Origin of the sequence: Robiginitalea sp. SC105 (genome assembly GCF_014243345.1) — a bacterium.
Taxonomy (GTDB): domain Bacteria; phylum Bacteroidota; class Bacteroidia; order Flavobacteriales; family Flavobacteriaceae; genus Robiginitalea.
Genome location: NZ_JACLZF010000001.1, coordinates 1,089,101 through 1,550,169 on the forward strand (window position 1 = coordinate 1,089,101; position 461,069 = coordinate 1,550,169).

At 55.8% G+C, this 461,069-nt stretch carries 409 protein-coding genes, 6 tRNA genes, 1 pseudogene and 2 riboswitches (1 of these 418 cut by a window edge); of the genes and pseudogenes, 246 read left to right on the top strand and 170 right to left on the bottom strand.

Going from position 1 to position 461,069, the window contains the following annotated elements; genetic code table 11:
* On the top strand, positions 1 to 556 hold the 3' portion of the coding sequence (locus H7F20_RS04820) for a universal stress protein (protein WP_185784980.1). 266 nt of this gene lie to the left of the window's left edge; only the last 556 of its 822 coding nucleotides appear in the window; the start codon falls outside the window, past its left edge; its stop codon occupies positions 554 to 556.
* 117 nt (positions 557 to 673) lie between these two features.
* On the opposite strand, the gene H7F20_RS04825 is transcribed toward H7F20_RS04820, so the two are convergent.
* From H7F20_RS04825 to H7F20_RS04865, 9 genes are all read right to left on the bottom strand, one after another.
* A complete protein-coding gene (locus H7F20_RS04825; protein WP_185784981.1) occupies positions 674 to 2,062 on the bottom strand; it encodes a Gfo/Idh/MocA family protein in 1,389 nt (462 codons plus the stop codon).
* A gap of 117 nt (positions 2,063 to 2,179) precedes the next feature.
* Positions 2,180 to 2,884 carry a sulfite exporter TauE/SafE family protein gene (locus H7F20_RS04830; protein WP_185784982.1) on the bottom strand — a complete coding sequence of 235 codons (705 nt, stop codon included), beginning with the start codon at positions 2,882 to 2,884 and terminating at the stop codon, positions 2,180 to 2,182.
* Positions 2,885 to 2,926: 42 nt separating this feature from the next.
* Positions 2,927 to 3,373, bottom strand: coding sequence for a FixH family protein (locus H7F20_RS04835; protein WP_185784983.1), 447 nt, complete (start codon positions 3,371 to 3,373; stop codon positions 2,927 to 2,929).
* Between the two features lie 11 nt (positions 3,374 to 3,384).
* A complete protein-coding gene (ccoG, locus tag H7F20_RS04840; RefSeq protein WP_185784984.1) occupies positions 3,385 to 4,800 on the bottom strand; it encodes a cytochrome c oxidase accessory protein CcoG in 1,416 nt (471 codons plus the stop codon).
* 41 nt (positions 4,801 to 4,841) lie between these two features.
* Positions 4,842 to 5,822, bottom strand: coding sequence for a cbb3-type cytochrome c oxidase N-terminal domain-containing protein (locus H7F20_RS04845; RefSeq protein ID WP_185784985.1), 981 nt, complete (start codon positions 5,820 to 5,822; stop codon positions 4,842 to 4,844).
* Positions 5,819 to 6,010, bottom strand: a complete 192-nt coding sequence (locus H7F20_RS04850; RefSeq protein ID WP_185784986.1) for a CcoQ/FixQ family Cbb3-type cytochrome c oxidase assembly chaperone — start codon at positions 6,008 to 6,010, stop codon at positions 5,819 to 5,821. Before H7F20_RS04850 ends, H7F20_RS04845 begins: the two co-directional genes overlap by 4 nt.
* A 3-nt stretch (positions 6,011 to 6,013) precedes the next feature.
* A complete protein-coding gene (gene ccoN / locus H7F20_RS04855) occupies positions 6,014 to 8,215 on the bottom strand; it encodes a cytochrome-c oxidase, cbb3-type subunit I (RefSeq protein ID WP_185784987.1) in 2,202 nt (733 codons plus the stop codon).
* A gap of 10 nt (positions 8,216 to 8,225) precedes the next feature.
* The gene (gene ccoS, locus H7F20_RS04860; RefSeq protein ID WP_185784988.1) at positions 8,226 to 8,432 is read right to left on the bottom strand and encodes a cbb3-type cytochrome oxidase assembly protein CcoS; all 207 of its coding nucleotides are present in this window, start codon (positions 8,430 to 8,432) and stop codon (positions 8,226 to 8,228) included.
* 75 nt (positions 8,433 to 8,507) lie between these two features.
* Positions 8,508 to 10,913 (bottom strand): heavy metal translocating P-type ATPase metal-binding domain-containing protein, encoded by a 2,406-nt coding sequence (locus tag H7F20_RS04865; protein ID WP_185784989.1) that lies wholly within the window; start codon positions 10,911 to 10,913, stop codon positions 8,508 to 8,510.
* Between the two features lie 161 nt (positions 10,914 to 11,074).
* On the opposite strand from H7F20_RS04865, the gene H7F20_RS04870 reads away from it, so the two are divergent.
* Positions 11,075 to 11,779: a Crp/Fnr family transcriptional regulator gene (locus H7F20_RS04870; protein ID WP_185784990.1), complete on the top strand. Its 705-nt coding sequence runs from the start codon at positions 11,075 to 11,077 to the stop codon at positions 11,777 to 11,779.
* 13 nt (positions 11,780 to 11,792) lie between these two features.
* Here the strand turns inward: H7F20_RS04870 and H7F20_RS04875 are convergent, their stop codons facing one another.
* On the bottom strand, positions 11,793 to 12,014 hold the full coding sequence (locus H7F20_RS04875; protein ID WP_185784991.1) for a hypothetical protein: 222 nt from the start codon (positions 12,012 to 12,014) through the stop codon (positions 11,793 to 11,795).
* Between the two features lie 244 nt (positions 12,015 to 12,258).
* On the opposite strand from H7F20_RS04875, the gene H7F20_RS04880 reads away from it, so the two are divergent.
* Positions 12,259 to 13,563 carry an NAD(P)/FAD-dependent oxidoreductase gene (locus H7F20_RS04880; protein WP_185784992.1) on the top strand — a complete coding sequence of 435 codons (1,305 nt, stop codon included), beginning with the start codon at positions 12,259 to 12,261 and terminating at the stop codon, positions 13,561 to 13,563.
* A gap of 430 nt (positions 13,564 to 13,993) precedes the next feature.
* Positions 13,994 to 15,151, top strand: coding sequence for a homogentisate 1,2-dioxygenase (locus H7F20_RS04885; RefSeq protein ID WP_185784993.1), 1,158 nt, complete (start codon positions 13,994 to 13,996; stop codon positions 15,149 to 15,151).
* A 10-nt stretch (positions 15,152 to 15,161) separates the two neighbouring features.
* On the opposite strand, the gene hutG is transcribed toward H7F20_RS04885, so the two are convergent.
* The 4 genes from hutG to hutH all read right to left on the bottom strand — a co-directional run bounded on the left by hutG (position 15,162) and on the right by hutH (position 21,111).
* A complete protein-coding gene (gene hutG, locus H7F20_RS04890; RefSeq protein ID WP_185784994.1) occupies positions 15,162 to 16,130 on the bottom strand; it encodes a formimidoylglutamase in 969 nt (322 codons plus the stop codon).
* Between the two features lie 35 nt (positions 16,131 to 16,165).
* Positions 16,166 to 18,187 carry a urocanate hydratase gene (locus H7F20_RS04895; RefSeq protein WP_185784995.1) on the bottom strand — a complete coding sequence of 674 codons (2,022 nt, stop codon included), beginning with the start codon at positions 18,185 to 18,187 and terminating at the stop codon, positions 16,166 to 16,168.
* A complete protein-coding gene (gene hutI, locus H7F20_RS04900; protein ID WP_185784996.1) occupies positions 18,184 to 19,464 on the bottom strand; it encodes an imidazolonepropionase in 1,281 nt (426 codons plus the stop codon). The genes H7F20_RS04895 and hutI overlap by 4 nt, the downstream gene beginning before the upstream one ends.
* Positions 19,465 to 19,530: 66 nt before the next feature.
* Positions 19,531 to 21,111 carry a histidine ammonia-lyase gene (gene hutH / locus H7F20_RS04905; RefSeq protein WP_185784997.1) on the bottom strand — a complete coding sequence of 527 codons (1,581 nt, stop codon included), beginning with the start codon at positions 21,109 to 21,111 and terminating at the stop codon, positions 19,531 to 19,533.
* A gap of 82 nt (positions 21,112 to 21,193) precedes the next feature.
* Between hutH and H7F20_RS04910 the strand changes: the two genes are divergently transcribed.
* Both H7F20_RS04910 and H7F20_RS04915 read left to right on the top strand, forming a co-directional pair.
* Positions 21,194 to 22,093 (top strand): LysR family transcriptional regulator, encoded by a 900-nt coding sequence (locus H7F20_RS04910; protein WP_185784998.1) that lies wholly within the window; start codon positions 21,194 to 21,196, stop codon positions 22,091 to 22,093.
* 27 nt (positions 22,094 to 22,120) lie between these two features.
* Entirely contained in the window at positions 22,121 to 22,678 is a 558-nt protein-coding gene (locus H7F20_RS04915; protein WP_185784999.1) for a nitroreductase, read from the top strand.
* Between the two features lie 130 nt (positions 22,679 to 22,808).
* Here H7F20_RS04915 and H7F20_RS04920 read toward each other — a convergent pair whose 3' ends face one another.
* Positions 22,809 to 23,324: a DUF456 domain-containing protein gene (locus tag H7F20_RS04920; RefSeq protein ID WP_185785000.1), complete on the bottom strand. Its 516-nt coding sequence runs from the start codon at positions 23,322 to 23,324 to the stop codon at positions 22,809 to 22,811.
* Between the two features lie 178 nt (positions 23,325 to 23,502).
* Between H7F20_RS04920 and H7F20_RS04925 the strand changes: the two genes are divergently transcribed.
* Genes H7F20_RS04925 through H7F20_RS04960 form a run of 8 tightly spaced genes read left to right on the top strand, consistent with a single transcriptional unit; the run spans position 23,503 to position 29,709 of the window.
* On the top strand, positions 23,503 to 23,988 hold the full coding sequence (locus H7F20_RS04925) for a hypothetical protein (RefSeq protein WP_185785001.1): 486 nt from the start codon (positions 23,503 to 23,505) through the stop codon (positions 23,986 to 23,988).
* The gene (gene ruvC / locus H7F20_RS04930) at positions 23,981 to 24,547 is read left to right on the top strand and encodes a crossover junction endodeoxyribonuclease RuvC (RefSeq protein WP_185785002.1); all 567 of its coding nucleotides are present in this window, start codon (positions 23,981 to 23,983) and stop codon (positions 24,545 to 24,547) included. Before H7F20_RS04925 ends, ruvC begins: the two co-directional genes overlap by 8 nt.
* A gap of 22 nt (positions 24,548 to 24,569) precedes the next feature.
* Positions 24,570 to 25,703, top strand: coding sequence for a radical SAM family heme chaperone HemW (hemW, locus tag H7F20_RS04935; RefSeq protein ID WP_185785003.1), 1,134 nt, complete (start codon positions 24,570 to 24,572; stop codon positions 25,701 to 25,703).
* A 12-nt stretch (positions 25,704 to 25,715) separates the two neighbouring features.
* Positions 25,716 to 26,462, top strand: coding sequence for a cyclase family protein (locus H7F20_RS04940; RefSeq protein WP_185785004.1), 747 nt, complete (start codon positions 25,716 to 25,718; stop codon positions 26,460 to 26,462).
* A gap of 15 nt (positions 26,463 to 26,477) precedes the next feature.
* On the top strand, positions 26,478 to 27,119 hold the full coding sequence (locus H7F20_RS04945) for a DUF4230 domain-containing protein (protein WP_185785836.1): 642 nt from the start codon (positions 26,478 to 26,480) through the stop codon (positions 27,117 to 27,119).
* A 28-nt stretch (positions 27,120 to 27,147) separates the two neighbouring features.
* Entirely contained in the window at positions 27,148 to 27,564 is a 417-nt protein-coding gene (locus H7F20_RS04950; RefSeq protein ID WP_185785005.1) for a Dabb family protein, read from the top strand.
* A gap of 13 nt (positions 27,565 to 27,577) precedes the next feature.
* Positions 27,578 to 27,937: an MmcQ/YjbR family DNA-binding protein gene (locus H7F20_RS04955; RefSeq protein WP_185785006.1), complete on the top strand. Its 360-nt coding sequence runs from the start codon at positions 27,578 to 27,580 to the stop codon at positions 27,935 to 27,937.
* Positions 27,919 to 29,709, top strand: a complete 1,791-nt coding sequence (locus tag H7F20_RS04960; protein ID WP_185785007.1) for a DNA mismatch repair protein MutS — start codon at positions 27,919 to 27,921, stop codon at positions 29,707 to 29,709. The genes H7F20_RS04955 and H7F20_RS04960 overlap by 19 nt, the downstream gene beginning before the upstream one ends.
* A 15-nt stretch (positions 29,710 to 29,724) precedes the next feature.
* Here H7F20_RS04960 and H7F20_RS04965 read toward each other — a convergent pair whose 3' ends face one another.
* From H7F20_RS04965 to H7F20_RS04980, 4 genes are all read right to left on the bottom strand, one after another.
* The gene (locus H7F20_RS04965) at positions 29,725 to 30,825 is read right to left on the bottom strand and encodes a DUF4407 domain-containing protein (RefSeq protein ID WP_185785008.1); all 1,101 of its coding nucleotides are present in this window, start codon (positions 30,823 to 30,825) and stop codon (positions 29,725 to 29,727) included.
* Between the two features lie 235 nt (positions 30,826 to 31,060).
* Positions 31,061 to 32,563, bottom strand: coding sequence for a M56 family metallopeptidase (locus tag H7F20_RS04970; RefSeq protein ID WP_185785009.1), 1,503 nt, complete (start codon positions 32,561 to 32,563; stop codon positions 31,061 to 31,063).
* Between the two features lie 2 nt (positions 32,564 to 32,565).
* Complete coding sequence (locus H7F20_RS04975; RefSeq protein ID WP_185785010.1) at positions 32,566 to 32,931, bottom strand: BlaI/MecI/CopY family transcriptional regulator; 366 nt, start codon at positions 32,929 to 32,931, stop codon at positions 32,566 to 32,568.
* A 135-nt stretch (positions 32,932 to 33,066) separates the two neighbouring features.
* Complete coding sequence (locus H7F20_RS04980) at positions 33,067 to 34,461, bottom strand: dipeptidase (RefSeq protein ID WP_185785011.1); 1,395 nt, start codon at positions 34,459 to 34,461, stop codon at positions 33,067 to 33,069.
* Positions 34,462 to 34,599: 138 nt separating this feature from the next.
* Here H7F20_RS04980 and H7F20_RS04985 point away from each other — a divergent pair, with 138 nt between their 5' ends.
* From H7F20_RS04985 to H7F20_RS05000, 4 genes are all read left to right on the top strand, one after another.
* Positions 34,600 to 38,967 (top strand): ATP-binding protein, encoded by a 4,368-nt coding sequence (locus tag H7F20_RS04985; RefSeq protein WP_185785012.1) that lies wholly within the window; start codon positions 34,600 to 34,602, stop codon positions 38,965 to 38,967.
* A 36-nt stretch (positions 38,968 to 39,003) separates the two neighbouring features.
* Positions 39,004 to 39,381: a response regulator transcription factor gene (locus H7F20_RS04990; protein ID WP_185785013.1), complete on the top strand. Its 378-nt coding sequence runs from the start codon at positions 39,004 to 39,006 to the stop codon at positions 39,379 to 39,381.
* 10 nt (positions 39,382 to 39,391) lie between these two features.
* A complete protein-coding gene (locus H7F20_RS04995) occupies positions 39,392 to 41,077 on the top strand; it encodes an adenylate/guanylate cyclase domain-containing protein (RefSeq protein ID WP_185785014.1) in 1,686 nt (561 codons plus the stop codon).
* Between the two features lie 106 nt (positions 41,078 to 41,183).
* Positions 41,184 to 41,265, top strand: a tRNA-Leu gene (locus H7F20_RS05000).
* A gap of 98 nt (positions 41,266 to 41,363) precedes the next feature.
* Here the strand turns inward: H7F20_RS05000 and H7F20_RS05005 are convergent.
* Both H7F20_RS05005 and H7F20_RS05010 read right to left on the bottom strand, forming a co-directional pair.
* Positions 41,364 to 42,767: an FAD-binding oxidoreductase gene (locus tag H7F20_RS05005; protein WP_255443988.1), complete on the bottom strand. Its 1,404-nt coding sequence runs from the start codon at positions 42,765 to 42,767 to the stop codon at positions 41,364 to 41,366.
* A gap of 33 nt (positions 42,768 to 42,800) precedes the next feature.
* Positions 42,801 to 44,153 carry an adenylate/guanylate cyclase domain-containing protein gene (locus H7F20_RS05010; RefSeq protein ID WP_185785016.1) on the bottom strand — a complete coding sequence of 451 codons (1,353 nt, stop codon included), beginning with the start codon at positions 44,151 to 44,153 and terminating at the stop codon, positions 42,801 to 42,803.
* A gap of 352 nt (positions 44,154 to 44,505) precedes the next feature.
* Between H7F20_RS05010 and H7F20_RS05015 the strand changes: the two genes are divergently transcribed.
* Both H7F20_RS05015 and H7F20_RS05020 read left to right on the top strand, forming a co-directional pair.
* On the top strand, positions 44,506 to 46,305 hold the full coding sequence (locus tag H7F20_RS05015) for a sensor histidine kinase (RefSeq protein WP_185785017.1): 1,800 nt from the start codon (positions 44,506 to 44,508) through the stop codon (positions 46,303 to 46,305).
* A gap of 20 nt (positions 46,306 to 46,325) precedes the next feature.
* Positions 46,326 to 46,970 (top strand): response regulator transcription factor, encoded by a 645-nt coding sequence (locus H7F20_RS05020; protein WP_185785018.1) that lies wholly within the window; start codon positions 46,326 to 46,328, stop codon positions 46,968 to 46,970.
* 95 nt (positions 46,971 to 47,065) lie between these two features.
* On the opposite strand, the gene H7F20_RS05025 is transcribed toward H7F20_RS05020, so the two are convergent.
* From H7F20_RS05025 to H7F20_RS05055, 7 genes are all read right to left on the bottom strand, one after another.
* A complete protein-coding gene (locus H7F20_RS05025; protein ID WP_185785019.1) occupies positions 47,066 to 47,887 on the bottom strand; it encodes an alpha/beta fold hydrolase in 822 nt (273 codons plus the stop codon).
* 52 nt (positions 47,888 to 47,939) lie between these two features.
* Positions 47,940 to 48,281: a hypothetical protein gene (locus tag H7F20_RS05030; RefSeq protein WP_185785020.1), complete on the bottom strand. Its 342-nt coding sequence runs from the start codon at positions 48,279 to 48,281 to the stop codon at positions 47,940 to 47,942.
* Entirely contained in the window at positions 48,265 to 49,089 is an 825-nt protein-coding gene (locus H7F20_RS05035) for a type II CAAX endopeptidase family protein (RefSeq protein WP_185785021.1), read from the bottom strand. The genes H7F20_RS05030 and H7F20_RS05035 overlap by 17 nt, the downstream gene beginning before the upstream one ends.
* Before the next feature lie 171 nt (positions 49,090 to 49,260).
* A complete protein-coding gene (locus H7F20_RS05040; RefSeq protein WP_185785022.1) occupies positions 49,261 to 50,874 on the bottom strand; it encodes a nitrilase-related carbon-nitrogen hydrolase in 1,614 nt (537 codons plus the stop codon).
* A gap of 119 nt (positions 50,875 to 50,993) precedes the next feature.
* Positions 50,994 to 52,103, bottom strand: a complete 1,110-nt coding sequence (locus H7F20_RS05045) for an AraC family transcriptional regulator (RefSeq protein WP_185785023.1) — start codon at positions 52,101 to 52,103, stop codon at positions 50,994 to 50,996.
* A gap of 1 nt (position 52,104) precedes the next feature.
* Positions 52,105 to 53,184 (bottom strand): bestrophin family protein, encoded by a 1,080-nt coding sequence (locus H7F20_RS05050; RefSeq protein ID WP_185785024.1) that lies wholly within the window; start codon positions 53,182 to 53,184, stop codon positions 52,105 to 52,107.
* 55 nt (positions 53,185 to 53,239) lie between these two features.
* Positions 53,240 to 54,421: a Gfo/Idh/MocA family protein gene (locus H7F20_RS05055; protein WP_370588476.1), complete on the bottom strand. Its 1,182-nt coding sequence runs from the start codon at positions 54,419 to 54,421 to the stop codon at positions 53,240 to 53,242.
* Positions 54,422 to 54,597: 176 nt separating this feature from the next.
* Between H7F20_RS05055 and uxaC the strand changes: the two genes are divergently transcribed.
* From uxaC to H7F20_RS05095, 8 genes are all read left to right on the top strand, one after another.
* Entirely contained in the window at positions 54,598 to 55,995 is a 1,398-nt protein-coding gene (gene uxaC / locus H7F20_RS05060) for a glucuronate isomerase (RefSeq protein WP_185785025.1), read from the top strand.
* 19 nt (positions 55,996 to 56,014) lie between these two features.
* Positions 56,015 to 57,055, top strand: a complete 1,041-nt coding sequence (locus H7F20_RS05065; protein ID WP_185785026.1) for a sugar kinase — start codon at positions 56,015 to 56,017, stop codon at positions 57,053 to 57,055.
* A gap of 107 nt (positions 57,056 to 57,162) precedes the next feature.
* Complete coding sequence (locus H7F20_RS05070; protein WP_185785027.1) at positions 57,163 to 57,840, top strand: bifunctional 4-hydroxy-2-oxoglutarate aldolase/2-dehydro-3-deoxy-phosphogluconate aldolase; 678 nt, start codon at positions 57,163 to 57,165, stop codon at positions 57,838 to 57,840.
* Positions 57,841 to 57,845: 5 nt separating this feature from the next.
* Positions 57,846 to 58,814 (top strand): TRAP transporter substrate-binding protein, encoded by a 969-nt coding sequence (locus H7F20_RS05075; protein ID WP_185785838.1) that lies wholly within the window; start codon positions 57,846 to 57,848, stop codon positions 58,812 to 58,814.
* Positions 58,811 to 59,272 carry a TRAP transporter small permease gene (locus H7F20_RS05080; RefSeq protein WP_185785028.1) on the top strand — a complete coding sequence of 154 codons (462 nt, stop codon included), beginning with the start codon at positions 58,811 to 58,813 and terminating at the stop codon, positions 59,270 to 59,272. The genes H7F20_RS05075 and H7F20_RS05080 overlap by 4 nt, the downstream gene beginning before the upstream one ends.
* Positions 59,273 to 59,275: 3 nt before the next feature.
* A complete protein-coding gene (locus H7F20_RS05085) occupies positions 59,276 to 60,571 on the top strand; it encodes a TRAP transporter large permease (RefSeq protein ID WP_185785029.1) in 1,296 nt (431 codons plus the stop codon).
* 24 nt (positions 60,572 to 60,595) lie between these two features.
* Positions 60,596 to 61,987 (top strand): DUF1080 domain-containing protein, encoded by a 1,392-nt coding sequence (locus H7F20_RS05090; protein WP_185785030.1) that lies wholly within the window; start codon positions 60,596 to 60,598, stop codon positions 61,985 to 61,987.
* A 3-nt stretch (positions 61,988 to 61,990) separates the two neighbouring features.
* Positions 61,991 to 63,319 (top strand): Gfo/Idh/MocA family protein, encoded by a 1,329-nt coding sequence (locus H7F20_RS05095; protein WP_185785031.1) that lies wholly within the window; start codon positions 61,991 to 61,993, stop codon positions 63,317 to 63,319.
* A gap of 66 nt (positions 63,320 to 63,385) precedes the next feature.
* On the opposite strand, the gene H7F20_RS05100 is transcribed toward H7F20_RS05095, so the two are convergent.
* The 3 genes from H7F20_RS05100 to H7F20_RS05110 are packed head-to-tail and all read right to left on the bottom strand — an operon-like array spanning position 63,386 to position 67,316.
* A complete protein-coding gene (locus tag H7F20_RS05100) occupies positions 63,386 to 64,222 on the bottom strand; it encodes a fumarylacetoacetate hydrolase family protein (RefSeq protein WP_185785032.1) in 837 nt (278 codons plus the stop codon).
* Between the two features lie 30 nt (positions 64,223 to 64,252).
* Positions 64,253 to 65,587 carry a GntP family permease gene (locus H7F20_RS05105; RefSeq protein WP_185785033.1) on the bottom strand — a complete coding sequence of 445 codons (1,335 nt, stop codon included), beginning with the start codon at positions 65,585 to 65,587 and terminating at the stop codon, positions 64,253 to 64,255.
* Between the two features lie 10 nt (positions 65,588 to 65,597).
* Positions 65,598 to 67,316, bottom strand: a complete 1,719-nt coding sequence (locus H7F20_RS05110; protein WP_185785034.1) for an IlvD/Edd family dehydratase — start codon at positions 67,314 to 67,316, stop codon at positions 65,598 to 65,600.
* 228 nt (positions 67,317 to 67,544) lie between these two features.
* Between H7F20_RS05110 and H7F20_RS05115 the strand changes: the two genes are divergently transcribed.
* Positions 67,545 to 67,626: transfer RNA gene (locus H7F20_RS05115), tRNA-Leu, on the top strand.
* Between the two features lie 54 nt (positions 67,627 to 67,680).
* Here the strand turns inward: H7F20_RS05115 and H7F20_RS05120 are convergent.
* From H7F20_RS05120 to H7F20_RS05135, 5 genes are all read right to left on the bottom strand, one after another.
* The gene (locus H7F20_RS05120; RefSeq protein ID WP_185785035.1) at positions 67,681 to 67,848 is read right to left on the bottom strand and encodes a lmo0937 family membrane protein; all 168 of its coding nucleotides are present in this window, start codon (positions 67,846 to 67,848) and stop codon (positions 67,681 to 67,683) included.
* A 202-nt stretch (positions 67,849 to 68,050) separates the two neighbouring features.
* Positions 68,051 to 68,179, bottom strand: coding sequence for a hypothetical protein (locus H7F20_RS15930; protein ID WP_255443989.1), 129 nt, complete (start codon positions 68,177 to 68,179; stop codon positions 68,051 to 68,053).
* A gap of 199 nt (positions 68,180 to 68,378) precedes the next feature.
* Positions 68,379 to 69,692: a sugar porter family MFS transporter gene (locus H7F20_RS05125; RefSeq protein ID WP_185785036.1), complete on the bottom strand. Its 1,314-nt coding sequence runs from the start codon at positions 69,690 to 69,692 to the stop codon at positions 68,379 to 68,381.
* A 66-nt stretch (positions 69,693 to 69,758) separates the two neighbouring features.
* Positions 69,759 to 69,986 (bottom strand): hypothetical protein, encoded by a 228-nt coding sequence (locus H7F20_RS05130; RefSeq protein WP_185785037.1) that lies wholly within the window; start codon positions 69,984 to 69,986, stop codon positions 69,759 to 69,761.
* A 13-nt stretch (positions 69,987 to 69,999) separates the two neighbouring features.
* The gene (locus H7F20_RS05135; RefSeq protein WP_185785038.1) at positions 70,000 to 71,241 is read right to left on the bottom strand and encodes a 3-deoxy-D-manno-octulosonic acid transferase; all 1,242 of its coding nucleotides are present in this window, start codon (positions 71,239 to 71,241) and stop codon (positions 70,000 to 70,002) included.
* Positions 71,242 to 71,334: 93 nt separating this feature from the next.
* Between H7F20_RS05135 and H7F20_RS05140 the strand changes: the two genes are divergently transcribed.
* Genes H7F20_RS05140 through H7F20_RS05150 form a run of 3 tightly spaced genes read left to right on the top strand, consistent with a single transcriptional unit; the run spans position 71,335 to position 73,963 of the window.
* Positions 71,335 to 72,513, top strand: a complete 1,179-nt coding sequence (locus tag H7F20_RS05140) for a DegT/DnrJ/EryC1/StrS aminotransferase family protein (protein ID WP_185785039.1) — start codon at positions 71,335 to 71,337, stop codon at positions 72,511 to 72,513.
* Positions 72,514 to 72,545: 32 nt separating this feature from the next.
* Entirely contained in the window at positions 72,546 to 73,565 is a 1,020-nt protein-coding gene (gene galE / locus H7F20_RS05145; protein WP_185785040.1) for a UDP-glucose 4-epimerase GalE, read from the top strand.
* A 2-nt stretch (positions 73,566 to 73,567) separates the two neighbouring features.
* Entirely contained in the window at positions 73,568 to 73,963 is a 396-nt protein-coding gene (locus H7F20_RS05150; RefSeq protein ID WP_185785041.1) for a hypothetical protein, read from the top strand.
* 29 nt (positions 73,964 to 73,992) lie between these two features.
* Here H7F20_RS05150 and H7F20_RS05155 read toward each other — a convergent pair whose 3' ends face one another.
* Positions 73,993 to 74,526, bottom strand: a complete 534-nt coding sequence (locus H7F20_RS05155) for an alpha-ketoglutarate decarboxylase (RefSeq protein WP_185785042.1) — start codon at positions 74,524 to 74,526, stop codon at positions 73,993 to 73,995.
* Positions 74,527 to 74,629: 103 nt separating this feature from the next.
* On the opposite strand from H7F20_RS05155, the gene H7F20_RS05160 reads away from it, so the two are divergent.
* Together H7F20_RS05160 and odhB are read left to right on the top strand one after the other, a co-directional pair.
* Positions 74,630 to 77,452, top strand: coding sequence for a 2-oxoglutarate dehydrogenase E1 component (locus H7F20_RS05160; protein ID WP_185785043.1), 2,823 nt, complete (start codon positions 74,630 to 74,632; stop codon positions 77,450 to 77,452).
* A gap of 57 nt (positions 77,453 to 77,509) precedes the next feature.
* Complete coding sequence (gene odhB / locus H7F20_RS05165) at positions 77,510 to 78,778, top strand: 2-oxoglutarate dehydrogenase complex dihydrolipoyllysine-residue succinyltransferase (RefSeq protein WP_185785044.1); 1,269 nt, start codon at positions 77,510 to 77,512, stop codon at positions 78,776 to 78,778.
* A 98-nt stretch (positions 78,779 to 78,876) separates the two neighbouring features.
* Here odhB and H7F20_RS05170 read toward each other — a convergent pair whose 3' ends face one another.
* Positions 78,877 to 79,314, bottom strand: a complete 438-nt coding sequence (locus tag H7F20_RS05170; protein WP_185785045.1) for a retropepsin-like aspartic protease — start codon at positions 79,312 to 79,314, stop codon at positions 78,877 to 78,879.
* Positions 79,315 to 79,350: 36 nt separating this feature from the next.
* Between H7F20_RS05170 and H7F20_RS05175 the strand changes: the two genes are divergently transcribed.
* The 8 genes from H7F20_RS05175 to H7F20_RS05210 all read left to right on the top strand — a co-directional run bounded on the left by H7F20_RS05175 (position 79,351) and on the right by H7F20_RS05210 (position 84,747).
* Entirely contained in the window at positions 79,351 to 80,118 is a 768-nt protein-coding gene (locus H7F20_RS05175) for a TatD family hydrolase (RefSeq protein WP_185785046.1), read from the top strand.
* Positions 80,119 to 80,140: 22 nt separating this feature from the next.
* The gene (locus H7F20_RS05180; protein WP_185785047.1) at positions 80,141 to 81,178 is read left to right on the top strand and encodes an asparaginase; all 1,038 of its coding nucleotides are present in this window, start codon (positions 80,141 to 80,143) and stop codon (positions 81,176 to 81,178) included.
* Positions 81,179 to 81,242: 64 nt separating this feature from the next.
* Positions 81,243 to 81,330: transfer RNA gene (locus tag H7F20_RS05185), tRNA-Ser, on the top strand.
* A gap of 269 nt (positions 81,331 to 81,599) precedes the next feature.
* On the top strand, positions 81,600 to 82,388 hold the full coding sequence (locus H7F20_RS05190; RefSeq protein WP_185785048.1) for a MotA/TolQ/ExbB proton channel family protein: 789 nt from the start codon (positions 81,600 to 81,602) through the stop codon (positions 82,386 to 82,388).
* An 87-nt stretch (positions 82,389 to 82,475) separates the two neighbouring features.
* Entirely contained in the window at positions 82,476 to 82,856 is a 381-nt protein-coding gene (locus tag H7F20_RS05195; RefSeq protein ID WP_255443990.1) for a hypothetical protein, read from the top strand.
* 11 nt (positions 82,857 to 82,867) lie between these two features.
* Entirely contained in the window at positions 82,868 to 83,473 is a 606-nt protein-coding gene (locus H7F20_RS05200; protein ID WP_185785050.1) for a biopolymer transporter ExbD, read from the top strand.
* A gap of 12 nt (positions 83,474 to 83,485) precedes the next feature.
* Positions 83,486 to 83,968, top strand: a complete 483-nt coding sequence (locus H7F20_RS05205) for a biopolymer transporter ExbD (RefSeq protein ID WP_185785051.1) — start codon at positions 83,486 to 83,488, stop codon at positions 83,966 to 83,968.
* 74 nt (positions 83,969 to 84,042) lie between these two features.
* On the top strand, positions 84,043 to 84,747 hold the full coding sequence (locus tag H7F20_RS05210) for a porin family protein (protein WP_255443991.1): 705 nt from the start codon (positions 84,043 to 84,045) through the stop codon (positions 84,745 to 84,747).
* An 18-nt stretch (positions 84,748 to 84,765) separates the two neighbouring features.
* Here the strand turns inward: H7F20_RS05210 and H7F20_RS05215 are convergent, their stop codons facing one another.
* The 4 genes from H7F20_RS05215 to H7F20_RS05230 form a co-directional block, all read right to left on the bottom strand.
* Entirely contained in the window at positions 84,766 to 85,371 is a 606-nt protein-coding gene (locus H7F20_RS05215) for a hypothetical protein (RefSeq protein ID WP_185785053.1), read from the bottom strand.
* Positions 85,371 to 86,828, bottom strand: coding sequence for an RNA polymerase factor sigma-54 (rpoN, locus tag H7F20_RS05220; protein ID WP_185785054.1), 1,458 nt, complete (start codon positions 86,826 to 86,828; stop codon positions 85,371 to 85,373). Before rpoN ends, H7F20_RS05215 begins: the two co-directional genes overlap by 1 nt.
* Positions 86,829 to 86,884: 56 nt before the next feature.
* Positions 86,885 to 88,312 carry an asparagine--tRNA ligase gene (asnS, locus tag H7F20_RS05225; protein ID WP_185785055.1) on the bottom strand — a complete coding sequence of 476 codons (1,428 nt, stop codon included), beginning with the start codon at positions 88,310 to 88,312 and terminating at the stop codon, positions 86,885 to 86,887.
* A gap of 85 nt (positions 88,313 to 88,397) precedes the next feature.
* Entirely contained in the window at positions 88,398 to 90,797 is a 2,400-nt protein-coding gene (locus tag H7F20_RS05230) for an RND family transporter (RefSeq protein WP_185785056.1), read from the bottom strand.
* 101 nt (positions 90,798 to 90,898) lie between these two features.
* Between H7F20_RS05230 and H7F20_RS15935 the strand changes: the two genes are divergently transcribed.
* The gene (locus tag H7F20_RS15935) at positions 90,899 to 91,021 is read left to right on the top strand and encodes a hypothetical protein (protein WP_255443992.1); all 123 of its coding nucleotides are present in this window, start codon (positions 90,899 to 90,901) and stop codon (positions 91,019 to 91,021) included.
* A gap of 66 nt (positions 91,022 to 91,087) precedes the next feature.
* Here H7F20_RS15935 and frr read toward each other — a convergent pair whose 3' ends face one another.
* Positions 91,088 to 91,642, bottom strand: coding sequence for a ribosome recycling factor (frr, locus tag H7F20_RS05235; RefSeq protein ID WP_185785057.1), 555 nt, complete (start codon positions 91,640 to 91,642; stop codon positions 91,088 to 91,090).
* Positions 91,643 to 91,668: 26 nt separating this feature from the next.
* The gene (gene pyrH / locus H7F20_RS05240; protein WP_185785058.1) at positions 91,669 to 92,376 is read right to left on the bottom strand and encodes a UMP kinase; all 708 of its coding nucleotides are present in this window, start codon (positions 92,374 to 92,376) and stop codon (positions 91,669 to 91,671) included.
* 145 nt (positions 92,377 to 92,521) lie between these two features.
* On the opposite strand from pyrH, the gene H7F20_RS05245 reads away from it, so the two are divergent.
* Entirely contained in the window at positions 92,522 to 94,390 is a 1,869-nt protein-coding gene (locus H7F20_RS05245) for a peptidase M61 (RefSeq protein ID WP_185785059.1), read from the top strand.
* 72 nt (positions 94,391 to 94,462) lie between these two features.
* On the opposite strand, the gene tsf is transcribed toward H7F20_RS05245, so the two are convergent.
* The 4 genes from tsf to rplM form a co-directional block, all read right to left on the bottom strand.
* Positions 94,463 to 95,287 (bottom strand): translation elongation factor Ts, encoded by an 825-nt coding sequence (gene tsf, locus H7F20_RS05250; protein WP_185785060.1) that lies wholly within the window; start codon positions 95,285 to 95,287, stop codon positions 94,463 to 94,465.
* A gap of 76 nt (positions 95,288 to 95,363) precedes the next feature.
* Entirely contained in the window at positions 95,364 to 96,626 is a 1,263-nt protein-coding gene (rpsB, locus tag H7F20_RS05255) for a 30S ribosomal protein S2 (RefSeq protein ID WP_185785061.1), read from the bottom strand.
* 225 nt (positions 96,627 to 96,851) lie between these two features.
* Positions 96,852 to 97,238 (bottom strand): 30S ribosomal protein S9, encoded by a 387-nt coding sequence (gene rpsI, locus H7F20_RS05260; protein WP_185785062.1) that lies wholly within the window; start codon positions 97,236 to 97,238, stop codon positions 96,852 to 96,854.
* Positions 97,238 to 97,693 (bottom strand): 50S ribosomal protein L13, encoded by a 456-nt coding sequence (gene rplM, locus H7F20_RS05265; RefSeq protein WP_185785063.1) that lies wholly within the window; start codon positions 97,691 to 97,693, stop codon positions 97,238 to 97,240. The genes rpsI and rplM overlap by 1 nt, the downstream gene beginning before the upstream one ends.
* Positions 97,694 to 97,922: 229 nt before the next feature.
* Between rplM and H7F20_RS05270 the strand changes: the two genes are divergently transcribed.
* The 4 genes from H7F20_RS05270 (at position 97,923) to H7F20_RS05285 (ending at position 104,874) form a co-directional block, all read left to right on the top strand.
* Positions 97,923 to 100,619 (top strand): DUF5916 domain-containing protein, encoded by a 2,697-nt coding sequence (locus H7F20_RS05270; RefSeq protein WP_185785064.1) that lies wholly within the window; start codon positions 97,923 to 97,925, stop codon positions 100,617 to 100,619.
* Positions 100,620 to 100,672: 53 nt separating this feature from the next.
* Positions 100,673 to 101,164 (top strand): hypothetical protein, encoded by a 492-nt coding sequence (locus H7F20_RS05275; protein WP_185785065.1) that lies wholly within the window; start codon positions 100,673 to 100,675, stop codon positions 101,162 to 101,164.
* A 117-nt stretch (positions 101,165 to 101,281) separates the two neighbouring features.
* The gene (locus H7F20_RS05280; protein WP_185785066.1) at positions 101,282 to 102,433 is read left to right on the top strand and encodes a DUF4249 domain-containing protein; all 1,152 of its coding nucleotides are present in this window, start codon (positions 101,282 to 101,284) and stop codon (positions 102,431 to 102,433) included.
* Between the two features lie 41 nt (positions 102,434 to 102,474).
* The gene (locus H7F20_RS05285) at positions 102,475 to 104,874 is read left to right on the top strand and encodes a TonB-dependent receptor domain-containing protein (protein ID WP_255443993.1); all 2,400 of its coding nucleotides are present in this window, start codon (positions 102,475 to 102,477) and stop codon (positions 104,872 to 104,874) included.
* Between the two features lie 134 nt (positions 104,875 to 105,008).
* Here H7F20_RS05285 and polA read toward each other — a convergent pair whose 3' ends face one another.
* Together polA and H7F20_RS05295 are read right to left on the bottom strand one after the other, a co-directional pair.
* Entirely contained in the window at positions 105,009 to 107,837 is a 2,829-nt protein-coding gene (polA, locus tag H7F20_RS05290) for a DNA polymerase I (protein WP_185785068.1), read from the bottom strand.
* Positions 107,838 to 107,876: 39 nt separating this feature from the next.
* On the bottom strand, positions 107,877 to 108,875 hold the full coding sequence (locus H7F20_RS05295; RefSeq protein ID WP_185785069.1) for an isoaspartyl peptidase/L-asparaginase family protein: 999 nt from the start codon (positions 108,873 to 108,875) through the stop codon (positions 107,877 to 107,879).
* A 40-nt stretch (positions 108,876 to 108,915) separates the two neighbouring features.
* On the opposite strand from H7F20_RS05295, the gene H7F20_RS05300 reads away from it, so the two are divergent.
* The 3 genes from H7F20_RS05300 (at position 108,916) to H7F20_RS05310 (ending at position 111,311) form a co-directional block, all read left to right on the top strand.
* Positions 108,916 to 109,656 carry a copper homeostasis protein CutC gene (locus H7F20_RS05300; protein WP_185785070.1) on the top strand — a complete coding sequence of 247 codons (741 nt, stop codon included), beginning with the start codon at positions 108,916 to 108,918 and terminating at the stop codon, positions 109,654 to 109,656.
* Between the two features lie 37 nt (positions 109,657 to 109,693).
* Positions 109,694 to 110,923 carry a metallophosphoesterase gene (locus H7F20_RS05305; RefSeq protein WP_185785071.1) on the top strand — a complete coding sequence of 410 codons (1,230 nt, stop codon included), beginning with the start codon at positions 109,694 to 109,696 and terminating at the stop codon, positions 110,921 to 110,923.
* 91 nt (positions 110,924 to 111,014) lie between these two features.
* Positions 111,015 to 111,311, top strand: coding sequence for a co-chaperone YbbN (locus tag H7F20_RS05310; protein WP_012813676.1), 297 nt, complete (start codon positions 111,015 to 111,017; stop codon positions 111,309 to 111,311).
* A gap of 120 nt (positions 111,312 to 111,431) precedes the next feature.
* On the opposite strand, the gene H7F20_RS05315 is transcribed toward H7F20_RS05310, so the two are convergent.
* The gene (locus H7F20_RS05315) at positions 111,432 to 114,794 is read right to left on the bottom strand and encodes a DUF2723 domain-containing protein (protein ID WP_185785072.1); all 3,363 of its coding nucleotides are present in this window, start codon (positions 114,792 to 114,794) and stop codon (positions 111,432 to 111,434) included.
* Between the two features lie 172 nt (positions 114,795 to 114,966).
* Between H7F20_RS05315 and H7F20_RS05320 the strand changes: the two genes are divergently transcribed.
* A tRNA-Gln gene (locus H7F20_RS05320) sits at positions 114,967 to 115,038 on the top strand.
* 87 nt (positions 115,039 to 115,125) lie between these two features.
* Here H7F20_RS05320 and H7F20_RS05325 read toward each other — a convergent pair.
* From H7F20_RS05325 to H7F20_RS05350, 6 genes are all read right to left on the bottom strand, one after another.
* Entirely contained in the window at positions 115,126 to 115,470 is a 345-nt protein-coding gene (locus tag H7F20_RS05325; RefSeq protein ID WP_185785073.1) for a putative quinol monooxygenase, read from the bottom strand.
* A 47-nt stretch (positions 115,471 to 115,517) separates the two neighbouring features.
* Complete coding sequence (locus H7F20_RS05330; RefSeq protein WP_185785074.1) at positions 115,518 to 116,138, bottom strand: VIT1/CCC1 transporter family protein; 621 nt, start codon at positions 116,136 to 116,138, stop codon at positions 115,518 to 115,520.
* Positions 116,139 to 116,187: 49 nt separating this feature from the next.
* A complete protein-coding gene (locus H7F20_RS05335) occupies positions 116,188 to 117,324 on the bottom strand; it encodes a glycoside hydrolase family 43 protein (protein ID WP_185785075.1) in 1,137 nt (378 codons plus the stop codon).
* Positions 117,325 to 117,506: 182 nt separating this feature from the next.
* Positions 117,507 to 118,043: a hypothetical protein gene (locus H7F20_RS05340; protein WP_185785076.1), complete on the bottom strand. Its 537-nt coding sequence runs from the start codon at positions 118,041 to 118,043 to the stop codon at positions 117,507 to 117,509.
* A gap of 86 nt (positions 118,044 to 118,129) precedes the next feature.
* A complete protein-coding gene (locus H7F20_RS05345; RefSeq protein ID WP_185785077.1) occupies positions 118,130 to 118,945 on the bottom strand; it encodes a DUF6090 family protein in 816 nt (271 codons plus the stop codon).
* Between the two features lie 59 nt (positions 118,946 to 119,004).
* Positions 119,005 to 120,390: a cation:proton antiporter gene (locus tag H7F20_RS05350; protein WP_185785078.1), complete on the bottom strand. Its 1,386-nt coding sequence runs from the start codon at positions 120,388 to 120,390 to the stop codon at positions 119,005 to 119,007.
* A 192-nt stretch (positions 120,391 to 120,582) separates the two neighbouring features.
* On the opposite strand from H7F20_RS05350, the gene rimP reads away from it, so the two are divergent.
* Genes rimP through infB form a run of 3 tightly spaced genes read left to right on the top strand, consistent with a single transcriptional unit; the run spans position 120,583 to position 124,994 of the window.
* Positions 120,583 to 121,056 (top strand): ribosome assembly cofactor RimP, encoded by a 474-nt coding sequence (gene rimP / locus H7F20_RS05355; protein WP_185785839.1) that lies wholly within the window; start codon positions 120,583 to 120,585, stop codon positions 121,054 to 121,056.
* A 15-nt stretch (positions 121,057 to 121,071) separates the two neighbouring features.
* Entirely contained in the window at positions 121,072 to 122,304 is a 1,233-nt protein-coding gene (gene nusA, locus H7F20_RS05360; protein ID WP_185785079.1) for a transcription termination factor NusA, read from the top strand.
* A 41-nt stretch (positions 122,305 to 122,345) separates the two neighbouring features.
* Positions 122,346 to 124,994, top strand: coding sequence for a translation initiation factor IF-2 (infB, locus tag H7F20_RS05365; RefSeq protein ID WP_185785080.1), 2,649 nt, complete (start codon positions 122,346 to 122,348; stop codon positions 124,992 to 124,994).
* Between the two features lie 144 nt (positions 124,995 to 125,138).
* Here the strand turns inward: infB and H7F20_RS05370 are convergent, their stop codons facing one another.
* Positions 125,139 to 125,513, bottom strand: a complete 375-nt coding sequence (locus H7F20_RS05370) for an SPOR domain-containing protein (protein ID WP_185785081.1) — start codon at positions 125,511 to 125,513, stop codon at positions 125,139 to 125,141.
* 322 nt (positions 125,514 to 125,835) lie between these two features.
* Here H7F20_RS05370 and H7F20_RS05375 point away from each other — a divergent pair, with 322 nt between their 5' ends.
* The 9 genes from H7F20_RS05375 to H7F20_RS05415 all read left to right on the top strand — a co-directional run bounded on the left by H7F20_RS05375 (position 125,836) and on the right by H7F20_RS05415 (position 138,549).
* Entirely contained in the window at positions 125,836 to 127,233 is a 1,398-nt protein-coding gene (locus H7F20_RS05375) for a cytochrome c3 family protein (RefSeq protein ID WP_185785082.1), read from the top strand.
* 34 nt (positions 127,234 to 127,267) lie between these two features.
* Positions 127,268 to 130,399 carry a TAT-variant-translocated molybdopterin oxidoreductase gene (locus H7F20_RS05380; protein WP_185785083.1) on the top strand — a complete coding sequence of 1,044 codons (3,132 nt, stop codon included), beginning with the start codon at positions 127,268 to 127,270 and terminating at the stop codon, positions 130,397 to 130,399.
* 26 nt (positions 130,400 to 130,425) lie between these two features.
* A complete protein-coding gene (gene nrfD, locus H7F20_RS05385) occupies positions 130,426 to 132,153 on the top strand; it encodes an NrfD/PsrC family molybdoenzyme membrane anchor subunit (protein WP_185785084.1) in 1,728 nt (575 codons plus the stop codon).
* A 5-nt stretch (positions 132,154 to 132,158) separates the two neighbouring features.
* A complete protein-coding gene (locus H7F20_RS05390; RefSeq protein ID WP_185785085.1) occupies positions 132,159 to 132,680 on the top strand; it encodes a DUF3341 domain-containing protein in 522 nt (173 codons plus the stop codon).
* A gap of 9 nt (positions 132,681 to 132,689) precedes the next feature.
* Complete coding sequence (locus tag H7F20_RS05395) at positions 132,690 to 133,250, top strand: cytochrome c (protein ID WP_185785086.1); 561 nt, start codon at positions 132,690 to 132,692, stop codon at positions 133,248 to 133,250.
* A gap of 13 nt (positions 133,251 to 133,263) precedes the next feature.
* Positions 133,264 to 134,634 (top strand): quinol:cytochrome C oxidoreductase, encoded by a 1,371-nt coding sequence (locus H7F20_RS05400; protein ID WP_185785087.1) that lies wholly within the window; start codon positions 133,264 to 133,266, stop codon positions 134,632 to 134,634.
* A gap of 33 nt (positions 134,635 to 134,667) precedes the next feature.
* Entirely contained in the window at positions 134,668 to 135,732 is a 1,065-nt protein-coding gene (locus H7F20_RS05405) for a cytochrome c oxidase subunit II (RefSeq protein ID WP_185785088.1), read from the top strand.
* A 36-nt stretch (positions 135,733 to 135,768) separates the two neighbouring features.
* Positions 135,769 to 137,595, top strand: coding sequence for a cbb3-type cytochrome c oxidase subunit I (locus H7F20_RS05410; protein WP_185785089.1), 1,827 nt, complete (start codon positions 135,769 to 135,771; stop codon positions 137,593 to 137,595).
* A 111-nt stretch (positions 137,596 to 137,706) separates the two neighbouring features.
* Positions 137,707 to 138,549: a GIN domain-containing protein gene (locus H7F20_RS05415; RefSeq protein ID WP_185785090.1), complete on the top strand. Its 843-nt coding sequence runs from the start codon at positions 137,707 to 137,709 to the stop codon at positions 138,547 to 138,549.
* On the opposite strand, the gene H7F20_RS05420 is transcribed toward H7F20_RS05415, so the two are convergent.
* Both H7F20_RS05420 and pckA read right to left on the bottom strand, forming a co-directional pair.
* Positions 138,546 to 140,816: an acyl-CoA dehydrogenase gene (locus H7F20_RS05420; RefSeq protein ID WP_185785091.1), complete on the bottom strand. Its 2,271-nt coding sequence runs from the start codon at positions 140,814 to 140,816 to the stop codon at positions 138,546 to 138,548. The genes H7F20_RS05415 and H7F20_RS05420 overlap by 4 nt on opposite strands.
* Positions 140,817 to 140,881: 65 nt before the next feature.
* Positions 140,882 to 142,462 carry a phosphoenolpyruvate carboxykinase (ATP) gene (gene pckA, locus H7F20_RS05425; RefSeq protein WP_185785092.1) on the bottom strand — a complete coding sequence of 527 codons (1,581 nt, stop codon included), beginning with the start codon at positions 142,460 to 142,462 and terminating at the stop codon, positions 140,882 to 140,884.
* 181 nt (positions 142,463 to 142,643) lie between these two features.
* Here pckA and ruvB point away from each other — a divergent pair, with 181 nt between their 5' ends.
* The 34 genes from ruvB (at position 142,644) to tsaB (ending at position 182,105) form a co-directional block, all read left to right on the top strand.
* Complete coding sequence (gene ruvB, locus H7F20_RS05430; RefSeq protein WP_185785093.1) at positions 142,644 to 143,666, top strand: Holliday junction branch migration DNA helicase RuvB; 1,023 nt, start codon at positions 142,644 to 142,646, stop codon at positions 143,664 to 143,666.
* A 3-nt stretch (positions 143,667 to 143,669) separates the two neighbouring features.
* The gene (locus H7F20_RS05435) at positions 143,670 to 144,992 is read left to right on the top strand and encodes a cytochrome P450 (protein ID WP_185785094.1); all 1,323 of its coding nucleotides are present in this window, start codon (positions 143,670 to 143,672) and stop codon (positions 144,990 to 144,992) included.
* Positions 144,993 to 145,181: 189 nt separating this feature from the next.
* Complete coding sequence (locus tag H7F20_RS05440; RefSeq protein ID WP_185785095.1) at positions 145,182 to 146,564, top strand: FAD-binding oxidoreductase; 1,383 nt, start codon at positions 145,182 to 145,184, stop codon at positions 146,562 to 146,564.
* Between the two features lie 119 nt (positions 146,565 to 146,683).
* The gene (locus H7F20_RS05445) at positions 146,684 to 147,781 is read left to right on the top strand and encodes a nickel-binding protein (protein ID WP_185785096.1); all 1,098 of its coding nucleotides are present in this window, start codon (positions 146,684 to 146,686) and stop codon (positions 147,779 to 147,781) included.
* A gap of 213 nt (positions 147,782 to 147,994) precedes the next feature.
* Positions 147,995 to 148,486 (top strand): nuclear transport factor 2 family protein, encoded by a 492-nt coding sequence (locus H7F20_RS05450; protein WP_185785097.1) that lies wholly within the window; start codon positions 147,995 to 147,997, stop codon positions 148,484 to 148,486.
* Between the two features lie 196 nt (positions 148,487 to 148,682).
* Complete coding sequence (locus tag H7F20_RS05455) at positions 148,683 to 149,726, top strand: c-type cytochrome (protein ID WP_255443994.1); 1,044 nt, start codon at positions 148,683 to 148,685, stop codon at positions 149,724 to 149,726.
* Positions 149,727 to 149,733: 7 nt separating this feature from the next.
* Positions 149,734 to 150,411 carry a Tat (twin-arginine translocation) pathway signal sequence containing protein gene (locus H7F20_RS05460; protein WP_185785098.1) on the top strand — a complete coding sequence of 226 codons (678 nt, stop codon included), beginning with the start codon at positions 149,734 to 149,736 and terminating at the stop codon, positions 150,409 to 150,411.
* Between the two features lie 35 nt (positions 150,412 to 150,446).
* Positions 150,447 to 150,860: a DsrE family protein gene (locus tag H7F20_RS05465; RefSeq protein WP_185785099.1), complete on the top strand. Its 414-nt coding sequence runs from the start codon at positions 150,447 to 150,449 to the stop codon at positions 150,858 to 150,860.
* Between the two features lie 63 nt (positions 150,861 to 150,923).
* The gene (gene queG / locus H7F20_RS05470) at positions 150,924 to 151,868 is read left to right on the top strand and encodes a tRNA epoxyqueuosine(34) reductase QueG (RefSeq protein ID WP_370588477.1); all 945 of its coding nucleotides are present in this window, start codon (positions 150,924 to 150,926) and stop codon (positions 151,866 to 151,868) included.
* 128 nt (positions 151,869 to 151,996) lie between these two features.
* Positions 151,997 to 153,325: an MFS transporter gene (locus H7F20_RS05475; RefSeq protein WP_185785101.1), complete on the top strand. Its 1,329-nt coding sequence runs from the start codon at positions 151,997 to 151,999 to the stop codon at positions 153,323 to 153,325.
* An 89-nt stretch (positions 153,326 to 153,414) separates the two neighbouring features.
* Positions 153,415 to 154,095 carry an aspartate/glutamate racemase family protein gene (locus H7F20_RS05480; RefSeq protein ID WP_185785102.1) on the top strand — a complete coding sequence of 227 codons (681 nt, stop codon included), beginning with the start codon at positions 153,415 to 153,417 and terminating at the stop codon, positions 154,093 to 154,095.
* A gap of 158 nt (positions 154,096 to 154,253) precedes the next feature.
* Positions 154,254 to 156,548: an NADP-dependent malic enzyme gene (locus H7F20_RS05485; RefSeq protein ID WP_185785103.1), complete on the top strand. Its 2,295-nt coding sequence runs from the start codon at positions 154,254 to 154,256 to the stop codon at positions 156,546 to 156,548.
* A gap of 48 nt (positions 156,549 to 156,596) precedes the next feature.
* On the top strand, positions 156,597 to 157,178 hold the full coding sequence (gene ruvA, locus H7F20_RS05490; protein ID WP_185785104.1) for a Holliday junction branch migration protein RuvA: 582 nt from the start codon (positions 156,597 to 156,599) through the stop codon (positions 157,176 to 157,178).
* Between the two features lie 5 nt (positions 157,179 to 157,183).
* Positions 157,184 to 164,371, top strand: a complete 7,188-nt coding sequence (sprA, locus tag H7F20_RS05495; protein ID WP_185785105.1) for a cell surface protein SprA — start codon at positions 157,184 to 157,186, stop codon at positions 164,369 to 164,371.
* Between the two features lie 225 nt (positions 164,372 to 164,596).
* Positions 164,597 to 164,977, top strand: a complete 381-nt coding sequence (gcvH, locus tag H7F20_RS05500) for a glycine cleavage system protein GcvH (protein WP_185785106.1) — start codon at positions 164,597 to 164,599, stop codon at positions 164,975 to 164,977.
* Complete coding sequence (locus H7F20_RS05505; protein ID WP_221898689.1) at positions 164,970 to 165,371, top strand: VanZ family protein; 402 nt, start codon at positions 164,970 to 164,972, stop codon at positions 165,369 to 165,371. Before gcvH ends, H7F20_RS05505 begins: the two co-directional genes overlap by 8 nt.
* Positions 165,372 to 165,424: 53 nt before the next feature.
* Complete coding sequence (locus H7F20_RS05510; protein ID WP_185785107.1) at positions 165,425 to 166,129, top strand: energy transducer TonB; 705 nt, start codon at positions 165,425 to 165,427, stop codon at positions 166,127 to 166,129.
* Between the two features lie 229 nt (positions 166,130 to 166,358).
* Positions 166,359 to 167,261, top strand: a complete 903-nt coding sequence (gene cyoE / locus H7F20_RS05515; RefSeq protein WP_185785108.1) for a heme o synthase — start codon at positions 166,359 to 166,361, stop codon at positions 167,259 to 167,261.
* Positions 167,258 to 167,845 (top strand): cytochrome c oxidase subunit 3, encoded by a 588-nt coding sequence (locus H7F20_RS05520; RefSeq protein ID WP_185785109.1) that lies wholly within the window; start codon positions 167,258 to 167,260, stop codon positions 167,843 to 167,845. The genes cyoE and H7F20_RS05520 overlap by 4 nt, the downstream gene beginning before the upstream one ends.
* 210 nt (positions 167,846 to 168,055) lie before the next feature.
* Entirely contained in the window at positions 168,056 to 169,030 is a 975-nt protein-coding gene (locus H7F20_RS05525) for a cytochrome c oxidase subunit 3 (RefSeq protein WP_185785110.1), read from the top strand.
* Positions 169,031 to 169,051: 21 nt separating this feature from the next.
* The gene (locus H7F20_RS05530) at positions 169,052 to 169,435 is read left to right on the top strand and encodes a cytochrome C oxidase subunit IV family protein (RefSeq protein ID WP_185785111.1); all 384 of its coding nucleotides are present in this window, start codon (positions 169,052 to 169,054) and stop codon (positions 169,433 to 169,435) included.
* 64 nt (positions 169,436 to 169,499) lie between these two features.
* Positions 169,500 to 170,135, top strand: a complete 636-nt coding sequence (locus H7F20_RS05535; RefSeq protein WP_185785112.1) for a hypothetical protein — start codon at positions 169,500 to 169,502, stop codon at positions 170,133 to 170,135.
* 15 nt (positions 170,136 to 170,150) lie between these two features.
* Positions 170,151 to 170,894 (top strand): SCO family protein, encoded by a 744-nt coding sequence (locus H7F20_RS05540; protein WP_185785113.1) that lies wholly within the window; start codon positions 170,151 to 170,153, stop codon positions 170,892 to 170,894.
* The gene (locus tag H7F20_RS05545) at positions 170,884 to 171,420 is read left to right on the top strand and encodes a DUF420 domain-containing protein (protein ID WP_185785114.1); all 537 of its coding nucleotides are present in this window, start codon (positions 170,884 to 170,886) and stop codon (positions 171,418 to 171,420) included. The genes H7F20_RS05540 and H7F20_RS05545 overlap by 11 nt, the downstream gene beginning before the upstream one ends.
* 3 nt (positions 171,421 to 171,423) lie before the next feature.
* Positions 171,424 to 171,642 (top strand): hypothetical protein, encoded by a 219-nt coding sequence (locus tag H7F20_RS05550; protein WP_185785115.1) that lies wholly within the window; start codon positions 171,424 to 171,426, stop codon positions 171,640 to 171,642.
* A gap of 103 nt (positions 171,643 to 171,745) precedes the next feature.
* Entirely contained in the window at positions 171,746 to 172,990 is a 1,245-nt protein-coding gene (locus H7F20_RS05555; RefSeq protein ID WP_185785116.1) for an ABC transporter permease, read from the top strand.
* A gap of 29 nt (positions 172,991 to 173,019) precedes the next feature.
* On the top strand, positions 173,020 to 174,279 hold the full coding sequence (locus tag H7F20_RS05560) for an ABC transporter permease (RefSeq protein ID WP_185785117.1): 1,260 nt from the start codon (positions 173,020 to 173,022) through the stop codon (positions 174,277 to 174,279).
* 54 nt (positions 174,280 to 174,333) lie between these two features.
* Complete coding sequence (locus tag H7F20_RS05565; protein WP_185785118.1) at positions 174,334 to 175,446, top strand: efflux RND transporter periplasmic adaptor subunit; 1,113 nt, start codon at positions 174,334 to 174,336, stop codon at positions 175,444 to 175,446.
* 92 nt (positions 175,447 to 175,538) lie between these two features.
* On the top strand, positions 175,539 to 176,243 hold the full coding sequence (locus H7F20_RS05570) for an ABC transporter ATP-binding protein (protein WP_185785119.1): 705 nt from the start codon (positions 175,539 to 175,541) through the stop codon (positions 176,241 to 176,243).
* Entirely contained in the window at positions 176,233 to 177,462 is a 1,230-nt protein-coding gene (locus tag H7F20_RS05575; protein WP_185785120.1) for an ABC transporter permease, read from the top strand. Before H7F20_RS05570 ends, H7F20_RS05575 begins: the two co-directional genes overlap by 11 nt.
* Position 177,463: 1 nt before the next feature.
* Positions 177,464 to 178,720, top strand: coding sequence for an ABC transporter permease (locus H7F20_RS05580; protein WP_185785121.1), 1,257 nt, complete (start codon positions 177,464 to 177,466; stop codon positions 178,718 to 178,720).
* A 56-nt stretch (positions 178,721 to 178,776) separates the two neighbouring features.
* The gene (locus tag H7F20_RS05585) at positions 178,777 to 179,889 is read left to right on the top strand and encodes an efflux RND transporter periplasmic adaptor subunit (protein ID WP_185785122.1); all 1,113 of its coding nucleotides are present in this window, start codon (positions 178,777 to 178,779) and stop codon (positions 179,887 to 179,889) included.
* A gap of 27 nt (positions 179,890 to 179,916) precedes the next feature.
* Positions 179,917 to 181,302, top strand: a complete 1,386-nt coding sequence (locus H7F20_RS05590; RefSeq protein WP_185785123.1) for a TolC family protein — start codon at positions 179,917 to 179,919, stop codon at positions 181,300 to 181,302.
* A 131-nt stretch (positions 181,303 to 181,433) separates the two neighbouring features.
* Entirely contained in the window at positions 181,434 to 182,105 is a 672-nt protein-coding gene (gene tsaB / locus H7F20_RS05595) for a tRNA (adenosine(37)-N6)-threonylcarbamoyltransferase complex dimerization subunit type 1 TsaB (protein WP_185785124.1), read from the top strand.
* Here tsaB and H7F20_RS05600 read toward each other — a convergent pair.
* The 5 genes from H7F20_RS05600 to H7F20_RS05620 all read right to left on the bottom strand — a co-directional run bounded on the left by H7F20_RS05600 (position 182,102) and on the right by H7F20_RS05620 (position 187,094).
* Entirely contained in the window at positions 182,102 to 182,791 is a 690-nt protein-coding gene (locus H7F20_RS05600; protein WP_185785125.1) for a hypothetical protein, read from the bottom strand. The two genes, tsaB and H7F20_RS05600, sit on opposite strands and share 4 nt — an antisense overlap.
* Before the next feature lie 57 nt (positions 182,792 to 182,848).
* The gene (locus H7F20_RS05605) at positions 182,849 to 183,673 is read right to left on the bottom strand and encodes a mechanosensitive ion channel family protein (protein ID WP_185785126.1); all 825 of its coding nucleotides are present in this window, start codon (positions 183,671 to 183,673) and stop codon (positions 182,849 to 182,851) included.
* Between the two features lie 86 nt (positions 183,674 to 183,759).
* A complete protein-coding gene (locus H7F20_RS05610; protein WP_185785127.1) occupies positions 183,760 to 185,805 on the bottom strand; it encodes a thioredoxin domain-containing protein in 2,046 nt (681 codons plus the stop codon).
* Positions 185,806 to 185,922: 117 nt separating this feature from the next.
* Entirely contained in the window at positions 185,923 to 186,123 is a 201-nt protein-coding gene (locus H7F20_RS05615; RefSeq protein WP_185785128.1) for a dodecin family protein, read from the bottom strand.
* A gap of 68 nt (positions 186,124 to 186,191) precedes the next feature.
* Positions 186,192 to 187,094, bottom strand: coding sequence for a NifU family protein (locus H7F20_RS05620; RefSeq protein ID WP_185785129.1), 903 nt, complete (start codon positions 187,092 to 187,094; stop codon positions 186,192 to 186,194).
* A 121-nt stretch (positions 187,095 to 187,215) separates the two neighbouring features.
* Between H7F20_RS05620 and H7F20_RS05625 the strand changes: the two genes are divergently transcribed.
* Positions 187,216 to 188,241, top strand: coding sequence for a type IX secretion system membrane protein PorP/SprF (locus H7F20_RS05625; RefSeq protein ID WP_185785130.1), 1,026 nt, complete (start codon positions 187,216 to 187,218; stop codon positions 188,239 to 188,241).
* 109 nt (positions 188,242 to 188,350) lie between these two features.
* Here the strand turns inward: H7F20_RS05625 and H7F20_RS05630 are convergent, their stop codons facing one another.
* Positions 188,351 to 189,508, bottom strand: a complete 1,158-nt coding sequence (locus H7F20_RS05630) for a VWA domain-containing protein (RefSeq protein WP_185785131.1) — start codon at positions 189,506 to 189,508, stop codon at positions 188,351 to 188,353.
* Positions 189,509 to 189,710: 202 nt separating this feature from the next.
* Here H7F20_RS05630 and H7F20_RS05635 point away from each other — a divergent pair, with 202 nt between their 5' ends.
* The 7 genes from H7F20_RS05635 (at position 189,711) to H7F20_RS05665 (ending at position 201,820) form a co-directional block, all read left to right on the top strand.
* Entirely contained in the window at positions 189,711 to 191,669 is a 1,959-nt protein-coding gene (locus H7F20_RS05635; RefSeq protein WP_185785132.1) for a histidine kinase, read from the top strand.
* A gap of 1 nt (position 191,670) precedes the next feature.
* Positions 191,671 to 192,399, top strand: a complete 729-nt coding sequence (locus H7F20_RS05640) for a LytTR family DNA-binding domain-containing protein (RefSeq protein ID WP_185785133.1) — start codon at positions 191,671 to 191,673, stop codon at positions 192,397 to 192,399.
* A 78-nt stretch (positions 192,400 to 192,477) separates the two neighbouring features.
* The gene (locus H7F20_RS05645; RefSeq protein WP_185785134.1) at positions 192,478 to 193,005 is read left to right on the top strand and encodes a gamma carbonic anhydrase family protein; all 528 of its coding nucleotides are present in this window, start codon (positions 192,478 to 192,480) and stop codon (positions 193,003 to 193,005) included.
* A gap of 80 nt (positions 193,006 to 193,085) precedes the next feature.
* The gene (gene fabD / locus H7F20_RS05650) at positions 193,086 to 193,973 is read left to right on the top strand and encodes an ACP S-malonyltransferase (RefSeq protein WP_185785135.1); all 888 of its coding nucleotides are present in this window, start codon (positions 193,086 to 193,088) and stop codon (positions 193,971 to 193,973) included.
* A 145-nt stretch (positions 193,974 to 194,118) separates the two neighbouring features.
* Positions 194,119 to 198,888: a Calx-beta domain-containing protein gene (locus H7F20_RS05655; protein WP_185785136.1), complete on the top strand. Its 4,770-nt coding sequence runs from the start codon at positions 194,119 to 194,121 to the stop codon at positions 198,886 to 198,888.
* 1 nt (position 198,889) lies between these two features.
* Entirely contained in the window at positions 198,890 to 199,885 is a 996-nt protein-coding gene (locus tag H7F20_RS05660) for a type IX secretion system membrane protein PorP/SprF (RefSeq protein WP_185785137.1), read from the top strand.
* A gap of 9 nt (positions 199,886 to 199,894) precedes the next feature.
* Entirely contained in the window at positions 199,895 to 201,820 is a 1,926-nt protein-coding gene (locus tag H7F20_RS05665; RefSeq protein WP_185785138.1) for an OmpA family protein, read from the top strand.
* A gap of 1 nt (position 201,821) precedes the next feature.
* Here the strand turns inward: H7F20_RS05665 and H7F20_RS05670 are convergent, their stop codons facing one another.
* The 4 genes from H7F20_RS05670 to H7F20_RS05685 form a co-directional block, all read right to left on the bottom strand.
* Positions 201,822 to 202,013, bottom strand: coding sequence for a hypothetical protein (locus H7F20_RS05670; protein ID WP_185785139.1), 192 nt, complete (start codon positions 202,011 to 202,013; stop codon positions 201,822 to 201,824).
* Positions 202,014 to 202,158: 145 nt separating this feature from the next.
* Positions 202,159 to 203,409: an NRAMP family divalent metal transporter gene (locus tag H7F20_RS05675; protein ID WP_185785140.1), complete on the bottom strand. Its 1,251-nt coding sequence runs from the start codon at positions 203,407 to 203,409 to the stop codon at positions 202,159 to 202,161.
* 44 nt (positions 203,410 to 203,453) lie between these two features.
* Positions 203,454 to 204,089 carry a vancomycin high temperature exclusion protein gene (locus tag H7F20_RS05680; RefSeq protein ID WP_185785141.1) on the bottom strand — a complete coding sequence of 212 codons (636 nt, stop codon included), beginning with the start codon at positions 204,087 to 204,089 and terminating at the stop codon, positions 203,454 to 203,456.
* Between the two features lie 171 nt (positions 204,090 to 204,260).
* Positions 204,261 to 205,565 carry an OmpP1/FadL family transporter gene (locus H7F20_RS05685; RefSeq protein ID WP_185785142.1) on the bottom strand — a complete coding sequence of 435 codons (1,305 nt, stop codon included), beginning with the start codon at positions 205,563 to 205,565 and terminating at the stop codon, positions 204,261 to 204,263.
* A gap of 263 nt (positions 205,566 to 205,828) precedes the next feature.
* Here H7F20_RS05685 and H7F20_RS05690 point away from each other — a divergent pair, with 263 nt between their 5' ends.
* The 7 genes from H7F20_RS05690 to H7F20_RS05720 all read left to right on the top strand — a co-directional run bounded on the left by H7F20_RS05690 (position 205,829) and on the right by H7F20_RS05720 (position 216,255).
* Positions 205,829 to 206,680 (top strand): DUF6503 family protein, encoded by an 852-nt coding sequence (locus H7F20_RS05690; protein WP_185785143.1) that lies wholly within the window; start codon positions 205,829 to 205,831, stop codon positions 206,678 to 206,680.
* Between the two features lie 210 nt (positions 206,681 to 206,890).
* Positions 206,891 to 207,337, top strand: coding sequence for a hypothetical protein (locus tag H7F20_RS05695; RefSeq protein WP_185785144.1), 447 nt, complete (start codon positions 206,891 to 206,893; stop codon positions 207,335 to 207,337).
* Positions 207,338 to 207,487: 150 nt separating this feature from the next.
* On the top strand, positions 207,488 to 208,570 hold the full coding sequence (locus tag H7F20_RS05700) for an efflux RND transporter periplasmic adaptor subunit (RefSeq protein ID WP_185785145.1): 1,083 nt from the start codon (positions 207,488 to 207,490) through the stop codon (positions 208,568 to 208,570).
* A 23-nt stretch (positions 208,571 to 208,593) separates the two neighbouring features.
* Positions 208,594 to 211,836, top strand: a complete 3,243-nt coding sequence (locus H7F20_RS05705; RefSeq protein ID WP_185785146.1) for an efflux RND transporter permease subunit — start codon at positions 208,594 to 208,596, stop codon at positions 211,834 to 211,836.
* Entirely contained in the window at positions 211,823 to 213,271 is a 1,449-nt protein-coding gene (locus H7F20_RS05710) for a TolC family protein (RefSeq protein ID WP_185785147.1), read from the top strand. Before H7F20_RS05705 ends, H7F20_RS05710 begins: the two co-directional genes overlap by 14 nt.
* Positions 213,272 to 213,639: 368 nt before the next feature.
* Positions 213,640 to 215,499, top strand: coding sequence for a DUF885 family protein (locus tag H7F20_RS05715; protein WP_255443995.1), 1,860 nt, complete (start codon positions 213,640 to 213,642; stop codon positions 215,497 to 215,499).
* Positions 215,500 to 215,514: 15 nt separating this feature from the next.
* Entirely contained in the window at positions 215,515 to 216,255 is a 741-nt protein-coding gene (locus H7F20_RS05720) for a hypothetical protein (protein WP_185785148.1), read from the top strand.
* Between the two features lie 15 nt (positions 216,256 to 216,270).
* Here H7F20_RS05720 and H7F20_RS05725 read toward each other — a convergent pair whose 3' ends face one another.
* The 5 genes from H7F20_RS05725 to H7F20_RS05745 all read right to left on the bottom strand — a co-directional run bounded on the left by H7F20_RS05725 (position 216,271) and on the right by H7F20_RS05745 (position 221,343).
* Positions 216,271 to 217,359, bottom strand: a complete 1,089-nt coding sequence (locus H7F20_RS05725) for a hypothetical protein (protein WP_185785149.1) — start codon at positions 217,357 to 217,359, stop codon at positions 216,271 to 216,273.
* A 136-nt stretch (positions 217,360 to 217,495) separates the two neighbouring features.
* Entirely contained in the window at positions 217,496 to 218,584 is a 1,089-nt protein-coding gene (locus H7F20_RS05730; protein ID WP_185785150.1) for a hypothetical protein, read from the bottom strand.
* Between the two features lie 109 nt (positions 218,585 to 218,693).
* Positions 218,694 to 219,485 (bottom strand): transporter, encoded by a 792-nt coding sequence (locus tag H7F20_RS05735; RefSeq protein ID WP_185785151.1) that lies wholly within the window; start codon positions 219,483 to 219,485, stop codon positions 218,694 to 218,696.
* 52 nt (positions 219,486 to 219,537) lie between these two features.
* On the bottom strand, positions 219,538 to 220,218 hold the full coding sequence (locus H7F20_RS05740) for a hypothetical protein (RefSeq protein ID WP_185785152.1): 681 nt from the start codon (positions 220,216 to 220,218) through the stop codon (positions 219,538 to 219,540).
* 123 nt (positions 220,219 to 220,341) lie between these two features.
* The gene (locus H7F20_RS05745) at positions 220,342 to 221,343 is read right to left on the bottom strand and encodes a DUF481 domain-containing protein (RefSeq protein WP_185785153.1); all 1,002 of its coding nucleotides are present in this window, start codon (positions 221,341 to 221,343) and stop codon (positions 220,342 to 220,344) included.
* A 250-nt stretch (positions 221,344 to 221,593) separates the two neighbouring features.
* Here H7F20_RS05745 and H7F20_RS05750 point away from each other — a divergent pair, with 250 nt between their 5' ends.
* Together H7F20_RS05750 and H7F20_RS05755 are read left to right on the top strand one after the other, a co-directional pair.
* Complete coding sequence (locus H7F20_RS05750) at positions 221,594 to 222,598, top strand: DUF6588 family protein (RefSeq protein ID WP_221898690.1); 1,005 nt, start codon at positions 221,594 to 221,596, stop codon at positions 222,596 to 222,598.
* Positions 222,599 to 222,633: 35 nt separating this feature from the next.
* Positions 222,634 to 223,263, top strand: a complete 630-nt coding sequence (locus tag H7F20_RS05755; protein WP_185785155.1) for a membrane lipoprotein lipid attachment site-containing protein — start codon at positions 222,634 to 222,636, stop codon at positions 223,261 to 223,263.
* A 62-nt stretch (positions 223,264 to 223,325) separates the two neighbouring features.
* Here the strand turns inward: H7F20_RS05755 and H7F20_RS05760 are convergent, their stop codons facing one another.
* From H7F20_RS05760 to H7F20_RS05770, 3 genes are all read right to left on the bottom strand, one after another.
* Positions 223,326 to 224,408: a formylglycine-generating enzyme family protein gene (locus tag H7F20_RS05760; RefSeq protein ID WP_185785156.1), complete on the bottom strand. Its 1,083-nt coding sequence runs from the start codon at positions 224,406 to 224,408 to the stop codon at positions 223,326 to 223,328.
* Positions 224,409 to 224,523: 115 nt separating this feature from the next.
* Positions 224,524 to 226,080, bottom strand: a complete 1,557-nt coding sequence (locus H7F20_RS05765; protein ID WP_185785157.1) for an arylsulfatase — start codon at positions 226,078 to 226,080, stop codon at positions 224,524 to 224,526.
* 71 nt (positions 226,081 to 226,151) lie between these two features.
* A complete protein-coding gene (locus H7F20_RS05770) occupies positions 226,152 to 227,687 on the bottom strand; it encodes an arylsulfatase (protein WP_185785158.1) in 1,536 nt (511 codons plus the stop codon).
* 316 nt (positions 227,688 to 228,003) lie between these two features.
* On the opposite strand from H7F20_RS05770, the gene H7F20_RS05775 reads away from it, so the two are divergent.
* A complete protein-coding gene (locus H7F20_RS05775) occupies positions 228,004 to 228,186 on the top strand; it encodes a hypothetical protein (RefSeq protein WP_185785159.1) in 183 nt (60 codons plus the stop codon).
* 5 nt (positions 228,187 to 228,191) lie between these two features.
* Here H7F20_RS05775 and H7F20_RS05780 read toward each other — a convergent pair whose 3' ends face one another.
* Positions 228,192 to 228,581: a DUF302 domain-containing protein gene (locus tag H7F20_RS05780; RefSeq protein WP_185785160.1), complete on the bottom strand. Its 390-nt coding sequence runs from the start codon at positions 228,579 to 228,581 to the stop codon at positions 228,192 to 228,194.
* A gap of 289 nt (positions 228,582 to 228,870) precedes the next feature.
* On the opposite strand from H7F20_RS05780, the pseudogene upp reads away from it, so the two are divergent.
* The 4 genes and pseudogenes from upp (at position 228,871) to H7F20_RS05800 (ending at position 231,198) form a co-directional block, all read left to right on the top strand.
* Positions 228,871 to 229,531: pseudogene (gene upp, locus H7F20_RS05785) on the top strand (uracil phosphoribosyltransferase).
* Between the two features lie 126 nt (positions 229,532 to 229,657).
* The gene (locus H7F20_RS05790) at positions 229,658 to 230,185 is read left to right on the top strand and encodes a hypothetical protein (protein ID WP_185785161.1); all 528 of its coding nucleotides are present in this window, start codon (positions 229,658 to 229,660) and stop codon (positions 230,183 to 230,185) included.
* A gap of 108 nt (positions 230,186 to 230,293) precedes the next feature.
* Positions 230,294 to 230,788, top strand: a complete 495-nt coding sequence (locus tag H7F20_RS05795) for a hypothetical protein (protein ID WP_185785162.1) — start codon at positions 230,294 to 230,296, stop codon at positions 230,786 to 230,788.
* Positions 230,785 to 231,198 carry a hypothetical protein gene (locus tag H7F20_RS05800; protein ID WP_185785163.1) on the top strand — a complete coding sequence of 138 codons (414 nt, stop codon included), beginning with the start codon at positions 230,785 to 230,787 and terminating at the stop codon, positions 231,196 to 231,198. Before H7F20_RS05795 ends, H7F20_RS05800 begins: the two co-directional genes overlap by 4 nt.
* On the opposite strand, the gene H7F20_RS05805 is transcribed toward H7F20_RS05800, so the two are convergent.
* Positions 231,195 to 232,091, bottom strand: coding sequence for a helix-turn-helix domain-containing protein (locus H7F20_RS05805; RefSeq protein ID WP_370588478.1), 897 nt, complete (start codon positions 232,089 to 232,091; stop codon positions 231,195 to 231,197). The two genes, H7F20_RS05800 and H7F20_RS05805, sit on opposite strands and share 4 nt — an antisense overlap.
* A gap of 228 nt (positions 232,092 to 232,319) precedes the next feature.
* Here H7F20_RS05805 and H7F20_RS05810 point away from each other — a divergent pair, with 228 nt between their 5' ends.
* From H7F20_RS05810 to H7F20_RS05830, 5 genes are all read left to right on the top strand, one after another.
* Complete coding sequence (locus H7F20_RS05810; protein WP_370588495.1) at positions 232,320 to 232,754, top strand: nuclear transport factor 2 family protein; 435 nt, start codon at positions 232,320 to 232,322, stop codon at positions 232,752 to 232,754.
* A gap of 28 nt (positions 232,755 to 232,782) precedes the next feature.
* A complete protein-coding gene (locus H7F20_RS05815; protein ID WP_185785166.1) occupies positions 232,783 to 233,220 on the top strand; it encodes a nuclear transport factor 2 family protein in 438 nt (145 codons plus the stop codon).
* 11 nt (positions 233,221 to 233,231) lie between these two features.
* Positions 233,232 to 233,855, top strand: coding sequence for a flavodoxin (locus H7F20_RS05820; protein WP_185785167.1), 624 nt, complete (start codon positions 233,232 to 233,234; stop codon positions 233,853 to 233,855).
* Positions 233,856 to 233,962: 107 nt separating this feature from the next.
* A complete protein-coding gene (locus H7F20_RS05825; protein WP_185785168.1) occupies positions 233,963 to 234,424 on the top strand; it encodes a (2Fe-2S)-binding protein in 462 nt (153 codons plus the stop codon).
* A 21-nt stretch (positions 234,425 to 234,445) separates the two neighbouring features.
* Positions 234,446 to 236,707 carry a xanthine dehydrogenase family protein molybdopterin-binding subunit gene (locus H7F20_RS05830; RefSeq protein ID WP_185785169.1) on the top strand — a complete coding sequence of 754 codons (2,262 nt, stop codon included), beginning with the start codon at positions 234,446 to 234,448 and terminating at the stop codon, positions 236,705 to 236,707.
* Here H7F20_RS05830 and H7F20_RS05835 read toward each other — a convergent pair.
* Positions 236,704 to 237,147: a hypothetical protein gene (locus tag H7F20_RS05835; RefSeq protein ID WP_185785170.1), complete on the bottom strand. Its 444-nt coding sequence runs from the start codon at positions 237,145 to 237,147 to the stop codon at positions 236,704 to 236,706. The genes H7F20_RS05830 and H7F20_RS05835 overlap by 4 nt on opposite strands.
* 75 nt (positions 237,148 to 237,222) lie before the next feature.
* Positions 237,223 to 237,606 carry a hypothetical protein gene (locus H7F20_RS05840; protein WP_185785171.1) on the bottom strand — a complete coding sequence of 128 codons (384 nt, stop codon included), beginning with the start codon at positions 237,604 to 237,606 and terminating at the stop codon, positions 237,223 to 237,225.
* A gap of 363 nt (positions 237,607 to 237,969) precedes the next feature.
* Between H7F20_RS05840 and H7F20_RS05845 the strand changes: the two genes are divergently transcribed.
* Positions 237,970 to 238,428 carry a hypothetical protein gene (locus H7F20_RS05845; protein ID WP_185785172.1) on the top strand — a complete coding sequence of 153 codons (459 nt, stop codon included), beginning with the start codon at positions 237,970 to 237,972 and terminating at the stop codon, positions 238,426 to 238,428.
* An 83-nt stretch (positions 238,429 to 238,511) separates the two neighbouring features.
* Here H7F20_RS05845 and H7F20_RS05850 read toward each other — a convergent pair whose 3' ends face one another.
* Positions 238,512 to 238,928, bottom strand: coding sequence for a hypothetical protein (locus H7F20_RS05850; RefSeq protein ID WP_185785173.1), 417 nt, complete (start codon positions 238,926 to 238,928; stop codon positions 238,512 to 238,514).
* Positions 238,929 to 239,134: 206 nt separating this feature from the next.
* Here H7F20_RS05850 and H7F20_RS05855 point away from each other — a divergent pair, with 206 nt between their 5' ends.
* The 4 genes from H7F20_RS05855 (at position 239,135) to H7F20_RS05870 (ending at position 242,345) form a co-directional block, all read left to right on the top strand.
* The gene (locus H7F20_RS05855; protein WP_185785174.1) at positions 239,135 to 239,692 is read left to right on the top strand and encodes a hypothetical protein; all 558 of its coding nucleotides are present in this window, start codon (positions 239,135 to 239,137) and stop codon (positions 239,690 to 239,692) included.
* 136 nt (positions 239,693 to 239,828) lie between these two features.
* Positions 239,829 to 240,617: a DUF6090 family protein gene (locus tag H7F20_RS05860; RefSeq protein WP_185785175.1), complete on the top strand. Its 789-nt coding sequence runs from the start codon at positions 239,829 to 239,831 to the stop codon at positions 240,615 to 240,617.
* 157 nt (positions 240,618 to 240,774) lie between these two features.
* Positions 240,775 to 241,536, top strand: a complete 762-nt coding sequence (locus tag H7F20_RS05865; RefSeq protein ID WP_185785176.1) for a DUF6090 family protein — start codon at positions 240,775 to 240,777, stop codon at positions 241,534 to 241,536.
* Between the two features lie 77 nt (positions 241,537 to 241,613).
* Positions 241,614 to 242,345 carry a DUF6090 family protein gene (locus tag H7F20_RS05870; RefSeq protein ID WP_185785177.1) on the top strand — a complete coding sequence of 244 codons (732 nt, stop codon included), beginning with the start codon at positions 241,614 to 241,616 and terminating at the stop codon, positions 242,343 to 242,345.
* A gap of 389 nt (positions 242,346 to 242,734) precedes the next feature.
* Here H7F20_RS05870 and H7F20_RS05875 read toward each other — a convergent pair whose 3' ends face one another.
* Positions 242,735 to 244,138 (bottom strand): hypothetical protein, encoded by a 1,404-nt coding sequence (locus H7F20_RS05875; RefSeq protein WP_185785178.1) that lies wholly within the window; start codon positions 244,136 to 244,138, stop codon positions 242,735 to 242,737.
* A 1,107-nt stretch (positions 244,139 to 245,245) separates the two neighbouring features.
* Between H7F20_RS05875 and H7F20_RS05880 the strand changes: the two genes are divergently transcribed.
* The 11 genes from H7F20_RS05880 (at position 245,246) to H7F20_RS05930 (ending at position 256,553) form a co-directional block, all read left to right on the top strand.
* On the top strand, positions 245,246 to 247,144 hold the full coding sequence (locus H7F20_RS05880; RefSeq protein WP_185785179.1) for a DUF3604 domain-containing protein: 1,899 nt from the start codon (positions 245,246 to 245,248) through the stop codon (positions 247,142 to 247,144).
* Between the two features lie 422 nt (positions 247,145 to 247,566).
* A complete protein-coding gene (locus H7F20_RS05885) occupies positions 247,567 to 249,447 on the top strand; it encodes a DUF3604 domain-containing protein (protein ID WP_185785180.1) in 1,881 nt (626 codons plus the stop codon).
* A 4-nt stretch (positions 249,448 to 249,451) separates the two neighbouring features.
* Positions 249,452 to 250,321 (top strand): peptidyl-prolyl cis-trans isomerase, encoded by an 870-nt coding sequence (locus tag H7F20_RS05890; RefSeq protein WP_185785181.1) that lies wholly within the window; start codon positions 249,452 to 249,454, stop codon positions 250,319 to 250,321.
* The gene (locus H7F20_RS05895; protein WP_185785182.1) at positions 250,314 to 251,315 is read left to right on the top strand and encodes a HupE/UreJ family protein; all 1,002 of its coding nucleotides are present in this window, start codon (positions 250,314 to 250,316) and stop codon (positions 251,313 to 251,315) included. Before H7F20_RS05890 ends, H7F20_RS05895 begins: the two co-directional genes overlap by 8 nt.
* Before the next feature lie 581 nt (positions 251,316 to 251,896).
* Positions 251,897 to 252,949 carry a site-specific integrase gene (locus H7F20_RS05900; RefSeq protein WP_185785183.1) on the top strand — a complete coding sequence of 351 codons (1,053 nt, stop codon included), beginning with the start codon at positions 251,897 to 251,899 and terminating at the stop codon, positions 252,947 to 252,949.
* 16 nt (positions 252,950 to 252,965) lie between these two features.
* Entirely contained in the window at positions 252,966 to 253,640 is a 675-nt protein-coding gene (locus H7F20_RS05905) for a hypothetical protein (RefSeq protein WP_185785184.1), read from the top strand.
* Positions 253,641 to 253,756: 116 nt separating this feature from the next.
* Entirely contained in the window at positions 253,757 to 253,996 is a 240-nt protein-coding gene (locus H7F20_RS05910; RefSeq protein ID WP_185785185.1) for an AlpA family transcriptional regulator, read from the top strand.
* Positions 253,996 to 254,619, top strand: coding sequence for a DUF6291 domain-containing protein (locus H7F20_RS05915; protein WP_185785186.1), 624 nt, complete (start codon positions 253,996 to 253,998; stop codon positions 254,617 to 254,619). The genes H7F20_RS05910 and H7F20_RS05915 overlap by 1 nt, the downstream gene beginning before the upstream one ends.
* The gene (locus tag H7F20_RS05920) at positions 254,616 to 255,053 is read left to right on the top strand and encodes a hypothetical protein (RefSeq protein ID WP_185785187.1); all 438 of its coding nucleotides are present in this window, start codon (positions 254,616 to 254,618) and stop codon (positions 255,051 to 255,053) included. Before H7F20_RS05915 ends, H7F20_RS05920 begins: the two co-directional genes overlap by 4 nt.
* Positions 255,046 to 255,855, top strand: a complete 810-nt coding sequence (locus tag H7F20_RS05925) for a hypothetical protein (RefSeq protein ID WP_185785188.1) — start codon at positions 255,046 to 255,048, stop codon at positions 255,853 to 255,855. The genes H7F20_RS05920 and H7F20_RS05925 overlap by 8 nt, the downstream gene beginning before the upstream one ends.
* Entirely contained in the window at positions 255,855 to 256,553 is a 699-nt protein-coding gene (locus H7F20_RS05930; RefSeq protein WP_185785189.1) for a hypothetical protein, read from the top strand. Before H7F20_RS05925 ends, H7F20_RS05930 begins: the two co-directional genes overlap by 1 nt.
* Here the strand turns inward: H7F20_RS05930 and H7F20_RS05935 are convergent.
* The 3 genes from H7F20_RS05935 to H7F20_RS05945 all read right to left on the bottom strand — a co-directional run bounded on the left by H7F20_RS05935 (position 256,546) and on the right by H7F20_RS05945 (position 261,110).
* Entirely contained in the window at positions 256,546 to 256,848 is a 303-nt protein-coding gene (locus tag H7F20_RS05935) for a hypothetical protein (protein WP_185785190.1), read from the bottom strand. The genes H7F20_RS05930 and H7F20_RS05935 overlap by 8 nt on opposite strands.
* Positions 256,849 to 257,017: 169 nt before the next feature.
* Positions 257,018 to 259,690 carry a thrombospondin type 3 repeat-containing protein gene (locus tag H7F20_RS16000; RefSeq protein ID WP_185785191.1) on the bottom strand — a complete coding sequence of 891 codons (2,673 nt, stop codon included), beginning with the start codon at positions 259,688 to 259,690 and terminating at the stop codon, positions 257,018 to 257,020.
* Positions 259,691 to 260,081: 391 nt separating this feature from the next.
* A complete protein-coding gene (locus H7F20_RS05945) occupies positions 260,082 to 261,110 on the bottom strand; it encodes a kelch repeat-containing protein (protein WP_185785192.1) in 1,029 nt (342 codons plus the stop codon).
* A gap of 365 nt (positions 261,111 to 261,475) precedes the next feature.
* Between H7F20_RS05945 and H7F20_RS05950 the strand changes: the two genes are divergently transcribed.
* The 3 genes from H7F20_RS05950 to H7F20_RS05960 all read left to right on the top strand — a co-directional run bounded on the left by H7F20_RS05950 (position 261,476) and on the right by H7F20_RS05960 (position 265,104).
* Positions 261,476 to 262,198 carry a DUF6090 family protein gene (locus H7F20_RS05950; RefSeq protein WP_185785193.1) on the top strand — a complete coding sequence of 241 codons (723 nt, stop codon included), beginning with the start codon at positions 261,476 to 261,478 and terminating at the stop codon, positions 262,196 to 262,198.
* Between the two features lie 208 nt (positions 262,199 to 262,406).
* Positions 262,407 to 262,859: a hypothetical protein gene (locus H7F20_RS05955; protein ID WP_185785194.1), complete on the top strand. Its 453-nt coding sequence runs from the start codon at positions 262,407 to 262,409 to the stop codon at positions 262,857 to 262,859.
* Positions 262,860 to 263,148: 289 nt separating this feature from the next.
* Entirely contained in the window at positions 263,149 to 265,104 is a 1,956-nt protein-coding gene (locus H7F20_RS05960) for an adenylate/guanylate cyclase domain-containing protein (protein ID WP_185785195.1), read from the top strand.
* 98 nt (positions 265,105 to 265,202) lie between these two features.
* Here H7F20_RS05960 and H7F20_RS05965 read toward each other — a convergent pair whose 3' ends face one another.
* Both H7F20_RS05965 and H7F20_RS05970 read right to left on the bottom strand, forming a co-directional pair.
* Positions 265,203 to 265,493 carry a hypothetical protein gene (locus H7F20_RS05965; protein WP_185785196.1) on the bottom strand — a complete coding sequence of 97 codons (291 nt, stop codon included), beginning with the start codon at positions 265,491 to 265,493 and terminating at the stop codon, positions 265,203 to 265,205.
* 364 nt (positions 265,494 to 265,857) lie between these two features.
* Entirely contained in the window at positions 265,858 to 266,262 is a 405-nt protein-coding gene (locus tag H7F20_RS05970; RefSeq protein ID WP_185785197.1) for a hypothetical protein, read from the bottom strand.
* Between the two features lie 207 nt (positions 266,263 to 266,469).
* On the opposite strand from H7F20_RS05970, the gene H7F20_RS05975 reads away from it, so the two are divergent.
* On the top strand, positions 266,470 to 266,967 hold the full coding sequence (locus H7F20_RS05975; protein WP_185785198.1) for a hypothetical protein: 498 nt from the start codon (positions 266,470 to 266,472) through the stop codon (positions 266,965 to 266,967).
* Positions 266,968 to 267,203: 236 nt separating this feature from the next.
* On the opposite strand, the gene H7F20_RS05980 is transcribed toward H7F20_RS05975, so the two are convergent.
* Positions 267,204 to 267,893: a DUF559 domain-containing protein gene (locus tag H7F20_RS05980; protein WP_185785199.1), complete on the bottom strand. Its 690-nt coding sequence runs from the start codon at positions 267,891 to 267,893 to the stop codon at positions 267,204 to 267,206.
* Between the two features lie 25 nt (positions 267,894 to 267,918).
* Here H7F20_RS05980 and H7F20_RS05985 point away from each other — a divergent pair, with 25 nt between their 5' ends.
* Positions 267,919 to 268,161: a hypothetical protein gene (locus H7F20_RS05985; RefSeq protein ID WP_185785200.1), complete on the top strand. Its 243-nt coding sequence runs from the start codon at positions 267,919 to 267,921 to the stop codon at positions 268,159 to 268,161.
* Between the two features lie 155 nt (positions 268,162 to 268,316).
* Here the strand turns inward: H7F20_RS05985 and H7F20_RS05990 are convergent, their stop codons facing one another.
* Positions 268,317 to 268,970 (bottom strand): hypothetical protein, encoded by a 654-nt coding sequence (locus H7F20_RS05990; RefSeq protein ID WP_185785201.1) that lies wholly within the window; start codon positions 268,968 to 268,970, stop codon positions 268,317 to 268,319.
* 679 nt (positions 268,971 to 269,649) lie between these two features.
* Here H7F20_RS05990 and H7F20_RS05995 point away from each other — a divergent pair.
* From H7F20_RS05995 to H7F20_RS06005, 3 genes are all read left to right on the top strand, one after another.
* Complete coding sequence (locus H7F20_RS05995) at positions 269,650 to 269,829, top strand: type II toxin-antitoxin system HicA family toxin (protein ID WP_185785202.1); 180 nt, start codon at positions 269,650 to 269,652, stop codon at positions 269,827 to 269,829.
* Positions 269,830 to 269,853: 24 nt separating this feature from the next.
* Complete coding sequence (locus H7F20_RS06000) at positions 269,854 to 270,246, top strand: type II toxin-antitoxin system HicB family antitoxin (protein ID WP_185785203.1); 393 nt, start codon at positions 269,854 to 269,856, stop codon at positions 270,244 to 270,246.
* A 125-nt stretch (positions 270,247 to 270,371) separates the two neighbouring features.
* On the top strand, positions 270,372 to 271,670 hold the full coding sequence (locus tag H7F20_RS06005) for a DUF4041 domain-containing protein (RefSeq protein WP_185785204.1): 1,299 nt from the start codon (positions 270,372 to 270,374) through the stop codon (positions 271,668 to 271,670).
* A 75-nt stretch (positions 271,671 to 271,745) separates the two neighbouring features.
* On the opposite strand, the gene H7F20_RS06010 is transcribed toward H7F20_RS06005, so the two are convergent.
* From H7F20_RS06010 to mutS, 4 genes are all read right to left on the bottom strand, one after another.
* Positions 271,746 to 271,830: transfer RNA gene (locus tag H7F20_RS06010), tRNA-Leu, on the bottom strand.
* 44 nt (positions 271,831 to 271,874) lie between these two features.
* A tRNA-Gly gene (locus tag H7F20_RS06015) sits at positions 271,875 to 271,950 on the bottom strand.
* A 193-nt stretch (positions 271,951 to 272,143) separates the two neighbouring features.
* A complete protein-coding gene (gene ggt, locus H7F20_RS06020) occupies positions 272,144 to 273,841 on the bottom strand; it encodes a gamma-glutamyltransferase (RefSeq protein ID WP_185785205.1) in 1,698 nt (565 codons plus the stop codon).
* Between the two features lie 84 nt (positions 273,842 to 273,925).
* Positions 273,926 to 276,541 carry a DNA mismatch repair protein MutS gene (gene mutS, locus H7F20_RS06025; RefSeq protein WP_221898741.1) on the bottom strand — a complete coding sequence of 872 codons (2,616 nt, stop codon included), beginning with the start codon at positions 276,539 to 276,541 and terminating at the stop codon, positions 273,926 to 273,928.
* A gap of 145 nt (positions 276,542 to 276,686) precedes the next feature.
* Between mutS and H7F20_RS06030 the strand changes: the two genes are divergently transcribed.
* A complete protein-coding gene (locus H7F20_RS06030) occupies positions 276,687 to 277,238 on the top strand; it encodes an RNA methyltransferase (protein ID WP_185785207.1) in 552 nt (183 codons plus the stop codon).
* A 139-nt stretch (positions 277,239 to 277,377) separates the two neighbouring features.
* Here the strand turns inward: H7F20_RS06030 and folK are convergent, their stop codons facing one another.
* A complete protein-coding gene (gene folK / locus H7F20_RS06035) occupies positions 277,378 to 278,535 on the bottom strand; it encodes a 2-amino-4-hydroxy-6-hydroxymethyldihydropteridine diphosphokinase (RefSeq protein WP_185785208.1) in 1,158 nt (385 codons plus the stop codon).
* A 143-nt stretch (positions 278,536 to 278,678) separates the two neighbouring features.
* Here folK and sppA point away from each other — a divergent pair, with 143 nt between their 5' ends.
* The 3 genes from sppA to H7F20_RS06050 all read left to right on the top strand — a co-directional run bounded on the left by sppA (position 278,679) and on the right by H7F20_RS06050 (position 283,973).
* The gene (gene sppA / locus H7F20_RS06040) at positions 278,679 to 280,433 is read left to right on the top strand and encodes a signal peptide peptidase SppA (protein WP_185785209.1); all 1,755 of its coding nucleotides are present in this window, start codon (positions 278,679 to 278,681) and stop codon (positions 280,431 to 280,433) included.
* A gap of 2 nt (positions 280,434 to 280,435) precedes the next feature.
* Positions 280,436 to 281,146, top strand: coding sequence for a queuosine precursor transporter (locus tag H7F20_RS06045; RefSeq protein WP_185785210.1), 711 nt, complete (start codon positions 280,436 to 280,438; stop codon positions 281,144 to 281,146).
* Positions 281,147 to 281,255: 109 nt separating this feature from the next.
* The gene (locus H7F20_RS06050; RefSeq protein ID WP_185785211.1) at positions 281,256 to 283,973 is read left to right on the top strand and encodes an AsmA-like C-terminal region-containing protein; all 2,718 of its coding nucleotides are present in this window, start codon (positions 281,256 to 281,258) and stop codon (positions 283,971 to 283,973) included.
* A 68-nt stretch (positions 283,974 to 284,041) separates the two neighbouring features.
* Here H7F20_RS06050 and H7F20_RS06055 read toward each other — a convergent pair whose 3' ends face one another.
* Entirely contained in the window at positions 284,042 to 284,836 is a 795-nt protein-coding gene (locus tag H7F20_RS06055) for a DUF2797 domain-containing protein (RefSeq protein WP_185785212.1), read from the bottom strand.
* Between the two features lie 60 nt (positions 284,837 to 284,896).
* On the opposite strand from H7F20_RS06055, the gene H7F20_RS06060 reads away from it, so the two are divergent.
* The 4 genes from H7F20_RS06060 to H7F20_RS06075 all read left to right on the top strand — a co-directional run bounded on the left by H7F20_RS06060 (position 284,897) and on the right by H7F20_RS06075 (position 289,017).
* On the top strand, positions 284,897 to 286,426 hold the full coding sequence (locus H7F20_RS06060; protein WP_185785213.1) for a GH3 auxin-responsive promoter family protein: 1,530 nt from the start codon (positions 284,897 to 284,899) through the stop codon (positions 286,424 to 286,426).
* Positions 286,427 to 286,441: 15 nt separating this feature from the next.
* On the top strand, positions 286,442 to 287,569 hold the full coding sequence (locus H7F20_RS06065; protein WP_185785214.1) for an AraC family transcriptional regulator: 1,128 nt from the start codon (positions 286,442 to 286,444) through the stop codon (positions 287,567 to 287,569).
* Positions 287,570 to 287,672: 103 nt separating this feature from the next.
* Positions 287,673 to 288,212 (top strand): hypothetical protein, encoded by a 540-nt coding sequence (locus H7F20_RS06070; protein WP_185785215.1) that lies wholly within the window; start codon positions 287,673 to 287,675, stop codon positions 288,210 to 288,212.
* A 229-nt stretch (positions 288,213 to 288,441) separates the two neighbouring features.
* Complete coding sequence (locus H7F20_RS06075) at positions 288,442 to 289,017, top strand: hypothetical protein (RefSeq protein ID WP_185785216.1); 576 nt, start codon at positions 288,442 to 288,444, stop codon at positions 289,015 to 289,017.
* Here H7F20_RS06075 and clpX read toward each other — a convergent pair.
* The 7 genes from clpX to H7F20_RS06110 form a co-directional block, all read right to left on the bottom strand.
* The gene (gene clpX / locus H7F20_RS06080; RefSeq protein WP_185785217.1) at positions 288,992 to 290,227 is read right to left on the bottom strand and encodes an ATP-dependent Clp protease ATP-binding subunit ClpX; all 1,236 of its coding nucleotides are present in this window, start codon (positions 290,225 to 290,227) and stop codon (positions 288,992 to 288,994) included. The genes H7F20_RS06075 and clpX overlap by 26 nt on opposite strands.
* Before the next feature lie 81 nt (positions 290,228 to 290,308).
* Positions 290,309 to 290,989 (bottom strand): ATP-dependent Clp endopeptidase proteolytic subunit ClpP, encoded by a 681-nt coding sequence (clpP, locus tag H7F20_RS06085; protein ID WP_185785218.1) that lies wholly within the window; start codon positions 290,987 to 290,989, stop codon positions 290,309 to 290,311.
* A gap of 170 nt (positions 290,990 to 291,159) precedes the next feature.
* Positions 291,160 to 292,482, bottom strand: coding sequence for a trigger factor (gene tig, locus H7F20_RS06090; protein WP_185785219.1), 1,323 nt, complete (start codon positions 292,480 to 292,482; stop codon positions 291,160 to 291,162).
* 94 nt (positions 292,483 to 292,576) lie between these two features.
* Positions 292,577 to 292,924 (bottom strand): phage holin family protein, encoded by a 348-nt coding sequence (locus H7F20_RS06095; protein ID WP_185785220.1) that lies wholly within the window; start codon positions 292,922 to 292,924, stop codon positions 292,577 to 292,579.
* 66 nt (positions 292,925 to 292,990) lie between these two features.
* The gene (locus tag H7F20_RS06100; RefSeq protein WP_185785221.1) at positions 292,991 to 294,574 is read right to left on the bottom strand and encodes an SGNH/GDSL hydrolase family protein; all 1,584 of its coding nucleotides are present in this window, start codon (positions 294,572 to 294,574) and stop codon (positions 292,991 to 292,993) included.
* A 130-nt stretch (positions 294,575 to 294,704) separates the two neighbouring features.
* Positions 294,705 to 295,475 (bottom strand): alpha/beta fold hydrolase, encoded by a 771-nt coding sequence (locus H7F20_RS06105; protein ID WP_185785222.1) that lies wholly within the window; start codon positions 295,473 to 295,475, stop codon positions 294,705 to 294,707.
* On the bottom strand, positions 295,475 to 296,188 hold the full coding sequence (locus H7F20_RS06110; RefSeq protein WP_185785223.1) for a pyridoxine 5'-phosphate synthase: 714 nt from the start codon (positions 296,186 to 296,188) through the stop codon (positions 295,475 to 295,477). Before H7F20_RS06110 ends, H7F20_RS06105 begins: the two co-directional genes overlap by 1 nt.
* An 85-nt stretch (positions 296,189 to 296,273) precedes the next feature.
* On the opposite strand from H7F20_RS06110, the gene H7F20_RS06115 reads away from it, so the two are divergent.
* From H7F20_RS06115 to murI, 8 genes are all read left to right on the top strand, one after another.
* Positions 296,274 to 296,930 carry an acetoin utilization protein acuB gene (locus tag H7F20_RS06115; protein WP_185785224.1) on the top strand — a complete coding sequence of 219 codons (657 nt, stop codon included), beginning with the start codon at positions 296,274 to 296,276 and terminating at the stop codon, positions 296,928 to 296,930.
* A 5-nt stretch (positions 296,931 to 296,935) separates the two neighbouring features.
* Positions 296,936 to 297,811 carry an NAD kinase gene (locus tag H7F20_RS06120; protein ID WP_185785225.1) on the top strand — a complete coding sequence of 292 codons (876 nt, stop codon included), beginning with the start codon at positions 296,936 to 296,938 and terminating at the stop codon, positions 297,809 to 297,811.
* 117 nt (positions 297,812 to 297,928) lie between these two features.
* Positions 297,929 to 298,624 carry a DUF6089 family protein gene (locus H7F20_RS06125; protein WP_185785226.1) on the top strand — a complete coding sequence of 232 codons (696 nt, stop codon included), beginning with the start codon at positions 297,929 to 297,931 and terminating at the stop codon, positions 298,622 to 298,624.
* Between the two features lie 11 nt (positions 298,625 to 298,635).
* The gene (locus H7F20_RS06130) at positions 298,636 to 299,376 is read left to right on the top strand and encodes an isoprenyl transferase (protein WP_185785227.1); all 741 of its coding nucleotides are present in this window, start codon (positions 298,636 to 298,638) and stop codon (positions 299,374 to 299,376) included.
* 4 nt (positions 299,377 to 299,380) lie between these two features.
* Complete coding sequence (gene bamA / locus H7F20_RS06135) at positions 299,381 to 301,999, top strand: outer membrane protein assembly factor BamA (protein ID WP_185785228.1); 2,619 nt, start codon at positions 299,381 to 299,383, stop codon at positions 301,997 to 301,999.
* A 95-nt stretch (positions 302,000 to 302,094) separates the two neighbouring features.
* Positions 302,095 to 302,922: an OmpH family outer membrane protein gene (locus H7F20_RS06140; RefSeq protein ID WP_185785229.1), complete on the top strand. Its 828-nt coding sequence runs from the start codon at positions 302,095 to 302,097 to the stop codon at positions 302,920 to 302,922.
* Positions 302,923 to 302,984: 62 nt separating this feature from the next.
* Positions 302,985 to 303,494: an OmpH family outer membrane protein gene (locus tag H7F20_RS06145; protein WP_185785230.1), complete on the top strand. Its 510-nt coding sequence runs from the start codon at positions 302,985 to 302,987 to the stop codon at positions 303,492 to 303,494.
* 76 nt (positions 303,495 to 303,570) lie between these two features.
* Entirely contained in the window at positions 303,571 to 304,371 is an 801-nt protein-coding gene (gene murI / locus H7F20_RS06150; protein WP_185785231.1) for a glutamate racemase, read from the top strand.
* Here murI and H7F20_RS06155 read toward each other — a convergent pair.
* Both H7F20_RS06155 and H7F20_RS06160 read right to left on the bottom strand, forming a co-directional pair.
* Positions 304,368 to 304,865: a dihydrofolate reductase gene (locus tag H7F20_RS06155; protein WP_185785232.1), complete on the bottom strand. Its 498-nt coding sequence runs from the start codon at positions 304,863 to 304,865 to the stop codon at positions 304,368 to 304,370. The genes murI and H7F20_RS06155 overlap by 4 nt on opposite strands.
* Complete coding sequence (locus H7F20_RS06160; protein WP_370588479.1) at positions 304,862 to 305,239, bottom strand: 2TM domain-containing protein; 378 nt, start codon at positions 305,237 to 305,239, stop codon at positions 304,862 to 304,864. The genes H7F20_RS06155 and H7F20_RS06160 overlap by 4 nt, the downstream gene beginning before the upstream one ends.
* Positions 305,240 to 305,317: 78 nt before the next feature.
* Here H7F20_RS06160 and H7F20_RS06165 point away from each other — a divergent pair, with 78 nt between their 5' ends.
* Both H7F20_RS06165 and H7F20_RS06170 read left to right on the top strand, forming a co-directional pair.
* Positions 305,318 to 306,403: an aminotransferase class V-fold PLP-dependent enzyme gene (locus H7F20_RS06165; RefSeq protein WP_185785234.1), complete on the top strand. Its 1,086-nt coding sequence runs from the start codon at positions 305,318 to 305,320 to the stop codon at positions 306,401 to 306,403.
* A 177-nt stretch (positions 306,404 to 306,580) separates the two neighbouring features.
* Positions 306,581 to 306,877, top strand: a complete 297-nt coding sequence (locus H7F20_RS06170; protein ID WP_185785235.1) for an isoamylase early set domain-containing protein — start codon at positions 306,581 to 306,583, stop codon at positions 306,875 to 306,877.
* Positions 306,878 to 307,058: 181 nt separating this feature from the next.
* On the opposite strand, the gene egtD is transcribed toward H7F20_RS06170, so the two are convergent.
* From egtD to H7F20_RS06205, 7 genes are all read right to left on the bottom strand, one after another.
* On the bottom strand, positions 307,059 to 308,042 hold the full coding sequence (gene egtD, locus H7F20_RS06175) for an L-histidine N(alpha)-methyltransferase (RefSeq protein ID WP_185785236.1): 984 nt from the start codon (positions 308,040 to 308,042) through the stop codon (positions 307,059 to 307,061).
* A gap of 16 nt (positions 308,043 to 308,058) precedes the next feature.
* The gene (gene egtB, locus H7F20_RS06180) at positions 308,059 to 309,219 is read right to left on the bottom strand and encodes an ergothioneine biosynthesis protein EgtB (protein ID WP_185785237.1); all 1,161 of its coding nucleotides are present in this window, start codon (positions 309,217 to 309,219) and stop codon (positions 308,059 to 308,061) included.
* Positions 309,220 to 309,309: 90 nt separating this feature from the next.
* Positions 309,310 to 310,134: a thymidylate synthase gene (locus tag H7F20_RS06185; RefSeq protein ID WP_185785238.1), complete on the bottom strand. Its 825-nt coding sequence runs from the start codon at positions 310,132 to 310,134 to the stop codon at positions 309,310 to 309,312.
* 138 nt (positions 310,135 to 310,272) lie between these two features.
* Positions 310,273 to 311,739: a NupC/NupG family nucleoside CNT transporter gene (locus H7F20_RS06190; protein WP_370588480.1), complete on the bottom strand. Its 1,467-nt coding sequence runs from the start codon at positions 311,737 to 311,739 to the stop codon at positions 310,273 to 310,275.
* Between the two features lie 4 nt (positions 311,740 to 311,743).
* Positions 311,744 to 312,373 carry a bifunctional nuclease family protein gene (locus H7F20_RS06195; protein ID WP_185785239.1) on the bottom strand — a complete coding sequence of 210 codons (630 nt, stop codon included), beginning with the start codon at positions 312,371 to 312,373 and terminating at the stop codon, positions 311,744 to 311,746.
* 85 nt (positions 312,374 to 312,458) lie between these two features.
* On the bottom strand, positions 312,459 to 313,427 hold the full coding sequence (locus H7F20_RS06200; RefSeq protein WP_185785240.1) for an electron transfer flavoprotein subunit alpha/FixB family protein: 969 nt from the start codon (positions 313,425 to 313,427) through the stop codon (positions 312,459 to 312,461).
* A 46-nt stretch (positions 313,428 to 313,473) separates the two neighbouring features.
* Positions 313,474 to 314,220 carry an electron transfer flavoprotein subunit beta/FixA family protein gene (locus H7F20_RS06205; RefSeq protein WP_185785241.1) on the bottom strand — a complete coding sequence of 249 codons (747 nt, stop codon included), beginning with the start codon at positions 314,218 to 314,220 and terminating at the stop codon, positions 313,474 to 313,476.
* 183 nt (positions 314,221 to 314,403) lie between these two features.
* On the opposite strand from H7F20_RS06205, the gene H7F20_RS06210 reads away from it, so the two are divergent.
* The 5 genes from H7F20_RS06210 (at position 314,404) to H7F20_RS06230 (ending at position 322,912) form a co-directional block, all read left to right on the top strand.
* Complete coding sequence (locus H7F20_RS06210; RefSeq protein WP_185785242.1) at positions 314,404 to 315,381, top strand: pyruvate dehydrogenase complex E1 component subunit beta; 978 nt, start codon at positions 314,404 to 314,406, stop codon at positions 315,379 to 315,381.
* A gap of 141 nt (positions 315,382 to 315,522) precedes the next feature.
* Positions 315,523 to 318,027 carry a DUF5686 family protein gene (locus tag H7F20_RS06215; RefSeq protein WP_370588481.1) on the top strand — a complete coding sequence of 835 codons (2,505 nt, stop codon included), beginning with the start codon at positions 315,523 to 315,525 and terminating at the stop codon, positions 318,025 to 318,027.
* A gap of 107 nt (positions 318,028 to 318,134) precedes the next feature.
* Positions 318,135 to 320,525 (top strand): sodium-translocating pyrophosphatase, encoded by a 2,391-nt coding sequence (locus tag H7F20_RS06220; RefSeq protein ID WP_185785244.1) that lies wholly within the window; start codon positions 318,135 to 318,137, stop codon positions 320,523 to 320,525.
* 118 nt (positions 320,526 to 320,643) lie between these two features.
* On the top strand, positions 320,644 to 321,909 hold the full coding sequence (locus H7F20_RS06225) for an MgtC/SapB family protein (protein ID WP_185785245.1): 1,266 nt from the start codon (positions 320,644 to 320,646) through the stop codon (positions 321,907 to 321,909).
* Position 321,910: 1 nt separating this feature from the next.
* Positions 321,911 to 322,912, top strand: coding sequence for an App1 family protein (locus H7F20_RS06230; RefSeq protein ID WP_185785246.1), 1,002 nt, complete (start codon positions 321,911 to 321,913; stop codon positions 322,910 to 322,912).
* Positions 322,913 to 322,954: 42 nt separating this feature from the next.
* Here H7F20_RS06230 and H7F20_RS06235 read toward each other — a convergent pair whose 3' ends face one another.
* On the bottom strand, positions 322,955 to 323,569 hold the full coding sequence (locus H7F20_RS06235; protein ID WP_185785247.1) for a deoxynucleoside kinase: 615 nt from the start codon (positions 323,567 to 323,569) through the stop codon (positions 322,955 to 322,957).
* A 315-nt stretch (positions 323,570 to 323,884) separates the two neighbouring features.
* Here H7F20_RS06235 and metK point away from each other — a divergent pair, with 315 nt between their 5' ends.
* From metK to H7F20_RS06310, 15 genes are all read left to right on the top strand, one after another.
* A complete protein-coding gene (gene metK / locus H7F20_RS06240; RefSeq protein WP_185785248.1) occupies positions 323,885 to 325,141 on the top strand; it encodes a methionine adenosyltransferase in 1,257 nt (418 codons plus the stop codon).
* A 74-nt stretch (positions 325,142 to 325,215) separates the two neighbouring features.
* Positions 325,216 to 325,349, top strand: a riboswitch (SAM riboswitch).
* A 108-nt stretch (positions 325,350 to 325,457) separates the two neighbouring features.
* On the top strand, positions 325,458 to 328,862 hold the full coding sequence (gene thrA, locus H7F20_RS06245; protein WP_185785249.1) for a bifunctional aspartate kinase/homoserine dehydrogenase I: 3,405 nt from the start codon (positions 325,458 to 325,460) through the stop codon (positions 328,860 to 328,862).
* Positions 328,863 to 328,880: 18 nt separating this feature from the next.
* Positions 328,881 to 330,056, top strand: coding sequence for a PLP-dependent aspartate aminotransferase family protein (locus tag H7F20_RS06250; RefSeq protein ID WP_185785250.1), 1,176 nt, complete (start codon positions 328,881 to 328,883; stop codon positions 330,054 to 330,056).
* Between the two features lie 35 nt (positions 330,057 to 330,091).
* A complete protein-coding gene (locus tag H7F20_RS06255; RefSeq protein WP_185785251.1) occupies positions 330,092 to 330,499 on the top strand; it encodes an Rrf2 family transcriptional regulator in 408 nt (135 codons plus the stop codon).
* 206 nt (positions 330,500 to 330,705) lie between these two features.
* Positions 330,706 to 331,329, top strand: a complete 624-nt coding sequence (locus tag H7F20_RS06260) for a phosphoadenosine phosphosulfate reductase family protein (protein ID WP_185785252.1) — start codon at positions 330,706 to 330,708, stop codon at positions 331,327 to 331,329.
* A 132-nt stretch (positions 331,330 to 331,461) separates the two neighbouring features.
* On the top strand, positions 331,462 to 333,555 hold the full coding sequence (locus H7F20_RS06265) for a HEPN domain-containing protein (protein ID WP_185785253.1): 2,094 nt from the start codon (positions 331,462 to 331,464) through the stop codon (positions 333,553 to 333,555).
* Positions 333,545 to 334,360, top strand: coding sequence for a uroporphyrinogen-III C-methyltransferase (gene cobA / locus H7F20_RS06270; RefSeq protein WP_185785254.1), 816 nt, complete (start codon positions 333,545 to 333,547; stop codon positions 334,358 to 334,360). Before H7F20_RS06265 ends, cobA begins: the two co-directional genes overlap by 11 nt.
* Before the next feature lie 2 nt (positions 334,361 to 334,362).
* Positions 334,363 to 334,950, top strand: a complete 588-nt coding sequence (locus H7F20_RS06275) for a bifunctional precorrin-2 dehydrogenase/sirohydrochlorin ferrochelatase (RefSeq protein ID WP_185785255.1) — start codon at positions 334,363 to 334,365, stop codon at positions 334,948 to 334,950.
* Between the two features lies 1 nt (position 334,951).
* Positions 334,952 to 336,013 (top strand): NAD(P)/FAD-dependent oxidoreductase, encoded by a 1,062-nt coding sequence (locus tag H7F20_RS06280; protein ID WP_185785256.1) that lies wholly within the window; start codon positions 334,952 to 334,954, stop codon positions 336,011 to 336,013.
* Positions 336,014 to 336,178: 165 nt separating this feature from the next.
* Positions 336,179 to 336,318: riboswitch (SAM riboswitch) on the top strand.
* A gap of 123 nt (positions 336,319 to 336,441) precedes the next feature.
* Positions 336,442 to 337,470: a homocysteine S-methyltransferase family protein gene (locus tag H7F20_RS06285; protein ID WP_185785257.1), complete on the top strand. Its 1,029-nt coding sequence runs from the start codon at positions 336,442 to 336,444 to the stop codon at positions 337,468 to 337,470.
* Positions 337,470 to 340,169 (top strand): methionine synthase, encoded by a 2,700-nt coding sequence (metH, locus tag H7F20_RS06290; protein WP_185785258.1) that lies wholly within the window; start codon positions 337,470 to 337,472, stop codon positions 340,167 to 340,169. Before H7F20_RS06285 ends, metH begins: the two co-directional genes overlap by 1 nt.
* Positions 340,170 to 340,191: 22 nt before the next feature.
* Positions 340,192 to 341,142, top strand: a complete 951-nt coding sequence (gene metF / locus H7F20_RS06295; RefSeq protein ID WP_185785259.1) for a methylenetetrahydrofolate reductase [NAD(P)H] — start codon at positions 340,192 to 340,194, stop codon at positions 341,140 to 341,142.
* A gap of 48 nt (positions 341,143 to 341,190) precedes the next feature.
* Entirely contained in the window at positions 341,191 to 342,285 is a 1,095-nt protein-coding gene (locus H7F20_RS06300; protein WP_185785260.1) for an acyloxyacyl hydrolase, read from the top strand.
* Between the two features lie 2 nt (positions 342,286 to 342,287).
* The gene (locus H7F20_RS06305) at positions 342,288 to 343,055 is read left to right on the top strand and encodes a head GIN domain-containing protein (protein WP_185785261.1); all 768 of its coding nucleotides are present in this window, start codon (positions 342,288 to 342,290) and stop codon (positions 343,053 to 343,055) included.
* A 98-nt stretch (positions 343,056 to 343,153) separates the two neighbouring features.
* Positions 343,154 to 344,152, top strand: coding sequence for a serine hydrolase domain-containing protein (locus tag H7F20_RS06310; RefSeq protein WP_370588482.1), 999 nt, complete (start codon positions 343,154 to 343,156; stop codon positions 344,150 to 344,152).
* A gap of 84 nt (positions 344,153 to 344,236) precedes the next feature.
* Here the strand turns inward: H7F20_RS06310 and H7F20_RS06315 are convergent, their stop codons facing one another.
* On the bottom strand, positions 344,237 to 344,731 hold the full coding sequence (locus H7F20_RS06315; RefSeq protein WP_185785262.1) for a hypothetical protein: 495 nt from the start codon (positions 344,729 to 344,731) through the stop codon (positions 344,237 to 344,239).
* 276 nt (positions 344,732 to 345,007) lie between these two features.
* On the opposite strand from H7F20_RS06315, the gene H7F20_RS06320 reads away from it, so the two are divergent.
* The 4 genes from H7F20_RS06320 to H7F20_RS06335 all read left to right on the top strand — a co-directional run bounded on the left by H7F20_RS06320 (position 345,008) and on the right by H7F20_RS06335 (position 348,012).
* Positions 345,008 to 345,706, top strand: a complete 699-nt coding sequence (locus H7F20_RS06320; RefSeq protein ID WP_185785263.1) for an SIMPL domain-containing protein — start codon at positions 345,008 to 345,010, stop codon at positions 345,704 to 345,706.
* A gap of 197 nt (positions 345,707 to 345,903) precedes the next feature.
* The gene (locus H7F20_RS06325; protein ID WP_185785264.1) at positions 345,904 to 346,359 is read left to right on the top strand and encodes a DUF4174 domain-containing protein; all 456 of its coding nucleotides are present in this window, start codon (positions 345,904 to 345,906) and stop codon (positions 346,357 to 346,359) included.
* A 63-nt stretch (positions 346,360 to 346,422) separates the two neighbouring features.
* Complete coding sequence (locus tag H7F20_RS06330) at positions 346,423 to 347,187, top strand: SOS response-associated peptidase (RefSeq protein WP_185785265.1); 765 nt, start codon at positions 346,423 to 346,425, stop codon at positions 347,185 to 347,187.
* Between the two features lie 114 nt (positions 347,188 to 347,301).
* Positions 347,302 to 348,012 carry an SIMPL domain-containing protein gene (locus H7F20_RS06335; protein ID WP_185785266.1) on the top strand — a complete coding sequence of 237 codons (711 nt, stop codon included), beginning with the start codon at positions 347,302 to 347,304 and terminating at the stop codon, positions 348,010 to 348,012.
* 55 nt (positions 348,013 to 348,067) lie between these two features.
* On the opposite strand, the gene gldA is transcribed toward H7F20_RS06335, so the two are convergent.
* Positions 348,068 to 348,985, bottom strand: coding sequence for a gliding motility-associated ABC transporter ATP-binding subunit GldA (gene gldA / locus H7F20_RS06340; protein ID WP_185785267.1), 918 nt, complete (start codon positions 348,983 to 348,985; stop codon positions 348,068 to 348,070).
* Between the two features lie 399 nt (positions 348,986 to 349,384).
* Here gldA and H7F20_RS06345 point away from each other — a divergent pair, with 399 nt between their 5' ends.
* The 5 genes from H7F20_RS06345 to H7F20_RS06365 all read left to right on the top strand — a co-directional run bounded on the left by H7F20_RS06345 (position 349,385) and on the right by H7F20_RS06365 (position 354,114).
* Positions 349,385 to 350,215, top strand: a complete 831-nt coding sequence (locus tag H7F20_RS06345) for a prephenate dehydratase (RefSeq protein ID WP_185785268.1) — start codon at positions 349,385 to 349,387, stop codon at positions 350,213 to 350,215.
* The gene (locus H7F20_RS06350) at positions 350,212 to 351,384 is read left to right on the top strand and encodes a pyridoxal phosphate-dependent aminotransferase (RefSeq protein ID WP_185785269.1); all 1,173 of its coding nucleotides are present in this window, start codon (positions 350,212 to 350,214) and stop codon (positions 351,382 to 351,384) included. The genes H7F20_RS06345 and H7F20_RS06350 overlap by 4 nt, the downstream gene beginning before the upstream one ends.
* The gene (locus tag H7F20_RS06355) at positions 351,385 to 352,245 is read left to right on the top strand and encodes a prephenate dehydrogenase (protein ID WP_185785270.1); all 861 of its coding nucleotides are present in this window, start codon (positions 351,385 to 351,387) and stop codon (positions 352,243 to 352,245) included.
* Positions 352,246 to 352,254: 9 nt separating this feature from the next.
* Positions 352,255 to 353,337: a bifunctional 3-deoxy-7-phosphoheptulonate synthase/chorismate mutase type II gene (locus H7F20_RS06360; protein WP_185785271.1), complete on the top strand. Its 1,083-nt coding sequence runs from the start codon at positions 352,255 to 352,257 to the stop codon at positions 353,335 to 353,337.
* A gap of 102 nt (positions 353,338 to 353,439) precedes the next feature.
* Positions 353,440 to 354,114 (top strand): head GIN domain-containing protein, encoded by a 675-nt coding sequence (locus tag H7F20_RS06365; RefSeq protein ID WP_185785272.1) that lies wholly within the window; start codon positions 353,440 to 353,442, stop codon positions 354,112 to 354,114.
* 74 nt (positions 354,115 to 354,188) lie between these two features.
* Here H7F20_RS06365 and H7F20_RS06370 read toward each other — a convergent pair whose 3' ends face one another.
* A complete protein-coding gene (locus H7F20_RS06370) occupies positions 354,189 to 354,629 on the bottom strand; it encodes a hypothetical protein (protein WP_185785273.1) in 441 nt (146 codons plus the stop codon).
* 91 nt (positions 354,630 to 354,720) lie between these two features.
* On the opposite strand from H7F20_RS06370, the gene rsgA reads away from it, so the two are divergent.
* The 6 genes from rsgA (at position 354,721) to rlmN (ending at position 360,076) form a co-directional block, all read left to right on the top strand.
* On the top strand, positions 354,721 to 355,671 hold the full coding sequence (gene rsgA / locus H7F20_RS06375) for a ribosome small subunit-dependent GTPase A (RefSeq protein ID WP_185785845.1): 951 nt from the start codon (positions 354,721 to 354,723) through the stop codon (positions 355,669 to 355,671).
* Positions 355,668 to 356,120: a D-aminoacyl-tRNA deacylase gene (gene dtd, locus H7F20_RS06380; RefSeq protein WP_185785274.1), complete on the top strand. Its 453-nt coding sequence runs from the start codon at positions 355,668 to 355,670 to the stop codon at positions 356,118 to 356,120. Before rsgA ends, dtd begins: the two co-directional genes overlap by 4 nt.
* A gap of 123 nt (positions 356,121 to 356,243) precedes the next feature.
* Entirely contained in the window at positions 356,244 to 356,570 is a 327-nt protein-coding gene (locus H7F20_RS06385) for a nucleotide pyrophosphohydrolase (protein ID WP_185785275.1), read from the top strand.
* Between the two features lie 32 nt (positions 356,571 to 356,602).
* Positions 356,603 to 357,832 (top strand): 3-phosphoshikimate 1-carboxyvinyltransferase, encoded by a 1,230-nt coding sequence (locus H7F20_RS06390; protein WP_185785276.1) that lies wholly within the window; start codon positions 356,603 to 356,605, stop codon positions 357,830 to 357,832.
* Between the two features lie 110 nt (positions 357,833 to 357,942).
* Positions 357,943 to 358,992, top strand: a complete 1,050-nt coding sequence (gene queA, locus H7F20_RS06395; RefSeq protein WP_185785277.1) for a tRNA preQ1(34) S-adenosylmethionine ribosyltransferase-isomerase QueA — start codon at positions 357,943 to 357,945, stop codon at positions 358,990 to 358,992.
* 40 nt (positions 358,993 to 359,032) lie between these two features.
* Complete coding sequence (rlmN, locus tag H7F20_RS06400) at positions 359,033 to 360,076, top strand: 23S rRNA (adenine(2503)-C(2))-methyltransferase RlmN (protein WP_185785278.1); 1,044 nt, start codon at positions 359,033 to 359,035, stop codon at positions 360,074 to 360,076.
* A gap of 18 nt (positions 360,077 to 360,094) precedes the next feature.
* Here the strand turns inward: rlmN and H7F20_RS06405 are convergent, their stop codons facing one another.
* Entirely contained in the window at positions 360,095 to 360,853 is a 759-nt protein-coding gene (locus H7F20_RS06405) for a DUF6090 family protein (protein WP_185785279.1), read from the bottom strand.
* A 184-nt stretch (positions 360,854 to 361,037) separates the two neighbouring features.
* Between H7F20_RS06405 and H7F20_RS06410 the strand changes: the two genes are divergently transcribed.
* The 6 genes from H7F20_RS06410 to dnaG all read left to right on the top strand — a co-directional run bounded on the left by H7F20_RS06410 (position 361,038) and on the right by dnaG (position 367,620).
* Positions 361,038 to 362,015, top strand: a complete 978-nt coding sequence (locus H7F20_RS06410; protein ID WP_185785280.1) for a polyprenyl synthetase family protein — start codon at positions 361,038 to 361,040, stop codon at positions 362,013 to 362,015.
* A 37-nt stretch (positions 362,016 to 362,052) separates the two neighbouring features.
* Positions 362,053 to 362,499, top strand: coding sequence for a DsrE family protein (locus tag H7F20_RS06415; protein ID WP_185785281.1), 447 nt, complete (start codon positions 362,053 to 362,055; stop codon positions 362,497 to 362,499).
* 205 nt (positions 362,500 to 362,704) lie between these two features.
* Positions 362,705 to 363,265 carry an RNA polymerase sigma factor gene (locus H7F20_RS06420; protein ID WP_185785282.1) on the top strand — a complete coding sequence of 187 codons (561 nt, stop codon included), beginning with the start codon at positions 362,705 to 362,707 and terminating at the stop codon, positions 363,263 to 363,265.
* Positions 363,252 to 364,070 carry a hypothetical protein gene (locus H7F20_RS06425; protein ID WP_185785283.1) on the top strand — a complete coding sequence of 273 codons (819 nt, stop codon included), beginning with the start codon at positions 363,252 to 363,254 and terminating at the stop codon, positions 364,068 to 364,070. The genes H7F20_RS06420 and H7F20_RS06425 overlap by 14 nt, the downstream gene beginning before the upstream one ends.
* Positions 364,071 to 364,151: 81 nt before the next feature.
* A complete protein-coding gene (locus H7F20_RS06430) occupies positions 364,152 to 365,216 on the top strand; it encodes a hypothetical protein (protein ID WP_185785284.1) in 1,065 nt (354 codons plus the stop codon).
* 427 nt (positions 365,217 to 365,643) lie between these two features.
* Positions 365,644 to 367,620 (top strand): DNA primase, encoded by a 1,977-nt coding sequence (dnaG, locus tag H7F20_RS06435; RefSeq protein WP_185785285.1) that lies wholly within the window; start codon positions 365,644 to 365,646, stop codon positions 367,618 to 367,620.
* Positions 367,621 to 367,717: 97 nt separating this feature from the next.
* On the opposite strand, the gene H7F20_RS06440 is transcribed toward dnaG, so the two are convergent.
* Together H7F20_RS06440 and nadE are read right to left on the bottom strand one after the other, a co-directional pair.
* A complete protein-coding gene (locus tag H7F20_RS06440) occupies positions 367,718 to 368,347 on the bottom strand; it encodes a response regulator transcription factor (protein ID WP_185785286.1) in 630 nt (209 codons plus the stop codon).
* A gap of 165 nt (positions 368,348 to 368,512) precedes the next feature.
* Positions 368,513 to 369,301 carry an NAD(+) synthase gene (gene nadE, locus H7F20_RS06445; RefSeq protein ID WP_185785287.1) on the bottom strand — a complete coding sequence of 263 codons (789 nt, stop codon included), beginning with the start codon at positions 369,299 to 369,301 and terminating at the stop codon, positions 368,513 to 368,515.
* Between the two features lie 77 nt (positions 369,302 to 369,378).
* Here nadE and gldB point away from each other — a divergent pair, with 77 nt between their 5' ends.
* Positions 369,379 to 370,350 carry a gliding motility lipoprotein GldB gene (gldB, locus tag H7F20_RS06450; RefSeq protein ID WP_255443997.1) on the top strand — a complete coding sequence of 324 codons (972 nt, stop codon included), beginning with the start codon at positions 369,379 to 369,381 and terminating at the stop codon, positions 370,348 to 370,350.
* 2 nt (positions 370,351 to 370,352) lie between these two features.
* Entirely contained in the window at positions 370,353 to 370,700 is a 348-nt protein-coding gene (gene gldC, locus H7F20_RS06455) for a gliding motility protein GldC (RefSeq protein WP_185785288.1), read from the top strand.
* On the opposite strand, the gene glgP is transcribed toward gldC, so the two are convergent.
* From glgP to H7F20_RS06470, 3 genes are all read right to left on the bottom strand, one after another.
* A complete protein-coding gene (gene glgP, locus H7F20_RS06460) occupies positions 370,688 to 372,340 on the bottom strand; it encodes an alpha-glucan family phosphorylase (protein ID WP_185785289.1) in 1,653 nt (550 codons plus the stop codon). The genes gldC and glgP overlap by 13 nt on opposite strands.
* Positions 372,341 to 372,449: 109 nt before the next feature.
* Entirely contained in the window at positions 372,450 to 373,235 is a 786-nt protein-coding gene (locus tag H7F20_RS06465) for a universal stress protein (protein ID WP_185785290.1), read from the bottom strand.
* A gap of 93 nt (positions 373,236 to 373,328) precedes the next feature.
* Complete coding sequence (locus tag H7F20_RS06470) at positions 373,329 to 374,045, bottom strand: pirin family protein (protein ID WP_185785291.1); 717 nt, start codon at positions 374,043 to 374,045, stop codon at positions 373,329 to 373,331.
* Positions 374,046 to 374,176: 131 nt separating this feature from the next.
* Between H7F20_RS06470 and H7F20_RS06475 the strand changes: the two genes are divergently transcribed.
* Complete coding sequence (locus tag H7F20_RS06475; RefSeq protein WP_185785292.1) at positions 374,177 to 374,575, top strand: GTPase; 399 nt, start codon at positions 374,177 to 374,179, stop codon at positions 374,573 to 374,575.
* 27 nt (positions 374,576 to 374,602) lie between these two features.
* Here the strand turns inward: H7F20_RS06475 and yihA are convergent, their stop codons facing one another.
* Both yihA and H7F20_RS06485 read right to left on the bottom strand, forming a co-directional pair.
* Positions 374,603 to 375,229 carry a ribosome biogenesis GTP-binding protein YihA/YsxC gene (gene yihA / locus H7F20_RS06480; RefSeq protein WP_185785293.1) on the bottom strand — a complete coding sequence of 209 codons (627 nt, stop codon included), beginning with the start codon at positions 375,227 to 375,229 and terminating at the stop codon, positions 374,603 to 374,605.
* Between the two features lie 47 nt (positions 375,230 to 375,276).
* A complete protein-coding gene (locus H7F20_RS06485) occupies positions 375,277 to 376,041 on the bottom strand; it encodes an alpha/beta fold hydrolase (protein WP_185785294.1) in 765 nt (254 codons plus the stop codon).
* Positions 376,042 to 376,318: 277 nt separating this feature from the next.
* Between H7F20_RS06485 and mraZ the strand changes: the two genes are divergently transcribed.
* The 19 genes from mraZ (at position 376,319) to H7F20_RS06580 (ending at position 397,109) form a co-directional block, all read left to right on the top strand.
* Complete coding sequence (gene mraZ / locus H7F20_RS06490) at positions 376,319 to 376,783, top strand: division/cell wall cluster transcriptional repressor MraZ (RefSeq protein WP_185785295.1); 465 nt, start codon at positions 376,319 to 376,321, stop codon at positions 376,781 to 376,783.
* Complete coding sequence (gene rsmH / locus H7F20_RS06495) at positions 376,770 to 377,681, top strand: 16S rRNA (cytosine(1402)-N(4))-methyltransferase RsmH (protein WP_185785296.1); 912 nt, start codon at positions 376,770 to 376,772, stop codon at positions 377,679 to 377,681. Before mraZ ends, rsmH begins: the two co-directional genes overlap by 14 nt.
* A gap of 5 nt (positions 377,682 to 377,686) precedes the next feature.
* Positions 377,687 to 378,007, top strand: coding sequence for an FtsL-like putative cell division protein (locus H7F20_RS06500; protein WP_185785297.1), 321 nt, complete (start codon positions 377,687 to 377,689; stop codon positions 378,005 to 378,007).
* 1 nt (position 378,008) lies between these two features.
* Entirely contained in the window at positions 378,009 to 380,015 is a 2,007-nt protein-coding gene (locus tag H7F20_RS06505; RefSeq protein WP_185785298.1) for a penicillin-binding protein, read from the top strand.
* Positions 380,012 to 381,481 carry a UDP-N-acetylmuramoyl-L-alanyl-D-glutamate--2,6-diaminopimelate ligase gene (locus H7F20_RS06510; RefSeq protein WP_185785299.1) on the top strand — a complete coding sequence of 490 codons (1,470 nt, stop codon included), beginning with the start codon at positions 380,012 to 380,014 and terminating at the stop codon, positions 381,479 to 381,481. Before H7F20_RS06505 ends, H7F20_RS06510 begins: the two co-directional genes overlap by 4 nt.
* Positions 381,482 to 381,541: 60 nt before the next feature.
* Positions 381,542 to 382,762, top strand: coding sequence for a phospho-N-acetylmuramoyl-pentapeptide-transferase (gene mraY / locus H7F20_RS06515; RefSeq protein ID WP_185785300.1), 1,221 nt, complete (start codon positions 381,542 to 381,544; stop codon positions 382,760 to 382,762).
* Between the two features lie 2 nt (positions 382,763 to 382,764).
* Entirely contained in the window at positions 382,765 to 384,159 is a 1,395-nt protein-coding gene (murD, locus tag H7F20_RS06520) for a UDP-N-acetylmuramoyl-L-alanine--D-glutamate ligase (RefSeq protein ID WP_185785301.1), read from the top strand.
* Complete coding sequence (locus tag H7F20_RS06525; RefSeq protein ID WP_185785302.1) at positions 384,160 to 385,359, top strand: FtsW/RodA/SpoVE family cell cycle protein; 1,200 nt, start codon at positions 384,160 to 384,162, stop codon at positions 385,357 to 385,359.
* Positions 385,346 to 386,437, top strand: a complete 1,092-nt coding sequence (gene murG / locus H7F20_RS06530) for an undecaprenyldiphospho-muramoylpentapeptide beta-N-acetylglucosaminyltransferase (RefSeq protein ID WP_185785303.1) — start codon at positions 385,346 to 385,348, stop codon at positions 386,435 to 386,437. Before H7F20_RS06525 ends, murG begins: the two co-directional genes overlap by 14 nt.
* A gap of 1 nt (position 386,438) precedes the next feature.
* Positions 386,439 to 387,791, top strand: coding sequence for a UDP-N-acetylmuramate--L-alanine ligase (gene murC, locus H7F20_RS06535; RefSeq protein ID WP_185785304.1), 1,353 nt, complete (start codon positions 386,439 to 386,441; stop codon positions 387,789 to 387,791).
* A 16-nt stretch (positions 387,792 to 387,807) separates the two neighbouring features.
* The gene (locus H7F20_RS06540; RefSeq protein WP_370588484.1) at positions 387,808 to 388,500 is read left to right on the top strand and encodes a cell division protein FtsQ/DivIB; all 693 of its coding nucleotides are present in this window, start codon (positions 387,808 to 387,810) and stop codon (positions 388,498 to 388,500) included.
* Between the two features lie 6 nt (positions 388,501 to 388,506).
* Positions 388,507 to 389,838, top strand: coding sequence for a cell division protein FtsA (gene ftsA / locus H7F20_RS06545; protein ID WP_185785306.1), 1,332 nt, complete (start codon positions 388,507 to 388,509; stop codon positions 389,836 to 389,838).
* A gap of 45 nt (positions 389,839 to 389,883) precedes the next feature.
* Positions 389,884 to 391,851 (top strand): cell division protein FtsZ, encoded by a 1,968-nt coding sequence (ftsZ, locus tag H7F20_RS06550; RefSeq protein ID WP_185785307.1) that lies wholly within the window; start codon positions 389,884 to 389,886, stop codon positions 391,849 to 391,851.
* 81 nt (positions 391,852 to 391,932) lie between these two features.
* A complete protein-coding gene (locus H7F20_RS06555; RefSeq protein ID WP_185785308.1) occupies positions 391,933 to 392,385 on the top strand; it encodes a GatB/YqeY domain-containing protein in 453 nt (150 codons plus the stop codon).
* Between the two features lie 244 nt (positions 392,386 to 392,629).
* Positions 392,630 to 393,007 (top strand): hypothetical protein, encoded by a 378-nt coding sequence (locus H7F20_RS06560; RefSeq protein WP_185785309.1) that lies wholly within the window; start codon positions 392,630 to 392,632, stop codon positions 393,005 to 393,007.
* A gap of 119 nt (positions 393,008 to 393,126) precedes the next feature.
* The gene (locus tag H7F20_RS06565) at positions 393,127 to 394,176 is read left to right on the top strand and encodes a GNAT family N-acetyltransferase (RefSeq protein ID WP_185785310.1); all 1,050 of its coding nucleotides are present in this window, start codon (positions 393,127 to 393,129) and stop codon (positions 394,174 to 394,176) included.
* Between the two features lie 24 nt (positions 394,177 to 394,200).
* On the top strand, positions 394,201 to 394,938 hold the full coding sequence (locus H7F20_RS06570; RefSeq protein WP_185785311.1) for a long-chain fatty aldehyde decarbonylase: 738 nt from the start codon (positions 394,201 to 394,203) through the stop codon (positions 394,936 to 394,938).
* Positions 394,914 to 395,987, top strand: a complete 1,074-nt coding sequence (locus H7F20_RS06575) for a hypothetical protein (RefSeq protein WP_185785312.1) — start codon at positions 394,914 to 394,916, stop codon at positions 395,985 to 395,987. The genes H7F20_RS06570 and H7F20_RS06575 overlap by 25 nt, the downstream gene beginning before the upstream one ends.
* A gap of 12 nt (positions 395,988 to 395,999) precedes the next feature.
* On the top strand, positions 396,000 to 397,109 hold the full coding sequence (locus H7F20_RS06580; protein WP_185785313.1) for a DUF3419 family protein: 1,110 nt from the start codon (positions 396,000 to 396,002) through the stop codon (positions 397,107 to 397,109).
* Between the two features lie 19 nt (positions 397,110 to 397,128).
* Here the strand turns inward: H7F20_RS06580 and H7F20_RS06585 are convergent, their stop codons facing one another.
* Positions 397,129 to 398,961 carry an RND family transporter gene (locus H7F20_RS06585; RefSeq protein ID WP_185785314.1) on the bottom strand — a complete coding sequence of 611 codons (1,833 nt, stop codon included), beginning with the start codon at positions 398,959 to 398,961 and terminating at the stop codon, positions 397,129 to 397,131.
* A gap of 311 nt (positions 398,962 to 399,272) precedes the next feature.
* On the opposite strand from H7F20_RS06585, the gene H7F20_RS06590 reads away from it, so the two are divergent.
* Positions 399,273 to 400,163 carry an MBL fold metallo-hydrolase gene (locus H7F20_RS06590; RefSeq protein WP_185785315.1) on the top strand — a complete coding sequence of 297 codons (891 nt, stop codon included), beginning with the start codon at positions 399,273 to 399,275 and terminating at the stop codon, positions 400,161 to 400,163.
* A 77-nt stretch (positions 400,164 to 400,240) separates the two neighbouring features.
* Here the strand turns inward: H7F20_RS06590 and H7F20_RS06595 are convergent, their stop codons facing one another.
* Complete coding sequence (locus H7F20_RS06595) at positions 400,241 to 401,539, bottom strand: prolyl oligopeptidase family serine peptidase (RefSeq protein WP_185785316.1); 1,299 nt, start codon at positions 401,537 to 401,539, stop codon at positions 400,241 to 400,243.
* Between the two features lie 167 nt (positions 401,540 to 401,706).
* A complete protein-coding gene (locus H7F20_RS06600; protein ID WP_185785317.1) occupies positions 401,707 to 402,972 on the bottom strand; it encodes an NAD(P)/FAD-dependent oxidoreductase in 1,266 nt (421 codons plus the stop codon).
* Between the two features lie 204 nt (positions 402,973 to 403,176).
* On the opposite strand from H7F20_RS06600, the gene H7F20_RS06605 reads away from it, so the two are divergent.
* Both H7F20_RS06605 and H7F20_RS06610 read left to right on the top strand, forming a co-directional pair.
* Positions 403,177 to 403,641 carry a (2Fe-2S)-binding protein gene (locus H7F20_RS06605; RefSeq protein WP_185785318.1) on the top strand — a complete coding sequence of 155 codons (465 nt, stop codon included), beginning with the start codon at positions 403,177 to 403,179 and terminating at the stop codon, positions 403,639 to 403,641.
* Positions 403,642 to 403,727: 86 nt separating this feature from the next.
* The gene (locus tag H7F20_RS06610; RefSeq protein WP_185785319.1) at positions 403,728 to 405,938 is read left to right on the top strand and encodes a molybdopterin cofactor-binding domain-containing protein; all 2,211 of its coding nucleotides are present in this window, start codon (positions 403,728 to 403,730) and stop codon (positions 405,936 to 405,938) included.
* Between the two features lie 39 nt (positions 405,939 to 405,977).
* On the opposite strand, the gene H7F20_RS06615 is transcribed toward H7F20_RS06610, so the two are convergent.
* The 17 genes from H7F20_RS06615 to H7F20_RS06695 all read right to left on the bottom strand — a co-directional run bounded on the left by H7F20_RS06615 (position 405,978) and on the right by H7F20_RS06695 (position 426,625).
* The gene (locus tag H7F20_RS06615; RefSeq protein WP_185785320.1) at positions 405,978 to 406,571 is read right to left on the bottom strand and encodes a gluconate 2-dehydrogenase subunit 3 family protein; all 594 of its coding nucleotides are present in this window, start codon (positions 406,569 to 406,571) and stop codon (positions 405,978 to 405,980) included.
* Positions 406,572 to 406,573: 2 nt separating this feature from the next.
* Positions 406,574 to 408,274: a GMC oxidoreductase gene (locus tag H7F20_RS06620; protein WP_185785321.1), complete on the bottom strand. Its 1,701-nt coding sequence runs from the start codon at positions 408,272 to 408,274 to the stop codon at positions 406,574 to 406,576.
* Positions 408,275 to 408,429: 155 nt separating this feature from the next.
* Complete coding sequence (locus H7F20_RS06625) at positions 408,430 to 408,942, bottom strand: hypothetical protein (RefSeq protein ID WP_185785322.1); 513 nt, start codon at positions 408,940 to 408,942, stop codon at positions 408,430 to 408,432.
* A gap of 167 nt (positions 408,943 to 409,109) precedes the next feature.
* Positions 409,110 to 410,195: an alkene reductase gene (locus H7F20_RS06630; RefSeq protein WP_185785323.1), complete on the bottom strand. Its 1,086-nt coding sequence runs from the start codon at positions 410,193 to 410,195 to the stop codon at positions 409,110 to 409,112.
* Positions 410,196 to 410,372: 177 nt separating this feature from the next.
* Entirely contained in the window at positions 410,373 to 411,080 is a 708-nt protein-coding gene (gene folE, locus H7F20_RS06635) for a GTP cyclohydrolase I FolE (protein ID WP_185785324.1), read from the bottom strand.
* Positions 411,081 to 411,101: 21 nt separating this feature from the next.
* Positions 411,102 to 411,275: a Lacal_2735 family protein gene (locus H7F20_RS06640; RefSeq protein ID WP_185785325.1), complete on the bottom strand. Its 174-nt coding sequence runs from the start codon at positions 411,273 to 411,275 to the stop codon at positions 411,102 to 411,104.
* A gap of 163 nt (positions 411,276 to 411,438) precedes the next feature.
* Positions 411,439 to 412,416 (bottom strand): ThuA domain-containing protein, encoded by a 978-nt coding sequence (locus tag H7F20_RS06645; protein WP_185785326.1) that lies wholly within the window; start codon positions 412,414 to 412,416, stop codon positions 411,439 to 411,441.
* A 5-nt stretch (positions 412,417 to 412,421) separates the two neighbouring features.
* Complete coding sequence (locus tag H7F20_RS06650; protein ID WP_221898691.1) at positions 412,422 to 415,565, bottom strand: PVC-type heme-binding CxxCH protein; 3,144 nt, start codon at positions 415,563 to 415,565, stop codon at positions 412,422 to 412,424.
* Positions 415,566 to 415,605: 40 nt separating this feature from the next.
* Complete coding sequence (locus tag H7F20_RS06655) at positions 415,606 to 416,595, bottom strand: YpdA family putative bacillithiol disulfide reductase (RefSeq protein ID WP_185785327.1); 990 nt, start codon at positions 416,593 to 416,595, stop codon at positions 415,606 to 415,608.
* An 81-nt stretch (positions 416,596 to 416,676) separates the two neighbouring features.
* Positions 416,677 to 417,339 (bottom strand): ribulose-phosphate 3-epimerase, encoded by a 663-nt coding sequence (gene rpe, locus H7F20_RS06660; protein WP_185785328.1) that lies wholly within the window; start codon positions 417,337 to 417,339, stop codon positions 416,677 to 416,679.
* Positions 417,340 to 417,403: 64 nt separating this feature from the next.
* Positions 417,404 to 417,919 carry a VOC family protein gene (locus H7F20_RS06665; RefSeq protein ID WP_185785329.1) on the bottom strand — a complete coding sequence of 172 codons (516 nt, stop codon included), beginning with the start codon at positions 417,917 to 417,919 and terminating at the stop codon, positions 417,404 to 417,406.
* A gap of 264 nt (positions 417,920 to 418,183) precedes the next feature.
* Positions 418,184 to 419,047 (bottom strand): RNA polymerase sigma factor RpoD/SigA, encoded by an 864-nt coding sequence (locus H7F20_RS06670; RefSeq protein ID WP_015755741.1) that lies wholly within the window; start codon positions 419,045 to 419,047, stop codon positions 418,184 to 418,186.
* A 158-nt stretch (positions 419,048 to 419,205) separates the two neighbouring features.
* A complete protein-coding gene (locus H7F20_RS06675; protein ID WP_185785330.1) occupies positions 419,206 to 421,452 on the bottom strand; it encodes a polyribonucleotide nucleotidyltransferase in 2,247 nt (748 codons plus the stop codon).
* Between the two features lie 192 nt (positions 421,453 to 421,644).
* Complete coding sequence (gene rpsO / locus H7F20_RS06680) at positions 421,645 to 421,914, bottom strand: 30S ribosomal protein S15 (RefSeq protein WP_185785331.1); 270 nt, start codon at positions 421,912 to 421,914, stop codon at positions 421,645 to 421,647.
* Between the two features lie 147 nt (positions 421,915 to 422,061).
* A complete protein-coding gene (gene accD, locus H7F20_RS06685) occupies positions 422,062 to 422,937 on the bottom strand; it encodes an acetyl-CoA carboxylase, carboxyltransferase subunit beta (protein WP_185785332.1) in 876 nt (291 codons plus the stop codon).
* Between the two features lie 36 nt (positions 422,938 to 422,973).
* Positions 422,974 to 424,041, bottom strand: coding sequence for a class II fructose-bisphosphate aldolase (gene fbaA / locus H7F20_RS06690; RefSeq protein WP_185785333.1), 1,068 nt, complete (start codon positions 424,039 to 424,041; stop codon positions 422,974 to 422,976).
* Positions 424,042 to 424,096: 55 nt separating this feature from the next.
* Positions 424,097 to 426,625, bottom strand: coding sequence for a BamA/TamA family outer membrane protein (locus tag H7F20_RS06695; RefSeq protein WP_370588485.1), 2,529 nt, complete (start codon positions 426,623 to 426,625; stop codon positions 424,097 to 424,099).
* A 77-nt stretch (positions 426,626 to 426,702) separates the two neighbouring features.
* Between H7F20_RS06695 and H7F20_RS06700 the strand changes: the two genes are divergently transcribed.
* Positions 426,703 to 427,428, top strand: coding sequence for an RNA methyltransferase (locus tag H7F20_RS06700; protein ID WP_185785335.1), 726 nt, complete (start codon positions 426,703 to 426,705; stop codon positions 427,426 to 427,428).
* On the opposite strand, the gene H7F20_RS06705 is transcribed toward H7F20_RS06700, so the two are convergent.
* Entirely contained in the window at positions 427,415 to 428,107 is a 693-nt protein-coding gene (locus tag H7F20_RS06705) for a porin family protein (RefSeq protein WP_185785336.1), read from the bottom strand. The two genes, H7F20_RS06700 and H7F20_RS06705, sit on opposite strands and share 14 nt — an antisense overlap.
* A gap of 4 nt (positions 428,108 to 428,111) precedes the next feature.
* Positions 428,112 to 428,840 (bottom strand): bifunctional demethylmenaquinone methyltransferase/2-methoxy-6-polyprenyl-1,4-benzoquinol methylase UbiE, encoded by a 729-nt coding sequence (gene ubiE, locus H7F20_RS06710; protein ID WP_185785337.1) that lies wholly within the window; start codon positions 428,838 to 428,840, stop codon positions 428,112 to 428,114.
* Between the two features lie 193 nt (positions 428,841 to 429,033).
* On the opposite strand from ubiE, the gene trkA reads away from it, so the two are divergent.
* Positions 429,034 to 430,383, top strand: coding sequence for a Trk system potassium transporter TrkA (trkA, locus tag H7F20_RS06715; RefSeq protein ID WP_185785338.1), 1,350 nt, complete (start codon positions 429,034 to 429,036; stop codon positions 430,381 to 430,383).
* Between the two features lies 1 nt (position 430,384).
* Positions 430,385 to 431,875 carry a TrkH family potassium uptake protein gene (locus H7F20_RS06720; RefSeq protein WP_185785339.1) on the top strand — a complete coding sequence of 497 codons (1,491 nt, stop codon included), beginning with the start codon at positions 430,385 to 430,387 and terminating at the stop codon, positions 431,873 to 431,875.
* 7 nt (positions 431,876 to 431,882) lie between these two features.
* Here H7F20_RS06720 and H7F20_RS06725 read toward each other — a convergent pair whose 3' ends face one another.
* Positions 431,883 to 433,070, bottom strand: a complete 1,188-nt coding sequence (locus H7F20_RS06725; RefSeq protein ID WP_185785340.1) for a pyridoxal phosphate-dependent aminotransferase — start codon at positions 433,068 to 433,070, stop codon at positions 431,883 to 431,885.
* Between the two features lie 15 nt (positions 433,071 to 433,085).
* Positions 433,086 to 434,189, bottom strand: coding sequence for an acyl-CoA desaturase (locus tag H7F20_RS06730; protein ID WP_185785341.1), 1,104 nt, complete (start codon positions 434,187 to 434,189; stop codon positions 433,086 to 433,088).
* 101 nt (positions 434,190 to 434,290) lie between these two features.
* On the opposite strand from H7F20_RS06730, the gene rsmG reads away from it, so the two are divergent.
* Positions 434,291 to 434,947, top strand: coding sequence for a 16S rRNA (guanine(527)-N(7))-methyltransferase RsmG (gene rsmG / locus H7F20_RS06735; protein WP_185785342.1), 657 nt, complete (start codon positions 434,291 to 434,293; stop codon positions 434,945 to 434,947).
* Positions 434,948 to 435,381: 434 nt separating this feature from the next.
* Here the strand turns inward: rsmG and pruA are convergent, their stop codons facing one another.
* The 4 genes from pruA to H7F20_RS06755 all read right to left on the bottom strand — a co-directional run bounded on the left by pruA (position 435,382) and on the right by H7F20_RS06755 (position 439,926).
* A complete protein-coding gene (gene pruA / locus H7F20_RS06740) occupies positions 435,382 to 437,010 on the bottom strand; it encodes an L-glutamate gamma-semialdehyde dehydrogenase (protein ID WP_185785343.1) in 1,629 nt (542 codons plus the stop codon).
* A gap of 120 nt (positions 437,011 to 437,130) precedes the next feature.
* Complete coding sequence (gene apaG, locus H7F20_RS06745) at positions 437,131 to 437,517, bottom strand: Co2+/Mg2+ efflux protein ApaG (protein WP_185785344.1); 387 nt, start codon at positions 437,515 to 437,517, stop codon at positions 437,131 to 437,133.
* 5 nt (positions 437,518 to 437,522) lie between these two features.
* The gene (locus H7F20_RS06750) at positions 437,523 to 438,668 is read right to left on the bottom strand and encodes a DUF3667 domain-containing protein (protein WP_185785345.1); all 1,146 of its coding nucleotides are present in this window, start codon (positions 438,666 to 438,668) and stop codon (positions 437,523 to 437,525) included.
* 13 nt (positions 438,669 to 438,681) lie between these two features.
* Positions 438,682 to 439,926, bottom strand: coding sequence for a DUF5103 domain-containing protein (locus H7F20_RS06755; RefSeq protein ID WP_185785346.1), 1,245 nt, complete (start codon positions 439,924 to 439,926; stop codon positions 438,682 to 438,684).
* 153 nt (positions 439,927 to 440,079) lie between these two features.
* On the opposite strand from H7F20_RS06755, the gene H7F20_RS06760 reads away from it, so the two are divergent.
* The 8 genes from H7F20_RS06760 (at position 440,080) to H7F20_RS06795 (ending at position 447,721) form a co-directional block, all read left to right on the top strand.
* Positions 440,080 to 441,432 (top strand): Na(+)-translocating NADH-quinone reductase subunit A, encoded by a 1,353-nt coding sequence (locus H7F20_RS06760; protein ID WP_185785347.1) that lies wholly within the window; start codon positions 440,080 to 440,082, stop codon positions 441,430 to 441,432.
* A gap of 4 nt (positions 441,433 to 441,436) precedes the next feature.
* A complete protein-coding gene (locus H7F20_RS06765; protein WP_185785348.1) occupies positions 441,437 to 442,714 on the top strand; it encodes an NADH:ubiquinone reductase (Na(+)-transporting) subunit B in 1,278 nt (425 codons plus the stop codon).
* Between the two features lie 3 nt (positions 442,715 to 442,717).
* Entirely contained in the window at positions 442,718 to 443,467 is a 750-nt protein-coding gene (locus H7F20_RS06770; RefSeq protein ID WP_185785349.1) for a Na(+)-translocating NADH-quinone reductase subunit C, read from the top strand.
* 1 nt (position 443,468) lies between these two features.
* Positions 443,469 to 444,116 (top strand): NADH:ubiquinone reductase (Na(+)-transporting) subunit D, encoded by a 648-nt coding sequence (locus tag H7F20_RS06775; RefSeq protein ID WP_185785350.1) that lies wholly within the window; start codon positions 443,469 to 443,471, stop codon positions 444,114 to 444,116.
* Positions 444,117 to 444,142: 26 nt separating this feature from the next.
* Positions 444,143 to 444,925: an NADH:ubiquinone reductase (Na(+)-transporting) subunit E gene (gene nqrE / locus H7F20_RS06780; RefSeq protein ID WP_185785351.1), complete on the top strand. Its 783-nt coding sequence runs from the start codon at positions 444,143 to 444,145 to the stop codon at positions 444,923 to 444,925.
* Entirely contained in the window at positions 444,926 to 446,233 is a 1,308-nt protein-coding gene (gene nqrF, locus H7F20_RS06785) for an NADH:ubiquinone reductase (Na(+)-transporting) subunit F (protein WP_185785352.1), read from the top strand.
* Between the two features lie 62 nt (positions 446,234 to 446,295).
* Entirely contained in the window at positions 446,296 to 446,652 is a 357-nt protein-coding gene (locus H7F20_RS06790; RefSeq protein ID WP_185785353.1) for a Na(+)-translocating NADH-quinone reductase subunit F, read from the top strand.
* Positions 446,630 to 447,721, top strand: coding sequence for an FAD:protein FMN transferase (locus H7F20_RS06795; RefSeq protein WP_185785354.1), 1,092 nt, complete (start codon positions 446,630 to 446,632; stop codon positions 447,719 to 447,721). The genes H7F20_RS06790 and H7F20_RS06795 overlap by 23 nt, the downstream gene beginning before the upstream one ends.
* Here the strand turns inward: H7F20_RS06795 and H7F20_RS06800 are convergent, their stop codons facing one another.
* The 4 genes from H7F20_RS06800 to gpmI are packed head-to-tail and all read right to left on the bottom strand — an operon-like array spanning position 447,722 to position 451,422.
* Complete coding sequence (locus H7F20_RS06800; RefSeq protein ID WP_185785355.1) at positions 447,722 to 448,489, bottom strand: class I SAM-dependent methyltransferase; 768 nt, start codon at positions 448,487 to 448,489, stop codon at positions 447,722 to 447,724. It abuts the gene before it with no gap.
* A gap of 5 nt (positions 448,490 to 448,494) precedes the next feature.
* A complete protein-coding gene (map, locus tag H7F20_RS06805) occupies positions 448,495 to 449,319 on the bottom strand; it encodes a type I methionyl aminopeptidase (protein ID WP_185785356.1) in 825 nt (274 codons plus the stop codon).
* A 28-nt stretch (positions 449,320 to 449,347) separates the two neighbouring features.
* On the bottom strand, positions 449,348 to 449,902 hold the full coding sequence (locus H7F20_RS06810) for a thioredoxin family protein (protein ID WP_185785357.1): 555 nt from the start codon (positions 449,900 to 449,902) through the stop codon (positions 449,348 to 449,350).
* A 2-nt stretch (positions 449,903 to 449,904) separates the two neighbouring features.
* On the bottom strand, positions 449,905 to 451,422 hold the full coding sequence (gene gpmI, locus H7F20_RS06815) for a 2,3-bisphosphoglycerate-independent phosphoglycerate mutase (RefSeq protein WP_185785358.1): 1,518 nt from the start codon (positions 451,420 to 451,422) through the stop codon (positions 449,905 to 449,907).
* 228 nt (positions 451,423 to 451,650) lie between these two features.
* Here gpmI and H7F20_RS06820 point away from each other — a divergent pair, with 228 nt between their 5' ends.
* Complete coding sequence (locus tag H7F20_RS06820; protein WP_185785359.1) at positions 451,651 to 452,079, top strand: ankyrin repeat domain-containing protein; 429 nt, start codon at positions 451,651 to 451,653, stop codon at positions 452,077 to 452,079.
* Between the two features lie 114 nt (positions 452,080 to 452,193).
* On the opposite strand, the gene H7F20_RS06825 is transcribed toward H7F20_RS06820, so the two are convergent.
* The 13 genes from H7F20_RS06825 to H7F20_RS06855 form a co-directional block, all read right to left on the bottom strand.
* A complete protein-coding gene (locus H7F20_RS06825; RefSeq protein WP_185785360.1) occupies positions 452,194 to 452,361 on the bottom strand; it encodes a DUF6747 family protein in 168 nt (55 codons plus the stop codon).
* A gap of 179 nt (positions 452,362 to 452,540) precedes the next feature.
* On the bottom strand, positions 452,541 to 453,302 hold the full coding sequence (locus H7F20_RS06830) for a M48 family metalloprotease (protein ID WP_185785361.1): 762 nt from the start codon (positions 453,300 to 453,302) through the stop codon (positions 452,541 to 452,543).
* Between the two features lie 40 nt (positions 453,303 to 453,342).
* Positions 453,343 to 454,074, bottom strand: a complete 732-nt coding sequence (locus tag H7F20_RS06835) for a M15 family metallopeptidase (RefSeq protein WP_185785362.1) — start codon at positions 454,072 to 454,074, stop codon at positions 453,343 to 453,345.
* A 123-nt stretch (positions 454,075 to 454,197) separates the two neighbouring features.
* On the bottom strand, positions 454,198 to 455,271 hold the full coding sequence (locus H7F20_RS06840; protein ID WP_255443998.1) for a gliding motility-associated C-terminal domain-containing protein: 1,074 nt from the start codon (positions 455,269 to 455,271) through the stop codon (positions 454,198 to 454,200).
* Positions 455,272 to 455,388: 117 nt separating this feature from the next.
* Positions 455,389 to 455,784: a hypothetical protein gene (locus H7F20_RS15840; protein ID WP_221898693.1), complete on the bottom strand. Its 396-nt coding sequence runs from the start codon at positions 455,782 to 455,784 to the stop codon at positions 455,389 to 455,391.
* 80 nt (positions 455,785 to 455,864) lie between these two features.
* A complete protein-coding gene (locus H7F20_RS15845) occupies positions 455,865 to 456,248 on the bottom strand; it encodes a hypothetical protein (RefSeq protein WP_221898694.1) in 384 nt (127 codons plus the stop codon).
* 45 nt (positions 456,249 to 456,293) lie between these two features.
* The gene (locus H7F20_RS15850) at positions 456,294 to 456,566 is read right to left on the bottom strand and encodes a hypothetical protein (RefSeq protein WP_221898695.1); all 273 of its coding nucleotides are present in this window, start codon (positions 456,564 to 456,566) and stop codon (positions 456,294 to 456,296) included.
* Positions 456,567 to 456,905: 339 nt separating this feature from the next.
* The gene (locus H7F20_RS15855; protein WP_221898696.1) at positions 456,906 to 457,049 is read right to left on the bottom strand and encodes a hypothetical protein; all 144 of its coding nucleotides are present in this window, start codon (positions 457,047 to 457,049) and stop codon (positions 456,906 to 456,908) included.
* A 72-nt stretch (positions 457,050 to 457,121) separates the two neighbouring features.
* The gene (locus H7F20_RS15860) at positions 457,122 to 457,259 is read right to left on the bottom strand and encodes a hypothetical protein (protein WP_221898697.1); all 138 of its coding nucleotides are present in this window, start codon (positions 457,257 to 457,259) and stop codon (positions 457,122 to 457,124) included.
* Between the two features lie 195 nt (positions 457,260 to 457,454).
* Positions 457,455 to 457,733, bottom strand: coding sequence for a hypothetical protein (locus tag H7F20_RS16005; protein ID WP_221898698.1), 279 nt, complete (start codon positions 457,731 to 457,733; stop codon positions 457,455 to 457,457).
* 36 nt (positions 457,734 to 457,769) lie between these two features.
* Entirely contained in the window at positions 457,770 to 457,994 is a 225-nt protein-coding gene (locus H7F20_RS16010; RefSeq protein WP_221898699.1) for a hypothetical protein, read from the bottom strand.
* A 577-nt stretch (positions 457,995 to 458,571) separates the two neighbouring features.
* The gene (locus tag H7F20_RS06850; protein WP_185785364.1) at positions 458,572 to 459,717 is read right to left on the bottom strand and encodes a gliding motility-associated C-terminal domain-containing protein; all 1,146 of its coding nucleotides are present in this window, start codon (positions 459,715 to 459,717) and stop codon (positions 458,572 to 458,574) included.
* A 1-nt stretch (position 459,718) separates the two neighbouring features.
* The coding region (locus tag H7F20_RS06855; RefSeq protein ID WP_185785365.1) for a hypothetical protein at positions 459,719 to 461,069 on the bottom strand (1,351 nt) is incomplete at its 5' end.

Sequence of the window (461,069 nt, forward strand, 5' to 3'; positions counted from 1 at the left end):
GGTATTTTCCGAAGTGAATGAGGTGGTCAAACAACACAATGCGGATTTGATCGTCATGGGATCCCACGGCTCCGACGGCCTCAAGGAACTGTTTTTCGGGTCCAATGCGGAAAAGGTGGTACGGAATGCCGAAGTCCCGGTACTGGTCGTAAAAAAGGACCGCCCCGATTTCCAGGTGGATACCTTCGTATTTGCCTGTGACTTCCGGGAAGAAAGCCTGGAGGTTTTTCAGAAAGCCCAGGAAATCGCCGGCATGTTCGGTGCCTCCTTCCGCCCGGTATACATCAATATCCCCGGGGATTCCTTTATGAGTACGGGGGAAATCAACCGGCAGATTGCCAAGTTCCTGGACAAGGCAAATGCCGGCCTGGAGGTGGATATTTACAACGATTACAGCGTGGAGCGGGGAGTGCTGGCCTATTGCGAGGCCCTCGGGGCAGACCTGATCGGGGTGCCCACCCATGGGCGCAGGGGCCTGTCCCATTTCTTCATGGGGAGTATCGGCGAGGACATCGCCAACCACTCCAGCATCCCGGTACTGACCTTCCGGATGTAGGGGGCAAGTACGGGCTGGTGCCGGCCTGTTTCCGGCCAAAAGGCTGTTGACTATATAAAACCGGCCCCGGGGATAACGAATATCCCCGGGGCCGGTTGCTTTGCATGGAACATTGCATCAACTCAACAGCTTCATGTTGTCGGGATCCCATTTAACCGGCTGGGAACGGTAATAGCTCTCGTTGGCCAGGACCGCAGCCCCGGCTGCCCGCAGCCCGAAACGGGGGTCCTGCACCACGGTGCGGTTGCCCCGGATGGCGTCGAAGAAATTAAAGAAGTGGTCGTAGTGGCCTCCCTTATAGTCCCTCGGGGCTTCAAACACGGTTTCCCCCAGGTCGAGGTAATCGCTCCGCCGGTTGCCCAGTTCCGCCTCATACGCCTCCCTTAGTTTTTCCTGGTTTGCCTCCGTTTGGGCGATCATGGAATAGCCACCGGGGATCATGTCCAGCTTGGTCCGGAAGAGCTTGACCGAATTCTGGCCCACTTCCATGGACCCCTCGGTGCCCACCAGGCGGAAACCGCCCCCGCCACCGCCCCCGGCGATGAAATTTACGCGGAAGGACGCGTTGAATGCCGCATGGGTATCGGTTTTCGGGTAATCGTAGAAGGTGAGGGTGACATCCGGCACGTCCCGGCCATCCTTCCAGTACCTAAGGCCTCCTGTGGATTGCGCCCTTACCGGGCCGTTGGAGCTCAGGATGTAGTTCAGGGTCGAAAAGGCGTGGACAAAAAGGTCCCCGGCAACCCCGGTGCCGTAATCCCGGTAGTTGCGCCAGCGGAAGAACCGGGTATTGTCATAGGGCACCTTCGGGGCCCGGCCCAGGAAGGTATCGAAGTCCACGGTCTCCGGGTTGGCGTCGGGCGGGATCGGGTATTGCCAGGCCCCTTCGGAGCTGTAGCGGTCGTTGTACATATCCAGCATGACAATGTCCCCGATGGCCCCGGCTTCGTAAAGTTGTTTGGCCTTTTCGTTCCCCAGGGAAGACATCCCCTGGCTGCCCACCTGGCAAACCTTGCCTGTTTTTTGCTGGGCCGCAATGATCTCGTGCCCTTCCTCGGCGCGTTGCACCATGGGCTTCTCGCAGTAGACGGCCTTACCCGCCTGGAGCGCATCGATGGTGATCTGCTTGTGCCAGTGGTCCGGGGTGGCCACGATCACGGCATCCACGTCCTCCCGTGCCAGCAATTCCCGGTAGTCCCTGGTTTTGAAGAGGCCTTCGCCCCAGAGTTCTTCGGCCCGGGTCAGGCGGCCCTGGTACAGGTCGCATACGGCCGTCAGCTTTACCCCGGCAACCTTCAGGGCCGACCGGGTATCGTATATGCCCTGTATCCCGCAACCGATTAGGCCCAGTTGGATCTGGTCATTCGGGCTGAATGCGGGGTAGCTCCTTTCCAGCAGGGAATCACGTCGCTGGGCAGACAATAAATAGGGGCCGGCGGTGAGCCCGGCAGTGGCCAGGGTGGTTTTTTTCAGGAAGGACCTCCTGGAGGAATCTGGATGTTTCATGCGTTGGATTTGTTAGAATGGTTTGTCCGAAGGAGGAAGATACTGCATTCTCCAATTTGGTACAAACCGTCGGGGCCGGGAATAGGAATTGGGGCCGGGATTGGGAAGTGCGGCTGCTCAGGGATGGCATTCAATCCCGGAGGCAACCGGGTTTGCGGGGACCAGGGGGGAGATATAGGGGATCCCCAGGCCCATCCCCCTGAGTATAAACAGCACACCTATCAGCACCACCAGCACCGGGATGGCCCGCCTCAGCCTGCGGGCCCATTGGCTTTTCAGATACTTGCCGAAAAGGGCGGCCACGCTCATAAGCGGGACGGTGCCCAGGCCGAACAACATCATAAAGGTGGCACCCCCCAGGGCCGTGCCGGGGGCCATGGAGCCGATAACAGCCATGTACACCAGGCCGCAGGGCAGGAAGCCGTTGAGGAACCCAATGGTCAGGAAGGTATCCGCTGTCCGTTTTTGCAGTTGGGCGCCCAGGGCGCTTTTCAACTTCCCAATCAACCGGTAAAGCGGACCTGCCAACCCACGGCCCCCGAATCGGGACCAGGGTACCAGGACAGCCAGGATCATCAGGGCGCCGATGAAGATGGAGAGCTTTTGTTGAAAGCCAAAGAGGTACAGGCCACGGCCGACCAGGCCAAAGAGGCCGCCGATCATCGCATAGGCCAGCAGGCGGCCCATGTGGTAGAGGGATAGTTGCCCGTATTTTTTGATCCCGGATTGCCGGTCCAGGGGCAGCATAAAGGCGATCGGGCCGCACATGCCGATGCAGTGCAGGCTTCCCATCAAACCCAGTAAGAATGCGGTGGCTAGCATGAGCGCTCGCTTTTTGCCCCGGATTGGCCCGGGGTTTTTGGGTTAATAGGTCAGGCGGGTCCGGTACAAATATTCCCGGCCCCGGAAGGTCCAGGCGATTCGGATATCCCAGCGACCATCCAACAAGCGGTCAGCGGGTATGAGCTGAAGTGAGTCGGATATTTGAATGGGCAATTCAAAATCCAGTTGCTCGTTGGACGGTCTGTACAGGGACACGGCGCCCCGGATCTCACCGGGGTCCATATTTTCGGGATATCGGATTTGCAGCCCCGCGGATGTCCTTTCGATCTGCAGGGTGCCCCCGGAACCGGCCAGGTTCGAAGAGGCATCCATTTCCTGTTGGTACGCCAGTTCCTCCTGGTAGTACGATTCGGTGACCATGTCGTGTTCGGCCCGCGGGTTCGAACTGGCCTGTACCACAAAGTACAGGATGAAGGCGATAAAGCCCGCAAAGGCGAGTACGATTCCTGTTCCCCAATTGATTTTCATAATTTCAGGTTTTACTTATACGTCCGCGGCGCCAGAAAGCGGGTAGCCGTGGTTTCTATTAATTCGTCCCCGCTGTAGACGCCGATTTTGAGCTTGTCCTGGTCGCCGTTGAGTTCGGACTCCGGGATGTCGATAAAAAGGGTGCCTTCGAACAATTCCTGGGCGGGTACCGCAAAGCCGTCCCCCTTTACGAAGGTGATGGTCCCCTGATGGGACATCAGCCGGAAGTGCACATCGTCGATGTCGTGGGTGGTCTTGTTGACCAGTTTGTAGGTGTATACGTTACTGATGACCTGGTTTTCCTTCCGTTGGTACAGCTGGCCGGGTAGCCGGAGTACGGAGGCTTCCAGGTCGTTCCTCAGGAAGAGCATGCCCACGAGGACCCCGGTAAGGATCAGCAGCACGGCCGAATACCCTTTCAGCCGGGGGGTGAACCGGAATTTGGAATTGCGGGCTATCTCGTCTTCGCTGGCATAGCGGATGAGCCCTTTTGGCAGGTCCACCTTCTCCATGATGGCGTCGCACGCATCGATGCAGGCCGTGCAGTTGACGCATTCCAGCTGGGTGCCGTTTCGGATGTCGATCCCGGTCGGGCACACGTGCACGCATTGCAGGCAATCGATACAGTCCCCATACCCGTGGGCCTCCCGGTCTTCCCCCTTCCGGAATTTTTTCCGTCCCTTTTCTGCTTCCCCACGTTTGTAATCGTAGGCGACCACGATGGACTTGTTGTCCAGCAGGACCCCCTGCATCCTGCCGTACGGACAGGCAATGATGCAGACCTGTTCCCGGAACCAGGCAAAGACAAAATAGAAAACCCCCGTGAAGATGAGCAGGGCCACCAGGGTTCCCGAGTGCTCGGCAGGGCCTTCATAGATATATCGCATGAGGGCGTCACTGCCGATCAGGTAGGCCAGGAACACATTGGCAATACCAAAGGATATCAGGAAGAATACGGCCCATTTGGTCAGGCGTTTGCGGATTTTATCCGCATTCCAGGGCTGGCGTGCGAGGCGTATCTGGGCACCCCGGTCCCCGTCGATCCAGTATTCGATCCGGCGGAATACCATCTCCATGAAAATGGTCTGCGGGCAGATCCAGCCACAGAATATCCGCCCGAAAGCCGTGGTGAACAAGGCGACAAAGATCACGCCGATGATCATGCAGATCACCACCAGGTGGAAATCCTGGGGCCAGAAGGGCAGGCCGAAAATATTGAACCGCCTTTCCAGGACGTTGAACAGCAGGAACTGGTTTCCGTTGACCCGTACAAACGGGGCTGCGATCAGGAACAGCAACAGGGCATAACTCACCCATTTGCGGTAGGTATAGAACCTGCCGCTGGGTTTTTTCGGGTAGACCCAGGCGCGTTTGCCCGTCTCATCAATGGTGCCGATCGAATCCCGGAACCGCTCTTCATTTGTCATGGCCTGTTCTTTTCAATTGCTGCCTGCCGCAGATGCAAGGGCTACTGGCCGGAATCCTCCCCTTCCAGGGGGTCCGGGGTCTCCGTTTCGATAATGACTTCCACGCCTGTGGAGTCTGTAGCCACCTCCACGGCATCCACCGGGGCGTCAGGATCCACGTACAGTTCGCCTTCCGGGGCTTTTGCGTCCGGGGGGTTGGTACCGTGCATGCTGATTACGTAGCTTGCCACCTGTGCAATCTCGCTGGGCTTCAGGTTGGTTTTCCAGGCCACCATGCCCTTGCCATCCCGCCCCCCTTCGGAGATGGTATTGAAGACGTTCCGGATGCCGCCCCCGAGGATCCAGTAATCATCGGTGAGGTTCGGGCCAATGGACCCACCCCCGTCAATTTTATGGCAAACTGCGCAATTTCCTGAAAATATGGCCTCCCCGGCGGCCATGTCGGAGGCCTCCGTCAGCAGTTCCACCGTGCTGGCATCAATCAGGTCCTTGGCCGTCCGCTTGTACTCCGCCACGGCCTCCCGTGCCTCCTCCATTTGCAGGGCGTATTCGGTCTCCTGGTCATTGCCGTTGAAGACGTGGAAGCGCACCAGGTAAATGGCCGCGAAAAGGATTGTGGCATAAAACAGGTAGATCCACCAGGGCGGGAGTTTGTTGTCGAGTTCCCGGATGCCGTCGTAATTGTGGTCCAGGATGATTTCACCCTCTTCCGCAATGGGCCGGGACCCCAGCAATTTCTTGTAGACCCGCATACCCCATTCCCAGCGCCAGGGCTGGTTGCGCTTCTGGAGGTACCGCTCCTGGGCCTCAGGGTCCAGGGTGTGGAACATGACGCGCTCGATGCCGCGCACCATGAGTTCCACCCCGATGAGCACCAACAGGACCAGCAACAGGAACAACAGGGTTATCGGGTAGGCCATGAAAGCCGGTTGGTCGCCCGAATCGATAACGTATTCCATCAGGCCGAAGATCGCGAAAAACAGCAGGGGGATCCGGATCCACCAGGGGATTGATTGTCTCATTTCTGTAAGGTATTTGTCGGTTCGTCTTCCAGGGGTAATTCGCTCATTTCCCGTATGTGTTGCCGGGACGCGGTCAGCACCCACCAGAACAACACCACGAAGAACACAAAGAATATCAGGAGGGATATCATGGGGTAGCTGGCCACCCCGTCGATCGTCTCCATGTAGTTTTTAACAAATTTCATCATGGCTTAAGGCTTTTCGGAGGCAACTTTGCTGCCCTGTTCAATTTTTATATCGGTTCCCAGGCGCTGGAGGTAGGCAATCATGGCCACGATTTCCCGGTCCCGCATTTCGATGAATGTTTCGCCGTTTTCTGCCGCACTGCGCTTCTGATCCTCGTAGCTCCTGGCAAATTCGGGATCCTGGTAGAGGTTCTCCTCGATCTGCCGGGCCTGCTCGGCCATGGCCTGCTGGGCGCCGGTAATGTCGTCATCAGAATAGGGGACCCCAAGCTTGGCCATGGCGCGCATCTTATCTTCGGTAGCGCTGCGGTCGTGGCGGTTCCGGACCAGCCACTGGTAGGCGGGCATGATGGAGCCGGAGGAGGTACTCTGCGGGTCGTACATGTGGTTCAGGTGCCAGCTGTCCGAGTATTTGCCCCCGATGCGCAGCAGGTCCGGCCCGGTGCGCTTGCTTCCCCAGAGGAAGGGGTGGTCGTAGACGAATTCCCCGGCTTTGGCGTATTCCCCATAGCGCTCCACCTCACTCCGGAAGGGTCGGACCATCTGGGAATGGCAGCTGACGCAGCCCTCCCGGATATACAGGTCCCTGCCCTCGAGTTCCAGGGGGGTATAGGGGGTCACGCTGGTGATGGTCGGGATATTCGATTTCACCAGCAGGGTGGGGATGATCTGCACTGCGCCCCCGATAAGGATGGCGATGGTGGCCAGGATGGTCAGTTGAACCGGCTTGCGTTCCAGCCAGGTATGGAAGGTCTCCCCCGCCAGGCGGCGGCGGTTCAGTCGTTTCAGGGGGGCGGCTTCGGCCAGCTCGTCCTCCACGGCCTGCCCGCTGCGGATGGTGGCGACCATGTTGTAGAGCATCACCAGTACCCCGGCCAGGTAGAGCGTACCGCCAATGGCACGCATCCAGTACATCGGGATGATTTCCTGTACGGTTTCCAGGAAGTTGCCGTACACCAGGGTGCCGTCCGGGTTGAAATCCTTCCACATGAGGGCCTGTGTAAACCCTGCCACATACATCGGGAGGGCATAGAGGACGATCCCCAGGGTGCCGATCCAGAAATGGAAATTGGCCAGTGGCACGGAAAACAGGGGTGTTTTATAAAGCCTCGGAACCAGCCAGTAGACCATCCCGAAAATCAAAAATCCGTTCCAGGACAGGGCGCCCACATGCACGTGTGCGATGATCCAGTCGCTGAAGTGGGCAATGGCGTTGATGTTTTTAAGGGAGAGCATGGGCCCCTCGAAGGTGGCCATTCCGTAGCCGGTAATGGCAACTACCATGAATTTGAGTACCGGGCTGGTGCGCACCTTGTCCCATGCCCCCCTCAGGGTCAGCAGGCCGTTGATCATCCCGCCCCAGGAAGGCGCGATGAGCATGATCGAAAAGGTGACGCCCAGGTTCTGGGCCCAGTCGGGCAGGGAGGTATATAACAGGTGGTGCGGGCCTGCCCAGATGTATATAAATATCAGCGACCAGAAGTGCACGATGGACAACCGGTACGAATAGATGGGGCGGTTGGCCGCCTTGGGCACGAAATAGTACATCAGCCCCAGGAAGGGGGTGGTGAGGAAAAAGGCCACGGCATTATGCCCATACCACCATTGCACCAGGGCATCCTGCACGCCGGCATAAACCGAATAACTCTTGAGGGCGCTCACCGGCAATTCGAGGCTGTTGAAGATATGCAGCACGGCCACGGTGATGATGGTGGCCAAATAGAACCAGATGGCCACATACAAATGCCGCTGCCGACGTTTGAGTACCGTGCCAATGAAGTTCCAGGCAAAGACCACCCAGACGAGGGTAATGGCGATGTCGATGGGCCATTCCAGCTCCGCGTATTCCTTGGATGTGGTGTATCCGAGGGGGAGGGTCAGGGCGGCTGATACGATGATCAGCTGCCAGCCCCAGAAATTGATTTTGCTGAGCGCGTCATTGAACATCCTGGCTTTCAGCAGCCGCTGGGTGGAGTAATAGACCCCGGCAAACATGGCATTGCCCACAAAGGCAAAGATCACTGCGTTGGTGTGCAGCGGCCTCAGCCGTCCGAAGCTCAGCCAGGAAATCCCGTCGGTGAGGTTCGGGAACAGAAACATAAAGGCCAGCAAAAGCCCTACCAGCATCCCCACCACGCCCCAGAGCATGGTGGCGTAAAGGAATTTCTGGACGATTTTGTTGTCGTATTTGAATTGTTCGACTTCCATGGTCTTCTGATTAGGTTTCGCGTGTGTTTTTGGTTGATTTTTCGGGTTTTGAAGCGGGATCCCCGGTTTTGCCCACCAGCTCGTCATCAAAGAGCATCCGCACCGAAGGCGTGTACGGGTCGTCGTACTGCCCCCTGCGGACCGAGTAGATGAAAACGGCAAAGAAAAACAGCGCCACGGCCACACTGATGGCCAGCAGCAGATAGATTACGCTCATACCCACGTAAAAATTTGAGTGTAAAACTACCCAGGGGTGTTTCCGGAAAAAATGATAAATGTCAGGGTTCGGAAATTATTCGGCCTTCCTGCCGATCCAGGTAGTCGCCAGGTAGGTAAAAATGACGATGGTAATGGAACTCAGTGGCATCAGGATAGCTGCGATGACCGGCTGGAGTTGCCCGGTGACGGCAAAATAAAGTCCCACCAGGTTGTAGAGGAGGGAGAGAGCAAAACTGATCCGGATGACTCCGAGGCCCTTCCTGCTGATCCGCAGGAACCAGTCCAGGCTTGCAAAACGGCGGCCGTCGAGGATCGCATCGCAGGCGGGGGTAAACAGATGGGAGTCTTCCGAGATGGCAATGCCCGCATCTGCCTGGGCCAGGGCCCCCGCATCGTTGAGCCCGTCGCCAACCATGATGACCCTGCGGCCCGCCTGTTGCATTTCCCGTACGAAATGCAGTTTTTCCCGGGGTTGCCGGTCAAAATAAAGTGGGGTCAGGGGCGGCAACAGATCTTCCAGCGCTTCTTTTTCGGAGGGGTTGTCCCCGGACAGCACGGCGATATCGTACTGGTTGCCCAGGCGCTCAAAAAGTCCCCGGGAGCCTTCCCGATAGGCATTCCTGATGGTGAAGTACCCCCGGTACCCCTTGCCGGAACGCACGTGCACTTCGGTACCCGACCCGGCAGGTGCCTCCTGGCTACCCGCAAAACTGCGGGAACCTGCGCGTATATATTCCCCGTTGGCCCTCCCCTCGATACCGCTTCCGAGGTGTTCTTCGTAATGGTCCAGGGGGACGATATCGTACGGGGCCAGGTTCTGGTAGAGGGCCTGGCTCAGGGGGTGTCCCGAAGCGCGGAGGATATTTTTCAGGGCTGCCGCCTCCTCCGTTTCCAGGGGGATCCCCGTGTAGGCAATCTGGTTTTTCCGGGCTGTGCTGATGGTACCGGTCTTGTCGAAGACCAGCGTGTCTGCCCGGGCCATGCGCTCGAGGGTGTTGGTATCTTTTACATAGAAACCGTTGCGCCCGAAGATCCGCAACAGGTTCCCGAGGGTAAAGGGGGCCGCCAGGGCTATCGCACAGGGGCAGGCGATGATCAGCACGGCGGTGAGCACATCCAGGGAGCGGGAGGGGTCGATAAATAGCCAGGCCCCTGCGGCGGTGGCCGCGATGGTCAGTACGGCGAGGGTAAACCGCTTCCCGATGCGGTCCGTCAGGTTGCGGAAGCTGCTTTTGGCCGATTTGGAAAAGGCGGAATCGCTCCACAGTTCCGTCAGGTAACTCTGGGAGACCACCTTGAGCACCCGGACTTCGATAGGCCCCTGCAACTGCCGGCCCCCGGCATAGATGGTTTCCCCTTCGGCCTTGCGCACCGGGCGTGCCTCCCCGGTGACAAAACTGTAATCGATTTCCCCTTTTCCCCTGATCAGCATGGCATCGGCGGGGATCAGGGCGTTATTGCGGATCAGCAACCGGTCGCCGGGTACCACTTCGTGGACCGGCACGTTTGCCTCTTCCCCATCCTCCCCGAGGCGGGTGACCGCTATGGGAAAATAGGATTTGTAGTCGCGCTCAAAAGAGAGATAAGAATAGGTCCGTTGCTGGAAAAAGCGGCCCAGCAACAGGAAGAAGACCAGTCCCGAAAGGCTGTCGAAAAAGCCGCTTCCCAGGTCCAGGGCCACCTCCACGGTGCTCCGGACAAATAGCACGGCAATCCCCAGGGCAATGGGCAGGTCGATATTCAGCACGCCGGAGCGGAGACCCCGGTACCCCGTGCGGATATAATCCCACCCGGAATAAAATACCACGGGTACGGAAAAGGCGAACATCAGCCAGCGGAACAACCCCTTGTTGGCAGAAAGCCAGGATTCCCCGCTGTCAAAATATTCGGGGAAGGACAGGAACATGATATTCCCAAATGCAAACCCGGCAATCCCAAGCTGGTAAATGAGCTTCCGGCTGGTTGCAGGCGATTCGCGATTGTACTGCTCCAGGGTTATGGAAGGTTCATAGCCGATGGATACCAGTAGTTCCACGAGTTCCCGCAGCCGGATTTTTTCGGGGTTGAAATGGATGTGTGCTCGTTTGCGGGGAAAATTTACCTGGCTGCTGATCACCCCGGGGTTCAGCCGGTTGAGGTTTTCCAGGATCCAGATACACGAGCTGCAATGGATTTGGGGAATCTGCAGGGTGACCACCTGGTGGGAGGCTTCCTGGAAATCCAGAAGGCGGGAGGCAATCTCCGGCTCGTCGAGGAAATCGTAGGCGTGGTCTGTATCGCGGGGGGAACGGCCCGGGTTCTCCCCGAGGTCGTAATAGGCGTCCAGCTGGTGGTCCCGGAAGATCTCGTAGACGGTTTGGCAGCCGCGGCAACAGAAATCCCGGCCATCAAAGTGAACCCTGTCGGCTTCGCAGGGTTCCCCGCAATGGTAGCAGCCCGGGGGCTGGATGTCCGGGGATGTGGTTTTCCGGGTAGTCATAATTCCAGTCAAATGCAAAGATGCATCAAACCCTGCCACTGCAAAGATGATATATGTCACCTTTCAGGGATGTCGTTTTTTCCCTACATTTATATATAATTAGTGATGGGATTTCAGAAGTGCCTGGGCACTTAAAGTCGTGATCCCTTAAAATCCGGAACATGGAGGAAGAATTCAGTAAATCCCGATGTGAAAACTGCATCGTCCGCAAGTTCAACGCCCTCCGGGCGATGAGCAAGGAGGAATTGAAGGCGGTTGCAGATTCCAAGGTGTCCCGGAAAGTCAAAAAAGGCGAGATCATCTTTGACGAGGGGGAACGGCTGGCAGGCGTTTACTGCGTGCGGGACGGGGTTTCCAAACTCTCCAAGCTCAGCGAAAACGGGAAGGACCAGATCGTGAAACTCGCCAGCAAGGGCGAAGTGCTCGGACAGCGTTCGGTGGTTGCGGAAGAATCTGCCAACCTGAGCGCTACCGCCATCAGCGATATGGAGATCTGCTTTATCCCTAGGGAGGCCATCAGCGATTCCCTGCATAAGAACCCGGACTTCACCTACGAGGTGCTCCGCCATATGGCACAAGACCTCCGCGAGGCCGATGAGGTCATCGTAAACATGTCCCAGAAGACCGTCAAACAAAGGATTGCCCAGGCCCTGCTCTACCTGAAGGAAAATTTCGGGGAAGATTCGGACGGGTACCTGCTGCTGGTACTTTCACGGGAAGATATTGCCAGTGTGGTCGGGACGGCAACGGAATCCTGTATCCGCATGCTGTCCGAACTCAAAAAGGAGGGGTTGATCAAAACCTCCGGCAAGCGGCTTGCGATCACCGAGGCCCGCAAACTGAAGGAACTCGCGGACGGATTCTGATAGCCGGTAGTGGTTACTCCCGCGAAATCGGGAAATCTTCATAGAAGTCGTCAAACGTCTTGTCGGACGTATACGGATCCCTGAGGACCCGGTATACCATCACCCCTACGAGCAATTGCCCGAGGACCGTGATATAAAACACCCAGTTAAAGGCGAGGTCCATCAGGACCGTAAGGGTCAGTATCAACAGGAGGAATGTAGTCAGGGCTACCCAGCCCATGGCAGTCATTTTCATAGCAAACGTTTCTCCCTTATCGGGTTTTGAACGTAACCGTAAATTAACCAATCCTAGGGGGAAATCCTGTTAAAGGCTTGCCAAACAAGTCGCACCAACCGGCTATACCGGCAGGCGCTTTGCATCATCGGAAAGAGCGTTTTGTCCGATTGAAGAATCCGCTTCGTGCAATCGGTGAAGAAAGGCCATCGGCAGCACGCCCAGCCGCGATCCGGAATCCGTACCTTTAAAAAAAAGCATTTCCATGAATATCCCAGAAAGTGATCTTCCGCGAATCGCAGTGGTCGGAGGCGGTTTTGCCGGGATTTCCCTGGCTAAGCGGCTGCGGGGGCTGCCCGTGCAGCTGGTGCTGGTAGACCGGCAAAACTACCACAATTTCCAGCCCCTCCTTTACCAGGTCTCGACCGGTGGCCTGGAGCCTGACAGCATCGCCTATCCCATCCGTAAAATACTCAAGCGCCTGGACAATTTTTATTTCAGGTGGGCCGAGGTGGAATCCGTGGACCCGGACCGGCGCATTTTGCATACGGATAAAGGGGATTTGGGGTACGATTACCTGGTGCTGGCCACGGGGACGCGGACCAATTATTTCGGGAACAAGCAGATGGAGAAATTTGCCCGCCCGATGAAAACCATCCCGCAGGCACTCGACATCCGCAGCCTGGCACTGCAAAACCTGGAACAGGCAGACTATACAGAGAGCGATTCTCAGCGACGGGCCCTCATGAATTTCTGCATCATCGGGGCAGGGCCCACCGGGGTGGAACTGGCGGGTGCCTTTGCCGAACTCAAACGGCATGTGTTCCCCCGGGATTACAAGCACCTGGACGTGGCGGAGATGGAAATCCACCTATTTGAAGGGGCAGGGCAGGTATTGCCGCCCATGAGCGATACCGCCTCCCGGAAAGGCAGGGAATTCCTGGAGGGACTCGGGGTACAGATCCACCTGGATACCCTGGTGGATTCCTATGACGGGGAACTGCTGACCACCAAAGACGGGAAGGAGTTCCGGACGGCCAACTGCATCTGGACCGCCGGGGTCACCGGTGCCCTGGTCCCCGGTTTTCCCGAAGGATCCGTCGATGGGCGCACAGGCCGCCTGAAGGTCGATAACCTGAACCGGGTCAGGGGTTATGAAACCGTATTTGCCGTTGGAGATATCGCCCTCATGCAGACCGCCAATTATCCGGGGGGGCATCCGCAAATGGCGCAGCCGGCCATGCAGCAGGGCGCCCACCTGGCAAAAAACCTCAAATTCCTACTGGAGGGCAAGCCGATGCGGCCCTTCACCTACAAGGACAAGGGGAGCATGGCAACCATCGGGAGGAACAAGGCGGTGGTGGACCTTCCCAAATTCCAGTTCGGCGGTTTTGCCGCCTGGTTTATCTGGATGTTCATCCACCTGATGTCCCTGGTGGGGTTCCGGAACAAAGTCGTTGTCTTCTTTAACTGGGTGTACAACTATATCAATTACGACAAGGCGGCCCGCCTGATTGTCCGTCCTTTCAGGAGGAAGGCCGAAAAGGATGCGGCCATGGCGGATAAATAAAAAAGCTTTGCTATCTTTGCAGGGTTGTGTTGTATTCCCGGAAGGGAATGCAGGTCGGCGGCAGTAACTGCCGCGTCCAAATGAAAGGCTTTCCGATGAGGGAGGCTTTTTTTTTTGGAATCTAAAGAGTTCCGACACCGACACCGCCACTGGATCTGGGAGTATTACGAATCCCTTTATCTCATCACTTTGTATCCCGGATACCGCGTTTCAGGACTCCCGCGTTTCAGGAATCCTTGCGTTCCTCCGGGTTGTACGTTGATTTGTTATCGGTTGATTTCTCGCTCATGTTACGTTTTCCCAACAAGATACCAGGCTGTCCGGATTGCCCGTGTCCCAGTGCCATCGATCCGTGCTGCATTCCGCTTATGCCATTTCAGTTTGGTCTTGAATTGTCGTATTTTTAGGGAAGAATAAAAGCGCGCAAATCATGCCACTATACCACAAACTGGGTAAAATCCCGCACAAGCGGCATACCACCTTCCGCAAAGCAGACGGCAGCCTGCATTACGAGCAGCTGTTCGGCACCATCGGTTTTGACGGGATGTCTTCCCTGCTCTACCACCTGCACAGGCCCACCCAGGTAAAAAAAATAGACAAGACACTGGACGTCGCCCCCCGGGCTGCGGTTTCCCACCACATCCAGTCGCGCCTGCTCAAGGGGCTGGAACTGCCCCCCCAGGACGATTGGCTGGACAGCCGGAGGGTGGTGTTGTTCAACCAGGATGTGCACATCGGGCTGGCAGCCCCCCGCAAATCCCAGACCGGCTACTTCTACAAGAATGCCGATGCGGATGAACTGTTGTTTGTCCACGAGGGTTCCGGGGTACTCAAAACCTTCCTGGGAGAGATCCCCTTTGAATATGGGGACTACCTGCTGATCCCCCGCGGGATGATCTACCAGATCCATTTTGACGGGGCCGACAACCGGCTGCTGACCGTGGAATCCTACCACCCGATCTACACGCCCAAGCGCTACCGGAACTGGTTTGGCCAGCACCTGGAGCATTCGCCCTTCTGCGAACGGGACTTTAAGCTGCCCCGGAACCTGCAGACGTATGATGAGAAAGGGGAATTCCTGATCAAGATCAAAAAACAGGGGCAATTGCACCACCTGGTCTATGCCACCCACCCCTTTGACGTGGTTGGCTGGGACGGGTACAATTTCCCGTATGGCTTCTCCATCCACGACTTTGAGCCCATCACCGGCCGGGTGCACCAACCGCCGCCCGTCCACCAGACGTTTGAGACAGGGGCCTTTGTGGTGTGCTCTTTTGTACCCCGCCTCTACGACTACCACCCGGAGTCCATCCCGGCCCCCTACAACCATTCCAACATCGATTCGGATGAGGTGCTCTACTACGTGGACGGCGACTTTATGAGCCGGAAGGGGATTGACAGGGGCTACATATCCCTGCACCCTGCAGGCATCCCCCACGGTCCGCACCCGGGCACCTACGAGGCGAGCATCGGCAAGGAAAAAACAGAGGAACTGGCCGTGATGGTGGATACCTTCAAGCCGCTGCAACTTACCCAGGCCGCGCTGGACCTGGATAACGGGACCTACTACCGCTCCTGGCTGGAATAGGCCGGAAGGCCTAAAACAAACCGGGGTAGTGCAGGACCCTGTGGACAAGGCTACCCGCCAGGGCCGCCGTTTGACCGTCCGTGTCAAAGGCCGGGTTCAGCTCCGCAAGATCCATGCTTACCAGTTTCCCGCATCCCAGGACTGCGTCCAGCAGCGGCATCATTTCCCAGGGGCTGTAACCCATGGGGGAGGCAGCGCTGACCCCCGGGGCATAGGCTGAGGAAAACCCGTCCAGGTCAATGGTCAGGTAAACCGCATCCACGCGTTTGAGAAACGTTTTCAGCTTTTTCAGAGAGGCCTGCAAGGCGCTGCCAAGCAATTCTTCCCGGGCTACGGTAAGGACGGAAAGTTCTTTTGCACGGTCCCAGAGTACCTGGGGGTTGGCGTCCCGACGCACCCCGATGCAGGCGTAGTGGAAGCCGAACCCTTCCTGTTCACAGGTACGGGCAATCTGGAAAAACGGGCTGCCTGAATGGGGCGCATCGCCGGGGGAGCGCAGGTCAAAGTGGGCATCGAAGTTGACAATCCCCAATTTCCTGCCCGTCGGCAGGTAGGTGCGCACCCCCTTGTAGTGGGCAAAGGCGATATCGTGACCGCCCCCGATGCCAATCGGGAAATAGCCCGATCGCAGCAATTGCGCAATGCCTTCCGAGAAAGCCTGCTGGGCAGATTCCAGCCGGTCCGTATCCAGCCGGATATCGCCTGCATCGGCCAGGCCGTCCGGAGCCTCCTGCAACCAGGGCAATTTGCCCAGTCCCCTGCGAAACGCCCGGGGGCCTTCTGCAGCCCCCGGCCTGCCGAGGTTGCGCCTTACCCCTTCATCACAGGCATACCCGAAGAGTGCCGGGACCTTCCCGGTTGGCGGGGTAGACTCCGAACGCAGGTCGACGGTGCGGATATTTTCATGCAGGTAGGCCCGGTTTGCGGATTCACGGCCTGTAAAAAGGGACGGTTCCGCCGGGTGATATAAGTCTTTCATGACATAGTTTCTTCGTCCATACGGTAATTCGTTCTTCAGAAAAGGTCGTCTAAAATTGCGTCATCCACAAGCCCCGGCAGGCGGACGGAGAAGTCCGGCCTGCGGTCCAGTTCCCGCTGCAGGGCCTCCATGGCCTCCGGGTTCCGGGCCCAGCTGCGGCGGGCGATGCCATTGTTGACGTCGAAGAACAACATGCTTTCCAGGCGCCGTTGCGCCCGGGGTGTCCCGTCCAGTACCATCCCGAAACCGCCATTGATTACCTCGCCCCAACCGACGCCCCCACCATTGTGGATGGAAACCCAGCTTGCCCCCCGGAAGGAATCCCCGATCACATTGTGGATGGCCATATCTGCCGTAAAGCGGCTGCCGTCGTAGATGTTGCTGGTTTCCCGGAACGGGCTGTCCGTGCCACTGACATCGTGGTGGTCGCGCCCCAGCACAACAGGCCCTTTCAGGCTTCCGTCCCGGATGGCCCGGTTGAATGCCGAGGCAATGGCAATCCGGCCTGCGGCATCCGCATAGAGGATGCGCGCCTGGGAGCCGACCACCAGTCCATTGGCCTCCGCCTGGGAGATCCAGCGGATATTGTCCCGCAACTGCCCCCGGATGGACTCCGGGGCGTTTTGCAATTGTTCCTGCATTACCTCCCCGGCAATGCGGTCGGTTCGCCGCAGGTCTTCCGGGTCCCCGGAGGCGCATACCCACCGGAAGGGGCCGAAACCGTAATCGAAACAAAGGGGCCCGAGGATATCCTGCACGTAGGAGGGATACCGGAATTCCGCCCCATCCTCCCCGAGGATGTCCGCCCCGGCCCGGGAGGCCTCCAGCAGGAACGCATTTCCGTAATCGAAGAAATAGGTGCCGCGCTCCGTATGCCGGTTGATGGCTGCCACATGCCGCCGCAGGGATTCCTGAACGGCTTGCCGGAAGCGATCCGGTTCCGCAGACATCATTTGGTTTGCGTCCTCAAAGGACAGCCCGGCCGGGTAGTACCCACCCGCCCATGGGTTGTGCAGGGACGTCTGGTCACTGCCCAGGGTTACCGGTACACTTTCGTCCGCAAACCGTTCCCATACCTCCACCACATTGCCCAGGTAGGCCAGGGACACTACTTCCCGTGCGGCTATGGCGGCCCGGGTCCGGACTACGAGCCCATCCAGGTCCTCGTGCAGTTCATCCACCCAGCCCTGCTCGTACCGCTTCCGGGCGGCTGCGGGGTTGACTTCCGCGCAGACGGTGATGCAGCCCGCAATGTTCCCCGCCTTGGGCTGGGCGCCGCTCATGCCACCGAGGCCGGCGGTTAGGAAGACCTTCCCCCCGAACTCGGAGGCCCCGGGAAGGACACGTCGGAAGGCATTGAGGACCGTAATGGTAGTGCCGTGGACAATGCCCTGCGGCCCGATATACATGTAGGAGCCCGCCGTCATCTGCCCGTACTGGGTCACCCCCAGGGCATTGAACCGCTCCCAGTCGTCCGGCCCGGAATAATTCGGGATCATCATCCCGTTGGTAACCACCACCCGCGGGGCTTCCGGGGACGACGGGAAAAGCCCCATCGGGTGGCCCGAGTACATGTGCAGGGTCTGGTTTTCGGTCATTTCCGAGAGGTACTGCATGGTGAGCAGGTACTGCGCCCAGTTCTGGAAAACGGCCCCGTTCCCCCCATAGGTAATGAGCTCTTCCGGGTGCTGGGCCACCTCCGGGTCCAGGTTGTTCTGGATCATCAGCATGATGGCTGCCCCTTCCGTCGTTTTTGCCGGGTATGCGTCGATGGGCCGCGCATGCATAGGGTAGTCCGGGCGGAACCGGTACATATAGATCCGGCCATAGTCTTTCAGTTCCCTGGCAAATTCCGGGGCCAGAGTTGCATGCCAGTCCCGGGGGAAATACCGGAGCGCATTGCGCACGGCAAGTTTTTTTTCTTCTACAGACAGGATGTCTTTTCGGACCGGGGCATGGGAGCTTTGCGGCCCGCGTTCGCGTGGGGGAGGCAATTTCCCCGGAATCCCCCTAAGGAGCGTCTGCTGGAATTCGGAAAGGGTCCTGGTGGTATTCATTGGGTTGCGGTGTTATCCGGGAGGCGCCGGCCTTTTTTCCATACGGAGGAGGGCCGGAGCCTGCCCTGGTGGTAAAGGATTTCGTTGTAGTGGTCCGTATCGAACAGGACAAAATCTGCCAGCATGCCCGGGGCGAGGATACCCCGGTCGTCCAGGCCCAGGGCAATGGCAGCCCGGAAGGTGATGCCGGCAAAGACCTCGGCGTGGGTCACTTTTTCGGCCGCCCCCAGGATGGCTGCCTGGGTGAGCAGGTCGCCCATCGGGGCCGATCCGGGGTTGTAATCGCTTGCGATGGCCAGGCAGGCCCCTGCGTCCAGCAGCGCCCGGGCCGGGGTATACCCGCAACCCAGCCCGAGGGTGGCACCGGGCAGGGCAGTGGCCACGACCCGGCTTTTGGCCAGGGCAGCTATTTCTGCGGGGCCGCTGGCTTCCAGGTGGTCGGCACTCCGGGCCCCGACGCGGATGGCCAGTTCGCTTCCCCCGGTGGTAAACTGGTCGGCGTGGAGGGTAATCTCGAACCCGAGCTTTTGGGCAAATTCCAGGTAGGGAAGGATTTGTGAAGGGGAAAAGGCGCCTTTTTCCACGAAGGCATCCACCCGGCGGGCGAGGCCCTCTTTGAGGACCACCGGAAGCAATCCCGCTTGCAGTTCCTCCAGGTACGCTTCGGGGGAACCTTCCATATCCCGGGGCATGGAATGGGCAGCCAGGCAGGTGGGGACCAGGTCCTGTGCGACGCGCGGGGCGGCATCCGCGATGGCCCGGAGCATTTTCAGTTCCTCTGCAATGGACAGGCCGTACCCGCTTTTGACCTCCAGGGTGGTGATCCCGTCCGCGGCAAACTGCCTGCAACGCATTTCCAGCAGGGATCCCAGTTCTTCACGTGAGGCCTTGCGTGTCTGGGTCACGGAATCCCAGATGCCGCCTCCGGACTCGGCAATTTCCAGGTAGGTCCGGCCGCTGTTCCGCAGGGCGTAATCGCGTGCCCGGCTGCCGGCGAAGCAACTGTGGGTATGTGCATCGATAAACCCCGGCAGGCCTACGTGCTCCCCGGAGAGGTGGGTTACAGCCGTCCCGGAGCGCCGGGCATCCCGTTCCAGCTTGTCAAATGGGCCTATTTCCCGAATCCGCTCCCCCTCCATAAGGATCCCTGTATTTTCCAGGACCGGGAGGGCGCTGTCGGGGAGGGCGCCTTTTGCGGGCAGGCCGCTCATCGGCAGCAGTTGGGTGATGGGGCCGATAAGGTGGGGGAGAGTCGCTTCTGTTGGAGAGGATTTCATCGGGTTACAAGTTTCATGTGGTGACAGGTTTTACCGGGTGACAGGTTTCGTCACAAAAGGTTGCCATCAAAAGGTTTCAAAAAGGGGGTCGAATTCGGTTTTAAGGCCCAGGGCCTTTTTACGGGAAACGGTTTCGAGTAGGCGGATGAGCGCCCCGGAGCGGATCAGGTCCAGGCCGGCTTCGATATCCGTGGCAAAGACCCGGTCGGCTTCGGCAAAGGAGACCCGGGTGCGTACCAGTTCGTGCGCTTTTTCCAGGAACCAGCCGGATTTCAGTGGCTTGCGGTACTCAAAGGCCTGGGCGGCCGTCAGCAATTCCACGGCCTGTATCTTTTCGACATTTTCCAGTACCTGCAGGGCTTTCCGGCCGCTGATGGACCCCATGCTCACATGGTCTTCCTGCCCCATGGAGGTGGGGATGCTGTCTGCACTGGCCGGGTAACACAGGCTTTTGTTTTCACTGGCAAGGGCCGCGGAGGTATATTGGAGCATCATGTAGCCGGAATTCAGTCCGGTATCCTTCATCAGCAGCTTGGGCAGGTCCGTTTGGTTGCCCTCCAGGGCCAGGTAAATCCGGCGGTCGGCAATATTGCCGATTTCAGAAGCCGCCAGGCAGGCGTAGTCCAGGGCCATGGCCAGGGGCTGGCCGTGGAAATTCCCCCCGCTGATGGAGAGTTCCTCGTCGATGACCACCGGGTTGTCAGTAACCGAATTCAGCTCGGTTTCCACCAGCTCCTTCAGGTGCAGCCAGGCATTCCGGGAAGCCCCGTGGACCTGGGGGATGCACCGCAGGGAATACGGGTCCTGTACCCGTTCGCAATCGATATGGTCTTCCAGGATCTCCGAGCCCTTGAGGAGGTTGCGCACCCGGTGGGCCACGTGCCGGGTCCCGGAATAGGGACGCAAGTCGTGGAGCCGCTCATGGAAGGGCATCAGGGAGCCCTGCAGGCCTTCCAGCATCATGGCGCCTATGATGTCGGCCTGGGAAAGGCAGCGCTGCATTTTTTCGACGGCGCAAACCGCGTGTGCCGCGATAAACTGGGTGCCGTTGATCAGGGCCAGCCCCTCCTTGGGACCGAGTTCCAGGGGTTCCAGGCCATATTCCCTGAGCACTTCTGCCGCCGGCATTTCAACCCCGTCCCGGGTAACCTGCCCGAGGCCGATAAGCGGGAGGAAGAGGTGGGCCAGGGGGGCCAGGTCGCCGGATGCCCCGACGGATCCCTGGGAGGGGACCACCGGGGTGATTCTTTCATCGATATGCCAGAGGATGCGCTTGAGAGTATTTTCGCTTATCCCGGAATGCCCCATGGAAAGGGCGTGCAGTTTCAGGACCAGCATGAGCCGGGCAATCTCATCGGCCACGGGGATACCCACCCCCACGCTGTGGCTTTTCAGGATGTTGACCTGCAACAGGCTCGTCTGCCCAGGGGAGATACGCGTCGTGCACAGGGGACCGAACCCGGTATTAATTCCGTAGACCGGCTCTCCTTTTGCGACGATCCGGGCGACGGCATCCCGGTTGGCCCGGACCCGCTCCATTACCTTCGGGGTCAATTCCCCGGTAGTGGCGCCCCGGGCCAGGGCGAGTGCCTTCCCGGCTGTCAACCGGTCGGAGCCAAAGGCAAAAGTGGACTTTGATTGCGACATAGGATTGGAATAGGTTGGGAAAAATAAAAATACGGATTATGTTTGATAATTATTGATGCAATTATTGCAATAATTGATAATCATGAGTAATCAAATTGAATTGCGCCATCTCCGCTATTTTATGGCGGTATCCGAACACCTGAATTTTCATCGGGCTGCCGACCAGCTCGACATTACCCAACCCGGTCTGAGCCGACAGATCCAGCAGCTGGAATTCCACCTGGGGACGGAATTGCTGGTGCGCAACCGGCGGGAAGTCCGGCTGACACCGGCCGGGGCATACCTCAGGGAGCAACTGATCCCCCAACTCAACCGCCTGGAGAATATCTACCGACAGACCCGGCGAATTGCCGCAGGCCAGTCGGGGGAGATCCGGATCGGCTTTCTTGGCTCTGCCATGCAGGATGTCATCCCACGCCTGCTGCTGGACCTGCGCAAACAGTTCCCCGAAATCCGGACCAGCCTGGAGGAACTGTCCAACCAGGCACAGGTCAGGGCGCTGCTGGAGGAACGGCTGGACCTTGGTTTTGTCCGCCTTTCGGACCTGCCTCCGGAGCTGGAGGGTTGTGCGGTCATGCGGGAAACCTTCTCCATGGTCGTCCCGAGCGACCATCCCATGAAAGGCCCGGCGATAGCCTCGGCCCGGGAATTTTCGGAGGAGCCTTTTATCCTTTTCACCCCTGAATACAGCCCGGACTATTACCGGACGGTGCTCAGTATCTGTGAGGATGCCGGGTTCCACCCCAGGGTTTCCCATAAATCGGTACATGCGCACACCATTTTCAAACTGGTGGCTGCGGGCCTCGGGGTCGCCATTGTGCCCACCTCCCTCCAGCACGGGTTCCGCCTGAAAGTCCGGTTCCTGGAACTCAGCGAAATCCGGCAGCGGGCGGTTCTTACGGCTGTGTGGAACCGGTCGCACCACAGCAAAGCCCTGGAGCACTGCATTGAACGGTTAAAGGTTCAGTCCCCAGGCGCCTAAGTAGTATTTTTGTAAAAATTCCTGTTTATGATCGAAGAGCTTATCCGTCGCCGCCGTTCCGTTTTCCCGGACCAATACAATGACCAACCTGTGGACCGGGCCACCCTGTTCCGGATCCTTGAAGCAGCCAACTGGGCCCCGACCCATAAGCGGACCGAACCCTGGCGGTTCAAGGTAATTGCCGGGGAGAAGCGCGAACAACTGGGGGCCTTCCTCCGGGATACCTACCTGGAGAAGGACCCGGCCCCGAAACAGTTTAAAGCCAAGAAACTCTACAACAACCCGCAAAAAGCCGCTGCCGTAATCGCCATCTGCCTGCAGCGCGACCCGGAGGAGCGGGTCCCGGAATGGGAAGAAGTGGCCTCCGTGGCCATGGCCGTGCAGAATATGTGGCTTGTATGCACCGAGTTGGGTATCGGTTCCTACTGGAGTTCGCCGGGCCTGATCCGGTATATGGACGGATTCTTTGACCTGGCTGCCGGGGAGCGGTGCCTCGGGTTTTTCTATCTGGGGTATTTCGATGCGGAGCACGCACCGCCCGAGGGGACCCGGGAACCGCTTTCCGAAAAGGTGGTCTGGATGTAGTGCGCTACGGAAACGTGCATCCTGAAAGAGCCAGCCCGCCTGGAAAGGCGAAATCCTTGAAAAGCCCCTTTGTAGTAAGTCGATGTCCCCTGGAAGGCCGGCATGGGTACTTGCCCGGAGGTAAGATGAATTAATTAAACCAGGGAAAGAGTTCCGCCCGGTGCTCCCAGGTGCTGGACAGGAACAGGCCCAAATAGACCATACTTACCACAAATTTCAGGAAGGTGCCGGTCAAAAAGCCGACAAAGGAACCGAAGGCTGCCTTCATGGCCGTCCGGCTGTTGGATTTGTTGATGAGCTCCCCGACCACCGCCCCGATAAAGGGCCAGATCACAATGCCGGCAACCCCCAGGACCGGGAACACAATGGCCACCAGCAGGCCGATTGTCGTGCCGACCATCCCGGACCGGCTCCCTCCAAACCTACGGGTCCCCACCACCGGGATCCAGTAATCCAGGGCAGCTACCACCAGGGCCACTACTGCAGTTATCCCGATAAACCACCAGTTGTTCGGCACGCCCGATGTCAGCGTGAGCAGGAGCAACCCGAGCCAGCTGATCGGGGGCCCCGGGAGAACCGGCAGGAAACTGCCCAGTACCCCCAGGATCATGCAAAGGAATCCGAGAAATAGCAAAAACAGGTCCATCAATGAAATAGGTTACTCGTTTGACTGTAAATATAAGGAGCCGCAAGGGATATCGCGGGAAGGATAGGTCGCGGTTTGGCAGGGGATGTTACAAGCGGGCAAAACATTCGGGGCTCCTGCCCGGCAGTAACCCCAATCCTCAAAAAAATCGTAATTTCCCGCCGGGTAAAATCTCGGCATGAATTATCGCCTTTTTTGCGTTTTCCTGATGGCTGGCAGCCTCTGCGCCTGCGACCTGTTCGAGTCGCGGCAGGCGCGTACCCAGAAGCTGGTGGATGCCGAGATGCGCACCATCAATTTCAACGAGGTGGACCAGTTCCCGCTTTTTGACGACTGCGACGAAACAGAAGACAAAAGGGAACAGCGCACCTGTTTTGAACAGACCCTGCTGCTCCACCTGTCGATGACCCTGCAGGATTTTGAATTCCGCTCTGCGGAATCCCTGAGGGATACGCTCCATATCGACTTCCGGGTGGATGCCAATGGGGTGATCAGCATCACCTCCGTGGAACAGCACCCGGGGCTTACAGACGAAAACCCGGAATTTGAACGAATTGTCACCGGGAGCCTGCGGAGCCTGCCCCGGCTGCAGCCCGCCCTGAAACGCGGGATCCCCGTGGCCACCCAGTTCCGCCTCCCCCTAGTCCTGCAAACCAATGACTAAGGCCGCCGCATCCGAGACCATCATCCTGGGGATAGACCCCGGGACTACCATCATGGGCTTCGGGATCATTCGGGTTCAGGGCAACCAGATGGAATTCATCCAGATGAATGAGCTTATCCTGCGCAAATACGACGATCCTTTTACTAAGCTCAAGCTGATTTTCGACCGCACCCTGGAGCTGATCGATACCTACCACCCGGACGAGATCGCCATTGAGGCGCCCTTCTACGGCAAGAACGTCCAGTCCATGCTGAAGCTCGGGAGGGCACAGGGGGTGGCCATGGCCGCGGGATTGTCACGGCAGGTCCCCATCACTGAATATCTGCCCAAGAAAATCAAAATGGCCATCACCGGGAACGGGAATGCGAGCAAGGAGCAGGTGGCCCGGATGCTGCAATCGGTACTCGGCCTCAAATCCCTGCCGAAAAACCTGGACAGCACGGACGGGCTGGCTGCCGCCGTCTGCCATTTCTACAACCAGGGCAAACCGGTAGGGGGGAAGCCCTACACGGGCTGGGAAGCATTTATTAAACAGAATTCCGACCGCACCTCGGGATAAAGCTGAAAAACAAAGCAAATCCATGGCCGGAATCTACCTCCATATCCCGTTCTGCAAACAGGCCTGCCATTACTGCGATTTCCATTTTTCCACCACCATCAGGCACAAGGAGCGGCTGCTGGAGGCCATGCTGGAGGAAATCCGGCAGCGGCGGGGAGAACTCGGGGGCGTGCCGGCAGATACCGTGTACTTCGGGGGGGGCACCCCGTCCCTGCTTTCCGGGGTGGAAATCGGGCGCCTCCTGGACCAGTTAGCCCAATCTTTCGGCCTGACCCGGGATGCCGAAATCACCCTGGAGGCCAACCCGGACGACCTGCCCGCAGACCGCATCCGGGACCTCGCATCCGGGCCGGTGAACCGCCTGAGCATCGGGATACAAAGCTTTCACGAGACAGAGCTCCGCTGGATGAACCGCGCCCATTCGGCCCGGGAATCGGAGGAATCCCTGAGTGAAGTGGCGGAACGGTTCGATAATTATTCCATTGACCTGATCTACGGGATCCCGGGGAGCACCCCCGCCCTTTGGCAGGAATCCCTGGAACGCGCCCTGGCTTACGAGCCGCCGCATATTTCGGCCTATGCGCTCACCGTGGAGCCCGCCACCGCTCTGGCGCGCTTTATCGAAAAAGGTGTTACCCCGGGGGTGGACGACGACCGGGCCCAGGCCGATTTCTCCCATTTGGTGCAGACGCTGGGGCGGGCGGGTTACGACCATTATGAGATCTCGAATTTTGGTAAACCCGGCTATTACTCCAGGAATAATACGGCCTACTGGCAGGGCAAGGTCTATGTCGGCATCGGGCCCTCCGCCCATTCCTTCGACGGGAAAAGCCGCCGCTGGAACGTGGCCAACAACCAGAAATACCAGCGCGCCCTGTCGGCAGGTGAAACTTATTACGAGGCGGAAACGCTCACGGTGCGCGACCGGTACAACGAAGCTGTCATGACCGGCCTGCGAACCCAATGGGGGGTGTCGGAAGAGCGGGTGCGGTCGGAATTCGGGCAGCGGTACGCGGAGTACCTGATGCAGCAGGCAGCCCCTTTTTTGGAGCGGGGGCTGCTGGAAAGCCGTTCGGGATGCCTGGTAGCCACCCAGGCCGGGAAATTTCTGGCCGATGGGATTGCCAGTGACTTATTTATGATTAATTTAAAATGATTTCCGAGACCCATGCATATCCGAATTGAAAAGAACGGTACCACCTACCGGGCCGACCTGGCCGCCCCCACGGACCTATCCATTGCGGTAAGCGCCAACGGGGTTTCCGCCTGGGGGTTGCCACCCGCCATCCTGGAGCCCCACCGCGAAGCGGGGTTTACCGGCAGTGTGGCCACAGGCGCCTCCGTCAATTTTTACGATATCTCCTTCAACCCCCATGCCCACGGCACGCATACGGAGTGTATGGGGCATATCACGGAAAGGCCCTATTCCGTCAATACGATCCCGCCGGCACCCTGGCTGGAGGCCCGCCTGGTCAGCCTGGAACCGGAAGCAGTGGAATCCGGCAGGCAGATTACCCTGGCGCAACTCCGGGAATCCCTGGGTACCCCGGATTGTGAAGCCGTGGTTATCCGGACCTTCCCGAACCCGCCTTCCAAGAGGGGGCGCACCTGGTCCGGTTCCCACCCCGCCAGCCTGGCTGCGGATGCGGCCGCCTGGCTGGCTGCGGAGGGCGTGGTACACCTGCTCATCGACCTGCCGTCGGTAGATCCGGAGGAAGACGGGGGCGCGCTGGCGGCGCATATGGCCTTTTGGGGACTGCCGGGCAACCCGCGGCCGGCAGCCACTATCACCGAACTCATTTTTGTGCCGGATACGCTTGCAGATGGCCCGTACATCCTGAACCTGCAGATGGCTGCCTTTGTGAACGACGCCTGCCCGAGCCGCCCCCTGTTGTTTAAACTGACCGAGGAATAACACCCGATGGAAGGAATCACCGCCCTATTTGAATTATTGCTGGGGCTCCTGCTGGGGGCCATGATGATGTACTGGATCTATGCGCTGTTCATCCGCAAACGGCGGCGGGACCAGACCACCCACCAATCGACCGTGCTCCTCGAAAAGATCCGGTCGGTCTGCAAGCTCATTTCGGTGGAAGGGGATTTTGCCGAGATTTACAGGTATGAGAACCGCAGGGGGCATTTCGGGAACCTCTTCAGCACCAAAAAGAAGGCGTTGATCGTGATCAATGCCAAGGCGCAGATCGGCTACGATTTCAAGAAGCTTGAAATCACCTCGGATACGCAGCGCAAGACGATTTACCTGAAACATTTCCCCCAGCCGGAAATACTGTCCATTGAACCGGAACTGGAGTTCTACGACATCCGCAATGGTATATTCAATGCCTTTACGCCGGAGGACATGACGGAGCTGAACCGGGAGGCCAGGGCGCATATCCGCGACAAAATCCCGGAAAGCGGTCTGATGGAATCGGCCCGGCACGAAGCCATTGAAGCCATCCTGCTGATGGAAAAACTGGTGGAAACCATCGGCTGGAAACTTAATTTTGAAGCCCTGGAACTCGAGGAGGAGCGCGTGGCCCTCCCCAAGGTACCCAGGGCCGGTAATGAATGACATATAAACGACTCTAAAAACAACCCTCATGAAAATCAGGACTTATTTATTCATCCTGGCAGCCGGCCTGCTATTTATGCCGGGCCAACTGGCTGCCCAACAATCATCTGATATGCAAAACTTTGACCCGGCCTTTGCCCATACGGTCTATTTCTGGCTGCACAACCCGGACAACACTTCGGACCGGCAGGCGTTTGAGGCCTCCCTCAAAAAATTCCTCTCCCTTTCGGGCTATGCGAAGACAAAATTCATCGGCACCCCGCCAAAAGCCAGCCGGGATGTGGTGGACGGCTCCTTTACCTACTCACTCATCGTGAGTTTTGAGTCGGCCGAGGCCCAGGCTGCCTACCAGGCGGAACAGCCCCACCTGGATTTTATATCCGAGTCCGAGCATTTGTGGAAGAAGGTAATCGTTTACGATTCCACCGGAATCCCCATGGATTAGATTTTCCGACGCCATGCATATCGAGGAGTTCCGGGACTGTTGCCTCGCCCGAAAAGGGGTTACTGAGGGGTTTCCCTTTGGGGAGGATGTCCTCGTTTTCAAGGTGATGGGCAAGATGTTTGCCCTGGTGAGCCTGGGGCGCAGGCCGTTGCAGGCCAACCTGAAAGCCGACCCGGAGCGTATCCCCGACCTGCGGGAGCAGTTTGACGGCCGCATCCTGCCCGGATACCACATGAACAAGGACCACTGGAACTCGGTGTTGCTGGAGCAGTTGCCCCGCGAATTGCTCCGGGAGTTGGTAGACCACTCCTACGAGTTGGTCGTGGCCTCCCTGCCCGCCAAAACCCGCCGCGAATGGGAAGCCCTCCCATGAGCGCGTCCCGACAGGGCTACCTGGAACGCCTGGACGGGCTGAAGCAACAGTACGACCGGCAACTCCGGCGCCTTCGCTGGCTCGCGCTGGTCCGGGTATTCACCTTCCTGGCCGCCGCTTCCTGCGGGTACATGGCTTTCACCCGGCATGGGGCCTTTGCGATAGGCTGCCTATTGCTCCTGGCGCTTTTTGCCTGGATGGTTGGCAGGTACGAGGACTGGAAATACACCCTGCGCAAATTGCGGGAACTCAGACGGCTCAACGAAACGGAAATCCGCGCCCTTGAACTGGAATTCAGTGACCTGCCGGATGGCGGCCGCTTCCGGGATGCCAGCCACGCCTTTAGCGAAGACCTCGAAATCTTCGGGCCCGGTTCCTTTTTCCAGTACATGAACCGGTGCGGCCTGGAGCCCGGGGAATCCCAGCTGGCAGCCTGGCTGACCGACAACGAACCAGGGGATGTGCCGGCAAAGCAGGAAGCCATACGCGAACTGGCACCCCAGGCAGGCTGGCGGCAGGATTTTTATGCAACCGGGAAGCTTTCGGGGCCGGAGATCCGGCTGGAGCCCATACTGGACTGGCTGGAGGGCTACCGGCACTTCACCCCTTCGTATTTCCGGTTTGTACCCTATGCGTTTGCCCTGCTATCCGTCCTGATCCTGGCGGGTTACTTTTCGGGTATGGTTACGGGCTGGGTCCTTGGGGGGATTTTCCTTTCCGGGCTTGGGATCTGTGGCCTGTACCTCGGGCGGGTGGGCCGGCTGGCTGCCGATGTGGCCCGGGTGCAATCGGTGTTTGAGCCCTGTTCCCGGCTGGTGGCGAAAATCGAGGCCCATGAATTCAAGGCCGGGTTGCTGCAGGAACTGAAACAGGGGCTGGCCGCGGAGGGAACCCCCGTTTCGGCCAGGCTGCGGGAATTTTCCCGGTACCTGGCAGCCCTGGACAACCGGAACAACCTGTTGGTGGCCTTGTTCGGCAATGGGTTCCTGCTCTGGGACCTGATGCAGTCCCGGAACATTGAAAACTGGATTGCGGAAAACGGCAGGGACGTGCGCTCCTGGTTCGAATGTATTTCCGCAATGGATGCCTGGTGCAGCCTGGGGAATTTTGCCTTTAACCACCCGGGATATGCCTATCCCCGATTAGCCACGGGCCAGGGCGTGATCCGGGCCCAGGCCCTGGCGCACCCGCTGCTGCAGGCCGCGGGTCGCGTAGCCAATGATTTTGCAATTGACTGGGGCAACTTCCATGTCATTACCGGGGCCAACATGGCCGGGAAGAGCACGTTCCTCAGGACACTGTCCCTGGCGATGGTCATGGCAAATTGCGGCCTGCCGGTTTGCGCGGCCGAATTCACCTATTCCCCCCTGCCCCTGGTCAGCAGCATGCGCACATCGGACTCCCTGGCCCGGAGCGAATCCTACTTTTTCGCCGAACTCAAACGCCTGCAGTTCCTGGTGGCCACCCTGGAAGAGCGTCCCTGTTTTGTGGTGCTGGATGAAATCCTCAAGGGGACCAACAGCACCGACAAGGCCCGGGGCTCCCGCTTGTTCCTGCAGCGGCTGGTGCGCAGCGGCGCCACGGGGGTCATCGCCACCCACGACCTGAGCCTGTGTGAGGTGGCAGATACGGAACCCCGGGTGGCCAACTGGCATTTCGACGCGGAGGTGCGGGGCGGGGAACTGTATTTCGACTACCGCCTCAAACCGGGCATCTGTACAGGCATGAATGCCTCCTTCCTGTTGCGGAAAATGGGTATCGTGGATGAATGAATGCCTCTGGTACTACTACAGGTGGCGGGATTGCAGTTCGTGGAATTTGTCGGCCTGCAGCCGCATGAGTTGCTGGGCCTTCTCCTTCTTGTAGGCGTACACCGCCTCCTCTTCCGCAATTTCCCCATAGATGCGCTCGTTGAGCACCCGGTCCGTATCGGCCAGCTTGAAGCGCTGGTCCACTTTCTGCTTTACCCAGGCGGCCACCGTGGTTTCCTCATCCTCCAGCTTCATGTCATAGGGGCCTTTGGGCGTCATCAGCTTGACCAGGATGGGGGCCGTCTCAATGGAGAGGAACAACAAAAAGATAAAAAAGGAAGGGAACCAGGGGAGTTCGCCCAGGGCATCGATGCGGGCCATCAGGCCATCGAAGCCGTCAATGACCGGTTGGGAATCGGTAACGGCCTGGCTGTACCCGGTTTCCAGCTGGGAAATCTCCTGTTCGATACCGGCTATCCGGGCGTTGTTGGCCTCTCGCAGGGCCACCAGTTCCGACAGGGATGCATCGTGTTTCTCGCGTTTTTCCGCGTACACCGGGCCCTTGCCGATGAGCAGCGTACCCTCGCGCCCCTCGGCCTCTGCGATATAGGTCTCATACAGGGCATCCGTAGCGGCTTCCTTGTCGGCGACCTCTTGTTTCAGCCCGGCGATTTCCGCTTGTTTTTCGGCGATCACCGGATCGTACTGCTGGGCGATCTGCTGCTGGTTGGCCAGGGTCATGTCGTTTTTCTGTTCCAGCAGGACCTGGTTGATTTCCTTTTCGAAGATCTTTAATTCAAGGGGTTTGGAAATGACCACGGCGATGATGACCGCCAGTGCAATCCGCGGACTTGCCTGCAGGAATTCCTTCCCGAAGCTGTCCCGCTTCCTCATGGTCGAAACAATGTAGCGGTCCAGGTTGAAGATCAGCAGGCCCCAGACCAGGCCAAAAAGCACTGCGGCCCAGACAGCGTCAAAGACCGTGTAAAGCGCATACCCGGCGGCCAGGAAGGCCATCAGTGCGGTAAAGAAAATAGTTGCGCCGATGCCGGCGTATTTGTTTTGTTCCCCCTGGGAGCAGGTACCGAGCAGTTCCCGGTCCGCCCCGGAGCAAATGATAAAGAAGCGGCGTATCATATCAGTGTTCTGGTTTTGGTATGTAGTTAACAACGCAACTCCGGGGATATTTGGTGCCCTTTTCCGGGAAGTTTAACAAAATGGGTTGACAAGTAGGGCCTGCAGGGCCGGAAAGTGGGCTACCGGCCGGGTTTGCCTGGAAGGATGCGGCCTGGCCCTAAAGCAGGCTGCAGGCCCTGGAAAGCAACCTGCACGCCCGTGAAAGGGATTTGTTTGATATGTACCTGCCTGCCACTTACTTCTCCATAAGCCGTACCTGGGGGGTATCTTCCGCCTCCCCCTGCACGTCGATCTGGTGGACCCTGCCCCGATTGTATAAATCCAGGGCTTCTTTGGCGCTTACAGGTTTGTCGTTGTAAAAGAAATCGGCCCCGCGGGAAGCCAGGTGTTTCAGGTGTACCCCGGGATCAGGTGGCGGAGGGGGAGGGGGTACGGCTTCCCCGACTGACCCGGGAGGGGGTGCAGGCGCTGGCGGATGAACCCGGGATACCTTTCCGGGGGAGGCAGGCTGAGCAGGTGGGGCAGGATGCCCCGCCGGTGCCGCATGGGATGCCGGATGTGCCCCCAGTGCCCCGGGAGCAGGGGGTGGAGGTGGCGGTGGCGGGAAATTCGGGAAGGGTTCGGTGTCTTCCCGTTGTTTGTCGCTCATCCTGGCGTAGATACGCTTCAGCAGTGCCACATCCTCCTTGCGGATTTCAATAGTGCCCCCTGCTTCTATCATTTGGTTGTACTTGCGCGCGAGCTTTTCGTACTGCCGCATTTCTTCCCGGGTGGCACCTTTCTGGGGCTGTTCGGGATAAGCCAGGGAGTACAGGTCGGCGTTGTCAATTGCTTCCCGGGGATGGAAGACCGGGCTGGTTTCGGCTGCCGGTGGGTTGGTGTAAACCGTCCGGCGATCGCTGAAACTGTAGAACAAGAGGGCGCTCAGCGGGATGAGCACCAGGCAGGTCAGCCATTTACGGCTGGCAGAGGTGGAATTCTTCATGATTTTGATTCGTTTTTTGATTGATGAATAATGGATGGCATGTGTCAATGCCGGCTGATTCGATGAATGGGTAAATGCCAGCAGGGCGTGCTGGTAGGCTTTTTCCGGGTAGCCCTGCCTGAGGACTTCCCGGTCGGCCAGGAATTCGTGGTTCAGGCGTATCGCATGGCGGTACAGCCAGAGGACCGGGTTGATCCAGATTACCAGCAACAGCACCTCCGCAAAGATCAGGTCCAGGCTGTGCCGTTGGCGGATATGGGCTTCTTCGTGGGCGAGGACACCTGACGGGATGGTTCCCTTCTGCCAGGCGGGCCCGTGGAGGTAGAGGTACCTGAAAAACGTATGGGGCGGTTCCTCCCGTTCCAGCAGGACTTTGGTATGCCCGTTCTCTGGGATTTGCTGGTTGTGACGGGTTTTTAGGATGAGCCGGTAAAGGTTCCGAAGGAAAAAGAAGCCAAAGAGGCCCACGCCCAGGGCATAGATACCCCATGAGGCCACGGTGGCAATCCCAAAGGCGCCTGAAGTCACCAGGTCCTGCCCGCCAGGGGAGCCGCCGGTCCAGGCCGACAGCCCGGGCGGTACCACCGATGCGGTAGTGACCAGGGGCACCAGCGGGATGCCCAGTCCGGCCAGCAGGGTGCCAACCAGGTAAAAGCGCTTGAACCCATGGTTGCTCTGCCGTTCCAGCAACAGGAGGTAGAACAGGTAGAAAACCAGCAGGCAGGCGGTGCTTTTGATCAGGTAGGGGACCATGGCTATTTCCGTTTGATTTCTTCTTCGATCAGGGCTTTCAATTCTTCGAGCTGTTCTTTGCTGAGGTCTGCCTCCCGGGTAAAAAAGGAAGCAAACTGCGCGGTGCTGTCATTGAAGAAATTGCTGATGAGTTTGTTGAAATGCCCGGCGAAATATGCCTTCTTTGTCACCGTGGGAAAGTACTCCCGGGACCGGCCATGGGTGTGGTAATCCACATATCCTTTTTCGGACATCCGCTTGAGCAACGTGGCAATGGTGGTAGGGGCGGGCCGGGGTTCGGGATGCGCTTCCACCAGGTCCTTGAGAAAAGCGCGTTTGCGTTCCCACAGCATATTCATCAGGGCTTCTTCGGTTCGGGAAAGTTTCATTTCTCAGGAATGTTTCTACAAACATAGAACACAATCTTCAATTCTACAAGTGTAGTAGAGTTAAAATTTTCCCAAGCGGCTGCTTCCCGGTTCCTGGTCGCTACGGAATACCCGTTGTAAGTTACCTCCCCGGAGTCACTTACCCGCGGAGAGTTCCGTAAAATATTTGTAGAAATAGGGGATGGTCTCGATGCCTTTCAGGTAATTCCACACCCCGAAGTGTTCGTTGGGGGAGTGGATGGCATCGCTGTCCAGCCCGAAGCCCATCAGGATGATCTTGCTTTTGAGTTCCCGCTCGAACAGGGCCAGGATGGGGATACTCCCGCCGCCCCGCTGGGGGACCGGCGTTTTCCCGAAGGTGGCCTCGAAAGCTTTGCTGGCGGCCTGGTACCCGATATGGTCGATCGGGGTCACATAAGGCTCGCCCCCGTGGTGCGGTTTGACCGAGACCCGGACCCCCGGGGGGGCGATCCGCTCGAAGTGCTCCCTGAACAACTGCATGATTTCCTGCCAGTCCTGGTGCGGGACCAGGCGCATGGAGATCTTGGCGTGGGCTTTTGACGGGATGACGGTCTTGGCCCCCTCGCCCGTATATCCCCCCCAGATACCGTTTACATCCAGGGTGGGCCGTATGGCATTCCGCTCGTTGGTCACATATCCCTTTTCCCCGTAAACTGCATCGATATCCAGGGCCTTTTTATAGGCTTCCAGGTCAAAAGGTGCCTCGGCCATCAGGTCGCGCTCCTTCCGGCTGAGTTCCTGCACCCGGTCGTAAAAACCGGGGATGGTAATATGGTTGTCCGCATCGTGGAGGGAGGCGATCATTTTAGCCAGCACATTGATCGGGTTGGCGACCGCCCCCCCGTACAGGCCGGAATGCAGGTCCCGGTTGGCCCCGGTAACGGTTACCTCTGCATAGCTGAGGCCCCGCAGGCCAGTGGTGATGGACGGGACGTCTTTGGCAATCATCCCCGTGTCGGATATCAGGATGATGTCGTTGGCGAGTTTTTCACGGTTCGCCTTGACGAATTCCCCCAGGCTCACACTCCCCACTTCTTCTTCCCCCTCGATCATGAATTTGACGTTGCACGGCAGCTCGTTCTCCCGGATCATGTATTCCACGGCCTTCACGTGCATGTAAAACTGCCCCTTGTCGTCACAGGCGCCCCGGGCAAAGATGGCGCCTTCCGGGTGGGTTTCGGTCTCCCGGATCACCGGTTCGAAGGGAGGGGAATCCCAGAGTTCCAGCGGGTCCGGCGGTTGTACGTCATAATGCCCGTATACCAGCACGGTGGGCAGCTGGGGGTCCAGGATTTTTTCACCGTAGACGATCGGGTACCCGCTGGTGTCGCATACCTCCACGTTTTCGCAGCCCGCATGCACCAAAGACTGGGCCACGGCCCCGGCGGTTTCCAACACATCCTGGGAAAATGCAGGGTCGGCGCTGACGGAAGGGAGTTGGAGAAGCTGGAGAAGTTCCTGCACAAGGCGGTCCCTGTGCTGTTCAATGTACGAACCGGGTGAGGGCATGAATTCTTTTTTGTCGAATCCCAAACATACGAAAAAGAAGTTTTTTAAATACCTGCCCAAAATGACCGTCATATGGGACTTTTTCGTATTTTTCTGCAGTCTCCCCCCTGAGCAACCTGCTTTAATAACTGACCAACCATGCCTAGAAACTCCTTTTCCAAGGGCGCATACCTCTGGTATTGCCTCGCTGCCCTATTGCTTTTTACCTTCCAGTTTGCCGCCGCCCAGGAGCAGATCGGGAGGCCGCTCATCAACAATTTCAACTATCAGGACTACCAGGGCGCTCCCATCAACTGGTGGGCCCTGGAGGACGATAATGGAATCTTGTACTTCGCTAATAACGTCCAGGTACTGCAGTACGACGGGGTTACCTGGAAAGGCATTGAAACGGAAGGGAATTCCCGCAGCCTTGCCCGCGGAGATGACGGTACGATTTACTCCGGTGGAATCGGAGATTTTGGATATCTGAAACCAAACGAGGTTGGGGAGCTGGATTATATTTCCTTAAAAGATAAAATTCCTGAAGAACACCAGGTATTTGAGGATGTATGGTTTATCCTATCCTATAAGGGTCGCATTCACTTTCGTACCGAGTATAAAATATTTATCTGGGACGGCGAGAAGATGGAGGTAGTGGTTTCAAAGGAAAGGATACATGTCAGCGCTGTGGTTCATGACACTTTTTATTCGCGGATATGGGACGTGGGTCTCTGCAAATTCACAGATGAAGGCACCTTTGAACTGGTGCCGGGGGGCGAGCTTTTTGCCAATGAACGAATCTATGTCATGCTGCCCTATGATGAGGAGCGCATGCTGGTCGGTACCCGAAACGAGGGTTTGTATATTTATGATGGGGAGACGTTTACCCCTTTTAAAACAGAGGTGGACCCCTATATCATTGGCAGGTTATACCTGCCGGGACTTGCCCTGGAAGATGGTCGTTTTTTGCTTAATACTTTTGGAGATGGGGCCTACCTGATTGACCACGACGGGAAACTGATCCAGAAATACACAACGGATAACGGACTGGAAGATGGAAGCGTGGACAATGTTTACCTCGATTCCCGGGGGGTACTCTGGTTGACATTGTTCAACGGGATTTCAAACATCAACCTGAATTCCAACTTTACCTCCCTAGATTCTAACATGGGACTGACAACAGCTGTCTTTGGGGTTATCCGCCACAACGGGGTTGTTTATCTCAGTCTGAACAACGGTATCGCCTATGTTGACGAAACCGATATGAGTATAAAAAAAATACCGGGAACATTTGAACAGGCAGGGAATTTCCTTCAGTTCCGGGACCGACTCTATGTTTCCACTAACGGGATGGGACTCATTGAGATTACTGGCACCACTTTTAAATATGTTCGCCAGGACGACAATTATGATTTCAGGGCTCGGTTTATCACCCAATCCGAATTAGATCCCAAGCGAATCTATGTCGATCACCAGAGCGGTTTACGGATCTTGTATTTTGATGAAGCCCGTGACCAATTCTTTGAGGAAACCTCCACAGATAAGTTTATTCCGGGGAGCGCTAATTTTATCGAAATGGAAGATGGGTCTTTCTGGCTGGATACCTCTGCCGATGGGGAGGTGGTGAAGGTTTCCCCGAATTTTGTAGACGGGAAAATGGATTTGGAATCTTCGGAGTTGAAATACTACAACACGGAAGATGGGCTGCCGGATGCCGCGATAGGAATGAATGAAGTCTTTGGCGAAATCATTGTGTTTTGCAGAAGCTTAGAGAAAACCTATGGGTATAATGCTGAGACAGACCGCTTTGAAGAACGCGATTTCTGGTTTGATAAATATCAGGTTTGGGATCGCGCAGGCACTGCTCCATTTGAAACAGAAGAAGGAAAACTCTGGTTTAATGTCGGTTCGGGGATCATGGTTGCCGAGAAATCGGCCGATGGGGAAATCACCGTCAATACTGATACTTTTAAAGAGCTTAAGAACTATCGGATCTTTACGGTTTACCCGGAAGCACCAGACGCCGATGGCAACGTAGTGGCCTGGTTTTCGACGCCTGGCGGAGTGATACGGTATGAAGGAAACCTCGATAAACCCACTTTCCCAGATTTTCATGTGAATATCCGCAACATCAGCATTGCCGGGGACTCCCTGGTCTATGCCGGGAATATCGCCTACCCGGAGGATCTGGAAGTGGATTACGACAAGAATTCGGTTACCATAGGATATGCAGCCCCCTTATTTATCGGCCAGAAAGACATGAAATACAGTACCCGGTTGGTAGGACTCGACGACGATTGGTCCGACTGGACTCTGCAGACATCCCGGGAGTATATCAACCTGCCCCCTGGGGGGTATACCTTCGAGGTACGCGCCCAGAACATTTACGGGGATATTACTGACGAGACGGTTCTGCCCTTTTCGATCAACTACCCTTGGTTCCGCACCTGGTGGGCCTATGCCCTTTACCTTTTCGGGTTCCTGGCCATCATCTGGTTTGCCGTGAAAACGCGGACGGGCATCCTGCTGAGCCAGCAGAAGGTGCTGGAGGACAAGGTGGAGGAACGCACCAAGGAGGTGCAGCAGCGCCTCAACGAACTGGCTACGGTGAATTCGGTGACCCAGGCATTGAACGACAAGCTGGAACTCAATGCGCTTATCCGGCTGGTGGGCGAAAAGATGAAGGACGTCTTCAATTCGGACATCACCTACCTGGCCATTCTGGACGAGGACACCCAGATAATCAATTTCGTCTACCAGGACGGGGACGAGATGCCGCCCATGCAACTGGGCGAAGGCCTGACCTCCCGGATCATCCAGAGCGGGGAGCCCCTGCTGATCAACCGGGATGTGGACATCATGGCCGAATACGACAAGCACGGCATCAAGCAGACAGGGAAGCAGGCGATTTCCTACCTGGGGGTACCGATCCCCGTGGAGGACAAGATCATCGGCGTGCTTAGCGTACAGAGCACCAAGCAGGCCAGCCGGTTTACGCAGGAAGACAAGAAACTCCTGTCTACCATTGCGATCAACGTGGGCGTGGCCCTGCACAACGCCGACCTGTTTGAACAGGCCAAGGAGGCCAAGGCCCGGGCCGAAGACGCCAACGAGGCCAAAAGCGCCTTCCTCTCCACGGTGAGCCACGAACTTCGTACCCCGCTGACCTCCGTGCTCGGCTTTGCCAAGATCATCCGCAAGCGCCTGGAGGAGAAAATTTTCCCCAACGTCAATGTGGACGACCAGAAAATCAAGCGCACCATGAAGCAGGTAAGCGAAAACCTGAACGTGGTGGTTTCCGAAGGGGAACGGCTGACCAGCCTGATCAACGACGTGCTGGACCTGGCCAAGATCGAATCCGGACGGATGGAGTGGAACATCAAGCCCATCTTTTTGCAGGATGTGATCAGCCGGGCCGTATCGGCCACATCCTCCCTCTTTGACCAGAAAAAGCTGCAGCTCAAAAAGCGGGTGCCCGAAGATCTGCCACTGGTGAGCGGGGACGAGGACAAGCTCATCCAGGTGGTGATCAACCTGCTTTCCAACGCGGTGAAGTTCACGCCCAAGGGCTCGGTTTCCATCGAGGCCTACCGGGAGAAGAACCAGCTGATCGTGGAAGTGCAGGATACCGGGGTCGGTATCGCCGAGGAAGACAAGAACAAGATATTCGAGAGGTTCCGCCAGGCAGGCGACACGCTTACGGACAAACCGCAGGGGACCGGCCTGGGCCTGCCCATCTGCCGGGAGATCATCGAACACCACGGGGGCATTATCTGGATGAAGTCCGAACCCGGTGTGGGGAGTACCTTCTACTTCTCCATCCCGCTGGTCGGGGAAGGGGGCGACCAGCCGATCCAGCTGGAGCGCATCCTGAAAAGCCTGAAAAAGCAGATCAAGCATTCCTCCCACAAGCTGGCCGACGAGTCGGCAACCATCCTGGTGGTGGACGACGATACGCCCATCCGGTCGCTCCTGAACCAGGAACTCTCCGATGCCGGCTACAACGTGAAGGAAGCCGCCAACGGCAAGGCGGCCCTGGATATGGTGCGCATCAGCAAACCGGACCTGATCATCCTGGACGTGATGATGCCGGAAATCAACGGGTTTGACGTGGCGGCCGTACTGAAGAACGACCCGGCCACCATGGACATCCCGATCATCATCCTCTCGATTGTACAGGACAAGGAACGGGGACTGCGCATCGGGGTGGACCGCTACCTGACCAAACCCATCGATACAGAGAAGCTATTCCACGAGGTGGACGAACTCCTGGAACAGGGGGTTTCCCATAAACGGGTCCTGGTGGTGGACGAGGATATTTCCACGGTCAAATCGCTGAGCGATGTGCTCACCGCCCGGGGCTACAAGGTGGTGGAGGCCAACCCGGACAGGCTCATGGAGACGGCCTCGGAGGTCAAACCGGACATCATCATGCTGAAATCCATCCGGAACGGGGATGAAAAAAGCCTGAGAGAACTGAAATTAAAAGAGGGAATGGAGAACGTCATGTTCTTTGTCTACCATTGAGAACCCTTCCCGAAACCTGCAATACCATACCAAAAAATGAGTAAAAAATTATTGATAGTCGACGACGAGGCGCATATCCGCATGCTGATTGAGCAGACCCTGGAGGACCTGGAGGACGAAGGGGTGGAAATGCTGTTTGCCGACAACGGGGAAAAGGCCCTCAGCATCATACAGGAGGAACGCCCCAACCTGGTGTTCCTGGATGTGATGATGCCCAAGATGAACGGGATGGAGGTGTGCCAGCGCGTCAAGAAGGAATTAAAACTCGAAGGCATCTACATTATCCTTCTCACGGCCAAGGGGCAGGAAGTTGACCGGCAGAAAGGCCTTGAAATGGGCGCAGACCGCTATATGACCAAACCCTTTGACCCGGACGAGATGTTCGAGATCGCCGAGGAAATCCTGATGAAATAAGTATTGCTGCATGAAGCTGTCCACTGCGTACAAAGCACTCAGGCAAATACTGAAACGGGATGCCGCTTCCCGCGGCCTCCTGAAGGACCTGTGCGAAAAACTGGAGGCTTCCTGCTGTTTTGAGGACCCGGAGGGCAACGTCCTTTGGGGGGAAACCGGGGAATTCCGGGAATCCGCAGCATTTGAACACGAAGGGGAGGTCCTGGGGACGTTCCGGTATTCCCAACCGCAGGCCCTGTCGGTATTTGAAACCCTGAGGGTACTTTTCCTGAAGGAATGGGAAAAAAAGAAGATCGGCAAGGAGGTCCTGGGGCTCTACCGGGAGATCAACATGATCTATGGCCTCAGCGAGATGATCTCCGAAAAGATCGATGCGGAGTCCATCGCACAGGTCACCCTGGAAGAGGCCTCCCAGATCATCGATGCCACCCACGGGCTCTTCCTCATGTACGACCCGGAGAAGGACGAGGTGGCCGAAGTGGCGAACTTCGGGGACAACCCCAGGCGCGACACCTTTATCCACGACCAGGAGACCATCCTGAAAGATATCATCCTCAAGGGGACCTCTGCCATAGTCCCGGCTTCCCGGGTGGCCGCCAACCCGGCCCTGCAGCACCTCAAGGCGGTGATGTACGCCCCTTTGAAGGTGAAGCACCGCACCCTGGGAATGGTGATGCTCGGCCATGAGGACAGTGTGGAATACACGGCTGCGGAACTCAAGTTGCTCACCACCATCACGCTGCAGTCCGCCACGGCCATCGAAAGTGCCCACCTCTACCAGAAAGGCCTGCAGGAGGTGCGGGAACGGGAGGAGGCCATCCGGAAGATCCACGATGCCAGCCAGAAATTCGTGCCCTCCGAGTTTATCCGCTCCCTGGGCAAGGACCGCATTACCGAGGTGTACCTGGGCGACCACGTGGAGCGGGAGGTGACCGTGGTCTTTGCGGATATCCGCGGGTTCACCACCATTTCGGAAACCCTGGACCCCCGGGATAATTTCCTCTTTGTCAATGGCTTCAACAACCGGATGGGACCCATTGTCCGCCGCAATGGCGGCTTTATCATGCAATACCTCGGGGACGGTTTTATGGCCCTTTTCCCGGACGGGGCCCAGGGTGCCCTGCGGGCTTCCGTGGAAATGCAGGAACTCCTTCGGGAGTACAACCTGGAGCGGAAACTCAAGGACCGGATGCCCGTTGAGGTGGGCGTGGGCATGCAGAACGGGAAGCTGATCATGGGCATTACCGGGGACGCCAAGCGGCTCGATGCTGCCATCATCTCGGATACAGTGAATACGGCTTCCCGGATCGAGGGGCTGTCCAAGCATTACGGCACCTCCATCCTCCTGACGGAAGAGTGCAGGAAGAGCCTCACCGACGCCGACCAGTTCGATTTCCGCTACCTGGGCCGGGTACAGCTCAAGGGAAAAAACAAACCCATTGACCTCTACGAATGCATCGACGGGGACGAACCCGGGTTGAAAAACCACAAACTCACCCACCTGGAACTCTTTGACCAGGCCATGGAGCAGTACTTCAACCGGGAGTTCGCCATGGCGGCGGTCACCTTCCAACAGGTTTACAAAATGGATGAAAGGGACCATCCTGCCAAGCTCTTCCTCAACCGCTCCGCCCACCTGATCACCCAGGAACTGGAGGAAAACTGGCAGGGGGTGGAAACCATGAGCACCAAATAGCAACTCCCCTGGGGTTGGACCAAAGTTGCCCGAAAAACTCCCGGCCAAATCGAAAATTGCGCTATATTTGCAGTCCTTTTGCGCGGAATCCACGTGACGGGGCAACGCAGGCGTGGTGGAATTGGTAGACACGCTAGACTTAGGATCTAGTGCCGCAAGGTGTGTGAGTTCGAGTCTCTCCGCCTGCACAGCAAGGCAAAGCCGACCTTTTGGGGTCGGCTTTTTCATTTGGCACCTTAATGGCTCCGATCATATTGAACCATTCCTGTACATCAGGTCAGTCGATTTATGCCTGGACTTTGGGTTTGATATTCTGGTTGACCCGGAAGAGGTTCCCCGGATCGTATTGCTGCTTGATCCGTGTCAGGCGTTCGTAGTTCTCCTTGTAGCTGGCCTTGATGCGTTCCTGTCCCTCGTCCATGATGAAGTTCAGGTAGGCGCCCCCCGAGGAATGCGGATGCAGGGCTTCTGAGTATTCCTTGCACCAATCCGTGATCTTACCGGCATTGGCGGGATCCGGGTCCACCCCCACAATCACCCCGGCGTATTTGGCATCCCGGTGTGCCCAGGGGGTGTCGGTCCTGCCAACCCGGGAGGCGGCCCCGCTGATCGGATACAGGTGCATCTGCGAAAGGGGCGTGGGGATTTTGGAGCCGTATTCCCGGTGCACCGCCCTGATTTCGGGTCCCAGTTCCTTGAAATAGTCTGCCCGCCAGTACCACTGCAGGCCGGGGGGCATCATGCCGTCGAACAGGGTCTGGATGGCGGGGTAGGGCATCTCGCCCACATGGCTGAAAACGGGGTCCATCTCCATGACGGGACGGAACACCTCTTCCTGCTTCCCGGGATCCCCCAGGTAGCACCAGACGATGCCGCAGAACATTTTATTGTGCAATTCCGCGGGGAAAGGAGGTCCCGGGATCACCATGGTCGCGATAAAGCCATTGAGTTCGTCCGGGGCATTATTGATGAAGCCGTGATACCATTCCATCACCTCTTCCACCCTTTCGATCGGCCAAAGGGTAGGCCCACCGATTACGTTCTTCACCGGGTGCGCCCGGAACTTGAAGGAAGTGACAATCCCGAAATTGCCCCCTCCCCCGCGGATGGCCCAGTACAGGTCCGGATGCTGCTTCTCATTTACGGTAACGAAGGATCCATCGGCCAGGACCATATCGGCTTCCAGCAAATTATCGATGGTCAGGCCGTACATCCTGGAAAGGTAGCCCACGCCTCCCCCCAGGGTCAGGCCGCCCACCCCGGTAGTGGAGATGATACCCGCCGGGACCGCCAGGCCAAACGGATGGGTGGCGTGGTCCACTTCCCCCCACAGGTTTCCGCCGCCAACCCGTACGGTGCGGTTTTCGGTATCCACGCGGACAAACTTGATGCCCGAAAGGTCGATGACCATTCCGTCTTCGCAGAGGCCCAGGCCGCCGCCATTATGGCCTCCCCCCCTCACGGCGACCAGGAGGTCGTGCTCCCTTCCGAAATTCACCGCGTACATCACGTCTGCGACGTCCACGCACATGACGAACATGCCCGGGCGCTTGTCGATCATCGCATTGTAAACCTTCCGGGTTTTGTTGTACTTCTCATTATCGGGGAATATCACTTCCCCCCTGATCCGGCTTGCAAAAGCATCCAGTACGGACGCCTCCAGATCCTTTACCTTAACTGGTGTTGACATGGTTGTTGACATGGTTGTTGAATTATTTGAATATTAATTGACAGGTTCTTTTTGCATTGGATGTGCCGGGGGATGTGCCTGGGACTTCATGGCGTCGATCACAAAATCGAGTGCCGTGTGCCACGCCTGGAGCGTTTGGGGCGTTTTGTTTTCGCCCAGGACTTCATCGATGGTTTCCAGCATTGCCTTTTTGATGATGGGGTAGTACGCCGCCTTAACCCCGTACTGCACGTGGTTCTGCCCCAGTCTGGCCAGTCCCCTTTTCAGGTGTTCCGGCCTGGACAGGGAATACACGATCCCCCCGAGCATATGGGTGAGCAACCTCCCCTGGTCCGTCATATTTTTCCGGAACAGCGCCCGGACAAACGGTGCCTCCGCAAATACTTTTTCGTAGAAGATCGCGGCAAACTGGTCTTCGTCTTCCAGCATGGTATTCATCGAAGCCTGCAGTTCCAGCTGCAGGTCCATGTTTTTGAACCCAAGCAGTTCATGCAGGTGTACTGGGTTGTCCTTCCCGGCCAGCTTGCTGTGGAAGCTCCGCCCGGTCAGGATGGTTTCCCGGTCGACGTTTTCCAGGATGGTTTCGGAAACCAGGATATTGGTCTGCGTGGCCTTGGTTTCATCCTGTATCCGGCTTGCGACGTTCACCGGATCGCCGATAACCGAAAACTGTTTGTGGGTGGGGTGCCCGAGATGGCCGATAAAGGCCGTGCCAAAATTGATGCCAATACCCGATTTGAGCTTTACTTGAATGTCCTTCAGGTCGGTGCGGTTCAGAGTGTCCAGGGCGTATTGCATGCCCAGGGCCGCCCGGATGGCATCCTCGCAATTCTTGCGTGCCGTACCCCCGGAGGTGCCAAACACCCCGATTATTTCGTCCCCCACATACTGATAGATCACGCCGTTGTTCATCAGGATGGGTTCCCCCAGGGCCGTGTAGAATTTGTTCAGCATGTAGGCAATATCAAAGTTCAGGTTGTGGGAGGAGAGGTTGGTGAAATTCCGGATGTCGCAGAAAATAATGGCAATGGGCCGTTCTTCTGCCCGCCCTTCGGGCGCCAGTTCCTTCTGCAGATTGTTCACCTCCCCGCTGGACCAGATCAGCCGCTGGATGGTTACGTCCCCTTTCGGGCGGGCCTGGCAGGCCAGCCGTATGGAGGGGTCCCATTTGCGGGCGTGGCAACTGGATTGTTCAAATGCGGTCTTGGGGCTCAGGTTCTGTATCCCGTCGAGCACCCGCACCCTGCAGGTGGTGCAAACGCCATTCCCCCCGCATTCGTGAAGGTGCGGGATGCCGTTCCCGATAGATATATCAAGGAGGGTCTGGCCGGTATTTTTAAAGGCCACCTGCCGGTTGATCGCTGTATAGGTTATCTGGTGTTCCATTTGAATTGGTATTAATAAGGTAGTAGGGAAAGGTGATTTGGGATAAGTCCAAGGTAGGTCATGTTCTTTACTTATTTTACACTCATTTCTGTGATTTTTGAAATTCACACAATGGGGGGAGCTTGTATCACTGAATTGTGTGATACTGATAATCATTCTTTTAGGTCTTGCGGGAAGACCGGAATTGGATAACTTTGATTGGGCGGGGTCACGGGTACAGGAAAAGGGCCGGAAACCGTACTATTCCCGGGGTTGACCCCCGGTTGCTAACACTATCGGCATGCTCTCAAAACGGCTGTGCATTCTTGTATTTCTAACCGGCGTCCATTTCGCAAGCGGTCAAATAAGCGAAGTGGATAGTTTGCAGGTGGTCGTGCGTTCCATCCCCGATGATTCCCTGAAATGCGAAACCTATCTCCGGATTGCGTATTTGCTCTATGAGGGAGATGAAGCCGAACGCTTTGCCGGGAGTGCGCTGGAACTGGCACGCCGGTTTAACAGCCCCGGGCTTATCGGCAAGTCCTTCCACCGGCTGGCCTGGTGTCTGGGCCTGGATGAAATGGATCGGAAAACCGCTTATCTGGATAGTGCCGCGTTCTATTTTACCCGGATCAACGACCTGTACGGCCTGGGGAACGTAGCGGACACCCGGGGATCCATCCTCCTGGATTACGGTGCGGTTGAAGAGTCGCGCATCGCTTATGAAAAGGCCTACGGATTCTTTTCCCGGATCCCGGACGAAGAACGAAAGGCAGGTATTTTAAATAATTGGGCTATAGCCGAATACACCATGGGTAATACCGAAGAGGCGCTAAGGAAGTTCCAAAAGGCCCTGGCATACCGGTTAACCGAAAAACCCATTGCCCATGTGGATATCGCCCGGCTCTACCAGGGGATGGGGGAGTGCCACCGGTTAAACGGGGACCTGCAGGCGGCCGTTTCCAACTACCTCAAAGGGTATGAACACCGGAAGGAAGCCTCGGATGTCGGGGTTGTGGAATCCATGATGAGCATGGCTTCGATGCTGTATGCGGCCGCAGAAAAGGACCTGGATACGACGGCCCTGTCCGATTCGCTGCGGGCACACGGTTTCAGGAATTCCGACGACCTGATCGTACAGGCCGAACAGACCCCCGGGCTTGCTGACCGGATTGGTCTGCAGAACTACATCCTGGACGTCAGGCGGCAATTCTATCTGTTGAACAGGGACTATGAGGCGGCCTATCAGCTGTTACTGCGGCAGAAGCAAATGGAAGAAGACTATAAATTGAGCGAAAGCAGCCTGCAGGCCTATGCGGACATGAAGGTAAACTTTGAAAAGGACCAGCTGAAGATCCAGTTGCTGGAAGAAGAAGTTTCGAACCAGAAAAGCAGGAGGCGGGCGAACATTTTAATGGTTTCCCTGGGGGGGTTGTTCCTGGTTTCCCTAGTGGGCTTCCTCTATTACAAAAACCGGGTGAAATCAGGGCAGATTGAGCTCCATGAGGCGCACCGGGAGCAACAGATCATCTCCATGCGCTCCATGTTGGAAGGGCAGGAAAATGAACGCACCCGTATTGCCAGGGACCTGCACGACGGCCTGGGAAACCTCCTCTCGAGCCTGAAGGTGAACATCGGCAGTCTGCAGATCAATTTTGACGACACGAATGCCGAGAAGATCTACGGCACGGCCAGCCGGATGATCGATGAGGCGTGTACCGAAGTGCGCAAGATCGCCCACGAAATGATGCCTCAGTCGCTGAAAAAACTCGGGCTGCGGAAAGCCCTGGAGGACCTGGTTTTGAAAATGGATGTCATCCACGGCTTTGAAGCCAAATTCCAGGTGCAGGGGACGGAAAAAATCTTCGACGACACCACCAATGTCATGTTGTTCCGGATCGTGCAGGAGGCCCTGAACAACATCGTCAAGTATGCCCGGGCGAAAGAGGTCTCCGTCCAGCTCACCTATAGCGAGGATTGGTTTGACCTGACCATTGAGGATGACGGCGTGGGTTTTGACACGGATGCCCTGGAGAACGAGCGGGGGATGGGCCTCAAAAGCATGGCCTTCAGGGCCGAATTCATCGGGGGGACCCTGGACCTGAACAGCCGCCCCGGCGTGGGTACGCTGGTTACGATCAACATCCCCCTGGACGAAATCAATCAAGTCTAGTGCATTAAATCAGATAACGCATGGAGAAGATAAAAGTACTGCTGGCAGACGATCATCAGATCATGTTGGATGGGTTGAAGGCCATCCTCACCAGGGACCGGTCCCTGGACATTGTGGGAACGGCCCGGAACGGGCTAGAGGTGCTGGAGTTCCTTAAAAGGGAACCTGTGGATGTGCTCCTGCTGGACCTGCAGATGCCTGTCATGGATGGGCTGGAAACAGCCATGCACGCCAAAAAATCCTACCCGGACCTGAAGATCATCATGCTTACCACCAATGACGAAGGCAGCATCATTACTTCGTTGTTCAAGGTGGGCGCCACCGGCTACCTGCTGAAAAACGCATCCAAGGAATATCTGATACAGGGGATCAGGGATGCCTATGAGGGCAAAAAAGTCCTGAGTTCGCACCTGACCGAAAAGATGATCGAAAGCCTTTCCGATGACGGGGGTAAGGCCAAGGACGGGGCCGTCCCGATGATCACCAAGCGTGAAATCGAGGTCGTGAAGCTGATCGCCCAGGAGTACACCACCCAGGAAATTGCGGATAAGCTGTTCGTAAGCACCAATACGGTTGCCACCCACAAGCGAAACCTGTTTGTAAAAATGGATGTTAAGAATTCCGTGGGGATGGTAAAAAAAGCGGTGGACTGGGGGTTGATCTGATGCCTTCTGCTTTTACATGCCGGAAGTTCCATCTGCCATCCATCCCTGGTACGCGCGGGCAGAAGCCTCGGCGTCCGTTCCCGCAACAGCTGCTCTTACCTGCCTGACAGGAACCCGGTGACCGCAACCGCGAAATCTTCCTGCTTATACGTATTGTTGTGGTCCCCCGGGACAAGGATCAACTGGCTGATGGGCAGGGCCCGTTGCAGCTCCTCCGGGCTGCCGTTGTCCCGGTCCCGGTCCCCGCATATGACCAGGGTCTCCGTATGGATGCCTTTTAATGCTGTCAGGGTCGTTACGGGCTGGTGGTCCTGCAGATGACCGAGGATCTTCAGGTTGGCGCCGATGGATTTGGCGTAGTCGATGGCACCCCGGGTCAGATCATCCGGTTCCCTGCGCCCTGAAAAAGCATCGGCAAAGGCGACCCTGCGGTCCCAGTCCGGGTTGGTGAAGTCCGCTCCCATGCCCCCCAGGACTGCTTTGGAGATCCGGGTTTCCCTCGTGAGTAGCTTTGCCAGCACGATCGACCCGCGCGAATAGCCGACAGCCATAAAAGTGTCCAGCCCGAGGTGGTCGGCCAGGGCCACCAGGTCCTTTATCTCGGCATCGTCCTTATAAGCCTCTTCCGCTTCCGGCCTGTCCGATTTTCCATTCCCCCTGAGGTCCGGGATGATCACCCGGAAACCCTGTTCCAGCAGGGATTTCTTTAAGGCGGTTTGCTCCCAGTGCCCGCCATTCATAATAAACCCGTGGATCAGAAGTACTGCCGGGCCTGTTCCTTCATCCGAATAGGCGATCCGGGTAGCGTCAAAAGAGTTGAACCAGTTGTACGGGGAAGCGTTTTCCTGGGCGCCCAGTAGTTGCATGCCCCCCAAGGAGAAAATAAGAATGAGCAGTGCTTTATGAACGTGTTTCATGATAAATGGGTTTCATGGCGATGATTTGCATGTTCCAGCCCTGGAAGCAGGATTATTGCAGAAAGCTGCGATAGCATACGATGACCACCGCGACAACGAAGATCGAGGTGAAGATCAGCTTATTGTGCTTTGCCAGCCAGTTGGGCAGGAAGATATCGAAATTATCCTTTTGCGAATCCGAATATTTCCGGGCGATCAGGGTGAGGGGGCAGAACATCCTGAAGATCAGCAGGGTCACCCCCTCCCCGATAACCAGGGCGATACCCACCCAGGTATAGGGGGTCACCCGGTCGGCAACCCCGGAATACAGCACATAGCCTATGACTGCCACAAAAAATGCCCAGATGAGCGTGTGAATGATTTTGATAGTTAAAAGTTTACCTGCCGGATCCATAACAGTTTTCTCTTTGGCGGTCAATTCCCGCCAAATTTCCGGGTTTAAAATACAGGATCGCCAGGATACCCCAAAGGGTGATCAGGAATCCCATATAATTTGCAATATTCTGATCCGCATAGTCGGCGGTGAAGGCGATATCGATGGTGGCGTGGAAAACGGCACAGACCAGGATGCTTCCGCGTGAAGCATTGAACAACCAGGTCAGCAACACACTTCCCGTGAGCAGGCTGAATAACCACCCGATGATGCCGCCAATGTCCATGGAGGTGTACCCGGGCCTGTAAAAAAAGAGCGGCCAGTGCCACAGGGCCCAAAAAAATGTCAGGATAAGGGTCGAGGTAAGGGCATTGAATTTTGCCTGAATCCTCGGCAGGGCAAAACCACGCCATCCGGCTTCTTCGCCAAAACCGAAAAATACCAGGTTGTAAACAAAAAATGCGGGCAGGCCAAAGTCGGGAAATTCCCTGTAAGTGAGGAGGCCCGAAAGTTCAAAGGGGGTCCCGTTGGCCAGTGAATTGATGGCTGTGGCAAGGACTGCGAGTACAAACGGACTGAGCAGTGCAATGGCCAGGTACACCACGGGCCTTACCTGGAAACAACTTCTGAGCAGTTGCCTGATCCCGGATTGTTTTTTCCAAATCCAGGTGGTCAGGAAGGAGGCAATCAACGGGCCGAGCCCTCCAAGCCCATGATGAAAGGGCAATACGGGCAGATCAGCCAGCCCTAAAACAGGACCGTAAAGGGGTAGCCAGATCAGCCAGCTAATCAGGCAGGCCAGGGAGAAGTATGTTGCAAGCTGCTTCAACGGCTCCTGTTTTGGACACGCACTTTTGCCTTTTCCGCATTTCAAGCCCGGGTGCATGACCCGGGCGGGGAGTGCCGGCAGGCCCCTGTTTAAAATTAGTGAAATTTCCTGCACCGGCACCCGCCATACCGCAGGGACCCCGGCAATGTGCGGGATTTTACCGGCCCCGCTTCAGAGGGCCGGTTCTGCCGATCTCCGGTTGTGGCCGAGCAATACTTTTACCAGTGCCTCGATCAGGATAAAAGCCACGAAGACCATGGCGGCATAGGGCAGGACGTCCCCGATGCGGTTATATAGGGTCGGTACCCCATGGGTGGGGACTTCCACCAGCAGGGTCTTTTCTTCCGGGCCAAAGAAATCCGAGCTGCCCAGCAGGTTGCCATAGGGGTCTGTGGCAATGGAAGTCGCCCGGGAAACCGGCCGGAAGACCGAGGCGCCATTCTCGATGCCCCGAAGGCTGGCCATATGGGGATGGTATGGGTCAATGGCCTTCCAGTCCCCGGAGGGAATGATCAGGATGTCCGTCCCGGCCTGCCCGGCCTGCTGCATGAACAGGGGGAAATCGGCGTCATAACAGATGACAGGGGAGAGTTTCCCATAGGGGCTTTCGATGACGGGAATGATGTCGTCCGACCCGTAGTCCTGTTCTGCAAAAGGCACCGGGTTGCTTTTCAGGTATACATTGGCGACGGTACCCTCCGGGGTGAGGGTGACCGTTTTGTTGACGAGCAACAGCCGGTCCGGGTCGTAAGGCCCCGGGTTGATCACCCCGAGGGACATGAACAGGTAAATCCCTTTTTCCCGGGCCAGCGCTTTCCCGCGCTCCACCACCTCGCTTTCCTCCGGGGCGAGAATCAAACCGATGGCCTCAGACCAGACGACGATCCGGGCCCCGCGCCCTGCCAGGTCCGAGGTGCGGGCAAAGAGCTCGTCGAGGTTCCCCTGCATCACCGCGCGGGACCCCTTGAATGCTTCGGCATACGGGTCCTCGATAAATGACGGAAGCGCACGGCTGACCTCCCGGAGTTCGGGTGCGGTCTGGGAAGCCCCGGCAGGAATGGAGATGGATTTTCCAAAGGCCTCCTCATAAAGGGTTTCCCCAAAATTCGAATTATTGAGGGTAACGCCCCCCATCGATACAGTCTCGGGGTGTTCGGCGGGCGGGAGGTATATGCGGGCGATTCCAAAGCCCAGCACCGCCAGGTAAACCGAACCGGCTAAGAGAACCCCGTTGCGGATCTGCGGCCATTGCCACCTGCGGTCGGCCATCCAGTTCAGCAGGGAGGCGAACCAGCCGATCAGGAAAGAGATGCCCCAAATGCCGAATACCGAGGCAATCTGCCGGATGGGCTGAAAGCCGTACTGAGTATTGGCGATGGATCCCCAGACATCCCCGCTCGCCAGTACATTGAGGTATTCCAGGCTCACCAGGGCCGCAGGAAAGACCAGCGTGCCCAACAGGCCTTTCTCCCGGGCCCGGACCAGGCGGTCGACGAGATAGGGCAGGAGCGCCTTGGCAGATAGGATGAGCAGGATGATCAGGAGGAAGGGCATTGGGGCCGGGATGACCTGATCCGCACCCACCAGGCCGGAGAGGAATAACGCGAGAAAGCCGAATACGATGGCCTTCCAGGTAGTTACATTCCTGGTGAAATAGAGCATGGCAGCCAGGCCCAACCAGGGGGCGATGCCTACCGTCCACCGGGCAGAGCCTAGAATAAGCAGGAGGACCCCGGCAACCAGGATCCACCAGGGATTTGACAGTTTTGTTTTGAACGTTTCCATGATATGATGAATTTTCACCAAAGGAAACCCATTAAACCGGGGGTGTCGACCGGATGCGTGAAGTCGAACGGATTTGATGCGTCCGACTTTACGCCCGGAATCCGCACCATCTGAATGGATCAGGACTGGCGGTCCTTGAAGGCCGAGGGAGTACTTCCGGTATATTTTTTGAACGCGGTATTAAAGCTGGACTTGGAGTTGAACCCAACCTCGTACATGACCTCCAGGATGGTCAGTTTCGGGTCGCTGGATTCCCGCAGGATCCTTTTGGCCTCTTCGATCCGGTATCCGTTGATCAGGTCAAAAAACGATTTGCCCAGTTCGGCATTGATCAGGGTGGAGAGTTGGCGGGAGGGCATGCCCAGTTGGGCCGCCAGGTCTTTCAAAGTCAGGTGGGGATCCAGGTAAGGTTTGCCGGATGCCAGATGGGAACGCAACCGCTCGAGCAGCGAATGGGTGGCTTCCGGGGAGGCCACTGATTCGTGGCGGATTTCTTCCGCTCCCAGGAAGATCTCGTTTTGATGCAGCCCTTTGAACAATACGCTGTTGATAAAGAACAACAGGCCAACCAGCCCGACGAGTATGGCCCCCTGGTCCATGGGGACGAGTTGACTGTGACGAAGGATATTTGCCAGGGCACTGGCCAGCACCGAGATGATAAACACATTTACCAGGAAATTGAGCCAGTTGAGGTTGATCTTATCGATATTCGAAAAGTGTTCCAGGATGGTTTCCCGGTAACGGCGCAATTGCAATTTAATGGCTACCAGGTAGGAAATCTCGTAGATCAACCCGAAGACGGAGACCAGGATCGTGGACAGGTCTTCCCCCTTTTGGACATCCGCCAACACCTGTTGCTGCGTTTCCGGGGGCTGGGAATAATAAAAAACGGCCAGCATGGCCATTACCAGTGCAAAGGGCAGGGCGTGCAACAGGTGCACCGGCCTTAGACGGAAGTCCCGCCTGGTGAGGGATTGGGTATAGAGCAACAGGAGGGGGGCGTGGAAGATCACCAGGCTGTTGAGGAACAGGGCCAGTTCCGGTCGAAAGGCATAGAACCCCGAAGAAAGGAGGTAGTAGTCGAGCAGGCCAAAGGCGAGGCTCAGGAAGAAAAAGGCGAGCAGGTAATTGCTCAGCTTCCGCCCCTTCCTGGAAAAGAACAGGAATACCGCGATAAAGAAAAGCTGGAAAAGGACCAGCAAAGTCACTATTTGAAAGACTTCAGCCATATTACATCTGCGAATCCCATTCTTCGGGGACGGGGGGCGGGATGCCTGCCGGGTCGTCCCCGACCATCTGCCGGATGTCGATCTCGATCCCCCGGGACATGGTGGTGATGGGGACGTCGTTAGGCGTGCCCTCGAAAGGGTTCTCCGACACATCCCCGATCCGCTCCATGGACAGGAAAATCCAGGACAGCACCACGCTGATCGGGACGGAGCACCAGACAAAGTTCAAGGCGATAAACCGGTACACCGGGTGCCGGTTCCCCCCCTCCAGCAGCGCCTGGCCGATCTGGTCGAATTCGCTCATCAGCGCCAGGGGCAGCAGCAGGATGAACAACCAGACAAAATAGAGGTTCAGGGTGGCAAATTGCCTCGGGTAGGGAAAGTTCTTGATCCGTTCTGCCTGGCCCTGCAGGGTGAAGAGTTCGGTGAGCATGCCCTGCATTTCCATATGCCGGAAATCATCGATCAGCCCCTGCGCCCTGAGTTCCCCCAGGCATTTCGATTGCAGTTTCAGGCAGGCAGCCTGTTTGTTGCCCATCCCGAGGACGTATTTTTTCTCCTCCTCCGAGAGGTAGCCATCCAGCTCCTCCTCCAGGGAATAGGTGTACTCCCATATGTTGATCCGTTCCGAATACTTTTTGTCGATCTCGTTGTAGTTGGTAGTTTCCCAGGATTTCTTGACCCGCAGGGCATGCCGGAGGGAGGTCATCCAGGCCACGTGCCTGAGGACCATGGTTTTGCGGATGGCGTGCAATTCCGCATCGCTTTTCGCATCGCTGGCAAACTGGTTGGTGATAAAGTCGTTGACCATCAGGGTGAAGGAACGGGATGCGTTGACGATACCGCCCCATATCTTACGGCCTTCCCACAGACGTCCGTAGGAGGCATTGTTTTTAAACCCGATGATAAAGGCCAGGGCAGTGCCCACCAGCCCGACCGGCAACCAGGGAAGTTGCAGCCATTTCCAGTCCAGCAGGTGGTAGGGCACCACAGGGATGACCGCGAGCAATATAAAGAAGATGATGTACTTCCGGGTCCAATTGAGGAAGGTGGGCAGGGGGTAGATGCGTTTGGTATACATAGGGTTATCTGTAAAAATTCCGGGGACCTGTCGGCAGGATGATGCCTTCGGTCCCCTAGTTTGTCGGTTCAGGGTCCAGTTCTATGGTTTTTCCGGCTGCTGCACTCCGCATGGCCGCATCCAGGATTTCCATGACCACCAGGTTGTTTTCCAGGGAGGACAGGTCGTTGGGCCCCGGGTCCAGCTCCCCCCGGACCACGGCTTTCAGGTACAGGAAGGGGTCGTTGAGGGGCGCCTGCCGTTCGGGCAGGGTCTCGGTTGTTTCATCAAAGCCGTCATAGCCCCGGGCCATGCGAAGGCGCAGGTCGTGCCGGTTGTCTGCATAGACGGCGCCGTAAAGCCCATAGGCCACCAGGTCCTTCCGCCCGATGGGCCAGTTCCAGGAAGCCTGGATAATCCCTACAGCCTCGGGATACCGCAGCAGGATGATGGCTTCATCATCCACCCGGGGGTTGTTTTCAGGCTGCAGCTGGGCGGTCAGGGCGGTTACGCTCCGGGGCCGTTGCCCTTCCATCAGCCAGGTGATGAGGTTGGCTCCGTAGCACCCGAAGTCGGTCAGGGCACCTGCGCCGTTTTGTCCCGGGTCGGTAAGCCAGCCCAGGAATTCCGGGGGGACGCCAATTTTTTTCGGGCCACGGTGCCCATCCCGCACCACAATCTTGCGGACCGAGCCAAGGGTGGTATCGCGTTTGAGCAATTCATAAGCCCGGTGGTTGGTCGGGTACCAGGTGGTCTCGTAATTGGTCAGTAGCCGGATACGGTGTTTCCGTGCCAGCGCCGCCATCTCCCGGGCGTCTTCCAGGCTCATGGCCAGCGGCTTTTCCACCATTACGTGGATGCCGCGCGGGGCGCAGGCGGCCACCACGGCCCGGTGGTCCCGGATCGGACCGAAAGCGGCAACGGCTTCCGGGATGCCCGCCGCGAAAAGCTGCTCAAAGGTGTCGTATACCCGCGAGAGCGGGAATTTGTATTGTTCGCAATATTTACGGGCGACCTCCCGGTCGGGTTCCACGATCCCCGTAATCTCGACGTCCCCCCGGGCTGCACTGCCAAAGACCCAGCCCACGTGCCCGTGGGTAAGGCCGGCCACCCCCACGCGCAACGGGACATCGGACCTCGCACCTTGTTCCGGGCCGGGGGAAGGATCACCGTTCTGGGCCCAAGACGGGCCGGTGCAGAAGAGGAGGCAAGCCCCTAGCAGTAACGTAAAAACAGGATGGTGGTATGGGACAGTCACGATAGGTTTGTAATGCAATTGGCTTTTCTAAGGTAGCAAAATCCTTCCAACGGGTATGAAGGGCATGTGGCATTTAGGATTTCCACGGACTCCCGGGCAGAACCTCCCGGAGTTTTCCTATTTTAGTGGGTGTGCCCCGAACACGTATCACGGGTCATACACCTAACCCATCGACCATGTCCTTTATAGGGGAAGACTTCTTACTGGAAACCTCCCATGCGCGCAAGTTATATTTTGACTATGCAGCCGACCTCCCGATCATCGATTACCACAACCACCTGTCCCCTGAGCAGATAGCCACAGACCACCAGTTCGAAAACATCACCCGTGCCTGGCTGGACGGGGACCATTATAAATGGCGGGCCATGCGGACCCTCGGGATCGGGGAGGCATTTATAACCGGGGATGCCCCGGACGCTGAGAAGTTTGCCAAATGGGCGTGGGCAGTCCCCCAGACCATCCGAAACCCCCTGTACCACTGGACCCACCTGGAGCTTGCACGCTATTTTGGCGTGGAAGACCTCTTGTCTGAAAAAAATGCAGGCGCGGTTTACAGGCAAACCTCCGAACAGCTTGGACAACCTTCCCACAGCGCCCGGGGATTGCTCAACCGGATGCGTGTGGAACTGGTCTGCACCACCGATGACCCGGCCGATTCCCTGGAATACCATCTGCAGGCCCGGTCCCTCAAAACCGGCCCGCGCATGCTACCGGCCTTCCGGCCCGATGCGGCTTATGGCATTGCGGACCCATCCGCCTTCCGCACCTACCTGGAACGGCTGGAACAGGTCACCGGCCACACCATCGCTACCTATGCGGATTTGTTGCAGGCCCTAGATACCCGCATGGATTTTTTCCACGAAGCCGGGTGCCGCCTGGCCGACCACGGCCTGAAACAGCTCGCCTCCTTCGAGGCGCCTTTTTGCGATATCGGACAGCTCTTTAAAAAAGTCCGTGAGGGCAGGACCCCCACGGCGGAAGAAACCCGCTACTTCCAGTTTGAAACCCTGAAACACCTTTGCCGGGGGTACCACCGGAAGGGCTGGGTACAGCAATTCCACCTGGGGGCGCTGCGTAACGCCAATTCGCGGATGCGCCGGGCCCTGGGCCCGGATACGGGGTTTGATTCCATCGGGGACTTCCAGCAGGCCAGCGGCCTGGCGGGGTTCCTGGACCAACTGGACGGGACCAACCAGCTCGCCAAAACCATCCTGTATACCCTCAACCCGTCCTGGAATGAGGTGTTTGCCACCATGGCCGGGAATTTCAACGACGGCAGCGTCCGGGGGAAGGTACAGTTCGGGTCCGGGTGGTGGTACAACGACCAGCTCCACGGGATGGAGCGGCAGCTCGACGCCCTCTCAAATATGGGGCTGCTGAGTTGCTTTGTGGGGATGCTGACCGACTCCAGGAGCCTGCTGTCCTTCCCCAGGCACGAATATTTCAGGCGCCTGCTGTGCAACCTGCTGGGGAGGGATATGGAAAAGGGCCTGTTGCCGCAGGACCCGGGCCTGTTGGGTAAAACCGTCCGGGACATCTGTTATTTCAATGCAAAGGCGTATTTTGAATTCTGAAAAGACTGTCAGACCTACCATGAAAAAAGTAATCACCTTCGGCGAGATCATGCTGCGGCTTTCCCCACCGGGCTTCCTGCGGTTTTCCCAGGCGAACTCCCTGGATGTCGTCTACGGGGGCGGGGAGTCCAACGTGGCCGTTTCCCTGGCAAATTTCGGGGTCCCCGTGGATTTTGTGACCCGCCTTCCCGACAACCCCCTGGGGCAATGCGCCCTGATGGAACTCCGCAAACGCGGGGTGGGCACAGGCCGGATCCTTTTTGGCGGGGAACGGCTTGGGATCTACTTCCTGGAAACCGGGGCCGTCAGCCGGGGGAGCCAGGTGGTGTACGACCGGGCAAACTCCGCCATGGCCGAAATACGGCCCGGCATGGTCGATTGGGAAACCGTTTTCCGGGACGCCGGCTGGTTCCACTGGACGGGGATTACCCCAGCCATTTCCCAGGGTGCGGCAGATGCCTGCCTGGAAGCCGTAAAGGCCGCCCGGAAGATGGGGCTCACCGTTTCCACCGACCTGAATTACCGGGCCAAGCTCTGGAAGTACGGGGTGCCTTCGGAAGGCATCATGACGGAACTCACCGGCTATTGCGACATCATCCTGGGGAATGAGGAAGATGCCGAAAAACACTTTGGCATCCGACCCGAAGGCCTCGACATCACCACCCAGGGGGAATCGGTACACGCCGACGCATTCAGGAGTGTCTGTGAGCAGATGATGGCCAAATTCCCGAATGCCCAAAAGGTGATCACCACCCTGAGGGGGTCTTTGTCAGCCTCCCACAACACCTGGGCCGGGATCCTGTATGACGGGACCACCTTGTATACCTCCCCCCAGTACCAGATCACGCATATCGTGGACCGGGTGGGCGGGGGCGATTCTTTTATGGGCGGTCTCATCTACGGCCTGCTGAAATTCAAGGGGGACGACCAGCGGGCACTGGACTTCGCGGTGGCAGCCTCCTGCCTGAAACACACCATCGTAGGGGATGCCAACCTGGTCAGCGTAGCCGAAGTGGAGAAACTGATGGGGGGCGATGCCTCCGGCCGGGTGGTCCGGTGAACCCAGGCGGCGGTTACCCGGAAAACCCAAACGCAGGTACGGGAACCACGAGCACCTATAAAAATCGCCGGGGAATCCCGGCAGAAACAAATTAAAAAATTCAGTACATGGCGAAGTTCTCGCGAATCGAAGTGATTGACCTGATGGAAACCACCGGGCTGGTCCCGCTGTTTTACCACCCGGATACTGCCCTCGGGAAGAAAGTGCTGGCGGCTTGTTACCGGGGCGGGGCGAGGTTGCTGGAGTTCACCGCCAGGGGGGATTTTGCGCATGAGGTTTTCGGGGAACTCCGGAAATTTGCAGCGGCGGAACTGCCCGGCCTTGCCATGGGCGTGGGATCCGTGACGGACGCCCCTGCGGCCTCCCTCTATATGCAGCTCGGGGCGGATTTTGTAGTCACGCCCTCCTTCCGGGAGGACATCGCCCGGATTTGCAACCGCAGGAAGGTACTCTGGTCCCCGGGATGCGGGACGCTTACCGAAATCAACCAGGCAGAAGAACTGGGCTGTGAACTTATCAAACTCTTCCCGGGGTCCGTGTACGGGCCGGAATTTGTGAAGGCCGTCCGGGGTCCGCAGCCCTGGACCCGGATCATGCCCACCGGCGGCGTAAGTACCGATGCCGCCAACCTGGCATCCTGGTTTTCGGCCGGGGTTACCTGTGTGGGGATGGGTTCCGGCCTGATCTCCTCCCAGGTGCTGAAACAGCAGGACTTCAATACGCTCGAACAAACCGTGGCCGGGGTACTCGATACCATCCGCTCTGTCAGAAACCCCGGGGCGTGATCCGCATGCTCGCCATAGGGTGCATGGTTTTCTTTCTGGCTGGCAGCTGCCGGCAGGCAAGCAGCGTGCGTACCGTGCGCCTGGCACACGGCCTGGACGTTACCCATTCCGTGCATATCGCCATGGTCCGGATGGGGGACGACATGGCCCGGATTTCCGGCGGCCGCCTCCGCCTGGAGATTTATCCGAACCAGCAACTCGGGAGCGAACGGGAGGTCCTGGAGCTCCTCCAGATCGGGACACTGGATATGACCAAGGTCTCGGCAGCAACCCTCGAAAATTTTGCCCCCAAGACCCGCATCCTGGGGCTGCCCTACCTGTTCCGCGACCGGGAGGCAGCTTTTTCCGCTCTGGACGGGCCCATCGGGCAGGAACTCCTGGACGACGGGCTGGAATTCTGGCTTAAGGGCCTCGGCTTTTACGATGCCGGCTTCCGGAGTTTCTACGCCATGGAAAAACCCATCAGGGACCCGGCCGACCTGGAGGGGATGAAGGTGCGGGTCATGGAAAGCGTGACGGCCATCAATATGATCCGCAGCATGGGAGGCGCCCCTACGCCCATCTCCTGGGGCGAACTCTACACGGCCCTGCAGCAGGGGGTGGTGGATGCCGCCGAAAACAACCCGCCGAGTTTCTACCTGGCGCGGCACTACGAAGTTTGCAAATACTACTCCCTGGACGAACACACCTTTTCTCCGGATGTGCTGATTGCCGGCACTCGCTTCTGGGATGCCCTCACGGAACAGGAAAAGGGGTGGATCCGGGAAGCTGCGGCCAACTCCATCGCCTACCAGCGGGAATTATGGGCACTGGCCGAAGCCGACGCCCTGGAGAAGGTCGCAGCGGCCGGGGTGGAGATTTCCCGTCCGGATAAGCAGCCCTTTGCCGAGAGCTCCCGGGAGGCCTACCAGCTCTACGAAGCCGATACGACCCTGGCCCGGCTGATCCGGGAGATAAAAGAACTGCAGCAATGAAAGCCATCCGCCACCGCCTCGATTCGGTACTTTCCCATGCCCTGGTCCTGCTGATGTCGGCCATGGTCCTGAACGTCCTCTGGCAGGTATTCAGCCGTTACGTGCTCGGCGCCCCCAGTTCCTTCACCGACGAACTGGCGCGCTACCTGATGATCTGGCTGGGGGTGCTGGGCGCGGCCTACGTTTCGGGCAGGAACATGCACGTGGCCATCGATATCCTGCCCCGCCGTGCGGCCCCGGCCCTGCAACTCCGGTTGCGGCAGGCGGTCAACTGGGTCATCCTGCTCTTCTGTTTCTTTGGCCTGGTAATCGGGGGCAGCCGCCTGGTCTACGTCACGTACCTCCTGGAGCAGTATTCCCCGGCCCTGCAGCTGCCACTGGCCTACGTCTACCTGGTGATCCCGCTGAGCGGCCTGATCATCATCTTTTATAAAACCGACGATTTACTCGACCGATAGCCCATGGAATATATCCCCCTCCTCGTACTGATCCTCAGCTTTGTCTGCCTGCTGGCCATCGGCACCCCGGTGGCCTGGAGCATCGTGGTTTCGGCCACCCTGACCCTGCTGGTCAGCATCCCGGCCCTCCCGGCCCTGACAACCGTCTCCCAGCGCATCGCGGCAGGCCTGGACAGTTTTGCCCTGCTGGCCATCCCGTTCTTTGTGCTTTCCGGGGAGCTTATGAACCGGGGCGGGATTGCCTGCAGGCTGATCGCCTTTGCGAAAACCCTGGTGGGCGCAATGCCCGGGGGGCTGGCACTGATCAATATCATCTCGGCCATGCTGATGGGTGCCATCGCGGGCTCGGCCCTGGCCTCTGCTTCCGCCATGGGGACCATGCTTGGCCCCGAAATGGAAAAACAGGGGTACGACAGGGAGTTCGGCGCAGCGGTAAATATTACCTCGGCGACCACGGGCCTGGTCATCCCACCGAGCAATATCCTGATTGTCTACTCCCTGGCCAGCGGCGGTGCATCCATCGCCGCCCTTTTCCTTGCGGGGTACATCCCCGGGATCCTCACCGGCCTTTTTCTGATGGTGGTGGCCTCCGTATGGGCCCGCCGCAAAGGCTACCAGACCGGGGAGCGCAGCAATTTCAGGGAAGTGCTCCGGACCTTTGTCGATGCCGTACCCAGCCTGTTGTTGCTGGTGGTGGTGATCGGCGGCATTGTGGCGGGGATTTTCACGGCGACCGAGGCATCTGCCATTGCCGTGCTGTACAGCCTGGTCCTCGGGGTGATCTACCGGGAAATCTCCCTGGATAACCTGCCAAAAATCGCCCTGGACGCCTCGGCCACCACGGCCATCGTAATGCTGCTCATCGGTGCGTCCATGAGCATGTCCTGGGCCCTGTCCTATGAGCACATCCCCCAGGAAATCAGCGAGGGCCTCCTCGGGATTACCGACAACAAGATCCTGATCCTCCTCCTGATCAACCTCATCCTGCTGCTGGTCGGTATCTTTATGGACATGACCCCGGCCGTTTTGATTTTTACCCCTATCTTTTTACCGGTGGTAACCAAACTGGGCCTGGACCCGGTGCATTTTGGGATCATCATGATCCTGAACCTGTGCATCGGTTTATGCACCCCCCCGGTGGGATCCGTGCTTTTTGTGGGTGTGGGGATTGCCCGCACGAGCATCGAAAAGGTGGTCCGTCCCCTTTTGCCGCTGTTTGTGGCGATGATCCTTGCCCTGTTCCTGGTAACTTACATCCCGGAACTCAGCCTGTGGCTGCCGTCGCTATTTGATTTGTAAACCAAACCCTGTAAAACTAATTCCATGAAGCTTAAAATTTCCATATCAAACTTCCCGGCCCGTTTCCTGGCACTGTCCGGGCTGGCCCTGTTCGCAGCATGCAGCGGGGAACCTGAGGACCCCACCCCCTGGGAAAAACCCTTTAACGGCCAGGACCTGACAGGCTGGACCCAATTGGGGGGCCAGGCAAATTATACCGTGCGGGAAGGGGCCATCGTGGGCAGCACGGTCCACGACACCCCGAATTCCTTCCTGACCACCGACCGGATGTACGGGGATTTCATCCTGGAACTGGCCTATAAGGTGGACTCCACCATGAATTCCGGCATACAGGTGCGCAGCAACAGCCATGATTATTATATGGATGGCAGGGTCCACGGCTACCAGATTGAAATTGACCCGTCCGACCGCGCATGGAGCGCCGGCATTTACGACGAGGCACGGCGCGGCTGGCTGGTGCCCCTGACCGGTAACCCGGCGGCCCAGCAGGCATTCAAACAGGGCGACTGGAACCATTACCGGATAGAGGCCATAGGGGATACCCTGAAAACCTGGATCAACGGGGTGCCCGCTGCCCACCTGGTCGACGACAAGACCCATGAGGGGTTTATCGCGCTGCAGGTCCACAGCATCGGGGACGATGCCCAGGCGGGCACGGAAATCATCTGGAAGGACATCAGGATACTGACGGACAGCCTTTCCAAATACTCCCGGCCCATACCACTGGAACCGGTAGTTACCAAAAACCATCTGACCCAGGCCGAAAAAGATGCCGGATGGGAGCTGCTGTGGGACGGGAAGACCACCGAGGGCTGGCGGGGTGCCCGACTTGACTCCTTCCCGGAGCAGGGTTGGGTCATCGAGGACGGGGTACTCACGGTACTCGCTTCCGGCGGGGGCGAGTCCGAAGCCGGGGGGGATATCGTCACGGAAAACCTGTACGGGGATTTTGACCTTCAGGTGGATTTCAGGATCACCGAAGGCGCGAACAGCGGGATCAAATACTACGTGGATACCGAATTGAACAAGAGGGAAGGCTCGGCCATCGGCCTGGAGTACCAGATCCTGGACGATGCCCGCCACCCGGACGCCAAACTGGGCAACCACGATGGGAGCCGGACCCTGGCATCCCTCTACGACCTGATGCAGGCAGCGCCATCGAAACCCGTCAACCCCATCGGGCAGTGGAATACCGCGCGGATCCGTTCCGAGGACGGGCATGTGGAGCACTGGCTGAACGGGGTGAAGGTCCTGGAGTACGAGCGGGGCAGCGATGCCTACCGGCAACTGGTGGCCGAGAGCAAATACAAGGTGTGGCCGGGCTTCGGGGAAGCCGAAAAAGGCCAACTCCTGTTGCAGGACCACGGCAACCGGGTAAGCTTCCGGAATATCAAAATCAAAACCTTAAACGACTAGCAAATGGCAACAAGACGAGATTTTATCCGAACAACTTCCGTATCTGCTGCGGCGATTGGCCTCCACGGGTCGCTCTTCCCTAAAAGCGCCCTGGCTGACGTCCTGGGGGCGAATGAAAAGGTGGTATGCGCCTGTATCGGGATCCGCAGCCGGGGCAAGGCCCATGTCCTTGCGATCAATGCCTACCCGGATGCCATCCTGAAGTACAATTGCGATGTGGACGATACCATCCTGGAGGAGCACAACGCCTGGTGCGAAAAAAGGCTGGGCACGGTCCCGAAGGTGGAAAAGGATTTCCGCAAAATCCTGGACGACCCGGAGGTGGATGCCGTTTTTATCGCCACCCCGGAACACTGGCATGCGCCCATGGCCATCATGGCGCTGCAGGCCGGGAAACACGTCTATGTGGAAAAGCCCTGCAGCCATAACCCGGCGGAGAACGAGATGCTGGTGGCGGCCCAGAAAAAATACGGCAAGGTGGTGCAGATGGGCAACCAGCAGCGGTCTGCCAAAACCTCCATCCAGGCTATTGCCGACATCCGCAGCGGGGCCATCGGAAACGTCTACAAGGGGGAAGCCTACTATTCGAACAACCGGGGTTCCATCGGGACCGGAAAGGAGGTGCCCGTACCCGGCACCCTGGACTGGGAGCTCTGGCAGGGGCCTGCGCCCCGTACGGCTTACCGGGATAACATCCACCCGTATAACTGGCATTGGTTCCGCCGCTGGGGAACCGGGGAGATCCACAACAACGGCACCCACGAAATCGATATCTGCCGCTGGGCGCTCGGGGTGGACCTTCCGGAGCGGGTCAGTTCCTTTGGGGGGAAATTCACCTACGACGACGACTGGGAGTTCCCGGACAACCAAGAGGCGACTTTTTCCTTTGCCGGCGGGAAGTTTATTACCTGGACGGGGCACAGCCGGGGCATCATGAAGCCCGAGCGGCCCGGCCGAGGGATCACGATCTACGGCGATAAGGGGACCATCGAACTCAGCCGGAATTTTTACAAGCGCTACGACCTGGGGGGCAACCCGGTGCAGTTCGAATTCGAGCCTGAACTAAGCGCGACCACCGACACCCAGGGCATCGGCAGCCTGGACGTCGCCCATGTCGCCAATTTCTTCGATGCGATCCGCAAGGGGGATACCCTTGCCGCCCCCATCGCGGATGCCAGCAAATCGACCATGCTCTGCCACCTGGGGAACATGGCCCAGGATGCGGGCCACGACCTGTCGGTAGACCCGGCCAGCGGGAAGGTGCTCAACAGCCAGGAGGCGATGAAGTCCTGGGGCCGCACCTACGAGAAGGGGTGGGAACTGAAGGTCTGAAAGGCTGGGAGCTGAAGTTCTGAACAGGCGCCCAAGGTGGGGGCCTAAGGTCTGAAAAGGATCGCCCTAGGCGGGAGCCACCGTATTGACCAGCGTGCCCACAGGGGGGATGGTGATCCGGATCTCATCCCCGGCCCGGAGGGTGAATTCGTTGGGGGGCACGATGCCCGTACCGGTCATCAGCAGGCATCCGTAAGGGAAGGAAAGTTCCCGGTACAGCCAGGATGCCAGTTCGTCAAACTGCCTTTTAATCTGTGAGATGGGCACCTGTCCTCCGAAGGCCTCCTTTCCCTGGCGGAAGATGGCAATTTGGATTTCCGTTTCTGCCGGGAGGGGTTCCTCCGGCAGGTAGATACAGGGTCCCAGGGCCGTGGAACCGTTATAGCTCTTGGCCTGGGGCAGGTAGAGGGGGTTTTCCCCCTCAATGCTGCGCGAACTCATGTCGTTGCCAATCGTATACCCGGTAATGGTCCCCTTTGGGCTCAGGAGCAGGGTCAGTTCAGGCTCCGGTACATTCCAGGCGGAATCCTTGCGGATCCGCACCTGTCCCCCATGCCCCACCACGCGGTACGGGGCGGCCTTGAAAAACAACTCCGGCCTTTCTGCCTCGTAAACGCGGTCGTAAAACGTCCCCCCGCCGGCATCCCTGGATTCCTCCATGCGGGCGCTCCTGCTACGCAGGTAGGTGACCCCGGAGGCCCATACCTCCTGCCTGCCTATCGGTGGCAACAACTTCCCCAGGTCGCCCAGGGGATCCGCGGTTTCCCCGGACCGGCCGATCCAGTCCAAAGCGCGTTGCCTGGGTTGTGCGTCGCAGACCAGTTCATCCCAGTCGGCCCCGGTCCGGTAAAAGGCCTCCCGGTAACCGATTACGGTGCCTTGAGTAGTTTTGAAGAGTTTCATATCCAGCAGGTTTTTCGTGTTTGTTCTTTTTTAATTCAGGAAAAAGCTCAGCAGGCTCAGCACGGTCATGGCGGTAAACCCCAGTATGGCGGTACCGGCCGTGTGGCCCAGGTAGCCCTGTTTGGTGTCCAGGCCAATCAGTTGGGTGACCACCCAGAAGAAGCTGTCGTTAGCGTGGGAGACCACCGCCGATCCGGCACCGATGGCCACCACGGCGAGTGCCTGGGTCGCCGGGGCATCAAAGCCGAGGGAGGCCTGCAGAGGGGCGATGATGGAAGCTGTCGTGATCAGGGCAACCGTGGAGGAGCCCTGTGCGGATTTGATGGCCGCCGCCGTCAGGAATGGGAGCCACAGCCCGAGGGAGGCCGATTGAACCTGTGTCCCGATAAGGTCGCCGATCCCGGCTTGCTGCAATACCTTCCCGAAGGCCCCGCCCGCCCCCGTAATAAGGATGATGATGGCGGCGGCCGACAGCGCCTCCCCCACCCAACCCGTGGTATCCAGCATGCGCTTTTCGAATTTGGCGGGCAGGGTCAGGGCAAAGAGCAGGCCGATGCCGAGGGCGGCAACCGGCGTCCCGGCAACCTCCAGCGCACGGCTCAGGGCCCCCTCCCCGAACGGATGGAAGGGCATGCGGGATACCGAATTCAGCAGGATGAGTACAATGGGGATAAGGATGGGCAGGAGGGCTTTGAAAGCCCCGGGCGGATCCTGGGGCGCTGCAGAAACCCCGTGATCGGTCGCCAGCTCCGGCCGGATGACCAGCCGCGGCCCCACCCAGCGGGCATAGAGGATGCAGGCCATCAGGGCAATGGCACTGGTGAGTAGCCCGAAACCGACCACCAGGCCGAGGTCTGCCCCCATGATTCCGGCTGCTGCAATGGGCCCGGGGGTGGGGGGAACCATGGTGTGGCTGGCCGTAAGCCCCAGTCCCAGGGCAATACACGCACCGGCAACCGGAGCACCTGCCTTCTTTGCCATGGCACGGGCCAGGGGGTGCAGGATGATAAAGCCGCTGTCCGCGTACACCGGGATGGAGACGATATAGCCTACCAGGCCCAGGGCGGTATGTACCCGGTTGGCCCCGATAATTTGCAGGACGCGGCGCGCCAGCACCGCTGCCCCCCCGGATTTTTCCAGGAAAGTACCGATAATGATCCCCAGAATGATGAGGAGCCCGATGTTGCCAATAGTGCTTCCGAATCCCTGGTTGATGGTGGCAATCACGTCTGCAACGGGCATGCCGCTGAGCACGCCGAAGCCCAGGGCGGCCACCAGCAGGGAAAGGATGGGGTGCCACCGGAGCCGGGTGCCGGCAAGAATGATGAAGGCAATACTGAGCAGGATGAGCAATACCAGGTACATGGATTCCGGGTTAGTGCAGGTTACGGGTTACCTCGCTGCCGGAGCCGCCTTTCAGGAAACCGAAATCACAGCCCTGGTCCGCCTGTTCCACTTCCCGGATGTACAGGCTGGCATATCCGCGATCCGCCCGGGGTGCCGGGGGTTTCCAGTGTTTCCGGCGCTCACTGAGTTCCTCATCCGGGACGCAAAGGGTCAGGGAGCGGGCCGGCACGTCCAGTTCGATCAGGTCCCCGTCCCGGACCAGGGCCAGGTTCCCGCCGATGGCCGATTCCGGGGCGACATGCAGGACCACCGTCCCGTAGGCCGTACCGCTCATCCGGCCGTCCGAAATCCGCACCATGTCGGTTACCCCGGCTTTGATGAGCTTGGCGGGCAGGGCGAAATTCCCCACTTCCGGCATGCCCGGGTAGCCCACCGGGCCCACGCTTTTCAGGACCAGTACGCAGTCTTTGTCCACATCGAGTTGCGGGTCGTCAATCCGCCGGTGGTAGTCTTCGATATCCTCGAACACCACGGCCCTGCCTTTGTGCGTAAGCAATTCCCGCGTGGCAGCCGCGGGCTTGATGACCGCTCCCTGTTCGCAGAGGTTCCCGGTGAGCACCGCAATGCCGGCCTGCTCCTGCACGGGTTGCCCCATGCGGGCGATCACTTCCCGGTCATAACAGGGGATGCCCGTATTGTTCTCCCCCAGGGTCTTTCCATTTACCGTCAGGCAATCCGTATGGAGTTCCCCGGCCAGTTCCTCCAGGATTACCGGCAGCCCCCCGGCATAGAAATAGTCCTCCATCAGGTATTTGCCTGAAGGCATGAGATTGAGCAGCAGGGGCAGGTTGCTCCCGAGGCGGTCGAAATCCTCCAGGGTGAGCTTTACGCCTGCGCGCCCGGCGATGGCCGTCAGGTGCAGGATGAGGTTGGTGGACCCCCCCACGGCCGAATTGACCTTGATGGCATTTTCGAAGGCTTTCCGGGTAAGGATTTTGGACAGCTTCAGGTCTTCCTCCACCATTTGGACGATCCGGTTGCCGGAGAGGTGGGCCATTACCTTCTTTCGGGAATCCACGGCCGGGATGGCAGAGGCACCGGGTAGGGTAAGCCCGAGGGCCTCCACCATGGTCGCCATGGTGGAGGCCGTACCCATGGTCATGCAGTGGCCTGCGGAACGCGACATGCAGGCTTCCGCTTCGGCGAATTCCTCCCGGGTCAGCGTACCCGCTTTGCGGGCTTCATCCAGTTGCCAGGTAGCCGTCCCCGATCCGATATCCTTGCCCCGGAATTTTCCGTTGAGCATGGGCCCGCCCGGGACCACTATGGTGGGCAGGTCCACGCTGGCAGCACCCATCAGGGTGGAAGGGGTAGTCTTGTCGCACCCCGTCAGCAGGACGATTCCGTCCAGGGGGTTGGCGCGAATGGTCTCCTCGGCATCCATGCTGACCAGGTTCCGCCAGAGCATGCTGGTGGGCTTCATGAGTGTTTCCCCGAAGGACATCACCGGGAATTCCAGCGGGAACCCCCCGGCTTCGTACACCCCCCTCTTTACGATCTCGGCAAAATCCCTCAGGTGTGCGTTGCAGGGCGACAGGTCCGACCAGGTGTTGCAAATCCCAATTACGGGCTTCCCCCGGAACATATGGTCCGGGTGCCCCTGGTTGCGCATCCAGCTGCGGTGGACGAAGCCCATTTTATCGTCCCGGCCAAACCATTGCTGGCTTCTAAGTTTTTTTGGGTCCATGTAGGTTGTTTGGTGGTTTTGCGATCCGGCAGCGGCCCGCAGGTCTTTCCCATAAATATAGTCTATATCTTTTAGTGTGAAAGGCGCCCGTGGGTAGCGGCATAAAAAATCCGATGCCCGGGAGCAAAACGATTTTTTTCTTTGTGCACCTATTTAAAAAATATTACATTTGCCACCCGATTTGACCAAAATCGGGCCCGGTTTTTCCTCCGGGGCAACCACAGGAATGCAGGTGTGGTGGAATTGGTAGACACGCTAGTTTCAGGTACTAGTGCCGCAAGGCTTGGAGGTTCGAGTCCTCTCACCTGTACAAAGAAAGCCCCTCCGTCTGGAGGGGCTTTCTTATTCCGGACCATCTGGCCGTTCAGAGCGGCTTCCGCCCCGAAATGATATTGTAGAGGATTACGATCACTGCGATGACGAGCAGTATGTGGATCAGGTAACTGGTCCCGATTCCCGGGATAACTCCCAGCAACCCGAGGAGCCAGGCGACAATACAGATTACGGCTACGAGCCAGAGAATAGATTTCATGGAGGTTGTTTTTAAGGATTCTTCCCAGAAAATAGTGTTTTTATGCAACACCCGTGGTCGCTGCCGCATCAATAATTAGCCTTAAACGTTTCCCGGGAAACGAGTTGCTGTAAAAAAAAATCCCCGGCCGGATACGGGCGGGGATGGCAGGAACCGGCTGTTGATCTGCCGATTCGCGGTTGATTTATGAGCAGGACCTATGTTATAAGACGCCAAATGCGGCCAGGATCAGCGAAATGATTACCGCCGCAAGTACCAGCACAAGGAGGGCGACCATCACGATCAGAAAACCGTTCAGAAAGCGCGTTCCCACGGATAAGTGTTCTTCCATAATCATACAGTGTTTCCAACAAGATACTAAATTACAGGGCAATAAAGGGGAAATTCCGGTCGGAAATCGACCAACATCCGCAATTTCCGGAAGAAGTGAGGGATCCTCCGCCTGCCTTCAGACCGGTCTTCCAGTTCCCCGTAAAGCCAACCGGGCAGATGCCTGCCTGCCGCCGCAAAGCCTTTGGCGGGTTGGTTATCTAGTGCCGCAAGAGGCGTTTGCTGAGTTCCTCCAGGGAGATTCCTTTGGTCTCGGGCATCATAAAATGGACGAACAGTAGCTGAAGCACCATCATAAAGGCAAAGAAACCAAAGACGGGCCCGGGCCCGATCCAGGACATTAAAAAGGGCACGGAGGAGGGGATCAGCCAGGCGAGTACCCAATGGACCGAACACCCGAATGCCTGCCCGGAACCGCGGAGGTGGTTGGGGAAAACCTCCGAAATAAATACCCAGATGACCGCGCCCTGCCCGATCGCATGGGACGCTATAAAAAGGAAGAGGAAAATGGGCACGACCAGCCCCGTCCAGTTGAAGATAAAGGCGGCCGCCACCAGCGCCAGGGACACGATATAGCCCACCGAGCCAAAATACATAAGAGTGCGCCTGCCAAGCCGGTCGATCAGGTAGATGCCCAGCATGGTAAAGACCAGGTTGGTCACCCCGATCCCGATGCTGCTCAGCAGGGCGGTGCTCTCTTCCAGCCCGGCCAGTTCAAAGATGCGGGGCGCATAATAGAGGAAGGCGTTGATTCCCGAAAACTGGTTGAAGAAAGCAATCAGGAAAGCCAGGATCACCGGGAACCGGTATTTTTTCATAAAGATGGTTTCGGCACCGGCACGGAGGTTTTCCTTCAGGTCCCTGACAATGTCGGCCACGGTGAGCTCCAGACCCAGTTTCTGCAGGATGGTTTCGGCTTCCGCCTCCCTTTGCTGGGTGACCAGCCAACGCGGGCTTTTGGGGATGCCAAACGCAAAGGCGGTATAGATGAGGGCCGGGAAGGCCTCTACCCCCACCATCCAGCGCCAGTCGTTATCGCCGATCCCATTGAGGAGGTAATTCGAGAAATAGGCCACCAGGATGCCGAAAACGATATTGAACTGGTACATGCCAACCAGACGGCCCCTGCTTGCTGCCGGGGCGATTTCAGAGATATAGGTGGGTGCGGCCACAGTGGAGGCGCCTATGCCGATGCCCCCGAGGAAGCGGAAGATGCCAAAAGCCACAGGGTCATTGGCAAGGGCGGAACCGATGGCGGAAACCGAATAGAGCACCCCGATCCAGATCAGGGTGCGCTTTCGCCCGAATCGGTTGGTGGGGAAGCCGCCGAACATGGCGCCGATCACCGTGCCGAACAGGGCCATGCCAATGACCACCGTACCGTGGAAGGCATCCGAGGTTTCCCAAAGCAACTGGAGTTTTTTTTCCGCCCCGCTAATCACGACGGTGTCAAAACCAAATAGGAAACCAGCCAGGGCGGCGATCAGGGAAATCTTTAAAATTCTTGAATCCATTGCGGGCATGCAGTTTAGTCAGTTGCAGTAAAGCTACTGAAAAAATCGCGTGCCGGCAGGTGATGCTTATTTGTGCCGGAAAAATGCGTAATCCGGCAGGAGGGTATCCCTGGGGTTGCCGGGTTGCCAGAGGGTATCCTTCCCGGGTTGGTTTTGGCGGAGGCCTGCCGTATCGGGCATGAGGGGAAGGGAATCCCCGGGGTTACCCCGGGATTTTTCCCGTGGATCCGGAAGGCAGCCGGCAACCAGTAAAACCAGGCAGGATAAAACCAGCCCGTAAGCGAATCGAACCATGGAGAATTGGGGTTTATCCAATTAATTTACGGATCCCGTCGAGTATCCGGATGCTTGCCCCTGCATTTTTCTCCACAAATGCCCGGTTGATTGCCCCCAGGCGGGAACGTTCACCGGAATCCCGCAAAAGCGTTTCCGCCACCTGCCGGAATTCTTCCGGCCCGGAAACGGGCAGGACGCCGCCTGCTTCCACCAGGCCCCGTGCTTCCACGAAGGCGTGGTACCGGGGCCCGATAAGCACGGGGATCCCGAATACGGCGGGTTCCAGGGTGTTGTGGAGGCCCGTGGCGAAGCCTCCCCCCACATATGCGAGGTCCGCGTAGGCGTAAACCCGGGTCAGCAGGCCGATGGTATCCAGAACGAGGATGTCCGCACGGCCCGGGGACGCCCTTTCCCATTCCGTGTAACGGACTGCCCCGGGCCCCAGTAGCCCCATCAGGCTGGCGATGGTTTTTTCATCTGTTTTATGGGGGGCAATGACCGTGCATTGTGTTTGCCCGTTGAGCGTCCGGAGCAGGGGAAGGAGGACCTTTTCATCCTCCGGCCAGGTACTCCCGGCCACCAGGCAGGTCCGGCCAGCCGCAAATCCCTCCATAAAGCCCAGGTGGTTTTCCCGCTCCCGGATTTCGAGGACCCGGTCCAGCCGGGTATCACCGCTTACCGTAATCTGCTGCAATCCTATTGCCGAGAGCAGGTCCCGCGACTGCACGTCCTGCACGAAAAAGTGTGCGACATGCTGCAGGGCGTGTCGCATAAAACCGCCATACCACCGGAAGAATACCTGTTTTTTTCGAAACCGGGCAGAAAACATGACAATGGGGATTCCCTTGCTTGCGAGCCCCTCAAAATAATTGGGCCATACCTCGTATTTTACAAAGAGGGCGATTTGGGGCCTGGCAAGTTGGAGGAACTCCCGGACGTTTTTCCGGGTATCCAGCGGCAGGTAACAGGTGCCCGCCCCCGGCACCTTCCCTTTTTTGACTTCATACCCCGAGGGCGAAAAAAAAGTGACCAGGAACTGGTGTCCCGGATATTCCGACCTGAGGCGCTCCAATACGGGCAGGCCCTGCTCGAACTCGCCCAGGGAAGCAGTGTGCATCCAGATGAGGGGTTGTTCCGTCTGGCGGAAATCCTGGAGGTAAGCCGCAACTCCTTGCCGCCCTTCCAGGAAGAGCCTGATTTTTTGGGAAAAAAGGGCCGGGATATGCAGGAATGCCGCCGTCAGGCGAACGACCAAATCGTACAGGAAAAACAACGTGCGCGGGTTTTATGCTAAATTACGGTTCTTTACCAAATACATTGTCCGAGGGGGCTTAATTTTGTAAGTTTGCCAGCAATACGCAAGCCTATGCGAAAGATACAAATGGTCGACCTGACGGGCCAGTACCAGGAGATCCGAGACGAAATACGTAAGGCATTCGACGGCATCCTGGAGTCTGCAGCCTTTATCAACGGCCCGGAGGTCAGGGCCTTCCAGGAAGAACTCGAATCCTATCTGGGGATCAAACACGTGATCCCCTGCGCCAACGGGACGGATGCCCTCCAAATCGCCATGATGGGCCTCGGGCTCAAACCCGGGGACGAGGTGATAACCGCGGACTTCACCTTTGCAGCCACCGTGGAAGTCATTGCCCTCCTCGGCCTGACCCCGGTACTGGTGGATGTGGATCCCGATACCTTCAACATCGATACGGAAGCTGTCCGCAAGGCCATCACACCCAAAACCAAAGCCATTGTCCCCGTTCACCTCTTCGGCCAGTGTTCCGATATGGAAACGCTGCTGGATATCGCCAGGGAGAACGATTTATTCCTGATCGAGGACAATGCCCAGGCGATCGGGGCCAATTACCGGTTCCGGGACGGACGCACCCAGAAAGCAGGCACCCTCGGGCACGTGGGGGCCACCTCGTTCTTCCCCTCCAAGAACCTCGGCGCCTATGGGGACGGGGGTGCTATTTTCACGGACGATGACGCCCTGGCCCACCACATCCGGGGAATCGTAAACCACGGGATGTACCAGCGCTATTACCACGACGTGGTCGGGGTGAATTCCCGCCTGGACTCCCTCCAGGCAGCTGTCCTGCGGGCCAAGCTGCCCCACCTGGATGGGTACTGCGAGAAGCGCCGCAATGCAGCCCGCCACTATAACCGTGCCTTTGAAGGCCATGATGGGATTACCGTGCCCACGACGGTGCGCCAATGCGAGGGGATATGTGATACCTGCGACTGCCATGTGTTCCACCAGTATACCCTCCGGATTGCCGACGGCAAAAGGGATGCCCTGGCCAGTCGCCTCACCGAGGCCGGGATCCCGCACGGGATTTATTATCCGGTGCCCCTGCACCGCCAAAAGGCCTATGCGGATGTCCGGTACAAGGAATCGGATTTTGCGGTGACCAACCAATTGTCGGAGGAGGTGATCTCCCTGCCCATGCACACGGAACTCGACGGCGAACAGCTGGACTACATCTGCCGTACGGTACTCGAATTCATGGAACAGGCAGAACCAATGGGCGGCATGGAATAACCGGGGCGCACAGCACCCAAAACTTATAAGGAATGAAAATACTGGTTACAGGCGGGCTCGGGTTTATAGGGTCCCACACGGTAGTTGAATTGCAGGAGGCGGGCCATCAGGTAGTTATCATCGACAACTGCTCCAATGCCTCCGAATCCGTCCTGGACGGCATCGAATCCATCACCGGCATACGCCCGGATTTTGAACATATCGACCTGAGGGAAAAAGGTGCGGTTGATGATTTTTTCAACCGCTATCCGGAGGTACATGGGGTTATCCACTTTGCCGCTTCCAAGGCGGTCGGGGAGAGTGTTGAAAAACCTCTGCTGTATTACGAGAATAATATCGGCACCCTGGTGTACCTGCTCCAGCAACTGGTTGCCCGGGGAGGCAGCTCATTTATATTCAGTTCCTCCTGCACGGTCTACGGCCAGGCCGACCACATGCCCATCACGGAGGATGCCCCTATTAAACCCGCGGAATCCCCCTATGGAAACACCAAACAGATCGGGGAGGAGATCATCCGGGATACCTGCCGGGTGGAGCCCGGGCTGCAGGCGATTTCCCTGAGGTATTTCAACCCGATCGGTTCCCACCCCTCGGCGGAGATCGGAGAATTGCCCCTGGGGGTACCGGCCAACCTGGTCCCCTTTATCACGCAGACGGCCGCCGGCCTGCGGACGCAATTGTCTGTTTTCGGCGACGATTACCCAACGCCGGATGGCACCTGCATCCGCGACTACATCCATGTGGTGGATCTGGCCAGGGCCCATGTGGTGGCCCTGGAGCGGCTGCTCAAAGGACGCAGCAAATCCAATTACGAAGTATTCAATGTCGGGACCGGCAAAGGCAGTTCTGTCTTGGAGGTCATCCGTAGTTTTGAGCGGGTTTCGGGCAAAAAGCTGAATTATAGAATTGTCGGGAGGCGCGAAGGTGATGTCGTGGAAGCCTATGCGGATACCACCCGGGCGAACGGGGAACTCGGATGGAAGGCTGCCTCTTCCCTGGATGATGCCATGCGCTCTGCATGGGACTGGGAGAAAAAAGTCCGGGGCCTGTAGCCATGCTGGAAGCTTTCCGGGACAGCCAGGACTTGCTTTCTTTTGCAGAACAGGCCGGCGGGTATACCCTGCTTATCGACCAGGTCCGAAAGGATTTCAACAGGGCGGGCCTGGCGGATCCTTTGGGGTCCAGGGCGGTTTCTGCGAATACCGATAACCCCGCGGAAACCCCGGGATATCCGGATGCCGAGCAGCTGGAGCAACTCCTCCGGGAAACCATCTACAGGTTGCTGCTGGAGGATTTTGACGGATACCTGAACCTGATGTACGCCGTTGACATCCCGGAAAATGCCTTTAAAAACCTCCGCGTAACGGATGCGGTCGAAGTGGCCGGTCAGGTGGCGCTGCTCCTGCTCATGCGGGAATGGCAAAAGGTGAGAACCCGGTTGTCCCCTTGAATCCTGTAAGGAAGCCTTCCTTAGGTATTTCAGAAGTATACCCGGACAAACGGGAGCCAGGGGCTGGAGTAGAGACTCCGGCTGGACCGGTACAGCACATCGTAGCGGATCCCGAAAGTTACCGGGCCGGTGCGGTACCCGGCGCCCAGGTAAAGGGCGGGCAGCCAGTAACTGTCCCGGAGGTCTTCCGGCACGGCCTCCAGGGTACGTTTCACGCGCAACTGTTCGAATTCGGCAGACAACTGCACCTGTGGAATCGGGTTGACCAGGCTGATCAGGCTGCCCCCGAAAGCCGAAAGGCGGGCATCGTCGAACCGGGCATAGGTGTAGTTGGCGCCCACGCCGAAGGCCAGGATGTCGCTGGCCATATAAATGGCGCTTGGGGCCAGGCTTATCTGGGTAGACCGGTTGCCAAAGGCCAGGCCAAGGCCGCCACCGAAGCGCACCCGGTCAAGGAAATCGCCCCCCGCCGGGGATTGCTGCCCCTGGAGGGCAATGGCCGTCAGTAGGAGCCAAAGTGTTGCCACCAAACGCTTCATGGATGGCCCGGACTCATTTTTCATAACCTTCCGTTTTCGTGCAATTTAAACAGTCTGGCTGTTTTTATCCATTTGAAATGTTGTATTTTTGGGAAACTATTTTGCCGGAGGCACAGAAATACAGTGGATGGATAAGTATTCCTTCTTAAACGCGGCTCATACCGCTTTTTTTTCAGACCTATACGATCGTTACCTCACCCACCCGGATAGTGTGGAGCCCAGTTGGCGCGCTTTTTTCCAGGGTTTTGACTTCGGGATGGAAAGCGCCCTGCAGGAGGTCGGCATTGACGCCGAACGCGGGGTGGTGCATGCCGGGGAACAGGAAACTGCCATGCCCCTGTCCCTCAAAAAGGAATTCCAGGTGGTACGGCTTATCGACGGCTACCGCAGCAGGGGGCACTTGTTTACACAGACCAACCCGGTAAGGGAAAGGCGCACCTATACCCCCTCCCTCGATATCGATAATTTTGGCCTGGAGCAGGCCGACCTGGACACCGTATTCAGCGCCGGGGATATCCTCGGGATCGGGCCGAGTTCCCTCCGTAAAATCATCGATCACCTCAGGAGCATCTACTGCGATGCCATCGGGGTAGAGTATATGTACATCCGGAGCCCCGAGCGGGTGGAGTGGATTCAGCACTGGCTCAACGTCAACGACAACCACCCGAACTTTGATGCGGACCGGAAAAAATACATCCTGCGGAAACTGAACGAGGCCGTTTCCTTTGAGGGTTTTTTGCACACCAAATACGTCGGCCAGAAACGGTTCTCCCTGGAGGGGAACGAATCGCTGATCCCGGCAGTGGATGCCATCGTGGAACGGGCCGCCGAAATGGGGGTGCAGCAATTCGTGATGGGCATGGCACACCGGGGACGGCTCAATGTACTGACCAACATCTTCGGGAAACCGGCCACGGATATCTTCAGTGAATTCGAAGGCAAGGACTACGAACAGGAAATCTTTGACGGGGACGTCAAGTACCACCTGGGCTGGACTTCCATGCGCAAGACCAATTCCGGCGACTCCATCAATATGAACATCGCGCCCAACCCCTCCCACCTGGAGACGGTCGGTGCCGTGGTGGAAGGGATTACCCGCGCCAAACAGGACCGCCTTTTCCCCGAAGACTTCTCCAGGGTGCTCCCCATCGTGGTCCACGGGGATGCGGCGATTGCCGGGCAGGGCATCGCCTACGAAGTGGTGCAGATGGCCGGGCTGGACGGCTATGGCACGGCCGGGACCATACATATTGTTGTAAACAACCAGATCGGCTTTACCACGAACTACCTGGACGGGAGGACGTCCACATACTGTACGGATGTCGGGAAGGTAACACTGAGCCCCGTACTCCACATCAACGCGGACGATGCCGAAGCCGTGGTGCACGCCGCCCTCTTTGCGCTGGAGTATCGCATGACCTTCAAACGGGATGTCTTCCTAGATTTGCTGGGCTACCGCAAGTACGGGCACAACGAAGGGGACGAGCCGCGCTTTACCCAGCCCAAGCTCTACAAGGCCATTGCCAACCATAAAAACCCCAGGGACCTGTATGCCGAACGCCTGATGCGTGAAGGGATCATCGACGAGCACTTTGTCCAGAAACTGGAGGATGACTACAAGGCAAAACTGGAGGAGGAACTCCAGGACAGCCGCAAGGAAGACAAAACCCGGATCACGGCCTTTATGGCCGATGAATGGGACGGGTTTGAAAATGTCCGGGAATGGGAGATGATGGAAAAGGTCGATACCCGGGTGCCCCGTAAAAAACTGGAGGAAGTGGCGGCGGTCATTACCAAACTGCCCGAGGATAAAAGCTTTTTGCGCAAAGTAGACCGGCTGGTCAGGGAGCGCCACAAGATGTTCTTTGAGACCAACAACCTGGACTGGGCCATGGGGGAACTGCTCGCCTACGGCACGCTGTTGCAGGAAGGGTTTGACGTCCGGATCTCCGGCCAGGATGTGGAACGCGGGACCTTCTCCCACCGGCATGCGGTCATGAAGGTGGAGGAGAGCGAGGAGGAAGTGCTGCTGCTCAACCATATCTCGGAAGACCAGGGGGATTTCCAGATCTACAATTCCCTGCTGTCCGAATACGCGGTGGTAGGATTTGAATACGGGTATGCCATGGCGAGCCCGAACACGCTGACCATCTGGGAAGCCCAGTTCGGGGATTTCAGCAATGGCGCCCAGATCATGATCGACCAGTACCTGTCCGCAGCCGAAGACAAATGGAAGCTGCAAAACGGGCTGGTGCTTTTCCTGCCTCACGGGTACGAGGGCCAGGGTGCCGAACATTCCTCTGCCCGGATGGAGCGCTACCTGCAACTCTGCGCCCGGGACAATATGTACGTCGCGGATGTCAGCACCCCGGCCAACCTGTTCCACCTGCTGAGGCGGCAGATGAAGGTGAATTTCCGCAAACCCCTGGTGGTATTCACCCCCAAAAGCCTGTTGCGGCACCCCAAATGCGTGTCCACCGTGGAGGACCTGGCAGACGGGCAGTTCCAGGAGGTGATTGACGACCCAGGCGCCGAGGTCGGGAAAATCAAATCCCTGGTGTTTTGCACCGGGAAATTCTATTACGACCTGTTTGCCGCCCGGGAGGAGCTCAACAGGGACGATGTGGCCCTGGTCCGGCTGGAGCAGCTTTTCCCATTGCCCATCCCGCAGATCGAAGAGATCATAGATAAATACAAGGGGGCTGACGACCTGGTCTGGGCCCAGGAAGAGCCCAGGAACATGGGGGCCTGGGGCCACCTGATGATGCACCTCCCGGATGCCTCGAGGTTCCGGGTGGCGTCGCGCCGCATTTACGCTTCCCCGGCAGCCGGCAGCCCGGCCCGGTCCAAGATGCGGCACCAGCAGGTCATCGATTATGTTTTTGACAGGAGCAAGGACAACATGACCCGGCCGAAACCGGCTGAGGCGGCGACCGAGAATTCAAAATAAAAAATAGAAAATGGCTGGCATGGTGTCCGGCATAAGCGCATTTTAAATACCATACGCATGATTCTAGAAATGAAAGTACCCTCCCCTGGGGAGTCCATCACCGAAGTGGAAATTGCCCAATGGCTGGTTGCCGATGGCGATTATGTGGAAAAGGACCAGGCCATTGCAGAGGTGGATTCCGACAAGGCCACCCTGGAACTGCCGGCCGAGGAAAGCGGGGTCATCACCCTCAAGGCCGAGGAAGGGGATGCCGTAGCGGTGGGTGAGGTGGTTTGCCTCATCGACACGGATGCCAAAAAGCCTGAAAGTTCCGGGGCCGGCACCGAATCCGTGGGCAAGGGAGACGAAGGATCCGGCGGCAAGGCAGAGAAGGAACTGGACCAGCAGTCCAAACAGGCAGGGGACAGCGGCAAGAAGGCCCCCCAGCCCGCCCAGGCCAAGGAGACCTATGCTTCCGGGGTAGCCTCCCCGGCAGCGCGCAAGATTTTGGACGAAAAAGGAATTGACCCGGCCTCCGTACCCGGGTCGGGCAAAGACGGGCGAATCACCAAGGAAGATGCTGTCCGCGCGGTTCCCTCCATGGGGTCCCCGGGAGGAGGGTCCCGGGGCGAGTCCAGGAGCAAGCTCTCCATGTTGCGCCGCAAAGTGGCGGAACGGCTCGTTTCCGCGAAGAACGAAACAGCCATGCTGACCACCTTCAACGAAGTGGATATGTCGGCCGTTTTCGAAATCCGGGAAGCGCACAAGGAAGCCTTTAAGGAGAAACACGGGGTTGGCCTCGGCTTTATGTCCTTTTTCACCAAAGCGGTAATCCGCGCCCTGCAGCAATACCCGGCAGTCAATTCAATGATCGACGGCAAGGAGATGATCACCTACGATTACTGCGATATCAGCATAGCCGTATCCGGGCCCAAGGGCCTGATGGTGCCTGTCATCCGCAATGCCGAAAACCTCAGTTTCCGCGGGGTTGAATCCGAAGTGAAACGGTTGGCCATCCGGGCGCGCGACGGGCAGATCACCGTGGATGAAATGACGGGGGGCACCTTTACCATTTCCAATGGGGGGGTCTTCGGGTCCATGCTTTCCACGCCCATCATCAATCCGCCCCAGAGCGGTATCCTCGGGATGCACAACATCGTGGAGCGGGCAATTGTCCGGGACGGGGCCATCGCCATTGCCCCGGTCATGTACGTGGCCCTTTCCTACGACCACCGGATCATTGACGGACGCGAATCCGTCGGCTTCCTCGTGGCGGTCAAGGAGGCAATCGAAAACCCGGTGGAACACCTGATGGATGGCAACCTGGAAAAGGCGCTTGAACTTTAGGGGTATCGGCAGCGACCCCCTCTGCACCGATTGGGTGTTTATGAAACATAGGCCCAGGCGATAAGCCCGGGCCTTTTCAGTTGGGGTCGGGACGCGGGTTACCGCAGGTAGAGGCTGCAGGTTTCATAGTCGATCACCGCCCGGGCACCATGCAGGATGTCCGCACCCAGAATACCATCCACCGGGGGCTCCTCCTGGCTTTCCAGTGCCTGGTTCACATGGCTGAGGTCAAAGAGGACCACCTGCAGGTCCGCACATTCCCATTCCTCAAAGACCAGGACGTTTCCCTCGGATACGAGGGTTTCCATGTCGGTGGCACCCGCCCCGGCAGCACGGATTTCCGACACCTCGGACAGCAGTCCGAAATACTCCATGCGGTGCAGGCCCACGCAGGTATTCGAGGCCCCGGTATCGAGGATAAACCTCCCCCGGAACCCGTTCAGGGTCCCTTCCAGTGCCAGGTGGTCCGTGCGGGTGCGTTGCAGGGGCAGCTCCCGGAATCCATTGCCGACCAGGAACTTTTTAAGTGAGGCCATGAGAATTTTTGATAAAGATAATCCTATTTTTGTCCTGTGACCCTCACCGATACACACGCGCACCTCTATGTGGAAGCCTTCGACGAAGACCGGGCCGGCATGATGGAACGCGCGCGTGCAGCCGGGGTGGAGCGCTTTTTCATCCCGGCGATCGACTCCGGGTATACCCAGCGCATGCACGACCTCCGGCAGGCGTACCCCGATGAGGTTTTCCTCATGTGCGGGCTGCACCCCACCCATGTGAAGGAAAATTTCGAGGAGGAGCTCCGGCATGTGGAACGGGAACTCGGCAGGGGCGGCTACGTGGCCGTCGGGGAAATCGGCATTGACCTGTACTGGGACCAGAGCAGGCTTGCCCTCCAGCAGGAAGCCTTCCGCCGGCAGATCCGGCTTGCCAAAACCCATGGGCTGCCCATTGTGATCCATTGCCGCGAATCCTTTGATGAAATATTTGAAATCCTGTCGGAGGAAAAGGGGCCGGATCTGCGCGGGATTTTCCATTGTTTTACAGGGACCCTGGAGCAGGCGCGCCTGGCCATTTCCTGTGGGATGAAGCTTGGGATCGGCGGTGTTCTGACCTTCAAAAATGGCAGGATCGACCAGTTTATGGACCAGGTGCCCCTGTCGTCCGTCGTGCTGGAAACCGACTCGCCCTACCTGGCCCCGAAACCTTTCCGGGGAAAGCGGAACGAGCCGGCCTATCTGGAATATGTGCTTGCGCGACTCGCAGAAATATACGGCCTGCCCCGGGCGCAAATTGCCGAGACCACCACCCTGAATTCCCGGGAGGTTTTCGGGGTTTAACCTTTTAATCCAAAGCGATACCATGGCCAAAAACGGCGCCCGCATTTTGCTCATATACACCGGGGGTACCATCGGGATGGTCCGGGATTACGGTTCCGGTTCGTTGCGGGCCTTCGATTTCAACAACCTGCTGCAACAGATCCCGGAACTCCATCAGATCGACTGCCGCATCGATACGGTGGCCTTTGCCAATCCGATCGATTCCTCCAACATGGACCTTCCTCACTGGCAGCAGCTGGCCCGGCTGATCGGGGAGCATTACCACAGCTACGACGGTTTCGTGGTGCTCCACGGGAGCGATACCATGAGCTATACGGCTTCGGCACTCAGCTTTATGCTGGAAAACCTGGCCAAGCCGGTCATCCTGACCGGCTCCCAGCTCCCGATTGGCGACCTGCGCACCGATGCCAAGGAGAACCTGATCACGTCCATTCAACTGGCTGCCCTTACCGAGGAAAGCCGCCCCCTGGTCCGGGAGGTATGCCTCTATTTTGAGCACAAGCTGTTCCGGGGAAACCGGACCACGAAGATCAACACGGAGCATTTTGAGGCCTTTGATTCCCCGAACTATCCTGCCCTGGCAGAATCCGGGGTGCACCTGAACCTGCACCGCGAGGCGCTGTGGCGGAGCCCCGGCCGCGGGCAGCTGAAGGTGCACCTGGAACTCGACAACCGGGTCGGGGTATTCCGGCTGTTCCCGGGGATGCACCCGGACTGGCTCCGCTATCAGCTGGCGGCCCCGGGCCTGAAGGGCCTGGTGCTGGAAACCTTCGGGGCGGGGAACGCCCCCTCGGCTTCCTGGCTGCTGGACTCCCTGGCCGATGCGGTGAAAGGGGGGCTGCACGTCGTAAATGTCACCCAGTGCAGGGGGGGTGCGGTATTGATGGGACAATATGAGACCAGTTCAGGCCTGCTGGACATCCCGCTCATAGACGGGCGGGACATCACCACCGAAGCAGCCCTTGCAAAGCTCATGTACCTGCTCGGATCCGGGGTAGCGCCTAAGTCCTTCAAAACCATATTTGAAGCGCCTATACGCGGTGAAATGTCCGAAAATTAACGGGGCAAAATTTCATATAATCCTAAATTTTTTGTTTATTGGGCACCCCCATTTTGGGGTATTTAGAGAGGTGGCCGAGTGGTCGAAGGCGCACGCCTGGAAAGTGTGTATGCACCAAAAGTGCATCGAGGGTTCGAATCCCTTCCTCTCTGCACAAAAGGGAATGACCGCCGCTGGTCCATTCCCATGCTTGTCCGGCAACCTGAAAGAGTTCGGGGATCCGCGCAACCTATCGAGGTGATCACGAGCACCCTGTTATTGAAAGATCCGCAAGGAATACCCGACCACGCATAGAAATGTGCTGAAATACCGAGTGTTTTTTAAGGATTCAGGGGGGTTGCCGCCCTTAATTTAATTTTTTAATTCTAATTTTTTGTTATCTTTAACCCTAATAACTAATCTAAATTTAAGTTTGAAAAAAATGAAAAAATTATTCTCATTCCTGGCTCTGGCTGGGCTATTTGTCCTCGGCACAAATACGGTAAGCGCAAAAGCGCCGGCAATTCTTTCAAACCTGTCCACAACCCTGACCACCGCCACCACCATGCTTCAGGACGAGGCTGCGGCTGCCGCGGACGACAGGGGCTTCACCCAGGTTCTCAAAGAACAATTCATCCAGGGGGGCGCAGGATTCATGGGAATCGTACTGCTATGTCTGATCCTTGGGCTGGCAGTGGCCATTGAGCGGATTATTTTCCTGAACCTGGCCAGCACCAATACCACCAAGCTGAAAAATCAGGTAGAGGAAGCCCTTGCCACCGGGGGTGTTGAAGCGGCCAAAGAAGTTTGCCGTAATACCAAGGGGCCCGTCGCCTCCATCTATTTCCAGGGCCTCGAGCGCGCTGGTGACAGCATCGAATCTGCCGAAAAGGCCGTGGTTGCCTACGGTGGGGTGCAAATGGGACAACTCGAGAAAAACGTATCCTGGCTATCCCTCTTTATCGCCATTGCCCCGATGCTTGGGTTCATGGGAACGGTAATTGGTATGATCCAGGCATTCCAGAAAATTAGTGCAGTGGGTAACCTGAGTGCCTCGCTGATTGCCGGCGATATCCAGGTAGCACTTCTCACCACGGTATTCGGTCTGATTACTGCGATTATCCTGCAAATCTTCTATAACTACATCATTGCGAAGATCGACAGCATCGTCAATGACATGGAAGATTCATCGATCGTCCTGATCGATATGCTGGTTGATCACAAAAAGTAAGTCGGACGCCTAATACCATAGAGCATGCATAAGATTGTAAAAATATTATTAGTAGTTCTGGGAGCGATTGCAGCCATACTGTGGTTTATGCTTCCCGAAACTGAGATGCCGGCATCCGAGGCGATTGACAGCGGAGCGATGAACGGGATGTTCATTATCATGTACCTCCTGTTAGGAATCGCCGTCCTGTTCAGCCTCGTGTTCGCACTCAAAAACCTGTTTACCAACCCTGAGAGCCTCAAGAAAACGCTTTTTGTCGTGATCGGTTTCCTCGTGGTCGTTGGCCTTTCTTACGTCCTTTCGGACGGAGCTGACGGCACGGTCGAGGAAATGGCCGGAAGGGGGGTTGCTACCACCGAAAGCACCGTGAAGAATATTGGGGCTGGCCTCAATATGTTCTTCCTGCTGGTGATCATTGCCATCCTGGCGATGCTCTGGGGTGGGATCAAGAAAATGTCGAATAAGTAAATTCAAGGAATATGCCTAGAAGAGGAGCACCACCGGAAGTTAACGCAGGATCCATGGCGGACATCGCCTTCCTGTTGTTGATATTTTTCCTGGTAACCACCACCATAGAAACGGACGCGGGGCTGGACCGTATGTTGCCGCCCATCGAACCACCGGAAGAGGATGTGGTCATCAAACAGAAAAATATCTTTACCGTAAACATCAACAAGAACGGCCAGTTGCTCGTCGAAGAGGAACTTACCGAACTCAAGGACCTCCGGGAAAAGGCCATGGCCTTCCTGGACAATGGTGGTGACGGTACCTGCAACTATTGCAAGGGGGCCAAGGATGAATCCTCTTCGGACAACCCTACCAAGGCTATTATTTCCCTGAAGAATGACCGGGAGACGCGTTATGGCACCTATATTACCGTTCAGAACGAACTGGTGGGGGCCTATAACGAACTCAGGAACCGGGAAGCCCAAAGGCTTTACGGCCGGGACTTCACGGACATGGAAGCGGAGTACCTCAATCCGGAAACCGATGAGGATGTTCGGGAAGAACTGAAAGAAAAGGTACTGCGGATTCAGGACCTCTTCCCTCAGAAACTTTCGGAAGCCGAGACTACTTCAAATTAAAAAAGAGAAAAGATGGCCAAGTTTACTAAGAAAAAAGACGGAGACCTCCCGGCGGTATCCACGGCATCATTGCCGGATATCGTGTTCATGCTGTTGTTCTTCTTCATGACGGTTACCACCATGAAGGACAATACGCTGATGGTGGACAATACCCTCCCGAATGCAAGCGAAACCAAGAAGCTGGAAAAAAAGGACCGCGTGATCTATATCTACGTGGGGAAACCGACGAGCCAGTACCAGAAGACCTTTGGTACGGAGCCGAAGATCCAGCTCAACGATAAGTTCGCCAGCGTTTCCGAGGTAGGGGATTACATCCTCCAGGAGCGGGCCAAAAAACCCCAGGACATCCAGAATGTGCTGACAACCGCCCTGAAGGTGGACAAGGAAGCCAATATGGGCCTCATTTCCGATATAAAGGGAGAGCTGCGCAAGGTGAACGCCCTGAAGGTCAATTACACGACCTACGAAGGGGATGCCTTCCGCAATATCCAGTAGCGTATATTTTTTCAAATCCTATTTAGATTTAAAAAACGCTTCAGCAATTGAAGCGTTTTTTTTATGTTTCATGTATGAAGGTCCGCATTGCCATACTGATCCTGACCCTGGGATTTTCCGCCGCACGGGGGCAGCAAACTGCTTCCGGGGAACCCGCTGAAAACCAGATAGACTCCCTTTATCTGGAGGACCAGTTTTATGTCGGGCTTTCCTACAACCTGTTGCTCGATCGCCCGGAAGGAGTATCCCAGAACAACCTCTCTTACGGGATCCTGTTCGGGTTTATCAAGGACATGCCCATAAACCGGGAGCGGACCCTGGCCATCGGCGTTGGCCTGGGTTACGGGGTAAATTCCTATTATTCCAACCTCCGGGCCCTGCGCAATGGGGACGACTACCAGTACGCAGTCCTCAGCAGTGCAGATTCCTATAAGCGGAATAAGATCGAAACCCACCTGATCGAACTCCCGGTACAGTTCCGCTGGAGGAACTCCACACCCACAGACTACAGTTTCTGGCGTATCTATGCCGGCTTTAAGCTCGGGTATGTGGTCGGTTCCCGTTCCAAGTTCGTGACCTCCGAATTCAAGGATAGTTTCTACAATACGGACACGGAGAATTTCCGGTACGGCCTCACCCTCAATGTGGGCTACAACACCATCAATTTCCACGTCTATTATGGCCTGAACAACCTATTTGAGAGCGGGGTACAGGGTCCGGGGGACGGAGATCTCAACATGATCCCGCTGCGGGTGGGCCTTATGTTCTATATATTGTAGGGTCCCTGTCCTGACGGGCTAGAACCAGAACTGAACCAGGATCAGCTGGGAGACCAGGCCAATCAGCCATCCCGTAAGTACAGCTGCCCGGCCGTGGGCCTTCAGGTAGAGGCGGGCGGAACCGAGCAGCCCGGTACCCAGGGTGCAAAGGCTGATGGCAATTACAATGTTTTTTTCGAAGTGGATGCTCAGGGTAATCAGGAACATAAGCAGCGTGCCTGCCCCCGCCAAATGCAGGCTGACCGCCTTGCCCGCAAGGGCCAGCAGCAGGCAGGCGGTTGTGGCGACGATCATCCCCAGGAAAAAGTAATACAACTCAGAGGAATAGTTATTGGGGATGACCCGGAAGAGGACCATCAGCAAAAGTACCAGGAAAATCAGCAGGGGGTAGATCCGGTCCCGCGGCCGGCTCAACAGGGCCGTGGGCAGCATCCCCAGGTTCCGCAGGATGAGCATGCTAATTACCGGGATGATCACCGTGAGGATAAAAACAGGCAGGATGTTGCCGCTCTGCATCCCGAGCGGGCTGTATTTGGGTGTGATTCGGAAGTAGAGGAAGGTCCCGTATAATGGGACCAGCAACGGATGGAAGAGGTAGGTTAGAATCTTGCTGATCAGCCGCATTATATCTCCTTTCGCAGCCGGGCAACCGGGATGCCGAGTTGTTCGCGGTATTTGGCAATGGTCCGCCTTGCGATGGGGTACCCCTTTTCCTTGAGTATTTTGGCCAGCTTGTCGTCTGTCAGCGGTTTGCGTTTGTTTTCTTCATTGATGACTGTTTCCAGGATTTTCTTGATCTCCTTGGTGGATACATCCTCCCCCTGTTCATTCTTGATGGATTCTGAGAAATAGTCCTTGATCAGCCGGGTCCCGTAAGGGGTATCCACATACTTGCTGTTGGCCACCCGGGATACCGTGGAAACGTCCATGCCGATGCGGTCTGCAATGTCCTTGAGTATCATCGGCTTCAGGTTGCGTTCATCCCCGGTCAGGAAATATTCCCTCTGGTACTCCATGATGGCGTTCATGGTCACGTACAGGGTTTGTTGCCGCTGCTTGATCGCATCGATAAACCACTTGGCGGCATCGAGTTTCTGTTTGATAAACATCACGGCATCTTTCTGTTCCCTGGATTTGTCCTTGGCGTTTTTGTAGCCGGCCAGCATGTTGTTGTACTCCCGCGATACATGGAGTTCGGGGGCATTCCGCCCGTTGAGGCTCAGCTCGAGTTCCCCGTCGGCAATGCGGATGGTAAAATCCGGGACCACGTGTTCCACGATTTTGGTGCCACCCGAGTAGGAACCCCCGGGTTTCGGGTTCAGCTTCTCGATTTCCGCAATGGCATCGCGCAGCGCCTCCTCGTCGATATCGTGTTTCTGCAGCAGCTTCTTGTAGTGCTTCTTGCTGAAGTGTTCGAAGGATTTACGGAGTATTTCAATGGCCAGGTCCACGGATGGCGTCGGGTCTTTCCGGTCCAGCTGCAGCAACAGGCACTCCTCCAGGGAACGGGCGCCCACCCCGGGCGGATCCAATTGCTGCACTTTCCGGAGCACCTTCTCGATGGTGGCCTCGTCGGTGTATACATTCTGGGTAAAGGCCAGGTCGTCCATGATATCGGAGACCGGGCGGCGGATGTACCCGCTCTCGTCCACGCTGCCAACCAGGAATTCCGCAATGGTCCATTCTTCCTCATCCAGGTATTCGGTATTCAGCTGGTTCAGGAGGTACTGCGTAAAGGAGATGCCCGCGGCGTAGGGTACCTGCCGGTCCGAGTCGTCCTCGCTGTAGTTGTTGGACCGGGTCCGGTAATCGGGGATCTCGTCATCGCTCAGGTAATCGTCGATGTTGATATCCTCCGCTTCGATCCGCTCGTTGTCCAGCCCTTCGTCGTAGGCATCGTCGAACTCCTCTTCCAGGTTGCCGGAATCCTCCTTGCCGGTTTCCAGGGCCGGGTTTTCCTCCAGTTCCTGCTTGAGTCGCTGTTCAAAGGCCTGTGTCGGCAGCTGGATCAGCTTCATGAGCTGGATCTGCTGGGGCGACAGCTTTTGTGACAGTTTTAATTGGAGGTGTTGTTTCAGCATGGATCGGATGGCAGTTCAGAGCCCGTTGGGGTTTCCCCTAAATTACACAAATCCGGTCAGAATTCTGCGCTGAGGGGTGTCCTGGGGAACGGAATCACATCGCGGATATTGCCCATCCCCGTTGCAAATTGCACCAGGCGCTCGAAGCCAAGGCCGAAACCGCTGTGCACGGCCGTGCCGAATCGCCTGAGGTCCAGGTACCACCAAAGCTCCTGTTCATCCACCCCGAGGTGCTGCATTTTTTGCTGGAGGACTTCCAGCCGTTCCTCCCGCTGGGAGCCCCCGACGATTTCGCCGATTCCGGGAAAGAGGATGTCCATGGCCCGCACGGTTTTGCCGTCTTCGTTCAGCCGCATGTAGAATGCCTTGATCTCTGCGGGGTAATTGAAAAGGATTACCGGGCATTTAAAGTGCTTCTCCACCAGGAACCGCTCGTGCTCGCTCTGGAGGTCGGCGCCCCAGTCCTCGATGGGATACTGGAATTTCTTTTTCTTGTTGGGCTTGCTGTTGCGCAGGATGTCGATGGCCTCCGTGTAGGTCACCCTTTTAAAGGGCTGGTCGGTGACAAAGCGGAGTTTCTCCAGCAGGCCCATTCCGGACCGCTCTGCCTGCGGCTTTTTCTTTTCCTCCTCCTCCAGGCGCTTGTCAAGGAAGGCAAGGTCTTCCCCGCAATTTTCGAGGACGTACCGCAACACATCCTGTATGAAATCCTCTGCCAGGTCCATATTGGCATCCAGGTCGTAAAAGGCCATTTCGGGCTCGATCATCCAGAATTCCGCCAGGTGCCGGGATGTATTGGAGTTTTCGGCCCGGAAAGTGGGCCCGAAGGTATAGACCTTCCCCAGGGCCATGGCGTAGGCTTCGGCTTCGAGCTGTCCGGAGACCGTCAGGTTGGTCTCCTTGCCAAAAAAATCCTGCCGGTAGTCCACCGCCCCCTCCTCGTTTTTGGGTGGGTTCAGGGGGTCCAGCGTGCTCACCCGGAACATTTCCCCTGCGCCTTCCGCATCCGTCCCGGTAATGATGGGCGCGTTGAAGTAGTAAAACCCATTTCCGGTGAAATACCGGTGCACGCCAAATGCCAGGGCGGAACGCACCCGCATGACCGCCGCAAAGGTATTGGTGCGGATCCTCAGGTGCGCCTGCTCCCTCAGGAATTCCATGGAGTGCTTTTTGGGCTGTATGGGGTAGCGTTCCGGGTCGGCGTCCCCGAGGATTTCCAGCTGCTTTACCTGTACCTCTACCCGTTGTCCGCGGCCCTGGCTTTCCACCAGGGTACCGTGTACGGTGAGGGCCGCACCTGTGGTGATACGGCGCAGGGTCTCCTCGCTGAAATTCTCAAAATCCACAACGCATTGCAGGTTCTGCAGGGTGGAACCGTCGTTGAGGGCGATAAATCGGTTGGACCGGAAGGTCCGGACCCAACCGGATACACGGACTTCCTGGAGCAGGGGGGCTTCGTTCAGGATGGATTTTATACGCGTCATACTAGCTGCTGGTCTATCGGTTTTCAAGTGGCAAAGATAGGGCATTGAAGTAAATTCCGGGCCGAAAATCGGGCGGGTATTGGGCCTAATCCCGGTCTTTTGACGAACCTTCCCCTTCGGTGAGGATATCGATCTGGGGTTTTTTCAGGACTTCCTTGTTGGCGATGTTCCGCTCCAGGGAGAGCAGGAGGGAAGGCAACAGGATCAGGTTGGCCAGCATGGCGAACAACAGGGTAGCCGAAACGAGGGCCCCCAGGGCCACGGTTCCCCCGAAATTCGAGATCGTAAACACCGAGAAGCCAAAGAAGAGGACGATCGAGGTATAAAACATGCTGATGCCGGTTTCCCGCAATGCCGCATAGACAGACTTCCGGATCCGCCAGTGGTTGCTGATGAGTTCCTGCCGGTACTTGGCCAGGAAATGGATGGTGTCATCCACCGAGATGCCGAAGGCGATGCTGAAAACCAGGATGGTGGACGGCTTGATCGGCACTCCCAGGAAACCCATGACACCTGCCGTGATCACCAGGGGAAGCAAGTTGGGGATCAGGGAAATGACGATCATCCGGAAGGATCGGAACAGGTAAGCCATGAGCAGGGCGATCAGTCCGATGGCCAGGGCCAGGGAAAGGACCAGGTTGCGGACCAGGAATTTGGTGCCTTTCAGGAAAAGCAGTGCCTTCCCGGTAATAAAGACGTCGAAACGGTCTGCCGGAAAGATTTTTGCGGCCTCCTCCTGCAATTCCTGTTCGATCTCCTCCATGCGGTCCGTTTTCATGTCCTTCATAAAGGTGGTGATCCGGGCGACCTGCCCGGTGGAATCCACAAAGCTTTCCAGCAAATTCCCGTTGTCCTTCGACTTGCGGGCAATGTCCAGGATAAAGTTGCTCTCCTGGGAAGTGGGGAGCTGGTAGTACTTGGGGATGCCGTTGTAGTAAGCCTGTTTGGAATATTTCACCAGTTCCACCACCGAAATGGGCCGGGACAGTTCCGGCGTATCCTTTATAAACTCGCCGAGCTGGTCCATCCGCCGGAGGGTCGGCGGCTTGAGGATGCCATTGCGCCTGCGGGAATCGACCACGATCTCCACCGGCATGATCCCGTCGAATTCCGATTCAAAAAAGCGGATGTCCCTGAAGAACTCGGCATTTTTGGGCATGTCCTCGATGGGGCTGCCGGAAATCCGGATCTGGTAAATCCCTATGATGCTTGCCACCAGCAGGCAGATCGCCACGATGTAGACGGCAATCCGGTGGTGGCGCACGATGCGTTCCATCCCCCTGACAAAGGCGTCGATCCACCGCTTGTTCAGGTGCTTCAGGTGCTTGGTCTTGGGCAGGGGCATAAAACTGTACAGGATGGGGATGATCAGGAGCGAAAGGACAAATATCCCCAGGATGTTGATGGAGGCCACGATACCGAATTCCGACAACAGCCGGCTGTCCGTGATGATAAAGGTGGCAAAGCCGGATGCCGTGGTCACGTTGGTCATCAGGGTGGCATTTCCGATCTTGGAAATGACACGTTGCAGGGACAGGGCCTGGTTGCCGTGTTTTTTGACTTCCTGCTGGTATTTGTTGATCAGGAAAATGCAGTTTGGTATCCCGATCACGATGATCACCGGGGGGATGAGTGCCGTCAGTACGGTAATTTCATATTGGAGCAATCCCAGGGTGCCGAAGGCCCACATGACCCCGATCACCACCACGCAAATCGAAATCAGGGTGGCCCGGATGGAGCGGAAAAAGAAGAAGAAGATCAGGGAGGTGACGGCCAGGGCCGCAAAAATGAATTTGCCGATCTCGTCGATGATGTTCTGGGAATTCATCGTCCGGATGTAGGGCATGCCGGAGACGTGTACATCCAGGCCGGTGTCCTGCTCAAATTCCGATACCAGGGTGCGCAGGTCGTTCAGTACAAAGTCCTTGCGGACCTTGGTGTTTACCAGGTCCTGGTCCAGGTACACCACCGTCTGCATCGTCTTGTGTTCCTTGTTATAGAGCAGCTTGTCGTAGAACGGCATGCGGTTGAAAAGCTCATCGGTGAGGCTGTCCAGCTCCTGCTGGGTCTGCACGCTGTCCCGCAGCCAGGGTTCCAGCACAAATTGCTGTGCCTCGTTGTCCTTGACCAGCCTTTGGAGGTTGTCCGTCGAGAGAGCGAAATCGACCTCGGGGAAGGCCTCAAGCTGTTCATTGAAGATGTTCCAGCGGTTAAAAGTATCCGGGCTGTAGAGGCGTTCATCGCTGACGGCCAGTACAATCGTATTGCCCTCTTCCCCGAATTGTTCCAGGAAAGCGCTGTATTCCATAGTTGCCGGGTGGTCGTTGGGAAGGAGGTTGGCTTCGGTATTGGAAAACTGCATGTTCTTCCACTGGGTGGCGAGCAATACCGTAACCAAGGCAATCCCGATAAGGATCAGGATGCGGTTGCGCAGAATGATGCGGGCCATTGCAGCCCAGAAGCCCTGTGTGAGTTTGAATGCCATCCCTTGGGGTCGGCCGCAAAGGTAGAAAACAATCCGCGACGAACCCAAATAAATGGCTTCCGGCCCGAAAGTTTAGTAGCTTGCAGGAAAGGGCCTTTGCCATGGACAATCCACACCGACGCTACCGGCGCAATGCCAGGCGGATCTACCGCCTGTTGATCGTCCTGTGCACCCTGGCCCTGATTGCTGCGGCCCTGATCTGGTATTCGGCCGAAAAGGCATAAAAAAACCTCCCGCCGTGGGAGGTTTCAATGGGATATCCGGTGCGCAGGTCCCGCCGGCGACTGGCATCAGACCTTCATGATCTCCGCCTCCTTGTATTCGAGGATCACGTCTACTTTTTCGGAATATTGGTCAGTGAGTTCCTGAATGTCGATTACCGCATTTTTTTCGAGGTCCTCGGAAACCTCCAGGGCTTTGATTTCCTTGTTGGCTTCCTGCCGCGCGGCCCGGATACTGATTTTTCCTTCCTCGGCTTCCGCCTTGGCCTGCTTGACCAGTTGCTTGCGGCGCTCCTCGGTCAGTGGGGGGACGTTGATAATGACCATTTCCCCGTTGTTCATCGGGTTAAAGCCAAGGTTTGCATTCAGGATGGCGGTTTCGATATTCGGGATCATTGCTTTTTCCCAGGGCTGTACCGAAATGGTACGGGCATCCGGGGTATTCACGTTCGATACCTGGTTCAGGGGGGTCTGGCTCCCGTAATAATCGACCATCACCGAGGAGAGCATGGAGGGGTTTGCCTTACCCGCACGGATTTTTACCAGTTCTTTTTCCAAGTGGGCGATCGCTTTTTCCATGCTTTCGCGTGTACTGTCCAGGATAAATTTAATGTCTTCGTTCATAGTGTGTTGCTGGCTGGATTTCCTAATTAGAGGTTTACGACGGTTCCGATATTTTCCCCGGAAACGATCTTCAGGAGGTTTCCTTTTTTATTCATGTCAAATACCACGATGGGCAACTCGTTTTCCTGGCTCAGGGTGAAGGCGGTGGTGTCCATGACCTTGAGGCCCTTGCTGAGCACGTCTTTAAAACTGATGGTGTCGAATTTCACGGCCGACTTGTCCTTTTCCGGATCGCTGGTGTAGATGCCGTCCACCCGGGTCCCCTTCAGGATGACATCCGCCTCGATTTCGATGGCCCGGAGCACGGCGGCCGAATCGGTGGTAAAATAGGGGTTCCCGGTACCCCCGCCAAAAATGACGACCCGACCCTTTTCCAGGTGCCGCATGGCGCGACGGCGGATAAAGGGTTCGGCCACTTCGTTGATCTTGATGGCGGACTGCAGGCGGGTATCCAGCCCGACGTTCTCCAGTGCCGACTGCAGGGCCAGGCCGTTGATAATGGTGGCGAGCATCCCCATATGGTCACCCTGAACGCGGTCCATGCCGTTGCTGGCCCCGGCAACGCCCCGGAAGATATTCCCGCCGCCGATGACGATGGCCACCTCGACTCCCTTGGCGACGACCTCGGCAATCTCCTTGGCGTAAATGGCCAGCCTTCCCGGGTCGATTCCGTAGGTTCGTTCACCCATCAGGGCTTCCCCGCTGAGTTTTAAAAGAATTCGTTTATACTGCATGGAACGCTGCTTGGTTTCCGAACAAAAATAATCAAAAATAATTTGCCTTTCCGGGGCCGTAAGGCCCATATAAACGCCAAAATAATCTAAAAACAAGGGGATATCACGATTAATTTCAATATCCTTGGGAAAATTTTGAAACGTCATGATAAATCGGCTCCCTATCCTCCTGTTTTCCCTGCTGATCATCGGTTGTGGTGCCACCCGCAATCTCCCCACCGCCGGGGAAACCCCTGTGGCGGTTTCCATGGACCTGACCAGCGTCAGCAATGACCGGGTACTCGTGGCGGTAGACCCGGGGGCGTTCACCGTTGGGGAAGTGCGTTTCTACATCCCCAAAACCGTACCGGGCACCTACAGCGAAGACAATTACGGCCGGTATGTAGAAGACCTGGCGGCCTATAACTACAAGGGAGAGCCCATTCCGGTTATCCGGGAAGACGACAATACCTGGCGCATTGGCCTGGGAGCCGAACTGGACCGGATCACCTATTACGTCAACGATTCCTACGATGTGGAATCCTCCGGGGAGGAAGCCCCGTTCTCACCGGCGGGCACCAATATACTTGCCGGCAAAAACTTCATGCTCAACCTCCATGGGTTCGTGGGCTATTTCGAGGGCCTCAAGGAGCAGGCCTATACACTCCAACTCAGGATCCCCGAGGGGCTCTACCCTGCAACCTCCCTCGAAGGGGTTGCCGGTGCCGATGGCACCATGACCTACACCGCGGCCCGGTATTTTGAGGTGATCGACAACCCCATACAGCTCAGTGGCGAGGCCCCGGTTTCCTTCCAGGTAGGGGATATCACCGTGAATATCAGTGTCTATTCCCCGAATGGGGGCTATACGGCCTCGGCCATCCAGCCGGCCATGGAACGGATGATGCAGGCACAAAAGGCTTTCCTGGGGGATATTGACGGGACCCGTGAGTACAACATCCTGCTGTACCTGTCGACCCTGGACCAGGATGCACAGGGATTCGGGGCCCTGGAGCACCATACCTCCACCGTGGTGGTATTGCCCGAACAGATCCCGGCCCCCCAGCTGGAAGAGGCGATGGTCGATGTGGTCTCCCATGAATTCTTCCATATCGTCACCCCACTGAACGTCCATTCCGAGGAGATACAGTACTTTGACTACAATGCCCCGAAGATGTCGCAACACCTCTGGATGTACGAGGGCACAACCGAATATTTCGCCAACCTGTTCCAGATTCGGCAGGGACTGATTTCAGAGGAGGAATTTTACCAGCGCATCGTCGCAAAAATCCAGAATTCGGGGAACTACAACGATGCCCTTTCCTTTACGGAAATGAGCCGGAATGTGCTGGAGGAGCCTTACGCCGGTGAATATCCCAACGTCTACGAAAAGGGGACGCTGATCAATATGGCCCTGGACCTCCGGCTGCTGGAATTGAGCGGGGGAACCTACGGGGTACTGCAGCTCATGAAGGACCTCTCTGCCAAGTATGACGAGGACACCCCGTTTAAGGACGATGCGCTGTTCGATGAAATCGTGGCCATGACCTATCCGAAAATCCGGGAATATTTCGATACCCACGTCATCGGGGATACACCGATTGACTATGCGGCCGTTCTGCAAAGTGCCGGGCTGAACTTTGGCGAGCAGGAGGTGGAGAGCGGTATTTTCCTCAAGGATATGCAGGGCCATATGCCCTATATCGACGTGGATCCAGGGGATAATGACATCATCTACATCCGCCGCGGGATCCCCCTGAACTCCTTTTTAACCGGTTTGGGCGCACAGGGGGGTGATGTGCTGAAAAGCATCAACGGTACAGAGGTTGACCTCAACGCAATCCGGATGATCATCGGGCAAAGCCTTGGCTGGGGGCCGGACACCGAAGTGGAAATGGTAGTGGAAAGGGACGGGGAGGAAATCACCCTGGAGGGAAAGGTGGGAAATCCCACGGTTAAGGAAGTAAAGATCATTGCGGATCCGGACGCATCCGAGGCGGCTGTCCGTCTTCGCGAAGCCTGGCTCAAGGGCTAGCAGGCAGGAGGGATAAACGAAAAAAAAGCCACCCGGTCCGGGTGGCTTTTTTTATTGGGTGCTTATTTCGGGTTACCCGAGGGCAACGCGCTCAAAACCGGTGACCTTCAGGTCTTTCCCGGCTGATTGTACGTATTGCGCCACACTGATCTTGCTGTCCTTGATAAAATCCTGGTTTACCAGGGTGTTATCCTTGAAAAAGCGCTTGAGCTTTCCCTTGGCGATATTGTCCAGCATGGCTTCCGGTTTGCCTTCCTGACGGAGTTGGTCCTTGGCGATCTCGATTTCCTTGTCGATGGTCTCCTGGTCCACACCGCTTTCGTCAAGGGCTACCGGGTTCATGGCAGCTGCCTGCATGGCCACGTCCTTGGCTACCTCGGGAGCACCTTCAACTTCTGCAGACAAGCCTACCAAAGTGGCAATCTTGTTCCCTGCGTGGATATAGGACCCGACAAATGGGGCACTGAGGCGACGGAAATCGCCAATCTCAATTTTCTCGCCGATCACGCCGGTTTGTTCGATCAGTTTCTCCTGTACGGTAATACCTCCGAAATCTGCGGCGAGCAATTCCTCTTTGCTGGCGTATTTCAGGGCCAGGTCGGCCAGGTCCTGAGCCAGGTTCACGAAGGTTTCGTTCTTGGCCACGAAGTCGGTCTCGCAGTTCAGGGAAACGATTACTCCCTCGGTGTTCGAATCATTTACCTTGGCGATGGCAGCTCCTTCGGAAGAATCGCGGTCTGCGCGTTTGGCGGCCACTTTCTGTCCTTTTTTACGGAGTATTTCTATGGCTTTGTCGAAGTCGCCTTCGGCTTCCACCAGGGCATTTTTACAGTCCATCATGCCTGCACCGGTAGTCTTTCTCAGTTTATTTACCTCAGAGGCGGTAATCTTAACCATTCTGTTTATGAATTTGTGGAACGCCACACGCGTTCCGTTAACTAAAAATTATTTCAATGCCTTTCTGCGGCCTGGGTTATTCCACACCGCCTTTGGCTTTTTCCTGCCACTCGGCCAGGGCATCCCACTTACCTTCTGCGGCCATCTTGGCTTGTTTCGGCCAGGTACCCGGGTCCAGGTGTGCCATGCGCGAGCTGGCTTCGGTCAGGATTTCCTTGATGGCGTCGGGGTTGGAGCCGGCCAGGTCGGCGTAGGTTCCGAGTCCCGCATTGGTCAGGGCCTCTGCCGCTTTGGGTCCGATGCCCTCTATTTTTGTAAGGTCTTCGGCTTCTGCCTTTTCAGCTGCCTTTGCAGGGGCTGCCTCCTTTTTGGCTTCGGTTGCCTCCTCTTTGGGGGCATCTTCTTTCTTGGGTTCGGCTTTTTCAGCGGCCGGGGCTTCCTTGGCTTCGGCGTCTGCTTTTTTCCCGGCTTTTTCCGGCGCCTTTTCAGCTTCGGCTTCTTCGGTTTCAACTACCGGGGCGGACTCAATTTCCTTGGTCTGCTTGGCAGGCTCGGCAGTTTTCCTTGCCCTTTTGGCAACCGCCGGGGCTTCTTCCACCACATCCGAATCATCGGATTCCTGGCCTTCTTTTTCGGAAGTTTTTTCAGATTTGCGTTCGGCGAGGCCTTCGGCAACTGCCTGGGTCACCTGGCTCATGATCACTTCGATGGATTTGGAAGCATCATCGTTGGAAGGGATCACAAAGTCGATGGGACGCGGGTCCGAGTTGGTATCCACCATGGCAAAGATGGGGATATTCAGTTTTTGTGCTTCCTTCACGGCAATGTGCTCCCGCATCGTATCCACGATAAAGAGGGCACCGGGCAGGCGGGTCATATCGGCAATGGACCCGAGGTTTTTCTCGAGTTTCGCGCGAAGGCGCTCTACCTGCAGCCGCTCTTTTTTGGAAAGGGTGTTGAAGGTACCGTCTTTTTTCATCCGGTCGATGGAAGCCATTTTCTTGACGGCTTTCCGGATGGTGACAAAGTTGGTCAGCATCCCGCCGGGCCACCGCTCGGTGATGTAGGGCATGTTGACTTCCGCCACTTTCTGGGCGACGATGTCCTTAGCCTGCTTTTTGGTAGCGACAAAAAGGATCTTCCGCCCCGATGCAGCGATTTTCTTCAGTGCCTCATTCGCTTCTTCGAGCTTGGCAACGGTCTTGTACAGGTTGATAACGTGGATCCCGTTCCGCTCCATGTAGATATAGGGAGCCATGTTGGGATTCCATTTGCGTGTGAGGTGGCCAAAATGCACCCCAGCCTCTAACAGGTCTTTAACTTCAGCTTTTACAGCCATTTTAAAACTTAGTTTACGTTCTTTGAATGAGCAATGGCCGAGTGGTGGTCCCGGCCCAGGGGCCGGCACATGCCTCCGCCATTTAGATGCTAAACTAAATGGGCGCCCGTTTCCGCAGTGCGGGTCCGGGCAGAACTAGTCTCTCCGAGGAGATCGTTTCAAGGAACTTGGGTTATTGAAAAATATAAAGGGTATCCCCCGCACGATAGCGGAGGATACAGGGTATTAACGTTTGGAGAACTGGAACTTCTTCCGGGCTTTCTTCTGACCGTATTTCTTGCGCTCCACCATCCTCGGGTCCCGGGTAAGCAGGCCTTCCGGCTTCAGCGTGGCCCGGTATTCCTCGTCGATCTCGCACAGTGCACGGGAAAGCGCCAGCCGCACGGCTTCCGCCTGTCCGGTAATGCCTCCGCCAAACACGTTGATGCTGACGTCGTAATTGTTCTCGTTCTCAGTCAGGGTGAAGGGCTGCTTCACCTTGTATTGAAGTGTTGCGGTCGGGAAATACACCGCGAGGTCTTTTTTGTTGACGGTAATGTTGCCTTTGCCTTCGGATACGTAAACCCGGGCTACGGCCGTTTTCCTTCTGCCAATTTTGTGTATCACCTCCATTATCTAAGGTCGTTAAGATTGATTGCTCTGGGTTTTTGCGCCTCCTGGTCGTGCTGCTCGCCTGTGTAAACGCGCAGGTTGCGGAACAGGTCCGCCCCGAGGCGGTTTTTGGGGAGCATCCCCTTCACGGCTTTTTCGATCAAAGCGTTTGGGTTCTTCTCCAGCAGGGTGCGGGCTGTCTGCACGCGTTGCCCGCCCGGATATCCGGTATACCGGATGTATTGCTTGGAATCCCACTTGTTTCCAGAAAGGGAGATTTTCTCTGCGTTGATCACCACGACATTATCCCCGCAATCTACATGGGGCGTAAAATCCGGCTTGTATTTCCCGCGCAGGATTTTCGCCACTTTGGAAGCGAGCCTTCCCAGGGTCTGCCCTTCGGCATCCACCAGCAACCACTCCTTCTGAACGGTGCTTTTATTGGCGGATTTGGTCTTGTAGCTCAATGTATCCACTACTTATTCTTTTATGCATTAAACACTTCAATCCCGAATAACGGGCTGCAAATGTACGATTAATAAGTTGAATTACAAATGCCTGCCGGGCAATATTTTTTGTGTGATTTCAACTTTTTTGTCCGGCCTGCGGGATTTGTTAAAAGTTCCGGATATGGGTGCTTTCCGTGTAACATCCCCCATTTTCCCCGGTCTTTATAGGTAGACATCAATCAATCGACTGACAGCCATGACCAAAGTAATCTTCACCCTGTTGTGCCTGCTGGGCTGGGTACCCCTGTCAATTGCGCAGGACACCGCCGAGCTACCAGATCCCCCGTTGGCCAGGGGGGTGGACAAAGATACGGAGGAAGTGCCCAAAAGGAGCTATACCACCACGGGAATCCCACCGGCGGATGCCCCGGTTGTGGACGGGGTACTGGATGAAGCCGTCTGGGAACGGGTAAGCTGGGACGGCGACTTTATCGAACAGCGCCCGGATGAAAATACCCCACCGGCCCAGCAGACCCGCTTCAAGATCCTCTATGACGCAAAAAACCTCTATGTCGCTATCCGGGCCTTCGACACGGAACCGGAGAAAATCGTCAAGCGCCTTTCCCGTCGCGATGGCTTCGACGGGGACTGGGTGGGCATCTTTATAGACAGCTATAACGACAAACGGACTGCTTTTGGTTTCATCGTTTCGGCTGCAGGGGTCAAAGGGGATGTTTTTGAGTCCAATAACGGGAACAACGAGGACGATACGTGGAACCCCATCTGGTACGTCAGGACCTCCACGGATACCGAAGGCTGGTCGGCCGAAATGCGGATCCCCCTGAGCCAGCTCAAGTTCAGCGATGCCCCCGAACAGGTGTGGGGCCTGCAGGTTATGCGGCGGTTCTTCCGGGACGAGGAACGGTCCGTTTGGCAACGCCTGCCCATCGACACCCCGGGGTTTGTGAGCGAATTCGGCATTTTAACGGGACTCCGGGATATCGAATCCCAGAACCAGCTGGAGATCCAGCCTTATACGGTGGCCAAATCGGAAAGCTTCGAGCCCCAGGAGGGGAACCCGTTTGAGGACGGGAGCGATACCAACCTGACGGGCGGCCTCGACGCCAAGATCGGGATCACCAACGACCTGACCCTGGACCTGACCATCAATCCCGATTTTGGCCAGGTGGAGGCCGATCCCTCGGCGATTGCCCTGGACGGGTTTCAGATATTCTTCCGGGAGCAGCGCCCCTTCTTTGTGGAGAACAAGAACATATTCAACTACCCCGTTTCGCCCTCCCAGGCCGGGAATACCTTTGGCTCGGACAACGTATTCTATTCCCGGCGGATCGGGCGCAGCCCACAGGGTTCCCCCACCACATCCGGGGGTGAATATGTGGACCAGCCGGCAACCACCCCCATCCTGGGGGCTGCCAAATTCAGCGGTAAAACCCGGAACGGCTGGTCGGTCGGCTTGCTGGAGAGCCTGACCGCCCGCCGGTCGGCAACTATCGACAATGCCGGTGAGCGCCGGCAAGAGGTCGTGGAGCCCCTGACCAACTACCTGGTGGGAAGGGTGCAAAAGGATTTCAATGAGGGGGATACCTACGTAGGGACCATCGTCACCGCGACCAACCGGGAAACCCTTCCCGAGTCCCTGGACTGGCTGCACGAATCCGCCTATACCGGCGGCCTGGACTTCAAGCACCAGTGGAACAACCGGGACTGGTACGTAGGCGGGAGCCTGGTCTGGAGCCATGTCAGCGGGAGCGAGGCGGCCATACAACGGACCCAGGAGTCTATCGGGCACCTGTTCCAGCGCGCCGGTGCCGACCATGTGGAAGTGGACCCCAGCCGGACCTCCCTGACCGGCACGGGCGGCAACCTGCAGTTGGGCAAGGCGGGCAACGGGCACTGGAAATTCGAGAGCGGGGCCACCTGGCGCTCCCCGGAACTGGAGCTCAACGATATCGGCTTCCAGCGGCAATCCGATGACGTGCGGCATTACACCTGGGTGGGTTACCAGACCCTCAAGCCGGATAAGACTTTCCGGCGCGTGGGGATCAATTACAACCACTGGAGTGCCTGGGATTTCGCCGGGAACCACAACCTGCTCGCCTTTAACACCAACAGCTGGCAGAATTGGGCGGGCAACTGGTTCACCAACCTGGGCCTGACCTTCCGGCCCATACAGTACAACAACTTTGCCTTACGGGGTGGCCCGCGGCTTAGGGAATCAGCAACCATTGGCTTCTGGAACGGCATCGAGACGGATAGCCGGAAAAAAATGCAGTTCAGTGTGTTCCAGAACGGCCTGCAGGCACTCGACGGGTCCCGGAACTACTACTATGTGGAAGGAGGGGTGACGTATCAGCCCTTCAACGCCCTGCGCATTTCGGCCTTCCCGAGCTTTGAACTGAACAACGACAAGCTCCAGTATATCGATAACCTGCTGTCCGGCACGGACCCGGTCTACCTGAACGGGACCATCGAACAACAAACGCTTTCCATGTCCCTTCGGGTAAACTATACCATCAACCCTAACCTGACGCTTCAATACTGGGGGCAGCCCTTTATTTCACGGGGACGCTATTCGGAATTCAAACATATCTCCGACCCCCTTGCCCCCAGGCTCGCAGAACGTATCACCCCCTACGGCCCCGGGCAGATTACCTTTGAGGACGGGGTATATTCAGTAGATGAAGCCGGGGACGGCACGGTGGATTTCACCTTCGGCGACCCCGATTTTTCATTTATCCAGTTCCGTTCCAACCTGGTACTGCGCTGGGAGTACGTACCCGGATCCGAGTTGTTCCTGGTCTGGTCCCAGGACCTGACCGCGTCCGGAAACCCGGCGGATGCGCTCCTCGGCGGCCTGGAATCGACTTTGTTCGGCGACCGTCAGCCCCGGAACATCCTGCTGTTGAAAGCCACCTATCGTTTCGCGTTTTGAGCCCTATCAAAATAAAGCCGTAGTGCATCCGTTATCATAGGAAAGCATACCCTATGAAAATCCTGAAAAGCATCCTGCTCCTGTCTGCCATCCTGCTGGGCGCCTGTTCCAATGACAACGGCGGAGGTGGGGACGTCCCCATCGAAGGCACCTGGGACGCAGTGGCCCTTGAAACCGATCCGGCCACGGCCACGGAAGACGAATTGCTGGCAGCGGATTTCCTGGATATCCTCACCGCCAGGGACTGCTACATCCTCAGTGTCACCTTTGGGGCCGACGGGTCCGCCGTTTCCGAAAACTCCTTTGACTACCTGGACCTGAGCGGACTGGCTACCGGGGATTTCAATATACCCTGCCCGACGCAATCCGATTCGGAAACCGGGATTTACACCTACGAGGACGGGGTGCTCAGCTTTACGGACCCCATGGGGGTTACCTCTTCGGTGAATGCGAGTATTTCTGGTAACCGCCTGTACATGGACCTGGAGAACTCTGTATTTCAGGACGTGGTGAGCACCGGCCGCCTGGTGTTCGAAAAGCGCTGAACTGCCTGCCGCCTGGTTTGAAGGTGTTAAAATTACACATACGGGACCTTTTAACGTGATCCCGCTGGGAGGTCCGGCCGATTAATGGCTATATTTAGTCCAGACAAACCTGACTGAATGCCATTCAGACCGCCTATTTTCTGCAGCAAGTTCACTGCATCATTCCTTACACTCTTTGCGTTGTTGGCCTGTACCGATCCGGTGGACCCGGAATTCAGCTACGAGGAAGGGCTCGTGTATATCGACGCCTTTGCCTCCGATGCCGAAGGCGCTTCCTATGTGCAGGTTTTTGAATCCGGCGAGTCCTTCGGGCGGCAAACCAACGAATTCCTCGGCGGGGCCAGGGTCCGTTTTATCCGCCAGGGAGATGGTGCGGAAGTCTTACTCGCGGAATCGGGGGACCGGTACCTGCCCCCGGATGGATTTGCAATTGCCCGGGGGGAGCAATGGCGGCTGGAGGTAGTCCTTGAAGATGGCAGGCGCTACCAGTCCGGTGTGGAAACTGCCGCCGAACCCGTGCCCATCGCCGATCTGTCGGTGCGCTATGACCCGGAACTTGTCTTTGTCGGCGATTACGACCGCCGCGTCCCGGGCCACCGGATCTCGGTGGATTTCCAGGACCCTCCCGGGGAGGAGAATTATTACTTCTGGCAATTCCGGAGCTATGAACAGTTGGTTTATTGCCAGGTATGCTACAATTACTCCGTCTACCGGGACGGGGAATGTTTTACGCCCAACCCGGACAACCCGGGCCCTCCCCTTAAGGAATATTACACCTATAGTTGCGAAGAGGCCTGCTGGCAGATTCGCTACAACGACCGGGTGGAGGTATTTTCAGATGAGTTCACCGACGGCACCCAGATCAATTCCCTCCCGGTTGCCGATATCCTCCTGTTCCAGAAACGCAATATCCTGGTCAACCTGCAGCAGTACAGCCTGGGCCGGGAGGCCTATCGTTACTATAAAACACTCAAGGACCTGGTGGACAACAACTCCGGTTTCAACGCGCCCATCCCCGCCGCCCTGCTTGGCAACCTGTTTAATCCGGACAACCCGGAGGAATACGTCCTCGGGCGCTTTACCATCGCTTCCCAGGCATCCCGGGATGTGTTTATCGAACGGATATTTATCGAGGAGGCCCAACTGGAGGAACTGCTCCTCGGGCAGGCGGAGGAGTTCGGGTCGGCGCCCCCGCCGGTCACCTCCAGCGCGCCCTGCCAGCCCGGGCCCTACCGCACGGATGTCGAACCCGAAGGCTGGCAGCGATGAGGTATCCCCAACGGCCGAACGGAACAAACGCCCATCCCCTGATGTGGCTGGTACTCATCCTGGTCCTCCTCCCGGCCACGATCCTTGCTCAGGGGCGCGAAGCCACGATTTCCGTACGTGTAGTCAACGCCGGGGACAACACCCCCCTGGAAGGGGTGCAGGTCGCCATCCGGGAATGCCGGTGCGGGGGGCTGACAGACCGGGAAGGACGGTTTTCAAAGGTATTGCCTTTCGGGAATTACCAAATCGAGTTCTTCTACCTCGGGTTCCGGGGGGTTAACCGCGAGGTGCGGCTCAGGGAAAGCGTGGAGCTGGAAGTGCAGATGCAGGAACAGGCCGAGGAACTTTCCGAAGTGGTCCTTCGCGCCCGGAAGATCACAGAGAACCTGGAGTCCCCACAAATGGGCGCCCTGGAACTGGAGATGCAGGAAATCAAAAAGATCCCGATGGCTGCGGGGGAATTCGACGTGCTCCGGGGCATGACGCTCCTGCCCGGGGTAAACAATGCCGGGGAGATCAGCAACGGCCTTTCCGTCCGGGGCGGGTCCCTGGACCAGAACCTGATCCTTTACGACTATGCGCCGGTATTCAACCCCACCCATCTTTTTGGCCTGTTTTCGGTCTTTACCCCCGAAGTGATTTCGCAGGTAGACCTGTACCGGGCGAATATCCCTGCCCGGTTCGGGGGACGGACGAGTTCCGTGCTGGATGTCAAAACACGGAACCCTTACCCATCCAAATTCAGCCTGAACGGGGGCGTGGGCCTGGTCTCTTCCCGCCTGGCTATCGAAACCCCCCTGGTCAAAGACAAACTCAACCTCTCCCTGGGGGGGCGTGCAGGATTTACCGACTTCCTGTTGCCGCTGTTCTCCGAACGCCTGGACAACACCCGGGCGCGCTTCCACGACACCACCCTGAAATTGCTCTGGCTGGCGGGGGAAAATGACCAGGTGGCCCTTACCGGTTTTTATTCCTGGGATTTCTACCAGCTGGATCTGATCACCAAAATCCAGGATATCAACGCTGCCAACAACCAGTATGAGTTCCGGACGCTCAACGGCACCCTGGCCTGGACCCATGTGCTGGACGAAAAATCGAGTATGCGCAATATCCTGGTGGCTTCGGATTACCAGCCGGAAAATATTTTCCCCGAGCAGGAGAGCGATAATGAGATCCGCTATGAATCGTCCATCCGGTACCTGAGCCTGACTTCGGAGTACCTTCGGTTTGCCACTGAATCCGTTGACTGGTATGCCGGAATGCAGGCCGCCCGGTACCGGATTGCACCCGGAAGCCTCGATCCCGGATCGGGCAACGGGATCAACCCGGTAGAACTGGAAACCGAGAATAGTTATGAATTCGGGGTTTATGCCAACCTGAACTGGAAACCCTTGGAAGCACTGAGCCTATCCGCAGGCCTCCGCCTGAATCACTTTGTCCTTGTGGGCCCGTTTACCCAACCCACTTTTGACCCGGTGACCGGAAACCTGACGGCAACATCCGTCTTTGAAAAAGGCGCTGGGGTGAAGACCTACAACGGGTTGGAGCCCCGTATTGGCCTAAATTATACCCTTGCAGAGAACACCTCGGTAAAGGCCAGCTATGCCCGGCTTAACCAGTACCTCCAGAATTTGTACAATACGACCACCCCATTGCCCACCTCTCGCTGGAAAACATCCGATCCCCTGATCGGGCCCCAGCAAAGCGATGCTTTTGGTTTGGGGATCTATCAGGGCCTGGCAGATAACGAAATGGAAGTCTCCCTGGAAGGATACTACCGTGCCTCGAGAAACAACCTGACCTACAAGGCAGGGGCAGATTTTTTCCTCGAGCCTTACCTGCAGCGGGAGGTCATACAGGCGGAAGGCAAGGCCTATGGGCTAGAACTCAGTTTTCGCAAACCGGAAGGCAAGGTAAACGGCTGGTTCAACTATACCTACTCCCGCAGTTTTTTGCGGAGTGACGGGGATGCGCTGCGGGATCGGATCAACAATAACGAATGGTATCCCTCCGAATTTGACCGGCCGCATGTCTTCAACAGCACTGTGAATTTTGAAGGGGACCTGTACAATACCTGGAGCTTCAATTTCACGCTGCAGTCGGGCAGGCCCTATTCGGCACCAAACAGCGTGTTCCGATACGGCGAAATCGATATTCCCATTTTCCTGGAGCGGAACAATGCCCGGCTAAGGCCTTATCACCGGCTGGATTTTTCCTGGACCATCCGCTATGGCAAAAAGCTGAATCGCCGCTGGGTAGGGGACTGGACCTTTACCGTGTACAATGTATATGGTCGGCGGAACCCGTTCAACCTGTTTTACTCCCAACGACAGGGCTCGGAAAACGGGGACATCTTCCTGGAAAGCCCCCTGGGCAGTTATGAATTATCCGTGGTCAACAGCCCCGTTTTTGCCCTTACCTATAATTTCAGTTTCGACTGATCGCAACAGAAGGCCCACCGCGCAGTTTCCAAAGGCTGTAGGCCGGGGTTCATTGCAGCCGGCAGCCCGGCTCAGCGCGCCTCCAGCCAGGGTTAGTGCGCCTCCAGCCCGGCTCAGCGCGCCTCCAGCCAGGGTCAGTGCGCCTCCAGCCAGGTATCGCCCACCCCGATATCCACCACCAGGGGCACCGCCAGGTCGTAGGCGCTTTCCATCTCGGATTTGATCATCGCGCTCACCGCATCCGCTTCCTCCCGATAGAGGTCAAAGACGAGTTCATCGTGTACCTGCAGGAGCATACGTGTTTTGTAATCCCCTTCCCGGAGCTTTTCGTGGATCCGGATCATGGCAATCTTGATGATATCCGCAGCGCTGCCCTGTATGGGGGCGTTGACGGCGTTCCGCTCGGCGGCCCCCCGGACCACGGCATTGCTGCCGTTGATGTCCTTCAGGTACCTCCGGCGCCCCAGTACGGTTTGCACATAACCGTGCTCCCGGGCAAAGTCGATTTGCTCGCTGATGTAGTTTCGCAGCTTGGGGTAGGTTTTGTAATAGGTGTCGATGAGTTCCTTGGCCTCGGTACGGCTGAGGTTCGTCTGGTTGCTCAGGCCAAAGGCGGACACCCCGTAGATGATCCCGAAGTTGACGGTTTTGGCATTGGAACGCTGTTCCCGGGTCACCTGGTCCAGGGGGACCTGGAATACCTGGGCAGCCGTGGATGCGTGGATGTCCTCCCCTCGCTTAAAGGACTCAATCATCGTATCCTCCTCGCTCAGGGCGGCGATAATCCGGAGTTCGATCTGGGAGTAGTCGGCGGCCAGTAACTGGTATTCCGGACTGCGGGGGATGAAGGCCTTCCGGATCTGCCGGCCGCGCTCCGTGCGGATCGGGATGTTCTGCAGGTTCGGGTTGTTGCTGCTCAGCCGGCCGGTGGCCGCCACGGTTTGCATGTAGTCCGTATGCACGCGGCCGGTGGAGGGAGCCACCTGCTCCGGCAGGGCATCCACATAGGTGCTCTTGAGTTTGGTCAGCCCGCGGTAGTCCAGCACCATGCGGACGATTTTATGGTCCTTGGCCAGGCCGGAAAGCACGTCCTCGGCGGTGGAATACTGGCCGGTCCTGGTTTTTTTGGGCTTGTCCACCAGTTTCATCTTATCGAAAAGGATCTCCCCGAGTTGTTTGGGGGACCCGATGTTGAATTCCTCCCCGGCTTCCTCGTAGATCTGCCCGACCAGGGTTTCGATATCTTTTTCGAGTTCCACGGAGAGTTTTTTCAGGAAATCCGTATCCAGGTTGATACCCTCCAGTTCCATATCGGCCAATACCCGGAGCAGCGGGATCTCGATTTCGCGGAAAAGTTTTTCGGTTTTCGCCTCCCGCAGCTCCGGCCCGAAAAGCTGGGCGAGCTGCAGCGTGATATCGGCATCCTCCACGGCGTATTCGGTCTGGTCCTCCACGGGCACTTCCCGCATGCTCAGCTGGTTCTTCCCCTTTTTCCCGATCAGGTCGCTGATCGGGACCGGGGTGTAGTTCAGGTAGGTTTCTGCCAGCACATCCATGTTGTGACGCATGTCCGGGTTGATCAGGTAATGCGCCAGCATGGTGTCGAAGAGCTGGCCCCGGACCGGGATGCCGTAGGTGCTCAGCACTTTGATGTCGTATTTCAGGTTCTGTCCCACCTTTTCGATTTCCCCTGACTCAAAAAAGGGCCGCAATTCCGCGAGGACTTCCCCGGCTGCCTCCCGGCCTTCGGGGATGGGCAGGTAAAAGCCCTTATGGGCTTCCCAGCTGAAGGCAATGCCCACCAGCTCCGCCTCGAGGGGGTCGAGGGAGGTGGTCTCGGTATCAAAACATACCCGTTGTTGCGCCTGCAGGCTCTTCAGGAAGAGCTTGCGCTCCATCCCGGTGCCGACGGTCTGGTACAGGTGGGAGATATCCGCAAGGGTCTTCCGGCCGGAGTAGGCTTCGACCTTTTCGCCTTCGGCGTCTGCTTCGAAGAGTGAAAACTGGCCGCTTCCCGCTTCCCGTTGCTGTTTTTTGGCAGTCTCCGTGCTGCTCACCTGGGTGCCGCTGTCCGCTTCGCCGGAAAAGAGCTTCAGGAACTGGTCCTTCAGGCGCCGGAACTCGAGTTCTTCAAAGAGCTCCTGCACCTTCTGGCTGTCCGGCATGCTGAGCTCAAAATCCGTTTCATCAAAGGTCACATCGCAGTCCACGCAGATGGTGGCGAGCTTCTTCGAGAGCTTCCCGAGTTCTGCGTTTTCGATGATCTTTTCCTTCATTTTCCCCTTGAGCTGGTCCGTATTTTCCAAAAGGCCCTCGAGGGAACCGAACTGTTCGATGAATTTCTTGGCGGTTTTGTCCCCCACGCCCGGGAAACCGGGGATGTTGTCGCTGGAATCCCCCATCATGCCCAGGTAGTCGATCACCTGTTCGGGCCGTTCCACCCCAAAGCGCTTCCGGATCTCCGGGATGCCCCATATCTCGATGCCGTTCCCCATCCGGGCCGGCCGGTACATAAAGGTATTTTCCGTAACCAGCTGCCCGAAGTCCTTGTCCGGGGTCACCATAAAAACCTGGTACCCCTGCGCCTCGGCCTGCCGGGCCAGCGTGCCGATGATATCGTCCGCCTCCAGCCCGGATTGCTCGATGCAGGGGATATGCATGGCCTTGAGGATATCCTGAATCCACGGTACGGCAACCCGGATGGCATCGGGGGTTTCGTCCCGGTTGGCCTTGTACTCGGGAAAAAGTTCGGTCCGTTCGGCGCTGCCGTCCTTGTCAAAACAAACCGCGAGGTGGTCCGGTTTCTCCCGCCGGATCACGTCGAAGAGCGAGTTCATGAAGCCCATGATGGCCGAGGTGTCCATCCCCTTGGAATTGATCCGCGGATTCTTGATCAGGGCGTAATAGCCCCGGAAGATCAGCGCGTAGGCATCGAGGAGGAACAGCCGTTTTTTCTCAGACATGGGTGGTGGTTTTGGTGCGGTTTAAAACTACTAAGATTCTCAGGATTTGAGGAAGGTTTCACTGGGGATGTTGCGGTGGCCCTCCCCGTTATAGAGGCGGTAACTGAAGCCGGGGTGGATACAGAACGCCCCGGTCTGCCCCTGTTTGTTCAGGGCGATGAACCCGATCTGGAAATCGGTCCGCCCCTGGTTTTTGGCCATGATGCGGCGGACGCCTTCCTCGCAGGCCTCCTGGGGGCTCATCCCCTGTCGCATCAGTTCGACGATCAGGAAGCTTCCCACCGTACGGATGACCTCCTCGCCCAGGCCGGTTGCCGTAGCCCCGCCCACTTCGTTGTCCACATACAACCCCGCGCCGATCACGGGCGAATCGCCCACGCGCCCGCGCATCTTGTACGCCAGCCCGCTGGTGGTACAGGCGCCGGACAGGTCTCCTGCCTCATCCATGCACAACATCCCGATGGTGTCGTGGTTTTCGATGTTGATCACCGGCTGGTAATCCGAGGTTTTCTTCCATTCCTCCCATTCCCTGCGTGAGGCTTCCGTAAGCAGCTCCTGCTTTTCAAACCCCGCCTCCAGGGCGAAAGCCGCGGCCCCTTCCCCGATAAGGATCACATGGGGGGTTTCCTCCATCACCTTGCGCGCTACCGACACCGGGTGCAGGAAACCCTCGAGCCCCATCACCGAGCCGCAATTCCCTGCCGGGTCCATGATACAGGCATCCAGGGTGACGTGCCCGTCCCGGTCAGGCCGTCCGCCCAGGCCCACGGTCTGGTTGTCCGCGTTGGCTTCTTCCACTTTTACGCCGGCCTCGACCGCATCCAGGGCGGACCCGCCCGCGTTGAGGACAGACCAGGCTTTTTCGGTGGCATTGCCAAAGTCCCAGGTGCAGAGGGCCACCGGTCCGGGGCTGGCCGCCAGCATGGGTGCGGCGCCCGCTTCAGGGCCTGTCTTTCCTCCGCAACCGGCGAGGGTGGCGGCCCCGAGCAGGCCGGCCGAACCCAGGGAGGAATTTTTGAGAAATTTTCTTCTGTGCATGGTTTTAAGCGGTTATTTTAGGAACCTAAAGATACGGATTATGCTTGTAGAAGTCTGTGCGAATTCCGTTGAATCTGCCCGCAGTGCCCAGGCTGCGGGGGCCGACCGGATCGAGTTGTGTGCCGAGCTGGCGGTGGGGGGCGTTACCCCCTCCCCGGGGATGCTCCGGGTGGTGCGGGAAGCCGTGACCCTCCCCGTCCACGTACTGGTGAGGCCCAGAAGCGGGGACTTCTGTTACACCCCGGAGGAGTTTCAGGCGATGCTCCACGACATCCGCCACTGCGCGGCCATGGGCTTTGAGGGGATCGTTAGCGGCTGCCTGCTCCCGGACGGGCGGATCGATACGGATCGTACCCGGGAGCTTATCCGGGCTGCCGGGGACCTCCACTTTACCTTCCACCGGGCCTTTGACCGCTGCCAGGACCCGGAAGCTGCGCTGGAGGCCCTGGAAACGCTGGGGGTGCAGACGATCCTGAGCAGCGGACAGGCCCTATCTGCCCCTGAAGGGCTTCCCCGCCTGGAGGCGTTGCAGGCCCGGGCCCGCCGGTGCCGGTTTATGCCGGGCGGCGGCATCAACCCGGATAACGTTTCCCTGTTCGCCGGGAAGGGGTTCGAAGCCGTGCACCTGTCGGGGATCCCCAAAGGGCCCTCGAGTGAAACCTACCCCGGGCCCCCGATGAACGCCCCGGGGCTGCTGCGCGAGGTCCGTCCGCTGCAGACCGATCGGGAGGCCGTCCGGACCGTGGTCCGGAGCCTGAAATTGGCAGGGGGGCACAACTAGGACCCCCGGAAATGGGTATATTTGAAAAACGTTTTGAATGATCCGCTGGCTCCTGTTCATCCTCGTCTATATCCTGCTGTGCCTTTATACGCTGCAGGCGTTGCGCTCGGGTACCCGGCTACCCTGGGTGCATTACCTGTATATTGCGATTTCCCTGGCGGTACTGGGTAATTTTGTCTACCAGTTCACCTGGGGGGAGGCCGACGGACGCGTGCTGAGCCGTCCCAAAAGTTACGCCTTCGGCTTTCTGCTGGCTGTGCTCACCTTTAACCTGATTACCATGATCTTCCTTTTTTCGGAGGATATCATCCGCATACTGGTTGCGGGTTACCACAAAGTATTGGGAGGCAAAGGGGAATTCAGCCTCCCTGCCCGCCGCCGGTTCCTCAGCCTGCTGGCACTGGGGGTCGCGTCCCTGCCCTTCGGGGCGCTCCTTTACGGGATGTACAGGGGGAAATACAACTTCAAGGTACTCCGGTACAACCTGGAGTTCAAGGACCTGCCGGAAGCCTTCCACAACTATACCATTACCCAGATATCGGATATCCACAGCGGCAGTTTTGACAACCGGTCCAAGATTTCCTACGGGGTAGACCTGATCAACCGGCAGGAAAGCGACGTCATTTTCTTTACGGGCGACCTGGTTAACAACAAGGTCACCGAAATGGGACCCTGGAAGGAGTTGTTCTCCGGCCTCCGTGCCCCGGACGGGGTCTTTTCCATATTGGGAAACCACGATTACGGGGATTATGTCGACTGGGATACGGAAGAGCTGAAGGCACAGAACCTGGAAGACCTGAAGAACCTGCAGCGGGAAATGGGTTTTGACCTCTTGCTCAACGAACACCGCTACCTTGAGCGGGGCGACGACCGGATTGCCCTGGTGGGCGTGGAAAACTGGGGGCGGGGCGGTTTTAAAAAGGCTGGTGACCTGCGGAAGGCCACTGAAGGGATACAGGAAAACGACTTCAAGATCCTGCTGAGCCATGACCCCTCCCACTGGGAGGATAAGGTCATCCACGACCCGCTCCACTTCCACCTGACCCTGAGCGGGCATACCCACGGGATGCAGTTTGGCATTGAAATCCCGGGGTGGGTCAAATGGAGCCCGGTAAAGTGGCGGTACCGCTACTGGGCAGGAATCTACGAAGAGCTCGGGCAGTATATCAACGTCAACCGGGGGTTTGGCTTCCTCGGGTACCCCGGCCGCGTGGGCATCTGGCCGGAAATCACCGTCATCACCCTCAAAAAAACATCTTTAACTTGAATTTAACGGCAGGGTCCCGGCAATAAGCATGGGTTTCGGTCCGCATTTAACAAAATTTCTTACTTTTGGTCGGTAACCCAATGCCAATTCTATGTCTAAATTCGGTGAACTCATCGATCAGAACCACCCGGTTCTCCTGGATTTCTATGCCGAGTGGAATGAACAATCTACAGCCATGCATCCGGTGCTGCGGGATGTTGCGGCTGCCCTGGGCGATAAGGGGAAGGTCATCAAGATAGACGTCGACAAAAACAAGGAGCTTTCCCAGGCATTGCGCATCAAGGGACTACCCACGCTGATGATCTACAAAAAAGGGGAAATGGTCTGGCGCCAGAGTGGCGAGCAGGATGCCAATACCCTCATCGGCATCCTCAACGAATACGTCTGAGCTACCACTTACTTTAACCTGAATATCTACTGGCTTACCTGACCGGTTCCGGCAGGGTGCGGGAGGCGGCATGAAATGCCTTTCCCGCAGGCGTGCTGTGACAGCCCGCGCCGTTCCGCATTAATTCTCCATATCCGGGACGGATGCGCTGTCGGCAGGCAGTTCGGTGCGCGTATTATCCGCCTGCGTGGTATCCGAAACGGGCATGGTGTCGATGAGGTCCGGGTCTGCCATGGAATCCGGATCGGCCGGGGGCAGCTGGTCCAGCAGGGTGTCCCGGTTCATAAAGGCGATCCGGTCTATCTGTTCGTTGAAAATCAGGGTTTCCTTTTCGGCCAGCTCCTCATCGTTATTGTCGATCAGGATGTTGTTGATCCGTTTGTAGGCCTCCAGATCGGAGAGGATTTCCTCGGCCCGGTCGTATTGTTCGTCCAGCGGGATGCTGGCGTAATAGTCGATCCGGTCCACATAGATCGCCTTGAGTTTGTAGTAGAGTTCCCGGGCTTTTCCGGTCTCACCCACCTTGTAATAGCCATCCACGAAAGGTTCCACGAAGGTGTAGAATTCAAAGTATTCAACCGGCATATGGGTCATGGCCAGGTCGATCACCTCCCGGGCCCGGTCGATCTTGTTCTCGGCGATGAGGGCTTCCACCAGGCGGGCCAGGTTGGACCGGAAAGACAGCCCCTGGGAGCGCGTTTGCACATCGTGGTAGATGTCGCTCCCCGAATTGCCCCATTCCCAGTCCATCACGATGTCGTACATCAGGTCCGTGTCGATGCGGCCCAGTTCAAACCCGTTCCGGTTCTCGGTCCGGATGGGTACGAGTTTGTAGGCAAGGCCGTCCAGTTGCAGGTACTCCTTCATCCAGAGGTATTCCGCGCGGTCAAAACTGCCCCCTGAAAAATAGATGGGCCGTTTCCAGTCGTTGTTGGCCAGGATGTCGAGCATCAGGATCCGGTTTTTGGGCAGTACCCCCGGGAGGTCGATGTCGATGTAATCCACGATCAGGGCGGAATCCTTTTCCTTGACCAACCCGGAAGCGAGGACGTTTTCCTTGTTGACCGGGACCCGGATCTTGTCGGTGGGGTAGAAGACCGTCTCCAGGGTGCTTTCCGGGTACTCCGAGGTATCGGCTCCCATGCGCTGCAGGTAGGAGCGGAGCTTCGTTTCCGGCCGGTCACTGGCAATCCAGTTCATAAAGTCCTTGATGTCCCAGCGGTTTTCGGTAAGCTGCTGGTGGTAGATGACATCGCGGTTCCCGTAGCGATACAGGTTGTGCGTGAGCTGGGACGGGATAGGGTCACTGTCGTACGCCTTGCGCTTCATCTGGTCCACGTACCAGTCGGTGGCGAACAGGCTGGTGCAGATAATCCGGATGTCCGTCCGGTATTTTTCGATTTCCTGCACATACCAGAGCGGGAAGGTATCGTTGTCCCCGATGGTGAACAACATGGCCCCGGCATCTTCCTGGCAGCTGTCCAGGTAGGCCATGGCGGTGGTTTTGGCCGTGTACCTCCCGGACCGGTCGTGGTCGTCCCAGTTCTGGGCGGCCATGAGCACCGGCACGGCAAGCAGGCAGACCAGGGTGACCGCAGGCGCCAGCAGCTGGGGTTTCACCCAGCGTTTAAATTCCTCGAAGAGGGCCAGCACCCCCAGGCCGATCCACATGGCGAACACGTAGAAGGAACCCACCAGGGAATAGTCCCGTTCCCGGGGCTGGAAGATATAGGGGTTTGTATAAAACTGTATGGCGATCCCCGTAAAGAGGAAAAAAACGAGCAGGATCCAGAATTGCCTGGGATTTCGCGACAACTGGAAGACCAGCCCGATGATCCCCAGCAGGAGGGGCAGGAAAAAATAGGTGTTGCGGCCCTTGTTGTCGAGTTTGTCCTGGGGCAGGTTCTCCTGACTGCCCAGCCGGAGCGCATCGATAAAGCCGATGCCGCTGAGCCATTCCCCGTTTCCGTTATAGCGCCCTTGTTTATCGTCCTGTTTGCCGACAAAGTTCCACATGAAATAACGCCAGTACATATACCCGAACTGGAAGCGGACCATATAATCCAGGTTCTGCCCGATACCCGGCGGGTGCACTTTCAGGTAGTCGCCGAACCGGTTGAGGAAACCGATGTACTGCCCCTCGTCGATCTCGCCGGAGGCAAGGCCCTGCCGCAACTGGTTGGCCGCATTCCGGAGTTCGGCGTTGTTTTCCGTCAGGCTGAATTCCAGGGGCCCGAAATAGCGCATGTAGTTTTCGGCGTGCTGGTCGCTCCACATCCGGGGAAGGAGGCCCACGTGTTCCGGGTTCGGCCCGGGAAGGGCTTCCTGATAGTAATTGACAATCTCGTATTTCCCCAGTTCGTGGTTCTGCTCGTACTTGGGTTCGTCATCCCGGTTTTCACCCGCCGGGGCAAAGCGGTCCGAATAATAGGTGCCGTAAATGGGACTGTCCACCCCGGGGTATTGTTCCCGGTTGTAATAGGCCAGCAGGGCCCGGGCATCGGCGGGGTTGTTTTCGTTGATGACCACATTCGCATTGGCTCGTATGGGGAGCATCAGCCAGCAGGAAAAGCCCAGGAACATGAACAGGCCGCAAAGGATGACCGTATTTGCCTTGATGAAATTGTTTTTCCTTGTATACCGCAGCCCGTAATAAAACGCGCCGGCAAACAGCAGGCCCATGATGATGGTGCCCGAATTGAAGGGAAGCCCCACCTCGTTGATAAAGAACACCTCGCTCCAGCCAAAGAGCATCAGCACATAGGTGAGGGAGAATTTATAGACCAGCATCAGCACGGCGACCACCGCCACATTGGCCAGGATGAATTTCAGGGGGTTGATGTCCTTGTCGAACCGCTTGAAAAAGTAAAGCAGGCCAATCGAAGGGATGGCCAGAAAGCCCATGAACTGGATCCCGAAGGTCAACCCGGTGACAAAGGCGATCAGGATCAGGTACCGGTTGCCCCTGGGATTGTCCATGTTATCCGTCCATTTCAGGCCCAGCCAGAAAAGCAGGGACATCACCAGGCTCGCCATGGCATAAACCTCCGTTTCCACGGCATTGAACCAGAAGCTGTCCGAAAAGGCCAGGGAAAGGCAGCCCACCAGGCCGCTGCCCAGGACCGCCATGGCCTTCCCATTGGTTTCTGATTCACCCCAGCCTGCCAGCTTGCGCCCGAGGTTGGTTATGGTCCAGAACATGAACAGCAGCGCAAAGGCCGAGGAAACCCCGGACATCAGGTTTACCAGAAACGCCACATTTTCAGGCCCGGGCGCAAACATGGAAAAGAAGGCTCCCAGCATCTGCAGGAACGGGGCACCGGGCGGGTGCGCTACCTGGAGTTTTGCCGAGGTGGAGATATACTCCCCGGCATCCCAGAAACTTCCGGTAGGTTCGGTGGTGATTCCGTAAGTAATGAGGGTTATTAAAAAAACAAACCACCCCAGAAGGGTGTCCCACTTTTCGAAGTTTTTGGCAAACATGAAGTTGTTCCTTTTAAAAGGGTTGGGGCGAATTTAGTAAATAACCCCCACTTACTCCGGTATTTTTGATAAAGCTTTAACAGCCCGCATGCCCTTGCAGCAAACGCTAATTGTGGAAATTTTTGTTTGGCGTAATCAAAGTTTGTTTTAAATTTGCAGCCTCTTATGGCACTGGCCTATGGTGTAATTGGCAACACTACTGATTTTGGTTCAGTCATTCTAGGTTCGAGTCCTAGTAGGCCAACGCTGAAACCCCGGGAACCCTCCCGGGGTTTTTCTTTTTGCCGGGTTTCCGTGAAGTCGTGGTTCCGGCGTATGAGGCGATGATGCTTCAGGTTCCCGCTGCAAAGGCATAATAGGATACCTCAAAATCCGCTAAGGCCTTGATCAGGGCCTCCGGCGGGTTGCCGTAGATTTCCCCTGAAAAATCCGACAGGGCCAGTAACTGGCCCAGGTAGGGCCCCACGTTTTCCATATGGGCAAAAACGGCATCCGGATTCGCGTAGGTTTCACAAACCTTATAAACGCTTGCGTCCGCATTGTAGAACCAGTCGTACTGGAGGTTCCCCGGTTCTTTTTCCCTTACCCGCTCAATACAGGTGGTCATCACGGTGTTAAAGGATTCCAATTTTCCCGGATGCACGGCAAAGCGGGCGATAAGCTGCAATTTTTCCATTTGTTGGTCGGTTTGGTTTTGAATAGCAAGGTAAGCAATATGCGGCTTTATCGGGAGAGGAGGTGTTCCAGAAAATCCCCGACATAGAAAGCGACAATAGCCGCAGCCGCACCCAGGGCCAGGACCTCCAGGATAGACCGTAGGATGGGGGTGCGGTTGATATAGGCTTTAAGGAACCCAATGCACAGGAATCCCGCCCCCGTTAATACAGAAGCAAACAGGAAATGGTTGATGTCCATTGGGGAGACATAATCCAGGACGTAAATCAGCAGCGGGATAAAGCCTATGGTCAAAAAGGACCCAAAGGTCACCGCACTGATCAGTATCCCGGATTTTTCGGGTTCGTCGGACCCGGGACCTCCTTCTTCACCCGTTTCTTCTACGGAGCTTCCCGGGACCTGCTCAGGGAGGATTTCCCCCGCAGCCTGCACAGCCTGACGCTTTTTCCGGTTGTCGTGGGCCGTGCGATGCGATAGGAAGGCCCCCACCGACATGGCAAAGCCGTCTGCGATCAGGTTGGCAAAACCCAGGATAATGATCACGGCGCTGTCCAGACCGGCTCCTACCGCACCCGCCACCACCGCAAAGGTCGTTACGCATCCGTCCATCCCCCCGTAAACGAATTCGCTCAGGTAGGATTCATATCTGGATAGCCACGATGGTTTCATCCTGTGGTGTTTGAGGCGCCAAAAATTATATGTGCCGGCTTCCCCGGCCTTAGGGCTCGACCATGGCATTCCGCGTCCGGATGGTCCCGTCCGGATTGTGCTGTAGGCGGGTGAACTTTACGTTTCTCAAATGCGTCTGGCCGCCAGAGGTGGAACTGTCGTGAAAAAACAACCACCACTGGCCTTTGTATTCCACAATGGAATGGTGGTTGGTCCAGCCCAGTACCGGTTCCAGTATCACCCCCCGGTAGGTGAAGGGCCCGTAGGGGTTGTCGCCGGTGGCATAGGCAATGTTATGGGTGTCGCCGGTGGAATAGGACAGGTAATAGGTTCCCTCAAACCGGTGGACCCAGGCCGCCTCAAAAAAGCGCCGTTCATGGTCCCCGGCCAAAATCGGCTTGCCATTTTCGTCCAGGATCAGGACCTCCCTGGGCGGTTCGGCGAAGTTGGCCATATCTTCCGATAGCCGGGCTACCCGGGGGGCAATTGCCGGCTGGTCATCAGCGGGGTAGACATCATCTTCCTGGTAGGTGCCCCCGGGCCACTTTTGCAGCTGGCCGCCCCAAATCCCCCCGAAGTACATGAAATACGCATTTCCATCCTGGAATATGGCCGGGTCGATACTGTAACTCCCCGGGACAGGTGTTTCCCGGGCCACAAAAGGGCCTGAAGGCGAAGCGGAGCTAGCCACCCCGATCCGGAAGATATCTTCCTTGTCCTTGGCGGGGAAATAGAAATAAAACGAATCCCCCTTCTGGGCGGCATCCGGGGCCCACAACTGCCGTCCGGCCCAGGGAACGTCCCCGATATCCAATGCGACCCCGTGGTCGGTCACCGGCCCGCCTATGCTGTCCATGGAATAAACGTGGTAATCCTTCATGTCAAAATGGCTTCCCAGGTCATCCGCAGGTACGCCGGAATCATAGTCATGCGACGGATAGACATAGACCTTTCCCTCAAAAACATGCGCAGAAGGGTCGGCTGTGAAGAGTTCCCGGGTGAGTTCGTAAATTGTCGTATCGGTCTGGATAACAGCTTCCCGGTTCGAAGAAAGCCCTTCAGGTCCGGCAGGCTTTTTATCCCTGCAGGAGACTGCCGGCAGCAGCAGGGCAATCAGGAATACTTTGAAAACCGGCCAGGCAGGAGGGTTGACCGGCCAGGCAGGAGGGTTGATCGGAAATTTCATAGGTGCAGGAAATTTAGGATTGTAACGCTTGTAAACATAAATATAGGAAAGAAGGCCAATTGAGGTGCGGAACTGTCTGATCTTTTGAGGGAAGTCTATTTCATTGCGGCCCCAGGCCACCTGACGATAGTCTGCGGAAGTATCACGGGTCAGGTTGCCCCTAATGGGTATTGGGCAAGTGCCTACCGGTCCGAAAACCGGATTTCGCTTACTTTCTCAAAGACATCGGCTTCCAGTTTCTTGGAATCCGCGTCCAGCAGGTCCGGGTCTACCACCCACTGCATGAAATCGATCACAGGGACCCGCGTTACCATGCCGCCCTGCATTTCCCGCACCAGCTCCTCGTCCCGGGCGTGTTCCAGCAGGACCTCATCCAGTTCCTCATATTGTTGCCGCGCCAGCGCCCAAAAGGCATAGGCCCGTACCACGGCATTTTTATGAGTAGTCAACTGCAGCAGTTCGTCTGTGCAGGCGAGCTCCGAAAGTTTCACGAAGTTCCGGTACTGGGCGGAGGTTTCCCCTGTGAAACCGACATACGGGCCGTGGATCTGGTTGACGACTGCCAGGGTGTCCGCCAGTTGGAGGATGTGTTCCGGGATTTCCACTACCCCGGTTTCCGCACCCGCAGGTTCCGGGGAATCGCCGGATTGTGCAAAGGATACTGCCGGAAGGGCCAGCAGGCAAAAAAAAGCAGACGCAAATAAGGGCTTCAGGTCCATGGAATCTGTAAGTTGCTGCAAATGTACGGACTGCACCCTTAAAATTCCAAAGGACCAGCCAGGGTTTTTTACCAGTTGACGGCAATTTATTCCAAAGGCATATTCCCGGTCTCAACGGCAATCCGTTCCAGGGCTTCCCCGGACAGGGTGATCAGGTTGTTGTAGCGGCTCAACTTATAGAGGCGGAAGTCCAGGGATTCCCGGACCATGCTTTCAAACCGGGAGTCTTGTATCAGGGACTCGTAGTCCAGCGGTAAGTAGCCGATATGCCGTGTAACGGGGACCCCCTGGAAGGTTTGGCGGATCGGAAACCGGATGCTGTCCGTATCCAGGACCATGTCGTGGGTAATCGCCGTATCGTTGAATATTCGGAAATGCTCAAGGTAATATCCGGAGAAATAGGTGTCCAGGTCCGGATAAAACTGGTATTCCCTGGAAAGGCGGGGGTAGAGGGATTCGTACATTCCCTTGAGGACATTCCGGAGCTGTTCGTCTTCCACATGCTCCAGCCCCAGGGCCTTCAGGTTTTCGTAACCGGCGGTAGGGGGGGTTGTAAACTCATCTTTTTTCAGGTAATAAAAGTCAAAGGCCAGTGCCTGATCAAAGGGTTGTTCGCCCCGGAAGAGTTTGGCGATGCGACGGTTGCTTTTCAAACCCTGCAGGTGAAGGGCCTTGTCCAGGCGCAGGTCACCCAGGTTGCGGCGGATATCATCGGCTACCTGCCCGAGAATGGCATTCTTCTGCCTGCTGATTTTTACGGATTCGTTGTAGTTGTCTACCCGGAGGGCCAGCAGGATTCCGATCACCACCAGTAAAACTTCTCCCAATGCATAGAGCAGGTAGGTGGTAAGCCGGTTCCGGGCGAGCAATCCGCGGCGGATTTTTCTGAAAAGGGATATCATGGTACGTTTATCGGCCTAAATATAAGGGGATAATATAAATGGTTCTATGGGCGCCTTTGCTACCCGTCCCTCCCGTTGGCCTCTCCGGGGTCACTATGGTGGCCGGGATCAGCAGTGTTCCCTGGCAGGTCACCCCGAACCGCTCTTCCTTCCCCGAAGGCATCCCCACTGACGTCCCCGTCAGGCAAGGATTCCCCTTCGGCGTCGTATGCATCATCCAGGCGGTCGTATTCCTGGTCGATGCCATCCAGCAGGGTTGCCGGTTTCTTTTTGTCCCGGATCATCGCCCAGGTCATCACCAGGCTCGTTCCTATTATAATGAAGAGCAGGATACCCGGATCGAAACCTGGGACAACCGCCTCCGGGGGGATGGCATAAAAGAGCAGGACCGTGATCAGCCCCCGGGGCGCGATAAAGAGCTGGGGGGTATAATCCTTTCCGAAAAAGGGACGCAACAGGGCAAAGCGGATGGCGTAAACGGATGCCAGGATCAGGATGCTGATGAGCAGCACTTTGAGGCTCAGCAGGGAGGACAGCACGATGGTGAGCCCAAAGACCACGAAGAAAAAAGTCCGCACCACAAAGGCGGTCTCCAGGGTGATGATGTGGAGTTCGTGGTAGATTTGTTTGGCGCGCTCCACTTTCAGATAGGGCCGAAGCGGCCCGGCAAAGAACAGTTTCATATTGGCGATGACCAGGCCGAATACCAGGATGATGATCAGGGAGCTCAGGTGCAGTTTCTTCCCGATCGCATAGAGCAGCAACAGGACGGCAATCAGCAGGAACTGCTTGGCCTGGCTTTTGATCCCCTGGAAAATGAGGATGATGCCATAACTGGCCAACAGGGCAATCACGACCGTCAGGAGGATGGTCCCGGCAAAACCGGCGGGCCCGACGGCTTCCGCCGGGTTGAGCTGGCCTGCCAGGAAATAGAAAAGGATGATGCCGGCGATATCCGAGAAGGTGCTTTCATAGATGTGGAATTCTTTTTTTTCCGGCGAGAGTCCGCCCACGCTCGGGATGATGATGGCGCTGGACAGGATGGAAAGGGGCGTCGCGTAGAGCCAGGCGGTAGCGGTATCCATCCCCGGGACCAGTGCTTCCAGGATTAGCGCGGCCACCCATACCGATGCGAGCAACCCGGCCAGGGCAATGAACAGGGCCTTTAGGATGGGCCAGATTTTGTCCCTCCGGAGCTCGAGTTCCAGGGCGGCCTCCAGCACGATCATGATCAGCCCGACAATGCCCAGGACCTCGAGGGCGCCAAAGAGGTCCGGCAGGTCTGCCCCGAACACCCGCAACCCGTAGTTGATCAGCACCCCGAGCACGATCAGCATCAAAACGGATGGGATGCTGGTCTTTCGGGAGAGGCCGTTGAACCAGAAAGAGAGGATCAGGATCACGGAGGCGGCAATGATGAGGTTGTAGGAGGAAAAGAGTTCCATGGTTTGGCAGGTTTGGCGGTTGGCGCTAAGATACCGGAATAAAGGCGCCGTATATACTTAAAACTTAGGCAGGAACATTTTAGTATATCCAAGAAAAAGTCTTATATTTGCAGCACTTATAGAATAATAGGTTATTCATGAGGGGACAATTAGTCCCCTCTTTTGTTGCCACTAAGTAAAGAATACGGCGCCATGGAAGGCAATCGGTTGCACAAACGCGTAAGCGAACTGCTGGAGGAGGCCCTCGGGGCCCGGCCGGAATTGTTCCTGATCGATCTGAAAGTAAATCCGGACCAGTCCATCCAGGTAACCCTGGACGGAGACGAGGGGGTGAGCCTGCAGGATTGTATGGATATCAGCCGGGCAATTGAACACTCCCTGGACCGGGATGCGTTTGATTTTTCACTGGAAGTGGGTTCTGCAGGGGCTACGGCACCGTTGGTGCTCCCCCGGCAGTTTCACAAGCACATCGGCCGAAAGCTGGCCGTGCGTCGCGAGGGCAGGGAGCTCGAAGGCACCCTGACGGCAGCGGACGAAAAGGACATCACCCTGAGCTGGAAGGCCCGGGAACCCAAGCCCGTGGGCAAGGGGAAACATACCGTTCGGAAAGAGGAAAAAATACCGCATTCCGAAATTGAACAGGCAAAAGTTGTTTTAAAATTTTAACGGCAGATTGTAAAAATGGAAAATCTCGCATTGATCGAATCTTTCTCCGAGTTCAAGGACGATAAGTTCATTGACCGGGTAACGCTCATGGCCATCCTGGAAGAAGTGTTCCGGGCCGCCCTCAAGCGCAAGTTTGGCTCGGATGATAACTTTGATATCATCATCAACCCCGATAAGGGGGACCTGGAAATCTGGAGGAACCGCGTGGTGGTTCCCGACGGGGAGGTGGAAGAGCCCAACGAGGAGATCTCCCTGACCGAAGCCCGGAAAATCGAGCCCGACTTTGAAGTGGGGGAGGATGTTTCCGAGGAGGTAAAACTCATCGATCTGGGACGCCGGGCCATACTCGCCCTGCGGCAGAACCTGATCGCAAAGATCCACGAGCACGACAATACGACCATCTACAAGCAGTTCAAGGACCTGGAAGGAGAAATTTACACGGCCGAGGTGCATCATATCCGCCACAAGGCCATCATCCTGCTGGACGACGAGGGCAACGAGCTGATCATGCCCAAGGAAAAGCAGATCCCGTCCGACTTCTTCCGCAAGGGGGACAACGTACGCGGCATCATAGAGAGTGTGGAGCTCAAGGGCAACAAGCCCCTGATCATCATGTCCCGCACCTCGCCCAAATTCCTCGAACAACTCTTCCACCAGGAGATCCCCGAGGTATTCGACGGGTTGATCACCATCAAGAAGGCGGTTCGCATCCCCGGCGAAAAAGCCAAGGTTGCCGTGGATTCCTACGACGACCGCATCGACCCGGTCGGTGCCTGCGTGGGGATGAAGGGGTCCCGTATCCACGGCATTGTCCGGGAACTGGGCAACGAGAATATCGACGTGATCAACTGGACCAACAACCCCCAGCTCATGGTAACCCGTTCCCTGAGCCCGGCGCGGGTAACCCAGGTAAAGCTGAACGACGAGAACATGACGGCCCAGGTATACCTGAAGCCGGAGGAGGTCTCCAAGGCCATTGGCCGCGGCGGCCATAATATCCGCCTGGCCGGGCAGCTTACCGGCTACGAGATCGACGTGTTCCGCGAAGGCGTGGAAGAGGATGTGGAGCTCACCGAATTCCGGGATGAGATTGAGGAATGGATCATCATGGAGCTTCGCAAAATTGGTCTGGATACCGCCCGTGCGGTACTGGAACAGGATGTGGAAGACCTGGTGAAACGGACCGATTTAGAGGAGGAGACCATTTTGGATGTGATCCGTATCCTCAAGGAAGAATTTGAAGATTAAGCTATATATTAGCACTTTTATTGTAAGAACGAACGATTTCTATGGCAGAAAACGCAACCATAAGGCTTAATAAAGTCCTTAGAGAACTCAATATTTCGCTGGACAGGGCGGTAGACTACCTTGCCTCCAAGGGGCATGATGTGGATGCGCGTCCCACGACCAAAATTTCCGGCGAGGTGTACCAGGTTTTGCTGGATGAGTTCCGCTCGGACAAGAGCAAAAAGGTTGCCTCCAAGGAAGTAGGGGAGGAGAAGCGGAAGGAGAAGGAAGCGCTTCGTCAACAATTGGAACAGGAACAGGAAGAGAGAAGGCTTGCCCGCGAAAAAAGGCAGGCCCCTGCCGAAGTTGTCCGGGCGAAGGCCGACCTGGCCGGGCCCAAGCAGGTGGGTAAAATCGACCTGGATGCTCCTAAGAAGAAGGAGGCCCCGGTTAAGGAGGAGCCCGCAGCCGAAGAACCGGCCGCTGAGGCGCCCAAGGCCGTTGAACAGCCGCCCGCCGAAGAACCTGCAGCCGAAAAACCGGTTGCCGAGGCACCCGCACCCGAGAAACCTGCCGAGAAACCGGCTGCTGAAAAGCCGGACGTGGTAGAAACCGAATACAAAAAACTTTCCGGGCCCACCATCAAGGACAAGATCGACCTGTCCCAGTTCGAAAAGAAGAAAAAGACAGAGAAAAAGGACGACGGCGACCGCAAGCGCCGCCGCCGCCGCATTACCAGCAAAACGGATGCCGGCCGTGGCAAGACGGGGGGCAGAAAGGCACGTTCTGCAGTCGGTAAGGTGGAACCTACCGAAGAGGAAGTGCAAAAGCAGGTGCGGGAAACCCTGGAAAAGCTCCAGGGCAAGTCCAAGAAAGGCAAGGGCGCCAAATACCGACGCGACAAACGGGACCAGCACCGCCAGCAATCCGAAAAGGACCTGGAAGCCCAGGAACTGGAAAACAAAACACTCAAAGTAACCGAATTCGTTACCGTGGGAGAGGTGGCCACCATGATGGACGTTTCCACCACGGAGATCATTTCTGCCTGCATGTCGCTCGGGATCATGGTTACCATGAACCAGCGCCTCGATGCGGAAACCCTTTCCATCGTAGCCGAGGAATTCGGGTATGAAGTGGAGTTTGTAACGGCGGAAATCGACGAATCCATTGAAGAGGAGGACGATGCACCGGAAGACCTGAAACCCCGTGCCCCCATCGTTACCGTCATGGGCCACGTAGACCACGGTAAGACCTCCCTCCTCGATTATATCCGGGAGGAAAACGTGATCGCGGGCGAAAGCGGGGGGATAACCCAGCACATCGGTGCCTATGGCGTTTCCCTGGAGAACGGACAGAAGATCGCCTTCCTCGATACCCCGGGCCACGAAGCTTTTACCGCCATGCGGGCCCGCGGGGCACAGGTAACCGATATTGCAATCATCGTGATTGCTGCGGACGACGACATCATGCCGCAGACCAAGGAAGCCATCAGCCACGCCCAGGCTGCCGGGGTGCCCATTGTCTTTGCCATCAACAAGGTGGACAAACCGACGGCCAACCCCGAAAAGATCAAGGAAGGGCTTGCCAATATGAATTTGCTCGTGGAAGACTGGGGCGGTAAGATCCAGTCGCACGACATCTCGGCAAAGACCGGACAGGGGGTCAAGGAACTCCTGGAAAAGGTATTGCTCGAGGCGGAACTCCTCGAACTCAAGGCAAACCCGGACAAAAACGCATCGGGAACCGTTGTGGAAGCATTCCTGGACAAGGGCCGGGGTTACGTATCCACCGTGCTGGTGACCGCCGGGACCTTGCACATAGGAGATTATGTACTGGCGGGGACTTGCAGCGGCAAGGTCAAAGCCATGCAGGACGAACGCGGCAAAAGCGTCAAATCGGCCGGACCCTCTACCCCCATATCCATTTTGGGGCTGGACGGGGCACCCCAGGCCGGGGATAAATTCAACGTGCTGGAGGATGAGCGGGAGGCGAAACAAATCGCGTCCAAGCGTTCCCAACTGTTGCGGGAGCAAAACGTCAGGACCCAGCGCCACATTACCCTGGATGAAATCGGCCGGCGGATTGCCCTCGGGGATTTCCAGGAGCTCAACATCATCCTCAAGGGAGATGTGGATGGTTCCGTGGAAGCCCTTTCGGACTCCTTCCAGAAGTTGTCCACGGACGAGATCCAGGTCAACATCATCCACAAGGGCGTGGGTGCCATTACGGAATCGGACGTGTTGCTGGCCTCAGCCTCAGACGCGATCATCATCGGGTTTAATGTCCGTCCCATGGGCAATGCCCGGGATGTGGCCGACAAGGAGGAAATCGATATCCGGATGTATTCCATCATCTACGACGCCATCAACGACGTCAAGGATGCCATGGAAGGCATGCTCTCCCCCGAAATCAAGGAGGAAGTTACCGGTACGGCCGAAATCCGCGAAACCTTCAAGATCTCCAAGATCGGGACCATTGCGGGTTGTATGGTTACCAGCGGCAAGGTATTCCGCAACTCCAATATCCGCCTGATCCGCGATGGTGTGGTCATTTACACCGGGGAGCTGGCTTCCCTGAAGCGGTTCAAGGACGATGTGAAGGAAGTATCCAAGGGGTACGATTGCGGCCTGCAGATCAAGAATTACAACGATATACGGGAGGGTGACATTGTGGAGGCCTTCCAGGAAGTGGCAGTCAAAAAGACACTTTAACACGTTTCAGGGAAGGGAGGAATCCCCATTCCCAAAGAGCGATAAACAGGATTCAAAACCCGGATGGCAACCAACCCGTCCGGGTTTGTTGTTTTCGGGCTGGTTTGGATAAAGGGCAGGCCTCGCTTTTGGTATCGGAAGCAGTTAATTTTCGCGGTCCCCGGGGCGAAGGAGCAGGGCACCCGGGAATTTCTTGCGGACTTCGGCAAACTCCCGCTCGGCTTCGAGCCGCTCCCTGAAACGCCCTACCTGCACGCGGTAGGTCGGGGAATCGAAGACGATTTTGGCTGTCCACTTCGGGAATTCCTGTTCCACGTCCCCTTTCAGTTCTTCGGCGAACGAGTAGTTGCCGAATCCCACCTGTATGGTATAGAAATCCGCCTCGCTGTTGCTTTGGGTGTAGATCTGCAGCAATTTGCCGATCTCCGGGTCCTGTTCGATGGATATCCGCCCGCTCTGTGCATGGAGCCCGGCAGCTGCGGAAAGAAACAAAGTAAGGATGGCCAACCGGTTTCGCATGGTGTGGAAAAGGTGTTTTTCAGAGGGGGTAAAGGTACTTTTTTTAGGTGTTCCGAATATAGTAAAAAGCATTATTTAGAACGTTTATAAATTAGAAATTATAAAACCTTTAAGATTTCCAAAATAAAGTCTATGTCGTATTTTTGCTGACAATTTGGGCGCAATTTTAATGGCCTTCAAGGGGCTTTAATTAGCGAAAATTCAGCCGACTGAATTCAACTAAAACACCAGTGATTGCGGCCATTGCCAACAATAACGCCAAAAGCGTGCCAAGCTTGGAAACTCTGTTTACCGGGCTTAAAAAAATATTGAACAGCGACACATGAAAAAGGTTTCCAACCGCCATCTCTATCCTGCAATTTTTGGTATTTGTTTAGTAGTTTCCCTGCTCTTTTCACCTTCACTTTCTGCCCAAGACGATGCAGCGGCCCAGGAGCCTGCGGCTGAGGCTGCCGCGGAAGCCGGCGGGTCGGAAGGGCCTTGTGGTCCCGGGGACCCTGCAAACGGAAAGCAATTGTTCAACCAGAACTGTGCGGCCTGTCACGCCCTGGACCGCCGGATGACCGGGCCTGCCCTGGCCAATGTCGCCGTCCGCCTGACCGAGGAGGAAGGCCTGGACTGCGAGTGGATCTACTCCTGGATCAAGAACAGTGCAGGTAAGATCGCTTCCGGGGATGCATACGCCAACCGGATCTACGAAGAATACAACCAGGCAGCCATGACTGCCTTCCCGACCCTGAGCAACCAGGATATCAACGACATCCTCGCCTATACGGAAGCCCCGCCCCCCGCCCCGGCAGTAGCCGCTGCCCCTGCAGGTGGTGCGGCAGAAGGCGGTTCGGGGAGTTCCGGCCTTTCCAACGAACTCATCCTCGGCGCGCTGATCCTGGTCTTCGGCATGCTGGTAGCCATGCTGGTGGTCGTGAACCGCACCCTGAGGCGCATCGCAGAGGCCAGCGGAGTGGTACTCGAAAAAGAAAAAGCACAGAAGGGCACCCCGATCTGGAAAGCGTATGCCCAGAACCAGTTCCTGGTGCTGGTCACCGTGATTTTCCTGCTGCTGGGATCTGCCTATTTTGCCTATGGCTGGATGATGCAGGTTGGGGTGGACCAGGGTTACCAGCCGATACAGCCCATCCACTATTCCCATAAAATCCACGCCGGCGACAACGGCATAGAGTGTAAGTATTGCCACTCTTCCGCCCGTGTCTCCAAGCACTCGGGGATCCCGTCACTGAATATCTGTATGAACTGCCACAAGTCCATTTACGAATACAAGGGGAACCCGGAAGGGCCCTCGGCCGAAGATCTGGCCAACGGGTACACCAACGAGTTCTACACGGGGGAAATCAAGAAACTATACGCCGCCGTCGGATGGGACGAGGCAACCCAGAGCTATACGGGCAACTCCAAACCGGTCGAATGGGTGCGTATCCACAACCTTCCTGATTTTGTTTACTTCAACCACTCCCAGCACGTGGAGGTAGGGCAGATCGAATGCCAGACCTGCCATGGCCCGGTGGAGGAAATGGAGATCATGTACCAGGACGCACCCCTTACCATGGGATGGTGTATCAACTGCCACCGGGAGACCAACGTCCGCATGGAAGGAAACGACTACTACGAGAAAATTCACGAGGAACTTGCCAGGAAATACGGTGTGGAGCAGGTAACGGCGGCCCAGATGGGCGGCCTGGAATGCGGCAAGTGCCACTATTAATTCAAGGAGCTAAAAAGATTTAGACAGATCGCATATGGCATCAAACAAGAAATATTGGAAGAGTGAGGTGGAACTTTCGCCGGACAATTCCATTGTTGAGAAGCTGAAACAAAATGAATTCCCGGAGAAACTCCCGGAGGATGCGTTCCTGGGCGACAAGGAACAACTCGCCTCCAGCCAGACCTCCCGGCGGGACTTTTTGAAGTATGTGGGCTTCAGTACGGCTGCTGCATCCCTGGCAGCCTGTGAGGGCCCCGTCCACAAGTCCATCCCATATGTGATGCAACCCGAGCGGATCATCCCGGGGGTGGCCAACTTCTATGCCACCACCATAGCCGATGGCTATGACTTTGCCAGCATCCTGGTCAAGACCCGAGAGGGGCGTCCGATCAAAATCGAAAACAACAAGGAGGCTGCAGTCCTGGGCGGTTCAAATGCGCGGATCCAGGCTTCGGTTCTTTCCCTTTACGACAGCACGCGCCTGCAGGGGCCGCGCAGCAGCGAGGGGGACGTGGCCTGGGAAGGCCTCGATGCGGCCGTAAAGGCCAAACTCGGTTCCCTCCGCAATGGCGGCAAACAAATAGCGCTGCTTACCCAGACCTATGCCAGCCCGTCCACCGACCGCCTGTTGGGGGACTTCATGGCGGCGTACCCGAATGCAGTCCATGTGACCTATGATGCCATCAGCTCGGATGCCGCGCTGACGGCCTATGAGGCGAATTACGGGGAGCGCGCACTGGCCGACTACGACCTTTCCAAAGCAGACCTGATCCTGTCCTTCGGAGCCGATTTCCTCGGTGACTGGCAGGGTGGCGGCTATGACGGCGGGTATGCCAAAGGCCGGGTTCCCAAAAACGGGAAGATGTCCCGCCACATCCAGTTCGAATCCATCATGAGCCTGACCGGGGCCAACGCGGACAAGCGCGTACCTCTGACACCGGCCCAGCAGAAGGTCGCACTGGCGCACCTTTATGCCCGGTTAAACGGCTCGAGCGTTTCCGGCGAATTGCCGGAAGCCGCTGCACGGGCCCTGGAAAGTGCCGTCAGCCAGATTGCCAAAAACAAACGCCGGGCAGTGGTGCTGACCGGCCTGGACGATACCGATGCGCAGTCGGTGGTCCTCTCCATCAATGAAATGCTGGGAAGTGAAGCCTTCCAGCCGGAAGCCCCCCGCTACGTGCGACAGGGGAATACGGCTGCTATGGACCAGCTCCTTGCCGATATGAAGGCGGGACGCGTAGGCGCCCTGATCATGGACGGGGTCAACCCGGGGTATTCCCTGCCCGCATCTGCCGGTTTTGCAGAAGCCGTGCAGAATGTGGACCTCTCCGTGGCCTTTTCCACCAACTGGAACGAAACTACGGCCCTCTGTACCTTTACGGCAGCTGCCAATCACTTCCTGGAATCCTGGGGGGACGCCGAGTTCAAAAAAGGACATTACAGCCTGATGCAACCCGTGATCCGGGAATTGTTCGACACCCGTCAATTCCAGCAAAGCCTGCTGCTTTGGATGGATTCCGAGCAGAGCTGGCACGACTACATCGCGCAGACCTGGAGCGAGGGGATCCTCGCCGGCGGCGACTGGAACAAGGCGCTGCACGACGGGGTTTACGTCCCCGGGGGTATGGCGATGAGCGATCCCGAAACGGTGGCATCTCCCGATACTGACAAAGAAATGGCCTCCCCGGCCGAAGCAGCCGCCGTAAGCAGCGTCGTGCCGATAGCATCGGCCGTACGACGCCTGGCAGGGGCTTCCGACGAAGGAATGAGCCTTGTCCTGTACTCCAAGGTAGGCATGGGCGACGGCCGTCAGGCGGGCAACCCCTGGCTGCAGGAATTCCCGGACCCGATTACCCGGGTCAGCTGGGACAACTACGTAACCGTTTCCAAGGCCGATGCGGCCTCCATGGGACTGGTCAATGAACACGTCGCCAACGGCGGGCTCGACGGCAGCTACGTCAACCTGACGGTAGGCGGCGCCACACTGAACAATGTGCCCGTGATCATACAGCCCGGCCAGGCCCCTGGCACGCTGGGGCTTTCATTTGGCTACGGCAGGCAGGTGGGCATGAAATCCGAAATGCAGACAGGGGTGAATGCCTTCGCATTGTACGCAGGCTTCAGCAATACCCAGTCCGCAACGGTGGAAAAAGCCGCCGGCACCCATGAATTTGCCTGTATCCAGTTGCACAATACGCTCATGGGGCGGGGGGATATCATCAAGGAAACCACCCTGGAAATCTTCAATACGGAAGATGCCTCCCATTGGAACCACGTACCGCAGGTATCCCTGAACCACCAGGAAGTACCCGCTACTTCCGTGGACCTGTGGGACCACTTTGACCGCTCGGTCGGCCACCACTTCAATATGTCCATCGACCTGAACGCCTGTACGGGATGCGGGGCCTGCGTCATCGCCTGCCACGCCGAAAACAACGTGCCGGTGGTCGGGAAGCAGGAGATCCGCCTTTCCCGCGATATGCACTGGCTGCGGATTGACCGGTACTATTCTTCAGAGGACACCTTTGAGGCGGACAATATCAAGAAAGACGAGTTTTCCGGTGCCATGGAATCCAAAGCCGGGTTCGAGGAAATGGAAGACCCGGCCGCCAATCCGCAGGTCGCCTTCCAGCCGGTTATGTGCCAGCACTGCAACCACGCACCCTGCGAGACGGTATGCCCGGTAGCGGCAACCGCCCACAGCCGCCAGGGCCATAACCACATGGCCTACAACCGTTGCGTGGGTACCCGCTACTGCGCCAACAACTGCCCGTACAAAGTACGTCGCTTCAACTGGTTCCTCTACAGCGATAACGAGGAGTTCGACTACCACATGAACAACGACCTGGGCAAGATGGTGCTCAACCCGGATGTGAACGTGCGTTCCCGCGGGGTGATGGAGAAATGTTCCTGGTGTATCCAGATGACCCAGAAGTCCATCCTCGATGCCAAGCGCGAGGGAAGGCCCGTAACGGACGAGGAGTTCCAGACGGCCTGTTCGAATGCATGCAGCAGCGGGGCAATCGTATTCGGGGACATCAACGATTCGGAAAGCGAAGTTTCGAAACTGGCGGAAAGCGATCGGATGTACCACCTGCTGGAGCACGTGGGAACGCGTCCGAATGTATTTTACCACGTCAAAGTCCGTAATACCAACGAAGCATAAAATTAAAGAAACGTAAATAAGATTCTATGGCGTCGCATTACGAAGCACCGATACGTAAACCCCTGGTACTGGGCGATAAAGGATACCACGATGTTTCCGTGGATATCGCTGCCCCGGTGGAGGGGAGGGCCAACAAGCAGTGGTGGATTGTATTTACCATAGCCCTGGCCGCCTTTCTCTGGGGGGTCGGGTGTATCATCTATACGATTTCCACCGGTATCGGTACCTGGGGCCTCAACCGCACGGTTAACTGGGCCTGGGACATTACCAACTTTGTTTGGTGGGTGGGTATCGGCCACGCCGGTACGCTTATCTCAGCGGTTCTGTTGCTGTTCCGCCAGAAATGGAGAATGGCGATCAACCGCTCTGCCGAGGCGATGACCATCTTTTCCGTAATACAGGCCGGTCTGTTCCCGATCATCCACATGGGTCGCCCCTGGCTGGCTTACTGGGTAGTACCCATCCCGAACCAGTTCGGTTCCCTCTGGGTGAATTTCAACTCCCCCCTGTTGTGGGACGTGTTTGCGATCTCCACCTACCTTTCGGTATCCCTGGTTTTCTGGTGGACGGGCCTGCTGCCCGATTTCGCCATGATCCGGGACCGGGCCGTGAAACCCTTCCAGAAAAAAATATACAGCCTGGTCAGCTTCGGATGGAGCGGCCGCGCCAAGGACTGGCAGCGCTTTGAGGAAGTATCCCTGGTCCTCGCCGGACTGGCTACCCCCCTGGTACTCTCGGTACACACCATCGTATCCTTTGACTTTGCCACCTCGGTCATCCCGGGCTGGCACACCACCATCTTCCCGCCCTATTTTGTTGCCGGGGCTATTTTCTCGGGCTTCGCGATGGTGCAGACCCTACTGATCATCATGAGGAAAGTCTGCAACCTGGAAGCCTACATTACCGTACAGCATATCGAGCTGATGAACATCGTGATCATGATCACTGGTTCCATCGTGGGCTGCGCCTATATCACCGAGTTGTTCATCGCCTGGTATTCCGGTGTGGAATACGAACAGTACGCCTTCCTGAACCGGGCCACCGGGCCCTACTGGTGGGCGTATACGCTGATGATGACCTGCAACGTGGTCTCCCCCCAGGTCATGTGGTTCAAAAAGATCCGTACCAGCATCCTGGTCTCCTTTATCATCTCCATCGTCGTGAATATCGGGATGTGGTTTGAGCGGTTCGTGATCATCGTCACCTCCCTGCACCGGGATTACCTGCCGTCCTCCTGGACCATGTTCTCCCCCACCTTTGTGGATATCGGGATCTTTATCGGGACCATCGGGTTCTTCTTTGTCCTCTTCCTGCTCTATGCGCGCACCTTCCCGGTAATCGCCCAGGCCGAGGTCAAATCCATCCTGAAATCCTCCGGGGAACGCTATAAAAAACTCCGGGATGCCGGCAAGCCGCTCTATGAGATCCGGGTGGCGGGCACCCCCAAAGCCGCAGCTCAGACCCCGCCAGCTTCCGCCGGATCCCACGACCCGGCCAAGGTAGGCAGCCTGCTGGGTGCGGTTGGTTCCTTTGACCCGGCCACGCAGACAGCGGACGACCTGAAGAAGGTCAAGGGCATCGGGCCGCAGATGGAAGAAAAACTCAACCAGCTCGGAATCTTCACCTTTGCACAGGTGAGCCGGATGACCGAAACGGAATACGACCTGCTGGATTCGCTCACCGGTTCCTTCCCGGGCCGCGCGCAACGCGACGACTGGGCCGGACAGGCGAAACGTTTAAATGAAAAACAATAACACAGATGGCATCTAAAGTGATTCAGGCATATTACGACGACGACGACGTGCTGATGCACGCGGTCAAGAAGGTGAAGGCCGCCAAACACCACATCGAGGAGGTATATTGTCCCTTCCCGGTACACGGCCTGGACAAGGCCATGGGGCTGGAACCCACCCGGATTGCCATCACCTCGTTTATGTACGGCTGCCTCGGTCTCACCGTGGCCATCGTCATGATGAACTATATCATGATAACGGACTGGCCGCAGGATATCGGGGGGAAACCGAGTTTCAGCTACATCGAGAACATGCCGGCCTTTGTCCCGATCATGTTCGAGATGACCGTATTTTTTGCCGCCCACCTGATGGTGATTACCTTTTACCTGCGTAGCCGGCTCTGGCCTTTCAAAAAAGCCGAAAACCCGGATGTCCGCAGCACGGATGACCATTTTATCATGGAAATCGAACCGCACGGGGACCAGGCGGCCCTTATGGAGCTGTTACGCGAATCGGGTGCCGTGGAGATCAACCAAGTCGAAAAGTAAATCAGCGCAATGAAGAATACGCTATATACCGCACTTTTAGTCACCGGACTCGTCCTTCTGGCATCCTGCCAGGACAAGCGGAAGCCGAACTACCAGTACATGCCCAACATGTACGAACCGGTCGGATACGAGGCCTACGACCAGGTCGAATGGCTCCCCGACGGATCCATGGCGCTCAGGCCTGCCGAGAACACCGTCGCCCGCGGGGCCCTGCCCTACCGGTTTGAGAACACCCCGGAAGGAAAGGAAATGTCCCGCGCCATGAGCAGCCCGCTGGATTCGCTCAGCCGGGAGGAAAACCTGGAGGTTGGCGCCGAGCTCTACGGGATTTACTGTGCCATTTGCCACGGGAGCAAAGGCGATGGTCAGGGGAACCTGGTCAAGCGGGAGAAAATCCTGGGCGTACCCAGTTACGCCGACGCAGGACGCAACATCAACATTGGGTCCACGTACCACGTCATCTATTACGGGCAGAATGCCATGGGCTCCTACGCCAACCAGCTCGACGAGACCGAAAGGTGGCAGGTAGCCGAATACGTGATGAAACTCAAGGAAGACTTAACAAAATAAAGCAGCATTGCAGATGTATACCTTCTCGAACAGACTGAAAATCGGATCCGTCATTCTCATGGCTCTCGGGCTGATGGGATTGGCCATAGGGTTTGTCTCTGCCCCTTCAACGGTAGACGAGGCCAGGGCAATGGTCGCCGCGAACGACGACGGACACGGCGGAGGCCATGACGCTGCTGCCGAAACCCACACCGCGGCCGGGGACCACGGAGCTGCTGCCGGGACGCATGAAGGCGGAGCCGAACACGACGCGGCTGCCATGGGTGACGACCACGAAACCGACCACGGGGAACACCTGCTGCACCAACTCCAGAACCGGCCCTGGGCGGCGGTTTACATAGCGGCTTTCTTCTTCTTTATGCTGGCATTGGGCACTCTGGCGTTTTACGCCGTGCAACGCGCCGCACAGGCGGGCTGGTCCCCCCTGTTGTTCCGCGTCATGGAGGGCATCACGGCCTACCTGGTGCCCGGAGGAATCATCCTCTTTATGATCCTGGTACTGTCCGTACTGCACATGAACCACCTGTTTGTCTGGATGGATGCCGAAACGGTAGCGCATGACAAATTGCTGCAGGGCAAGGCGGGCTACCTGAACCCGACCTTTTTCCTGATCCGGGCCGCATTTTTCCTCGGGGGCTGGATCCTCTACCGCGAGGTTTCCCGCCGCCTTTCACTGGCACAGGACAAGGCCGATGACAACGCCAACTTCAAAAAGAATTTCCGGTGGTCTGCCGGGTTCCTGGTATTTTATTTGGTTACCGAATCCATGATGTCCTGGGACTGGATCATGAGCGTGGATCCCCACTGGTTCAGCACCCTCTTCGGATGGTATGTGTTTGCCAGCATGTTCGTTTCGGGGATCACCACCATCGCCCTGGTGGCCATCTACCTCAAGTCCCGCGGTTACCTGCCGGACGTCAACGACAGCCACATCCACGACCTTGCCAAGTTCATGTTCGGGATCAGCATCTTCTGGACCTACCTCTGGTTTGGCCAGTTTATGCTCATCTGGTATGCCGATATCCCGGAGGAGGTCACCTATTTTGTCACCCGGATCGAAGACTTTAAACTGCCGTTTTTCGGCATGGTTGCAATGAATTTCGTATTCCCGCTCCTGGTCCTGATGAACAGCGATTACAAGCGGGTCAACTGGTTTGTGGTCATGACGGGAATCGTGGTGCTCCTGGGACACTACCTGGATGTGTACCTGATGATTACCCCTGCAACCGTAGGCGACCAGTGGTACATAGGCCTACCGGAAATCGGGGGCATCCTGTTCTTTGGTGGTGCCTTTATTTTCTGGGTGTTCCGGGCCCTGTCCAAGGCCCCGTTGCAATCCGCGAGGAACCCGTTTATAGAAGAGAGCAGACAATTTCATTATTAAGAAGATAGTTAGCGAATTTTACCCGTTCATACAATGACAGCATTATTGACGATCTCTGTTTTGGTTTTAGTGGCCATCGCCATCTGGCAGATGACCAAGATCTTTGAATTTTCCCAGCTCAAGGCTAAAACAGCGAATTCGGAAGTAGCCAGCACGGAGGATAACAAGAACAATGGTTACCTGATGTTCGCCTTTTTGGTATTCATCTATTTACTCACCATTTTCTGTTTCTGGAAGTACAGCAAATTCCTGCTGCCCGAGGCGGCCAGTGAGCACGGAAGTGAATACGACTCGCTTATGCTATGGAGCTTCGTGATCATTTTCATCGTGCAGTTCATCACCCAGGCCCTGCTCCACTATTTTGCCTTTAAATACAGGGGCGAGGAAGGCAAGAAAGCCCTGTTCTATGCAGACAACGACCGCCTGGAGTTTATCTGGACCATCATCCCTGTCATCGTCCTGGCCGGCCTGATTATCTGGGGGCTGTATACCTGGACCAATATCATGGATATCAACGAGGAGGACGATCCGCTGATCGTGGAGCTGTATGCCCAGCAATTCAACTGGACAGCCCGCTACGGGGGGGACGACAACGTCCTGGGGGATGCAAACGTCCGGATGATCGATATCAACAGGGCCAATGTCCTCGGACTGGACGAATCCGACCCGAACGCGGCCGACGATATCATCGTCAAGGAATTGCACCTGCCCGTTGGGCGCAAGATCAATTTCAAGATGCGGTCCCAGGATGTGCTCCACTCGGCCTATATGCCCCATTTCCGCGCTCAGATGAACTGTGTACCGGGAATGATCACCGAGTTTTCCTTTACGCCGAATACCACCACGGCCGAAATGAGGCAGAACCCGGAGGTCATCGAAAAGGTGGCCCGGACCAATGCCATCCGGGCGGAACGCGCAGCGGCCGGGGAGCCGAACTCGGAGCCCTGGGAATTTGACTATATCCTGCTTTGCAACAAGATCTGCGGAAAATCGCATTACAACATGCAGATGAAGATCATCGTGGAGAGCGAGGAGGAATTCCAGGCCTGGATGGACAGCCAGACGACCTTCGCGGAGACCGTGTCCTCCGCAGAATAAAAAAATGCTATAGAAAAAGAATAAAAACAAAAGACTATGTCAGCACATGCACCAGCGATCGCCGATGATCATGCACACGACGATCACGTTCACCACCACAAAGAGACTTTTGTCACCAAATATATCTTCAGCCAGGATCACAAGATGATCTCCAAGCAGTACCTGATAACTGGCCTCATCATGGGCTTTATCGGTATTGCCATGTCCCTGCTTTTCCGGATGCAGCTCGCCTGGCCCGGGGAATCCTTCCCGGTTTTTGAGGCATTGCTGGGCAAGTGGGCCCCGGAAGGTGTCATGGACGCTGACATCTACCTGGCCCTGGTCACCATTCACGGGACCATCATGGTCTTCTTTGTACTGACGGCCGGTTTGAGCGGTACCTTCAGTAACCTGCTGATCCCCCTGCAAATCGGGGCGCGGGATATGGCATCGGGCTTTTTGAACATGTTGTCCTACTGGATGTTCTTTACCTCCAGTGTGGTGATGGTGATATCCCTTTTTGTGGAAGCCGGACCCGCTGCGGCAGGATGGACGATCTACCCGCCCCTCAGTGCCCTGCCCATGGCCCAGCCGGGTTCGGGCATGGGGATGACCCTCTGGCTGGTATCCATGGCGATCTTTATCGCTTCCTCCCTGCTGGGATCCCTGAACTATATTGTCACTGTGATCAACCTCCGTACCAAGGGGATGTCCATGACCCGGTTGCCGCTGACCATCTGGGCCTTCTTTGTAACGGCTGTAATCGGGGTGATTTCCTTCCCGGTACTGCTTTCCGCAGCCCTCCTGCTGATCATGGACCGGAGCTTCGGCACCTCCTTCTTCCTGTCGGATATTTTCATTCAGGGTGAGGTGCTTCATTACCAGGGCGGTTCCCCGGTGCTTTTTGAACACCTGTTCTGGTTCCTTGGCCACCCGGAGGTATATATCGTGATCCTGCCGGCCATGGGGATTGTTTCCGAGGTAATGTCCGTAAATGCGCGCAAGCCGATTTTCGGGTACCGCGCCATGATTGCCTCCATCCTGGCCATCGCATTTTTGTCGACCATCGTTTGGGGACACCATATGTTTATCTCGGGGATGAACCCATTCCTGGGGTCCGTATTTACCTTTACCACCCTTTTGATCGCCATCCCGTCCGCAGTCAAGGCCTTTAACTGGATCACCACCCTTTGGAAGGGGAACCTCCAGCTCAACCCGGGGATGCTCTTTTCCATCGGTATGGTATCCACCTTTATTACCGGGGGGCTCACCGGGATCATCCTGGGCGACAGTACCCTGGACATCAACGTACACGATACCTATTTCGTGGTCGCCCACTTCCACCTGGTAATGGGTATATCGGCACTGTACGGCCTTTTTGCCGGGGTGTACCACTGGTTCCCGAAAATGTTCCAGGGACGCATGATGAACAAGAACCTCGGGTTTGTGCACTTCTGGGTGACAGCCGTCGGCTCCTACGGGGTCTTCTTCCCGATGCACTTCGTCGGTATGGCCGGGGTACCCCGACGCTATTACCAGAACACCGCCTTCCCCATGTTTGATGAACTGGTGGATATCCAGGTGCTCATGACCGTTTTTGCGCTCATTACCGCTGCCGCACAATTAGTGTTCGCCTATAACTTTGTCCGGAGCATTTTCTACGGCAAGCGCGGCCCGCAAAACCCCTGGAAAGCAACCACCCTGGAGTGGACGGCCCCCCAGGAGCACATCCACGGAAACTGGCCGGGTGCCATCCCGGAAGTGCACCGGTGGTGCTATGACTACAGCAAGACGTATGATAACGGGGAATACATCCTGCCGGGCCAGGATTTTGTACCCCAGGACGTTCCCCTGCAGGAAGGGGAAGAGGAATTGCAGCATTAGCGGTTCCGTATCCTGCCTGATTTCACATAACAGCCCTTCGGAAGAGGGGCTGTTTTTGTTTGCAGGGGCATCCCGGGAATTGGTTTATCTTTAGGTTCCAATAGAACCACTATGCATACTTTCTCTTCCCGTCTTTTGATAGCCCTCATGGCAGTGCTCCTGCTGGGCACCAGTGCCTGGGCCCAGCGCAAACCGCGGATCAGGGGCAACCGGAGCCCCGTGGACGTGTCCGAAAGCCTCCCGCCCTTCAGGCGGATTATGCTGGCAGACGACCTGGAGGTCCGCCTGCTCCAGCGCGACTCCGAGGGGTACGGCCTGCACATTGACGACAACCTGGTGGACATCCTGCAGTTCCAGGTACAGGACAGCACCCTGGTGATCTCCTCATTCTATGAGGTCACCGGGAGCCGCGCCATGGAAATCACGATATTTTTCAGGGAACTTTCGGGAATAGACATTCAGGCAGGACGGTTGGTTGCCGATACGGAATTCACCTCGGATGTCTTACGGGTACAGGCCAGTGGGGCTGCAAGGCTGGAAGTCCGGGCAAGGGCCTCCCTTTTTGAACTCGACCTTTCCGAGAACAGTGGGGCCGACCTCAACCTGGCAGCCGACTCCCTTTCGCTCCGGATGACGGACCGCTCCGATGCCGTGGTCTACACGGACAACGGGGCCCTTTCGGCCGGGTTGTCGGGGAATGCGGACCTGACCCTTGAAGGGATTTCAGGGGAGGCCGTACTGCAACTTTCCGGGGAAAGCGGGATTACCGCCCGCAAACTGGTGGCGGAGCGTCTGGAGGTCCTCATCGATGGGGCTGCCACGGCCCGGGTACATGCCGGTACCTCGCTTGTGCTCGATGCCGCCGGGCAATCCCGCACCTATCTATACGGGACCCCCGAGTTAACCATCCGCCGGTTTGCCGACCGGGCCGAATTGCACAAGGAGCCCGACTAACCCACAATGGGCACGTTCCCCAGCCGGTAGGCCGGGATACCATATCCTTCCACCAGTGCCTGCGCATGGGGCCGCACTTCGCTGCACAACCGCTCCACCCGGCCACGTATGGCCCTGGATTTGCGTTTCCCGATATATCCCTGTTCCAGGTACCAGGTGGCATCCGACCGGATTTCACTGAGGGCATGCAGGGTGCCAAGCTTCCGGATCAGGTTGGCATGCGCATCGTCCGGCAGCCTTTCGGCGAAGTCCCGGAACAGGTCAAATGCCAGTTGGGCGGCATAGGCCCGGCCCAGCGCCAGCAGGTGGGTCTGTACCTTCAGGAAGGCCTGGTAGGAGGGCATCCCCTTTTTGATGTAGTCCCGGATCCTCAGCGCAAGGGTATAGGTCAGGCGTTCCGTCCGATAGGTGAGCGCATGCCGGTGGAAGGCCGGGTTGTACAGGTGTTCCCGGTCGGTTTTGTTGGTGTAGGCCGGGTTCACGGCAGCCAGGCGTTTCCCCAGTTGGGTGCCCAGTAGCTTGACGACCCCGAAAAAATCATCGGAATTGAATTCGTCCCGGAAATCGGTCAGGCGGCTTTTGGCTGCCAATTGCAGCAAAACCGTATTGTCGCCTTCAAAGGTGGTAAAGATGTCCACATCGTTTTTCAACTGGGCAATACGGTTTTCCAGCAGGTAGCCTTTCCCCCCGCAGGCTTCCCGGCACTCCTGAAGGGTGCGGTCGGCAAATTCGGTCACCAAAGCCTTCAGCCCAGCCACCCCCGCCTCCAGTTGCCGCATGTCCGGGTCGCTGGCAGCCGACTCATAACGCGCCATAAGCTGGTCCAGGGCCACCTGGTAAATGTAGCCGCCGGCAACGGCCGGGAGCAGTCGCAGCTGGTGGGACGGATAGTCCATGATCAGGTCCTCCTGTACGCGTTTCGCATCGTTGAACTGCCTGCGGCGCAAGGCGTATTTGACCGCAATGGCCAGGCCAAAGCGGGCCCCGGCAAGGGCGCCCTTCGCCACGCAGATCCTTCCGCCCACCAGGGTGCCCAGCATGGTAAAGAAACGCTTGTTCGGGTTGGCAATGTCGGAGTGGTATGTGCCTTCATCGGTAATCGTCCCGTACCGGTCCAGCAGGTTTGCCCGGGGCACGACCACCTGGTCGAACCAGATTTTTCCGTTGTCAATCCCGTTGAGCCCGAGTTTGTAGCCGTTGTCCTCTATCCGGATCCCGGGTAGCACCTCCCCCCGTGGGTCCCTGAGGGGGACCAGGATGGCGTGCACCCCACGGTTTTCCCCGTCGACGATCAGCTGGGTGAATACGGTTGCCATCTCCGCGTGCAACACATTGCCGATCCATTCCTTGTTGTCGTCCGGCCCCGGGGTTTGTATGACCAGTTCGTCCCTTTCCTTTACATAGGTGGCCGTGGTGCGGATCCCCCTGACATTGGAACCGTGCCGGGTCTCCGACATGGCAAAACAACCCAGCAGCCTGGCGGCCCCTGCATCAGCCAGGTACTGTTCCCTCTGGCGGTCATTCCCCAGTTTCTGGATGCTGCCCCCGAAGAGCCCGAACTGCACACCAAACTTGACGCACAGGCTTGCGTCCACGAACATCAGGTTTTCGAAAAGGGCTGCATAGGCCGGCATATCCGATTTCCCGCCAAATTCCGACGGGTAGGCCAGTGCGCCATAACCCTGTCCAGCCAGTAACCGGAGCTGGTCCAGCACCCGGTTGCGGTGTGCCTCCTTCTCCCGGATCAGCTGCCATTCAAATTCCGGCCGGTTCAGGAATTCCTGGTAGTCGCGATAGGATCTGGCATGGGAGCCCAGGCTCAAATCTGCCAGGGCCTCGCCGGAATAGTCGCTGGCCACGGCTACCGGAGCGGCATTTTTCCCGAAAAGGTGGCGGTAATGGATGGGTTGAATCCCCAGGTTTACCTCGATATCCTTCAGGACCGGGTGTCCGGGTCCACCGGGGGATTGGGCATCCGCAAAGGCCGCGGAGAACTCGCTCAGCGGATAGGCGGCATCTTCCCGGTAGGAAACCCCGCTGTCTGCGATGAGCTGGTTCCAGTATTTGAGTTCTTCGGAGGCAGGGGGTGCGTCCCGGTCCAGCCAGCTGCGGAGTAGTTTGCGTTCGGGCGGGCTCAACCCGGGATCGCCATCAATGGCCTTTTCGACCACGGCGATCTCGGAGGCGGATAACAGGTCGTCCGACCAGATGACGTAAAAAACGGGCAGGTAGGGGTAGATACCCCGGGAGTATGAATGGGTTTGCATCCCAGTAAAATACGATTTCCCGCCAACCTCCTCAAGCCCGGAAGGGGAATTAACAACCCTACCGCTTATTTGGGTCCGGCGGCGACGATTTCCGGGTTCACGCCCGATTCGAATTTCTGGAAATTGCTCCGGAACAGGCCGACCAGTTTTGAAAGGGTTTCGTCATAGGCCCCCTTGTCCTTCCAGGTATTCTTCGGGATCAGCACGTCGTCGGGTACCCCCGGGCAGCTTTCCGGAATCATGAAGCCGAAGGCGGGGTCCTTCCTGAACGACGCGGAATCGAAATCCCCGTGGTGAATGGCGTCGATCATGGCCCGGGTGTACCGGAGTTTGATACGGGAACCCACGCCATGGGCGCCCCCGGTCCAGCCGGTATTCACGAGCCAGGCGGTTACCTGGTGCTTTTTGATTTTTTCGGCCAGGAGCTCGGCGTATTTGTTCGGGTGCCACATCATGAAGGCGGCGCCGAAACAGGCGCTGAAGGTGGCCTCCGGCTCGGTGACCCCCATCTCCGTCCCGGCCACCTTGGCGGTGTAGCCCGAGATAAAATGATAGCTGGCCTGCTCCGGGGTCAGCCGGCTGACGGGCGGCAGCACCCCAAAGGCATCGCAGGTCAGGAAGATGATGTGTTTTGGGTGGCCCGCCACGCAGGGGATCTGCACATTTTCGATATGGTGAATGGGGTAGGAGGCCCGGGTATTCTGGGTGATGGAGGTATCCGTATAATCCACCTCCCGGGTGTTTTTGTCATAGGCCACATTTTCCAGGACAGTCCCGAAGCGGATGGCATTGAAGATGTCCGGTTCGTTCTCGGCCGAAAGGTCAATGGCTTTGGCATAGCACCCCCCTTCGATGTTGAAGGTGCCCTCGTCCGTCCAGCAGTGCTCATCGTCCCCTATGAGCCGGCGCTTCGGATCCGCGCTCAGGGTGGTCTTGCCCGTTCCGGACAACCCGAAGAGCAGGGTCACGTCCCCGGCATCGCCCACATTGGCCGAGCAGTGCATCGGCAGGACGCCCTGAAGCGGCATCAGGTAATTCATCACCCCGAAAATGCCCTTCTTCATCTCCCCGGCGTACTCCGTGCCCAGTATCACGATTTCCCGGCGCTCCAGGTGCACGTCCACCGAGGTTTTGGAGGTCATCTCAGAGGTGTAGCGGTTGGCCGGGAAGCCGCCGGCGTTGAATACCACGTAATCCGGTTCCCCGAAATTTGCCAGTTCGGCTGCGGTGGGCATGATGAGCATATTCTGCATAAACAGCGCATGGTAGGCACGGGTGCAGATGATGCGCACCTTGATGCGGTACTTCGGGTCCCACCCGGCAAAGGCATCCACCACGAAGAGGCGGTCGCAGATGTTCAGGTAATCGATGGCCCGTTCGTGGTTGACCATATAAGTATGTTCATCGAGGCCGATGTTGATGGCACCCCAGTCGATGTTGGCCTCCGATTCCGGGTTCCGGACAATCCTTTTGTCCTTCGGGCTGCGCCCGGTTTTTTCCCCGGAATAGACCAGCAGGGCCCCGACATTGGAAATGGCCGTCCCGGCTTCCTTGCGCAGGCCGATTTCATACAGGATGGGAACGGAGGTATTCCGGTGGATGTCGTTGGCGCGGATGCCGTATTGCGATAAACTGAATGCTGTCATAATGCGTGTTGCTACTTTTAAATTAACAGGGTTGTCGGTGCGATCTTTCTGGCGGACAGGACAACAGTGCAAAGGAGGGGGTTTTTCCTGCTGGAAAATATGATTTTTATCAAAGAAATAAAAAGAAATGGGGCAGGGGGACCCCGGTGGTTGCCAACCGGTTTGTTATCTTTGTTTCGATATGAACGAACATCTGGATCCGACAGCAGACGGCCTTTCGCAGGAAGAACTCGACATCGAACGGGCGCTCAGGCCGGTATCCTTTGAGGATTTTACCGGGCAGGCGCAGGTCCTGGAAAACCTGACCGTATTCGTACAGGCAGCGAATCTCAGGCAGGAGGCGCTGGACCATACGCTGCTCCACGGCCCGCCCGGGCTGGGGAAAACCACCCTGGCGCATATCCTGGCAAACGAGCTGGGCGTGGGGCTGAAAGTCACCTCCGGCCCCGTCCTCGATAAGCCGGGAGACCTGGCCGGGCTGCTGACCAACCTGCAACCCAGGGACGTTTTGTTCATCGACGAGATCCACCGCCTGAGCCCGGTGGTGGAAGAGTACCTCTACTCGGCCATGGAGGATTTCAAAATCGATATCATGATCGAATCCGGGCCCAATGCCCGATCGGTCCAGCTGCACCTGAACCCCTTCACGCTGGTGGGCGCGACCACGCGTTCCGGCCTGCTGACCGCTCCCATGCGGGCGCGGTTCGGCATATCCAGCCGCCTGGAATATTACAATACGGAGTTGCTTTCCACCATCGTACAGCGATCTGCCGAGATCCTGAAGGTGCCCATTACGGAGGATGCGGCCATCGAGATCGCCGGGCGCAGCCGGGGCACCCCGCGGATCTGCAACGCCCTGCTCAGGCGGGTACGCGATTTTGCCCAGATCAAGGGCAACGGCAGTATCGACATGGATATTTCCCGGTTCAGCCTGAAGGCGCTCCATGTGGATGCCTATGGCCTGGATGAGATGGACAACAAGATCCTGGCCACCATAATCGACAAATTCAAGGGCGGCCCGGTGGGGCTGACCACCCTGGCCACCGCCGTTTCGGAAAATGCGGAGACCATCGAGGAGGTCTACGAACCCTTCCTGATCCAGCAGGGCTTTATCATGCGTACCCCCCGCGGCCGGGAGGTCACCGAACTGGCCTACCAGCACCTGGGACGCATCAAGGGCGGCGCACAGCCCGGGCTGTTTTAGGCCATGGAAGGCGCTGCGGCCGGTGAAAGGCCCATCCCGGAAGTCGGCCTTTTCCGTTTCCTGAAACACTCCCTGGAAATCCTGGAAAACCCCCTGCCGTTCCATCACGGCAATTTTGAAAAACTCGGGGATACGTTCCGGTTGCGGGTGGGCCTGAAACGTTCCGTGGTCTTTTCACGGGATGCCGGCCTCCTGGAATACGCCCTGCAGAAAAACTGGAAGAATTTTACAAAAACGGGGATACAAACCCGGGACCTGGCCCGTTACCTGGGCAAGGGCCTGCTCACCTCGGAAGGAGACCTCTGGCGCACCCAGCGGAAACTCATCCAGCCCGGATTCCACAAAAAACAACTCGATACGCTGTACGGGAAGATGCAAACCATCGTCCGGGAGGAACTGTCCGGATTCTCCCCGGGTGGCCCGACAGACCTCTACCCGCTTTTCGGCCGGCTGGCCTTCCGGGTAGTGGTGGAATCCCTTTTCAGCGGGGCGGTTACCGAAGAAGAAATCCGGAAGCTGCAGCACAGTACGGAGGCGAACCAAAGCATGCTGGTGCGGGAACTCCGGCAGCCCTACCTGCATTGGTATTTTGAGAGGTTCGGGGTCATCCGCCGCCACCTGGAGCTCACCCGTGCCTCCCGGGAGGTGCTGCGCGCCGTGATCCGCAAGCGGAAGCAGCAGGCGTCGGCCCACGGGGATTTGCTGGACATGCTCCTTGAAGCCCGCTACGAGGATGGGAGCCAGATGGAAGAAGACCAGCTCATCGATGAGATCCTGGTCCTGTTTGTGGCCGGACATGAAACCACCGCCAATGCACTGAGCTTTACGGTACAACTGCTGGCACGCCATCCGGAGTGGCAGGAGGCCATCCGGGCGGAGGCGGATACGACCAGGGCAGGAGCACCCGGATCGGTCACCCAGCAGGTGATCGAAGAATCGATGCGGCTGTACCCGCCCGCCTATTTCATCGACCGGATGAACCTGCAGGCCGATACCTTTGCGGGCTTGCAGCTGCCGGCCCATACAGACCTGCTTTTTTCGGTCTATGAAATCCACCGCCACCCGGACCACTGGGAACAGCCGGAAGAGTTCCGGCCGGAGCGCTTTGCGCCGGGGGTCGGGTCGCCGCCCGTCCATTATTACCCGTTCGGGGCAGGGCCCCGTAAATGCATAGGCGCTTACTTCGCCATGACCGAGATGAAAATGGTATTGCAGGGCCTCCTGGGCAGGTTTAACGTGGCCCCGGTGGGGAAAGAAATCCGGATCCAACCCCTGATAACGCTGAAACCCCGGGATGCGCGGGTACACCTGTCAAAACACACATAGCTTTTTACTTCCATTTGCCACCCTTTGAGTTTCCAGTTGTTCCTAGCGCAAATAGGTCGTATTTCCGAATTCCGAACCAAACGTACTAGTGTCTGAGACATTTCTGCTATCGTGTATCCCGGGGATAGCATACCTTGAATTGCTGGAGAACCCACTTCTATATCAAAATCAAACAACTAAACCAGGAATATGTTCAAGGAAATAAAAAACAAATTAAAGGCAGAAACCATAGTGGCGGGTGATGAGGGCTACGACGAGGCCCGGACCATTTACAACGGGATGATCGACAAGCGCCCGGGTGTGATTGTTGCCTGCAAGTCTGCAGAAGAGGTGGCAGATGCGGTACGCGTGGCCCGCGAACACCGGATAGAGGTCTCTATACGCAGCGGTGGACACAACGGCGCAGGACTGGCCCTGGTGGATGACGGCCTGGTGATCGATCTGTCGGGGATGAAAGGCATCCGGATTGATCCCAGGAAACGAGAGGCAATAATTGAGCCTGGCAATACCCTTGCCGATGTGGATGCCGCCACCCACAAACATGGACTGGCACTGCCGAGCGGTATTATCGGAACTACGGGAATAGGTGGTATTACGCTTGGGGGCGGTTTGGGTTATCTGAGTCGCAAGGGCGGTCTTACTATTGATAACCTTTTGGAATGTGAAGTTGTTCTTGCTTCCGGGGAGGTTGTTACGGCCAATAAGGACGAACATGCCGACCTTTTCTGGGCCTTGCGCGGAGGCGGGGGGAACTTTGGAGTGGTCACCCGGTTTACTTTTAAGCTGATCCCGGTAAGCACCGTGTATGCCGGCCCGATGTTCTGGCCGCTAGGGAAGGCTGCAGAAGCCATGGAGTTCTACGATGAGGTTACCCGGGAAGCCCCGAACGATCTGTACGGATTTTTTGCTTTTTTGATCGTGCCGCCCGGGGACCCATTCCCGGAACATCTGCACAACGAGAAGGTCTGTGGGGTGGTCTGGTGCTATACCGGCGACCTGGCGGAGGCCGAATCTGTTTTTGCTCCTATTCGAAAATTTGGGCCGCCAATACTGGATTTTGTCGGGGAAATGCCGATGCCTGCCATAAACAGTATGTTCGATGCGCTCTACCCGCCGGGGATGCAATGGTACTGGCGGGCCCATTATATCAGGGAGTTTACCCAGGATTTCATCCGGACGAACATCGAATTCGGCAAGACAATCCCTACCGTCCATTCAACCACGCATTTATACCCGATCGATGGCAAGGTCCATGAAGTAGCAAATACCGAGACCGCCTGGTCCAACCGCGATGCCCGCTGGGCGCAGGTCATTGTGGGGGTAGACCCGGATCCGGCCCGGGCCGGGGTCGTTACCGAATGGTGTAAATCCTATCACGAAGCTCTTAAACCATTCGCCATGAACGGGGGGGCGTATGTGAACTTCATGATGGAGGAAGGCGATGACCGCATCCGGAACTCCTACGGACCAAATTACCAGCGATTGCAGGAAATCAAGGCGAAATACGACCCGGATAATTTTTTCCACGTAAATCAGAACATCAAACCGGGAAAACCGGTTGCCTCCGGATAGGTTGGCAGCTCCTGCCGCTGCCAGTTGGGATTGGGCAGGTATGATGCCCCAATATTGGGGGGTTCTGGCATAGTTTTAGGATTTTAGTATCTTTCATTAGATTACTAAACTCATCCGTTTTGCCATTATACATGGACCTGCACCATATCGATCCCGACCTCACACAGGAAGACCTCGATTCGGCCCATCTAAAAGACATTGAAGTCCAGGACAAATATGGACTGGAACACAAAAAGTACTACGTCAACTTCGAGGCAAAAACAGTTTTTTGCCTGATAAGTGCCCCGGATAAACAGGCCCTGAATGACGCGCACGCCGAGGTTCACGGTGTGGGTCCCTGCAACGTGATCGAAGTTACCTCCCTGACCCCTACGTACGACTTTCATGCGATGATCGGAGAGGAAGGCGGCAAGAATGAATTTGACGTGGCCCTGACCAGCACGGGAGATATCGATACGGGGTTCCGGACCCTACTGCAGGTATCCCTGGTTGCCACACAACCTTCTCATCAGCTGATGGAACAGGATTTATTCCGCCTGATCCGGAAACACGACGGCCGGATTGTCCAAATGCCGGAAGACCGTATTGTGGCCTCTTTCCTCCATGTCCATGAAGGATTGCTGTGCCTTCGCTCACTGGAGCGCTACCTTTTTGCCCAGGCCGCTGAACCGGAGTATCATTTGGCTTTGGTAACCGGAAGGCCGGTAGATGAAACCGGTCAGGTGCTTTTTGAAAAAGCAAACGAGCAACTGCAGGCAATTTGCCAGCTCGGGGTCCGGGGCCTGGGCTACATCGACGAGGTTTCCCATGCACTGTTTGTAAAAGGGATGGACAAACCGCCGGTATTTGAGACCGGGAGATACCGGGTTCTGACGGGTCCTGAGCTTGAATTTTTTGTCCGATTGCGGGAACTGCTGAACACCAATCTTGTGAATCCGGGTTTCAAAGCCAGTCAGGTTGGGGAAGCCCTCGGACTGAGCAGGTCCCAGCTTTACCGAAAATTCAAGGAAATGACCGGCTATTCCCCCGGGGCCTATTTACAGGAAATCCGCCTGAGACGCGCCTTGCAAAAATTGAAAGATCCCGGGCGGCAAATTGCGCAGATTGCCTATGGTCTGGGCTTTAACAGCCCCAACTATTTCACGCGCCTGTTTAAAAGGCGCTATGGAATTTTACCCACGGATTTCACCCATCGCCTGGATTCCAAGGCAACTTAAAATTGCGGTTTTACAATTGTACTACGATTCGGGATTAATCTCTTTATCCTGCCAATAAACACCTATTAATTGGGACACCTGTGCTAAGGTTGCCTGATATTCCCCCATATCTTGGAGTCTGTTACCCGGCAACAACCCCTGACACTTCCGGTCTGGGGAATCCGGGCATCCGCCGGTGGCGAATTGATTTTAAGAACCTATAAAATGAGTGATATGACAAAATGTGTTTTCTACACAGGTCTTTGGGCCTGTATCCTATTTGGAGTACAAACAGTAAAAGCCCAGGATAACGGCTTGCTGCAAAATCCGTTTCCGGAAGCCAAAAGGGAAGTCCGGGCCGTGCTGGATGAAATTGAGCAAAGCGTCAGGGACAACGACATGGACAGACTAATTGCTTTCCATGCCTATGGACCCAAATTCACAGAATTCAAGAACGGGGAGCGCCGGTCCGGCCCGGAACAGAATGAAAAGTTCGAGCGGGAATTCATCGGGTCTTTTACCCGTGTGGATAAATGGGAATGGGATGACCTGAAGATTGCGGTCTTCGGGGATGTGGCCAATGTGACGTTCCACGCTGATTTTGTTCCCTGGATTGGAGAGGAAAAATTACATATGACCGGCCAGTTCACAATTTTGTTTGTAAAAACACCGGCGGGATGGAAAATTGTCCATGAGCATATGTCCCCGATTTCACCGGAAGGGTAATCCTTTTACCGGGCCAGGGTTATTCGTGCTCTAACATTTTTTGCAAAAAACACGGTGATATACCCCTGATTTATAGTATATTTATGTGGATTGGCCCTAGCGTAAATACGCTGGCCTTTCCATTCTGGTCCCAATTCTTCGCTTACAGGCCTATTAATTAAGAAATGCGCTTCCTGCCATGCGTGATCGTGAAAACTTGAACGATCCCCTATCCGACCGGTTGCGTCCGGAGATGCAGGCACTGTGCAGAAACCTCTGCTGGTGCATTTGCGGACTTTTGGTTTTAGGTTCCCTGGTAGTATTCCTGGGGTTCTATGCGGGCAAACCCGTTCCTCTCTCAAATCCCGTCCCGGATCCTGTTTACCTGATGAATTACGACACCTCCACGCTGCCTCCTACCGAGAGCAACCTGGAGATCCGGTTGGGGTATGAGGTTTTTATGAATACCTCCGTCTTCCTCGGGCCGGAACAACCCGATCCTGACAGGCTGTTCTCCGGCAACAGGTTGGCCTGCGCCAATTGTCACCTCAATGCAGGTACCAAGCCTTTTGGCGCGCCGCTTATTGGGGTGGTGAAGCGCTTCCCCCAGTATCGCGGCCGGGAGGATAAAATCGGCACCATCGAAGAACGGGTCAACGGATGTATGGAGCGCAGTATGAACGGCAGGAAGATGCCCGAGGAAATGCCGGAAATGAGGGCGCTCATTGCCTACCTCAGCTGGTTAGGTCGGTATGCCCCGAAAGACGGGAAGGTTCTGGGACAGGGATTCCTGCCCCTTGAAATCCCGGAACGCGCCGTGGACCTGGTGCATGGCGAAGCGGTTTTCCAGACGCACTGTACGGTTTGCCACGGTTCGGATGGCCAGGGCCAGGCTTCCCCTGCCGGCGGCTATGCATATCCGCCCCTGTGGGGGGACGACTCCTTCAATAATGGGGCGGGGATGACAAGGGTAATCACGGCTGCACAGTTCATCAAGGGAAATATGCCTTTTGGAGTAACATGGGACCGTCCACTGCTGACGGATGAAGAAGCGTATGATGTGGCGGGTTACATCAACAGCAGGTTGCGGCCCGATAAGCCTAACCGGGAACTGGATTTCCCGGACCTTTCCAAAAAGCCCGTTTCTACACCCTATGGCCCATTCGCAGATCCCTTCCCCCCGATCCAACATCAGATGGGCCCTTTCCAGCCCATAATGGATTACTACAAAAAGGAATTCAACATCATTAAATCTAAATAAGCCAATTATGAAAACAACAAACACAAATTCGAGGAGAAATTTTATGGGTGCCATGATGCTGGGGGCTACCGCCAGCACCCTGAGCATGTTTACCGATCCGCTCCTGGCGAAAATGCCGGAGTTCGATCGGGAAACCATGAACGACGCCGTAGCCTGGTTCGACAACATCAAGGGCGAGCACCGCGTCGTATTTGACGGTTCCAAGCCGCATAGCGGATTTCCGGTCATCTGGAACTGGGCCTATTTGCTTTCGAACAACCAACTGGAGGTGGCCGACAGCAATTGCACCGCCATGACCGTGCTCCGGCACGATGCCATCCCGTTTGCCCTTCATTCCGACCTCTGGAAGAAATATAATCTGGGGGAGATTTTCCATGTCATGAAGGCCGATGGAACCGTATACGACCGCAACCCGTATTACGAGCCCCAGGAAGGGGATTTCCCATTGCCTCCGATTCAGGGCATCAAGGACCTGATTGCCCGCGGTTCCATGTTCTGCGTGTGCGACCTGGCGCTTAATTTCTACAGCGGTGTGGTAGCCGGACAAACCGGTATGGAAGCCGCGGATATTTACGCGGATTGGAAAGCAGGCATCCTGCCGGACATTCAGTTGGTACCATCCGGGGTATGGGCCCTGGGAATGGCACAGAAGCACGGGTGCGGATATATTTTCGCCGGGGAGTAACAACTAATCTTCTAACAAATATTTAATATCGAATCATGAAGCAATTACTTTTGATTTTTGCCATACTAATGGGAGGCCTGGGGCTACAGGCCCAGCAGCAGCCCATCAAACTGGTATTTGATGTGAGCAGCGCCAGCGAGGATGTACATAAATCGGCAGCCCGCCACCTGGACCTGATGTCTGCCGCTTATCCGGAATCGGAATTCGAGATGGTGGTTTACAGCGGTGCCATCGACCTGGTCAGCAAGGACAATTCCCCTGCAGCCGAAACCATGCGGAAAGTCCTGGAGCGCGGAAATGTCTCCGTCAAGGTTTGTCAGATGACCATGGACCGCCACGAAATGGCGGTGGATGATCTGATCCCGGGGATTACGCCGGTGCCTGACGGTATATACGAAATCATATCCAAGCAGCAGCAGGGATGGGGGTATATCAAAGAGGGGCAATAAGAACTGGTGTAGGGGAAATCCCGGACTTTTAAATCCCATTTTTTCGGTCTACCTTCGATGGAAATGGACCGGACAAAGCACGCAGACCTGATAAAAGCCGAGGCAAAACGCCTGGGCTTTTTGTCTTGCGGTATTTCCAAAGCGGGATTCCTGGAGGAGGAAGCGCCCCGCCTGGAAAAATGGCTCAGGCAGGGCATGCAAGGGGAGATGGCCTGGATGGAAAACCACTTTGACAAACGGCTGGATCCCACCCTACTGGTGCCCGGGGCCAAATCGGTGGTTTCCCTCCTGTTGAATTACTACCCGTCCCAACAACAACCCGAGGGCACCTACCAGGTATCCAAATACGCGTACGGGCAGGATTACCATCGGGTCATCAAGGACAAGCTCCGGGAATTGCTGTACGTTATCCGGCAGGAAATCGGGGAGGTCGAGGGCCGTGCCTTTGTAGATTCGGCCCCGGTGCTGGACAAAGCCTGGGCGGCCCGGAGCGGCCTGGGCTGGATGGGCAAGCATTCCAACCTGCTCACCAGGGAAACCGGGTCGTTCTATTTTATCGCCGAGCTCATCCTGGACCTGGACCTGCCGGCAGACGGACCGGTCACCGACCATTGCGGGACCTGCACAGCCTGCATCGACGCCTGTCCCACCCAGGCCATCGTGGAGCCCTACGTGGTGGATGGCAGCAAGTGCATCTCCTACTACACCATCGAGCTGAAGTCCGAAATACCGGTTGCTGCGCGGGGTCAGTGGGACGACTGGATCTTTGGCTGCGATATCTGCCAGGATGTCTGCCCCTGGAACCGCTTTTCGAAGCCCCACCGGGAGCCCCGGTTCGAACCGCATCCGGACCTGATGCAGATGGGCCGGCGGGACTGGGAGGAACTGACCGAGGAGGTTTTCCGGAAGGTATTCCCAAAATCCGCGGTGAAACGGACTAAATTTTCCGGCTTGAAGCGGAATATCCGATTCCTGTCGGATGGTTCACCCCGTGCCGAAAACGATTGAGGCGGCCCCGGGATTGCAAAACTTTTGATATTTTGACCGCGGGACCTATTAAGTTCCTATATTGAAAGCCGTTTTTATAAGAATATCGCAGGGAGCTGCTAGTGTCCCCGCAACCAACCATACGATCTATGGCCTTACCAAAACCGAAGCTGAGTTTCTGGCAGATTTTCAACATGAATGTGGGTTTCCTGGGCATTCAGTACAGTTTCGGCCTCCAGCAAAGCGCGATCAACCCGATCTTCCTCTTTTTGGGCGCCTCGGAAGAACTGCTCCCGATCCTGAATATCGCAGGCCCCGTCACGGGCCTGATTGTCCAACCCATCATCGGCGCCATATCGGATAAGACATGGTCGCCCAAATGGGGCCGACGGAAACCTTTTTTCCTGATCGGGGCATTGATGGGCAGTATCTGCCTGTTCCTGTTCCCGCTGAGCCCGGCCCTCTGGTTTGCCGTCGGGTTGCTCTGGCTGCTGGACGTTGGCAATAATATGGCCATGGAACCCTACCGGGCCTTTGTGGGGGATAAGCTCCCCGACCAGCAGATGAGCCTGGGCTACCAGATGCAGAGTCTCTTTGTGGGGGCAGGCATCCTGATGGCCAATGCCTCCATCTTCCTCTTCCAGGATTGGTTCGGGGGCGGGGAGGAGCTCACCGGTTCAGTCCCCAAATGGTTGTACTATTCATTCTTTATCGGCTCGTTCCTGTCCCTGGCCACCATCCTGTGGTCCGTCCTCAAGACCCCGGAGATACCGCCGGACCCGGAGGAACTTGCGGAAATCAACCGGCATAAGGCACTCCCGTTTATGGAGCGACTGAAAGTGCCCTTTATCGAGATTGGCCATGCGGTACGCGAGATGCCCAAATTCATGTGGAAGCTGTCGGGGGTCTACCTCTTCCAGTGGTATGCGCTGTTTATCTACTGGCAGTTTATCACGCCCCTATTCCGCTCGACCATGGGATTTGATACTTCGGAAGCCGCAGCCCAGGCAGCCAAGATGAGTACCACCTACAATATTGTGACCGCGGTGGTAGCCCTCGTCCTGGTACCCCTGACCCTGCGCTTCGGGGGCAAGAAAGTGTATGCCCTCAGCCTATTCGGCACGGCGATCGCCCTGTTTTCCATCCCCTATATCACGGACCCTGTATATGTGCTGTTCCCGATGGTCCTCTTTGGTATCGGCTGGGCGTCCATGATGGGAATCCCCTACAGCATGGTCTCCAAGATCGTGCCCCAGGACCGCCGCGGCGTATACATGGGAATCCTCAATATGATGATCGTGATTCCGATGGGTATCGAGACGCTCTCCTTCGGGGCAATTTTCACCAACTTCCTCGGTTCGGATTCGGTTAATGCCATGCTGTTTGCCGGCGCTTTCTTTGTGATCGCCGGGGCCCTGGCCCTGAGGCTGAACGTACAGAAGGCCAAGGCCGAGGTAGCGGCCGAAATGGGGCATTAAACGGGTTTGGCGGCTGCCTGGGGCGACGGGGTCGCATTACGCTACCGAAATGCACCTGGCACATCGACAAACTGAAACAACATCCAACCATGAGAATCCTGGGTTTAATCGGAGGCACTTCCTGGCATGCAACGATGGCGTACTACAAGCTGATCAACGAAGGGGTCGGAAAACACATAGGCACCCAGGCCAACCCGGAATTGATCATCTGCAGCATCAACATTGAGATCATGCGGGAACAGAACCTGGAAAAAATACGCGCCAAGTATTTCGAGGTTTCCGAGCGACTGATTGGAGCGGGGGCGGAGGGGATCCTTATATGTGCCAATACCCCCCACATGGTATATGACTACGTGCAGCCAAAAATTTCGGTTCCCATCCTGCATATTGCCGAAGCGACGGGGAAGGAGGCGACCCGTCTGGGACTGAAAAAGCTGGGGTTGCTGGGGAACCGCCCGACGATGACGGGGACGTTCATCCCGGGGTACCTCAAAACCCATTTTGGCATAGAAACCATGATCCCCGAAGACCAATACCTTTCAGAGGCCCACAGATATGTGTCCGAGGAGCTTACCCGGGGAAAATTCACGGCCGCGGCCCGGGCCTTTTTCCTGCACCAAATCGATTTGCTCCGGGAGCGCGGCGCCGACGGGATCATCCTCGGTTGCACGGAACTGCCCTTGCTGATAGATGCGGGCAAAGTCGGGTTGCCTACCCTGCCCACCACGGATCTCCACGCCCGGATGGCCATTGATTTTATAATGGGGTAGGCCGGGAGCCCGGAATAAAAACCCTTCTGTCTGCATGTTCGGCAGGCGGCTGGTGCGGTATATCGTCGGTGGGCTTGCAGGGGAAATGTAAATTTTAAAATATTCAAATTCCCAAATTGAATCCTCCCGCTTACCTTTGTCACTCAACGAAGCCTGACATGAGCAAGGAAAAAAGACGCCGGGAAGCACTGATCTACCACGCCAAACCCACCCCCGGAAAGATAAAAATCGTACCCACCAAGCCCTATGCCACCCAGCGCGACCTGGCCCTGGCTTATTCACCGGGGGTAGCGGAGCCCTGCCTGGAGATCCATAAGGACCGCGAGCAAGTCTACAAGTATACCGCCAAAGGGAACCTCGTGGCCGTGATCTCAAATGGCACGGCCGTCCTGGGCCTCGGGGACATTGGTCCGGAGGCCTCCAAGCCGGTCATGGAAGGGAAAAGCCTCCTCTTCAAGATCTTTGCGGATATCGACGGCATCGACATTGAACTGGATACCAAGGACGTGGACAAATTCGTCGAAACCGTCAAAATCATGGCGCCGACCTTCGGCGGCATCAACCTGGAGGACATCAAGGCCCCCGAGGCCTTCGAAATCGAGCGGCGCCTGAAGGAAGAACTCAACATCCCGGTGATGCACGACGACCAGCACGGGACCGCCATCATCTCGGCTGCTGCCCTGCTCAATGCCCTGGAACTGGCCGAAAAGAAGATCGAGGACGTGCGCATCGTGATCAGCGGGGCAGGGGCTGCCGCGATTTCCTGCAGCCGGCTCTACCGCTCCTTTGGCGCCAAGCGGGAACACATGATCATGCTGGACAGCAAGGGAGTGATCCGGGACGACCGGCCCGACCTTTCCGATGAAAAAAAGGAATTTGCCACCCACCTCAAAATAGATACGCTGGAGGAGGCCGTAAAGGATGCCGATGTGTTTATCGGCCTGTCCATCGCCGACATCCTCAGCCCGGCCATGCTGAAATCCATGGGCAGGAAGGCCATTGTCTTTGCCATGGCCAACCCCAACCCGGAGATCGATTACGCCCTGGCGATGAAGACCCGCAAGGACATCATCATGGCTACCGGGCGCTCGGACCACCCGAACCAGGTGAACAATGTGCTCGGCTTCCCGTTTATTTTCCGGGGTGCCCTGGACGTCCGGGCCACAAAGATCAACGAGGAGATGAAAATGGCTGCGGTAAAGGCCCTGGCCGACCTGGCCAAGCAGCCCGTGCCGGAGCAGGTGAACATTGCCTACGGGGAGACCCGCCTGACATTCGGCAGGGAATACATCATCCCCAAGCCTTTTGACCCCCGGCTGATCGCCGAGGTGCCCCCGGCCGTCGCCCGGGCTGCGATGGAAAGCGGGGTGGCCAAGGCGCCTATCGCGGACTGGGACCGCTACCGGGAAGAGCTCCTGCAGCGATCCGGGGACGACAAAAAGGTGATCCGCTGGCTGATGAGCCGGGCCAAGGCGATGCCCAAGAAGATCGTATTTGCCGAAGCCGATCAGCTGGATGTGCTCAAGGCGGCCCAGATTGCCCATGACGAGGGGATTGCCCACCCCATCCTGCTTGGGAACCGGCGGATGATCGAAGAACTCAAGGAGGAACTGGAATTCGACGCGGATATCCCCATCATTGATCAGTTTGAGGAGGATTCCCTGGAAAAGCGGGAGGCCTACGCCAAAAGCTACTGGGAAATGCGGCAGCGAAAAGGCAGTACCCTCTACAACTCCCGGAGCAAAATGCGGGAGCGCAACTATTTCGGGGCCATGATGGTCCGGGAAGGCGATGCCGACGGCATGATTTCAGGGTATTCCCGTTCGTATTCCTCCGTCGTAAAACCGATTTTCGAAGTAATCGGCCGAGCCACGGAGGTTTCCCGGGCAGCCACGGTCCACGTAATGATCACCTCCCGGGGCCCGATTTTCCTTGCGGACACCTCCCTGAACATCGACCCTTCGGCCGAAGAACTGGCGGAGATCACGCGCATGACGGCCAACCTGGCGAGGGCCTTCAATTTTGAGCCGATCATCGCCCTGCTATCCTACGCCAATTTCGGTTCTTCCAACCACCCCCGGGCCGTGAAGGTGCGGGAAGCCATCCGCCTGCTGCATGAACAGGACCCGGACCTGGTGGTGGACGGGGAGATACAGACGGACTTTGCCCTGAACCGCAAGCTCCGCCAGAGCCAGTTCCCGTTTTCAAAACTGGCGGGCAAAAACGTGAATACGCTGGTATTCCCGAACCTGGAATCCGCGAACATCACCTACAAACTCATCAAGGAATTACAGGCCACAGATACCATTGGCCCCATCATGCTCGGCCTGCGCCGGGCCGTTCACATCCTGCAGATGGGGGCCAGCGTGGAGGAAATCGTGAATATGACGGCTGTTGCCGTCATCGATGCCCAGGAACGCGAAAAGCGGCGCCGGGCCAAGAAAAAGAGATAATCCCTGAACCGGGCGGGGCGGTTTCCCCGCCCCCTGCAACCAACCACCATGATAGAACATCTTAGCGGCCGTCTTATTGAAAAGCACCCGACCCACCTGGTCATCGAATGCGGGGGGGTTGGTTATTTCGTCAATATCTCCCTCAACACCTATTCCTCCCTGCCGGACCAGGAGCAGCTCCGCATTTTCACCCACCTGCAGGTGCGGGAGGATGCCCACACACTCTACGGCTTCTTTTCCCTGGCCGAACGGGAAGCCTTCCGGTTGCTGATCTCCGTTTCCGGGGTTGGCGCCAGTACCGCCCGCACCATGCTTTCCTCCATGACCCCTGCCCAGTTGCGGGACGCCATTGCCTCTGAGGACGTCCCCGCCATCCAGGCCGTAAAGGGGATCGGGGCAAAGACCGCCCAGCGCGTAATCCTGGACCTTCGGGACAAGATTTTGAAAATCTACGACATCGACGAAGTTTCCCAAAAACCAGACAATACAAATAAAGAAGAAGCGTTATCTGCTTTAGAGGTTCTTGGCTTCACCCGAAAGCAGTCCGAAAAGGCCGTGGATTCGGTACTTCGCCAGGATCCTTCCGCCAGCGTGGAGGGCATTATCAAGCTGGCGCTTAAAAATTTGTAAAAAGTTTGAAAACAGGGGCATCGGCATTTTACACAAAGTTCCGCCTACCGTTTATTTTCCTTCTAATCCTGCTGGTCTTTACGGCCTTCCCGGCCCATGGCCAGGATACGGAAACCGAGGCAGATTCGGTACAAACGGGAGTGGCACTGGGGTCGATCCGGATGGAGAACCCGCCGAGCATTGTCTCCAAATACACCTACGACCCCAAGCTCGACCGGTATATCTACACAGAATCGGTGGGCGACTACGATATTTCCTACCCCATCATCCTGACCCCCGAAGCTTATTTTGAGCTGGTCCGCAAGGAGGGCATGAAGTCCTACTTCAAGGACAAGATCGACGCCTTCAGCGGCAAAAAGGAGGGAAGCGAGGAAGCCCGGAAGAACCTGTTGCCCAATTTCTACGTCAACAGCAGTTTTTTTGAAACGATTTTTGGGGGGAATACCATTGAGGTGATCCCCCAGGGATCGGTGGCTATGGACCTCGGGGTCATCTGGCAGAAAAACGACAACCCGGCCCTTTCGCCCCGGAACCGGACTAACCTGGCTTTTGATTTTGACCAGCGGATATCCCTGAGCATGCTCGGCCAGATCGGGGAACGGCTGCAGATCACCGCCCAGTACGACACGGAGGCGACCTTCGATTTTCAGAACCTCATCAAACTCGATTACACGCCCACCGAAGACGACATCATCCAGAAAATCGAGATCGGGAACGTGAACATGCCCCTGAACAGTTCCCTCATTACCGGAGCCCAGAGCCTCTTCGGGGTAAAGACCCAGCTGCAATTCGGGAAAACCACTGTGACGGCGGTGTTTTCCGAGCAGCGCTCCCAGAGCAACACGGTGGTGGCCCAGGGGGGCGGTACCCTGAACGAATTTGAACTCACGGCCCTGGACTACGACGAGGACCGGCACTTTTTCCTGGCGCAGTATTTCCGGGACCAGTACGACCAGGCCCTGGCGGATTACCCCTATATCAACAGCCAGGTTCAGATCACCCGCCTGGAGGTATGGGTCACCAACCGAAGCCAGCAAACCCTCAATGTGCGCAACGTGGTCGCCATCCAGGACCTTGGGGAGAGCCTTACGGAGAAAACCCGGATCGGCCTGGCGGGGGGTGCCCCTGCCGGTTTCTTCAATTCGGGCGGGGCCCCGGTGAACCTGCCTCGCAACGGGGCGAACGACTACGACCCGGCCCTGATCGGCAACGGGGGCGTCCTGACGCCGGATATCCGGGATATCGCCACAGTGGATGACGGGTTCCAGGTTCCCGGTGGCTATGCGGTAAACCAGGGTTTTGACTATGCGATCCTGGAAAATGCGCGGAAACTGGAGCAGGGCCGGGATTACGCCTTTAATTCCCAGCTGGGATACATCTCCCTGAACCAGCGGCTCAGCAACGACGAGGTTCTCGCCGTGGCCTTCCAGTATACGAACAACGGCCAGGTGTACCAGGTGGGCGAATTTGCCAACGGCGGCCTGGACGCCACCACGGTGAGCCCGGGGGCCCAGGTGGAAATCAACAACAATACCCTGGTGCTGAAGCTGCTGAAAAGCAATATCACCAACGTGAGCGACCCGATCTGGGACCTGATGATGAAAAACATCTACGCCACCGGCGCCTTCCAGCTCAGCGAGGAGGATTTCAAGATGAACATCCTCTACAACGACCCGACCCCCAGGAACTACATTACGCCTGTCAACCCGAATGTAGGCTGGCCGGATACCCCGAGGCCGCTGGAGGAGCGCATCCTGCTGGACGTGTTCAACCTGGACCGGCTCAATGTGTACAACGATGTGCAGCCCGGGGGAGACGGCTTTTTTGATTTTGTGCCCGGCATCACGGTAAACACCCAGAACGGACAGATCATCTTTACCAAGGTGGAACCCTTTGGGGAGTACCTTTTTAACCTGTTGGGCGGGGGTACCTATGACGTGGATGCCGACCAGGGGTACAACGAAAACCAGCAGAAGTACGTCTTCCGCAACATGTATAACCAGACCAAGGCGGCCTCACTGCAGGATGCCGAGAAAAACCGGTTCCGGATCAAGGGCCGGTACAAATCCGAAACGGGTAACGGGATCCCCATCGGGGCCTTCAACGTTCCGCGGGGATCTGTTCGGGTCACAGCCGGGGGCAGGCAGTTGCAGGAGGGTATCGACTATACGGTGAATTACCAGGCCGGGACGGTGCAAATCCTGGACCCCAGCCTGCAGGCCTCCAATACGCCCATCAATATTTCCGTGGAAAACAATGCGGTATTCGGGCAGCAGACGCGCCGCTTCACCGGGGTGAACGTGGAACACCAGTTCAACGAGAAATTTGTACTGGGCGCCACGCTCCTCAACCTGAACGAGCGCCCGCTGACGCAGAAAGCGAATTTCGGGGTGGAACCGGTCAACAACACCATCTTTGGCCTGAACGGGAACTTTTCCACGGAAGTCCCCTTCCTGACCCGCCTGGCCAATATGCTGCCAAACGTGGATACGGATGTGCCGTCGAATGTGTCCGTGAGGGGGGAGGTGGCCTTCCTGAAACCGAATGCCCCGAAAAATGCCAATTTCCGGGGGGAAACCACCAGTTACCTGGACGATTTTGAAGGGGCCCAGGCCCTTATCGACATCCGGTCTTCCCTGGGCTGGAGCCTGGCGAGCACGCCTCTGGAATTCCTGGAAGAAGGGGAGGAAGACCTCGCCACCGGCTACGAACGGGCCAAGCTGGCCTGGTATACCATCGACCCGATTTTTTATACGAACCAGCGGCCGTCCGGCATCAGTGACAACGATATCTCCCTGAATGCCACCCGGCGGATCTTCATCGACGAGGTCTTCCCGAGGATCGATATCGCCCAGGGGCAAACCACGGTGCAGAATACCCTGGACCTGGCGTATTACCCGAACCAGAAGGGCCCGTACAATGCGAACCCGAATTTTGCGGCGGAGGGGCCCCAGGAGAAATGGGGAGGGATCATGCGGTCGCTTTCCAGCACCAACTTTGAGCAATCCAACGTGGAATTCGTGCAGTTCTGGGTCCTGGACCCCTATGTGGACGGCCAGGCCACGGGGCCCGGCGAACTGGTCCTCAACCTGGGGAACATCAGCGAGGACATCCTGGAGGATGGACGGAAACAATACGAAAACGGCCTGCCGGGCGTCAACTCGAACGACCTGACCACCCAGACGGTATGGGGCCGGGTGCCCGCCACCCAGGCCCTGGTCTATGCCTTCGACGCCGACGAGGCCAACCGGAGCCTGCAGGACATCGGATACGACGGCCTTTCCGATGCAGACGAAGCCGCCGAAGGGTACAACGGCCCCCCCGAGGACCCGGCCCTGGACAACTATACCTACTACCTGAACCGGGAAGGCAGCCTGCTGGAGCGGTACCTGGACTTCAACAACACGGACGGGAACTCCCCGGTGGCCGTCACCAGTACAAACCGCGGGAACACCACCCTGCCCGACGTGGAGGATGTGGATCGGGACCTGACCATGAACACGGTCAACTCCTACTACGAATACCGCATCCCGATCCGACCGGGGGTCACGGTGGACGACCCGTACGTGACGGATATCAAGGAAGGGGTGACGCCGGACCTGCCCAACGGCACCCAGCTCAACCGGCGGTGGATACAATACAAGATCCCCCTGAGTGATTTTACGGATGCCGTGGGGGGGATTACGGATTTCCGGTCCATCAGTTTTATGCGGATGTACGTAACCGGCTTCACCGACCCGGTGGTACTGCGCTTTGCCACCCTGGACCTCGTTCGGGGGGACTGGAGGAATTACACCAAAACCCTGCAGACCAACAACGACAACCCGGCCGACGACGGGACCAGCGTGGATGTGAATACCGTCAACGTGGAGGAGAACGAGGCCCGTATCCCAATCCCCTATGTGCTGCCTCCCGGGGTGTTCCGCGAGCAGCTGAACAACAACAACACCATCGTCCGCCAGAACGAACAATCCCTCTCCATGGTGGTGGAAAACCTGGAGCCTGAGGATTCCCGTGGGGTGTTCAAGAACGTGAGCATGGACATGCGGCAGTACGAACGCATCAAGATGTTCCTGCACGCCGAAAAAATCGCGACTTCAGACCCTTTCAACAACGGGGAATCCCTGGTGGGCTTCCTGCGGATCGGGACGGATTTTTCGGAGAACTACTACCAGCTCGAGGTGCCCATGGAGTTTACAGACTTCAATGCGACCACGGCCGAACAGGTCTGGCCAGCCATCAACGAGCTGGACGTGGCCCTCTCCGACCTGAACAAGGTCAAATCGGAGGGGATTGCCAGCCAGACGCTCGGACAGATTACCTTCTACGAGGTCATTGACGGGGTGGCCGTTGAGGTGGCCGAATTTGCCCCCCGGGTACCCGGGCGGGTCCGGATCGGGATCCGGGGGAACCCTTCCCTGGGGAGCATCCGGAGCATGATGGTCGGCGTCAAGAACATCGACAACATCCCGCTGCGGGCAGAGGTCTGGTTCAACGAACTCCGGCTGGCCGGCCTTGACAACAATGGCGGGTGGGCAGCCGTGGCCGCGGTAGACGCCAATATGGCCGACTTTGCGAACGTATCGGCCACGGGGAATACGTCCACCTCCGGCTTCGGCTCCCTGGACCAGATGCCCAACGAACGGGCCCGGGAGGACGCCATCTCCTACGACGTGGTCACCAATGTGGAGGTCGGGAAGTTGTTCCCGGCCAAATGGAACCTGCAAATACCCTTCAACTACGGGATTTCCGAACAGCTGATCACCCCGGAGTTCGACCCGGTATACGACGATCTGAAACTGCAGGACCGCATCGATGCGGCCGCCACTCCGGCGGAGGCGGACCAGATCCGGGAACAGGCGGAGGACTACACCAAACGGACCAGCATCAATTTTATCGGGGTGCGCAAAAATCGCGGGGAAGAGGCGGAGGCCAACTTCTTCGACATCGAGAATTTTACCTTCAACTATTCGTACAACGAAACGGACCACCGGGATTTTGAGATCTCCGAGCTGCGCGACCAGAAGGTGCAGGCGGGGGTGTTGTATAACCACAATTTCAAACCCGCCCCCGTAGCGCCCTTTGCCAAGAACGATTCCCTCTTCCGGGGCAGCTACTGGCAATGGCTCAAGGATTTCAATTTCAACCTGCTCCCAACCAGCATTTCCCTCCAGTCGGACATCAACCGCCAATTCAACCAGCAGCGTTTCCGGGATGTGCTGGAGCCCGGGGTGGACGCCCTGGAACTTCCGCTGCTGCAACAGCGGAACTACCGGTTCAACTGGCAGTACAACCTGAATTACGCCCTGACCAAATCCCTGCGGGTGCAGCTGACCGGATCCAATAACAGCATCGTCCGGAATTATTACGAGGAGGATGGCAACCCGTTTTCGACCATCCTTTCCGAACGGACGCTCTGGGATGGGTTCTTCGACATCGGGGAGCCCAACCGCCATGCCCAGCAGATGACGCTGAACTATGAGATCCCCCTGAACAAAATCCCGATTTTTGATTTTGTCAACGCCCAGTATACCTACACCAGCAATTACGACTGGCAACGGGGCGGGGACGCGCTCAACCTCGCCGTGGCCAAGGCACAGAACCCCGGAATCCCGGAGGACCAGCTCAGCCTGACCTCCATCAACACCATACAGAACGCCAACACCCATACGCTTACCGCAGCCCTGAGCATGCAGCAGCTCTACGACAAGCTCGGCCTGAAAAAATCCTCCGGCAGCAAGGCGACTTCCGGCATTGCCGCCCCGAGGAGCGATAAGGCCGGGAACACCCGGGAAGAGGAAGGGACGTCCGGCCCCAAAAAGACAAGTAAGGCCTTCAATACGGCAATCGACCTGCTGACCATGGTCAAGCGGATCAACGTCAATTACAGCGAAAACAACGGGACGGTCCTGCCCGGGTATACCCAGAGCGTCGGCTTTATCGGCACCACCCGTCCTACGGTGGGCTTCGTATTCGGCAGCCAGGCGGATGTGCGCCAACTGGCGGCGCAAAATGGCTGGCTCACCAATTTCAACGGGTTCAATGAGCAATTTATCCAGCGGACCAGCAAACAGCTCAACATCACCGCCACGGCCCAGCCCGTACCGGAACTCACCATCGACCTGATCGCAGACCGGCAATACACGGAGAGTCTGCAGGAGAACTTCGACGTCACCGACGGGGAATACATTTCCCAGGCCCCGAATACCTACGGGAGCTTCAGCATCTCCACCATGATGATTGGCACCTCGTTTGCCACAAGCGACGAACAGGGCTCCGACACTTTTGAGACCTTCAAGGAAAACCGGCTGATCATCGCAAACCGGCTGCTGTCGGACCGGAGCGGCCCGGATGCCGGGGTGGACGAAGATGGTTTCCCGACCCGGTACGGCAAGACCCAGCAGGAAGTCCTGCTGCCCGCGTTTTTTGCCGCCTATACCGGCCAGGATGCGGAGCGGGTGAATCTGGATGCGTTCCGCGATATCCCCATCCCCAACTGGAACGTCAAGTACACAGGCCTGATGAAGAACAAGTGGTTCAAGAAGCAGTTCAAGCGGTTCTCCCTGAGCCACGGGTACCGCTCGTCCTATACCATCAACTCCTTCCAGACGAACCTCGAACGCTACCAGCTGGTAAACGACAACGACCCGGCCACGAACCCCTTCGAGGCAGAAACCGGGGACCTGATGCCGGAGATCCTCATCAACAACGTGGTCCTGAACGACGCCTTCAACCCGCTGATCCGGGTGGATTTCGAGATGCAGAATTCCGTGAGCGTACTGGCGGAGGTGCGGACGGACCGCGCCCTCTCGCTGAGTTTTGACAACAACCTGCTCACCGAGATCAACGGGAAGGAATACACCCTGGGGCTCGGATACCGGTTCAAGGACGTGCAGTTCGTCACCCGCATCGGGGGGGAGCGGCAGCGGCTCAAGGGGGATCTGAACCTGAAGGCCGACCTGAGCCTGCGCGACAACATCACCATCATCCGCAACCTGGATATCGACAGCAACCAGATCACCTCCGGCCAGAACCTGGTGTCCATCAAGTTCACCGCCGACTACGCCCTGAGCAAGAACCTGAATGCCCTGTTCTTCTACGACCACTCCTTCTCCCGTTTTGCCGTTTCCACGGCCTTCCCGCAGACGACGATCAACACCGGGTTCACGCTACGCTACAACTTCGGAAACTAACGGCGGGCCGCCCCGCGGACCCGCCTGGGAACCTGATGCGACAAAGGCATGCCACCCTTGCAGCGAACCGCCGGCCCCCCGGCAGGAATCCTTTGGCGCCCCGTGTAAGCTATGTTTGGCAGCGCGCAGGGCAGGCCGCACCCAGCGCCTCCCTGAAAATGGCCCCGCCGTTTGGTTTCTACGGAGGGAAAAAGCTACATTTGCGGACTGCTAAAAAGTATACCGATGAACATACCGTCTGATTTGAAGTACACCAAGGACCACGAGTGGGTCCGGATCGAAGGGGATACCGCCACGGTGGGGATCACCGATTTTGCCCAGGGGGAACTGGGGGACATCGTCTACGTGGAAGTGGACGCCCTGGACGAGACCCTGGAGAAAGAGGCGGTTTTTGGTACGGTAGAGGCTGTCAAGACGGTATCCGACCTGTTCCTGCCGCTGAGCGGGGAAATCACCGCCTTCAATGAATCCCTGGAGGACGAGCCCGAAAAGGTGAACTCCGATCCGTATGGGGAAGGCTGGATGATCCGGATCAAGCTGAGCGATCCCTCCGAGGCAGAGGAACTGCTTTCCGCGGAGGATTACAAAGAACTCATCGGTGGGTAAACGCCGCTGGTTTGCCCCGGCTTTCCTCCTTTGGATGGCCGCCGTAACCTACGCGTGCCTCACTTCCTTCGAAGACCTGGGCGACCCGGGTTTTGACCTCCCGTATTCCGACAAGATCGCACACTTTGTTTTCTACCTGGGCGCTGGTATCCTGGGGGTCTTCGCACTGAGGGAGCGTTTCGGCCGGAGGATCGGCATGAACCGGGCATTGGTGCTGCTGGTCATTGGCCTGTCCCTTTACGGCGGCCTGATCGAAGGCTTGCAGGCAATACTCCCAACCGGGCGCAGTGCGGAATGGGCAGACTTCCTGGCCAACTCCTGTGGCCTCCTCCTGGCAGTTGCCTCAGTCAAAGGGGTGTTTCACGAAGTGAAGTCGTTAAATTGGCCGGATTAATTGCAAAGTTTATAAAAGAATAGTTAAATTAGCGTTCATCAAATAAGTTACGCATGGAAACGAAAAAGAACCCGAAAGCGGATCTCACCAGGAACAGTGGCCTGTATTTTGTCCTGGGCCTGGCCCTGGTGATGGCGCTGGTGTATATCGCCTTCGAGTGGAAGACCTATGACGAGGCCAACAACTACGACATCTCCATGGACGTGGAGGAATTGCTGGACGAGGAAGTGCCGATGACCGAACAGATCAAAACGCCACCGCCCCCCCCGCCGCCTGCTGCACCCGAGGTAATCGAGGTAGTGGAAGATGAGGAAGAGGTTGAGGAAACTGTCATCGAATCCACCGAGACGAGCCAGGAGGAAGAGGTGATCGAGGTCGAGGATGTGGTCGTTGAGGAAGTCGACGAGGACATTGATGTGCCTTTTGCCGTGATCGAGGACGTGCCGATCTTCCCCGGTTGCGAAGGTGCCAGCGACAAGCGTGCCTGCTTTAACGAAGAAATGCAGAAACATATCCGGAAAAACTTCCGGTACCCTGAGATAGCCCAGGAAATGGGGATTCAGGGACGGGTATCCGTCATGTTCACCATCCAGAAGGACGGTAGCATCGGCAACATCCGCCTGCGCGGACCGGACAAGAACCTGGAAGCCGAAGCCCGCCGGATCATTGAGAAACTCCCAAAGATGACCCCCGGAAAACAACGGGGCCGTGCGGTACGGGTTCCCTTCAGTATCCCGATCATGTTTAAACTCCAGTAAGGAGCCTGCAGATAACTTATGGATCCCGGCCACATGGCCGGGATTTTTTTTGCCGGTTTTTCCCGGAACCGCTTTCCCGCGCCGGGATATTCAGGTCCCGGGCCGGGAAGCAAACCGCCCCTGTGGAACGGCAGACGGCTGCCCGGATATGCGTCTGTGCTAAAAAGACTTCCGACGTTGGAAAGAACCCTGTTGGTCCGTATCTTTGCGCACCCGATTGACCCCGTGTATGAAATCCGCCACAGGTACTGCAGAACCCGGCGCCATCCAACTGGCATTCACCGACTTTAAGGAGATCACCAAGGCCAAACTGGCCCTGAGCGTGGTATTCTCCGCCGTGGCGGGCTATTTCCTCGGTGCCCAGGAGGTACGCCTGCTCCCGTTGTCCCTGCTCATCCTCGGGGGCTATTGCATGGTAGGGGCCTCCAATGCCTATAACCAGGTAATCGAAAGGACCCTGGATAAAAAAATGCACCGGACCCGGCACCGCCCGATCCCATCAGGGCGCATGGGGGTGGCAACTGCCATGGCCATCGCCATTGCCATGACCCTGGCCGGGGTATTGTTCCTGTACCAGTTGAACCCCCGGACTGCCTTTTTTGGGGCCCTGTCCATTTTCCTGTATACCTGTGTCTACACCCCGCTCAAGACCGTGACACCCCTCGCGGTATTTGTCGGCGCCATCCCCGGCGCCATCCCGTTTATGCTGGGGTGGGTAGCCGCCACCGATGATTTTGGCATTGAGCCGGGCACCCTGTTCATGATCCAGTTTTTCTGGCAATTCCCGCATTTCTGGGCCCTGGGGTGGATGTTGGACGAGGATTACCGGAGGGGCGGCTTCAAAATGCTGCCAACTGGGAAAAAGGACACGGGCACGGCCGTGCAGATCATCATGTATACCATCTGGATGATCGTGATCTCCATTATCCCGGTTTTCGGGATCACTGGCAGGTTATCCCTTTCGGTGCCTGCCGCCGTGCTGGTTTTCCTGATGGGGCTCGGCATGTTGTGGTTTGCCCTGCGCCTGTACGAACGCAGGGACCGGCAGTCCGCCAGGAGCCTGATGCTGAGCAGTGTCACTTATATTAGCCTGATGCAAATTGTTTACGTAGCCGATAGCCTGATAACATGAATAGAGACCTCACCCAACAATCCCAGCCCGTCAAGAGGGCCCGTGCCAAGAAAATGATGCTCTGGTTCGGCATTGTCAGCCTGATCATGACCTTTGCCGGCTGGACCAGCGCCTATATCGTCAGCAGCTCCCGGGAGGACTGGCTGGAAGACTACCAGTTGCCGGAAGCCTTCTGGTACAGTACGGGGATCATCATCGTCAGCAGCCTGTTGTACTGGATGGCCCTCCGTGCCGTCCGGCAGGGGCGGCAGCAGGCCGGCTCCCTGTTGCTGGGGGCAACCCTGCTGGCCGGGGTACTTTTTATCTATTCCCAGTTCACCGGCTTTTCACAGATGATCGATTACGGGTACTACTTTACCGGGCCCACCAGCAACATCACCCTTTCCTACCTGTTCCTGATCGCGGCGGTGCATATCGTCCACGTGGTGGCCGGGATCATTTCACTTATCGTGGTGCTTGTAAACCAGCTCCGCGGGAAGTACGGCCCAGGCAACCTGCTCGGTATGGAACTGGGCAGTACCTTCTGGCATTTCCTGGACCTGCTCTGGGTGTACCTGATGGCTTTTTTCTATTTTTTCGGCTAGGGATTCCGCCAATCGAAAAATAGCTTACACGCAACTCCCGTCTGGAAATCCGAATTCACCCGGAATTTTGCACTGGTACCGGGGTATTCCTTCTGACGGATAATTTCGCCGTACCGGCGGGAATTGCATTTTTCTGGGGCTGGAAACTTGGAATTGGTTACCTAAAAAATGTATTTTTGCTAAAATTATCCTAATACCCTATTTCACAATATGGATACATCGGTAACCACCACAGCTGAAGAGAAAGTCTGGGGAGGCGGCAACCGTCCGCTGGGAGCGAGTTATGGCAAATTGATGATGTGGTTCTTCATCGTCTCGGATGCCCTTACATTTTCAGGTTTCCTGGCCTCTTACGGCTTTTCCCGCTTCAAGTTCATTGAAACCTGGCCGATTGCCGATGAGGTGTTTACCCACGTGCCCTTCTTCCACGGGAACTATCCGATGTATTATGTGGCGTTCATGACCTTTATCCTCATCATGTCCTCGGTTACCATGGTACTTGCCGTGGATGCCGGGCACCGCATGATGAAGAACCGGGTAATCCTCTATATGTTCCTCACCATCATTGGCGGGGCGATCTTCGTCGGGTCCCAGGCCTGGGAATGGGCCACCTTTATCCGCGGGGACTACGGTGCCGTGGAGACCCGGGGAGGCCGGATCCTTCAGTTTGTAAACGCCGACACGGGCGAACGGGCGGCACTGGCCGATTTCGCGGCAACCCTGCCGGATACCCGCGTGGCACACCAGAGGGACAACGGGGTCTGGTTCGAAGCGGAGGGGACCCTGCCCACCTACACGGTGGAGGAAGTGGCCGAAGGGCTGCGCTCCAACCCGAATATCCTGATCCGCACGGAGACCCTCAATGAGGACGGCGAGAAAACGGTGCTCAACCGGGAAGAGTCCCTTGACAAAATCAAGGATGCGCGCCTGGTGGTGGAAGGGGCCAACCTGATCCGCAATGAGTACGGCAGCCGCCTGTTTGCCGACTTTTTCTTCTTTATCACCGGCTTCCACGGCTTCCACGTATTTTCCGGGGTGGTCATCAATGTCATCATCTTTTTCAATGTGATCCTGGGCACCTACGAACGCAGGAAACACTATGAGATGGTGGAGAAGGTCGGGCTTTACTGGCACTTTGTGGATTTGGTGTGGGTATTCGTATTTACCTTCTTCTACCTGGTATAACATTAGCAATTACACGCAAACATGGCACACGATCATAAACTCGAAATTTTCCGCGGCTTCCTGAAGTTCCGCTCCAACACCCAGAAGATTTGGGGGGTACTTGTTTTCCTTACCATTGTAACAGCCGTCGAGGTGGCGCTGGGTATTACCAAACCGGCAGTGCTCACCCACAACTATTTCCTTGGGATGAAGCTCCTGAACTGGATCTTTATCATCCTGACCCTGGTGAAAGCCTATTACATTACCTGGGACTTCATGCACATGCGGGACGAAAAAAGCTCCCTGCGCCGGGCAGTGGTATGGACACCGATCTTCCTGGTGGCCTACCTGATCTTTATCCTGCTGTTTGAGGCGGATTATATCTACAACGTCTGGAAAGAAGGCTTTATGGCCTGGGACTTTTAACCGGAATTAACAAAATAGAAGGCGGCCTTTGAGCCGTCTTTTTTTATTTTTGCAACCGGCTGCCATGAAGAAGAAATTTGTACTTACCGTCCTGTTTATCCTGCCCCTGGTAGTCTATATGTTTTTTGCTTCCGGGGTGACCAATTTCGGGCGTCTCCCCGTCCTCTCCGGACCGGTCCCGGAACTGGATACCTTTGAAGGGGGGCAGCGCCTGAAGGACAGGATTACGGTGATGGGGTTCCTGGGCGATTCCATCGGGATCCGCCAGGGCCAGCTATTCAACCTCAACCAGAAGATCTACAAACGCTTTTACGAATTCCGGGATTTCCAGATGCTGATGGTGGCACCCGAGGGGAGCCGGGAAGAGGTGGAGGCCGTGATGAAGGAACTGGAGACCTTTACCGATACGCGCAACTGGCACTTTGCCTATGGACCCCCGGCGGAGATACAGGCCTATTTTGACCGGCTCGGAACCGGGCTGTCCCTGGATGCCACCGGCGGGAGCCCCTATGTATTCATCATCGACAAGGACCGGATGCTCAGGGGGCGTAAAAAGGACGAGGACACCGGCATCAAATTCGGGTTTGACGCCACCTCGGTGGCCGACCTGAACAACAAGATGGAGGACGATATGAAAATCATCCTGGCCGAATACCGACTGGCCCTGAAGAGCAACCAGGCGGGCCGCAACAACGAATAGCAACAAAGCAGAACCATGGCCGAGAAACGAAATTACCACTATATCTGGGTCGGTGCCGTAATCCTGGTATTCGGGGCGATTTTTGTCCCGAAAATCATGGACCGCCTCGGGCAGGGGGAGGTCGTGGAGCGGGACCGCATGAGCTCGGAAGCCGCATCGCCCCCCCTGGAGTACATCACCTTAAACGGGGAGCGGCGGAAAGTGCCCTCCTTTGCCCTGATCAACCAGGACAGCCTGCTGATTACAGATGCGGATTATCGCGGCAAGGTCTGGGTGGCGGAATTCTTTTTTACCACCTGCCCGACCATCTGCCCGCTGATGACCCGGAACCTGGTGGAACTGCAGGATGAACTGGCGGGATACGAGGATTTTGGCGTGGCCTCCTTTACCATCAACCCCCGGCACGATACCCCGGCCGTCCTCAAGGAGTATGCCGAGCAATACGGGATTACCGATATGGACTGGCACCTGCTCACCGGGAACCGGGACAGCATCTATGAGTTGGCCAATGCCGGGTTCAATATTTTCGCCGCAGAAACGCCGGATGTCCCCGGCGGGTTTGAGCACTCGGGCCTTTTTGCCCTGATCGACCGGGAGGGGTACCTCCGTTCGCGAAAGGACCGCTTTGGGAACCCCGTGGTCTACTACCGCGGCACCATCAGCCGGGAGGATCAGGCCAACCCGGAGGGCGAAACCGAACAAATCAGCCTGTTAAAGGAAGACATTCTTAAATTGCTGGAATCCGAAAATGGAAAATAACATTGCCCTGAAAGAAGCGCGGTTCAACCGCTGGATCAATATCATTTCTATCGCCATCCCGGTAGTGGTGGCCCTGCTCTTCGGCATCCGCATACCGGATGTGGAGCCCCTGGGCTTTTTGCCCCCCATCTACGCAAGCATTAACGGACTTACGGCCTTGCTGCTGCTGGCCGCCCTCTGGGCCATCCGCAGCCGCAGGCAGGAACTCCACCGCCGGCTGATGACCACCTGTATTGTCCTGTCCCTGCTCTTCCTGGTGATGTACGTCGCCTACCACATGACATCGGACTCCACACCTTATGGTGGTACGGGCGCCATCCGCTACCTGTATTACACCATCCTGGTCAGCCACATCGTTTTGTCCATCGCAGTCATCCCCCTGGTATTGCGCACCTACACGAAGGCCTACCTGAAGGACTTCAGGGGGCACCGGAAACTTGCCCGGATCACCTTCCCCATATGGCTCTATGTGGCGGTTACCGGGGTTGTCGTATATTTGATGATTGCACCCTATTACACCTATTGACCTGTGAAGCCAAAACCTATTTACCCCTTCCTTTTACTGGCAGCCCTGCTGCTGCCGGAGGCCGCCGGCGCCCAGTGTGCCATGTGCCGGGCCGTGCTCGAGAGCAACGGGGATGCCTCCGTGGCCGAGGGGATCAATAACGGGATCGTCTACCTGATGGCGATCCCCTATATCCTGGTGGGGGCGCTCATCTTTCTGGTTTACCGCAAGGTACGCTCCTGAAATTTAACATTTTTTCACTCCTTAAGGTGTAACAATTGCATCCTGCCCACGTCTTGTATACAAAGCCTTTTGGGTTTTTTCATCAATCAAAAGTACCAACCGCATGTTCGATATCGAGCGATGGCAGGAGATCTTCGACACCATCCGGAAAAATAAACTCCGCACCTTTCTTACGGGGCTGTCCGTAGCCTCGGGCATCTTTATTCTGGTTATCCTCCTCGGTTTCGGGCAGGGCATGCAAAACGGTATTGCCCACGAGTTTGAACAGGATGCCTCCACGTCCGTCTGGGTCTGGCCGGGCATGACTTCCATGGAATACAAGGGCATGAACCCGGGCCGCCGGATCCAGCTTCGGAACGGGAATTTCGAATACTGGAGCCAGGCCGAAGGGGAACACATCGACCGCCAATCCCCCCGGTTGTTCGTGCAGAACGTATCGGTTACCTACGGGAATGAAGCCCTGGTATACGGGATCCACGGCGTGGCATCCGGGTTCCAGTTTATCGAGAACGCCAAGATGGCCCAGGGCCGCTTTATCAACCTCTCTGATATGGAGGGAACCGCCAAGGTGGTGGTGATCGGGGATAAGATCCGCCGGGACGTCTTCGGCCACCTGGACACGCCCATCGGGGAGTATATCGAATTTTCAGGCCTGCCGTTCAAGATCGTCGGGGTGTACAAGGAGCTCCGGGAACGGGAGGAGGAAACCCTCTATATCCCGCTTTCCACCGCCCAGAAGGTGTTCAACGGGGGCGACCGGGTCAGCAACCTGGCCTATACGCTACCACCGGCAGAGAACTTCGACCAGGCTGTGGCTGAGGCAGTGGCCTTCAAGGACGAACTCCGCCAGTATCTGCAACAGGCACACACGGTTGCCCCGGAAGATACCAGTGCCATCCAGGTGTGGAGCGCCATGGAGGAGGCGAAACGGTATTACAGCCTGACCGGGAACATCAAGTTCTTCTTCTGGTTCGTGGGGATTTGTACCATTATCGCCGGGGTCGTGGGGGTAAGCAACATCATGCTGATCGTGGTCAAGGAGCGCACCCGCGAAATAGGAATCCGCAAAGCGCTTGGGGCCAAACCCTGGTCCATTGTCGGGATGATCCTCCACGAGGCCATTTTTGTCACCTCCCTCTCCGGTTTCCTGGGCCTCATCCTGAGTATGGGCCTGCTGGAAGTGGTCGGGCCCCATGTGGAGGTGGACTATATCATGAATCCTTCGGTAAACCTTACGGTAGCCCTGTCCACGGTGTTTGTGCTGATTCTCGCCGGGACCATCGCCGGGTTCTTTCCCGCCTGGCGGGCCGCCAATATCCGGGTTATCAATGCCCTCCGGGATGAGTAACCCCGCTAAAACCGTTAAAGAACCGCACCATGTTTAACCGCGATCGTTGGAAGGAAATCCTGGAAGTGCTTACCAGCAACTGGTTCCGCACCGTGCTGACGGCTTTCGGCGTATTCTGGGGCATCCTGATCCTGATCATCCTGCTGGCCGCCGGCAAAGGGCTGGAAAACGGTATCAAGTCGGATTTCGGGGACATCGCCACCAATACGATGTTCATGTGGACCCGCAGGACTACCAAAGCCCACATGGGGCTGCCCAAGGACCGGGAATTCAACTTCAAGACCTCCGACCGGGAACTGCTCGAAAGCCGGTTCCCCGAATTGCGGTTTATCTCGCCCCGGAACCAGCTGGGGGGCTTCCGCGGTGGCAGCAACGTGATCCGGGGCATCAAGACCGGGGCTTACAACATCTACGGGGACTATCCGGAAATCATCCGGCAGGACCCCATGGGGATCACGGCAGGCCGGTTCCTCAACCAGAATGACATACGGGAAAAGCGCAAGATCGCCGTCATCGGCGAAGGGGTGGTCAGCGACCTGTACGAAGCAGGGGAGGATGTGCTGGGGACCTATATCAAAATCCAGGGCGTGAACTTCATGGTGGTGGGCACCTACAAGAAGAAATCCAACGACGGGGACGGGGAAGAAGGGCAGAAGCAGATTTTTGTGCCCTTTACCACTTTCTCCCAGGCCTTCAACCGGGCAGACAACGTCGGCTGGATGGCAATTACGGCCCAGGACGGGACATCCATCACCTCCCTGAAGGACAGGATCGTCAGCACCCTCAAGGAAAAACACAAGGTACACCCGGACGACCAGCGGGCCATCGGGTATTTTGACCTGTACGAACAATACAACCGGGTGGAAAGCCTGTTCGGCGCCATGCGCTTTATCGCCTATTTCGTGGGGATCCTGGTGCTGTTGTCAGGGATCATCGGGGTGAGCAATATCATGCTGATCGTGGTCAAGGAGCGCACCAAGGAGATCGGGATCCGGCGGGCCCTGGGCGAACAGCCCTGGAGCATCAAGCTGCAGATCCTGATGGAATCCATCTTCCTGACCATTATCTCCGGCATGGCGGGCATCGCTATGGGGGCCCTGTTCATCTACGGGGTGAATACGCTGCTGGATGCCAACGGCCCGGTGGACATGTTTATGAATCCCAGCGTCAGCCTCGGGGTGGTGATGGGGGCACTGGCCATCCTGACCGCCTCAGGCCTGCTGGCCGGTTTTATCCCGGCCCAGAGCGCCATCCGGGTAAAACCCATCGATGCGCTGCGAACCGAATGAGTATACTATTGAACAAAAGCATTACCTAATAAAACAATCTATAATAAGAGCCATATGAAAAAGTCAGTAACCGTTGTGATTCTCATTGTAATCGCCCTAACCTTCGGCGGTTCCATGTACTATCTCTATAAAAAGAACGCCGAGGACCCGGTGGTCTATGAAACCGAAAAGCCAAGCCGGCAGACCATCATCAAGAAAACGGTCGCCACCGGGAGCATCCTGCCCCTGGAGGAGGTGCTCATCAAACCGAACATTTCGGGTGTCATCGAGGAAATCTATGTGGAAGGCGGGGATTTCGTGAAATCGGGCGACCTGATCGCCAAGCTGAAAGTGGTGCCCAACCTGAGTGCCCTGAACGATGCCAAAAACGCCATCGAGGACGCCAAGATCACCCTGGCCGACCAGCGCCGGAATTACGAACGCCAGCAATCCCTTTTTGCCAAGGGCGTGATTTCCCAGGCCGATATGGACCGGGCCCAGGTGAGCTACGACCAGGCGAAACAGGGGTATTCGGCCGCCAACAAGCGGTTTGACATTGTGAGCACCGGTACCACCAGCGGCCTGAGCAGCGCTGCCAACACCCTGATCCGCGCCACCGTGAGCGGCATGGTGCTGGAGGTCCCTGTGGAAGTGGGGAACCAGGTAATCGAAGCAAACACCTTCAACGAGGGGACCACCATCGCCGCCATTGCGGATATCGACAAGATGATCTTTGAAGGCAAGGTGGACGAGTCCGAAGTGGGCAAGATCCACGAGGACCTGCCCCTGGAGATTACCGTTGGCGCCATTGAGGACCGGGTCTTCCCGGCCGTCCTGGACTATATCGCCCCCAAGGGCAACGAGGAGAACGGCGCCATACAGTTCGAGATCAAGGGCACGCTTACCAAAAGGGACAGCACCTTTATCCGCGCAGGCCTGAGTGCCAACGCCTCCATCATCCTGGACCGGGCAGACAGCGTGCTGGCGGTGAAGGAAGCCCTGGTGCAATTCGACCCGGACACCAAGGAACCCTATGTGGAAGTGGAGACCGGCCAGCAGCAGTTCGAGCGGAGGAACCTGGTGCTCGGAATCTCCGACGGTATCCATGTGGAGGTAAAATCCGGCCTGGACGAGGATGCGTCCATCAAGGTGTGGAACGCCATCACCCCGCCCCAGACAGGAGCCTGACGGACTTTCTCAAATTTCTCAGCTGATTGTGTAACAAAACAGCCCGTTTGCGGTCTAACGGATGTAAGATCGTTTAAAGTCGTATACCAACCATGATTGAAATAAAAGATTTACACAAATCCTACAAGATGGGGAGTAACTCCCTGCATGTTCTCAAGGGGATCAATTTCAAAGCAGAAGAAGGCGAACTGGTGGCGATCATGGGATCTTCCGGATCCGGAAAATCCACACTCCTCAACATCCTCGGGATGCTGGATGAGGCCGATACCGGGGAATATATCCTGGACGGCGTCCCTATCAAAAACCTCAGCGAGACCAAGGCGGCCAAATACCGGAACAAGTTCCTCGGTTTTGTCTTCCAGTCCTTTAACCTGATCAACTACAAATCGGCCCTTGAAAACGTGGCCCTGCCGTTGTATTACCAGAAGGTCGGCCGCAAGGAACGGGAGGCCAAGGCGATGAAATACCTGGAACAGGTGGGCCTTAAGGAATGGGCGGACCACCTGCCCAACGAACTCTCGGGGGGGCAGAAGCAACGGGTGGCCATCGCACGGGCCATGGCGGCAGAACCCAAGGTGCTGCTTGCCGACGAGCCGACGGGTGCCCTGGACAGCACCACATCCTATGAGGTCATGGACCTGATACAGCAGATCAACGACCTGGGGAACACCATCCTGGTGGTCACCCACGAGGAGGATATCGCCCATATGTGCAAACGGATCATCCACCTGCGGGACGGGGTCATCGTTGAAGACAAGAAAATCGAGCAGGTAAGAGCTTCTCAGTATGTTCAATAGAGACACCTGGCAGGAAATATGGCATAGTATCAAGAACAACAAGCTTCGGACCTTCCTCACCGGTTTTTCCGTAGCCTGGGGGATTTTTATCCTCGTGCTGCTGCTCGCCTCGGTAAACGGCATGCAGAATGGCTTTTACAAGCAGTTCAACGACGATGCGACGAATTCCATCTTTATCTATCCCAATGCGACCTCCAAGCCGTATGGGGGCTTCGAGGCAGGGCGGCGGATACAGTTCAAGAACGACGACCTGGAATTCATCAAAGGGAGTTTTGAGGAATCCTACGAATACATCTCCCCCAGGTTCAACCGGTCGGTCACAGCCAAATACAAACAGGAGACCGGCACTTATACCATTATCGGCGTAAGCCCCGACCACCAGATGATCGAACGCTCGGTCATCGAAAGCGGGCGCTACCTGAACAAACGGGACCTGAAGGACCGGAACAAGGTACTGGTCATTGGCCAGCAGGTGCAGAAGGAGCTCTTCAAGGACGATGACCCCATTGGCAAAAGCCTTATTGCAAACGGGCTGGTCTTCCAGGTGATCGGCGTCTTCTCGGATGACGGGAACGAGCGGGAGGAGAGCAACATCTACGCCCCCTACACGACCATGCAGGGGATCTTCGGGAATACGGACCAGATCAATTCGATCTCCATGACCTATAACCCGGCCTTTGATTTTACCCGGGCACTCGCCTTTTCGAATACCATGGAAGAGGTGCTCAAAAGACGGCTCGTTATCGACCCGGAGGACCAGAGCGCCTTCTTTATCAACAACTACGCGGAAGGGTTCTCCAATATTCAGACCTTCAGCAACTTCCTGACCTTTGTGGCCATAGGCGTCGGGGTGCTTATCCTGATAGCCGGTATCGTGGGTATCGGGAACATCCTGATCTTCATCATCAAGGAACGGACCAAGGAAATCGGGATCCGCAAGGCGCTCGGGGCACGGCCCATCGAGATCGTCAAGCTGATCCTGATGGAATCCATCGTGATCACCACCCTCTCCGGCTTCGGGGGCATGCTCTTCTCCATGGGTATCGTCGCCCTGATCTCACCCATCGTGGACGCCCCGGCATTCTCCAACCCGAATGTGGACAACACCGTGGTGATCATCTGCACCGTGGTGCTGATCCTGGCAGGGGTCATGGCCGGATTGATCCCGTCCATCCGGGCCGCCAACGTTAAACCGATAGACGCATTAAGAGCCGATTGATATGGGATTGTTAGACAGAGACTTGTGGAAAGAGGTATTTGCCACCCTGAGCAAGAACATGCTCCGGACCTTCCTGACGACCCTCGGGGTGATCTTCGCGATCGTCATCCTCATCGGCCTGCTCGGGGCGACCAACGGCATGAAGAACGGCTTTGACAAAATATTTGCAGGAACTGCCACCAACAGTATGTTCCTCTGGGCCCAGCGCACATCCATGCCTTATAAGGGCTTTGAACGGGGACGTTCCATTGACCTCTCATTGAGCGATGTGGACATGATCATGCGTGAAGTGCCCGAAGTGGATGTCATCTCCCCAAGGATACAGCTCGGGAACTTCCGGGGGACGGTAACCGTCATCCGCGGTGGAAAATCGAGCGGTTCCAGCGTGTACGGGGACTTCCCCACCATCGACCTGATGTCCAAGAAAAAAATGGTGGAGGGGCGTTTTTTGAACCAGAACGATATTGAAGGGGCCCGGAAGGTTTGTGTGATCGGGGTCGACGCCTACAAACTGCTCTTTGAAAAAGGGGAAAATGCCATTGGCGAAAGCGTTCGCATCAACGGGGTCTATTTTACCGTGGTAGGCATCTTCAAGCGAAACGACAATATCAATTTTGAAGGCGAAAATACCGTCTTTGTGCCCTTTACCACCTTCCAGACCGCCTTCAACAGCGGGGACGAGGTGGGCTGGATGGCCATCCTGGTGGACGCGGACAAATCGGTGGCCGTGGCCGAACGCAAAATCAAGGCACTTCTGAAGCGCAAGTACAATATCCACCCGGACGACCCCCGGGCATTCGGGTCCTTCGATTTCTCCCAGATATTCGAAGGGATCAATGCCTTTACCATGGTGCTTTCCGGGTTCTCGTTCTTTGTGGGAATTTTCACCCTGCTGGCAGGGGTCATTGCGGTGAGTAACATCCTGCTGATTACCGTCAAGGAACGGACCAACGAAATCGGCATCCGGCGCGCGCTGGGGGCCACCCCGGCCAACATCAAGCGTCAGATCGTGCTGGAATCCATCGTGCTGACGTTCTTTGCAGGGCTTATCGGGTTTATCATCTCCATCGGGCTGCTGCATGCCCTGGACATTGCCTTCGGGCAAACCGACGACGCCCCGTTCACCAACCCGACCGTAAGCCCGCTGCAGGTAATCGTTTCCTTTACGCTGATGGTCACCCTGAGCATCCTGATCGGGATGATCCCCGCCAACCGGGCGGTGAAGATCAAGCCCATCGATGCCTTACGCGAAGAATAACATTGAATACCGGAAGAATAAAATTCAAAACAGATAGCTAATTAATTATATCAACCATGAATAAATATGTTAAATACGGACTCTTAGCCGTTGTCGCCCTGGGCGCGTTCTACGCGATTGCCCGGGTTCTCAAGACCAACAGCAAACCGGCCGAGCTGTACGAAACCGAGAAGCCTTCCAAGCAGAATATCGTCAACAAGGTGGTGGCTACCGGGAAGGTGATCCCCAAGGAAGAGGTGGATATCAAGCCCCAGATTTCCGGTATCATCGAAAAGATTTACCTGGAAGAAGGCGCCCGTGTCAATGCGGGTGACCTGATCGCGGTGATCAAGGTGGTCCCCAACGAGCAGGCCCTGAACCAGGCCCAGGGCCGGGTCCGCAACGCCGAGATCGCCCTGAACAACACCAAAATCGAATACGACCGGAACAAGACCCTCTTTGACCGGGGGGTGATCTCCAGCCAGCAATTCAACGACCTCCAATTGCAGTACGACCAGGCCAAGCAGGAACTGGAGAATGCCCGGGCCGATTACCAGATCATCCGCCGGGGCTCTGCCGGGGGCTCTTCGAGCGCCAACACCAATATACGCGCCACGGTAGCCGGGACCATCCTGGAAATCCCGGTGGAGGAAGGCGACCAGGTGATCCAGTCGAACAACTTCAACGACGGGACCACCATTGCCACTATCGCCGACCTCGGGCAGATGATTTTCGAGGGACAGGTGGACGAGGCCGAAGTTGGCAAACTGGAGCTGGGAATGCCCCTGAAGATCACCCTCGGGGCCATACAGGAACAGGAATTTGAAGCCGACCTGAAATTCATCGCCCCCAAAGGGGTAGAGGAGGAAGGGGCCGTGCAGTTCCGGATCGAAGGCAACGTTGCCCTGGACTCCTCCCATTTTATCCGGGCAGGATACAGTGCCAATGCCTCCCTGGTCCTCTCCCAGAAGGACAGCGTCCTTGCCGTGAAGGAGGCCTGGCTGCAGTTCGACAAGGAGACCGACAAACCCTACGTGGAAGTCAAGACCGGGGAGAATGCCTACGAGCGCCGCGATATCGAGACCGGGATTTCGGACGGTATTTTCGTGGAGGTGCTTTCCGGCCTGACCGAGGAGGACGAAATCAAAATCTGGAGCAAGACGGAACCCATGGATTCCGACGAGAGCTAAATAGCCAATTCATCAAAGATTCAAAAAATGAACACCATCAATTCAATAAGAACTTCTCGTGCCCTAAAGTTGCTCCTGTTGCTGTTTGCCTTTTCGGCAGGGGCGTTGCAGGCGCAGAAACGGGAATGGACCCTGGAGGAATGCGTTACCTACGCCGTTGAAAACAACCTGGATATCCAGCAATTCCAGCTGGCGCTGGAGCGGACGCTGATCGAGAAGTCGGATGCCTTGGGCGACATGCTTCCCGGGCTGAGCGCCCAAACCCAGGTGGGACGGAATGTCGGTTTTACCATCGAACCGTCCACCAACGCCCCGACAACGGAGGGGATTACCACAGCCAGTGCCAACCTAACCGCTTCAATGACGCTGTTTGACGGTCTGCGGAACATCAACCGCGTACAGCGGGCCAAGATGAATGCGCTTGCCAGCCAGTACCAACTCCAGGACCTGGTGGACGATATCCGCCTGAATGTCGCCAACGCCTACCTGGACGTTCTCTCCAACAAGGAGTCGCTCAAGACCTTCCGGGCGCAGTATGCCGTGACCGAGCAGGACCTGAACCGGACCCGGGAGCAGGTGGAGGCCGGAGTCCTTCCCCGCGGGGATTTGCTCGAGGTCCAGGCAACCGCTGCCACCCAGGAGCAGCAGATCATCAATGGGGAAAATGACGTGTTGTTTTCCCGTATCGTGCTGGCACAGCTGCTGCAGATCACGGATTACGAAAATTTCGATATAGCCGACCAGGAATTTGAGGTACCCCCCTCCGACATCCTCGACAATTCCCCCAAGGTAATTTTCGACAAGGCGCTGACCTTCCGGAACGATATTGCCTTTTCCCGTTCCAACGTGGAATTGGCTGAACAGGACCTGAAGATTGCCAAAGGTGCCTACCTGCCTACCCTGAGCGGCTTCTTCAATTACAACACCCGGTATTCCAGCAACACCACCCTGCCAGACCCGGCCAACCCGGGGTCGTTCTATTCCCCGGCATTCGTGGACCAGTTGTGGATCCTGGACGGGATTTCCTACGGGGCCCGGCTGGATATCCCGATTTTCAACGGGTTCAACACGCGCAACAATGTGCAGCGGGCCAAGATCGATGTGATGCGGGCCGAGCTGCAGCTGGAACAGGACAAACTCGCCCTGGAGACCGATATCAACAGGGCGTACCTGGATATCCAGAATTTTGCCAAGTCCTATGAAGCCGCCCAGCGCACGCTGGAAGCCCGGGAACTGGCGTTGGAATATGCCAAGGAGCGCTATGAGGTGGGGCTGATGAATGCCTTTGACTTTGGGCAGGCCCAGTCGCGGGTGGATAATGCCCGGGCCGATGTGATCCGGACCAAGTACAATTACATCTTCCGTATCAAGGTGCTGGAGTTCTATTTTGGACTGCCGATTGCACTGAATTAAACGGGTGCGGAACGGGGGTTAACGACCCGGGCCAAACGGAGCAGTAGCTCCGGGATACCGTGAACCGGTAGGAAACAAAAAGGCAACCCCGGCTTTCAATTTTGAAAGCCGGGGTTGTATCTTTGGGGGCTATGGCCTGGATCCTGAATATTGAAACTGCGTCCACGAATTGTTCGGTGGCCCTCTTCGAGGGAACCCATCTTCGCGCATTGCGGGAAGATCCCAGCCCGGGGTATTCCCATGGGGAACTGTTGCATGTTTTTATCGGGGAAGTCCTGACAGAAGCCGGGATTGCCGGCACTACCCTTGAAGCAGTGGCAGTGAGCAAAGGACCCGGTTCCTACACCGGGTTGCGGATCGGGGTGGCATCGGCCAAGGGCCTGTGCTTTGCCCTGGGCATCCCGATGATTGCCCTTCCTACACTTAGCGTGCTGGCGGCCGGCGCACAGGTTTCGGACGGTTTGCTTATCCCCATGCTGGACGCCAGGCGGATGGAAGTCTATTCGGCTGTGCTGGATATGGAAGGGAATGAGGTCCGTGAAACCCGGGCGGAGATATTGGATGCCGGATCCTTCCGGGAATTCCGGGGACGGGGCCCCCTGCACCTGATAGGGAGCGGGGCCTCAAAGGGTCGGGAAGTGTTGGGAAATGAACCGTTCATCTACCATGCCGACCTGCAGCCATCTGCGCAGCAAATGGGTCCCATGGCGCACCGGGCTTTCCTGTCCGGGCAGTTTGAGGACCTGGCCTATTTTGAGCCGTATTACCTGAAGGACTTTATCGGGACCCTGAAAAAGGGTTAATTGACAGCTTCCAGGCTGTTGTAATACGCGACCAGTTGCATGGCATCTTCCAGCTTGCGCAGGTTGAGGTTATTGCGTGCGATGTATTCCTTGAGCGTATCCCGGTGGTTACCCAGGCTGGCAATCAGGCTCGCCTTCCGGAGGGAAATTGGTTCCATGGGGTCGTCCCCGATCCGCAGGAAAAATTCCGAGGCGTCGAAATACTCGGGCTTCCGGGTATCCTCATAACCGTGCTCCGGCAGGGCCGGTCTGCGGTAATTCTTGACGGGTCGCTGGTACAGCACCACGCGCTGGCCCGGGTTCAGGGGGATGAAGTATTCCCGTTCGATGTCCCCTCCCTTACTTACGGGGTGTACCTCAAAAGTCTTGTCGTCGAGTTCAACCGTGATGTTTTCCCGCTTTAACAGGCTGTGTTCCTGCCCATCCGGCCCCAGGTAAAGCATCTGGCCCGTAAAGGCATTGAACCGCATCAGGCGTTCTTCCTTCAGCGTATTGTCGGGATTCTCAATAATGATCGTTCCCTTTTTATAGATCTCTTCCAGGTACGGGGTGCCGTTTACCGGGAGGTCGTACAGGACAATTTCGAACATCCCGTCATATTGTTTCCATTGGTTGCCGTTAAATTGGGCCGATGCCAGCAGGGCACCGCCCAGTACGGCTGATATAAATAAGATTTTTGTTTTCATAGCTTTGAAATATATAACCCTAATATACTAAAAAACAAGGAGATACGCAAGTAAATCCTACTTTGATTTCATGTGGATATCGCGCTGTGGGAACGGGATTTCGATACCTTCCTTGTCGAAGCGTGCCTTCAGGGTTTCCATCACGTTGAAGTGGGCGCCCCAGAAGTCCGCGTTTTTAGCCCAGAAACGAAGGCTCAGGTTCACTGAGCTGTCCGCGAGTTCCCCTACATAAACCTCCGGTGCCGGATCCTTGAGGATGCGCTCATCCTCCGCGCAGATCTCCAGCAGGATGTCCTTGGCCTTCTTGATATTGGACCCATAGCCGATGCCCACGGTGATCTTGTCGCGGCGGGTGTCTTCGGCACTGTAGTTCACGATGTTGTCATTGGACAGCTTGCCATTGGGGATAATGGCCAACTGGTTACCGAAGGTATTGAGCTTGGTGGTAAAGATGTTGATCTCCTTTACCGTGCCGTCCACCCCCTGTGCGGAAATCCAGTCCCCGACACGGAAGGGTTTGAAAATCAGGATGAGTACGCCCCCGGCAAAATTCGAGAGGGACCCCTGCAGGGCCAGGCCCACCGCAAGACCCGCGGCACCCACGATGGCCACCAGGGAGGAGGATTTAACCCCGAGTTGCGTAATGACCAGCACAAAAAGCAGGAGCTTTAGCCCGATCCGGATAAAACTCTGAAGAAACGTTTCCAGCGCCTGGTCGTAGTCCTTTTTCTCAAAAAACCGGCGGACGATCCGGTTGATAAAGCCGATAACCCATAACCCGACAACCAGCGTCAGGATGGCGGTTATCACGCTGGGCAAAAATTCCCAGAACCATTCGATGCCCTTTTCGAAATGTTCTTTGTAGTCTCCTAGTTGATCCATTGGATAGTGCGTATTGGTTGAACGTGCGGAAATAATAAGAAATTTAGGCAGGATCGGCAACTTTACCAGTTTAAAAATCTGTTAATCTACTCCGCCCAGGACCTGAGTTCCTTCAGGGCTTCGGCTGCATCTTCCAGGGGCCTCCTGCAGCTGCCTTCCCGGCAGATATAGATACGTGTTTGCCCGGGGTCAAACCGTCCTTTAAAAAGCGGGAGGCCGGATTCCGACTCGCTTGGTGCCACCAGGCATTGGGGCAGGTATTTTTCCAGCAGGCCGGCCGAAAGTGTACCGGCTTCCGGTCCGCAGACCGCCACCTCGTAAAAGGGCTCACCCATCCACAGGGCCAGTTGCATCCAGTTGGCGTATTGGGAAGCATAGCGTTCCATGGACGGGGCAACCGCCCGGAGCATTTGTCGGGAGCGGTTTTTCCATTCGGACCGGCCAAAGAAGCCTCCGAGCAAATACAGGTTTTTGGCCATGATGGAATTCGATGCGGGGATGACATTATCGGCCGTTTCCAGGCTTCTCCGGATCAGCGCCGGGTCCAGGGCCGAAGTGAAGTACAGCACCGGGTTTTCTTCGTCGCCGAAATGCGCAAGTGCATAGCTGCACAGGTCCTGCGCCCGTTCCATCCAGGCGGGGTCGCCCGTGGCCCCGTACAGGGCGATATAGCCTTCCGCAAGGGCTGCGTAATCCTCCAGGAACCCGTGGCCCTTTCCGTCGCCCCCGCGGGTGCTGTGGGGGACACTGCCATCCTCCCGGGTCACGGTGCCTGCCAGGTAGGCGCCCAGGGCGAGGGCGGCTTCCCGGGCCTCCTCCAGGCCGGTATACCGCCACGCTTCGGCCAGCCCGCCGAGCAACAGGCCGTTCCAGGAGGTGAGGACCTTGTCGTCCAGGCGTGGGGGCTCCCGCTTGTCCCGGATTGTCAGCAGCCGCTCCCGGCAGGAAGCCAGTTTTTCCCGGACCGCGTTTTCCGTCAGACCGAAGCGCCGGGCCAGGTCCGCTTCGCCTTCGGTGCGGATCAGCACGTAGTTGCCGTTTTCCCAGTGACCGAAGTCATTGATGTTATAGGCCGAGGCGAACAGGGGAAAATCCACCCCGAGGACCTCCTGAAGGGTGGTTTTCTTCCAGCAGTAATATGCACCTTCCTCTAGCTGGCCGCTGCTGTCGATGCTGTCGGCATCCAGGGATGCAAAAAACCCGCCCATGGGATCCCGGAGGTCCCGGACCAGGAACCGGATGGTCCGGGAAACCGTTTCCCGGTACAGCGGATCCCCGTAGTGCGCATAGGCCCTTGCGTAGAGGCTGAGGAGCTGAGCATTGTCGTAAAGCATTTTTTCGAAATGGGGGACATGCCACCGGCTGTCCACGGAGTACCTGGAGAACCCACCGCCGAGGTGGTCAAAGAGCCCTCCATAGGCCATGGAGCGCAGGCTGAGCCGGACATGCGCGGCAATTTCCGGATCGGCCCGGACCGCGTCCAGGTGCATGAGCGCCTGCAGGGTGACCGGCATCATGAATTTGGGGGCGCCCTGCATCCCCCCGTATTCGGGGTCAAAACGGGGCTTCCAGGAAGCGACCCACTCCGTCACCTGTTCCGTGCCGGGCAGGCCGGTGCCAGGTTCCGCCCCGGGCAGGTTGATGCGGGAAAGGGCGGAACTCAGGTCGGAGGCGTATTCCCGGATCCGTCCGGGATCCTGCCGGTACATCCTTCCCAGTTGTTCCAGGGCCTGCAACCACCGGTCCCTTGGCAGGTAGGTGGCACCCCAGAACGGCTTCCCGTCCGGCAGGGCCGCCACGTTAAGCGGCCAGCCTCCCGAACCGGTCATGATCTGCAACGCATCCATGTAGATCTGGTCCACATCGGGACGTTCTTCCCGGTCTACCTTTACCGGGATAAAAAGCGTGTTCATCACCTCGGCCACCCCCGGGTCCTCGAAGCACTCGTGCTCCATGACGTGGCACCAGTGGCAGGCCGCATAGCCAATGCTGATCAGCAGCGGTTTGTCCTCCCTGACGGCGCGTTCCAGGGTGGCTTCGTTCCAGGGGAGCCACCGGACCGGGTTATGGGCATGCTGCAGGAGGTACGGGCTGGTCTCGTGGATGAGTTCGTTGGGCGGGTTTTTTTCCATGGATGAGGCGTTGGGTGCACCCCGGTCGGGGGCACTGCTTTCAGGGGTTGGTATAAATAGTTGGAACAAAAAGGCGCCCCCTGGAGGAGGGCGCCCTGAATTTCAGGTATTCGACGGCTATTTGACCTCGAAGGTGATTTTGGTGTTTACCCGGTAGCTCTCGATCTTTCCGTCCCTGACCGTGCAGCTTTGTTCATTGATATACACGGAGCGGATGTTTTGGACCGACTTGTTGGCCTGGGCCAGGGCTTTCTGTGCGGCGTCTTCCCAACTCTTATCGGAATTCGCCAGTACTTCTATTACTTTTAAAACTGCCATAATTTCTGTTTTAGGGTTTCCCCTTAAAGTAAGAAATAAAGGCCGGATTCCAAAGGTTCCTTGCAGGTTTAACCGTTGATGGCGACTACGTCCGAAACCTTGTCACCCAGCATGTTCCGCAGCATGGTCTCAATCCCATTTTTCAGGGTAAAGGTCGACGAGGGACAACCGCTGCAGGCTCCCTGAAGCACCACATGCACGGTTTTGCTCTCCGCCTCATAGGACTGGAAAACGATATTGCCCCCATCACTGGCTACGGCCGGCTTGACGTATTCCTCCAGGATGCTCGCGATTTCCTGCGAGACCGGGTCCAGGTTGTCCATCCCGCCCGCCGGTATCCCGGCGACGGATTTGCTTTCGGCCGCGGCACCCGGTTCCAGTACCTCCCCACCAGAAGCAAGGTATTCCCGGATGAATTCCCGCAGTTCCATACTGACGTCTTCCCACTCGGCCACTTCGTATTTGGTCACCGAAATGTAATTGTGGTCCATAAAAACCTCCCTGACAAAGGGAAAACCGAAGAGCTTGCGCGCAAGGGGGGAGTGTTTTGCCTGGTCGATGTCCTTGAATTCAAAGACGTCCGGCACCAGTTTTTTGTTGGCGACGTATTTCATGACGGCGGGGTTGGGCGTCACTTCCGCATAGACGGTAACCGCCACCCGGGAACCCTTTTCGGGCTCGTTCACCACCGGTTCCCCGGCATTGAGGTACTCCACCAGTTGCTGGGCTACCTCCTGCTTTACATCGTCCCATGCCACGATGTCAAATCGCTCCATCGCCACGAAGTTCCCGGAAATATATACCGTTTTGATAAAGGGCAGGTAAAACAATTGCTGGGCCAGGGGGGAGTCCTTGGCCTCGTCGATATTCTTGTATTCGTAGCTTCCCTTGTGGACCAGCGGCCGGTTTGCCTCGAACTTGAGGATGGCCGGATTGTTGGTTTCCTTCAGGGTGATGACATATTCTTCCATCGTATTGAATTTGTGCAAAATTACGGTATTTTGGCCGGACTCGCTCATATAATAATAGCAGCTTTATACCGTTATACAGTATATTTAAAGGCATATAAAACCTGAGCCCCAGCCCTTTTCGATGAGAAAATTCCTGCTTTGTTTAGTCGCCTGCTTTGCGTCTGCGACCTGGTCGCTTTCGGCACAGGAGGGAATCCCCGTCTATTTTGACTATCTCTCGGATAACTACTACCTGATCCATCCGTCCATGGCGGGAATCGGCCTGGGGGGCAAGATCCGCCTGACGGCGCGCCAGCAATGGTTCAGCGTGGACGAAGCACCCAATATGCAAACGCTCAACGCGCATTACCGCGTCCCGGAAACGCGCAGCGGCCTCGGGGCCATCCTGTTCAACGATGCCAACGGGTACCATTCCCAGACCGGCCTGAAGCTCACCTATGCCCACCACCTCCAGTTTGGCAGTGATATCCGGGTCCTCAACCAGCTTTCATTCGGCATGAGCCCGACCATCCTGCAAAGCAGCCTGGACGAGACCGAATTCCGCTCCGTGGTGCCCGACCCGGCGGTAACAGGCGCCAAAATCAGCGCCACCTATTTCAACCTGGACCTGGGCATGTCCTATTCCTATATGGATTTTTACGCCCACGTCACCATCCTGAACCTGCTGGAGACCAAAAGGGAGCTCTACCGGATCGGCCGCGCCGACCCCGACAACGTCCCGGTCATCGACAACCTGAGGAGGTACCTCTTCTCGGTGGGCCATGTGTTCGGACGGGGCGAATGGCGGGTGGAGCCCTCCACCATGCTGCAGATCACCGAGTTTACCCAGGAAAAGGCAATCGATATCAACGCAAAGGTCTACAAGGATGTCGGGTTTGGTACCCTGTGGGGCGGCCTGTCCTACCGAAGGAGTTTTGACGGGGCCCAATTTGTTCAGAACGGGAATTTCGGGGAGCAGCGGCTGCAGTTGTTCACCCCCATAGTCGGCGTCAATGTGAACCGCTTTATGTTCTCCTATAACTATTCCTACCAGTCCGGGGACATCCGCCTGGACAGCGGCGGGTTCCACCAGATTACCCTGGGGTACGACTTCGGGCCCGAAAGGGAAGATCGCTTCGACTGTTATTGCCCGGCGGCTAATTATTGAATCCGCCTTTTTGCCAACCAGCCGGGGAGTCTGCCGGTTTTAAACCAAAACGCCCGGCACCGAACTGAACGGCCCGCCGGGCGTTTACCAACCCCACCTTCCAACACGGCTACTGCACCCAGGTAAAGGCTTTGCGTTCGGCCTGTTTCCGGACGGCCTTCAGCAGAGCTGCCTGTAACCCGCTTTCGGCCTCCGGCCTGTTTTCGGACAGGTAGGCGGCGCGTTTCGCATTCGCTTTTTGGATATCCTCCTGAATGGCCTTGCGCTCTTGTCGCCGGGCCTCCAGGTACGCCTTCAATTCCCCGGTTTCCATTTGCTGCAAATTCCCCGGCAATCCTTCCCGGTCCAGCTCGGCGAGGTCCAGTTTACCCCTGGCATGGGCATCCACCAGGTCCCAGCTCTCGTTGCTGTAGAAGGCGGAGCTTTTACTGACGGCGCGATCCACCATGACTGCCTCCTCCATTTCGGCGGCATTGGCATCCTGGGCAGCCTGTTGCTGCTTCCGGGAAGCCCCCATCCGGCCATAGCCGATATAGGTCTTGTTCAGTTGTTGGTTCAGGCGGATAATCACTTCGTCGTAGGGGGTTTTTACATGGACGATGGCCCGGTTATGGTCGATGGCGGTATAGTCCCCGCGGCCGCGGCGCGCCCCGTCGGCCCAGAGTGTGCGTACCCCGAGCTGGTAATCGCCGCAGAAGATGGTGTTGACCACCACATCCTGCTCCGCTGCGTTTTCCAGTACGGATTCATAGGGGATGCGTCCCTGGTTGAAGGGCTCGTTTCCGGCAATGAAGATGAATTTCAGATCCCCGGAGTTGGAACTCCATTGAAGCTGACGCATGGCCGATTGTATGACCTGCCCGCAAAACTCCTCCCCCCCGTTCGTACTCAGGGAAAAAAGGCGTTGGGAGATCTCGTCCAGGTCCCGGCTGAAGGGAAGTACCTGGCGGATAAAACCTTCCCCTGCCGACAGGCCGTCGTTGCCGTATTCGTACAGGGCGATTTCCAGGTCCGGCACCTGCCGTTCGCGACAGCGTACATAGCTGAATTCATTGACCAGGTCCCAGAGGGTTGCCTTGGCCTGGTTGATCAGCCCGTCCATGCTGTTGCTCGTATCCAGCAAAAGGGCAATCTGTACCCTGGGACGGGTTTTGACAGGGGTTGTTTTAACACCGGCATCCTGGAGAGGAGGCGTCCCCCCCATCCCTGCGAAAGGGAGGGCCATAAGGACAAGGGCCATCAGGCGTATTTTCTTTTTGACTTCCATAACAATTGATTTGTAGTACGGGGTACAATGTACAGGCAACTTTATGACCCTGCCAGCGGGAATGAGCCAGGCAACCTTTTTGGTTAGGCAGGATGCGGCCCCTTTTAGCCAACCGGCAAAAAACGTGATTTTTGCCTGTCTCCGAGGGGCTGTGGCGTTTTTTCGTATGGTATAAATGGACTAAGTTTATCCAAACGTTGCCATGCGCCCTCACCTGTTCCATCTGGTACTTTTTCTACTGGCCTGCCCGCTGCTACGCGGGCAGCAGCAGCTCGGCATTCAGGATTCGGCGGCGGGGGCAGTGCAACAGGAACAACCTCCGCTAGCCCGGCGGCACCGGCAGCTCCTGGATTCGGCCAATGCCTGTATGCGGCAGGATATCGGCAGGAGCCTGGACTTTGTCACCCGTTCCATGGAATTGCTGGGGGATCGCAGCAACCGGCGGGAACTCGCCCAATCCCTGACCACCCTGGGGGAGATCTACCAGTTCCACAACCAGTACGACCTGGCGATCAACAGCTACCGGGAAGCCCTGGAGACGGACAGGCGGCTTCGCACCCTGTTGTTGCTGGGCCGCGTCTATGTGCTCAATGAAGACTTCCGGGAAGCCGTAGACCTCCTCGTCCCCGAGGAGGACCGCCCGGGCCTGGCGCCCGACCAGCGGGTGGAGCTCTGTGAAACCCTCGGGGATGCCTACAGCGGGCTGGGGCAGGTAAATACGGCCGTATCCTATTACCAGCTGGCACTGACCATTGCGGATAAGAACCAGAACGCACCCAAGGTGCCGGATTTGAATTCAAAGATTGCACAGGCCTACGACCGGGCCGACCGCACCCAGGAAGCTGAAGCCTATTACGGGAATTCCCTCCAGCAGGCCAGGGCCCAGAACCCGGCCCGGGCCCTGCAGGAAAGTGAAAAGGTGGCGGATTTTTACAACAAGCGCAGCCGTTTTCCGGAGGAGATCGAACTCCGGAAGCAAAGCCTGGAACGGTTAAAGGAGCTGCCACAGGGGGTGCAGGCCCCGGAGGCCGATTCCATCACCGCCCAGGGGGTCAGCTACAAGATCGGAAATGCCTACCTGGCGCAGGACAAACAGGAGGAGGCCATCCCCTTCCTTTCCCGGAGTATTGCCGAGGCCAGTTCACGGGGCGACCTGGAAGTCGAAAAGGATGCCACCCGCAGGCTGTCCGAGGTCTACCGGAACCGGGGCGATTATAAAAAGGCCCTGGAACTCTACCAGAACTACGTGGCGCTCGTCGATACCCTCTACGTTCGCAAGGAACAGGAGCTCTCCCGGGCAGCCCGCTTCAGCCGGGAGATGGCCAGCAGCCAGAACCGCATCAGCACCCTGGAGCAGGAGCGGCAGCTTTCCCAGAGCAAATACGACCTGGCCCTTGCCGAACAGCGCCTGACCCAGGAGATCAACAAACGGCAGCGGTACATCATTTATTCCCTGGTTTTCGGGTTGCTGCTTACCGCCCTGGCCGCCTTTTTCTATTACCGGAGCAACCGGCAGAAGGAACTGGCCAACCACCTGCTGGCCCTCAAGGGGTTGCGATCCCAGATGAACCCCCATTTTATCTTCAATGCGCTGAATTCGGTCAATAACTACATCGCCCGCAACGACGAGCGCAGCGCCAACCGCTACCTCAGTGATTTTTCCCTGCTCATGCGCACGGTCCTGGAAAACTCCGAGAAGGACTTTATCCCGCTGAGCGAAGAAATCGAACTCCTGGAACTCTACCTGAAACTGGAACACGACCGGTTCCCGGACAAATTCGAATACCGGATCGAAGTGGACCCGGAGGTGGACCCGGAGGCGTATCGCATCCCCCCCATGCTCCTGCAGCCCTACCTGGAGAACGCCGTTTGGCACGGCCTGCGGTACAAGGAGGAGAAGGGGTTTTTGAAAGTGGCCATCCGGCCGCTCAACGCAAAGGCCATCAGCATCACCATCTCGGACAACGGGGTGGGTCGGAAACGATCGGCGGCCCTGAAGACGAAAAACCAGCAGCAACAGAAATCCAGGGGGATGGGGAATATCCGCAAGCGGATCGAAATCCTGAATCAGATGTACGGGGACCGGATCACGGTATCGGTTTACGACCTGAACCCCGATGGCAGCGGCACGCGGGTGGTACTAAATCTAAGAAGCGAATAATATGGAAATAACGGCGGTACTGATAGACGACGAGGCCCAGAGCCGGGAGATCCTGAGGACCTACCTTAGCAAATACTGTGATACAGTGCGTATTCTGGGCGAAGCGGCCAATGTCAACGAAGGCCTGGAGCTCCTGCGCAGCCAACAACCCGACCTGGTCTTCCTGGACGTTGAAATGCCCTTTGGCAATGCGTTTGACCTGTTGGAACAGGTCCCGGAACGGAACTTTGAAACCGTTTTTGTGACGGCCTACCAGCAGTATGCGATGGATGCGCTCAACAGCCATGCGGCCTACTATCTGATGAAACCGATATCCATCGATGCCCTGGTGGCTGCCGTGGATTACGTGCGGGAAATCAAGGGGAAGGAGGCCCGGCTGGACAACCGGGTGCTGCAGGGGGTGCAGGCGGTGGCCGGCAAGATCACCATCCCCCAGCTGGACGGGTTCCAGGTGCTCGAAGTCGCCGATATACAGTATTGCCAGGCCGATGACAACTACACGCAGATCTTCCTCAAGGATGGCAAGCTGCTGGTCAGCAAAACCCTGAAATACTTTGAGGATACCCTGAAGGAATTCGCCTTTGCCCGCGTGCACAAATCCTACCTGGTCAATGTGGCGGAAATCGTGCGGTACAGGAAAGGAAAGGGGGGGAGCGTGGTATTGGCATCCGGGAAGGAAATCGCCGTGGCCCCTTCCCGGAAAAAGCAGTTGCTGGAATTCTTTGAATAGGAGTATTCCGAATAGGAGTATATTGACACGAAACCTGCCCGCAGGAGCAGCTGGTTCCCGGGCATCAAAATCCATAGGATGAGTATCGTAAAAAGCGTTCGGGGGAAGGCCCCCCAGATAGGTGAGGATTGCTACCTGGCAGACAACGCGGTGGTGGTTGGCGATGTGGTCATGGGGGATCGCTGCAGTGTCTGGTTCAATGCGGTGGTACGCGGGGATGTGAATTCCATCCGGATGGGCCACCAGGTCAACGTGCAGGACGGGGCGGTGATCCACTGTACCTTTGAAAAGGCCGCCACGCAGATCGGCGACAATGTGTCCATCGGCCACAATGCCATCGTCCACGGGTGCACTGTCCGGGACAATGTGCTCATCGGCATGGGTAGCATCGTCATGGACCACTGCGACGTGGGTTCGTACAGCATCATCGCGGCAGGTGCCGTGGTTCCCCAGGGGACCGTGGTGCCGGAAGGCTCCATTTTTGCCGGGGTGCCCGCCCGGAAGATCGGGGAGGTACGCCCGGAGTTGCGCACCGGGGAGATAGAGCGGATTGCGAAGGCTTACATACGCTATTCGGGCTGGTTCAAGGATGGGGGAGGGGAGTAATATGGCCTTGCAACCTGCTGGCCAGGACCTGTGCAGGCTTGAAAAATGTGTACATTTGTGGCAATTGAACCGCCACTAATATGAAAGCATATGTATTTCCCGGGCAGGGTGCCCAGTTTACCGGGATGGGGAAGGACCTGTATGATGCCTTTCCCCAGGCACAGGTACTTTTTGAACAGGCAAACGATATCCTCGGCTTTTCCATCACCGAAATCATGTTCGGCGGGTCGGCCGAGGACCTGAAAAGGACCGAAGTTACCCAGCCGGCCATCTTCCTGCACTCCGTCATCCTGAGCCGCGTCCTGGGGGATGCCTTTGCCCCCGACATGGTGGCGGGCCATTCCCTGGGCGAGTTTTCTGCCCTGGTGGCAAACCACACCCTTTCTTTCGACGAGGGACTCAAGCTGGTATCACAGCGCGCCCAGGCGATGCAGAAGGCCTGTGAATTGAAGCCGAGTACCATGGCCGCCGTACTGGGCCTGGAGGACGCCGTGGTGGAGGAGGTTTGTGCCAAAGTTGCCGGTACCGTTGTGGCTGCCAATTACAATTGCCCGGGCCAATTGGTGATTTCGGGGGAAGTCCCCGCTGTGGAAAAGGCCTGCGAACTTCTCAAGGAAGCCGGGGCGCGCCGTGCCCTGGTCCTTCCGGTTGGTGGAGCTTTCCATTCCCCCCTGATGGAACCCGCTCGGGAAGAACTTGCCGCGGCCATCGAACGGGCCAAATTTGCGACCCCCCAATGCCCGATTTATCAGAATGTAACGGCTACTGCGGTTACCGATGTGGCCGAGATCCGCAAAAACCTGATCGCCCAGCTGACGGCTCCCGTCCGGTGGACACAAAGCGTGCGCCAGATGGTCGCAGACGGGGCCACGGAGTTTGTAGAGGTGGGCCCCGGCAAGGTACTGCAGGGCCTGGTCAAAAAGATCGAGCCCGGCGTTGATGCCGATTCCGCCCATCTTCCCGGATGAGGTTGTTTTCAACCCGGAAATGGGTTATTTTGACTGCTAAATTGGCCGGACACCCCTTTTTTCACTAATATTGAACCCCAACCTTAATGGCCTTGAGGCAAATGGCTTCAGCCTGAACACCAGACGCTTAACATTGGCGTACGCTATGAATCAGAGTCTCAATACTTCAAAATCCCCGTTTTTTTCCCGGGCTGGCCGGCAGTTCCTGTGGATTTTACTGCTATTGCCTATTTTTAGTGCGACTGGCCAGGCAACGGTATCCTTTTCTTCCGCTTCGGCCTCGGGCCCGGAAGCTACTAATGCAAACCTGCCAACCCTTTTTGTCGATGGCACAATCACCCTGGCCACCACCGTTACGGTCTCCGTTACTGGTGGAACAGCAGTCGGTGGGGGATCGGATTACAATTTCACGTCACCACAGGAAGTAACCATACCGGCAGGCGTTTACGACGGGACAACGGGAACCGATATTCCGATTCCAACCCTGTCGATCGTAAATGATGCCATTGTGGAGGGGGACGAAACAATCGTACTGGGCCTGAGCCTGCCCACGGGGGATGCCTCCTTGACGGCGCCAACCAGCACAACTTATACGATTACCAATGACGACACCGTAACGGTCTCCTTTTCGTCAGCTTCCGCCTCGGGGCTGGAATCGACCAATGCAAGCCTGCCGACGCTGTTTATTACAGGTACTGTTGCTGCGGCTACCACAGTAACGGTTTCGGCAACAGGGGGATCTGCCACTGGCGGGGGTACGGATTACAATTTTACTTCCCCCCAGGTAGTGAACATCCCTGCGGGGGTATATGATGGCACGGCAACCACGGATATTGCAATCCCGAACCTGTCAATCGTCAACGATCCCACACCGGAAATTTCCGAAACCATCACCCTGGGGTTGAGTGCGCCTACCGGTGATGCAAGCCTGGGAGGAATTACTTCAACAACTTACACCATTTTAAACGATGACGACCAGGTTCTCGTAATCAATAATGTCAGCCAGGCCGAAGGTTCCGGGGGCGGTACCACGGCATTTGGTTTTACAGTTTCCATCCAGGGCGGGACCAATGCCTTCCAGGATCTCAGTTTCCGGGTGAATACGAGCAACGGTTCAGCGAGCCAGCCTGGGGATTACATCCGCATCCAGAACCAGGTTTTTACCATCCCTGCCGGGCAGAACAGCGTGACCGTCCCGGTCAGTGTGGTTGCAGACGGCGATCCGGAACTCAATGAGACCTTCTCAGTCCAGATCGACAACCCCACCACCGGTGCAGCAATCGGCGCGGCCGACACGGGTACGGGTACCATAGAAAACGACGACAGCCAGACCATCAGCATCAATGATGTGAGTACCACAGAGGGGAATGGCGGAACCAAGAACTTCAACTTTACCGTCAGTGTGGACGGGGGCGGCGATGCCCTTGCAAACATCGGGTTTACCATCAACACAGCCAACGGTACGGCGACCGTTGCCAACAATGACTATGTGGCCCTAACCGGTGTCTCAGGAACCATCAACAGCGGGTCCAACAGCACCCAGGTCACCGTTGTTGTCAATGGGGACACCACCCCGGAACCCAACGAGACCTTTTCCGTGGTCCTCAGCAACCCGTCGAATGCGACTATCAACGATGGGACAGGCACGGGTACGATAACCAACGATGACAACCAGGTACTCGTAATCAACAACGTCAGCCAGGCGGAAGGCTCCGGCGGCGGCACAACGCCATTCAATTTTACGGTTTCCATACAGGGCGGGACCAATGCTTTCCAAAACCTTAGTTTCCGGGTGAATACGAGCGACGGGACAGCGAGCCAACCGGGGGATTACACCCGTATCCAGGACCAGATCTTTACCATCCCCGCAGGCTCCAACAGCGTAACGGTCCCGGTGAGTGTGATTGCCGACAACATCCCCGAACCCAACGAGACCTTTACCGTTGATATTGACCAGCCCTCGACGGGTGCCGTAATCGGTGCCACCGATACGGGCACCGGGACTATCGTAAATGACGACCAGCAGGGGCTGGTGATCAGCAACGTTTCCAGGGACGAAGGAAATTCAGGGAATAACACCTTTTCGTTCCAGGTGAGTATTTCCGGGGGAGGTAATGCCCTTCAGGATATCAACTTTACATACAGCACCCAGAACGGTACGGCAACCGTGGCGGACGGGGATTACCTGGGCCTGACCAATATTGGAGGTCAGCTGGCAGAGGGACAGTCCAGCGTGATCATCCCGGTTACGGTACTCGGGGACAACAAGGCAGAGGCAAACGAGACCTTTTCGGTGATCCTGTCCAATCCGCAGGGGGGTACCATCGCACAGGGTACGGGAACCGGCACCATCCTCAACGACGACAACAACAGCATCAGCATCGCCGATCTCACACAGAACGAAGGGAATACTGGGACCACCAACTTTGTGTTTACCGTTACGGTCGATGACGGTGCCATTGCCCTTCAGCAAATCGATTTTGAATTTGATACCTCCCCCAGCGGGGCCAATCCGGCCACTGCGGGAGTCGATTATGTCACAGTAAGCAATGGAACCGGCACTATACCGGCCGGGGCGACCAGCACTACCATCTCGGTGAGCGTCAATGGGGATACTGACCTGGAGCCGGCCGAGACCTTTACTGTGGAGATAAACAATATCAATAATGCCGACCCCGGCGACAATACGGCCATCGGGACTATCCAGAACGACGACCAGTGCGACGCAGGAGATAATGCCCCTGGATTGGAGGCGGATCAGGCTACCAATTTTTGTACGGGTGAAGTCATTCCTCCACTCACTGATTTCGTGATCAGTAACCCACCGGCGGGGACCACGCTCACCTTCAGCCAGAACATCGACCCCCTGGTGGTGGCCAACCACCTGAATGCCGCCCAGGTTGCCGCACCGGTTGCGGGGACCTATTATGCCTTCTATTATGACGCCGCCAACGGTTGTGCAAGCCCGTTGTTGACCCTTACGCTTGTCAGGAATGCAACACCTCTGCTGGATGGTATTTCCGGAGATGAACGCTGCGGACCTGGCGTTGTTACCCTTACGGCTACCGGAAATATCCCGGATTCCGCGAACAGCCCGGACATCAACTGGTATGATGCCCCCACAGGTGGGAACCTGGTATTCACGGGGGAAACCTATACCCCCAGCCTGTCGGCAACCACTTCATTCTTTGTGGAGGCCTTTGCCAACGGCTGCAGCTCCGCACGGGAGGAAGTGATAGCTTTTGTGGCACCCATTGTTACAGCAGGCACACCTTCGAATGCTTCGGCCTGTTCCGTGGCAGCCAACGGGCCTACCATCCGGGACCTGGATGACCGCCTCGTTGGGGAAGATGCCGGAAACTGGTTGGTTGGAGACGATCCTTCTAATGGAGAGGTAGTTATTGAACCTGGTAACCTTGTGGATTTTGAGGGCCTCCCGGCGGGCACCTATACCTTTGTCTTTACAACTACAGGTGCCCAGGCGCCCTGTACAAATGATTCGGAGATCATCAGCATCACCGTGACGGATTGCGATGTGGACACAGACGGGGACGGGCTCCTGGACGGGCTCGAAGCCACCCTGGAGACGGACCCGAACAACCCGGACTCCGATGGGGACGGGATTGACGATGGCACCGAAGTAGGCCCGGATACAGCCAATCCGCTGGACGAAGATGGGGACGGGATCATCGATGCCCTGGATTCGAATGTACTGGATGCGGATGCCGACGGGGTCAACGACCAGCAAGATCCGGCCAACACTAACCCCTGTATCCCCAACGCCAGTGCAGGCAACTGCGATGTGGACCTCGCCGTAACCAAAACCGTGGACAGCCCCCAAGCCGTTATCGGGCAGGAGGTCGTCTTTACTATAAGCCTTACCAACCTGACCGCAATCGAAGTGTCAGATATCCAGGTGGGGGACCTTTTGGAAACCGGCTTCGGCTTTGTGGGCGCCACTGCCAGTACCGGAACCTATGATTCCGCCACCGGGATCTGGACCGTGCCGCTGATTGCTGCCGAGGGAGCCGAAACCCTGGAAATCACGGCAACGGTGCTCGATACCGGGGTGTATACGAATACGGCCGAACTCCTGGATTCCAGCCCCCTGGACGGCAACCCGGCCAATGACGCGAGTACGGTTGAGGTGGAGATCGTCCTGCCGGAAGGCGCGGACCTGCAGATCACCAAATTTGCGCAGATCACCGGGGGCAGCGTCTCCGATTCAAGGATTAACCCGCTGGTGGATGACCGCATCCGCTTTGTGGTAACGGTCACCAACCTGTCCACAGATGCCACGGTTACCGACATCCAGGTGGAAGATATCATCAACCCGGAATCGGTAACCGGGTTTGAATACGTGCAACACACGAACCTCCCGGTAAGCGCCTTCCCCCCGGGCGCCTATAACCCGGATACAGGTATCTGGAACATCGCCAGCCTGGCGCCGGGAGCATCTGTGGAACTGAACATCGTGGTCTTTGTGCGCCAACCGGGGGAATTTACCAATACCGCATCCATCATTACCCCGGTCTCCGATGCCAACCCGGACAACAATTCGGCTTCGGTACTGGTCGTGGTAGGGGATGTCAACCAGGGCGAACCGCTGTTCAACCAGTTCTCCCCCAACGGAGACGGTACCAATGACCTGCTCAAAATCCAGCTCACCCGGGAAAACGAATTGACCGGAGTCCGTGAACCTTATATAGATTTATACTCCATCCGAATATTCAATCGCTACGGCCAGCAGATGCTGGAGGCAACCAACCTGGTAACGGATGTGATCTGGGATGGGGAGTACAACGGCTCGCCCGCCCCGGAGGGCACGTATTTTTATGTCCTGGAATACCGCACATTGCCGGAATTCGGGGGTGAACAGGTCACGGTCAAAGGCTGGATCCAACTGATTCGATAACATGCAGCAGCAAGAAACCCGAATACACCGTTTAATTGTGCGCTCCCTGGGGGTACTGCTTTTCCTGTTGGCGACCGTCCAGACGGCGTCCGCCCAGCGGGAGCCGCTCTACACCCAGTACATGTACAACATCGGCAGCTTTAACCCGGCCTATGTGGGAAGTGTGGAAAATCCTGACTTTTCCCTCCTCTACCGGGCCCAGTGGATCGACATCCCGGGGGCGCCCCGGACCCTGAGGTTTGGCGCAAACGTACCCCTTGGGAACCGGAAGCACGGCCTGGGATTCAATGCGGTCAATGACCAGCTGGGGCCCACCTCCCAGACCTTTGTGGATGTTTCCTATTCCTTCCAGGTCCGGTTTACCTATGACGTCTTCCTGGCCTTTGGGCTGGATGCGGGAGGGACCTTCCTGAATACGGACTTCAGCAAGGGGACCTTTGAAAACCCCGGGGAACCCATCCTGGATGCCCAGAACATCAACGAGATCTACCCCACCCTCGGGGCCGGGGTATTCCTCTACCAGCAAAACTGGTACCTGGGGGTATCCGTACCCAACTTCCTGACCGATGCCCTTTACAGCAACGAGGTGGCGCAAATCGTCTCTGACGAGCTGCAGTTCAACTTTATCGGGGGGTACGTCTTCGACCTGTCGGACAACCTGAAATTCAAACCGGCATTTTTGGTAAATTACCTCTCCGGGGCTCCGGTGAACGCCAACCTGTCGGCCAATTTCCTGATCAGCGACGTTGTGACCGCAGGGGCATCCTACCGGTTCGACAATGCGGTGAGCGGCCTGGCGGGGTTCCAGGTATCGGACAACCTGTTTATGGGTTATGGATATGATTACAACACCAATGGCCTGGGCGGTTACAACAGCGGCACCCACGAAATCATCGTAAAATTTTATCTTGGTAGGGGCTCAGGTTCCGACCGGGACCCGGATTCCGGGAAAGGCAAGAAAAAGGGCAAGCAGATCGACAGCCCGAGATTTTTCTAAGCGCATTACATGAAACTTAAAAACCACATACTGATCCTTTTTGCCCTGGTGAGCCTGGCGGGCCATGCCCAGAAATCCTCCAGGGCGGACCAGGCCTTTTTTGAATATGATTTTAAGACGGCCATTGCGGAATATGTGAAGGAAGGCCGTAAGCAGCCGCTCAGCCCCGGGCAGCAGCTCAACCTGGCCGAGGCCTATTTCCGGCAACGCCAGTACCAGGAAGCGGCCGATCAGTACGTGGAACTCTACCGGAAGGACAGCATCCTGGACAACCACCATTTCAATATCATGCTGCAGGCCCTTTCCAAAACCTCCGGGAAGGAACGGGTGCAGGCTTTCCTGAACACGCGTAGTTCCCAGCTTTCCAATGAGTTGCTGGAAAACGCCTCCTTTAATTACGAGCTGCTCGACAACCCGGCATCGGACCAAATGGATTTCCGGATCTTCGCGCTGAAGGGGAACTCCCCCCAGTCCGATTTCTCACCCGCCTTTTATGGGGACGACCGGTTGCTGTTCAGTTCCACAAGGCCCCAGGAAGAAAAGGATACCTATTTCCCGACCGGGGAGGCCTATACGGATATTTTCGTGGCCCCCCTGCAGGCAGACGGGCAACTGGGCACGGTTGCGCCCCTGAATTCCCTCCCGCCTTTGAAATTCCATGAAGCGACCCCCTTTTACAGCGAGGCCCTGGAAGGGATTTTTTACGTCCGTTCCAATGCTTCGGAGGGCGCCCTCACCTTTGATGCGAATGGCAAGAATTCACTGGCCATTGCCCTGAACAAGCGCAATGGCAGTTTCCAGACCCTGCTCAGGGACCCGAGTATTTCATTTTACTATCCCTTTTACGAGGCCGAAAACGAGCGGCTGTATTTTGCGGCCGACTTCCAGCAGGGCTACGGGGGGACGGACCTCTATTACGTGGTGACCAACCAGGGGCTTATTATGTCGGCACCCGTTAACCTCGGGCCGAGGATTAATACCCCGGGAAATGAAATTGCCCCCTTTGTGGTGGATGGGAGCCTGTATTTTTCCTCCGATGTCTTTTACGGCCTTGGGGGGATGGATGTGTTCAAATCGGAGATGCAGGCCGACGGGACCTTCAGCATACCCGCCAACCTCGGTCCGGAAATCAACTCCGTCCAGGATGAATTCGGCTTTGTGATCCGCAGTTCCCCAACCGGGGGCTACCAGGGTTACTTTGCCTCCAACCGGCCCGGCGGGGTGGGAAGTGACGACCTCTACGGATTCACCGTATCCCAGAAACCGGGTCTGAGGACCCTGGTGGTGAGCGGGCAGGTGCTTGCTACCACCGGCGATGCGGTGGAAAAGGCCCGTGTGCGGCTCCAGGACGCTTCCGGCGGCCTGTTGCGGGAAGTCTATACCCAGGGGGACGGCAATTTCCGCATCGAGATTCCCTGGCAGGCGGATACGCGGCTTAGCATCGACAAGGAACGGTTTACCGCAGCCGTCCTTGGAGGGGAAGGGCAGGTGCAACTGGGAGAAGGGGAACCCGTGGAGGTGATCCTCAAACCGGTGGAGGAAGTGGTCCGGCAGGTGCGGGACCATTACGAATTGAGGGGGGAGAAATTTTACTTTCAAACCGGGAGCAGCCGCCTTACGGATGCGGTTCAGATCGGACTGCAGGAGCCCCTGCAGGCCCTTAGGGAATTCCCGGAGCTACGGATACGGATCGAGGCGCATACAGACAGCCGAGGCAGTTCTGCCACCAACCAGGCGCTCTCCCAGCAGCGGGCCGAGGCGATACGCGAATACCTGGTATCAAATGGTATTGCAGCAGATCGGATCGTTGCCGCCGAGGGCAAGGGCGAGAGCCAGATCCTGAATAATTGCACCGACGGGGTGTATTGCCTCGAGGTGCTGCACAAGCAGAACGAGCGGTACCCGCTCATTGTGACCAACTACGAAGAACGCTGAATCAGCGCTCCAGGCGGCAGTCCGTGCAGGACTTTACCTCCCCGTAATACGTTTGACGGTACTTGTGCAGGGTTCGGTAAGGGATGCCGAAAAGGTGTTTGCGGATATAGGTCACCTTGGTGTCCAGGCGCCCCATCTTGGGAGTGAATCGAACTTCGTTGCGCGTTTTGCGGGCAACATTGAAGAGTCTCATGGTTTCTTTTTTTCTGGGGCAAAGATCGTAAAATTGGCCGTTCAAGTCAAATCCGTTTGCCGATCCGGTCCGATCCGTTCGTCGGATACGTCAAACCGAATTGTCGGAAACCCCCGGATTAACTGCCATCAAGGGCCTGACAGCCCTAGAGGATCAGCCAGCAGTAGTAAGCGGCAAAAAGGGACAGGAAGAGGATCCCGGCATAGGTGAGTACCTTAAGGCCCGTACCGGGCATTGCTGATTGGGGCATGTCCGGGCTGGTCACATTCTTCAGGTTCATGTATCCCACCAGGGGCGCCATTACAAAAGAGATAAAGGTTGCCAGAGCCACCAGATTGCCCATGTTGGCTCCGAATGCCGTAAGCACGAGGTAATTCACCCCTGTCAGTACCAGGATGGCCAGGGCGTAATGCCATTTCTCCCCAAACCGCTTCCGATCCGGCCGCAGGTATTCCAGCACGTCGATACTCACCCGGGCTATCGCGTCGTGGGCCGTCATGCAGGTGCTGAACATGGTGGCAAAGGCGGAAATGGCGATAAAGATATAGGCCCAGTCGCCGATGTGGGTGGTGAACAACTGCACCACCTGGTCGGCAAAGGTAACGGCATTGCCGCTGAGTTCCGTGCCCGTGCCGTAGAGCGTGCGGTGGCCGATGATCAGGAAGAACACGGCGAGCAGGGCCGTGGTGATGTAGCCCGTATTGAACTCCTGCAGCGCATCCCGCAGGCTGGGTTTCCCCCCTTTTCCCTTGTACTTTTCCAGGCTCCACAAACTGATCCAGCTGCTGGCCTCCACGGCCGTGGGCATCCAGCCGATCAGGCTGATCAGAAAGAGCACCCCAACGCTGTCCAGCAAGGGCGGGCGCTGAAAGCCTTCCACCGCCGCAACGGCCGGTTTGTACAGCACCATCACCGTGGTCACCAGCAGGGCCGCAAACAGGATGGTCACCACGAATTTCAGCGTGGTTTCCAGCAGGCTGTACCGCCCGATGATCAGGGCGATGCTGATAAAGGCAAACAACCCCAGGGCGATCAGGGAAACGGAAACGCCCCGGATGCCGAATAAGTTGGATAGCAGGCCTGCGGTTACCACGTACAGGGCGGCAAGGATGGTAAAGGTGGTCACCAGGGTAATGAAAGCGTACAGCCACATCCAGCCCTTTCCACGACGGGAATAGCCTTCCACCAGGCTCCTGCCCGTCACGTTGGTATAGCGGATGCCGTACTCAAAGAATGGATATTTAAAGAGGTTTGCCAGCAGGATGGGGACGGCCATGATCCAGCCGTAGGTGGCGCCTGCCTTGGTGGAAAGCACCAGGTGGGAGGTGCCTATGGCCATGCTGGCGAACAAGAGCCCGGGCCCCAGGTTTTTCAAAAGCGTCTTGAATCGGCTCATGGAAGGTGTTTCGTCGGTTGCGCCTAATGTACGAATTCGCCCCGTTATTCAATATTGATCCGGTTGCCGTAAAACCGCGGCTGTGTATTGAAAACCAGGTCCAGGAAGACCTTTACCCGGGCAAAGTATTCCCGTACCTCCATCTTGATGCCGGAGGACCCACCGACGCCACGGGCATTGAACCCCTGGGCGTGCAACCCTTTCTGTCGGGCGATATACAGCGCCCTCTTGTTGTGGAATTCCTGGGAAATCACCGTAACCGAATCCAGCCCGAACACGACCTTGGCCCGGACCATCGAGTCCAGGGTGCGGAACCCTGCATAATCGAGGAAAATCCGCTCGGCCGGGATGCCGCCCGCTATCAGATCCTTTTTGATGGTGTCCGGCTCGTTGTAGTAGATGCTGCCATTGTCGCCGCTGACCAGGACATAGGCGATCTTCCCGGCCCGGAACAGCGCCAGGGTCGCTTCGATCCGGTACCGGTAGAAAGGGTTCATTCCCCCTTCCACCCGGTGTCGGGCCGTACCCAGCACCAGGCCCACTTTAGTAGGGGGGATGCTTTCCGGGTCCGAATACAGCATCCCGTCGGATGCATATTCGATAATGGCATTGCAGGTAACGATCACCAGGACGGGCACCGCCAGGATCGGCAGGAGGCGCTTGAGCCACTTCTTTTTCATAGCCGGTTCTCTTGGATTAAAGGTACATAATTAGGTACATACCCGGATCGGCCGCTGCAAAAGGGTGCAAAAAATACCCCCGGCGGGAACCGGGGGCGAATAAAATAATTTGGGTGGCAGTTGCACTATGGGCGAGAGGGCACTTGCGCGCCTACCGGCGTTACGGAGCACCTACCAGCGGTACTGGGCGCCAACCATCAGCATGGAAGTCGTCATTTCATAGGACACCTCGCTGCCCGGGACAGCCCCGTAAGGCGGGATATCCCCGATTAGTTGCGGGCTGTAGACCGGGCCGGCCGTTGCATCCCCGCTGAACCCGAAGTGGAAGACCCCGTCGATCTGGAAGTGTTCCCCGGCCGAAACCCCAACCCCCAGTTGGAAGGCATTCTTGATGATAGCGGTGGACGGGATGTTGAAAAAGGCCATTTCCGACGAAATCGGGTTGGAGCTGTAGGTGTACCCCAGGCGGATGGGCACCTTGTGGAAGCGCTTGTACTGCATCCCCGCAGATATGATATTCACATTGTCCCATCCAAAGCCCGCCACGGTGGCGTTGGGTGTCCAGCCCCTGGCTTTGAAACCTTCCGTATTTTCATAGTTGACCAGGCGGTAGTCCAGGGCCAGGTCAAAATACCCCAGGGAATATCCGAGCCCCAGCGACCAGATGGCCGGGTAGTCGATGGTGAAGGTCGAGGTGGCCTGGCTGCCATCCAGGTAGGTGTTATCCAGTTCAAATTCCCCGAAGCGCTGGGTGGTTTTATAGGAGGTACCTGCCTTGAACCCCTTTCCGCTATCGTAAAAGAGGCCGAACTGGGCACCGAACCCAAAAGCGGAGGCCTTGTCGGTACTCGGATAACCCGCCTGGGTCGGGTTGGCGGTTGGGTTGGGCCAGAGTTCCAGGCTGGCATAGTTGAAGTTGGGTTGGATGCCCACGGAAAATTCAGGGTTGATTTCATAGGCATAGGTCACCCCAAACTGCAACAGGCTGTAATCGGATTCCACCCGGCCAAACCCGCCCATGCTCTGGGGCATGTTGATCGGGTTGGTCGTGCTTTCCGGGAAGGTCACCCCGAAGCCGCTGATTCCGAAGGCAGAAAAACCAAAATGGTGTTTGCTCTCCCCGGCCCCGGTGACAAAGGCAATGGCAGGCAGGGGGGATACCCCCCGGTCATCCTCGGTAACCCCGCTGAAAAAGTTTCCCGTGGGTTGACCGTTGCCGTCCGTTTCGGGTACGGTAGAGCGGAGCTCCGGGGAGGAGAAGAACAACCCGATGTCTGCCCGCAGCTGGGCGTGGTCAAAAGCGGTCAGGGATGCCGGGTTCCAGTGCATGGCCCCTGAGATATCAATGGGTTGTGCCGTGGCAGCGCCCCCCATGGACATGTTGACGGCCCCGACGCCCTGCATGATGTGTCCCGCCTGGGAGAATGCAAAGGGCACACAGCAAAATACCAGTAAATAGGTGCTTAAAATTTTCATCGCTTCTGAATTTTATTAGTTGCCAAGAAGCAGCGGAACCACCGGGCAGGGTGGCTGTTGGAAATTGGCAGGTTTGATTAACAGGTACAAGTTACGTCCCAAAAACAGGGGGAATTATGATAAAGGTCATTGGAAAAACCCCTATATTCCAGGGGATTTCAGGCACTCTTTGATTTGTTTGTCCGGGTATGCCGCATTCCCGGTTAACCATTTGTCAGGATTCCATTGAACCCCGACTAATCTAGTAAACCTATATGAAAAACATGATACTATTTTCAAAAACTTTCCGGCAGCTGAGCCTCGGCCTGATCGCCCTCCTGATAATGGCATCCTGCGGGGGCCCGGGCCAGAGCAAAAAAGAGGCATCCACAACCCCCGATGAGCCTGCTGTTGTGAGCAGGGATCCGGGTGCCGCAACCATAGCCTCCAACCCCTATCCGGAGGCCCTCCAGCGTGTTTTTGATGCACATGGCGGCCTGGACGCCTGGAAGGCGAAACGCACGCTCCGGTACGTCATTCCCGGCGATCTGCCGGAAACCCATACGATCGACCTGTGGACCCGGGAAGACCGCGTGGACACCGATGCCTATTCCATGGGTTTTGACGGGGAACGGACCTGGATCCTGGACCCGGACAATGCCTATGAAGGCAACCCGGAGTTCTACCACAACCTGATGTTCTACTTTTACGCCATGCCCTTTGTGCTGGCTGATCCGGGCATTGTCTACGGGGACACCCCGGACCTGGAGTACCAGGGCAAACGATACCCGGGGGTGAGCATCTCCTACAACGCAGGGGTGGGCATCTCCCCCAAGGACGAGTACTACCTGCACTACGACCCGGAAACCGGGCAGATGGCCTGGCTCGGCTATACGGTGACCTACAGGACCGGGGAGGATTCCGACAATGTGAAATGGATCCGCTACGATGACTGGGGCCGGTTTGGCGGGGTGGTATTGCCCGAAACCATCTCCTGGTACGAGTACGAGGGGCGCGACATCGGGGAGCTGCGCAATACGGTGGAATTTGCGGATATCCGGGTTTCGGAATTGCAGACCGACCCGGTGTTCTTCAGCAAGCCCGCAGATGGGACCTATTTTACGCGGGCGGAATAGTACCCGGGTAGGTCAGGCCCCCGGCGGAATGGCACACAGTCGGTATAGGTCCCTTGCGGAACCCGCGCGGCAGGCGACGGTGTCACTAAAACCTGGGCGCACCCGGTATCTGGAAATGCCTTGAATCCGGGTTGCCGGAGAAATTTTTAAGCATTATTAACAGTCACCCCTTGTACGGGTCTGTCAGTTCTTATAGCTTTGGTCCCCGAAATGAAAAAGGTATTCCTGAAATATCTGGTTTCGGTGGCCATCCTGCTTTCCGGCGGGTGGTTTTTCATCCATGCATCTTCCCAGACCCTGTCGGCCGGTCCGACCACCTCCCATCTGCATTTGGATGCAGGGGCACAGGAGCACAGCGATGCCGTGCCCGGGCAGGACGTCCCCCTCCAGGCTTCTATCCTCCGGGCTGCCCCCGCAGACGGGGTCCGCCTGTTGGTAGGCCTGACCGAATTCGGGGAACGGGAGGGCAGCGAAGAGGATGCCCAACCAGAGCGCGACCTGCTCCCGGGCGGTCGTTTATCAGCCTATTTTTCTCAAAACCTTCTCGCCGGGTTGGTACCCTTCCACCCGGATTCCAAACCCCTGCCCGAGACCCCTGCGGTCCGGGTAACGCCTCACTGCCGGTACCACCTCAGGTACCAGGTCTTCCGGATTTAGACGATCCTTGTTCAAAACCGGCCACTCAAGGCCGGATTGCCATCCCCGCCCCCCATCCGGCCGGGAAGGCGCCTTTAACGGAATGCACACTCCCTTAGCCCGTGTGCCTTCCCCTTGAATCCATCGTTTAAATCATTTTTACCACTTATTATGAGGAATCTCTCCCTATTCCTGGGCGTACTGATCGTGCTGACCCAGGGGAGCTGTGAATCCCGGAAACAGGAAAAGGCGGAAGCCACCCAATTCCTGGTCACCCGACCCATCCGCAAGGATACGGCCATCACCAAAGATTACGTCTGCCAGATACATTCCACCCGCCACATTGAATTGCGCGCCCTTGAAAAAGGCTACCTGGAACACATATCGGTAGACGAAGGCCAGTTTGTCAAAAAGGGCCAGCCCATGTTCCACATCATGCCCAACGTCTACCAGGCCGAACTGCAGAAAGCCCGCGCCGAGGCCGAAGTGGCCCGCATCGAACTGGAAAATACGCAGCTCCTGGCAGACGGCAACGTGGTCTCGGCCAACGAACTGGCCATGGCCCGGGCCCATTACGACCGCGCCAAGGCCGAGGTGGCCCTCGCGGAAACCCACCTGGGGTTCACCGACATCCGGGCGCCCTTTGACGGCATCATGGACCACCTGCACGTGCGGGAGGGCAGCTTGCTGGACGAGGGCGAACTCCTGACGTCCCTTTCCGACAACAGCAAGATGTGGGTCTATTTCAATGTCCCCGAAGCCGAATACCTGGATTACATCCAGGGTAACGGCACGGTCGGGAACCGGGATGTGGAACTGCTGATGGCCAACGGGAAAAAATTCAGCCAGCCCGGCCGCGTGGAAACCATCGAGGGCGAATTCAACAACAGCACCGGCAACATCGCCTTCCGGGCCACCTTCCCTAACCCCGACGGCATCCTGCGCCACGGGGAAACCGGCAGCATCCTCATGCAGGTCCCCCTGGACCGGGCGCTGATCATCCCCCAGAAGGCCACCTTCCAGGTGCTCGACAAGACCTACGTGTTCATTGTGGACAAGGAAAACAGGGTGCGCCAGCGGGAGATCGCCGTGGGCGCCGAGTTGCCCCATCTGTTTGTGGTCACCCGCGGCCTCGGGGAGTCGGACCAGATCCTGCTCGAGGGCATCCGCATGGTCAAGGACAAGGAGCAGATCGAAACGGAATACGTAGCCCCGGAAAAGGTGGTTGCCAACCTGGAGCTGTACGCTGAATAGCGCTCCGAAAATCCTGAAACGCCATGTTTAGAAAATTCATGCACAGACCGGTGCTGGCAATCGTCATATCGGTCCTGATCGTCTTTACCGGCCTGCTTGCCATGAAGCAGCTCCCGGTTTCCCAGTTCCCGGAAATCGCCCCCACCACCGTGAACATCTTTATCGCCTACCCGGGGGCCAGCGCGGACGTACTCGTAAAATCCACGCTCATCCCCCTGGAAACCGCCATCAACGGGGTGCAGGGGAGCCGCTACGTGGCCACGGACGCCACCAGCGCCGGGGAGGGCACCGTCCGGGTGATCTTTGAGCCGGGGACCGACCCGAACCAGGCAGTGGTCCGGGTGAAGACCCGGGTAGACCAGGTAATGCCCAACCTGCCGCCCCTCGTACAACGGGAAGGGGTGGTGATCACCCCGGTACAGCCCAGTATGCTCATGTACATCAACCTGTACGGGGAAAACAAAGGGCAGGACGAGCTTTTCCTGTACAACTACGCCTATACGAAACTGGTACCCGAGATCCAGCGGATCGACGGGATTGCCAGTGCCCAGATCCTCGGGAGTCGCAAATACGCCATGCGGGTCTGGCTTAAGCCGGACCGGATGCGGGCCTACAACGTGTCCGCGGAGGACGTGCTGGAGGCTATGCAGGAGCAGAGCATCATTGCCCGGCCGGGGAGGCTTGGCGGCAGTTCCGGCATCAAGGCCCAGTCCCTGGAATACGTGCTGGTCTACGAGGGGCAGTACAACGAACCCGAGCAATACGCGAACATCATCATCCGGGCCAACGAGGAGGGCGAGATCCTGCGCCTGTCGGATGTGGCCGAGGTGGAACTCGGCAGCGAGTTCTTCGATATCTATTCCAACCTGGACGGCCGGCCGTCGGCCTCCATCGTACTGAAGCAAACCCTGGGCAGCAACGGGAGCGACGTGATCGAGGCGGTCAAATCCCAGCTCTCCCAACTCGAGGAGGATTTCCCCCCGGGCATCGAATACCAGATCAGCTACGACGTGTCGAGCTTTTTGAACGCCTCCATCGAACAGGTGCTGCACACGCTGCGGGATGCCTTCATCCTGGTGGCCATCGTCGTGTTCCTCTTCCTGGGGGACTGGCGCTCCACGCTCATCCCGATCATCGCGGTCCCGGTATCCCTGATCGGCGCCTTTTTTGTGATGCAGCTGTTCGGGCTGTCCATCAACCTGATCACCCTGTTTGCCCTGGTGCTCGCCATCGGGATCGTGGTGGACAATGCCATCGTAGTGGTGGAGGCGGTGCATGTGAAAATGGAGGAAAAGCACCTGACCCCCTACAAGGCCTCTTCCGAAGTGCTCGGGGAGATCGGGGGGGCCATTGTCGCCATTACCCTGGTGATGACCTCCGTATTTATCCCGATTTCCTTTATGACCGGGCCTGTGGGCGTATTTTACCGGCAGTTCTCCATCACCATGGCCGGTGCTATCGTGATTTCGGCGGTCGTCGCCCTGACCCTGACCCCGGTGCTGTGCGCCATGATCCTGAAGAACAACCACGGGAAGCCCCGGCGCAAGAACCCGGTAGACCGTTTTATCGACTGGTTCAATGCGCGTTTCGAGCGGCTGACCGGCTACTACGCAGGCTTCCTCCGGAAGATCGTCAACCGCCGCGTGGTGACCTTCGGGGTGCTCGCGGCCTTCTGCGCGGGGATCTTCTTCACCAACGAGGTGTTGCCTGCGGGCTTTATCCCGAACGAGGACCAGGGGATGATCTACGCCATCATCCAGACGCCCCCCGGGTCTACCCTGGAACGGACCAACGAGGTGGCCCGGAAACTGCAGGAACGCTGCGAGGAAATCGACGGGGTGGAGTCTGTCTCCTCCCTGGCGGGGTACGAGATCATGACCGAAGGCCGGGGATCCAATGCGGGTACCTGCCTGATCAACCTGAAACCCTGGTCCCAGCGGGACCACACCGTCCATGAAATCATGGAGGAACTGGAAGAGGAAACCAGGAACCTCGGGGCCGTCATCGAGTATTTCGAGCCGCCGGCCGTACCCGGGTTCGGTTCTTCCGGCGGGTTCTCGCTCCGGCTCCTGGACAAGACGAACAACACGGATTACCAGGCCTTTGAAAAAGTCAACGATCGTTTCATGGATGCCCTGCGGGCCCGGAAGGAACTCTCCGGCCTGTTCACCTTCTTTGCGGCCAACTACCCACAGTTCGAGCTGAAGATAGACAACAAGGCCGCCATGCAGAAGGGCGTCTCCATCGGGAAGGCCATGGAAAACCTAAATATCCTGATCGGGAGCACCTATGAACAGGGCTTTATCCGCTTTGGCAGGTTCTTCAAGGTCTACACCCAGGCTGCCCCGGAATACCGGGCCATGCCGTCGGACCTCGAAAAACTCTTTGTGAAGAACGAGGAAGGGGAAATGGTCCCCTATTCGGCCTTTATGAAGATGGAGAAGCGCCTGGGCCCCAATGAGATCACCCGGTACAACCTCTACAATTCGGCGGCCATACAGGGGCTTCCCGCCAAAGGATACACCAGCGGCGATGCGATAGACGCCGTCAAGGAGGTGGCCAGCGAGACGCTGCCCCGCGGGTATGACATCGCGTGGGAAGGCCTCTCCTACGACGAGGCCCGCAGGGGGAATGAGTCCCTCTATATCTTCGCGGTCGTACTCATCTTCGTGTACCTGGTGCTCGCGGCCCAGTACGAGAGCTTCCTGCTGCCCCTGGCCGTGATCCTGTCCCTGCCCGTCGGGGTATTTGGTTCCTTCCTGCTGTTGCAGGTGATGGGGCTCGCCAACGACGTATATGCCCAGATCGGGATGATCATGCTCGTGGGGCTGTTGGGCAAGAACGCCGTACTGATCGTGGAATTTGCCGTCCAGAAGCGGCGGGAGGGCAGCAGCATCCTGGAGGCGGCCGTGGAAGCCTCCAAGGTGCGGTTCCGCCCCATCCTGATGACCTCCTTTGCCTTTATTGCGGGGCTGATCCCGTTGGTCCTGGCCACTGGGGCCGGGGCGATCGGAAACCGCACTATCGGGGGTTCCGCCCTGGGCGGGATGCTCATCGGCACGCTGTTCGGGGTACTGGTCATCCCCGGCCTGTATTTCATCTTCGCCAAGCTGTCCGACGGCCGTTCCTTTATCCGGGACGAATACGACGAACCGTTCTCCGAGGAATTCATGCGGAACAGCGAAGGGGACAGCCCGATCCGCGCACGCCTGCGGGAAATCAATAAAATGCTCAAAAAACTTACGACGAGAAATGGAGACAAGTAGCACCAACAACAGCAGCATACGCGTACTGGCTATCCTGGCCATGGCTTTGGCCCTGGTATATTCCTGCGTGCCTGCCCGGGATGTGCGGGAGGCCAATACGGACCTGCCGGCCCGTTACAGCGGCCTGGAGGGGGATACCCTGAATGCCGCTGCGGTTTCCTGGAAGGAATACTTCCGGGACCCGCGGTTGCAGGAGCTGATCGATTCGGCCCTGGTGCGCAACCAGGAGCTGAACATCATGCTCCGGCAGGTGGAGATGGCGCAGAACGAAATCCGCGCCCGCAAAGGGGAGTACCTGCCCTTTGTGAACCTGCAGGCCGGGGCCGAGGTGGAGAAGGCGGCGCGATATACCCGCAACGGGGCGCTGGAAGCCACCACGGACATCCGGGAAGGGGAGGAGTTCCCCGAACCGCTCACCAACTATTCCGTGGGGGCGTTTGCCTCCTGGGAGCTGGACGTCTGGAAAAAACTCCGCAATTCCAAAAAAGCCGCCGTTTTCGAATACCTCGCCTCGGCGGAGGGCCGGAAATTCATGGTCACCCGGCTGGTTTCGGAGATCGCGGACACGTACTATGAGCTGATGGCCCTGGACAACCAGTTGGACATCATCGAGAAGAACCTGGAAATACAGGAAAACGCCCTGCGGATCGTGAAACTACAGAAGCAGGCTGCCCGGGTGACCGAACTGGCGGTGCGGAGGTTCGAGGCGGAGGTGCTCAAGAACCAGAGCCACAAATTCGAGATCAGCCAGCAGATCACCGAGGCCGAAAACCGGCTGAACTTCCTCGTGGGCCGGACCCCCCGGCAGGTCTCGCGGAATTCGGAAACGTTCATCGAAAAGGCCATAGACACGCCGGCTGCCGGGATTCCTTCCCAGCTGCTGCTGTACCGGCCGGATATCCGCCGGGCCGAATTTGAACTGGAGGCGGCCAAACTGGATGTTCGGGCGGCGAGGGCCAATTTTTTCCCGTCCATAGGCCTCCGGGCGGGGGTGGGACTGGAAGCGTTCAAACCGCGTTTTCTGACCTCCACCCCGGAGTCTGTCCTGTATTCGGTGGTGGGGGACGCCATCGCGCCCCTGATCAACCGGAATGCGATCAAGGCGGAATATTTCAATGCCAGTGCGCGCCAGGAGCAGGCGGTTTTCGAATATGAGAAGGCCATCCTCAATGCCTATATCGAGGTGGCCAACCAGTTGTCCAACCAGCGGAACCTGCAAAACAGCTATGCCCTCAAGGAAGGCCAGGTAGCTGCCCTGAATGAGTCCATCGAAATTGCAGGCAGGTTGTTCCAGTCGGCCCGGGCCGATTACTGGGAGGTGCTGCTGACCCAGCGGGATGCCCTCGAGGCCCGAATGGAACTGGTGGAAACCAAAAAAGACCAGTTGCTCGCCCGGGTGGCCCTCTACCGGGCCCTCGGGGGCGGCTGGAATTGAAGTAACAGGTAGTTCCCCCGTGGCTTTTGTGAAAGCCCGTTAAACCGGCCACCCTGCCCCACGGCAGGGTGGCTTTTTTTGTCCCGACGCAGGCCTTTTTTGCCCTCCGGACCCGGGCCTGGGGTTCGATCCGGCGTCCGTCATGGCCCCGGCCCGGGCTGGAAGGCTTGCTTCCAGGTAGCACAGGTCAGTGGAGCAGCTCCCTGTCGCCTGCGGGAGGTCCGGAAAGTTTTCCCGCGCGCCCCTCCGCACACCCCCCTGTATAATTCGCCCCAAAAGATAAATTTGCACAGCTTCCATTTTAGGGATACATTCTCGCTGTTTTAACCGTCCCGCGGTTATGCAATCGAACAACCAAATACATAAACATGATGCATCCCATCCGTAAAGCGCTCCAACCCGCCATTTTCCTGATGATCCTTTTCCTGCTGCATGCCTGCGGGGAGGAGCCGGAAAGCCAACCCGACCAGAAAGAAGCCCTGGCCGAGTGGTTCGAAACCAAATATGAGGAAGAACTGCAGATGAGCCCCCTTCGGCTGACGGTTCTTGGGCGGAAGGAGCAATACGATAAAATTGACGACCTGAGCCTGGAGGCCGAGGAAGCCCACCTTGCCTGGAAGGAAGCCAGTGTGGAGGAGCTCCGCTCAAAATTCGATTACGAAAGCCTGGACGCGGCCGACAGGACCTCCTACGACATCTGGGTCTACCAGTACGAACTGGAAAAGGAGGGAGCACAGTTCCAGGATATGGGATATATATTCGACCAGATGATGGGGCCGCACACCATGTTCCCGAACATGTTGATCAATTTCCACAAGGTGGACAGCCTCCCGGATATGGAAGCCTATATTTCCAGGGTTTTGGAAACCAGCAGGGCCATGGGGCAATTGCTCGAAAGGGCAAAGGCACAGGCTGCCAGGGGGATCATCCCCCCGAAGTTCGCCTTCGAAACCGTCCTGGTCCAGGCAAAGGCCCTGGTGGATGGCCAGCCGTTTACGGAATCGGATCGGGGTACCCCCCTGTGGGACGATATGAACCGGAAGGTTCAGGCCTTGCAGGAGGCGGGCGAAATTGACCAGGCCCTTGCAGATTCCCTGCGCACGGCTTCCTCGGAGGCCCTGACCACTTCCTTCGGACCGGCGTACGACGACCTGATTGCCTGGCTGGAGGCGGAGTTGCCGAACGCAGAGGAGGCACCCACCGGGTACAGCAGGCACCCGGACGGGGAGGCCTATTACAACTATCGCCTGAAAGCCTCGACTACCACCGACCTGACCGCCGACGAGATCCACGAGATCGGTTTGTCCGAGGTAGCCCGGATCCGGGGCGAAATGGAGGCCATCAAGGAGCAGGTGGGATTTAAGGGCGACCTGCAGGCGTTTTTTAAGTTTGTCAACACGGATCCGCAGTTTTTCTACCCGAATACGGACGAGGGTAGGCAGGCCTACCTGGACGATTCCAAAAAATACCTGGACGACCTGACGCTGAAGCTGCCGGAATATTTCGGCATCCTCCCCAAGGCCGGGCTGGAAGTCCGGCGGGTCGAGTCCTTCCGGGAACAGGACGGCGCCCCCCAGCATTACATGCCCGGAACACCGGACGGGTTGCGGGAAGGGACCTACTACGCCCATTTGTCCGACATGTCAGCCATGCCCAAATCCACCATGGAAGGGGTAGCCTACCACGAGGGGATCCCGGGACACCACATGCAGATCTCCATTGCCCAGGAACTCGAATCCGTACCCACCTTCCGGACCCAGGCCGGGTTTACCGCCTACAGCGAAGGGTGGGGGCTCTATTCCGAAACTCTTGCTAAGGAGATGGGCGGCTATGAGAACCCGTATTACGACTTTGGCCGGTTGGTGAATGAAATCTGGCGGGCCATCCGCCTGGTAGTGGATACCGGGGTGCACTCCAAAGGCTGGACGGAGGCGGACGGGATCGCCTATTTCGAGGATAATTCCTCCATTGCGCCCGGCGCTATCCGGGCCGAGGTGCAGCGCTATATGGTCTTCCCCGGGCAGGCCACCGCCTACAAGATCGGGATGCTGAAAATCCAGGAACTCCGGCGGAAGGCCGAAACAGAGCTGGGCGACCAGTTCGATATCCGGGAATTCCACGACACCATCCTCGGGGGGGGCGCCATGCCGCTCGACCTGCTGGAACGACAGGTCGATGAATGGATCCAACAGAAGAAAACGGAAACCCCGCCCCTGCGGGAGGGCTAGGAAGCAGTCTGAGGCATGTTGCGATTTTTAAGGAACATACGCCGGCAGCTAATCGGCGGTAATAAGTTCAAAAAGTACCTGCTTTATGCGGTGGGTGAAATCCTGTTGGTCGTGGTGGGCATCCTGATTGCCCTTTACCTGGACGACCTGCAGGCCCAGAAGCGGTTGGACGCCAGGGAACAGGCTTACCTGACCCGGTTTGAAAAGGAACTGGAGGCCAACCTGCTGGAGATGGACCGGTTGCTGGTTTCGTCGGACAGCACGCTGGTTCGCATCGACTCCCTGATTGCAGTCAGCCTCGGGGAACTGCCGCCGGTTTCCCATACCACGTTTAACAGGTTGGCCGTGGCGGCCCTGGATTACCTGGTCTTCATGGCTGCCGAGGCTACCGTAGAGGACCTCGTCGGCACGGGCGACCTGGATATCATCCGGGATCCCGACATCCGGGAGGCCATTGCCTCCTGGAAATCCGGACTGATGACCATAAGGTCCCTGGAAACCGACAATAAAAAGGCCTTTAACGACCTGCTGGAGTACTACCGCACCCACTCCGAGGTATACCGCATGTTGCGCGGAGGCCCGATCTTTGACGCCTCCATGCAGCAACAGGTCCTTGCCGACCCGGTATTCCTGAATTCACTTACCTATCATGCAATTCCCCTGCAATTGCTCCGGGAGGAGTATGTGCATAAAAAGTCGGAATTCCGCGACCTGCACCGGAAGGTCGGGGAATATCTGGCCGGTCGGGCGGAGTAACAGGCCGGATGCCGCCTAATTCCCTATGGAGATCAGCGGCCCTACCGAACCGGAGCCGTCATTGGCCATACTCATCAGGATCTGGATAACCGAAAAGGTGTTTTTGGATTTGACGTCCGTGTCTTCGATATAGTACCAGTGATCCCGGTATTTGATGGAAAGGTAAGCGCCATCCGGTTTGTTCGGGGCCACGCGTATGTGGATCAGGTCCGGGTCGTCCGGGATAAAGGTGGAATGGGTGCGTCCTTCGGCTACGTGTTCCGCAGGCACGTCGATATACCAGGAGATATTCGAAAGCATTTCCAGGATGGAATGGGTCTGTACCAGGATTTGGTTTCGCTCCTCCCGGACCACGCCATAGTTGATATCGAAGATATGCTGGTCGGGATCCAGGTCCAGGATCTGCTTGAAATGCGCAATGGAGCGGCGGATGGAATCCGTTCGCGGATTTGCCGGGAGCACGATATCCACATCTACCTTGGGCCAGTCCCCGTTAAAATGCATGCCCAATGCCCCGGCCCGTTGCAATTCGTGCAGGACCCCCAGTAGTTCCTTGAATTCCGGGTCGCCCTGGCGCCTTTCCCCCGGGGTCCCGATCTCGTTGTGGATCCCATTGATCATGGAATTGGTCAGGCGCATCAGCCGCTCGGCTGACCAGCCGGACTGTATGAGGAAAAAAATCACGGCGGGCGGAAGCGGGGTCAGCAGGCTCTGGGCAAAGGCCTGCCCCGACATGGGGGTATAGGTAATGGTAGGCCGGTCCGACCAGCTTGCCCCGGTATTCCCCACCAGGGAGCGGGTGGAATTGAAATCCCCCCCGATGCCGGCGGAACCGCTTCGGGAATACTGGCTGATCACGGAAGCCACATTCAGGAAACGGGGCATCTCCAGGTAGCGCAACCGGACAATGTTGAGCAGCAGTTGCTCGTTTTCCTGGTCGGCTATCCGCTGGTTGTAATTGAAGCCGTCCGGCCTGATGGTCCGGGGCCCCATGGAGGAGCAGGATGCCAGTATGAGGGCCAGGCAAAAATAGAAAGCAGGTGCAAGGATGCGGATCCTGGCGAGGTTACCCCTACGATGGGAGTCGTTCGGTTTGTTGTACATGCGGAAGTTGCGTTTGGTTGGTGATCCTAAATATACTCAAAGAAAGCATATTTCCGCACCCGTAACGGACAGGCCGCATGCACCTGCAATGGGGCTGTCTGCAACCGGCTTCCGGGGATATCCCTTCCAACCGCCGTCAATTCCCGATCGAGATGAGCGGCCCCACGGACCCGGACCCGTCATTGGCCATGCTCATAAGGATTTCCATTACCGAAAAGGTGTTTTTGGATTTTGCATCCCGGTCGTCGATGTAGTACCAGTAGTCCCGGTATTGGATGGAGAGGAAGGCATCTTCCGGTCTGTTGGGGGAGACGTGGATGTGGATCAGGTCCGGATCGTCCGGGAAGAAGGTGGAATAGGTACGGCCTTCGGCAATGTGCGCTTCCGGGACATCGATGTACCAGGATATATTGGAGAGCATTTCCAGGATGGAATGCGTCTGCACCACAATATGGTTGGGGTGTTCTCGGACAACCCCGTATTCAATGTCGAAGATATGCTTGTCGGGATCCAGGCCAAGGATTTCCTTGAAGCGGGTAACCGCCTGGTGGATGGAATCGGTCCGCGGGTTTTCGGGCAGTACGATGTCCACGTCCACCTTGGGCCAGTCCCCGTTGAAATGCATGCCCAGGGCTCCCTCGCGTTGAAGGCTGTGGATCACCTTGAGCAGTTCCCTGAATTCCGGGTCCTCCTGCCGCCGTTCGCCCGGTGTCCCCAATTCGTTGTGCAGGCCATTGATCATGGAATTGGTCAGCCGCATCAGCCGCTCGGCCGACCAGCCGGACTGTATCAGGAAAAATACCACGGCAGGCGGGAGCGGGGTGAGCAGGCTCTGGGCAAAGGCCTGCCCGGACATGGGGGTATAGGTAATCGTAGGCCGGTCCGACCAGCTCGCCCCCGTATTCCCCACCAGGGAACGGGTGGAATTGAAATCGCCCCCGATACCGGCGGAACCGCTGCGGGAATACTGGCTGATCACGGAGGCCACATTCAGGAAACGCGGCATTTCCAGGTAGCGCAGACGGACGATGTTCAGCAGCATCTGTTCGTTTTCCTGGTCGGCGATGCGCTGGTTGTAATTGAACCCGTCCGGGGGGATGGTCCGGGGCCCCATGGAGGAACACGAAGCCAGGAACAATGCGAGGAAACTAAAGGACAGGAGTGTGATGCAGGGCCAGGGGATATCAATGCCTACCCGGCTGGGGCGGTGTGGGTGATTTTTCATTGTGAAGGTCAGGTTGGTTACCTTAAAGATAATCAATCGCAACCTTCATTGCACATTATCGTTCCGATATATTGACCAGTGATGCGTGGAACCCTCTGAAAAGCGCCTGCTATTTCGGGAAAAGCAGCGTCAGCCCGGCACGGATCCCCCAGGAATTGCTGCTGCCATTGCCATACGGGATGCGTGGCCCGGCAGACACCTGGGCTGCCTGCCCTCCCAGCTGGAGCACCTTGGACCCGGACAGGTTGATGGTTCCGGCCATGGCGTCAAAATCCCAGTTTTGCGAGATTTCCGTGTTCAGGGAGATGGCATACCCGCCCGGGAAGTTCCGGGCCACAAAAGGCTGGAAGAAGGTGGTGTTGACGTCGGCCCGGTCATCGGCGCCTGCCACGGACCAGATGTGGTTGACCAGCGCCCCGATGGTAAACAGGCCGGCCTGTTTCAGGACTACCCCGGTGGGACCGACCCCGAATTTTTCCGTCCCCAGCGCAATGTCTGTTGCGGTGGGCACCAGCAGCACCGGCCCGACGCCCCAGATCAGGCCACCAGGCCCTGGCTCCTTGGGCGAAAAGAACCCGCTGAGGACCATATCCCCCAAACCGGTTTGGCTGCCGCTGGGCCCGAAAACATCGTTCTGGGAAATAATAGGTACAATGGCCCGGGCAATCAGGTTCCAGTCCTCGCTGATGCCCATGGGGATCACCGGCTGGATATTCATGGTCCAGCGGCTGCCGTCCGAGGGGTCAAAGCCAAAGTCGAAGTTGTTCTGGAAGGGCAAGCTGATCAGGTTGGCCACGGGGTTCTGCAATTGCTTGGCCAGCTGCTCTGCCTGGCTGCCGTCCTGCTGGGACAGGCCAAGGAGCGGAAGCAGCAGAAACAGGAGGGTTTGAATGCTTTTCATGTGTACGTTTGTTTTAAAGATAATCAATTAGCTATTTGGATTTGTAAAATCGCTAAATGCGGTACCCGAGGATCAGGAGGAGCGCGCTGCTTTTTTCCCGTGTATCCACTATAAAAAAGGTTTCCACCTTAACCCCAAAAAATAGCTCATTGGAATTGGGCAGTTCGTGCAGGAAAAGCAGCCGGTAATCCCGTTCGTTGGGGAACCGCTCCAGAATCGCGGGTAGGTCCACAAAATAATTTTCAAAGCCCAGCTGCTGGGACCAGCGTTCGCTTTCCCACAGTCGGAAGCCGAACCAGATTGCGTAGCGGAGCCGGTGGTAATTGATTGTTTCCCCCCCGCCTTCCTGGAAAAAGTTGCGCCATTCCGACCGCAACCGCTGTTTGACGTTTATTGTCCTGAAAAGCGGAAAAGTGTATTGAATGGCCACCCAGGGGCGCACCTCCCAGAAATTATCGATTTCCTTATTGAAGGTATAAAAAGTGCTTAACCCGCCCAGGAACCCCCAGTTGCCGGCCTTGCGGATCACCCCCCCGTCGAGCCCGAACTTCCTCCAGGCAACCTCGTCGTAGATATGTTTCCAGCTGGTCCTGGCCGCGACCTCCCAGCGTTCGTTCTCCCAAACGACGGTCTCAAGTTCCAGTTCGTGAAAGAACTCCTCCTGCGCGGCAAGGCTGCCTGATGCGAGCAGCAGCAGGCCCAGGATAAGGCCCCGCAGCGAAAACCGTCCCATGAGGTTCAAATAAAAAATGTTCCGGTCAGAGGTACGTTTCGCAATAGGACATTTTCGGGAAGTCTTGGTCATCGGGACTAATTTGGTTCGAGCCACAGGCAATGCCTTCGGGCCATTCTAAAGTTAGTCAAAAGACCAGCCAAATCCGGAGGTTAAAATATAATCAAACTGGGACCCCTCGACGATGGCCTGGTTGTCGTAGTTGAACTGGAAGCCCGTCTTTACGTAAAAGTCCCAGGGCAGGTCGTACTGCACGTCCAGGAGGTAGTCCGCCCGGATCCGCCCGCTTTCGGACAGGCTGGGGTAAAAATCCAGGCGGGTGTTCAGGCTGAAATCCCCGAAACCGTGCATGTTGAAATTCGTGGTGACAAAGGCCTCGGTCGATTCGATGTCGAATTCCTGCCCTGCGAAATTTTCGACGTTGTAGTTGATCCCTGCCCCGAGGCCCCAGACCAGCCGGTTGGAAATGGCCAGGAACCGGCCGGGTCCTGCCCGCAGGCTCCAGCGTCCGTCCAGTTGTTGCTCCGTATTGGACAAAAAGGCGGTGGAAGCCAGGACGTACCATTTGTCCGAAAGCAGGTAGGTCAGTGCCAGGGTACCTGAATTCCTTTCAACCTTGGCAACTTCGTCCCGCTCCGAACGCAGGGTGGAGACGTCAAAATCCCCAATCCACTTGACACCCCGGTAATGGATTCCGATAGAAGACGTGAATTGCCGGTTGTTATTAGCCTTGGTCAGGTTAAAACCCAGGTCTATGTAACCATCAAAGCGGTTCAGGAACCGCCTTTTGACCTGTTGCAGGCTGGTGAGCTCCTCCAGGGCAACCGTGAGGGTACCCTCTTCCTCGGTGCGGATGGTGACCTCCCCGTCCGCAGCGGAACGCAGGTTCCCCACCACGCGCCTGCCACCAGCCAGGATCACGATGCTCTGCCGCTCGAGGCTCAGGCCGGAGACCTCCTCGTAATCAATGGTGAAGTCGTCGTCCGAATACGGGGTTTCCATGGTAAGTACACCGGTTACAAGGCCCTTAATTTCCCCGTGGAGGACATTGCCGTTCTTCAGCCTCAGCGTGTCGTTCTGTGCCCTGGTGGAAACTGTTGCCAACCCCAGGAGGAGAGCCATCATAAAAATTTGGACTATTTTCATTGTAAGTATTGTGAAAGACGCTTAAATATAGGTATTTAGAGGTTTTGTGCATAATTACATCTCTTTTGTTCAACAGATTTTTTCGCCGGCCCGAATGCCACGTTGCACCTCAACCGCTGGAACCTATTGCAATAGCTCTAAACAGAGCCCTTCAGGTTCCAAAATTGCCTATATTTAGGATTAAACAAAACACGTGCCGGTACACCGGTTTCATAAGGGAATTCAGATCATGCGAATAAAAATTCTGTTTTTGTTTTTTACCCTCGGGGTGATTCTCAAACCCGTTGCCCAGGAAATTACCATCAAGGATTACCTGGTGCTGGGCGTGGAAGCCTCGGAAGCCATTTCCGAACGCTACCTGCAACCCGTTTCCAAGGGGTTGCTTTACGGGTTGTCCTCGGGGTGGTACCACGATGCCCGCGTCCCGGAACCCTGGAAGTTCCGTTTTTCGGTAGCCGCCAACGGCTCCTTTGTCCCTTCGGATGCCAAAAGCTTTGAACTGGATATCACCTCTTTTGAGAACCTCGACGTGGTTGGGGGCGGGCAGCGCGTCCGGATCCCGACGGTTTTGGGGAGCACGGATTCCGACGTTACCTTCGTGGCCACCCTGGAAGGGGAGACCTTTACCTTCAACGCCCCTACAGGCATTGGCCTGGTAGAACTCAACCTGCTGCCCACGGCATTCCTGCATGTGGGCATGGGCCTTCCCTGGAACAGTGAGGTGCAGTTCCGGTATTTCCCGAAACTGGGGTTGGGTGACGGATCGGTGGGCGTGGTGGGCCTGGGGCTCAAACACCAGATCAACAGCGAAAACGGTCCATGGCAGTCTTTTCCCCTGGACCTGGCCGTAATGGCGGCCTATACCCGGTTGGATGCGGAATACAACCTGGAGGAAGGGGGGACGGTGACCGGTTCGGGCCAGCGGATCGAAGGGGCCATGAATGCCTGGCTGACTGAATTGCTGCTATCCACCCGCAATACCCACTGGAACCTCTTTGGGGGTTTTGGGTACGTATTCGGCAACTCCCTCTACGAACTCCTGGGGAACTACCGCATCCAGCTTTCCGACCGCGCGGTGGAATTCAACGACCCGTTTGACGTGCGGGAAAACGTCTCGGGCCTTCGGCTGACGGCCGGCGGCAGCTATACCTACCGGCGTTTTTCCGTCCATTTAAGTTATACGCTGCAGGGATTCAACAACCTGGCTTTTGGCATGCATTACAACTTGTATTAAATTTGAATTGCCTTTTAAAAAAAAAGAACTGCGTTATGAAAAAAATGATTTTCCTTCCTGTACTCCTGTTATTCCTGACCGGCTGCTCCACCTACCTGGCCCAATCGGAAAATATCAGCCAGCAGAAGAAATCCTACGATAAAATACTCGTTGTGGGAAGGACCAGCAGCACAGCCGCCCGGGTCCTTTTTGAACGGGAGGTTGCTTCCCAATTGCAGGCGAAGGGGGTATCGGCGGAGGCCTCAACGGACCACCTCAAGGAACTGCCACTGGGCGAAAACCCGGGTACCGGCGATCGCGGGGCCATTCGGGAAAGCCTGGTCAATGCGGGATATGACGGGGTAATCGTTACCAACCTGGTGGACACCCAGCAGTATACGGATGTGATCCCGGGGACTCCCAGGACCGCCTACGTCGGGGGCCGATACGGCAGGTTTGGTCAGTATTACGGCACTTACCCGATAACCACCTGGGGTCCGGATTACGTGGAAACGGGCACGCGCTACGTGTTCGAGAGCACGCTGTATTCCCTGGACGAGGCCAATGGGGGGTTGCAATGGGTCGGTACCTTCCGCCTTCAGGATCCCACCGATATCCGCAAGGCCGTGGGGAAATATGCCTCAGAGCTCACCGCAGCCCTGATGCTGGAAAGCATTGCGCCCTGACCGGGGAGTTAGGATTCTTTCGGAGGCGCCTGATCCCTGTTCCGGGCTAATGTCCTCCGTCCCTAATCCCTTTCAGGACTAATATCCTTCACGCACCGGAAACCCGTGTGGCCAAAGGCCGAATCCGGGGTGGTGCGCATGCGGCGGGCCACCCGGTAACCACTGCAGTAGCTGTCGCTGCAGAGGAAGGAGCCGCCACGTACCACGTATTTCTCCGCCAGGGGTTCCGCCGGGTCGTAGGATTCCTCGGGACCCTTCGGGTCAAAGGCTTCGGAGCCCCCCTGTGACGTTTCGTAAGCATCCGCCCGGTACTTGTCCTGGCACCACTCCCATACATTCCCGGCCATGTCGTACAGGCCATACCCGTTGGGCGGATAGGTTTTTACCGGGGCGGTACCCACATACCCGTCCGTCTCGTCGTTCCGGAAGGGGAAGATCCCCTGCCAGAAATTGGCTTTCTGTGCGGCATCGGAGGTAGGGGTGTTCCCCCATGGGTACACCGGGTCTTCCAGCCCCCCCATGGCAGCCCATTCCCATTCCGCCTCGGTGGGTAGCCGCTTGCCCGCCCATCGGGCATAGGCCTTTGCGTCCTCCAGCGCGATGTGGACCACCGGGTGGTCCATGCGGCCTTCCAGGTTGCTCCCGGGCCCGTCCGGTTGCCGCCAGTTGGCGCCCAGGGTCCATTCCCACCACTGGGACAGGTCCCTGAGGTCCACCGGGCCGTCCGTTTGCCGGAATACCAGGGATCCCGGCTGGAGGATGGAATCCGGGGGCTTGGGGGTCCCCTCCGGCAATTCCTGTTTCATGACTTCCCAGTCCAGGGGGCGCTCGGCGATGGTGACATAGCCCGTAGCCTCCACAAAAGCTTCAAACTCCCAATTGGTCACCTCGGTGGCGTCCATGAAAAAGGCGGAGACCCCCACCTTCCGGCGGGGCAGTTCGTCCTGCTGGGCCTGCTCCGTTTTGCCCCCCATCAAAAAACTGCCCGAGGGGACATACACCATCCCGGCGGGTGCAGGGACTTCTGCCGCCGCTGCGATTTCGGTCTTTTGCTCCCCGCAGCCGCTGATGCAAATGGAAACGACCAGGGCGATCAGGGTGCGGACCGACCCGATGCCAACTAAGGCTTTTCTGAATGGTTTCATAGTCTTTACAATTTTAATGGGATTGCCGGGATTTTTACAAAGTTACAGGTTACTTGTGTCCTTTAAAAAAAACAGGCCCGAATCCGGGCCTGTTCCATTAATGAATTCCTGAATGTTACTGTCTGGCTTTTGCCTTGAGAATCGCATCAATCGCCTTGTTGATATCCAGGGAAGCCGCTTCCTGCCTCGGCGGATAATCCTTGAAGGTGGAAAGGTGCTCATTAAGCAACCCGATGGCCGGCTGCATGACCCAGGATTTTTCCATGATCAGGTGGAAGCCCGTGATGTCATCGTAGTGCTCAAACGGGTCCTTCCGCAGGTTGAAGAGCTGTGGCATGGTATGGGAGACCATGTCGTCAAAATACCGCTCCTTGGTGGCGAAGTGCATTTTCCAAGGCCCCACGCGCATCGCAGTCAATCCGGATTCGTAGTAGTAGAAGAAATGGTTGCGGGCAGATTCGTCGGTTTTCCCGGTCCAGTAGTCCAGGTTGTTATAGCCGTCGATATACACCCGATAAGTCATGTCGCCAATTTTCTTCCCTTTCTTCAATTCCTCGGAAATATTCGGGTTGCCCACTGCGGCCATCAGGGTGGGGACCACATCCTCATGGGCTGAAATGCCATTGCGGATGAGGCCGGCAGGGATCTTGCCCGGCCACCGGACCAGAAAGGGCGACCGGAGCCCGCCTTCCCAGGTGGTCATTTTTTCGCCCCGGAACATGGTTACCCCGGCATGGGGGAAGGAGCTTTGTTCGGGCCCGTTGTCCGTGGTGTAGATGACAATGGTATTGTCGCTGATCCCCAGCTCCTCCATGTAATCGAGCAATTCCCCTACTTGCTGGTCATGCTCAATCAGGCCATGCCCGAAAAGGTCCATGTCCGTACTGATATCGGTGGCGAGGTTTTTACTCTCCTCCTTTAACCGGGTATAAACGTGCATCCTGCTCGTGGCATGCCAGATAAAGAAGGGCTTGTCCGCTTCCGAAGCCCGCTTCATAAAATCCTTGGACCGGCGCACCAGTTCGTCATCGAAGGTCTTCATGTCTTCGCTGGTCAGGGGGCCGGTATCGGTGACCCGCTGCTTGCCCACCACGCCAAACCTGGGGTCCTCGGTGGCGTCAAACCGATCCGTGGCAAAGGATTCAATCACGCCCCGTGGCCCGTATTTGTTGGCGAATTCCGCAGATTTCGGGTAATCGGCCTGTTCGGGTTCTTCCGAAACGTTGAGGTGGTAGAGGTTCCCGTAGAATTCATCAAAACCGTGGACCGTGGGAAGGTGTTCGTTGCGGTCCCCCAGGTGGTTCTTGCCGAACTGACCGGTCATATAGCCCAGGGGTTTCAAGAGCTCCGCAAGGGTAGGGTCTTCCTTTTTCAGCCCCAGGGGGTTCCCCGGTTGCCCTACGGTGGTCAGCCCCGTACGCACGGGTTTCTGGCCGGTGATAAAGGCAGCCCGGCCGGCGGTACAGCTTGGTTGGGAATAGTGATCCGTAAACAGGACACCTTCCCTGGCAATCCGATCGATGTTCGGAGTGGGATACTGCATGCCCATTGAATAGGCGCTCAGGGCATTGGGCGCCACATCATCCACCATGATCACCAGGATGTTCGGCTTATCCTGGGCCGAAAGCGCCAGGCAAAAGCAGCCCAGAATCAGAAATAGTATTTTTTTCATTTTTAAGGATTTAAGGATTTAAGGATTTAAGGATTTAACGACTTTTATATTGTTGAACAACTTAGGGCGGCCTACTGCTTCCCTTCCTGCAACTGTTCCACCAATTCGGAGAAATCCAGGGTGGCGGCCTTCTGTACCGGAGGATATTCGGCCAGTGACCTGATATGTTCCCCCAGGAGTTCCTGAACGGGCTCATTTAAAAACTGCTTCCGCTGCAAAATGTCCGATCGGTCCGTCACGTTGTCAAAACTTTCGTAAGGGTCAAAATGAAGGTTGTAAATGATGGGGAATTTTTGCTTTTCATAGGGGGCATAATAGTCCTCGCTGGTTTGAAAATGCAGTTTCCACTGGTTGACCCGTACGGCCCGGATGTCGGATTCGTGGTAGTAAATGAAGTTGTTCCTGGCGCTTTGATCCGTTTTGCCCAACCAGTAATCCAGGTTGTTTACCCCGTCGATGTACTGCTTTCGTTCCCTTCGCATCTTTTCGGCAACGTTGTCAACACCCGCAGCGGCGGCCAAAGTCGTGAATATATCCATGTGGGACTGGATACCCCGGAGTACTTTTCCTTCGGGGATGTGGTTTTTCCACATGACCATCATGGGCACCCGTACCCCGCCTTCGTAGGTGGTCATTTTCTCGCCCCTGAAGGGGGTGGTGCCCCCGTGGAGCCGGGCACTGTGCTCCGGTCCGTTATCGGTGGAATAAATGACGATGGTGTTTTCTAGCACCCCCATTTTTTCGAGTTCCTCCAGGATCATGCCGACCTGCATGTCGTGCTCAATCATCCCGCTTCCGTAAAAATCGTGCTCTGTGGTATAGGGGAGGGCCAGGTAGCGGCTTTCGGGCTTGAGGCGGGTGAACATATGCATCCGGCTCGGATTCAGCCAGACAAAGAACGGCTTGTCATCGCTTTGTGCCCTTTTCATAAAATCCAGGGAGGCATCGATAAATTCCTGGTCGACGGTTTCCATCCGCTCCCGCGACAATTGTCCGGTATCATCTATCCGCTGTTTGCCGACCTTGCCAAAGCGGGGGTCCACGGTAGGGTCATCCACCGTGGTCGCATAGGTGTGGAGTACCCCGCGCGTACCATATTTCTTGAAAAATTCCGGATCCTGGGGATAATCCTTCTGTTGGTATTCCTCCTGCGTATTCAGGTGGTACAGGTTCCCGAAAAACTCATCGAACCCGTGTACGGTGGGGAGGTGTTCATTCCGGTCGCCGAGGTGGTTCTTTCCGAACTGACCGGTTGCATATCCCTGTGTTTTCAGGACTTCGGCCAGGGTGGGGGACTCCTTTTTCAGGCCCAGTTCGCCACCAGGCCTTCCCACTGTGGTCATCCCGCTCCGTATCGGGTACTGTCCGGTAATCAGGGCGGCCCGTCCGGCAGTACAGGACGGCTGTGCATAGTGTTCAGTAAATAGTACGCCTTCCCTGCCAATCCGGTCAATGTTGGGCGTTGTATAGCCCATCACCCCATTTCCATAGGCACTTACGTTGCTCCAGCCCACATCATCCGGGAAGATGATCAGGATGTTTGGTTTCTCCTGGGCGGAAAGGGAAAGGCAAAGGCATGCCAAAGCAGTAAATATCAACTGTTTCATTTTCAAGTGTTTAACCGTTAAAAATGCGTATGCTCTGGAAAGGTTGTTTGGTTGGAAACATCCCTAAGGGATGGAATTCCGGAGAGAAGATATAAAAATAATTGGAAAAAGATATCCGCCCCCCTAAAAAGACAGTGGCTTTACCAAATCATAACAGCAGGCATCAAGTTGTTGTATGGACAAGCTGAGCGGCCGGCTTCCTTTGAAACCCATCTTTGTCTTTAGATAAGGCCGTGCTCTGGCCCTTAAATGATACAGGTCATTCCACAATTCGCTGCAAAAGACCATCTTTATCGTTCACTGTAAACCTGGGATCATGGCAAACAAAAAAGACGACAAGAGTACATGGGCCATTGGCGGGATGACCCTGGTAGGCCTGGGGGCCGGGCTTATTTTTATCCAGTCCTCTCCTATTCTGATGGTGGCTTCCATCCTTATCGGGATTGGTCTGGGCCTGGTGATTACCTCCCTGATTTCTAACCGGCATCAAGGGATGTAGGCATTTTACAGGCTCTGAATGACCTTTTTGAGTTTGTCGCGGACGGTTCCTGCAATGGCAGCAAGTTCATCATTCTCCACGGCCTGCATGGATGCCGAGGGGTCTACCGCGGCAACTTCGATGTTGCCGGGGACTTTTTCCTGGACGATGACGTTGCAGGGCAGCATGGTACCGATCTTATCTTCCGACTGCAGGGCCCGATAGGCCAGGGGTGGGTTGCAGGCCCCCAGGATCTTGTAGTTGTGGAAATCCGCGTCCAGTTTTTTCTTCAGCGTGGCCCTGATATCGATTTCGGTCAACACCCCGAACCCCTCCTTTTTGAGCGCTTCCGTGGTTTCGTGGACCGCCTGGTCAAACGATTTGCCTTTGATTTGGGTAGCAAAATAGTAGCTCATACTTTCCTTATTTACGATTATTAAATATTGCCGATGGCTCCAGGCATTCAAACGAATGCTTCGCGAATCTGCCGAATGGTTGAGAATCCATTGGTAGGGGGCATCGACCTCTTTCCTTTTCACAGCCGGGTTGACGGCCAGTGTAATGATCTGGCACCTGAAATGGGTGTTTCCCATAAAGGTATCCCGGATCAGGCCAAATGCACATGATTATTGTCATTGCTGCAGGGGTTCGCCCGGTATACATTCGCACCAAGGGCTTATGGGCCGCTTTGCTCAATATAGACATATGAACATCCATCACATAGGCGCGGGAAACTCCCTGTTGAATCAATTTATCTCCGAGATCCGGGATGCAAACATCCAGAAGGACCCGATGCGTTTTCGAAGGAATATTGAACGCATCGGAGAGATCCTGAGCTACGAACTGAGCAAGGTTTTGCAGTACAAGGACAAAACGGTCCGGACCCCCCTGGGCAGCAAGAGGGTCCCCCTGCCTGTCAACAAACTGGTGCTCTGTTCGGTCCTGCGGGCCGGGTTGCCCCTGCACCAGGGCATGCTGAACTATTTTGACCGGGCCGAAAATGCCTTTATTTCTGCCTATCGCCACCACAGGGGGGATGAAGATGCCTTCAAGGTCATTGTGCGTTATTTTGCAGCGCCGGCCCTATATGGGAAAACCCTGGTGCTGACCGATCCCATGCTGGCCACGGGCAAGACCCTTGAAAACGTCCTCAGCGCGCTGAAGGAACACGGCAAACCCGAACAAATCCATATTCTGTCGGTTATCGGGTCCGAAACCGGTATCGCCCATATAACTGATAACTGAGGTATTCCCCGAAGACACCCATTTATGGATTGCCGCCATTGACGACAAATTGAACAACAGGGGTTATATCGTCCCGGGGATTGGCGATGCCGGTGACCTGGCCTTCGGGGACAAGTTGTGAGGCGGAGTCCTACCTTGTGAAGGTTTTAAAAGTATTGATAAATACGGTATTATCTTTTGCCGTTTTTGACACAGGTCATTTTCTCCCGGCTCCGGCTGGAATACTTTTAAGGCAAATCCTGTAGTCATGAAAACACTGCGGTTCCTGTCCATCCTTACCCTCGTTTTTACAATGAACACGGCAAGTGCCCAAAAGGTAAAATCCTTCAAGGCCTGGGTGACCTTAACGGATAATACCCGATCCAAAGGAATCCTGTTTTTGGCGGATAGCGATTCACTTGTCATCATGGGGCAGGATTTGAACAAAATCAATATTGATCCCCGGATGATAAAAACCATCCAGATAAGAAGAAAGGGCAGTGTGGGGAAAGGATTATGGATCGGCGCACTGAGTGGCGCGGTTTTAGGCGCGGTTGGTGGTGCTGCCGGCGGGGACGATGAACCCGGCTTCTTTTCCATGACGGCTGAGGAAAAGGCACTTGGCGGGGCCATAATCACTTCTTTCCCGGCAGCCGGGTTGGGGGCTTTACTGGGTTCGGCAAGGGTGACGTATGCCATTGAGGGTAATTTGGCCGGTTATTTAAACGTCCTGCCAAAATTAGAGGGTTACGCCCTTCATAAAAAAGCAGAACGATTAAACGCTTCCAATTTTTAAGGTACTGCGGGGGGAATGGCAAACCGAATGGTCAACGAACGGAATTTTTTTTACAAGCAATCAGCTTTTGGGTTAAAACTGAATTTCTGGGAATTATAAAGCCAAATCATGAAATCACTTCCTTTCCTTCCGGTCCTGGCGCTCATTTTTACCCTGTCAACCACCCATGCCCAAAAGGTGAAAACCTACGACGTCAGGGTATTCCTGATGGACAATTCACAGGTTAAAGGCACCTTGTATGCTGCCCGCGAGAGTGAATTAGTGATCCTTCGGGAGGATTTGACCCCTGTAAAATATCTTCCGGAAAACATTCGCGCATTAAAGCTGAGAAGGGCGGGCAGCATTGGTAAAGGCGCATGGGTTGGGGCTGTGGGGGGCTGTATTGCAGGGGCGGTTGCCGGTTATGCCTCCGAGTCGGGAAGCGGATGGGAGGATGTTGGTGCAATAGGCGGAGCCATTGTCGGAACGCCCCTGGGTGCTATAGTCGGGGTGGTAATCGGATCAGGTAAAAAGAAATACACCTTAAACGGGGACAAAGACCGTTACAACGCGCTGCTGCCAACGCTGGAAAAGTACACGCCTCAGAAAGGCCATAAATCATGAATGCAACTAGTAAATGGTTCAAAGCCATCGCACGAATCCTTGCAGTTTTGCTATTGTTCCAAAGCTGTGTAGTCTATCACAGGACCCCTACAACCCTGGAGAAAGCCGCCCGGGAGCAGATCAAAACAAAGGTTGCCAGTACCGGAGGGGAAACCTACAGGTTCGATTATATCACGTACGAGGATGGAAAATACTATGGAGTGAACAGGAGTTCCGGGGAATGGTTAAAGACCCCATTGGATCAAACAGTTATCACCCAGGCCTATCTGAAGAATAAACGGGCATCAACCTGGGCAACTTTGGCAACTATCTCGGTTCCCGTAATTGCCATAGCCCTGGCAATCATTATCCCTACGCTGCCCTGGGGAAATGATCCGATTTTCGTCTTTGAAGATTCGGATGCAACCTAATTCAGTAACCGGTACTCATTCGGGGAATACCCGACCTTCTTCTTGAAGAGGCGGGTGAAGTGCTGGGGATACCGGAACCCCAGGTCGTAGGCGATCTCACTGATGGTCTTCTCATGGTTCAGGACCTGCTCCTTGGCGTATTCGATCATTTTTACCTGTATAAACTCCTGGGCGGATTTTCCGGTTTCCTTTTTAACCAAATCCCCGAAATAATTGGGGGAGAGGTGTTGCTCATCCGCAAAATAGGAAACCGAAGGGGTACCAAGTTCCCGGGCCTTATCGGAGTTCAGGTAGTCTTTCAGGGAGGATTCAAAATTTTCGATCACACCCAGGTTGGCAGAATCCCGGGTGATGAATTGCCGGTCGTAGAAGCGGGTGCAGTAATTCAGGAACAGTTCGATGTTCGAAAGGATGAGCGCCTTGCTGTGCTTGTCGATCCCCTGGGAAAGTTCAAACTTGATTTTGTCAAAGCAGTCCAGGACGATCCCGCGTTCCTTTTCGGAAATATGCAGGGCTTCGCTCAAATCATAGGAAAAGAAGGAATAGGAATCCATCGTCTGCCCCAGGTGGCTGCCGCGAAGCAGGTCCGGGTGGAACATCAGGGCGTAGCCGGATGGAGCGGAATCGTGGTTTATGCCGGAAATGTCTACAGTTTGCCCGGGGCCGATAAAAACCAGGGTCCCGTCCTGGTAATCGTAGTTCTGGCGACCGTACCGAAGGGTGCAGTCCTGGCCCTGTTTCAGGAATACCCCATAGAAATGGTACCGCACCGACCGGGTGCCCTTCAGGGCAGGCCACCTGCCATCTGACAGGTCGACCATACTTACCATGGGATGCAGTGTAGTCAGGCCGAGTCCCCTGCAATAATCATTGACCGTGATCAGATCTATCATTTCCCCCATAGCAGTACTTTATCAATCCTTGAGTTAAAAGTACTAAGAGAATCGTGAAATGCCCGATGATTAATGGGAAATCCGTAAAAAGGGTAGGTAGAACCGTAATGCGGGTAAGTCCAATGAAATGAGTGGTTTATATCTTTGGGAAGCCGGGAACTTAGAGCGGCTTAATTTTAAAAATAATAACAAAACAAAAGAAACATGACATCGTATTTAAGAGCACTGATGATTATTTGTCTGGGGTGCATCACGCAATGGACATTCGCACAGGATGCTTCCACGGAACAGGCCATTAAGGAACTTTCCAAAGCAAAGTGGGAATGGATGGCGGAAAAGAACGTGGAGGAACTCGCAAAGCTATTCCACGATCAATCCAAATTCGTCCATATGAGCGGGACCTGGAAGAAGGACCGGGAGCTCGAAATCATCGAAACCGGCAGCATCTGGTACAAACAAGCCGATGTGCACGATGTGGCCGTCGAGGTTTTCGGGGATACAGCCATCCTATGGAACCGGATTACCCTTCTGGCCCATGTACGGGGAAATGATGTCTCCAATGAATTTACAGTGACCGAAGCCTACAAAAAGGAAGGGGACCAGTGGCAACTGTTGGCCCTGACCTTCAGCAGCGTCCGGGATACCCATGAGATTGCGCATTAACCCTTTTAAAAAATAGCTATTTAAGAAAATGAAGACAATCATAAAGCTTATTATGATGGTACTTATGAGCCAGACATTCGCCCAAAACGATGCGATTGAGAAGGAAATCATGAAACTATCGAAGGACAAGTGGCAATGGATGGCTGAGAAGGATGTTGACAAGCTTGCAGATTTATTCCATAAAGATGCACAATTCGTTCATATGGGGGGATCCTGGGGAACAGATCGGGAATTGGCTGTTATTGAAAGCGGGGGCATCTGGTACAAGAAAGCCGATATCCACGAAGTAACGGTAAATATTATAGGCTCAACCGCCATTCTGTTGAACCGGATTGATCTGCTTGCCGAAGTCGGAGGAAACGAGGTGACCAATCCATTTATGGTAACAGAGGTCTATGTTCATGAGGCCAATGGCTGGAAACTGGCAGATTTGTCCTTTACCCGATTGCTGACCCGGGACAATTAGGCACGTACCAGATGAAATTTCATATCCTGTTGACCTGCCTGCTTGTTTGCGCTGCCGGATCCTTCGCTCAGGAAGGAAACAGCCAGGGGATCAGGGAATGGCAACGGGATTCGGATTCCATACTGATCGTTTATCTCTCGAGAACCAATAATACCCGGGCTGTGGCCCAAATCATCCATCATGAAGTGGGGGGTGAACTGCTGGCCCTGGAATTGAAAGATCCGTACCCGGAGGATTACGATGCGATTGTTCGGCAGGTGGCCCGGGAAAATGAAACGGGGTTCCTGCCGGAATTGAAGACCTGGGTGGATATCTCCCGATACAACCTCATATTTTTGGGTTTCCCAACCTGGGGGATGCAGTTGCCTCCTCCCATGAAGAGTTTTTTACATCAGTACGACTTCCGCGGTAAGACCCTTGTCCCGTTTAACACGAATGCGGGATATGGAATGGGCAGCAGCCTGGCCACAATCCGTAAGCTTGCCCCAGATAGTGAATTGTTGGAGGCTTTTTCCACCAAAGGCGGAATTGAGCGAGACGGGGTCCTTTTTGTGATGAAAGAATCCTATGGCGAATCGGTCAAACGGAATGTTATTGAATGGTTGGAAAAGATTAAAAGGGTAAAGCGTTTTTGATAAAGAAAGAAAAGTTCCGAAAGCTGTCAGCAATTAAATTTCCTCCTGGTTAAGGGCCTTAGGCACTGTTCAAAAATTCAGTATATTAATATAAATCGGTTTAAATCATGGCAAGTTATTCACTCAACATCAACGGAAAACAACTGGAAGTAGCAGCCGACCCGTCCACGCCCCTATTATGGGTGCTCAGAGACCACCTCAAACTGGTCGGCACCAAATACGGATGCGGGATCGCGCAATGCGGTGCCTGCACGGTGCATCTGGGCGATGTGGCCACCCGTTCCTGCATGTTGCCCGTTTCTTCAGTGGGCAACCAGCAGGTAACCACGATTGAGGGGCTGTCGGAAAACGGGGAGCATCCCGTCCAACAGGCCTGGCTGGAGGTGGATGTACCGCAATGCGGGTATTGCCAGGCGGGCCAGATCATGTCTGCAGCTGCGCTTCTCAAGAGCAATCCATCCCCGTCGGATGCGGATATCGAAGGGGCCATGAACGGGAACATCTGCCGCTGCGGCACGTATGTACGGATTAAAAAAGCCATCAAACTCGCCGCACAGAATAACGCCTGAACTTGAAAAAAATTGGAACCCATGACACCCATGAAGACACATATCGGAAGACGCGCATTTATACGGAACACCAGCCTGGCCGGTGGAGGCCTGGTTCTGGGGTTCAGCCTGTTCAATTCCTGCAAACCCGGGGAAGCCAAAGAAATGGCCGTGCGGGAAATGCCCAAAGAGTGGTTCGAGATCAATGCCTATCTGAAAATCGGGGACAACGGCTTGGTGACCATCATGGCTCCCAACCCGGAATTTGGACAAGGCGTCATTACGGCCATGCCCATGATCGTGGCAGATGAACTCGATGTGGATTGGGAAGATGTGTTGGTGGAACAAGCCAATTTTGACCCGGAATCTTACGGCTGGCAGTTCACAGGGGGCAGCCAGGGCATCCGCCGCCGCTGGGAAGGCCTGCGCATGGCCGGGGCCACTGCCAAACAAATGCTGAAACAGGCGGCAGCACAGACCTGGCAGGTCCCGGTTGAGGAAATTGAGGTTTCCAATGGGGTAGTTGCACATGAGGCCTCCGGGAAAACGGCTGGTTTCGGCGAACTGGCTTCGCTGGCCGGCACCCTGGAGGTGCCCGAAGAGGTACCGCTGAAGGAAGTAAAGGACTTTACCATCGTTGGGACCTCCAAAAAAGACGTGGAAACCCGGAAAATCGTCACCGGTAAACCCCTATTCGGTGTTGATTATCAGTACGAAGACGCCCTTGTGGGCATGGTGATCCACCCGCCAGCTTTCGGTTTGCAATTGAAATCCTTCGATGCCACATCCGCCTTATCCATGCCCGGGGTGGTCGATGTGTTCCGGATCAAGACGCTGGAAGATAGCTTTACCCGGGGATACTTTGATGCGAACGCCTTCACGGACCTGGTCGCTGTCGTCGGCAAATCCACCTGGGAGGTTATGAATGCCAAAAAGGCCGTTCAGGCAGAATGGGAACCCATTTCTGATTACCGATTTACCATGGATCGCTTCGGGAACCAGATGGAAGTAACCGTTCCCGGCGGCCTGGAGAGTACGGACGCGCATTATGCCGAAATGGAAAAGATGGCGTCCCGGTCCGGGACCACTGCCCGCAAAGACGGGAACCCGGAAAAGGCATTTGTGACGGCCGAAAAAGTACTGGAGCGTTCCTATACCTGTCCGTTCCTTGCCCATAACTGTATGGAGCCCATGAGCTTTTTTGCCCATGTGACCGGGGAAAAGGCTCATCTTGCAGGACCCCTGCAGGCCCCTGCCATTACCCGGCCCACTGTGGCGGCGCGCCTCGGGATCCCCGAGGAGCAGATCGACATCGAACTCACCCGGATGGGGGGTGGCTTCGGACGCAGGGCGTACGGGCACTATGCGGTTGAAGCCGCGCTGATTTCCCGTCAGGTGTCGGCACCGGTCAAGCTGGTGTACACCCGGGAGGATGACATGACCTGCGGTATTTACCGCCCATCTTACCAGGCCACCTACCGGGCAGCCCTGGACAAGGACAACAACCTGGTGGCCTTCCACGTAAAGGCAGGAGGTATCCCGGAGACGCCATTGTTTGCAAACCGGTTCCCGGCCGGGGCGGTGGACAACTACCTGGCCGAACAGTGGGAAATCAATTCCAACATTACCGTAGGCGCCTTCCGGGCCCCGCGGTCGAACTTCATGGCCGGGGTGGAACAGGCCTTCCTGGACGAAGTGGCTGAGCTGGCCGGAAAAGACCCGATCGCGTTCCGGTTGGAACTGATTGAACGCGCCAAGAACAACCCGGTGGGCGAAAACAACGACTACGACCCGGACCGTTTGGCCGGCGTCCTGAAACTGGTCCGCGACAAATCGGATTGGGGGCAGACCCCTTCCGGGGTGCACCGCGGGGTGGCCGCCTACTTCTGCCACAACAGTTACGCCGCCCATGTGATCGACGTGGTGATGGAAGGTAACAAACCCAAGGTGGAACGCGTGGTCTGTGCCCTGGATTGTGGGATTGTGATCAACCCGGATGCAGCCGCCAACATGGCCGAGGGGGCGATCGTGGATGGCGTGGGCAATGCGATGTACGGGGAACTGACCTTCCGCGACGGCCGCACGGACCAGACCAATTTCGACACCTACAAAATCATCCGCCACAGTGAGGCCCCGAAGAATATCGAGGTCCACTTCGTGGAAAACGAAATTGACCCGACCGGATTGGGCGAACCGCCCTTCCCCCCGGTTACCGGTGCCCTGGCCAATGCCCTTTACAAGGCAACCGGCAGGAGGTATTACCGCCAGCCCTTTGCCACGGACCAGCCGCGGATTGTGGGTTAATCATATAACCAATCCCCGGACGCAAAGTCTGTAATCATGTAAACCCATAAGCTAATAAGAGGTACACCTATAAGGATCCCGGTTAGCCAATTGGAAGCTTTTTTATTCCTTAGATTAACAGCATTGACTTCATCCGGTCGCAATGGTTCAGCGATCACTTCCTTTGGAGCTGAGCCGGTGGGTTTGTTATAGGCCGAAACAGGTCTTCTGGTCGGGGCCAATTTGACGGTCCTGATCCCAAAGTAGGCCTGATCCTTGTAAGTGATATATTTATATTTTACGATCCTGCAATCTGCCATAACAATCCTGGTCTTAGTGTCCGCTTCAGCAGCCTCCTTCAGGGATACGGATTGTTTTTGGTAAACGGTACAGCTTTGGAACAGGATCAACAGGCTCATGAACAGCACTGTGCAATCGAGATATTTCCTGATTACTTCCATTATTCTAGAGTATTAGAATTCAGTTGGCCCGCACAATAGTTGCGATTGTTTTAAGTAATTGGAAAAATCACGATGCTAGGTGGTGAAGTCTATCACCGGAATTACGATGCCAAAAACAAAAAAGCCAACTGCGACAGGGGCAAATATCAAACCGACGGTTGCCCAGTCGGATTTGGATTGATTCTTCAGGTAAACTTCGTTGCCTTGAGGGTCCTCAATACGTGTTTTTAATTGGACGCCCGCTTTTCTGTTGACCCCAAAATATTCACTGTTCTCCAGCAGGATGTATTTATATCTGGCAATAGCTCCATCGGGAGTAACAACCATGCTGTTGGTTTTAGCCTGAGCAGCTACTTCAAATGACACGGGCGTTTTATGGTATACCACGCAGCTCTGGAACAGGATCAGAGTGGTCATTAGTAGAGCGCAAATGTTGAGGTTTCCGGTTAGCTGTTTCATGGTGATTCATTTTCATAAATGAAGATAGCCAGGGGATTGCTCTGAGATGTCCGATATCCTGCTCAGAACAAAAATTCGGACAGTGAATATGCTTCACAGGGTTATATTGATTTTGGAATCCTATATCGATTATCTCAAAGAAATACAGAATGCGCCACTACCCATGTATTTTGCTTTTAGCTTGTTTATTACTGCAAATTTCTTGTTCCAAGGGGTTTATAGATGGTTGGGAAATTCCTCTTTTTACATCCTTCAAAATGGAGATTCAGTTTGAACACAGGCATGGACGAATTTGCAATACTTGAATCCAGAAGATTAAGGATATTTCGAGCTCATAACATTTTGCAATTAAAATCTTTAAGTATGATCAAAACAAAATTCTATTCCAGGTTGTTGGTTTCGTTATCCTTCGTCATGGGTATTTCATGTTCAGACACGACCGAGGTTGAACCGAGAACAAATATTTCTTCGGCAATCAAAGGTGAATGGACCTTACTTTCAACACAGGATTATCTGTGTGAGACAGGCGAAACAACAAATGAAGTTTTGGATGTCCAGGACATTGTGAGAAACCATTATGATTTTGGTGAATTTGAGGTCTATATAGAGGGAGAATTGGTCGAGGAACACAGTGGCACATATGAGGTTCTGGAAAACGACTATTACAGGTTCACCACTCCGAGGGAAACTTACACTGTTAAAATTGAGGTTTCCGACGACCCGAATATTAGCATCATGTACTATGACGTGGATCAGGAATGTCGGGAAGTAAATGGAGAATTAAGATACACGTTCACCACCTGGTCAAGAACCATCTTTTGATTGAGGGGCATAAATGTTATGTTAGTTCCAATCAACAGGTATAAAAACGGGGAAGACAGCTATCTAAACGATCCCCATAAGTTTTAATTTATTTTCAGGTAGCGTTCTGGCATATTCAGTGGCTGGGCATTATCCCAGCTCATTTCCTGATCTGAAATCCTGGAGAAATCAAAGCGCCTGTCTGCAGATGTTTCGGAAGTAATGCGAATGGAATAAAAGCCTTGACTGTTAAACTCTTCTACGGTAACCTCTTCACCGGTTAACGCGGTAAGAAGAAAAAATCCGGCTAAAATATTTGTTTCATTGCCTTCTGCATCAATTTGCACTGCTGCACCAGCGGTAAATTTCCACCCTTTGTTTCCGGAAGCTTCATCCTTATTGTTCCAACTGCCATGTAACCAGGCAGGGGGTGAGACCTTCAATTCATCTGCCTGTTCCTGTAGTTCCTTGGAACAGGATGAGGTAAGGACTGCCAGAAAAATTACCAGAACTTTTTTCATATTGTGATTGATATTAGCATTTTAAACAGGGTATTTCTGTGCATTAGAAATTAAGGATTTCTAAGCGTGAAAGCATTTTTTTGAAACCCAATTTAACCCTGGAAATGTTTTGCTATGTCCTGAATTTTGCTCCTGGCATTTAATCGGACACCCTTCTGATGGGATGGAGGTATCTTGAATTTGTAATCGGAAATAATTCTGAGCAAATGAAAACAATCGGAGAAAACCGGAGTGATTTCACAATCCTGGTGCTGATAGTCAGTTTCTTTTTGAACTCATGTGCCGTAAGTGCCCAGATGGCAAGAACCTATAAAGTCTGGGTTAGCTTGATCAACGAAACACAGGTCAAGGGAATGGCATACGCTGCAGATGAAAATGCATTTGTAGTACAGTCTAAGGATTCTGCCTTGATAAAATTAACCCCTGATGCCATTGAATTAATTAAAATACGGCGAAAAGGCAAAGTTGGCAGAGGTGCCCTGATTGGTGCTGGCAGTGGCGCGCTGGTGGGTGCAACCATTGGTTTTTTGGCCGGTGATGACTATGCAAGGGGATCCGGCTTTTTTTCTTTTTATGCCGAAGAAAAGGCAGCCATAGGAGCGATGGGCCTGGGGACCATAGGGGCTCTTATTGGAATACGTGCCGGTTCGGCAAAAAAGGAGTATATCATTAATGGTGATACGGATACCTATTTGTCTTTCTTACCCGAAATCCAGAATTTCATCCGGTCACAAAAAACCGGCCAGAAAGAAGCCCGACACTGATCCATATAGAAGTCCAGCCAAATCAACATGATTTTATCTCTAAAGCTTGACTTTCAAAATGATTTACCCTCTCTATTTCCCAATATCAAGCCGTTTGCTACTTTTTCGTAATTTGATGAGGTAACCAACCTCAACCATGTTTCGTTTCTTCCGCCAAATTCGCCAAAGACTTCTAACTGATAATAAGTTCAGTAAGTACCTGGTGTATGCTATAGGAGAAGTCTTATTAGTGGTAATAGGTATACTCCTGGCCCTCCAGGTGAATAACTGGAATGAAGACAGACTAAGGAGGGTGCAGGAAAGGGAATTTCTGAATGGTTTTAAAGTTGATTTGGAAAATGACCTGGCAGCCATTGAAAAGGCACTTCCAGCGGCAAATTCATCTAAATCTTCGATAAACTATATTTTGGATTATATGAAGAGAGATCTGCCCTGGAATGATTCCCTGATGTACCATTTTGGCAATATTTCGGCAGATTGGAATACCCCTTTCACCTTTAGCGCTTATGAATCGATTACTTCCAAAGACTGGAGTATTATTAGCAATAAAGAATTAAGACAAAATCTGATTGGTTATTACAGGACTTCGGACTTCACGACAAAACAAAGGGACATATATACCCGCGAATTGTTAGAAGCTTCCAGGAATGTTTGGAATACCCGGTTTGATGGATTTTGGGAATCAAACTATGAAGACTGGAAAGAAAGGAACAATTATGATAGCTGGGGCAATTTTAATCCGGGAGATCTGATAGGCTATGCCAGGCCCCTGGATTTTGAAAAATTAAAGAATGATTCCGAATACCATTATTCCCTCATACGCATACGGAATATTTCGGGATGGTACAGGGAGATTACAATGATCAATATGCAAAAGAAAGCTGAGAGTATCCTGGGGGATATCAGAAAAGAATTGCAGGACTAACATCTACTATTGTGCTAAAATTAACGACTTCCCCGGCCGTCTGTTGGGCTTGTATTATAGAGTAGCTAATTCAACCATGCCTGATTGTAAGCGAGCAAAAACCCAACTGACACCCTCGACTATTTTTCGTAATTTGATCAGGTAACCAACCTCAACCATGCTCCGCTTTTTCCGCCAGCTCCGTCAACGCCTTCTTATTAAAAACAAGTTCAGCAAATATCTGCTATATGCGGTTGGGGAGATTCTTCTGGTGGTGATTGGGATTCTCATTGCCTTGCAGGTGAATAACTGGAATGAGGCCCGTTTGGAGAGGGAAAATGAAATTCTCATTGCAAGGGATGTCTATTTGGAGCTTTTGGAGAATAGGGACTATTTAAGAACCACGCAGGAGGAGTGGGCACAGAGGGGTAAACACATCCGCGCCCTTTCGGACACGCTTGTTACCGAAAATCTACAGTTGGGGCAAAAGGTATTTGACAGCCTTTTGATTCGCGCGATCTATTTTAACAGCTTCAGCTTGAAACGGAAAAAACTGGACCGGGTCCTGAGTGTCGGAAGGTTCGAGTTCAGCGCTTCAAAAGACCTGATAGGGAAAATGATGAATCTTGCGGGTTTATATGATGCCTTGGAGGAAGCCTTCAAATACAATCAGGATACCTGGACGCAGGCGGTGCAACCCTATTTAATTGCCCATTACTCCTTCAGGAACCTGAACCTGGCGCTTGGCGCCCATGATATAAATAAATCGCTGAAAATCAGCCACGAGCCCCTTTTGGTCGATCCGGTATTTGATAACCTTATAAACAATATGGGAGGAGAGGTTATGCCCTTTAACGTACTTCTCGAATTGAGTTTAGATAAGATCGGAGAGCTTCAGGAGCTGCTGAAAATCAATTATCCGAATATTAACCCCAACTAGCGATCCTGGCGCCAAAAAGGGTCTCGTGCTGTCACTTTAGCCCGCTTACGGAACGCCTGAACAAAAAATTACATTTCATGCTACGCTTCTTTCGCCAGCTCCGCCAGAGACTCCTTACTGAAAATAAGTTCCGCAAATACCTGCTGTATGCCATAGGGGAGATTCTACTAGTTGTTATTGGGATATTAATTGCACTTCAGATCAACAATGCGAATGAGTATTCCAAACAGAAACAACAATTATTGAAGTATGAACAAAACATTGTTTCAGAACTTAAGGAGGATTTAAAAATGTTGAATGGGCTGGATAGCTTAAATAGCGCTAAAGTTGGAACAATTCTTAGCTACATTAATTACTTTAAAAATCCAACCAGAGATGCCGATACAGTAATTCAAAGAATGTATGACATTCAATATAATGGCGGCGTTTACAAAAGTATTGCCTATACGATTGATGAAATTATTAATACAGGAAACCTTTCACTCTTTAGTTCAGAGGCGAAAACAGCCATTCTGGAATTAAAAGCCATTCAGGAATTTTATGAAAAAAATAGAATAGAAGTAGAGCAAAAATGGGTGCTGAGCAATATTGAATTTGAAAATGCTATTGACTTAGTATCCTATAATGAATTTCCAACGGCTGAACTCAGAAACATGAAAGACTGGAGGTTTGATTTAGGGTCGGATCAATACAGATTATTCAATAATAAAACTCTGGCAGAATTGCGAGTCTTTTATTTTCGAACTGACCAGAACAATAAGATGAGGACTCACTCGGAAAAACTGCTGAATCTATTGGAAAAAAATTGAAGGGATAAACAAACGAACGTTCAACACTGAGTATTATATCCTTGCAGCCTAATTCGGGATGACCTAATCCCAAAATATCTGACTCTTGTTACTATTTGTGACCAATAAAAAAATAAAACCTACAAAATCAATTGATTATGGGCGTTAACAGTAACCGGGACGGGAAGTAAACTATTCTACTTCTATACAACTACAGATACTTGTACGGCTGTAAAATCCAGGTAATTGAATCAATTTGTATTTGAGCACACGTAGGGAAACGTATGCACGTTGTACCGGAATTGTTACATGACCTCAATTTTGGAATATGCCTTTGGACTCGGTTGAAATTTAAAAAGAAATACCTTTCAATTTAAAATGCTTTTTTAAAGAAAACCCGTCTATGGATTCTAGTTCTCCTTAAGGTTATCCACCTTGTTGTCTATAAATGGAATTTCAAGACCAACTACAAATTGCCATCTGCTCAGGGTAATTTTACCGTATTCATCAGTGGTATCTGAAGCATCCACACTGGTCAAATTCTTCGGTTTCAGGAAATCAGTAGCGCCTCTGCTATAGGTTGTCCCAATGAAAAAACTAGCCCAGCTGAATTTTCGGTCAAAACCAAAACTCATGTGATAATAGTCCTCCCCGGTATTAATGTCTTTGGCTCCTTCACTTGATAAATCGAGGATGCTCGCGTTGGAAACATATCCGTTAAAATCGGTTGAAAAACTCAGATAACTTTGGAAGCGTTCGGTTAAGAAAATATTTGCGCCAACACCAAAGTTAATGATGTTCTTTCTTTCTTCATCGAACAATACTGGGGTGGGTGCGGCACCTCCTATGTCTATGGCCGGAATATCAATTCGGGAGTACTTCTTGATGCTACTTACATAATCCAGGTTCAGATGGAGTTTGCTCCTGTTAATCGGAATACCTGCTCCGACCGACACTCCGAATGGTTCTTTCCGGTCAGATTCCAGGGCATCGAAATTGTAGTCATAAAAATTATCGGTATCTGCATCGATACCCGCCAACACCTCGCTGTAATTATACCGGCCTTTTTGATACAGTTCCAAATAGGGTAAATTGACATTTATCCCTAAATCCCATTTGGGCAATTTGTAGTTGGCCCCCAATTTCAGGATCAGGCCGTACGAACTCTGTCTGAATTCAATGACGTTTTCGTAATAGGCTACCGAATTGTCTATAGTTTGCAGGGTATAGTTTAAATCGCTCCCGCCTCTGTATTCATATATGGAGCCAAAGGCCGAAATACCAAAACTGAACCTCTCGCTTAATTTCGTCGCCCAGGTGAGCCCAATCCATTCGTCTTTCACCTTGCTGTTCAGGCGTACTTGCGTCTTGTATTTTTCTGCATCAGGAAAAACTTCCTGGATTTTAGCCGGGATTTCATCCGTATTATACCGCAAATTGATATCAATCCGTGAACGGGACAAAAAGGAATACGCAAAACGTTCTCCAAACATACTGAACGTGCCTCCGGCCATGGTGGGGATACCATCAAAATCGGTGGAGCTCAAGGTAGACTCGTCAATTACAACGCCTTCAAGCTTGACAGTAGACAATTGGTAGGCTTTGGCATTTATGGCAAACTTTGTATTCTCTACTTCAGTCAGGCGCCCAGGATTGTAATAGGTTACGCCCAGATCATCCACACTACCCGTCACATTGCCCGAAAGCAAAATGGAACGATTACCAAAATTCACATACTTATAATTCGCCTGTTGCGCCTGGCAAAGACCGTTAAAACACAGATAGATAAACACAATACGTATTGCTACGGTCATATTACGGATGAATTGCCATATTGGCGGACCCTGTTCACACCCCCTTAATCATGGATCACCTGAATTTGGATTTCCTAATAGCCGGAGCCGGAGCTGGATTCTACAAATTTAAATTAAGAGATGTTATTCCGCCACCGGATCAATTTTATGAGGACTTAAATTCCGCTTTGGAGAAATATAGTTTTTTGGGCTTGTTTAATCCGGACTTCGAATTTAAAGCCACCGACCTGAAAGAGAAATTAGTCCTGCCTTCATTTCGCTATGGTATAAGCGTTTGTTACTCTTTCTAAGATTATTCTTTAAACAATATTATATAAAAGGCTGTATAAAACAGCCCTTTTATTTTTAGACATTTAATTCCATATATATTCTGGATTGATCACTTGAATACTAATTAGAGTTTAGTTGGTGTCGGAGGTTTTGTAGCATTTGGGAATCGAGAGACCGTTGGTACCTTATTAAATTAGGTGGGGTTCAAATTGCAAGGGAAAACGGGATTTTTGAAGGGGGAGGGGTTAATAATTTCCAATGTTCTAATAAAAATTTTGACAATCTTACATTCTAGCTCTAGTGGTTTGCATCGTTATAGATCAAAATAGGGGCAAAAATAAATTTTGGTGGAAAATGTGTGGAAAACAAAAGTATATAAAAAAATAACCTCCTCTATATCAATTAGATATAAAAGAGGTTAGTACCCCGAACGCTCCCATTCTCGAACTATTTTATGAGAATGTCCGTGAAATCAATAACCTCCGTGAAATCCTTACGAACAAGGGATATATCGACAAAGGCCTAACAGCACCAACTCTCACAGGGAGACAATCGAAATCAATAATACATCTCAGGAATTAAACGCATCTGCTACTTCAGAATTGGTTTTAGAAAACTTAGACAAAAATTAATTATATTTCACAGAGAAACCCCCTTTTGATTAAGTAAATTAAGGCCAACAGGTTTATGCCATAGCGGCAGATCCTGGCTATTTCAACATTATTTTTAAATGCCGAGCAAGTCCGGATGCCAGGGAATGACTTTGAATGGCTAGTTGTCATGGCAACCAGTTTGTATGAAAACGCCCCCCTTTTTATTCACCCAATTTAGAAGCTAATGATTAAACGAAATTTTACCGGAATTTTCCTGAGCTCTTTTTTATTCCTGTTTACAGGATGCGGGGAAGACAAAAAACCGGAGGCGTCAGATGGGGCCATGACGGGGAGTGAAGGCACCCCGGGAGCGGTCAGCGTGAACCCGAACAGGGAGGTTTACTGGGGGGATACGCATAACCATACCGGGAATTCCTTTGACGTTTTCTTATTCGGCACCCCGAATTCCACCCCGGAGATCGCCTACCGTTTTGCGAAGGGGGAGGAAGTGGAGAGTCCCACAACGGGCCGGCCCATGAAGCTCAGTAAGCCGCTTGATTTCCTGGTGGTGGCAGACCACGCCGAGCTGCTGGGGGCAATACCCTTGATGTATGCAAATACACCGGGTATAACGGACACCAAAACGGGTGAGACCTTTTTAAAGATTGCCCCCGATAAATCCGAGGAGGGGCTTCAAAAGATTTACGACATACTCCAATATGCGGCGTTTGATCAGCCCAATGAAGCAAACCTCGGGAGCAAGGACCTGATCGGGGACCTTGGAGGTGATAAGCGGAAGGAAGCGTGGTTGCGTTATGTTGAAACCGCAGAGAAGCACCACGACCCTGGAACCTTTACGACGCTTATCGGTTGGGAGTGGTCCTCCAACAACAGGGGAGCGAACCTGCACCGTGTGGTGTTCATGCCCCAGGGAGGTGAGGTGGCAAAACAGTTCCTGCCCTACAGCGCGCTGAGCAGCGATAACCCTGAGGACTTGTGGGCGTGGCTGGAGCAAACCAGCACGCGGTTGGATGCAGAGTTTGTAGCCATACCACATAACCCCAATATCAGTCTGGGCCTTATGTTCCCCGAAACACGTCTGAATGGCGAACCGATAGACCGGGAATATGCCGAAATGCGGATGAAGTGGGAACGGTCTGTGGAAGTTACCCAGATAAAGGGTGATTCCGAAACCCACCCGGCCTTATCCCCCAACGATGAATTTGCTGATTTTGAAACCTATGATTTTGCAATTACACCAGACGGCAGTAGGCCTGCACCTACGGAAGCAGATTACGTGCGTTCGGGCCTCAGGCGGGGCCTGGCCCTGGAAAGCAAAATCGGGGTCAACCCCTATAAGGTGGGTATGGTGGGCAGTTCGGATTCCCATACCGGAATGTCCTCCATCGAAGAGACCAATTTTGCAGGCAAGGGGCAACATGATGCGCTTCCCGAGAAACGTCCGCATCCAACGGGTATAGGGTCTTCCAAGGGCTGGGACATGGGCGCCGCCGGATGGGTGGGTGTCTGGGCCGAAAGCAATACGCGCCAGAGCCTGGTTGATGCTTTTCAGCGGAAGGAGGTTTACGCCACAACCGGTCCGCGTATGACCCTGCGCTTCTTCGGCGGATTTGATTTCTCCGAGGACGACATGAGCGGTGACATGGTAGCCTCCGGATACGAACGAGGTGTGCCCATGGGAGGGGATCTTGACCCGAATGGGGGACCGGCTCCAACATTCATGATCCGGGCCTTAAAAGACCCCGATGCGGCGAACCTGGACAGGATACAGGTGGTAAAAGGCTGGTTGGAGCCGGATGGCGAAACCATGGAGCGGGTCTATGACGTTGCCCTTTCCGACGGGCGTACGCATGGATCGGTAGCGGTGGGCAACACCGTGGACCTGGCAACCGGCCAGTACACCAATACCATTGGTGACCCGGAACTCCGGGTCGTATGGACCGATCCGGATTTTGACCCATCAAAAAGTGCTTTTTACTATGTCCGCGTTCTGGAAATCCCCACCCCCAGGTATTCCCTTCTGGATGCTATAGAGCTGGGTATCCCGGTGGAGGAAACGGGGCATCCGGCCACCATTCAGGAACGGGTCTACTCATCCCCGATCTGGTACAACCCGGATTGAGTTATGGGATAGGGCATGTAAAACTTCTGAATCTTTTTCAATTGAATAAAAGGCTGATTTTAGTACTCATAATCTGAGCTGCCTGTATCTTCGGTTGCCGAACTGATCAAAAAGCTGAAGATTCACGGGCGGGTTAGCACTGTTTCAGCATCTTAAATGGTTATCTACAATTCCTGGATCAAAGATCCGGTTTAGAAAAACTTGAACAGAAAATTACTATATTTCCTAATAAAAGCCCCCTTTTGTTTAAGTAAAAACAGGCCAACAGGCTTAGTGCCATTGCAGAGATCCTGGTTAATTCAAAAGTGTTTTGAATTGCCGTTAAAGTCCGGATGCGAAGGAACGGCGTTGAATGGCTAGCAGTCATGGCGACCAGTTTATATGAAAACGCCCACCTTTTTATTCACCCAATTTAGAAGCTAATGATTAAACAAAATTTTACCAGAATATTCCTGATCTCATTTTTATTCCTGTTTACGGGATGCGGGGAAGACAAAAAACCGGAGGCGTCAGATGGGGCCATGACGGGGAGTGAAGGCACCCCGGGAGTGGTTAGCATAAACCCGAACAAGGACGTATTTTTTGGCAACCTTCACGTACATACCAAGTGGTCTTTTGATGCCTTTATCAATGGGGCCGCATCTGGTCCCGAGGAAGCCTACAGGTGGGCAAAGGGAGAGACCATCCCGGGTGGCGGAGATGGGACGCCCCTTAAAATTAAAACGCCACTGGACTGGTATGTGGTTGCAGACCATGCCGAATTCATGGGGGCCCTGCCCATGATGAACGACCCCAACAGTGCCGCTAGCAAACACCCCCTTGCAGCCGATATCATCGGAGACGACCCCGTTAAATCATTCAATGCGTACACCGCAATCCTCGACGATATTTCGAACCGGAGAAACGACAGCATCCTCGGAAGCCCCGAGTTGCAGCGAAGTGTCTGGTCAGATATCGTAAGCATTGCAGACCAGCATTACGCCCCCGGCAGTTTTACAACTTTTGCAGGCTACGAGTGGACCTCCAACCCGGATTGGCAAAACCTGCACCGGATCGTCCTGTTCAGGGATACCGACCATGTCCCGGAGTTGCCCTTTTCGGCCATTGACTCGGATGTGCCGGAAAGGCTATGGGAATGGATGGACAATCAGCGTCAGTCCGGAAATGAAGTACTGGCCATACCGCACAATGGCAACGCCAGTGACGGTTTGATGTTCCCTGAAGAGAAATCCTATGGTGGCAGTGCTATTAACAAGGAATATGCCTCCACCCGGATGAGGAACGAACCGGTCTACGAGCTTACGCAAATCAAAGGTACTTCGGAAACGCATCCTGAACTTTCCCCGAATGACGAATTCGCCTCTTTTGAACTATGGGATTATACACTGGCGTCCACGGCGACTCCTCCGGAGAACAAAAAGGGCGGCTACATGCGGGAGGCCCTTATCCGTTCGCTCAAATATGACATGGAGGGAAAGGGCAACCCTTTCAAGTACGGGTTTATCGGCGATTCGGACACCCATAATTCCGCATCTCCGGTAGAGGAAGACAATTATTCCGGGAAATTCGGTTTTGAGAATGATCCCAAACATCGCCTGGACGGACCTCCGGGCGTCAGCGAGGCCGCGGCCAAACAGGTAAGGGAATTCAGTTCGGCAGGCATTGCGGCCGTCTGGGCAGTTTCAAACACGAGAGAAGCAATCTTTGAAGCAATAAAAAACAAGGAAACTTATGCCACTTCCGGTCCCCGGATGAAGGTGCGCTTCTTCGCTGGTTACGACTACCCGGAAAATCTGCTTGATATGTCTGGCTGGTTGGAAACCGCCTATGCCAGTGGCGTCCCCATGGGCGGTGATCTTTCACCCGCCAGTGACGGAAAAGTACCGGTTTTTGCTATCCAGGCCGTCAAGGAAGCCGACGGAGCCAACCTGGACCGCATCCAGGTAATCAAGGGTTGGGTGGATGCAGGCGGCGCAACGCATGAAAAAATATACAATGTCGCCCTATCGGATAACCGCATGGCAGATGCAGCCGGAAATGTACCGGCCGTGGGGAATACCGTGGATGCGGCCAATGCTTCCTATACCAACGATATCGGGGATGTGGAATTAATGGCCCTCTGGTCTGACCCGGACTTTGATCCGGCCCAGCATGCCGTATACTATGTCCGGGTCCTGCAGATCCCTACGCCACGATGGAGCACCTATGATGCCAAAACCCTGGGGAGGCAACCCAGGGAAGACCTGCCGGTGAGCATACAGGAACGTGCCTGGAGCAGCCCGATCTGGTACAATCCCAATTGAAAAAATGAAAAAGCTCCTTAAAGAACCTTTGGTCCATTTCCTGCTGATCGGGCTTGGAATCTTCCTCCTGTACAGTGTTATATCCTCAGATAAGGATTCCAGGGATGAGATCGTGATCTCGGACAGCGACTTAAGACACATGCAGGAAATCTACAAACTCACCTGGCAACGGGAACCTACGGAAGAAGAACTTGTCGGGATAGTCAGTTCGGCAATCCGGGAGGAGATCCTTTACCGGGAAGCCCTGAAAATGAACCTGGACCATGATGACGAGGTCGTTAAACGGCGGTTGGCCCAGAAAATGGACTTCCTGTCCAACGACATCTCGGCTATCATTAATGACCCGTCGGAAAATGACCTCCGGGAATATTACCAGGCCAATGCGGATAAATACCGGCTACCGGCCAGGTATACGCTGCGCCAGGTCGCTTTTACCTTTGACAACCATTCCGACCCCAGAAAGCAGGCGGAAAAGGTGCTGGGCCAAATTCAGGCAGGACAGGTGGACCCTGTTAATGCCGGAGATGCCCTGTCCCTCCCCGGACGGTTTACAGGTATCTATGCCGATAGATTACAGCATGAACTCGGCGGGGATTTCAGTGAGGCCATCAGTGGACTGCCTGCCCAAAAGTGGGCGGGCCCTGTCCGGTCCGGGTATGGCTGGCACCTCATCTATATAGAGGAAAAAGAGGCGCCCCGGCTGCCCGGCCTGGAAGAGGTACGGGGGGACCTGGAAAGGGACTACGCCTACGAAAAGGAACGGGAAAGCCAGCAGCGCATCTATGAGCAGTTGCGCAACGGATATGATATCGAACTTCAGGCCAATTTGTCCCCGGGACTCGCTGAAAAGATAATAGCAAAGATCAATGGGTAACCGCAACCTCCCGGGCCGGAAGGCCTTCTGGTGCTTTTTTCTCACTGCCTGGCTGACCGCCGGTGCGTTCGCCCATGAAATGCGGCCCGCCTACCTGCAGGTGGACCAGATAACCGAAACCACCTACCAGGTAATCTGGAAGATCCCGAGGAGAGGCGAAATGGTGATCCGGCTCCAGCCGGTTTTCCCCGGTGCCGATGCACTGCTCAATACCTCCGTACCGAAACCCGTGGACGGGGCAATGCTGTACTCCTTTGAACTGAAATCCGGCCAGCCCCTCCCGGGGCAGCAGGTGTATATTGACGGTTTGGAGCGCACCATGGTCGACGTACTTGTAACGGTTTCGTACCTCAACGGCGACAAGGGCTCGTTTATGCTCAAACCGGATGCGAACCTTGGAAACTTCCCGGAAACTGCCGATAAGCTGAGCATCGTCCGGGCGTACACCCTATTGGGAATTGAACATATTTTGTTCGGTATGGACCACCTGTTGTTCGTGCTTGCCCTGATCATCATCACCCGGGGGTTTGGCAAAATCATCAGGACGATCACGGCCTTCACCATTGCCCACAGCATAACGCTCAGCCTGGCCGTGCTGGGAATCGTACAATTCCCGGGCCCTCCTATAGAAGCGGTAATCGCACTGAGCATCCTGTTTCTGGCCACTGAGATCCTCAAGGTCCAACAGGGTTCCGAAACGCTGACCAGCCGAAAACCCTGGCTGGTTGCCTTCACATTCGGGTTATTGCACGGACTGGGATTCGCAGGGGCACTTGCTGAGGTGGGCCTCCCGCAGAATGAGATTCCCCTGGCCCTGGCCTTCTTCAATATTGGCGTTGAATTGGGGCAGATTGCCTTTGTTCTGGCGGTCGTCCTGGCCATGCGGTTGCTGGCGGTTAAAATATCCTGGCCGGTGCTCCTGAAAAAGGCTCCAACCTATGCCATCGGTTCCCTCGCTGCTTTCTGGCTGATAGAGCGCATTGTCGCCTTTTGAGGTGGGAAGGATCAGCGAAATTCAGGCCAGTATAAATGGATTCGGAATTTGAAAACCTACAAAATCAATTGATTAAGGGCGTTAACAGTTCCCGGGATGGGAACGGCCTCGTTTGCTGCCTCAGGAGTCCCGCCCGAAAGGCCCTGCCTTCCATCATGCGGGAATTACCTCCTGCTGCGCAGTCGGTGAGTCCCGCCCGAAAGACCCCTGCCTTCCATCATGCGGGAATTACCTCGCCTTTCGGCTCGGTGAGTCCCGCCCGAACGTTTTGAAAGAGGAAAAGCCTGCCCGCATGGCGGGCCGTTCTTTTTTGTTTTTCGCCCATTCGCTCAGGCAAGCCTGGCTCAGGTCTTAAAAACAAAAAAGTCAGAGCAATCGCTCTGACTTTTCCTCTTATCCGTACTCGGGACGGGTACAAAACCTTGAAATCAAAGGAAACCTTCTGAAAACTAATATTACTGTAATTCAATTACATATACAATTATATTCTATCATTCTTTTCTCTTTATTTCCTATTTTTACTGTACAAACCGTTACTATTTTGTGACTAATAAAATGATGGTGAAAACATCAGGATATAAATGGGAGTAAAATTAAGGGAACGAAAACTAAAAAATGGTAGAAAACGATATTACCTCGATATCTACCATAATGGGGTAAGGAGTTATGAATGGCTTCATGCAGTAGAGAAGAATGATGACAAGAAACAGAAAAAGCAACTAGCTGAAACCATTAGAGCTGCCAGATCCCTGGAACTCGAAAGTGAGGGTACCAACTTTATCCCAAAGCACAAGAAAAAAGTCACTGTTTCAAAATACTTTGACCACTATCTGCAAAACTATAAACAAAGGGATATTAGAAGTATCCGTAACGCCATAAACAAATTCCAGGAATTTCTTCAACGCCCGAACTTTACATTAAGTAACCTCAGTCAAATCCATCTAGAAAAATTCAAGTACTATTTGGTTCATGAGGCTGGGCTAAAAGGAGAAACTCCATATAGCTATTGGAAGCGATTCAAAAAAGTCCTGATCAATGCCGAAAGGGAAGGCTACATAAAAGATACGGTATATAAAAGAGTTAGGTGGGAGTCAAGCAACAAGAAAGCAGAAACAACTTTAACCAAGCAAATCCTTACCGAGGATGAAATACAGGCTTTAAAAAGCACCTATTGCGGGAATGAGAACGTAAAGCGAGCCTTTCTTTTCGCATGTTATACAGGACTCGGATACGCCGAATTTAAAAGTCTGACTTGGAAGAATATCGTAAATGACAGACTAGTTATTGATCGCATTAAAACTAGAAGGGAAATAAACATCAAGTTAAGCCCATTTGCCCAGGAACTATTGGGCGAGCCCGGTAATGGACTGATTTTCGATTTAAAGCATAAGGGCAAATTTCTTTCAGAGGTAGCTATCAAAAAGAACCTAACTAATATGATGAGAAGGGCTGGTATTGATAAGAACATTACCTTTTATTGCGGCAGACATACGTTTGCAGTAAGACTTCTATCCAATGGTGCAAACCTAAAAACTGTGGCGGATGCTCTTGGTCATAGTGGGACGGCACATACAATTAAATATTTGAACTATGTAAACAGCATTAAGGATGATGCTACTTCAAGTCTGGACTAGATTAATTAATTAAAGAATGAGCGAAAAACTTTATATAATATTAGATGAGTATAAGGCAGATTTCGATGGACTAAGCTCAAGATTTAAAGCCAAATATAATACTGAAGATCACGAGGAATTTCTTAGAGAAGAACTAAAAAAGTATGTTGAATATTTGGCCTACTTGGAAGGCAAAAAAGTTAACAATCCGGATCGGAGTTTTATGGATTTTTACTTTGACTTTAAAACGGCATATTCCGATTTATCAAGGGACTACAAAAGGGAGCACGAATTACCAATATTTGATAGTACTCCGGGATTCTCTGCGACAGAACCCTTTGATAAAACTTTCCTAAGGATTAGACTTAATGAAATAGTTCACTTTCTTCAGTCAAAGATGTCTTCCGTTGCCTCATCGAACAGTAACCTACAGCCATTAGATTTCAATCTCAATCAAACAGATCTTGTTCACTTCTTTGATTTGCTGGTTGACGCAGATATTGTTAAGGAGCCCTCTGATGTAACACATAAAAATGGCGGCTTCTATCCTAAATTGGCAAAATTCTTTACCGCAAGGGGAAAGGCCATTAACCCGAACAGTGCAAAATCTACCAAAACGAATAAGAAGGATAAAGCCATCAAATATTCGAAATCATACTATCAGATGCTCAGAGGGCTAAAGAGGACTATTGAGGATAAATTGAGCGAATAAAGTTTACTGTAAACCTACAGTAACCAATCTTTTCTTTCTTTTCCATGTAATCTTTGTCATGTAGTTACATTACAGGATAGCGCTATCCATTTTTATTAATAATAAATACGATAAAAATGGTCAAGGAAATTTTAAATCTGGAGGAAGCAGCCAAATATACAGGCTACAGTAAAAGTCATCTATACAAACTCACGCATTACCGGAAAATCGACCACTATAAGCCGAACGGTAAGACGGTTTTCTTTAAAAAAGAGGATCTAAACGCCTATCTACTTCAAGGTAAGCGGGAAGCCATAAATTCGGAAGACGTGGAGGTGCAAGCAGCCAATTATCTTCTTGGTAAAAAGAGAATGTGATGGCCGCCGACAAAGCATCATTTCTACTGTATAGTGACCTAATTCATACGGTGAATAAACTTACGGATGAACAGGCAGGACAGCTTTTTAAACATATCCTGGCCTATGTTAATGACGAGAATCCAGTTTTGGAAAACCAGTTGCTGGAGGTTGCCTTCGAGCCCATAAAACAAGGACTAAGAAGGGATTTGAAGAAATGGGAACAAAAACGTGAACAAGCCCGACAAGCGGGCCGAAAGGGAGGGCTAAAGAGAGCTGAGAATTTGAAGGGATCCCAAGCGGATGTAGCGACCGCTAAAAACGCTAAGCGACCCTTAGCGGATCAAGCTGTTAGTGCTAGCGTATATGTAAACGCTATTAATAATAGACAGTACATAGACATCCTAAAAGAAAAAAAGAATACAGATTATGCGCCGTGGCTGGATGGGATTTGTCGCAAGCATGGGCTGAGGTCGACAAGGATCTGGCGAGTCTTGGACAAATTCCTGGAGCATCTTAAGGCCACCGAAAAAGAACACGATGGTCTAGGCAGCTTCAAACAGCACTTTGTGCACTGGCTGGATAAACAAGATCAGCATCAGATGTTGGAGGAATACAAAACCCGAAAAATTGGTGCGCTATGAAACTAGGAGAAGCTGAAAAGTATGTCAGATGGCGTTTTAGTTCCTGCCCAAAAATTGTGGTTAACGAAAAAGATAGGGAGGCCATAAGCACGATTCTAGAATATGCCACACACCATTACGATGACGAGGTTGGTTTCAAGGCGTTTTGTCGGCTTTGGTTATCGCAAATGTTGCATTATAAAACCGAGCCTACTGATAGGATTATCCAGAAAGAGTTCGTTCGAAGTTTAGCAAAACCAACTTCAGAAACCATGGATTCTATTTCCCGTTCCTTGCGAAGTGCAGCCTTAGACCGCTATACAGAGACGAAAACGATTCGCTCCTTTCACGATTTAGCCTATCTAGACCAACTCAAAACATTTTATAGACCAGAAGAGCTTGATTGGAATCTTAGGCAATTGTACGCGCAAATAAAATTCATGTGTAATGTTTGAGCCTATAGTTCCAAATGGTATCGAAAAGCAGGACTACGTGTCCCTACAAAAAAAATTCTTTGTCAATCTCAATGAAACTATAGAAAGGCAACCCGTAGCGATTAGTATTGGAACATCACCAGGAGGGTATCCGATTCCTTTTGGGAGTTATGGTGACTTTAGTTGTATCGTTGGTGCTAGCAAGAGTATGAAGACATACCTAAAATCGGCATTAATAGCGGGATATATAGGAGGTAAGGCCACTAATTATTTTATCGATTTTAAAGGCCATGAAACGAACGAAAAGTTTGTATTGGATATTGACACAGAGCAATCCCGATATCACGTTCACAGGGCCTCAAAACGAGTTCTAACCATGATAGGGGCCGACTATGATCATTACAAACCATTCGCTTTACGGGAGGAGACCCCGAAAATCCGCAGGGAGTTCATCGAATATCTATTGCTGGAATCAGAATACCGGAATCATATTGGGCTTGTTGCCATAGATGGAGCAGCGGATCTGTTGGATAATGTTAATGACCTTGAAGCGTCGAATCAATTAGCGCAAAAGTTCATGTCTTGGACCTCAACGGCAAGTTGCCACATAATCACCATTCTTCATAAAAACCACGGTACCCAAAAGCCCACAGGACATCTGGGGAGTGCAATACTAAAAAAGGCCGAAACAGTCGCATTTGTTGATCGGGAGAATGACCTTGTTCGAGTGTCGCCAGAGTACACCAGAAACTATCCTTTTATGGAATTTTCGTTTCGGATTAATGATCAAAATTTACCTGTAGAAGAGAATACCGCATTTTAATGAAAAAGGAAAAAGGGTTACAAAAGGCTACAGATTTCAGTGGCATAAAGACGATTGACGACTTGCACCAGCATTTGAAAACAAATCCCGATGATGCGGATGAGCTAGGAGAGCATTTCATTACAAAACTCAATAATGCCTATGCAGAAAAGAACAAGACCGAAAGTGACTATGAAGATTTGTTAGTTGCATTGGATGAATGGGAGGAGAAACCAGAGGCAGCATCAAAAATCAGAAATACTACCTATGAGGCCAATTACCTGATTATTGGAGCATGCATACATAACCACATCGTAAATAATATTTGTTTTCCAGGGGTAACCGCGATACAGCGAGAAACGGGTCTATCTAGGACTACCATTTACAGGCACCTAAAATTAGACGATTTCAGGCCTTATGATAAACTGATACGGGGAAAGCACGAGCTGATGGCTAAAAGGGCCCTAGAACACCTTTATTATATTGGCGTGGTGGATAGAAATGCAGGTGCCTTGAAGACTTTTATTGAATTAACAGGATTTTCAAAGAAATCCTCAGCTTCCAACATAAACAACTACATTCAGATCAATAATCTTAAGATAACCAGGGAAGAATTAGACCAGTTGCCAAAAGAAATAACCGAGCAGATTGCGGAGCTAATTTCAGAAGGCCTACAAGCAAAGGATTGTGACAAAAAAATGGAAGACATGACTACTTGAAAGTCAATTTTTCTAACTCCCATGCACTCTCCTTCACCAGTCTAACTTTACAATAAAAATAAAGTCTTTCAGTACCTCCAAATCCATTTTTCGCATCCACATAACAGTCAGTCTCCCAACCATTATCTGAAGTTTTTGTCATTTCACATAATCCGAAATCAGCGGATCCTGGGTCTCTCAAATTATCTTTGACAAATTGCCAAACCATTACTCTTGCATTGTCTCCATGATTGCCGTCAATTTCACCACATGAAAAGAATATTAGACATATAATTATTGATAATTTTCTTTCCATCAACTTTTGAGTTTCAATTAATCGAAAAATTATTTTCTCAAGGAAATATGAAATTCATTAATTCACGGCAGGCCAACATTATTATTTCCAAACTATCACAACCACATCTTAGATATTCGACCGTAAAATAATTTTCACCTCTAATGGAATGTTTTTGGGGAAACCCAATTTAATTACAATCCAATGAATAAACATCTTCTGGATCTTTGATCCAATTTGCCGGGATATTATCTAATTGTTCTTGAGTGACCTGAATACAGGATAATGGATTATTAGTAACATTGAATTGCGTCAGGTTCGAAAATGGGCTAGCATCAAAACTTGAGAAATTACAATTGGAAATATCAATCTGAAACAGATTCGGGTAAGTCAATTCTGAGAGTCCGAATCCAATAGAATTTAGTTTTGGATTGTTAGTTGCCAAAACTTCCTCCAAACCACTTGCCCCAGGAGAAGAAGGATCAAAACTAAAGGATTCTAAATTCAAGTTATTTGTAATAGTACACCTTCGAACACCTTGCAATGCTATTCCAGATGCTGGTAGTGAAATAGTAGACGGGTTATTAGAAAAAGTTAAGGAAGCAGAATAACCATCAAATAATTCAAGATTCTCAAAAGCCGAATTATTAATTATTTCCAATTCTTGGAAACTTGTTTCTACCATGAACAAGTCTATCAGATTCGGATTATTCGAAATGTTCACTATATCTGTATCAAAATCAGTGAAATAAACTATTTCCAAATTATCATTGTTGGAAATAACAATCGGATCAGTTTGGAAAGAGACATTACCGTTAAAATCAACTCTCCTCAGTTGAGCAAGTCCATTTAGAGTGAGTCCTCCTTTATATATAATGCTTCCAGTAAAACTCAAGGAAGCCAGTGATATACAGTCCTCGATACCTGTAAAATCAACTTCTACCGGGTATGGTCCTGGAAACTGAATAGCACTTATTGCCAAGCTCTCAATTGATCTCATGTTCTGAGTTAAAACATAATCGTCCAAAACATCATCGTATCCATTATCTATCAAAAATTGCTCGAATTTATCATCCGGAACAAAAGTTACCTGACACCCTTCATTATTTACCGTTGCCCCTGACTCCGTCCCGGCACAGGCATCTATGTCATCTGCTATGCCATCACCATCCGAATCCTTCTGGCTATCGGAGCATCCATCCGCATCAACAATTTCGCCACTGGGTGTATCGGGGCATAAATCATCATCATTATTTACCCCATCCCCATCTGAGTCTATTTGGGAAGAAGAGCAACCTTGAGGATTTACAGTTGCACCTGATGGGGTTCCCGGACACTCATCAATGCTGTCTGCAACACCATCGCCATCAGCATCTTTCTGACTTTCTGAACACCCATTGGTGTCAACTGATTCGCCAGTAGGAGTGTTGGGGCATTGATCGTTATCATCTGCCACGCCATCTCCGTCTTCGTCCAGTTGGCTCTGTGAACATCCAACTCCATTGACTGCCTCCCCTGAGGGAGTCCCGGGACATTGATCAAGATCATTGCTAACGCCATCATTATCCGAGTCTTTTTGACTATCTGAACACCCATTGGCATCTACACTCTCTCCCGTTGGTGTACCCGAGCAATTATCCCGGTCATCGGTAACCCCGTCTCCATCTGTATCCTTTTGCCCATCAGAACAACCGTTGGCATCCACCGATGCTCCTGATGGAGTATTGGGACATTGGTCGATATTGTCTTTTACCCCATCATTATCGCTATCCTTTTGGGCATCGGAACATCCATCTGCATCAACCACAGCCCCATCGGCAGTATTAGGACATATATCGTCTTCGTCTAACACTCCATCTCCATCAGAGTCTTTTTGGCTATCGGAACAGCCGTTTTCATCAACCGTTTCTCCCTCAGGAGTCCCAGGGCATTGATCCAGATCATTGGTAACTCCATCACCATCTCCATCGGTTTCGGACGCAGAGCATCCAAACTCATCCACATCTTCTCCTTCAGGCGTATCCGCACATTGATCTATATCATCGGTAACCCCATCCCCGTCAGTATCCTTTTGACTTGGAGCGCACCCCTGGAGATCCACATTGGAGCCAACGGGGGTGTCGGGACATTCATCAACACTATCAATTACGCCATCTCCATCTGTGTCAATTTGCGAATCGGAACACCCATTCTCATCTACAGTTGCGCCTTCTGGAGTGCCTGGACATTGATCCAGACTATTAACCACTCCATCACCGTCTGTATCTTTCTGGCTCTCGGAGCATCCATTGCCATCAACCTCTTCACCCGAAGGTGTATCCGGGCAGAGGTCCAAGCTGTTGAAAACCCCGTCTACATCATCATCTAACTGGCTTTCAGAGCAGCCATCAGAATTTACTGTTTCCCCTTCTGGAGTTTCGCCGCAAAGATCATTGTTGTCATTAATTCCATCTCCATCAGAATCTGACTGTCGAACAGAACAGCCGTTTTCGTCAACCTCTTCACCGGGTTGGGTATTTGGGCATTGATCGACTTCATTAGCGACCCCGTCGCCATCCAGATCTTCCCTTACAAATACTGCGGTGACTTCAGTGTCTTTGGTGATTGTAAACTCCAGCGGATTAGAAGTGCCGTTGATATCGCCGATCCACCTTTCAAAATCATATCCGCCTGATGGAATTGCTGAGAGCGTAAGCTTTGTTCCTGTTTCGTAACTGCCAGAGGTCGGGTTTATAGAACCTCCTTCTTCTGGAGAAACATCAATGGATAGGGCGAATTTTTCCGGTGGTTCTTTGGTACAGCCCAGATAAAGGATTGAAGCAAATCCAATAAGGAAAAATGATAGGAGTAATTGTCTTTTCATACAGAATTATTGGGATAGCAGAAGAAATCGGAACTGAAATGAGCACCGATGGAGTTACCCAAGGCCATTTAAGAAAGGGGAAAGGAATTTAAGAATTATTAACAAGGGAACATTGTACTATTCCGTAAACAGTAAAAAATACAGTATGAATAGCTTATCTGTTTTATAGTAGGTAACAATAAAAAGCAGGGTCTAAAATCGCATATTGAGGCGATTACAAGAGTTACTCTTGACCATTTAGCGACGATCTCCCCTGAAAGGTAGCTGAGGTCCACTCCGTATGAGATAATGCCTAAATGGGCAGACCGTGTACGATGATATTGCACCTCAGCACTTGGTCATGTATGGAATTTGCCAGGATTACCTTTAATTATCCCGAGGACAGCCGGGATTACTCCAGCGACAATACTTCCATTGTGGTAAGCTCCGGTGTCCCGCCGCGGTTGCCGCATCCCGAAGCGGTATACAAGTCTCCCTCAAATACGATCAGTCCGGTTCCGTGCCGTCCCTGGTTAAAATTCGGATAGGATTTCCATTCCCCGGTATCGGGGTGCACGCCTTCCACTTCGGCATGCGCCTTTTCCTGAACGGGGGATTCCCCGCCTGCCACCAGGATGTGTCCGTCATATACCGTCGAGAAGGTTCCGGCACGTTCGGTCGGAATGGGGTGTGGCAGGGTAGTCCAGGTATTGCTGGCTATGTCATAGGCATCTATTTCCGCGATCGTGCCCCCGAATGGAGTATCCGACGATCCGGTATTCCTACCGCCCAGGGCATAGATTTTACCGTTGTGCAAGGCGGCCTGAAAATGGTCGCGCGTGCGCGGGGCGTCCGCCAGGACTTCCCAGGCACCGCTAGTCAGATCATAACTATCTGCCCACTTCTTATGGTCCCCGATATGTCCGTTTTTAATACCGCAGAACAGGTAGATTTTGTCTCCCATCACGATATTGCCGGTGGAGCCCCTTTGTCGGTCTTCCGGGATGGCATCCCCCATGTTCCAGGTATTGGTTTCCGTATCGTATATGTAGATATGATCGATGGGGTATTCCTCGGGCCAGCCCCCTGTCAAGGCTCCCACGATATAGACCTTGGTGCCGACCACAACCGGCTGAAAATGGTGCATTTCAATGGGGGGTTCCGGCCCTTTGGACCAGGTACCGGTTTGGGTATCATAGATGCTCACAGGGCGGATGCCGCGGCCGCCGAGCAGGTAGAATTTGTCGGCGACCCCCACAAAGGCGGCTTCATGCCGGGCGACAGGCTCGCTGCCGTCTGAGCTTTCCACGAAATGCCAGGCGGGATTACGGATAGCCTGAGCGGTATCTACAGAGTTTTGCCGGGTATCGCCCTGATTTTTACAGGACAACAGGGATAGTGCCAGCAGCAGGGTGATATTGAGTGTTTGGATGCGGGTCATAGCAAATGAATTTATCTATACAAAGGATCAAAGGGAAGAGATTTTAAAATACGTATTTTTCTCCGATCCTGGCTATGGTAACTACCCAAAGCCTATAATTCCTCATATCGAAAAGACGGGGTGGATTACCTGGAGTTAAATGCCTCTCAGAAATATGGCATGGAAAGGGATGGCCCCAGATTCTATATTTAAGTACCCGTATGGACCATTTAGCCACGATCTTCTCTAAAAGGTGGCTGAGGCCCACTCCGATCGAGATGATGTCTAAATGGGCAGAGCGTAATCCGAATCCTGTCCCTGGTTCTCAATCCTTTGAGCAGGAGAACAACAATTTTCGTAATTTGATGAGGTAACCAACCTCAACCATGTTCCGCTTCTTCCGCCAAATTCGTCAGCATCTCTTGTCTGATAACAAATTCAGCAAATACCTGCTGTATGCCATTGGAGAGGTCATTTTGGTGATGATAGGAATCCTACTGGCACTCCAGGTGAATAACTGGAACGAGACCAAAAGAACCAGGCGTTTGGAAAGGTCAACATTGATTGAAATTTCCAATGCCTTGCAGGCGGATCATGTTCAATTGGAAAGCTGGATATCCATAAAGCAGCTACAAGATTCTAATATTACTCGGATTCTCGATTATTTGCAGGACAAAGCGCCTTATACCGAAGAGCTGGATAATTCATGGCAATCGGGATTTTTGCGCCCTGTTTATTCTTTCAATACCTCGCCCTATGAATTACTCAAATCGAGAGGCTTTGAGATTATCGAAAATGACTCCTTGCGAAAGGACTTGCAGTACCACTATGATATTTCCATCCCGAACATGATTGATTACCTCGACAGGAATTATGAGTTGATGAGTTCATTCCGGAGTGAGTATTTAAGCCATTTTCATAAGAAGCCAAAGGGCCTATTGGGCCGATTCGCTCCCTCAAATATGGAAGCCCTTCGTTCGGAAGAGATATTGAACGGGCTTTCTGTTCTGGGTTTTTGGCACGAACACTCCCAGGAATGGCTGGGGAACTTGAAAAAAGAGACCGAAAAACTGAATGCCGGGATTTTAGAATACCTTAAAACACGTTAGACCGTCGGATATAGATGATATCATTTTTTCGCCAGCTCCGCCAAAGACTCCTCACAGAAAACCGGTTCAGTAAATACTTGCTGTATGCTGTTGGTGAAATGACATTCAAATTACGAATTGAAATAAGGATCAAGCAATTAGGGTGATCTTATTATGCGAGAAGTAAATTCAGAAAAAGTGTTTAGGGATAATTAAAATATAAGTTCCTATGTCTAAATTTAATATTGCGCAGACCATTAGTGTATTAGCTAACGTAGCTGTACTTGGAGGACTCATTTTCTTAGCTTACGAAACTCGGCAAAATACGACTCAGTTACGAGCAGCTGCATCATATTCCTTTACCGAAGCATTATACAATCTCAATTCAAGTGTTTATGATAATCAGCAACTGGCGGGTATAATCACCCGGGGAGAACAAGACCTAGTTTTGCTGGATTCTATAGAGCTCGTGCAATTTGTGGCATACCAACTCGATAGAGTCAATCTGGCAATTCACATGAAAGTACTTGAGAGTGAAGGAGTTGTTGATGTTCAGTTTCCTTATGATGAATTTCTAATTCAAGAATTTCACAGAAAACCAGGGTTACAGCAGTTCATGGTAATGATGGAAGGCAAATGGGTCGGAGCATCCGAACTATACAAAGAACTTCGACTCGATTAGCAATTGAAACTATGCCAGAAAGTCTAAAGAAGCTACCTGCTTAGATATTATTGATGTTGAGAATTTAGGTTCCCGTATCTACCAATTAGCCGCGATCTCCTCCAAAAGGTAGCTGAGGTCCACTCCAATCGAGATAATGGCTAAATGGGCAGGCCGTATCACCAATAGTCCGACCTCATTCCAATATTTTCCGCTCACTTTTACAATACTTGCGTCATTCTGATACTCAGTACATTGTAGTGTTGAAAGACTATTTTTCGTATTTTGAAAAGGCATTCAACCACAACCAATGTCGTTTCTTATTCCAAGACCTTATTTTTTACTTCTTCTAATAGCCCTATCCTATTCGGTTGTGGGAAATGCTCAACTTTCTGATTGGGAGTCTGGAGAAATTGTAATTCAGGAAACCGATACAAACTATATCAAGAAGCTTATAAGTAAGGCTGAAGAGTTATCATTTTCCAACCCAGATTCTTCATTGATTGCTTCTGAAAAGGCACTTGAGCTTTCTGAAAGGCTTGGATATGATTTAGGCAAAGCTCAAAGCCTTAAGAATATTGGGATTGTCAGCTATTACAGAAGTGAATTTTTTATAGCTGAACAACATTTTCAGCAATCGTTGGAAGTATTTCAAAAGTCCGGAGATATCCTTGGCATCAGTAATTTGCAAAGCAACATAGGATCTGTTTATCTATCCATGGGGGATGATCCCAAAGCATTGGACCATTTTTTTGAGTCTTTGCGTAATGCAGAAATCGTCGATGACCCTATGCGCATCGGGACGGCCTATGTAAATATCGGCACGGTTTACAAAAATGACGAGCTGACCTATGACCCGGCGATTGAATATTACCAGAAATCCGTGCCTTACTTTGAAGAAATTAATTATTCCATGGGGCTGGCTGCAGCCAATGTAAATCTCGGGGAACTCTATCTCGAACTAGAAAAACCTGAATCCTCTCTGCCTTACCTGAATGATGCCCTGGATCACTTTAGGGAACTCGGGTTTGATCCGGCGACACCCCTTAATTTTATAGGTGCCGCTTACCTCAAAATGGAAGATTTTGCCAATGCAGAGGAATTTTACAAGCAGGCGCTGGCATCTTCTGTTGAAAAAAGTACCAAGTTCGAAGAAGCCGAAGCATATCTCGGCCTCGGTAATGTTGCTTTGCAACAACAAAACCCAGCTCTTGCGGTCAGTAGTTTTATCAGTGGGTTGGAAGTAGCCCAGAATGAGGGACTGCTCCAGCAAACCAGAGATGCATATTTGGGGCTCTCAGAAGCTTATGCGCTGCAGAACGATTACCAGAATGCCTATGAGACGTACCAAAGGTTAAATGCTGCCGAGGATTCCCTCCGCAACAATGAACATGCAACAGTGCTGTCCCAACTCCGGTCAATTACGCATTCGAGGGAACGTACGTATGAAAATCAAAAGATACAATATGAATTAGAAAGGAGTTTGGAAAAGGAAAAGGAGGAGCAAGCTAGACTACTTTTGTTTATAGGTTTGGGAGTTTTTGTTTTAATATCACTTGGATTGCTAAATCGATTCATGTTTATACGCAAAGCCAGGAATAGAATAGCTGAAGAAAAAGATCGGTCTGATGAAATACTATTAAATATACTTCCTGAAGAAACCGCTGATGAACTGAAGAAAAATGGCTCCATAAAAGCCAAGCAATTCAATGAAATCACTGTATTATTTACAGATTTCAAAGGATTTTCACTAATTGCCGAACAATTATCCCCAGAGCAATTGGTGGAAAGCGTGGATTACTATTTCAGGTACTTTGATACGATCATAGAGAAGTATGGTCTCGAAAAAATCAAAACTATCGGAGATGCATATATGTGTGCTGCAGGCATACCCAGGCCGAGTGAAACACATGCTGAAGATGCATTAAAGGCTGCCATAGATATGCGCGACTTCGTGGAGAAGACAAAAGAGAATCCTCCTAAGAATATTTATCCTTTTGAAGTTCGCGTAGGTCTAAACTCAGGCCCCGTTGTAGCTGGTGTAGTAGGCACAAAGAAGTTTGCCTATGACATATGGGGAAGCACGGTAAACTTTGCCGCCAGGATGGAATCAAAATCAGAACCAGGAAGGATCAATGTCTCTGAAAGCACGTATAATCTCTTAAAAGACAAATATGACTTTACCTACCGTGGGGAAGTTGAGGTTAAGAATGGACAGTTGCTGAAGATGTATTTTGCAGAAGTAGAGTATGAACAGATCGCCTAAAATGCCTGACATTCCATCTCAATTAGACCTTATTTGAGACAGTACAACGTAAATCAAAAATTGGCCTGTTCTTTTTTCATGCCTTGGGCAGGAACCGCTTAGTTTTCCAGCGCTGCCAATCGAATCACCAGCCGCTCCCGCTTTTCAAGCAATACCAGATATTCGTTCTCCAGGTTTTTGACAATGGGGTTTTCCGAAGAGGAAGACCTAAGCAAACGCGTCATTTCCTGACCTAAATCCTCCAAGCGTTCAGTTAGGACTACCAGGGATTGTTCCAGACTGTCCCGGACCTGAACGGTCTGAGTCGTTTCGGGTGCTATAACAGGTTCGGTTTGTGCCAGGCAATTGGAAGTCAGGGCGAAGGATAGAATGACCAATAGTTTTTTCATATAAATGGGCTTTTTGGGAAGATGTTGGTTTAAGTCACAAGGATAGGCAAACTGGCCCAGGATTCCTTACAGCTATGCACAAATGACCTAAGAAACTGTGTCGCTGGTTCTATTCGTAGCCCCGTTAGAGATAAAACGTAAATTAAATACGTATCTGAAGTTCAGGTTACTCCAACAAAATCAACCATTCTCATTGTACGAACATATAAGAAACTGGAAGATCGTTGCGGGGGTTGGCAAAAACAGCCTTAAAATATTTTAGTGGACCTATCCTACCTCTGGAAAGAAATCGTGGCTTAAATCCTGAACGGTTACACGAATAAGAGCAAATAAAACCAGAAGGAGATAAAATGCATCACTAGTCCTAAATAGATATAAAACCAAAACCACCAGAATAGATATCACCAGAAAATGAAATATACATAGCAGCAATAACAATAATTCCAACACCTGTGAAAAGCAGAACCGTTCTAATTGTGGAGGCATTTTTGTTCTTAAGGTAAATCTGTGTGTCAGGTGAGTCCTCAATTGGTATCCTCAGTTCATTCCCCAATTCCATTTTGACCCCGTAAAACCTGCCATTACTCTCGGTAAAAAATGCATAGTCATCAACTGTCTTGCCAGCGGTAACTACTTTACCCCTGGCTCTGCCCTGTGCTGCCTGATGCAAAGACACAGGCGTTTTGTGGTAGACCACACAACTCTGGAACAAGATCAGGGAGTTCAATAGTAGTGCGCAAATTCTGAGGTTCTTCGATATTGGTTTCATGCCTCTGGATTTATCTTAAACTAAAATAGACAGGGGACTAGATAAGTGTGTCCAGTATTTTGCCGATGACAAGTTTTCGGACGTTCTACTACAGTTCCATGACTAAATTGATAGTATCCAATGGGGATAACCTTAAAGAAGTACTGTATGCACATTTTCCGACTTTTTACGTATTCACTGATTGTGTTAATTCAAACCTCTTGTGTCATGGACGGATTTATGGATGGGGCTAATGATGTTCCCATGGGAGGGAATTGGGGTTTTGACTATGGAAATGAGCAAGAAAGAGCCCCAACTTTTTCGGGTTTCGATGCCGAACATGATTTCTTTTGTGAGACATCAGAAATTGCAAACGAAAATTGGCTTCCTGGCGATGTAGGTGTCTACTTTGATAGTGCCAAAAATGAATTTACGGTTAGTTTGATTCAATCAGACGGCGAATTATATGAGACCCATCAGAAAAATGTTTTTTACGATACGGACGGTAGGACCGGGACATATGAAATAATAGGTATATCCCCAATTTCGCGAACCTATAGGATGGTATATACAATCGATGGCAAAGAGCAAGTTGATATAGTAATTGGAGAACATGTTCCTGCGCAAAATGCGTCATACAACAAATGGATAGTTCCGGTAAATTGTAGGGATCAGGATGGGATATCACTATGGAGCGAAGTGTGGACCCAATATCAGTCTTTTTGATTAAAACCTAACTTTCTTCTCTCTCCCTTAGTAGGTAACAATAAAAAGCGAGTTCGGTTAAAGGCCAAGGCCGTTGTAAAGGTTACCGTATCGACTATTTAGCCACGATCTCCCTAAAAAGATAGCTGAGGTACATCCCAAGAGAGATAATGCCTAAATGGGCATACGGTTATTTTAATAATCCAACTGCATCGGAGTATTAAAAGCAGCATTTTTACTGCTATGTCAAAATATTCTTAAACCTTGTATTCCCAATTATCACTTGATTCTACACCGCGAAGAATATCCAGGATCATTCTAAAATCCTTTGCAAATTCTTCATCGCTTTGATTGTATATTTCCGAACCGCTATACCTCAACATATCCCATCCAGAACTTTTTAAATCCCTTGTTCGTGCATTGTCCCTCTTTATCTGATCTTTGGTTGAATGAAAAGCATGTCCATCGCATTCAATTCCCAAAAAGTACCTTTTATTTGATTTGCCGAAGTGATTCCTGAAATCCAGTATTAAACCAACATCAACACTGTAGAATTTCTCCGATTTTTTGCAATAAACCTTTCTCTGAGGAATAACTTCCAGAAAGGCTCTGACTGATTCTGGAGTATTAAGAAATTCAACATCTTGAATAGGTTGATTGATAAAACTAGCATTTATTATGTATCGTCCTATATAGGCCTTAGGTTCTATTCCTTTTACTTTCGCCTGGTACTTAAAGTCCATTTCAGCAACCTCATATGATTCCTCAAAACTCCAATTGTAAAATGAATAATCTTGGCTTCTTTCTGATTCAATAAAATTCAATATCCTTAAAAGGAACAATCTTTCAATAGGAGAGTCAGAAGCGTTAAGAAAGGAATCAATCCTACTACGGACACCTGCTAATATTTGCTCCATTTTATTTGAATTTTTTTCATCTATATTCATAAACAGAAGGTAATAAAATTAAGGGTTGGATTTTTTCACAAGACACGAGGCATTTTTTGAAATAACTTCAGGCTACTCAGAAGATGGAGTGCTATTTTATCAATCTGTTCTATTTAAAAATAAGAAGGGGGCGGCTTATGCAATTTATGAGAAGATCGACGATGAAGATGGGTTTTATAGAAGAATTAATGCAGAAGGCGCACATTCTTTAAAATGGTTTCCATCATTTGATGAATGCATAAAACATCATGGGGCAGATATTATTTAGGCTCAGCACACAATTATATTAGGTGTTAACAAAATGAAATTGGATGCTCTGAATAGTATCCAAGGGATGTTTTGTAGAGTTTTCTTATTGCTAAGTTCCAATTACACAATCCTCTCGCCTTAGTAGATAGCAAAAAAATTAAGTTTAAGTTTCAATCAAAACATCTTATTTCTTTTAATATCGCCGTCATCCTTCATGTTTTTTGATTTCCGACGTTCTTCCCTGGCTTTACGTCTCGCATCGCGCTCCGCCTCCTTGGCTTGACGCAACTTATATTCCTCAATGGCTCCTTCTAGGTACCTCCGAGTCATTAATCGCATGCGCATCTCTGAGTTAATGGCACTTTCAAAATTTCCGGTAGGTCCCGTCCAGGAGAATACAGGGATTCCCAAAGCGGATTGAACGTAGGTAACCTCCCATTCTCCCAAATTTACAGTTCCTCCTGTTTTTGTCTTCTGACGTTCCTCGATCCAAACTTTTAGGGCTTCGAGTTCATCATAGGTGGCTTCAAATTCTACCTTATGAGTTTCTCTATCATATGCCATGAAAATATTATCTGACCCTGTAGCTTCAAGGTCAATTATTTTCCAACTAAGAGCCAACCGATCAGGTCCAATCTCTGTGATATGGGCATTTATATTGCCTATTTGACCAATACTTATCTGTTCTTTATCCGGCTCTTCGAAAGCTATTTGTCCAAAGGCTAGAGATGGATGAATAAGATATATAGAAAGGAATGTCAAAAATTTTATCCCTAATCGGATTTTCGGGATATGATCTGAGGTATTTAGTAACTTAAATGCAAACATTATGAATAGATGTATTTTACGATGATAAGGAAAGAAATGGAATTTAATGAATTTGCAGAAAACGAACTTATGAAGTGTATGCGCTTAAAACTCATATGGAAGAGTACTACAAATCCGAAGATCAAAAGCAGAGCTTTCTTTGCCTGGTGTATTAAGCGTTTCCAGCTTCAACAGATTCATATCTATTCTGCGGAAGGGATGACACCATATAATCGCTATAGTATGAATGAGGCAGTTGGGTATTTTTAAATACCTATTTTGATTTAATCTTATGTTTTTTAAAGAAAACTAAATGCTAAATAATCCAAAAGAAGCAGGAGGAATACTTTTGCTAATGTCAGTTTCTATAATCGTAGGAATATTAATAGGGATAGCTGTTGGAGCAAATTTGTATGGTTGCTCCTAAATCTGATACCCCAATTCTATGACACTTTGAATCCAATATCGGAGGTCTCTGATCGGAGTTATTTATAGGCTTAATTATGCTGCAAGGCCTTTGCAGGTCAAATTAAGTTATTAGCAAAGTGTTTGATGTTTTGTAACTCATTCTAAAGTTCGGAAAATCGACTTCAAACCTATCCCCATTTCTTATTTACTGCTATATTACTATAATTAATTGTTAAAATACTCGTTTAATATAGTAATATTACTATATTTGAATTAGTGAACTTGAGTATTAATGAAATGCAATGAATTTATAAGACTTATTAAAAAGAATGGTTGGCAATTCTTGAGGCAAGGGAAAGGAAGCCATGAAATTTATACAAAAGATGGAAAGAAAGTGCCCATACCTAATCATGGTTCCAAGGAACTTGGTAAGGGATTAGAAATGAAGCTTAAAAAGGAAATGGGGCTCTGATAAGAGTTGTAAAATAGCATCGAGATGGAGACAATTAGAATTATTATTGAGAAAACGAAAGATGGTTATTCCGCTTATGCAGATAATGTTGAGGGAATCTATGCCATGGGAGATTCCGTTGCAGAAGTAAAACAATCAGTCAAAGATTCGATTGAAACAATTATGGAGTTTGGTGATGATATTCCTGATGTTTTGAAAGGCGATTATACCATCTTATATAAATTTGATATGGAAAGCCTTCTCAATTATTTTAGAGGAATAATTGGTTTTGCAGGATTAGAAGCTCTTACTGGAATCCATCAAAAACAATTACAACATTATTCTTCTGGCCTTCATAAGCCAAGAGAAAAAACCAAAGAGAAAATCGAACACTCATTACACAGATTTGGAGAAGATTTGCTTTCTATTGAATTGTAGTTTTACCCGAATGCTTTTTAAAGCAAAATTTATATGCCGCCATTTAGGCGGCATTTTTTTTCAGAATGTTTATCTTATTTGAGATAAGAGCTTCTTAACAAAAAAGGAGTCAAAACCTATTTTCGATGGACTTGTTTAAAAACAAAAAACTAAAACAATGTGAAAGAGAAAAGCAATCTCTATTAGATAAGTACTCTGAAATTATTGATTTAGAAGATGAAATAGAAAAAGTAAACAAACAACTTTCTGAAATTCAGTCAGAACGTGCTAGGATTGCTGTAGATTACGAAAGAGGCAAGAAAAAGTTGGAGGATCTTGTAGAGGAAACTAAGGTTTATGAAAGTAAGTTGGACCTTGTTTCATTTGGTCACTATGACCCGATTTTCAATTTTGATGATTCAGATAGTTACAAGAGAAAAATTGAAGAAATTGTAGCACAACAAAAATCAATGATAAAATCGGGCCTGGCCTGTTACGAAGTTGAGGGCCATGAATGGAAGTCAAGAAAAGCCTTCATTTCAATCGTAAAAACTATGATGAAAGCTTTTAATGGAGAATGCAATAATTTGATTTCCCGAGTTAAATGGAACAATATTTTGACATTTCAAAAGCGAATAGAAAAAGAATATAACTCCATCAACAGAATTAATAAAAACAATAACATAGAGATTAAACCACTTTACAAAAAGCTCAAAATTGATGAGTTAAGGGCTACATATGAACATCGGTTAAAAAAGCACCAGGAGAAAGAAAAGCAAAGGGAGGAAAGAGCTAGAATAAGAGAAGAAGAACGAGCCCAAAGGGATTTTGAAATAGCAAGAAAAAAGGCCGAAAAAGAGGAAGCTTTTTATCAAATGGCACTTGAAAAAGCTAAAAAGGACTTAGGCCTTGTGAGTGGTGAAAAATTAAGTGAACTGGAGAGTCAAATAACAAATTTGGAAGAAAAATTAAAATTTGCCCACGAACAAAGAGAAAGGGCAATTTCCATGGCACAACAAACCAAATCTGGTTATGTCTATGTGATTTCTAATGTAGGCTCCTTTGGAGAGGATATATATAAAATTGGCCTAACTCGAAGGTTAGAACCTTTAGACCGTGTCAGAGAGCTTGGCGATTCTTCTGTTCCTTTTAGATTTGATGTGCATGCCATGATTTACTCCAATGATGCTCCAGCCTTGGAATATGAGCTTCATCAAACCTTTAAAGACAAGAGTCTTAATCTAGTAAATTTCCGAAAAGAGTTTTTTAAGGTTTCCCTGGATGAAATAGAAAGAGCGGTAAACAAAATAGTAGAAAACGAAGTAGAGTTTGTTCGTGTAAAAGAAGCGCAAGAGTATAGAGAGTCAATTTCTATTCGTGAAAAAGTTAATGAAGAGCGAGAAAAGGAAATTGATCTCCCCAGATTTCCCAATAGTATCTTTTAAATCTAATTTGTTACTATATCGTTACTGAAAAAATGATAAAACCCTCAAAATCAAAAGATTATGAGGGTTTTAATGTACTCGGGACGGGACTTGAACCCGTACGGCCGCAATGGCCATTGGATTTTAAGTCCAACGTGTCTACCAATTCCACCACCCGAGCAGGGCGCGAACAAAAAAACGCTGACGGGCAGCGTTTTTTGTGCGTGGAGCGAAAAACGGGATTCGAACCCGCGACCTCCACCTTGGCAAGGTGGCGCTCTACCAACTGAGCTATTTTCGCAATAAAATGTGAACGTGCATCCCCTTTGGATGCGGAGGCAAATTTAATACATTTTGGTGAAAAGCAAAGAACTTTTTGGCGAAAAAGGGGAGGGGAACCCACTACAAAAGTCAGGTTTGCTCCCACGGAAACCGTTGGGCAAAAAGCAGTCATTTGCAGGGCCCAAGAGCCCGGGTCGCCGGGAAGGGGCGCCTCAGTAACCGGCCGCCTGCCCGTCCTTGCGGGACTCCGAGGCCCCGGTGTACACCTTGTTGGGCAGGTCCACTTTGATGGCCTGGTAGCCGCCGTAGATGCCCACGGCAAAGGTCACGTCGTGGCCTTTTTTCTCCAGCTCCCGGATGGTTTTATAATCGAAGCCGCTTTCCAGGTTCAGGGTTCCGCCGTTGGTCATTTTGGAGCCGGTCGGCTGCGAACTGCCGCTGTGGCGCATACGGGGGGCATCGCCCGCTTCCTGCAGGTTCATGCCAAAATCCACGATGTTCACCACGATCTGGGTATGGCCCTGGGGCTGTACGGCCCCACCCATCAGGCCAAAGCTCATCACTGGCTTGCCGTTTTGGGTCATGAACGCAGGGATGATGGTGTGGAAGGGCCGCTTCCCGGGTTCGATCGCATTGGCGTGGTCCGGGTCCTGGACGTTGAACATCTGTCCCCGGTTCTGGAGCACAAAGCCCAAACCGTCCGGGACCATCCCGGAGGCAAATTCCGAATAGATGCTCTGGATCAGGGACACCATGTTCCCGTCCTTGTCCGCAACGGTAAGGTAGGTGGTATTCCCGGATTCGATCTCCATATCCCCGGCGGGGTAGGAGTCCGCTGCCTTGTCCGGGTCGATCAGGGCACGGCGCTGGGCGGCGTAGGCATCGGAAAGGAGTTCCTCCAGGGGGATGTCGTTGAAGGCCGGGTCCGCATAGAATTTGGCCCGGTCCTCATAGGCCAGTTTTTTGGCCTCCGTGAGCACGTGGAGGTATTCCGCGCTCCCGAAGCCCATCGAAGCGATGTCGTAACCCTCAAGGATATTGAGCATCTGCAGGGCTGCCGTCCCCTGTCCGTTCGGGGGGAGTTCCCATATGTCGTACCCCCGGTAGTTGATGCTGACGGGCTCCACCCAGTTGGAGGTATGGGCGGCCAGGTCCTCATAGGACAGGAAGCCCCCGTGTTTTTTCATATAGGTGTCGATGGTGCGGGCAATATCCCCCTTGTAGAATGCATCCCGCCCTCCTTCGGCGATTTTTTCATAGGTATTGGAGAGGTTGGGGTTTTTAAAGACCTCCCCCTTTTTCGGCGGCCGCCCGAGCGGCATGTAGGTTTCGGCAAAGCCGGGCTGGTCCTCGGAGTACTTGTAGGAGCTGGCCATTTCATAGGCGATGACCTCGGATACCGGGAAACCTTCCCGCCCGTAGTCAATGGCGGGCTGCAGCAACTCCTTCATGGGCAGTTTGCCGAATTTGCCGTGGAGCGCAAACCACCCGTCCACGCAGCCGGGGACGGTCACCGGCAGGGGCCCCGAAAAGGGGACGTATTTCATGCCCTGTTCCATGAAGTAGTCGATAGAGATGGATTTGGGGGCGCGCCCGCTCCCGTTGAACCCGTAGAGTTTCTGCTCGTCCGCATCCCAGACGATGGCGAAGATATCGCCGCCAATCCCGCAGCTGGCAGGCTCCACCAGGCCCAACATGGCGTTGGCCGCGATGGCGGCATCCATGGCGGTGCCCCCCTTTTTGAGGACGTCCAGGGCCACCTGGGTGGCCAGGGGCTGGCTCGTGGCGGCCATGCCGTGGCGGGCTAGCACCTCCGAGCGGGTGGTGTGGGTTTCCCCTGTGAGGCGGTCCTGGGCAGCCAGGGTAGTGCAGCAGAAAATGAAGATCAGGAAGGTGTACAGTTTTTTCATGGGGTCGGTAAATAGGGTTTGCCTAAAGCTATTAAAAAAAGGTGGTAATTGTACCTTGGGGCCAGGCATTGACGGGCAGGAGCTTCAGGAAGAGGCCTTCTTGTTGGCCTTCAGCAGCCGCTTGATCTCGTTGAGCTTCATCAATGCCTCCACAGGGGTAAGCGTATCGATGTCCAGGTCCAGGATTTCTTCGCGTATCTGTTCCAGCAGCGGGTCGTCCAGGTTGAAAAAGCTGAGCTGCATGTCCTCCTTCACCGCGTGCAGGCCCTCGGTGAGCTCTTCCCCTGCATGGGATTTTTCGAGCTGCACCAGGATCTTCTGGGCCTTGCGGACCACTTCCTGGGGCATGCCCGCCATGCGCGCCACATGGATGCCGAAACTGTGGTGGCTGCCGCCGGGGACCAGTTTTCTCAGGAAAAGCACCTTGTCCTTCAGCTCTTTGACGGACACGTTGAAATTCTTGATGCGGGCAAAGCTGCCGGCCATCTCGTTGAGTTCGTGGTAGTGGGTGGCGAACAGCGTCTTGGCCCGGGCCGGGTGCTGGTGGAGGTACTCCGCGATGGCCCAGGCGATGGAAATACCGTCGTAGGTGCTGGTGCCCCGGCCAATCTCGTCGAGCAGGATCAGGCTGCGCTCCGACAGGTTGTTCAGGATGGACGCGGCCTCGTTCATCTCCACCATGAAGGTGGATTCGCCCATGGAGATGTTGTCGCTGGCGCCCACCCGGGTAAAGATCTTGTCGGTGACGCCCAGGCGGGCGGCACGGGCAGGGACAAAACTGCCGATCTGCGCCAGCAGGACGATCAGTGCCGTCTGCCTTAGGATGGCCGATTTCCCGCTCATGTTGGGCCCGGTGATCATGATGATCTGCTGCTGGTCCCGGTCCAGGTGCAGGTCGTTGGGCACGTAAGCCTCCCCTGGTGGCAGCTGCCGCTCGATCACCGGGTGGCGCCCCTGTTCGATGCGCAGGTCGGTGGCATCGGTCATCTCCGGGCAGACGTAGTCGTGCTGCAGGGCCAGGCTGGCAAAGCCGCTCAGGCAATCCAGCTCGGCGAGGATGCGGGCGTTTTGCTGGACGGTGGCGATGTACTCCTGCATCCAGACCACCAGCTGGGAGAACAGTTGCTGCTCCAGGTCAAGGATGCGTTCTTCGGCCCCCAGTATCTTTCCTTCATATTCCTTGAGTTCCTCGGTGATGTAGCGCTCGGCGCTGACCAGGGTCTGCTTCCGGATCCATTCCGGGGGGACCTTGTCCTTGTGGGTGTTGCGGACCTCGATGTAATAGCCGAACACATTGTTGGAGGCGATCTTCAGGGAAGTGATCCCGGTCCGTTCCTGCTCCCGCCGGAGCATCTGGTCCAGGTAGTCCTTGCCCGATCCGGCCAGGCCCCGTAGCTCGTCCAGTTCTTCCGAATACCCAGGGGCGATGGTGCGCCCTTTGCCGATGATTGCCGGGGCCTCTTCCAGCAGGACGGCCTTGATCCGCTCCCGTAGCGGGACGCACTGGTCGAGCCGGCCGGAGAGCTCCTCCAGGGCGGGCTCCCCGGAACCGGCCGTGCGGCTTTTGACGGGGACCACGGCTTCCAGGGCGTTTTTTAAATGCACCGTATCCCGGGGGGTGATCTTGCCGGCGGCCACCTTGGCAATGAGCCGTTCCAAATCGCCCATCTGCCGGAGTTGTTCCCGGATCGGGGACAGCAGGTCGGGTTGGCTGCAAAAGTGGGCCACCACCCGGTGCCGCCTCCGGATGGGCTCCAGGTCCTTGAGCGGGAGGGCCAGCCATTGACGCAGCAGGCGCCCCCCCATGGGCGACCGCGTGTGGTCTGTCACATCCAGCAGGGAAACCCCGCCGGGGTCCCGGGTGCGGAACAGTTCCAGGTTTTGCATGGTGAAGCGGTCCATCCAGACATAGTCCTCGGAAGCGAGCCGGCGGATGCCCCCGATGTGCCCGAGCTGCCGGTGCTGGGTCTCCCCCAGGTAATGCAGGATGGCACCGGCGGCCAGGATGCCGGCCGGCTGCCCTTCCACCCCGAAACCTTTCAGGCCGGTGGTCTTGAAATGGTTGGTCAGGGTTTCCCGGGCGTAGTTTTCCTGGAATACCCAGTCCTCCAGGCAAAAGGTATGGTATCCCGGGCCGAATTGCTCCCGGAAATCCGTCCGGTGCTTTTTGGAGATCAGGATTTCCTTGGGGCCGAAATTCTGCAGCCACTTGTCCGTGGTTTCCCGGTTTCCCTCCGAGAGGAAAAATTCCCCCGTGGACACATCCAGGAAGGAAACCCCCATCCGCGCCCCGCCAAAATGCACGGCGGCCAGGAAGTTGTTCGCCTTGGCCTGCAGCATGTCGTCCCCCAGGGCAACTCCCGGGGTCACCAGTTCAGTGACACCCCGCTTCACGATGGTCTTGGTCTGTTTCGGGTCTTCCAGCTGGTCGCAGATGGCCACCCGCTGCCCGGCTTTCACGAGTTTGGGCAGGTAGGTGTTCAGGGCGTGGTGCGGAAACCCGGCCAGGGCTGTCTGGTCGCCCCCGTTGTTGCGCTGGGTGAGCACAATGTCCAGGATTTCGGCCGCCTTCTCGGCATCGGCGCCGAAGGTCTCGTAAAAATCGCCCACGCGGAACAACAGCAATGCATCCGGATATCGTTTTTTGATACCGTTGTACTGCTGCATCAGCGGGGTCTCTTTTTTCTTTTTTGCTGCCAGGGTGTTGCGGTTCTGGGATGTGAGAAACGAAAATAAGGGATTCCCCCTGTGCGCCCAATGGATGTTGATATTTAAGGATAACTTCGGCCCGGGCGGGCCCCCTGCCGGATTTGTGGTATTTTTGGGCCGATTAGCCCCCTGACCCATGCGCAAACTCAAAAATGAGGAACTCGGCCGCCTGGACGTGGCCTCGTTTAAGGAGGCCCGCAAAACGCCGGCCGTCCTGATACTCGACAATGTCCGGAGCCTGCACAACGTGGGTTCCGTATTCCGGACAGCCGACGCCTTCCGGATCGAAAAGATCTGGCTTTGCGGCATCACGGCCCGCCCGCCCCACAAGGATATCCGCAAGACGGCCCTGGGCGCCACGGAAAGCGTCAGTTGGGACTATGCGGCCGATACGCTCACGGCAATTGCCCAGGTGGAGAAGACCCACCAGTGCTGGGCACTGGAACAGGCCGAAGGGGCCGTTGCCCTGCAGGACTTCCGGCCGGAGCCGGGAGCGTCCTATGCCTTTGTCCTGGGCCATGAGGTAAAAGGGGTTTCCCAGGCGGTCATCGACCGCTGCCGGGGCGTGATCGAAATCCCCCAGCTGGGGACCAAACACTCCCTGAACATATCCGTGGCTGCCGGGGTGCTCCTCTGGGATTTTTACGCCAAGACCGCCGGGGGTCAGGCACCCGGATCCGCAGGGTAGTACCCGTCGTGGACAACCCGGTGTCCCGAATAAAAAAACCCCGGCCGAAAGGCCGGGGCTGGGTATAGTTTGAGTTAGTCAGATGTCCTTCAAAAGGAGGCGCAAGAAAATAATTTCGCCCCATTCTACAAAAGGATTCCTAAATTTTAACATCCCCCTGCTCCAGGATGGCAGCCGACATCTGATCGAGGATCCGGTGGTAATCCCCGGGGTTCTCGACAAAGTCACAGCCGCTCACATCGATGACCAGGGAGTTGAGTTCCGGGGAATTTTTCATAAAGTCAAAATACCCCCGGTGGATCTGTTCCAGGTAATCCGCCGGGATCTCCTGTTCGTAGGGGCGCCCCCGTCTGGCTATCTGTTCCAGCAGCCGGTCCGTGTGCTGGTAGAGGTATACGTAGAGGCGGGGTTTGCGGACCTCCTTGTACATGAGGTTGAAGAGTTTCCGGTACAACAGGAATTCGTCTTGCTGCAGGGTGATCCGGGCAAAGATCAGGCTCTTGTAGATGTCGTAGTCGCTGATCATAAACCGCTTGAAAAGATCCAGCTGGCGGGTGTCTTCCGTAAACTGCCGGTAGCGTTCGGCCAGGAAGGACATCTCCAGCGGGAAGGCATAGCGGGCACGGTCTTCATAGAATTTGGGGAGGAAAGGATTGTCCGCGAACCGCTCCAGGATCAGTTTGGCGTCCATGTCCGAGGCGATCATCCCGGCGAGGGTGGTTTTCCCGGCGCCGATATTCCCTTCGATGGCGATATAGCCCCGGTCGGCAAAAAGGGAGGTGCGGTCGGGGAACAGTTTATGGGGGGTCCGTACGACGGAGGCGCGGTCCCTGCAGGACTGCAGCAGGTTCCGGGAATCCTTTTTCAGGACAGGGTGGTAGAATTGGGGGGCAATGTCCGCCAGGGGTTTCAGGACAAACGCCCGTTCGGCGATCTTGGGGTGGGGGATCTCCAACCCGTCCTCCGAGAAGACCTCCCTGCCGTAATACAGGATGTCGATGTCCACACTGCGGGAGGCATATCCGCCGCCGGTTTTCCGCTCCCGGCCGAGTTCTTTTTCGATCCCCAGCAGGACATCCAGCAATTCCCGGGGCCCCAGCCCGGTCTGCACCGCTGCGCAGAGGTTCAGGAAATCCCCCCCTTCGAAGCCCCAGGCAGGCGACTGGTAAACCGGGCTGATTTTAAGGAGGGAGCCCGCGCGGGCGGCAATCAGAAAGAGCGCCTGCTGGAGCAGCCAGGCGCGGTTTCCCAGGTTGCTTCCCAGGGAGAGGAGGGCTGTTTCGGATCGCTTCTGCACAGCGCAAATTACGGAAAAACAATCCGATTCGGACCCGATCGGGCAGGTCTTTGTGACCGATTCAACCCGCGGGCCGGGATGGGCCTGAAGCGTAGGCGGAGATCGGAGGCGAATGGTTATCTTTGCGCCTAGATCTGTCGATTATGGCGTTTTTGAGAAATTTATTGGCGGCAATCCTCGGCACCCTGATGGCCTTAGGGATCGTGTTTTTCATGTTCCTGATTTTTATCAGCCTCGCGGGAAGTGAGGAACCCGTCAACATAAAGAAGCATTCGGTCCTGGAGCTGAGCTTTCCCTACCCGGTAAACGAGTATGCGGGCAACGACCCCAGCGACCCTCTGGCCGGGCTTTTTGATGTTTCCCAGGGACTGGACGAAATCACCAAGGCCATCCGCCTGGCGGCCGATGACGACCGGATCGATGGCATCAGCCTGAGCGGCCCGTACCTCCTGGCAGGCATCTCCCAGACCCGTGCCATCCGCCAGGCGCTTGCGGACTTCCGCGAGAGCGGCAAATTCATCTACGCCTACGGCGACTTTTTCATGCAGAAGGACTATTACCTCTCGAGCGTGGCGGACAGTATTTTCATGAACCCGGCCGGGCAGGTCGAATTCAAGGGGCTTGCAGCCGAGGTCCTCTATTTCCAGGACTTCCAGGATAAGACCGGGGTTCGTATGGAAGTAGTGCGCCACGGCAAATACAAAAGTGCGGTGGAGCCGTTCCTCAGCGATTCGATGAGCGAGGAGAACCGGCAGCAGATCTCGGAATTGCTGGGGTCGATCTGGTCGAGTATCCGGGGGGAAATTGCCGCCAGCCGGGGCCTGGAGGAGACAGAACTGGACCGGATTGCGGATGTGCTTCTGGCGCGGACCCCGGAGCGTGCCGTATCCTCCGGGCTGATTGACGGCCTGCTCTACGAGGATGAGTACAACGACCTGCTGGCAACAGCCAGCGGGGCGGACGATGGGGACCCGATCCAGGTTAGCCTTCAGGACTACATCCGGGCAACAAAGGGCAAACGTTTGTATACGGGCGAAAGCAGGATTGCCATTATCTACGCCCAGGGGGAAATTCTCTATGGGGATGGCGGCCCGGATTTCATCGGGCAGGCCGGGATGCAAGAGGTGTTCAAAAGGGTTCGGGATGACGAGGACATCAAAGCCGTGGTACTTCGCATCAATTCCCCGGGAGGAAACGCATTGAGTTCGGAGGTGATCTGGCGGGAGATCACACAGACTCGCAAAAAGAAACCCGTGGTCGTATCCCTCAGCGATGTGGCGGCCTCTGGGGGATACTATATGGCCGTTGGCGGGGACCGGATCCTGGCGGAGCCGACCACCATCACCGGGTCCATCGGTGTCTTTGCCACCATCCCGAATATCAGCGGGCTCTCTGAAAAAATCGGCGTCAATGCCGAACAGGTGGGTACCCACGACCTGTCGGTGGACTACTCCTTTTTTGAGCCGATGAGCGATGAATTCCGGAAGGTCTTGAGGGACGGCATCGAGGATACTTACCAGACTTTCCTGCAGCGCGTGGCCGATGGCAGAGGGATAAGCCTGGCACGTGCCGACAGCCTGGCCCAGGGCCGGGTTTGGAGCGGGACGGAGGCCGTCCGCCTGGGCCTGGTGGATTCCCTGGGGGGGATGCCCGAGGCATTGGATACCGCAGCCGAGCTGGCCGGGATCGATTCCTACCGCACCCTTTCCCTGCCCAAATACAAATCGGGCCTGGAACGGCTGATGGAGGACCTTGGCGGAACGGGTGAGGCCGCACAGAAAGCAGTGCTCAAAAACCAACTCGGGGACGAATGGGCCCAAATCCTCGGGCAGATCAAGGCACAGATGCAGCGCAAGGGCATACAGGCGCGGCTTCCCTTTACCCTGGAAATCCGCTAGGCATGAAGGGATCCGACCAACAGGTGGCCTATCGGGCATACCTCTTCCTGGGCGCGCTGTTTATTACCTCCCTGGTAGTTTCGAACCTGATTTTCCAGAAATTCTTCTACTGGAAGCCGTTCGGGGATGCCGAGGTCTTCGGGGCCCCGCTTTTTGAATTGTCCGTGGGCATCCTGCCATACCCGATCACCTTTTTGATCACCGACCTGATTTCCGAGATTTACGGCCGGAAGAAGGCGAACCAGGTGGTAACGGCCGGGATATTTGCCTCCTTCTTTTCCATGGGGATCGTCCTGCTGGCCAACCATGCCCCGGCCATCGCCAATTCCCCGGTGGACGACGCCGTCTTCAGCCAGGTATTTGCCCTGTCGCCCGTGGCGGTACTCGCCTCCATGCTGGCCTACCTTTTTGCGCAGTACATCGATATCGCCATCTACCATTTCTGGAAACGCCTGACCAATGGCCGCTACCTCTGGCTGCGGAACAATTTTTCCACCTTTTCCTCCCAGATCGTGGATACGTTTACCGTGATTTGCCTGCTTTGCACCTTCGGGGTCCTTCCCTGGAGCGCTTTTTACGGCCTGTTTGTGTCGGGGGTGATTTTTAAGATATTTATCGCCTTCCTCGACACCCCTTTCCTCTATCTATTCGTATATATCTTCCGCAGGCGTTTTGGCCTGGCGCCCAATGAGGAGATGCCTCTGGACTTCTGATCGCATCCCGGACCACCATTTAACGGATCGGACATACGTATTTCAGCTGCATTGCGTTTATTATAGCGGCGGGGAACGCCCGCCTGAATCCACTTTTAGAATACCACCTATGAAACGAAAAAAGCTACTGAAAATATTTGGGGGGATCCTTTTGTTCCTCCTCTTGCTGGTTATCGGCATCCCGCTTTTCCTGGAGGCCAAAATCGGCCCGATCCTGCGTTCCAACGTGAACAAGGCCATTACCGGCGAATTCGATTTTGAGGATGCCAGCCTGAGCCTAATCCGCAACTTCCCCAATGCCCGGGTATCCCTAACCGGGATGCGCATCACCACGGCGGCCCCGTTCGAAGGGGACACGCTGCTCACCGCGCGGGAGGCCTACCTCGTCATGGGGATCGGGGAGCTTTTCAAAGGGGCCGGGGAACCCATCGGCATCCGGGAGCTCTATATATCCGGGGCCGACCTGAGGCTTAAAATCGATTCCCTGGAGCAGCCCAATTACATGATAGCCGTAGAAGACACCGACCCGGGATCTTCGGCGGATACCGCGGAAGGGTTCACCTTTGATCTGCAGGATTACCAGCTCCGGGACTCGAGGATCTCCTATTCCGACCGGTCTTCGGGGATCGACTTTGTGCTGGAGGAAATCCAGCACGAGGGTACCGGGGACCTCTCCCTGGCCGAGTCCAGGTTGCAGACCCGGACGCAGGCCCTGATCAGCCTGGCCATGGACAGTGTGCAATACCTTCGCCGCAACAGCCTGCAACTCGATGCCCTGATCGGGATTGACCTGGGGACCGATACCTATACCTTCCTGGAGAATTCGGGTACCATCAACCAGATGCCCCTGGTATTCGAGGGCAGTGTCCAGCTGGTGGAAGACGGGCAGGAAATCGACCTGGCCTTCCGCACGCCCAGCTCGGACTTCAAAAATTTCCTGGCCCTGATCCCCGAGGCGTATTCGAAGGACCTGGCCAATGTGTCCACAAGCGGGAATTTCAGCCTGGAAGGAACCGTCAAAGGGAGGTCGGACGACACGCGTATCCCGGGCTTCGACATCCGCATGGAGGCCACCGATGCGTCCTTCCGCTACCCGGACCTGCCCCGGGGCATCGACGACATCAATTTCAGCGCCCGGCTGCATAATACCACTGGCGATATGGACGACACCTTCCTGGAGATCCCGAAGGCCGGTTTCCGGATCGACCAGGATGCCTTTGCCATGAACGCCAGGATCCAGTCGCTCACCACCAACCCGAAGGTGGACGCAGCCGTGAAGGGGACCGTCAACCTGGCCAACCTGAACCAGGCCTACCCGGTGGATATGGCCCCCGGCCTGAGCGGCCTGCTCCGGGCCGATATACAAACGGCCTTTGACATGGCCTCGGTGGAGAATAAGCGCTACCAGGATACCCGAACTTCGGGGACCCTGCAGGTGAGCAACCTGAACCTGCAGACCGACAATTTCCGGGAGCCCGTCAAAATAAGTGAAGCCAGCCTGCGGTTCGACCCGGCCCTCGCCCGGGTGGAAAAATTGTCCGGAACCCTGGGCCAGAGCGATTTCAGCCTGAACGGCTCCATCCCCGGCTACCTGGGGTATATGTTCAACAACGGGCTTCTCCGGGGCGATTTCAACCTGAGTGCCAACCAGCTGGTTGTTGCCGATTTCATGAGCCCGGAACCGCCCACCGGCGCAGAAGCCGACCCGGCAGCTGATTCGGCCTTCCGCATCCCGGAAAACCTGGACCTTACCATCCGGGGGCAGGCCGCAACCGTGAATTACGACGGCCTTCCCCTGCGCAACGTGAGCGGGGGGCTGTTGGTCCGCGACCAGCAACTGCAGATCCAGGACGTCCGCTCGGACGCCCTGGACGGCAAGCTGTCCCTCAATGGGATGTTGTCCACAAGGGAAGGGGCGCCCCGTTTCGACATGAACCTGGGCATTGACGGTTTCCGGATTCGGGAGACCCTCGAAGCCATCGAACTGTTTAAAACCCTGGCTCCCATCGCGGCCATCGTGGAGGGGAAACTGAATTCCAGGGTGAGCCTGAGCGGCCTGCTGAACGAAGATTTCACCCCGGACCTGATGTCCCTGGCCGGCAACGTGGTGGCCGAAGTGCTGGCGACCGACGTGACCGGGAACAAGGCTCGGGTGCTCGAGGCCCTGGATACCAGGCTCGATTTCTTCAAGATGGAGGACCTGGACCTGAAAGGGCTGAAGACCGTCCTGAATTTTGAAAACGGGCTGGTAACGGTCAGGCCCTTCAGTTTTTCCTACCGGGATATCGAGGTAACCGTGGCGGGGAGCCACAGTTTTGACCAGCAGCTGAATTACACGGCCACCCTGCAGGTGCCCGCCAAATACCTCGGCAGCGAGGTAAACCGCCTGGTGACCGAATTGCAGGAGCCCGGGCTGCAGGAGGCGACCATCCCGGTGGTGGCCACCATCGGGGGGCGGTACTCGGAGCCGACGGTCCAAACAGACCTGAATCAGGCCGTTACCGGCCTTACGTCCCGCCTGGTGGAGGCGCAGAAGCAGAAATTGCTGGCGACGGGCAAGGACAAGGCCAACGAGCTGATCGGCAACCTGCTGAAAGGGTCCCCGGACACCACGGCCACCGCAAACCGGAAGGATTCCGTACGCACGGGGCTCGGCAATGTGCTCAAGGACGTGGTACAGGGGAAACAAGCGGATACTGCCGCAGCCAACACCGGTACCCAGACCACGGGCGGCCAGGTGGAAAGCGCCGCACGCAATGTCCTGGGAGGTTTGCTGAAGAAAAAGAAGGATACGGCCCGTACTACGGCCCGCGATTCAGTTCAGTAGCCCGGGCATCCCGGTAGCCGGATCTCACGATTAGCCGGATCGCTCCGGTAGCCCAGAATCCCGGTGGTTCACTCGATTTCCAGGGAGACGAAGTACCCCTCGCTGCCCCGGACATTGAATACGGTATTGTCCCCGAACAGCAGGTACTGCCCCTTGATCCCCTTGAGCTGGCCACTGAACTCCGGTGTTTTTTCCAGGTTGAGGCTTCTGACCTTATCGGGGTAGCGCAGGACCGGGAACTGCAGCCGGGTTTCCTGCGTATCGCTGATGTAGTAGGGGAGGGCCTCTTCCGGGATGTACTGCTTCAGGTCGTTCCGCCAGGCAAACAGGTCCACGTCCTCCAGGGAATCCGTCAGCATCTTCCGCCAGTTGGTCTTGTCGCTCACATGCTCCTTCAGGGCCACTTCTGTGATGCCGGCCAGGTAGCGGTTGGGGGTTTCCACAATTTCGATGGCTTCATGGGCCCCCTGGTCGATCCAGCGGGTCGGTACCTGGGATTTGCGGGTCACCCCGACCTTGACGTTACTGGAATTGGCCAGGTATACGATATGGGGCTGCAGCTGCACCTTTTTTTCGTACTCCAGGTCCCGGTCTTCCTGGTCCAGGTGGGCCCTGCTCTTTTCGGGGTGCATGATCCATTCCCCTGCCCGCGGCGTCTCAAAGAAGCAGGAACGGCAGAACCCCTGCCTGAAGATGGGCCGGTCCTCCCCGCAGTTGAGGCACTGGTATTTCAGGAAACGGATGCCGATCCTGCGGTCCAGCAGGTCGTTCATCCGCACAAAGTCGCCCGGGAACAGCAGGTAATAGCGGATGGGCTGGTCCACTTCGGTCTCCATCTTGCGCAGAACCCCTTCGTATTGCATGTCCAATTGTTAAAAAATAGTATCTTTAATTGCCTTCAGGGCGCGTAAAGATACCTAAAAATGCCAATCCCACTTTTCAATTCCATCGCATCGTGGTTGCTGAAAAAGCGGTATCACCAGATCGAACTTTTCCTGAAATACCCCGGGGAAGTACAACAGGAGGTGCTGACCAACCTGCTCGAGTTTGCCGAGGAAACGGAAATCGGGCAGCAATACGGTTTCGAAAGCCTGACCTCCTACGAGGCCTATGCGGCCCGCGTGCCCATTGTCACTTACGAAGAACTCGAACCCCTGATCGAACGCACCCGCCGGGGGGAGCAGAACCTGTTCTGGCCCACCGAAATCCGCTGGTTTGCCAAGAGCAGCGGCACCACCAATGCAAAGAGCAAATTCATCCCGGTCAGTTCGGAGGCCCTGGAGGACTGCCACTTTAAGTCCGGGAAGGACATGCTGTGCCTCTACCTGAACAACAACCCGAATTCCCAGCTGTTTACCGGCAAAAGCCTCCGCCTGGGGGGCAGCAAGGAATTGTATGAGGATAACGGGACTTATTTCGGCGACCTGTCGGCCATCCTGATCGACAACCTGCCCTTCTGGGCGGAACTCAGCAGCACCCCCAGCAACAAGGTGTCCCTGATGAGCGAATGGGAGGGCAAGCTCCAGGCCATTACCCAGGAAAGCATCCGTGAAAATGTCACCAGCCTCGCCGGCGTCCCTTCCTGGATGCTGGTCCTGCTGAACCATATCCTGAAAGAAACCGGCAAGGACCACCTGCACCAGATCTGGGAAAACCTTGAGGTCTATTTCCACGGGGGGGTCAACTTCAACCCCTACCGGGAGCAATACCGGAAATTGCTGCCCCGGGAATCCTTCCAGTTCTATGAGATCTACAACGCTTCCGAAGGGTTTTTTGCCATCCAGGACCGCAACGACAGCCAGGACCTGCTGCTCATGCTGGATTACGGCATCTTCTATGAATTTATCCCCATGGACAGCTACGGGAAACCCGACCAGCGTGTCCTGCCGCTCTGGGAGGTGGAACCCGGGGTGAACTACGCCATTGTCATTACCACCAATGCCGGTTTATGGCGGTACCAGATAGGGGATACGGTGCGTTTTACCAGTACCTCCCCATACCGGATCCGGATAACGGGCCGGACCAAGCACCACATAAACGTATTTGGGGAGGAACTCGTGATCGAAAACACGGAAGAAGCCCTCCGGCGCAGTTGCCGGGAAGCCGGTTGCAGCATAGCCGAATATACGGTGGCCCCCGTTTTTATGTCGGGGAAGGAGAAAGGCGCACACGAATGGTTGATCGAATTCCGCGATCCCCCCGCGGATTTCAAGGCCTTCTCCACCCTGTTGGACCAGCAGTTGCAGGCTGTTAACTCGGATTATGAGGCGAAGCGCTACAGGAACATGACGCTGAACCCGCCCAAAATTCACCGGGCCCGGAAGGACCTTTTTTACGACTGGCTCAAGGCAAAGGGCAAACTCGGCGGGCAGCACAAGGTCCCCCGCCTGTCCAATACGAGGGAGTACCTCGAAGAACTCATGGGGCTGGACCAGAAGGTCGGGACCCATTAAAAACAAAAGCGGGGGATGGATTTTACGGCCGTCTTTAATTTTTTCCTGATTGCAGGGGCCTTCCAGGGGTTTGTCTTTAACCTGGGGACCTTCCTGGTCCGCAGGCGCATTGAGGCGCCGGTGCTCTTCCTGAACCTTTTCGTCTTTATGCTTTCGATGAATAACCTGCAGTCGTGGGTCATCGATAAGGGCTTCACCCCGGACGGGTTTTTCTGGGACCACCTGCAGATTCCGTGGAACGTACTGATCGTCCCCATGTTCTATGCATTCCTGGTGCATTACCTGGGGCTGGAGAAGCAGCGGCTGCTGTTCTGGCGGCTGAGCTTTGCGATTTTTGCCGCCGAACTCCTGGCCCGGGTGGGCCTGGTGGTGGCGGCAGGCCGGGGCGCGGTATCCGAGGAGTTGCTGGAGCATTACACCAACCTGGAGGACGGGATCGCCCTGGCCTACTCGCTTTTCCTGTATTTCAAGGCCTGGCACCTGCTGAAAACCTATCCTTCCATGCAAACCCAGGTCCTCCAGCCGGAGAACCTGAAATGGCTGCATCGCTTTATGACGCTCGGGGGCCTGGTCATCCTGCTCTGGATGTTCGCTGTTTTTCTGAATTCCTTTTCGGCCATCTTTAACCCGCCCTATACCTATTACCCATTGCGGATCAGCTCCACGCTGCTGATCTACTGGGTGGGTTACCAGGCATTTTTCCAGTATGTCCTGCTGCAGGACCGCCTCGCCCTGAGGAAACGGTTGGGTGACAAGCCCGTGGTACCCGGGGCCGTAGCGGTTTCTTCCGAAGACCGGAGCGAGTCGGGCCATGGGGATTTTCTGGAACTCGACTCCTACATCCGTGAGCATGAGCGCTACCTGGACCCCGTCCTGAGCCAGGACCGGCTGGCTGAGGAACTGGGAATGGGCACCAGTACCATGTCGCGACTGGTCAACCGTTTTTCGGGCTACAACTTCCCCGATTACATCAATTCCTATCGGGTGGACTACGCCCGGGAGTTGCTCGGCAACCCGGAATTCTCCCCCTACACCATCACGGCCATTGGCCTGGAATGCGGTTTCAATTCCAAATCGACCTTCTACACCGCCTTCCGGAAATTCACCGGGCAGACCCCGACGGCATTCCGGTCGGCAACCTGATCCCTCCCGCCAACCGTTCCGGATTTTTACCCCCGGCATAATTCGGGACACTGCTTTTGGGTTGCGGTGTTAGATTGTGGTTCCTAATGTAAAAACGGACCTTATGAAAACGCCCTGGTTACTTTTGTTTATACCGACCTTGCTGATTATTCCCACCCTGTCCCCGGCCCAGGACGAATCCTTTTCCGATGCGCGGAATGAATTGAAAATCAACGCGCTCTCGGCGCTTCTGGAAGTGCCGGAGGTGACCTATGAGCGCATCCTGGGAGCGGATGGCGCCATTGGGCTTAGCTTCGGCCTGGGCCCGAACGAAAGTTTCGGCTATCGGTTTGCCGCCACGCCCTATTACCGGTTTTATTTTGGCAAGCCTGCAGCGAGCGGCTTCTTTCTGGAATTGAACAGCCTTGTCGGATCCTGGCCGGGTTATTTCAGCTATACTCAATCAGATAGCGGTTTCGAATCATCGCAAGGCAGTTCCAGATTGGTCTTTGGCCTTGGGATTGCCGCCGGTGCCAAATTCTTCACTTCCCGCTCCTGGATAGGAGAAATTTACCTGGGGTTCGGGCGGTACCTGAGTTCGGACCCGTACAATGACTTCGTCGGATACCCCAGGCTTGGAATTGCCATCGGCAAGCGAATCTGAAGGGGGCCAGGGGTGCTATAACGGAAGTATTCGGTACCCGATTGAAAAGGAAGAAATCTCCGGGATGTATTTTATCGTACTTATGATAGCGCTCACCGATGTGGGTTTCCGACCGCGGAGACTACGTCGAAATTTTGATCCCTGTTGACCAATAATTGCGGCGCTGACACAATAAATTAACAACTTCGGGGAACCAGACTGACCTGCGCATGTTTTAATCGTTTCAACTATGGCAAGAAGACTTGTTGTCCTTTCGGACTTATGGGGTTCCAAAAAAGGCCTCTGGATTACCTCCTACCTGGGGTACCTGCAACAGTATTACGATATCGTCTATTACGACAGCCGGCAGATGGCAGCTATGGACCTGCCGCCGGTACACACACTGGAAGAGCTCTACCACACCTTTGCGGAAAGCGGGATGAAAAGGGCGGCAGCCCAGTTGCTTTCCCGGGAAAAGGAACCCTGCCACTACCTGGCCTTCGGGGGCGGGGGAAGCATCGCCTGGCAGGCAGCCCTGATGGGGCTCCCCATGAAATCCCTCTATGCCGTATCCCCCCTTTGCCTGCAGAAGATCGGGGACCATCACCCGGACTGCCCGGTAACCTTGGTTTACGGGGAGTACCACGAAAACCGCCCGGCACCCCACTGGTTCCGGGAGGTGGGCCTGGAACCGGAGGTAATCGAACGGTTTGGCCAGGAATTGTATTCGGATGAAAAGATCATCCAGAAGGTCTGCATGGACCTGCTCGATGGGGTGTTAAAGGGACGTGACGGGAAACCTAGGAAACAGCTTTCAGCTTATTGATCGTCTCAAAGGAGAGCTTCTCTTCCGCGTAGGGTTTGGTGACCTTGAACTCGGTCTCCTCCGTACTCGGAAGTTCGAACATGGCGTCGGTGAACACCGCTTCGCACAGGGAGCGAAGCCCGCGGGCCCCCAGTTTGTATTCAATTGCCTTATCCACGATAAAATCCAGCGCCTGCTCGGTAATCTTGAAGGAGATGCCGTCCATGGCAAACAGTTTTTCGTACTGCTTGATGATGGCATTCTTGGGCTCGGTGAGGATGGAGCGCAGCGTTTTGCGGTCCAGCGGGTTCATGTGGGTCAACACGGGTAAGCGGCCGATGATCTCCGGGATCAGCCCGAATTCCTTCAGGTCTTTCGGGATGATGTACTGCAGGACGTTTTCAGCGTCCATGATATCCTCCCGCTTGGAGGCACTGTAACCGATGGCTTGCATATTGAGCCTGCGGGTGATGATGCGTTCGATCCCGTCAAAGGCACCCCCCGCTATAAAGAGGATGTTCTCCGTATTGACTTCGATAAATTTCTGGTCCGGGTGTTTGCGCCCGCCTTTCGGGGGGACGTTCACCACGGTGCCTTCCAGGAGTTTGAGCAGCCCCTGTTGCACCCCTTCGCCCGATACGTCCCGGGTAATGGAGGGGTTGTCGCTTTTCCGGGCAATTTTGTCCAGCTCGTCGATAAAAACGATCCCGCGTTCTGCTTTTTCGAGGTTGTAATCCGCTGCCTGCAGCAGGCGGGTCAGGATGCTTTCAACATCCTCCCCCACATACCCGGCTTCGGTCAGTACCGTGGCGTCCACAATGGCCAGGGGCACCTTAAGCATCCGTGCGATGGTTTTGGCCATCAGCGTCTTCCCGGTACCCGTTTGCCCGACCATGACGATATTGCTCTTCTGGATCTCGATTTCATCCTCCTTGGAGCTGGGTTGCAACAGCCGCTTGTAATGGTTGTAAACCGCGACGGACAGGACCTTTTTGGTCCGCTCCTGCCCGATGACATAGGTATCCAGGAATTGCTTGATCTCCAGGGGTTTCTTCAGCACCAGCTCGGAGGAGAGGTCGTCCGTTTTGGACTGCCTGGACTCCTCGGCCACGATGCCGTGCGCCTGTTCGATACACCGGTCGCAGATGTGCGCATCCAGCCCGGCGATAAGCAGGTTGGTCTCCGGCTTTTTACGGCCGCAAAACGAACACTCTAAATTCTCCTTTGCCATAATCGTACTGCTGCAGTATTAATCTAACGCTAAATTCCCTAAAAATTGTTCCCGATACGGCCAATTTGGCCCTGAAACGCCTTACTCCTTGTCGCGTTCGAGGATTTCGTCAATCATCCCGTATTCCCGGGCTTCTCCAGCCTTCATCCAGTAATCCCGGTCGCTGTCCTCCTGGATTTTATCAAAAGGCTGCCCGCTGTGTTTGGAGATGATCTCGTAGAGCTCGTCCTTGATCTTCAGGACCTCCTTGGCGGCAATTTCAATATCGCTCGCCTGCCCCTGGGCTCCGGAAAGCGGCTGGTGGATCATTACCCGGCTGTGCTTGAGCCCGCTCCGTTTCCCTTTTTCGCCCGCGCAGAGCAACACCGCTGCCATGGAGGCGGCCATCCCGGTACAGATGGTGGCCACATCGGGCTTGATGAACTGCATGGTGTCGTAAATACCGAGGCCTGCGTAGACGCTGCCCCCGGGGGAATTAATGTATATCTGGATGTCCTTGGAGGAGTCTGCGCTGGCCAGGAACAGCAACTGCGCCTGGACGATGTTCGCCACCTGGTCGCTGATGCCGGTCCCCAAAAAGATGATCCGGTCCATCATCAGGCGGGAGAAGACGTCCATGGCAATGGCGTTCAACTGCCGCTCCTCGATGATGTTCGGGGTCATCCCCACGGGATACATGCTGGTGAGCCCGCGTTCCAGTTGCAGGCTGCTGATGCCGCGGTCCTTGACGGCGTAATCCTTGAATTCTTTAACGTAGTCCATATATTCTTTCAGATACTATTAATAAGCGGCCGATCCGAAGGGGTGAATCCGTGGATCCGGGCGCATTCCTTAAAAAAAAGGTGCCGAAACAACTGTTGTCGGCACCGTAAAGATAAGAATTTCGGGCGTGCCGCCGTCGGGCAGCCATTTTTTAAAACGGGGCCGGCTGCCTATCCGTAGACCTCTTTAACAAACTGGTCATAATTGACCTCCTTGGTTTTGAGGTTCGCTTTTTCCTTGTACAGGTTCAGGAGTTTCTGGCTCATCAGCTGTTCGGAGAGGCGTTTCACTTCATCCCGGTTGCCCATCACCCGCCCGGCAATGTTTTCCAGGTCTTCCTCCCGGGGGTTTGCCTGGCCGTACTGGGCCATCTGCGAACGGATAAACCCTTTGGCGAATTCCTTGAGCTCGTCGAACTGTATGTCCAGCCCGTGGTCCTTGATGAGTTTCCCTTCGATCAGCTGATAGCGCAGCCCCTTTTCGGATTTCTCAAATTCGTCGCTGGCCTCTTCGGCGCTCAGGGGTTTCTCCCCGGTGGTCTGCATCCACTTTTTCAGGAATTCCCGCGGCAGGTCAAAGTTGGTCGCCTCGATGAGTTGTTCGGTTACGTCATTGAGCAGTTTCTGGTCGGACTGCTGCTGGAACTGCCCTTCGGAGTCCTCCTTGATCCGGTCGCGCATTTCCTTTTCAGAAGTGACGGTGTCCTTGCCGAATAACCGGTCAAAGAGTTCCTGGTTGAGTTCGGCGGGCTGCCGCTCGTTCACTTCTTCGATGTTGAAGGCCACCTCGATATTCAGGCCGTCGGCCTTTTCCCGGTCAATGCCCAGGACACTGGCCAGCAGGTAGTCTTCCGTGAGCAGCCCCTTGGTTTTCAGGGTTACCGTATCCCCGGGTTTTTTTCCTTTGAGGGCGGAGAGGGCCTTTTTACTCTTGACCTTCGCCATGTCCAGGGTGGTCTTGTGTTCGATTTCCGCCGCTTCGTTGACAAAGGTACCGGTCACTTCGTCCCCGGAGCCGATTTCCGTTTTGGAAACCAGTTTTCCGTACTGCTTGCGGATCCGCGACACCTGGTCGTCGATCATTTTTTTGTCCGCAACGATTTTGTAGTGGGGGATGGCCTTTTTGGTTTTCAGGGAAACCTCGAATTCCGGGGCCAGGCCCAGCTCGAATTCGAAGGCGAGTTCCTCGGACTCCCAGTTGAAATTATCCTGTTGCTTGGGCAGCGGGTTCCCCAGCACATCGAGTTTTTCCTCGACCAGGTACTTGTTGAGGTTGTCCTGCAGCAATTTGTTGACCTCGTCCACCAGTACGGCACGGCCGTATTGTTTCTTGATCAGGCCCATGGGTACCTGGCCCTTGCGGAAGCCCGGTATATTGGCATTTTTGCGATAATCCTTGAGGATTTTATCGACCTTGTCCTGGTAGTCCTCCTTGGTGATGGCCACCTTCAGGACGGCGTTCAAATCATCGATCTGCTCTTTGGTGATATTCATGTACTTCTCCTTTGCGAATAAAAATGGGATGCAAAAGTAGCGCATTTTACCATGCAGGACAAGTTTTCAACGCACTGTCTTTCAACAGGTGGTGTTACTTCTTGTCTTCCCTCAGGAAGGAGAACAGGATGGACTGCAGCACGGACAGGAGAAGGGAAAAAAGCAGGGCCCACCACAGGCCGTTTACGGCGAATCCGTCCACGATCGCATCGGCCAGCAAAATGATCACCGCGTTGATGATGAGCAGGAACAGCCCCAGGGTCAGGATGGTGACCGGCAGCGTAAAGAGGATCAGCAGCGGCTTCACGATGAAATTGAGCAGGCTTAGAACAAGGGCCACCAGGATGGCAATACCGTAAGAGGCCACGGAGACACCGGGCAGGAGTTTTGACAGGAGCACCACCGCAAGGGCGCTCAGCAACAGGCGAAGGATAAAATTCATGGTCGAGGTTTTAAATAAAATGGGTACCGGCCCGGCCGGTACCCTTAAAGATACTATTTATCCCGGTTAGTTGATATACAACCCGGTGTAGGCCAGCGGGTCGACTCTGGGCAAAGTGGCTCCGTATTTGGCTTCGATGGCTTTAATGAATTCATTGGCGATCAGCGCGTAACCCCGTGGCGAAGGGTGAACCCCATCCAGGGAAAACCCTCCTCCAGTGGCGTAAGTATCCGTCACCACACTGCCATCGGCCAGGGGGACCCCCTGGGATTCCACGGTGTTATAAAACGTATTCATATCCACAAAAGCCAGGTCGTAGGCCTGGGCTGCTGCCGCGATAGCCTGGTTGTAGGCTTCCGTGGCGGTTTTGACAGCCTGCTGTTCGGATGGGAGCAGCACCCAGCGGTCTTCCATGGGGTAGGTGACCCCATTGACCGACAGCTGACCTGCCAATGCTGCAGGAACGCCCAATCCCTGAAGCATGGCAAAGGCTTCTGTATTCACCTGGCCGATCACGGTTTGGCTTGTAAAGACAACGAGGTCTTCTGCGGTGGCCTGACGCGCCTGTCCATACAGCATCCCTAAGATGGTGGCCGTAGGGACATCGAGGCCTCCTCCGGCAAGCACGGCCGTGATCTGGGCAGACAGGTCGGGCAGCGATTCATCTTTGATCACCAGGGGGCTCGCGCTGTCGGCGTTGAATGTGATGGAACGTTCCGGAACCCCCAGGAACTGAAATACCTGGTTAAGCTGAGCAAACTGTTCGTTAAGTGCTGGAATTTGCGGCCCGAATGATGGGTTGGCCGGGCTGAGGGGTGCGAAGGGCACAGTGGTGAAAAAGGGTATTTTGGTCACGTCCGGGATATTGGCAATCACCCCGCCTGCCCCGTTGGCGGTTAGGAGCGTCAAAATCTGGTTGTAAACTCCTCCGAAATAGTTGGGGTCCGAAATATCGTTCTGACCATAGGTGGCAGGTTCGAGATTTCCGGTTTGGTCAACTCCGGCACCTCCGCTAACGGCAAAGCCCAGGACGTCGTTGTTCCCGATCCAAAGGGTGAAGAAAGAAGGGTTTTGTGCCAGGGCATCCCCCAGGACGCTGGCGGTTTCACCACTGGAAAAGCGCACAAAATAGGGATTAGCCAACCCCGCCTGGAGCCCGGCGACACTTCCGTACCCCGGGGCCAGCAAATGGTAGCTTTTCGCTCCTGGAACTCCCATGTTATTGAACGATCCTGAGAGCTTGTTGAGTGCTTCCGTGGATCCCGTTCCGGATACCGGGGTAGGTATGGGAGATCCGGAGGAGAAATCCAGGAAAAGGCGATTCGGGGCAAATGGATTACCATTGACCGTCATCCCCCCCAGATTGTCTGACATGTAGGGTATGGTGAAGATACCTCCCCCGGCTTCGGCAAAGCTGCCTGCCAACATATTCGGGTAGGAAGCATCCTGTCCATCGATAAAAAGCGCCTGATCTGAAAATCCGGCCGTCAGGGAGTTCCCCAGTGCGACGTAGGTAGTGAAGTCTGCCGAACCACTGGTGTATTCAATGGGTTCCGGTATCTCCCCCCCCGGATCAACTACCGGGTCGTCGTCGCTGCAGGAAAGGATAAATAGGCCAAAAAAGGCCAGTAAGAGCAGGTGTTTTTTCATTTGAGTCAGTTTGTGTTAATCTGTGCCGGAAGGCCTGATAGCCGGGCGTAACCAAAATTAACCAAATTTATGACACCCGCAATAAGGGCCCCTTAAAAATTATGCATGCATAATAATAGGCGCCTTTGATTCAGGATTTGATAAAATCCGAACTGATCCGGTAGAAGGCATCAGGCTTTTCGGCATGCAACCAGTGACCCGCCCCCGGGATGGTCTCTACCCGGGCCCCGGGGAAGTGTTTGAGGATCAGTTCCCGGTCCGCATCGGTGATGTAACCGGAGGCGCCCCCGCTTATAAAGAGGACGGGGCCGCTGAACCAGGCGTTTTCCGGGAGTGCCGCCCCGATGGCCTCCATGCTGTCCTTCAGCACCTCCAGGTTAAAGCGGAACCCGAGTTTGCGGGATTCTTTCCAATAGAGGTTTTTCAGCAGGAATTGCCGCACCCCGAAATCGGGAAGGGATTCGGCGAGCCGCTCGTCGGCCTCCCCCCGGGATTGCACCTGGTCCAGGGGCAGGCGGTCGAGGGCTTCCAGGATGTGCTGGTGGTGGGGCGGGTAGTAGCGGGGGGCAATATCGGCCACCAGCAGGCGTTCCACCCGGTCGGGGAAGGCCGCTGCAAAAGTCATGGCCGTCTTGCCGCCCATGGAGTGGCCCAGCAGGATGGCCCGGCCGAGTTTGTTTCGGTCCATGTAGCGTTCCAGGTCCTGCGCCATCAGCGCATAACTGAAGGCGGGAGACCAGAAGCTGCGGCCGTGGTTGCGCTGGTCCAGCAGGTGGACCTGGAAGCCTGCGTCGGCGTAGCGCTTCCCAAGGGTCTTCCAGTTGTCCGACATCCCGAGGAAGCCGTGGAGTATAATCAGTGGCTTGCCCTCCCCGAGTACCTTTGCGTATAATTTCTCCATCAGGCCAACCGGTTTTTGTACATGCCGATCACGTTCTCCAGGCCCAGGTAAAGCGATTCGCAGATCAGGGCGTGGCCGATGGAAACCTCCATCAGGTGCGGGACTTCCCTGGCAAAAAAGGCGATGTTGTCCAGGCTGAGGTCATGCCCCGCATTGATGCCGAGGCCCGCTGCTGCTGCCGCAAGGGCCGTTTCCCGGAAAGGTTTCACGGCCGCCTCCGGGTCCCTGCCGTATCCGGATGCATAGCTTTCGGTGTAAAGTTCTACCCGGTCCGTGCCGGTTTCTGCCGCCGCTGCCGCCATTTCGGGGTTGGGGTCCACAAAGATGGAGGTGCGGATCCCGGCCGCGCGGAACCTCCCGATAACCTCCTTGAGGAATTCCCGGTTCCGGATGGTATCCCAGCCGGCGTTCGAAGTGATCGCATCCGGGGCGTCGGGCACCAGGGTGACCTGGTCGGGACGGACCTCGAGGACCAGGTCCACAAAGGCCGGGACGGGGTTGCCCTCTATATTCAATTCGGTACCCACCACTGTTTTAAGGTCCCGCGCATCCTGGTACCGGATGTGCCGTTCATCCGGGCGGGGGTGGATGGTGATGCCCTGCGCCCCGAATACCTCGATGTCGCGGACCGTCTGGATCAGGTCGGGGACATTGCCGCCCCGGGCATTCCTCAGGGTGGCTATTTTATTCACGTTGACGCTTAATCGCACCATGGCATCGGTTTTTCTTCGGTTACCGCCCAAAAATACAAATTAGGCATGCCTTTTGCAGTTTAAAAATTAGTAATTTGCGTACCAGATGCAGATACAGGAACACATCATCAGCACGATACCCGTCTTTGAGGTTACAGACACCCTGAAGGAGGCCATCCATTTTTTTACCCATTCCACCTATTCCCATGTGGCGATTACAGAAAAAGGGGTTTTTCTCGGGTTGCTGGGGGAGGCGGACCTGGATTCCTTCGAGGAAATGAGCCCCATCGAGGATTTCCGTTACCAGCTGGAATCCTTCCATGTGAATGTCGATGCAGGCTGGATCGATATCCTCGAGGTGTTTACCCGCAATGAGGCGAACCTGCTCCCGGTGATCGGGCCGGAGGGCAAATTGCTGGGGTACTACGACCTGAACGACGTGGTGGGGATCTTTACCCACATGCCCTTCTTTACCGAGCCCGGCGCAATCCTGGTGGTGTCCAAGCCCCTGAAGGATTACAGTTTCAGCGAAATCGCCCAGATCGTGGAGGGGAACAACACCCGCCTGCTGGGGGCCTTTATCACCGAGATCAAAAACGACCTGGTACAGATCACCCTGAAGATGGGGGATACCAATATCAACGAGGTGATCCAGACCTTCCGCCGCTATAAATACACCATCCTGACCGGGAGTGCCGACGATGCCTTCCTGGATGCCCTCAGGCAACGCTCCGACTACCTCGACAAATACCTTAACGTTTAACGCCCATGAAGGTCGCGCTGTACGGTCAGACCTACAATGATGAGGCCTCGGGCGCCGTACGCGAGCTTCTGGATGAACTCGGCCGCGACCGGTCTGAGGTTGCTATCGAATCGGCCTTCTGCAGCCTCCTGGGCCTGGACAAAGACGGATATGCCACCTTTGACCTGGACCACGGCCTGGACGACTCCTTTGACCTCTTTGTAAGTTTTGGCGGGGACGGTACCATCCTGCGCGCCATCACCTATATCCGCGACCTGGGGATCCCCGTGGTTGGGGTTAATACGGGGCGCCTGGGGTTCCTCTCCACCTTCCGGAAGGAGGAGGTTCGTTCCCTGGTCCTGCAGTTCCGGGCCGGGGATTACCGGATCGTGGAGCGCAGTGTGGTCCAGGCCAGCCTGGAAGGGGAAGCCCCCGGGGGGGACCTGTTGAATTTTGCGCTCAACGAGGTGACGGTCAGCCGCAAGGATACCACCTCCATGATCACCGTGGAGACCTACCTGAACGGGGAATACCTGACCTCATACTGGGCCGACGGCCTGATCGTCGCCACCCCCACCGGGTCCACGGGATATTCCCTGAGCTGCGGCGGGCCGGTCATGACCCCTACTGCCAGGTCCCTGGTCATTACGCCCATCGCCCCCCACAACCTCAATGCACGCCCCCTGGTCATCGCGGATGATACGGAAATCAGGCTGCGGGTTTCCGGGCGGGAACAACAACACCTGCTTTCCCTGGATTCGCGGATTACCAGCGTTGACAACGGCACGGAAATTACCATCAGGCGGGCCGGTTTCAACATCCGGATGGTGGAATATGCCACCGAGAGCTTTTTCAAAACGATCCGCAATAAACTGCTGTGGGGGGAAGACCGCCGGAATTGAGCCCCGGGCCGGGCAATAAAAGGCGGTAAATCCTGTTTATCAAAGGAAACATAAATAGGGCAAGGAAGCTGCTGGTTCAGGGCTTAAAATTGCTATATTTGCAAACTTTTGGATTCGATGAGGATTGTAATTGCCGCTGTTTGCCTGTTGCTGGCGGTTTCGCTGCAGGGGCAGACCTATGAAATAGGTTTATACGGTGGAGGAGCCAACAATATCGGGGATATCGGACGGATGAATTATATCGCACCCTCCGGACCCGCCGTCGGGGCGCTCTTTAAGTGGAACAAGAGCAAGCGCTATGCCTGGCGTGCCCACCTCATCTATGCCCGCTTCAAGGCGGACGATCTGAAATCGGACATTCCGGCGCGGCAGCAGCGGGCCCTCCAGATGGAGAACAACCTGCTCGAAGCCTCGGCCGGGTTGGAATTTAACTTTGTGGAGTACAACCTCCACAAGCTCGGGCCGGCATTCACGCCCTACCTGTATACGGGGGTAACCTATTTCAGGTACGATTTTAATTATTTCGATGCCGGCAGGATGATCGATACGGGGCAGCGGGACGGTGCATTTGCCATCCCGATGACCGTGGGGGCAAAACTCCGCCTGAATCAGTTCCTGATTCTCGGGGCGGAAATCGGCGCCAGGTATACCTTTACGGATAACCTGGATGCCAGCAACCCGCAGGGGTCCAATTTTGAACAGCAGGCCGACGGTCCCATCGGCAACATATTCAGCGACGACTGGTATGTGTTTTCTGGGATGACGCTGACGTTCACCTTTGGAAGGAAGCCCTGCATGGATTGCTTTGAGTAGCGAGACGCGACATGGACACTATAGCGAAAATTAAACAGGGGCGCCTGCCGCAGCACCTGGCTATTATTATGGACGGCAACGGCCGCTGGGCCAAACAGCGGGGCAAGTTGCGGGTCTTCGGCCACGAAAACGGGGTGCGTGCCGTCCGCGAAACGGTGGAAACGGCGGCAAAAATCGGCATTGAATACCTGACCCTCTATGCCTTCAGCACTGAAAACTGGAAACGCCCGAGGCTGGAAGTGGAAACCCTGATGAAACTGCTGGTCGCCTCCCTCCGGAAAGAATTGAAAACCCTCAACGACAACAACATTCGCCTCCGCGCCATCGGCCGGACCGAGGCATTGCCCAAAAAGGCCCTCAAGGAACTGGAGGAGGTGATGGCGATGACCGAAAAAAACTCCGGGATGACCCTGACGCTGGCCCTTAGCTACGGCTCCCGGGAAGAGATTACATCGGCCTTCAGGGCCTTGAGTATCAAAGTTAAAAATAACCTAATTTCACCTGATAATATTGATGATGCAATTATTAATGAGCATCTTTACACGCATGATTTGCCAGATGTTGACCTGCTGATTCGGACCAGCGGAGAGCACCGGATCAGTAATTTTTTACTCTGGCAGATTGCGTACGCGGAATTGTATTTTACGGACGTTTTTTGGCCAGATTTCAGTGAACAACATCTGATAGAGGCACTTAAAAGTTATCAGAACAGAGAACGAAGATTTGGAAAAACAAGCGAACAACTCATTTAGTGGTATGCCGGCATTCGTATCACTAAGAGGCCTTCTCCTAACCCTGGCATTTCTACTCACCCTACCCCTCCTCGCTCAGGACACCTCCTACCAGAACAGCAGGACTTATATCCTGGGAGGCCTGAAGGTAACCGGGCTGCAGAGCTATAACGAACAGACCGTCAAGACCTATACCGGGCTGCGGGAAGGTCAGCCGATCACCGTGCCCGGGGACCAGATCAGCGATATCATCAAAAAGCTCTGGGGACTCGACCTGTTCAGCGATGTCACCTTTTACATCGAGCGGGTCGAAGGGGAGGAAATCTTCCTGGAACTCAACATACAGGAGCGCCCCTCCCTGAACAATGTGACCTTCTACGGGATACCCAAACGGAAGGTATCCGACATTCAGGACGATACGGACCTGAAAAAGGGGAAAAAAATCACGGAAAGCCTGATTGCCAATACCAAGAACTTCCTGGAAAACAAATACCGCAAACAGGGTTTCCTGAATGCCCGGGTAACCATCGCCACTTCCGTGGATACCTCCGAGACCAACGCCCGGAACATGGTGATCAACATCGACCGGGGCGAGCGGGTCAAGATCAAAAACATCAATTTTGAAGGGAACGAGCAGCTCTCCGACGGCAAATTGCGGCGGAGCCTGAAGAATACCAAGGAAAAGCGCTTTGGCCGTTTCTGGAAGAAATCCAAATACATCGAGGTCGACTACCAGGAGGACCTCAAATCCCTCATCGACAAATACGCGGAGAACGGCTACCGGGATGCCCGGGTACTCTCCGACAGTATCGAGCGCCTTTCGAAGAACAAGATCAATATCCACATCGAAGTGGAGGAGGGCGACAAATACTATTTCGGCGAGATCGACTTTGTCGGCAACACGGTATACACGGACCGACAGTTGAACCAGGTACTGGGGATCAAGAAGGGGGACACCTACAACGGGGTGCTGCTGCGCAAGCGGATCGCTGACGATACCAAGCCGGATGGGGAAGACCTTACCAACCTCTACCAGAACAACGGGTACCTGTTTTCCCAGATCAACCCCGTGGAGGTTTCGGCCGAGAACGATACCATCGATTTTGAGATCCGGATCATCGAAGGGAAGGAAACCTTCCTGAACCGCGTTTCCGTAAGCGGGAACAACAAGACGAACGACCACGTCATCTACCGGGATATCCGGACCAAACCGGGACAGCGGTACAGCAAGGAAGATATTATCCGGACCATCCGGGAGCTTGGCCAGCTCGGCTTCTTCGACCCGGAACAGATCAAGCCGGAAATCGAAAACCCGAACCCCAACGAGGGTACTGTGGACCTGAAATTCGACCTGGTGGAATCCGGCGCCAGCCAGATAGAGTTGCAGGGCGGTTACGGGGGTGGCGGCTTTATCGGGACCCTCGGGCTCTCCTTCAACAACTTTTCGATCCAGAACCTGTTCAACGGGAAGGCGTATTCCCCCGTGCCTATGGGTGATGGCCAGACCTTTGCCCTGCGTTTGCAGGCAAGCCGGACCTTCCGGGTCTATTCCCTGAGTTTCTCGGAACCCTGGCTCGGCGGGCGCAAACCGGTGCGCTTCAGCCTTTCCCTGTCCCGGACCCAGCAATTCCTGGCCCGCTTCAACAACAGCGGCCGGGTTGATGTGGACAAAAACCAGCAGTTTTCCATTACCGGGATTTCAGCGGGGCTCGCCAAACGCGTGCAATGGCCGGACGACTTTTTTGTCCTGTCCCATTCCGTGAGCTACCAGATCTACGACTTCAAGAATTACCGCACCGGCTTGTTCAATTTCGGGAACGGCCGGTCCAATTCGCTGGCATATACCATCGGGGTTACCCGGAACTCCTCGGGGCCCGGGCCGATTTTCCCGCTCTACGGCAGCAACATAGAGCTCTCCGGTAAGTTTACGCCTCCTTATTCCCTCTTCAGTGACAAGGACTTCGGGGCCCTGAAGCAGGAGAGCGAGGAAATTGTCCGGGAGCAGATAGAAAATGCCCAGCTGGGGCAGCCCTCCGACCCGGCCCTGCAGCAACGGCTGGAGGAGCTGGACCAGGAGCGCTTCCGCTGGCTGGAATACTACAAGATAAAATTCAGGGCGGACTGGTATACCCGAATCGTCGATAAGCTCGTCCTGCGGACCAATGCGGAATTCGGCTTTTTGGGCAGCTACAATGCCGATGTGGGCAAGGTGCCGTTTGAGCGCTTTTTCCTCGGGGGGGACGGCCTGGGGCGGAACTTTACCCTGGACGGGCGGGAGACCATCCAGCTTCGGGGTTACGAGAACAACTCCCTGACCCCTGTGGACCCGCTGACCCAGGACCAGGAAGGTGGGATCGTCTACAACAAGTACTCCATGGAATTGCGGTATCCGCTTACCCTGAAACCCACGGCATCCATCTATACGCTGATTTTTGCCGAGGCAGGGAACTCCTTCAACAATTTTCAGGAGTTTAATCCGTTTGAAATAAAAAGATCAGCCGGGGTGGGGCTTCGGATTTTCATGCCTGCCTTTGGCTTGTTGGGAATCGATTTCGGTTACGGATTCGACGACGACCTAAGACCGGACAACAACCCGGGACCCAGCGGATGGCAGACGCACTTCATAATCGGGCAGCAGTTTTAGTCGGCAATCCGGGATTTCCAAATTGTTAAGTCATTCATTATAAAAGATTTAATAATTTTGGCACGATATTTTCTATTAGACAAAACAGTTCTGTGATGCGATCAAGAATAATTTGGGCAACCCTGGCCATCTGCTTTTCCGGAATGGCCCTGGCACAGCGCGGTGTCCGCATCGGATATGTGGATATGGAGTACATCCTCGAAAATGTCGAGGAGTACCGCGAGGCCAGCGACCAGTTGGAAAACCGGGTGCTGCAGTGGAAATCGGAGATCGAGGCGCGGCAGCGGGCCATCGAGGAGCAGAAGAAGGACTTGCAGGCAGAGCGGGTGTTGCTCACGGACGAATTGATCTCAGAGAGGGAAGAGGAGATAGCAATCCTCGAAAAGGAACTTCTGGATTACCAGCAGGACCGGTTTGGCCCGGGCGGGGACCTGGTGTTGCAGAAACAGCGGCTGATCCAGCCCATACAGGACCAGGTTTTCAACGAAGTACAGAAAATAGGGGCCAATAAAAGTTATGATTTTATTTTCGATAAATCTGCGGATGTTGTAATGTTGTACTCCGAAAAAAGGCACGATATCAGCGACTTGGTATTGCGCTCCATCTCCCGGACACGCAGGGTGAGCAGCCCGCCGCAGAAGCGAAATGACCGGCTCGAGGATTTTGAGCAGGAAGAAACGGAAGCTCCGGTTTCAGAGGCCCTATTGGAGCGGCAGCAGCGCGCTGCGGAAGCAGAGGCAGCCCGCACCAAGGAAGCCGAGGATTACCGGGCCCAGCAACTGAAGTTGCGGGAGGAACGCAAAAAGGCCTACGAGGCCCGGCGCCAGAAGCTCCTCGAAGAGCGTGAAGCCAAGCGCAAGGCCCGGGAAGAAGAGCGGAAAGAGGCCACGGAGCAGGCAAAGGATACGATTACAGATAATTAGATTACAGACAACTAACTGGCACGATTCAATAAATAGTAAACTCAAATAGCAAATTCGAAATCATGAAACAAGTAGTTAAGGTAGCGGTAGCAGTAGTTATGTTTGTGGCTGCCACCGGTTTTATACAGGCACAGCACAAGACGGCGCATATCAATGTGTCCGAGCTCCTGCAGCAAATGCCGGAAATGAAGGCCGCCCAGGCGGAGCTGAAGAAGCTCCAGGAAACCTACCAGGCCGATATCAAGAGTTCCCTGGACGAGTTACAGAACAAGTTCACCCAATACAATAACGAGGCGAGCTCGATGTCCCAGGAAGAGAACCAGAAACGCGCCCTGGAACTGCAGGGATTTGAAAGGAACATCGGCGAGGCCCAGCAGGCTGCCCAGCAGGAGCTGGCCAAGAAGCAGCAGGAACTGTTCGATCCGATCTCCAAAAAGGCCAAAGCCGCTATCGAAAAAGTAGCTGCTGCCCAGGGGTTCCAGTACGTGCTGGACTCCAGCCCCGGATCCGGTGTGATCGTGGCAACCGGCAAGGACCTGTTGGCCGACGTGAAACAGGAACTCGGTTTCTGACCGATAGGGACCTGACCCCAAACAAAAGGAATCATAAACCGCCCGTACCCGGGCGGTTTTTTTATTTTTACACACAATGGATGCGAACGCAAAGGAGTCCCCTGTTGGTATCTTTGATTCCGGGGTCGGGGGGCTGACCATCTGGGACGAGATTACCCGCCTGCTGCCCTGGGAGCACACCTGCTACCTGGCCGACAGCGCCAATGCGCCCTATGGGGAAAAACCGCCCGGGACCATCCTGGAACTGAGCCGGAAGAACACGCGTTTTTTGCTCGACCGGGGCTGCAAGCTGATCGTCGTGGCCTGCAATACGGCTACCACCAATGCGATTGCACAGCTCAGGGCAGGATTCCCGGTGCCCTTTGTCGGGATCGAACCGGCCATCAAGCCGGCTGCCCTGCATTCCCGCTCCGGCCGGATCGGGGTCCTGGCAACCCGGGGAACGCTTTCCAGTTCGCTGTTTGCCACGACCTCCAAAAATTACGGTACCGGTATTGAAATCCTCGAAAGGGAAGGGGAGGGCCTGGTGGAGCGCATCGAATCGGGTGCCCTGGACGACCCGGGCCTACGGGACGAACTCGCCCGCCTGCTCCGTCCCATGCTGGCTGAGGGGATCGACCACCTGGTACTGGGATGCACCCATTATCCGCTCCTGCTGCCCGTACTCAGGACATTTTTGCCCCCGGGGGTGCAGGTAGTGGATTGCGGCCTGCCGGTTGCCCGCCAGGTCCGGGCCGTACTGGAGCGGGAAAACCTGTTGCGGGGGCCGTATGGGGCACCGGAACACCAGCTGCTCACCAACGGGGACCCCTCAGTCATGCGCACAGTGCTCCGGCGACTGGGTCACGCCGGGGATCCGGTCCGGGAAACCTTTTAATCCTTGCGGACCAGGGTGTAGTAGGTAAATGCGAAGTTGTGCCGCTCGTCAGCCGGGTGGTGGCGGGAAGCGATGAGCTCCCACTGTTCCGCGTCGAATTCCGGGAAATAGGTGTCCGCTTCAAAACGGCCGTGGACCCGGGTCAGTTCGATTTTAGTGGCCTTTGGAAGGGCCAGCCGATAGATTTCACCTCCGCCGATCACAAAAACCTTTCCGGCGTCCGCCGCGGCATCCAGGGCTGCTTCCAGGGAATGCACCACCGTGCAGGCGGGATGGTCCACCCGGTATTCCCGGTCCCGGGTAATGATGATGTGCCGCCTTCCCGGAAGCGGTTTGGGAAAGGTTTCAAAGGTTTTGCGCCCCATGACCATCGGGTGGCCGGTGGTGAGTTCTTTAAAGCGCTTGAAATCGTCGGGCAGGTGCCAGGGCAGGTTGGCATCGCGACCCAGTTCGTTTTTTTCTCCGGCGGCAGCTATCAGGATGACTTCCTTCAAGGGTCTTTTTTTTTGGGGGGTTCGACTTTGCCTGTCGACTCGGGCAGCGGGCGGGAGGCCCGGATTTCGGCTTCCAGCGCTGCGATGCGCTTCTGTTGTTTGCGCACCAGCCGTTCCCGCTGGGCCCGTTCCCAATCCCTGCCCATGAACCGGTTGGTGACAAACACATTCACCGCATGGATGGCCAGCAGGAAGGCCCATGCAAGGATCCCCCACAGGTACCAGTCGTAGGCTTCCCCGTATTTTAGGATCTTGTTGATCAGGATCAGGAACACAGAGCCAACCAGAAAAACCACAAAGTGGAGGTAGAGCCTTTTCTTCTGCCGGATACGCCTCTGCGCATATTCCATCTGTTCGTGTTGTTCGGGGTCCACAGTTGGCCGTTTTTTGTTTTTGGAGAACATCCGAATCGCTATCTTTAATGCAAAGATAATCCTTTTCAAAGCCTTTGCATGTCTTCCTTCCAGCACTTCCGGGACCAGTTTCCCGCCCTGAAGCGATATACCTATCTGAACACGGCCGCCTGGGGCCTGATGCACGAAGAAGTACTCAACTGGCGGCAGGAACACGACCTGGATTTCCTCATCGGCGGCAGCGTCCATAAAATGAAAAGCCTGGAAATCCTGGACCAAACCCGGGACCGGGTGGGCCATTGTTTTAATTGCCCGCCGGACAGGGTGGCGTTGACCCCGAATTTTTCAATTGGTCTGAACCTCCTGCTGGAGGGCTTGGAAGCCGGTAGCCGTATTCTGTTGCTCGAAGGCGATTACCCATCCCTGAACTGGCCGTTCCGGAGCCGGGATTTCCGGGTTCAGATGGTGGAGCCCGGGGCTTCCCCCGAAGCGCGTATTCTCGAAGCCCTGCGGACGAACCCTGCAGACGTGCTGGCCCTCAGCCTGGTGCAGTGGATCGACGGCTTGTTGATCGAGCCGACCTTCCTGGCGTCCCTGAAAACAGAATTCCCCGACCTGCTGATCGTGGCTGACGGCACCCAATATGTGGGGGCCTTCCAGCTGGACCTGCCTGGCAGCGGGATCGATGTGCTGGGTGCCAGTGGCTACAAGTGGCTTTTGGGCGGCAACGGCAATGGTTTTCTTTGCTTCAGCGAACAGGGTATGAGGCGCTTCCGCCCGCCGTCTACCGGTTTCAACGCGTCGGGGCACGACCTTTCGGGCAGGGAGGCCGTTGGCCTGCCCCGCAGCCTGGAGCCCGGGCACCTGGACCTGGTAAATTTTGGCAGCCTCCACCGGTCGCTGGAACTGCTCGGCGAACTCGGAATGGGAGCCATCGATACCCGGAGCCGGGAGATGAGTGGGCTGGTTGCCCGTGCGCTCCGGGAGGCCGGCCTGGGGACCGAGGCCCTGGAGCGGCCCCGGCACAGCACGATTTTCAATATCCCCGGGGCCGACGACAGCCTGATGGAGCGACTGCGCGCGGCCGATGTCGTATGTTCCCGCCGGGGAGGGGGTATCCGGGTCAGTTTCCACTGCTACAACACGGAGAACGACCTGGAGAAGCTTCTCGATCTGCTCAAATAAATGCCCGGAACTTAAACGGGTGTTAATTGATCGGGACCTTTTTTGAGAAGATCGCGTGATTGTAAATCCAATTTTACGAAATTCATAAATCTGCTTTAACTAATTGTTTTATAAGGGTTTTGTCTGTTGCTTTGTCCTCTGAATACGAGTTCTAAAATTCACTGAAAAACTCACATTATGGCGATTAAAAAACAATACCTGAAAACCAAGCCCGTTTGCAAGGTTACCTTTACCGTACCTGCCGAGGAAGCAAAGAAAGTGGCAGTAGTAGGGGACTTCAATAACTGGAATCCCAAAGGGAGCCTCCTGAAGAAACTCAAGAACGGAACCTTTAAGGGGACCTTTGACCTCCCCAGCGAAAGCTCCTACGAATTCCGTTACCTCGTTGACGGGGCGTATGTTAACGACGAAGCAGCCGACCGCTACCAGTGGAACGATTTCGCCGGTTCGGAAAATGCGGTTATCGAAGTGTAAGAAAATTAGATTGCAAAGCGCAAGACGGGATGCAGCCTTTGGGTTGTATCCCGTTTTTGGTTTCCGGACCCCGGGAACCGGCATGCGGTTATCCGGCCGGTACCCCTTATCATTCCCATGCGGCGCTTGCCCTACAGGACCGATCAAAACCCGGCGCTGTTCGCCTGCCGTTACGAACCGGTCAGTCCCGGGCGTTCTTTGCCCGCCGGAAGAGGTAGTTCTTGTAATACCCTTTCGGGTCCGCATACTGGTCCACCACCTCCAGGCCTGCCTCCCCGGCCAGCCATCGGACCACCTCGTCGTCGTATTTCTGGGATATTTCGGTGTGGATGGTCTCCCATTGTTTGAGTGCTACTTCCAGATGCAGCGCACCGATTCGCACCTGCATGTCCTCCTGGGCCACCAGGTAGCTTTTCGCGGTTCCCGACTCCGGGTCGTACACCTCCCAATGCCGGAATTTTTCGGTGTCGAACTCCCCGCCGAGCTCGCGGTTGATCCGTTCCAGGACGTTTTTGTTGAAGGCGGCTGTGATCCCGGCGGGGTCGTTGTAGGCCGCCAGGATGGTGGCCGGATCTTTTTTCTGGTCGAACCCGATGAGCAACTGGTCGCCGCCGGAGAGCGCCCTCCGCAGGCGCGTGAGGAAGTCCACTGCCTGGGGGTGCAACAAATTGCCGATGTTGGATCCCATGAACAGGATCACCTTGTGCCGGTCCTTCATCTGGTCCAGCTGCCTGAGCACCTCAAAATAGGTCCCCTGCCAGGGTTTCATTTCCAGTTCGGGCAGTTCTTCCCCGAGTTTGCCAGCCAGGGACTGCAGGGCGCTACCGCTGATATCCACGGGCATGTACCGGAAGGAACGGTTCTCTTCCAGTAACTCCCGGAGCAGGATCCTGGTTTTCTTGCCGTCCCCCGCACCCAGTTCCACGAGGTCAAACGGGCTGCCCCGTTCGCAGAAGCGGGCCGCAATGTCCGATTTGTGGCGGTTGAGGATAGCAGTCTCGCAGCCCGTGAGGTAGTATTCGGGCATTTCCATGATTTTCTGGAACAGGGCATCCCCCCGGGCGTCGTAGATATAACGGGAAGGAAGGCTTTTGGGAAAGCGGGTCAGTCCTTCGCGGACGTCCCTGGCAAAGGCTTCGGTGGCTTGTCGGGTTTTGGCTTGCATGAGGTATCAGTCGGGATTATCGGGCCAACCTTAACCCGGTGTACTGCCACCGGTGTGGCGGATGGAAAAAATTGCGGTAGGTATGCCGGGAATGCCCGTGCGGCGTGGCGATGGAAGCCCCCCGGAGGACGTGTTGCCCGACCATGAATTTGCCGTTGTACTCCCCGAGGGCCCCGGGGGCTTTCTGGTAGCCCGGATAGGGCAGGTAGGCACTTCCAGTCCATTCCCAGCGCTGTCCCCAGTCAAACCGCTGCTGGGCGGCCTCCCATTCGAATTCCGTCGGCAGGCGGCATCCCTTCCACTGGGCCAGGGCATAGGCCTCGTAATAGGAAAGGTGGGCCAGGGGAGCATCGGGTTCCACCTGTTGGAGCCCCTGCAGGGTATAATACAGCCAATGGCCATCCTGCTGGTGCCAGTAGAGGGGGGAACCGATGCCGGCGCGATTTACCCAGTCCCAGCCTTCCGCATGCCAGAGCTCAAAGCGCCCGTACCCGTCGTCGGCGATAAAATCCAGCATGTCCCCGTTGGTTACGGGCTGGCTGGAAATTTCAAAATCGCCCAGGAGGACCTGGTGCACCCCGAGTTCATTGTCGAAACAGAAGCCTTCCCCCCGGTGGCCGATCTCATGGATACCCCCGGGGACGGGGATCCAATCGGCACGTGGCCGGGGCACGTATTCCCGGGGCCCTCCGGGGCTATAGGCAGGCAGTAGCGGGTTGTTGCCCAAAATGTACTTGATATCGGTGAGGAGCAATTCCTGGTGTTGTTGTTCGTGGTGGATGCCTACCTCTACGAGCTGCAGGGCCTCGCCGGGGACGTTGCCCTCCAGCAAGTCCATCAGCTGTTCCGTCACGTGGCGCCGGTACCTGTATACCTCCTGAACCGGGGGACGGGAAAGATTCCCCCTGTGGGCACGGACCACCCGCTTCCCCAGGCTTTCGTAATAGCTGTTGAACACAAAGGCGAAATCCCGGTGGTAGGCCTTATAGCCCTTTGCATAGGTTTTGAGCACGAATTCCTCGAAAAACCAGGTCGTATGGCCCAGGTGCCATTTGGGGGGAGACACATCTTCAATGGGTTGTACGACGTAATCTTCGGTTTGCAGGGGCTGACAAAGGGCTTCGGAATGGGAGCGGGTACTCAGCAGGCGGTCTGCCAGGGTCGCAGTTGCGGGCATTTCAGGCTTTTTCGGAAAGATACTAATTTTCCGGCCTGCTGACCAGCCCCGGAACCGATCCGGCGCAGGGTCCCTGCGGCAACAGCCCCTTTAAACGGCCACGGCCCCTTTGATCAGGGGGTGGGGATCGTAATTGTGGAGGGTGAAGTCCTCATACCGGAAGGCAAAGAGGTCGGTGACCTCCGGGTTGAGCTCCATGACCGGCAGGGGCTTCGGTTCCCTGCTGAGCTGCAGCCGGATCTGTTCCCGGTGGTTGTTGTAGATATGGGCGTCCCCGAAGGTGTGGATGAATTCCCCCGGCTGCAGGTCGCAAACCTGGGCCACCATGAGGGTCAGCAGCGCATAGGAAGCAATGTTGAAGGGCACCCCCAGGAAGATATCGGCCGAACGCTGGTACAGCTGGCAGGAGAGTTTCCCGTTGGCTACATAAAACTGGAAAAATGCATGGCAGGGCGGCAGGGCAGCCTTGCCCGCTGCCACATTGGCGGCAAACGACCGGGAAGTGTCCGGGAGGACCGATGGGTTCCAGGCAGCCACCAGCATGCGACGGCTGTCCGGGTTGTTGCGGATGGTTTCCACCACCTGGGCAATCTGGTCCAGACCCTCGCTGTTCCAGTTCCGCCACTGGTGGCCGTATACCGGGCCCAGGTTGCCGTTTTCGTCGGCCCATTCGTTCCAGATCCGCACCCCGTTTTCCTGCAGGTAGCCAATGTTCGTATCCCCCCTGAGGAACCAGAGCAATTCGTGGATGACCGATTTCACGTGTATTTTTTTCGTCGTTACCAGAGGGAAACCCTCGGCGAGGTCAAATCGCATCTGGTAGCCGAAAACGCTCACCGTGCCAGTGCCGGTGCGGTCTGTTTTTTCCTGTCCTTCCTTCAGGACGTGCCTCAACAGGTCGTGGTATTGTTTCATGAAAATCTGGTGTTCCGGTTTGACCGGGAAATCCCGGTGCAAGCCAAAAATAAGGAAATTGCCGGCGTTTTGACTAGCCCCGTCCGGAGCAATTATCCAACAGTTATCAACCCCCGCGAACGGCCGGCGCCGGCGGATTTACCCGAGGATCATCCCGGCGATGGTGGCGGAGAGCAGGGAGGCCAGGGTGCCCCCCAGAACCGCCCGCATGCCGAATTCCGAGAGGGTTTTGCGCTGTCCCGGGGCAAGGGAGCCGATCCCCCCGATCTGTATGCCGATGGAGGCGAAATTGGCAAAGCCGCAGAGCATATAGGTAGCCATGATGATGGATTTCTGGTACCCGAGTCCCGTACCCGAAGTGGCATCCTTGAGTTCGGCCAGCTGGATGTACCCCACAAATTCGCTTGCCGCCAGTTTGATCCCGAGCAGTTGCCCCATTTGCATGATGTCGGAGGCATTCACACCGATCAGCCACATCAGGGGCGCAAAAAGCGCGCCGAGAAGCGCCTCGAGGGACAGGCTTTCGTAAGGGGTGCTCCCCGCAATCCAACCATTGATCCCGGTGATGCCACCTGTCCAGTCGAGAATCCCGTTGACCATGGCGATAAAGGCCACGAACACCAGCAGCATGGCCCCGACGTTTACCGCCAGCTTGAGTCCTTCGGTGGTGCCGTTGGCGATGGCGTCCAGCAGGTTGCTGCCGATCTTCTCCCCGGAAACCCGGATGACGCTGTCCACGGGTTCCGTCTGGGGATAGAGCACCTTGGAGACCACGATGGCGCCGGGGGCGGCCATCACGGAGGCTGCGATCAGGTGGCGGGCAAATTCGAGCCGCAGCTGGGGGTCGTTCCCGCCCAGGAAACCGATATAGGCGGCCAGCACGCCCCCGGCCACTGTAGCCATGCCGCCGACCATCACCAGGAGGATTTCGGACCGGTTCATTTTTTCGAGGTAGGCCTTGATCAGCAGGGGCGCCTCGGTCTGGCCCAGGAAGATGTTCCCGGCTACACTCAGACTTTCCGGGCCGGAAATCCCCAGGGAACGGGACAGCAGCCAGGCGAGGCCGCGGACAATTTTCTGGATGATGCCCAGGTAGTAGAGCACGGAGGTAAGGGCCGAGAAAAAGATGATGGTGGGCAGGATCTGGAAGGCAAAAACATAGCCGATATTCGGGTTCTCCAGGTTCATCAGGTTGCCGAAGATAAATGTGCTCCCGGCCATGGTAAATTCCAGGATGCTGTTGAAAAAGCTCCCCAGCAGGTTGAAAAACCACTGGACCGCAGGCACCTTCAGGACGCCGATGGCCAGCAACAGCTGGATGCCCAGGCCGATCCCGGCCGTTTTCCAGTTGATCCGCCGCCGGTTGGAACTGAAGGCAAAGGCGATGAGCATCAGGACAGCCATGCCCAGGGCCCCACGGCCCAGGGATTCCAGGCTTAAGCCCTGGTTGGGGATGATGCCATCCCCCCCCATGTCACCCAGCAGGGTGGTCTCCGCCGCCGCGTTTGCCAGGCTGTCTGCCTGTGCGAAAAGCTGGACGGGCAGGAGCAGTGCCACGGCCGTCAGGGCAAGTGGCAGCAGGGATATTAATCGGTTGGCCCTCAAATTGTTATTTGCGTTTGGAAATCTCGTCCCGGAGTTTGGCCGCCTTTTCGTAATCTTCGCTGGCGACTGCCTTTTCCAGCTCCTGGTGCAGTTCGTCCAGGCTCATGGCCTTGTAGGCGGAGGCGGTGCCCGGATCGATTTCCACGGCCTCGCTCTCCTGCAGGATTTCATCCACCACGATACTGTCGTCCCCGGGTTCCTTGTCCTTGTCCTTGGAGGAAAATTTCAGGTAGATACCCGCCTTGTCCAGGATGGTCTTATAGGTGAAAATGGGCGCCCCGAAGCGCAGAGCCAGCGCGATGGCGTCACTCGTGCGGGCATCGATGATCTCCTCGATCTTGTCGCGCTCGCAGATGATGCTCGAATAGAACACCCCGTCGACGAGTTTGTGGATGATGACCTGTTTGATGACGATGTCGAAGCGGTCTGCAAAATTCTTGAAAAGGTCGTGGGTCAGGGGCCGTGGCGGTTTGATCTCCTTCTCCAGGGCAATGGCGATGGACTGGGCCTCGAACGCCCCAATGACAATGGGGAGTTTCCGGTCGCCCTCCACCTCGTTCAGGATCAGGGCATAGGCCCCGTTCTGGGTCTGACTGTAGGAGATTCCTTTGATTTTTAACCGTACAAGGCTCATAAATAATCCGCGCAATTAAAAAAGGCTGTCAAATAACAGGGACGGGTTATTTAACAGCCCTATTAAAGGGACAAATTAACAAAAATTAGGCGTTTTCGGCCTTAAACTCCTTTAATTTTTCGATGAGTTCCGGCACAACTTCAAAGGCATCTCCGACCACGCCGTAATCGGCGGCCTTGAAAAAGGGCGCTTCCGGATCGTTGTTGATCACCACCTTGACCTTGGAGGCATTCACGCCTGCCAGGTGCTGGATGGCACCGGAAATCCCGATGGCGATGTAGAGGTTGCTTGCAACCGGTTTCCCGGTTTGGCCCACGTGTTCGCTGTGGGGCCGCCAGCCCATGTCGGAAACCGGCTTGGAACAGGCTGTCGCCGCTCCCAGCACCTGGGCCAGTTCTTCGATCATCCCCCAGTTTTCCGGGCCCTTGAGCCCGCGTCCGCCGGATACCACGATATCCGCGTCGGCGATGGCTATTTTGTCGGTTGCCTTGTCTACCGAAACCGAACGGGTCCCGAAGAGGGAGTCCGGCAGTTCCGGCGCGAAATCCTGTATTTCGGCATTCCCGCCTTTCTCGGTGGCGCCGAAGGCGTTGTTGGAAACGCCAATGATGCCGATGGTGCCGTCGAGCTGGGTATGGGCAAACCCCTTGTTGCTGAATACCGTCCTGCGGACCACCAGGGGGCTGGTCTGTTCGGGCAGCCCCACCACATTGGGTGCATAGCCCGCCTTGAGGACCCCGGCAAGGATGGGGGCCATAAACCGGGCATCCGCGCTGGAGCTGACCACGATGGTGGTGGCGCCGGCTTCGGTTGCGGCCTGCCGCACAACCGCGGCGGTGGCCCGGGCGTTGAAAGCCTCCAGGCGGGGTTCCTTTACCTGGAGCACACGGGCAATCCCGTATTTGCCGAGCGCGGCCGAATCCGTGGGGTTGAAAGCCACGGCCACGGCCTCTGTCCCGAGCTTTTCGGCAAGGGCAGCGGCATAACTGGCCACTTCCCAGGTATTCTTTTTGAATTTTCCTTTTTCTGTTTCTGTATATACGAGTACTGACATTTCTGCTATTTTTTTTGGTTTGAGAGACTTGCCTGAGGGAGGTGTCTTAAATGACTTTCGCCTCTTTGTGCAACAGGTCGATCAACTGGTCCAGGTTCCCCGGATCCACCAGTTTTACCTCGCCCTTCGGCGCCGGCTTTTCAAATTTCCTGTCTTCGGTGCCCTGGTTCATGTCCACCGGGGAAACCACGCTGAGTTTCTTCTGGCGTGCCATCATGATGCCCCGCATGTTCGGGATGCGCAAATCGCTTTCTTCCACCAGGCCCTTCTGCCCTCCGATAATCAGGGGGAGGCTGGTTTCCAGGGTTTCCTTCCCGCCGTCGATCTCCCGGATGGCCGTGGCCTTGGTGCCATCAATTTCCAGGCTGATGCAGTTGTTGACAAAATTCATGTCCAGCATGGCGGAGATGATTCCGGGAACCATGCCCCCGTTGTAGTCAATAGACTCCCTCCCGGCGATGATCAGGTCATATCCGCCGTTCTTGATTACCTCGGCGAGCTGACGGGCCACGAAGAGGCCGTCGGTGGCTTCCGCATCGATGCGGATGGCCTCATCGGCCCCGATGGCCAGCGCCTTGCGCATGGTGGGCTCCACGGACGCCGGCCCCACCGTGGCCACATGCAGGGTGGCCCCTTGTTTCTCCTTGAACCACATGGCGCGGGTCAGGCCGAATTCGTCGTTTGGGTTGATCACGAACTGAACGCCCGTGGCATCGAAGGCGGTCTGGTCTGCGGTGAAATTGATTTTGGAGGTGGTATCGGGCACATTGCTGATACAAACTAATATCTTCATATATCCAATTGCTTTAGGTTTGAGGGTGGCCGCTAAGATAGCCAATATATTTCAAAAATACTATGCATGCATAATAAAATTATATGAATATTTGCGCTGTGACGTCCCGGTTTTGAGCGATATTTTTCTATTTTTGTGGGCATTTTGTTACCGAAATCCGAACCCGCAGAATTCCAAATTTAAATGAAGACACTACAATTCAGAGAAGCCATTGCAGAAGCCATGTCGGAAGAAATGCGCCGCGACGAATCCATCTACCTGATGGGGGAGGAAGTGGCGGAATACAACGGGGCCTACAAGGCTTCCAAGGGCATGCTGGATGAATTCGGGCCAAAAAGGGTGATCGACACGCCCATTTCTGAACTGGGTTTTGCCGGTATCGGTGTGGGTTCGGCCATGAATGGCAACCGGCCTATCATCGAGTTCATGACCTTCAACTTTGCCCTGGTGGGCATTGACCAGATTATCAACAACGCGGCCAAAATGCGGCAGATGTCCGGCGGGCAGTTCAATATCCCGATCGTGTTCCGTGGCCCTACAGCTTCGGCAGGCCAGCTGGCGGCCACCCACTCCCAGGCATTCGAGAGCTGGTATGCCAACTGCCCCGGCCTGAAGGTGGTGGTCCCCTCCAACCCCCAGGATGCAAAGGGCCTCCTGAAATCTGCCATCCGCGATGACGACCCGGTCATTTTCATGGAGTCCGAGCAGATGTACGGGGACAAGGGCGAGGTGCCGGAAGGAGAGTATACCATCCCGATCGGGGTGGCCGAAGTGAAGCGGGAAGGTTCGGATGTAACCGTCGTCTCATTTGGCAAAATCATCAAGGAGGCCTATGCCGCGGCAGAAAAACTGGAATCCGAAGGTATTTCCTGTGAGATCATCGACCTGCGCACGGTCCGTCCGCTGGACCATGCGACCATCCTGGAATCCGTAAAGAAGACCAACCGCCTGGTTATCCTGGAAGAAGCATGGCCCTTTGGCAACGTCGCCACGGAGATCACCTACCAGGTGCAGCAGAAGGCATTTGATTACCTGGATGCGCCCATCATCAAGCTCAATACGGCCGATACCCCGGCCCCCTATTCGCCGGTCCTTTTGCAGGAGTGGCTGCCGAACAGCGAGGATGTAGTTGCCGCTGTTAAGAAAGTGTTATATAAATAAACCGGCTTCCCCCGCTGGTTTATCTTGGCTCCACCGACAGTGTCCGGAGGGGTTTTTTATTCCCGGTTCAACCGGGAAACAGGGTGCCTGGCCAACCCGGGGTGCCAGGCGGGAACAGCCCGCCAAACAGTTCTTAAAAGCATGCCCATGCGCAGCTACCTGCTCACCATCCTTTTTATGATCACCGCAGGCAGCCTCTGGTCCCAGACCAAGGCGGGGGGCATCGTGGTGGACGAGAACGACGACCCGGTGGCTTTTGCCAACATCCTTTTTGCAGGATCCTCCGAGGGGACCATTACCAATGATGACGGCCGGTTCTACCTGGAGTCCGAAAAGGGGTGGGATACCCTGGTGGTTTCCTATATCGGGTACGGCACCCGGCGCATCGGGTTGCCCGCACGGGTGAACACCGGCCTGCGGATCGTCCTGGAAGAGTCCGGGGAGCAACTGGATGAGGTAGTGGTCTATATGGGCAGGCAACCCAAGAAGAATAACCCGGCCGTGGAAATCCTCCGGAAGATCTGGGCCAAAAAGCGGCAGAACGGCCTGAAGCTTTTTGACCAGTACGCTTACGATTCTTACGAAAAAATTGAATTTGACCTGAACACCATCGACAGCGCCCTGATGAAAAGCCGGGTCTTCCGGGGGCTGGAGTTTATGTTCGAAGACTTGGATACCTCCCGAATTACCGGGAAGACCTACCTGCCCATTTTTATCAACGAGAAATTTTCCAAGGTCTACGGGGACAACCGGATCGGGGAGGAACGCACCGACGTGCTCGGGAACAAAAATTCCGGATTCAGCAACAACCAGGCGATCATCGCCTTTGTGCAGGACCTCTACTCGGAGTACGACATCTACGACAACTACCTGAAATTCTTCGACAAGAGCTTTACGAGCCCGCTCTCCACCACCGGGGTGGATACCTACAATTACGTCCTGGCCGATTCGGCCTTCCTCGAAGACAAATGGTGCTACAATATCATCTATTACCCCCGGCGTAAGAACGAACTCACCTTCAAGGGGGATTTCTGGGTGAACGACACCACCTTTGCTGTCAAGAAAATCAATTTGGCGGTCACCCGGAGTGCGAACATCAACTGGGTCAAGGAAATCTATATCGAACAGGAGTTCGAGGTGCTGTCCGATTCCGTCTTCCTCCTGAAGCGGGATTACATGCTGAGCGATTTCTCCCTGACCAAAAAGGAGGAATCCCGTGGGATTTACGGGAAGCGCACCACGGTTTACGACAATTATGTTTTTGACCAGCCCAGGGGCAGGGCCTTCTACAGGGGGGAGACCGACCCGTTTGACCCCCGGGTCTTCAACCGGGGCGATGACTTCTGGACAGCCAACCGCCTGGAAGGCCTCAACAAGGACGAGCGGGGGATCTACTCCCTCCTGGACACCCTCCGGACGGTGCCCAAGTTCAACACCTATTACAACCTGTTCAGCATCCTGGGATCCGGATTTGTGGAGATCGACAAATGGGACCTGGACCTGGGGAATATCTACAACGTCTTCGGGTACAACGACGCGGAGGGCATCCGCCTGAGGGGCGGGGCACGGACCTATTTCGGCCAGAACGACCCCTGGCGGCTCGAAGGCTATATGGCCTACGGGTTCCTTGACAAAAAGGTGAAATACGGGATCTCCGGCAAATTCCTGCTCGACCGCAAAACCCGCCTGATCCTCTCCGGGGGCAACCGCCGGGACATCGAACAACTCGGGCTGAGCCTTACCGCCACCAACGACGTGCTGGGCCGGAGCGTGGCCTCCTCGGCCGTATTCACGGTGGGCAACAACAACCGGCTGACCAATATCAACCTGACCACGGCTGCCCTGGATATGGAACCCCTGGAGAATTTCAGGATCCGTTTCGGAGGGTCTTTCCGCACGCTGCGGTCTGCGCTGCCCGAGGACTTCAACCTGGATTACCTGGACCCCGATGCACCCGGGGGGGTCGCCTCAGGGGTAAAACAGTTCGACCTGACCACCACGCTGATCTACACCCCGGGGAAACGCACCATCGGCTACGGGGTGGAGCGGCGGGACATCAACGACACCTACAGTACGCTGCTCCTGCATTACACCCAGGGACTGGAGGGCTTCCTGGAAAGTGACTTCGATTACCGAAAACTGCAGTTTTCCTATACCCAGCCCTGGCAGGTGGGCGGCCTGGGGCGTTTGCTCAGCACCGTGGAGGTGGGGAAGACCTTCGGGGAGGTCCCCCTGGTGATGCTCAATGTGGTACCCGGCAACCAGACGCTGTTCTCCATCTACAATACCTTTCCCAACCTGGATTTTTACGAATTTGTGACCGATACCTATGCGTCCCTCCATCTGGAACACAATTTCAACGGCCGCTTTTTTTCCCGTATCCCCATACTGCGCGACTGGAACCTGCGTGAAATTGTGGGCATCCGCGGGGTGTGGGGCGAATTGTCCGAGGCGAACCAACTCCTGAACAGCCCCGCCAACATCCCCCTGCAGGCGCCGGACGACAAGATCTACTGGGAGTATTCCTTCGGGGTGGGCAACATCTTCAAGATCTTTCGCATCGATTTCAACTTCCGCGGCAACTACCTGGAGAATCCGGATGCGCGCGCCTTCAGCATTACCGGGGCCTTCGGCTTCCATTTCTGATAGGGCCCCGGCGTATTTCGGACTGCCTTTTCCGCCAAAATATTGTTTTATTTTCTAAACCCTTTTACTACTTTTGCAGCCGCTTTAAATAACTAAATAACTGACAAATGGAACAAATCGTGAATTTTTTACCAGCCTTCGGTATCCTGGGGCTGCTCTTCGTTCTGGTAAAGAACGCCTGGGTATCCAAACAGGAGGAAGGGGACGCAAAAATGGCGCGGATTGCCAAGAACATCGCAGACGGCGCCATGTCCTTTTTGAAGGCGGAATACAAAATCCTTTCGATTTTTGTCGCGGCCGTAGCCATCCTGCTTTTCTTTAAAGGCCAGAACGAGGCCGGATCCAACGGCATGGTTGCCGTTTCCTTTATCGTGGGTGCCATCTGCTCCGGCCTTGCCGGTTTCATCGGCATGCGGGTTGCCACCAAAGCCAACGTGCGTACCACCCACGCTGCGCGTACCTCCCTGGGAAAAGCCCTGGAAGTAGCCTTTGCAGGCGGTTCCGTGATGGGGATGGGCGTTGTGGGCCTCGGTGTTTTGGGCCTCAGCGGTTTGTTTATGATATACAGTGCCCAGGGATGGGGGATCGATGAGATCCTCAATGTCCTGTCCGGATTCTCCCTCGGGGCCTCTTCCATTGCACTCTTTGCCCGTGTGGGCGGCGGGATCTACACCAAGGCAGCCGATGTGGGCGCCGACCTGGTGGGGAAGGTGGAAGCCGGTATCCCGGAAGACCACCCGCTCAACCCCGCGACCATTGCGGACAACGTGGGCGACAACGTGGGGGACGTGGCCGGTATGGGCGCGGACTTGTTTGAATCTTACGTGGGTTCCATTATCGGTACCATGGTACTGGGCGCCTCCTTCGTGGTGCTGCCTGAATTCCAGGGGGCCTTCAACGGCCTGGGTGCCGTTTACCTGCCCCTGACCCTCGCCGGTGCGGGGATCGTGATGTCCATCATCGGCACCTTCTTTGTAAAGGTGAAGGACGGCGGGTCACCCCACCGTGCGCTCAACATCGGGGAGTTCGGCTCTGCCGCCCTGATGCTGGTGGCCTCTTATTTCCTGATTGGGGCCATGCTGCCCGAAACCTGGGTTGAGGCCGGGCGGGAGTTCACCTCCATGGGGGTCTTCTGGGCGACGGTCGCCGGTCTGGTGGCCGGATTGCTCGTCGGGAAAGTAACCGAATATTATACAGGCACGGGGACCGCTCCTGTGAAAGCCATCGTGCGCCAGTCCGAAACGGGCTCGGCCACGAATATCATTGCCGGCCTCGGGGTGGGGATGATGTCCACTGCCATCCCGATCCTCCTGATCGCTGCGGCCATCCTGGTTTCCCACTACTTTGCCGGGCTTTACGGGATCGCGATTGCTGCCGTGGGGATGCTTGCCAACACCGGTATCCAGCTGGCGGTAGACGCTTACGGGCCCATCTCGGATAATGCCGGGGGGATTGCCGAAATGTCCGAACTCCCCAAGGAAGTGCGGGAACGCACCGACAAACTCGACGCCGTGGGGAATACCACTGCCGCCATCGGGAAAGGCTTTGCGATCGCTTCCGCGGCCCTCACTGCCCTGGCGCTTTTTGCCGCCTTTATGAAGACGGCCCATGTGGTTGCTATCGATGTTTCCCAGCCTGAAATCATGGCGGGGCTGCTCGTGGGGGCCATGCTGCCCTTTGTGTTCTCGGCCCTGTCGATGAATGCGGTAGGCCGCGCAGCCATGTCCATGATCGAGGAAGTGCGCCGGCAGTTCCGGGACATCCCCGAGCTGAAGGCTGCCCTGGCGGTTATGCGCAAATACGATTCGGACATTTCCAAGGCCACCGAAGCCGACCGGAAGATCTTTGACGCCGCTGACGGCGTGGCCGAATATGAAAAATGCGTGGAGATATCCACCAAGGCATCCATCAAGGAGATGGTATTGCCGGGCCTCCTGGCCATTGCCGTTCCCGTGGCTGTAGGTTTCATCGGCGGTGCCGAGATGCTCGGTGGCCTGCTGGCCGGGGTTACCTCTGCAGGCGTATTGATGGCTATCTTCCAGTCCAACGCCGGAGGCGCATGGGACAACGCCAAAAAGATGATCGAGGAGCAGGGCCGCAAAGGCTCTGATGCACATAAGGCAGCAGTTGTCGGGGATACCGTCGGGGATCCGTTCAAGGACACCTCCGGGCCTTCCCTGAACATCCTCCTGAAGCTGATCTCCGTGGTTGCACTGGTTATCGCCCCGAGTATCGCCCTGTCTTCCGACAGCATGGCGGCCTATGGGGAGGGTATCCCGGTTGAAAAGCAGCTGGAGGTTCAGATGGACCAGAACGAAGACGGTACGGTAACGGCCTATGTAACTACCACTACCGAATCGGCTGGCGAAAAGACCGTCGAAAAAGTCAGCTTCAGCGGTTCCGAAGAGGACGTCAAGGCCAGCCTGGACGCCATGTCCGAGGAAGGCGCCAGGATACAGGTCAAAAAAGAAGTAAGGAAAACCACCGCAGAAGAATAATCTCCGGCTTTTCCATAAAAATAACCCCGGCCCTGCGCCGGGGTTTTTTGTGGCCCCCGGGCGCAAAATGCCGATAGGGGGTTGCGCGGCAGGAAAGGCTGTGGTATCTTCATGGTCCATGGAATACCAGGACCTGATCAATCTGGGAATCGCCTTCGGGCTTGGGCTGCTCACCGGTTTGCAACGGCAACACGCCGACAGCCAGATGGCCGGGGTGCGCACGTTTACCCTGATTTCCATGTTTGGGGTGCTGGCCGGCATCCTGAGCCGGGAATATGACAACCCTTTCATAATGCCCGTTTTCGGGCTTGTCCTGGGCGGGTTGCTGGTTTCCGCCAACTTCATCAAGAACAGCAAGACGCAGCAGGCCGATATCGGGCAGACGACGGAGGTGGCTGCCCTGCTGATGTTTGCCATCGGGGCCTACCTGGTCATGGGTGACCGGATGATCGCCGTGGTGACCGGGGGGGTGGTGGCCATCCTGCTGTACCTCAAGGAAAAACTGCACTATTTTATAGAAAGGCTGGAGGCTAAGGACCTATCGGCCATCATGACCTTTGCCGGGATTTCCCTGGTGATCCTGCCCCTGTTGCCCAACAAGACCTTCGGCCCGCTGGATGTCCTGAACCTGCGGAGTATCTGGCTGATGGTAACCCTGATCGTGGGGATCAGCGTGGTGGGTTATTTTATCTACAAATACCTCGGGCCCAAGGCGGGGACCCTGTCGGGGGGCGTGCTCGGGGGCCTGATAAGCAGTACGGCCACCACGGTCAGCTATGCCCGGAAAACAGCCGAGGGGGGCGCCATTCACAAAACGGCGGCTTTTGTCATCGTCGCGGCTTCGGCCGTGGCCCTGGTGCGGGTGATGGTGGAGGTCGGTGTGGTCATCCCCCAGCATTTGCCCCGGATCATCCTGCCACTAACTGCCGAACTCCTGGTCCTGGTGGCCCTCTGTGTATGGATGTACCTGAGGATCAGCAGGGACCAGTCCCTGGATGCCATACCGGAACCCAAAAACCCGGCCCAGTTCAAGAGCGCCCTCGTATTCGGGCTGCTCTACGGGCTCATCCTGCTGGCCGTCGCATTCATCAAGCAGGAATATGGAAACGAGGCCCTGTACGGGCTGGCAGTGGTCAGCGGGCTTACCGACGTGGACGCCATCACACTTTCCCTTTCCCAGCTCATGCGGCAGGACCGCCTGGATATTAGCACCGGCTGGAAGCTGATCCTGCTGGCCTCCCTATCCAACCTGGCCTTCAAGGGGGCGATGGCTGCCGTGCTGGGTACGCGGAAGCTGGGACGCTGGATCGGGGCCTGCTTCGGGTTGTCCCTGGTTATCGGGCTGTTCATCATCTGGCTCTGGCCGGAAAACTGGCACCTCTGATATGGGTTGGCTGGGCAGAAAGGACCCCCTGCAAATCGTGGCCTTCCTCAATTACGGGACGGAGGACCGCCTGTACATCCGGGGACGCGCCCTCGAGGATGAGACCATTGACCTGGCGCAGAAAGGGATCATCAAATTGCTGCTGAACAGCTGGAAGCGGTTCGAAACCGATGAAATCCGCAATACGCCCCTGCAGGTCCGGCTCCCCGATGACCGCTGCTTCGAGGTGGTCACGGATGACGACGGCTACTACCTGCTGGACGAGCGGGTCGAAGGCCTGGGCGACCTGGTCAACGAGGAGGGGTGGGTGAATTTCGAGATCTCCTTCCGGGAGGAAATGCTGTCGCGGCCCATCCTCCGGCAGAACCGGTTCCCGGGGGCCATCATGATCCCGAACCGATCGGCTGCTTATGGCATCATCACGGATATCGACGACACCATCCTGCACACCGGGGTGACCTCCTACCTGAAGTGGCAGGTGATCGCCAATACGGTATTCAAGGGGGTTGAGAGGCGCATCCCCTTCCAGGGCGCCCCGGAGCTGTACCACCGGCTGCACCGGGGACGGGACGGCACCAGGGCCAACCCGGTGTTCTATGTGAGCCACAGCCCGTGGAACCTCTACCGATACCTGGAGTTCTTCCTGTCGCGCAACCGCTTTCCCAAAGGGCCCATCCTGCTGCGCAGCATGGCCAGTTTCTGGCGCAGGAAGAAGGAGGACCTGCCGCACAAGCTGCACGAAATCGAAAAGATCCTGCAAACCTATCCCTCAATGCCCTTTATCCTGATCGGCGACAGCGGGGAGCGGGATGCCGATATCTACCTGGAGGTGGCGCGGCGGTTCCCAAGTCGGGTGCTGGCCATTTACCTCCGGTCGGTGCGGCATAGCCGGAGGGTGAACCGGGTTCGGGAACTCATCGGAAAGGGGACGGACGTGCCGGTACTGCTGGTAGACCAGTCGGAGGAGGTGACCCGGCACGCGGAGTCGCTGGGGATCCTGTAGGCGTATCAGGTGAATCGGTAGTGGCCAGAGGCTGCCGAGAGATCAGAAGAGGCCGTGGATCTCCGCATCGATCCGGTTGATGACCTCCCCGAGGTGTTCGGGGTTGTCCACAAAGTTCAGGCGGTCCACGTCGATTACCAGCAACTTGCCTTTTTCATAGCTGTGCACCCAGGCCTCGTAGCGTTCATTGAGCCGGCTCAGGTAGTCGATGGAGATGGAATTTTCATATTCGCGACCCCGGTTGTGGATCTGGTTGACCAGGTTGGGGATGGAACTCCGAAGGTAAATCAGCAGGTCGGGGGGCATCACCAGGCTTTCCATCAATTCGAACAGGCTGGTGTAATTCTGGAAATCCCGGTTGGTCATCAGCCCCATGGCATGCAGGTTGGGCGCAAAGATATGCGCGTCCTCATAGATGGTCCGGTCCTGTATCACGTCTTTGCCGCTCTCGCGAATGCGGAGGATCTGCCGGTACCGGCTGTTGAGGAAATAGATCTGCAGGTTGAAACTCCAGCGCTCCATCTGGGTGTAAAAATCATCCAGGTACGGATTATCCACCACATCTTCGAAATGCGCATCCCACTGGTAGTGTTTGGAAAGCAACTGAGTAAGGGTGGTTTTTCCCGCGCCGATGTTGCCGGCAACCGCAATATGCATAGGTTTGATCTTTTCGGTTGGTATCGTCTGAAAAGGACCAGCAATATACAAAGTAAAAGCGGACCCTGAAAGGGAGCTTCCCGAATTAGGGGGGCTAAAAACCCCCTGCTGACCCGTTTTATTTTCCCGCCAAATGTGTACCTTTGAGCCATTATTTTCCAGAGGAAAGATTTGACTGATTGCAACCTCTGATCCGGGGTGTCCCGGGCCTGAAAAAAATGCTAAAGCAGTTTGCTCCGCTCACAGGGCGATGGCCAATTTGCTGTATTGCATGGAAGGTGATCAGTCGGCTGTCTGGCATAAAAATTCATGCGAATGCCCTATTTATTCACTTCCGAATCCGTTAGCGAGGGTCACCCGGACAAGGTGGCCGACCAGATCAGCGACGCGTTGCTGGACAATTTCCTGGCCTTTGACGCCGAGAGCAAGGTAGCCTGCGAAACCCTGGTAACAACCGGGCAGGTGGTACTTGCCGGCGAGGTCAAAAGCCATACGTACGTCGACCTGCAGCAGATTACCCGGGAGGTGATCAATGCGATTGGATATACCAAAGGCGCCTACCAGTTCAGCGGGGACTCCTGCGGGGTGATCTCCCTGATCCACGAGCAATCCCAGGAAATCAACCAGGGGGTGGACCGGGGCGAGAAACAGTTGCAGGGTGCCGGGGACCAGGGGATGATGTTCGGCTATGCCACCCGGGAAACCGACAACTATATGCCCCTGGCCCTGGATATCGCCCACCGCATCCTCCGGGAGCTCGCCAAACTCCGGAGGGAAGCCATCGACATTCCCTACCTCCGGCCCGATGCCAAGGCCCAGGTGACCATCGAGTATTCGGACGACCACCGTCCCCTGCGTATCGATACCATTGTCATTTCCACCCAGCACGACCCGTTTGACCCGGACGATGCCCGGATGCTCAAAAAGATCAAGGAAGACCTGCTGAACATCCTGATCCCGCGGGTGGTGGCCGGACTGCCGGAGCGGTTGCAATCCCTTTTTGACAAGGCGATCAAATACCATATCAACCCGACGGGGAAATTCGTCATCGGCGGCCCGCACGGGGATACCGGGCTGACGGGACGCAAGATCATCGTGGATACCTACGGGGGCAAGGGTGCCCACGGGGGAGGGGCCTTCAGCGGCAAGGACCCGAGCAAGGTGGACCGGAGCGCGGCCTATGCCGCCCGGCATGCGGCCAAAAACCTGGTGGCCGCCGGGGTGGCCGATGAAATCCTGGTACAGGTGAGCTATGCCATCGGGGTAGTGGAACCCACTTCCATCAATGTGACCACCTACGGCACCTCCCGGGTTGACCTTACGGACGGGGAAATCGGGGCCAAAGTGGCCGAACTGTTCGATATGCGGCCATTCGCCATCGAGGAGCGGCTGAAGCTCCGCAACCCGATTTACCTGGAAACCGCCGCCTACGGGCACATGGGCAAGGAACCCCGGGTGGTTTCCAAGGTGTTTGAATCGCCCTATAACGGGCGGGTCACCAAGGAGGTGGAACTCTTCACCTGGGAAAAGCTGGATGCCGTCCAATCGGTGAAAGAGGCGTTCGGCCTGTAAATTATTCGGGCACATGTTGGGGATTTCCAGCGCGGCATCCCTATATTTGCCCTGACGTTCACGTACATACTGACCCGTTATCAAGAAAGGTGGAGGGACTAGACCCATTGAAGCCTTGGCAACCCTTCGCCCTGCCGAAGAAGGTGCTACATTCTAACCCGGACCCGTCCGGAGCCGACAGGCTGCAGCGGGACGGGGCAGATAACAACCGGGCGATGCCCCGCTTCCACTTCTTTTTAACGCAACCTATAACCTCGGCCCGCCGCCGATCGTGTCCCCCCGGGATGCGAAAACGGCCAGGTCCTGAACTGAAACCATGGAAGCATCGCAACTGCAACATATACAACTGAGCGCCTATACCACCGAAAGCGGGGTATCACAGGCCATTGAGCTGTCCTACCAGCTGTTCGGCAGGCCGCTCCACAGCGCCCCCGTCGTCCTGGTAAACCACGCCCTCACCGGAAATTCCAACGTGGCCGGCCCCGATGGCTGGTGGACCTCCCTGGTGGGCCCCGGGAAATGTATTGACACGGATACCTTTACCGTGCTTTGTTTCAATGTGCCGGGCAACGGCTACGACGGGTTCCTGATCGAAAACTACAAGGATTTTATTGCCGGCGACATTGCCAGGATTTTCCTGATGGGGCTGGAATACCTGCAGATACACGAGCTTTTTGCGCTGATCGGCGGGTCCCTGGGGGGCGGGATTGCCTGGGAGATGGCTGCGCTACGGCCCGACCTGGCCAGGCACCTCATCCCGGTGGCATCCGACTGGAAATCCACGGACTGGCTGATCGCAAATTGCCAGATTCAGGAGCAATTCCTGGTGAATTCCTCCCAGCCCGTGCACGACGCACGCATGCACGCCATGCTGTGCTACCGCACCCCGGAGTCTTTCAAGCAGCGCTTCCAAAGGAGCACGGACCAGGCCTCACGACTGTTCAACGTGGAGAGCTGGCTGCTCCACCACGGCAAGAAGCTGCAGGAGCGTTTCCAACTGGCAGCCTACAAGCTGACCAACCAGCTGCTGAAAACCATAGACATCACCCGCCGGGGGGAGGAAGCCTTCCGCCAGCTGCAGCAGAGCGGCACCCATATCCATATCATCGGCGTGGATTCCGACCTGTTTTTTACGGCAGCCGAAAACAAGGAAACCTATAAGCAACTCGCCCAGGTAAACACGAACGTCACCTATGGGGAAATCCATTCGGTCCATGGGCATGACGCCTTCCTGATCGAATTCGGCCAGATGGAGGAACTGCTGCGGGACGTCTTTGGCGGGAACCGGGCCAAACCCCTTAAGGTGCTTAAATTCGGGGGCAAGTCCCTGGCCAACGGGGAGGGCATCAGCCGCGTTCTCGATATCATTTCGGGCCGGTATGCCGGGGGGGAACGCCTGGCCGTGGTGCTCTCGGCCCGGGAAAAGGCCACGGACCAGCTGGAGGCGCTCCTGCAGCTCGCTTCGGATGGCAAGGACTACAAGGAGGCCTTTGACCGTTTTGAGAAATACCAGCGGCATACCTTTTCCAATGTCAGCCTGGGGGATTCCTTCGATGCGCTTGCCAGGTTGCTGGAAGGGGTGCGCCTGCTGGGGGATTACAGCCCCAAGATCAGGGACCAGGTACTGGCCTTCGGGGAGCTGATTTCGGCCCGCCTGGTTACCAAACTGCTGATCGGGCGGGGGGTGAAGGCGGAGCTGGTGGATGCCCGGGACCTGATCCGTACGGATTCCGGGTTTGGCAATGCCCAGGTGCTCGACGAGGTTTCCCGTGAGAATACCATCCGTTACTTTTCCGCACTCCCCGCGGACACGGTGGCGGTGGTGACCGGCTTTATCGCCTCCAACGCGCTTGGGGAGACCACCACTCTGGGCCGGAACGGCAGCAACTACACGGCTTCCCTCCTGGCCAACTACCTCAACGCAGGGGAGTTGCAGAATTACACCCATGTAAACGGGATATTCACCGCCAACCCGGAACTTGTCCCGGAAGCCCAGCGCATAGCGCAGCTCTCCTACGCCGAGGCCAATGAACTGGCAAATTTCGGGGCGACCATCCTGCACGCCAAGACCATCATACCGCTGCTGGAGAAAAACATCCCCCTGCGTATCCTGAATACCTTTGACAATGACGGGGAGGGGACGCTGATCAGTGCCAGTTCCAGTCGCGAGGGGATCCGTTCCCTTTCCGTCATCGAGCACGAGGCGCTGATCCACCTCGAGGGCCGTGGATTGCTCGGGAAGGTCGGGGTGGATGCCCGGATTTTCCGGGCGCTCGGGCAGAGCGGTATCAGTGTGGGGATCATTTCCCAGGGCTCCTCCGAGCGCGGCATCGGCCTGGTGGTGAAGGCGGAAGCGGCACAGCGCGCCCGCCTTGCCCTGGAAGCGGAATTCGAGGAGGATTTCCGCCGGCAGGACATCACCCGGATCCACATTACCTCCGATGTTTCGGTCATCTCCATCGTCGGGCAGGACCTGAGCACCTTCCACAAACCCTATAACGCCCTGATCCGCAACCAGGTAGTCCCCCTGTTGTTCAACAACACGGTTACCGGGAAAAACGTAAGCCTGGTGGTGCGCAAGGCAGATATGCTCAAGGCGCTGAACGTCATCCACGGGCAGATCTTCGGCATCAGCAAGAAGATCAACCTGGCCATTTTCGGGATCGGTACCGTAGGCAGCACGCTGATGGACCAGCTGCTGGACTCGGCTGCCAAGATCGAGGCCCGAAAAGGCATTCACCTGAACATCTTTGCGGTGGCCAACTCCCGCCGGCTGCTGCTCGACAGGACGGGTATTTCAGATGACTGGAAATCCCGCATGGATGAAGCCGACGACGGCTATGAGCTCTCCGCCCTGTTCGATTATGCCCGGGCGCACCACCTGGAAAACCTGATTGCCGTGGACAATACGGCCAGCGAGGCATTCGTGGCCCGGTATTTCGACTTTGTCGAGAACGGTTTTGACCTGGTTTCCTCGAATAAGATTGCGAATACCCTGGGCTACAACTACTACCGCCTGCTCCGCGAGGAACTGGCGGAATACCAGAAACAATACCTTTATGAGACCAATGTCGGGGCCGGCCTGCCGCTGATCGACACCATAGCGCTGCTGCACCTCTCGGGGGAGAACATCACCCGGATCCGAGGGGTTTTCTCCGGTTCCCTCAGCTATATCTTTAACACCTTCTCCAGGGGGGAAACCGCATTTTCCCAATGTGTGCGGGACGCCGTGCAAAAAGGGTTTACGGAGCCCGACCCCCGGGAAGACCTATCCGGTAATGACGTGGGGCGCAAGCTCCTCATCCTGGCCCGGGAACTCGACCTGCAGAACGAGTTCGGGGACATCGCCATCGAAAACCTGATACCGGAGGAAATGCGGGGCGTAAGCAGGGAAAACTTCCTGGGATCCCTGGGGGACCTGGACGCCCGGTTCAATGCCATCCGGGACAAGCAGCAGCCCGGCCACGTCCTCCGTTACGTGGGGGAACTGTCAGGGGATCTGCAGCAGGACAAGGGGATCCTGGAGGTCAAGCTGGTTTCCGTACCCGGGGACAGCCCGCTGGGGCAGGTGCGGGATGCGGACTCCCTGATTGAGATTTATACCGAATCCTACGGGAAGCGGCCACTGGTCATCCAGGGGGCCGGTGCCGGAGCAGCCGTTACCGCCCGGGGGGTATTCGGCGATATTTTGCGCATAGCCGAAAAAGGATATGCCGTTTAACCAGAATAACTGTTTGCCATGAAGAAACACAAACCGGAAACCGACGCTATCCGCACACAGATCAACCGGACGGAGTTCCTGGAGCATTCCGCACCCCTTTACCTGAGTTCGAGTTTTGTTTTCGAGGATGCGGAGGACATGCGGGCATCCTTTGCCGAGGAGAAGGACCGCACCATCTATTCCCGGTATGCGAACCCGAATACCTCCGAGTGGATCGAAAAGGTCTGCAAGATGGAGGGGGCGGAAGACGGCTTTGCCTTTGCCTCCGGTATGGCGGCCGTCTTTTCCACCATGGCGGCCCTGCTCGACAGCGGTGACCACGTGGTGTCTTCCCGCTCGGTCTTCGGGTCTACCCATACGCTGTTTACGCAGATCTTCCCCAAATGGGATATCAGCCACTCCTATTTCCGCTTCGACGACCTGGATGCCATCGAAGGCCTGATCCGGCCGAATACCCGGTTGCTCTACGCCGAGTCCCCGACCAACCCCGGGGTGGATGTGCTGGACCTGGAGGCCCTGGGACGGATCGCCCGCAAACACAACCTGCTCCTGGTCATCGACAACTGTTTTGCCACGCCCTACCTGCAGCAACCCATCCGTTTCGGGGCCGATCTGGTCATTCATTCAGGCACCAAACTGATGGACGGTCAGGGCCGCGTACTGGCCGGGATCACGGTTGGCAGCAGGGAGCTCATCGACCGGGTCTACCGGTTCTCCCGCATTACCGGCCCGGCCCTGTCGCCCTTCAACGCCTGGCTCCTCTCCAAGAGCATGGAGACCCTGGCTGTCCGGGTAGACCGGCATTGCGAGAATGCCCTGAAGGTGGCGGAATTCCTCTCCGGCCATCCCAGGGTCAACTGGGTCAAGTATCCGTTCCTGCCTTCCCACCCGCAATACGACCTGGCGCGCAAGCAGATGAAAGCCGGCGGGTGCGTGGTCGCCTTTGAAGTCCAGGGCGGGGTAGCGGGGGGGCGGAACTTCTTTGACGGGATCCGCCTGTTGTCCCTCTCGGCCAACCTGGGGGATACCCGAAGTATTGTCACCCATCCGGCGTCCACCACCCACAGCAAGCTGAGCCCGGAAGAGCGGATGGAATCGGGCATTACGGACGGCATGGTCAGGATCTCCGTGGGACTGGAACACCCGGACGATATCTGCGCGGACCTGAAACAGGCACTGGATGCCTTGAAATAGGGGGGAAGTAGCCCTATTTTACCTATCTTGCTACTATGCTATCCAAGAAAACAAAATACGGGTTGAAGGCACTGACCTACCTGGCAGCCCAGAAGGACCGGGAACCCGTTCAGATTGCCGAGATCGCCCGGCATGAGAATATTTCCCAGAAATTCCTGGAAAGTATCCTGCTGACCCTGCGCAAGAATGGGTTCCTGGGTTCCAAGAAGGGGAAGGGCGGCGGCTACTACCTGATCAAGGACCCCTCCGAGATACGGATGACCAGCGTCATGCGCGTACTGGAAGGCCCGATTGCGATGGTCCCCTGCGTGAGCCTCAATTTCTATGAGCCCTGCGAAGATTGCCCGGACGAGGCGGCCTGCTCCGTCCACAAACTCATGCTGATGGTCCGCGACAGTGCCCTGGCCGTATACCGCAACCACACCCTGGCGGACTTTGTCTGAGCCGGCGCCTGCCTGACCCAAACGGGACACAACCCCGCCCGGTTATAGATACCTCATTGAAAAGTTTGCAAATTCAACGGCTTTTTTTTATTAATCTATTAAAACGATAGGAATATTATACATTTTAGCGCTTTTTAACGTTGTGGAATAAAAAAGAAATGTAGTTTTGGAATTCATTACCCTAGTAAGTATATAGATTAAAAGATATGGTTATCTCCGAATCACAGATCAGGCATCTGAACCACCAGTTAAAAGGGATCCCCCCGGAAGAGATCATTTCCTGGGCCCTGGACCGTGCCAAACGGCCGGTGCTTACCACGAATTTCCGACCCTATGAGGTCGCCATCCTCCATGCAGTGACAGATATCGACCGCCGGGTACCGGTGATCTGGTGCGACACGGGTTACAATACCCCCCAGACCTACCGGCATGCCGAGGAGCTTATTGTAAGGTTGCAGCTGGATATCCGGCTGTACGTGCCCAAACAGACGGCCGCCCACCGGGATGCCATCATGGGGATCCCGGATATTGAGGACCCCCGCCATGAACTCTTTACCGAACAGGTGAAACTCGAGCCCTTCCGTCGTGCCATGTCCGAGCACAAGCCGGATGTATGGTTTACAAACCTGCGGAAGGGGCAAACCGCCCACCGCGACACGCTGGATATCCTCAGCCTCAGCCGGGATGGCGTTTTAAAGGTAAGCCCCTTTTATTACTGGGACGATACGCAACTGGACGCCTATCTGGAAAACCGGGGCCTCCCCAACGAACACACCTATTTTGACCCGACCAAGGTGCTGGAGAACCGCGAATGCGGCCTGCACACCTGACGGGCGGGAAATGAAGGGTCAACCGGAAGGAAAAGACCGCCCCCACGGGAGCGGCCCACCCCTGCCGGAACAGCTAAAGGCCAGCGCCCAGGCAGTTTTATAAAACTATTAAATCGATAGGATAAACAGAATATGAAAAGCTTTCGCACTGAAATAGAAAACCCGGTTGTTGAGAAGGACATCATCGAATTGGAAAAGAAGATTCGGGCGTTCAGGGAAGGCGAGCTGAACGAAGAAAAATTCCGCAGCCTGCGTCTGGCGCGGGGGGTTTACGGCCAGCGGCAGCCCGGCGTGCAGATGATACGGATCAAACTGCCCTACGGGAAAGTCACCTCCCACCAATTGAGGCGGATTGCCTCGGTCTCCGATGAATATTCCACCGGGACGCTGCACATCACCACCCGCCAGGATATTCAGATCCACTATGTGGACCTGGAGCGCACCCCGGAACTCTGGGCCGAACTCGAAAGAGACCAGGTAACCCTACGGGAGGCCTGCGGCAACACGGTCCGCAATGTGACCGCCAGTGAGACAGCAGGGATCGACCCGGAGGAGCCCTTCGATGTTTCCCCCTATGCCCAGGCGCTATTCGAATACTTCCTGCGCAACCCCATCGGTCAGGAAATGGGACGGAAATTCAAGGTGAGCTTCTCGGCAACCGAGGCAGACACCGGCCTGTCCTATATGCACGACCTGGGGTTCATCGCCAGGGAACAAATCGGGGTGCGGGGCTTCAAGGTGCTCGTTGGCGGGGGCCTGGGGGCACAGCCGCGGCACGCGGACGTCCTGTACGAATTCCTCCCCCAGGAGCAGGTCATTCCCCTGATGGAACGCGTCATCCGCGTCTTTGACCGCTACGGGGAACGAAAGAGCCGGGCCAAGGCCCGCATGAAGTTCCTCCTGAAAGATATTGGCCTGGACCGGTTCCGGGAGCTGCTCGAGGAGGAAACCCCGGGGCTTCCCATACGGGAATTGCCTATCGATGTATCGGATTACCCCGAGCCGGAACCTGCCAGCCAGGCACCGGCCCCCGTGGAGCTGGAAGACCAGGCGGCCTACCAGGCCTGGAAACGGACGAATACCCTTGCCCAGAAACAGCCGGGGTATGCAGCCGTGGGCCTGAGGGTATTCCTAGGGAATTTCACCAGTGACCAGGCCCGCCAACTAGCCGGCCTCATCGAGACCTACGCAGCTTCCGAACTGCGGCTGAGCCTGCGCCAGAACATCCTGATCCCCTTTGTGAGGGAGGAATGGTTGCCTAATTTCTACCAGGAGCTCCGGAAGATTGGACTGGCGGCGCCAGGTTATAATACGGCCGCCGATATCACGGCCTGCCCCGGCACGGATACCTGTAACCTGGGGATTGCCAGCAGTACCGGGATTGCCAGCGAACTGGAACGCCTGATCTCCGTGGAATACCCGGATTTCATCCACAACCCGGATGTGGTGATCAAGATCAGCGGCTGTATGAACGCCTGCGGCCAGCACACCATGGCCCATATTGGTTTCCAGGGCATGTCCATCCGCACCCGGGACAAGCGGGTGGCCCCGGCCCTGCAGGTATTGTTGGGCGGCGGGAACAAGGGGGGCGGAAACGGCCTGTTTGCGGACAAGGTGATCAAGATCCCTTCCAAACGGGGCCCACAGGCGCTGCGCCTGATTTTGGACGACTACCTCCGGAATGGCGGCGGCCAGTCCTATGATGCCTATTACCAGGGGCAGGGACAGGCCTATTTCTACGAGATGCTGAAACCCCTGTCGGACATCACCGATTTACAGCCGGAGGACTTCATCGACTGGGGGAACCAGGAGAAGTACGAAAAAGCCATTGGCATCGGGGAATGCGCAGGGGTCGTTATCGACCTGGTCGCGACGCTGTTGCTGGATGCGGAGGAAAAAATTGCAGATGCCCGGGAAGCCCTGGCATCCGGCAAATGGGCAGCATCCGTCTACTTTGCCTACAGTGCCCAGATCCATGCGGCCAAGGCGCTGCTGACTTCGGAGGAGGTCTCCGTCAACACCCACGCGTCCATCCTGGAGGATTTTGATACCCATTATGTGGCCAGTGGCCGCGGCTTCGGGCCCGGGTCGTTCCGGGAAGCCGTCCTGCGGATGAACCAGCAGGCACCTGACGCGGATTTTGCCAGGGAGTACCTGGAGCAGGCCCGGGCCTTCATCTCACAGGCAGCCGCTTTCCGCCAAAAAGAATTGAGCCATGTATCCTGAAGGAAAATTAACGGTTATCGGAGCGGGCCCGGGGGACCCGGAACTCATCACCCTCAAAGCCCTCAGGGTCCTTGAGCAGGCCGATGTGGTCCTCTACGATGCCCTGGTATCCACCGAGCTGCTCGCCCATGCCCCCCGGGCCGAATGCATCTTCGTCGGCAAGCGGAAAGGCTGCGTGTCATTCCGCCAGCCGCAGATCAACGACCTGATCGTCGCCAGGGGACAACAGGGGAAACACGTGGTCCGCCTCAAAGGCGGCGACCCTTTTGTCTTCGGGCGGGGTGCAGAGGAAATGGCCCATGCCGCCGCCCATGGCCTGGAGGTGGCCGTGGTCCCGGGTATTTCATCGGGCCTGTCGGTCCCGGCGTCCCAGCATATCCCGGTTACCCTCCGGGGGGTTGCCGAGGGCTTCTGGGTGATCACGGGGACGACCCGGGAGCATGCACTGAGCAAGGATGTGGCCCTGGCAGCCCAATCATCTGCCACGGTGGTGATCTTGATGGGCATGTCCAAACTGGCTGAAATTACCCGCCTTTTCCAGGCCAGCGGCAAAGGGGATACCCCCGTTGCCGTGATTCAGGAGGGCACCACCTCCCGGGAGCGGATGTGCGTGGGAACGGTGGATAGCATCGTGGACCTGGTGGCCCGGGAAGGCCTGTCGAACCCGGCGGTAATTGTCATCGGGGAAACCGTGAGGCACCGCGAACGTACCCGGCAAACGGTATCGGGGCTGGAAGGGGTTGCCACCGCAACTGAGACCGCCGGAGCCGGAACCGTCTTTACCCACCCCACGAAAATCATATAAACATGGATCGCAACAACCTCTATCCCATATTCCTGAAGTGCAGGACCCTGGATATCCTGATTGTCGGGGGCGGCAATGTGGCCGAGGAAAAACTCTTTTTCCTGACCAAATCCAGCCCGGATGCGCGGGTAACCCTGGTAGCGCCTTTCTTCCGGGAAGGCACCCTGGAACTGGCTGCCGAATTCGGGGCGACAACCATCCTGGGGGAATACCACCCGGGTTACCTGCAGGAGAAACACCTGGTGATCGCCACCACGGACAAACCCGAAGTCAATGAAAAAATATTCCATGACTGCCGCCAACGCCATATCCTGGTAAATGTGGCCGACAACCCGCCCCTGTGCGATTTCTACATGGGGGGCATCGTGACCAAGGGACATGTCAAAATTGCTATCAGCACCAATGGGCAGTCTCCCACCACCGCCAAGAGGCTGCGGCAATTTTTCGAAGCCGTGCTCCCGGAAGATATCAGCCGGATGGTGGAATACCTGAATGCCTACCGGAAAACCCTCCGGGGCGATTTTGAGGAAAAAGTGAACGAAATGAACAAAGCCACCCGGAAACTGGTGGCCCAAAAGACAAAAATCTAAGATGATACAAACCGATATCCTGATAATTGGCGCCGGGCCCACCGGCCTCTTTACCGTATTTGAAGCCGGACTGCTCCAGATGAAGTGCCACCTGATCGATGCATTGCCGCAACCGGGCGGGCAATGTGCCGAGATCTACCCGAAAAAGCCCATCTACGATATCCCGGCCTATCCCGAAATACTGGCGGGCGACCTGGTGGATCGGCTCATGGAGCAGATCCGGCCGTTCAACCCGGGCTTTACCCTCGGGCAGCGGGCCGAGACCCTGGAAAAGCAGGAGGACGGGCAGTTTGTGGTCACCACCAACAAGGGCGTCCGACACAAAGCACCCGTGGTGGTCATCGCGGGGGGACTGGGGTCCTTTGAGCCCCGGAAACCCCAGATCGACAACCTGGAGGATTTCGAGGACAGGGGGGTCAATTATTTCGTGCGCGACCCGGAGGAGTTCCGCGGCAAGAAGGTGGTGATAGCCGGCGGGGGTGATTCCGCCCTGGACTGGTCCATCTACCTGGCCGATGTCGCCGCCGAGGTGAGCCTGGTACACCGGCGCAATGAATTCCGCGGTGCCCTGGATTCGGTGGAAAAGGCTTCGGCCCTGGCCGCTGCCGGCAAGATCCGCCTCTACACGGAAGCGCAGGTTTCCCGCATCTATGGGGATGCCCACCTGGAAGCGGTGGTGGTGTCCTACAACCAGGAAGACCGCGGGGAGGTCTATGTGGAGGCCGACCATTTTATCCCCCTCTTTGGCCTGTCCCCCAAACTGGGTCCCATCGGGGACTGGGGCCTGGAAATTGAGCGCAATGCCATCCGGGTAAACAATGCCTATGACTACCAGACGAATATCCCCGGGGTATATGCCATTGGGGATGTAAACACCTATCCCGGGAAGCTCAAACTGATCCTGTCCGGGTTCCACGAAGCTGCCGTAATGTGCCAGAGCGCCTACCAGCTGATCAACCCGGGCAAACGCTATGTGATGAAGTACACTACCGTGGGAGGGGTCACCGGGTTTGACGGGAGCAAAAAGGAAGCCAAAAAAGAAGTCATCAAGGCGATAGCCTGAAACGCAAGGCTTGGTTGGCCGGGCCCGGGATTCGCTTCTTTTTAGCGGGTTCCGGGCCTTTTTTTTGTGGGTTCCGGACCTTTTTTTGCCCGTAAAAAAGGAATGGGATTGTTTGCTTTTGAGGCTGCCTTGCCGTTACTTTGCACCAGTTCATTGCCAGCCTGCAAGTTATCAAGAAAGGTGGAGGGATTAGACCCAGTGAAACCTTAGCAACCCTTTCCCTTTTAACGGGCAAAGAAGGTGCTACATTCTATCCGGCAACCGGCCCTGTATAGGGCGCGGTGCACTGCCAGGACAGATAACCAACCAGCCTTCAGGGCTATTGTTACCTTTCCTTTCTCGATGCCGATTTCCCGGCCCGGTATGCCCGGGGACCGCCGACTGCCATGAACCGTAAAACCAAAGCCGAAACGTTGAAACAACCTGAAATGCCTGAGCTCAAAGACTTGCTGGAAAAACGCATCCTGGTGCTGGACGGCGCCATGGGGACCATGTTGCAGCGGTACCGCTTTTCCGAAGCGGATTACCGGGGCGAGCGTTTCCGGGACTGGCCGCAGCCCCTGCAGGGGAACAACGACCTGCTTTCCCTGACGCAGCCCGCGGCCCTGGCCGAGGTGCACCGCGCCTACCTGGAAGCCGGGGCGGATATCCTGGAGACGAATACCTTTTCGGCCACTTCGGTGGGCATGGCGGATTACGGCCTGCAGGACTATGTGCATGAAATCAACGAAGCCGCTGCTCGCATTGCGCGGGAAGAAGCGGATGCCGCCACCGCCAGGAACCCGGAAAAGCCCCGTTTTGTGGCCGGGAGCATCGGCCCCACCAACAAGACGGCAAGCATGTCCCCGGATGTGAATGACCCGGGCTACCGAGCCATCAGTTTTGACGAGTTGCGGATCGCCTACCGGGAACAGGTAATCGGGTTGCTCGACGGGGGGGTGGACCTTTTGTTGGTGGAGACCGTTTTTGATACGCTGAATGCGAAGGCCGCCCTCTTTGCCATCGAGGAGGTCCGGGCCGAGCGGCAGCTCGATACCCCGGTGATGGTGAGTGGCACCATTACCGATGCCTCGGGGCGGACGCTTTCGGGGCAGACGGCCGAGGCCTTCCTGATTTCCGTATCCCACATCCCCATGCTGACCATCGGTCTGAACTGTGCCCTGGGCGCCTCCCAGCTGGTCCCCCACCTGGAGGTACTGGCTGCCCGCGCAGAGGTCGGGGTGTCCGCACACCCTAATGCTGGTTTGCCCAACGCCTTCGGGGAATACGACCAGGACCCGCAGCAGATGGCCGCACAGATCCGGGAATACCTGGAAAAGGGACTGGTCAATATCGTCGGCGGGTGTTGCGGGACCACCCCGGAACATATCCGGGCCCTGGCAGACCTTGTCAAAGACTACCCACCCAGGCCCGTCCCGGATTGGACGGCGGCGGCCCCTAAAATAGCCACCCGCTGATGGAAAGGACCCCGCGATATCTGAAACTGGCCGGGCTGGAACCCCTGGTGGTCACCCCGGAGAGCAACTTCGTCAACGTGGGGGAGCGGACCAACGTGGCCGGTTCCCGGAAGTTCCTCCGCCTGATCAAGGAAGGCAATTTTGAGGAGGCCCTGGAGGTTGCACGCGACCAGGTGGAGGGGGGTGCCCAGATCATCGATGTAAACATGGACGACGGGTTGATCGACGGGAAGACCGCCATGGTCAGCTTCCTGAACCTGATGCTGGCAGAACCCGATATCGCCCGGGTGCCGGTGATGATCGACAGTTCGAAATGGGAGATCATCGAGGCCGGGCTGCAGGTGGTGCAGGGCAAATGCGTGGTCAATTCTATCAGCCTGAAGGAAGGGGAGGCCGTTTTCCTGGAGCAGGCCCGCAAGATCCGCCTGTACGGCGCTGCGGTCATCGTGATGGCCTTTGATGAGACCGGGCAGGCCGACAATTACCAGCGCCGCATCGAGATTGCCGAACGCTCCTACCGCCTGCTGACCGAAAAGGCGGGCTTCCCCCCGGAGGACATCATCTTTGACCTGAATATCTTCCCGGTGGCCACGGGTATGGAAGAACACCGCCGCAATGCGCTGGATTTCATCGAAGCCACAAGCTGGGTCCGGGAGCACCTGCCCCATTGCAGCGTCAGTGGGGGCGTGAGCAACGTATCCTTCAGTTTCCGGGGAAACACCCCGGTGCGGGAGGCCATGCACTCGGCCTTCCTCTACCACGCAATCCGCGCCGGGATGAACATGGGGATCGTCAACCCGACCCTCCTGGAAGTCTACGACGATATCCCGAAGGAATTGCTGGACCATGTGGAGGATGTGCTGCTCGACCGGCGGGACGATGCCACCGAGCGATTGCTGGAATACGCAGAAACCGTTCAGGGTACGCAGAAAGAGCGGAAAACGGATTTAAGCTGGCGGGAAGCCCCCCTGCAGGAGCGGATCACCCGGGCCCTGGTCAAGGGGATTGACCAGTTTATCGAGGAGGACGTGGAAGAGGCACGGCAGGCAGCCGGACGGCCCATCGAAGTCATCGAAGGCCATTTGATGACCGGGATGAACGTGGTCGGGGATCTCTTCGGCAGTGGCAAGATGTTCCTGCCCCAGGTGGTCAAGTCGGCACGGGTCATGAAAAAGGCCGTGGCCTACCTGACCCCGTTTATCGAGGAGGCAAGGGCGGCCGAGCCGGGGAGCAACCGGGCTGCCGGGAAGGTGCTGATGGCCACGGTCAAGGGGGACGTACACGATATCGGCAAAAATATCGTCAGCGTGGTACTCGCCTGCAACAACTACGAAATCATCGACCTCGGGGTGATGGTCCCGCCGGAGCGCATCATCGAAAGGGCCCGGGAGGAGCAGGTGGACATCATCGGGCTGAGCGGCCTGATCACCCCCTCCCTGGACGAAATGGTGTTCCTGGCCAAGGAAATGGAACGTCAGGGCTTCCAGGTTCCCCTCCTCATTGGCGGGGCCACCACCAGCAAGGCGCATACGGCTGTGAAGATCGACCCCCAGTACAGCGCCTCGGTGGTACACGTCAACGATGCCAGCCGGGCGGTAACCGTGGTGGGGGATCTGTTGCAGGAACGGCATTCGGACAACTATAAAAAGGCCATCAAGCTCGACTACGAATCGTTCCGGGAAAAATTCCTGCAGCGCGGGAAGGCCAGGGAGTACCTGTCGCTGGAGGCGGCGCGTGCCAACCGGCTGGTCCTGGATTTCGGGCCGGAAACGATCAAAATACCCCGCAGGCTGGGAATCCAGGTGCTGGATACCATTGACCTGAGGAAGCTCGAGCCCTTCATCGACTGGTCCCCGTTTTTCCGGTCCTGGGACCTGCACGGGAAATTCCCCGACATCCTGGAGGACCCGGTGGTGGGGCAGCAGGCCTCTGGCCTGTACGGGGATGCCAGGAAGATGCTGCGCAAGATCATCCGGGATAAATCCCTTACGGCCAAAGCCGTTTTCGGGCTGTTCCCTGCCGCGTCCACCGGACGGGACGATATCGAAATTACAGGGACGGACAACCATCCCTATGTGTTCCGCACCCTCCGCCAGCAATCGCTAAAAAAAGCCGGTGTGCCCAACCGGGCGCTTTCGGATTATATCGCCCCCGCAGCCTCGGGGATCCAGGATTATATGGGGTGTTTCTGCGTGACTGCCGGCCTGGGCACCCAGGAGCTTGCCCAGGGGTACCAGGACCGTCTGGACGATTACAACAGCATCCTGGTCAAAGCCCTGGCCGACCGCCTGGCGGAAGCCGCCGCCGAATACCTCCACCGGGAGGTGCGCGTACTGCACTGGGGATATGCGCCGGGGGAGACCCTGGACAACGCCGCCCTGATCCGGGAAGCGTACAAGGGGATCCGTCCCGCTCCGGGATACCCCGCCTGCCCGGACCACCTGGAGAAGGAAACCATCTGGGAGGTACTCGATGTGGAGAATGCCATCGGCGTCCGCCTGACGGAAAGCCTGGCCATGTGGCCGGCAGCGAGCGTCAGCGGCTATTATTTCGCCCACCCGGAAGCCAGGTACTTCGGGTTGGGGAAGATTGCCCGTGACCAGCTCGAAGACTACGCAGAGCGCAAGGGAATCCCTCTGGAAGTTGCCGAAAAATGGCTGCAGCCCAACCTGGCCGAGGTAACGGCCCTCGTCCGATAAACCGACCGAACAGAAACTGTATATGAAAGTTACCGAACATATTGCAAACGCCAGGGAAACCCTTTTTTCCTTCGAAGTCATCCCGCCCCTGAAGGGCCGCAAGATCGAGGAGCTCTACCGCAATATCGACCCGCTGATGGAATTCAAGCCGCCGTTTATCGACGTGACGACCTCCAGGGAGGAGTACGTGTACATCGACCGGGACGGACTCTTCGAAAAGCAGGTAACCCGCATGCGGCCCGGGACGCTGGGAATCTGTGCCTCCATCAAGCACAAGTACGATGTGGACACCATCCCCCATGTGCTTTGCGGCGGTTTTACCAAGGAGGAGACCGAATACCTGCTGGTGGACTGCCACTACCTGGGTATTGACAACGTCATGGCGCTGAGGGGGGATGCCATGAAGGAACAGAAGTACTTTGAGCCCACCCAGGGGGGCCATCCCTATGCCTCCGAACTCGTCCGGCAGATCGAGCACCTCAACCGGGGGCAGTACCTGCACGATGTCGTGGAGACGGACAATTGCCCGGATTTCTGCATCGGGGTGGCGGGGTATCCGGAAAAGCACCTGGAATCCCCGTCCCTCCGCACCGACATCAAATGGCTCAAGCACAAGGTGGACCTGGGGGCCGACTATATCGTTACCCAGATGTTTTTCGACAACCGGAAGTATTTTGAATTCGTCGCCCTGGCGAGGGAAATGGGGATTACCGTGCCCATTATCCCGGGGATCAAGCCCATTGCTGTGAAGCGGCACCTGCAATTGCTACCCCAGGTATTCCGCACCGAATTGCCGGAAACCCTGATCGAGGCCGTGGAGGCCTGCAAGGACAACAAGGCGGTCCGCCAGGTGGGCATCGAATGGGCCATTGAGCAATCCAAAGAACTCCGGGAGGCCGGGGTACCCGTGTTGCACTACTATTCCATGGGGAAATCGGACAATATCGAGGCGATTGCCCGGGCGGTTTTTTAGACAGGCGCCCCTGCCGCCAATAGCCCAAAAAACCTACCTTTGGAGCGCATGAGGCATCCAACCCTGTTCTTGATTGCAGCCTTCCTGTTCCTGGCACCGGCGTCCGCCCAGTCGGACAAACCGGTCCGCAACCTGGACCTGAATGCCTTCTATGGCTCCGTGCTGCTGCACAACACGGATATCTCCCACCTGATCCGTTCCCATCCCTCCGGCCTCATCCTGGGCTGGAACACGAAAACGTTTGGTTCGGAGGCCTGGCAGGCCGCTTACAATTATCCGGATACGGGCATTTCCTTTGTGTATCAGGACATGCGCAACGAAACGCTGGGGGAAAACTTCGGGCTCTATGCCCATTATAATTTCTATTTTTTCCGGAGGAACCTTCAAATGCGCATCGGGCAGGGGATCGCCTTTAACACCAACCCGTACGATGCCAGGGAAAACTTCAGGAACAACGCCTATGGCAGCCACCTGCTCAGTTCCACCTACCTCATGCTGCAGTACTACCGGCAGCGGATCTGGGGGCGTTTGGGCCTGCGGGCCGGCCTGACCCTGGTGCATTACTCCAATGCGAACTTCAGGGCGCCCAATACCTCCACGAATACATTGGGCCTGACCGCGGGCCTCCTCTACGAACTGGATGCCGAAGACCGCCCCTTTGAGTCGCCGCCTTCGGAGCCTATCTCGGAACCCGTCCGTTTCAACCTGGTGTTTCGCTCCGGAATCAACGAAAGCGATGTGATCGGGTCCGGGCAGTATCCCTTCTACATCTTTTCGGCCTATGCAGACAAAAGGCTGGGCCGGCTGAGTGCGCTGCAACTGGGTACGGACCTCTATTATTCCAATTTCCTGAAAGAACTGATCCGCTTCCAGGCCACCTCCTTCCCGGAACTGGACGTTTCCCCGGATACGGACTACAAACGGGCGGGCGTTTTCCTGGGACACGAATTATTCATCAACAAGCTCAGCGTGATCACCCAATTGGGGTATTACGTGTACTATCCCTTCGATTTTGAAGGCCGTACCTATAACCGGGTGGGGATAAAACGGTATTTTGGACCGAAGTGGTTCGGCGCCCTGAGCCTCAAATCGCACGGCGCCAAGGCCGAAGCCCTCGAATTTGCAATCGGAATACGACTCTAGGTATGAAGACACAACCCACAGCCCCGTTTGCCCTCCTGATGCTCCTTGCGGTTTTTATTGCCGGTTGCGGGGAAAAGGGACCCGACTGCCTGCAGGCAGCCGGGGAAGTAGTGCGGGAAGAGCTTGCGGTGCCGGCTTTCACGGATATCACCGTCTTCGAGAACGTACAACTGGTCCTGCGCCAGGGGACGGAGCAGCAGGTCCTGCTGGAAACCGGGAAAAACCTGAGGTCCGATGTTTCAGCCACCGTGACGGACGGGACGCTGGAATTGCGGGACGAAAACGGGTGCAACCTGTACCGGGAATACGGCCTTACGACTTTCTATGTAACCACCCCGGACCTGGGGGTCCTGCGCAGCAGCACCGGCTGGCCCATCCGGAGCGAGGGGGTTCTGGCCTTCGACAATTTCAGGCTGGTTTCGGAAAGCTTCAACAACCCTGAAACGGTCACCACCGATGGCGCTTTTGACCTGGAGGTCGCCACCCGACAACTGCGGATCGTTGCCAACGGGATCGCTTTTTTCCGGTTAAGGGGTAGTACGGACCTGCTGCAGGTGACCATCGCTGCCGGCGATTCGCGGGTAGAGGCCCCGGACCTGGACGCCCTGCGCGTCTCCCTGAACCACCGCGGCAGCAATGAAATCCTGGTGCGGCCTATAAACCGTATCGACGGGGTGATCCGGGGCTACGGAGACGTGCTGAGCTATAACCGACCGGATACGGTGGAGGTGGAAGAAGCCTTCCGGGGCCGGTTGATCTTTGTGGAGTAGGGGTGGTTTTCTGGAAGCATTTTCGGGATTTATTTGGCGGCCGGGGATCCAGGTCCGGAGTCTGGGAATCCGGGCCCGAAACCATTATCGCACCCCAGGTGGCGGAGGCGGCTGCCTTGTTGCAGGCCCTTGCCGATGGGGGGCAGGTCCCGGGCCTGGCCGTGCGGATACAGTACAGAGGCACCCCGCTCCTGCGGGCAGCTTACGGGTACGCAGACCTGGAAAACCCGGTCCCGGCCTCCCCGGGGACCCTTTTCCGCATCGCCAGCGTTTCCAAGCCGATTACCGCAACCGCCCTTGCCAGGCTGGTGGAAGCGGGGAAACTCCGGTTGGAGGATCCCCTGGAGGACTATGTACCCGAATTTCCCCAGCGTGGCATCCATCTGGAACAACTGGCTGCCCATACGGCCGGCCTGAGGGGGTACAGGGGAAAGGAATACGCCCTGAACAAGCCCTTTTCCATAGCGGAAAGCCTGGAAATTTTCAGGGACGACCCCTTGGTTTTCCGGCCCGGGAAGGGGTTTTTATACAACAGTTTTGACTTTGTATTGCTTTCCCTGGCCATGGAGCGGGCCCTGGGCATACCGTTTCACGAGTTGGTCCGCCGGTACGTGCTGGAGCCCCTCGGCATGCAGGATACCTGCATGGAACTCCCCGGGCAGCTTCGCAGGGGGCAGGCCCGTCCCTATACCCGCGGTGCCCGTGGTTTCCGGCCGTCCATACCCGTGGATAACCGCTACAAGCTGGCCGGGGGAGGGTACCTCTCGACGGTAGACGACATCTGCCGGCTGGGACAGGCCTACCTTGACAGGAAGGCGGTGGACCCGGTGGTTGCCAGGGAGTTCCTCACCTCCCGGGAAATTTCCGGGGAACCTACCTGGTATGGCCTCGGCTGGCAGGTCAGCAGGGATGCCGGGGGCCGTGAATACTACGGGCATGTCGGCAATGCCGTGGGCGGCTACAGCAACTTCTTTGTATATCCGGAGCGGGAACTCGTTGTGGCCATACTGATCAATTGCACGGATCCCGGGTTGCAGCCCATGCTGGATACGGCGGTGGAAGCCGTACATGCTGGGATCGGCCGGGTTGCGCCATAAGTTTGTCCCAAACCCCGGGGAAATGGCATAAAAAAAAGGAGGGCAAGTTTGCCCCCCTTTATAATACATTTATTGTTGGGCCCGTTACAAGGCAAGCAACAGGCCGATGTTGATGTTACCAAAGTTTACATCGCTATTGAAAATGGTCTCGTAGGAGGCATTTAATTCGAGGATGTCCAGGATGTCCAGGCCCACGACCGGCCGGAAATAAAACCCGCCATCCAGCCCATCGGTCAGGCCAAGGGCATATCCGGCATCTGCACCCCCGGTCAAAATACCGAGAATCGTCAGCCGAGCGGCTGCCCCGATAGGCAGAAAGGTGGCATCATCCGCTTCAATACCAGGGGAAATTTCATCGCCAAAGAAATTGCGAATGCCCACTGTCGGTCCAAGATTTAGGAGGGCATCTTCCTTATTGAACATGTAGTATGCGTCAGCCCCCAAGACAAAACCGTAAAAGTCCGAAACCGCTTCCTCATGTGAAGCGATGCCTGCAACTACACCCAGTTTAAAAACTCCCTGCGCCTGCACACCGGCAAAGCATAGGAAGGCAATTAAAGCTAATCCTGTTTTTTTCATGATTTTCATGTTTAAGTTAAAACCAAGATAGCAAAAATTTAAAAATCAGGAAGATGGACATGCCGTTTCGGATACTCCCAAAACTGCAGCAGCGAATACCCTCAACCAATGCGCCGATAATTGATTCGAAATCCGGACCTCGTGACGGGGACAAATGAAGGGTTGACTCATCGAGCGTGGTTCTTGGCTCATCCGCAGGGGATGATTGAGGATTCCTGCATACATTTGGCATGGTCCCTGCAGGTAACAGGTGACATCTTTTTTAAAAACAACATCATGAAGAAACAAATCCTGATCGCACTGGTGCTGATGGCTTCGGCAGGCGCCTGGGCACAAGACAAGAATTTCCTGGACCAACCCTATCTGGAAACATCGGCTACGGCGGATACCCTGGTGGTCCCGGACCGTATTTACCTGGGAATTGTAATCCGGGAGGCGGACACAAAAGGGCGAACCACGGTAGAGGAACTCGAACAAAAATTATCCGCCCGGCTCAGGGCCATCGGCATCGATACCGAAAAACAACTGGCCGTATCGGGCCTTTCAAGCGATTTTCGCAGGTACTTCCTCCGGGGACAGGAGATCAACAAGGACAAGTCCTTTGAGCTGGTCGTCTACGATGCGCAAATGGCCGGCCGGGTGCTATTTGAGTTGGAGAAGCTTGGGATTGCCAATGTCTCCCTGAACCGGACCGAGTATTCCGGGATGGAGGCGCTGCAGATGGAATTAAAAGCCCGGGCAATGAGAAAAGCCCGCCAACAGGGCCGGCTGATGAGTGAGGCCATCGGGCAGGGACTCGGCAAGGCTATTTATATCTCGGATTCCGGGTACAATGTCTACCCGATGTTGCGGGGCAAGGTTGCCGGGGTGCAAATGAGCGCGATGGACCAGTCGGAAGCCTACCAGCCCATCGATTCGGATTTCCAGAAAACGCGGGTGGAAGTGAATGTCCAGGTCAAATTTATCCTGGAATAGGCGGCTGATTCGGGGCATTTGCTTTGTGCCGACCCAACCGGCCGGATTTTCGTAACTTTTGGGGACATGAAACCGGGTGTGAAAATTCCCGGACCAGGAGATAGCCGGAACCAGAAAACCCGGAGGCCCAAATAAACCCGGGGCCCGGAAAACCAGGGAAATAAAACAGGGATATGCCATCAACAGGAGTTGACAGAATGGAACGAGTATACACCCGGGCAGTGGGTTGTTGCCTGGTCCTGGTATTGTTTTCAGGCACCCTGGAGGCCCAGGACCTCCGGAACTATCGATGGGAAAACCGGCTGGTGGTGCTTTTGACGCCGGACCTGCAGGACCCGGTATTCCTCCGGCAGCTTGCAGAAATGCAAGGAGCTGCAAAAGCCCTGAAAGAGCGGAAGGGGGTGGTCCTTACGGTCACCCCGGACGGATACGCCACCGGACTGGACCCTGTGAAGGCTCAGGACCGTAAACCCGGGAAACAAACCGGTGCTATTTCCCGAATGGACCCGTCTGATGGATTCCGCTTGGTCCTGCTGGGGCTGGACGGGGGCATTAAGCTGGAATCCCGGGAGTTTGTACCGGCGGAGAGCCTCTGGGCGCTCATCGATTCCATGCCCATGCGGCAACGGGAGATGGGGGAGAAGGGAAAGTAATGCTTTTCGGCTGCAGCCGGCGAGCTTAATTTTAATTGGGGGGTGCCCCCGGAACACACAGTTATGTGCTACGATATCCGCGCCAGCCTGGAAGCCCAGCTGAAACGCGCCCTGAGGCGGGGGGACGATGAAGCGGCAGAAGAAATCCGTGAAAAGCTGCTGCCTTTCACGGACCTGCCCCTGTTCCACGCTTCCGGGTTCAGCCACCCGCGCCTGCTTATCTACACGAATACAGAACCGGACTTCCCCTCCGTGGCTACCTGGGGACTGACCCCCCACTGGGTGCGCGATACCGGCCAACAAAAGAAAATCTGGAACCAGACCCTCAACGCCCGGGGCGAAACCATCTTTGAGAAGCCTTCCTTCCGGCTGGCCGCGCGCAGCAACCGCTGCCTCATCTATGTGGACGGGTTTTTTGAACACCACCACCACAAAGGCGCCACCTACCCGTACTATATTTCCCGGATGGATGGGGAACCCCTGATACTGGCGGGCCTCTACAGCGACTGGGCCAACCCGGAGACGGGGGAGATCCTCACTTCTTTCTCCATAGTCACTACGGAGGGCAACCCGATGATGGCCCGCATCCACAACAACCCGAAACTCGAAGGCCCCAGGATGCCACTTATATTGCCGGAGGAGCTCGCAGACCGCTGGCTTGGGCCCTGTGAGGACCTTCCGGACCAGCAAGCGCTGCAGGAACTCATCCATGCTTACCCCGAAGCAGCCCTGACAGCTTATACGGTGGGAAAACTCCGGGGGAAGGCCTATCCGGGCAACGTGCCCACGGTGGTAACACCCGTGGAATACCCGGAGCTCCAGCCGTGAAATCCGGAAACCGCGCCGGCCGCGTATATAAAACAGGGAGTTGCTCTCACCAAATAACCGACCCCGTTTACCGCAACGTAAATTCATTCAGGCTTTTTTCAATTCAAAATCCACATGAAACATTCCTATCTGATTCCGGCCCTGGTCATTGCCCTGGGGCTCACCCTGGCGGGTTATTTTATCGGGGATACCTTCCTGAGAGGCAAAAAATTTGACCGCTACGTCTCCGTAAAGGGGCTTTCGGAACGGGAAGTCCCCGCCGACCTGGCCGTCTGGCCCATCAACATCGTCCTCACGGGCAATGACCTGCAAACGCTGCGCAGGGAGATAGAATCCCAGAACCAGAAGGTGTATCAATTCTTTATGGACCAGGGGTTCGATGCGTCCGAGGTCACCCGCGGGGGCGCCAATATCAGCGATGCGCAGGCAAATATCTACAATTCCAACGCTCAGTACAGTGCGTTCCGCTACCTGGCCAAATCGGAACTGACGGTGCGCACCTCGGATATCGAAAAATTGCAGCGTTCCCTGGACGCATCCCTGGGCCTGCTTTCTGAGGGGATTCTCTTTGGCTCCAAGAACGAATGGCAGCCGGTGGAATACATCTATACGGGCCTAAACGAAATCAAACCGGAAATGATTGAAGAAGCGACCAAAAACGCCCGGGAGGTGGCCGACAAATTTGCCCGCGACTCGGATTCCGAGGTGGGGGAGATACGAGTGGCCCGCCAGGGCCTCTTCACCATCAGCGACCGGGATGCCAATACCCCCCAGATCAAGAAGGTGCGGGTGGTATCTACCATCGATTTCCAATTGGTCGACTGATCGGACGCAACCGACAGAGCCCACGGGTCGGGGGTTAAAAGTTGAGGTGTGACCTTCAGTTGTTGAGTGGCTGCCCTGCACCGGACGTCAGTTCGGTAAACAGGCTTTCCAGGTTCTTCGTCTTCCGGGCCAGCTGCAGCGTCTTAAGCTCGTTGTCGTGGGCAAAATCAAAAACCGCCGGGCGCATATCGGTGTCCGTGCTGAACTGCAACTCATACACAAAGCCCCCTGTGTTCCGCACCGCGGTTACATGGGGCAACCGCTCCAGCAAAACTTCCTCTACCCGGTAATCGAACTCCACCTCGATTATCTGGGCCTCGTCCTTCCGCAATTCCTTCAGGGAGGCATCCGCAACCAGCTGCCCTTTGTTGATGATGAGCACCCGGTCGCAAACTGCCTCCACCTCCTTCATGATGTGGGTGGAGAGCAGGATGGTCTTTTCCCTTGAAATTTCCCGCAATAGCTTGCGGATTTCCAGCAGCTGGTTCGGGTCCAGGCCCGTGGTGGGCTCATCCAGGATGAGCACTTCCGGGTTGTGCAGGAGGGCGGCGGCCAGGCCCACCCGCTGCCGGTAGCCCTTGGATAGCTGGCCGATTTTTTTGCCGGCTTCCGGGCCCAGGCCCGTCTGTTCCACCACTTCCCCGATCCGCTCCCGGGGCGTGCCGTAAACCGAGGCGCAGAACCCGAGGTATTCCCGGACATACAGGTCCAGGTAAAGCGGATTGTGTTCCGGGAGGTACCCCAGGCTGCGTTGCACTTCCCGGGGTTGCCGCGCCACGTCAAAACCGTTGACCTCCGCGGTACCCGAATCTGCGCGATAGTAGGTGGTCAGGATCTTCATCAGTGTGGATTTACCGGCCCCGTTGGGCCCGAGGAAGCCGACTACTTCGCCTTTCTTGACAGTGAAACTGATCCCGTCCAGGGCCAGCTGTGACCCGAATTTTTTGGATACCCCCGATACGCGGATTGACATGTGCGGTTCTTTTGAGGTAAAAATACGCAAACCCCCGGAGTTGGGCATCAAACCAGTCCCGACCGGCGGCAGCGGACGTGGCGAAGCCCCTGGAACCCTGACCCTGCGGGGATAACAAATTCTCAGTAAAATCCGGATATTGTTTTATAATCTTCAACATCCCGGGGATTTCGTTTGTTTTTTTCAAAAATTTCCGGGTGCGGGCAGGCATTCAAAATTAATGGCTACATTAGCCGCAATATTTTTGAGATGACCAAAGCGTATTTCTGGAACGGGTTTTACTACTTCTTCTTTTTTAAAGGGAGTGCGGGACCGTTGTAGCATACGTAAAATGTATATAAAACCAGGTCCCGTTCGTAACGGGACCTTTTTTTTAGGGGTATACCAGCCCCCATTCGAATGAATCTGAGAAAAATCGCCATACAGGGGATCCGTGGATCCAACCACCACAAGGTGGCCGCCGAATACTTCGGGGAGGGCATCGAACTGGTCGAATGCATGTCTTTTACAAGCCTTGTGGACAGCCTCCTGGACGGGAAGGCGGAGAAGGGGGTGATGGCCATAGAGAATTCCATTGCCGGCTCCATCATCCCGAACTACAACCTGGTTTGCGACAACGGCCTGCATATTATCGGGGAACATTACCTGAACGTACACCACCATTTGATGGCCCTTCCCGGGCAGCGGCTGGAAGATATCCGGGTGGTGCGGAGCCATCCGATGGCGCTTTTGCAGTGCGCCGAGTACCTGAAAAAGCAACCCGGGATAACCATGGTGGAGGATGCCGATACGGCCGAACCCGCCCGGAAGATCGGGGAGGAGCGCCTCGAGGGAGTGGGCGCCATCGCCCCCTCCCTGGCCGCCGAATTGTTCGGCCTGGAAATCCTGGCTTCCGAAATACAGACCATTAACAACAATGCCACCCGGTTTATCATCGTAAAAACCGTCAACAAAGAATGGCCCAGGGAATCCATCAACAAAGCTTCCATGCGGTTCCTTACGGACCATAAGCGGGGCAGCCTGGCCACGGTCCTCAACGTGATGAGCGACTGCAACCTGAACCTGACCAAGATACAGTCCCTTCCCGTTATCGAAACGCCCTGGAAATACTCCTTTTTTGTGGATGTGACTTTCGAGGCCTACGCCCATTTTGAAAAGGCCAAGGCCCTGCTGGCGATCATGACCGAAGACTTCCGGGTACTGGGGGAATATAAAAACGCACGGCAATGATCGAAGAAGCCAAAAGACTTTCGGCGGTAGCGGAATATTACTTTTCCACCAAGCTTCGCGAGGTGCGGGGCCTGATGGCCCAGGGCCGCCCCGTGATCAACATGGGGATCGGGAGCCCGGACCTGTCGCCTTCCCAGGAGGTGCTGGACTCCCTTTCACAGTCCATCCGCGAAGCCGGCGCGCACCAGTACCAGAGCTACCAGGGCCTTCCGGAATTGCGCCAGACCATTTCGGAATTCTATAGCCATAAATTCGGGGTAAACCTCGATCCGGATTCGGAGATCCTGCCCCTGATGGGGTCCAAGGAAGGCATCATGCACATCAGCATGGCTTTCCTGAACCCGGGCGACCGGGTGCTGATCCCGGACCCGGGCTATCCCACCTATGCCTCGGTGACCCGGCTGGTGGGCGCAGAACCGGTCTTTTACCCGCTTTCAGAAGCAGGCGGCTGGTTCCCGGACCTGGAAGCCCTGTCCCGAACGGACCTCAGCAGCGTTAAAATGATGTGGGCCAGTTACCCGCACATGCCAACCGGGGCGCGGGCCTCGGAGCGCCAGCTGGAGGCACTTGTGACCTTTGCCCGCGAGCACGACATTCTGCTGGTCAACGACAACCCCTACAGCTTTGTGCTCACCGATAAACCCCTCAGTATCCTGGGGGCACCCGGGGCACCCGGGCAGGTACTGGAACTGAATTCCCTCAGCAAAACCTTCAACATGGCCGGCTGGCGCGTGGGGATGGTGCTGGGCGATAAACGGCTCCTCAATGCAGTGCTGAAGGTGAAGAGCAATATGGATTCCGGCATGTTTTACGGGATTCAGAAGGGGGCGGTAGCAGCATTGAAAAGCGACCCCTCCTGGTTTGACCGCCTGGATGCGGTCTACCACCGCCGTCGGGAAGCCGTCCACGAACTGGCCGACCTGCTGGGTTGCCGGTACGACCGGGATGCGGTGGGGATGTTTGTCTGGGCGCGGCTTCCCGATGGAAGCCCGGGGTCAGAAACGTTTATCGACGACCTACTTTACCGGCACAATATCTTTGTGGCACCCGGCACCATCTTCGGCAGCCAGGGGGCCGGTTATATCCGCTTTTCGCTCTGTGTCCCCGAGGAAAAGATCCGGGAAGCGGTGGGGCGGCTGCAGGCCGATAAATCGAAAAAGGAAGATTAGATGAAAGTAGTGATCATAGGAATCGGGTTGATTGGCGGTTCGATGGCCCGCGATATCCGCCGGGCCGAGGCAGCCGCTGAAATCCTGGGAATGGATGCCAGCAGCTCCCACCTCGAAATGGCGCGGGAGCTGGGTCTGATCGATGGGGAAGCAAAGCCGGCCGACCTGGCCTCGGCCGACCTGGTCGTGGTCAGTATTCCGGTAGACCGGATCGTTGAGGAACTACCGGGCATCCTCGGCCAGGTAGGGGACCAGACCCTGGTCATCGATGCGGGGTCCAACAAGGGGCCCATCTGCCAGGCCGTGGCAGGGCATCCGAAACGGAGGAATTTCCTGGCATGCCACCCGATAGCGGGGACGGAATTCACGGGTCCGGCAGCCGCCCTCGAAGGGTTGTTCGACGGGAAGGTCAACATCATCTGCGAGGTGGAACAGACCGCCTTTGCCATACAGGAGCGCGCCCTGGAACTCTTCGGGAAACTCGGGATGCGCATCCGGTACATGAACCCGGAGGCACACGACCGGCACATTGCCTACGTGTCCCACCTGTCGCACATCAGTTCCTTTATGCTGGGGAAAACGGTGATCGAAAAGGAGAAAAACGAACGGGATATCTTTGATATGGCAGGCAGCGGCTTCGAAAGCACGGTGCGGCTCGCCAAGAGCTCCCCAGCCATGTGGGCCCCGATATTCCGGCAGAACAAAAAGAACGTCCTGGAAACCCTGGACGAGTACATCGAAAACCTCAGCCAATTCCGGACCCTGCTGGAAACAGACCAGTATGAGGCCCTTTTCGAGGAGATGGAGCAAACCAACCGCATAAAAGAGATATTAAAAGGAATACCATTGAATAAAAGCTGAAATCAGACTATGGAGAATTCAAGACAACTGCGCAAATGGCTGGACGACATGGACCTGCCACACCCATTGGTGATCGCCGGCCCCTGCAGTGCCGAAACGGAGGAACAGGTGCTGGGGATCGCCCACCAGTTAAAGGATACGGACGTTAACTATTACCGGGCCGGGATCTGGAAACCACGCACCCGCCCAGGTAACTTTGAAGGCGTGGGCGCTATCGGCCTGAAGTGGCTGCAGAAGGTCAAACGGGAAACCGGCCTGAAGACCGCCACCGAGGTAGCCAACCGGGCCCATGTGGACCTGGCTCTGGAACACGACATCGACCTGCTGTGGATCGGGGCGCGTTCCACGGTCAGCCCGTTTATCGTACAGGAAATCGCCGACGCCCTGGAAGGGACCGACAAGGTGGTGCTGATCAAAAACCCGGTAAACCCCGACCTGTCCCTCTGGCTGGGGGCGGTGGAACGCCTCTACACGGCGAACATCCAAAAGCTGGGGGTCATCCACCGGGGGTTTTCAACCTATGAGAAAACCAAGTACCGGAACATCCCGGAATGGCAGCTCGCCATCGAACTGCAGACCCGCTTCCCGGACCTGCCGCTCATCAACGACCCCTCCCATATCAGCGGGCGTCGCGACCTGATCTTCGATGTTTCCCAGACGGCCCTCGACCTGAATTTCGACGGCCTGATGATCGAGACCCACAGCGATCCCGACAATGCCTGGAGCGATGCGGCCCAGCAGGTCACCCCGGCCCGGTTGGTCCAGATCATGAAGGACCTCCGCATCCGGAAGGAATCGGACGAAGAAACCGAGTACAACAACAAGTTGAGCAACCTGCGGGCCCAGATCGACGTGATCGACAACCAGCTGATCGAAACCCTCGGGAAGCGGATGCGCATTTCCGATGAGATCGGCGCCCTGAAGAAGCAGCGCAACGTGGCGGTCCTGCAGACGGGCCGCTGGAATGCCATCCTGGGCAACATGATCCTGGAAGGGGAGTCCAAGGGCCTGAGCGAGGAATTCGTCCTGAAGATGTTCAAGGCCATCCACCAGGAGTCCATCAACCACCAGGAGAAGGTGATCAACAACTGATCCCTCGACGGGGATTTGACATTTTTAACAAAATTCGGGCGGGCCCGGGTGTAACAACCCGGGACTCTGCCCGTCTTTAATTTAAAGAAAAAACAAATCCAGATGAGAACACTAATTATTGCGCTGATGGTGCTGGGCCTCGGAACGGTCCGGGCCCAGCAGATCATCGACCGGGAAGTAGGCGATTTCCACGAAATAAAAGTCTTTGACCTGATCGAGGTAAACCTGATCAAGTCGGATGAGAACCGGATCCTGATTAAGGGCGACCGCTCTTCCGAAATCGAGTATGTCAACCGGGACGGCGTCCTGAAGCTCCGGATGGAATTTGACAAGAAATTCCGGGGGGAGGACATGCTCATCGAGGTGTATTACACCGATATCCGGGTGTTGGATGCCAACGAAGGCTCCCGTATTGTCTGCAACGAACTCGTTGAACAGGATAAAATCGAACTCCGGGCCCAGGAAGGGGCGCGCATCGAAATCGGCATGAAGGTCCGGGATGCGGAAATCCGCGCGGTAACCGGGGGGATGGTCTATGCTTCCGGGCTGGCCACGAACCAGGTGATCACCCTGAATACAGGCGGCATCTTCGAGGGCCGCGACCTCAAAACGGACTATAGCAGCATCCGTGTTTCCGCCGGGGGCGAAGCGGAACTTTTCGCCAGCGAGGAAGTGGATATCCGGATCCGTGCAGGTGGGGATGTGTACGTCTACGGGAACCCCAACCAGGTCCACAAGGACCGGATTTTCGGGGGGCGCATCTACCTGAAAGATTAGGGCTGCACCAGACAGCCAATAAAAAACCGGGGTATTTCCACCCCGGTTTTTTTTATGGATGCCTGGCTGCCGGCCTATTTGCGGAAGATATACCGCGTAATGAAAATACCCTGCCCGTCATCCTTGCCGCTTTCACTTTCGACGGCACTGCTTACAAAGACCAGTTCCCAGCCATTGGCCGTCATGTCATTGATCATGGAGGTGATCAGCGCATCGTTCGCCGCGATGTTCTGGAAGCGGATACCCCCGAGGTTGTAGAAATTCAGCAACTTGGTTTCCTCGAAGTTCTTGACCCGGATTTCCGAGCGGTCCGATTTGTTCCGCGTATTGTCGTCCTCGGTCTGCACACTGGAGTATTCCTTGTAATCCTTGTCCTCCAGGGCGTTGATGATCCGGGAACGCCCCAGGCCGTTGGGCACGATGGATTCCACGCTGGTGATGACCTTGTAGGTCTGGGCGCTGAGCTCCGGCAGGGAAGCCAGGAGGCATAAAGCCAGGAAAAACAGTTTTTTCATAAGCTTGCTATTAGGTTTAATTGACAATGAAGGATGTTGTATACTACAATGTTACTCGATAATTCTTAATTTGCGAGCGCCAAGAATCGAAATGCAGGGAACCGTATATAAATCGACCGGGAGTTGGTATACCGTCAGGGATGCGTCCGGCGAATTCCACAATTGCCGGATCAAGGGGAAATTCCGCCTGCAGGGCATCAAAAGCACCAACCCGGTGGCAGTCGGGGACCAGGTCACCTTCCGCCTGGAGACGATCGGGGATGAAACCGTGGGCAACATCGAGGAAATTGCCCCCCGCAGGAATTACATCATCCGTAAATCCGTCAACCTCTCCAAACAAACCCATATCATCGCCGCCAACATCGACCAGGTCTTCCTCCTGGTCACCCTGGAAAACCCAAAGACCTACCCGGCCTTTATCGACCGGTTCCTGGCCACGGCGGAAGCCTACCAGGTGCCCTGTGTCCTGTTGTTCAACAAAACGGATGCAACGGCCCCCGACATGGAGGAGGAGGTAAACGAAATGTATGAGCTCTATTCCGATATCGGCTATAACTGCCTGCGTATTTCGGCCCGGACGGGGGAACGGGTAGACGAGGTCCGGCAGCTGATGGTAGGGAAGACTTCCATGTTCGCGGGGCATTCGGGGGTCGGGAAATCCACCCTGATCAACCAAATCGAACCCGGCCTGGAACTGCGGACCTCGGAAATTTCAGAGCAGCACCGACAGGGGCAGCACACCACGACCTTTGCGGAGATGTACGACCTGTCCTTCGGGGGGCGCATCATCGATACGCCTGGTATCAAAGGCTTTGGCCTGGTGGATATGGAACCGGAGGAAATCGGGGATTACTTCCCGGAGCTCTTTGAGCTGAAATCCGAATGCAAGTTCAACAACTGCCTCCACCTGGATGAGCCCAGCTGTGCGGTCAAGGAGGCGGTAAGGGAAGGGCGGATCCGCAAGAGCAGGTACCGTTCCTATGTACAAATGGTAACCGGGGAGGAAGATACCTACCGGCAGGACCCCTTTCAGGAAGCATGAGGGCGGTGGTACAAAGGGTCCGGGAGGCCCGTGTTTCGGTGGAAGGGGCTGTGGTATCCGAAATCGGGGAAGGGCTGCTGGTGCTCCTCGGGGTGGAAACCGGGGACACCCGGGATGAAATGGAGTGGCTCTGCCGGAAAATCGCCAACCTCCGCATCTTCCCCGATTCCGAGGGGCAAATGAACCGGTCCCTCCTGGAAACGGGGGGACGCGCCATCGTAGTCAGCCAGTTTACCTTGCTGGCTGCCACCAAAAAGGGGAACCGGCCCTCTTATATCCGCGCCGCACCCCCTGAAGAGGCCATCCCCCTGTACGAAGCCTTTGTGGCCCTGCTGCAGGAATTGCTGGGCCTGGAGGTGGGTACAGGCGAATTCGGGGCAGACATGCAGGTAGCCCTGGTCAACGACGGGCCGGTAACGATCTGCATCGACAGCCGCCGGCGGGAATAAAGCCCGGTTTAGCCGGGGCGCGTGCCTGCGGCCATGAATAAAGCCCGGGGCATCCCGGGAATTGCACCAGATTTATTGTGAAGAATCCGCCGGAACAAGTAGTTTTGGCAAAAACACCATCGGATGGAACTCAAGGGAGCACAACAGGCAGTGGATAACTGGATACAGGCCCACGGGGTCCGCTATTTTGACGAGCTGACCAATATGGCCCAGCTTACCGAAGAGGTAGGGGAGGTGGCCCGGATCATTGCGCGCCGGTACGGGGAGCAGAGCGAAAAGGAATCCGACAGGGAGAAAGACCTGGGCGAGGAACTGGCAGACGTAGTCTTTGTGGTGCTCTGCCTGGCCAATCAGACCGGGATTGACCTGGAGGCCTCCTTCAACCGGAAACTCGAGCTGAAAGCCCGCCGGGACCACGACCGCCACCAGGGGAATGAAAAACTGAAATAGGCTATCTTTGCCCCGGACCAAAAGCCCTTGATTTGAATCTGCAACTAAGCGGCCCCAAGCAGCAGCGCCTGCAAAAAGACCTTACCATTACCGGCTCAAAAAGCGAGTCCAACAGGTTGTTGCTGCTGCAAGCCCTCTTCCCGGATATCCGGATCGAAAACCTCTCCAATTCCGACGATGCACAGGTCATGAAGGCCGGCCTGCAATCCCGGGCGGATACCGTGGACATCCACCATGCGGGTACGGCCATGCGTTTTTTAACCGCCTATTTTGCCAGCCGTCCCGGTCGGGAAGTGACCCTTACCGGCTCCCCCCGTATGAAAGAACGCCCCATCCGGGTTCTGGTGGATGCCCTCCGGGACCTCGGTGCACAAATCGAGTACCTGGAAACCGAGGGCTGCCCGCCCCTGCGGATCCGCGGGACCCGGCTTGGGAAGTCCCGGGTGTCCCTGCCGGCCGATATCAGCAGCCAGTACATTTCCGCCCTGTTGCTCATTGCCGCCGACCTCCCGGGCGGTTTGGAGATCACCCTGGAAGGGACCATCACCTCCGTGCCCTATATCCGGATGACCCTGCGTTTACTGGAGCGTATCGGCATCGAGACCGAATTTGAGGGGAACACGATCCGTGTCCATCGTGCCGCCACTCTGCCCGGGCAAACCTGTACGGTGGAATCTGACTGGAGTTCGGCCTCCTATTTTTACAGCATGGTGGCCCTGTCCCCGGTCACCAGCCAGATCGGGCTGAGGTCCTACCGGCGCGATTCCCTCCAGGGCGACAGCATCCTGCCCACCCTCTTCGGGAAGCTAGGGGTGGAATCTCATTTTGAAGGGGACCGGCTCGAAATCACCCGCAGCGGTGACCCCGTGTCTGAGATGCTGCAACTGGACCTGATCCGGACCCCCGACCTGGCACAAACCATCGCCGTTTGTTGCTTCGGCCTCGGGATTGGTTGCGAGCTCACCGGCCTGCACACGCTGAAAATTAAGGAAACCGACCGCCTGGTGGCCCTGGAAAGGGAACTCTCCAAACTCGGCGCGCCCATCCGCGTAACCGACAGCTCCCTCCACCTGGAACCCAGCCGCCGGATCATCGCCATGCAGCGTATCAGCACCTACAACGACCACCGGATGGCCATGGCCTTTGCACCCCTGGCGCTGAAGACGGACCTGATCATCGAGGATGCCGGGGTGGTATCCAAATCCTACCCGGATTTCTGGTCGGACCTGGAGCAGCTGGGGTTCCTCAGCAGGGAAGTGTAGGCTGTCCGAACTGCAATTTCCAAGCATTTTTCACATAAGTCCCGGATTTTCTTGACATCCCCTGTTTATGGGTCGTATATTTGCAGCCGCAAAAAACACGAACTCCGGATATGAAACTATCGCATTTTAATTTTGAGCTTCCCAAGGAACTCCTTGCCGAATACCCGACTGAAAACCGGGACGAGTCCAAACTGATGGTCGTACACAGGGATACCGGCAAAATCGAACACAAACTGTTCAAGGACCTGATCGACTACTTTGAGGAAGACGATGTGATGGTACTCAACAACACCAAGGTTTTTCCGGCCCGCCTCTACGGGAACAAGGAAAAGACCGGGGCACGTATCGAAGTATTCCTGCTCCGCGAGCTGAATGAAGAGCAGCGCCTGTGGGACGTGCTGGTAGACCCGGCCCGGAAAATCCGGATCGGCAACAAGCTGTATTTCGGGGAGGACGAAGCACTGGTGGCTGAAGTGATCGACAACACCACCTCCCGGGGTCGGACCCTTCGCTTCCTCTATGACGGTTCCTATACGGATTTCCGCCGGAAACTCCGGGAACTGGGGCAGACCCCCCTGCCGAAGTACATCAAGCGGGACCCGGAGCCCCAGGACGAGTCCCGCTACCAGACCATCTATGCCAAGTACGAGGGCGCAGTGGCTGCCCCGACCGCCGGGCTCCACTTTTCCAAACACCTGCTGAAAAGGCTGGAGATCAAGGGGATCAATTTTGCGGAACTCACCCTCCATGTGGGCCTGGGAACTTTCAGCCCGGTTGAGGTGGAGGACCTTTCCAAGCACAAGATGGACAGCGAGGAGCTGGTCATCGACGAGCGGGCCACGGAAATCGTCAATACGGCAAAGCGCCACAAAAGGAAGGTATGCGCCGTGGGCACCACGGTGATGCGCGGCCTGGAGAGCGCCGTCTCCTCCGAGCACATGCTCAATACGCACGAGGGATGGACCAACAAGTTTATCTTCCCCCCCTATGAATTCAGCATTGCCAATTGCATGGTGACCAATTTCCACCTGCCCAAGTCGACGCTGCTGATGATGGTTTCCGCCTTTATGGGCCACGACCTGATGAAGCGCGCCTACAAGGAAGCCATCCTGGAGCAGTATCGCTTTTACTCCTACGGGGATGCGATGCTGATCCTGTAACCCGAACCGGCTGCGCAGCAGCCAAAAACGAACCGAACTTATGAAGGCCGAGGCAAAAAAGGACATCCGTGCCCTGAGCAGGGAAGCGCTTCGGGACTTTTTCGAAGGGCGGGGACTGCAGGCGTTCCGGGGGAACCAGGTCTATGAATGGCTCTGGAAAAAGGGGGCGCATTCCTTTGAGGAGATGACCAACCTGTCCCTGGACCTGAGGGAACAGCTCGCCACGGAGTTTACCATCAACCACATCGAGGTGGACCGCATGCAGCGGAGCGCCGACGGCACGGTAAAAAACGCCGTCCGCCTCCACGACGGCCTGGTGGTGGAATCCGTGCTCATACCCACCGAGAACCGCACCACGGCCTGCGTCTCCAGCCAGGTGGGCTGCAGCCTGGATTGCAAATTCTGCGCAACGGCCCAGCTCAAGCGGATGCGCAACCTGAACCCCGATGAGATTTACGACCAGGTCATGGTGATCGACCGGCAGAGCCGGCTGTATTACAACCGCCCGTTGAGCAACATCGTATTCATGGGGATGGGGGAACCGCTCATGAACTACCCCAACATGATGAAGGCCATTGCCAAGATCACTTCCCCGGAGGGTTTGGGCATGTCGCCAAGGCGCATCACGGTCTCCACCTCGGGCGTACCCAAGATGATCCGCCGCATGGCCGATGAAGGCCCCCGGTTCAACCTCGCGGTTTCCCTCCATTCCGCCATTGACCGGACCCGCTCCTCCATTATGCCCTTCAACGAAACCTTCCCGCTTGCGGATCTGCGGGAGGCCATCGCTTACTGGTACAGCCAGACCGGGAGCCGGGTGACCTACGAATACGTGGTCTGGGAGGGGATCAATGACCAGCCCGAGGATGTGGCTGCCCTACTCGAATTCTGCAGGGCAGCCCCCTGCAAGGTCAACCTGATCGAATACAACCCCATCGGGGACGACGGCTTCCGCCAGGCCCCCGAGCCGGCCCTGAATGCCTATATCGACGCCCTGGAAAATGCCGGCATCACCGTCACGGTCCGCCGGTCGCGCGGCAAGGACATCGATGCGGCCTGCGGGCAGCTGGCCAATAAATCCTGAAGCGTCTCCGGGAAGGGGTTATCTTTCTGCAAGGGTGCTGTCGATGGCCCCCAGGAGGTTGATGGCGTACTCCCGGGCCCCCCGGATGCGGTCTATGGTTTCTTTTTTTCGCATGGCGCTGGTGCGCAGCATGTTGCGGACCCTGGGAGTCTTTAACAGGCGTACCAATTCACTTTTGCGAGCCGTTTCGGATTGCAGGGCGGGCAGGGAATCACCGACAAAAATCTCGTGGTAGTAATTCTCGAAGTCCGGGTTGTAATACCAGAACTGCGCCTCATTCAATGCCGATTTGGAATCCCAGTCAATAAAGTTGCGGTAGTTGTTCTGGATGGTGGTGTAATAGTCGTTCACCCGGTCAAAGAGGTCCCCGAAACCGGCAAGTTCCGTCAGGCCGATACTTTCCATTTTGTGAAAGGTAGGGGACACGAAATCCACGGTCCGGTATTTGGGGGTTACCAAATCCATGATCGAATCCCCGGGCATATCCCCAAAATCCCGGGTGCCCAGTGCTTTCAGTCGATCCTGGTAGATCTCCGTATACATTTCGATGACCTCCTTCAAATTGGCAGTGTCCCGCACCAGGTCGCTGCGGAGGTTGCGGACGAGCTCCAGGGACTGCCGCTCCTGTTTTTTCAGGATGTCCCAGTTATTGACCTGGAAGGCGATCAGGATCCCGATAACGATGAGCAGGATCTCGCCCAGGGCATAGAGCAGGTACCTTTTGACCTTTTGGTCTTCGATCAGCCGATACCGGAGTTTATGCCAGAGTCTTACCATTACTGAAGTACTGCTTGTTCCGGTCCGGCGCGGATTTCACCGGGACCCGTCAGGGGAAAGTTACAAAAAAACGAGTTTGGGGGCCGGGGGCGCAAAGTAGGCTGTTTGGGCACTTTCATGACGGGGGTGCCGCCATTTTACCTACTTTTATAGCCACTAAGCCAGACCTTCCAAAAAGAGCAGTTTGAAGACCAGCGCCCGCATTCGTGAGCCCATTGAAAAGGAGATGGAACTCTTTGAAAAAAAGTTCCACCAGTCCATGTCTTCCCAGGTGCCCCTGCTCAACCGGATCACGTACTACATTGTCAACCGGAAGGGCAAGCAGATGCGGCCCATGTTCGTGTTCCTGACTGCCAAACTGCTCAACGACGGGGTCGTAAATGAACGCACCTACCGGGGTGCCTCGGTCATCGAGCTGATCCATACGGCCAGCCTGGTGCACGACGATGTGGTGGATGAGAGTTTCAAACGGCGGGGCTTCTTTTCCATCAACGCGCTCTGGAAGAACAAGATCGCGGTGCTGGTGGGGGATTTCCTGCTGGCCAGGGGGATGTTGCTCTCCGTCGACAACGGGGATTTTGACCTGCTGCGCATCATTTCGGGTGCGATGCGGGAGATCAGCGAAGGGGAACTGCTGCAGCTGGAAAAGGCGCGCCGCCTGGACATTACCGAAGATGTGTACTACGAGATCATCCGACAGAAGACAGCCACGCTGATTGCAGCCTGTTGCAGCCTGGGCGCGGCTTCCGTAAAACCGGATACCGAGTATGTGGAAACCTTCCGGAAATTCGGGGAACGCTGCGGTATGGCCTTCCAGATCAAGGACGATTTGTTCGATTACGGGGAAAACCGGATCGGCAAACCCACGGGGATCGACATCAAGGAGCAGAAAATGACGCTCCCGCTCATACACGCCCTGAATTCGGCATCGGACAGGGACCGGAAATGGCTCATCAATTCGGTCAAAAACCACAACACCGACAAAAAGCGGGTGAAGGAGGTGATCGCATTCGTCAAGGATTCCGGCGGGCTCCAGTACGCCGAGCAGCGCATGCTGCATTTTAAGCAGGAAGCCCTGCAGATGCTCACGGCCTATCCGGAGAGCCCATACCGGGAGGCCCTGGAGCTGATGGTAAACTACGTGGTGGACCGGAAGCAATAACATACTTTATGAATGAATCCGTACAAAAAGCGTAGATATGAAAAGTACATTTAAGGTTTTTATTTTTATTGGCATCACGTTCCTCCTGATGTCCACTCACAGTGTTTACAGCCAAAAACAACTGGATGAAGAGACAATCGCCGATTTGCAAAAAACGAGTCAGTATGCCTTTGGGGTCAGTGAGGAACTCTATTTCAGGGGTGTGCTTGGGATGTACGATCTGTTGGTGGGCAACGGGGTGGAAGTGACAGACTATGAGATAGTCGTCAAGGGAAAACTCGTTGCAAAACTGGTAAAAGGATCCGAACTGGAGGAGTTTTTCCGGAAATACCGGTCTAAAGTCCGGGTAAGCATTTGCAGCGTTGCAATGGAAAAATTAAATGTTACCGAAGACCAGTTATTCGATGGCCTGGATGTGGTGGCAACTTATTCCGTGCGCTTATTGCAATTGCAGGCCAGGGGATACAACACCCTGTTCTATTAGGGATTCCCGGCAGGGTACGGTTCTCGGACAAAACGAAACCTTATGTCCCGTGCTGTCTTTGCCCTTCCTTCCAGCACCCGGTTGAGGGCATCGCAGAAACATCCCCTGACTGGCAGGATTCTTGTGCTTTATAAAAAATTACGTACCCACGGGCAACCCTTTTTGCCCGGATTCCGTCTTTATAAACAGAAGCCGACAACACACTGTGAAGATCATTGCCCTGTTCCGAAATGAAAAGGCCCTTATCAAAAGAGCTCAGGCAGGCCATCGCGAAGCCCAGCAGCAGCTGTACGAGCAATGGTCGCCAAAGATGCTGGCAGTCTGCAGGCGGTACATACGCGACCTGCATTTTGCGGAGGACGTAATGATCGAGGGGTTTGTCAGGGTTTTCAAGAATCTCGGAACTTTCCGCCACGACGGGAGTTTTGAGGGCTGGATCCGACGGATCATGGTGCGGCAGGCAATTGATTTTCTCCGGAAAAAGCAATTTGTCGTCCTGGATGAGACACTGCCCGAAACGCCGGACCATACGGTCGGGGAATCGGATTTCCTGGAACTGCGCCAGATTCACGAGTTGATCGACGCGCTGCCGGAAGGCTACCGGACCGTATTTGTGCTTTATGTCGTGGAAGGCTACAAACACCCGGAAATTGCCGAACTGCTGGACATTTCGGAGAGCACCTCCAAATCGCAGCTGTATAAGGCGCGAAAATTGCTGCAGGAGCAGCTAGAAAAACACCAAATCACCCGTTATGGCACCCGTTGAATTTGAAAAGAATATCAAAGAGAAATTGCAGCGGCAGGAAATCCAGCCGTCGAAGGAGGCATGGGAGCGCATCGAAGCCCGGCTGGGCGACAGGGGCCCGAGGCGTAACCGGAACCGGTTGGCGCCCTGGGCATACGGGGCTGCGGCAGCCCTGGTGATCGCCCTGGGGGTGCGGATGATGACCCTGACGGATCCGGATCCTGTCTCCGGGGAAAACCCGGAGCTCGCCTCCCCTGAGGCGGGTAAAACCTTGCCGGCCCAGGATTTGCCGGGGGTGGAACCGGGGCAACCGGCCGATCCCGTGCCCTCCACGGACGCGGTACCCCCAACGGGCACCCTCGCCTCTGACGGACCCACAGGATCCCAGCCGGAAGGCGCGGACCGGGATCGCACAGGGCAAACCCCGAAGGCCGCATACCGGAAGCCGGGGAAAACCGATGCAGCCCTTGCCCTGTCCGGCAAAAAGCCGGATACAGGAGAAACGCACGGCCGGCTGGCCCCGGAAGAGACAGCGGACCTCGCATCGCAAATCGACCGGCAGGTGGGAGCCGTCCTGGAAGAAGTCGCACTGCTCGAATCGGAAGGGGCACGTGTGAGCGATGCCGAAATCGATTCCCTGCTTCGGGAGGCGCGGGAGCGGATAGCGGCCGGATCCTACCGGATGCCCCGGGATTCGGTGGATGCCCTTTCCCTGCTCTCGGATGCGGAGGAGGAACTGGACCAGACATTCCGGGAGGAATTGTTCGACAAGCTCAAAACCGGATTTATGAAGGTGCGCACCGCCGTCGCCGACCGGAACAACTAACACCCAATGATACCGTAAAAATCACCGATCCCGAAAGGGGTCCGGGAGGAGTCTATTCATCAATCATCAAATCACAAAACAATGAACACCATTACACGATTTATCATCCCCCTGTTGCTACTCACCCTTGCCCAGTTCGCACAGGGGCAGGAACCCTATGAAAGACGCATCGAAAACCTGGAGCAACTCCGGGAACAGGTGCCCACACAGGAAAAGGAGGCGCTAAAACAGGAAATACTTGGCATTGAGGAGCGCCTGATCGACGGGGAAATCTCCGAGGCGGAGTCGCGCCGTCTCAAGGAAGAGGCTGCCGGGAAGCGTGCGCGGAATATCGAGGACCGGCTGGCCATGATCGAGCGGGAAATCGCCCTGTTGGAGCGAAACGAGGGGGATGTGCTGGGCACGGGCCGCAGATACACCGATGAGGGAGAGGTTACTGCAATCAATATCCGCTTCAACGACGAGGACATCTTCGGGTGGCGCAAACGGGACCACCCCGTCCGGTACGACAGGAGGACCTATTCGGACCTGGTGGTGGCCGTGGGCTTCAACAATGCCCTGGCCAAGGGCCGCAGCCTGGAGGAATCCCCCTATAAACTGGCGGGCAGCCGGTTTTTTGAGATCGGCTGGACCTGGCGTACCCGCGTTTTTAAGAACAGCAACTTCATGCGATTCCATTACGGGGTATCTTTCCAGTTCAACGGCCTCAAGCCGGAGGGGAACCAGACCTTCGTGCCCGAAGGCGGCCAGACCACCCTGCAGGAATTCGAGTACGACCTGGACAAATCGAAATTCCGAATGGATAACCTGGTGGTGCCCGTATACCTGGAATTCGGGCCTTCCCGGTACAGGGAGTACAAAGACCATTTCAGGTATTCCCTGGACGACCAGTTCCGCATTGGCCTGGGGGGGTATGCCGGGTTTAACCTCGGGGCCCGTCAGAAACTCAAGTACGACCGGGAAGGGGAGCGCGCCAAGGATAAGTTGAAAAGGGGGTACAATACCTCGGACCTGGTCTACGGCCTGGCAGGTTATGTGGGCGTGGAAGGCGTGCTGCTCTATGCCAAATACGACCTGAACCCGATTTTCGAAAATGCAGAAGTGGATGAGCACAACATCTCCCTGGGCCTGCGATTTGACCTTTGAGCCGGAGTTCCGTAAGATGAATCCGGAAGGGGCGCCCGCATGGCGCCCTTTTTTTATTGAATTTCGTCCAGGGCAGCGACCATATCAGGACTGAGTTCGGGTCCGGCGTATCCCTTTTTGCAATGGGAGCAGGTTACCTCCCGGAAAAGCTTCAACCTGAAAACGGGCAACCAGAAAATGTGGACATAATGGGGGGTCACCCGCCCTGTCATTTGTCCGCTCTGGCCGCAGAAAGGACATTTCAGCCCTTGCAGCAGGGCCTCCCTGGGCTTTCCGGTTCGCGTTCCGAAAAAGAGGATCACATCGGGGGTATTTAGCGGGTTCGAAGCAAAGGTACGCATTTGAAAACTCCGGGAATCCACATGAATTACCCTTTCCCGGTGCGGTGCGTTTTCGTACTTTTACCAGTGCCAAAATTTCGAATTACTTGATAGCGAGGAGCACCATTGACAAGGTTTTTGACGCCGCCCGGGTAGAGGAGGTGATCGGGGATTTTGTGCAGCTGAAAAAATCCGGATCCAACTTCAAGGGTCTCAGCCCGTTTACGGACGAGCGCACCCCGAGCTTTATGGTATCCCCGGTCAAGCAGATCTGGAAGGATTTCAGCAGCGGCAAAGGGGGCAACGTGGTGGCCTTTTTGATGGAGCACGAGCATTTCACCTATCCGGAGGCCATCCGCTACCTGGCCCGGAAGTACCAGATAGAGATCGAGGAGACCCAGCGGACGGACGAGGAAAAAGAACAGGCCAGCGAACGGGAAAGCATGCTGCTTGTCAGCGAGTTTGCCCGGGACTTCTTCCAGGAGTGCCTGTGGGAAACAGAAACTGGCAAGGCGATTGGACTGAGTTACTTCAAGGAGCGGGGCTTTTCGGAGGATACCATCCGGGAATTCGGCCTGGGGTACAACCCGGACCAATGGTCGGCATTTACGGATGCGGCCCTGGAAAAGGGGTACCAACTGGAATTCCTTGAAAAAACGGGGCTGACCATTGTCAAGCCCGCCCAGGACCCCGGGCAGGATCCCCGGAAGTTCGACCGGTTCAAGGGGCGGGTGCTATTCCCCATCCAATCCATGAGCGGACGCGTGCTGGGCTTCGGGGGGAGGACGCTGAGCTCCGAAAAGAAGGTTGCCAAATACCTGAATTCGCCCGAAAGCGAGATTTACCACAAGAGCAAGGTGCTCTATGGGATTTACCATGCCAAAAAAGCGATTGCCCGTGACGACGTTTGCTACCTGGTGGAAGGCTATACCGATGTCATCCAACTCTACCAAAGCGGGATCGAGAATGTGGTGGCCTCCAGCGGGACCGCCCTCACCCCGGACCAGATCCGCCTGATCCGCCGGCTCACGAAAAACGTGGTGGTGCTTTTTGACGGGGACGCGGCTGGTCTCCGGGCTTCCCTCAGGGGGATCGACCTGATCCTGGAAGAAGGCCTGAATGTCCGCGTTTGCAGCTTTCCGGAAGGTGAGGACCCCGACAGTTTTGCCAGGGCGCATTCCCGGGATGCCATCGAGGCGTACCTCAAGGAGCACGCCCGCGATTTTATTCAGTTCAAAACCGCCCTGCTGACCAAAGAGGCCGCAGACGACCCCATCCGGCGGGCGGAAACCATCCGGGACATCGTGAGCAGCATTTCCCGGATCCCGGACCGGATCAAGCAGGAGGTCTACGTGCAGGAATGCGCTTCGCTCATGGGCATTTCGGAGCAGGTGCTTTTCAATACCCTGGCTCAGATGTCCCGGAAGGCCCAGCGGGATGCATCCCGGAAGCCCGAGCAGCGTTCCATGGAAGTGGTCCGGCAGGAACCCGCTGCCGAAAAGGTAGACCCGCAGTACGAACTGGAACGCAAGATCATCGAGGTGCTCTTGCTGTACGGGCAGGAATCCGAGGAATTCGAGGACCTGATCCTCAAGGAGAATGAGCAGGGGGAACTGGTGCTGGAGCCCGAGCGGAGCGAGGCCAAGGTATTCGAGAAGATCTTCCTGGACTTGCAGGAGGACGAGATTGAGCTGAGCCACGACCGGTTCCGCAGCCTGTACTACAAACTCATTGAAAAGTTGAACTCGGAGCCGGAGTTCAGCGTGCAAAGCCTGACCGGGGAGGCCGATGCCGAACTGGCCGGGGAACTGTCTACCATCCTCATGGAGGATGAGAAGTACGAGCTGCACCATTGGGAGCGCAAGGACATCTTCCCCAAGCAGAAACAGGACAGCCTGGGCCAGCTGGTCAGTGAAACCATCCTGTCCCTCCGGTGTTACCTGATACAGAAACGCATCGATGCCCTCCGGGGGCAAACCGAATCCCGGCCAGGTGAAACCAATGCGGAAATCCTGGAGGAAATCATCAACTACCTGCACCTGAACAAGCTGTTGAACAAAAAGCTGAACCGGGTCTTGTCCTGAAACGGGCTGCCCGGAATCCGCTGGCAAATCGCAAAATAAAAAAGCCCCGAAACCGGGGCTTTTTTAATGGGAATCCCAATTGGGGATCCGAAGGGGTTCAGTAGAGCTCAAGGGCTTTGGCCTGCTGAAGCAGGTCCACCATATTGTCCACGTTGAGTTTTTTCATCAGGCGTGCCTTGTAGGTGCTCACCGTCTTTTCGTTCAGGTTCAGCCCCAGGGCGACCTCTTTGTTGCGCTTTCCGTTTGCCAGCATCTTGAGGACCTCGACCTCGCGGGTGGAGAGTTTCCGGAAAAAGCGGCGCGGCTTCTGGGTGCCTTCGTCAAAGGCCAGGCGCTGGGCCAGTTCGTTGGTGATGAACATCCCGCCTTCGCTCACTTTTTCGACAGCTACGCTCAGGTAGGAGACATCTGCACTCTTGGAAAGGTACCCGCGCGCTCCGGCGCGTATGGTACTCAAAGCATAAACATCCTCGGACTGCCCACTGTATATCAATACCTGGACATCCGGGTATTCGTCCTTCATTTTACGCAGGGTGGCAATCCCGTTGATATCGGGAATATCCATTTCCAGGATCAGTACATCGGGGGTAGCTTCCGACAGCATCTCGAAAAGGGCGTTGGTGTTCCCGACATCGCCGAGAACTTTAATCGCGTCGTCATTTTCAAGAACCTGTTTGATGCCAAGGCGGACAATGGGGTGGTTATCCGCAATAATTACATTGATCATTTGGGTTAGTTTATCGATTTCAAGGCTCGGCACGTCCTTAATATCTGACATGCAATGTAAGGCTTAAATCCGTTATTACCTGAACAAAATTGTCAAAAAATTCCGGTCCTGGCGGGAAATGCCCCGCAATAATCGAGATAATGCACTGAATTGGGGCTGAGTGGTTTATTTCAGCGAATCGGGAATTTCGCACACAGGGATAGGAAGCATTTTGTGTCGATTAACGGTATTCAGGTGTTTGTAAATCCGGAACACCTCCTGCTCTCTGCCTTCGAAGTCACCGGCTTTTTTCCCCTGTTCGTCCATGGCCATGGCCCATTCGAGTTCCGGGTAACTGGCCCCGATCTGGTCTTCGTCCGTGCGGTTGTCGCCCCACAGCCCATCCGTTGGCGGGGCATTGAGGATCTCTTCCCGGATGCCCAGGTGGCGGGCCAGCTCGTAAACTTCGGTTTTCAACAGGTCGGCAATCGGGCTGAGGTCCACCCCCCCGTCTCCGTATTTGGTATAGAACCCCACGCCGAAATCCTCCACCTTGTTGCCCGTCCCTGCCACCAGGTACTTCTCCAGGGCCGCAAAGTAATAGAGGGAAGTCATGCGCAGTCGGGCCCGGGTATTTGCCAGGGACATAAAGCGCTCCTCTTCCGAATCCACATCGGGAAGGACCCCGAGGAGGCTGTCGAATACCGGGGTGAGGTTGATCCACTCCGAACGCACATTGGGGTGGTGCGTTTTCAACCAACCGATGTGGTTGGCTGCCCGGGTCACCTGGCTTTCGGATTGGTGGATGGGCATTTCCAAACAAAGCACTTCCAGGCCGGTCCGGGCACACAGGGTCGAGGTGAGTGCGGAGTCAATCCCACCGGAAACCCCGACCACAAAACCCTTCATCCCGGCATTCTGCGCATATTCCTTTAACCAGGCTACTATATAATCGATGATCTTTTCCCTGTTCATTCGGCTTCAGTTTCAATTGGAAAACCACTAACTTTGCCCGTAAAAATAGCACCTGACCTCCTAAAAATAAAGCCTTGTTGCGAATACTTAAGATTGGATTGCCTGTTTTGGTGCTCACAGTGCTCAGCGCCTGCGGTGATGACGCGGCAAAAATCTCCGAAAAGGTGGCGCAGATTCCCGTGGACCTGGAAGTAAGCCGGTTCGACAGGGCCTTTGACCAAATGGAGCCGGAAAACCTGCCGGACCTCAAGGCCCGGTACCCCTATCTTTTCCCTCCCCAATTCCCTGACAGCATCTGGCTGGCCAAAAAGGCCGACACCCTGCAGGTGCACCTGCGGGAAGAGGTGGCCCGGGCGTTCCCGGATTTTGCGCCCTATGCCTCGGGCCTGGAACTGCTCTTCAAGCATGTGAAGTTTTATTTTCCGGAGCAGCAGGTCCCCCGGGTGGTCACCCTTACCACGGATGTGGATTACCGCAGCCGGGTCGTGCTCACGGACACCCTGCTGTTGATCGGCCTCGATAATTACCTGGGCCCGGACCACCCCTTCTACGGAAATATGGACCGTTACATCGCCAGGAGCCTGGACGCGACCTACCTGGTAAGCGACGTGGCAGCGGCCTTCGCGCAAAAAGTCGTCCCGCCCCCCTCGGAGCGCAGCCTGATATCCCAGATGGTTTACTACGGGAAATTACTCTACCTGAAAGACCGGCTGCTTCCATTGGCACCGGACTCGGTGAAAATTGCCTATACAGGGGAAGAACTGGAATGGGCCCGGGCCAATGAGTCCCAGATCTGGCGGTATTTTATCGAGCGGGAACTCCTTTACAGCACGGACAGGGAACTCGGGCCACGGTTCCTGGACCCCGCCCCTTTCAGCAAATTCCGGCTGGAACTCGACAACGAAACGCCCGGGAGGATTGGGCGCTACATGGGTTGGCAGGTGGTCCGTGCCTATGCGGAGTCGCATCCGGATACCCGCCTGAAGCAACTGCTGAACCTGCCCGGGGAAGAAATCTTCAGGCAATCCAACTACAAACCCCCCAAATAATTATGTCAAAACTGCATACATCGGAAATCACCCTGAGGGTGTCCCTGGACGAAAACCGGGTGCCGGAAAAACTCCATTGGTCTGCCCAGGACGGCGGCATCGACGATGAGGAGGCCAAAGCCATGCTGCTGTCCGTCTGGGACAGCCGGAACAAGGAATCCCTGAAGATTGACCTGTGGACCAAGGACATGCCGGTAGAGGAGATGAAGATTTTCTTCCACCAGACCCTGGTTGCCCTGTCAGATACCTTTATGAAGGCCACCCAGGACGAAAAGATGACGGCTACCATGAAGGATTTCTGTGATTACTTTGCCGAAAAGCTGGAGCTCAAGGGCGATCAGGCCTTGTAGAGCTCCCGGTAATAGGCATCGGCCATCCGGTGGCTCGAGAATGCAGGCACCACTTCCTCTTTGGCCCGCGTAACCATTTCCATCCATCTGTCGGGTTGTTCGTAGTACATGGGGAGTACCTCCGATTCCAGTAAACCGTAGAGGTTTTTGCTGTCCTGCTCGTCCTGTACGCTATGGGGCTGGCCCGGATCCGCTTCCGGGAGGACGAAGGCGTTTTCGCCATGCCGCGCAAATTCCGGGATCCACCCGTCGTTCACCGTCAGGTTCAGGGAGCCGTTCATGGCCGCCGTCATCCCACTGGTGCCCGAAGCTTCCCGCGTAATCCGGGGGGTGTTGAGCCAGATGTCGGACCCATCTTTCAATTTTTTAGAAAGCCCAATTTCATATCCCGTAAGCACGCTCAGGTTCGGGAACTGCCAGCTGACTTCAATGAGCCGGTTAAAGATGTTGATTGCCCCGAAGTCTTCGGGAAACGGCTTCCCGGCCCAGATAATCTGTATGGGCTTTTCCCGGTCCGACAGCAGCCTGCGGAACCGTTCAAAATCCCGCAGCAGCAGGTCGGCCCGTTTGTAGGCAGCAAAACGGCGGGCCCATACCACCGTGAGCACCTCCGGGTCAAAGCGCTTGCCGGTCTGGTCCAGCACCTCGCGGAAGAGGTCCGCTTTCATCTCGGCTTTCCTGCGCCTGAACGCCCGGGTGTTCCCTTTTTCAAAGGCCTTGTGCAGGGCCGGGTCGGTCCAGAAGCCGGGGTGCTGCGCGTTGGTTATGGGCACGATTTTGGCATCCAGCCCGAATGGCTGCCACATCTGACGTGCCACGCGGGCGTGGAGTTTGGAGACGGCATTCGCCTTTTTGACGTGCCTCAGGGCGGCAACCGTATAATTCAGGTCTTCCCCCACCAGTTCCTTTCGCAGTTCCGGGTCGGGCAGTCTGCGGCCAAAAAAGCCCCGGTTATTCAGGTGGTAGCCGTTGCGCGTTTCGTTCCCGCCCACTTCGGGGGTATGTGTGGTGAACACCATTTGGGAGGCGGTTACCCCCTGGTCCCGGAGGTAATAGAATGCAGGGAGGGCATGTCCCTCGTTGAGGTGGTAGCAGTCTGCACCTCCCAATGCCTGGACCAGTTTGGCCCCGCCCACCCCGAGGACAATGCTCTGAGAAATACGGGTTTCGTCATTAGGGTCGTACAGCCGGTCCGTGATGGTGCGGGACAGGTGGTCGTTTCCATCCACATCCGTGCTGAGGAGGTAGAGGGGAACCGTCTGGAATACCTCCGGGGGCAACACCCACACCCGGATTCGGACGTTTGGGTTGTCGCCGATGGCAACGGAAATTTCAATTCCCGTGTCTTCCAGGTAGTCGTAGCGCTTCCGGGTCAGGCGGGCATCCATGGTGGCATCCTCCTTCCGGCCCTGGTCGTAGTAGCCGTATTTCCAGAGCATGCCGATCCCGATCATGTTCTGCTTCAGGTCGAAGGCCGACTTCAGGTGGGACCCTGCGAGGAAACCGAGGCCCCCGGAGTAGATCTTCAGGCCCTGGTCGATGCCGAATTCCATGCTGAAATAGGCAGCACGCCTCACGTATTTTCGGTCTGGTTTATAGGGGTGGTGCCAGTTGCGGTACAGGCTGGTGGATGGTTCCATGATCAATGGGATATTAAAGGTGCAAAATACACATAATTCCCATCCAGCCGAACAGCTGCCCCCTCAAAGGATCAATTGGCCCGACGACCGGAAGCGGGATTGCCCGGGGTCAGTGCTCGATGGCCAGCAGCGGGATGCGGGTCTGCATGGAGAGGATGCGCGTCAGGCGGCCCTCGGAAGGGGTTCCTTTTTTGACGTGGTTCCTGGGGAGGACGGCCAGCAGGTCGATTTCCTTTTCCGCGGCGTAATCAAAGATCCCCTGTACCACATCTTCGCTTTCGATATAGGAGTGCTGCGCATAGAAATCCTCCAGGTAATATTCCAGCAGGTCCTCGTTTTTCTCATCTTCTCTGGAATATCCGTATACCCCGGGGGTATTCTGGATGGTAAGCACGTGTACCCGGGCATTGAACATGCGGGCAAAGTTCAGCAGGGTCGCCAGGTCCTTGGGGTCGTCAATTTCGTTCTGCCCCAGGATCAACGCAATTTTCCGGAGCTTGAATTCCTCGTCCACCCCCTGGGGGACCACCAGAACGGGTATTTCTGCGGCAAGTACGGTATCTGCCGTCTTGGTGGTACCCTCCGGGTCCTGCGAGCCGGAGGTACCCATCAGGATGAGGTCGGTTTTCAGGGCCTGGGCGCGTCGGATGAATTCCGGTACGGAAGGGGGGGAGAAATGGATATATTCCAGGGTGGAGCGAAAGGCCCTGCTCACCCCGGATTTAATGGTGTCGAACCGGGTTTCCAATGCCTTCAGGTCTTCCTTTTCCTGCATAAAGCAGAGGGTGACTTTTTTGCCTTCCCGGTTCCCGACAAAGTCCAGGGCATAGCGCAGGGCTTCTTCGGTGGGGGGTGAAAAATCGTAAGGGACCAGAATGTCATTGATGCGTTCCATAGCGGGTATTTGGTGTTTAGGGTGTAAAACTACCCGCTAGGATACGAATAAATCATGACAAATATCAAATTCACGGGAATAAGCCCGAACGCACTATGGCTGTTCCATGGGTACTTCCATCAGCAGGATCCTGCTGTCTTCGAGAATGTCCAGTTCCAGTTCCTGTATATCCCAGATGCCCATCGCATCCCGGGCCGACAGACGGGTATCCGCCACCTCTACAGAGCCTTCCAGAACAAACAGGTAGAGCCCGTGCCCGGGGCTTTTCAGTTGATAGCCCGGACGTTTTCCGGCATCGAACCGCCCCATGTGGAACCAGGCATCCTGGTGGATCCAGAGGCCATCGTGCTTCCCTCTTGGGCCGAGTACCGTAAACCATCGGTTTGCAAGGTCTTCGGGTTCCAGGTGTATCTGGTCATAGCGCGGTTCCACCCCGGCCGTATCGGGAAGGATCCAGATTTGCAGGAAGGCCACTTCGCGGTCCGGGTTTTTGTTGTATTCGCTGTGCCGGACCCCGGTTCCGGCGCTCATCACCTGTACATCACCTTCGCGGATTACGGCGGTATTGCCCATGCTGTCCTTATGTTCCAGGTCGCCCTCCAGGGGAATGGAGATGATTTCCATGTCGCGGTGCGGGTGCGTGCCAAAGCCTTTCCCAGGGGCCACCCGGTCGTCATTGAGCACACGCAGCGCCCCGAACTGGATCTTCTGCGGGTCATAAAAAGAGGCGAAACTGAAGCTGTGGTAGCTTTGGAGCCATCCGTGGTCCGCGCGGCCACGGGAATCGGAAGGGTGTACGATCTTTTTCATAACTTTTAGGTGTACTGCGGTCGGGCTGTTTGTCGGGCTAAGATACCAAACAGTCCCACCCGGGTTGCCTAAGAAAAGGTTAAAGCGGCTTGGTTGTAAGTAGTGGCGGCTAACCGGTACGAATACTATATATGGATAAGGCATTAACGGCATTACTGGATGATGAAGGCGCCCTGATATTCGTCTACAACGCGGATACCGGGTGGCGGCAGGCATTCTGGGATACCCTGCACAAATACATGCGTCCGGAAACCTATGGCTGTAACCTGTGCAAACTCACCCATGGCCCCATAGGGCCAAAGGAAACCTGGAAAGCCTTCCTGCGGGATGTCGGCCGGCCGGTGCATTTCCTGCATCGGGATGAATACCGACAGCTTCAGGCTGAATCGGACCTGGACCCCATGGAACTCCCGGCTGTGCTCCGGATACGCGGGGGGAGGCCGGAGATTTTGATTCCTGCCAGGGAAATGAATGGGATGGACAGGTTGGAGGATCTGGTGAGCACCATACGCGAGCGGTTGGAGCGATAGGTGGTTGCAGTCAGGTTGGTTACCTTATTATTGGGGGGTTCCCCAGGCTGCCTCCCGGAACGAGCGGTTGATCCCATCGATATAGCCAAGCACTTCGTCCTTGCCCTCGCCTTTCAGGGAGGAGGTCACAAAATAAGGGGGCACGTCCTCCCATCCTGCGGCGCGCATGGCCTGCAGGTATTCCCCGGTGCGCCGTTCTACCGCCCCGGGCTTCAGTTTGTCCGATTTGGTGAATATGATAGCAAAGGGCACCTGTTGCCCGGTCAGCCATTCCATGAATTCCAGGTCAATCGGCTGCGGCTCGTGCCGGATATCCACCAGCAGGAAAGCAGAAATCAGTTGGCGCCTTTCCCGGAAATACCGGTGGATCAGCTTCTGGAAGGCGGCCTTATCCTTCTTGGAGGTCCGGGCATAGCCATAGCCCGGCAGGTCCACCAGGAACCAGTTTTCATTGATCCGGAAGTGGTTGATCAGCTGGGTTTTACCCGGCCTTCCCGAGATCTTTGCCAGGTGCTTGCGCTCCGTGAGCATATTGATCAGCGAAGATTTACCCACATTGGAGCGGCCGATAAACGCGTATTCCGGCAGCGGTTCCGACGGGCATTTGGAAACGTCCGTATTGCTGACGATGAATTCTGCGGATCGGATTTTCATAAAAAAGGGGATTCTCCGGATAGTCCCGGCTTAAGGCAGCCCGCCTGCTAAAAATTGCGTTTTTCAAGCCAGCCGGCGAGGATGCGGTTGAAATCTTCCGGGTGTTCCATCATGGGGGCATGCCCGCATTCGGGAATCCAGTAGAGGTCGGAGTCGGGCAGCAGCTCATGGAATTCCTTGGCCACGTTCGGGGGGGTTACCGTATCGTTTTCACCCCAGATAATACAGGTGGGCGTTTTCATCCCCGGCAGGTCCTTGGACATATTGTGGCGGATTGCGCTTTTCGCTATGGAAAGCGTTTTGACCAGCTTCATCCGGTCGTTGACGGTGGCATACACTTCGTCTACGATCTCCTTGGTGGCGACCCTGGGGTCGTAGAAGACATCCTCGGCCTTTTTCTTGATGAATTCGTAATCCCCCCGCTTCGGGTAGCCGTCGCCCATGGCGCTTTCGTACAGGCCCGAACTTCCGGTGATGACGAGAGCCTTCACCATCTTGGGGTACATCTTGGTATGCAGCAGGCCGATATGGCCACCCAGGGAGTTCCCCAGCAGGATCACGTCCCTGAGGCCCTTGTATTCGATGAATTGTTCCAGGAAACGCGCGAAGTTCTTGACATTGGTCTTGATCAGCGGCATATCGTATATAGGGAGTTCCGGGATCAGCACCTGGTAGCCCTTCTCGGGAAAATAGTCGGAAACACCCTGGAAATTGCTGAGGCCGCCCATCAATCCGTGCAGGATAATCATCGGGGTGCCTTCGCCCTTTTCAATATACCGGAATTTACCGTCCTTGATAATCTGATCTTTCATACAGGGGCTTGCTGCTATCAGTTGGCAAATATAGGCATTTCCGCCATATGGCAAGGCGATGCGCCATCCCGCTTTTCCGGTTTTTCGGCCTGGTCCCGGAGTGAAATGGCCGGGGAGGTTCTACCACCTGATCAACATCCCGTAGAATGGGGTAAGACCCGCCTATCCTCCCCGGCACATCCCAAAAATTATGAACAAAGTGGTAATTTGTGGTAAAATGTGGTAATAATTTCTATATATTTGAGTTCTATATAAGCAAACCGCCAACTTTTAAACTGTGATCAGCTTCATCGGGACATATGATTGTAAGGCCGATACCAAGGGTCGTATCATGATCCCCGTGGCGCTGAAAAACCAGATGGTCCCGGTCCTCAACGAGGGCTTTGTCATCAAGCGGTCGGTCTTCCAGCCCTGCCTGGAATTGTACCCGATGGCGGAGTGGAACCAGCTGATGCAGCAGATGCACAAGAAGAACCGTTTCCGAAAGAAGAACAACGATTTTATCCGGCGTTTTACCGCCGGAGTGAAGCTGGTGGAGATCGATGCTACCGGGAGGTTGCTGATACCCAAAAACCTGATGGCGGTTGCCGGGATTGAAAAGGAAGTCGTGCTGAGCTCGGCGATCAACATTGTCGAGATCTGGGATAAGGACAGCTACGAGCATGTCCTCGAAGAGACCGCTGCCGATTTCGCGGACCTCGCCGAGGAGGTGATGGGGGATGACGGGGATGAAGTATCATAAGCCCGTCCTGCTCAGGGAGTCGGTCGACGGGCTGGCGATCCGCAAAGACGGCACCTATGTGGACGTCACCTTCGGAGGGGGCGGCCATAGCCGGGAAATACTCAGCAGGCTTGGGCCGGAAGGCAGGTTGATCGCATTTGACCAGGACGAGGACGCCCTGGCCAACAAACCGGAAGACGAGCGGCTGGTGCTGATCGGTGAGAACTTCCGGTATATGAGACAGTTTTTGAAGTTCTATGGCATTCTGAAAGTTGACGGCATCCTGGCCGATTTTGGGGTTTCCTCCCACCAGTTCGACCAGCCGGAACGCGGTTTTTCGACCCGTTTCGACAGCGACCTGGACATGCGGATGAGCCGGAGGGCGGATACCACCGCCCGGGATGTGGTCAATACCTACCCCTTTGACCGGCTGCGGGGTATCCTGCAGCGCTACGGGGAGCTGCGCAATGCCGGCAAGGTGGCCGGTGCATTGGTCGAGGCAAGGGAAAAAAAACCCATCCAGACCACGGCAGCCCTCAACCTGGCGGTGCGGCCGTTTTTGCAACGGGGCAAGGAGAACAAGGTATTGGCGCAGATCTACCAGGCGATCCGGATGGAGGTAAACCAGGAGCTGGCGGCACTGGAGGCATTTTTGCAACAGACCGCGGAGGTGCTGCCACCCGGTGGCCGGCTTAGCCTGATCAGCTACCATTCCCTGGAAGACCGGCTGGTGAAACGGTTTATCCGGACGGGAAAGTTCGAGGGGGAAGTGGAGAAGGATTTTTACGGGAACCCGCTGGCGCCCTTCAGGAAGGTGGGCAAGCTGGTCGTCCCACAGGCCGCTGAACTGGAAGTCAACCCAAGGGCCCGGAGTGCCAAGCTCAGAATAGCAGAACGAACAGATATAAATGTGAAATAGGAAACATGAGAAAGCGTATTGTATCCATCCTCAGAGGCACCTTCCTGGTGAGCGGGGACGCACCCAAGAACTGGGCCTTTATCGTGTTTGTATCGGGCCTTGCCACCATCATGATCGCCAGTTCGCATGCCGCCGACAAAAAGGTGCACCAACTGGCGGCCCTCAACGAAGAAGTCAGGGAACTCCGCAGCGAATTTGTGGAGATCCGCTCCCAGGCACAGCGCCTGAAACTGGAATCGACCATCAGGGAGAGCGTCAAGGAGGCCGGCTTGCTCCCGGCCGATACCCCCCCGCACAAAATCATTGTAACCCCAGAGAAAAAATAACGTGGCCATCACCCCCAAACACATACTGACCCGTCTTTATATGGTTGCAGGAGGTCTTTTCCTCTTTGCGGGTGCCGTGGTGTTCAAGCTGGTGAACATACAGACGGTGGATGGTGACAAGTACCGGGAACTCGCCCTGCAGCGTACCGAGAAACTGTTTACCATTGCCCCCAACCGGGGCAACCTGTATTCGGAGGACGGCAGCCTGCTTGCAACCTCGGTTTCCAAGTACACCATCCGCTTTGATGCGGTCACGGTTTCCGAAACCGATTTTTCCGAAGGGGTAGGGCCACTGGCGAGGTCACTGTCCGATTTGCTCGGCAAGCCCTCGGGGCATTACGAGCAACTGCTGCGCAAAGCCCGCGCCAACAAAAACCGTTACACCCTGATCGCCCGCAACCTGGACTATTCCGAGTTTACGGCCGTAAAGGAATTCCCCCTGTTCCGCAAAGGCCCCTATAAAGGCGGTATGATCGTGGAACAACGGACCGTGCGGGAGCACCCGCTCGGGAAAATCGCGGAGCGCAGCGTGGGGTACGAGCGGTATGACGACAAAGGCTATGCCACCCGCGTTGGCCTGGAAGGGGCGTTCGGCTCCTACCTCCGCGGGGTGGAGGGCAAACGCCTCAAACAAAAAATAGCCAAAGGACAGTGGAAACCCATTGGCCTGGACAACATCATCGAGCCGCAGGACGGGTACGACGTGATTTCCACCATTGATATCAATATACAGGATATCGCCCACCATGCCCTGCTCCGGCAACTCGAGCACTACAAGGCCGAGCACGGGTCGGTCATCGTAATGGAGACCCGGACAGGGGAGATCAAAGCGATCAGCAACCTGGGCCGGACCTCCGAGGGGACCTATTACGAACGCCTGAACTACGCCATCGGGGAATCCCACGAACCGGGGTCCACCTTCAAGCTGATGTCCCTGGTAGCCGCCCTGGAGGACGGGGTTGTGGATACCAGTACGGTGGTGGATACCGAAAAGGGGTACTGGCGCATCTACGATCGCATTGTCCGGGATTCCAAGCACGGCGGGTACGGTGAAATCTCTGTGGGCAAGGCCTTTGAAGTATCCTCGAATACGGCTTTTGCGAAGATGATCCACAACGGCTACAAGGACAATCCCCAGCGGTTTGTCAACCGCCTTATGGAAATGGGGCTGGACCAGGAACTGGGCATGCCCATCAAGGGAGAAGGGAAACCCGTCCTGCGCAACCCGGGGGATAAAGGCTGGTCCGGTATTTCCCTGGCCTGGATGTCCCACGGGTATGAGGTATCCCTGACCCCCCTGCAGACACTTGCCTTTTACAACGCCATTGCGAACGACGGGGAGCTGTTGCGCCCCCGCCTGATCAAGGAGGTCCGGGAATGGGACCGTACCGTGGAGCGGTTTGGAAAAGAAGTGCTCAACCCGGCCGTCTGTTCAAAAGAGACGGTCCGGAAGGTACAGCGACTGCTCAAAAATGTGGTCTCCGGGGATCACGGAACGGGCCGCAGCCTGTATTCGCCTTACCTCTCCCTGGCCGGCAAGACCGGTACGGCACAAAAGAACTACGCCCAGAAGGACCCCGAAAAACTGGCATATATCTCGACCTTTGCAGGATATTTCCCGGCGGATGACCCGCAGTATTCGTGCATTGTGGTCATCCATGAGCCGGACAAAAGCGTGGGCTATTACGGCGCCGACGTCTCCGGGCCCGTGTTCCGTTCGGTGGCCCAGAAGATCATCGCGAACAAACCGGTGGAAGAACTGATGGCTGGTATCGAAATCGACCGGCCGGACCTGGAGGCGGCCTATGAGGCTTATTACGAAGCGGCGCGGCAGACCCCTGAACTCCTTCCCGACCTGCGCGGGATGAGCGGCATGGATGCGGTATCCATCCTCGAAAACCTCGGGCTGAAAGTCGAGGTGCGCGGCAACGGGAAAGTCCGGCGGCAATCGGTTTCAAAAGGCACCAAAATCAAAGAAGTCAAACGAATCGTCCTGGAACTCTCATGAAACAGCTCAAGGACCTTCTTTTTGGCGTTTCCCTGCATGCAGTCAGCGGGACTACCACCCTGGAAGTCGGGACCATCCATTTCGATTCCAGGGAAATAGGGAAAGGGGACGTATTTGTCGCCATCCGCGGCACGGCTGCCGATGGCCACCGCTTTATCCGGGCTGCTGTAAAAAGCGGGGCCCGGGCTGTGATCTGCGAAGCACTCCCCGAAAGCCTCGAAGACGGGGTGACCTATGTGGAAGTGGCCGACACCCAGCAGGCGCTGGCGGTCATGGCTTCCAATTTTTACGGGAACCCGTCGGCCAACCTCCGCCTGGTTGGGGTTACCGGCACCAATGGCAAAACCACGGTCAGCACGCTCCTCTACCAGCTGTTCAAAAAGGCAGGGTACAAGGTGGGGCTCATTTCCACCATCCGGATCATGGTCGACGACCAGGCCTTTGATACGCGCCTGACCACCCCGGACTCCCTGACCATCAACAAATACCTCGCCCGTATGAACGAAGCAGGGGTCGAATTCTGCTTTATGGAAGCCAGCTCCCATGGCATTGCCCAGAGGCGCACGGAAGGGCTCCAGTTCGAAGGGGCGGTTTTTACGAACCTCTCCCACGACCACCTGGATTACCACAAGGATTTTGCCGACTACCGGAATACCAAAAAGCGGCTGTTCGACGGCCTGTCAAAAAGTGCCTTTGCCCTGACCAACGGAGACGACAAGAACGGGCTGTTCATGATACAGAATACCCGTGCCCGGAAGTACACCTACGCTTTGCGGTCCTATGCGGACTACCGGGCGCAGATCCTGGAGCAACAACTGGACGGGCAATTGCTCAAAATCCAGGAAAACGAGGTTTGGACCAAGCTCATCGGGCAGTTCAACGCATACAATATCCTGGCGATCTATGCGACCGCCAGCCTGCTCGGGCTCGAACAGCTCGAGATCTTAAAACTTATCAGCGGCCTGCAAACAGTTGACGGCCGCTTCCAATATTTTGTGTCGAAGCAGCGCATAACGGCTATTGTTGATTATGCCCATACTCCGGACGCCTTGAAAAATGTGTTGGTAACAATCAATGCATTGAGGACTGGAAATGAACGCGTCATCACCGTAGTGGGGTGTGGTGGTGATCGCGACAAGTCTAAGCGTCCGGTTATGGGTCATATCGCATCCGATATGAGCCAGACCACAATCTTTACCTCGGACAACCCGAGGTCGGAACCTCCGCGTGCGATCATTGCCGAAATGGAAGCCGGGGTGGAACCGCAGAATACCAGGAAAGTCCTCTCCATCGAAGACCGGGAACAAGCTATCCGCACTGCCTGTAAAATGGCAGCCGGCGGGGATATCATCCTGATCGCAGGGAAGGGGCATGAAACCTACCAGGAAATCGCCGGGGTCCGCAGGGACTTTGACGATTATAAACTGGTCAGCGAGGTGCTGGAGCACCTGGCTTCGGAGGTTTGAACCAAAGGATGAAGAGAAGGGCACCCCAGGTGCCGGGAATCATAAAAAAACGCGCAGCGCATGTTGTATTACCTGTTTGAATATCTGGAAAGCACGTACCAGTTTCCCGGTGCGTCGCTCTTTGGGTTTCTGACCTTCCGCGCTGCCATGGCGGTATTGCTTTCACTCATACTGGCCACCGCTTACGGCAAGCGGGTAATCAACTTCCTAAAACGCAAGCAGATCGGCGAGACCGTCCGGGACCTGGGCCTCGAGGGGCAGCAGGAAAAATCCGGTACGCCCACCATGGGGGGCATCATCATCATTGCCTCCACCCTGGTCCCCGTGTTGCTGTTTGCGCGCCTGGACAACATCTACGTGATCCTGTTGATCATCACTACGGTATGGATGGGCGTCATCGGTTTTATCGACGATTATATCAAGATCTTCAAAAAGAACAAAAAAGGCCTGAAGGGCCGGTTCAAGATCACCGGACAGGTTGTACTGGGGCTCATTGTGGGCGCCACGCTCTATTTCCACCCCGGAGTGACCATGAAGGAAAAGAACACCACTGTAATCACCCGGAATTTTGACGTGGAGGAAGTAGAGGGCAGGGAGGTCAAATCCCTGAAGACGAATGTGCCCTTCTTCAAGGACAACCAGCTGGATTACGCCCAATGGGTCAGCTGGATCGGGGAAGGGGCCGAAAAATACGGCTGGATGCTGTTTATCCCCATCGTCATCTTTATCGTCACTGCCGTCTCCAACGGCGCCAACCTCACCGATGGGATCGACGGGCTGGCCGCCGGATCTTCCGCCATTATCGTACTGACCCTGGGCATCTTTGCCTGGGTATCCGGCAACGCCATTTTTTCGGATTACCTGGACATCTTTTTCATACCCCGGGCCGGGGAGCTCGTGGTATTTATCGCCGCCTTTGTGGGAGCCCTGGTGGGGTTCCTCTGGTACAACGCCTATCCGGCCCAGGTATTTATGGGCGACACGGGGAGCCTGACCATCGGGGGGGTCATCGCGGTAATTGCCATCATCGTGCGCAAGGAATTGCTGATCCCGCTCCTCTGCGGCATCTTTTTCGCCGAGTCCATCTCGGTGATGCTGCAGGTGAGCTATTTCAAATATACCCGGCGGAGGCTGGGAGAGGGAAAACGGATTTTTCTGATGGCACCCCTCCACCACCACTACCAGAAAAAGGGCTACCACGAAAGTAAGATCGTGACCCGGTTCTGGATTATCGGGATCCTGCTGGCCATAGTCACCATCGTAACCCTGAAGGTGCGCTAGGGATGGCAGCAGGCAGGAAGCCGGACACGGCCCGACGCATTGACGCACTCAGGCAGGGTGGACTGCTGGTGGTGCTGGGTTCCGGGGAAAGCGGGGTGGGGGCCGCGGTCCTGGGGCAAAAAAAAGGATTTGAGGTATTTGTCTCCGACAAGGGGGCCATTGCCGAAAAGTACAAGGACGTTCTTATCCAGACTGGAATCGATTGGGAAGAAGGCGGACATTCCGAAGGCCGAATCCTCGGTGCGGACCTCTGCGTGAAGAGCCCGGGCATCCCGGATGGGGTGCCGATTGTCCGGCAGTTGGTGGAAGAGGGGATCCCGGTAATCTCGGAAATCGAATTTGCCTCCTGGTATTGCGGGGCGACGCTGATCGCGATTACCGGCAGCAACGGGAAGACCACCACGGCAATGCTCACCTACCACCTGCTCCGCGAAGGCGGGCTGGACGTGGGCCTGGCGGGAAACATCGGCGATAGTTTTGCGGGCATGGTGGCCCGGGAAACGCACGCCTACTATGTGCTGGAGGTCAGCAGTTTCCAACTGGACGGTATCCTGGGGTTTGGGCCGCACATCGCGGTGATCACCAACATAACCCCGGACCACCTGGACCGGTATGGATACAAAATGGAGAATTACATCCGCTCGAAGCTGCGGATTACGGAAAACCAGGGGCCTGAGGACTTCCTGCTTTTTGACCGGGACGACCCGGTGCTTTCCGGGGAGATGGTGCAGGGGCGGTTTGCCGCACAGCTGCTGCCACTGACGCTGGAGGAGGACCCGTCGGCAACCGGATGGATGGAACAAAACGAATTGAGGATACAACTGAACAACGAAAAATCGCCATTGAAAATGAGTACGGATTCACTTGCCCTTGAAGGGCGCCACAATATCAAAAACACCATGGCCGCTGCCACGGTAGCCCGCCTTGTGGGTATCCGTAAGGAGAGCATACGCGAAAGCGTTGCCAATTTCCAGGGGGCACCGCACCGGCTGGAGAAAGTGCTGAAGATCCACCACGTGCAATATATCAACGATTCCAAGGCCACCAATGTGAACGCGACGTTTTACGCGCTGGACAGCATGTCCGCCCCGACAGTCTGGATCGTGGGCGGTGTGGACAAGGGCAATGATTACAAACCGCTGATGCCCCTGGTGAGGGAAAAGGTGAAGGCCATCATCTGCCTTGGGACCGATAACAGCCGGATCGTGGACGCCTTTGGCAATGCCGTGGACCTGCTGGTGGAAACCTATGCGATGTCCGAGGCGGTAAAGGTGGCCTACAAGATCGCAGAGCGGGGCGACACCGTATTGCTGTCGCCCGCCTGTGCGAGTTTTGACCTTTTCAAAAACTACGAGGACCGGGGCAACCAGTTCAAGGAAGCGGTAAAAGCACTGTAAATGAAAACGATCCTGAAAAATCTGGAAGGGGATAAGGCGATATGGGGCGTAGTGGCCCTGCTGGCGCTCTTTTCCTTCCTGCCCGTCTACAGCGCCAGCAGCAACCTGGTCTATGTAGTGGGCAACGGGACCACGGTGGGCCACCTGCTAAAGCACGGCTTGCTGCTGGTACTCGGTTTCGGGATCATCTACGGGGTCCACAAGATCCCGACCCATTTTTTCAAGGGCCTCTCCATCATCGGACTGCCAGTGGTCCTGCTGTTGCTCGGGTATACGCTCGCACAGGGGACCACCATCGAGGGCGCCAACGCCAGCCGCTGGATACAGGTGCCCCTGGTGGGGATCACCTTCCAGACCTCCAACCTGGCCGCCGTGGTGCTCATGATCTACACCGCCCGTTACCTGACCAAGATCAAGGACCGGCAAATCCGGTTTTCTGAAAGCATTTTGCCCTTGTGGCTGCCTGTATTCCTGGTGCTTATCCTGATCCTGCCCGCCAACTTTTCGACGGCGGCCATCCTTTTCTGCATGGTGCTGATGCTCTGTTTCCTCGGGGGATACCCGTTGAAATACCTGATGAGCATCGTAGGGGCCGGAATCCTTAGCCTGGTACTGTTCGTGCTCCTTGCCAAAGCGATGCCCGGGGTCTTCCCGAACCGCGTGGATACCTGGATCAGCCGGGTGGAGAGTTTCTGGGACGGTACGGACAGCGAAGGGGACTACCAGATCGAAAAAGCGAAAATCGCCATCGCCAGCGGAGGCCTGATCGGCAACGGGGCCGGTAAAAGCGTCATGAAGAATTTCCTGCCGCAGAGCTCCTCCGATTTTATCTATGCGATCATCATCGAGGAATACGGCCTGCTCGGCGGGCTGAGCCTGATGTTTTTCTATTTGTTGCTGCTCTTCCGGATCGTGGTGGTTGCCAATGCCAACCAGACGGTATTCGGGAAGTTGCTGGTGATCGGGGTGGGCCTGCCCATCGTGTTCCAGGCACTGATCAACATGGCGGTGGCCGTGGAGTTGTTCCCGGTAACCGGACAGACGTTGCCGCTGATCAGCTCCGGGGGGACCTCCATCTGGATGACCTGCCTGGCGATCGGGGTGGTCCTGAGTGCGAGCCGGAAGCAACAGGCGCAGGAAAGAGAATGGGAACAAAACAAGGAGGAGCATCCTCTGGAAGTGCTCAGTGGACAGTTATAGGTTTTTACTCTCCGGGGGAGGTACCGGAGGACATATATACCCGGCGATTGCGATCGCCAACGAACTGAAGTCGCGACACCCGGATGCCCGGTTTCTGTTTGTGGGCGCAAAGGACCGGATGGAAATGGAAAAAGTACCGCAGGCGGGATACGAGATCCGGGGACTCTGGATCAGCGGCCTGGCGCGGAAGCTCAGCTGGAAGAACCTCCTTTTCCCGCTGAAACTGATAAAAAGTATGATGCAGGCACGAAAAATAATCCGTGAATTCAAGCCCGACCTGGTGATCGGCACCGGCGGGTTTGCCAGCGGCCCCACCCTGCGGGTGGCAGCGGGCAGGGGCATCCCCTGTGTCCTGCAGGAACAGAATTCCTATGCGGGGATCACCAACAAGCTGCTGGCCCGGAAGGCGCGTAAAATATTCGTGGCCTACGAGGGGATGGAGCGCTTCTTCCCTCAGGAATCCATCGTGTTTACCGGGAACCCGGTAAGGGGAAGCCTGGCGGGCGATTTGCCGGACCCGGCCCGGAGCCGGGAGCAATTCGGCCTGGAGCCCGGGGGCAGGACCCTGCTGGTCCTCGGGGGCAGCCAGGGGGCCCGCCGGATCAACGAACTGATTGCTGCAGAACGGGATTTCCTCCTCGGGCAGGGGCTGCAGATCATCTGGCAGTGCGGGAAGGGATACTATGAAACCTACAGGGCTTTCGATTCGGACGGCATCCGGGTCAGGGCCTTTATCCCGGATATGGAAACGGCTTATGCCGCGGCCGACATCATCATCAGCCGGGCCGGTGCCGGTTCGGTCTCCGAACTCTGCCTGATCGGCAAACCCGTGGTCTTTATCCCGTCCCCCAATGTGGCCGAGGACCACCAGACCAAAAATGCGCGGGCCATGGTGGCGCATGATGCGGCCGTCATGCTGACGGAATCGGAACTTGAAACAGGCTTCCAACCCTGCATTGAGGGACTGTTGTCCGATCCGGGACGGATGTCCCGCCTGGGGAGCAACCTGCGCAGGCAGGGACGCCCCGAGGCGACCCGGCAGATCGCGGACGAAATTGAAAAAATACTCAACCCCTGATATGGAACTCGCAGGCGTACATAGGGTCTATTTTATCGGTATCGGCGGCATTGGGATGTCTGCCCTGGCCCGGTATTTTGTGCGCAGCGGCAAGGAAGTCGCCGGATACGACAAGGTACCCACCCCCCTGACCCGCGCCCTGGAATCGGAAGGTGCCTACGTGCATTACGCGGATTCGGTGGCCGAGGTCCCGGGGGCGTTCAAGGAGGCAGCGGGCACCCTGGTGGTTTATACGCCGGCTGTGCCTGCGTCCCATGCGGAACTGGCCTTTTTCCGGCAGGAGGGCTTCCAGGTGGTCAAACGTTCCCAGCTGCTGGGGATGATCAGCCGGGAAACCCGTTGCCTGGCCGTGGCCGGGACGCACGGAAAGACAACCACTTCCTGTATCCTGGCGCACCTGCTCAAGGAAGCCGGATTGGAAGTCATGGCCTTCCTGGGGGGCGTCTCCGAGGATTTTGGCAGCAACTTCCTGATGGAAGGTACCGAATTTTCCGTGGTGGAGGCCGATGAATACGACCGTTCCTTCTTATGGCTGGAACCCGAGGTGGCCTGTGTCACCTCCATGGATGCGGACCATCTGGACATCTACGGGGACGATGCCACCCTGAAGGCGACCTTCGCGGAATTCGCCCGGAAAGTCCGCCCCGGGGGCACCCTGGTGGTCCGGAACGGCTTACCTCTGCAAGGCCTGACCTACGGGATCGATGACGATGCCCAGTACACGATCCGCAACCTGCGGACCGAGGAGGGGGCCTACCGGTTCGATATCCATACCCCGGAGCACACCTACCGTTCGGTCCGCTTTGCCAAGCCCGGACGCCACAACCTGTTGAATGGATTAGCTGCCTTTACGATGGCGGTCCAGGTTGCACCGCAGCCGGACCGCCTGGTTAAAGCTCTGGCCACCTTTAAGGGCGTCGAAAGGCGCTTCTCATATAAGCTCAATACCGAGCAACTCATCTTTATCGATGACTATGCCCACCACCCGACCGAGATCGACGCGGTTTGCGACGCGATCCGGGAAATGCACCCCGGCAGGGAGATCCTGGCTGTGTTCCAGCCGCACCTCTTCAGCCGCACCCGGGATTTCGGGGCGGAGTTTGCCCGGAGCCTTTCCCGATTCGACGCCATCTGGCTGCTCGACATCTATCCGGCACGGGAAGAACCCATCGAGGGGATCGATTCGGCCTGGTTGCTGGGCCAGATCCGGAACCCAAGAAAAAGACTGATCGAAAAGTCCCGGCTCATCCCGGAAATCACCCGGGAAAACCCCCAGATCCTGCTGACCATCGGAGCGGGGGACATTGGCCTGGAAGTTAACCCAATCAAAGATGCACTGAGTCATGCAAGTTAAATGGAAATCCATCAAATTGATCGCATTATTGATCTGTATCACAGGTCTTTATGCATTTTCCGAAGTACGCAACAGCCGGCGGAACATCACCGGGGTCACCGTCCGTTTTGAAGGTTCGGACAACCTCTATCTGACGGAGAGTATGGTTAATAAATTGTTAATACAAAAATTTGGCAGCCTCCGGAATACCGCCAAAGATGCGATAGTTTTGGATACTGTGGAATCGGTCCTTAGGACCCATGAAATGGTGAAAAATGCCCAGGTTTATCTTACTGTAGACGGTCAGCTTAACACGAAAATAATCCAAAGGCATCCAATCGGACGCGTGGCGGGTGACACCCAGTTTTATCTGGACGACGAAGGCAGGAAAATGCCCCTTTCACCCAACCATTCCGCGCGTGTCCCCATCATTACGGGCAAAATTACAGGCAAAAGCCTCGAGGACGCGTATGAAATCCTGAAGTTCATCAACGAGGACCCGTTCCTCAGCAGGAACGTCATCGGGATCCACATTGAGGATGAGTCTGATTACCGGCTGAAATTCCGCCTGGACAATTTTGTGGTCCGCCTCGGGGATATAACGGACCTGGAAGAGAAATTCGACAATTTCAAGGCCTTTTATGCAAAGGCCTCACAAGATAAAACACTGGCGCACTACCAGGTGGTAAGCCTGGAATTCGACAACCAGGTGGTGTGCACTAAAATCTGACAGCTCATGGAAGAAGCGAAATATTCAGTAGGACTGGACATTGGAACCACGAAAATCGTCGCCATCATCGGCAAGGAAAACGAGTACGGCAAGATCGAGGTGCTGGGGATCGGCCGCTCCAAAAGCCTGGGGGTCCACCGGGGGGTGGTCAACAATATTACCCAGACCATCCAGTCCATCCAGCAGGCGATCGAGGAAGCCCAGTCGGATTCCGGCCTGAAGATCGGTGCGGTGACCGTGGGCATTGCAGGCCAGCACATACGTTCCCTCCAGCACAGCGACTACATCACCCGGGCCAATTCGGAGGAGGTGATCGGGGAAGGCGACCTGGAAAAGCTCGTCAACCAGGTCTACAAGCTGGTCATGCTGCCCGGGGAGGAGATCATCCACGTGCTGCCCCAGGAATACAAAGTAGACGGGCAGGCGGAAATCAAGCAGCCCATCGGCATGTACGGCGGGCGCCTGGAAGCCAATTTCCACGTGGTGGTCGGGCAGATTTCCTCTATCAAGAACATCGGACGGTGCATCAAGAGCGCGGGCCTCGACCTGGAAAACATTACCCTGGAACCGCTGGCATCGGCCAATGCCGTACTGAGCCAGGAGGAAAAGGAAGCCGGGGTTGCCCTGATCGATATCGGGGGCGGTACCACGGACCTGGCCATTTTCAAGGACGGCATCATCCGGCATACGGCCGTGATCCCCTTCGGCGGGAATGTCATTACCGAGGATATCAAGGAAGGCTGCTCCATCATCGAAAAACAGGCGGAATTGCTGAAAATCAAATTCGGTTCTGCCTGGCCGGGCGAGAACAAGGACAACGAGATCGTTTCCATCCCCGGCCTCAGGGGGCGCGAACCCAAGGAAATTACCCTGAAGAACCTTTCCAAGATCATCCATGCCCGCGTGGTGGAGATCATCGAACAGGTCTACCTGGAAATCAAGAACTATGGCCATGAGGACCAGAAACGCAAACTGATTGCCGGCATCGTCCTTACCGGAGGCGGTAGTCAGCTCAAGCACCTGAAGCAGCTGGTGGAATACATCACCGGCATGGACACGCGTATCGGCTACCCGAACGAACACCTGGCCGGGGATTCGGACGCTGAGATCGCCAGCCCCACCTATGCGACTGCGGTGGGCCTGCTGATGAACGCCGTGGAGAACAAGCACCGGCATCTGCGCCGGGACGGACAGGAGGAATCCGAGCCTTCCCGGGAGGAAATGGTACTCGAGGGCGTGTCGAACTCCGGCAAGTCACGGACGGTCGACAAACCGCGCAAGACCGTATTCGACAAATGGGCGGACCGTCTCAAGGAATTCCTGGACAACGCAGAATAAAACGAATCAAATCACCCACTGAACAACACTAAAAAGAGCAACAATATGGAAATGGACAACATCACCTTCGATCTGCCTAAGAATCAAAGCAACGTGATTAAGGTAATCGGCGTGGGCGGTGGCGGAAGCAATGCGATCAACCACATGTTCCAGGCCGGGATCAACGGGGTCGATTTTGTAATATGCAATACAGATGCTCAGGCGCTGCAAAACAGCTCCGTGCCCAACAAGATCCAGTTGGGCGTTTCGCTGACGGAAGGGCTCGGCGCAGGAGCCAACCCGGAAGTGGGGGAACAGGCAGCCCTGGAGAGCATGGAGGAGATCAAACAAATGCTGCAGCACACCACCAAGATGGTCTTTATCACGGCCGGGATGGGTGGAGGTACCGGCACGGGGGCCGCGCCCATCATCGCCAAGCAGGCCAAGGAAATGGACATCCTCACTGTAGGCATCGTAACCATCCCCTTCCTCTTCGAAGGGAAAATGCGGTGCGAGCAGGCGCAGCGGGGCATCGAGCGGCTCCGCAACAACGTGGATTCCCTGATCGTGATCAATAACAACAAGCTGCGGGAAGTATACGGCAACCTGGGTTTCAAGGCCGGCTTCTCCAAGGCGGACGAGGTGCTGTCCACAGCGGCCCGGGGCATCGCCGAAGTCATTACCCACCACTATACCCAGAACATCGACCTGCGCGATGCCAAAACGGTACTCTCCAACAGCGGGACGGCTATCATGGGGTCTGCTGCGGCCACAGGGTCGGCGCGCGCCCAGGAAGCCATCATGAAGGCACTGGATTCCCCCTTGCTGAACGACAATAAGATTTCGGGAGCCAAAAACGTGTTGTTGCTCATCGTTTCGGGATCCCAGGAGATCACCATCGACGAGATCGGGGAAATCAACGACCATATCCAGATCGAAGCCGGTCACGGGGCCAATATCATCATGGGGGTCGGCGAAGACGAGAGTCTCGGGGAAGCCATTGCGGTAACGGTAATTGCCACCGGGTTCAACATCGACCAGCAGAACGATATCGTCAATACCGAATCCAAGAAAATCATCCACACCCTGGAGGATGAACAAAGGGCCCAGCAGGACCTCTCTGAACCCAGGACGCCCCGGCGCGTGATACACACCCTGGAAGTGGAGGAAGAACCTGCAGAAGAGGATATACAGGAAGCGGCCCAAGTGGCGGAAGATGCGATCGAAGCAAAGCGGGAACCCCAGGCCGAACCGGATAGGCCCGCGGATGCTGAATTGATCCCCACCACCCAGTACATCCGCAACTTCAACGTATTCTACGAAGAGGTGATCGCCGAGGGTGTAGGGGAAGACAACTTTATCATCATCGACTCCAAGGACCTGATCAATGACATTGAGGTGATCGACCCCGAGGTGGTCATGGCCGAGGAGGCAGCGGAAAAGGAGCAGATCAGCCTGCACTTTGACATGCCCCTGGACAAAACGCCGGACGAAGATGAAAAGCAGCATGTGATCACCTTTGACCTGGACGAGGATGTCCGGGACCTGGAAGTGCATGAGCATATCGAGATCACCCCTATACTCGAATACAAAAAGGAGGGGGAGACCCGATACAGCCTGGACGATTATATGGATCTGGAACAACGGCTTACCGGGGCCAAGTCAAAGGCTGAGAAGTTCGAGCCCAAGATCGTGGAAGACGAACTCGTCTTCGAGAAGAAAACCGTGGAGGAATCCCCTTCCGACAAGCCGGGCAACGATGCGGACCCGACCGACCGCCCGATCAGTGAGATCCTGAGGGAACGCGCCGACGAGCGCCGCAGGAAGCTCAAGGATTTCAACTACAAGTTCCAGCACAACCGGACCACGATCGACGATATCGAAAAGGAGCCCGCCTACAAACGCCAGGGAGTGGACCTGACGGATGCCAAGCGGGGCGACTCCAAGGTGTCCAGGACCACGCTCAGCGAGGACAGCAATGAGGAAATGAGGTTGCGTTCCAACAATTCCTTCCTGCACGATAACGTGGATTAGCCCTGGCTGATCTGCCGCGTACAACCCCGTGGGATTTCCCCGGGGTTTCTTTTTATATTTGCACTGGTAAAAACCTGAGCTATGAGTTTACAAGATCGTGTCATGGAGGAGATGAAAGCCGCCATGAAAGCCAAAGATTCCGTGGCCCTGGAATCTCTCCGGGCCATCAAGTCGGCCCTGTTGATGGCCAAAACGGAAAAGGGAGGGGGCAAGCCCCTGACGGAGGCCGACGAGATTGCGCTGGTACAGAAACAGGTCAAGCAACGGAAGGAGAGTGCTGCCATCTACCAGGAACAGGGAAGGGAAGACCTGGCCGGCCCGGAACTGGCCCAGGTGGCTGTCCTGGAACGTTTCCTACCGGAACAGCTCAGCGAAGCCGAGATCGAGCAGGTCGTGGCCGAAACCATTGAAAAGCTCAATGCCGGCGGTATGCAGGATATGGGGAAGGTCATGGGCGCGGTTACCCAGCAGCTTGCCGGTTCCGCAGATGGCAAGACCATTGCGGCCATCGTACGTAAGAAACTCGCATCCTAGAATTCTTCTACAGGAGCCTTCAGCAGGTAGATTTTCACCCGTTTAACAAACGGACCTGGCATCGGTACGTTAATGGAAATACCAATCTGGGAAGAATTTCCTTTTTAAAATATTGAACGCATCCGAAAAATTCGTGCTGAACGGTTAGGTGCCCGATCAGTTTGTCCGGATTTATCGGCCAAGCAGGAATTCGGACACCCTACCGGTTCCCCCGGGTTATCTTGAATCATGATAATCCGACCCCATGCGTGCAAGTAGCAATATCCTGAATGCCTCCTTCATTTTGGCGATGCTTTTCCTGATGCAATCCTGTATTGTTTATTATCCGGCCCCGGTTAAACTTGAGGAAGCAGTGATGGCGGAAACACCGGTTAAAATAAGGCGGCATGCCGATCCCACCCTTCGGCTCAAATACCTGGAGGAACAGCAGGGCCAGCTGCTGGGCCATACCCGTCGCGGGGACACGATCCTCATTGATCGGTCGGAAATCAGCGAAGTGTTACTTATGGATAAATCCGCATCGACCCACGGGACGGTATTGATCTCCATTCTCGCGGGCGGGGTTTTAATCGGTCTTATTGCCATGGGTATCTGGGCAGCCAACTTTTCCATAGGGGGATAGCCTGGGTACATCTTCCCTTGGAACGATAAGGGAGAAAACGAATTTTGATTATATTGTAGGAACTTGGTCCTGCTCGGGAATTTCCCCTGCCCGTCGGGGTTAAATACACACCGGTGCATATGATTTCTTACAGAACCGCCACCGCTGGGGATAACTCGCAATTACTGAGCCTTACCCGTTCTTCGGGGATGTCCGGGACGATAGCACTGCGTACGGATCGCGACCCTGACTTTTTTGCGATAATGAAACTTCGGGGGGAAAGCCGGGTGTTCGTTGCCTTGGATGGTGAAAAGCTGGTTGGGAGTATTTGTGTTTCCAAAGAAGAAGTTTTTGTCAGCGGGGGGAATACCCCCCTTTTTTATATAACGGATTTTAAAGTTGACCCAGCATACCGAAATCTGGGGATCGGCCTTGAGCTGACCTGGGAGGTTGTCCGTTATTTGGTTGCCCGTAAAGCGGACCTGGCCTTGCTGCATGTTGCTCATGGAAACAAACGCCCCTTCGTCTTTTTCAGGGATCGTGAAAAATATCCCGATTTTGAAAGTATCGGACTTTTTCGGATCTATCAGTTCCCTGCAGCGCGGAAGCGCTTAAAGAAAAGACCTGACATTCGTGTCCTTAAATCCGGCAAGATGGTGCTCGAGTTCCTCAACGGCCATTACGGCAATCGGGAATTGGCCCGATTGATTGTGCCCGGCGACCTGGAAGGAGTTCAGACCCTGGCCGTTTTCCGCAACGACCAACCTGTGGCGATGCTTTGCCTTCAGGATATCAATAGCATCAAACGACACGTCGTTTTGGGGATGCCCTGGTATTTGAAGGCAACCGTGGCTGTTCTTAATGTAATGCGGCCCATCACGGGTACACCGCGGCTTCCTCGCGTTGGAGAGCCCATTCGGATGCTTCATATCAAGTACCTCGCCTCGCCGAAGGCAGATCGGAATGCAGTCCGTAATCTTATTGCCTTTGCCAGGAGGGAGGCTTACTCAAAATCCTGTGTTTTTCTGTCACACGGACTTCACGAAAAGGACCCGCTGATCGGATGCCTGCCACGTCGGGGCAACATTGTTTTCAAATCCACCGGGATGCTGGTAAGTATGCTGCGAAGCCATCGCAAATTGGAACGTATCCGGCATGGAGTACCCTTCAAGGATTTCAGTACTGTTTAAATCTATTCACCAAAAACAACCAATATGGAAACCTTTCAGATTGATTTCAGCTTACCGGAAGTACAAAGTGTGGTATCGGATATCTATTCCCAGGCCATAACCGGGGAACTCGTGGGCATGAGCAATTTTGCCGCCCTGGCCGGAACGATTGATGACCCCCATGAAAAAATGGAAGCCGTTGAACACGCCGACAGTGAACGCAAGCATGCAGAGGGTTTTATGGCCTATGCCCGCAAGGCGGGATTACCCGTGAACATCAATATGGAAGGTGCGTATTGGAAAAGAGTTCGTCGGCAGTTTCTGAACTATGCGGATAAGAATGATTTTATTGCGTGTGTCATCATACAGGAAGTGATGCTGGAATCGTTTGCCGTTTCCATGTACACCGATGCCGGCAAGGCACTTGGAGGAGAATCCGAGCGCTTATTCCTTGCTATCGCCGATGAGGAACGGGAACATTTGGAGCATTCAATAGATTTGTTGAAGCACGAATTGAGTAAAGATCCTGTGGGCTTTGTAGATAAATTTGAGGAGATCCATTTCAATTGTATGAACATCCTGTCCGAGTTTTCGGCGACTACCGACCTGGGCGGACACTGCGGGGTATGTCATGGGGATTGCATGAAGGAATCGCTACATCATGTAGGTCTTGAAGCCGCTACATTGCGGGGCAATGCCCTCAAGCTATACGCCAGTACGCTGGATCGTATTGGAATTCCCGGGGAAAAATCAATTGTATGGATCGCCAAACTACCGGCCTAGACTTTGCGGTTATCGGCCATCAGGATAACTGGGCCAACATCCGGAGTCTGATCAATATCATGCGGACGGATGCCCTGGAGGCTTTACCTGTCTCAAAAATCAGGGAGGTCTATGATTATATACCTCCCAGGGCAATTTTCAGGATGCATGTGACATCCCCGCTGGGGATGACGCGGAGCGGACTCTATATAGAAACTTTTATTGCACCAGATAAGCTAACAGCGGATCACCTTCGGGAGAATATTCAAAAGGTCCGTGATGCGGTAGCCGCAACCTACCGGCTGGGGATCCCCATGGTAATCCTCGGGGGTTTTACATCCTTGTTGCTGGAGGGAAACATTGATGATTTTCGGGAATACGGCATGGCAGTCACCACGGGAAACACACTTACCGCAGCCTACGTGATCAAAGGTATTGAAAAGGCCGTCCGGCAAGAAGGCAAGCGACTTCGGGATTGCCGTGTTCTGATCATCGGTGCCACGGGTGATATCGGAATGGCTTGTACGAACTACCTCAAGGGAAAAACAAAGGGTGTGCTCCTGTGTGCCCGGAACCGCGCCAGACTCGAGCGTTTCGGCAGGAGAATTGAAAATGAAGGACACGAGGTAAAATGGTCAACCCGGATTGACGAGCTCTCTGGTTCTGCTGACATTATTATCAGCGTAGCCAGCTCAAGTGACATTGGGGTCAGCCATCTCAAAGGCGATGTAATAATCTGCGATGCCGGTTATCCGAAAAACCTTGAAGAGAAATTAAAAGATCATCCCTCCGTGAAGTTATTTCATGGTGGTATGGGACAACTCCATCACGGATACTTGTTCGATCCGGATTACACCACTGGCTTTTACAGATACCCAGCAGAGCATCTGGGGCATGGCTGTATCATTGAGGTAATCCTCCTGGCCCTGGAAAACCGGTTGGAGAACTATACGATCGGCAAGGGAAATATATCGGAGGAGAAGATAGAGGAAATCTACGCATTAAGCCTGAAACACGGGATTACGCTGGCGCCGTTTTACAACGGCAACGGATTGTGGCCGGATCAGTAAGAAAAATCAATCATGAATAAGAATAAAGAACAGGTTCAACTGTCCAAACTCGTTTTCACCCAGAGCTGGGAGGATCCGCTCTGTGATCACAGGGCCCTTGAAATCCGAAAGGGGGATACTGTGGTTGCAATTACTTCAGGAGGATGCAACATCCTGGGTTTTCTACTTTTTGATCCCGGGAAAATATTCTGCCTGGACATTAACCCGGCACAATCCTATTTACTTGAATTAAAAATCGCGGCAATGCGAGTTCTTACATTTGATGAGTTTCAGTGCTTTTCAGGTTTGACATCTGGCTTTGACCGGATGACCCTCTTTGCGAAGGTGGTGGAGCAACTCGGACCCGGCGCAACTTCCTTCTGGGCATCCCGGACCGCAATTATCGAAAACGGATTTATTATGCAAGGCAGGTATGACCGGTTCGTGAAATTCGCCGGGCGCGTTTTGAAGGTCCTGCAGGGAAAAGACCGTATCAACCGTCTGATGGAGAAAAAGAGTGAGGGGGAGCAGCACAAATTCTATGACGAGGTCTGGGACACGTGGCAATACCGGGCGATTTACAAATTGCTTTTCAATAAGCACGTACTGGCAAGGAAAGGGCTATCGGCGGACTATTTCCACTTTGACGACGGAAGTGCCTCATTTGCGGAGAGTTTTTATCGCAGGGCTCGGAATGCCTTCCGCAATTTGCCGATAGAAGGAAATTATTTTCTTTCTCTTTATGTTACGGGAAGCTATGCCGACCCCCATCAGGTACCGGATTATTTGAAACAGGAATACTTTGAAATTATCCGATCTCGCCTGGATCGTTTAAATATTCTGACCACGGACGCTCAATCCTGGCTTGATAATCAGGGCATGGAGCAGATTGATTGCTTTGCCCTATCTAATATTTGCGAATTGATGAGCGAAGATGAGACCAACAGGCTTTTTGAAGCGGTTGGCAGGATAGCCAGTCACCGGGCCCGTGTTATTTTTCGAAACCTGATTATCCCGCGAGAGGTACCACACTACTTAAATAATACCATAGTCAAAAATGAGCAGTTAAGCCGTGAGTTGCTGAGCAGCGACCGCTCATTCGTCTATGGGAAGGTTGCGGCCTATTCGGTGGTCAAAGGATAGGGTTTCAGACGCCCTGCAATTACTCATTTTTTTTGTGCACGAGCCTCAGGAAATGAGGAAGCAGCAGGATATCTCCCAAAAGCGCCATCGCGATGGCCGAAATACTGAGCAAACCAAAATACCGGACAGGCGGGGAACCGGACAATAACAAAATCACAAAACCGGAACAAATGACAAAAGAGGTAATCACAATTCCGGGACCCGCTTTCTGCAATGCCAATTCCTCGTCCCTGGTGACTTTATACCAATGCATGAAGTGGAAAGTGTCATCCACTACGATGCTCAGAAGGAGGCATCCAATCGGGATAGTGACCATGTCCAGGCGGATATTCAACCAGCCCATGAGTCCCAGCATTACCAGAATCGGGAGTATATTAACCACCATCGCAGGCAGCAGGAGTTTCCATCGCCCCAGATAAATTGCCATGATAATGGAAATAACAATAAAGCCGAATAGCAGACTTTGTCGAAATGCCTCTAGCAACGCATCCGCTATATTGGCATAGAGGGTCATAAAGCCCTGCAGTAGGGGTCTCTGGGATTTAAAATATGGCTTCCCCAGTTCGTCGATCCGCTCGGTCAGCAATTTTCCATCGGAAGTCGACATCAACGGGACAAAAAATGTAATCCGGTGCTTGTCCGGATCAGCCTTTGAACGATAACCGATGGCCTGCAGATCTTGAAGGGGCGGGAACCGGTGGAAGGAAGCCACAGCACCTACTTCCGGCATATCGTAAACGTCGTGTACCCAACGGCTAATCAGGTTCCTTGGTGTCCGTTCGTCGTCAATTACATACTCCAGGGGGAAATAGGGGCCCACAAGTTCTTCGACCTTTTCGTGGTCATAGAAAGCTTTACTGGAAGGATCCAGAATGGCCAGGCTGTAGATTTCCGATTTCAGTTGCCATATCCCGGGGAAAGCAACCAGGCATAGTGCTAGTGAGGCAGGTACCAGCCAGCGGCTATCAGGTCTGGGAAAATGTATTATTCTCTTGAAAAACAATCTCTTGCGGTATCGGTATGTATTCGGATAAAACATCAATATTGAAGCGCCGAAGACCCCTGCAATACCTGTAATGCCCAGAACGGCAAAATCCGTAAGAAGCGGAATTCCGCTAAAAAGAAAGGCCGAAAACCCCAAAACCGTGGTAGACGAAACCCAAATAGCAGGCACCAGGATTTTCCGGAAATCACCCTTATGGGACAGCACGTGCATGGAAATCGAGGTGCTGTAAAAAAGGATCAGCAGTGGGATTACGGTATGAGCTATACTCAACGGAATCCCGGCGAGAACCGAAATGAATACCAAGGAAGCAATAGCTGCAAGGGCTACCAGGAGGGTTTGCAGGATTGCTATCAGGTCGCCTATCACAATAACCACAAATACCAGAAGGACCAAAATCCCGGTCAGCAGGAATCGTGTAGCATCGCGGGAGGTCTGCTGGTTTATGGCACGGGCAATGACCCCTGTTCCAGCCAGGTGATAATCCATGCCCCGGTCATTCATAATGGCATCGATCCGATCAAGCAATTCCGGCCGGTTCGGATTTGAATGTGATTCTGGCCGGAAGCGGATCAGGTAGGTTGTATAGCCTTCCCCGGCAGGTTTCTTATGCTGCACATACCTTGCGGGCCAGTTTCCGACCCCCATAACGTAGTCCAGTTCTTCCAAAGACAGCAGTTCTGTATCAATGCTTTTCTCAGCCTGCGGATTGTCGCGTGTATCCAGTACGAGAATCAGCAAGGCGTCGGATCCGAAATCTTCAATGAAATTCTGATATTGTTTCAGTTCCTGCGATTGCACGGGCAACCACCGCTCCAGCGAATTGTCCAGATCTATTTCCGGAATCAAAAAAATGGCGGATAGAATATACAGAAGGGCTCCGGTTATCCTTATGAGTGGTTTTTTCTGAGCCATTGAAAATGCGATTTTCCAACCCCGTGAGGCATGTTAGGAGAATACGGGACAAATAAAGCAATCAGGAAGTTAGGAATAAAATTCGATCTCGTCCTTAAGGTAAGGCAGGTTATATACCTTACTACCGGGGTATAAGTAATTCTGGCCCGGAAAGTCTTATTTGGAAGATAGCCATGATCAGATTTCATAAAGGCGGGCATACCGGATGTTTTTGGTATCTTCCGTATACCTAAAACTCGGAGATCATGCGTACACTTAAAACCCTTTTACTGCCGGTTGCCCTACTTATTGTGCAGCTGCTGCCTGCCCAACGGGACTGGGACCAGGTTCAGATTACCCCGGAAAAAGTAACCGATAACCTGTACGTCCTTTTTGGAGCCGGCGGGAACATCGGCCTGGCGCTGGGGGAGGAATACGCCTACGTCATCGACGACCAGTTCGCCCAGCTGACCGACAAGATCCTTGCCGCCATCCGTGGCATCACCGATAAGCCAGTGCGCTTCGTGGTAAATACCCACTGGCACGGCGACCACGTGGGGGGCAATGAAAACCTGGCCGCCCAGGGGGCCATCCTGGTGGCCCATGAAAACGTGCGCAAGCGGATGAACTCCCGTACCGACCGGGGGGACCGGGGCGTTTCTGAACCGGCGCCTTACGGGGCTCTCTCCAAGATCACTTTCAGTGAGGAAATGACCATCCACCTGGGCCCTGACCGCAGCCTGCACCTGATGTATGTGGACCCTGCCCATACGGACGGGGACTCCTACAGCTACTTTCCACAGGAGAATGCTATACATATGGGGGATAACTTTGTGGACGGGTACCCGTTTATCGATATCAGCTCCGGGGGCGATATCGACGGGCTGATCAGGAACCTGAACATGGCCCTATTCATTGTGGATGACCAGACGAAAATCATCCCGGGTCACGGCCCGGTGATGGGGCGCACCGACCTGATTGCCTTCCGCGATATGCTATCGGCCATCCGGACACGCGTGAAACAGGCCCGCGACAGCGGGAAATCCCTAGAGGAGGTGCAGGCCATGGGGCTGACCAAAGAATGGGACGCTGCCAAAGGGCAGGGCTTCATCGGCCCGGCCCAGATTGTGCAGTTCGCCTTCGAGACCGCGGACTGAATTTATCCGCACCCGGTGTCAAACGTCACGGGACAGGTCATTTCCTAGGAGAACAGGAATCCCCAGCAGGCGCTACCTTATTTTTCCTGGGCAGCCAGCCACTCCATCACGGTCACGGGCCGGCCATCCACCAGCACCGGGCCCCCGTCCAGGTCGTGGCGGGCGATATTGGCATGGGAATAGATCCAGGACCAGTGGCCGCTGTAATGGAATCCCGGGCCTCCGTAAATCCCGGTTATATCCACCACATGGTCAAAATAGGAAAAGTGGACATTCCGTGCGCCGGCGGCAACCAGCCGGTTGTATACGGGCACCACGGTATCTTCCGGTTTGGTGACGGGGTCGTCTTTGGCGTGCATGAACCAGATGGGGACCTTGCGGATGCTGCTGATCTGGCTGTCGCTCAGATATTCCGAATGGTAGGCCAGCGCACTGATGTAAGCCCCCGCAAAATACCCCGGGTCTTTCAGCAATAATTTCAGGCTCATATACCCCCCATTGCTGCAACCCCCTACATAAACCCGGTCAGTGTCGATATCCGCGTGGTCGGCGACGTAATTTTTAATGAGCGCCAGCAGACCCTCGTTGTAGATGTCTTCCGCATCGCCCCGCGTATACCCGCCCCCTTCGCGGTTCATCCAGAAGGTAGGCGCCTGGGGCACCAGTACGTGGGCGCCCCCGAAAAGGACCTGTATGTCTTCCGAGGCATAATTGGCAGCGCGGTTGCCCAACAGGGCAATGGTCGGGTCTGTTCCGCCTTCACCGCCGCCGTGCAACCAGATAATCAGCGGTTTTTTCCCATTTCCGGATTCCGGGGTGTACGCCGCATAGGACATCTGTTTTCCGGGGGCATATTCGTATTTGCCGGTAAGGTCAAAGCGGTCAACCAGCGGCATGATCTTCCCGGACTGCCGGTTCCAGGTCCTCAGGCTGGGCCGGTGGGTCACCGAGACCTGATAATCCACCCAGAAATTCCCCCTCACCTTTTCGTTCTGGGCATAGTGGAAAGGGGAACCGAGCCCAAGGCGCGGGCCCACTTCAAGGACCAGGGTCAGGTGGGAGCCGTCTGGGGTGCGGTTGCCGGAAGCGTCCGAGAGGTAGGTGCTCAGCACGGTGCGTTTCCCGGATGCCAAGGCCTCGGGAATCTCCGCAAGGTCCGTGCTGCGGCTGGCGGAAACCGTAAATTCCCCTCCCGGGGGTTCGCTGAGGCTTTCACCCATATCCAGAACCACCTTGTTGACGGCCGGCCCCCAGTCAAAGCCTTCCACCACCAGGGAATAGGTCCCCGGGGTTGCGGATTGGGACCAGGCGTTGGTAAATGCAAGCAGCATTGCAAAAAGGCAGGTTAAGGTCGGAAGAAAATTGTAGCGTTTCATGGTGTGTTTGTTTAGTTTATTTAGCGTATTGAAGGGGTGGTCGCCGCCATCTGTATCCTGGCGGGTATCCCCGGGTCTGGTTAGCCTGCTCGGGCCCTTATAGGGGGTGGCGCACCTTCAGCTGTCGCAGACAGCTATGGCATTAGACCCCGCCTGACCCAAATGGTTTAATCGGACTGCCGCCGGTAAGGCCGGATAATCAGCCCGAGGGGCCGGTCGTAGCTGAGGTAATTAAAGGCCCAGTGGTACAGGGCGGAAAGCCGGTTCCTGAATCCCACCAGGGAAAAGATATGCACGCCCATCCAGACAAACCAGGCAAAGGATCCCTGGAATTTCCATCCGGGGAGGTCTGCAACCGCCCGACCACGCCCCACGGTGGCCATGGCCCCCCGATCCCTGTACCTGAAAGCCACCAGTTCCTGCCGCCGTAGCAACCGGCCCAGGTTACGCGCCAGGTGGCGTCCCTGTTGCTGCGCCACAGGTGCCAGCATGGGCAGGCCCCGGGGGTTTTCCACGGAGGTGCAGGCGGCCACATCGCCAATGGCAAATACATTGTCAAGGCCGCTGACCCGGTTCATCGCATCCACCAACAGCCGGTTTCCTTTCAGGACGCAGGATTCCGGGAGGCCCTCGAGGGGGGAGGCGGTCACCCCGGCCGTCCAGATTACGGTATCCGTGGGAAACCGGGTGCCGTCTTCCAGGAATACCTGATCGTCTTTGTAGGTTGCCACCCGGGAATTCAGCAGGACATTCACACCCAGGTCGCTGAGGTATTCAAGGGCTTTTGCAGAAGCCTGCTCGGACATCGCATTGAGGATCCGGTCCCCGCTCTGGTAGAGGTTGATGCTCATGCGGGAGGTGTCCAGGTCCGGGAAGTCCCTCGGGATCACGTGTATTTTCATTTCGGCCAGGGCACCGGCGAGTTCGATGCCGGCCGGGCCCCCGCCAACGATGGCCACGTTCATGATCTCTTCCAGGGGCTCCCCGCTGTAGTTGGCAATGGCCTTTTCGAGGTTCTGGTATACGTAGCTGCGGATGTTGAGGGCATCCGGGAGCGATTTCAGGGTCAGCATTTTCTCCTTGACGTCCTCAAAATTGAAATAGTTGGTGCGGCTGCCGGTGGCAATGACCAGGTAGTCGTACGGGACCGTACCGATGGAGGTGAACAGCCGGCTCCGTTCCCAGTCGACCAGCCGTACCTCGGCCATCCGGCAACTGACATTCCGGTACTTTCGGAAAATGCGCCGCACCGGGTAGGCGATACTGTCGGGTTCCAGGCCCCCGGTCGCCACCTGGTACATCAGCGGCTGGAAGTTGTGGTAGTTGTTCCGGTCGATCAGCAGGACATCCACCGGCAACCGCCGGAGGGCCTTGGCCAGTTCAATCCCGCCGAAGCCTGCCCCGACGATTACGATCCTCGTTCTTTCTGCCATGTGTTTGCCAATAGGTGCGCCTAATATACGATGCCGGTGCCGGGTACGAAACTGGCAGGGTTGCGTCCTGGCATCAGAAGCCCCGGCGAAGCCGGTCGCCCCTTTGTTAATTTTTGTTAAATCTTGCGCGATTGGGCGAAGGAATGGGTTCCCGGGCCCGGGAGTTTGACGCAAACTGATTAACTTATTGCAAAATTTTTATCCATGGCAGTTTATAACCTGAAAATCAACGGAACCCGCATGGAAGTAGATGTGGACCCTTCCACACCCCTATTGTGGGTCCTGCGTGATCACCTGAAACTGGTCGGCACCAAATACGGATGCGGGATTGCCCAGTGCGGCGCCTGCACGGTGCACCTGGGTGACACCGCAATGCGTTCCTGTTCCCTTCCGGTTTCCTCGGTGGGCAACCAGGAAGTCACCACCATCGAAGGGCTCTCCGAAAATGGGGACCACCCGGTGCAGAAAGCCTGGCTGGAGGTGGACGTCCCCCAATGCGGGTATTGCCAGGCCGGCCAGATCATGTCGGCTGCGGCATTGCTCAAAAGCAACCCAAGCCCGAGCGATGCGGATATCGAATCCGCGATGAATGGAAACATTTGCCGATGCGGCACCTATGTGCGCATCAAGAAAGCCATCAAGATGGCTGCCGAAGAACAGGCCTCCTGAGGGAATCATGCCCGAGTGGCCCCGTGGGATCTGCAACCGGTACCCGACCGGAAACCTTATTGATTTATTAAAGAAAACCAGAGAAAATGACACTTGTTAAAACTTCCATAGGACGGCGTTCGTTCATCAAATCATCGGCCCTTGCCGGTGGCGGCATGGTGCTTGGCTTCAGCTGGCTGGCCTCCTGCAAGGACCAGGCAGCCATGGAGGCCGCTTTGGCCATGCCCGATGAATGGTTCGAAATCAACGGGTTCCTCAAAATCGGGGACAACGGTCTGGTGACCATCATGTCGCCCAACCCGGAGATCGGACAGAACGTAAAAACGGCCATGCCCATGATCGTGGCCGATGAACTCGATACGGCCTGGAAGGACGTGATCGTAGAGCAGGCACCGCTGAATACCGACATCTTCACGCGCCAGCTCGCGGGGGGCAGCCAGTCCATCCGTCAGGGTTGGGAAGGCCTGCGCCTGGCGGGGGCCACCGCCCGGCAAATGCTCCGGGAAGCAGCCGCCCAGGCCTGGGGGGTTGCTGCTGCCGAGATCACTACCTCCGCAGGTATGCTGCACCATGAAGCTTCTGGCAAGTCCGCCGGTTATGGCGAGATGGCCTCTGCGGCCGCAGCCCTGGAGGTCCCGGAGGAAGTTGAAATGAAAGACCCGAAGGATTTTTCCATCATCGGCACGGATCAGAAAAATGTGGACGGTAAAAAAATCGTCACCGGCCAACCGTTGTTTGGCCTGGATGTCAATCGGGACGGGATGCTGATCGCCATGATCGTCCACCCGCCTGCCTTTGGCATGAAACTGAAATCCGCCGATACGGAATCCGTCAAATCCATGCCGGGCATCCGTGATGCGTTCCCCATCGTCGTATACCCGGAAGGTGCCGAAAGGCAATGGTCCGACGGGGGTGCCATCCCCGAGATGGTGGCCATTGTGGGCGAAAGCACCTGGCAGTGCATGCAGGCTAAAAAAGCCCTGCAGGCCGAATGGGAAGCAGACGGGGACCTGGAAAGTACGGCCTACCACGAGGAGGCACTCAATAAAATGCTCGATACCGCCCAGGATGCACCGGCCCGGAATGACGGCAATGTGGAGCAGGCCTTTGCCAGGGCCGCCAAGGTGGTGGAGAGCACCTACAGTGCCCCCTACCTGGCCCACAATACCATGGAGCCGATGAACTTCTTTGCCCATGTGACCCCGGAGAAGGCTGAATTGCTGGGGCCCATCCAGACCCCTGAATTCCTGGAGAATACCCTGGCCTCTGTCCTGCAGATGCCCAAGGAAAAGATCGATATCATGATGACCCGGATGGGCGGTGGCTTTGGCCGCCGGCTCTACGGGACCTTTGCGGTGGAAGCCGCCATGATTTCCCAGAAGATGCAGGCGCCTGTCAAGCTGGTATACACCCGGGAAGACGACATGTCCCAGGGGACCTATCGCCCGTCGTACAAGATCCGCTACAAGGCGGGCCTGGATGCGGATGGCAACCTGATCGCCTGGCATGTGCGGGGAGCCGGCACCAATGACGACCTGGTCTTCGAAAACCGATTCCCGGCCGGGGCGGTAGACAACTACCGGGCGGAGAAACACGCCCTGCCCACGGATGTTACTACCGGTGCCTGGCGCGCCCCCCGTTCCAACTTTATCGCGGGGGCCGAACAGGCGTTTATGGACGAGGTGGCCGAGGCAGCCGGGAAGGACCCGATCGAATTCAGGCTCGCCCTGTTTGACCGGGCCATCAGCTACCCTGTCGGGGACCCGGAAAAGAACGATTACGACCCCGAGCGGTATGCCGGGGTACTGAAACTGGTACGGGAAAAATCGAACTGGGAAGCCGGGCCACCCAGCGGGCAGTCGCGGGGCGTCGCCGCCTATTTCTGCCACAATTCCTACGTGGCCCAGGTCCTGGACCTGACCGTGGAGGCCAATGCCCCCAAAGTACATAAAGTCTACTGTGCGGTGGATTGCGGTATCGTGATCAACCCGCTGAGTGCAAAAAACCAGGTGGAGGGCGGTATCGTGGATGGTATCGGCCACGCTACCTACAGCGCGCTCACCTTCCGGGACGGACGTCCGGAGCAGACCAACTTTGACAAGTACCGCCTCATCCGGAATTCGGAAGCCCCGAAGTCCATTGAGACGTATTTTGTGGATAACGGCATCGACCCGACCGGGCTCGGGGAACCCTCCCTGCCGCCTGTGCAGGGGGCGCTGGCCAATGCACTTTACAGGGCTACCGGCAACCGGTATTACGAGCAGCCGTTCTTCGGCGAACGCCGAATAATCGGATAGGCCGCCGGACAATCAGTCCTTATAATAAGCCCTGGGGAATTACAAACTCCAGCGGTACCCCACATCCGAAAGCGGGATGCAGCCCTTATAGGCACCGGGAACGGGGTCGTAGCTCAATACATTTTTTCCTACCTCCTCGGAGGTCACATAGGCCCAGACCACCATGGACTTGAGGTTCCGGTAAAAGCTGACGGGTTCCTGTTCCCCGACGGAGGTTCCCCAGACGCCCGGGTTAAAACTTCCCCCCCGGGCCTCTTCTTCTTTCAGGAATGCCTCCCGGTCCGTTTCCCCAAGATCGGCAAAAGCCTCTCCGTAGCCGGCTATGCAAGCTTCGTCCAGGGAGGCGAGGTTTTCCCTCAGGTACTGTTGTGACTGCGCATCGTAGGTCCTGGCAAATACCTTATCCATGAACATATCGGCTTTTACGTCCAGCCCGCCCGGGGTATCCGTACGCGGGAGGAGGGTGTCCACCAGCGAACTGACGAGCAGGGCCTCTTCGGCCGTAAGGAATTCCGGGGTCCATTCGGGCCGGTTTTCCGACTGGCAGGCTTGCAGGAGGGAAAGTGCAGTTGGCAGGGCCAGGGTGGCACCGGCCAGTATGCCGGTCCGTTTCAGGGCGCTTCTTCGGTCCATAATCAGATATTGAATTTTGAAAGTTCGGAAACCGCGTGGTCTGCGGCGCGGGCAGTAAGTGCCATATAGGTCAGGGAGGGGTTCACGCAGGAAGAGGAGGTCATGCAGGCCCCGTCGGTGACAAAAACGTTTTTGGCCCCGTGTACCTGGTTGGTGCCGTTGAGCACGGAGGTCTTCGGGTCACGGCCCATCCTGGCCGTCCCCATTTCATGGATGCCATAGCCGGGTTCGTGTTCATTGTCGAAGCCCATGACATCTTCCAGGCCGGCTTTCTCCAGCATTTCCACGGCATCCTTGCGGATTTGCCGGTTCAGGGCCTTTTCGTTTTCCTTGAATTCACAGTCGATGGCCAGGGTGGGTTGTCCCCATTTGTCCGTGTTGGTTGTATCCAGGGTAACTTTGTTCTCGTGATAGGGGAGGCATTCTGCAAACCCGGTAATGAAGAACTCCCAGGGTCCGGGCCTGAGTACTTCCTCCTTGAATCCGGCCCCGATTTTCTGGCTGTTTGCCACGTTCCCGCCCCGGTAGCCACCTCCCTGGAATCCATACCCCCGCAGGAAATCCTTGGATTTGGAAGCCTCATCCACATTCACGTACCGCGGGATATAGATCCCATTGGGCCTGCGGCCGCTGTAGTATTTGTCCTCGAAGCCGGGTACGCGGGCGGTGGCCCCGATCCGGTAGGTGTGGTCCATCAGGTTATGGCCCAGTTCCCCGCTGTCGTTCCCCATCCCTTCCGGGAACCGGTTGGATTTGGAATTAAGGAGTATCTGGGTGGTGCTCAATGTAGACGCATTGCAAAAGACAATGCGGGAGTGGTAATCCATGGACTCCCCGGTCTCCGCATCGATGATCCGCACCCCGCTCGCCTGCCCTTTTGCCTCGTCATAAAGGATGGACTGCGCAATGGAGTAGGGGCGTATGGTGAGGTTCCCCGTGGCCTGGGCGGCCGGCAGGGTGACGGCATTGCTGCTGAAGTAGGCCCCGTACGGGCATCCCCGGCTGCACCGGTTCCGGTACTGGCACTGGCCCCTCCCGTTGAGGGGTTGGGTCAGGTGGGCAACGCGCCCAATGATCATATGGCGGCCGGGGAACTGGTCCTCAATCCGGCTTTTTACGTGTTTCTCCACGCAGTTCAGCTCCATCGGGGGCAGGAAATGGCTGTCCGGCAGCTGGGGCAGCCCGAGCGCCTCCCCGCTGATCCCTGCGAATTTTTCCACATGGGTATACCAGGGTTCTATGTCCCGGTACCGGATGGGCCAGTCCACCCCATACCCGTCCAGGGCATTGGCCTCAAAATCTAGGTCGCTCCAGCGGTAGGTCTGTTTTCCCCACAGCAGGGACCGTCCCCCCATCTGGTGCCCGCGGATCCACAAAAAAGGTTTTACTTCCGTATAGGGGTTCTCCTGGTCATTTGCAAAGAAATGCTCCACGGACTTGCCGATAAAGCCGGATCGGATACCTTTGTAGTGTTTTTGTTTTTCCTCGGGGGTGAGGGCTTCCCTGAGTTCCATGTCCCAGGGGTCATAATTCATGGTAGGGTAGTCGGCCACGTGTTCCACGATGGGCCCCCGTTCCAGCACGAGGGTCTTCAGGCCTTTCTCGCAAAGTTCTTTGGCGGCCCAGCCCCCGCTGATCCCCGAACCGATCACGATGGCATCGTAGGTCATCTCTTTCCGGGCATCGATATTGTAATTTGCCATTTCAGTAAATCTTGTTGCCAACTAAGATAGCAAAATAAGGCTTCTGCCTTTTCGGCATTTTGCGGGCAGGGGGATCCGGCCGGTGGAAAGGACATTCCCCGGCAGGAAGGCATATCCCGGTAGTTCCTGTAAGCAGGCCCGGGATCCGGGTATTTTCAGCGGAAGCGGTTGGCCTCCGGGAAGGTATACAGGAAGCCCAGGTTGACGGTCGCCCAGGGCGTACCCTCCGTTTCGATTCCGGTGTAGCTGAGGTTGATCTCCGTCTGGGCTCCCATGAGGTAGCCGATAACGGGCTTGTAGTAGAGGCCCCCGTCGTTGCCGTCGTTGAGCCCGAGTGCATACCCGAGGTCTCCCCCAAAGGAAAACGAGTTGGAAAGCCAGATGCGCACACTTGCCGCCAGGGGCAGGAATTGGACATTGGGCAGGTCCACCCCGCCATTGTCGAATTTTTCCGGGAAACCGTTTATAAAGCCGGTCATGGCACCGAGGTCCACGACCTCCCCGAGGGCGGCCAGGTAACCGGCATCCAGGCCCACCGAAAGGCTGACCACGTCGTTGACCTCAGAAGTTACCGGGAGCGAGCCGTGTGCCCCGATTTTAAACCCCTGTTGGGCGTGCACCCCGCAGGCAAAAAGCAGCCCGGCAAAAAAGAGTAATTGGCGTTGCATGAAGGTAAATTTATTTACTCAAACGCGACAGCCCCGGTTTTATGCCCTCGGGCACCCCCTTTTGTTGTGAAACCCCTGTATGCCGTTGTAATCCCAGAGTGACAGGCCCCGGTGGTCACCGCCGGGTCCCCGGATCCAGGTTGGTTATGATGCGGCGGATGCCTGTATCATGCTTTCTGCAATTTGGGGTAATCCGTGTACCCCTTGGCCCCGGGAGTATAGAAGGTATCGAAATCCGGGTCGTTGAGCGGTTCCCCGTGCTTCATCCGTGCAACCAGGTCGGGGTTTGCGATAAACGGACGGCCAAAGGCAACCAGGTTGCCGAACCCTGCCGACAGGTGGCGCTCTGCCTTTTCGGCATCATAGCCACCGGACAATATCAGTGTGCCGGTGAACCGGTCGCGGATGCTCCTGCGAATTTCATCGGGCAGGGGAGCCGCGCCCATGGCTTCGTGGTTGACCAGATGCAGGTAGGTCAGCCCCAGGGTATCCATGTTCCAGGCCAGTACGTCAAACTGCTCGTGTTGCCCGTCAAAGCCGGACAAGTCATTGAATACGCCGTTCGGGGACAACCGGATACCGGTCCGGTCCCCGCCGATGGCCGAACATACGGCTTCCGCAACCTCCAGGGCAAACCGGTTCCGGTTGGCAGGGGACCCCCCATAGGCATCCGTCCGCTGGTTGGAACCGGGGTTCAGGAATTGTTCGATCAGGTAGCCGTTGGCGGCATGCAGTTCCACCCCGTCAAACCCGGCTTCAACGGCCCATTCGGAGGCCTGCACATATTCGGCGATGGTATTGCGGATATCCTCCCCGGTCATGGCAGACGGAGTGGGCAGGGGTTGTTCGCCTTTGCCGTCTACATACATTTTGGTGGTCTGGGCGACAATGGCAGACGGAGCGAGTACCCGGGATCCTTCGGGCATGTTGCCGGGATGGCTGATGCGCCCCGTGTGCATGAGTTGCAGGAAGATCTTGGCACCATTTTTATGGACGGCCTCCGGGATGGGCTTCCAGGCCTCCATTTGTTCCGGCGTGTAGATGCCGGGTATCCTCGGGTAGCCCGCGCCGTTGGGGGAGGGTGCGGTCCCCTCCGTGATGATCAGGCCAGCGCCCGAACGCTGCCCGTAGTACTCGGCCATGAGCGGGGTCGGGATATGGTCCGCAGTGGCCCGGCTCCGAGTCATGGGAGCCATTACCACGCGATTTTTAAGATTCATCCGATCATAGGGTTCAAATAGTATTTTTGACATGGATAGTTGTTTTTAGGGCCCGGGGGGGCAGGCCTGCAGGCCCTGCCCCCCCGACGAATTTGTAAATAGTTAAAGTGGGCCGCATCCGGGCCGTATGGGCCTTCAGCCCGGGAGCGCATACCGGCAGATCGCGCTTTCCGATTTGCCGGGTTTCCGGCTCACAGCCCTAGCGGCGGTTTAATCCTTCAGGTAAAACTGCAGTTCGGCGAGTTTTTCGGGGCGTTCAAAGCAGCCGCCGTAAAAGGAGGTGACGGTAGCGGAACAGTCGTCGCGGATCCCCCGGGAGGCGACGCACAGATGTTTGGCGTCCAGGATGACTGCCACGTCTTCCGTGCCCAGGATATTTTGCAGTTCGGCTCCGATCTGGCAGGTCATCCGTTCCTGTACCTGCGGGCGGCGGGCGTAGTACTGGACAATCCGGTTCAGTTTGGACAGGCCGATTACCTGACCGCTTGATACATAGGCCACATGGGCCTTACCGAATATAGGCACGAAATGATGCTCGCAATTGGAGTAGAACTGGATGTTTTTCTCGACCAGCATCTGCCCGTACTGATACTTGTTGTCGAAGAGCGATATACTGGGTTTGTTCCTGGGGTCAAGTCCCGAAAAGCTTTCCTCCACAAACATTTTTGCCACCCGCGCCGGTGTATCCCGCAGGGAGTCGTCGTCGAGGTCCAGGCCCAGGGTTTCCATGATCCTTTCAAAATAAAAGGCGATCTGCGCCTTTTTTTCCGTATCGCTCAATTCAAAGGCGTCTTCCCGCATCGGGGTCTGCATGCCCTCCGGCAATGCCTGTGATTCGCGGTTTTTGCTGATACTTCCGTTAAGGGGCTTGATTTTGCCATTAAGGGGCTTGGGAAGCGTTGTGGTCACTTTACTCATAGCTATATTTTTGGGGAACCTTTAGCGATTGGATTCCAGGGATTCAATTTGTTTCATTACCTCTTCGGCTGCAGCGTACTTTGCATCTCCCTGGGATCGGTTGGTCTGGGATAGGGCATGGGCTTCGGCCATCAGTTTTTTGTATTTGTCCTCGAGTTTCTGCCGAGGTGAACGGGATTTGAACATTCCAAACATCACATCAATATTTAGGGGGAAATTACCCATAATGTCTAACAAATAGTGTTAAACAATAAACAAAATTTTGAAAATCGTGGTTGGTCCGGCAGGAAAAGGCCGGATCAGGGCCTTCCATGTGTATGGCCAAACCCGCTCCCCAAAAGGACCGGGTTTATTGATGCTATTGGAATTGACCGGGGCGCAGCCCTTTTTTGTAGACGTCCCCGAAACCGGAGTTGTTAGGCTGGTAGGTATTGGCATAGGTAACATCCGCCTCTTCCGGGATGGGTTTGCCCAGTGCCCAGTACATGCCATTTAGTGCCAGCCGCCGCATATTGGGGTTCCTGAAGTCATAGGGGTGGCCCAGGGTGGTAAAGAATACCCGGGCGGCCTGACCGGATGCCCCCGTGTACGTTTTGGTCCAGGCAACCGGGTTGACCAGGGGGAATCGGTCCAGGCGGCCTTCCATTTCGTGCTTCGACCGGAGGGAGCGTCCCATTAGCAAGGGGTTGGAATCCCCGGCGAGTTTCCAGTCACCCCCGTCCACGTGGTAGAGCCAGGAATACGCCTGGAAGTCGTCCACGCCCCTGAGGATGGGGTGTTCTGTACCATCGGGCCGGTAGACGGCTGTGAGGGGCCCTTCCCCATCCTCAAAATGCCCGTGGTGCGTAATCCACTGCTGCCCGAAAACCCGGGTCGGCCATTCGTTGTTCATCACTGCGAGTTCCGTGGAGTCCGGGTACAGGAAGGCGTGGGTGGCCGTGCGGAAACCGACCATGGGCTTGCCCGATTCGGCATACCGGGTGATATGCTCCAGTTCGGATGGCGGGAGTGCCCGGAAGCGCGTAAACAGCACCATCAGGTCCGCACTGTCCAGGGCCTCCAGGCCCTCGATATGGTCCAGCCGGTTCGGGTCGATGACCCCGGCCGAATCTACCGAAAAGCAGAGGCTGATACGGGCCCCGAGTTCCCGCTCCAGGATTCCGGCCATCATGGGCATGGACTCTTCCGAGCGGTATTCCTCGTCCCCGATTACGAACACGATATGGGGCGGATCGGCACTTTCAGTTCCGGGGCTGTTTTCCCGGGGGGATTCCCCGCAGCCGGACCACAAGGCGAAAACAATCAGCAGGAGGGTCCATCGGGTCAGGTTTTGCATGGTGCTTACTTTAGTTCGCTGGTTTGGTAAAATCCTTTTTTATCCTTTTCGGCCTCCCGGACCTTGGCTACTTTTTCCGGGTGGACCGGGTCGGCGCGGTTTCCGAAGCTGTTCCGCACATAGGTGAGCACTGCGGCTATTTCCTCGTCCGTGAGGAGCCCTTCAAAAGCCGTCATCGGCACCTTCCCGTCGTAGGCGACGGCATTCACCATCAGGGGTCCCTGCAGGCCTTTGAGGGTCACCTTGATCAGCCGTTCCCCGGAGCCGGTGACCCAGGAGCTGCTGGCCAGGGGCGGGAAGCCGGAGGCCGGCAGGCCCTGTCCGTCTTCCTGGTGGCAGGTGGCACAATACCCCTCCCTGAAATAGATTTCCCGCCCTTTCACGTACAGCGTGCTGTCGCGGGCATCCAGGTGTTCAGGGACGGGGAGGGTTTCCTCCACATCCCCCTGTTTCTTTCCGCTGATCCGTTCGCTGACGGCCAGGAAGGCATCCCGGTTCCAGCTGTCGATTCCGGATGCGCCCAGGATACCCAGCAGTTCCCGGGCCGGTTCTGCCTCCAGCCAGGAAGCCGCAGCCAGGGTTTCCATCCGCACCCGGCCATTCGGGTCCCGGGCGGTTTGCGCAAAAACCTCCCTGAAATTGGGTACCCTGTTCAGGTTATAACGCACTGCACGTACCCCGGCAGCCCGTACACGTGGGTCGTCCGATACGAGTATTTCCCGCAACAGGCCCGTATCCAGGCGGTTGATGCCCCAACTGGCCCAGAGCGCCTCCAGCCGGTGGTGTTCGTACCCGGGGTCCCCCGGGTCCAGGTCCTGTGCCCATCGGGCGAGCGCGGCCGATACGGCTTCCGGCTCTTTACCCCGGAGGATCCGGCGCGCCCGGTACCGCACCCGGTATTCCGGGCTCCGAAGCGCCTCGAGCAATTCTTCCAACGAGGCACCTGCCAGTGGGGGAGGGTCCAGCAAGGGCCGGCCTGTATGGGTAATCCGGTAGATCCGGCCATGGCTGTGGTCCCGGTAAGGATCCCGGGCATTGTGCTGCATATGCCCGATGAGGATGTTGTGCCAGTCTACCACATAGAGGCTGCCATCCGGGGCAAACTCCAGGTCAACAGGCCGGAAGTTCGGGTCGCTGCTCCGCAGGAGGTCCTGGCGGAATTCCAGGGAAAAACCGGTGCCGGCTTCCCGGACGGCATGCTGCTTGATCCCGAGGAACCCGATATCGTTGCACAGGAGGATATCCCCCTGCACGGAATCCGGGAAATGCCGGCTGGAGACAAATTCCAGCCCCGAGGTGGGCCGTACCTTGTGGGGGTCGGGGACCAGGTCAGCCGGCAACGGGTTGGAGATACCGTACTGGGGAGCCAGGGTACCGGGCAGCATCCACCGGAGGGCAGGCCCGGAGGTATCCAGGAAAAAGGGTTGGCCCCAGGCGTCAAAAGCGATCCCCCAGGGGTTCGGAATGGGGAGCTGTGCGGTGCGTTCCAGGTGCCGGCGGGCCGGGTTGAACCGGTAAAAGCCCCCATTGGTGCCCCGGACCGGCCCATAGGGGGTTTCCACATTCGTATGCAGGAAAGTGCCTTCTCCCATATAGATGGCCCCGCTGGGATCGGTGGTGAAGGCACTGATGGCGTGGTGGGTGTCGTGGTCGTCAAAACCGCTGAAGACGATTTCCTCCGTATCGGCACGGTCATCCCCGTCCGTGTCCCGGAACAATTTGAGGTGCGTCCCCTGGGAGATATAGACGCCTTCCGGGCTCAGTTCAAAGCCCACGGGCAGATGGAGTCCGTCTACCCAGGTTTTCACTGTATCTGCTCGACCATCGCCGTCGGTATCCTCCAGGATCAATAATTTGTCATTTGGTTTGGAATCCCCGGGCTTGTAATGCGGGTAGGAAGGCATGGTCGCCACCCAAAGCCGGCCGGAATCGTCAAAGGACAATTGTACCGGGTTGGCCAGCTCCGGGAATTCCGCTTCCGAGGCAAAAAGGGATATTTCATACCCGGGGGCCATCGTAAAGGTGCGCAGCGCCTCCTCCCCATAGAGGTACGTTCCGCCCCCGTGGCCGTAGGCATCCGGTTTGTAGTTGCTCGTTACCGGTGGCAGGGGACGTGTCCGCGAATCGGACGCGGCCACGTCGAAAACCCTTCCGGATGCCGCTTCCCAGATGGCGGTATCCCGTACCGCCGTCATCTGCCGGATCTTTTCGAGTTCGTAGGGGTAGTTGTCCGGCCCAAACGGGTCGTAGCGACGCCCGTAGACATGAACCCCGTTGGGGATCTTGAAATCGTTGTGCCAGAACCAGTTCTTTTCCCTTACGGCAGCCAGTAGCGGGCCATCCCCGGGAAGTTCACCCGTAACCCCGAAGACCTTTTCGGCCAGGAAGGCAGCCAGTTTCCGGTACCCGGCATCGTTGAGCTGCAAACCATCAATGGTGAGGTTGTCCGCCCCGGCAAACCACTGCAGCGAAGGGTGGAAAACATCCACGAAGGGGATGTCCTTTTCAGCGGCGACTGCCGCCATCATTTCCGTGTAAGCCTCCAGCTTTCGATTGGTGGTGCCCACTTCGGGCAGGTCCGGCCCGCCGTTGTGTTCCTCCAGGGCAGTAGGGGAGATCAATACGAGCCGGGGGGAGGCCCCGCCGTGATACTTCCGGTTGAGGGTATGGGTGACAAAGCGGCTGAGCTCTTCCCGGGTGACCTCCTGGTAGCCGTCCGGGCGGAACACCTCGTTAAAGCCGAAAAATGCGAGGATGATATCCGCCTCCAGCCGGCTGAGCCATTCGTCCGGGCTTTCAAAATGCCCCTCACTGCCGGAAGGGGGGTAGAGTTCGCTCAGCAATTCGGAGGCCCCGGGGAAGGCCCAGGGTTCCATGCGTCCTGAATGGGGGCGGAATCCGGGGGTGTTGCCGCCGTCCCCCATGTTGCGTATCCTCAGCAGGCTGTCGGGATAGGCCGCCTGCAGGGCAGTTTCGAAATATCCGAATTGCATCATCCGGGAGGGGAGGTTGTTGCCCAGCAGGACCAGGGTATCCTGTCTGCGGACGGTCACCAGGGGTTCGGGACGAGAGCAGCTCCAAAAGAGCACGGCGGCCAGCAACCAGGCCAGGCCGGGTCCGGGTAGGTGTAAAACGCGTTGTTTCATCATCCGAAAGGGTCAGCTTGAAATCCTCTTAAAACTACTGCATTTAGCCCTTGTCGCCAAACTCCGCCGCCACTTCGGGTTTGGTTTCGGTAATATGGTTGAGGATCAGCCGGGCATGTTCCCGCGAATTTTCGATAAACCACTTGTGGGTTTCCATACCGCCGCAGATCACCCCGGCCAGGTAGAGCCCCGGCACGTTGGTCTCCATGGTTTCCGGATTGTACCGGGGCAGGCGTTTTCCGTCGTCCGAGAGTTCGATGCCCGCCTGCAGCAGGAAATCGAAATTGGGCCGGTAACCGGTCAGGGCCAGGACGAAGTCGTTCGGGACCACCTGGTTCCCCTCGGGGGTCCGTATTTCGATTTCCTTTTCCCCGATGCGGGTGAGTTCGCTGTTGTAGTAGGCCTTGATGCTGCCTTCCTCGATCCGGTTGACGATGTCCGGGCGAACCCAGTATTTGACACGCTGTCCGATTTCCGGCCCCCGGATGATCATGCTGACCTCTGCGCCCTTCCGCCAGCATTCCAGGGCGGCGTCCACAGCAGAATTGCTCGCACCGACGACCGCCAGCTTCTGGCTGGCATAAAAATGCGGGTCCTTGTAATAGTGGGATACCTTGGGCAGGTCTTCCCCGGGGACATGCAGCAGGTTGGGCAAATCGTAAAACCCGGTGGCGATCACCACATGCGCTGCCCGGTAAGCCCCCTTGTCGGTTTGCACGCTGAAGCCGTCGGGGTCCCGTTCGATGCCCAGGACCTTCTCGAACAGGCGGATGTTCAGTTTGTTCGACGTGACGATACGGCGGTAATACTCCAGGGCTTCGTTCCTCTTGGGTTTGGCTTCCTTGCTGATAAAGGGGATCTCGTCGATCTCCAGGCGTTCGGAGGAGGAAAAGAACTGCATGTTGACGGGGTAGTTGAATAGGGAGTTCACAATCGGCCCCTTTTCGATGATGACATAGGAAATGCCCCGTTTCTTTGCTTCCAGGCCGCAGGCAATGCCGATGGGCCCGCCACCGATGATGATTAAATCCATAGCGCTTTGTTTTTCCCCGGGGGGTACTGCAAAATTAGCCAATAATACCCGAACCCCCGAAAACGGTACCCGGGGGGCGGGCTAACCGGCCACCAAACCGGCAAGGCGGGCGATCGTCTCCTTGGGGTCCTGGGAGCGGAAGACGGTACTGCCCGCGACCAGGACGTTTGCACCGGCATCGACCAGGGCCCGGGCATTCTCCAGGGTGACGCCCCCGTCCACTTCGATGAGTGCAGGGCTGTTCCGTTGCGCTATTAAATCTGCCAGGCCGCGTATTTTCCGGTAGGTGTTCTCGATAAAAGTCTGCCCGCCAAAACCCGGGTTCACGCTCATCACCAGCACCAGGTCAATATCCGGGAGTACTTCCTCGAGCAGGTCCGCCCGGGTATGTGGGTTCAGGGCCACCCCGGCCTTCATTCCGGCATTGTGTATGCGCTGCAGGGTCCGGTGCAGGTGGGTACAGGCCTCATAATGAACAGTCAGGGTTGCGGCCCCCAGGGCGGCAAAGGTGTCGATATACCGGTCCGGGTCCACGATCATCAGGTGGACGTCCAGCGGTTTGGTGGCATGGTCCTTTATGGCCTTGATAACAGGCATCCCGTAGGAAATGTTGGGGACGAATAGCCCGTCCATCACATCGATATGGTGCCAGCCGGCCTGGCTCTGGTTGACGGTTTCAACGTCCCGCTGCAGGTTACCGAAATCGGCTGCAAGGAGGGAAGGGGCAATAATCGGGTGTTTCATGCCATTGGTTCTTAAGGCTCAAAAATACATTATTTCCGCAGCACGGTAACTACCGGCCGGGGGTTCAGCTGTTTTCCAACATCCGGGCAAGCGCTTCAAGGTCCAGCGGGCGGGTGTACATTTCCAGGGAACCCCCGCGGGTTAGTGGCCATTCCTCCATGGGGCGGTCCCAGTAGAGTTCCACGCCGTTTCCGTCGGGGTCGTCCAGATAAAGGGCCTGGGATACCCCGTGGTCGGCAGCTCCCGTCAGCGGGTACCCGGCATCCCGGAGCCGGACAAGCACGCGCGCCAGATCGCCTTGTTTCGGGTAACGGATAGCGGTGTGGAATAGGCCCGGAGCATTTTTCGGGGCAGGCGGCCCGTCCTTGCTGTACCAGGTGTTCAGGCCAATGTGGTGGTGGTAATCCCCGGCTGCCAGGAAGGCAGCCTGGGTGCCGTAACGCTGCGTTTCCCGGAAACCCAGGAGGTCCCGGTAAAAGGAGAGGGCCCTTTCGAGGTCCGAGACCTTCAGGTGGACATGGCCGATGGAAGTCCCTTCGGGCAGGCGGTATGAGGGTCGGGCGGGGTCTTCCTCTTTCATGGATCAAAGGTTGGGCGGGTTGCAGAAACTTGCCGGAATATCTGAATGCAACCGGAAGATTTAAATGCGAAAAATCAACCGGATCTCCCACGGAACGGGCCGTCGGGGTGACCCTAAATGAAAAAACTCCGGTAATCAGCCGGAGTTTATTCATCAATCAAAAAACGAACAGTCATGATAAACTGCTGTTATGGCTTACAAATTACAAACTTTATACCAAATTTCCAATTTATAAATACTTTAACGTGCAATTGGCAGACTCCCTTACCCGAGGTACGTTTTGAGTATCTTGGATCGGGAGGTATGTTTCAGGCGGCGGATGGCCTTTTCCTTGATTTGACGCACGCGTTCGCGGGTCAGGTCGAAGGTTTCGCCGATTTCTTCCAGGGTCATCGAATGCTGTCCGGCAAGGCCGAAATACAGGCGGATGACGTCTGCTTCCCTGGGGGTCAGGGTTTCCAGGGCGCGCTCAATCTCGGTGCGCAGGGATTCGTGCAACAATTCCTTGTCCGGGTTCGGTGACTCCCCGCTGCGCAATACGTCGTACAGGTTGGAATCCTCCCCGTCGATCAGGGGGGCATCCATGGATACGTGGCGCCCGGAGTTCTTCAGGGACTGCTTCACATCTTCCACGGTCATGTCCAGTTCCTTGGCGATTTCCTCGGCCGAAGGCACCCGTTCATGGGCCTGCTCCAGGAAGGCGAAGGTTTTGTTGATCTTATTGATGGAGCCGATTTTGTTCAACGGAAGCCGCACAATCCGGGATTGCTCGGCCAGGGCCTGCAGGATGGATTGGCGGATCCACCATACCGCGTAGGAAATGAATTTAAAACCCCGCGTCTCGTCGAAGCGCTGGGCAGCCTTGATCAGCCCCAGGTTTCCCTCGTTGATCAGGTCGGGGAGGGTAAGGCCCTGGTTCTGGTATTGTTTGGCCACCGAGACGACAAAGCGGAGGTTGGCCTTGGTGAGTTTTTCCAAAGCTGCCTGGTCCCCCGCTTTGATGCGCTGGGCCAGTTCTACTTCCTCGTCGGCGGTGATCAGGTCCACCTTCCCGATTTCCTGGAGGTATTTGTCCAGGGATGCCGTTTCCCGGTTGGTAACCTGCTTGGTAATCTTTAATTGTCTCATGTATCGATCCTTATCCTTTAAATAATGCCTACTGCATTTAGTTATACGTACAAATTGTGTAAATGTTACACCGGCGTGATGAAATTTTAAAATTTTGGTTAAACCGCATAAAAAAACCCCTGTTGCCAGGGGTTATACGTAATATATGTCCGTTTGGATCAGTCGCGGCGCCGATTGCCACCCCGACGGTCTCCCCCGCGGCGGTCTCCGCCCCCGCGACGGTCGCCTCCACGGCCGCCATCACGTCCGCCTTCGCGGCGCGGTGGCCGTTCCGTCCAGCCTTCCGGCTTGGGCAGCAGGGCACGGCGCGATACGCGTTCCTTGCGGGTGCGCGGGTCGATGCCCATGTACTTGACGTCGAAGACATCGCCCATGCTGAGGACGTCCTCCACATTTTCGGTACGCTCCCACGCCAGTTCGGATACGTGCAGCAGGATCTCGTTGCCGGGGGCAGCGGTGTATTCCACCACGGCGCCGAAGTCCAGCATCTTGATCACTTTCACCTCGTAGATGCTTCCCTCTTCCGGGGCAAACATGATGGAGTCGATCTTGGCCAGTACCTGGTCGATACCGCCCTGGTCGGTGCCCAGGATTTCCACGATCCCTTCCCCGGTAACCGGGTCTTCGTTGATCACGATGGTGGTACCGGTGGTCTTCTGAAGTTCCTGGATGACTTCACCGCCCTTGCCGATAACCGCCCCGATGTACTCGTTCGGGATAACGCGGGTTACCATTTTAGGAGCGTGGGGTTTGACGTCCTCAGCAGGTGCCGCAATGGTCTCTGTCAGCTTTTCGAGGATGTGCAAACGCCCTTCGCGGGCCTGTTTCAGGGCCTTGATCAGGATTTCGTATGCCAGTCCCTTGATCTTGATATCCATCTGGCAGGCGGTGATGCCGTCGGCCGTGCCGGTTACCTTGAAGTCCATGTCCCCCAGGTGGTCTTCATCTCCGAGGATGTCGGAGAGGACCGCATATTTGCCGGTTTTGGCATCGGAGATCAGCCCCATGGCGATACCCGATACCGGTTTGCGCAGTTTGACACCGGCATCCATCAGGGCCATGGTACCGGCACAAACCGTTGCCATGGAAGAGGAGCCGTTGCTTTCCAGTACTTCCGAAACGACCCGGACGGTGTACGGGCAGTCTTCGGGGACCTGGCGGGAGAGTGCCCGCTGGGCGAGGTTCCCGTGGCCGATTTCCCGGCGGGAGGTTCCCCGGATGGGGCGGGCCTCCCCGGTGGAGAACGGCGGGAAGTTGTAGTGGAGGTAAAAGCGTTCCTCCCCTTCATAAGAAGGCATATCAATGATATTTGCCTCCCGGGACGTCCCCAGGGTAACCGTGGCCAGGGCCTGGGTTTCCCCCCGGGTGAAGATGGCGGAGCCGTGGGTGGAAGGCAGGTAGTCCACCTCACACCAGATCGGCCGGATTTCGTCCGTCTTCCGCGCATCCAGGCGGATGCCCTCGTCCAGGGTCAGGTTCCGGACGGCTTCCTTCTCTACCTTGTAGTAGTATTTTTTGATCAGGTCGCCCATTTCTTCCTGCTCCTCCTCGCTGAAACTTGCGAGGACTTCCTCCTTCAGCTCGCTGAAGGCTGCGCTGCGCTCCTGCTTGGCCGATCCGGCCTTTGCAATGGCATACGCCTTGTCGTAGGCCAGGTCGTGGACTTTCTTCTCGACCGCTTCGTTCTCTTCCTCCACATCGTACTCACGGACTTCCTTCCGCCCTGCCTTATCGGCCAGGCGGTTCTGGGCCGCGATCTGGATTTTGACCGCTTCGTGGGCGAATTTGATCGCTTCGGTCATATCTTCTTCGGAAATTTCATCCATTTCCCCCTCGACCATCATTACCGAGTCTTCGGAAGCCCCGATGATCATGTCGATGTCGGAATCCTCCAGTTGGGTGCGGGTTGGGTTGATGATGAATTCCCCGTCAACCCGTCCGACGCGCACCTCGGAAATCGGGCACTCAAAGGGGAAATCGGAAAGCTGGATGGCCGCTGATGCAGCCAGTCCGGCCATGGCATCCGGCATCACATCCTCGTCGTGGGACATCAGCTGGATCATCACCTGGGTCTCACAGTGGTAATTCTTGGGAAAAAGCGGGCGCAGGACGCGGTCAACCAGTCGCATGACCAGGATCTCCCCCGTACTCGGGCGCGCTTCCCGTTTGAAGAACCCTCCCGGATACCTTCCGGAAGCGTGGAATTTTTCGCGGTAATCTACCGTAAGGGGCAGAAAATCCACATCGCTGGGCTTGTAGTTGGATACTACCGTACAGAGCAGCATACAGTTACCGGATTTTACCACAACGGACCCGTGGGCCTGCTTGGCGAGTTTTCCGGTTTCGATAGAGATCTCCCTACCGTCGCCGAGGTCTATCACCTCTTGAAAAGCTTTTGGAATCATAAAATGGAATTAGTCTCCCGTGCTACGGGGAGTTTGTTAAACAATGGTCTGTTGTGTTGTGTTGTGCAGGTCGACCAATGAAAAACCGGAAGTGAGCTTTTTATGTTGCCTTAACGGGTAAGGACTTTAAAGTGGCGGCCGGGCCGCCAAAAACAAAACAGGGGAGCCCGACGGGCTCCCCTGAAATTTTACTTATTTACGGATATTCAATTCCTTGATCAGGCTGCGATACTTTTCGATATCCTTTTTCTTCAGATAGTCCAGCAGGCTGCGGCGCTTGCCCACCAGGCGAACAAGCGAACGCTCGGTGTTGTAGTCCTTCTGGTTATTCTTCAGGTGCCCGGTCAGGTGGTTGATCCGTTCGGTGAACAGGGCAATCTGGCCCTCCGTAGAGCCCGTGTTGCTGTCCGACCCGCCGAATTTCTTAAAAATTTCGGCCTTTTTCTCCTTGGTTAAATACATGCCAATATTGTTGTAAATGATTTTTATGTATCCGATTGATTTTCAATCAGGGGGCAAAGATAGCAATTATTTCAGGATATCCCTTCAACGGGTGGGCTGAATTTTTACGTCCGTTTAAACCTTGGGCAACCGGTGGCCCCCCGAAGCCTACTCGGCTTCTTCCTCCACGCGAACCGGGAGGTTCAAAACCAGGTCCAGGTAGAGGTTGATCTTTTTCTTCAGGTCGCGGCGGTGGACAATGAAATCCAGGAAGCCATGCTCCTTGACGAACTCGGCTGTCTGGAACCCTTCCGGCAGTTCCTTCCCGGTGGCCTCTTTGACCACCCTCGGCCCGGCAAAACCTATCAGGGCCCCTGGTTCGGCAATGTTGATGTCCCCGAGCATCGCATAGGAAGCTGTGGTCCCCCCGGTGGTGGGGTCCGTGCAAAGGGAAATATACGGCAGGCCGGCCTCGGCCAGCTGGGCCAGCTTGGCACTGGTCTTGGCCAGCTGCATCAGGGATAGGGCCGCCTCCATCATCCGGGCACCCCCGGACTTGGAGATCATGACGAAGGGCGCCTTCTTTTCAATGGCCTTGTCGATGGCCCGGGCTATTTTTTCACCCACCACGCTGCCCATGGAACCGCCGATAAAGCTGAAATCCATGCAGGCGATGACCAGTTCGCGCCCCATGGAATTGCCATAGGCTGTGCGTACGGCATCCTTCAGGCCGGTCTTTTTTTCGGCCTCTTTCAGGCGGTCGACGTATTTTTTGGTGTCCTCGAATTTCAGGGGGTCCCTGGAGGACAGGTCGGCGTCGAATTCGGTAAATTTATTGTCGTCAAACAGGATCTGGAAATACTCCTTGCTCCCGATTCGCACGTGGTAGTCATCCTCCGGGCTGACGTAGAAATTCTTGGCCAGTTCCTCGGATTCCACGATTTTCCCGGTGGGCGATTTATACCAAAGGCCCCTGGGCGTGTCTTTCTTTTCTTCGGTAGCGGTTTGTATACCTTTTTCTTTTCTCTTGAACCAGGAAGACATAAATATGAGATTTCGATTAATAAGAAGGGGCGCCGCCTAGAGCGTCCCCACGTTATTCAGATCCTCGAACGCCTTTTTGAGGCGGGCCACAAAGGTCTTTTCGCCTTCCCGCAGCCAGACGCGGGGATCGTAGTATTTCTTGTTCGGCGAATCCGGACCCTCCGGGTTGCCGATCTGGGCCTGGAGATAGGCCTCTTTATCCTTCATGTAGTCCCGGACCCCGGCTGTGAAGGCATACTGGAGGTCGGTATCGATATTCATCTTGATTACCCCGTAGCCGATGGCTTCCCGGATTTCCTCCAGGGTGGACCCGGAGCCCCCGTGGAATACAAAGTCGATGTGGTTGGCTCCCACCTTGTACTTGTCGCTGATATACTCCTGGGAGTTTTTCAGGATCTTGGGGGTGAGTTTCACATTTCCCGGTTTGTATACCCCGTGAACGTTCCCGAAGGCAGCTGCAATGGTAAAGCGGTGGCTCACCTTGGAGAGTTCCTCGTAGGCATAGGCCACTTCCTCGGGCTGGGTGTACAGCTTGGAATCGTCCACATCCGTATTGTCGACACCGTCTTCTTCCCCACCGGTGATCCCGAGCTCAATTTCCAGGGTCATGTTCATCTTGCTCATCCGGGCCAGATATTCCTTGCAGATCTCGATATTCTCCTCCAAGGGTTCTTCCGACAGGTCAATCATATGGGAACTGAACAGGGATTTCCCCGTGGCGTTGAAATGGGCTTCGCTGGCGTCCAACAGGCCGTCGATCCAGGGAAGGAGTTTCTTGGCGCAGTGGTCCGTGTGCAGGATCACCGTGGCACCGTAGGCAGCTGCAAGTTCGTGCACGTGTTTGGCACCTGCAATGGCCCCTTTGATGGCAGCACGCTGGCCTTCGTTGGACAGCCCTTTCCCGGCATTGAATTGGGCCCCTCCGTTGGAGAATTGGAGGATGACGGGTGATTTCAGTTGGGCGGCAGTTTCCAGGACGGCGTTGATGGTGTCGGAGCCGATAACGTTGACTGCGGGTAAGGCAAAGGCGTTGGCCTTGGCGTACTTGAATATTTCCTGTACTTCTTCCCCAGTGGCGACCCCCGGCTTGATGTTATGAGGCATGTGCTGCGTATTTTAGGTTGCTAGATTGTTGCGACAAAAGTAATAATAATACCGGTTAAAACGGATAATTAATTCCTATCTGCAATACGGAGTTGGCAAAGTTGTAGTCGCGAAACCACCTTTTTCCGGTAGGTTCGGCCGGGTTGTAGGTCTTGAATCCGAGGTCCGCCCGGAAGACGAAATACGTGAAATCGTACCGCAGCCCAAACCCCGTCCCGAGGGCGAGCTCCTCCAGGGAGGACCAGCCGTTGAAGGTAGCGGCCGGGTCATCCTCGCTGTCCCATACATTCCAGATATTTCCAATGTCGCTGAACAGGGCCCCCTTGAGGTCGCCCACCACCGGGAACCGGTATTCCAGGTTCAGCGCCAGTTTGAAATTGGCCTCGTTGAAGTCGTTCAGGTTACTTGTGCTCCCCGGGCCCAGCGAATAGGGGAACCAGGCTCGGTTGTCGTTGGATCCCCCACCGAAATACGAGCGGACAAAGGGGATGTCATTCGAATTTCCATAGGGTATGGCAATACCTATAAAGGAACGGAAGGCCAGCACATCGGTGGCGTTGAGCTCCCAGTGCCGGATATAATCCAGCTCCGTTTTCACATACTGGGAAAAAGGCACCCCGAAGACCAGTTTTTGCCCGGAATCGTTTTCATTGAACTTGATCAGGTTGGTGGAGGCGGCCAGCAGGTTCCCCGCCCCTTCGATTTTCCATCGGATCTGGTAGAAACTGTTGTCGGCGATATCGGTTTTTGAATTCTTGGTGTAGGTGTAGTTGGAGGTGAAGATCAGGTTGTTCTCCGTCAGGCGCTGCCTGCGCTCCTCAATCCGGAACACGTCCGCATAATCCTCCGAATCCGTCGGGGCAAGCCCCTGGTTGATGATGGCATCGGTAAACCCGGCCGTTCCCTCCGGTATGGACAGCCGCAATGGGTCGTCCGGGTCGCCGGAGGCTTCGTAGAAATCCGACAGGGAGGCATTGTCCTGGTAGTCATCCGCAATATCGTCCAGTCGGGCGTAGGAGCTCCGGTACTGGTCGTAGAACCGATCCGGGTTCACGTTGCGGACAAACTGGATGTTCATCAGTTCGAAAAGGTGTTTCTTGAAATCCGTGGAGGACCAGCTGTAGCCCAGGACCGTGTTGAGGGTCTGTTTGTCCAGGCCGATGTTTTTCTGGAAGCTTGTACCCGCGGATATGCGCGTCCTGGGGAGCATATAGTTCGGGATGATCTGCCGGTTGCCCAGGAAGGGGAACCGGATCCGGGGGAAAACCAGGTTGATGTCCCCGCCGATCTCCGAGAAAAAATCCTCCCCCTGCGTGTCGTCACTGAGCAGCCCGAACGTCCCCCGGCCCGATAGGCTCAGGGTCTCGGCGCCGCCAAACACATTCCGGGTAATAAGGGAAGCCCCGAGTCCGAAGCCGATCTGCTGGATGTTGGAGTGGGTGATGTCGAAGTCCAGGGCCAGGGAGTTTTTTGGGCGCGCGGCCAGGTAGATGTTGGCATCCAAAATGTCGCCCCCGGCCTCCAGCAATTCGATGTTCGGATAGCGGAAGGTATTCAGGTTGCTGATCTGCCTGTAGGTGCGCAACCGGTCGATATCCCGGTACACACTGTCTTTTTGCAGAAAGACCGCATCTGTCAGCACCCGGGGTTTGTACCGGAGCCGGTCGTTGAAATGGATGATGTAATTCTGGTAAACCACCGTATCGCTGGTGGCGGTCCCGTCCTGGAAATTGTGGTCGGGGTACAGGTGGATGTCCCCCAGGCGCTTTACCCGGTACTCCTGGTCGGTAACCGCGCTGTCGCCCCGCCGCCTCAGGTTTTCGATGTTCAGTTCCACGTTCATCAGCTGGTCGTCCACATTTGCCGTGTCCCTGAGGATGTCGTAGGTAATGGAGCTCTCCTGGAAATTCCAGATCCCGGAATTCCGGAACAGGGCCGTGAGCCGTTCCCGTTCCCGGGTGAAATTCCCGAGGTCGAACACGTCCCCTTCCCGAACCAGGGAACTTTTCCGGTTGAGGTGGTAGATGGAATCGATTGCCGGGGAGGTGATCTTACGACTCAGGGAATCGACGATATAGGGTTCCCCGAGGTCCAGCAGGTAGCGGGTCCGGACGCGGCGGCGGCCCGTGCTGTCCAGTATGTAGCTGCCCGTGTTGTTGAAGTACCCCCGGTTGTTGTAATAGGAGCTCAGCCGTTCCACGGACCTGTTGATCCGGGCCGTGTCGATCACCACCGGGGCTTCCCCGACCCTTTTGAGCCAGTCGCTGTAACCGCTTACAAAGAAGGATTGCCCGAGCCGCCGGACCTGCTTTTGAGACAGCAGGGATTCCAGCCTCGCTTCCCGGCCCTCCCTGCGATCCAGCCAGGCCTGGTAGGACGAATCAGGATCCTTCTTTGCCAGGTTGTACAGGTGCAGGCGCAGGGGGATCCCCAGCACGCGACTATTGGGTTTCTGGAGCACGAGGCTGTTCACCAGGGGATCCGTGATTTTTTCCCCGTCCGCATAAATGCTGACTTCGGTGAGTAGTTTTTCGTCCTCTTCGACCCTTTTGAGCGTGTTGCACGAGCAAATGCTGAGACACACCAAGAATAATCCTATTTTAGCCGGGAGATTCACAAAGGGTGAAAAGTCCTTCATACACCCAAAATTAAGCTATTTGAATGGTTGCAAAAAGTGAATTAAAACTAATACGGAGTCTCCATCAAAAAAAGTACCGGACGCGTGAGGGCCTTTTCCTGGCGGAGGGGGTCAAGTTGGTCGGCGAATTGCTGGGGGCCGGCATGGAGGCGTATTCGCTTTACAGCACCGACCCGGGTGAATTCCCCGGGGCCAGGGAAATCTCGGAGAACGACCTGAAGAAGGCCAGTGCACTGGTACAGCCCAACAAAGTAATCGGGGTATTCCGGATCCCGGACCCCGTTTCCCTATCGCTTGACGGGTGGGCCCTGGCCCTGGACGGGGTCCGGGACCCCGGCAACCTGGGGACCATCATCCGGTTGTGCGACTGGTTCGGGATCCCGGAGCTGCTCTGTTCCCCTGACACGGTCGACTGCTACAACCCGAAAGTGCTTCAGGCCACCATGGGTTCCGTGGCCCGGGTCCGGATTGCCTACCAACCCCTGCCGGAAACCCTGGATGCCTGCGGCCTGCCCGTTTACGGGGCCAGCATGGATGGGTCCCCAGTGGGATCCGGTACGGCCGTGCAGCCGGGTATCCTGGTGATGGGCAGTGAATCCCACGGGCTGTCCGGGGCCGTCCGCGACCGGCTGTCGCAAACCTGGGCCATCCCGGCCTATGGCCAGGCCGAAAGCCTGAACGTGGCCACTGCCACGGCCATCCTCCTATACGAGATCCGCCGACAGGCAGGCCCGGTTACTCAAAAGTAAAATTGACGAAGATGCCCCGGGTATTAAGGGCTTCGATGTTTCCGGTCCAGGGGCTTTGCGGATCGTTGTCCGGAACGAGTTCGTCCGTAATGGCAAATACCCCCCGGATGGAAGGGGAGAACTTGAAATATTCCAGGTAGAAATCGATGCCAAACCCGAGTTCGTAGTTGACCACTGATTTTTTCATCCGGAAGGTCCCGCTGCTGTTGTCGTCCAGGGAATCCTGGTTGGAACCGAGGTTCAGGGCCACCCCGGCCCCCCCGATGATAAAGGGCTTGAGGTTGCCGAAACGGCGGGTGCTTACCTTGAGGAGGAGCGGAAAGCTGATGTAGGTGGACTTCACTTCCCGAAAGGCGTCGTTTTCCGCTGCAAAACCAGGGAACCCGAGGAGCCTGCTGGAGTAGAAGAGCCCGGGTTCGAACCTCAGGTCCAGGAATTCGTTGAGCCGGAGCTCCCCGATCAGCCCGACATTGAACCCCAGGGATTTCTCCACGGCGATATCCGGAAGGTCGTTGCGGTATTCGAATTTAAAATCGTACTGGTTAAAGCCGAGGTAATACCCCCAGTTGAGAAGCGCTTTGTCCTCATTCTGCAGGTTCAGTATGGGGTTTTCCCTGAATTGGGCCTGGCCGGTATGGCACAGGGCCAGCAGGAAGCAGAGCGGCAGAAAGTTCCTCATACGCTTATTTTGTTGCCGTGTAGATGGCGGCAGCCCCAAAAGTCTGGGGTCGGTGTTCCATAGCTATAAACCCGATTTTCCCCAAAATATTGTTGAAGCGCTCCCCATAGGGAAAAACGGCTGCCGACCGCGACAGGTAGCTGTAGGCGGCGGCATCCCTTGAGAGCCATTTTCCCACGATCGGCAGGAAGAAACGGCAGTACAGGTTGTACCCCCACCGGAAGGGTTGCTTTTCAGGTACGGAGGTTTCCAGGATGGCAAGGATCCCTCCGGGGCGCAGTACCCGGTAAATCTCGGCCAGCCCCTTCTCGAGGTTTTCGAAATTCCGGACGCCGAAGGCCACGGTCACTGCATCAAAGCTGGCATCCGGAAATTCCAGGGCTTCGCTGTCGCCCAGCACCATCTCGATCCGGCCTTCCAGGCCGGATTCCCTGATTTTGGAGCGTCCGACATCCAGCATGCCGGGAGCCAGGTCCAGGCCCACGATGCGCCCGGCCCCGGTCTGGGCCAGGGCGAGAGCGAGGTCCCCGGTGCCGGTGGCGATATCCAGGACGCTCTGGGGCCGGGTGTCGGCCACGAGCCCCACCAGGCGCTTGCGCCAGCGGCGGTCTATCCCCAGGCTGATTACCCGGTTGAGCCCGTCGTACTTCTCCGAGATGGCGTTGAACATTGTCCGTACCTGCTCCTTTTTACCTTCCCCGGAGTCGTCATAAGGGAGGATTTCCTTTGCCATGCCTACAGCGCTTTAGGGCGCAAAGATACTACAAAGCGGTTAGTCCCCGGCAGCGCCGGCGGAAGCGGGAAACCCTCCGGAACAAATCGGCCGGATTCCTTTGAAAATGATAAAATTGCGTACTTTTGCCCTGCGGACTTCCGCATGCCGCTAACCGGCGGAGCGCCAGCTACCCGTATCAATTCTATACTGAATGAAGATCATAATTGCAGGAGCAGGAGAGGTAGGCTTCCATCTCGCAAAGTTACTTTCATACGAATCCCAGGACATCACGCTGATAGACACCAACAAGGAAAGCCTTTCCTATGCGGAGGGCCACCTGGATATCCGCGTCCTGAAAGGGGATGCCACCAGCATTTCCGTGCTGAAGGATGCCCGCGTCTCCCAGTCCGACCTTGTGATAGGGGTTACGGCTTCTGAGACGACCAACATCACCCTTTGCATGCTGGCCAAGCAATTGGGTTCCAAACGGACCATCGCCCGGATCTCGAATACCGAATTCGTGGAATATAAGGACCAGATCGCCTTTACCGAGCTGGGGATCGACGAACTGATCTCCCCGGAAGAGCTGGCAGCCGCGGAAATCCAGCTGCTGCTGAACCAGTCGGCCTTCAACGATACCTATGAATTTGAACAGGGCCTGCTGATCATGGTGGGCGTTTCCCTCCCAAAGGGCGCCCCCTTTATCGGCAAAATGGTCAAGGAGGCGGCAAGGGTGTTCCCGGAACTGCACTTCATGCCCATAGCCCTGCAGCGGCGGGGCACCCAGTTTACCCTGATTCCGAGGGGGGACACGGTCTTTATGGAGGAGGACCAGGTATATTTTATCACAGACCGCAAAGGCGTTGACGAGCTCTACAAGCTCACGGGGAAGAAGAAGGAGGAAATCCGTAACATCATGATCCTCGGCGGGAGCAAGGTGGGGGTGAAGGCAGCCCGGGACCTCTGCGACAAGCGCTTCAACGTCAAGCTGATCGAGAAGGACAAGAACAAAGCCTTTGAAATTGCCGACATGCTGCCCAATGCTCTGGTGATCAACGGGGATTGCCGGAACGTGGAGCTGCTCGAGGAGGAATCCCTCGAATCCATGGACGCCTTTATCGCGGTAACCGGGAATTCGGAGACCAACATCATGAGTTGCCTGGTAGCCAAGTCCAAACACATCAAAAAAACCATCGCCCTGGTGGAAAACATGGATTACTTCCAGCTCTCCCACTCCATAGGGGTGGATACGCTCATCAACAAGAAGCTCCTGGCGGCCAACAATATTTTCCGCCACATCCGCAAAGGGGAGGTGGTCGCGCTGACCCGCCTGAACAACCTGAACGCGGAAATCCTGGAATTTGTCGTCAATGCATCCTCCGAGGTGAACGGCGAACTGATCAAGGAACTGGACTTCCCCAGGGAAGCCATTATCGGCGGGGTGATCCGCGAGGACCTCGGCATCATTGCGCTGGGGGATTTCCGGATCCAGCAGGGGGACCGGGTGGTGGTATGCTGCCTGCCGAGCGCCATCCCCAAAGTAGAAAAATTATTCCTCTGATATGTCCCTGAACTCGCGGATTATCCTGCATCTGATGGGGCTCCTGCTGCTTTTCAACGGGGGCTTTATGCTGCTTGCGGCCCTGGTGAGCGGCATCTACCAGGACGGGGTTACCTACCAGATTTCCCTGGCGGCCATTACCACGCTCTTTAGTGGTACGGTGGCCATGTATTTCACCCGGGGCCACAAGAAGGAAGTCAAGCGGAAGGAGGGGTATATCATCGTGACCTTTGGCTGGGTGGTCATGTCCATTTCCGGCGTATTGCCCTACCTGTTCACCGGGGCCATCCCGGATGTGACCAACGCCATGTTCGAGACCATTTCCGGCTATACCACCACGGGGGCTTCCATCCTGGACGATATCGAACGGCTGCCGGAAGGGGTGCTGTTCTGGCGCAGCATGACACACTGGATCGGCGGCATGGGGATTATTGTGCTGGCCATCGCCATCCTCCCACTGCTCGGGATCGGGGGGATGCAGCTTTTTGCAGCCGAGGCGCCCGGCCCCACCGGGGATAAACTCCACCCCCGCATTACCGATACCGCCAAAAGGCTGTGGTTTATCTACGTGGGGTATACACTGGCCGAAACGCTGCTGCTGAAACTGGCGGGGATGTCCTTTTTCGACGCCATCAACCACGCGCTGGCGACCCTATCCACCGGCGGCTTCTCTACCAAGAATGCGAGTATCGCCTACTGGAGCAACCAACCCCTGATCCAGTACATCATCATCGTATTCATGTTCCTGGCAGGGTCCAATTTTGTACTGAGTTATTTTGCCTTCAAGGGGAAGGTGCAGAAGGTGCTGCGGGATGAAGAATTCCGGGTATACGGGCTGATGATCCTGATATTCGCCCTCATGGCCGCCGCCGTGGTCTACTTCCGGGCCGACGTACCCGTTTCCGAATACCACCCCATGGTCTGGGGCCCGGCCGAAAGCGCCTTCCGCCACGGCCTGTTCCAGGTGGTCGCCGTAGTGACCACCACGGGTTTTGTAACTGCGGATTTTACGGGATGGACCCCCTTCCTGACCGTCTTTTTCTTCGGGCTGATGTTCGCCGGGGGCTCTGCGGGCTCCACGGCCGGGGGCATCAAGATCATGCGACATATCCTGATCATCAAAAACGGGTTGCTGGAGTTCAAGCGGACCCTCCACCCGAGCGCCATCATCCCGGTGCGGTTCAACGACAAGACGGTGACCGAACACATCGTCTACAACATCATCGCCTTTTTCGTGCTGTATATGCTGCTGTTTATAATCGGAGCACTGGTGCTGGGCCTGCTGGGGCTGGATTTCGTATCGGCCATCGGTGGGGCAGCATCTTCCCTGGGCAACGTGGGGCCGGCCTTCGGTTCCCTGCATCCGCTCAGCAACTTCAACAGCTTGCCGGACCTGGGGAAATGGTGGTGTGGCTTTTTGATGCTCGCCGGCAGGCTGGAGCTTTTTACGGTACTGATCCTGCTCACCCCGTATTTCTGGAAGCGCACCTGACCGGTCGTCAGGAAAGCGCTTGCTTGATACGCGCCACCGCTTCCCGGATTTCCGCCTCCGAGGCGGCATAGGAGATCCGGATGCAGTTCGGGTTGCCGAAAGCCTCTCCCGTCACGGTGGCCACTCCGGCCGCTTCAAGCAGGTAGAGGGCAAAATCCGACGCATTCGCGATGGTTTTGCCGCGGAGCGTCTGCCCGAAAAACCCGGAGATGTCCGGGAATACGTAAAAGGCCCCTTCGGGAACGTTGAGCTGGAACCCGGGGATCTCCCCAAGGAGTTCCAGGATGAGGTCCCGCCGCTCGTGAAACTTGTCGATCATATACCGGATCTTCTCAAGGGGTGCATCCAGGGCTGCGATGGTGGCCCGCTGCGCAATGGCATTGGCCCCGCTGGTAATCTGCCCCTGGAATTTGGTGCAGGCCTTGGCAACCCAGGCCGGGGCGCCGATAAACCCGATCCGCCAGCCGGTCATGGCATAGGCCTTGGAAACCCCGTTTACGGTGATGGTGCGGTCGTACATCCCATCGAGGGCCGCGATGCTCACATGGCCCCCGCGAAAATTGATATGTTCGTAAATTTCATCGGACACCACAAAGATATCCGGGTGGTCCCGGAGCACGGCGGCCAGCCCTTCGAGTTCCTCCCTGCTGTACACCGAGCCGCTCGGGTTGCAGGGGGAGCTGTACCACAGCATTTTGGTGCGCGGTGTTATCGCGGCCCGCAATTGGTCGGGGGTCATTTTGAAATCCGTGTCGATGCTGGTCGGTACTTCCACGGGCACGCCCCCTGCCAGCTTGACAATGTCCGAATAACTCACCCAGTAGGGGGCGGGAAGGATCACTTCGTCCCCATCGTTGAGCATGACCATGGCCACGTTGGCCAGGGATTGCTTGGCCCCTGTTGACACCACAATCTGGTCCCTGCCGTAGGTGAGTTTGTTGTCCCTGGCGAATTTCCGGGATATGGCGTCCTTCAGGTCGGGGTAGCCGTCCACGGGGGAGTAGCTGCTGTAATTCTGGTCGATGGCCTCCTTGGCGGCCTCCCGTATAAATTCGGGGATGTTGAAATCCGGCTCGCCGAGGCTGAGGCCGATGATATCTTTTCCTTCCTGTCTCAGTTCCCGGGCTTTGGCGGCCATAGCCAGGGTAGCCGACGTGGACATGTTGTTGATCCGGTCGGATAGAAATTGCTTCATAGTGCTTTTACGAATTTACTGCAGCTGCAAACCCGGATTCCTGCCGAGTTCCCGCAAATATTTGAAGTGCGAAATTATGGCTTTTCGGGTAGTTTTGTATTCGTTGTACGGCAAATTGAACTCCCGTGCCGTTTGTTTCACAATCTTGGAGATTTTTGTGTAATGCACATGGGAGATGTTCGGGAAGATGTGGTGTTCCACCTGGTGGTTGAGCCCGCCGGTAAACCAGTTGACGATCCGGTTGCGCGTTCCGAAGTTCACGGTGGTGCGCAACTGGTGGATGGCCCAGCTGTTCTTCATGGTTCCGTCTTTTTCGGGCAGCGGCATATCGGCGTGGTCCACCACGTGGGCCAGCTGGAAAACGACACTGAGGATCACCCCGGCCACATAGTGCATGATAAAGAAGCCCACCAGGACTTTCCACCAGGCGATGTCCATGAGGATGATCGGCAGGGCTATCCAGATAAAGAGGTAGATCAGCTTGGTGACCACCAGCACACTCCAGTTCAGGACCGGGTTCGGGAACTTGCCATAGGCCAGTTTGCGCTTGGTATAGCGGTACATCTGCTGGAAATCCGTGGTAATGGCCCAGTTGAAGGTGAGCAGGCCATAGAGGAATACGGAATAATAGTGCTGGAACCGGTGGAACCGGTGCCATTTGGCGTGTTTTGAAAAGCGCAGGATGCGGCCCGCTTCCAGGTCCTCGTCGTGCTCGTGGATATTCGTGTAGGTATGGTGCAGGACGTTGTGCTGCACCTGCCAGTTATAGACGTTGCCGGCCAGCAGGTAGATGCTGCCGCCCATCAGTTTGTTGACCCATTTGTGGGAGGAATAGGTGCCGTGGTTCCCGTCGTGCATCACGTTCATTCCTACACCGGCCATCCCGACGCCCATCAGCATGGTCAGCAACAGGTTGGCCCAGTTGGGCAGGCCGAGGGTCAGGATCAGGAAATAGGGGGCCAGTAACATGGAAAACATGACCGCCGTTTTGAGGTGGAGCTTCCAGTTGCCTGTTTTTTTCAGGTTATTTTCCTTGAAATAAGCATTGACCCGCTTGTTGAGGGTACGGAAAAATTGGGGGGATTCGGTTCGGGAAAAGCGAATGGCAGCTTCTGACATGGGTACGTACTCGTTAATTAGTATAAAATTATAACGACAAACCGTGTATTTTGGTCTGCCGGTGAATATCGTAATTTTACGGATCACGTACAAAGATACCAATGACAGCCGAAACGGTCTTCCAAAATTTTCCCAATTTATCCGCCCGGCAACAAGAGCAGTTCCTGAAAATAGGCGGTTTATATCAGGACTGGAACCAAAAAATCAATGTGGTTTCCCGCAAGGACATCGACGAATTGTACCTGCGCCACGTGCTGCATTCGCTTGGGATTGCCAAGGTTCACCAGTTCCTGCCCGGCACCCGGGTCCTGGACGTGGGCACCGGGGGCGGCTTCCCGGGGATCCCCCTGGCCATCCTCTTTCCGGAATCGCGGTTTACCCTGGTGGATGCTATCGGCAAAAAAATCAAGGTGGTGCAGGATGTGATCGAGGGCCTGGGCCTGGAAAACGCACGGGCGCAACAGATCCGGGCCGAACAGCTGGACGGGCAGTTCGATTTTATCGTAAGCCGCGCCGTGGCGGCCATGCCGACCTTTGTACACTGGACGGCCGGTCGCCTCAGACCAGGCCGGGCGGGTAAAAGTCCAGTTGGCCATGGAGCCCTTGGCAACGGGATCCTGTACCTCAAAGGCGGAGACCTGTCGGAGGAACTGGGGCCCTTTCCCCAGGCCCGGGTGTTTGACCTCTCAGACTATTTTGAGGATCCCTTTTTCCTAACTAAAAAAGTGGTGTATTTGCCGGCGGAAGCGTGCCGTTAGATATTCCGGATGATGCGGTAGGTATACCTGCAGCGTCGGGCATAATCGCGCATCTCATCGAAAATCCTTTGGAAAAAATACATGTTATCGGGGTGTTTGCGTGATGTTTTCAACTGCGTTTTCATACCGTAAAGTTAAGAAAGGAAATGTTAAGTTAACAAATTAATAACGTTAAATTTACATTGAAAGTATGAGATGCCTGCCGTTTTTTCTGCGTTTTGGACCTTATTGATGCCGGGTTCTTGCCAATTTTCCCGCGTTACGGACCATCTCCCCGGTTACCTGCTCAGTCGTCGAAAATATCCATAAGAAAAGCCCCGCAAAACGGGGCTTGATTCATGAATTTCCAGAACGGTTTTGCCTGGACCGGACCTCTTTGGCGGGGCCTGTCTGAGGGCAGGAAACCCTCACAAGCCCGGGCTTCGGGTTAGGGCCTAGCCGAGAAACGGATACCGGTAATCCTCCGGGCTCACAAACGTTTCCTTGATAAGCCTCGGGGAGATCCAGCGCATCAGGTTCTGGGCCGATCCCGCCTTGTCGTTGGTGCCTGACGCCCGGGCACCCCCGAAGGGTTGCTGGCCCACCACGGCCCCGGTGGGCTTGTCGTTGATGTAGAAGTTCCCCGCGCAATTCTCCAGGGCACGGGTCGCCTGCTGTATGGCATAACGGTCGCCGGAGATCACTGCGCCGGTAAGGGCATATTCCGATGTCTGGTCCACCAGTTTCAGGGTGGCTTCCCACTCCGCATCCGGGTACACGTAAACGGTCACCACCGGGCCGAACAGCTCGGTTTCCATGGTTACGTAATGGGGATCGGTGGTCAGGATCACCGTGGGCTCCACAAAATACCCCACCGACTTATCGTATCCGCCCCCGGCGATGATTTCGGCATCCTTATCCGATTTGGCGCGGTCGATATACCCGGCGAGTTTGTCAAAGGCCCCTTCGTGGATCACGGCAGTCACAAAATTGCTGAGGTCGGCCGGGGTGCCTGGCTTGTTGATGGAGGCCAGGTCCTTTTTCACCCCGTCGAGCACCTGGCTTGCGATGGATTCGGGCAGGTATACCCGCGAAGCGGCACTGCATTTCTGTCCCTGGAGCTCAAATGCCCCCCGGGTAATGGCGGTTGCCACCTGTCGGGGGTTGGCCGTTGGGTGGGCGATGATAAAGTCCTTGCCGCCCGTTTCCCCCACAATGCGCGGGTAGGTCTTATAGGTGGTGATGTTGTCCCCGATCTTTTTCCAGATAGACTTGAATACCTCGGTGGACCCGGTGTAGTGCAGGCCGGAAAAGTCCGGGTGGGTCAGCAGGATATCGGTGATCATGGCGGGGTCCCCGTAAATGCAGTTGATGACCCCGGCAGGTACCCCGGCTTCCTCGAACACATCCACGATTACCTGGGCGGAGAATACCTGGTGGTCGCTGGGCTTCCAGATCACCACGTTCCCCATCATGGCGGCGCTGGCCGGCAGGTTTCCGGCAATGGCCGTAAAATTGAAAGGCGTGATCGCATAGACAAAACCTTCGAGCGGCCGATATTCCACGCGGTTCCAGACCCCTTCCGAGGATTCGGGTTGCTCCTGGTAGATCTGGCTCATGAATTCCGCGTTGAACCGGAGGAAATCGATCAGTTCGCAGGCGGCATCGATTTCCGCCTGGTGGACGGTTTTCGACTGGGCCATCATGGTGGCTGCATTGATCCGTTCCCGGTAGGGCCCCGCGATGAGCTCGGCCGCCTTCAGGAAGACGGCGGCCCGCTGCTCCCAGGGGAGGGCGGCCCAGGCGGAACGGGCTTCCAGGGCCGTATCAATAGCCATGCGCACCTCCTTTTCCGAGGCCAGGTGGTACTTGCCGACGGTATGCTTGTGGTCATGGGGCGGGGCGATGGGACGGGTGTTCCCCGTGCGCACTTTTTTCCCTCCGATGGTCAGGGGGATATCTGCGGTGCCTTTGTAGTATGCATCGTATTGTTTGAGAACGGCTTCGCGTTCGGGGGACCCGGGGGCGTAGCTCTTTACCGGTTCGTTATACGCCGGGGGGACCCTGAAAAATCCGTTGGCCATAGTGTGTTTTTTTTCGGTTAATAGAATAGCCGCAAAGGTACGAAATGGCGTATCCTTAAAAAAACCAGGATGGGTGGAATCGGTTCCGGGAGGTGCGCTACGGAATGCCGGGGCGGTTGCCTAGTTCAGGGCGAAAGGCGCGCTGAGCCTAAAGGCGGGCACATAGACGCGGAATTTCTCGGTAGAGGCGAAATTGACCATGTTGTAGTGTCCCTTCATGGCGCCGATGGGCGAAGCCAGCAGGCAGCCGGAACTGTAGGTATGGGATTCTCCGGGGCGGATGACCGGTTTCTTGCCGATGACGCCTTCCCCGTCGAGGATTTCCATGTCGCTCAGCGCATCGAACACCTTCCAGTGGCGGGAGGTCAGCTGTACCGAATCCTTGCTCTGGTTTTCGATGGTGATGGTGTAACCGAATGCAAAATGCATCTTGTAGTTTTTGAAGAAGGTGCCCTCAAAACTGGTGTCGACCGAAATTTTTATCCCTTTGGTAACTTGCGTAAACATGATCTCTAATAGGTAACCGCGCTTCCCAATATGAAGGCTATCGCGGCCATGAAAGCTAAAATAAAGAAAATGGTATTGAGAAACAGGTACTTTATGATAGTTTTAAATACCCCCTGCTTGTAAAACCTGCGCATTGCGGCAAAAAGATATACGGCAAAAGCGATAAAGCACAACCAGTAGATATCCAGCCCTATCAGGCTGTCCATCAAATAGCCAATGATGAGCAAGATAAAAAAGAGGGACTGAATGTGGAAGCTAAATACCAGATTATCGGTGTAGGTGTATTTTTTCCTGATGTATGCCAGGGTAATGAAAACCGAGAAGATCGGCAGGAAGAAAAATGTGGCAAATGGCAACCTGGAAATCAGGTCGCTTAAAAAGGTCCCCGGTTGCTTTTTTACCCGGTTCAGGGAGGCAGCGGTCCGGAAGGCCAGGCGGTTCTCCCGGCTATCTTCGAACTCATAGCGCTCCACGGCCTCCTCGAAGGTAAAGAGCGTATCCCGGTTGATCACGGTCATAAAGGCGTCCATCTTGGTACCGGCCCGGCTCAGGAACCCCCCTTCGGCAGTTTCCACGTAGGCCTTGGGATCTGCCATGATGGTGGAATCCTTCAGGTGCGTGGCTTTGTTGAATTTTTCTTTGATATTCACGCTGTCAAGGCTTTCCAGGACCTTGAGGTCTGCGCTGTCCAACCCTTTCAATCCCTCCTTCCCGATCCGGGGTTCCTGAATTTCGAAATTGGGGATGCCCGGCACGCCGGGGGTCTCGGATTGGTCCACGCTGAAGCGGTCCAGTTGGGTAAAATCCCCGCTGAGGCTCACCAGCAGGAAATAGATAAAGGCCAGGCTCAGCAGGAAGCGGAAGGGGTTGCTGTAGCTGACGCGTTTGCCGGCCACATACTCCAGGGTAATGACCCCCGGGCGCAGCATGAGGGCCTTGACGGTTCTCAGCAGGCGGGCGTCGTAATCGATGATGCTGTGGAAGAACTCCTCGATAAAGTCCTTCAGGGTAAGTTTCTTGGTGCTGTTGGCCTGGGAGCATTTCGGGCAATAGCGGTCGGTGATATCGAGTTGATACCCGCAGTTCAGGCACTCGGTGCCCCGGTATTTCAGTTTGTATCTTCCCCCGTATAAGACTGGTTTGGTTTCCATACGGCACGGTCGGTTAATTGCTGATCGTTCGCGAATTGGCGGTTCCCACACCGATTACGCTGTCGTAAATATCCCCAAAATTCCGGTAATAGACCAGTATCGTATAGGTGTTTTCCGTAAAGTGGAAATTTCCGCAGACCGCATTGAGTTCGATGGTGCCATCTTCCCGCTCCAGGACGTACTTGTAGTTGTAAAAGCCCTGCTTCAGCAAAAGGGAGAGTTCCATGTCTCCGGTTTCCCGGTTAAAGGTCATCCGGTTTTGCTCCTCCAGTTCGTAATTGTTGAATTTGCCGAAGACATAGACCTTGTCGAGCCCCAGCATTTCCTGGTAGGGCAGCCGGAAGTGCACCCGGGTGTATTCGCCTTCCCGGGAATCGTCCCGCCCCTGCAGGGTGCGGATCCGGAAATCGCCGTTTACGTCCGGGAAATAGGTGTACGGCCGGTCAAAGCGGTAGGGGTCCCGGAACAGGTAGTGCTGGTAGAGGTCCTCGAAGCCGATGCTGGAGATGGCCGCGGTGGGGGTCCGCAGGTCACTGGTATCGAAATTCTGGTATTCGTTGCCCCCGAAAAAAGACGTTTCCCGGTCGTATTTGTAGACCAGTTCGGTGCCGATGGTGAATTGGGGCGGGATGTCGTACCGGGCCGTGGGCCAGTGAAAATTCTGCAGGATGGCCACGCGGACCTCCTTTTTCGGGTTGATCAGCTGGATGCCGGATGGGATGATGCTGAACTGTACGGACTGTTTCTCGGAGAGGTATTGAAAATCCCGGGACCGCCGGACCACGGCGGGTACCTGCACCTGGTCCTGGTAGACCACGAACCGCCTCGAGAACTGCATGTCCCCTTCCATATTGTAGATCTCCAGCACGAAGTTGCCGCTCACCCGCAGGCGCACCTGGTTGTTGGGGATTTCCAGGCGGTAGTTCGAATAGGGCTGCAGGGTGTTGTAGCTGTTGCCGTAGTTGATGATCCGCTGGTTGTCGATACCGTCCAGGTATTGGGATTTGAGCAATTGGGAGGGCTGCCAGTCGTAGTCGCAGTGTACGATCCGGTAATAGAAATCCTGCTCGCTGGCGGAGAGGTCGTCGAACTCCAGGCGCAGCGGCTCCCCCAGCCGTACGATCGGGAACTGGTCGTCGGTCGGGCCCTTGAAGATGACGGACTTGATATGTTCGGGGGGTGCGACCTCGGTCTGAACCTGTGCCAGCATTGTGAAACCCCATAAAAACAAGGGGATTTGTTTAATCTTCAGGCGCATGCGGGGCGTAATTTTTGGGTAAAGGTAAACAAAAACCATGCCCACCGATTTCCGGGGGGTTGAATGCCCAAAAAAAGGGGCAATAATTATGATAACTTTCTTTTAAGTGCTATTTTTGGGCGCACATTTTTATAACCTAAGGTCCACGATCATATGTCAACTGACATCCGAATTAAAAAGGGGTTGAACATCAACCTCGTCGGCGCTGCAGAACCTTCGACTTCCAAAGCTGTTTCCAGTAACGTTTACGCTATAAACCTTCGCGATTTCCACGGACTTACCCCCAAGATGCTCGTCAAGGAGGGTGCTGAGGTCAAAGCCGGGGAGGCGCTTTTCTACAACAAGGATTTTGAAGCAATGCTTTTCTGTTCGCCCGTGAGCGGGGAACTGGTGGAAATCGAGCGCGGTGCCCGCCGCCGGATCCTCACCATCCGCATCCTCGCCGACAAAGAGCAGAAAATGCTGGAGCACAAGCCGGTTGACCCGAAAAAGGCGTCCCCGGAGGTCATCCGGGAGTTCCTGCTCAGCTCGGGTTGCTGGCCCTTCATCAGGCAACGCCCCTATGACCGTATCGCTGACCCCGAGGTCGTGCCCAAGGCCATCTTCATCTCCGCCTACATGACCGCCCCCCTGGCTGCGGATATCAATTACACGCTACGGGGCAGGGAAACCGAACTCCAGGCGGCCCTGACGGCCCTGGGCAAATTGACCCCTGGCAAGATCCACGTAGGGGTTGGCAAGGGAGAAGAAAATATTTTCAACAAACTGGAAGGAATCGAGGTTCATAAGGTAAGCGGCCCCCATCCCGCCGGGCTGGTCGGCACCCAGATCAACCGGATCGACCCTATCAACAAGGGGGAACGCGTCTGGACGATTACGCCCCAGGACCTGGTTATCCTCGGGGAGGCCTTGCTGACGGGGAAATACAACCCCGAACGCATCGTAGCCCTTGCCGGTTCCTGTGTCAAGAAGCCACAGTATTACAGCACCCGCATCGGCGCCGAGATTTCCACCTTCCTGTACGCCAGCGGCGTAAACCAGAAGAAAATACGGGTTATCAACGGCGATGTGCTGACAGGCAGCAAATCGCGTCCCGATGGCCACCTCGGGTTCTACAACAACCTGGTTTCGGTAATCCCCGAGGGGGACGACTATGAACTGTTCGGCTGGAACAAGCCCGTCTTCGACAAGATTTCCACCACGCGGGCGCTGACCTTTTCCTGGCTGAACCCGAAGAAGAAATACGACCTGGACACGAATACCAACGGGGAACACCGGGCCTTTGTGGTTACCGGCCAGTACGAACAGGTATTCCCGATGGACATCTACCCCATGCAGTTGCTTAAGGCCTGCATGGTCCAGGATATCGACGAGATGGAACAGCTCGGCCTCTACGAGGTAAGTCCCGAGGATTTCTCCCTGACCGAGTTTATCTGTATCTCCAAGCAACCGCACCAGCAGATCATCCGCAACGGCCTGGATCTGCTTCACAAAGAAATAGGATAGCGATATGAGCGACAAGAGACTGACACTGAAGAAACGCCTCCACATTATCAAGCACTCCCTGAGGGGCAAGAAGGTTGCGCCGGCATTCAATGCCTTCCACACCTTTTTGTATACCCCGGACGAGACCACGCACAACGGCGCACACGTGCGCGGTGCAGACGACCTCAAACGGACCATGAACACGGTGATCATGGCGCTGATCCCGGTGTTGCTGTTTTCATTCTTCAACACCGGCTACCAGTATTACGCAGCCATTGATGCCGCCAACGGGATGCCCCGGGAAGTAGACCTGTTCGGGAATTTCCTGACCTGGGAGAATTTCTGGCTGGGCTTTACCCAGGTCATTCCCCTGGTGATCGTCTCCTATGGTGTCGGCCTGCTGGTGGAATTCATATTTGCCGTTATCAAGGGACACGAAGTGGAAGAGGGCTACCTGGTCACCGGGATGCTCGTGCCGCTGATCGTACCTGTGGATACCCCCCTCTGGATGCTGGCTGTGGCCGTGGTCTTCGGGGTGGTGATCGGCAAGGAAGTCTTCGGGGGGACGGGGATGAACATCCTCAACCCCGCCCTGACCATCCGGGCCTTCCTGTTTTTTGCCTATCCCACCTGGATGAGCGGGGACAAGGTCTGGGTCCACGAGGCAGTGGAACGCGCCGGGACGGCCGATGCCATTTCCGGGGAAACCATCCTGGGCTCCCTGGCCCAGAACGCGGAATACAGCTACAGCACGGCCGACATGTTTTTCGGCTTTATACCGGGATCCGTGGGGGAAACCTCTGCCTTCCTGATATTGCTCGGGGGCCTGTTCCTGGTCTTTTCCAAGATCGCGAGCTGGCGCATCATGCTGAGCGCGGTGATCGGGGCACTGACCATGGGCCTGATATTCAACGGGGTGGCCGATGCCGGCTGGATCGGGGAGAGCAGCCGCTTCTACAGCCTGATGAGTTTTGATTTCTGGAAACACCTGATCGTGGGGGGCCTGGCGTTCGGCATCGTCTATATGGCAACCGACCCGGTGACAGGGTCCCAGACCAACCGCGGCAAATGGGTGTACGGCTTCCTGATCGGCTTCCTGTCGGTCATGATCCGCGTTTTCAACCCGGCCTATCCGGAAGGGGTCTTCCTGGCCATCCTCCTGATGAACGTGTTTGCGCCGACCATTGACCACTACGTTATCCGGGGCAATGTCAGAAGGCGCCTCAAACGACTGAAAACGGCTACCATACTGCCAAAGACCACGGATGGGAAGGCCGAACAATTACAAGCAGAAACCGTATAAGCTATGGCCATCAACACTGATAAAAACGTCTACACCGTCCTCTTTGCCACCGGCATGGTGATCGTGGTGGGGTCCATCCTCGCCTACCTGGCTTCCGCTTTGAAACCGCGGATACAGGAGAACGAGCGTTTTGAAAAGCAGCAGAACATCCTTTACGCCATGGGGGTCAACGAAAACACGGACGAAAGTGCGGTGAATTTCGTTTCCACCGAGGAAGTGGAGGAGGTGTTCTCCGAGTACATCAAGGAACAGCTGGTGATCAAAGGCGATTCCGTCATGGAAAACCCGGAGGCCTACCTGATCGACATGAAAAAGCAGCTGGCAATCGCCAAGTCGGGTGAAACCCCGAGCCTGCCCGTGATGGTAGGGGAGAAAGACGGAAAGAAATTCTATATTATCCCCATGTACGGCAAGGGACTGTGGGATGCCATCTGGGGCTTCATTGCCCTGGACAACAACCTGGTGGTCCAGGGGGTCTATTTTGACCACAAGGGGGAAACCCCGGGACTGGGCGCCAATATCAAGGCCCGGTATTTCATGGATGACTTTGCCGGGGAATCCATCCTGGACGGGACCCGTTACGCGGGCATCGAAGTGGCCAAGGGCAACAACGACCCGCTGAACCAGGACAAGGAAGACAATCAGGTGGATGCCCTGGCGGGTGCCACCATCACCGGGAACGGCGTTTCCGCCATGATTTCGGAGACGGTGAACCTGTACAAAGACTATTTACAATCCATAAGTACCCAATAATATGGCACTCCTGAGCAAGAAAGATACCAACCTCATCCTCGACCCGCTTGCGGACAACAACCCGATTACCATCCAGGTGCTGGGGATCTGTTCGGCCCTGGCGATTACCGCAGAGCTCAAGGCCTCCGTGGTGATGGCCCTGTCGGTGATTTTCGTGCTCGGCGCGGGCAACGTGGTGATTTCCCTGATGCGGAATATCATCCCGTCCAAGATCCGGATCATCGTGCAGCTCATCGTAGTGGCCACCCTGGTGATCATCGTGGACCAGGTCCTCAAGGCCTTTGCCTATGAACTGAGCAAAACCCTGGCGGTGTTCGTAGGCCTGATCATCACCAACTGCATCATCATGGGCCGCTTTGAGGCCTTTGCCCTCGGGAATGGCCCCTGGCGGTCGTTCCTCGACGGAATCGGCAATGCCCTGGGGTATGGGGTCATTCTTGTGATTGTCGGGTTTTTCCGGGAATTGCTCGGGTCCGGGACGCTATTCGGCTTCAAGGTGCTGGGGGATCCCATCGCCAAGACCGGCGTCTATTCCATCGGGTATGAAAACAACGGCTTTATGATCATTCCGCCTGCCGCCCTGATCGTGGTGGGCATCATTATCTGGGTGCAGCGCTCCCGGAACCGGACGCTCATCGAAGAGCACTGACCGGTTAACAACGAACGCAACGCATTATGTTAGAACACGTAGAATTATTTTTTAAGTCCATCTTCATCGACAATATGGTATTTGCCGTATTCCTGGGGATGTGTTCCTATCTGGCGGTTTCCAAAAAGGTATCCACAGCCGTGGGCCTGGGGGCAGCCGTAATATTCGTCCTCGGGGTAACCGTACCCCTTAACTGGCTGCTGGACCAGTACCTGCTGCAGCCGGGAGCCCTGACGTGGCTCGGGCCGGAATACGCAGATTACGACCTGAGTTTCCTCTCGTTTATCCTCTTTATCGCCACCATCGCCACCATGGTACAGCTGGTGGAGATCGTCGTGGAAAAATTTTCACCCGCCCTTTATAACTCCCTCGGGATCTTTTTGCCACTGATCGCGGTGAACTGCGCCATCCTCGGAGGGTCCCTGTTTATGCAGGCACGGGAAATCGCCACCCTCGGGCTGGCCTTGAATTACGGGGTGAGTTCTGGTATCGGCTGGTTCCTGGCCATTCTGGCCATCGCCGCCATCCGGGAGAAAATCAGGTACTCCAACGTACCGCCACCCCTGCGCGGGCTGGGCATCACCTTTATCATTACCGGGCTCATGGGGATTGGTTTCCAGAGCTTCGGGGGCATGCTTACCGGCGGGGATGAGACCGCGGAAGCCGCCGAAGAAGTCAGCACAGACACCCCCCGCCAGGCGGAGGCCCTGCTGGAACCGGCTGCGGACGAGCCGGGTAAAACTGAAATTAAATCCGCGAAGGAAGACGAGGACGTCCTTTCGTATAACGATGTTGTAAATAAGAAGTAAATGCTACTAGCTACCAGTACCTTCGGAACCATTACCATCACCATCATCGCATTCCTGATCCTGGTGCTGCTCCTGGTTTCCCTGTTGCTCTTTACCAAGGAAAAGCTTTCCCCTTCCGGCCCTGTTACCATCAAGATCAACGGGGAGAAGGAAATTGAAGTGGCATCCGGGAGCTCCCTGTTGTCCACCCTGGGGAACAAGAAAATCTTCCTGCCCTCGGCCTGTGGAGGCGGCGGGACCTGCATACAGTGCGAATGCCACGTGCTTTCCGGCGGTGGCGAGGCGCTGCCCACGGAGACCCCCCATTTCTCGAAACGGGAACTCAACGAGGGGGCCCGCCTGGCCTGCCAGGTCAAGGTGAAGCAGGACATGGAGATCACCATCCCCGAGGAAGTCTTCGGGATCAAAAAATGGGATGCCACCGTGGTGCGGAACTACAACGTGGCCTCCTTTATCAAGGAATTCGTGGTGGAGATCCCGGAAGACATGAATTACAAGGCGGGCGGATACATACAGATTGAGATCCCCCCCTGTGAGGTGCCCTACAAGGACATCGATATCACCGCCCACCCGGAGGAACACGAAACCCCGGATAAATTCCAGGCGGAATGGGACAAATTCGGCCTCTGGCCGCTGGTGATGAAGAACCCGGAAACCGTGGAGCGTGCATATTCCATGGCTTCCTACCCCGCTGAGGGCCGGGAGATCATGCTGAACGTGCGGATTGCGACCCCGCCCTGGGACCGTTCAAAGAACGGCTGGATGGATGTGAATCCGGGGATTGCCTCCTCCTACATCTTTGCCCGCAAGCCCGGGGACCACGTGACCATCTCGGGTCCCTACGGGGAATTCTTCATCAATGAATCCGAATCGGAGATGCTGTATGTGGGGGGTGGAGCCGGTATGGCGCCCATGCGTTCCCACCTGTACCACCTTTTCAAAACCCTGAAGACCAACCGGAAGGTGACATACTGGTACGGGGGACGTTCCAAGCGGGAGCTGTTCTATATCGACCACTTCAAGAAACTCGAGGCCGAGTTCCCGAACTTCAAGTTCTACATGGCCCTTTCCGAGCCGCTGGAAGAGGACAACTGGAAGGTAAAGGAGAATATCGATGCCCCGGGAGACGGGTTTGTCGGGTTCATCCACAATTGCGTCATCGAGCATTACCTGAACCACCACGAGTCCCCTGAGGACATCGAACTGTATTTCTGCGGGCCGCCCCTGATGAACAAGGCGGTGCAGAAGATGGGCGAGGATTTCGGGATCCCGGACGAACACATCCGTTTCGACGATTTCGGAGGCTGATACCCTGCAAACGACAAAAAACCGATATGCTGCATATCGGTTTTTTTGTATACTGAATATTCATGAAGGCACTGACCGAACAAGAACTGCACAACCTGGCCATGAACATCGTAGGCCGCGAACTGGAAGCGGCGGGATACGAATTCATGGGGGTCAACAGCAAGCGGGGACGCAATCCCCAGTTCGTCTGCCTCCGGGAAAAGGTACTGCATTTCATCGTGGTACGCCCGGTGGCCTACCCGGAAGACCCCAGGGAATTTGACCCGGGTCTCATGGCCAAGGTCAAGTCCCATGCCGAGAAATTCGAGGCGCGTACCTACTACGCAGGGGTGGGCCTCTCCAATGCCGGGGACCGCAGTGCCCCGGTTTACCTGAATGAAGAATATATCGTGGAATATGAAGGCCTTATTGAGATTTAACACCGCCTGCCGGGCCGTTCCGTCGGACGGGTGCAGCGGCCACCCTATCCGGGCAGCCCGCCTTTTTAAAAGTTTCGGGGCGCTTTTGCTGTTCACGGTCCTGCAGGGATGTTCCTCCCCGGACCTCGAACGCATGGATTACCTGGGCGAGGCCCTGGGGACCACCTATGCCATCACGGTGTTCAGTGAAGAAGCCCGGGACCTGCAACCGAAAATCGACTCGGTATTCGCGGTCCTGAACCAATCCATGTCTACCTACCTGCCGGGTTCGGACATCACGCGGATCAATAACGGGGATACCACGGTGGTGGCCGATGCCATGTTCCGGGAGGTACTCGCCGCATCCCGGGAGATCCACCGGGCCACCGCGGGCTATTTTGACCCCACGGTGGGCGTCCTGGTCGAAGCCTGGGGTTTCGGGCCCGGGCCGGCCCTGGAACAGATGGACCAAGCAACGGTAGATAGTTTGCTCCGGTTTGTTGGCCTGGAGAAGGTAGAGCTGACCCCCGATAACCGCATCCGCAAGGAATGGCCGCAGACCCGGCTCGACTTTAATGCCATTGCCAAAGGCTATGCCGTTGACCGACTTGCGCACATGCTGGAAACGCAGGGGTCCTCCAATTTTCTGGTGGAGGTGGGGGGCGAAGTCCGGACCCGGGGCATGCAACCGGAAAAAAACCAACCCTGGCGGGTGGGCATCGACGACCCCCAGGCAGAAGGACAACGGAGCATCAAAAGGGTGGTGTCCCTCAGCGACCGGGCCATGGCCTCTTCCGGGAACTATCGCAAATTTCGCGTAGACCCGGAAACGGGGACCCGCTATGTGCATACCATCGACCCGATCAGCGGCTTTACCAAGAATTCTAATATACTGGCCGTTTCCGTCATTGCCCCGACCTGTATGGTGGCCGACGGTTATGCCACCGCATTCATGGCCATGGACCTGCAGCAAAGCAGCGCATTACTGGAAGCTTCCCCGGATCTGGAAGCATACATCATCTACCTGGACGAAGCGGGGGAGACCCGTGAATTTGCCACAGAGGGTTTCCGGACCCTGATGCAGCCCTGATCAGGGCTTGCGCACCAGCGGGATACGTTCGCCGGCTGCCAGCCGGTAGCGCTCCACGGTTTCCGGAGGGAAGTTCCTGGTGTAGTCCACCCCTTCGGCGTCGAACCCTGCAGCGCGCAGTATCTCTATATAATCCCTTCCGTATACCCGCACATGATCGTATTGTCCGAATACCTTCCTGCGCTCCTCCGGGTCGGTGATCCCGGGGTCTTCCAGCGTGCGCTCCCTGCTGAGGTCCTGGGGTACCTGGAAAATACCCCACCCGCCCGGTTTCAGCACGCGGTAGAGTTCCGACAGCGCTTTTTGGTGGTCCGGGATATGTTCCAACACATGGTTGCAGAGGATTACGTCGAAGCTGTTCGATTCAAACGGCAGGTCGCAGATGTCGGCTTTTACGTCGGCCAGGGGGGAATTCAGGTCTGTTGTAACGTAATCGAGGTTGGGGAGTTGGCGGAAGCGCCTGAAAAAAGCCTGTTCCGGAGCAAAGTGCAACAGGCGGCAGTGCTCCGTAAACAATTGGGTCTCGTTTTTCAGATAGAGCCAAAGCAGCCGGTGGCGTTCCAGGGATAGGGTAGAGGGGGAGAGGACATTCTCCCGCGTCTTTTCATAGCCGTAGGGCAGGAAAGTCCTGAAGCTGCGGCCATCGATGGGGTCCGTATAGCGGTTGCCCCTCAGAAAGAAGGCGAGCACGGGCCGTACCAGGAAACTCAGCCGGATCAGCACCGGCCTGGGGAAGATGCCCAGTACCCATTTAAAGAGCCGTTTCACGCCGGTCAAATGGTTAGGGGGGCGGCCCGGAAGGCGTCCTCTTCGTCCGATTCGATCCCGAGTGCCTGGTGGATATAGGCAAAGGTGGAAAGCAGTTCCGGCTTGCCGTCGACCAGGGCCACATCGTGTTCGAAGTGCGCACTCGGTTTCCCGTCTGCCGTAAGGATGGTCCACCCGTCCCGGAGTTGCCGGATCCGTTTGGTGCCCATGTTGATCATGGGTTCGATGGCCACCACCATACCCTCCACAAATTTCTTGCCCCGCCCGCGTTTGCCGTAATTCGGCATCTCGGGGGCTTCGTGCAGTTTGCGTCCCAGGCCATGGCCCACCAGCTCCCGGACCACGCCATATCCGTGCTCTTCACAATAGTTTTGTACCGCCCAGGCCACATCGCCCACCCGGTTGCCGATCCGGAATTCCCGGATTCCCTCATACAGGGATTCCCGGGTTACATCCAGCAATTTTTTGGTTTCCGGGGCTACCTCCCCAATGGCAAAGGTATAGGCATGGTCCCCGTAAAAGCCGTTTTTGAAGGCTCCGCAGTCTACCGATACAATATCGCCCTCTTCAAAAGGTGTGTCGTTGGGAATACCGTGTACCACCTGGGCGTTCGGGCTGATGTTCAGGGTGTTCGGGAAATCGTACATCCCCAGGAAGCCCGGCTCGGCGCCCTGGTCCCGGATGAACGCCTCAGCCAGTTTGTCCAGGTGCAGGCCCGTAACGCCTGGCCGGATCTCGGCCGCCAGCATCCCCAGGGTTTTGGATACCACCAGGGCGCTCTCTCGCATTAGTTCGATTTCCTCGGCTGTTTTTACTTGTATCGCAGACATAGGGTGTAAAGATAGGAAGTCCGGCCGGTTAATCCCAGTCGTAGGCGTGGCGGTAGGGGGCTCCGCTGAGGATTTTCAGCATATCCGCCTCGAGACTCTCAATGGGGTATTCCACAATGCGGCCCAGTTCCTCATCGTCCCGGTAAAAGATAAACGTGGGGACATTAATGATCCCAAAGCCCTCTTCATAAGCCTGAGGGGTATTTTTGTCCCGGGTCATGGTTATTATCTCCATTTTGTCGGCCGGATATCCCGCCGCTTCCAGAATCTTCACAAACCGGGGTACCTCCCGCTTGCTGTCGCTGCACCAGGTGCCCATAAAAAGCGTGATTTCGATATCTTCCAATAGCGGCTTCAATGCGGAAATCACTTCAGGATTGGGCTCATAAGCCGCGAGGTTCGGCTCGTACCATTCCACAAAAGGCTCGGAATACAGGGAGTCCAGGGGTGCAGTTCCCACCAGGATTTCCTGGTCTTCCGGATCGGGGATGCGCATGGCCGTGTAGGAGGGCTGCGCTTTGCACCCGGCAAACAGGACCAGCGCAATCAGCAGGAAAAGGATGGGTTTCAGGGTATTGCTCATGGTTATAAAAGTGATTTTTGGGTCATCAGTTGCGGCTGGGGGACGCCGATAATTTCCAGAAGGGTAGGGGCCACATCGCCCAGGACTCCCGATTTGATGGATTTCCGGTCCGGGTCCACCAAAATAAGGGGGACCGGGTTGGTGGTATGCGCCGTATTCGGGCTGCCATCCGGGTTCACCATGGTGTCGCAGTTCCCGTGGTCTGCGATGACCAGGGTACTGTAACCGTTCTCCAGGCCTGCGTTGATCACATCCCGCGCACAGGCGTCCACGGTTTCACACGCCTTGATGGCCGCCTGCATGTCGCCCGTATGCCCCACCATATCCGGGTTGGCAAAATTCAGGCAGACAAAATCGGCTTCTCCCTTGGCAAGTTCCGGGATGATGGCATCCCGGATGTCGTAGGCGCTCATTTCAGGCTGCAGGTCGTAGGTGGCCACTTTGGGGGAAGGGCACAGGATCCGGGATTCTCCGCTGAAAGGTTCTTCCCGCCCACCGTTGAAGAAAAAGGTGACGTGCGGGTATTTTTCCGTCTCCGCGATCCGGATTTGTTTTTTGCCCGCCGCGGCCAACACGGCCCCGAGGGTATCCTTGATATTATCCTTGTCGTAGACCACATGTACATTCCTGAACGTGTCGTCATAGTTGGTCAGGGTGACGTAGTAAAGGTCCAGCGGGTGCATGTTTTGCTCGTGGAAGGACTGCTGGCTGAGAGCCTGGGTGAGTTCCCGTCCCCGGTCCGTCCGGAAATTGAAAAACACCACCACGTCCCCATCGGTGATACGGGGCAGGGGTTCCCCTCCCGCACCGGTCACCGCGATCGGCTTGATAAATTCATCCGTGGTACCCTCCGCATAGCTGGACTCCAGGGCAGCCACGGGATCAGAAGCGGGAGTCCCGGTACCGTGGACCAGCAGGTCGTAGGCCAGTTTTACGCGTTCCCATCGCTTGTCCCGATCCATGGCATAATAGCGCCCGACGACCGAGGCCAACCGGGTGGGGGTATCTTTCGCAAAGGACACCAGGTCCCGGACAAAGCCCGCGCCGCTCTTGGGGTCCACATCCCGCCCATCGGTAAAGGCATGTACGTAGGAGGCCCTGACTCCCGCATCGGCCGCAGCACGGATCAGGCCCTTCAGGTGGTTGATATGGCTGTGTACACCCCCGTCGGACAACAGCCCCAGGAAGTGGACGGGTTTCTTTTTCTCAATGGCATAGGCAAAGGCCGCCTTGAGCTCCGGCTCCTCTTTCAGCGTATTGTTGGTAACTGCGAGGTTGATCTTGGCCAGGTCCTGATAGACGATGCGGCCTGCGCCCAGGTTCATGTGCCCGACTTCGGAGTTCCCCATCTGTCCGTCCGGCAGGCCCACGTGCATCCCGTCGGTCAGCAGGGTGGCATTGGGATATTTTTGGTAGAGGGAATCTACAAAAGGGGTAGCTGCCTGTTCGATAGCCGAGACCTTTGGGTCCGGGGAGATTCCCCATCCATCCAGGATCATCAGAATTGCTTTGGCGTTCATGGCATGCGGATTAAGATTTCAACATATAAAAATAGGGGGAAATCCAAAGCTTTGCCACTAATTCCGGCATTACTTTTGACCGGCCCGAAGGTGGCCCGAAATCGGCTTGCAGGATGTTAAAGTTTCGTTATTTATCTGTTAATCCTGAAACAGTTACGTATAGGATTCGTCTATATTTATATAGTACGTATTTATTATTCATCATCATCAATCAAAAATCGACGCGTTATGAAGACAACTTCACTAATGGCAGCAGCCATTGCATTATTTTCTGCCGCCCAACTCTCAGCAATGAGCGACACCCAAATGGGCCCAGACCGCTCACCGGTAGTCCACGTACCGGAAATCACCCTCACCCTTGAATCCCCCCTGGTCCTGTCGGGCCTCAGCCCGTTTTGCAAAGCAATTATGCAAGGCGACATGGCTACAGTGGAGAAAATGATCCAACTGGGCGAGGACGTCAACCGCAAATCCCTGGGCAAAACCCCGGTAATCTTTGCGGCCCGTTACAACCAACCTGAAATTCTGGAAATGCTCCTGGACAACGGGGCAGATCCCACTATCCGCTGCGACAATGGTTATACCGCCCTGAAACATGCGGAACTATCCAACGCCACAGAGACCCTGCACATCCTGCGCAAGGTTCTAAAGACATGAGACAGAAGGAGTTCATTCATCAATCAAAAAACCCTGGCTTTCGTCAGGGTTTTCATTTTCAAAGCCGGGGGCTTCTGGTGTTCTCGTAAAAGCGTCCGCAGACTTCCGGGGGGATCAGAAATCAAACCCGGTAACAGCCCGGTAAATAAAGGCGTAAAGCGCCATTGTAAGCATCAGGGCACAAAAAACGGAGTACCCTTTTAGCAGCACGACCACAAAGGACGGCTTACAGCCATCGAATGCATGCATGTACAAATCCTTGAAATGTAATAGTGTTCCCATATAGTTTCATTTAAATAATTAAATCAAAGCTATAAGGGTTAAATCGGGGCGATGAACTCGTTCGGTTTTCTGCGATGTTCTCGCAAAATCGCAAAGCCAAAACAAGCCCACGAAAAATTTGGGATTAGGTAAAGATAGCAAAAAAGACCTGCCACCCTTTTATCAGCCTTATATTTCGACTAACTGCGATATTTCTCGATGGCCTCGCGGATTCTCTGGATGCGGTTGTCCGGATCGGGGTGGGTGCTCTGGAATTCCGGGACCCGGTTGGACCCTGAGGCCTCCTTTAGGATCTCCATGACCCGGATCATTTCCTCCGGGTCGTAACCGGATTGCATCATAAACAACACCCCCAGGTCGTCGCTTTCCAGTTCATCGTCCCGCCCATTGGTCAGCAGCGTATTCTGCCCGATGCCGGCAACCACATCGCCCATTTCCGCGCCCACGGCAGCGCCCATGGAGAGGGTTTTCCAGAAATTGCTTTCTGCAATCCGTTCGGCGGAGTGCCTGCCGATCACATGGCCGATCTCGTGTCCCAGTACCCCGGCCAGCTGGGCCTCGTTCAGCCTGGAAAAAAGGGCGTAGGTGATGAATACCTGACCGCCCGGCAGGGCGAATGCATTGACGGTCTGTGGGTCGGCCAGCAGGTGGAAATCATACCGGTAGGGCGTTTCCCGGGCATAGCTGTTCTGGACCAGGCGGTTGCCCACGGCATCCACATAGGATTGCAGGCGATCGTCCGGGTGGAGCCCGCCATGCTGCTGCGCGATCTGAGGCGCCGACTGCAGGCCGATGGCGATTTCCTGGCTGGGCGTCATGTCAATGGTCTGGGTCCGGCCGGTATACGGGTTCTCCTCCCGGCTGCCGCACCTTTGCACCAGTGCGAACACTACGATGGCCAGCCCGATGAAGATCCGGATTTTCCAGCTACCTCTCCGCATTCAAAAGGGGTTGTTTCACCCGTTGAAAGTACAAAATTCCCTAAAGCAAATCGGGGTTAATATCCAGGATGTTGTCCGTGAAATAGGTTCTCAGGAAACCGGTCGTAAAATGCTCGCTCCCCAGGAAATCCTCCTTTTCCATGATCCGGACCAGGTTCAGCCGCCGGTATTCTGCCAGCATATCCCTTGAGATGGGGGCGTAGGAATAGTGCCAGGGTTCGTATTTGAAACCGCGCCGCCGCGGGACATCGGTATAGACCAGGTAGAACCCGTAGGACTCGCTGTGCTGGTCCATCCATTTCTTAAAATCTTCAAAGGGTCCGCCTTCCGCGAACTTATCCGCTACCAGCACATCGCCCGAAGCGGGTTTGGAGGCGTCGATCAGGTCGACATCGGTCCCCCAGTGGTGCCGGCTGGTGCCAGGAATGGTAGAGTATTCAATGATTTTGTCGATGGCCGCAAGGGGCTCCATGCCCTGATCCGTGTAGTCGATATATTTCTGTTCGAAGATGGCCCGCTGCCGTTCAAAATCCCGGTAGCTGCTCACCACCTTGATGTCGATCCCATCCTGGTAGGCTGCCCGTTTCATCCGAACAAAGGCCTCGTGGGCCTCTTTGCGCAGGTTGATCCCTTCCCCGTAGAGGTCGATGTCGGATTTCCCCATCAGCTCCTCCAGGGTATAGAATTCCTGGTCCATTGCCATACCCGAAAGGGGCAAGCCCAGCGTGAGTCCGGCCAGGCCGGTGTTCCTGATAAATTTGCGTCGTTTCATTCCTTGGGCATTTAGGCTGGGTACTAAGGTACTTAATTTTGGGTTTTAGGGGAGTGCCCGCCCGCCCGTTAACAAGATACCCGCCCTGGCTGCAAAAATCCAGCAGCCTGAGCTCAAACCCGGTTAATTATTCAGATAAAAGTAACCCTGGTGGCGTTCTTGCAGCTCCGGGAAGGTGATGATGTAGAAATAGATCCCCGGTTCCAGGCCGGACTGCCGCCTGACCACCAGTTCGGTATTGGATTTCCCATCAAAATCCCCGGTATAATTGTCTTTTTGGTAAACCAGGGCCCCGTACCGGTTGTACACCTGCAGGTTATTCCGGGGGGATTCCCGGGCTGCTTCGATCTCCAGGGTTTCATTGACCCCATCCCCGTTGGGGGAGAGGTAGTAATTGTCGAGTTCCACCGTGCGGTAGCTTCCGGATTCGTACGTTCCGCCAAAGGTAATGGCCCCGTATTGGCTCGGGACAAAGTAATCGGAGGTCAGGGATCCGTAATCGCGGCCACCCTCCACATGGGTATTGCCCAGGTTTTCCCAGGCCTGTTTTTCCCTGTTCCAGCCCACCACCCTGAGGTCGCCATAGAAGCGCGCCAGGCCGGATACATTACTGTACTCATCCCATGTAAGGGTAACTTTGGAGGGGATATCCCCATCCACTGTCCAAAACTCTTCCCGGCTTACCGTAATTTCCGGTTCAGCAACGGCAGAGGGGTCGAAGTTGTCCGATGTGCTCAGTGGCATTCCGGGGTCTTCCGGATAATAGGCGCTGCCCGCCCGGGCATTGATTGCCTGGGATTCGATGGTCAGCGGCCTAAGCCGTTGTGGATTGCCAATCGGGAAGGTGAATTCCTGTTTATTCAGGATGGCGGCATAGCCATCAACCTTGGATACCCGGTTTTCCCCTGTATAGAATGAGGCATAGTCAAACTGCGGATATCCCTCCCTGCCATCCCGCGCCGTACGGATATCCCCTTGGATCAGGTTGGCGTTGTTGAGCACCTGAAGGGGCGTTTTCAGCCAAATCCCATTGGCTGCTGAAAATTCGGTGTCATAAAAAACCGGCATCCGCGATCCGGATATCACAAGGGATCCGTTATCGTTGTAAAAGCCAACCAGTCCTTGCTGGTTCTCAAAGCTGCCTTCATTGTTGAAATTCGCATGCATTCCAGCGGCCCCTTCACCGTGAAGCCGCATGGTCCCATGGTTTTGGATTCCGGTCTGCCCGGTGGCGGGACAAAACGAAGCAATCCAGGTAATGAATGCTATTTGAAGCAGTTTGTTCATTTGGGCTTTAATACCAGTTATTGCGATTTAGTCCCTGCTTATCTGTTGCCAGTTTACCCCATCGCTTTGCAACCAGTAAACCTTGTCCTTCTTGAGTTTGTTATCTGCACTTCCATTTTCCGCAATGTAATTCAGGGAAGTAAAATTTTCCCCGCCAGACAGGTTTTTCAGGATATAGATCCTTCCAGCACAGGTAGATGCGGCGGGTAGGTTGATGGTCAACCCCAAACTGTACATGACCAAAGTAAAATCTGAAGCCGTAAGGGTTGTATTGACATTGGTGGAGCGTATTCCCGTGGAAAAAGATCCTGCCACGGATAAGGTGGAAGTGGGGGTCGCCGTTCCCACCCCGACCTGACCGTTGGTGAATCCGAGGGATTGACCATTCTGGTTGTAGGTCCTGGCTTCTGCGTCCTGAACCAAATTGTCAGTTGCCAGGTTTTTTTCCGGTCCTTGTGGCCCGGTCAGGTCTCCTGAAGTAAAACTGGAACCGTCCGTATAGTTTATGGTAAAGGTGCCATCCCCATTATCGACCGTGCTTTGAACGCCGTTGCCAGCCGGGCCTTGTGGTCCGATTTCACCCTGAATTCCCTGCGGTCCAATTTCGCCTTGAGGTCCTTGCGGCCCGGTATCTCCGGTATCTCCTTTGAGTCCTTGCGGCCCCTGGAGTCCCTGAGGTCCGATTTCTCCTTGTATTCCTTGCGGTCCAACCTCACCTTGAGGTCCTTGCGGCCCGGTATCTCCGGTATCACCTTTGGGTCCTTGTGGCCCCTGGTCACCTGTATCACCTTTTGGTCCAATGGGTCCTTGGGGTCCAACTTCGCCTTGTGGTCCCTGAGGTCCGGTTTCACCCTGGATTCCTTGCGGTCCAGTATCTCCGGTATCACCTTTGTCTCCTTTGAGTCCTTGCGGCCCCTGCAGTCCTTGGGGTCCTACCTCACCTTGAGGTCCTTGTGGACCAGTATCTCCGGTATCTCCTTTGAGTCCTTGTGGCCCGACTTCACCTTGAGGTCCTTGTGGCCCGGTATCTCCGGTATCACCTTTGGGTCCGGCAGGTCCCTGAGGTCCGACTTCACCCTGGATTCCTTGGGGTCCAACTTCCCCCTGAATACCTTGAGGACCAATTTCTCCTTGTGGTCCTTGCGGTCCGGTATCTCCGGTATCTCCTTTAAGTCCTTGTAGCCCCTGGAGTCCTTGAGGCCCAACCTCTCCCTGAGGTCCTACTTCGCCTTGAATACCCTGTAGCCCCTGGGGTCCCTGGTCGCCAGTATCACCTTTAGGGCCAGCAGGTCCCTGAGGTCCTATTTCCCCTTGAACACCCTGAGGACCAATTTCGCCTTGCGGTCCGGTATCTCCGGTATCTCCTTTGTCTCCCTTCAGTCCCTGAGGGCCTACTTCGCCCTGGATTCCTTGGGGTCCAACTTCCCCCTGAATACCTTGAGGACCAATTTCTCCCTGAGGACCCTGGGGTCCGGTATCTCCAGTATCCCCTTTGTCCCCTTTGTCTCCTTTGAGTCCTTGCGGCCCCTGCAGTCCTTGGGGTCCTACCTCACCTTGAGGTCCTTGTTGACCAGTATCTCCGGTGTCTCCTTTGGGTCCGGCGGGTCCTTGTGGTCCGACTTCGCCTTGTGGTCCCTGAGGTCCGGTTTCACCCTGGATTCCTTGCGGTCCAGTATCTCCTGTATCACCTTTAGGCCCAGTGGATCCTAGTGGTCCGATTTCACCCTGAATACCTTGCGGCCCGACTTCACCTTGTGGTCCTATTTCGCCTTGAGGTCCTTGCGGCCCAGTTTCACCTTGAATTCCTTGCGGTCCAACCTCACCTTGAGGTCCTTGTGGTCCGGTTTCACCCTGAGGTCCCTGCGGCCCAACCTCTCCTTGGGGTCCCTGAGGTCCAACTTCGCCCTGAAATCCCTGCGGTCCTTGTGGGCCCGTATCTCCAGTATCTCCTTTAAGTCCTTGTGGTCCGACTTGACCCTGGATACCCTGAGGGCCTATTTCGCCCTGGATACCTTGTGGTCCTATTTCACCTTGAGGCCCTTGCGGACCAGTATCTCCGGTATCTCCTTTAGGTCCGGCAGGTCCCTGAGGGCCTACCTCGCCCTGGATTCCCTGCGGTCCTTGAGGTCCAGTATCTCCTGTATCACCCTTGGGTCCAGCCGGTCCTTGTGGTCCGATTTCACCCTGAATACCTTGCGGCCCGACTTCACCTTGTGGTCCGGCTTCACCTTGAGGTCCTTGGGGTCCGGTATCTCCGGTATCACCTTTGGGTCCGGCAGGTCCCTGAGGTCCAACTTCCCCTTGAATACCTTGAGGACCAATTTCTCCTTGTAGTCCCTGGGGTCCGGTATCTCCAGTCTCCCCTTTATCACCTTTGAGTCCTTGCGGCCCCTGCAGTCCTTGGGGTCCTACCTCACCTTGAGGTCCTTGTGGTCCGGCTTCACCCTGAATTCCCTGGGGTCCGGTATCTCCGGTATCACCTTTGGGTCCGGCAGGTCCCTGAGGTCCAACTTCCCCCTGAATACCCTGGAGCCCTTGGGGTCCCTGGTCACCGGTGTCTCCCTTGGGTCCGGCAGGTCCTTGTAGACCAATTTCTCCCTGCGGTCCTTGCGGCCCGGTATCTCCGGTGTCACCTTTGGGTCCGGCGGGTCCTTGCGGTCCTGTTTCGCCTTGTGGACCCTGCGGGCCGGCCTGTATGTCTGAAGTAAAGCTGCGACCGTCGATGTAATGGACGGTAAAGCTCCCGTCGTCGTTGTTCACAAAGGTGATGTCCGAAGCATTGCCCCCTGAACCAGCCACACTTTTCCATTTGGTCGCATCGTAGAAGAAAAGACACTTGTGATCGGTGTTGTAGACAACGGCCCCATGTAAGGGCTGCATCGCATTCATCTGCTGGTCGGTAACCCGGGTTAAAACCAGGGCTTTGTCCCGGCTCTCCAGTTCCAGGACAGAGTTACTGTGGATCTGTTCCGGACGGTCGCCTACCTTAAGTTGGGCCATACCGATATATGCGGTAAACAGGAGAAAAATGGTTAAGTAACTTCGGATCATAGCTTGGGCCGACTTGGTATTTGCACCTAAAGTTACGTGCGCCCGGGTCCAAGGATTTCAAAATTGTTGTGAAGTCGCTGTTATGTGTTGTATAGGGGCAATTTCCCCTCAATCATCTGAAAAATAGGGCCTTTCACCGATCTTTGAGTTGTAGGAAGATTACCGCTGTAAGTACAGAAAACCCTGATATTCGGTATCCAGGTCCAGCAATCGGACCACATAGAAATAGACACCTTCAGGCAGCCCAGCCCCACGGTTGATCACCATGCCATCCACATTGGAGAACCCATTGAACTGGTCGGTGTAATTATCCTGTGAAAAGACCAGCAATCCGCGACGGTCGTAGATGCGCAATTCATTGTTGGGTGAGTTCAGCAACTCGTCGATCCGCAGGAAGTCATTAATACCATCCCCGTTCGGGCTGATGTAGAAATTATCGAGTTTGAAGACCTCTTCCGCTTCGGAGAGGCTCCCGAACGTCAGTACCACATAATCATCCGGGGTAAACACATCAGATATCACAAAACCGGCAGTCAGGTCCCCGGAGGCCTGTGCATTGCTCAGGGGCAGCCATCTCCCGGCAGATTTGTTCCAGCCCATGATCACGATCTGGCTTACATCGTCAGCAATAGCCCCCAGGTTGCTCTGCGCGTTCCAGGTCAGTGTTACCGTTCCCGATACCGCACCTTCCAGCCTCCAGAATTCTGTCCGGCCGATCTCTTCGATGGTCCTCGGCCTCAGGTCGGGATCCAGAAAGGCAATAAATGGGGAATTGGTCGGGTCATCCCGGAAATAGGCACATTTGGTGACCGGCACCACACTGGTGGGCTGGTAGGTCAGCGGGCGCAGCTGGCTGGCATCTCCAACCGGGAAAATCACTTCCTGTTGTTGGATGGCCTGCACATGGCCATCGACCTTGGACAGGTTGGATTCCCCTACGGTAAAGGCATCCTGAAGCAGGCTCACATATATATCCGACAAGGCCCTGTCTGTCCGGAAATCCCCGGATATAAAATTCAGGTTGTTGGCCACATCGATCGGAATTTCCAGGTCTACCCCCGCATCGTTGGCAATCTCCACGTCAAAAAACCGGGGCGAAAAATCCCCGCTTACTTGCAAGGGCAAGGTACCATAAAACCCGAACAAACCGAGGTTCTGGTCAAATGGCGCCTGGTTGACCAGGTCCGTGTACAGCCCCATTTGCGCCCCGTCGTGCAACTGCATGTTGCCATAATGCTGCAGAGCGGGTTGGGCGGACAGGAATCCCCCGGTAAGCAGGACGATATGTATTAAAAACCTCCTCATTTTATTCCTTTCCTCCAGCATCGGGTTTGGCCCCCAGCATTTTTTCGATTTCCGCCATACGCGTTTTCAGCTCATCTAATTCCTCGCCCATGGACTGATTTTCGGCCTTCAGGGCCTCAATTTTTTGTTCCTGTTCGATGGTATGCAGGAAGAGTTCTTCGATTTTTTCGAGATTTTGCGTGGTAGCATGGTTCAGAATGATTCCGCCTTGAGCCTCCACTTCTGCAGCTGAGGTTACGCCTGGCAGGTGATGGTTTTTCTTCACGAATGCCCGGACTTCGTCCAGATTTGGCATCTGATATTCAGGATTCAAATTGGAAGTGCCAGTGAAGTAGGATTGGAAGACGTAGTCTGGAGTTTGAATAGTCGTATTCATAGAGATGAAATCACCATCGGCTCTAATGTCACCACCTACATGAAGTCGTGCAAGAGGTGTTGGTTGGGCAATTCCTACATTTTGTGAAGCATCTATTCGCATTGCTTCAGTACTGTTTGTTGAAAACCCAAGATTATCTGGACCTATTCTATACATCCCCATATTAGTATCACCACCTTGATAAAAACCATATGCTGGTTCAGTTGCATCCCCATCCCATGCTGCAAAACCAATCCTAGCTTGAATTTGTCCATCTACATCTAATTTGCTTTGCGGAACTGATGGAAGGGTACCACCGCCAAAATTTCCAATACCCATACTTCCGCCTGTTCCACCGAAGATTAGATCGTTTCCATTCATATTGTGAGTCCTCATAGCGGTTAAGGTCAAATTGTTTTCTGCAAAGTTCGTATTTGAAAGTCCTGAAAGAGCATTGTCTATTCCGACTAAATGATCTTCTACATCTTCGGCGGTATTTGTATTTTGATCACTTACGGTGTATGAAGATGGAGTGAAATTTATACCAACTTCCCGAGCTGTCTGATCATCGGTATTTGCCCCATCAGCCCATGAATAATTTCCAGCCCCGTCGGTTTCAAGAAATTGACCAGCAACTCCACCAGTGGGAAGTTCAATTTCATTTGTGTCGTCCACATCCAGATCGGCAGCTATGTGATTGTTGATCAGGGTGGTGTTGGCCGCAATGTCTGCAGACTCTTCGAAAGGGGACAAGTCAACTGTATATGGCACGGCACCATCATCTTCAAGCGAAAGATTTAGAAGATTGGACCCATCGATATTGAATAAGTCCACGGTCTGGTCATCGGTATTTGCCCCATCAGCCCATGAATAATTTCCAGCCCCGTCCGTTTCAAGAAATTGACCAGCAACTCCACCAGTTGGAAGTTCAATTTCATTAGTGTCGTCTAAATCCAGATCGGCAGCTATGTGATTGTTGATCAGGGTGGTGTTGGCC

What these genes read in the sequence shown, in the direction of transcription:
- H7F20_RS04825 (WP_185784981.1), bottom strand. Translation starts at nt 2,062, where the DNA reads ATGAAACATCCAGATTCCTCCAGGAGGTCCTTCCTGAAAAAAACCACC.
- H7F20_RS04830 (WP_185784982.1), bottom strand. Translation starts at nt 2,884, where the DNA reads ATGCTAGCCACCGCATTCTTACTGGGTTTGATGGGAAGCCTGCACTGC.
- H7F20_RS04835 (WP_185784983.1), bottom strand. Translation starts at nt 3,373, where the DNA reads ATGAAAATCAATTGGGGAACAGGAATCGTACTCGCCTTTGCGGGCTTT.
- ccoG (WP_185784984.1), bottom strand. Translation starts at nt 4,800, where the DNA reads ATGACAAATGAAGAGCGGTTCCGGGATTCGATCGGCACCATTGATGAG.
- H7F20_RS04845 (WP_185784985.1), bottom strand. Translation starts at nt 5,822, where the DNA reads ATGAGACAATCAATCCCCTGGTGGATCCGGATCCCCCTGCTGTTTTTC.
- H7F20_RS04850 (WP_185784986.1), bottom strand. Translation starts at nt 6,010, where the DNA reads ATGATGAAATTTGTTAAAAACTACATGGAGACGATCGACGGGGTGGCC.
- ccoN (WP_185784987.1), bottom strand. Translation starts at nt 8,215, where the DNA reads ATGGAAGTCGAACAATTCAAATACGACAACAAAATCGTCCAGAAATTC.
- ccoS (WP_185784988.1), bottom strand. Translation starts at nt 8,432, where the DNA reads ATGAGCGTAATCTATCTGCTGCTGGCCATCAGTGTGGCCGTGGCGCTG.
- H7F20_RS04865 (WP_185784989.1), bottom strand. Translation starts at nt 10,913, where the DNA reads ATGACTACCCGGAAAACCACATCCCCGGACATCCAGCCCCCGGGCTGC.
- H7F20_RS04870 (WP_185784990.1), top strand. Translation starts at nt 11,075, where the DNA reads ATGGAGGAAGAATTCAGTAAATCCCGATGTGAAAACTGCATCGTCCGC.
- H7F20_RS04875 (WP_185784991.1), bottom strand. Translation starts at nt 12,014, where the DNA reads ATGAAAATGACTGCCATGGGCTGGGTAGCCCTGACTACATTCCTCCTG.
- H7F20_RS04880 (WP_185784992.1), top strand. Translation starts at nt 12,259, where the DNA reads ATGAATATCCCAGAAAGTGATCTTCCGCGAATCGCAGTGGTCGGAGGC.
- H7F20_RS04885 (WP_185784993.1), top strand. Translation starts at nt 13,994, where the DNA reads ATGCCACTATACCACAAACTGGGTAAAATCCCGCACAAGCGGCATACC.
- hutG (WP_185784994.1), bottom strand. Translation starts at nt 16,130, where the DNA reads ATGAAAGACTTATATCACCCGGCGGAACCGTCCCTTTTTACAGGCCGT.
- H7F20_RS04895 (WP_185784995.1), bottom strand. Translation starts at nt 18,187, where the DNA reads ATGAATACCACCAGGACCCTTTCCGAATTCCAGCAGACGCTCCTTAGG.
- hutI (WP_185784996.1), bottom strand. Translation starts at nt 19,464, where the DNA reads ATGAAATCCTCTCCAACAGAAGCGACTCTCCCCCACCTTATCGGCCCC.
- hutH (WP_185784997.1), bottom strand. Translation starts at nt 21,111, where the DNA reads ATGTCGCAATCAAAGTCCACTTTTGCCTTTGGCTCCGACCGGTTGACA.
- H7F20_RS04910 (WP_185784998.1), top strand. Translation starts at nt 21,194, where the DNA reads ATGAGTAATCAAATTGAATTGCGCCATCTCCGCTATTTTATGGCGGTA.
- H7F20_RS04915 (WP_185784999.1), top strand. Translation starts at nt 22,121, where the DNA reads ATGATCGAAGAGCTTATCCGTCGCCGCCGTTCCGTTTTCCCGGACCAA.
- H7F20_RS04920 (WP_185785000.1), bottom strand. Translation starts at nt 23,324, where the DNA reads ATGGACCTGTTTTTGCTATTTCTCGGATTCCTTTGCATGATCCTGGGG.
- H7F20_RS04925 (WP_185785001.1), top strand. Translation starts at nt 23,503, where the DNA reads ATGAATTATCGCCTTTTTTGCGTTTTCCTGATGGCTGGCAGCCTCTGC.
- ruvC (WP_185785002.1), top strand. Translation starts at nt 23,981, where the DNA reads ATGACTAAGGCCGCCGCATCCGAGACCATCATCCTGGGGATAGACCCC.
- hemW (WP_185785003.1), top strand. Translation starts at nt 24,570, where the DNA reads ATGGCCGGAATCTACCTCCATATCCCGTTCTGCAAACAGGCCTGCCAT.
- H7F20_RS04940 (WP_185785004.1), top strand. Translation starts at nt 25,716, where the DNA reads ATGCATATCCGAATTGAAAAGAACGGTACCACCTACCGGGCCGACCTG.
- H7F20_RS04950 (WP_185785005.1), top strand. Translation starts at nt 27,148, where the DNA reads ATGAAAATCAGGACTTATTTATTCATCCTGGCAGCCGGCCTGCTATTT.
- H7F20_RS04955 (WP_185785006.1), top strand. Translation starts at nt 27,578, where the DNA reads ATGCATATCGAGGAGTTCCGGGACTGTTGCCTCGCCCGAAAAGGGGTT.
- H7F20_RS04960 (WP_185785007.1), top strand. Translation starts at nt 27,919, where the DNA reads ATGGGAAGCCCTCCCATGAGCGCGTCCCGACAGGGCTACCTGGAACGC.
- H7F20_RS04965 (WP_185785008.1), bottom strand. Translation starts at nt 30,825, where the DNA reads ATGATACGCCGCTTCTTTATCATTTGCTCCGGGGCGGACCGGGAACTG.
- H7F20_RS04970 (WP_185785009.1), bottom strand. Translation starts at nt 32,563, where the DNA reads ATGGTCCCCTACCTGATCAAAAGCACCGCCTGCCTGCTGGTTTTCTAC.
- H7F20_RS04975 (WP_185785010.1), bottom strand. Translation starts at nt 32,931, where the DNA reads ATGAAACTTTCCCGAACCGAAGAAGCCCTGATGAATATGCTGTGGGAA.
- H7F20_RS04980 (WP_185785011.1), bottom strand. Translation starts at nt 34,461, where the DNA reads ATGCCCTCACCCGGTTCGTACATTGAACAGCACAGGGACCGCCTTGTG.
- H7F20_RS04985 (WP_185785012.1), top strand. Translation starts at nt 34,600, where the DNA reads ATGCCTAGAAACTCCTTTTCCAAGGGCGCATACCTCTGGTATTGCCTC.
- H7F20_RS04990 (WP_185785013.1), top strand. Translation starts at nt 39,004, where the DNA reads ATGAGTAAAAAATTATTGATAGTCGACGACGAGGCGCATATCCGCATG.
- H7F20_RS04995 (WP_185785014.1), top strand. Translation starts at nt 39,392, where the DNA reads ATGAAGCTGTCCACTGCGTACAAAGCACTCAGGCAAATACTGAAACGG.
- H7F20_RS05005 (WP_255443988.1), bottom strand. Translation starts at nt 42,767, where the DNA reads ATGTCAACACCAGTTAAGGTAAAGGATCTGGAGGCGTCCGTACTGGAT.
- H7F20_RS05010 (WP_185785016.1), bottom strand. Translation starts at nt 44,153, where the DNA reads ATGGAACACCAGATAACCTATACAGCGATCAACCGGCAGGTGGCCTTT.
- H7F20_RS05020 (WP_185785018.1), top strand. Translation starts at nt 46,326, where the DNA reads ATGGAGAAGATAAAAGTACTGCTGGCAGACGATCATCAGATCATGTTG.
- H7F20_RS05025 (WP_185785019.1), bottom strand. Translation starts at nt 47,887, where the DNA reads ATGAAACACGTTCATAAAGCACTGCTCATTCTTATTTTCTCCTTGGGG.
- H7F20_RS05030 (WP_185785020.1), bottom strand. Translation starts at nt 48,281, where the DNA reads ATGGATCCGGCAGGTAAACTTTTAACTATCAAAATCATTCACACGCTC.
- H7F20_RS05040 (WP_185785022.1), bottom strand. Translation starts at nt 50,874, where the DNA reads ATGGAAACGTTCAAAACAAAACTGTCAAATCCCTGGTGGATCCTGGTT.
- H7F20_RS05045 (WP_185785023.1), bottom strand. Translation starts at nt 52,103, where the DNA reads ATGGCTGAAGTCTTTCAAATAGTGACTTTGCTGGTCCTTTTCCAGCTT.
- H7F20_RS05050 (WP_185785024.1), bottom strand. Translation starts at nt 53,184, where the DNA reads ATGTATACCAAACGCATCTACCCCCTGCCCACCTTCCTCAATTGGACC.
- uxaC (WP_185785025.1), top strand. Translation starts at nt 54,598, where the DNA reads ATGTCCTTTATAGGGGAAGACTTCTTACTGGAAACCTCCCATGCGCGC.
- H7F20_RS05065 (WP_185785026.1), top strand. Translation starts at nt 56,015, where the DNA reads ATGAAAAAAGTAATCACCTTCGGCGAGATCATGCTGCGGCTTTCCCCA.
- H7F20_RS05070 (WP_185785027.1), top strand. Translation starts at nt 57,163, where the DNA reads ATGGCGAAGTTCTCGCGAATCGAAGTGATTGACCTGATGGAAACCACC.
- H7F20_RS05075 (WP_185785838.1), top strand. Translation starts at nt 57,846, where the DNA reads ATGCTCGCCATAGGGTGCATGGTTTTCTTTCTGGCTGGCAGCTGCCGG.
- H7F20_RS05080 (WP_185785028.1), top strand. Translation starts at nt 58,811, where the DNA reads ATGAAAGCCATCCGCCACCGCCTCGATTCGGTACTTTCCCATGCCCTG.
- H7F20_RS05085 (WP_185785029.1), top strand. Translation starts at nt 59,276, where the DNA reads ATGGAATATATCCCCCTCCTCGTACTGATCCTCAGCTTTGTCTGCCTG.
- H7F20_RS05090 (WP_185785030.1), top strand. Translation starts at nt 60,596, where the DNA reads ATGAAGCTTAAAATTTCCATATCAAACTTCCCGGCCCGTTTCCTGGCA.
- H7F20_RS05095 (WP_185785031.1), top strand. Translation starts at nt 61,991, where the DNA reads ATGGCAACAAGACGAGATTTTATCCGAACAACTTCCGTATCTGCTGCG.
- H7F20_RS05100 (WP_185785032.1), bottom strand. Translation starts at nt 64,222, where the DNA reads ATGAAACTCTTCAAAACTACTCAAGGCACCGTAATCGGTTACCGGGAG.
- H7F20_RS05105 (WP_185785033.1), bottom strand. Translation starts at nt 65,587, where the DNA reads ATGTACCTGGTATTGCTCATCCTGCTCAGTATTGCCTTCATCATTCTT.
- H7F20_RS05110 (WP_185785034.1), bottom strand. Translation starts at nt 67,316, where the DNA reads ATGGACCCAAAAAAACTTAGAAGCCAGCAATGGTTTGGCCGGGACGAT.
- H7F20_RS05120 (WP_185785035.1), bottom strand. Translation starts at nt 67,848, where the DNA reads ATGAAATCTATTCTCTGGCTCGTAGCCGTAATCTGTATTGTCGCCTGG.
- H7F20_RS15930 (WP_255443989.1), bottom strand. Translation starts at nt 68,179, where the DNA reads ATGGAAGAACACTTATCCGTGGGAACGCGCTTTCTGAACGGTTTTCTG.
- H7F20_RS05125 (WP_185785036.1), bottom strand. Translation starts at nt 69,692, where the DNA reads ATGGATTCAAGAATTTTAAAGATTTCCCTGATCGCCGCCCTGGCTGGT.
- H7F20_RS05130 (WP_185785037.1), bottom strand. Translation starts at nt 69,986, where the DNA reads ATGGTTCGATTCGCTTACGGGCTGGTTTTATCCTGCCTGGTTTTACTG.
- H7F20_RS05140 (WP_185785039.1), top strand. Translation starts at nt 71,335, where the DNA reads ATGCGAAAGATACAAATGGTCGACCTGACGGGCCAGTACCAGGAGATC.
- galE (WP_185785040.1), top strand. Translation starts at nt 72,546, where the DNA reads ATGAAAATACTGGTTACAGGCGGGCTCGGGTTTATAGGGTCCCACACG.
- H7F20_RS05150 (WP_185785041.1), top strand. Translation starts at nt 73,568, where the DNA reads ATGCTGGAAGCTTTCCGGGACAGCCAGGACTTGCTTTCTTTTGCAGAA.
- H7F20_RS05155 (WP_185785042.1), bottom strand. Translation starts at nt 74,526, where the DNA reads ATGAAAAATGAGTCCGGGCCATCCATGAAGCGTTTGGTGGCAACACTT.
- H7F20_RS05160 (WP_185785043.1), top strand. Translation starts at nt 74,630, where the DNA reads ATGGATAAGTATTCCTTCTTAAACGCGGCTCATACCGCTTTTTTTTCA.
- odhB (WP_185785044.1), top strand. Translation starts at nt 77,510, where the DNA reads ATGATTCTAGAAATGAAAGTACCCTCCCCTGGGGAGTCCATCACCGAA.
- H7F20_RS05170 (WP_185785045.1), bottom strand. Translation starts at nt 79,314, where the DNA reads ATGGCCTCACTTAAAAAGTTCCTGGTCGGCAATGGATTCCGGGAGCTG.
- H7F20_RS05180 (WP_185785047.1), top strand. Translation starts at nt 80,141, where the DNA reads ATGGCCAAAAACGGCGCCCGCATTTTGCTCATATACACCGGGGGTACC.
- H7F20_RS05190 (WP_185785048.1), top strand. Translation starts at nt 81,600, where the DNA reads ATGAAAAAATTATTCTCATTCCTGGCTCTGGCTGGGCTATTTGTCCTC.
- H7F20_RS05195 (WP_255443990.1), top strand. Translation starts at nt 82,476, where the DNA reads ATGCTTCCCGAAACTGAGATGCCGGCATCCGAGGCGATTGACAGCGGA.
- H7F20_RS05200 (WP_185785050.1), top strand. Translation starts at nt 82,868, where the DNA reads ATGCCTAGAAGAGGAGCACCACCGGAAGTTAACGCAGGATCCATGGCG.
- H7F20_RS05205 (WP_185785051.1), top strand. Translation starts at nt 83,486, where the DNA reads ATGGCCAAGTTTACTAAGAAAAAAGACGGAGACCTCCCGGCGGTATCC.
- H7F20_RS05210 (WP_255443991.1), top strand. Translation starts at nt 84,043, where the DNA reads ATGAAGGTCCGCATTGCCATACTGATCCTGACCCTGGGATTTTCCGCC.
- H7F20_RS05215 (WP_185785053.1), bottom strand. Translation starts at nt 85,371, where the DNA reads ATGCGGCTGATCAGCAAGATTCTAACCTACCTCTTCCATCCGTTGCTG.
- rpoN (WP_185785054.1), bottom strand. Translation starts at nt 86,828, where the DNA reads ATGCTGAAACAACACCTCCAATTAAAACTGTCACAAAAGCTGTCGCCC.
- asnS (WP_185785055.1), bottom strand. Translation starts at nt 88,312, where the DNA reads ATGACGCGTATAAAATCCATCCTGAACGAAGCCCCCCTGCTCCAGGAA.
- H7F20_RS05230 (WP_185785056.1), bottom strand. Translation starts at nt 90,797, where the DNA reads ATGGCATTCAAACTCACACAGGGCTTCTGGGCTGCAATGGCCCGCATC.
- H7F20_RS15935 (WP_255443992.1), top strand. Translation starts at nt 90,899, where the DNA reads ATGGACAATCCACACCGACGCTACCGGCGCAATGCCAGGCGGATCTAC.
- frr (WP_185785057.1), bottom strand. Translation starts at nt 91,642, where the DNA reads ATGAACGAAGACATTAAATTTATCCTGGACAGTACACGCGAAAGCATG.
- pyrH (WP_185785058.1), bottom strand. Translation starts at nt 92,376, where the DNA reads ATGCAGTATAAACGAATTCTTTTAAAACTCAGCGGGGAAGCCCTGATG.
- H7F20_RS05245 (WP_185785059.1), top strand. Translation starts at nt 92,522, where the DNA reads ATGATAAATCGGCTCCCTATCCTCCTGTTTTCCCTGCTGATCATCGGT.
- tsf (WP_185785060.1), bottom strand. Translation starts at nt 95,287, where the DNA reads ATGGTTAAGATTACCGCCTCTGAGGTAAATAAACTGAGAAAGACTACC.
- rpsB (WP_185785061.1), bottom strand. Translation starts at nt 96,626, where the DNA reads ATGGCTGTAAAAGCTGAAGTTAAAGACCTGTTAGAGGCTGGGGTGCAT.
- rpsI (WP_185785062.1), bottom strand. Translation starts at nt 97,238, where the DNA reads ATGGAGGTGATACACAAAATTGGCAGAAGGAAAACGGCCGTAGCCCGG.
- H7F20_RS05270 (WP_185785064.1), top strand. Translation starts at nt 97,923, where the DNA reads ATGACCAAAGTAATCTTCACCCTGTTGTGCCTGCTGGGCTGGGTACCC.
- H7F20_RS05275 (WP_185785065.1), top strand. Translation starts at nt 100,673, where the DNA reads ATGAAAATCCTGAAAAGCATCCTGCTCCTGTCTGCCATCCTGCTGGGC.
- H7F20_RS05280 (WP_185785066.1), top strand. Translation starts at nt 101,282, where the DNA reads ATGCCATTCAGACCGCCTATTTTCTGCAGCAAGTTCACTGCATCATTC.
- H7F20_RS05285 (WP_255443993.1), top strand. Translation starts at nt 102,475, where the DNA reads ATGTGGCTGGTACTCATCCTGGTCCTCCTCCCGGCCACGATCCTTGCT.
- polA (WP_185785068.1), bottom strand. Translation starts at nt 107,837, where the DNA reads ATGTCTGAGAAAAAACGGCTGTTCCTCCTCGATGCCTACGCGCTGATC.
- H7F20_RS05295 (WP_185785069.1), bottom strand. Translation starts at nt 108,875, where the DNA reads ATGCACAGAAGAAAATTTCTCAAAAATTCCTCCCTGGGTTCGGCCGGC.
- H7F20_RS05300 (WP_185785070.1), top strand. Translation starts at nt 108,916, where the DNA reads ATGCTTGTAGAAGTCTGTGCGAATTCCGTTGAATCTGCCCGCAGTGCC.
- H7F20_RS05305 (WP_185785071.1), top strand. Translation starts at nt 109,694, where the DNA reads ATGATCCGCTGGCTCCTGTTCATCCTCGTCTATATCCTGCTGTGCCTT.
- H7F20_RS05310 (WP_012813676.1), top strand. Translation starts at nt 111,015, where the DNA reads ATGTCTAAATTCGGTGAACTCATCGATCAGAACCACCCGGTTCTCCTG.
- H7F20_RS05315 (WP_185785072.1), bottom strand. Translation starts at nt 114,794, where the DNA reads ATGTTTGCCAAAAACTTCGAAAAGTGGGACACCCTTCTGGGGTGGTTT.
- H7F20_RS05325 (WP_185785073.1), bottom strand. Translation starts at nt 115,470, where the DNA reads ATGGAAAAATTGCAGCTTATCGCCCGCTTTGCCGTGCATCCGGGAAAA.
- H7F20_RS05330 (WP_185785074.1), bottom strand. Translation starts at nt 116,138, where the DNA reads ATGAAACCATCGTGGCTATCCAGATATGAATCCTACCTGAGCGAATTC.
- H7F20_RS05335 (WP_185785075.1), bottom strand. Translation starts at nt 117,324, where the DNA reads ATGAAATTTCCGATCAACCCTCCTGCCTGGCCGGTCAACCCTCCTGCC.
- H7F20_RS05340 (WP_185785076.1), bottom strand. Translation starts at nt 118,043, where the DNA reads ATGGACCTGAAGCCCTTATTTGCGTCTGCTTTTTTTTGCCTGCTGGCC.
- H7F20_RS05345 (WP_185785077.1), bottom strand. Translation starts at nt 118,945, where the DNA reads ATGATATCCCTTTTCAGAAAAATCCGCCGCGGATTGCTCGCCCGGAAC.
- H7F20_RS05350 (WP_185785078.1), bottom strand. Translation starts at nt 120,390, where the DNA reads ATGGAACTCTTTTCCTCCTACAACCTCATCATTGCCGCCTCCGTGATC.
- rimP (WP_185785839.1), top strand. Translation starts at nt 120,583, where the DNA reads ATGGAAGGCAATCGGTTGCACAAACGCGTAAGCGAACTGCTGGAGGAG.
- nusA (WP_185785079.1), top strand. Translation starts at nt 121,072, where the DNA reads ATGGAAAATCTCGCATTGATCGAATCTTTCTCCGAGTTCAAGGACGAT.
- infB (WP_185785080.1), top strand. Translation starts at nt 122,346, where the DNA reads ATGGCAGAAAACGCAACCATAAGGCTTAATAAAGTCCTTAGAGAACTC.
- H7F20_RS05370 (WP_185785081.1), bottom strand. Translation starts at nt 125,513, where the DNA reads ATGCGAAACCGGTTGGCCATCCTTACTTTGTTTCTTTCCGCAGCTGCC.
- H7F20_RS05375 (WP_185785082.1), top strand. Translation starts at nt 125,836, where the DNA reads ATGAAAAAGGTTTCCAACCGCCATCTCTATCCTGCAATTTTTGGTATT.
- H7F20_RS05380 (WP_185785083.1), top strand. Translation starts at nt 127,268, where the DNA reads ATGGCATCAAACAAGAAATATTGGAAGAGTGAGGTGGAACTTTCGCCG.
- nrfD (WP_185785084.1), top strand. Translation starts at nt 130,426, where the DNA reads ATGGCGTCGCATTACGAAGCACCGATACGTAAACCCCTGGTACTGGGC.
- H7F20_RS05390 (WP_185785085.1), top strand. Translation starts at nt 132,159, where the DNA reads ATGGCATCTAAAGTGATTCAGGCATATTACGACGACGACGACGTGCTG.
- H7F20_RS05395 (WP_185785086.1), top strand. Translation starts at nt 132,690, where the DNA reads ATGAAGAATACGCTATATACCGCACTTTTAGTCACCGGACTCGTCCTT.
- H7F20_RS05400 (WP_185785087.1), top strand. Translation starts at nt 133,264, where the DNA reads ATGTATACCTTCTCGAACAGACTGAAAATCGGATCCGTCATTCTCATG.
- H7F20_RS05405 (WP_185785088.1), top strand. Translation starts at nt 134,668, where the DNA reads ATGACAGCATTATTGACGATCTCTGTTTTGGTTTTAGTGGCCATCGCC.
- H7F20_RS05410 (WP_185785089.1), top strand. Translation starts at nt 135,769, where the DNA reads ATGTCAGCACATGCACCAGCGATCGCCGATGATCATGCACACGACGAT.
- H7F20_RS05415 (WP_185785090.1), top strand. Translation starts at nt 137,707, where the DNA reads ATGCATACTTTCTCTTCCCGTCTTTTGATAGCCCTCATGGCAGTGCTC.
- H7F20_RS05420 (WP_185785091.1), bottom strand. Translation starts at nt 140,816, where the DNA reads ATGCAAACCCATTCATACTCCCGGGGTATCTACCCCTACCTGCCCGTT.
- pckA (WP_185785092.1), bottom strand. Translation starts at nt 142,462, where the DNA reads ATGACAGCATTCAGTTTATCGCAATACGGCATCCGCGCCAACGACATC.
- ruvB (WP_185785093.1), top strand. Translation starts at nt 142,644, where the DNA reads ATGAACGAACATCTGGATCCGACAGCAGACGGCCTTTCGCAGGAAGAA.
- H7F20_RS05435 (WP_185785094.1), top strand. Translation starts at nt 143,670, where the DNA reads ATGGAAGGCGCTGCGGCCGGTGAAAGGCCCATCCCGGAAGTCGGCCTT.
- H7F20_RS05440 (WP_185785095.1), top strand. Translation starts at nt 145,182, where the DNA reads ATGTTCAAGGAAATAAAAAACAAATTAAAGGCAGAAACCATAGTGGCG.
- H7F20_RS05450 (WP_185785097.1), top strand. Translation starts at nt 147,995, where the DNA reads ATGACAAAATGTGTTTTCTACACAGGTCTTTGGGCCTGTATCCTATTT.
- H7F20_RS05460 (WP_185785098.1), top strand. Translation starts at nt 149,734, where the DNA reads ATGAAAACAACAAACACAAATTCGAGGAGAAATTTTATGGGTGCCATG.
- H7F20_RS05465 (WP_185785099.1), top strand. Translation starts at nt 150,447, where the DNA reads ATGAAGCAATTACTTTTGATTTTTGCCATACTAATGGGAGGCCTGGGG.
- queG (WP_370588477.1), top strand. Translation starts at nt 150,924, where the DNA reads ATGGACCGGACAAAGCACGCAGACCTGATAAAAGCCGAGGCAAAACGC.
- H7F20_RS05475 (WP_185785101.1), top strand. Translation starts at nt 151,997, where the DNA reads ATGGCCTTACCAAAACCGAAGCTGAGTTTCTGGCAGATTTTCAACATG.
- H7F20_RS05480 (WP_185785102.1), top strand. Translation starts at nt 153,415, where the DNA reads ATGAGAATCCTGGGTTTAATCGGAGGCACTTCCTGGCATGCAACGATG.
- H7F20_RS05485 (WP_185785103.1), top strand. Translation starts at nt 154,254, where the DNA reads ATGAGCAAGGAAAAAAGACGCCGGGAAGCACTGATCTACCACGCCAAA.
- ruvA (WP_185785104.1), top strand. Translation starts at nt 156,597, where the DNA reads ATGATAGAACATCTTAGCGGCCGTCTTATTGAAAAGCACCCGACCCAC.
- gcvH (WP_185785106.1), top strand. Translation starts at nt 164,597, where the DNA reads ATGAACATACCGTCTGATTTGAAGTACACCAAGGACCACGAGTGGGTC.
- H7F20_RS05510 (WP_185785107.1), top strand. Translation starts at nt 165,425, where the DNA reads ATGGAAACGAAAAAGAACCCGAAAGCGGATCTCACCAGGAACAGTGGC.
- cyoE (WP_185785108.1), top strand. Translation starts at nt 166,359, where the DNA reads ATGAAATCCGCCACAGGTACTGCAGAACCCGGCGCCATCCAACTGGCA.
- H7F20_RS05520 (WP_185785109.1), top strand. Translation starts at nt 167,258, where the DNA reads ATGAATAGAGACCTCACCCAACAATCCCAGCCCGTCAAGAGGGCCCGT.
- H7F20_RS05525 (WP_185785110.1), top strand. Translation starts at nt 168,056, where the DNA reads ATGGATACATCGGTAACCACCACAGCTGAAGAGAAAGTCTGGGGAGGC.
- H7F20_RS05530 (WP_185785111.1), top strand. Translation starts at nt 169,052, where the DNA reads ATGGCACACGATCATAAACTCGAAATTTTCCGCGGCTTCCTGAAGTTC.
- H7F20_RS05535 (WP_185785112.1), top strand. Translation starts at nt 169,500, where the DNA reads ATGAAGAAGAAATTTGTACTTACCGTCCTGTTTATCCTGCCCCTGGTA.
- H7F20_RS05540 (WP_185785113.1), top strand. Translation starts at nt 170,151, where the DNA reads ATGGCCGAGAAACGAAATTACCACTATATCTGGGTCGGTGCCGTAATC.
- H7F20_RS05545 (WP_185785114.1), top strand. Translation starts at nt 170,884, where the DNA reads ATGGAAAATAACATTGCCCTGAAAGAAGCGCGGTTCAACCGCTGGATC.
- H7F20_RS05555 (WP_185785116.1), top strand. Translation starts at nt 171,746, where the DNA reads ATGTTCGATATCGAGCGATGGCAGGAGATCTTCGACACCATCCGGAAA.
- H7F20_RS05560 (WP_185785117.1), top strand. Translation starts at nt 173,020, where the DNA reads ATGTTTAACCGCGATCGTTGGAAGGAAATCCTGGAAGTGCTTACCAGC.
- H7F20_RS05565 (WP_185785118.1), top strand. Translation starts at nt 174,334, where the DNA reads ATGAAAAAGTCAGTAACCGTTGTGATTCTCATTGTAATCGCCCTAACC.
- H7F20_RS05570 (WP_185785119.1), top strand. Translation starts at nt 175,539, where the DNA reads ATGATTGAAATAAAAGATTTACACAAATCCTACAAGATGGGGAGTAAC.
- H7F20_RS05575 (WP_185785120.1), top strand. Translation starts at nt 176,233, where the DNA reads ATGTTCAATAGAGACACCTGGCAGGAAATATGGCATAGTATCAAGAAC.
- H7F20_RS05580 (WP_185785121.1), top strand. Translation starts at nt 177,464, where the DNA reads ATGGGATTGTTAGACAGAGACTTGTGGAAAGAGGTATTTGCCACCCTG.
- H7F20_RS05585 (WP_185785122.1), top strand. Translation starts at nt 178,777, where the DNA reads ATGAATAAATATGTTAAATACGGACTCTTAGCCGTTGTCGCCCTGGGC.
- H7F20_RS05590 (WP_185785123.1), top strand. Translation starts at nt 179,917, where the DNA reads ATGAACACCATCAATTCAATAAGAACTTCTCGTGCCCTAAAGTTGCTC.
- tsaB (WP_185785124.1), top strand. Translation starts at nt 181,434, where the DNA reads ATGGCCTGGATCCTGAATATTGAAACTGCGTCCACGAATTGTTCGGTG.
- H7F20_RS05600 (WP_185785125.1), bottom strand. Translation starts at nt 182,791, where the DNA reads ATGAAAACAAAAATCTTATTTATATCAGCCGTACTGGGCGGTGCCCTG.
- H7F20_RS05605 (WP_185785126.1), bottom strand. Translation starts at nt 183,673, where the DNA reads ATGGATCAACTAGGAGACTACAAAGAACATTTCGAAAAGGGCATCGAA.
- H7F20_RS05610 (WP_185785127.1), bottom strand. Translation starts at nt 185,805, where the DNA reads ATGGAAAAAAACCCGCCCAACGAACTCATCCACGAGACCAGCCCGTAC.
- H7F20_RS05615 (WP_185785128.1), bottom strand. Translation starts at nt 186,123, where the DNA reads ATGGCAGTTTTAAAAGTAATAGAAGTACTGGCGAATTCCGATAAGAGT.
- H7F20_RS05620 (WP_185785129.1), bottom strand. Translation starts at nt 187,094, where the DNA reads ATGGAAGAATATGTCATCACCCTGAAGGAAACCAACAATCCGGCCATC.
- H7F20_RS05625 (WP_185785130.1), top strand. Translation starts at nt 187,216, where the DNA reads ATGAGAAAATTCCTGCTTTGTTTAGTCGCCTGCTTTGCGTCTGCGACC.
- H7F20_RS05630 (WP_185785131.1), bottom strand. Translation starts at nt 189,508, where the DNA reads ATGGAAGTCAAAAAGAAAATACGCCTGATGGCCCTTGTCCTTATGGCC.
- H7F20_RS05635 (WP_185785132.1), top strand. Translation starts at nt 189,711, where the DNA reads ATGCGCCCTCACCTGTTCCATCTGGTACTTTTTCTACTGGCCTGCCCG.
- H7F20_RS05640 (WP_185785133.1), top strand. Translation starts at nt 191,671, where the DNA reads ATGGAAATAACGGCGGTACTGATAGACGACGAGGCCCAGAGCCGGGAG.
- H7F20_RS05645 (WP_185785134.1), top strand. Translation starts at nt 192,478, where the DNA reads ATGAGTATCGTAAAAAGCGTTCGGGGGAAGGCCCCCCAGATAGGTGAG.
- fabD (WP_185785135.1), top strand. Translation starts at nt 193,086, where the DNA reads ATGAAAGCATATGTATTTCCCGGGCAGGGTGCCCAGTTTACCGGGATG.
- H7F20_RS05655 (WP_185785136.1), top strand. Translation starts at nt 194,119, where the DNA reads ATGAATCAGAGTCTCAATACTTCAAAATCCCCGTTTTTTTCCCGGGCT.
- H7F20_RS05660 (WP_185785137.1), top strand. Translation starts at nt 198,890, where the DNA reads ATGCAGCAGCAAGAAACCCGAATACACCGTTTAATTGTGCGCTCCCTG.
- H7F20_RS05665 (WP_185785138.1), top strand. Translation starts at nt 199,895, where the DNA reads ATGAAACTTAAAAACCACATACTGATCCTTTTTGCCCTGGTGAGCCTG.
- H7F20_RS05670 (WP_185785139.1), bottom strand. Translation starts at nt 202,013, where the DNA reads ATGAGACTCTTCAATGTTGCCCGCAAAACGCGCAACGAAGTTCGATTC.
- H7F20_RS05675 (WP_185785140.1), bottom strand. Translation starts at nt 203,409, where the DNA reads ATGAGCCGATTCAAGACGCTTTTGAAAAACCTGGGGCCCGGGCTCTTG.
- H7F20_RS05680 (WP_185785141.1), bottom strand. Translation starts at nt 204,089, where the DNA reads ATGAAAAAGAAGTGGCTCAAGCGCCTCCTGCCGATCCTGGCGGTGCCC.
- H7F20_RS05685 (WP_185785142.1), bottom strand. Translation starts at nt 205,565, where the DNA reads ATGAAAATTTTAAGCACCTATTTACTGGTATTTTGCTGTGTGCCCTTT.
- H7F20_RS05690 (WP_185785143.1), top strand. Translation starts at nt 205,829, where the DNA reads ATGATACTATTTTCAAAAACTTTCCGGCAGCTGAGCCTCGGCCTGATC.
- H7F20_RS05695 (WP_185785144.1), top strand. Translation starts at nt 206,891, where the DNA reads ATGAAAAAGGTATTCCTGAAATATCTGGTTTCGGTGGCCATCCTGCTT.
- H7F20_RS05700 (WP_185785145.1), top strand. Translation starts at nt 207,488, where the DNA reads ATGAGGAATCTCTCCCTATTCCTGGGCGTACTGATCGTGCTGACCCAG.
- H7F20_RS05705 (WP_185785146.1), top strand. Translation starts at nt 208,594, where the DNA reads ATGTTTAGAAAATTCATGCACAGACCGGTGCTGGCAATCGTCATATCG.
- H7F20_RS05710 (WP_185785147.1), top strand. Translation starts at nt 211,823, where the DNA reads ATGGAGACAAGTAGCACCAACAACAGCAGCATACGCGTACTGGCTATC.
- H7F20_RS05715 (WP_255443995.1), top strand. Translation starts at nt 213,640, where the DNA reads ATGATGCATCCCATCCGTAAAGCGCTCCAACCCGCCATTTTCCTGATG.
- H7F20_RS05720 (WP_185785148.1), top strand. Translation starts at nt 215,515, where the DNA reads ATGTTGCGATTTTTAAGGAACATACGCCGGCAGCTAATCGGCGGTAAT.
- H7F20_RS05725 (WP_185785149.1), bottom strand. Translation starts at nt 217,359, where the DNA reads ATGTACAACAAACCGAACGACTCCCATCGTAGGGGTAACCTCGCCAGG.
- H7F20_RS05730 (WP_185785150.1), bottom strand. Translation starts at nt 218,584, where the DNA reads ATGAAAAATCACCCACACCGCCCCAGCCGGGTAGGCATTGATATCCCC.
- H7F20_RS05735 (WP_185785151.1), bottom strand. Translation starts at nt 219,485, where the DNA reads ATGAAAAGCATTCAAACCCTCCTGTTTCTGCTGCTTCCGCTCCTTGGC.
- H7F20_RS05740 (WP_185785152.1), bottom strand. Translation starts at nt 220,218, where the DNA reads ATGGGACGGTTTTCGCTGCGGGGCCTTATCCTGGGCCTGCTGCTGCTC.
- H7F20_RS05745 (WP_185785153.1), bottom strand. Translation starts at nt 221,343, where the DNA reads ATGATGGCTCTCCTCCTGGGGTTGGCAACAGTTTCCACCAGGGCACAG.
- H7F20_RS05750 (WP_221898690.1), top strand. Translation starts at nt 221,594, where the DNA reads ATGCGAATAAAAATTCTGTTTTTGTTTTTTACCCTCGGGGTGATTCTC.
- H7F20_RS05755 (WP_185785155.1), top strand. Translation starts at nt 222,634, where the DNA reads ATGAAAAAAATGATTTTCCTTCCTGTACTCCTGTTATTCCTGACCGGC.
- H7F20_RS05760 (WP_185785156.1), bottom strand. Translation starts at nt 224,408, where the DNA reads ATGAAACCATTCAGAAAAGCCTTAGTTGGCATCGGGTCGGTCCGCACC.
- H7F20_RS05765 (WP_185785157.1), bottom strand. Translation starts at nt 226,080, where the DNA reads ATGAAAAAAATACTATTTCTGATTCTGGGCTGCTTTTGCCTGGCGCTT.
- H7F20_RS05770 (WP_185785158.1), bottom strand. Translation starts at nt 227,687, where the DNA reads ATGAAACAGTTGATATTTACTGCTTTGGCATGCCTTTGCCTTTCCCTT.
- H7F20_RS05775 (WP_185785159.1), top strand. Translation starts at nt 228,004, where the DNA reads ATGGCAAACAAAAAAGACGACAAGAGTACATGGGCCATTGGCGGGATG.
- H7F20_RS05780 (WP_185785160.1), bottom strand. Translation starts at nt 228,581, where the DNA reads ATGAGCTACTATTTTGCTACCCAAATCAAAGGCAAATCGTTTGACCAG.
- H7F20_RS05790 (WP_185785161.1), top strand. Translation starts at nt 229,658, where the DNA reads ATGAAAACACTGCGGTTCCTGTCCATCCTTACCCTCGTTTTTACAATG.
- H7F20_RS05795 (WP_185785162.1), top strand. Translation starts at nt 230,294, where the DNA reads ATGAAATCACTTCCTTTCCTTCCGGTCCTGGCGCTCATTTTTACCCTG.
- H7F20_RS05800 (WP_185785163.1), top strand. Translation starts at nt 230,785, where the DNA reads ATGAATGCAACTAGTAAATGGTTCAAAGCCATCGCACGAATCCTTGCA.
- H7F20_RS05805 (WP_370588478.1), bottom strand. Translation starts at nt 232,091, where the DNA reads ATGATAGATCTGATCACGGTCAATGATTATTGCAGGGGACTCGGCCTG.
- H7F20_RS05810 (WP_370588495.1), top strand. Translation starts at nt 232,320, where the DNA reads ATGATTATTTGTCTGGGGTGCATCACGCAATGGACATTCGCACAGGAT.
- H7F20_RS05815 (WP_185785166.1), top strand. Translation starts at nt 232,783, where the DNA reads ATGAAGACAATCATAAAGCTTATTATGATGGTACTTATGAGCCAGACA.
- H7F20_RS05820 (WP_185785167.1), top strand. Translation starts at nt 233,232, where the DNA reads ATGAAATTTCATATCCTGTTGACCTGCCTGCTTGTTTGCGCTGCCGGA.
- H7F20_RS05825 (WP_185785168.1), top strand. Translation starts at nt 233,963, where the DNA reads ATGGCAAGTTATTCACTCAACATCAACGGAAAACAACTGGAAGTAGCA.
- H7F20_RS05830 (WP_185785169.1), top strand. Translation starts at nt 234,446, where the DNA reads ATGACACCCATGAAGACACATATCGGAAGACGCGCATTTATACGGAAC.
- H7F20_RS05835 (WP_185785170.1), bottom strand. Translation starts at nt 237,147, where the DNA reads ATGGAAGTAATCAGGAAATATCTCGATTGCACAGTGCTGTTCATGAGC.
- H7F20_RS05840 (WP_185785171.1), bottom strand. Translation starts at nt 237,606, where the DNA reads ATGAAACAGCTAACCGGAAACCTCAACATTTGCGCTCTACTAATGACC.
- H7F20_RS05845 (WP_185785172.1), top strand. Translation starts at nt 237,970, where the DNA reads ATGATCAAAACAAAATTCTATTCCAGGTTGTTGGTTTCGTTATCCTTC.
- H7F20_RS05850 (WP_185785173.1), bottom strand. Translation starts at nt 238,928, where the DNA reads ATGAAAAAAGTTCTGGTAATTTTTCTGGCAGTCCTTACCTCATCCTGT.
- H7F20_RS05855 (WP_185785174.1), top strand. Translation starts at nt 239,135, where the DNA reads ATGAAAACAATCGGAGAAAACCGGAGTGATTTCACAATCCTGGTGCTG.
- H7F20_RS05860 (WP_185785175.1), top strand. Translation starts at nt 239,829, where the DNA reads ATGTTTCGTTTCTTCCGCCAAATTCGCCAAAGACTTCTAACTGATAAT.
- H7F20_RS05865 (WP_185785176.1), top strand. Translation starts at nt 240,775, where the DNA reads ATGCTCCGCTTTTTCCGCCAGCTCCGTCAACGCCTTCTTATTAAAAAC.
- H7F20_RS05870 (WP_185785177.1), top strand. Translation starts at nt 241,614, where the DNA reads ATGCTACGCTTCTTTCGCCAGCTCCGCCAGAGACTCCTTACTGAAAAT.
- H7F20_RS05875 (WP_185785178.1), bottom strand. Translation starts at nt 244,138, where the DNA reads ATGACCGTAGCAATACGTATTGTGTTTATCTATCTGTGTTTTAACGGT.
- H7F20_RS05880 (WP_185785179.1), top strand. Translation starts at nt 245,246, where the DNA reads ATGATTAAACGAAATTTTACCGGAATTTTCCTGAGCTCTTTTTTATTC.
- H7F20_RS05885 (WP_185785180.1), top strand. Translation starts at nt 247,567, where the DNA reads ATGATTAAACAAAATTTTACCAGAATATTCCTGATCTCATTTTTATTC.
- H7F20_RS05890 (WP_185785181.1), top strand. Translation starts at nt 249,452, where the DNA reads ATGAAAAAGCTCCTTAAAGAACCTTTGGTCCATTTCCTGCTGATCGGG.
- H7F20_RS05895 (WP_185785182.1), top strand. Translation starts at nt 250,314, where the DNA reads ATGGGTAACCGCAACCTCCCGGGCCGGAAGGCCTTCTGGTGCTTTTTT.
- H7F20_RS05900 (WP_185785183.1), top strand. Translation starts at nt 251,897, where the DNA reads ATGGGAGTAAAATTAAGGGAACGAAAACTAAAAAATGGTAGAAAACGA.
- H7F20_RS05905 (WP_185785184.1), top strand. Translation starts at nt 252,966, where the DNA reads ATGAGCGAAAAACTTTATATAATATTAGATGAGTATAAGGCAGATTTC.
- H7F20_RS05910 (WP_185785185.1), top strand. Translation starts at nt 253,757, where the DNA reads ATGGTCAAGGAAATTTTAAATCTGGAGGAAGCAGCCAAATATACAGGC.
- H7F20_RS05915 (WP_185785186.1), top strand. Translation starts at nt 253,996, where the DNA reads ATGGCCGCCGACAAAGCATCATTTCTACTGTATAGTGACCTAATTCAT.
- H7F20_RS05920 (WP_185785187.1), top strand. Translation starts at nt 254,616, where the DNA reads ATGAAACTAGGAGAAGCTGAAAAGTATGTCAGATGGCGTTTTAGTTCC.
- H7F20_RS05925 (WP_185785188.1), top strand. Translation starts at nt 255,046, where the DNA reads ATGTTTGAGCCTATAGTTCCAAATGGTATCGAAAAGCAGGACTACGTG.
- H7F20_RS05930 (WP_185785189.1), top strand. Translation starts at nt 255,855, where the DNA reads ATGAAAAAGGAAAAAGGGTTACAAAAGGCTACAGATTTCAGTGGCATA.
- H7F20_RS05935 (WP_185785190.1), bottom strand. Translation starts at nt 256,848, where the DNA reads ATGGAAAGAAAATTATCAATAATTATATGTCTAATATTCTTTTCATGT.
- H7F20_RS16000 (WP_185785191.1), bottom strand. Translation starts at nt 259,690, where the DNA reads ATGAAAAGACAATTACTCCTATCATTTTTCCTTATTGGATTTGCTTCA.
- H7F20_RS05945 (WP_185785192.1), bottom strand. Translation starts at nt 261,110, where the DNA reads ATGACCCGCATCCAAACACTCAATATCACCCTGCTGCTGGCACTATCC.
- H7F20_RS05950 (WP_185785193.1), top strand. Translation starts at nt 261,476, where the DNA reads ATGTTCCGCTTCTTCCGCCAAATTCGTCAGCATCTCTTGTCTGATAAC.
- H7F20_RS05955 (WP_185785194.1), top strand. Translation starts at nt 262,407, where the DNA reads ATGTCTAAATTTAATATTGCGCAGACCATTAGTGTATTAGCTAACGTA.
- H7F20_RS05960 (WP_185785195.1), top strand. Translation starts at nt 263,149, where the DNA reads ATGTCGTTTCTTATTCCAAGACCTTATTTTTTACTTCTTCTAATAGCC.
- H7F20_RS05965 (WP_185785196.1), bottom strand. Translation starts at nt 265,493, where the DNA reads ATGAAAAAACTATTGGTCATTCTATCCTTCGCCCTGACTTCCAATTGC.
- H7F20_RS05970 (WP_185785197.1), bottom strand. Translation starts at nt 266,262, where the DNA reads ATGAAACCAATATCGAAGAACCTCAGAATTTGCGCACTACTATTGAAC.
- H7F20_RS05975 (WP_185785198.1), top strand. Translation starts at nt 266,470, where the DNA reads ATGGACGGATTTATGGATGGGGCTAATGATGTTCCCATGGGAGGGAAT.
- H7F20_RS05980 (WP_185785199.1), bottom strand. Translation starts at nt 267,893, where the DNA reads ATGAATATAGATGAAAAAAATTCAAATAAAATGGAGCAAATATTAGCA.
- H7F20_RS05990 (WP_185785201.1), bottom strand. Translation starts at nt 268,970, where the DNA reads ATGTTTGCATTTAAGTTACTAAATACCTCAGATCATATCCCGAAAATC.
- H7F20_RS05995 (WP_185785202.1), top strand. Translation starts at nt 269,650, where the DNA reads ATGAAATGCAATGAATTTATAAGACTTATTAAAAAGAATGGTTGGCAA.
- H7F20_RS06000 (WP_185785203.1), top strand. Translation starts at nt 269,854, where the DNA reads ATGGAGACAATTAGAATTATTATTGAGAAAACGAAAGATGGTTATTCC.
- H7F20_RS06005 (WP_185785204.1), top strand. Translation starts at nt 270,372, where the DNA reads ATGGACTTGTTTAAAAACAAAAAACTAAAACAATGTGAAAGAGAAAAG.
- ggt (WP_185785205.1), bottom strand. Translation starts at nt 273,841, where the DNA reads ATGAAAAAACTGTACACCTTCCTGATCTTCATTTTCTGCTGCACTACC.
- H7F20_RS06030 (WP_185785207.1), top strand. Translation starts at nt 276,687, where the DNA reads ATGCGCAAACTCAAAAATGAGGAACTCGGCCGCCTGGACGTGGCCTCG.
- sppA (WP_185785209.1), top strand. Translation starts at nt 278,679, where the DNA reads ATGGCGTTTTTGAGAAATTTATTGGCGGCAATCCTCGGCACCCTGATG.
- H7F20_RS06045 (WP_185785210.1), top strand. Translation starts at nt 280,436, where the DNA reads ATGAAGGGATCCGACCAACAGGTGGCCTATCGGGCATACCTCTTCCTG.
- H7F20_RS06050 (WP_185785211.1), top strand. Translation starts at nt 281,256, where the DNA reads ATGAAACGAAAAAAGCTACTGAAAATATTTGGGGGGATCCTTTTGTTC.
- H7F20_RS06055 (WP_185785212.1), bottom strand. Translation starts at nt 284,836, where the DNA reads ATGCAATACGAAGGGGTTCTGCGCAAGATGGAGACCGAAGTGGACCAG.
- H7F20_RS06060 (WP_185785213.1), top strand. Translation starts at nt 284,897, where the DNA reads ATGCCAATCCCACTTTTCAATTCCATCGCATCGTGGTTGCTGAAAAAG.
- H7F20_RS06065 (WP_185785214.1), top strand. Translation starts at nt 286,442, where the DNA reads ATGGATTTTACGGCCGTCTTTAATTTTTTCCTGATTGCAGGGGCCTTC.
- H7F20_RS06070 (WP_185785215.1), top strand. Translation starts at nt 287,673, where the DNA reads ATGAAAACGCCCTGGTTACTTTTGTTTATACCGACCTTGCTGATTATT.
- H7F20_RS06075 (WP_185785216.1), top strand. Translation starts at nt 288,442, where the DNA reads ATGGCAAGAAGACTTGTTGTCCTTTCGGACTTATGGGGTTCCAAAAAA.
- clpX (WP_185785217.1), bottom strand. Translation starts at nt 290,227, where the DNA reads ATGGCAAAGGAGAATTTAGAGTGTTCGTTTTGCGGCCGTAAAAAGCCG.
- clpP (WP_185785218.1), bottom strand. Translation starts at nt 290,989, where the DNA reads ATGGACTACGTTAAAGAATTCAAGGATTACGCCGTCAAGGACCGCGGC.
- tig (WP_185785219.1), bottom strand. Translation starts at nt 292,482, where the DNA reads ATGAATATCACCAAAGAGCAGATCGATGATTTGAACGCCGTCCTGAAG.
- H7F20_RS06095 (WP_185785220.1), bottom strand. Translation starts at nt 292,924, where the DNA reads ATGAATTTTATCCTTCGCCTGTTGCTGAGCGCCCTTGCGGTGGTGCTC.
- H7F20_RS06100 (WP_185785221.1), bottom strand. Translation starts at nt 294,574, where the DNA reads ATGAAAAAACACCTGCTCTTACTGGCCTTTTTTGGCCTATTTATCCTT.
- H7F20_RS06105 (WP_185785222.1), bottom strand. Translation starts at nt 295,475, where the DNA reads ATGGAGAAATTATACGCAAAGGTACTCGGGGAGGGCAAGCCACTGATT.
- H7F20_RS06110 (WP_185785223.1), bottom strand. Translation starts at nt 296,188, where the DNA reads ATGGTGCGATTAAGCGTCAACGTGAATAAAATAGCCACCCTGAGGAAT.
- H7F20_RS06115 (WP_185785224.1), top strand. Translation starts at nt 296,274, where the DNA reads ATGCAGATACAGGAACACATCATCAGCACGATACCCGTCTTTGAGGTT.
- H7F20_RS06120 (WP_185785225.1), top strand. Translation starts at nt 296,936, where the DNA reads ATGAAGGTCGCGCTGTACGGTCAGACCTACAATGATGAGGCCTCGGGC.
- H7F20_RS06125 (WP_185785226.1), top strand. Translation starts at nt 297,929, where the DNA reads ATGAGGATTGTAATTGCCGCTGTTTGCCTGTTGCTGGCGGTTTCGCTG.
- H7F20_RS06130 (WP_185785227.1), top strand. Translation starts at nt 298,636, where the DNA reads ATGGACACTATAGCGAAAATTAAACAGGGGCGCCTGCCGCAGCACCTG.
- bamA (WP_185785228.1), top strand. Translation starts at nt 299,381, where the DNA reads ATGCCGGCATTCGTATCACTAAGAGGCCTTCTCCTAACCCTGGCATTT.
- H7F20_RS06140 (WP_185785229.1), top strand. Translation starts at nt 302,095, where the DNA reads ATGCGATCAAGAATAATTTGGGCAACCCTGGCCATCTGCTTTTCCGGA.
- H7F20_RS06145 (WP_185785230.1), top strand. Translation starts at nt 302,985, where the DNA reads ATGAAACAAGTAGTTAAGGTAGCGGTAGCAGTAGTTATGTTTGTGGCT.
- murI (WP_185785231.1), top strand. Translation starts at nt 303,571, where the DNA reads ATGGATGCGAACGCAAAGGAGTCCCCTGTTGGTATCTTTGATTCCGGG.
- H7F20_RS06165 (WP_185785234.1), top strand. Translation starts at nt 305,318, where the DNA reads ATGTCTTCCTTCCAGCACTTCCGGGACCAGTTTCCCGCCCTGAAGCGA.
- H7F20_RS06170 (WP_185785235.1), top strand. Translation starts at nt 306,581, where the DNA reads ATGGCGATTAAAAAACAATACCTGAAAACCAAGCCCGTTTGCAAGGTT.
- egtD (WP_185785236.1), bottom strand. Translation starts at nt 308,042, where the DNA reads ATGCAAGCCAAAACCCGACAAGCCACCGAAGCCTTTGCCAGGGACGTC.
- egtB (WP_185785237.1), bottom strand. Translation starts at nt 309,219, where the DNA reads ATGCCCGCAACTGCGACCCTGGCAGACCGCCTGCTGAGTACCCGCTCC.
- H7F20_RS06185 (WP_185785238.1), bottom strand. Translation starts at nt 310,134, where the DNA reads ATGAAACAATACCACGACCTGTTGAGGCACGTCCTGAAGGAAGGACAG.
- H7F20_RS06195 (WP_185785239.1), bottom strand. Translation starts at nt 312,373, where the DNA reads ATGAGCCTTGTACGGTTAAAAATCAAAGGAATCTCCTACAGTCAGACC.
- H7F20_RS06200 (WP_185785240.1), bottom strand. Translation starts at nt 313,427, where the DNA reads ATGTCAGTACTCGTATATACAGAAACAGAAAAAGGAAAATTCAAAAAG.
- H7F20_RS06205 (WP_185785241.1), bottom strand. Translation starts at nt 314,220, where the DNA reads ATGAAGATATTAGTTTGTATCAGCAATGTGCCCGATACCACCTCCAAA.
- H7F20_RS06210 (WP_185785242.1), top strand. Translation starts at nt 314,404, where the DNA reads ATGAAGACACTACAATTCAGAGAAGCCATTGCAGAAGCCATGTCGGAA.
- H7F20_RS06215 (WP_370588481.1), top strand. Translation starts at nt 315,523, where the DNA reads ATGCCCATGCGCAGCTACCTGCTCACCATCCTTTTTATGATCACCGCA.
- H7F20_RS06220 (WP_185785244.1), top strand. Translation starts at nt 318,135, where the DNA reads ATGGAACAAATCGTGAATTTTTTACCAGCCTTCGGTATCCTGGGGCTG.
- H7F20_RS06225 (WP_185785245.1), top strand. Translation starts at nt 320,644, where the DNA reads ATGGAATACCAGGACCTGATCAATCTGGGAATCGCCTTCGGGCTTGGG.
- H7F20_RS06230 (WP_185785246.1), top strand. Translation starts at nt 321,911, where the DNA reads ATGGGTTGGCTGGGCAGAAAGGACCCCCTGCAAATCGTGGCCTTCCTC.
- H7F20_RS06235 (WP_185785247.1), bottom strand. Translation starts at nt 323,569, where the DNA reads ATGCATATTGCGGTTGCCGGCAACATCGGCGCGGGAAAAACCACCCTT.
- metK (WP_185785248.1), top strand. Translation starts at nt 323,885, where the DNA reads ATGCCCTATTTATTCACTTCCGAATCCGTTAGCGAGGGTCACCCGGAC.
- thrA (WP_185785249.1), top strand. Translation starts at nt 325,458, where the DNA reads ATGGAAGCATCGCAACTGCAACATATACAACTGAGCGCCTATACCACC.
- H7F20_RS06250 (WP_185785250.1), top strand. Translation starts at nt 328,881, where the DNA reads ATGAAGAAACACAAACCGGAAACCGACGCTATCCGCACACAGATCAAC.
- H7F20_RS06255 (WP_185785251.1), top strand. Translation starts at nt 330,092, where the DNA reads ATGCTATCCAAGAAAACAAAATACGGGTTGAAGGCACTGACCTACCTG.
- H7F20_RS06260 (WP_185785252.1), top strand. Translation starts at nt 330,706, where the DNA reads ATGGTTATCTCCGAATCACAGATCAGGCATCTGAACCACCAGTTAAAA.
- H7F20_RS06265 (WP_185785253.1), top strand. Translation starts at nt 331,462, where the DNA reads ATGAAAAGCTTTCGCACTGAAATAGAAAACCCGGTTGTTGAGAAGGAC.
- cobA (WP_185785254.1), top strand. Translation starts at nt 333,545, where the DNA reads ATGTATCCTGAAGGAAAATTAACGGTTATCGGAGCGGGCCCGGGGGAC.
- H7F20_RS06275 (WP_185785255.1), top strand. Translation starts at nt 334,363, where the DNA reads ATGGATCGCAACAACCTCTATCCCATATTCCTGAAGTGCAGGACCCTG.
- H7F20_RS06280 (WP_185785256.1), top strand. Translation starts at nt 334,952, where the DNA reads ATGATACAAACCGATATCCTGATAATTGGCGCCGGGCCCACCGGCCTC.
- H7F20_RS06285 (WP_185785257.1), top strand. Translation starts at nt 336,442, where the DNA reads ATGCCTGAGCTCAAAGACTTGCTGGAAAAACGCATCCTGGTGCTGGAC.
- metH (WP_185785258.1), top strand. Translation starts at nt 337,470, where the DNA reads ATGGAAAGGACCCCGCGATATCTGAAACTGGCCGGGCTGGAACCCCTG.
- metF (WP_185785259.1), top strand. Translation starts at nt 340,192, where the DNA reads ATGAAAGTTACCGAACATATTGCAAACGCCAGGGAAACCCTTTTTTCC.
- H7F20_RS06300 (WP_185785260.1), top strand. Translation starts at nt 341,191, where the DNA reads ATGAGGCATCCAACCCTGTTCTTGATTGCAGCCTTCCTGTTCCTGGCA.
- H7F20_RS06305 (WP_185785261.1), top strand. Translation starts at nt 342,288, where the DNA reads ATGAAGACACAACCCACAGCCCCGTTTGCCCTCCTGATGCTCCTTGCG.
- H7F20_RS06315 (WP_185785262.1), bottom strand. Translation starts at nt 344,731, where the DNA reads ATGAAAAAAACAGGATTAGCTTTAATTGCCTTCCTATGCTTTGCCGGT.
- H7F20_RS06320 (WP_185785263.1), top strand. Translation starts at nt 345,008, where the DNA reads ATGAAGAAACAAATCCTGATCGCACTGGTGCTGATGGCTTCGGCAGGC.
- H7F20_RS06325 (WP_185785264.1), top strand. Translation starts at nt 345,904, where the DNA reads ATGGAACGAGTATACACCCGGGCAGTGGGTTGTTGCCTGGTCCTGGTA.
- H7F20_RS06330 (WP_185785265.1), top strand. Translation starts at nt 346,423, where the DNA reads ATGTGCTACGATATCCGCGCCAGCCTGGAAGCCCAGCTGAAACGCGCC.
- H7F20_RS06335 (WP_185785266.1), top strand. Translation starts at nt 347,302, where the DNA reads ATGAAACATTCCTATCTGATTCCGGCCCTGGTCATTGCCCTGGGGCTC.
- gldA (WP_185785267.1), bottom strand. Translation starts at nt 348,985, where the DNA reads ATGTCAATCCGCGTATCGGGGGTATCCAAAAAATTCGGGTCACAGCTG.
- H7F20_RS06345 (WP_185785268.1), top strand. Translation starts at nt 349,385, where the DNA reads ATGAATCTGAGAAAAATCGCCATACAGGGGATCCGTGGATCCAACCAC.
- H7F20_RS06350 (WP_185785269.1), top strand. Translation starts at nt 350,212, where the DNA reads ATGATCGAAGAAGCCAAAAGACTTTCGGCGGTAGCGGAATATTACTTT.
- H7F20_RS06355 (WP_185785270.1), top strand. Translation starts at nt 351,385, where the DNA reads ATGAAAGTAGTGATCATAGGAATCGGGTTGATTGGCGGTTCGATGGCC.
- H7F20_RS06360 (WP_185785271.1), top strand. Translation starts at nt 352,255, where the DNA reads ATGGAGAATTCAAGACAACTGCGCAAATGGCTGGACGACATGGACCTG.
- H7F20_RS06365 (WP_185785272.1), top strand. Translation starts at nt 353,440, where the DNA reads ATGAGAACACTAATTATTGCGCTGATGGTGCTGGGCCTCGGAACGGTC.
- H7F20_RS06370 (WP_185785273.1), bottom strand. Translation starts at nt 354,629, where the DNA reads ATGAAAAAACTGTTTTTCCTGGCTTTATGCCTCCTGGCTTCCCTGCCG.
- rsgA (WP_185785845.1), top strand. Translation starts at nt 354,721, where the DNA reads ATGCAGGGAACCGTATATAAATCGACCGGGAGTTGGTATACCGTCAGG.
- dtd (WP_185785274.1), top strand. Translation starts at nt 355,668, where the DNA reads ATGAGGGCGGTGGTACAAAGGGTCCGGGAGGCCCGTGTTTCGGTGGAA.
- H7F20_RS06385 (WP_185785275.1), top strand. Translation starts at nt 356,244, where the DNA reads ATGGAACTCAAGGGAGCACAACAGGCAGTGGATAACTGGATACAGGCC.
- queA (WP_185785277.1), top strand. Translation starts at nt 357,943, where the DNA reads ATGAAACTATCGCATTTTAATTTTGAGCTTCCCAAGGAACTCCTTGCC.
- rlmN (WP_185785278.1), top strand. Translation starts at nt 359,033, where the DNA reads ATGAAGGCCGAGGCAAAAAAGGACATCCGTGCCCTGAGCAGGGAAGCG.
- H7F20_RS06405 (WP_185785279.1), bottom strand. Translation starts at nt 360,853, where the DNA reads ATGGTAAGACTCTGGCATAAACTCCGGTATCGGCTGATCGAAGACCAA.
- H7F20_RS06415 (WP_185785281.1), top strand. Translation starts at nt 362,053, where the DNA reads ATGAAAAGTACATTTAAGGTTTTTATTTTTATTGGCATCACGTTCCTC.
- H7F20_RS06425 (WP_185785283.1), top strand. Translation starts at nt 363,252, where the DNA reads ATGGCACCCGTTGAATTTGAAAAGAATATCAAAGAGAAATTGCAGCGG.
- H7F20_RS06430 (WP_185785284.1), top strand. Translation starts at nt 364,152, where the DNA reads ATGAACACCATTACACGATTTATCATCCCCCTGTTGCTACTCACCCTT.
- H7F20_RS06440 (WP_185785286.1), bottom strand. Translation starts at nt 368,347, where the DNA reads ATGATCAATGTAATTATTGCGGATAACCACCCCATTGTCCGCCTTGGC.
- nadE (WP_185785287.1), bottom strand. Translation starts at nt 369,301, where the DNA reads ATGAACAGGGAAAAGATCATCGATTATATAGTAGCCTGGTTAAAGGAA.
- gldC (WP_185785288.1), top strand. Translation starts at nt 370,353, where the DNA reads ATGTCAAAACTGCATACATCGGAAATCACCCTGAGGGTGTCCCTGGAC.
- glgP (WP_185785289.1), bottom strand. Translation starts at nt 372,340, where the DNA reads ATGGAACCATCCACCAGCCTGTACCGCAACTGGCACCACCCCTATAAA.
- H7F20_RS06465 (WP_185785290.1), bottom strand. Translation starts at nt 373,235, where the DNA reads ATGGAACGCATCAATGACATTCTGGTCCCTTACGATTTTTCACCCCCC.
- H7F20_RS06470 (WP_185785291.1), bottom strand. Translation starts at nt 374,045, where the DNA reads ATGAAAAAGATCGTACACCCTTCCGATTCCCGTGGCCGCGCGGACCAC.
- H7F20_RS06475 (WP_185785292.1), top strand. Translation starts at nt 374,177, where the DNA reads ATGGATAAGGCATTAACGGCATTACTGGATGATGAAGGCGCCCTGATA.
- yihA (WP_185785293.1), bottom strand. Translation starts at nt 375,229, where the DNA reads ATGAAAATCCGATCCGCAGAATTCATCGTCAGCAATACGGACGTTTCC.
- H7F20_RS06485 (WP_185785294.1), bottom strand. Translation starts at nt 376,041, where the DNA reads ATGAAAGATCAGATTATCAAGGACGGTAAATTCCGGTATATTGAAAAG.
- rsmH (WP_185785296.1), top strand. Translation starts at nt 376,770, where the DNA reads ATGAAGTATCATAAGCCCGTCCTGCTCAGGGAGTCGGTCGACGGGCTG.
- H7F20_RS06500 (WP_185785297.1), top strand. Translation starts at nt 377,687, where the DNA reads ATGAGAAAGCGTATTGTATCCATCCTCAGAGGCACCTTCCTGGTGAGC.
- H7F20_RS06510 (WP_185785299.1), top strand. Translation starts at nt 380,012, where the DNA reads ATGAAACAGCTCAAGGACCTTCTTTTTGGCGTTTCCCTGCATGCAGTC.
- mraY (WP_185785300.1), top strand. Translation starts at nt 381,542, where the DNA reads ATGTTGTATTACCTGTTTGAATATCTGGAAAGCACGTACCAGTTTCCC.
- murD (WP_185785301.1), top strand. Translation starts at nt 382,765, where the DNA reads ATGGCAGCAGGCAGGAAGCCGGACACGGCCCGACGCATTGACGCACTC.
- H7F20_RS06525 (WP_185785302.1), top strand. Translation starts at nt 384,160, where the DNA reads ATGAAAACGATCCTGAAAAATCTGGAAGGGGATAAGGCGATATGGGGC.
- murC (WP_185785304.1), top strand. Translation starts at nt 386,439, where the DNA reads ATGGAACTCGCAGGCGTACATAGGGTCTATTTTATCGGTATCGGCGGC.
- ftsA (WP_185785306.1), top strand. Translation starts at nt 388,507, where the DNA reads ATGGAAGAAGCGAAATATTCAGTAGGACTGGACATTGGAACCACGAAA.
- ftsZ (WP_185785307.1), top strand. Translation starts at nt 389,884, where the DNA reads ATGGAAATGGACAACATCACCTTCGATCTGCCTAAGAATCAAAGCAAC.
- H7F20_RS06555 (WP_185785308.1), top strand. Translation starts at nt 391,933, where the DNA reads ATGAGTTTACAAGATCGTGTCATGGAGGAGATGAAAGCCGCCATGAAA.
- H7F20_RS06560 (WP_185785309.1), top strand. Translation starts at nt 392,630, where the DNA reads ATGCGTGCAAGTAGCAATATCCTGAATGCCTCCTTCATTTTGGCGATG.
- H7F20_RS06565 (WP_185785310.1), top strand. Translation starts at nt 393,127, where the DNA reads ATGATTTCTTACAGAACCGCCACCGCTGGGGATAACTCGCAATTACTG.
- H7F20_RS06570 (WP_185785311.1), top strand. Translation starts at nt 394,201, where the DNA reads ATGGAAACCTTTCAGATTGATTTCAGCTTACCGGAAGTACAAAGTGTG.
- H7F20_RS06575 (WP_185785312.1), top strand. Translation starts at nt 394,914, where the DNA reads ATGGATCGCCAAACTACCGGCCTAGACTTTGCGGTTATCGGCCATCAG.
- H7F20_RS06580 (WP_185785313.1), top strand. Translation starts at nt 396,000, where the DNA reads ATGAATAAGAATAAAGAACAGGTTCAACTGTCCAAACTCGTTTTCACC.
- H7F20_RS06590 (WP_185785315.1), top strand. Translation starts at nt 399,273, where the DNA reads ATGCGTACACTTAAAACCCTTTTACTGCCGGTTGCCCTACTTATTGTG.
- H7F20_RS06595 (WP_185785316.1), bottom strand. Translation starts at nt 401,539, where the DNA reads ATGAAACGCTACAATTTTCTTCCGACCTTAACCTGCCTTTTTGCAATG.
- H7F20_RS06600 (WP_185785317.1), bottom strand. Translation starts at nt 402,972, where the DNA reads ATGGCAGAAAGAACGAGGATCGTAATCGTCGGGGCAGGCTTCGGCGGG.
- H7F20_RS06605 (WP_185785318.1), top strand. Translation starts at nt 403,177, where the DNA reads ATGGCAGTTTATAACCTGAAAATCAACGGAACCCGCATGGAAGTAGAT.
- H7F20_RS06610 (WP_185785319.1), top strand. Translation starts at nt 403,728, where the DNA reads ATGACACTTGTTAAAACTTCCATAGGACGGCGTTCGTTCATCAAATCA.
- H7F20_RS06615 (WP_185785320.1), bottom strand. Translation starts at nt 406,571, where the DNA reads ATGGACCGAAGAAGCGCCCTGAAACGGACCGGCATACTGGCCGGTGCC.
- H7F20_RS06620 (WP_185785321.1), bottom strand. Translation starts at nt 408,274, where the DNA reads ATGGCAAATTACAATATCGATGCCCGGAAAGAGATGACCTACGATGCC.
- H7F20_RS06625 (WP_185785322.1), bottom strand. Translation starts at nt 408,942, where the DNA reads ATGCAACGCCAATTACTCTTTTTTGCCGGGCTGCTTTTTGCCTGCGGG.
- H7F20_RS06630 (WP_185785323.1), bottom strand. Translation starts at nt 410,195, where the DNA reads ATGTCAAAAATACTATTTGAACCCTATGATCGGATGAATCTTAAAAAT.
- folE (WP_185785324.1), bottom strand. Translation starts at nt 411,080, where the DNA reads ATGAGTAAAGTGACCACAACGCTTCCCAAGCCCCTTAATGGCAAAATC.
- H7F20_RS06640 (WP_185785325.1), bottom strand. Translation starts at nt 411,275, where the DNA reads ATGTTTGGAATGTTCAAATCCCGTTCACCTCGGCAGAAACTCGAGGAC.
- H7F20_RS06645 (WP_185785326.1), bottom strand. Translation starts at nt 412,416, where the DNA reads ATGCAAAACCTGACCCGATGGACCCTCCTGCTGATTGTTTTCGCCTTG.
- H7F20_RS06650 (WP_221898691.1), bottom strand. Translation starts at nt 415,565, where the DNA reads ATGATGAAACAACGCGTTTTACACCTACCCGGACCCGGCCTGGCCTGG.
- H7F20_RS06655 (WP_185785327.1), bottom strand. Translation starts at nt 416,595, where the DNA reads ATGGATTTAATCATCATCGGTGGCGGGCCCATCGGCATTGCCTGCGGC.
- rpe (WP_185785328.1), bottom strand. Translation starts at nt 417,339, where the DNA reads ATGAAACACCCGATTATTGCCCCTTCCCTCCTTGCAGCCGATTTCGGT.
- H7F20_RS06665 (WP_185785329.1), bottom strand. Translation starts at nt 417,919, where the DNA reads ATGAAAGAGGAAGACCCCGCCCGACCCTCATACCGCCTGCCCGAAGGG.
- H7F20_RS06670 (WP_015755741.1), bottom strand. Translation starts at nt 419,047, where the DNA reads ATGAGACAATTAAAGATTACCAAGCAGGTTACCAACCGGGAAACGGCA.
- H7F20_RS06675 (WP_185785330.1), bottom strand. Translation starts at nt 421,452, where the DNA reads ATGATTCCAAAAGCTTTTCAAGAGGTGATAGACCTCGGCGACGGTAGG.
- rpsO (WP_185785331.1), bottom strand. Translation starts at nt 421,914, where the DNA reads ATGTATTTAACCAAGGAGAAAAAGGCCGAAATTTTTAAGAAATTCGGC.
- accD (WP_185785332.1), bottom strand. Translation starts at nt 422,937, where the DNA reads ATGTCTTCCTGGTTCAAGAGAAAAGAAAAAGGTATACAAACCGCTACC.
- fbaA (WP_185785333.1), bottom strand. Translation starts at nt 424,041, where the DNA reads ATGCCTCATAACATCAAGCCGGGGGTCGCCACTGGGGAAGAAGTACAG.
- H7F20_RS06700 (WP_185785335.1), top strand. Translation starts at nt 426,703, where the DNA reads ATGGTTGCAAAAAGTGAATTAAAACTAATACGGAGTCTCCATCAAAAA.
- H7F20_RS06705 (WP_185785336.1), bottom strand. Translation starts at nt 428,107, where the DNA reads ATGAGGAACTTTCTGCCGCTCTGCTTCCTGCTGGCCCTGTGCCATACC.
- ubiE (WP_185785337.1), bottom strand. Translation starts at nt 428,840, where the DNA reads ATGGCAAAGGAAATCCTCCCTTATGACGACTCCGGGGAAGGTAAAAAG.
- trkA (WP_185785338.1), top strand. Translation starts at nt 429,034, where the DNA reads ATGAAGATCATAATTGCAGGAGCAGGAGAGGTAGGCTTCCATCTCGCA.
- H7F20_RS06720 (WP_185785339.1), top strand. Translation starts at nt 430,385, where the DNA reads ATGTCCCTGAACTCGCGGATTATCCTGCATCTGATGGGGCTCCTGCTG.
- H7F20_RS06725 (WP_185785340.1), bottom strand. Translation starts at nt 433,070, where the DNA reads ATGAAGCAATTTCTATCCGACCGGATCAACAACATGTCCACGTCGGCT.
- H7F20_RS06730 (WP_185785341.1), bottom strand. Translation starts at nt 434,189, where the DNA reads ATGTCAGAAGCTGCCATTCGCTTTTCCCGAACCGAATCCCCCCAATTT.
- rsmG (WP_185785342.1), top strand. Translation starts at nt 434,291, where the DNA reads ATGACAGCCGAAACGGTCTTCCAAAATTTTCCCAATTTATCCGCCCGG.
- pruA (WP_185785343.1), bottom strand. Translation starts at nt 437,010, where the DNA reads ATGGCCAACGGATTTTTCAGGGTCCCCCCGGCGTATAACGAACCGGTA.
- apaG (WP_185785344.1), bottom strand. Translation starts at nt 437,517, where the DNA reads ATGTTTACGCAAGTTACCAAAGGGATAAAAATTTCGGTCGACACCAGT.
- H7F20_RS06750 (WP_185785345.1), bottom strand. Translation starts at nt 438,668, where the DNA reads ATGGAAACCAAACCAGTCTTATACGGGGGAAGATACAAACTGAAATAC.
- H7F20_RS06755 (WP_185785346.1), bottom strand. Translation starts at nt 439,926, where the DNA reads ATGCGCCTGAAGATTAAACAAATCCCCTTGTTTTTATGGGGTTTCACA.
- H7F20_RS06760 (WP_185785347.1), top strand. Translation starts at nt 440,080, where the DNA reads ATGTCAACTGACATCCGAATTAAAAAGGGGTTGAACATCAACCTCGTC.
- H7F20_RS06765 (WP_185785348.1), top strand. Translation starts at nt 441,437, where the DNA reads ATGAGCGACAAGAGACTGACACTGAAGAAACGCCTCCACATTATCAAG.
- H7F20_RS06770 (WP_185785349.1), top strand. Translation starts at nt 442,718, where the DNA reads ATGGCCATCAACACTGATAAAAACGTCTACACCGTCCTCTTTGCCACC.
- H7F20_RS06775 (WP_185785350.1), top strand. Translation starts at nt 443,469, where the DNA reads ATGGCACTCCTGAGCAAGAAAGATACCAACCTCATCCTCGACCCGCTT.
- nqrE (WP_185785351.1), top strand. Translation starts at nt 444,143, where the DNA reads ATGTTAGAACACGTAGAATTATTTTTTAAGTCCATCTTCATCGACAAT.
- nqrF (WP_185785352.1), top strand. Translation starts at nt 444,926, where the DNA reads ATGCTACTAGCTACCAGTACCTTCGGAACCATTACCATCACCATCATC.
- H7F20_RS06790 (WP_185785353.1), top strand. Translation starts at nt 446,296, where the DNA reads ATGAAGGCACTGACCGAACAAGAACTGCACAACCTGGCCATGAACATC.
- H7F20_RS06795 (WP_185785354.1), top strand. Translation starts at nt 446,630, where the DNA reads ATGAAGGCCTTATTGAGATTTAACACCGCCTGCCGGGCCGTTCCGTCG.
- map (WP_185785356.1), bottom strand. Translation starts at nt 449,319, where the DNA reads ATGTCTGCGATACAAGTAAAAACAGCCGAGGAAATCGAACTAATGCGA.
- H7F20_RS06810 (WP_185785357.1), bottom strand. Translation starts at nt 449,902, where the DNA reads ATGAGCAATACCCTGAAACCCATCCTTTTCCTGCTGATTGCGCTGGTC.
- gpmI (WP_185785358.1), bottom strand. Translation starts at nt 451,422, where the DNA reads ATGAACGCCAAAGCAATTCTGATGATCCTGGATGGATGGGGAATCTCC.
- H7F20_RS06820 (WP_185785359.1), top strand. Translation starts at nt 451,651, where the DNA reads ATGAAGACAACTTCACTAATGGCAGCAGCCATTGCATTATTTTCTGCC.
- H7F20_RS06825 (WP_185785360.1), bottom strand. Translation starts at nt 452,361, where the DNA reads ATGGGAACACTATTACATTTCAAGGATTTGTACATGCATGCATTCGAT.
- H7F20_RS06830 (WP_185785361.1), bottom strand. Translation starts at nt 453,302, where the DNA reads ATGCGGAGAGGTAGCTGGAAAATCCGGATCTTCATCGGGCTGGCCATC.
- H7F20_RS06835 (WP_185785362.1), bottom strand. Translation starts at nt 454,074, where the DNA reads ATGAAACGACGCAAATTTATCAGGAACACCGGCCTGGCCGGACTCACG.
- H7F20_RS06840 (WP_255443998.1), bottom strand. Translation starts at nt 455,271, where the DNA reads ATGCGGCTTCACGGTGAAGGGGCCGCTGGAATGCATGCGAATTTCAAC.
- H7F20_RS06850 (WP_185785364.1), bottom strand. Translation starts at nt 459,717, where the DNA reads ATGAGGAGGTTTTTAATACATATCGTCCTGCTTACCGGGGGATTCCTG.